This is a genomic window from Mesorhizobium onobrychidis (assembly GCF_024707545.1).
GTDB classification, from domain to species: domain Bacteria; phylum Pseudomonadota; class Alphaproteobacteria; order Rhizobiales; family Rhizobiaceae; genus Mesorhizobium; species Mesorhizobium onobrychidis.
In genome coordinates, this window is record NZ_CP062229.1 from 848,619 (window position 1) to 1,300,136 (window position 451,518).

The 451,518-nt window shown below is 63.2% G+C and carries 430 protein-coding genes, 3 tRNA genes, 1 other RNA gene, 15 pseudogenes and 1 riboswitch (2 of these 450 running past the window's edge); of the genes and pseudogenes, 266 read left to right on the top strand and 183 right to left on the bottom strand.

The genetic code is table 11. The features are described 5' to 3' along the window. Positions 1-83, top strand: the final stretch of a protein-coding gene (locus IHQ72_RS04025; RefSeq protein WP_258121281.1) for an amidohydrolase/deacetylase family metallohydrolase. It extends 1,153 nt beyond the left edge of the window; only the last 83 of its 1,236 coding nucleotides appear in the window; the start codon falls outside the window, past its left edge; it ends in the stop codon at positions 81-83. Positions 84-256: 173 nt separating this feature from the next. On the opposite strand, the gene IHQ72_RS04030 is transcribed toward IHQ72_RS04025, so the two are convergent. The 7 genes from IHQ72_RS04030 to IHQ72_RS04060 form a co-directional block, all read right to left on the bottom strand. Next, positions 257-2,038 (bottom strand): NAD(P)/FAD-dependent oxidoreductase, encoded by a 1,782-nt coding sequence (locus IHQ72_RS04030; RefSeq protein ID WP_258121282.1) that lies wholly within the window; start codon positions 2,036-2,038, stop codon positions 257-259. A gap of 202 nt (positions 2,039-2,240) precedes the next feature. Next, on the bottom strand, positions 2,241-3,185 hold the full coding sequence (locus IHQ72_RS04035; protein WP_258121283.1) for a MurR/RpiR family transcriptional regulator: 945 nt from the start codon (positions 3,183-3,185) through the stop codon (positions 2,241-2,243). Positions 3,186-3,670: 485 nt separating this feature from the next. Then, positions 3,671-5,710 (bottom strand): aldo/keto reductase, encoded by a 2,040-nt coding sequence (locus IHQ72_RS04040; protein ID WP_258121284.1) that lies wholly within the window; start codon positions 5,708-5,710, stop codon positions 3,671-3,673. 140 nt (positions 5,711-5,850) lie between these two features. Further along, positions 5,851-6,954, bottom strand: a complete 1,104-nt coding sequence (locus tag IHQ72_RS04045; RefSeq protein WP_258121285.1) for an ABC transporter ATP-binding protein — start codon at positions 6,952-6,954, stop codon at positions 5,851-5,853. A gap of 7 nt (positions 6,955-6,961) precedes the next feature. Then, entirely contained in the window at positions 6,962-7,813 is an 852-nt protein-coding gene (locus IHQ72_RS04050; RefSeq protein WP_258121286.1) for a carbohydrate ABC transporter permease, read from the bottom strand. Beyond that, on the bottom strand, positions 7,810-8,670 hold the full coding sequence (locus IHQ72_RS04055; RefSeq protein WP_258121287.1) for a carbohydrate ABC transporter permease: 861 nt from the start codon (positions 8,668-8,670) through the stop codon (positions 7,810-7,812). The genes IHQ72_RS04050 and IHQ72_RS04055 overlap by 4 nt, the downstream gene beginning before the upstream one ends. Positions 8,671-8,899: 229 nt before the next feature. Next, positions 8,900-10,171, bottom strand: coding sequence for an ABC transporter substrate-binding protein (locus IHQ72_RS04060; RefSeq protein WP_258121288.1), 1,272 nt, complete (start codon positions 10,169-10,171; stop codon positions 8,900-8,902). Between the two features lie 106 nt (positions 10,172-10,277). Between IHQ72_RS04060 and IHQ72_RS04065 the strand changes: the two genes are divergently transcribed. Then, positions 10,278-11,147: a helix-turn-helix domain-containing protein gene (locus IHQ72_RS04065; protein ID WP_258123724.1), complete on the top strand. Its 870-nt coding sequence runs from the start codon at positions 10,278-10,280 to the stop codon at positions 11,145-11,147. A 347-nt stretch (positions 11,148-11,494) separates the two neighbouring features. Here IHQ72_RS04065 and IHQ72_RS04070 read toward each other — a convergent pair whose 3' ends face one another. The 4 genes from IHQ72_RS04070 to IHQ72_RS04085 form a co-directional block, all read right to left on the bottom strand. Beyond that, on the bottom strand, positions 11,495-11,644 hold the full coding sequence (locus IHQ72_RS04070; protein ID WP_258121289.1) for a hypothetical protein: 150 nt from the start codon (positions 11,642-11,644) through the stop codon (positions 11,495-11,497). 866 nt (positions 11,645-12,510) lie between these two features. Continuing rightward, positions 12,511-13,320, bottom strand: coding sequence for a DUF2182 domain-containing protein (locus tag IHQ72_RS04075; RefSeq protein ID WP_258121290.1), 810 nt, complete (start codon positions 13,318-13,320; stop codon positions 12,511-12,513). A 59-nt stretch (positions 13,321-13,379) separates the two neighbouring features. Next, positions 13,380-14,018 carry a DUF1326 domain-containing protein gene (locus tag IHQ72_RS04080; RefSeq protein ID WP_258121291.1) on the bottom strand — a complete coding sequence of 213 codons (639 nt, stop codon included), beginning with the start codon at positions 14,016-14,018 and terminating at the stop codon, positions 13,380-13,382. A 147-nt stretch (positions 14,019-14,165) separates the two neighbouring features. Next, on the bottom strand, positions 14,166-14,570 hold the full coding sequence (locus IHQ72_RS04085) for a hypothetical protein (RefSeq protein WP_258121292.1): 405 nt from the start codon (positions 14,568-14,570) through the stop codon (positions 14,166-14,168). A gap of 573 nt (positions 14,571-15,143) precedes the next feature. On the opposite strand from IHQ72_RS04085, the gene IHQ72_RS04090 reads away from it, so the two are divergent. Continuing rightward, on the top strand, positions 15,144-16,427 hold the full coding sequence (locus IHQ72_RS04090) for a cystathionine gamma-synthase family protein (RefSeq protein ID WP_258121293.1): 1,284 nt from the start codon (positions 15,144-15,146) through the stop codon (positions 16,425-16,427). 420 nt (positions 16,428-16,847) lie between these two features. Beyond that, a complete protein-coding gene (locus IHQ72_RS04095; protein WP_258121294.1) occupies positions 16,848-17,126 on the top strand; it encodes a hypothetical protein in 279 nt (92 codons plus the stop codon). 1,224 nt (positions 17,127-18,350) lie between these two features. Here the strand turns inward: IHQ72_RS04095 and IHQ72_RS04100 are convergent. Next, positions 18,351-18,425, bottom strand: a tRNA-Gly gene (locus IHQ72_RS04100). Between the two features lie 29 nt (positions 18,426-18,454). Beyond that, on the bottom strand, positions 18,455-18,658 hold the full coding sequence (locus tag IHQ72_RS04105; RefSeq protein ID WP_258121295.1) for a hypothetical protein: 204 nt from the start codon (positions 18,656-18,658) through the stop codon (positions 18,455-18,457). Between IHQ72_RS04105 and IHQ72_RS04110 the strand changes: the two genes are divergently transcribed. The 4 genes from IHQ72_RS04110 (at position 18,657) to IHQ72_RS04125 (ending at position 21,559) form a co-directional block, all read left to right on the top strand. Continuing rightward, positions 18,657-19,154, top strand: coding sequence for a prolyl-tRNA synthetase associated domain-containing protein (locus IHQ72_RS04110; RefSeq protein ID WP_258121296.1), 498 nt, complete (start codon positions 18,657-18,659; stop codon positions 19,152-19,154). The genes IHQ72_RS04105 and IHQ72_RS04110 overlap by 2 nt on opposite strands. Positions 19,155-19,248: 94 nt before the next feature. After that, the gene (trxA, locus tag IHQ72_RS04115; protein WP_258121297.1) at positions 19,249-20,247 is read left to right on the top strand and encodes a thioredoxin; all 999 of its coding nucleotides are present in this window, start codon (positions 19,249-19,251) and stop codon (positions 20,245-20,247) included. Positions 20,248-20,413: 166 nt separating this feature from the next. Continuing rightward, positions 20,414-21,085, top strand: coding sequence for an LON peptidase substrate-binding domain-containing protein (locus IHQ72_RS04120; protein WP_095495673.1), 672 nt, complete (start codon positions 20,414-20,416; stop codon positions 21,083-21,085). 237 nt (positions 21,086-21,322) lie between these two features. Beyond that, positions 21,323-21,559, top strand: coding sequence for a Trm112 family protein (locus IHQ72_RS04125; protein ID WP_258121298.1), 237 nt, complete (start codon positions 21,323-21,325; stop codon positions 21,557-21,559). A gap of 239 nt (positions 21,560-21,798) precedes the next feature. Here IHQ72_RS04125 and IHQ72_RS04130 read toward each other — a convergent pair whose 3' ends face one another. From IHQ72_RS04130 to IHQ72_RS04140, 3 genes are read right to left on the bottom strand one after another with little or no spacing between them, the layout of a single operon-like run. Continuing rightward, positions 21,799-25,164 (bottom strand): error-prone DNA polymerase, encoded by a 3,366-nt coding sequence (locus tag IHQ72_RS04130; RefSeq protein WP_258121299.1) that lies wholly within the window; start codon positions 25,162-25,164, stop codon positions 21,799-21,801. Next, positions 25,161-26,636 carry a DUF6504 family protein gene (locus IHQ72_RS04135; protein ID WP_258121300.1) on the bottom strand — a complete coding sequence of 492 codons (1,476 nt, stop codon included), beginning with the start codon at positions 26,634-26,636 and terminating at the stop codon, positions 25,161-25,163. The genes IHQ72_RS04130 and IHQ72_RS04135 overlap by 4 nt, the downstream gene beginning before the upstream one ends. Further along, positions 26,578-27,594, bottom strand: a complete 1,017-nt coding sequence (locus tag IHQ72_RS04140; RefSeq protein ID WP_258121301.1) for an ImuA family protein — start codon at positions 27,592-27,594, stop codon at positions 26,578-26,580. The genes IHQ72_RS04135 and IHQ72_RS04140 overlap by 59 nt, the downstream gene beginning before the upstream one ends. A 174-nt stretch (positions 27,595-27,768) precedes the next feature. Between IHQ72_RS04140 and IHQ72_RS04145 the strand changes: the two genes are divergently transcribed. Then, the gene (locus IHQ72_RS04145; RefSeq protein ID WP_127314839.1) at positions 27,769-28,191 is read left to right on the top strand and encodes a metallopeptidase family protein; all 423 of its coding nucleotides are present in this window, start codon (positions 27,769-27,771) and stop codon (positions 28,189-28,191) included. 163 nt (positions 28,192-28,354) lie between these two features. Here IHQ72_RS04145 and IHQ72_RS04150 read toward each other — a convergent pair whose 3' ends face one another. Together IHQ72_RS04150 and IHQ72_RS04155 are read right to left on the bottom strand one after the other, a co-directional pair. Further along, complete coding sequence (locus tag IHQ72_RS04150) at positions 28,355-28,561, bottom strand: DUF1737 domain-containing protein (RefSeq protein WP_095495667.1); 207 nt, start codon at positions 28,559-28,561, stop codon at positions 28,355-28,357. Positions 28,562-28,587: 26 nt separating this feature from the next. Further along, positions 28,588-29,466: an HpcH/HpaI aldolase/citrate lyase family protein gene (locus IHQ72_RS04155; protein ID WP_258121302.1), complete on the bottom strand. Its 879-nt coding sequence runs from the start codon at positions 29,464-29,466 to the stop codon at positions 28,588-28,590. A 298-nt stretch (positions 29,467-29,764) separates the two neighbouring features. Here IHQ72_RS04155 and IHQ72_RS04160 point away from each other — a divergent pair, with 298 nt between their 5' ends. The 4 genes from IHQ72_RS04160 to IHQ72_RS04175 all read left to right on the top strand — a co-directional run bounded on the left by IHQ72_RS04160 (position 29,765) and on the right by IHQ72_RS04175 (position 34,805). Then, positions 29,765-31,321: a DUF4153 domain-containing protein gene (locus IHQ72_RS04160; RefSeq protein ID WP_258121303.1), complete on the top strand. Its 1,557-nt coding sequence runs from the start codon at positions 29,765-29,767 to the stop codon at positions 31,319-31,321. Positions 31,322-31,324: 3 nt separating this feature from the next. Beyond that, positions 31,325-32,020 (top strand): response regulator transcription factor, encoded by a 696-nt coding sequence (locus IHQ72_RS04165; RefSeq protein WP_258121304.1) that lies wholly within the window; start codon positions 31,325-31,327, stop codon positions 32,018-32,020. A 59-nt stretch (positions 32,021-32,079) separates the two neighbouring features. Continuing rightward, the gene (locus IHQ72_RS04170; protein WP_258123725.1) at positions 32,080-33,576 is read left to right on the top strand and encodes an ATP-binding protein; all 1,497 of its coding nucleotides are present in this window, start codon (positions 32,080-32,082) and stop codon (positions 33,574-33,576) included. A 62-nt stretch (positions 33,577-33,638) separates the two neighbouring features. Beyond that, entirely contained in the window at positions 33,639-34,805 is a 1,167-nt protein-coding gene (locus tag IHQ72_RS04175; RefSeq protein WP_258121305.1) for an NAD(P)/FAD-dependent oxidoreductase, read from the top strand. A 231-nt stretch (positions 34,806-35,036) separates the two neighbouring features. On the opposite strand, the gene IHQ72_RS04180 is transcribed toward IHQ72_RS04175, so the two are convergent. Continuing rightward, positions 35,037-35,462, bottom strand: coding sequence for a GNAT family N-acetyltransferase (locus IHQ72_RS04180; RefSeq protein WP_258121306.1), 426 nt, complete (start codon positions 35,460-35,462; stop codon positions 35,037-35,039). 154 nt (positions 35,463-35,616) lie between these two features. Between IHQ72_RS04180 and leuD the strand changes: the two genes are divergently transcribed. Both leuD and IHQ72_RS04190 read left to right on the top strand, forming a co-directional pair. Next, positions 35,617-36,222, top strand: coding sequence for a 3-isopropylmalate dehydratase small subunit (gene leuD / locus IHQ72_RS04185; protein WP_258121307.1), 606 nt, complete (start codon positions 35,617-35,619; stop codon positions 36,220-36,222). Between the two features lie 61 nt (positions 36,223-36,283). Further along, positions 36,284-37,213 (top strand): Ivy family c-type lysozyme inhibitor, encoded by a 930-nt coding sequence (locus tag IHQ72_RS04190; protein WP_258121308.1) that lies wholly within the window; start codon positions 36,284-36,286, stop codon positions 37,211-37,213. Between the two features lie 114 nt (positions 37,214-37,327). Here IHQ72_RS04190 and IHQ72_RS04195 read toward each other — a convergent pair whose 3' ends face one another. Then, positions 37,328-38,122: a lytic murein transglycosylase gene (locus tag IHQ72_RS04195; protein ID WP_258121309.1), complete on the bottom strand. Its 795-nt coding sequence runs from the start codon at positions 38,120-38,122 to the stop codon at positions 37,328-37,330. 263 nt (positions 38,123-38,385) lie between these two features. On the opposite strand from IHQ72_RS04195, the gene IHQ72_RS04200 reads away from it, so the two are divergent. The 7 genes from IHQ72_RS04200 (at position 38,386) to rpsP (ending at position 45,441) form a co-directional block, all read left to right on the top strand. Further along, a complete protein-coding gene (locus IHQ72_RS04200; protein WP_258121310.1) occupies positions 38,386-39,633 on the top strand; it encodes a flavin monoamine oxidase family protein in 1,248 nt (415 codons plus the stop codon). A gap of 100 nt (positions 39,634-39,733) precedes the next feature. Beyond that, complete coding sequence (locus IHQ72_RS04205; protein ID WP_258121311.1) at positions 39,734-40,828, top strand: zinc-binding metallopeptidase family protein; 1,095 nt, start codon at positions 39,734-39,736, stop codon at positions 40,826-40,828. Positions 40,829-40,891: 63 nt separating this feature from the next. After that, positions 40,892-41,491, top strand: coding sequence for a DUF1236 domain-containing protein (locus IHQ72_RS04210; RefSeq protein WP_258121312.1), 600 nt, complete (start codon positions 40,892-40,894; stop codon positions 41,489-41,491). A 201-nt stretch (positions 41,492-41,692) separates the two neighbouring features. Further along, positions 41,693-42,658 (top strand): CPBP family intramembrane glutamic endopeptidase, encoded by a 966-nt coding sequence (locus tag IHQ72_RS04215; RefSeq protein ID WP_258121313.1) that lies wholly within the window; start codon positions 41,693-41,695, stop codon positions 42,656-42,658. 323 nt (positions 42,659-42,981) lie between these two features. Then, entirely contained in the window at positions 42,982-44,619 is a 1,638-nt protein-coding gene (ffh, locus tag IHQ72_RS04220) for a signal recognition particle protein (protein WP_258121314.1), read from the top strand. Between the two features lie 7 nt (positions 44,620-44,626). Beyond that, complete coding sequence (locus tag IHQ72_RS04225) at positions 44,627-44,953, top strand: chorismate mutase (RefSeq protein WP_254027833.1); 327 nt, start codon at positions 44,627-44,629, stop codon at positions 44,951-44,953. A gap of 86 nt (positions 44,954-45,039) precedes the next feature. Next, complete coding sequence (gene rpsP / locus IHQ72_RS04230; RefSeq protein ID WP_258121315.1) at positions 45,040-45,441, top strand: 30S ribosomal protein S16; 402 nt, start codon at positions 45,040-45,042, stop codon at positions 45,439-45,441. Positions 45,442-45,525: 84 nt separating this feature from the next. Here the strand turns inward: rpsP and IHQ72_RS04235 are convergent, their stop codons facing one another. The 3 genes from IHQ72_RS04235 to IHQ72_RS04245 all read right to left on the bottom strand — a co-directional run bounded on the left by IHQ72_RS04235 (position 45,526) and on the right by IHQ72_RS04245 (position 47,384). Further along, on the bottom strand, positions 45,526-45,789 hold the full coding sequence (locus IHQ72_RS04235) for a YMGG-like glycine zipper-containing protein (protein ID WP_258121316.1): 264 nt from the start codon (positions 45,787-45,789) through the stop codon (positions 45,526-45,528). 154 nt (positions 45,790-45,943) lie between these two features. Beyond that, positions 45,944-46,354, bottom strand: coding sequence for a DoxX family protein (locus tag IHQ72_RS04240; protein WP_258121317.1), 411 nt, complete (start codon positions 46,352-46,354; stop codon positions 45,944-45,946). 124 nt (positions 46,355-46,478) lie between these two features. Next, positions 46,479-47,384 carry a bestrophin family protein gene (locus IHQ72_RS04245; RefSeq protein ID WP_258121318.1) on the bottom strand — a complete coding sequence of 302 codons (906 nt, stop codon included), beginning with the start codon at positions 47,382-47,384 and terminating at the stop codon, positions 46,479-46,481. A gap of 157 nt (positions 47,385-47,541) precedes the next feature. On the opposite strand from IHQ72_RS04245, the gene IHQ72_RS04250 reads away from it, so the two are divergent. Further along, positions 47,542-47,949: an ACT domain-containing protein gene (locus IHQ72_RS04250; protein WP_258121319.1), complete on the top strand. Its 408-nt coding sequence runs from the start codon at positions 47,542-47,544 to the stop codon at positions 47,947-47,949. A gap of 218 nt (positions 47,950-48,167) precedes the next feature. Here IHQ72_RS04250 and IHQ72_RS04255 read toward each other — a convergent pair whose 3' ends face one another. Continuing rightward, on the bottom strand, positions 48,168-49,202 hold the full coding sequence (locus tag IHQ72_RS04255; RefSeq protein ID WP_095484850.1) for an aspartate-semialdehyde dehydrogenase: 1,035 nt from the start codon (positions 49,200-49,202) through the stop codon (positions 48,168-48,170). 438 nt (positions 49,203-49,640) lie between these two features. On the opposite strand from IHQ72_RS04255, the gene IHQ72_RS04260 reads away from it, so the two are divergent. Next, positions 49,641-51,482: a DEAD/DEAH box helicase gene (locus IHQ72_RS04260; RefSeq protein WP_258121320.1), complete on the top strand. Its 1,842-nt coding sequence runs from the start codon at positions 49,641-49,643 to the stop codon at positions 51,480-51,482. A 446-nt stretch (positions 51,483-51,928) separates the two neighbouring features. After that, positions 51,929-52,633 carry a DUF805 domain-containing protein gene (locus tag IHQ72_RS04265; protein ID WP_258121321.1) on the top strand — a complete coding sequence of 235 codons (705 nt, stop codon included), beginning with the start codon at positions 51,929-51,931 and terminating at the stop codon, positions 52,631-52,633. 41 nt (positions 52,634-52,674) lie between these two features. Here IHQ72_RS04265 and leuB read toward each other — a convergent pair whose 3' ends face one another. The 3 genes from leuB to IHQ72_RS04280 form a co-directional block, all read right to left on the bottom strand. Continuing rightward, the gene (gene leuB / locus IHQ72_RS04270; RefSeq protein WP_258121322.1) at positions 52,675-53,778 is read right to left on the bottom strand and encodes a 3-isopropylmalate dehydrogenase; all 1,104 of its coding nucleotides are present in this window, start codon (positions 53,776-53,778) and stop codon (positions 52,675-52,677) included. 235 nt (positions 53,779-54,013) lie between these two features. Then, positions 54,014-54,397 (bottom strand): RidA family protein, encoded by a 384-nt coding sequence (locus IHQ72_RS04275; protein ID WP_258121323.1) that lies wholly within the window; start codon positions 54,395-54,397, stop codon positions 54,014-54,016. A 663-nt stretch (positions 54,398-55,060) separates the two neighbouring features. Continuing rightward, complete coding sequence (locus tag IHQ72_RS04280; protein WP_258121324.1) at positions 55,061-56,284, bottom strand: argininosuccinate synthase; 1,224 nt, start codon at positions 56,282-56,284, stop codon at positions 55,061-55,063. Positions 56,285-56,479: 195 nt separating this feature from the next. Between IHQ72_RS04280 and IHQ72_RS04285 the strand changes: the two genes are divergently transcribed. After that, positions 56,480-57,121: a LysE family translocator gene (locus IHQ72_RS04285; RefSeq protein ID WP_258121325.1), complete on the top strand. Its 642-nt coding sequence runs from the start codon at positions 56,480-56,482 to the stop codon at positions 57,119-57,121. Here IHQ72_RS04285 and IHQ72_RS04290 read toward each other — a convergent pair. The 5 genes from IHQ72_RS04290 to IHQ72_RS04310 all read right to left on the bottom strand — a co-directional run bounded on the left by IHQ72_RS04290 (position 57,093) and on the right by IHQ72_RS04310 (position 60,560). Continuing rightward, a complete protein-coding gene (locus IHQ72_RS04290) occupies positions 57,093-57,572 on the bottom strand; it encodes a hypothetical protein (protein ID WP_258121326.1) in 480 nt (159 codons plus the stop codon). The genes IHQ72_RS04285 and IHQ72_RS04290 overlap by 29 nt on opposite strands. After that, positions 57,569-58,804: a dual-specificity RNA methyltransferase RlmN gene (gene rlmN / locus IHQ72_RS04295; RefSeq protein WP_258121327.1), complete on the bottom strand. Its 1,236-nt coding sequence runs from the start codon at positions 58,802-58,804 to the stop codon at positions 57,569-57,571. Before rlmN ends, IHQ72_RS04290 begins: the two co-directional genes overlap by 4 nt. Positions 58,805-59,003: 199 nt before the next feature. Further along, complete coding sequence (locus IHQ72_RS04300) at positions 59,004-59,507, bottom strand: invasion associated locus B family protein (protein WP_258121328.1); 504 nt, start codon at positions 59,505-59,507, stop codon at positions 59,004-59,006. Between the two features lie 235 nt (positions 59,508-59,742). After that, positions 59,743-60,105, bottom strand: a complete 363-nt coding sequence (locus tag IHQ72_RS04305) for a YkvA family protein (protein ID WP_258121329.1) — start codon at positions 60,103-60,105, stop codon at positions 59,743-59,745. Between the two features lie 158 nt (positions 60,106-60,263). After that, positions 60,264-60,560, bottom strand: coding sequence for a 4a-hydroxytetrahydrobiopterin dehydratase (locus tag IHQ72_RS04310; RefSeq protein WP_258121330.1), 297 nt, complete (start codon positions 60,558-60,560; stop codon positions 60,264-60,266). Between the two features lie 52 nt (positions 60,561-60,612). Between IHQ72_RS04310 and IHQ72_RS04315 the strand changes: the two genes are divergently transcribed. After that, a complete protein-coding gene (locus IHQ72_RS04315; protein WP_258121331.1) occupies positions 60,613-61,131 on the top strand; it encodes a low molecular weight protein-tyrosine-phosphatase in 519 nt (172 codons plus the stop codon). On the opposite strand, the gene thpR is transcribed toward IHQ72_RS04315, so the two are convergent. Both thpR and IHQ72_RS04325 read right to left on the bottom strand, forming a co-directional pair. Continuing rightward, entirely contained in the window at positions 61,035-61,631 is a 597-nt protein-coding gene (thpR, locus tag IHQ72_RS04320; protein WP_258121332.1) for an RNA 2',3'-cyclic phosphodiesterase, read from the bottom strand. The genes IHQ72_RS04315 and thpR overlap by 97 nt on opposite strands. A 130-nt stretch (positions 61,632-61,761) precedes the next feature. Continuing rightward, positions 61,762-62,406 (bottom strand): arylesterase, encoded by a 645-nt coding sequence (locus IHQ72_RS04325; protein ID WP_258121333.1) that lies wholly within the window; start codon positions 62,404-62,406, stop codon positions 61,762-61,764. A gap of 85 nt (positions 62,407-62,491) precedes the next feature. Here IHQ72_RS04325 and IHQ72_RS04330 point away from each other — a divergent pair, with 85 nt between their 5' ends. The 4 genes from IHQ72_RS04330 to IHQ72_RS04345 all read left to right on the top strand — a co-directional run bounded on the left by IHQ72_RS04330 (position 62,492) and on the right by IHQ72_RS04345 (position 67,708). After that, positions 62,492-63,187: an ABC transporter ATP-binding protein gene (locus tag IHQ72_RS04330; protein ID WP_258121334.1), complete on the top strand. Its 696-nt coding sequence runs from the start codon at positions 62,492-62,494 to the stop codon at positions 63,185-63,187. A gap of 223 nt (positions 63,188-63,410) precedes the next feature. Then, a complete protein-coding gene (locus tag IHQ72_RS04335) occupies positions 63,411-65,909 on the top strand; it encodes an ABC transporter permease (protein ID WP_258123726.1) in 2,499 nt (832 codons plus the stop codon). A 241-nt stretch (positions 65,910-66,150) separates the two neighbouring features. Further along, a complete protein-coding gene (locus IHQ72_RS04340; RefSeq protein WP_258121335.1) occupies positions 66,151-66,930 on the top strand; it encodes a Bax inhibitor-1/YccA family protein in 780 nt (259 codons plus the stop codon). A 208-nt stretch (positions 66,931-67,138) separates the two neighbouring features. Then, positions 67,139-67,708, top strand: a complete 570-nt coding sequence (locus IHQ72_RS04345) for a GNAT family N-acetyltransferase (RefSeq protein WP_258121336.1) — start codon at positions 67,139-67,141, stop codon at positions 67,706-67,708. Between the two features lie 4 nt (positions 67,709-67,712). Here IHQ72_RS04345 and IHQ72_RS04350 read toward each other — a convergent pair whose 3' ends face one another. Continuing rightward, positions 67,713-68,099 carry a DUF2794 domain-containing protein gene (locus IHQ72_RS04350; protein WP_258121337.1) on the bottom strand — a complete coding sequence of 129 codons (387 nt, stop codon included), beginning with the start codon at positions 68,097-68,099 and terminating at the stop codon, positions 67,713-67,715. A gap of 586 nt (positions 68,100-68,685) precedes the next feature. Further along, entirely contained in the window at positions 68,686-69,480 is a 795-nt protein-coding gene (locus IHQ72_RS04355) for a DUF1223 domain-containing protein (protein WP_258121338.1), read from the bottom strand. Between the two features lie 177 nt (positions 69,481-69,657). Here IHQ72_RS04355 and IHQ72_RS04360 point away from each other — a divergent pair, with 177 nt between their 5' ends. Then, positions 69,658-70,329: a ceramidase domain-containing protein gene (locus tag IHQ72_RS04360; RefSeq protein WP_258121339.1), complete on the top strand. Its 672-nt coding sequence runs from the start codon at positions 69,658-69,660 to the stop codon at positions 70,327-70,329. A 97-nt stretch (positions 70,330-70,426) separates the two neighbouring features. Here IHQ72_RS04360 and acnA read toward each other — a convergent pair whose 3' ends face one another. After that, positions 70,427-73,117 carry an aconitate hydratase AcnA gene (gene acnA / locus IHQ72_RS04365; RefSeq protein WP_258121340.1) on the bottom strand — a complete coding sequence of 897 codons (2,691 nt, stop codon included), beginning with the start codon at positions 73,115-73,117 and terminating at the stop codon, positions 70,427-70,429. A 281-nt stretch (positions 73,118-73,398) separates the two neighbouring features. Between acnA and ccmA the strand changes: the two genes are divergently transcribed. From ccmA to IHQ72_RS04390, 5 genes are all read left to right on the top strand, one after another. Further along, on the top strand, positions 73,399-74,007 hold the full coding sequence (ccmA, locus tag IHQ72_RS04370; RefSeq protein WP_258121341.1) for a heme ABC exporter ATP-binding protein CcmA: 609 nt from the start codon (positions 73,399-73,401) through the stop codon (positions 74,005-74,007). Between the two features lie 223 nt (positions 74,008-74,230). Continuing rightward, on the top strand, positions 74,231-74,896 hold the full coding sequence (ccmB, locus tag IHQ72_RS04375; protein WP_258121342.1) for a heme exporter protein CcmB: 666 nt from the start codon (positions 74,231-74,233) through the stop codon (positions 74,894-74,896). A gap of 150 nt (positions 74,897-75,046) precedes the next feature. Next, positions 75,047-75,214, top strand: a complete 168-nt coding sequence (gene ccmD, locus IHQ72_RS04380; protein ID WP_258121343.1) for a heme exporter protein CcmD — start codon at positions 75,047-75,049, stop codon at positions 75,212-75,214. Next, on the top strand, positions 75,211-75,789 hold the full coding sequence (locus tag IHQ72_RS04385; protein WP_258121344.1) for a DsbE family thiol:disulfide interchange protein: 579 nt from the start codon (positions 75,211-75,213) through the stop codon (positions 75,787-75,789). The genes ccmD and IHQ72_RS04385 overlap by 4 nt, the downstream gene beginning before the upstream one ends. Before the next feature lie 15 nt (positions 75,790-75,804). Beyond that, positions 75,805-76,848: a DUF2332 domain-containing protein gene (locus IHQ72_RS04390; RefSeq protein WP_258121345.1), complete on the top strand. Its 1,044-nt coding sequence runs from the start codon at positions 75,805-75,807 to the stop codon at positions 76,846-76,848. Between the two features lie 55 nt (positions 76,849-76,903). Here IHQ72_RS04390 and IHQ72_RS04395 read toward each other — a convergent pair whose 3' ends face one another. Then, positions 76,904-77,071, bottom strand: a complete 168-nt coding sequence (locus IHQ72_RS04395) for a hypothetical protein (protein WP_258121346.1) — start codon at positions 77,069-77,071, stop codon at positions 76,904-76,906. A gap of 305 nt (positions 77,072-77,376) precedes the next feature. On the opposite strand from IHQ72_RS04395, the gene IHQ72_RS04400 reads away from it, so the two are divergent. Beyond that, positions 77,377-78,294, top strand: coding sequence for an SMP-30/gluconolactonase/LRE family protein (locus tag IHQ72_RS04400; RefSeq protein WP_258121347.1), 918 nt, complete (start codon positions 77,377-77,379; stop codon positions 78,292-78,294). 32 nt (positions 78,295-78,326) lie between these two features. Further along, positions 78,327-78,536: a tautomerase family protein gene (locus IHQ72_RS04405; protein WP_128244159.1), complete on the top strand. Its 210-nt coding sequence runs from the start codon at positions 78,327-78,329 to the stop codon at positions 78,534-78,536. A 94-nt stretch (positions 78,537-78,630) separates the two neighbouring features. Here the strand turns inward: IHQ72_RS04405 and IHQ72_RS04410 are convergent, their stop codons facing one another. The 7 genes from IHQ72_RS04410 to IHQ72_RS04440 all read right to left on the bottom strand — a co-directional run bounded on the left by IHQ72_RS04410 (position 78,631) and on the right by IHQ72_RS04440 (position 85,475). Beyond that, a complete protein-coding gene (locus IHQ72_RS04410) occupies positions 78,631-79,251 on the bottom strand; it encodes a pyridoxamine 5'-phosphate oxidase family protein (protein ID WP_258121348.1) in 621 nt (206 codons plus the stop codon). A gap of 16 nt (positions 79,252-79,267) precedes the next feature. Further along, positions 79,268-79,942 carry a septation protein A gene (locus IHQ72_RS04415; protein WP_258121349.1) on the bottom strand — a complete coding sequence of 225 codons (675 nt, stop codon included), beginning with the start codon at positions 79,940-79,942 and terminating at the stop codon, positions 79,268-79,270. A gap of 62 nt (positions 79,943-80,004) precedes the next feature. Continuing rightward, positions 80,005-81,702 (bottom strand): signal recognition particle-docking protein FtsY, encoded by a 1,698-nt coding sequence (gene ftsY, locus IHQ72_RS04420; protein ID WP_258121350.1) that lies wholly within the window; start codon positions 81,700-81,702, stop codon positions 80,005-80,007. Between the two features lie 11 nt (positions 81,703-81,713). Further along, positions 81,714-83,051: a tRNA (N(6)-L-threonylcarbamoyladenosine(37)-C(2))-methylthiotransferase MtaB gene (gene mtaB / locus IHQ72_RS04425; RefSeq protein ID WP_258121351.1), complete on the bottom strand. Its 1,338-nt coding sequence runs from the start codon at positions 83,049-83,051 to the stop codon at positions 81,714-81,716. Continuing rightward, positions 83,051-83,935, bottom strand: a complete 885-nt coding sequence (gene dapF, locus IHQ72_RS04430; RefSeq protein WP_258121352.1) for a diaminopimelate epimerase — start codon at positions 83,933-83,935, stop codon at positions 83,051-83,053. The genes mtaB and dapF overlap by 1 nt, the downstream gene beginning before the upstream one ends. A gap of 177 nt (positions 83,936-84,112) precedes the next feature. Continuing rightward, positions 84,113-84,274 (bottom strand): DUF1328 family protein, encoded by a 162-nt coding sequence (locus IHQ72_RS04435; RefSeq protein ID WP_128175373.1) that lies wholly within the window; start codon positions 84,272-84,274, stop codon positions 84,113-84,115. A gap of 190 nt (positions 84,275-84,464) precedes the next feature. Beyond that, complete coding sequence (locus IHQ72_RS04440) at positions 84,465-85,475, bottom strand: MBL fold metallo-hydrolase (protein ID WP_258121353.1); 1,011 nt, start codon at positions 85,473-85,475, stop codon at positions 84,465-84,467. 292 nt (positions 85,476-85,767) lie between these two features. Between IHQ72_RS04440 and IHQ72_RS04445 the strand changes: the two genes are divergently transcribed. Continuing rightward, on the top strand, positions 85,768-86,310 hold the full coding sequence (locus IHQ72_RS04445) for an AprI/Inh family metalloprotease inhibitor (RefSeq protein ID WP_258121354.1): 543 nt from the start codon (positions 85,768-85,770) through the stop codon (positions 86,308-86,310). An 83-nt stretch (positions 86,311-86,393) separates the two neighbouring features. Then, a complete protein-coding gene (gene zapE / locus IHQ72_RS04450) occupies positions 86,394-87,590 on the top strand; it encodes a cell division protein ZapE (RefSeq protein ID WP_258121355.1) in 1,197 nt (398 codons plus the stop codon). A 66-nt stretch (positions 87,591-87,656) separates the two neighbouring features. Here the strand turns inward: zapE and IHQ72_RS04455 are convergent, their stop codons facing one another. Next, positions 87,657-88,085 (bottom strand): GNAT family N-acetyltransferase, encoded by a 429-nt coding sequence (locus IHQ72_RS04455; RefSeq protein WP_258121356.1) that lies wholly within the window; start codon positions 88,083-88,085, stop codon positions 87,657-87,659. 220 nt (positions 88,086-88,305) lie between these two features. Between IHQ72_RS04455 and mdh the strand changes: the two genes are divergently transcribed. The 10 genes from mdh (at position 88,306) to lpdA (ending at position 99,662) form a co-directional block, all read left to right on the top strand. After that, positions 88,306-89,274, top strand: a complete 969-nt coding sequence (gene mdh / locus IHQ72_RS04460; RefSeq protein WP_027153710.1) for a malate dehydrogenase — start codon at positions 88,306-88,308, stop codon at positions 89,272-89,274. Between the two features lie 31 nt (positions 89,275-89,305). Next, positions 89,306-90,499 carry an ADP-forming succinate--CoA ligase subunit beta gene (gene sucC / locus IHQ72_RS04465; protein WP_258121357.1) on the top strand — a complete coding sequence of 398 codons (1,194 nt, stop codon included), beginning with the start codon at positions 89,306-89,308 and terminating at the stop codon, positions 90,497-90,499. Positions 90,500-90,557: 58 nt separating this feature from the next. After that, a complete protein-coding gene (locus tag IHQ72_RS04470) occupies positions 90,558-91,064 on the top strand; it encodes a hypothetical protein (RefSeq protein ID WP_258121358.1) in 507 nt (168 codons plus the stop codon). A 36-nt stretch (positions 91,065-91,100) separates the two neighbouring features. Beyond that, a complete protein-coding gene (locus IHQ72_RS04475; protein ID WP_258121359.1) occupies positions 91,101-91,472 on the top strand; it encodes a cupin domain-containing protein in 372 nt (123 codons plus the stop codon). Between the two features lie 55 nt (positions 91,473-91,527). Then, complete coding sequence (sucD, locus tag IHQ72_RS04480) at positions 91,528-92,430, top strand: succinate--CoA ligase subunit alpha (protein ID WP_258121360.1); 903 nt, start codon at positions 91,528-91,530, stop codon at positions 92,428-92,430. Positions 92,431-92,561: 131 nt separating this feature from the next. Next, positions 92,562-95,549, top strand: a complete 2,988-nt coding sequence (locus IHQ72_RS04485) for a 2-oxoglutarate dehydrogenase E1 component (RefSeq protein WP_258121361.1) — start codon at positions 92,562-92,564, stop codon at positions 95,547-95,549. Positions 95,550-95,598: 49 nt separating this feature from the next. Further along, a complete protein-coding gene (odhB, locus tag IHQ72_RS04490; protein ID WP_258121362.1) occupies positions 95,599-96,900 on the top strand; it encodes a 2-oxoglutarate dehydrogenase complex dihydrolipoyllysine-residue succinyltransferase in 1,302 nt (433 codons plus the stop codon). A gap of 72 nt (positions 96,901-96,972) precedes the next feature. Continuing rightward, a complete protein-coding gene (locus IHQ72_RS04495) occupies positions 96,973-97,464 on the top strand; it encodes a hypothetical protein (RefSeq protein ID WP_258123727.1) in 492 nt (163 codons plus the stop codon). Then, positions 97,461-98,216: an SDR family oxidoreductase gene (locus IHQ72_RS04500; protein ID WP_258121363.1), complete on the top strand. Its 756-nt coding sequence runs from the start codon at positions 97,461-97,463 to the stop codon at positions 98,214-98,216. Before IHQ72_RS04495 ends, IHQ72_RS04500 begins: the two co-directional genes overlap by 4 nt. A gap of 39 nt (positions 98,217-98,255) precedes the next feature. After that, complete coding sequence (gene lpdA, locus IHQ72_RS04505; protein WP_258121364.1) at positions 98,256-99,662, top strand: dihydrolipoyl dehydrogenase; 1,407 nt, start codon at positions 98,256-98,258, stop codon at positions 99,660-99,662. Between the two features lie 716 nt (positions 99,663-100,378). Here the strand turns inward: lpdA and IHQ72_RS04510 are convergent. Beyond that, entirely contained in the window at positions 100,379-101,446 is a 1,068-nt protein-coding gene (locus tag IHQ72_RS04510; protein ID WP_258121365.1) for a TraB/GumN family protein, read from the bottom strand. Positions 101,447-101,560: 114 nt separating this feature from the next. Next, positions 101,561-102,499: a tyrosine recombinase XerC gene (locus IHQ72_RS04515; protein ID WP_258121366.1), complete on the bottom strand. Its 939-nt coding sequence runs from the start codon at positions 102,497-102,499 to the stop codon at positions 101,561-101,563. 131 nt (positions 102,500-102,630) lie between these two features. On the opposite strand from IHQ72_RS04515, the gene rimM reads away from it, so the two are divergent. Then, complete coding sequence (gene rimM / locus IHQ72_RS04520) at positions 102,631-103,230, top strand: ribosome maturation factor RimM (RefSeq protein ID WP_258121367.1); 600 nt, start codon at positions 102,631-102,633, stop codon at positions 103,228-103,230. Beyond that, the gene (trmD, locus tag IHQ72_RS04525) at positions 103,227-103,925 is read left to right on the top strand and encodes a tRNA (guanosine(37)-N1)-methyltransferase TrmD (RefSeq protein ID WP_258121368.1); all 699 of its coding nucleotides are present in this window, start codon (positions 103,227-103,229) and stop codon (positions 103,923-103,925) included. Before rimM ends, trmD begins: the two co-directional genes overlap by 4 nt. Here trmD and IHQ72_RS04530 read toward each other — a convergent pair. Then, the gene (locus tag IHQ72_RS04530; protein WP_258121369.1) at positions 103,907-104,659 is read right to left on the bottom strand and encodes a sulfite exporter TauE/SafE family protein; all 753 of its coding nucleotides are present in this window, start codon (positions 104,657-104,659) and stop codon (positions 103,907-103,909) included. The genes trmD and IHQ72_RS04530 overlap by 19 nt on opposite strands. Positions 104,660-104,993: 334 nt before the next feature. Here IHQ72_RS04530 and rplS point away from each other — a divergent pair, with 334 nt between their 5' ends. The 5 genes from rplS to leuC all read left to right on the top strand — a co-directional run bounded on the left by rplS (position 104,994) and on the right by leuC (position 110,124). After that, positions 104,994-105,533, top strand: coding sequence for a 50S ribosomal protein L19 (gene rplS / locus IHQ72_RS04535; protein ID WP_029349353.1), 540 nt, complete (start codon positions 104,994-104,996; stop codon positions 105,531-105,533). A gap of 263 nt (positions 105,534-105,796) precedes the next feature. Further along, complete coding sequence (locus IHQ72_RS04540) at positions 105,797-106,594, top strand: transporter substrate-binding domain-containing protein (RefSeq protein ID WP_258121370.1); 798 nt, start codon at positions 105,797-105,799, stop codon at positions 106,592-106,594. Positions 106,595-106,745: 151 nt separating this feature from the next. After that, entirely contained in the window at positions 106,746-107,555 is an 810-nt protein-coding gene (locus IHQ72_RS04545; protein WP_258121371.1) for an amino acid ABC transporter permease, read from the top strand. Between the two features lie 139 nt (positions 107,556-107,694). Next, the gene (locus IHQ72_RS04550; protein WP_258121372.1) at positions 107,695-108,330 is read left to right on the top strand and encodes a class I SAM-dependent DNA methyltransferase; all 636 of its coding nucleotides are present in this window, start codon (positions 107,695-107,697) and stop codon (positions 108,328-108,330) included. Between the two features lie 384 nt (positions 108,331-108,714). Further along, positions 108,715-110,124: a 3-isopropylmalate dehydratase large subunit gene (leuC, locus tag IHQ72_RS04555; RefSeq protein WP_258121373.1), complete on the top strand. Its 1,410-nt coding sequence runs from the start codon at positions 108,715-108,717 to the stop codon at positions 110,122-110,124. 72 nt (positions 110,125-110,196) lie between these two features. Here the strand turns inward: leuC and IHQ72_RS04560 are convergent, their stop codons facing one another. Next, positions 110,197-110,508, bottom strand: coding sequence for a hypothetical protein (locus IHQ72_RS04560; RefSeq protein ID WP_095495597.1), 312 nt, complete (start codon positions 110,506-110,508; stop codon positions 110,197-110,199). A gap of 161 nt (positions 110,509-110,669) precedes the next feature. Between IHQ72_RS04560 and IHQ72_RS04565 the strand changes: the two genes are divergently transcribed. After that, complete coding sequence (locus IHQ72_RS04565) at positions 110,670-111,881, top strand: GGDEF domain-containing protein (protein WP_258121374.1); 1,212 nt, start codon at positions 110,670-110,672, stop codon at positions 111,879-111,881. Between the two features lie 79 nt (positions 111,882-111,960). Next, entirely contained in the window at positions 111,961-113,184 is a 1,224-nt protein-coding gene (locus IHQ72_RS04570; RefSeq protein WP_258121375.1) for a GGDEF domain-containing protein, read from the top strand. Here the strand turns inward: IHQ72_RS04570 and IHQ72_RS04575 are convergent. Further along, positions 113,168-113,515 carry a hypothetical protein gene (locus IHQ72_RS04575; protein WP_258121376.1) on the bottom strand — a complete coding sequence of 116 codons (348 nt, stop codon included), beginning with the start codon at positions 113,513-113,515 and terminating at the stop codon, positions 113,168-113,170. The genes IHQ72_RS04570 and IHQ72_RS04575 overlap by 17 nt on opposite strands. A 247-nt stretch (positions 113,516-113,762) precedes the next feature. On the opposite strand from IHQ72_RS04575, the gene IHQ72_RS04580 reads away from it, so the two are divergent. The 6 genes from IHQ72_RS04580 (at position 113,763) to IHQ72_RS04605 (ending at position 118,786) form a co-directional block, all read left to right on the top strand. Further along, positions 113,763-114,107, top strand: a complete 345-nt coding sequence (locus IHQ72_RS04580; RefSeq protein WP_258121377.1) for a hypothetical protein — start codon at positions 113,763-113,765, stop codon at positions 114,105-114,107. A 309-nt stretch (positions 114,108-114,416) separates the two neighbouring features. After that, entirely contained in the window at positions 114,417-114,836 is a 420-nt protein-coding gene (sdhC, locus tag IHQ72_RS04585; protein ID WP_258121378.1) for a succinate dehydrogenase, cytochrome b556 subunit, read from the top strand. A 23-nt stretch (positions 114,837-114,859) separates the two neighbouring features. Beyond that, complete coding sequence (sdhD, locus tag IHQ72_RS04590; RefSeq protein ID WP_374120381.1) at positions 114,860-115,234, top strand: succinate dehydrogenase, hydrophobic membrane anchor protein; 375 nt, start codon at positions 114,860-114,862, stop codon at positions 115,232-115,234. 4 nt (positions 115,235-115,238) lie between these two features. Continuing rightward, positions 115,239-117,077 carry a succinate dehydrogenase flavoprotein subunit gene (gene sdhA / locus IHQ72_RS04595; RefSeq protein ID WP_258121380.1) on the top strand — a complete coding sequence of 613 codons (1,839 nt, stop codon included), beginning with the start codon at positions 115,239-115,241 and terminating at the stop codon, positions 117,075-117,077. A gap of 64 nt (positions 117,078-117,141) precedes the next feature. Then, positions 117,142-117,921, top strand: a complete 780-nt coding sequence (locus IHQ72_RS04600; protein WP_258121381.1) for a succinate dehydrogenase iron-sulfur subunit — start codon at positions 117,142-117,144, stop codon at positions 117,919-117,921. A 235-nt stretch (positions 117,922-118,156) separates the two neighbouring features. Further along, a complete protein-coding gene (locus tag IHQ72_RS04605; RefSeq protein WP_258121382.1) occupies positions 118,157-118,786 on the top strand; it encodes a YceH family protein in 630 nt (209 codons plus the stop codon). Positions 118,787-118,873: 87 nt separating this feature from the next. On the opposite strand, the gene IHQ72_RS04610 is transcribed toward IHQ72_RS04605, so the two are convergent. Then, a complete protein-coding gene (locus IHQ72_RS04610) occupies positions 118,874-119,299 on the bottom strand; it encodes an OsmC family protein (RefSeq protein ID WP_258121383.1) in 426 nt (141 codons plus the stop codon). A gap of 192 nt (positions 119,300-119,491) precedes the next feature. Between IHQ72_RS04610 and IHQ72_RS04615 the strand changes: the two genes are divergently transcribed. The 3 genes from IHQ72_RS04615 to IHQ72_RS04625 all read left to right on the top strand — a co-directional run bounded on the left by IHQ72_RS04615 (position 119,492) and on the right by IHQ72_RS04625 (position 120,705). Next, on the top strand, positions 119,492-119,704 hold the full coding sequence (locus tag IHQ72_RS04615) for a hypothetical protein (protein ID WP_258121384.1): 213 nt from the start codon (positions 119,492-119,494) through the stop codon (positions 119,702-119,704). A gap of 3 nt (positions 119,705-119,707) precedes the next feature. Then, a complete protein-coding gene (locus IHQ72_RS04620; protein ID WP_258121385.1) occupies positions 119,708-120,064 on the top strand; it encodes a YciI family protein in 357 nt (118 codons plus the stop codon). Positions 120,065-120,177: 113 nt separating this feature from the next. Further along, on the top strand, positions 120,178-120,705 hold the full coding sequence (locus IHQ72_RS04625; RefSeq protein WP_258121386.1) for a hypothetical protein: 528 nt from the start codon (positions 120,178-120,180) through the stop codon (positions 120,703-120,705). 45 nt (positions 120,706-120,750) lie between these two features. Here IHQ72_RS04625 and IHQ72_RS04630 read toward each other — a convergent pair whose 3' ends face one another. Then, positions 120,751-122,013, bottom strand: coding sequence for a ubiquinone biosynthesis hydroxylase (locus IHQ72_RS04630; RefSeq protein ID WP_258121387.1), 1,263 nt, complete (start codon positions 122,011-122,013; stop codon positions 120,751-120,753). 95 nt (positions 122,014-122,108) lie between these two features. Here IHQ72_RS04630 and tesB point away from each other — a divergent pair, with 95 nt between their 5' ends. The 7 genes from tesB to IHQ72_RS04665 all read left to right on the top strand — a co-directional run bounded on the left by tesB (position 122,109) and on the right by IHQ72_RS04665 (position 130,323). Then, positions 122,109-122,984, top strand: a complete 876-nt coding sequence (tesB, locus tag IHQ72_RS04635; RefSeq protein ID WP_258121388.1) for an acyl-CoA thioesterase II — start codon at positions 122,109-122,111, stop codon at positions 122,982-122,984. A 219-nt stretch (positions 122,985-123,203) separates the two neighbouring features. Then, positions 123,204-123,542: a P-II family nitrogen regulator gene (locus IHQ72_RS04640; RefSeq protein ID WP_258121389.1), complete on the top strand. Its 339-nt coding sequence runs from the start codon at positions 123,204-123,206 to the stop codon at positions 123,540-123,542. Positions 123,543-123,573: 31 nt separating this feature from the next. Further along, positions 123,574-124,992, top strand: a complete 1,419-nt coding sequence (locus tag IHQ72_RS04645; RefSeq protein WP_258121390.1) for an ammonium transporter — start codon at positions 123,574-123,576, stop codon at positions 124,990-124,992. A 281-nt stretch (positions 124,993-125,273) separates the two neighbouring features. Continuing rightward, positions 125,274-125,549 carry a hypothetical protein gene (locus tag IHQ72_RS04650; protein ID WP_258121391.1) on the top strand — a complete coding sequence of 92 codons (276 nt, stop codon included), beginning with the start codon at positions 125,274-125,276 and terminating at the stop codon, positions 125,547-125,549. Positions 125,550-125,866: 317 nt separating this feature from the next. Beyond that, on the top strand, positions 125,867-128,521 hold the full coding sequence (locus IHQ72_RS04655; RefSeq protein ID WP_258121392.1) for an FtsK/SpoIIIE family DNA translocase: 2,655 nt from the start codon (positions 125,867-125,869) through the stop codon (positions 128,519-128,521). 143 nt (positions 128,522-128,664) lie between these two features. Next, positions 128,665-129,348: an outer membrane lipoprotein carrier protein LolA gene (locus IHQ72_RS04660; protein ID WP_258121393.1), complete on the top strand. Its 684-nt coding sequence runs from the start codon at positions 128,665-128,667 to the stop codon at positions 129,346-129,348. A gap of 168 nt (positions 129,349-129,516) precedes the next feature. Beyond that, positions 129,517-130,323 carry an exodeoxyribonuclease III gene (locus tag IHQ72_RS04665; RefSeq protein ID WP_258121394.1) on the top strand — a complete coding sequence of 269 codons (807 nt, stop codon included), beginning with the start codon at positions 129,517-129,519 and terminating at the stop codon, positions 130,321-130,323. A gap of 210 nt (positions 130,324-130,533) precedes the next feature. Here the strand turns inward: IHQ72_RS04665 and IHQ72_RS04670 are convergent, their stop codons facing one another. Both IHQ72_RS04670 and IHQ72_RS04675 read right to left on the bottom strand, forming a co-directional pair. Then, positions 130,534-130,989 (bottom strand): cyclic nucleotide-binding domain-containing protein, encoded by a 456-nt coding sequence (locus IHQ72_RS04670; protein WP_258121395.1) that lies wholly within the window; start codon positions 130,987-130,989, stop codon positions 130,534-130,536. A 229-nt stretch (positions 130,990-131,218) separates the two neighbouring features. Then, positions 131,219-131,902 (bottom strand): response regulator transcription factor, encoded by a 684-nt coding sequence (locus tag IHQ72_RS04675; protein WP_258121396.1) that lies wholly within the window; start codon positions 131,900-131,902, stop codon positions 131,219-131,221. 84 nt (positions 131,903-131,986) lie between these two features. Between IHQ72_RS04675 and IHQ72_RS04680 the strand changes: the two genes are divergently transcribed. Next, positions 131,987-132,583, top strand: coding sequence for a L,D-transpeptidase family protein (locus IHQ72_RS04680; protein ID WP_258121397.1), 597 nt, complete (start codon positions 131,987-131,989; stop codon positions 132,581-132,583). A 96-nt stretch (positions 132,584-132,679) separates the two neighbouring features. Here IHQ72_RS04680 and IHQ72_RS04685 read toward each other — a convergent pair whose 3' ends face one another. Continuing rightward, positions 132,680-132,937: a hypothetical protein gene (locus IHQ72_RS04685; RefSeq protein ID WP_258121398.1), complete on the bottom strand. Its 258-nt coding sequence runs from the start codon at positions 132,935-132,937 to the stop codon at positions 132,680-132,682. A 164-nt stretch (positions 132,938-133,101) separates the two neighbouring features. Here IHQ72_RS04685 and gcvA point away from each other — a divergent pair, with 164 nt between their 5' ends. Next, complete coding sequence (gene gcvA, locus IHQ72_RS04690; RefSeq protein ID WP_258121399.1) at positions 133,102-134,052, top strand: transcriptional regulator GcvA; 951 nt, start codon at positions 133,102-133,104, stop codon at positions 134,050-134,052. A 28-nt stretch (positions 134,053-134,080) separates the two neighbouring features. On the opposite strand, the gene IHQ72_RS04695 is transcribed toward gcvA, so the two are convergent. From IHQ72_RS04695 to tsaD, 6 genes are all read right to left on the bottom strand, one after another. Further along, on the bottom strand, positions 134,081-134,503 hold the full coding sequence (locus tag IHQ72_RS04695) for a DUF1761 domain-containing protein (protein ID WP_258121400.1): 423 nt from the start codon (positions 134,501-134,503) through the stop codon (positions 134,081-134,083). Between the two features lie 111 nt (positions 134,504-134,614). Beyond that, the gene (locus IHQ72_RS04700; protein ID WP_258121401.1) at positions 134,615-135,313 is read right to left on the bottom strand and encodes a class I SAM-dependent methyltransferase; all 699 of its coding nucleotides are present in this window, start codon (positions 135,311-135,313) and stop codon (positions 134,615-134,617) included. Beyond that, on the bottom strand, positions 135,268-135,693 hold the full coding sequence (locus tag IHQ72_RS04705; RefSeq protein ID WP_258121402.1) for an EVE domain-containing protein: 426 nt from the start codon (positions 135,691-135,693) through the stop codon (positions 135,268-135,270). The genes IHQ72_RS04700 and IHQ72_RS04705 overlap by 46 nt, the downstream gene beginning before the upstream one ends. A 23-nt stretch (positions 135,694-135,716) precedes the next feature. Next, positions 135,717-136,013 (bottom strand): YciI-like protein, encoded by a 297-nt coding sequence (locus tag IHQ72_RS04710; protein WP_258121403.1) that lies wholly within the window; start codon positions 136,011-136,013, stop codon positions 135,717-135,719. Between the two features lie 21 nt (positions 136,014-136,034). After that, positions 136,035-137,045 (bottom strand): NAD(P)H-dependent glycerol-3-phosphate dehydrogenase, encoded by a 1,011-nt coding sequence (locus IHQ72_RS04715; protein WP_258121404.1) that lies wholly within the window; start codon positions 137,043-137,045, stop codon positions 136,035-136,037. Further along, complete coding sequence (gene tsaD, locus IHQ72_RS04720) at positions 137,042-138,127, bottom strand: tRNA (adenosine(37)-N6)-threonylcarbamoyltransferase complex transferase subunit TsaD (protein WP_258123728.1); 1,086 nt, start codon at positions 138,125-138,127, stop codon at positions 137,042-137,044. The genes IHQ72_RS04715 and tsaD overlap by 4 nt, the downstream gene beginning before the upstream one ends. A gap of 104 nt (positions 138,128-138,231) precedes the next feature. Between tsaD and hemC the strand changes: the two genes are divergently transcribed. The 6 genes from hemC to IHQ72_RS04750 all read left to right on the top strand — a co-directional run bounded on the left by hemC (position 138,232) and on the right by IHQ72_RS04750 (position 144,311). Then, entirely contained in the window at positions 138,232-139,158 is a 927-nt protein-coding gene (hemC, locus tag IHQ72_RS04725; RefSeq protein ID WP_258121405.1) for a hydroxymethylbilane synthase, read from the top strand. 1 nt (position 139,159) lies between these two features. Further along, complete coding sequence (locus IHQ72_RS04730) at positions 139,160-139,876, top strand: uroporphyrinogen-III synthase (protein ID WP_258121406.1); 717 nt, start codon at positions 139,160-139,162, stop codon at positions 139,874-139,876. A 91-nt stretch (positions 139,877-139,967) separates the two neighbouring features. After that, on the top strand, positions 139,968-141,467 hold the full coding sequence (locus IHQ72_RS04735) for a COG4223 family protein (RefSeq protein ID WP_258121407.1): 1,500 nt from the start codon (positions 139,968-139,970) through the stop codon (positions 141,465-141,467). A 10-nt stretch (positions 141,468-141,477) separates the two neighbouring features. Continuing rightward, the gene (locus IHQ72_RS04740; RefSeq protein WP_258121408.1) at positions 141,478-143,058 is read left to right on the top strand and encodes a heme biosynthesis protein HemY; all 1,581 of its coding nucleotides are present in this window, start codon (positions 141,478-141,480) and stop codon (positions 143,056-143,058) included. Between the two features lie 45 nt (positions 143,059-143,103). Then, positions 143,104-143,583, top strand: coding sequence for a tellurite resistance TerB family protein (locus IHQ72_RS04745; protein ID WP_095495563.1), 480 nt, complete (start codon positions 143,104-143,106; stop codon positions 143,581-143,583). An 11-nt stretch (positions 143,584-143,594) separates the two neighbouring features. Next, complete coding sequence (locus IHQ72_RS04750; protein ID WP_258121409.1) at positions 143,595-144,311, top strand: glutamine amidotransferase; 717 nt, start codon at positions 143,595-143,597, stop codon at positions 144,309-144,311. 258 nt (positions 144,312-144,569) lie between these two features. Here the strand turns inward: IHQ72_RS04750 and IHQ72_RS04755 are convergent, their stop codons facing one another. Together IHQ72_RS04755 and IHQ72_RS04760 are read right to left on the bottom strand one after the other, a co-directional pair. Then, complete coding sequence (locus IHQ72_RS04755) at positions 144,570-145,385, bottom strand: oxidoreductase (protein WP_258121410.1); 816 nt, start codon at positions 145,383-145,385, stop codon at positions 144,570-144,572. A 94-nt stretch (positions 145,386-145,479) separates the two neighbouring features. Then, a complete protein-coding gene (locus IHQ72_RS04760; protein WP_258121411.1) occupies positions 145,480-145,836 on the bottom strand; it encodes a hypothetical protein in 357 nt (118 codons plus the stop codon). 206 nt (positions 145,837-146,042) lie between these two features. Between IHQ72_RS04760 and IHQ72_RS04765 the strand changes: the two genes are divergently transcribed. After that, positions 146,043-146,474, top strand: coding sequence for a winged helix-turn-helix transcriptional regulator (locus IHQ72_RS04765; protein WP_258123729.1), 432 nt, complete (start codon positions 146,043-146,045; stop codon positions 146,472-146,474). Positions 146,475-146,580: 106 nt separating this feature from the next. Here the strand turns inward: IHQ72_RS04765 and IHQ72_RS04770 are convergent, their stop codons facing one another. The 6 genes from IHQ72_RS04770 to IHQ72_RS04795 form a co-directional block, all read right to left on the bottom strand. After that, the gene (locus IHQ72_RS04770) at positions 146,581-147,822 is read right to left on the bottom strand and encodes an MFS transporter (protein WP_258121412.1); all 1,242 of its coding nucleotides are present in this window, start codon (positions 147,820-147,822) and stop codon (positions 146,581-146,583) included. Between the two features lie 271 nt (positions 147,823-148,093). Next, positions 148,094-148,555 carry a Ros/MucR family transcriptional regulator gene (locus IHQ72_RS04775; RefSeq protein ID WP_258121413.1) on the bottom strand — a complete coding sequence of 154 codons (462 nt, stop codon included), beginning with the start codon at positions 148,553-148,555 and terminating at the stop codon, positions 148,094-148,096. Between the two features lie 147 nt (positions 148,556-148,702). Then, positions 148,703-149,407, bottom strand: a complete 705-nt coding sequence (locus IHQ72_RS04780) for an ROK family protein (RefSeq protein WP_258121414.1) — start codon at positions 149,405-149,407, stop codon at positions 148,703-148,705. 17 nt (positions 149,408-149,424) lie between these two features. Continuing rightward, positions 149,425-150,801 (bottom strand): glucose-6-phosphate dehydrogenase, encoded by a 1,377-nt coding sequence (gene zwf, locus IHQ72_RS04785; RefSeq protein ID WP_258121415.1) that lies wholly within the window; start codon positions 150,799-150,801, stop codon positions 149,425-149,427. 16 nt (positions 150,802-150,817) lie between these two features. Then, positions 150,818-151,834 (bottom strand): phosphogluconate dehydrogenase (NAD(+)-dependent, decarboxylating), encoded by a 1,017-nt coding sequence (gene gnd / locus IHQ72_RS04790; RefSeq protein WP_258121416.1) that lies wholly within the window; start codon positions 151,832-151,834, stop codon positions 150,818-150,820. Between the two features lie 33 nt (positions 151,835-151,867). Further along, positions 151,868-154,270, bottom strand: coding sequence for a glucan 1,4-alpha-glucosidase (locus IHQ72_RS04795; RefSeq protein WP_258121417.1), 2,403 nt, complete (start codon positions 154,268-154,270; stop codon positions 151,868-151,870). A 201-nt stretch (positions 154,271-154,471) separates the two neighbouring features. Between IHQ72_RS04795 and IHQ72_RS04800 the strand changes: the two genes are divergently transcribed. From IHQ72_RS04800 to IHQ72_RS04815, 4 genes and pseudogenes are all read left to right on the top strand, one after another. Next, complete coding sequence (locus IHQ72_RS04800) at positions 154,472-155,485, top strand: substrate-binding domain-containing protein (protein WP_258121418.1); 1,014 nt, start codon at positions 154,472-154,474, stop codon at positions 155,483-155,485. A gap of 111 nt (positions 155,486-155,596) precedes the next feature. Further along, positions 155,597-157,050, top strand: a pseudogene (locus IHQ72_RS04805) (sugar ABC transporter ATP-binding protein). A gap of 1 nt (position 157,051) precedes the next feature. Next, positions 157,052-158,032, top strand: a complete 981-nt coding sequence (locus tag IHQ72_RS04810; RefSeq protein ID WP_258121419.1) for an ABC transporter permease — start codon at positions 157,052-157,054, stop codon at positions 158,030-158,032. 3 nt (positions 158,033-158,035) lie between these two features. Then, entirely contained in the window at positions 158,036-158,983 is a 948-nt protein-coding gene (locus IHQ72_RS04815) for an ABC transporter permease (RefSeq protein WP_258121420.1), read from the top strand. Between the two features lie 288 nt (positions 158,984-159,271). On the opposite strand, the gene IHQ72_RS04820 is transcribed toward IHQ72_RS04815, so the two are convergent. Next, positions 159,272-160,084: a response regulator transcription factor gene (locus IHQ72_RS04820; protein ID WP_258121421.1), complete on the bottom strand. Its 813-nt coding sequence runs from the start codon at positions 160,082-160,084 to the stop codon at positions 159,272-159,274. Positions 160,085-160,197: 113 nt separating this feature from the next. Here IHQ72_RS04820 and IHQ72_RS04825 point away from each other — a divergent pair, with 113 nt between their 5' ends. The 5 genes from IHQ72_RS04825 to IHQ72_RS04845 all read left to right on the top strand — a co-directional run bounded on the left by IHQ72_RS04825 (position 160,198) and on the right by IHQ72_RS04845 (position 164,999). Then, positions 160,198-161,334 carry an ABC transporter ATP-binding protein gene (locus IHQ72_RS04825; RefSeq protein ID WP_258121422.1) on the top strand — a complete coding sequence of 379 codons (1,137 nt, stop codon included), beginning with the start codon at positions 160,198-160,200 and terminating at the stop codon, positions 161,332-161,334. Next, on the top strand, positions 161,315-162,478 hold the full coding sequence (locus IHQ72_RS04830) for an ABC transporter substrate-binding protein (RefSeq protein WP_258121423.1): 1,164 nt from the start codon (positions 161,315-161,317) through the stop codon (positions 162,476-162,478). The genes IHQ72_RS04825 and IHQ72_RS04830 overlap by 20 nt, the downstream gene beginning before the upstream one ends. Before the next feature lie 76 nt (positions 162,479-162,554). After that, the gene (locus IHQ72_RS04835; protein ID WP_258121424.1) at positions 162,555-163,418 is read left to right on the top strand and encodes an ABC transporter permease; all 864 of its coding nucleotides are present in this window, start codon (positions 162,555-162,557) and stop codon (positions 163,416-163,418) included. Continuing rightward, positions 163,418-164,227, top strand: a complete 810-nt coding sequence (locus IHQ72_RS04840; protein WP_258121425.1) for an ABC transporter permease — start codon at positions 163,418-163,420, stop codon at positions 164,225-164,227. Before IHQ72_RS04835 ends, IHQ72_RS04840 begins: the two co-directional genes overlap by 1 nt. A 10-nt stretch (positions 164,228-164,237) precedes the next feature. After that, positions 164,238-164,999 (top strand): SDR family NAD(P)-dependent oxidoreductase, encoded by a 762-nt coding sequence (locus IHQ72_RS04845; RefSeq protein ID WP_258121426.1) that lies wholly within the window; start codon positions 164,238-164,240, stop codon positions 164,997-164,999. Between the two features lie 17 nt (positions 165,000-165,016). Here IHQ72_RS04845 and IHQ72_RS04850 read toward each other — a convergent pair whose 3' ends face one another. From IHQ72_RS04850 to IHQ72_RS04885, 8 genes are all read right to left on the bottom strand, one after another. Continuing rightward, positions 165,017-166,525: an aldehyde dehydrogenase family protein gene (locus IHQ72_RS04850; RefSeq protein ID WP_258121427.1), complete on the bottom strand. Its 1,509-nt coding sequence runs from the start codon at positions 166,523-166,525 to the stop codon at positions 165,017-165,019. Positions 166,526-166,545: 20 nt separating this feature from the next. After that, positions 166,546-166,890 (bottom strand): cupin domain-containing protein, encoded by a 345-nt coding sequence (locus tag IHQ72_RS04855; RefSeq protein WP_258121428.1) that lies wholly within the window; start codon positions 166,888-166,890, stop codon positions 166,546-166,548. A 23-nt stretch (positions 166,891-166,913) separates the two neighbouring features. Continuing rightward, positions 166,914-167,261: a cupin domain-containing protein gene (locus tag IHQ72_RS04860; protein ID WP_258121429.1), complete on the bottom strand. Its 348-nt coding sequence runs from the start codon at positions 167,259-167,261 to the stop codon at positions 166,914-166,916. Between the two features lie 238 nt (positions 167,262-167,499). Then, a complete protein-coding gene (locus IHQ72_RS04865) occupies positions 167,500-168,774 on the bottom strand; it encodes a glycosyltransferase (protein WP_258121430.1) in 1,275 nt (424 codons plus the stop codon). A 16-nt stretch (positions 168,775-168,790) separates the two neighbouring features. Then, a complete protein-coding gene (locus IHQ72_RS04870) occupies positions 168,791-169,864 on the bottom strand; it encodes an ABC transporter ATP-binding protein (protein WP_258121431.1) in 1,074 nt (357 codons plus the stop codon). Next, positions 169,861-170,655 carry an ABC transporter permease gene (locus tag IHQ72_RS04875; RefSeq protein ID WP_258121432.1) on the bottom strand — a complete coding sequence of 265 codons (795 nt, stop codon included), beginning with the start codon at positions 170,653-170,655 and terminating at the stop codon, positions 169,861-169,863. The genes IHQ72_RS04870 and IHQ72_RS04875 overlap by 4 nt, the downstream gene beginning before the upstream one ends. Then, the gene (locus IHQ72_RS04880; protein ID WP_258123730.1) at positions 170,648-171,490 is read right to left on the bottom strand and encodes an ABC transporter permease; all 843 of its coding nucleotides are present in this window, start codon (positions 171,488-171,490) and stop codon (positions 170,648-170,650) included. The genes IHQ72_RS04875 and IHQ72_RS04880 overlap by 8 nt, the downstream gene beginning before the upstream one ends. A 240-nt stretch (positions 171,491-171,730) precedes the next feature. Next, positions 171,731-172,795 (bottom strand): polyamine ABC transporter substrate-binding protein, encoded by a 1,065-nt coding sequence (locus tag IHQ72_RS04885; protein WP_258121433.1) that lies wholly within the window; start codon positions 172,793-172,795, stop codon positions 171,731-171,733. A 238-nt stretch (positions 172,796-173,033) separates the two neighbouring features. Between IHQ72_RS04885 and IHQ72_RS04890 the strand changes: the two genes are divergently transcribed. From IHQ72_RS04890 to IHQ72_RS04925, 8 genes are all read left to right on the top strand, one after another. Next, the gene (locus IHQ72_RS04890) at positions 173,034-173,972 is read left to right on the top strand and encodes a GntR family transcriptional regulator (protein ID WP_258121434.1); all 939 of its coding nucleotides are present in this window, start codon (positions 173,034-173,036) and stop codon (positions 173,970-173,972) included. Between the two features lie 8 nt (positions 173,973-173,980). Further along, the gene (locus IHQ72_RS04895; protein WP_258121435.1) at positions 173,981-175,261 is read left to right on the top strand and encodes a glycosyltransferase; all 1,281 of its coding nucleotides are present in this window, start codon (positions 173,981-173,983) and stop codon (positions 175,259-175,261) included. Between the two features lie 4 nt (positions 175,262-175,265). Beyond that, entirely contained in the window at positions 175,266-176,651 is a 1,386-nt protein-coding gene (locus tag IHQ72_RS04900) for a glutamine synthetase family protein (RefSeq protein ID WP_258121436.1), read from the top strand. 2 nt (positions 176,652-176,653) lie between these two features. Next, entirely contained in the window at positions 176,654-177,955 is a 1,302-nt protein-coding gene (locus tag IHQ72_RS04905) for an NAD(P)/FAD-dependent oxidoreductase (protein WP_258121437.1), read from the top strand. A gap of 170 nt (positions 177,956-178,125) precedes the next feature. After that, positions 178,126-179,157 (top strand): BMP family protein, encoded by a 1,032-nt coding sequence (locus tag IHQ72_RS04910; RefSeq protein WP_258121438.1) that lies wholly within the window; start codon positions 178,126-178,128, stop codon positions 179,155-179,157. 144 nt (positions 179,158-179,301) lie between these two features. Next, on the top strand, positions 179,302-180,792 hold the full coding sequence (locus IHQ72_RS04915; RefSeq protein WP_258123731.1) for an ABC transporter ATP-binding protein: 1,491 nt from the start codon (positions 179,302-179,304) through the stop codon (positions 180,790-180,792). Then, positions 180,792-181,847 carry an ABC transporter permease gene (locus tag IHQ72_RS04920; protein ID WP_258121439.1) on the top strand — a complete coding sequence of 352 codons (1,056 nt, stop codon included), beginning with the start codon at positions 180,792-180,794 and terminating at the stop codon, positions 181,845-181,847. The genes IHQ72_RS04915 and IHQ72_RS04920 overlap by 1 nt, the downstream gene beginning before the upstream one ends. After that, positions 181,844-182,788, top strand: a complete 945-nt coding sequence (locus tag IHQ72_RS04925) for an ABC transporter permease (protein WP_258121440.1) — start codon at positions 181,844-181,846, stop codon at positions 182,786-182,788. The genes IHQ72_RS04920 and IHQ72_RS04925 overlap by 4 nt, the downstream gene beginning before the upstream one ends. 14 nt (positions 182,789-182,802) lie before the next feature. On the opposite strand, the gene IHQ72_RS04930 is transcribed toward IHQ72_RS04925, so the two are convergent. The 3 genes from IHQ72_RS04930 to IHQ72_RS04940 form a co-directional block, all read right to left on the bottom strand. Then, positions 182,803-183,570 (bottom strand): SDR family NAD(P)-dependent oxidoreductase, encoded by a 768-nt coding sequence (locus IHQ72_RS04930; RefSeq protein ID WP_258121441.1) that lies wholly within the window; start codon positions 183,568-183,570, stop codon positions 182,803-182,805. 188 nt (positions 183,571-183,758) lie between these two features. Further along, positions 183,759-185,978, bottom strand: a complete 2,220-nt coding sequence (locus IHQ72_RS04935; RefSeq protein WP_258121442.1) for a xanthine dehydrogenase family protein molybdopterin-binding subunit — start codon at positions 185,976-185,978, stop codon at positions 183,759-183,761. Between the two features lie 3 nt (positions 185,979-185,981). Then, complete coding sequence (locus IHQ72_RS04940) at positions 185,982-186,434, bottom strand: (2Fe-2S)-binding protein (RefSeq protein WP_258121443.1); 453 nt, start codon at positions 186,432-186,434, stop codon at positions 185,982-185,984. A gap of 244 nt (positions 186,435-186,678) precedes the next feature. On the opposite strand from IHQ72_RS04940, the gene IHQ72_RS04945 reads away from it, so the two are divergent. Further along, entirely contained in the window at positions 186,679-187,656 is a 978-nt protein-coding gene (locus IHQ72_RS04945) for an AraC family transcriptional regulator (RefSeq protein WP_258121444.1), read from the top strand. 54 nt (positions 187,657-187,710) lie between these two features. On the opposite strand, the gene IHQ72_RS04950 is transcribed toward IHQ72_RS04945, so the two are convergent. The 4 genes from IHQ72_RS04950 to IHQ72_RS04965 all read right to left on the bottom strand — a co-directional run bounded on the left by IHQ72_RS04950 (position 187,711) and on the right by IHQ72_RS04965 (position 190,583). Next, the gene (locus tag IHQ72_RS04950) at positions 187,711-188,031 is read right to left on the bottom strand and encodes a hypothetical protein (RefSeq protein WP_258121445.1); all 321 of its coding nucleotides are present in this window, start codon (positions 188,029-188,031) and stop codon (positions 187,711-187,713) included. Positions 188,032-188,035: 4 nt separating this feature from the next. Then, positions 188,036-188,344, bottom strand: coding sequence for a YggT family protein (locus IHQ72_RS04955; RefSeq protein WP_258121446.1), 309 nt, complete (start codon positions 188,342-188,344; stop codon positions 188,036-188,038). 103 nt (positions 188,345-188,447) lie between these two features. Continuing rightward, the gene (locus IHQ72_RS04960; RefSeq protein ID WP_258121447.1) at positions 188,448-190,313 is read right to left on the bottom strand and encodes a sodium:solute symporter family protein; all 1,866 of its coding nucleotides are present in this window, start codon (positions 190,311-190,313) and stop codon (positions 188,448-188,450) included. A gap of 15 nt (positions 190,314-190,328) precedes the next feature. Continuing rightward, positions 190,329-190,583: a DUF4212 domain-containing protein gene (locus IHQ72_RS04965; RefSeq protein WP_258121448.1), complete on the bottom strand. Its 255-nt coding sequence runs from the start codon at positions 190,581-190,583 to the stop codon at positions 190,329-190,331. 303 nt (positions 190,584-190,886) lie between these two features. Between IHQ72_RS04965 and IHQ72_RS04970 the strand changes: the two genes are divergently transcribed. Continuing rightward, on the top strand, positions 190,887-191,519 hold the full coding sequence (locus tag IHQ72_RS04970; RefSeq protein ID WP_258121449.1) for a hypothetical protein: 633 nt from the start codon (positions 190,887-190,889) through the stop codon (positions 191,517-191,519). 66 nt (positions 191,520-191,585) lie between these two features. On the opposite strand, the gene IHQ72_RS04975 is transcribed toward IHQ72_RS04970, so the two are convergent. Continuing rightward, the gene (locus tag IHQ72_RS04975) at positions 191,586-193,715 is read right to left on the bottom strand and encodes a DUF294 nucleotidyltransferase-like domain-containing protein (protein ID WP_258121450.1); all 2,130 of its coding nucleotides are present in this window, start codon (positions 193,713-193,715) and stop codon (positions 191,586-191,588) included. A gap of 335 nt (positions 193,716-194,050) precedes the next feature. On the opposite strand from IHQ72_RS04975, the gene IHQ72_RS04980 reads away from it, so the two are divergent. The 3 genes from IHQ72_RS04980 (at position 194,051) to IHQ72_RS04990 (ending at position 195,837) form a co-directional block, all read left to right on the top strand. Further along, positions 194,051-194,395, top strand: a complete 345-nt coding sequence (locus tag IHQ72_RS04980) for a hypothetical protein (RefSeq protein ID WP_258121451.1) — start codon at positions 194,051-194,053, stop codon at positions 194,393-194,395. Between the two features lie 203 nt (positions 194,396-194,598). Continuing rightward, the gene (locus tag IHQ72_RS04985; RefSeq protein ID WP_258121452.1) at positions 194,599-194,754 is read left to right on the top strand and encodes a hypothetical protein; all 156 of its coding nucleotides are present in this window, start codon (positions 194,599-194,601) and stop codon (positions 194,752-194,754) included. A gap of 138 nt (positions 194,755-194,892) precedes the next feature. Beyond that, positions 194,893-195,837, top strand: a complete 945-nt coding sequence (locus IHQ72_RS04990) for an LLM class flavin-dependent oxidoreductase (RefSeq protein WP_258121453.1) — start codon at positions 194,893-194,895, stop codon at positions 195,835-195,837. 9 nt (positions 195,838-195,846) lie between these two features. Here IHQ72_RS04990 and IHQ72_RS04995 read toward each other — a convergent pair whose 3' ends face one another. The 8 genes from IHQ72_RS04995 to IHQ72_RS05030 form a co-directional block, all read right to left on the bottom strand. Continuing rightward, entirely contained in the window at positions 195,847-196,188 is a 342-nt protein-coding gene (locus IHQ72_RS04995) for a GYD domain-containing protein (RefSeq protein WP_258121454.1), read from the bottom strand. Position 196,189: 1 nt separating this feature from the next. Beyond that, complete coding sequence (locus IHQ72_RS05000) at positions 196,190-196,864, bottom strand: cysteine hydrolase family protein (RefSeq protein WP_258121455.1); 675 nt, start codon at positions 196,862-196,864, stop codon at positions 196,190-196,192. Beyond that, positions 196,861-197,940: an ABC transporter ATP-binding protein gene (locus tag IHQ72_RS05005; RefSeq protein WP_258121456.1), complete on the bottom strand. Its 1,080-nt coding sequence runs from the start codon at positions 197,938-197,940 to the stop codon at positions 196,861-196,863. Before IHQ72_RS05005 ends, IHQ72_RS05000 begins: the two co-directional genes overlap by 4 nt. Before the next feature lie 33 nt (positions 197,941-197,973). Next, positions 197,974-198,981 (bottom strand): dimethylarginine dimethylaminohydrolase family protein, encoded by a 1,008-nt coding sequence (locus IHQ72_RS05010; protein ID WP_258121457.1) that lies wholly within the window; start codon positions 198,979-198,981, stop codon positions 197,974-197,976. A gap of 106 nt (positions 198,982-199,087) precedes the next feature. Then, a complete protein-coding gene (locus IHQ72_RS05015; protein ID WP_258121458.1) occupies positions 199,088-199,891 on the bottom strand; it encodes an ABC transporter permease in 804 nt (267 codons plus the stop codon). Further along, positions 199,888-200,730, bottom strand: coding sequence for an ABC transporter permease (locus IHQ72_RS05020; protein WP_077380827.1), 843 nt, complete (start codon positions 200,728-200,730; stop codon positions 199,888-199,890). Before IHQ72_RS05020 ends, IHQ72_RS05015 begins: the two co-directional genes overlap by 4 nt. Before the next feature lie 61 nt (positions 200,731-200,791). Further along, on the bottom strand, positions 200,792-201,898 hold the full coding sequence (locus IHQ72_RS05025; RefSeq protein WP_258121459.1) for an ABC transporter substrate-binding protein: 1,107 nt from the start codon (positions 201,896-201,898) through the stop codon (positions 200,792-200,794). Positions 201,899-201,962: 64 nt separating this feature from the next. Then, complete coding sequence (locus IHQ72_RS05030; protein ID WP_258121460.1) at positions 201,963-203,036, bottom strand: LacI family DNA-binding transcriptional regulator; 1,074 nt, start codon at positions 203,034-203,036, stop codon at positions 201,963-201,965. Positions 203,037-203,556: 520 nt separating this feature from the next. Here IHQ72_RS05030 and IHQ72_RS05035 point away from each other — a divergent pair. From IHQ72_RS05035 to IHQ72_RS05120, 18 genes and pseudogenes are all read left to right on the top strand, one after another. After that, positions 203,557-204,348 carry an ATP-binding cassette domain-containing protein gene (locus tag IHQ72_RS05035; RefSeq protein ID WP_258121461.1) on the top strand — a complete coding sequence of 264 codons (792 nt, stop codon included), beginning with the start codon at positions 203,557-203,559 and terminating at the stop codon, positions 204,346-204,348. Between the two features lie 28 nt (positions 204,349-204,376). Next, on the top strand, positions 204,377-205,318 hold the full coding sequence (exbB, locus tag IHQ72_RS05040; RefSeq protein WP_258121462.1) for a tonB-system energizer ExbB: 942 nt from the start codon (positions 204,377-204,379) through the stop codon (positions 205,316-205,318). A gap of 15 nt (positions 205,319-205,333) precedes the next feature. Beyond that, positions 205,334-205,792, top strand: coding sequence for a TonB system transport protein ExbD (gene exbD / locus IHQ72_RS05045; RefSeq protein ID WP_258121463.1), 459 nt, complete (start codon positions 205,334-205,336; stop codon positions 205,790-205,792). Next, positions 205,792-206,025, top strand: a complete 234-nt coding sequence (locus IHQ72_RS36855; protein WP_309508763.1) for a hypothetical protein — start codon at positions 205,792-205,794, stop codon at positions 206,023-206,025. Before exbD ends, IHQ72_RS36855 begins: the two co-directional genes overlap by 1 nt. 140 nt (positions 206,026-206,165) lie before the next feature. After that, a complete protein-coding gene (locus IHQ72_RS36860; RefSeq protein ID WP_309508764.1) occupies positions 206,166-206,762 on the top strand; it encodes a TonB family protein in 597 nt (198 codons plus the stop codon). Between the two features lie 146 nt (positions 206,763-206,908). Next, positions 206,909-207,241: an ArsR/SmtB family transcription factor gene (locus IHQ72_RS05055; protein ID WP_258121464.1), complete on the top strand. Its 333-nt coding sequence runs from the start codon at positions 206,909-206,911 to the stop codon at positions 207,239-207,241. Between the two features lie 16 nt (positions 207,242-207,257). Then, positions 207,258-207,764 (top strand): arsenate reductase ArsC, encoded by a 507-nt coding sequence (locus IHQ72_RS05060; RefSeq protein WP_258121465.1) that lies wholly within the window; start codon positions 207,258-207,260, stop codon positions 207,762-207,764. Positions 207,765-207,768: 4 nt separating this feature from the next. Then, the gene (locus IHQ72_RS05065; protein ID WP_258121466.1) at positions 207,769-208,458 is read left to right on the top strand and encodes an aquaporin; all 690 of its coding nucleotides are present in this window, start codon (positions 207,769-207,771) and stop codon (positions 208,456-208,458) included. Continuing rightward, on the top strand, positions 208,455-208,877 hold the full coding sequence (gene arsC / locus IHQ72_RS05070) for an arsenate reductase (glutaredoxin) (protein ID WP_258121467.1): 423 nt from the start codon (positions 208,455-208,457) through the stop codon (positions 208,875-208,877). The genes IHQ72_RS05065 and arsC overlap by 4 nt, the downstream gene beginning before the upstream one ends. Positions 208,878-208,896: 19 nt before the next feature. Then, the gene (arsH, locus tag IHQ72_RS05075) at positions 208,897-209,598 is read left to right on the top strand and encodes an arsenical resistance protein ArsH (protein ID WP_441338643.1); all 702 of its coding nucleotides are present in this window, start codon (positions 208,897-208,899) and stop codon (positions 209,596-209,598) included. Between the two features lie 75 nt (positions 209,599-209,673). After that, positions 209,674-209,994, top strand: a complete 321-nt coding sequence (locus IHQ72_RS05080; protein ID WP_123148885.1) for an ArsR/SmtB family transcription factor — start codon at positions 209,674-209,676, stop codon at positions 209,992-209,994. 50 nt (positions 209,995-210,044) lie between these two features. Continuing rightward, positions 210,045-211,478, top strand: a complete 1,434-nt coding sequence (locus IHQ72_RS05085) for an NAD(P)-binding domain-containing protein (protein ID WP_258121468.1) — start codon at positions 210,045-210,047, stop codon at positions 211,476-211,478. Then, complete coding sequence (gene arsK / locus IHQ72_RS05090; RefSeq protein ID WP_258121469.1) at positions 211,475-212,707, top strand: arsenite efflux MFS transporter ArsK; 1,233 nt, start codon at positions 211,475-211,477, stop codon at positions 212,705-212,707. Before IHQ72_RS05085 ends, arsK begins: the two co-directional genes overlap by 4 nt. A 106-nt stretch (positions 212,708-212,813) precedes the next feature. After that, a complete protein-coding gene (locus IHQ72_RS05095) occupies positions 212,814-214,313 on the top strand; it encodes a helicase HerA domain-containing protein (protein ID WP_258121470.1) in 1,500 nt (499 codons plus the stop codon). 492 nt (positions 214,314-214,805) lie between these two features. Then, positions 214,806-215,936, top strand: coding sequence for a D-alanyl-D-alanine-carboxypeptidase/endopeptidase AmpH (ampH, locus tag IHQ72_RS05100; protein ID WP_258121471.1), 1,131 nt, complete (start codon positions 214,806-214,808; stop codon positions 215,934-215,936). Between the two features lie 336 nt (positions 215,937-216,272). Further along, positions 216,273-216,743 (top strand): annotated as a pseudogene (locus IHQ72_RS05110) (ATP-binding protein); the annotation flags it as partial. A 364-nt stretch (positions 216,744-217,107) separates the two neighbouring features. Continuing rightward, positions 217,108-217,638: a flavodoxin domain-containing protein gene (locus IHQ72_RS05115; RefSeq protein WP_258121472.1), complete on the top strand. Its 531-nt coding sequence runs from the start codon at positions 217,108-217,110 to the stop codon at positions 217,636-217,638. Positions 217,639-217,827: 189 nt separating this feature from the next. Then, positions 217,828-218,277 (top strand): pyridoxamine 5'-phosphate oxidase family protein, encoded by a 450-nt coding sequence (locus tag IHQ72_RS05120; protein ID WP_258121473.1) that lies wholly within the window; start codon positions 217,828-217,830, stop codon positions 218,275-218,277. Between the two features lie 372 nt (positions 218,278-218,649). Here the strand turns inward: IHQ72_RS05120 and IHQ72_RS05125 are convergent, their stop codons facing one another. Then, positions 218,650-220,032, bottom strand: a complete 1,383-nt coding sequence (locus IHQ72_RS05125; RefSeq protein ID WP_258121474.1) for an FAD-binding oxidoreductase — start codon at positions 220,030-220,032, stop codon at positions 218,650-218,652. 220 nt (positions 220,033-220,252) lie between these two features. On the opposite strand from IHQ72_RS05125, the gene IHQ72_RS05130 reads away from it, so the two are divergent. Together IHQ72_RS05130 and IHQ72_RS05135 are read left to right on the top strand one after the other, a co-directional pair. Further along, positions 220,253-221,260 carry an AraC family transcriptional regulator gene (locus IHQ72_RS05130; RefSeq protein WP_258121475.1) on the top strand — a complete coding sequence of 336 codons (1,008 nt, stop codon included), beginning with the start codon at positions 220,253-220,255 and terminating at the stop codon, positions 221,258-221,260. Between the two features lie 166 nt (positions 221,261-221,426). Then, positions 221,427-222,007 (top strand): annotated as a pseudogene (locus IHQ72_RS05135) (alpha/beta fold hydrolase); the annotation flags it as partial. Between the two features lie 411 nt (positions 222,008-222,418). Here the strand turns inward: IHQ72_RS05135 and IHQ72_RS05140 are convergent. Beyond that, a complete protein-coding gene (locus IHQ72_RS05140; RefSeq protein ID WP_258121476.1) occupies positions 222,419-222,640 on the bottom strand; it encodes a hypothetical protein in 222 nt (73 codons plus the stop codon). Positions 222,641-223,159: 519 nt separating this feature from the next. Continuing rightward, a complete protein-coding gene (locus IHQ72_RS05145; RefSeq protein ID WP_258121065.1) occupies positions 223,160-223,726 on the bottom strand; it encodes an NnrU family protein in 567 nt (188 codons plus the stop codon). Between the two features lie 967 nt (positions 223,727-224,693). On the opposite strand from IHQ72_RS05145, the gene IHQ72_RS05150 reads away from it, so the two are divergent. Together IHQ72_RS05150 and IHQ72_RS05155 are read left to right on the top strand one after the other, a co-directional pair. Continuing rightward, complete coding sequence (locus tag IHQ72_RS05150; protein WP_123146088.1) at positions 224,694-224,987, top strand: GYD domain-containing protein; 294 nt, start codon at positions 224,694-224,696, stop codon at positions 224,985-224,987. Between the two features lie 557 nt (positions 224,988-225,544). Next, positions 225,545-226,269, top strand: a pseudogene (locus IHQ72_RS05155) (phytochelatin synthase family protein). Positions 226,270-227,094: 825 nt separating this feature from the next. Here IHQ72_RS05155 and IHQ72_RS05160 read toward each other — a convergent pair. The 7 genes from IHQ72_RS05160 to IHQ72_RS05190 form a co-directional block, all read right to left on the bottom strand. After that, on the bottom strand, positions 227,095-228,075 hold the full coding sequence (locus IHQ72_RS05160) for an ABC transporter permease (protein WP_023800493.1): 981 nt from the start codon (positions 228,073-228,075) through the stop codon (positions 227,095-227,097). A 274-nt stretch (positions 228,076-228,349) separates the two neighbouring features. Then, the gene (locus IHQ72_RS05165; RefSeq protein ID WP_258121477.1) at positions 228,350-229,321 is read right to left on the bottom strand and encodes an ABC transporter permease; all 972 of its coding nucleotides are present in this window, start codon (positions 229,319-229,321) and stop codon (positions 228,350-228,352) included. Continuing rightward, positions 229,318-230,856 carry a sugar ABC transporter ATP-binding protein gene (locus tag IHQ72_RS05170; RefSeq protein WP_258121478.1) on the bottom strand — a complete coding sequence of 513 codons (1,539 nt, stop codon included), beginning with the start codon at positions 230,854-230,856 and terminating at the stop codon, positions 229,318-229,320. Before IHQ72_RS05170 ends, IHQ72_RS05165 begins: the two co-directional genes overlap by 4 nt. 270 nt (positions 230,857-231,126) lie before the next feature. Beyond that, positions 231,127-232,161: an ABC transporter substrate-binding protein gene (locus tag IHQ72_RS05175; protein ID WP_258121479.1), complete on the bottom strand. Its 1,035-nt coding sequence runs from the start codon at positions 232,159-232,161 to the stop codon at positions 231,127-231,129. Positions 232,162-232,206: 45 nt separating this feature from the next. Then, positions 232,207-233,121, bottom strand: coding sequence for a sugar phosphate isomerase/epimerase family protein (locus IHQ72_RS05180; RefSeq protein ID WP_258121480.1), 915 nt, complete (start codon positions 233,119-233,121; stop codon positions 232,207-232,209). 343 nt (positions 233,122-233,464) lie between these two features. Continuing rightward, positions 233,465-234,247, bottom strand: coding sequence for an SDR family oxidoreductase (locus tag IHQ72_RS05185; protein WP_258121481.1), 783 nt, complete (start codon positions 234,245-234,247; stop codon positions 233,465-233,467). 534 nt (positions 234,248-234,781) lie between these two features. After that, positions 234,782-234,857: transfer RNA gene (locus IHQ72_RS05190), tRNA-Ala, on the bottom strand. Positions 234,858-235,019: 162 nt separating this feature from the next. Between IHQ72_RS05190 and IHQ72_RS05195 the strand changes: the two genes are divergently transcribed. Both IHQ72_RS05195 and IHQ72_RS05200 read left to right on the top strand, forming a co-directional pair. Continuing rightward, positions 235,020-235,310: a YggT family protein gene (locus tag IHQ72_RS05195; protein WP_023800489.1), complete on the top strand. Its 291-nt coding sequence runs from the start codon at positions 235,020-235,022 to the stop codon at positions 235,308-235,310. Positions 235,311-235,321: 11 nt separating this feature from the next. After that, entirely contained in the window at positions 235,322-235,636 is a 315-nt protein-coding gene (locus IHQ72_RS05200) for a DUF167 family protein (protein WP_258121482.1), read from the top strand. A 310-nt stretch (positions 235,637-235,946) separates the two neighbouring features. On the opposite strand, the gene IHQ72_RS05205 is transcribed toward IHQ72_RS05200, so the two are convergent. The 6 genes from IHQ72_RS05205 to IHQ72_RS05230 all read right to left on the bottom strand — a co-directional run bounded on the left by IHQ72_RS05205 (position 235,947) and on the right by IHQ72_RS05230 (position 241,230). After that, on the bottom strand, positions 235,947-237,995 hold the full coding sequence (locus IHQ72_RS05205; protein WP_258121483.1) for a M3 family metallopeptidase: 2,049 nt from the start codon (positions 237,993-237,995) through the stop codon (positions 235,947-235,949). Positions 237,996-238,103: 108 nt separating this feature from the next. Continuing rightward, positions 238,104-238,514: a nuclear transport factor 2 family protein gene (locus IHQ72_RS05210; protein WP_258121484.1), complete on the bottom strand. Its 411-nt coding sequence runs from the start codon at positions 238,512-238,514 to the stop codon at positions 238,104-238,106. Between the two features lie 9 nt (positions 238,515-238,523). Next, positions 238,524-239,168, bottom strand: coding sequence for a carbonic anhydrase (locus IHQ72_RS05215; protein WP_258121485.1), 645 nt, complete (start codon positions 239,166-239,168; stop codon positions 238,524-238,526). Positions 239,169-239,337: 169 nt separating this feature from the next. After that, a complete protein-coding gene (locus IHQ72_RS05220) occupies positions 239,338-240,093 on the bottom strand; it encodes a DUF429 domain-containing protein (protein WP_258121486.1) in 756 nt (251 codons plus the stop codon). Next, positions 240,090-240,974 (bottom strand): pyridoxal kinase PdxY, encoded by an 885-nt coding sequence (pdxY, locus tag IHQ72_RS05225; RefSeq protein ID WP_258121487.1) that lies wholly within the window; start codon positions 240,972-240,974, stop codon positions 240,090-240,092. Before pdxY ends, IHQ72_RS05220 begins: the two co-directional genes overlap by 4 nt. A gap of 7 nt (positions 240,975-240,981) precedes the next feature. Beyond that, positions 240,982-241,230, bottom strand: coding sequence for a hypothetical protein (locus tag IHQ72_RS05230; RefSeq protein WP_095495498.1), 249 nt, complete (start codon positions 241,228-241,230; stop codon positions 240,982-240,984). Positions 241,231-241,394: 164 nt separating this feature from the next. Here IHQ72_RS05230 and IHQ72_RS05235 point away from each other — a divergent pair, with 164 nt between their 5' ends. The 6 genes from IHQ72_RS05235 to ppa all read left to right on the top strand — a co-directional run bounded on the left by IHQ72_RS05235 (position 241,395) and on the right by ppa (position 245,861). Continuing rightward, positions 241,395-242,027 (top strand): LemA family protein, encoded by a 633-nt coding sequence (locus tag IHQ72_RS05235; protein WP_258121488.1) that lies wholly within the window; start codon positions 241,395-241,397, stop codon positions 242,025-242,027. 218 nt (positions 242,028-242,245) lie between these two features. After that, a complete protein-coding gene (locus IHQ72_RS05240; protein ID WP_258123733.1) occupies positions 242,246-243,037 on the top strand; it encodes a TPM domain-containing protein in 792 nt (263 codons plus the stop codon). A gap of 5 nt (positions 243,038-243,042) precedes the next feature. Continuing rightward, on the top strand, positions 243,043-243,945 hold the full coding sequence (locus IHQ72_RS05245; protein ID WP_374120332.1) for a TPM domain-containing protein: 903 nt from the start codon (positions 243,043-243,045) through the stop codon (positions 243,943-243,945). 8 nt (positions 243,946-243,953) lie between these two features. Next, the gene (locus tag IHQ72_RS05250) at positions 243,954-244,592 is read left to right on the top strand and encodes a TPM domain-containing protein (RefSeq protein WP_258121489.1); all 639 of its coding nucleotides are present in this window, start codon (positions 243,954-243,956) and stop codon (positions 244,590-244,592) included. A gap of 117 nt (positions 244,593-244,709) precedes the next feature. Further along, positions 244,710-245,216 carry a GNAT family N-acetyltransferase gene (locus IHQ72_RS05255; RefSeq protein ID WP_258121490.1) on the top strand — a complete coding sequence of 169 codons (507 nt, stop codon included), beginning with the start codon at positions 244,710-244,712 and terminating at the stop codon, positions 245,214-245,216. Between the two features lie 111 nt (positions 245,217-245,327). Then, positions 245,328-245,861 carry an inorganic diphosphatase gene (gene ppa / locus IHQ72_RS05260; RefSeq protein ID WP_126104453.1) on the top strand — a complete coding sequence of 178 codons (534 nt, stop codon included), beginning with the start codon at positions 245,328-245,330 and terminating at the stop codon, positions 245,859-245,861. 242 nt (positions 245,862-246,103) lie between these two features. Here ppa and IHQ72_RS05265 read toward each other — a convergent pair. Together IHQ72_RS05265 and IHQ72_RS05270 are read right to left on the bottom strand one after the other, a co-directional pair. After that, positions 246,104-246,696, bottom strand: a pseudogene (locus tag IHQ72_RS05265) (hypothetical protein). A 45-nt stretch (positions 246,697-246,741) separates the two neighbouring features. Further along, positions 246,742-247,347, bottom strand: a complete 606-nt coding sequence (locus IHQ72_RS05270) for a TetR/AcrR family transcriptional regulator (protein WP_258121491.1) — start codon at positions 247,345-247,347, stop codon at positions 246,742-246,744. A gap of 82 nt (positions 247,348-247,429) precedes the next feature. Here IHQ72_RS05270 and IHQ72_RS05275 point away from each other — a divergent pair, with 82 nt between their 5' ends. Continuing rightward, entirely contained in the window at positions 247,430-248,713 is a 1,284-nt protein-coding gene (locus tag IHQ72_RS05275) for an MFS transporter (RefSeq protein ID WP_258121492.1), read from the top strand. A 276-nt stretch (positions 248,714-248,989) separates the two neighbouring features. Then, positions 248,990-250,564, top strand: a complete 1,575-nt coding sequence (locus tag IHQ72_RS05280; RefSeq protein ID WP_258121493.1) for an alkaline phosphatase D family protein — start codon at positions 248,990-248,992, stop codon at positions 250,562-250,564. A 266-nt stretch (positions 250,565-250,830) separates the two neighbouring features. On the opposite strand, the gene IHQ72_RS05285 is transcribed toward IHQ72_RS05280, so the two are convergent. After that, the gene (locus tag IHQ72_RS05285) at positions 250,831-251,112 is read right to left on the bottom strand and encodes a hypothetical protein (RefSeq protein WP_258121494.1); all 282 of its coding nucleotides are present in this window, start codon (positions 251,110-251,112) and stop codon (positions 250,831-250,833) included. Positions 251,113-251,312: 200 nt separating this feature from the next. Between IHQ72_RS05285 and typA the strand changes: the two genes are divergently transcribed. The 3 genes from typA to IHQ72_RS05300 all read left to right on the top strand — a co-directional run bounded on the left by typA (position 251,313) and on the right by IHQ72_RS05300 (position 254,284). Next, positions 251,313-253,142, top strand: a complete 1,830-nt coding sequence (gene typA / locus IHQ72_RS05290; RefSeq protein ID WP_258121495.1) for a translational GTPase TypA — start codon at positions 251,313-251,315, stop codon at positions 253,140-253,142. Between the two features lie 16 nt (positions 253,143-253,158). Then, entirely contained in the window at positions 253,159-253,362 is a 204-nt protein-coding gene (locus tag IHQ72_RS05295; RefSeq protein WP_258121496.1) for a hypothetical protein, read from the top strand. A 307-nt stretch (positions 253,363-253,669) separates the two neighbouring features. Beyond that, entirely contained in the window at positions 253,670-254,284 is a 615-nt protein-coding gene (locus IHQ72_RS05300) for a LysE family translocator (protein WP_258121497.1), read from the top strand. A 9-nt stretch (positions 254,285-254,293) separates the two neighbouring features. Here the strand turns inward: IHQ72_RS05300 and IHQ72_RS05305 are convergent, their stop codons facing one another. Then, complete coding sequence (locus IHQ72_RS05305; RefSeq protein WP_258121498.1) at positions 254,294-254,617, bottom strand: YciI family protein; 324 nt, start codon at positions 254,615-254,617, stop codon at positions 254,294-254,296. Between the two features lie 127 nt (positions 254,618-254,744). Further along, a complete protein-coding gene (locus tag IHQ72_RS05310) occupies positions 254,745-255,308 on the bottom strand; it encodes a peroxidase-related enzyme (protein WP_258121499.1) in 564 nt (187 codons plus the stop codon). Positions 255,309-255,443: 135 nt separating this feature from the next. On the opposite strand from IHQ72_RS05310, the gene IHQ72_RS05315 reads away from it, so the two are divergent. Both IHQ72_RS05315 and IHQ72_RS05320 read left to right on the top strand, forming a co-directional pair. Further along, the gene (locus IHQ72_RS05315; RefSeq protein WP_258121500.1) at positions 255,444-260,228 is read left to right on the top strand and encodes an NAD-glutamate dehydrogenase; all 4,785 of its coding nucleotides are present in this window, start codon (positions 255,444-255,446) and stop codon (positions 260,226-260,228) included. A 285-nt stretch (positions 260,229-260,513) separates the two neighbouring features. After that, complete coding sequence (locus IHQ72_RS05320) at positions 260,514-261,890, top strand: MFS transporter (RefSeq protein WP_258121501.1); 1,377 nt, start codon at positions 260,514-260,516, stop codon at positions 261,888-261,890. A gap of 207 nt (positions 261,891-262,097) precedes the next feature. Here the strand turns inward: IHQ72_RS05320 and purH are convergent, their stop codons facing one another. The 4 genes from purH to htpX form a co-directional block, all read right to left on the bottom strand. Beyond that, positions 262,098-263,714 (bottom strand): bifunctional phosphoribosylaminoimidazolecarboxamide formyltransferase/IMP cyclohydrolase, encoded by a 1,617-nt coding sequence (gene purH, locus IHQ72_RS05325; RefSeq protein ID WP_258121502.1) that lies wholly within the window; start codon positions 263,712-263,714, stop codon positions 262,098-262,100. Positions 263,715-263,943: 229 nt separating this feature from the next. Further along, positions 263,944-265,668: a heparinase II/III family protein gene (locus IHQ72_RS05330; protein WP_258121503.1), complete on the bottom strand. Its 1,725-nt coding sequence runs from the start codon at positions 265,666-265,668 to the stop codon at positions 263,944-263,946. Between the two features lie 137 nt (positions 265,669-265,805). Then, positions 265,806-267,140: an RsmB/NOP family class I SAM-dependent RNA methyltransferase gene (locus IHQ72_RS05335; RefSeq protein ID WP_258121504.1), complete on the bottom strand. Its 1,335-nt coding sequence runs from the start codon at positions 267,138-267,140 to the stop codon at positions 265,806-265,808. Between the two features lie 47 nt (positions 267,141-267,187). Beyond that, on the bottom strand, positions 267,188-268,204 hold the full coding sequence (htpX, locus tag IHQ72_RS05340; protein WP_258121505.1) for a zinc metalloprotease HtpX: 1,017 nt from the start codon (positions 268,202-268,204) through the stop codon (positions 267,188-267,190). Positions 268,205-268,328: 124 nt separating this feature from the next. Between htpX and IHQ72_RS05345 the strand changes: the two genes are divergently transcribed. Continuing rightward, on the top strand, positions 268,329-268,568 hold the full coding sequence (locus tag IHQ72_RS05345) for a DUF1674 domain-containing protein (RefSeq protein WP_258121506.1): 240 nt from the start codon (positions 268,329-268,331) through the stop codon (positions 268,566-268,568). Positions 268,569-268,575: 7 nt separating this feature from the next. Here the strand turns inward: IHQ72_RS05345 and IHQ72_RS05350 are convergent, their stop codons facing one another. Beyond that, a complete protein-coding gene (locus tag IHQ72_RS05350) occupies positions 268,576-269,241 on the bottom strand; it encodes an HAD-IA family hydrolase (RefSeq protein ID WP_258121507.1) in 666 nt (221 codons plus the stop codon). 174 nt (positions 269,242-269,415) lie between these two features. On the opposite strand from IHQ72_RS05350, the gene IHQ72_RS05355 reads away from it, so the two are divergent. The 3 genes from IHQ72_RS05355 to IHQ72_RS05365 all read left to right on the top strand — a co-directional run bounded on the left by IHQ72_RS05355 (position 269,416) and on the right by IHQ72_RS05365 (position 273,707). After that, the gene (locus tag IHQ72_RS05355; protein WP_258121508.1) at positions 269,416-270,285 is read left to right on the top strand and encodes a transglutaminase-like domain-containing protein; all 870 of its coding nucleotides are present in this window, start codon (positions 269,416-269,418) and stop codon (positions 270,283-270,285) included. A 345-nt stretch (positions 270,286-270,630) separates the two neighbouring features. Next, positions 270,631-272,049 (top strand): pilus assembly protein, encoded by a 1,419-nt coding sequence (locus tag IHQ72_RS05360; RefSeq protein WP_258121509.1) that lies wholly within the window; start codon positions 270,631-270,633, stop codon positions 272,047-272,049. A gap of 389 nt (positions 272,050-272,438) precedes the next feature. After that, on the top strand, positions 272,439-273,707 hold the full coding sequence (locus tag IHQ72_RS05365) for a class I SAM-dependent methyltransferase (RefSeq protein ID WP_258121510.1): 1,269 nt from the start codon (positions 272,439-272,441) through the stop codon (positions 273,705-273,707). A gap of 1 nt (position 273,708) precedes the next feature. On the opposite strand, the gene IHQ72_RS05370 is transcribed toward IHQ72_RS05365, so the two are convergent. Together IHQ72_RS05370 and acs are read right to left on the bottom strand one after the other, a co-directional pair. After that, the gene (locus IHQ72_RS05370) at positions 273,709-274,446 is read right to left on the bottom strand and encodes an MOSC domain-containing protein (protein ID WP_258121511.1); all 738 of its coding nucleotides are present in this window, start codon (positions 274,444-274,446) and stop codon (positions 273,709-273,711) included. 4 nt (positions 274,447-274,450) lie between these two features. Further along, positions 274,451-276,406, bottom strand: a complete 1,956-nt coding sequence (gene acs / locus IHQ72_RS05375; RefSeq protein ID WP_258121512.1) for an acetate--CoA ligase — start codon at positions 276,404-276,406, stop codon at positions 274,451-274,453. Positions 276,407-276,712: 306 nt separating this feature from the next. On the opposite strand from acs, the gene IHQ72_RS05380 reads away from it, so the two are divergent. Then, positions 276,713-276,985 (top strand): usg protein, encoded by a 273-nt coding sequence (locus IHQ72_RS05380; RefSeq protein WP_065011174.1) that lies wholly within the window; start codon positions 276,713-276,715, stop codon positions 276,983-276,985. 329 nt (positions 276,986-277,314) lie between these two features. On the opposite strand, the gene IHQ72_RS05385 is transcribed toward IHQ72_RS05380, so the two are convergent. Beyond that, positions 277,315-278,349 (bottom strand): aldo/keto reductase, encoded by a 1,035-nt coding sequence (locus IHQ72_RS05385; protein ID WP_258121513.1) that lies wholly within the window; start codon positions 278,347-278,349, stop codon positions 277,315-277,317. A gap of 130 nt (positions 278,350-278,479) precedes the next feature. After that, the gene (locus tag IHQ72_RS05390) at positions 278,480-279,670 is read right to left on the bottom strand and encodes an MFS transporter (protein WP_258121514.1); all 1,191 of its coding nucleotides are present in this window, start codon (positions 279,668-279,670) and stop codon (positions 278,480-278,482) included. Positions 279,671-279,807: 137 nt separating this feature from the next. On the opposite strand from IHQ72_RS05390, the gene IHQ72_RS05395 reads away from it, so the two are divergent. Next, the gene (locus IHQ72_RS05395; RefSeq protein WP_258121515.1) at positions 279,808-280,716 is read left to right on the top strand and encodes a LysR family transcriptional regulator; all 909 of its coding nucleotides are present in this window, start codon (positions 279,808-279,810) and stop codon (positions 280,714-280,716) included. A gap of 53 nt (positions 280,717-280,769) precedes the next feature. Here IHQ72_RS05395 and IHQ72_RS05400 read toward each other — a convergent pair whose 3' ends face one another. Together IHQ72_RS05400 and IHQ72_RS05405 are read right to left on the bottom strand one after the other, a co-directional pair. Continuing rightward, positions 280,770-281,819, bottom strand: a complete 1,050-nt coding sequence (locus IHQ72_RS05400) for an aldo/keto reductase (protein WP_258121516.1) — start codon at positions 281,817-281,819, stop codon at positions 280,770-280,772. Positions 281,820-281,924: 105 nt separating this feature from the next. Further along, a complete protein-coding gene (locus IHQ72_RS05405; protein WP_258121517.1) occupies positions 281,925-282,587 on the bottom strand; it encodes a YggS family pyridoxal phosphate-dependent enzyme in 663 nt (220 codons plus the stop codon). Between the two features lie 145 nt (positions 282,588-282,732). Here IHQ72_RS05405 and leuS point away from each other — a divergent pair, with 145 nt between their 5' ends. Both leuS and lptE read left to right on the top strand, forming a co-directional pair. Beyond that, the gene (gene leuS / locus IHQ72_RS05410; protein WP_258121518.1) at positions 282,733-285,366 is read left to right on the top strand and encodes a leucine--tRNA ligase; all 2,634 of its coding nucleotides are present in this window, start codon (positions 282,733-282,735) and stop codon (positions 285,364-285,366) included. After that, entirely contained in the window at positions 285,353-285,940 is a 588-nt protein-coding gene (gene lptE, locus IHQ72_RS05415; protein WP_258121519.1) for an LPS assembly lipoprotein LptE, read from the top strand. Before leuS ends, lptE begins: the two co-directional genes overlap by 14 nt. Before the next feature lie 125 nt (positions 285,941-286,065). Here lptE and fsa read toward each other — a convergent pair whose 3' ends face one another. Beyond that, entirely contained in the window at positions 286,066-286,719 is a 654-nt protein-coding gene (gene fsa / locus IHQ72_RS05420; RefSeq protein WP_023719712.1) for a fructose-6-phosphate aldolase, read from the bottom strand. Between the two features lie 91 nt (positions 286,720-286,810). Here fsa and IHQ72_RS05425 point away from each other — a divergent pair, with 91 nt between their 5' ends. The 9 genes from IHQ72_RS05425 to lepB all read left to right on the top strand — a co-directional run bounded on the left by IHQ72_RS05425 (position 286,811) and on the right by lepB (position 296,699). Then, positions 286,811-288,994, top strand: a complete 2,184-nt coding sequence (locus IHQ72_RS05425) for a primosomal protein N' (protein ID WP_258121520.1) — start codon at positions 286,811-286,813, stop codon at positions 288,992-288,994. Between the two features lie 36 nt (positions 288,995-289,030). Beyond that, positions 289,031-289,726: an aspartate/glutamate racemase family protein gene (locus tag IHQ72_RS05430; RefSeq protein WP_258121521.1), complete on the top strand. Its 696-nt coding sequence runs from the start codon at positions 289,031-289,033 to the stop codon at positions 289,724-289,726. A gap of 95 nt (positions 289,727-289,821) precedes the next feature. Beyond that, positions 289,822-290,217 (top strand): AGROH133_08824 family phage infection protein, encoded by a 396-nt coding sequence (locus IHQ72_RS05435; protein WP_258121522.1) that lies wholly within the window; start codon positions 289,822-289,824, stop codon positions 290,215-290,217. Positions 290,218-290,463: 246 nt separating this feature from the next. Then, entirely contained in the window at positions 290,464-291,024 is a 561-nt protein-coding gene (locus tag IHQ72_RS05440; RefSeq protein ID WP_258121523.1) for a F0F1 ATP synthase subunit delta, read from the top strand. Further along, positions 291,024-292,553, top strand: coding sequence for a F0F1 ATP synthase subunit alpha (atpA, locus tag IHQ72_RS05445; protein ID WP_258121524.1), 1,530 nt, complete (start codon positions 291,024-291,026; stop codon positions 292,551-292,553). The genes IHQ72_RS05440 and atpA overlap by 1 nt, the downstream gene beginning before the upstream one ends. A 29-nt stretch (positions 292,554-292,582) precedes the next feature. Beyond that, complete coding sequence (locus IHQ72_RS05450) at positions 292,583-293,467, top strand: F0F1 ATP synthase subunit gamma (protein ID WP_258121525.1); 885 nt, start codon at positions 292,583-292,585, stop codon at positions 293,465-293,467. A 72-nt stretch (positions 293,468-293,539) separates the two neighbouring features. After that, positions 293,540-295,123, top strand: coding sequence for a F0F1 ATP synthase subunit beta (gene atpD / locus IHQ72_RS05455; protein WP_258121526.1), 1,584 nt, complete (start codon positions 293,540-293,542; stop codon positions 295,121-295,123). A 109-nt stretch (positions 295,124-295,232) separates the two neighbouring features. Then, positions 295,233-295,640 carry a F0F1 ATP synthase subunit epsilon gene (locus IHQ72_RS05460; RefSeq protein ID WP_258121527.1) on the top strand — a complete coding sequence of 136 codons (408 nt, stop codon included), beginning with the start codon at positions 295,233-295,235 and terminating at the stop codon, positions 295,638-295,640. 96 nt (positions 295,641-295,736) lie between these two features. Next, the gene (gene lepB, locus IHQ72_RS05465; protein ID WP_258121528.1) at positions 295,737-296,699 is read left to right on the top strand and encodes a signal peptidase I; all 963 of its coding nucleotides are present in this window, start codon (positions 295,737-295,739) and stop codon (positions 296,697-296,699) included. A 51-nt stretch (positions 296,700-296,750) separates the two neighbouring features. Here the strand turns inward: lepB and IHQ72_RS05470 are convergent, their stop codons facing one another. Next, the gene (locus IHQ72_RS05470) at positions 296,751-298,235 is read right to left on the bottom strand and encodes a mannitol dehydrogenase family protein (protein ID WP_258123735.1); all 1,485 of its coding nucleotides are present in this window, start codon (positions 298,233-298,235) and stop codon (positions 296,751-296,753) included. Positions 298,236-298,412: 177 nt separating this feature from the next. Between IHQ72_RS05470 and uxaC the strand changes: the two genes are divergently transcribed. The 13 genes and pseudogenes from uxaC to IHQ72_RS05535 all read left to right on the top strand — a co-directional run bounded on the left by uxaC (position 298,413) and on the right by IHQ72_RS05535 (position 310,416). Then, positions 298,413-299,822: a glucuronate isomerase gene (gene uxaC, locus IHQ72_RS05475; RefSeq protein ID WP_258121529.1), complete on the top strand. Its 1,410-nt coding sequence runs from the start codon at positions 298,413-298,415 to the stop codon at positions 299,820-299,822. Positions 299,823-299,859: 37 nt separating this feature from the next. Beyond that, positions 299,860-300,837: a TRAP transporter substrate-binding protein gene (locus IHQ72_RS05480; RefSeq protein WP_258121530.1), complete on the top strand. Its 978-nt coding sequence runs from the start codon at positions 299,860-299,862 to the stop codon at positions 300,835-300,837. A gap of 103 nt (positions 300,838-300,940) precedes the next feature. Next, complete coding sequence (locus IHQ72_RS05485) at positions 300,941-301,468, top strand: TRAP transporter small permease (RefSeq protein WP_029349033.1); 528 nt, start codon at positions 300,941-300,943, stop codon at positions 301,466-301,468. 4 nt (positions 301,469-301,472) lie between these two features. After that, positions 301,473-302,753: a TRAP transporter large permease gene (locus tag IHQ72_RS05490; protein WP_023800078.1), complete on the top strand. Its 1,281-nt coding sequence runs from the start codon at positions 301,473-301,475 to the stop codon at positions 302,751-302,753. A gap of 9 nt (positions 302,754-302,762) precedes the next feature. Continuing rightward, positions 302,763-303,539: a FadR/GntR family transcriptional regulator gene (locus IHQ72_RS05495; RefSeq protein ID WP_258121531.1), complete on the top strand. Its 777-nt coding sequence runs from the start codon at positions 302,763-302,765 to the stop codon at positions 303,537-303,539. Between the two features lie 27 nt (positions 303,540-303,566). Beyond that, positions 303,567-304,424 carry a 5-dehydro-4-deoxy-D-glucuronate isomerase gene (gene kduI / locus IHQ72_RS05500; protein WP_258121532.1) on the top strand — a complete coding sequence of 286 codons (858 nt, stop codon included), beginning with the start codon at positions 303,567-303,569 and terminating at the stop codon, positions 304,422-304,424. Next, positions 304,421-305,188 (top strand): 2-dehydro-3-deoxy-D-gluconate 5-dehydrogenase KduD, encoded by a 768-nt coding sequence (kduD, locus tag IHQ72_RS05505; RefSeq protein WP_258121533.1) that lies wholly within the window; start codon positions 304,421-304,423, stop codon positions 305,186-305,188. The genes kduI and kduD overlap by 4 nt, the downstream gene beginning before the upstream one ends. Positions 305,189-305,211: 23 nt before the next feature. Then, the gene (locus tag IHQ72_RS05510) at positions 305,212-305,550 is read left to right on the top strand and encodes a cupin domain-containing protein (RefSeq protein ID WP_258121534.1); all 339 of its coding nucleotides are present in this window, start codon (positions 305,212-305,214) and stop codon (positions 305,548-305,550) included. A gap of 466 nt (positions 305,551-306,016) precedes the next feature. Beyond that, a complete protein-coding gene (recQ, locus tag IHQ72_RS05515; protein ID WP_258121535.1) occupies positions 306,017-307,861 on the top strand; it encodes a DNA helicase RecQ in 1,845 nt (614 codons plus the stop codon). A gap of 288 nt (positions 307,862-308,149) precedes the next feature. Then, positions 308,150-308,509, top strand: a complete 360-nt coding sequence (locus IHQ72_RS05520; protein WP_374120333.1) for a DUF3024 domain-containing protein — start codon at positions 308,150-308,152, stop codon at positions 308,507-308,509. 64 nt (positions 308,510-308,573) lie between these two features. Beyond that, the gene (locus tag IHQ72_RS05525) at positions 308,574-309,719 is read left to right on the top strand and encodes a hypothetical protein (protein WP_258121536.1); all 1,146 of its coding nucleotides are present in this window, start codon (positions 308,574-308,576) and stop codon (positions 309,717-309,719) included. Between the two features lie 187 nt (positions 309,720-309,906). After that, the gene (locus IHQ72_RS05530) at positions 309,907-310,116 is read left to right on the top strand and encodes an antitoxin MazE family protein (RefSeq protein ID WP_309508767.1); all 210 of its coding nucleotides are present in this window, start codon (positions 309,907-309,909) and stop codon (positions 310,114-310,116) included. Then, positions 310,113-310,416: pseudogene (locus IHQ72_RS05535) on the top strand (type II toxin-antitoxin system PemK/MazF family toxin). The gene IHQ72_RS05530 and the pseudogene IHQ72_RS05535 overlap by 4 nt, the downstream one beginning before the upstream one ends. A 121-nt stretch (positions 310,417-310,537) precedes the next feature. Here IHQ72_RS05535 and IHQ72_RS05540 read toward each other — a convergent pair. The 3 genes from IHQ72_RS05540 to IHQ72_RS05550 form a co-directional block, all read right to left on the bottom strand. After that, a complete protein-coding gene (locus tag IHQ72_RS05540; protein WP_258121537.1) occupies positions 310,538-310,990 on the bottom strand; it encodes a hypothetical protein in 453 nt (150 codons plus the stop codon). Between the two features lie 5 nt (positions 310,991-310,995). Further along, positions 310,996-311,358 (bottom strand): alpha/beta fold hydrolase, encoded by a 363-nt coding sequence (locus tag IHQ72_RS05545; protein WP_374120429.1) that lies wholly within the window; start codon positions 311,356-311,358, stop codon positions 310,996-310,998. Positions 311,359-311,716: 358 nt separating this feature from the next. After that, on the bottom strand, positions 311,717-312,619 hold the full coding sequence (locus IHQ72_RS05550) for a LysR family transcriptional regulator (RefSeq protein WP_258121538.1): 903 nt from the start codon (positions 312,617-312,619) through the stop codon (positions 311,717-311,719). A 114-nt stretch (positions 312,620-312,733) separates the two neighbouring features. Here IHQ72_RS05550 and IHQ72_RS05555 point away from each other — a divergent pair, with 114 nt between their 5' ends. From IHQ72_RS05555 to IHQ72_RS05570, 4 genes are all read left to right on the top strand, one after another. After that, on the top strand, positions 312,734-313,474 hold the full coding sequence (locus IHQ72_RS05555) for an SDR family oxidoreductase (RefSeq protein WP_258121539.1): 741 nt from the start codon (positions 312,734-312,736) through the stop codon (positions 313,472-313,474). A gap of 72 nt (positions 313,475-313,546) precedes the next feature. Beyond that, the gene (locus IHQ72_RS05560; RefSeq protein ID WP_258121540.1) at positions 313,547-314,449 is read left to right on the top strand and encodes an SDR family oxidoreductase; all 903 of its coding nucleotides are present in this window, start codon (positions 313,547-313,549) and stop codon (positions 314,447-314,449) included. 73 nt (positions 314,450-314,522) lie between these two features. Beyond that, positions 314,523-315,029, top strand: a complete 507-nt coding sequence (locus IHQ72_RS05565; protein WP_258121541.1) for a DUF1097 domain-containing protein — start codon at positions 314,523-314,525, stop codon at positions 315,027-315,029. A 133-nt stretch (positions 315,030-315,162) separates the two neighbouring features. After that, positions 315,163-316,143, top strand: a complete 981-nt coding sequence (locus tag IHQ72_RS05570) for a Tim44 domain-containing protein (RefSeq protein ID WP_258123739.1) — start codon at positions 315,163-315,165, stop codon at positions 316,141-316,143. A gap of 48 nt (positions 316,144-316,191) precedes the next feature. Here IHQ72_RS05570 and IHQ72_RS05575 read toward each other — a convergent pair. The 4 genes and pseudogenes from IHQ72_RS05575 to IHQ72_RS05590 form a co-directional block, all read right to left on the bottom strand. Further along, positions 316,192-316,808 (bottom strand): annotated as a pseudogene (locus IHQ72_RS05575) (class I SAM-dependent methyltransferase). Positions 316,809-317,020: 212 nt separating this feature from the next. Then, a complete protein-coding gene (locus IHQ72_RS05580; RefSeq protein ID WP_258124089.1) occupies positions 317,021-317,203 on the bottom strand; it encodes a hypothetical protein in 183 nt (60 codons plus the stop codon). A gap of 189 nt (positions 317,204-317,392) precedes the next feature. Further along, a complete protein-coding gene (locus IHQ72_RS05585) occupies positions 317,393-318,109 on the bottom strand; it encodes a pentapeptide repeat-containing protein (protein ID WP_258123740.1) in 717 nt (238 codons plus the stop codon). Positions 318,110-318,583: 474 nt separating this feature from the next. Continuing rightward, positions 318,584-318,673: transfer RNA gene (locus IHQ72_RS05590), tRNA-Ser, on the bottom strand. A 325-nt stretch (positions 318,674-318,998) separates the two neighbouring features. Between IHQ72_RS05590 and IHQ72_RS05595 the strand changes: the two genes are divergently transcribed. The 3 genes from IHQ72_RS05595 (at position 318,999) to IHQ72_RS05605 (ending at position 320,761) form a co-directional block, all read left to right on the top strand. Then, on the top strand, positions 318,999-319,685 hold the full coding sequence (locus IHQ72_RS05595; protein WP_258121542.1) for a 50S ribosomal protein L21: 687 nt from the start codon (positions 318,999-319,001) through the stop codon (positions 319,683-319,685). 100 nt (positions 319,686-319,785) lie between these two features. Beyond that, positions 319,786-320,055 (top strand): 50S ribosomal protein L27, encoded by a 270-nt coding sequence (gene rpmA / locus IHQ72_RS05600; RefSeq protein ID WP_023678077.1) that lies wholly within the window; start codon positions 319,786-319,788, stop codon positions 320,053-320,055. Between the two features lie 118 nt (positions 320,056-320,173). After that, positions 320,174-320,761, top strand: a complete 588-nt coding sequence (locus tag IHQ72_RS05605) for a GNAT family N-acetyltransferase (protein WP_123151138.1) — start codon at positions 320,174-320,176, stop codon at positions 320,759-320,761. A gap of 261 nt (positions 320,762-321,022) precedes the next feature. Here the strand turns inward: IHQ72_RS05605 and IHQ72_RS05610 are convergent, their stop codons facing one another. Further along, positions 321,023-321,892 carry an endonuclease/exonuclease/phosphatase family protein gene (locus IHQ72_RS05610; protein ID WP_258121543.1) on the bottom strand — a complete coding sequence of 290 codons (870 nt, stop codon included), beginning with the start codon at positions 321,890-321,892 and terminating at the stop codon, positions 321,023-321,025. A gap of 114 nt (positions 321,893-322,006) precedes the next feature. On the opposite strand from IHQ72_RS05610, the gene obgE reads away from it, so the two are divergent. From obgE to IHQ72_RS05640, 6 genes are all read left to right on the top strand, one after another. After that, the gene (obgE, locus tag IHQ72_RS05615; RefSeq protein WP_258121544.1) at positions 322,007-323,035 is read left to right on the top strand and encodes a GTPase ObgE; all 1,029 of its coding nucleotides are present in this window, start codon (positions 322,007-322,009) and stop codon (positions 323,033-323,035) included. A 2-nt stretch (positions 323,036-323,037) separates the two neighbouring features. After that, complete coding sequence (proB, locus tag IHQ72_RS05620; protein ID WP_258121545.1) at positions 323,038-324,237, top strand: glutamate 5-kinase; 1,200 nt, start codon at positions 323,038-323,040, stop codon at positions 324,235-324,237. Positions 324,238-324,240: 3 nt separating this feature from the next. Then, positions 324,241-325,527, top strand: a complete 1,287-nt coding sequence (locus IHQ72_RS05625) for a glutamate-5-semialdehyde dehydrogenase (protein ID WP_258121546.1) — start codon at positions 324,241-324,243, stop codon at positions 325,525-325,527. A gap of 248 nt (positions 325,528-325,775) precedes the next feature. Next, positions 325,776-326,363: a nicotinate-nucleotide adenylyltransferase gene (locus IHQ72_RS05630; RefSeq protein WP_258123741.1), complete on the top strand. Its 588-nt coding sequence runs from the start codon at positions 325,776-325,778 to the stop codon at positions 326,361-326,363. A 202-nt stretch (positions 326,364-326,565) separates the two neighbouring features. Further along, complete coding sequence (locus IHQ72_RS05635) at positions 326,566-327,870, top strand: IS4 family transposase (protein ID WP_258117880.1); 1,305 nt, start codon at positions 326,566-326,568, stop codon at positions 327,868-327,870. Between the two features lie 276 nt (positions 327,871-328,146). Further along, a complete protein-coding gene (locus IHQ72_RS05640) occupies positions 328,147-329,442 on the top strand; it encodes an MFS transporter (RefSeq protein WP_258121547.1) in 1,296 nt (431 codons plus the stop codon). 22 nt (positions 329,443-329,464) lie between these two features. Here IHQ72_RS05640 and IHQ72_RS05645 read toward each other — a convergent pair whose 3' ends face one another. Then, positions 329,465-330,319 carry a mechanosensitive ion channel family protein gene (locus tag IHQ72_RS05645; RefSeq protein ID WP_258121548.1) on the bottom strand — a complete coding sequence of 285 codons (855 nt, stop codon included), beginning with the start codon at positions 330,317-330,319 and terminating at the stop codon, positions 329,465-329,467. A gap of 240 nt (positions 330,320-330,559) precedes the next feature. On the opposite strand from IHQ72_RS05645, the gene rsfS reads away from it, so the two are divergent. The 8 genes from rsfS to IHQ72_RS05685 all read left to right on the top strand — a co-directional run bounded on the left by rsfS (position 330,560) and on the right by IHQ72_RS05685 (position 338,806). Next, on the top strand, positions 330,560-330,937 hold the full coding sequence (rsfS, locus tag IHQ72_RS05650; protein ID WP_023800052.1) for a ribosome silencing factor: 378 nt from the start codon (positions 330,560-330,562) through the stop codon (positions 330,935-330,937). Between the two features lie 79 nt (positions 330,938-331,016). Then, positions 331,017-331,499 (top strand): 23S rRNA (pseudouridine(1915)-N(3))-methyltransferase RlmH, encoded by a 483-nt coding sequence (gene rlmH, locus IHQ72_RS05655; RefSeq protein WP_258121549.1) that lies wholly within the window; start codon positions 331,017-331,019, stop codon positions 331,497-331,499. 136 nt (positions 331,500-331,635) lie between these two features. Further along, positions 331,636-332,997, top strand: a complete 1,362-nt coding sequence (locus tag IHQ72_RS05660; RefSeq protein WP_258121550.1) for a murein hydrolase activator EnvC family protein — start codon at positions 331,636-331,638, stop codon at positions 332,995-332,997. A gap of 1 nt (position 332,998) precedes the next feature. After that, a complete protein-coding gene (locus IHQ72_RS05665; RefSeq protein ID WP_029348996.1) occupies positions 332,999-334,324 on the top strand; it encodes a S41 family peptidase in 1,326 nt (441 codons plus the stop codon). 131 nt (positions 334,325-334,455) lie between these two features. Beyond that, the gene (locus tag IHQ72_RS05670; RefSeq protein WP_258121551.1) at positions 334,456-335,625 is read left to right on the top strand and encodes a divergent polysaccharide deacetylase family protein; all 1,170 of its coding nucleotides are present in this window, start codon (positions 334,456-334,458) and stop codon (positions 335,623-335,625) included. 2 nt (positions 335,626-335,627) lie between these two features. After that, positions 335,628-336,149: an RNA pyrophosphohydrolase gene (locus IHQ72_RS05675; protein ID WP_258121552.1), complete on the top strand. Its 522-nt coding sequence runs from the start codon at positions 335,628-335,630 to the stop codon at positions 336,147-336,149. Positions 336,150-336,238: 89 nt separating this feature from the next. After that, positions 336,239-337,390 carry an alanine racemase gene (gene alr, locus IHQ72_RS05680; protein ID WP_258121553.1) on the top strand — a complete coding sequence of 384 codons (1,152 nt, stop codon included), beginning with the start codon at positions 336,239-336,241 and terminating at the stop codon, positions 337,388-337,390. Positions 337,391-337,549: 159 nt separating this feature from the next. Beyond that, complete coding sequence (locus IHQ72_RS05685; RefSeq protein ID WP_258121554.1) at positions 337,550-338,806, top strand: D-amino acid dehydrogenase; 1,257 nt, start codon at positions 337,550-337,552, stop codon at positions 338,804-338,806. Positions 338,807-338,903: 97 nt separating this feature from the next. On the opposite strand, the gene IHQ72_RS05690 is transcribed toward IHQ72_RS05685, so the two are convergent. Further along, entirely contained in the window at positions 338,904-339,785 is an 882-nt protein-coding gene (locus IHQ72_RS05690; RefSeq protein ID WP_258121555.1) for a LysR family transcriptional regulator, read from the bottom strand. 381 nt (positions 339,786-340,166) lie between these two features. Here IHQ72_RS05690 and IHQ72_RS05695 point away from each other — a divergent pair, with 381 nt between their 5' ends. The 3 genes from IHQ72_RS05695 to IHQ72_RS05705 all read left to right on the top strand — a co-directional run bounded on the left by IHQ72_RS05695 (position 340,167) and on the right by IHQ72_RS05705 (position 342,770). Beyond that, entirely contained in the window at positions 340,167-341,663 is a 1,497-nt protein-coding gene (locus IHQ72_RS05695) for a CoA-acylating methylmalonate-semialdehyde dehydrogenase (RefSeq protein WP_258121556.1), read from the top strand. Between the two features lie 214 nt (positions 341,664-341,877). Next, positions 341,878-342,177: a hypothetical protein gene (locus IHQ72_RS05700; RefSeq protein WP_258121557.1), complete on the top strand. Its 300-nt coding sequence runs from the start codon at positions 341,878-341,880 to the stop codon at positions 342,175-342,177. A gap of 278 nt (positions 342,178-342,455) precedes the next feature. After that, positions 342,456-342,770 carry a hypothetical protein gene (locus IHQ72_RS05705; RefSeq protein WP_258121558.1) on the top strand — a complete coding sequence of 105 codons (315 nt, stop codon included), beginning with the start codon at positions 342,456-342,458 and terminating at the stop codon, positions 342,768-342,770. An 83-nt stretch (positions 342,771-342,853) separates the two neighbouring features. Here the strand turns inward: IHQ72_RS05705 and IHQ72_RS05710 are convergent, their stop codons facing one another. Then, a complete protein-coding gene (locus IHQ72_RS05710) occupies positions 342,854-343,546 on the bottom strand; it encodes a GntR family transcriptional regulator (RefSeq protein WP_258121559.1) in 693 nt (230 codons plus the stop codon). A 69-nt stretch (positions 343,547-343,615) separates the two neighbouring features. Between IHQ72_RS05710 and IHQ72_RS05715 the strand changes: the two genes are divergently transcribed. The 13 genes and pseudogenes from IHQ72_RS05715 (at position 343,616) to IHQ72_RS05770 (ending at position 357,902) form a co-directional block, all read left to right on the top strand. Beyond that, on the top strand, positions 343,616-344,509 hold the full coding sequence (locus IHQ72_RS05715) for a dihydrodipicolinate synthase family protein (protein ID WP_258121560.1): 894 nt from the start codon (positions 343,616-343,618) through the stop codon (positions 344,507-344,509). A 49-nt stretch (positions 344,510-344,558) separates the two neighbouring features. Continuing rightward, positions 344,559-345,896 (top strand): NAD(P)/FAD-dependent oxidoreductase, encoded by a 1,338-nt coding sequence (locus tag IHQ72_RS05720; RefSeq protein ID WP_258121561.1) that lies wholly within the window; start codon positions 344,559-344,561, stop codon positions 345,894-345,896. Positions 345,897-345,908: 12 nt separating this feature from the next. Then, entirely contained in the window at positions 345,909-346,910 is a 1,002-nt protein-coding gene (locus IHQ72_RS05725; protein ID WP_258121562.1) for a 4-hydroxyproline epimerase, read from the top strand. Positions 346,911-347,245: 335 nt separating this feature from the next. Beyond that, entirely contained in the window at positions 347,246-348,148 is a 903-nt protein-coding gene (locus IHQ72_RS05730) for a branched-chain amino acid ABC transporter permease (RefSeq protein ID WP_258121563.1), read from the top strand. 4 nt (positions 348,149-348,152) lie between these two features. Next, positions 348,153-348,446: pseudogene (locus IHQ72_RS36865) on the top strand (DUF3382 domain-containing protein); the annotation flags it as partial. Positions 348,447-348,620: 174 nt separating this feature from the next. Continuing rightward, a pseudogene (gene livM, locus IHQ72_RS05735) lies at positions 348,621-349,748 on the top strand (high-affinity branched-chain amino acid ABC transporter permease LivM); the annotation flags it as partial. Next, the gene (locus IHQ72_RS05740; RefSeq protein WP_309508771.1) at positions 349,748-350,911 is read left to right on the top strand and encodes an ABC transporter ATP-binding protein; all 1,164 of its coding nucleotides are present in this window, start codon (positions 349,748-349,750) and stop codon (positions 350,909-350,911) included. The pseudogene livM and the gene IHQ72_RS05740, both read left to right, overlap by 1 nt. Further along, positions 350,911-351,639: an ABC transporter ATP-binding protein gene (locus IHQ72_RS05745; protein WP_192361325.1), complete on the top strand. Its 729-nt coding sequence runs from the start codon at positions 350,911-350,913 to the stop codon at positions 351,637-351,639. The genes IHQ72_RS05740 and IHQ72_RS05745 overlap by 1 nt, the downstream gene beginning before the upstream one ends. A 17-nt stretch (positions 351,640-351,656) precedes the next feature. After that, positions 351,657-352,004, top strand: coding sequence for a DUF6867 family protein (locus IHQ72_RS05750; RefSeq protein ID WP_258121565.1), 348 nt, complete (start codon positions 351,657-351,659; stop codon positions 352,002-352,004). A 139-nt stretch (positions 352,005-352,143) separates the two neighbouring features. After that, positions 352,144-353,274, top strand: coding sequence for a branched-chain amino acid ABC transporter substrate-binding protein (locus IHQ72_RS05755; RefSeq protein ID WP_258121566.1), 1,131 nt, complete (start codon positions 352,144-352,146; stop codon positions 353,272-353,274). A 241-nt stretch (positions 353,275-353,515) separates the two neighbouring features. Then, a complete protein-coding gene (gene pyc, locus IHQ72_RS05760; protein ID WP_258121567.1) occupies positions 353,516-356,974 on the top strand; it encodes a pyruvate carboxylase in 3,459 nt (1,152 codons plus the stop codon). Between the two features lie 160 nt (positions 356,975-357,134). Then, complete coding sequence (locus IHQ72_RS05765; protein WP_023800031.1) at positions 357,135-357,395, top strand: DUF2312 domain-containing protein; 261 nt, start codon at positions 357,135-357,137, stop codon at positions 357,393-357,395. Between the two features lie 51 nt (positions 357,396-357,446). Continuing rightward, positions 357,447-357,902, top strand: a complete 456-nt coding sequence (locus IHQ72_RS05770) for a DUF4268 domain-containing protein (protein ID WP_258121568.1) — start codon at positions 357,447-357,449, stop codon at positions 357,900-357,902. Between the two features lie 40 nt (positions 357,903-357,942). Here IHQ72_RS05770 and IHQ72_RS05775 read toward each other — a convergent pair. Next, positions 357,943-358,206, bottom strand: a pseudogene (locus IHQ72_RS05775) (transposase); the annotation flags it as partial. A gap of 57 nt (positions 358,207-358,263) precedes the next feature. Here IHQ72_RS05775 and IHQ72_RS05780 point away from each other — a divergent pair. Both IHQ72_RS05780 and IHQ72_RS05785 read left to right on the top strand, forming a co-directional pair. Then, positions 358,264-359,343 carry an IS630 family transposase gene (locus IHQ72_RS05780; protein WP_258116586.1) on the top strand — a complete coding sequence of 360 codons (1,080 nt, stop codon included), beginning with the start codon at positions 358,264-358,266 and terminating at the stop codon, positions 359,341-359,343. 871 nt (positions 359,344-360,214) lie between these two features. Beyond that, a complete protein-coding gene (locus tag IHQ72_RS05785; RefSeq protein WP_258121569.1) occupies positions 360,215-360,577 on the top strand; it encodes a c-type cytochrome in 363 nt (120 codons plus the stop codon). Positions 360,578-360,613: 36 nt separating this feature from the next. Here IHQ72_RS05785 and IHQ72_RS05790 read toward each other — a convergent pair whose 3' ends face one another. Both IHQ72_RS05790 and IHQ72_RS05795 read right to left on the bottom strand, forming a co-directional pair. Then, positions 360,614-360,871, bottom strand: coding sequence for a hypothetical protein (locus IHQ72_RS05790; protein WP_258121570.1), 258 nt, complete (start codon positions 360,869-360,871; stop codon positions 360,614-360,616). 97 nt (positions 360,872-360,968) lie between these two features. Next, on the bottom strand, positions 360,969-361,718 hold the full coding sequence (locus IHQ72_RS05795; RefSeq protein WP_258123742.1) for an IS5 family transposase: 750 nt from the start codon (positions 361,716-361,718) through the stop codon (positions 360,969-360,971). A gap of 190 nt (positions 361,719-361,908) precedes the next feature. Between IHQ72_RS05795 and IHQ72_RS05800 the strand changes: the two genes are divergently transcribed. Further along, on the top strand, positions 361,909-365,190 hold the full coding sequence (locus IHQ72_RS05800; RefSeq protein WP_258117771.1) for an ATP-binding protein: 3,282 nt from the start codon (positions 361,909-361,911) through the stop codon (positions 365,188-365,190). A gap of 215 nt (positions 365,191-365,405) precedes the next feature. On the opposite strand, the gene IHQ72_RS05805 is transcribed toward IHQ72_RS05800, so the two are convergent. Continuing rightward, complete coding sequence (locus tag IHQ72_RS05805; protein ID WP_258121571.1) at positions 365,406-365,915, bottom strand: arsenate reductase ArsC; 510 nt, start codon at positions 365,913-365,915, stop codon at positions 365,406-365,408. 216 nt (positions 365,916-366,131) lie between these two features. Here IHQ72_RS05805 and IHQ72_RS05810 point away from each other — a divergent pair, with 216 nt between their 5' ends. Continuing rightward, complete coding sequence (locus tag IHQ72_RS05810) at positions 366,132-366,476, top strand: hypothetical protein (protein WP_258121572.1); 345 nt, start codon at positions 366,132-366,134, stop codon at positions 366,474-366,476. A gap of 60 nt (positions 366,477-366,536) precedes the next feature. Here IHQ72_RS05810 and msrB read toward each other — a convergent pair whose 3' ends face one another. The 5 genes and pseudogenes from msrB to IHQ72_RS05835 form a co-directional block, all read right to left on the bottom strand. Beyond that, entirely contained in the window at positions 366,537-366,941 is a 405-nt protein-coding gene (gene msrB, locus IHQ72_RS05815; protein ID WP_027152870.1) for a peptide-methionine (R)-S-oxide reductase MsrB, read from the bottom strand. A 108-nt stretch (positions 366,942-367,049) separates the two neighbouring features. Beyond that, positions 367,050-367,871: an MBL fold metallo-hydrolase gene (locus tag IHQ72_RS05820; protein ID WP_258121573.1), complete on the bottom strand. Its 822-nt coding sequence runs from the start codon at positions 367,869-367,871 to the stop codon at positions 367,050-367,052. Next, positions 367,872-369,062: a vWA domain-containing protein gene (locus tag IHQ72_RS05825; RefSeq protein ID WP_258121574.1), complete on the bottom strand. Its 1,191-nt coding sequence runs from the start codon at positions 369,060-369,062 to the stop codon at positions 367,872-367,874. A gap of 8 nt (positions 369,063-369,070) precedes the next feature. Then, positions 369,071-369,517, bottom strand: coding sequence for a GNAT family N-acetyltransferase (locus tag IHQ72_RS05830; RefSeq protein ID WP_258121575.1), 447 nt, complete (start codon positions 369,515-369,517; stop codon positions 369,071-369,073). Positions 369,518-369,695: 178 nt separating this feature from the next. Continuing rightward, positions 369,696-370,533 (bottom strand): annotated as a pseudogene (locus IHQ72_RS05835) (AAA family ATPase). Positions 370,534-370,715: 182 nt separating this feature from the next. Here IHQ72_RS05835 and ssrS point away from each other — a divergent pair. The 4 genes from ssrS (at position 370,716) to IHQ72_RS05855 (ending at position 373,396) form a co-directional block, all read left to right on the top strand. After that, positions 370,716-370,871, top strand: a non-coding RNA gene (gene ssrS, locus IHQ72_RS05840) — 6S RNA. A 194-nt stretch (positions 370,872-371,065) separates the two neighbouring features. Beyond that, positions 371,066-371,653: a 5-formyltetrahydrofolate cyclo-ligase gene (locus IHQ72_RS05845; RefSeq protein ID WP_258121576.1), complete on the top strand. Its 588-nt coding sequence runs from the start codon at positions 371,066-371,068 to the stop codon at positions 371,651-371,653. A gap of 81 nt (positions 371,654-371,734) precedes the next feature. Continuing rightward, entirely contained in the window at positions 371,735-372,559 is an 825-nt protein-coding gene (locus IHQ72_RS05850; protein WP_095495408.1) for a TIGR00282 family metallophosphoesterase, read from the top strand. A gap of 72 nt (positions 372,560-372,631) precedes the next feature. Beyond that, entirely contained in the window at positions 372,632-373,396 is a 765-nt protein-coding gene (locus IHQ72_RS05855; protein ID WP_258121577.1) for a TerC family protein, read from the top strand. 32 nt (positions 373,397-373,428) lie between these two features. Here the strand turns inward: IHQ72_RS05855 and IHQ72_RS05860 are convergent, their stop codons facing one another. The 3 genes from IHQ72_RS05860 to IHQ72_RS05870 are packed head-to-tail and all read right to left on the bottom strand — an operon-like array spanning position 373,429 to position 374,784. Then, a complete protein-coding gene (locus IHQ72_RS05860; RefSeq protein WP_258121578.1) occupies positions 373,429-373,896 on the bottom strand; it encodes an SRPBCC family protein in 468 nt (155 codons plus the stop codon). Positions 373,897-373,924: 28 nt separating this feature from the next. Next, positions 373,925-374,287: a VOC family protein gene (locus IHQ72_RS05865; protein ID WP_258121579.1), complete on the bottom strand. Its 363-nt coding sequence runs from the start codon at positions 374,285-374,287 to the stop codon at positions 373,925-373,927. A 14-nt stretch (positions 374,288-374,301) separates the two neighbouring features. Beyond that, positions 374,302-374,784, bottom strand: a complete 483-nt coding sequence (locus tag IHQ72_RS05870) for an SRPBCC domain-containing protein (protein ID WP_258121580.1) — start codon at positions 374,782-374,784, stop codon at positions 374,302-374,304. Positions 374,785-374,835: 51 nt separating this feature from the next. Here IHQ72_RS05870 and IHQ72_RS05875 point away from each other — a divergent pair, with 51 nt between their 5' ends. The 3 genes from IHQ72_RS05875 to IHQ72_RS05885 all read left to right on the top strand — a co-directional run bounded on the left by IHQ72_RS05875 (position 374,836) and on the right by IHQ72_RS05885 (position 376,483). Then, on the top strand, positions 374,836-375,159 hold the full coding sequence (locus IHQ72_RS05875; RefSeq protein WP_192360008.1) for an ArsR/SmtB family transcription factor: 324 nt from the start codon (positions 374,836-374,838) through the stop codon (positions 375,157-375,159). A gap of 221 nt (positions 375,160-375,380) precedes the next feature. Next, on the top strand, positions 375,381-376,130 hold the full coding sequence (locus IHQ72_RS05880; protein WP_023800014.1) for a YebC/PmpR family DNA-binding transcriptional regulator: 750 nt from the start codon (positions 375,381-375,383) through the stop codon (positions 376,128-376,130). A gap of 38 nt (positions 376,131-376,168) precedes the next feature. Further along, on the top strand, positions 376,169-376,483 hold the full coding sequence (locus IHQ72_RS05885) for an Rdx family protein (RefSeq protein ID WP_258121581.1): 315 nt from the start codon (positions 376,169-376,171) through the stop codon (positions 376,481-376,483). A 25-nt stretch (positions 376,484-376,508) separates the two neighbouring features. On the opposite strand, the gene IHQ72_RS05890 is transcribed toward IHQ72_RS05885, so the two are convergent. Further along, on the bottom strand, positions 376,509-376,991 hold the full coding sequence (locus tag IHQ72_RS05890) for an anthrone oxygenase family protein (RefSeq protein WP_258121582.1): 483 nt from the start codon (positions 376,989-376,991) through the stop codon (positions 376,509-376,511). 1 nt (position 376,992) lies between these two features. After that, positions 376,993-377,826 carry an NAD(P)H-binding protein gene (locus tag IHQ72_RS05895; protein WP_258121583.1) on the bottom strand — a complete coding sequence of 278 codons (834 nt, stop codon included), beginning with the start codon at positions 377,824-377,826 and terminating at the stop codon, positions 376,993-376,995. A gap of 113 nt (positions 377,827-377,939) precedes the next feature. Here IHQ72_RS05895 and IHQ72_RS05900 point away from each other — a divergent pair, with 113 nt between their 5' ends. Then, positions 377,940-378,575: a TetR/AcrR family transcriptional regulator gene (locus IHQ72_RS05900; protein ID WP_258121584.1), complete on the top strand. Its 636-nt coding sequence runs from the start codon at positions 377,940-377,942 to the stop codon at positions 378,573-378,575. Between the two features lie 68 nt (positions 378,576-378,643). On the opposite strand, the gene rpmE is transcribed toward IHQ72_RS05900, so the two are convergent. After that, entirely contained in the window at positions 378,644-378,865 is a 222-nt protein-coding gene (gene rpmE, locus IHQ72_RS05905; RefSeq protein ID WP_006327661.1) for a 50S ribosomal protein L31, read from the bottom strand. Between rpmE and IHQ72_RS05910 the strand changes: the two genes are divergently transcribed. After that, positions 378,848-379,036 carry a hypothetical protein gene (locus IHQ72_RS05910; protein ID WP_258121585.1) on the top strand — a complete coding sequence of 63 codons (189 nt, stop codon included), beginning with the start codon at positions 378,848-378,850 and terminating at the stop codon, positions 379,034-379,036. The two genes, rpmE and IHQ72_RS05910, sit on opposite strands and share 18 nt — an antisense overlap. A 33-nt stretch (positions 379,037-379,069) precedes the next feature. Further along, positions 379,070-380,872 (top strand): ABC transporter transmembrane domain-containing protein, encoded by a 1,803-nt coding sequence (locus IHQ72_RS05915; RefSeq protein WP_258121586.1) that lies wholly within the window; start codon positions 379,070-379,072, stop codon positions 380,870-380,872. Between the two features lie 15 nt (positions 380,873-380,887). Here IHQ72_RS05915 and IHQ72_RS05920 read toward each other — a convergent pair whose 3' ends face one another. Both IHQ72_RS05920 and IHQ72_RS05925 read right to left on the bottom strand, forming a co-directional pair. Continuing rightward, positions 380,888-382,792, bottom strand: coding sequence for a DUF3857 domain-containing protein (locus IHQ72_RS05920; RefSeq protein ID WP_258121587.1), 1,905 nt, complete (start codon positions 382,790-382,792; stop codon positions 380,888-380,890). A gap of 265 nt (positions 382,793-383,057) precedes the next feature. Continuing rightward, positions 383,058-384,542 carry a carboxypeptidase M32 gene (locus IHQ72_RS05925; RefSeq protein ID WP_258121588.1) on the bottom strand — a complete coding sequence of 495 codons (1,485 nt, stop codon included), beginning with the start codon at positions 384,540-384,542 and terminating at the stop codon, positions 383,058-383,060. A gap of 186 nt (positions 384,543-384,728) precedes the next feature. Here IHQ72_RS05925 and IHQ72_RS05930 point away from each other — a divergent pair, with 186 nt between their 5' ends. Continuing rightward, positions 384,729-385,082, top strand: a complete 354-nt coding sequence (locus IHQ72_RS05930; protein WP_258121589.1) for a DUF1304 domain-containing protein — start codon at positions 384,729-384,731, stop codon at positions 385,080-385,082. 134 nt (positions 385,083-385,216) lie between these two features. Here the strand turns inward: IHQ72_RS05930 and IHQ72_RS05935 are convergent, their stop codons facing one another. The 9 genes from IHQ72_RS05935 to IHQ72_RS05975 form a co-directional block, all read right to left on the bottom strand. Next, a complete protein-coding gene (locus IHQ72_RS05935; protein WP_258121590.1) occupies positions 385,217-385,630 on the bottom strand; it encodes a hypothetical protein in 414 nt (137 codons plus the stop codon). A gap of 234 nt (positions 385,631-385,864) precedes the next feature. Then, a complete protein-coding gene (locus IHQ72_RS05940; protein ID WP_258121591.1) occupies positions 385,865-386,896 on the bottom strand; it encodes a peptidoglycan -binding protein in 1,032 nt (343 codons plus the stop codon). Position 386,897: 1 nt separating this feature from the next. Next, entirely contained in the window at positions 386,898-387,923 is a 1,026-nt protein-coding gene (locus IHQ72_RS05945; protein ID WP_258121592.1) for a MotA/TolQ/ExbB proton channel family protein, read from the bottom strand. A gap of 112 nt (positions 387,924-388,035) precedes the next feature. Then, complete coding sequence (trhA, locus tag IHQ72_RS05950; RefSeq protein ID WP_258121593.1) at positions 388,036-388,725, bottom strand: PAQR family membrane homeostasis protein TrhA; 690 nt, start codon at positions 388,723-388,725, stop codon at positions 388,036-388,038. 103 nt (positions 388,726-388,828) lie between these two features. After that, positions 388,829-389,629 (bottom strand): inositol monophosphatase family protein, encoded by an 801-nt coding sequence (locus IHQ72_RS05955; RefSeq protein ID WP_258121594.1) that lies wholly within the window; start codon positions 389,627-389,629, stop codon positions 388,829-388,831. A 41-nt stretch (positions 389,630-389,670) separates the two neighbouring features. Beyond that, positions 389,671-390,237 (bottom strand): elongation factor P, encoded by a 567-nt coding sequence (gene efp, locus IHQ72_RS05960; RefSeq protein WP_258121595.1) that lies wholly within the window; start codon positions 390,235-390,237, stop codon positions 389,671-389,673. A gap of 169 nt (positions 390,238-390,406) precedes the next feature. Further along, positions 390,407-391,393 carry a tetratricopeptide repeat protein gene (locus IHQ72_RS05965; RefSeq protein WP_258123743.1) on the bottom strand — a complete coding sequence of 329 codons (987 nt, stop codon included), beginning with the start codon at positions 391,391-391,393 and terminating at the stop codon, positions 390,407-390,409. Between the two features lie 46 nt (positions 391,394-391,439). After that, entirely contained in the window at positions 391,440-392,087 is a 648-nt protein-coding gene (locus IHQ72_RS05970; protein WP_258121596.1) for a thiamine phosphate synthase, read from the bottom strand. Positions 392,088-392,218: 131 nt separating this feature from the next. Further along, positions 392,219-393,148, bottom strand: coding sequence for a DMT family transporter (locus IHQ72_RS05975; protein ID WP_258121597.1), 930 nt, complete (start codon positions 393,146-393,148; stop codon positions 392,219-392,221). Positions 393,149-393,282: 134 nt separating this feature from the next. Here IHQ72_RS05975 and IHQ72_RS05980 point away from each other — a divergent pair, with 134 nt between their 5' ends. Continuing rightward, positions 393,283-393,741, top strand: a complete 459-nt coding sequence (locus IHQ72_RS05980; RefSeq protein ID WP_095495387.1) for an Lrp/AsnC family transcriptional regulator — start codon at positions 393,283-393,285, stop codon at positions 393,739-393,741. Positions 393,742-393,853: 112 nt separating this feature from the next. After that, a pseudogene (locus tag IHQ72_RS05985) lies at positions 393,854-394,296 on the top strand (TSUP family transporter). Positions 394,297-394,455: 159 nt separating this feature from the next. On the opposite strand, the gene IHQ72_RS05990 reads toward IHQ72_RS05985, so the two are convergent. Further along, positions 394,456-395,007: a DUF2269 family protein gene (locus IHQ72_RS05990; RefSeq protein ID WP_258121598.1), complete on the bottom strand. Its 552-nt coding sequence runs from the start codon at positions 395,005-395,007 to the stop codon at positions 394,456-394,458. 348 nt (positions 395,008-395,355) lie between these two features. Here IHQ72_RS05990 and IHQ72_RS05995 point away from each other — a divergent pair, with 348 nt between their 5' ends. The 9 genes and pseudogenes from IHQ72_RS05995 to IHQ72_RS06035 all read left to right on the top strand — a co-directional run bounded on the left by IHQ72_RS05995 (position 395,356) and on the right by IHQ72_RS06035 (position 402,371). Further along, the gene (locus IHQ72_RS05995; RefSeq protein WP_258121599.1) at positions 395,356-395,760 is read left to right on the top strand and encodes a heme-copper oxidase family protein; all 405 of its coding nucleotides are present in this window, start codon (positions 395,356-395,358) and stop codon (positions 395,758-395,760) included. Between the two features lie 362 nt (positions 395,761-396,122). Beyond that, complete coding sequence (gene rcdA, locus IHQ72_RS06000; RefSeq protein ID WP_258121600.1) at positions 396,123-396,653, top strand: protease adaptor protein RcdA; 531 nt, start codon at positions 396,123-396,125, stop codon at positions 396,651-396,653. Between the two features lie 232 nt (positions 396,654-396,885). Further along, the gene (ruvC, locus tag IHQ72_RS06005; protein ID WP_258121601.1) at positions 396,886-397,398 is read left to right on the top strand and encodes a crossover junction endodeoxyribonuclease RuvC; all 513 of its coding nucleotides are present in this window, start codon (positions 396,886-396,888) and stop codon (positions 397,396-397,398) included. A gap of 56 nt (positions 397,399-397,454) precedes the next feature. Next, entirely contained in the window at positions 397,455-397,724 is a 270-nt protein-coding gene (locus IHQ72_RS06010) for an AbrB/MazE/SpoVT family DNA-binding domain-containing protein (RefSeq protein WP_258121602.1), read from the top strand. After that, positions 397,702-398,114, top strand: a pseudogene (locus IHQ72_RS37400) (type II toxin-antitoxin system VapC family toxin). Before IHQ72_RS06010 ends, IHQ72_RS37400 begins: the two are co-directional and overlap by 23 nt. A 27-nt stretch (positions 398,115-398,141) precedes the next feature. After that, entirely contained in the window at positions 398,142-398,762 is a 621-nt protein-coding gene (gene ruvA / locus IHQ72_RS06020; protein WP_258121604.1) for a Holliday junction branch migration protein RuvA, read from the top strand. A 43-nt stretch (positions 398,763-398,805) separates the two neighbouring features. Further along, on the top strand, positions 398,806-399,843 hold the full coding sequence (gene ruvB, locus IHQ72_RS06025) for a Holliday junction branch migration DNA helicase RuvB (protein WP_027152903.1): 1,038 nt from the start codon (positions 398,806-398,808) through the stop codon (positions 399,841-399,843). A gap of 289 nt (positions 399,844-400,132) precedes the next feature. Then, entirely contained in the window at positions 400,133-401,155 is a 1,023-nt protein-coding gene (locus IHQ72_RS06030) for a heme-binding protein (RefSeq protein ID WP_258121605.1), read from the top strand. Positions 401,156-401,462: 307 nt separating this feature from the next. Continuing rightward, a pseudogene (locus IHQ72_RS06035) lies at positions 401,463-402,371 on the top strand (metallophosphoesterase). A gap of 5 nt (positions 402,372-402,376) precedes the next feature. Here IHQ72_RS06035 and IHQ72_RS06040 read toward each other — a convergent pair. Next, positions 402,377-403,627 (bottom strand): glycoside hydrolase family 5 protein, encoded by a 1,251-nt coding sequence (locus IHQ72_RS06040; protein WP_258121606.1) that lies wholly within the window; start codon positions 403,625-403,627, stop codon positions 402,377-402,379. A 134-nt stretch (positions 403,628-403,761) separates the two neighbouring features. On the opposite strand from IHQ72_RS06040, the gene ybgC reads away from it, so the two are divergent. From ybgC to ftsH, 10 genes are all read left to right on the top strand, one after another. Continuing rightward, on the top strand, positions 403,762-404,235 hold the full coding sequence (ybgC, locus tag IHQ72_RS06045) for a tol-pal system-associated acyl-CoA thioesterase (RefSeq protein WP_258121607.1): 474 nt from the start codon (positions 403,762-403,764) through the stop codon (positions 404,233-404,235). A 279-nt stretch (positions 404,236-404,514) separates the two neighbouring features. Beyond that, complete coding sequence (tolQ, locus tag IHQ72_RS06050) at positions 404,515-405,225, top strand: protein TolQ (protein ID WP_029348869.1); 711 nt, start codon at positions 404,515-404,517, stop codon at positions 405,223-405,225. Between the two features lie 9 nt (positions 405,226-405,234). Beyond that, entirely contained in the window at positions 405,235-405,693 is a 459-nt protein-coding gene (gene tolR / locus IHQ72_RS06055; RefSeq protein ID WP_258121608.1) for a protein TolR, read from the top strand. Positions 405,694-405,700: 7 nt separating this feature from the next. Then, on the top strand, positions 405,701-406,858 hold the full coding sequence (gene tolA / locus IHQ72_RS06060; RefSeq protein ID WP_258121609.1) for a cell envelope integrity protein TolA: 1,158 nt from the start codon (positions 405,701-405,703) through the stop codon (positions 406,856-406,858). A gap of 67 nt (positions 406,859-406,925) precedes the next feature. Continuing rightward, complete coding sequence (tolB, locus tag IHQ72_RS06065; protein WP_258123745.1) at positions 406,926-408,209, top strand: Tol-Pal system beta propeller repeat protein TolB; 1,284 nt, start codon at positions 406,926-406,928, stop codon at positions 408,207-408,209. A 30-nt stretch (positions 408,210-408,239) separates the two neighbouring features. Beyond that, entirely contained in the window at positions 408,240-408,464 is a 225-nt protein-coding gene (locus IHQ72_RS06070; protein ID WP_258121610.1) for a four helix bundle protein, read from the top strand. Positions 408,465-408,734: 270 nt separating this feature from the next. Continuing rightward, the gene (gene pal, locus IHQ72_RS06075) at positions 408,735-409,241 is read left to right on the top strand and encodes a peptidoglycan-associated lipoprotein Pal (RefSeq protein WP_029348860.1); all 507 of its coding nucleotides are present in this window, start codon (positions 408,735-408,737) and stop codon (positions 409,239-409,241) included. A 201-nt stretch (positions 409,242-409,442) separates the two neighbouring features. Further along, on the top strand, positions 409,443-410,540 hold the full coding sequence (ybgF, locus tag IHQ72_RS06080; protein WP_258121611.1) for a tol-pal system protein YbgF: 1,098 nt from the start codon (positions 409,443-409,445) through the stop codon (positions 410,538-410,540). Positions 410,541-410,598: 58 nt separating this feature from the next. Next, entirely contained in the window at positions 410,599-411,972 is a 1,374-nt protein-coding gene (gene tilS / locus IHQ72_RS06085) for a tRNA lysidine(34) synthetase TilS (protein ID WP_258123747.1), read from the top strand. 123 nt (positions 411,973-412,095) lie between these two features. Beyond that, a complete protein-coding gene (gene ftsH / locus IHQ72_RS06090; RefSeq protein WP_065011263.1) occupies positions 412,096-414,024 on the top strand; it encodes an ATP-dependent zinc metalloprotease FtsH in 1,929 nt (642 codons plus the stop codon). A 547-nt stretch (positions 414,025-414,571) separates the two neighbouring features. Here the strand turns inward: ftsH and IHQ72_RS06095 are convergent. After that, complete coding sequence (locus IHQ72_RS06095; protein WP_258121612.1) at positions 414,572-415,237, bottom strand: hypothetical protein; 666 nt, start codon at positions 415,235-415,237, stop codon at positions 414,572-414,574. Positions 415,238-415,751: 514 nt separating this feature from the next. On the opposite strand from IHQ72_RS06095, the gene glmM reads away from it, so the two are divergent. From glmM to serA, 5 genes are all read left to right on the top strand, one after another. Then, positions 415,752-417,104, top strand: coding sequence for a phosphoglucosamine mutase (gene glmM, locus IHQ72_RS06100; RefSeq protein ID WP_258121613.1), 1,353 nt, complete (start codon positions 415,752-415,754; stop codon positions 417,102-417,104). A 224-nt stretch (positions 417,105-417,328) separates the two neighbouring features. Beyond that, positions 417,329-418,159: an outer membrane protein gene (locus tag IHQ72_RS06105; protein ID WP_258121614.1), complete on the top strand. Its 831-nt coding sequence runs from the start codon at positions 417,329-417,331 to the stop codon at positions 418,157-418,159. A gap of 190 nt (positions 418,160-418,349) precedes the next feature. Next, positions 418,350-419,099: an outer membrane protein gene (locus IHQ72_RS06110; protein ID WP_258121615.1), complete on the top strand. Its 750-nt coding sequence runs from the start codon at positions 418,350-418,352 to the stop codon at positions 419,097-419,099. Positions 419,100-419,286: 187 nt separating this feature from the next. After that, complete coding sequence (locus tag IHQ72_RS06115; RefSeq protein WP_258121616.1) at positions 419,287-420,462, top strand: phosphoserine transaminase; 1,176 nt, start codon at positions 419,287-419,289, stop codon at positions 420,460-420,462. A gap of 174 nt (positions 420,463-420,636) precedes the next feature. Further along, positions 420,637-422,235, top strand: coding sequence for a phosphoglycerate dehydrogenase (gene serA, locus IHQ72_RS06120; RefSeq protein WP_258121617.1), 1,599 nt, complete (start codon positions 420,637-420,639; stop codon positions 422,233-422,235). A 111-nt stretch (positions 422,236-422,346) separates the two neighbouring features. On the opposite strand, the gene IHQ72_RS06125 is transcribed toward serA, so the two are convergent. Continuing rightward, entirely contained in the window at positions 422,347-423,237 is an 891-nt protein-coding gene (locus IHQ72_RS06125; RefSeq protein WP_258121618.1) for a DMT family transporter, read from the bottom strand. Between the two features lie 318 nt (positions 423,238-423,555). On the opposite strand from IHQ72_RS06125, the gene IHQ72_RS06130 reads away from it, so the two are divergent. Next, the gene (locus IHQ72_RS06130) at positions 423,556-424,854 is read left to right on the top strand and encodes an adenylosuccinate synthase (protein WP_258121619.1); all 1,299 of its coding nucleotides are present in this window, start codon (positions 423,556-423,558) and stop codon (positions 424,852-424,854) included. A 74-nt stretch (positions 424,855-424,928) separates the two neighbouring features. After that, entirely contained in the window at positions 424,929-426,692 is a 1,764-nt protein-coding gene (locus IHQ72_RS06135; RefSeq protein WP_258121620.1) for a hypothetical protein, read from the top strand. A 31-nt stretch (positions 426,693-426,723) separates the two neighbouring features. Here IHQ72_RS06135 and IHQ72_RS06140 read toward each other — a convergent pair whose 3' ends face one another. The 4 genes from IHQ72_RS06140 to IHQ72_RS06155 form a co-directional block, all read right to left on the bottom strand. Continuing rightward, positions 426,724-427,023 (bottom strand): CcdB family protein, encoded by a 300-nt coding sequence (locus IHQ72_RS06140; RefSeq protein WP_258121621.1) that lies wholly within the window; start codon positions 427,021-427,023, stop codon positions 426,724-426,726. Next, a complete protein-coding gene (locus tag IHQ72_RS06145) occupies positions 427,023-427,265 on the bottom strand; it encodes a type II toxin-antitoxin system CcdA family antitoxin (protein ID WP_258121622.1) in 243 nt (80 codons plus the stop codon). Before IHQ72_RS06145 ends, IHQ72_RS06140 begins: the two co-directional genes overlap by 1 nt. 62 nt (positions 427,266-427,327) lie before the next feature. Next, positions 427,328-429,148, bottom strand: a complete 1,821-nt coding sequence (locus tag IHQ72_RS06150; RefSeq protein WP_258121624.1) for an ABC-F family ATP-binding cassette domain-containing protein — start codon at positions 429,146-429,148, stop codon at positions 427,328-427,330. 1 nt (position 429,149) lies between these two features. Further along, a complete protein-coding gene (locus tag IHQ72_RS06155) occupies positions 429,150-429,794 on the bottom strand; it encodes a thiamine diphosphokinase (RefSeq protein ID WP_258121625.1) in 645 nt (214 codons plus the stop codon). 102 nt (positions 429,795-429,896) lie between these two features. After that, positions 429,897-430,011: riboswitch (TPP riboswitch) on the top strand. A 43-nt stretch (positions 430,012-430,054) separates the two neighbouring features. On the opposite strand from IHQ72_RS06155, the gene thiB reads away from it, so the two are divergent. The 4 genes from thiB (at position 430,055) to IHQ72_RS06175 (ending at position 435,432) form a co-directional block, all read left to right on the top strand. After that, entirely contained in the window at positions 430,055-431,068 is a 1,014-nt protein-coding gene (thiB, locus tag IHQ72_RS06160; RefSeq protein ID WP_258121626.1) for a thiamine ABC transporter substrate binding subunit, read from the top strand. 248 nt (positions 431,069-431,316) lie between these two features. Then, positions 431,317-432,936, top strand: a complete 1,620-nt coding sequence (thiP, locus tag IHQ72_RS06165) for a thiamine/thiamine pyrophosphate ABC transporter permease (protein ID WP_258121627.1) — start codon at positions 431,317-431,319, stop codon at positions 432,934-432,936. After that, a complete protein-coding gene (thiQ, locus tag IHQ72_RS06170) occupies positions 432,936-433,706 on the top strand; it encodes a thiamine ABC transporter ATP-binding protein (protein ID WP_374120383.1) in 771 nt (256 codons plus the stop codon). The genes thiP and thiQ overlap by 1 nt, the downstream gene beginning before the upstream one ends. A 298-nt stretch (positions 433,707-434,004) precedes the next feature. Beyond that, positions 434,005-435,432, top strand: coding sequence for a M48 family metalloprotease (locus tag IHQ72_RS06175; protein WP_258123749.1), 1,428 nt, complete (start codon positions 434,005-434,007; stop codon positions 435,430-435,432). A gap of 3 nt (positions 435,433-435,435) precedes the next feature. On the opposite strand, the gene IHQ72_RS06180 is transcribed toward IHQ72_RS06175, so the two are convergent. Next, entirely contained in the window at positions 435,436-436,299 is an 864-nt protein-coding gene (locus IHQ72_RS06180; protein WP_192360880.1) for an RNA polymerase factor sigma-32, read from the bottom strand. A gap of 330 nt (positions 436,300-436,629) precedes the next feature. Here IHQ72_RS06180 and IHQ72_RS06185 point away from each other — a divergent pair, with 330 nt between their 5' ends. From IHQ72_RS06185 to IHQ72_RS06195, 3 genes are all read left to right on the top strand, one after another. After that, positions 436,630-437,403 (top strand): amino acid ABC transporter substrate-binding protein, encoded by a 774-nt coding sequence (locus IHQ72_RS06185; protein WP_258121629.1) that lies wholly within the window; start codon positions 436,630-436,632, stop codon positions 437,401-437,403. 159 nt (positions 437,404-437,562) lie between these two features. Beyond that, positions 437,563-438,243 (top strand): amino acid ABC transporter permease, encoded by a 681-nt coding sequence (locus IHQ72_RS06190; protein ID WP_023803896.1) that lies wholly within the window; start codon positions 437,563-437,565, stop codon positions 438,241-438,243. Next, entirely contained in the window at positions 438,240-439,013 is a 774-nt protein-coding gene (locus IHQ72_RS06195; protein ID WP_258121630.1) for an amino acid ABC transporter ATP-binding protein, read from the top strand. Before IHQ72_RS06190 ends, IHQ72_RS06195 begins: the two co-directional genes overlap by 4 nt. 105 nt (positions 439,014-439,118) lie before the next feature. Here IHQ72_RS06195 and IHQ72_RS06200 read toward each other — a convergent pair whose 3' ends face one another. The 5 genes from IHQ72_RS06200 to IHQ72_RS06220 form a co-directional block, all read right to left on the bottom strand. After that, positions 439,119-439,700, bottom strand: coding sequence for a CarD family transcriptional regulator (locus IHQ72_RS06200; protein WP_027152934.1), 582 nt, complete (start codon positions 439,698-439,700; stop codon positions 439,119-439,121). 366 nt (positions 439,701-440,066) lie between these two features. Beyond that, positions 440,067-440,405, bottom strand: a complete 339-nt coding sequence (gene fdxA, locus IHQ72_RS06205) for a ferredoxin FdxA (RefSeq protein ID WP_258121631.1) — start codon at positions 440,403-440,405, stop codon at positions 440,067-440,069. Positions 440,406-440,554: 149 nt separating this feature from the next. Continuing rightward, positions 440,555-440,941, bottom strand: coding sequence for an RNA-binding S4 domain-containing protein (locus IHQ72_RS06210; protein ID WP_258121632.1), 387 nt, complete (start codon positions 440,939-440,941; stop codon positions 440,555-440,557). A gap of 14 nt (positions 440,942-440,955) precedes the next feature. Further along, positions 440,956-444,354, bottom strand: a complete 3,399-nt coding sequence (locus IHQ72_RS06215; RefSeq protein ID WP_258121633.1) for a helicase-related protein — start codon at positions 444,352-444,354, stop codon at positions 440,956-440,958. A gap of 691 nt (positions 444,355-445,045) precedes the next feature. After that, positions 445,046-445,630, bottom strand: coding sequence for a TetR/AcrR family transcriptional regulator (locus tag IHQ72_RS06220; RefSeq protein WP_258121634.1), 585 nt, complete (start codon positions 445,628-445,630; stop codon positions 445,046-445,048). Positions 445,631-445,713: 83 nt separating this feature from the next. Here IHQ72_RS06220 and IHQ72_RS06225 point away from each other — a divergent pair, with 83 nt between their 5' ends. Beyond that, positions 445,714-446,958: an FAD-dependent monooxygenase gene (locus tag IHQ72_RS06225; protein WP_258121635.1), complete on the top strand. Its 1,245-nt coding sequence runs from the start codon at positions 445,714-445,716 to the stop codon at positions 446,956-446,958. An 86-nt stretch (positions 446,959-447,044) separates the two neighbouring features. On the opposite strand, the gene phbB is transcribed toward IHQ72_RS06225, so the two are convergent. Both phbB and IHQ72_RS06235 read right to left on the bottom strand, forming a co-directional pair. After that, positions 447,045-447,770, bottom strand: coding sequence for an acetoacetyl-CoA reductase (gene phbB, locus IHQ72_RS06230; RefSeq protein ID WP_258121636.1), 726 nt, complete (start codon positions 447,768-447,770; stop codon positions 447,045-447,047). 126 nt (positions 447,771-447,896) lie between these two features. Next, positions 447,897-449,075, bottom strand: a complete 1,179-nt coding sequence (locus tag IHQ72_RS06235; RefSeq protein ID WP_258121637.1) for an acetyl-CoA C-acetyltransferase — start codon at positions 449,073-449,075, stop codon at positions 447,897-447,899. Between the two features lie 299 nt (positions 449,076-449,374). Between IHQ72_RS06235 and phaR the strand changes: the two genes are divergently transcribed. Then, the gene (gene phaR, locus IHQ72_RS06240) at positions 449,375-449,986 is read left to right on the top strand and encodes a polyhydroxyalkanoate synthesis repressor PhaR (protein ID WP_258121638.1); all 612 of its coding nucleotides are present in this window, start codon (positions 449,375-449,377) and stop codon (positions 449,984-449,986) included. Positions 449,987-450,079: 93 nt separating this feature from the next. Here the strand turns inward: phaR and IHQ72_RS06245 are convergent, their stop codons facing one another. Further along, positions 450,080-450,526 (bottom strand): hypothetical protein, encoded by a 447-nt coding sequence (locus tag IHQ72_RS06245; RefSeq protein WP_258121639.1) that lies wholly within the window; start codon positions 450,524-450,526, stop codon positions 450,080-450,082. A 101-nt stretch (positions 450,527-450,627) separates the two neighbouring features. Here IHQ72_RS06245 and IHQ72_RS06250 point away from each other — a divergent pair. The 3 genes and pseudogenes from IHQ72_RS06250 to IHQ72_RS06260 form a co-directional block, all read left to right on the top strand. Further along, positions 450,628-450,780: pseudogene (locus IHQ72_RS06250) on the top strand (TetR/AcrR family transcriptional regulator); the annotation flags it as partial. 72 nt (positions 450,781-450,852) lie between these two features. Continuing rightward, positions 450,853-451,314 (top strand): TetR-like C-terminal domain-containing protein, encoded by a 462-nt coding sequence (locus tag IHQ72_RS06255; RefSeq protein WP_258123751.1) that lies wholly within the window; start codon positions 450,853-450,855, stop codon positions 451,312-451,314. 169 nt (positions 451,315-451,483) lie between these two features. After that, a protein-coding gene (locus IHQ72_RS06260; protein ID WP_258121640.1) for a 3-hydroxybutyrate dehydrogenase crosses the window boundary here: on the top strand, positions 451,484-451,518 show its start. The gene runs 748 nt beyond the window's last position; the window shows 35 of its 783 coding nt (coding positions 1-35); it begins with the start codon at positions 451,484-451,486; its stop codon lies beyond the right edge, outside the window.

Below are 451,518 nucleotides of genomic sequence, written 5' to 3' on the forward strand. Positions count from 1 at the left end.
GCGATACCGAACGCTTCGAAGCGCATGCGGATGAGACGCATGTCGATATTGTGGCCAGGCATTTCGGGCATCGGCACGGTTGAGGGCTGGGCGCTCTCCTTCTCCCCCAGGGGGAGAAGGTGGATTGGCGCGTAGCGCCAAGACGGTTGAGGGGTGCTGGACGGAGTGCTGTTGGTGCCAAGCTGGAACACCCCTCATCCGACCGAGCTTCGCTCGGCCACCTTCTCCCACAAGGGGAGAAGGGAGAGGTGCGCTGCTACCGCCCCGGCGCCCCATAAACCGGCGTCGCAACGCCTTCCATCCTCGCCTTGATCTGCAGCGCGACGAACTTCGAATAGAAGCGCGACAGCGCCAAATTGCCGCCGTGGAACCATAGCGCTTCCTGCGCCGTCGGCTTCCACATGTTGCGCAATTCGCCTTGCCATGGTCCCGGGTCGCCTTTCACGCCGGAGCCAATCCCCCAGCACGGCCCGACCTTGTCGGCGACCTCGCGCGAGACGATCGCCGCCACGGTCTCGTTCATCGACTGATAGCCGGTGCAGGAGATGATCGCGTCGGCCGCCAGTTCGGTGCCGTCATCGAACAGGATCCCTGTCGGCGTCAGCGACTTGATCTCGACACCGCTGCGGATGCCGATCTCGCCGCCGATGATCAGATCGGAGGCGCCGACGTCGATGTAGTAGCCCGAGCCGGTGCGGTAGGCCTTCATCAGCAGCCCGGTCTCGTCGTCGCCGAAATCGATGGCGAAGCCGGCGCCGCGCAAGCGGTCGTAGAATGCCGCGTCGCGTGCCTTGATGATGTCGTAGAGCGCCCGCTGGCTTTGCGGCAGCACAGCGAAGGGCGTCGAGGCGACGATCATGTCGGCCTTCTCGGTGGTGATGCCACGGGCCAGCGCATCTTCAGAAAAGATCTCGAAGCCGACCTCCATCAGCGTGTCGGATTTGACCACCGTCGTCGGCGAGCGCTGGATCATGGTCACCTCAGCGCCGCTCTCCCAGAGATCGACGGCGACATCGTGCCCCGAGCTTGCCGCGCCGATGACGGCGACCGCCTTGCCACGGAATTTTTCGCCGCTGGAATACTGGCTGGAATGCAGGATCTCGCCCTGGAACGCCGTGGCGCCCGGCAGGTCGATCTGCCTCGGCGGGCCATAGGCGCCGGTTGCGAAGACGATGTGCCTGGGTTTCAGCGTGATGCTCTCGCCGGCGCGATCGACCTCGACCGTCCAGATTTTTTCCGCCTCGTCATAGCTGGCGCTGACGCATCTCGTGGAGGTCCAGTAATTGAGCTCCATGACGCGCGTATACATTTCCAGCCAGTCGCCCATCTTGTCCTTGGGCGTGAACACCGGCCAGTTTTCCGGAAACGGGATGTAGGGCAAATGGTCGTACCAGACCGGGTCGTGCAGCACGAGCGAGCGATAGCGGTTGCGCCAGGAATCGCCGACTTGAGCGTTCTTCTCGATGACGATGGCCGGCACGCCGAGCTGCCGCAGCCGTGCCCCCAGCATGATGCCGCCCTGGCCGCCGCCGATGACCAGGCAGTAGGGCTGCTGGCCGGCGCCGAGATCACGCGCCTCACGCGCCCTCGCCTCCGACCAGGTCTCGCGGTCCGGGTCGGCCTTGTGGCGGACACCCAGCGGCCGCGCCGGCCCCTTGCGCTCCTCAAAACCCTTGAGATCGCTCATCGCCGTGAACAGCGTCCGGCATCGGCCGTCCTCCAGGCGCATGATGCCCCGGCCCCACGCCGATGACGTCTGGAAGGTGAACCAGGCCTCGACGATGCCTTCGTCCGAGCTTGCCTCGCCACTGAGCTGCCAGGCAGTCGGCTTGGTCGTAGCCAGTGTGGCTTCCAGCATGTCGCGGATCGCGGCACGGCCTTCCATCGTCTTGATGTTCCAGGTGAAGGTCAGCAGGTCGCGCCAGTAGCAATCCTCGACGAACAAGTTAGTCGCGGCCGCTGCGTCGCCCGTCTCGAGCGCGCGGGAGAGGGAGGAAAACCAAGTGGCCGCCTGTTTCGATGGTCCCATGTCGAGCATCTGTTGTCTCCTCTGCGTTTCAAGTCGGCGCCGCCCGGTCTTTCCTTTTCCCCCTCTGGGAGAAGGTGGATGGCGCGCAGCGCCAAGACGGTTGAGGGGTGTTGGACGGAATGCCATCGGTGCCAAGCTGGAGCACCCCTCATCCGACCGAGCTTCGCTCGGCCACCTTCTCCCACAAGGGGAGAAGGAGAAGCCGCGCCCCTCAGTCCCCCAGCGGCTCCATCTCTTTGCCCGTCCTGTGTATCTGGGCGTTGTATTTGATGCGGCGGACTGTTTCGCGGGCCGAGCCGTCGAGTTTGTAGGCGGCCGCCACTGCCATCAGGTCGATCGCGGCCAGAAAGGCAAACCGCGAGGCCGTCGGCTTCAGCGTGTCGGGATATTCGGGCACCGCGACCGTCAGCCTGACGTCGCAGGCGCGCGCCAGGTCGGTGTCGGGCGCGGTCACGCCGATCGCGTTGGCGCGGTAATGCTTGGCCAGTTCGACTGCCTCGATCACTTCGCGGGTGCGTCCGGTCGCCGAAATGGCGATCACCAGATCGCTGGGCTTCAAGGTCGAGGCGGTCATCCGCATCAGATACGGGTCGCACTGGGCGCTGACGGTGATGCCGTAGCGGAACAGCCGGTACTGGGTTTCCTGCGCCAGCGCCGACGAGCTGCCGCCGAGGCCGAACACCGTAACCTGGCGCGCCTTGGCGATGAGCTCGGCCGCCTTCACCAGCTGTGCCGGATCAAGCTGCCGTTCGGCCTCCTGCAGCGCCCGGCGTGCTTCGCCGAACACGGCATTCCAGAACGGCATGCCGTTGCCGCCGCTGGTGGGCGGCGGTTTGCTCAGATAGAGCGCGCCGACGACGAGGCTCTGCGCCAGCTTCAGCTTGAAATCGCGTACGCCCTCGCAGCCTATGGCGCGGCAGAACCGGGTCACGGTGGGTTCGCTGACCTGGGCGCGCTGCGCAAGTGCTGCGTTGGAAGCGTCGACCGCGAATCTGACGTCGTCGAGCACGACATCGGCGACGCGGCGTTCCGCCGGCCGCAATTCAGCGTAAGAGTCCTTGACCAGTGAGATGATGTCGGGGATGCGCCTGACATGATCGCGCCCATACGGATGGCTGTCCGATGTCGGCTGTGCTTGGCCGTCAGCTTCGGTCATGAGTCATCCCCTGCCGTTCGTGGAACTCGACCTCTACCATGTTCGCGCACCGCTTGCCTGCTCGCCTCACGCGGCCGGTTTCAGAAGTATGTAGGAAAGCAACAGGCTTTTCAAGAAACAGGAAAGGCAATGCAACCAACAAGGTAGGCGTGGTATATACGAACTCGCTGACTAGAGCCGCGGTCACCGCTTGGAAGCAAAGTAGGATAGTTACAGACTGATTTCTGCGGGAACCACCGCCGACTGATGGTGAGCGGAGAGGTAGGGCAGAGCGCGGCGTTGCGGCCTCGCGCGGCTCCCCCTTCTCCCCCTGTGGGAGAAGGTGTCGCCGAAGGCGACGGATGAGGGGTGTTCCAGCTTGGCACCGACCGCACTCCGTCCAACACCCCTCAACCGTCTTGGCGCTGCGCGCCAATCCACCGCCTGGGGCGAGTCACGGGCCTCGCCCGCCCTTCGGGCCCCACAAGGGGAGAAGGAAAGGTAAGTCAGCCCGTGCGTCGGGCGGGATGCTGGTCCGAACCGCCATCCAGCCACGCGATGTCGTCAGGCGAAAGCGCAATGTCGAGAGCCTGCAGGCTGTCCTCCAGTTCGTCGAGCGTGCGTGGGCCGATCAGGGGGACGGACGGGAACGGCTGGGCCAGGACATAGGCGAGCGCGACATGGATCGGGCTCTTGCCCAGCCTGTTGGCGAGTTCGATCGCCCGGTCGCGGCGGCCGAAATTCTTTTCCGAGTACCAGACCCGGACCAGCTCTTCATTGTCGCGCTGGTCGCGCCCGGCGCGGCCGGTGAAGAAACCCCGGCCCTGGCTCGACCAGGCGAAATTGGGCATCTGCCGGGCGGTCAGCCAGGCCTTCCATTCATCGCTCGACGATGTGACGCAACCCGGCCAGATCGGCACCAGCATTTCGGCCAGCGAAAAATTGTTCGAAAGCGCGCCAGGCTTTTGCTTGCCGGTCCGCTCGGCATAGGCAATAGCCTCGTCCATGCGTTCCCTCGTCCAGTTCGAGCCGCCGAACGGACCGCGAATGCGGCCAGCCCTGACCTCCCTGTCCATTGCGTCGACGAATTCGTCGACCGGCACGTCCGGATCGTCGCGGTGCATGAAATAGACATCGACATGATCGGTCTGCAGCCGGTCGAGCGACTGGGTGAGCTGCTTGCCGATCACATCGGGATAGCAGAGCGGGGTGTGCGCGCCCTTGCCGATGACTACCGATTGCTCACGCATGTCGCGGTTCTTCAACCACTGGCCGAGCAACGTTTCGGTGTAGCCGCTACCATAGATGAAGGCCGTGTCGAAGACGTTGCCGCCGGCTTCGAAATAGGCATCGAGCAGGATCATGCCCGAGGAGAACGTGCGAAAATCCTCGAAGCCGAGCGCCAGGCACGAGGCCGGCCGCGGCAGGCCTGGAATTTCGCGCTTCGGGATGGTGGTGCCGCCGGAGCGCAGCCGCCGGCCGGAGATGGTGTTGACGCGTTTTTCGGGCTTCTCGATCTCGTATTCGAGCCCGATGGCGGCACGCCATCTGTCGAGGACGCGCAGATTGCCGAGGCTGTCGGCCCAGCCCATACCCGGCCAGGCAAACTCCTGCTTTCCGGCCAGGATCGCCTCGCCGGCGGCGTCGACCTCGAAGGCGTAGAGCCAGCGGTCTTCCCTGACCTCTACCGCCTCTTCGCCGTCCGGACGGATAATGCGGATTTCGCTGGTGCCGCCTTCCCTACCGCTGGCATACCAGAAATCCGAGATCTCGATGCGGCCCTTGGTGCCGAGGATGCGCAGGACGTTGTCCTGCGCGAGCGAGATGCCGCAGGAGACTTCGGCGACGATGCCGCTGGGAAAATGCAGCAGCGCCGAAGCCCATTCGTCGACGCCGGACTGGCCGAGATGCGCCGCACCCGCCACCTTGTCCGGTTCTGCGAAGGGTTTTCCCAATGCTGCCCCGGCAATCAGCCGCGCCATCGAAACGGGATAGCCGCCGACATCCAGAATGCCGCCCCCGCCGAGATCGCTCGCGTAGAGCCGGTGTTCCGGCATGAAATCAGGCATGGCGAAGCCGAAGCTCGACTTCACCATGCGCACCTCGCCGATCGTGCCGGACCTGATCAGCTCGACCAGCTTTGCCGTCTGCGGATGCAGCCGGTACATGAAGGCTTCGCCGAGAAAGGTGCCGGCCTTGCGCGCAGCATGGACCATCGCGTCGGCCTCGAAGGCGGTCAGCCCCATCGGCTTTTCGCAAAGCACATGCTTTCCGGCCTCGGCCGCCCTGATCGCCCATTCGGCGTGGCTGGGGTGCGGCGTTGAAATGTAGATCGCGTCGACGTCCGGATCCGTGAGCAAAGCCTCGTAGCCGTCGAGGATGCGGGCACCGGGGAAGTTTTCAGCGAGGCCTGATTTGCCGGGATTACGTGCGCCGAGCGCAACCAGTGTGCCGGTATGCGAATGGGCGACGCCGCCGGCAAAGGCCTTGGCGATGGTGCCAGGCCCGAGAATGCCCCAGCGAATTTTTCGTGGTTCGGACGTCATCTCAAATCTCCTTGGGGTCGCCTCGGCGTCGCGAGTTGGTGAAAGAAAAATTGGCGTGTCTTAGTTTTGTGCATGCCGTTGTCCCAAAACCGCTGCGCACCTCGGTTCCCGCCCGAGGGCACGCTTTTGGGCGACATGCATTAGCGAATGCGTGCACCTGACTTGTCGAAGAGAAGCAACCGGCCAGCCTTGATCGACACCACCATGTGGTCGCCGTTCGCCCGCTGTCGCGATGCCTCGCGCTCGATGATCAGTTCCTCTGGTCCGGCATTGGCATTGGTCCCGGCACTGGCATAGACATAGCTCACCGAGCCGAGGTGCTCGGCGACATCGGCCTTGACGGCGATGTCGCAATCACCTTCGCCGGCCTCGAAGAAATGCTCCGGCCGGACGCCGAGCACGACCTCGCTGCCGACTGCAGGTGGGGCACCCGAAAGCGGCTTCCGTAGTTTGGCGTCACAATGGTTGGCGAGTTCGATGGTTACGGCGACGTCGTCGTTCCCGACCACTTTTGCCGCTATGAAATTCATCTTCGGCGAGCCGACAAAGCCGGCGACGAAGCGGTTGGCCGGGTTGTCATAGAGATCGAGCGGCGCGCCGATCTGCTCGATATTACCGGCGTTGAGCACGACGATCCTGTCGGCCAGCGTCATTGCTTCGGTCTGGTCGTGCGTCACATAGATCATGGTGACGCCGAGTTCCTTGTGCAGGCGCGAGATCTCGACCCGCATCTGCACCCTGAGCTCGGCGTCGAGATTGCTGAGCGGCTCGTCGAACAGGAACACTTGCGGTTCGCGCACGATGGCGCGGCCGATGGCGACGCGCTGGCGCTGGCCGCCCGACAATTGCCGCGGGCGCCGCTTCATCAGCTCGGCGATGCGCAGGATTTCGGAGGCCCGCTTCACCCGCCGCTCGGTGTCGGCTTTCGGGTTGCCGTTCATCCTCAGCCCGAAGCTCAGATTCTGCTCGACGCTCATATGCGGATAGAGCGCGTAGGACTGGAACACCATGGCGATGCCGCGGTCGGCCGGCTCGACATCGTTCACCAGTTTGCCGCCGATGGCGATCTCGCCGCCGCTGATATCCTCGAGCCCGGCGATCATCCTCAGCAGCGTGGACTTGCCGCAGCCGGAGGGGCCGACGAAGACGACGAATTCGCCATCGTCGACGTCGATGTTCGCGCCGTGAATGATCTCAAAGCCGCCGAAGCGCTTGACGACATTTTTAAGTGTGACCGCTGCCATGCTGATCCTATTTGATGGCGCCGGCGGCAATGCCGGCGACGAAATGGCGCTGCAAGAGCACGAACACGACGAGCATCGGCACGGTAAGCATCACGGCGCCCGCCATGATGCCGCCCCACGACACTTTGGTGAGGCCGATCAGCGTGCCGAGCGCCACCGGCGCCGTCATCGCGCCGGGCCTGGAATTGATCAGCAGCGGCCAGAGATAATTGTTCCAGGAGGCAAGGAACAGGATGATGGCGAGCGCCGCCAGCATCGGCCGCGCCAGCGGTAGTGCTACGAACAGGAAGATCCGCCATTCCTTGACCCCCTCGACCCGAGCGGCGTCGAACAGATCGCCCGGCATCATCGAGAAGCTCTGCCGCATGAACAGCACGCCGAGCGAATTGAAGAGCGGCGGCACGATCAGCGCCACCCAGGTATTGGCGAGCTTGAAGTCGCGCGCCACCATGATGAATTGCGGGATCAACACGACAGCATAGGGAAGCGTGATGGTGCCGAGGATGATCGCGACGACCACGCCCTTGCCGAAGAACTGGTAGCGCGCCAGCGCCCAGCCGGCCATCGAGGTGAGCAGCACCGACAGGAACGTATAGGTCACCGCCACCGACACGGAGATGCCGATGGCGCCGATGAAATTGGTGTCGCGCTGCAAATTGTTGACATTGTCGAGGAAATTGCCGTGCGGCAAAAGCTCGATGCTGGGACTAAAGATGCCTCTGTCGGGCATGGTCGAGAAGATCACCATCATCCACAGCGGAAACAGCCAGATCAGCGCCAGCGGCGTCAGGAACAGATGCAGCGCGATGCTGCGTCCCAATCTGGCGGAGGAACGGCGAGAAGAGGAACGCGAGCTCATTTCGGGTCCCTCGTCAGCCACAGTTGCATCAGCGAGATGGCGATCGCCAGCCCGGCCATGGTGTAGGCAATCGCCGAGGCGTAGCCGAAGTTGAGCGACTTGAAACCCTGGCGGTAAAGCAGCAGCCCGAGCGTTTCGGTGCCGCCGCCCGGTCCACCGCGCTCGGTGATCAGGAATGGCTCGGTGAACAGCTGCATGGTGCCGATGATCGACAGCACGGCGCAGAACACGATGATCGGCTTGAGCAGCGGCAGCGTGATGTAGAAGAACTGCTTGAGCTTGCTGACGCGGTCCAGCGTCGCCGCCTCGTAGACATCCTGGGGGATGGATTGCAGGCCGGCGAGCAGGACGATGGCGTTGTAGCCGGCCCAGCGCCAGGTCACCGCGATCATGATGACCGCCATCGCCGGGGTGACGTTGGAAAACCAGTCGATTCGCGGCAGGCCGACGCTGTTGAGCAGCTTGTTGATGATGCCGTAATCGAGGTTGAACATCAGCCGGAACACCGCCGAATAGGCGACTTCGCCGACCACGACAGGAGCGAAGAAGGCGAAGCGGAACAGGCCACGAGCCTTCAGCAGCGGCGAATTGAGCAGCACGGCCATCACGATCGCCAAGGTGATCATCACCGGCACCTGGATGACCAGAATGAGCAAAGTGTTTTTCAACGCGTTGAAGAAGGCCGGGTCGCCGATCAGCCGGCCCCAGTTGAAGGTCGGCGCGAACCGCCACGGCACGGTGCGCGTCGCCTGGAAGGAGATCAGGAATGAGCTGATGATCGGCCACAGCCAGAAGATCGAGAAGATCAGCAGATAGGGCGCGAGGAAGCGATACGCCGTGGCGTTCTGATAGCGCATCGTTGCCCTCCTTTGCCTCTCGTTTCTAGGTTTACCGGCCTGCTGTCGAGGTCGGCGCCGGCCTTGTCTTGCCTTCTCCCCTTGTGGGAGAAGGTGGATTGGCGCGCAGCGCCAAGACGGTTGAGGGGTGCTGGACGGAGTGCCGCTGGCGCCAAGCTGGAACACCCCTCATCCGTCGCCTTCGGCGACACCTTCTCCCACAAGGGGAGAAGGGAGAGCCGCGTGAAGCTCACTCTTCGATCGGCAGGCCGGTCGCCGAGGCGATCTGGTTCGCGGCATCGTCGAGCGCCGCCTTGGCGTCGGGGTAGCCACCGCCCAGATATTTGGTCTGCACCGCGCGGACGATGATTTCCGCGTCGCTCTGGAACGGCGTGCCGCGGCTGGGGACGACCTTGGGCAAGGTGCCGAGAATATCCTTCCACACCGCCTGGCCGCCCCAATAGGGCTGGCCTTCGGAGACATAGGGGTCATCGAGCGCCGAGATCAGCGACGGCACGAGGCCAAAACCCTTCAGCATCGCTATCTGGCCCTCGTTGGTCGCGAGGGAGTATTTCAGGTAGGCGTAGGCGGCCTCCTTGTTGTTGGACACCGAGGTGATGGCGAGCGAGGAGCCGCCGAGATTGGCGGCGCGCGGGCCGTCGGCGGTGAGGCTCGGCATCAGATAAACGCCCCATTTGCCACCGCCGTCGGGCGATTCGGTGCGTATGGTGCCCTCATACCAGCCGCCATACATCTGGCTGGCGACAGTATCGGCGGTGTTGTTGGTGATCTTGGTGCTCCAGTCGGCCGAGGTGATGATGCCGGCGTCATTCATCTCCTTGATCTTGGTCATCGACGCCACACAGGCGGGCTGATTGACGGTGATCGACTGCCCATCGGCGGCGAAATAGGCGCAGCCCTGCTCGTTGGCGATCATCCGGAAGAATTCGGAGTCGCCGTTGAAATCGGCATTGGTCATCTTCACACCAGGATTGGCCTCCTGGATCTTCTTGCCGGCGGCAATGAAATCGTCCCAGGTCTTGATCGAGGTTGGATCGACGCCGGCCTTCTCGTAGAAATCGCGGCGGTAGAACATCGCCACCGGGCCGGAATCCCATGGCATCGCATAGGCCTTGTCTTCCACTTCGAGTTCGGTGCGCTTGAAGTCGGGGAATTTCGCCTGGTCTTCGGCCGTATAGCCGAGCGTATGGAGGTCGACGAAGCAGTCCGGGAACTGGCTCCAGTAGTTCTCGGCTTCGCCGTTCTCGATCGTCACGATATCCGGCAGCCCCTCGCCGCCGGCGGCGCAGCCGGCGATCGACTTGTCGTAGGTCGGGTTGTTGCCGAGATCCTGGACCGTGACCTTGATATCGGGGAACTGCTTGTTGAAACCTTCTATGGTGGCCTTCAGCGACGAAGCGGCGACGTTCCAGCTCCAGATCGTGATTTCGCCGGATTGCGCAAAGGCCGGGGCAGAGCCCAAGGCAAGCGCGAGCGCGGCGCAGGTCAGTATGGTGCGCATTGAAATCCTCCCATTTCATTTGCTCTCTCATCGCGAGCGTGCCTAGACTAGGCACTGGGGAAGGCTTGTCCGCGACAAAAGGAATAAAAAATTGGCGGAAAGTAAGATGCCGGAAAGGCCGTTTTATCAGCCTGGCGCCAGCAGCGTGGAGGGCCTCCCGCTGCTGCTGCAGATGTTTCACACCCAGCCTCTGGTGATGCTGAAGCCGCATTGGCATGCCCAGGTCGAGGTGAATTTCATCGTGTGCGGCGCCGTGCACTACCGCATGGATGAGCACGAGATCTCGCTTTCGACCGGCGACATGTGCCTGTTCTGGGGCGGCCTGCCGCACCAGATGGACGATGCGTCGGACGACGCCGTCTATGCCGGCGCGCATCTGCCGCTGGTGCACTTCTTCCGGCTGCACCTGCCCGCGGACGTCCGCAACCGGCTGATGACGGGCGCGACATTGGTGACCAATGCCACCGACCGGTCCGACAGCGACAATTTCGAGCGCTGGAACCGCTACGTCCGGTCAGGCGATCCGGGCAAAGCCGAGCACGCCGTCAACGAACTGCTGCTGCGGCTGGAGCGGGTGCGCTTCGAACCTTACCGGCTGGTACCCGAAACTTCGATCGAGCAGGAAGCAGGCAGCCCCTTCGATCAGCAATCCCTGCGCAATGTCGGGCGCATGTGCGACTTCATCGCGGAGAATTTCCTCTACGACATCGACTGCGTGGACATCGCGGCGGCGGCCGACATCCATCCCAAATACGCCATGAGCATTTTTAAGAAATCGACCGGCATGACGCTCAACGAATATGTCAACCTGTTGCGGCTCAGCTACGCGCAGGCGCTGCTGATGCACCAGGACGCCAACGTGCTGCGCGTCGCCATGGACTCCGGCTTCGGCTCGCTCAGCGCCTTCAACAAGTCGTTCCGCAAACTGGCCGGCATGTCGCCGTCGGATTTTCGCAGGGGCGCAGGCGTCAGATAGTCGATGCACAGCGCATAGCCACACCGGTCGATGCCGGCGCGCTCGATCAGGAATGTCGCTTGTATTGTAATTTGCACTACGGTCAGCCATCTTTTCTGGCAGGAGATGCACATGGCCACCAACGCCAGTTGAGCGCCCACGCAAAAACGCACCACCGGCCGAAGCCGGTGGTGCTCTCCGGATCAGTCTGTAGGGGCAGGACCGTTCCAGGGATCCCTTCGGATCGGGCTCAAATGTCGGCTTTTCCTTGATCCGGGGCATCGGCCGAACAGATGAAGGAGCCCGCCAGCCGGGCAAGAATCTCGATCGTACAGTGCGCCGTCGCGCGCAGTGCACGATTTGCAATTCTATTCGGCAGCGTCGGGAATTTCGCCGGAGGTGTCGCCGGAAGTCGCTGCCGGGTCATCTCCGGCCGTTCTTGCCAGGAACTTGTCTAAGGCCGCCTGCAAGGACAGGGTGGCCTGCGGCGAGGCCGGCGTCGTCGAAATGACAGCCATTGCATGAGCAATTCCCCGAGTGGACTTATCCCTGGCCGCCGCAGACGTTGCGGCTCCGTGTCCCTGCGATCCAGCCGCGGCCGAGTTTCCGCCGCTGCCGTTGCTTGCGCCGTTACCCTTCCCGCCGCCATTGCCGCCGGGTCCGGCGAGGACCGGAGACGCGACAAGGGCGAGAGCGGCGACCGTTGCGAACAGACTGGTTCGAGTTTTCATAATTCCTCCTTCGAGCCGCTCTCCCGCCAGGATGGTTCCGGACCATGTATACGAGGACTCTCTAATATGATGGTCCACTACTTAGCCAGTTTGGTTTAAATGCACCTGCCCGCAAGGGACCTTGGTCCGAAATTGAAAGGCAAAGGTCCTAACTCTAATTGGGGGTATTCCGAGCAGCGAACAAAGCGGCTGCAGGCCACAGGCAGCCGGCAAGCGACAAGTTCGCTCCGTCTGTTGGGTGATGCCGTGCAGCCCAAAAACGAAAAAGCCGCGGCGAACCGCGGCTTTTCGATGCTTGATTCCCTTGGAGGAAACTGGAGCGGGTGAAGCGATTCGAACGCTCGACCCCAACCTTGGTTAGGCTATGTTTGGTCGGAAGCCGGAAATAGCGGCGCTGCTGCGATATAAAGAGGTTACAAGCGCTCGCCTTGCTTCTAACGAATTGGTCGCCGCCACTGCGGCGTGTGTCACGTCAGTCGCCGGCTGAACTCAAATCCGCGACAGACGTCCACCGGCACAAAATCGGCACAACCAGCGGCGACGGCATGCCGGCAGGATGATTCGGCTAGGTGCCGCCCGCGCACGATTGCGAGCCGGATTAATCTGAAAGCTCCCTCTTGGGCGCGGTTTGGCGAGAATGGAAGCGAAAGCCGCTAACCGCTCATCCAAGGCATGTCGATCGCCCCGAACGACACAACGATTCCGAGGGCTATTAGCGCAATGCCCAAAGCACCTTCGAAGCGACGGCTACGCTGCAGCAGCTTCTCGACGAAGACGACCAGCGTCAACAGCAGCATCCAGGCGACGCTCATGACGCCCGCGGCGACCAGCACGGCAAACAGCGCCCAGCAGCAACCAAAGCAATAGAGCCCGTGGCGCAGCCCCATCTCGAGCGCGCCAACCCGCCCGTCGCGCCAGTGCTGCGCAACGAAAGCGAGCGGCGAACGGCAATGGCTGAGGCAAATGTGCTTGAGGGTCGTGAATTGGTAGAGTCCGGCGACGCCAAGCGTGACACCGAGTGCGAGCGGCGCCCATTTCGAACGCTGAGGCGGATCGAGGCTCGTTGCAAACTCGCTGCCGAACTGGACCAGGACATACACGAGAAGGCCCGCCGCCGCCCAGACGAGCATGTAGCCCGCGACGAACATCCATGTCGGGATGGCCACGTGCTGTTCGCGCCTAGCCTGCGCCGCCGCGAACATAACGATCATGGGCGCCGCGGCCGGCAGCATCATAGCCGCCATCATCAAAGTCCATACAGCAAGAAAGGCGGCGGCGCCGGCGAGTGACCAGCCGTCGGCGGCAATTCCGGCCATCGCCATGCCGGCCATGCCTTCCATACCCTCCATCCCGCCGCGCACCGCAATGCCCATCGGCATATCCATGCTGAAGGTCTGGTAGAGCGTGAGCGCCCACGCCGCCGCTGTCAGCACGACGAGCGATGCGAGAAGGCCGAGCGGCATGCCACGCAAATTCCGGAGCCGCCACGATTTCCTGGGGAACGCGTCAGGCATCGGCACCCCTAGTTCGGGCCGGTCCAGTCGAACGGAATGTGCTTGCTCGAGCGGGCCGTGCCCGTCCAGTCGAGCCCGAAGCCTTTGGTGCTCACCTCGACAGAACGCCCCCAGGTGGCAACCTGGCCCGGGCCGACCTCCGAGCCCGGCGGGTTGATTGTCTGCACCCGCTTGCCGGGTGGTGTTGTGGGACCGGAAAGCGCTTCCGCATGCCCGACGACGAGGCCAGGAATCTCGACCCGCCAGGTGGCGAGGTCGCCCGCCACCTCGAAAGTGATCGGCACGAACTCCATGCCACGCATCTCGCCGATATTGGCGGCAAAGCCCGCCGGCCAGCCGCCGGCCTGGCCGCCGAAGATCGCCTGCAGGGCTTCGCGCTGCCGCTCGTTCGCCTTCTCGTCGAGGTACATGCCCATCACGACTTTTGCCTCGCCGGCCCATAGATTGCCTTCGAACTCGCCGAGCGCCACCAGCGTCAGGCCGTCGAGGTTCACGTCGCCATACTGACCCTCGCGCACATGCCAGGCGAGCACGCCCTGGCAGTGATTGCCGGTCGGCCGCTGGGCGAACTCACAAGGACAAGGGATGTCGCAGCTGCAGATGTCGAACCAGTCGCCTGCAAGCCGCCATTGAGGCACTGCATTCATGGCTCTTCCTCCCTGAAATTTAGAGCTAATTATACGTCGTAGGCTGGGCGCACTCCAGTAGTTCGTGCATCGCTCGCTGATTTCCCCTCCGCTGATTCCGGAAGCCCGGCCTTGCGATTGCGTGGCACGGTTCTTGCCTCCACTGCTTCAGACATGCCGGGCGCGAAGACCCTGTTCCACATCGATACCGGCGTGTGAGGTTGGGACAATGATGTCGCGTAAGCTTCTGTTCGGCCTTCCCGCAGTGTTCTTGGCCGCCGCCGTGGGGGTAGCCCTCTGGTCGTCCGTCACCTCATGGGGATTTCTGACTGCGACCCAATCCGATTCGGTCTTTTGTTCAAGCAGTCCATCGCCCGAGACCGAATCGACGTCGGCGTCGCGGACTTTGCCACCATGTCCGCCGGCCGTCACAAGGTCATAAGGAGCGCCTCGATGGCCGCGAGACTGTGGATATGGTCGCGCAGCGCATTCCTGAAAGATGTGGCCGCCGCCGGTACGTCCGCGGCCGGCGGAAAAGGCGTCGTAGCGCAGACAAAAATCGGAAACGAACATCCTCGTGCGGCCGCGGCTTGCGGTTACAGGAATCAGCTACGAGTGCGCCCAGGGAAAGATTCTGTCATGGATCGTTCGACTCAGTTGGCATCAGCCTTTCGCGAATTTGTTGCACCGCGCTACCGGCCGGAGCTCCACTATATGCGCGGCCCCGGGCCGGCCTCTGCGCGCCGCGAGAGCGCACTTAAGGCAGGCCCTCATCCCTCCTGATCTGATCTCTTGCTGTGTCACATGGGGAAGCAACTGGGCGCCTCGCTAAATGTGTCCCACGTCTTCCGGCTTGGCACCCAAGCCATCGGCTCAACCATTTCCGGTCCAGTCGGTCCGGTATGTCTCCAATTCTCCTACTGCCTGCGCCACTATCGGTCCTTGGTTGCCGTTCGCGCTTAGAATTAGAAAAAGATCGGACCGCTCGGACCGTTTCGAGTCCGAAATCACATTCCTCTGGCGCGAGCGCACCATGGAGTGCCTGATCTGTCTGGATGACCAAGGACCCGCGTGGAGTTAGCAAGAGACTGGGGTTGGTTCTTCCTCTAATTTTGGTCTGAACAACCTGACTGGAGGATCGTCGTCATGACTGCCCCACGCCCGTCCAAGACGCATATTGGAAATCATCGGCTGCATCCGGAAACTTTGATGCTGAGCTACGGCTTCGACCCTCAGCTGTCGGAGGGTGCGGTGAAGCCGCCAGTGTTCCTCACCTCGACCTTCGTGTTCCGATCTGCCGAAGAGGGGCGCGATTTCTTCGATTTCGTATCCGGACGCAAGGAACCGCCGAGCGGAACCGGAGCCGGCTTGGTTTATTCCCGCTTCAATCATCCCAACAGCGAAATCGTCGAGGATCGCCTGGCAATCTACGAAGGCGCCGAGGCCTGTATCCTGTTCTCGTCAGGCATGTCGGCCATCGCCACCACCCTGCTTGCCTTCGCCCGTCCGGGTGACGTCATCGTGCATTCGCAACCGCTTTATGGCGGCACCGAAACTTTGTTGGCTAAGACCCTGGCCAATTTTGGCGTTGACGCTGTGGGTTTCGCCGATGGTGTCGATGAATCAGCCATTCGCGCTGCGGCCGATGAAGGTTGCAGGAAAGGCCGCGTATCGGTCATCTTCATCGAAACGCCTTCCAACCCGACCAACTCGTTGGTCGATTTAATGGCTGTCGGCCGCATCGCCGACGAGATCGCCGCCAAGCAGGGACAGCGCCCGGTCGTCGTGTGCGACAATACTTTGCTCGGACCGGTATTTCAGCGTCCGCTTGACCACGGCGTTGACGTTTCCGTTTATTCCCTGACCAAATATGTCGGTGGTCATTCCGATCTGATCGCCGGCGCGGCACTTGGCAGCAAGGCCACCACCAAATCGATCAAGGCGCTCAGGGGGGCGATCGGCACGCAACTCGATCCGCACTCGTGCTGGATGCTCGGCCGCTCGCTGGAGACTCTGAGCATTCGCATGGAGAAAGCCAACACCAATGCCCGCATCGTCGCCGAATTCCTGGCCGACCATCCGAAGGTTGCAAGGGTCGCCTATCTGCCATTCCTCGGCGACGACACTCCGGCCGCGGGCGTATTCAGGACGCAATGTACGGGTGCCGGATCGACGTTCTCGTTCGACATCCGCGGTGGTCAGGCGGCGGCGTTCGCGTTCCTCAACGCCCTTCAGATTTTGAAACTTGCCGTCAGCCTTGGCGGCACGGAATCACTGGCTAGCCATCCTGCCGCCATGACCCATTCGGGTGTGCCCAAAGACGTTCGGGAACGAATCGGCGTTCTTGAGTCGACAATAAGGCTGTCGATCGGCGTCGAACACCCCGACGACCTTGTCGCCGATATCACCCAGGCGCTCGCCCTCGCCTGAAAAATGCCATGACATCCGATGGGCGGACTGGCATCCATCTCGTCGCGATTGCCGCGTCCAGGGGGTCACCCTGACCCCACCCCGGTTTTTTTGACCGGGAGGGGGCATGGCCGCTGAAAAAAGCGCGGCCGCTCCCCCGACGCTCCCCGCGACCGGTTCAGCGCTGGCAAGACGCCAGGATCAAAAGGCTTTGCGGCCCGGCACCCTAACCTGTGATGGAGTATGCCGAATATAAAGCTCCGATAGTGCCCCAGTGGAGGTCTGATCAGTCCGGCCTTTTTTCCAAGTCCGACCGCTCGGCGCCAAGCGCCATTTGAACCTGTAGTCGTCTTGTGCCAGTGTCCGCGTAGGGTATGAGGAGAGTTGGTGGAGGGGAAAAGTATGGTCCTGTACCTTGAGCACAAGGATGCGATAGCCAGGATGCTGCGCGACCGCGCACAGCAGCGCCGCACGATCTATTACAGCGAGTTGGGTGCGGCGCTCGGCATTCCAGCCCAAGGCCCGTGGAAACCAATTCTTGACGAGATCTCTCGGGAAGAAACATCAGCTGGTCGGCCGGACATCACATATCTCGTTGTCTCAAAGACTACGAACCTGCCAGGCCAAATAGGCTTTACGTCTGCGAAGCCGCCGTCGGCCGAACAAACAAAGAGGGCACTCGAAACGATCGAAGCCGTCTTCGATCACTACCACGAGTGATTCGCTACTACTTCACGCAATGCGTTGATCGCGCCCATTTCAGACGCCAGCTAGATCGGACGAGGTTTGTCGTCTCGACAACACGCGCGCTGGATGGAAGATTAGTCTGGAATGGACGTCCATTCTACTTCCCCTGTCGTGAAAGCGGCCATCCGCTGTTCACGTCTTACCCCGCGGCCATAGCATCATAAGCAACTTGATAGACACTCTTGCGGCCGTGACATCTAACCGGCGACCAACCGCCGTCGATCGGTCCTTGATAAAAGGCTAAGCCTGAGAATAGGCACTCACTCACCTCTAGACCGCCATCCGGCGCACGGCTGAGGAGACACTGCCAAAGGCCTCCGCCGCTAGTACCTCCGATTCTATCCGGCAAGGGGGAGCCTTTCCCGTGCGGTATCGGAAAAGTGAAGTAGTCATGCATTCCGATAGGCGGAGCCACTTCCACGCCGCCGACGGGGCAAAACCCGCGAAAACGCTTTAACCGCGTGAAGCCAAAGGCGGGTTTGGAATCTTCAGTCAGTGCGCTCTGAAGGCCACAGAGGCACCACAAACCGTCATCTGCAGCTGGCGGCTCGTTCAACATTCGCTCCCGACGCACAGTCAGATTTAAGAATGATTTCTTTGCTGCGAGACTGGATGGCACGATTGGAGGGAGAATTATGGCACCTAAATCTGGACCAAGCTCGTCACCTAGCCCGCGATCAATTCGCAAGTACTTCAGAGCTTCCACCGAGACGGTAGGCGCACCTGCGTTTGATGAAAGGATGAGACCCAATTCCCCTGATCTGGGCAGTACCTCTAAGACATGATGGGCTGTCAAAATTGCTCTTTTGCCTAGAACTTGCACAAGTGTGCCCGACCCTAGAAGATCTGCATCCGGCCGATCCCTGTCGAGGCGGGCGAGGCCAATCGAAAACGCAGCTACGTTCTGCTTAATATCCGAAATAAGCGAAGCCGAGATATCGGTCGGTGACAGACTTTCCATCGCTCAGGCTCGTGCCGGAGTTTGTTGGTCCTGCGCATGCAGCGGTCGATTGTGGCTACGAGCCATCATAACTGCGATCCATCAGAGGTCTTGCCTTCTCGAATGTCGCCGTATCAGTCACAATGCAACCGGTGGTGCGAATTCGGGCCACATTTACCCCTGACACTCCCCGGCGCCAGACAGCAAAAAGGCCCGGATACCCGGGCCCCTTAAGCTTTTCAAATCTAAAGAAGATCTGGAGCGGGTGAAGCGATTCGAACGCTCGACCCCAACCTTGGCAAGGTTGTGCTCTACCCCTGAGCTACACCCGCTCGCGCGGCTTTTGGGCCGCAAGCCGCGCCTATATGGCTGAAGGGCGCGGCGATTGCAACAGGGAAATCGCAGGTTTTTTGGCCGCACCTTGCGACGTATACAAGCCTTCCGCAGCGTCGATCGTGCACGGAATCAGCGCGTCGCTGCGCAACGGTCTTGTCTCGGCCGCGTCATTGGCCGTAAACGGCATGATCGAAACCGCGACAACAACAAGTCCCACAAGAAACAACATGCCGAAAACCGAAGCCGAGCTTTTCGCCTTTCTCACCGATCTCGGGATCGAGGTCTCGACCTTGCGTCATCCGCCGCTGTTCACGGTCGCCGATTCGCAGGCGCTGCGTGGAGAAATTGCCGGCGGGCACACCAAGAACCTTTTCCTCAAGGACAAGAAGGACAATTTCTTCCTGGTCAGCGTCGGCGAGGAGGCGGTGGTCGATCTCAAGCAGATTCATAATGTCATCGGCGCCGCCGGGCGCGTGTCCTTCGGCAAGCCGGAGATGCTGATGGAGCTTCTCGGCGTCGTTCCGGGGGCGGTCACGGTGTTCGGCTTGATCAACGATACGGAGTTGCGGGTCAAGGTCGTTCTCGACCAGGAGTTGATGGACCATGCGGTCATCAACGCCCATCCGCTGACCAACGAGGCAACGACGTCGATCGCCGCCGCCGACCTCGTCAAATTCGTCGAGGCAACCGGGCATGATGCTGTTATCTTGAAAGTCACGGCATGATCGCCACATGGATGACGATAAACCGACTTCTGGGTGAGAATTAAGGACGTTGCGCCGGGCCGGTGGCCGGCGGCGCGACCGAAAGGGCGACGAGATGAGCGACAACAATCAATTTGGCGGCCCATTTGGCAGCAATGGCGGACAGTATGCCACCACTGTGCAGTATGGCGGCACTGAGGCCGCCCCCGCGAAAGTCGCGCCTGGCGAGCCGTCTGTCGCCGTCGACGTCATCAAGGATACGACGACCGCCACATTTGCCGCCGACGTCATCCAGGAATCGCGGCGTCAGCCGGTCCTGGTCGATTTCTGGGCGCCATGGTGCGGGCCCTGCAAGCAACTGACGCCGCTGCTGGAAAAGGCGGTCACCGCCGCCGGCGGCAAGGTCAAGCTGGTCAAGATGAACATCGACGACCATCCTTCGATCGCCGGACAGCTCGGCATCCAGTCGATACCGGCGGTCATCGCCTTCAAGGACGGCCAGCCGGTCGACGGCTTCATGGGCGCCATTCCCGAGAGCCAGATCGCCGAGTTCATCCAGAAGGTCGGCGGCAAGAAAAATGGTGCGCCGCAGGTGGCCGAGGCGCTCGCCGCCGCCGCGGAGGCGCGCGACGCCGGCGATGTGCAGACCGCGGCGGACATCTACGACGCGATCCTGGAACAGGCGCCGGAGACGATCGAGGCGATTGCCGGGCTGGGCGATCTGCTGTTCGAGGCCGGCGATGCCGACGGCGCGGAAGCCGTGCTGGCGCGGGCGCCGGAAGCAAAGAAGGATGCGCCGCCGCTCGCCGCGGTGCGCGCCAAGATGGCGCTTGCCGCGCAGGCACAAGCACTTGGCAATCCGGCCGAGCTTGAGCGGCGCCTGGCTGAGAACCCCGGGGACCACCAGGCACGGTTCGATCTTGCCATGATCCAGAACGCCAACGGCGAGCGCATGGCCGCGGCCGACAATTTGCTGGCGATTGTCAAAGCCGATCGCTCGTGGAACGACGACGGCGCCAGGACGCAATTGCTGCAGTTCTTCGAGGCATGGGGCATGACCGACGACGCAACGCTGGCGGCGCGGCGCAAATTGTCGTCGCTGCTGTTTTCCTGAGCGCGCATCAAGCTGTTTTTGCCTGATGGCCTTGCGGTCGACGACGGCTGCGCCAGATTAGAAGGCCTGACCGATCCGTTCTTCGTTTCGTGACGATTTACGCGTCAGGTTGCGATGGGGTGTGCTGGCTTGATGCGCTTCTTGAGGAAGCGAGCGGAGGTTTGAAGTGCAGGCGGGAAACGCGCATTACCGGCTCGATACGGATTTGCCGTCGACGGTGCCGATCTTCCCGCTTGAAGGCGCATTGCTGCTGCCGGGCGGCCGCATGCCGCTCAACATTTTTGAGCCGCGCTATCTGGAGATGGTGGATGAGGCGATCGCCGGATCGCGGCTGATCGGTGTCATACAGCCCAGCCTCGACGGTGCGCGGCGTGCCGATGGCGAGCCGGAACTCTGCAATGTCGGCTGCGCCGGACGCATCATCGCGCTTTCCGAGAGCGGCGACGGCCGTTACCTGATTTCGCTGCAAGGTGTGTGCCGGTTCCGCATCGTGCAGGAACTCGCGGTCAAGACGCCCTTTCGCCAGTGCCGGTTTGCGCCCTTTCTCACCGACCTCGATGAAGATCAGGCAGAGGCCGGGATCGACCGGCCGGCGCTGCTCAAGGCATTTCGCGCCTATCTGCAGGCCAACGATCTTGAAGCCGACTGGGAAAGCGTCAGCCGCGCCGAAAATGCCATGCTGGTCAATGCGCTATCGATGATGGCTCCCTATGGGCCGGCCGAGAAACAGGCGCTACTCGAAGCGGCGGACCTGAAGACACGCGCCGAAACGCTGATCGCCATCACCGAAATGGCGCTGGCACGCGAAAACGAGGATTTCGGGTCGAGCCTGCAATAGGCGGCTCTTCCTTCTCCCCTTGTGGGAGAAGGTGGATTGGCGCGCAGCGCCAAGACGGTTGAGGGGTGTTGGACGGAGCGCTGTCGGTGCCAAGCTGGAACACCCCTCATCCGACCGAGCGGAGCCTGTCCTCGGGCTTGCCGAAGGCAAGACCCGTGGGCTCGGCCACCTTCTCCCACAAGGGGAGAAGGCAAGGCCATGCGAACCGGCGGCGATTGTCCCAGAGGATAGACAAAAATGGTGGATTGGCGTGACGGAAAGAAGGCCAATGTCGATCCCAAGCTGCTGGAATTGCTGGCCTGCCCGCTGACCAAGGGCCCGCTTACCTGGGATCCGGAGCGCGGCGAGCTCATCTCGCGGGTCGCAAGGCTTGCCTATCCTGTGCGTGACGGCATCCCGATCATGCTGCCTTCGGAAGCGCGCGCGATCCCCTTCGAGGAAGGATTGCCCCCGCGCCTGGGCGGACCGTCCTGAACGTATTGGGTGTCGGCGCTCTGCGCCGCCCCCCTCTGGCCTGCCGGCCATCTCCCCCTCAAGAGGGAGATTGTCTGTCGCGGCCGGCCTCGGCAATCTCCAACGTTGCAGGAAAGGCGCTGCAGGCGAAGCTGCCGATCTCCCCCCTTGAGGGGGAGATGCCCGGCAGGGCAGAGGGGGGCCGCTGTCCCGCGGCCTCGTTACGATCAGGCGGTTGGCTTTCGTCCGCCGCACAGTGCCTATTGAAAATTGCGCCCCTTGGGCATGACCTTCTCCGCCTTTCCCGACAGTGTCGCGAGATCCCGTTGGACAGGCGCGGCTTGTGGGGCATTTGCATCTGCAGCGCCCCTTTTACGGTTGCCATTCTCCATGCGCCCACTGGCTGAACGCTCATTGACAGGCTGGCCGGTACCGGCCTCCTCCAAAAGCACGGACAGCCAGGGCGTCAGATCCTCGACCTTCTCGGCGACGATATGGATGACGTCCGATTCCGACTGCAGTTTGCCGGTGACGCGGACCAGCCGCGCGCCCATGACAATGGGCCGGTAGCGGTTGAAGGTTCTTTCCCAGAAAATGACGTTGGCGACTGAATTCTCGTCTTCCAGCGTCAGGAAGATCGCTTTGCCAGTGCCCGGGCGCTGTCGCACGAGCACCAGGCCGGCGACGGAGACCCGCCTGCCATCCGGTACGCAGGGGAGGCGCGCATTGGGCGTGACGCCGGAACGGTCCAGCCGCTGGCGCAGAAAGGCCAACGGATGCGCCTTCAGCGACAGGCCGAGCGAACGGTAGTCGTGGACGACGTGCTCGCCGAGCGGCATTGTCGGCAGCCTGGTCGCGGGCTCGAGATCGCGCAAGCGGATCGCCGGCTGGTCGAACAGCGGCAGGGTCTCGGCGGCACTCCTGCCGTCGAGCGCGCGGACCGCCCACAAGGCGTCGCGGCGGTCGAGGCCGAGCGAACGGAAGGCGTCGGCTTGCGCCAGCTTCTCGATCTCATCGACGTAGAGGCCCGAGCGCAGCCAGACATCGCGAACGGATGCATAACCGTCGCCGCGTCTGGCGACAAACACCTCCATGCGCTCCTTCGACAGGCCCTTGACCTGGCGAAAACCCAGCCGGACGGCATGATTGGTCCGGATGACGCCGCGCATCTGGGCATGGCGGTCGAGGATGCGGGCCGGGTCGAAGGGCGCTTCCTCCAATGCGCAGTCCCAACCGGAAAAATTGACGTCGACCTCGCGGATTTCGACGCCATGGTCGCACGCGTCGCGGACAAGCTGAGCCGGCTGGTAAAACCCCATCGGCTGGGAATTCAGGATCGCGGCGCAGAACACGTCGGGATAGAAGGTCTTGAACCAGCAGGAGGCATAGACCAGCAGGGCGAAGGAGGCGGCATGGCTTTCGGGAAAGCCGTATTCGCCAAAACCCTCGATCTGCTTGAAGCAGCGCTCGGCGAAGTCCTTTTCGTAACCCCGCAAAACCATGCCGTCGACCATCCGCTTGCGATAATTGCCGATCGTGCCGGTGCGCTTGAAGGTGGCCATGGCGCGGCGCAGTTCATCGGCCTCGCCCGGCCTGAAGCCGCCGGCGACGATGGCGATCTTCATCGCCTGTTCCTGGAACAGCGGCACGCCCAGCGTCCTGCCGAGTATTTCTTCCAGTTCCGGCTTGGGGTATTCGGGCTTTTCCTTGCCCTGCCGGCGGCGCAGATAGGGGTGGACCATGTCGCCCTGGATCGGGCCCGGCCGCACGATCGCCACCTCGATGACGAGGTCATAGAATGTTTTCGGCTTGAGCCGCGGCAGCATCGACATCTGGGCGCGGGATTCGATCTGGAAGACGCCAATCGTGTCGGCACGGCAGATCATGTCGTAGACATGTTTGTCCTCGGCAGGGAGGGTGGCCAGCACATAGGGCTGGCCATAGTCATCCCGCTCATCAGGATAATGATCCTGGAGCAGGGTGAAGGCGCGCTGCAGGCAGGTCAGCATGCCGAGCGCCAACACGTCGACTTTGAGGATTTTCACCGCGTCGAGATCGTCCTTGTCCCACTCGACCATCTTGCGCTCGTCCATCGCCGTCTTGATGATGGGCACGATCTCGTCGAGCCGGTCCCTGGTGATGACGAAGCCGCCGACATGCTGCGACAGATGACGGGGAAAGCCCATGATCTCGTTGGCGCATTCGATCACCTGCCTTGTCGCTGGATCGGTCTGATCGAGGCCGCCGGCCCTGGTCTCCTTTTCGCCGAGCTCCGAGGTCGACCAGCCCCAGATCGAGCTGGACAGCGCGCTCCTGACGTCGTCCGACAGGCCCATCGCCTTGGCCACTTCGCGCATCGCCGACCGGCCCCGGTAGCTGACGACGGCCGCGGCAAGCGCGGTACGCTTGGCGCTGTATTTGGAATAGATATACTGGATGACCTCTTCGCGCTTTTCATGTTCGAAATCGACATCGATATCTGGTGGCTCGTTTCTTTCCTCGGAAATGAAGCGCTCGAAAAGCGAGTCGATCCGCTCGGGGCCCACTTCGGTGATGCCGATGCAATAGCAGACCACCGAGTTGGCTGCGGAGCCACGCCCCTGGCAGAGTATGTCCTGGCTGCGGGCGAATTTGACGATGTCGTAGACAGTCAGGAAATAGCGCGCGTAATTCAGGCGCTCGATCAAAGCGAGCTCTTCCCGGATGCGCTTCGTCACATCGGCGGGAACGCCTGAGGGATACCGTATCGCGGCTCCCTCTCGAGCCAGCCGTTCCAGTTCGGCCTGTGGCCCGAGGCCGGATTCCGTCGGTTCGTCGGGATAGTTGTATTGGAGGTCACCGAGAGAGAAGCTCAATTCGCCGGCAAAGCGCAGCGTTTCCGCCAATGCCTGCGGATGCCTGCGGAAAAGCCGCGCCATCTCCATTGGCGGCTTCAAATGGCGCTCGGCATTGGCTGCCAGTTCCAGTCCCGCTTCAGCAATAGGCACGTTGAGGCGGATCGCCGTCAGCACGTCCTGCAACCGGCGCCGTTCGGACGTATGGTAAAGAACGTCGTTGGTCGCCATCAGCGGAATGCCTGATACCTCAGCCATGGCAGCTGCCTGCTCGAAACGGAAGCGGTCGTTGCCGTGATAATCCGGTGAAACGGCAAGCCGCAAAGCCTTGCCGAAGCGATCTTTAAGCCGGCTAAGCAAAGTGAGGTCATCATTGGCGCCCGCCGATAGATCCGGCAGGACTGCCAGAGACATTAGATTGCCCCATTCGAAAAAGTCGTCGCGATAGAGAAGCGGTGCGCCCTTTTCGCTTTCGTCGCGCATATTGGCTTGCGTCAGCATGCGGCACAGATGGCCCCAGCCCTTGCGGTCCTGCGGATAGGCGAGAACGTCGGGCGTGCCATCGCAAAAAACCAGGCGGCAGCCGGGATGATAGGAAAGACCTTCCACCTTGGCCTGCTGCCAGGCGCGCACGACACCGGCCACCGTGTTGCGGTCGGCAAGCCCGATCGACGAAAAGCCCAGAAACTTTGCCGCGACCACCAGCTCCTCCGGCTTCGAGGCGCCGCGCAGGAACGAGAAATTCGACTGGATGCCGAATTCGGCATAGGGAACGACCGTCAGCGCGTTCATGCGAAGACCCCATGCATGAACCAGCGCGGCGCGGCGTGCGAGGCCCCGTAGAGACCCTGGCGGTAGAGCCAGTAACGGCGGCCGTCGCTATCCTCGATGCGGAAATAATCCCGGGTCGCCTCCTGCCCCGACGCCTCCCGCCACCATTCCGGGGCGACGCGCTCCGGCCCTTCGGCGCGCGCGACCCGGTAGAGAGCCCGCCGCCAACGGAAGTTCATCGGCGGTCCCTCAGGCATTTCGGTGGCCGGCACCTCGATCGGTTCGGGCGAACGGAACAGCCGGATCGGCCGTTCCGGCCGAAAGACAGGCTTGGAGGAAGTGTCTTGTATCTTGCCCGGCTTCTTCGGCGGAGAGACCCTTTGCGGCGCCTCCGCATAGGGAAGCGTGGCGACGGCGCGCTCCGGCAGATGACTCTCGACGGCAACCGGTTTCAAAACCGCGCTGTCGCCGAGTCGGGCGCGGATGCGGTCGGCGAAAAGGGCGATATCGGCGCCGTCATCGCGCGTCTCGCCGGCGAGATCCGCCTGCTGCATGTCGAAGGCCGCGGCCGACAGGACCGAGAGGCGCACGAGATCGAAGCCATAGCCGGCATCGATGTCCTGTTCGAGCGCGGCAAGCCTTTCGTGGAACAATTTCTGGATCAGCAACGGCTCGCGCAACGGCCGCGACGTGCCGACGGCGATGCGGCTGACGGCGCCGTCGACGCGGAAAAGCAGCAGCGCCAGCCTTCTTGCGCCCTCGCCGCGGCGCTCGAGGTCCGCCTTCAATGTCGTCGCCAGCATTTTCACCAGCCGCTCTATTTCGTCGGTCAGCATGACGGGTTCTGCGAGATGGCGTTCGACCGAAAGCGGCGCGACCGGCAGGCGCGGCGACACCGCCTCGTCGAGGCGGCCGAGCGCCTGGTCGAGGCGCAAAAGCAGCGATGTGCCGAAGCGGCGGGCGAGCGGCGCGCGCGGTGCTGCCATGACGGCGCCCGCCGTGCGCAGGCCGACGCTTTCCAGGCTGGCGCGGATATCAGGCTCGATGCGCAGCGCCGCCAGCGGCAAGGGTGCGAGAAGCGCTTCCTCTTCGCCGCAGGGGACGATGCGGTCACTGGCAAACCGTGCCGCCGCCCAGGCAGCACCTGGTGTGGCGGCAAGGCCGGCGCGGACATCGAAACCCTGATGGAAAAAGCGCGACAGGATGTCGTCCAGCATCGATCGTTCGCCGCCGAAAAGATGGGTGCAGCCGGTGACGTCGAGAAACAGGCCGTCGGCCGCGTCGATCGCCACCAGCGGAGTGTAGCGGTCGCACCAGTCGGCGAGGCTTTCGAGCAGGCGGCGATCGGCCTCGGGATCGGCTTCCACCACGTCGATCGACGGATGCATGGCGCGCGCGTCGGCTATGCCCATGCCGCGCTTCAGGTGAAGCGCCTCAGCCCGCTCGTCGAGGGCGGCGATGCGCTGCGCGTTCCCCTGGCGATGGCTGATCACCAGGGGCAGGTGATCCGATCGCCGGGAACGCCAGGACCGCCCCAGACGCTGCCGCAGGATCCTTTCCGCGGCGAGATGCGGAAACCACAGGGACAGGATTCGCTGCCCGTTCTTCCCCGGGCCTTCTTTCCTCGAAACTGCGTTCATCGGGGTTCCACTCCAGTGTGAATTGTCCTGGCAAGGCCGTGCGGCTCTTGCCGATGCTGACGGTGAAGGCGGGGCGGCCGATCGAGCCGGCGAGCGGCCCGGCGATCGTCTCGCGTGGTGCCGACGGCGCCGCCGACAGGACGAGGCGGACGGGTGCCGCCGTCGGCTCGGGTTCGCCGGCCTGGCGCAGCAGGAACACCGGCCGGCCGGCATTCTGTGCCCGGGCGTGCAGCCGCCGCGTCGCCGTGAGGTCCAGCCGCTGCGGACTGCCGCGGATTTCGAGGATGACGGCGGCGAGCGCCGTCATCCGGGCGGCCTCCTCGGCGGTCCACAGCGCGTCGAGGAGCCTTGGCGCCTCGGAAAACAGCAATTGCTCCGGCTCGATGCCGAAAATGGCGTGAAGCCCTCTGGCATAGGGAAAGCCGGCTTCGCGGAAGATCTCCGCGGTGCCGATCCACAGGACCGGCAGTCGCGGCCCCTGTTTGAGGATCAGGCTGACGAGCGACAGCGTGAAGCCGGCGACGGCCCCGGCATCGCGGGTGGCGGCGCCATAGATCTCGCTCAGCGCCGCCTTCGGCAGGCCGCCGCTGAGCGCAGTATCGAGACCTTCGGCGCCGGTGCGCAGAAACGCATCGGGCGGCGCCACGGCGAGGCCGCGGCGGACGATTGTTAGATCCCGGGGCGTGACATCCGCATCAACGGGAGCTGCGCCGGCCGGCGCCTCCAGGCGCTCGGGCAGCGTTCCCTCGATCTTCGCGATCTGGCGGCGCAGGGCAAAAACAGTCTCCCGCGCCACGGCGCTTGTCGCCATGACGGTCAGCTTCCACTCACAATTGTTCCTGTTATGTTCTCTAGGATTCCAGAGGGCGCCCGAAGAGTCAAGCGGAGTCATGGGGAATTTATTCCTGCCCGCGCCGGGACGGCAAACCGGCCATTTGCCGAGTCCGGCTCGAAAGCCTATATGCCGGGATCAGAAGGACAAAGCATGGCCCGCATCTACAAGACCCGTACCTGGCACGACGAGCTTTCGCCGTCGATGGAGGAAATGGAGTTCCTGGCCTTAGAGGCTTACGCCCATCTGCCGGAGGAATTTCGCAAGCTGACCGGCGAGATTATCATCCAGATCGCCGAATTTCCGACCGACGAGATCATGGACGACCTGTCGCTGGAAACGCCTTTCGACCTGCTCGGCCTGTTCGAGGGGCGCGGCATCGCCGAGCGCTGGAATCCGCAGACCGGCGAGGGGCCGAACCGCGTCACGCTCTACCGCCGCGCCATCCTCGACTACTGGGCCGAGAACGAGGAGACGCTTGGCGATATCGTCACTCATGTGCTGATCCACGAGATCGGCCACCATTTCGGCCTGTCGGACGATGATATGGAGCGGATCGAAGAGGCGGCGGAGTAGGCTGTATTGATATTCAGGTGATGCCGGCCTGCGAACGGCAGTTCCCTGCGCTTCCGGTGCTCACGTACCCAAAGTACGCTCCGCTCCGGTTCTCGGGAAACCACCATTCTCGGCGCGGCCTGACCTGAATCTCAACACACCCTGCGTCGGAGCCTTGCAAAATCTACCAATCGCTGAGCTTGGTGTTGGGTCCGTATTCCTGACCCTCGATATCCTTTACCACGGCCTGGCCGCAGCGCATGGCCTTGGCCTCCATGTCGTAGGAATAGGTCGGCGAGCCGAACAGGTGCCAGCCCTTGTTCAGCGCTGCCGTCACCTTGTGGCAGAAGCTGGAATCGTCCGGACCGGACAGAAAGCGGTAGAGTTTCATTTTTCATTCCTGTCGTGAGTTGCCAATCATGCCCCGATGGCGGCCGCCTTCGCCAGCAGTTTTTCGGCCTGCGCCAGATGCAGCCGTTCGACCATTTTTCCATTCAGCGCAATGACTTGCCTGCCGGCATTTTCGGCAAGCGCGAAGGCATCCTTCACCGAGCGTGCCTCGGCCACCGCTTCGGCAGATGGCGCAAAGGCCCGGTTCGCGGCATCGATCTGGGCCGGGTGGATCAGCGACTTGCCGTCAAATCCCATGGCGGCCGCTTCCCCGCATTCGCGCGCAAAAGCGTCCAGATCGCGAAAATCGTTGAAGACACCATCGAGCAGGTCGAGGCCGCCGGCGCGCGCGGCGAGCACCATCTGCATCAGCCACGGTGAGAGATAGCGCCGGTCGGGCGTGGCGAGAATGCCGGTCTCCTTGACCAGATCGTTCGTTCCGGCAACGAAACAGACCAGCCGCGAGGCCGGATCGCGGCCAAGCTCGGCAATCGGTCCGATGTTGAGCAGAGCCTTGGGCGTTTCGATCATCGCCCATAGTTTCACCTCGTCGGGTGAAAAATTGTCGTCGAGCACGTCGCCGGCTTCCAGAACATCGCGCGGCGTGTCGACCTTGGGCAGCAGGATGGCGTCGGGCTCGCAGCGTGCCGCAGCCAGCAAATCGTCGGCGCCCCATTCGCTGGAGAGCGGGTTGATGCGAACGGCCATCTCGCAGCGCCGGCCGGGGCGATTGGCGAAGATGCCGGCCAGTTTTTCCCGCGCGGAAACCTTGTCGGCTGGGGCGACGGCATCTTCGAGATCGACGATGACGGCATCGCAGGCCAGCGATGAGGTCTTGGCCAGCGCCTTGTCGTTCGAGGCCGGGACGTAAAGCACCGAGCGGCGCGGGCGGTAGGTTTCAGTCATCTCAGATCTATGCCGCCTGCGGCCGGTCGAGGCAAGCGGTCTTGGCCTGCACGAAAACTGCATAAAACTCCCGAAAATCTCCTCCGACGCGCCTCGCTGCCCTCATTTCGGCCGGCGATACAGGCGGTATGCAAGAGCGAGAAAAGCCCCGTTGGTCCCTGCCGTACCGCCTCCGCAATGACGGTTGGTGGCTCGTCGATCCACCCCGGCCGCACGGTTCGGCGACCCTCTTCCCCTTCATCCGCAAATCTCCGCCCCGGTATGCCGGCCGGATCAAAGCCGCCGAGAAAATCCGATCATGACATCGTTCCTTACGGCCGCGCCGAGCTATTGCGCGCGATTCGGCGTTGCCGTCCTGCTTGCCGCGCTGGCGGATTTCTTCTTCTATGGGCAGTCCGTCGGCATCACGTTTTTCCTGTTCGGCATCACGCTTGCCGCCGCAGCCGCGGCGATCCAGCCGTCGGCGCTCAGCGCCCGCGGTCTGTGGCTCGGATTCGCCGCCTTGCTTGTCGGGCTGCTGCCGCTTATCGAAAATGTCAGTGCGCTGTCCGTCGCGATCGGGCTGGCGGCGATGGCCGGCTTTGCGCTTTCGCTGGTCGGCCGGCTGCGGCGCGGCGCTGCCCGCATTGCCGGCCAGGTCGCGCTCTTCCTGCTCGCAGCACCCTTCCGGTTCGTGCACGATTTCTTCCGCTGGCGCAAGGCAGCGCGGCGGTTGGGTCGGCGGCGCATCCGCCTTGCGGCGATCGCGGTCTGGATCATGCCGCTGACCCTGGGCGCAGTGTTTCTCGCGCTGTTCGGCGCCGCCAATCCGGTCATCGAATACTGGCTGTCGCTGATCGATCTCCTCGCACTGCTCGACCTCATCCAGCTGCCGCGGCTGGCCTTCTGGCTCCTGGTGCTTGCCGGCGTCTGGGTCTTTTTGCGCCCGCGCCTGCCGTGCTTTTTGCGCCGCATTGCGCGTCGGGTGTCACCTGTCCCTGTCAGCGGGGTGACGACGCCGACAAAACCCGCCAAGGCGATCGAGGACATCATCTTCGGCAAGGCCGCCATTCTTCGCGCGCTGGTCGTCTTCAACATCCTGATCGCGGTGCAGACCGTGCTCGACGCCACCTATCTGTGGGGCGGCATCGCGCTTCCCGACGGGCTGACCTACGCCGCCTACGCGCATCGCGGCGCCTATCCATTGATCGTCACCGCGCTGCTGGCCGCAGCTTTCGTCCTGGCGGCGTTGCGGCCGGGCAGCACGACCTCCGGCGATCCGTTCATCCGCCGGCTGGTCTATGTCTGGGTGGCGCAGAACATCGTTCTGGTCATCTCGTCGATCCTGCGGCTCGAACTCTATATCGGCATCTATGCGCTGACCTACTGGCGAGTCGCCGCCTTTGTCTGGATGGGGCTGGTGGCGGCGGGCCTTGCCCTGATCATCGCCCGCATCGCGCTCGGAAAATCCAATGAATGGCTGCTTTCCGCCAATCTTCTGACGCTTTCGATGACGCTCTATGCCTGCTCCTTCATCAATTTCGCGGCGCTGATCGCCAATTACAATGTCGAGCACTCTTTCGAAATGACCGGTCAGGGCACCGAGCTCGATTTCTGGTATCTGCGTTCGCTCGGTCCCAGCGCCTGGCCGGCGCTCGACCGCTTCCTCGAGCATCAGGGCAGGACGAATGCGGCCAGCGTTCCCTCCTACCGCGAACTCGCCCGTTTGCTTGGGCAGGACAAGGCCCGCTACCGCGCCGGCCGAGAAAACTGGCGCGCCTGGAGCTTTCGCGACTGGCGGCTCTTTCGTACTCTCGACACACGTATCCCATTCGTGGTTCCTCAGGGCTCCGAAACCTTCGCGCCGGGTCCCTGATCCATGCCGCATAACATCCTAGTCGCCGACGACGATCCGCACATCCGCGAAATCATCTGCTTCGCGCTCGAAAAGGCCGGCATGAAAACGGTTGCCGTAGCCGACGGCGCCGCCGCATTGCAGGCGATCGAACGCCGCGCGCCCGATCTTGTCGTGCTCGACATCGGCATGCCGGAGATGGACGGGCTGGAGGTCTGCCGGCGGCTCAGGCACACATCCGATGTGCCGGTGCTGTTCCTGTCCGCGCGCGATGAAGAGATCGACCGCATCCTCGGGCTCGAAATGGGTGGCGACGACTATGTCACCAAGCCGTTCAGCCCGCGTGAACTGGTCGCACGCGTCAATGTCATCCTACGGCGCGCTCGCCCGGCAAAGGCCGAACAGGCCGACGACAGGCAATTCTCGCACGGCAGACTGGCTTTGCTGCCGGCCAGCCATGCCGCCAGCTTCGACGGCAGGCCGCTGGTGCTGACCTCGATCGAATTCGCCATCCTGAAAGGGTTTCTGGCACGCCCGGCGCATGTGCTCGGGCGCGACATGGTGATGGCCAATGCCTATGCCGGCAACATCCATGTCGCCGACCGCACCGTCGACAGCCATATCCGCAACATCCGCGCCAAGCTGGCGGCGGCCGGCTGCACGGATGCGATCGAGACCGTGCATGGCGTCGGCTTCCGGCTGGGCAGGTGCGGCGCGTGACGGCGCAGAAATGGCGGCCGCGCCTCGCCACGGTCGTTGTTGCCATCCTGATCATGGTGATGGCGCTGCCGCTGGTCGGCCTGTTCTTCTTCCGGCTCTACGAGAACCAGCTGATCCGCCAGACCGAGGCCGAGCTGATCGCGCAGGGAGCCGTCCTTGCCGCCATCTATGCACAGGACGTCCGCGCCGCGGGCATCCCGGCCGAGAGGCTCGGCGCGGCCGTGCCTGCCGACAGAGACAATCCGGACTCTCCCTACCGGCCGATCGAGCCAAGCCTCGATCTCGCCTCCGACAGGGTTCTGGCGACACGGCCTGCGGCGACGGCCGCCACCGTCGATCACGCCTTCACGGCGATCGGCGCTCGCCTGTCGGGCATTCTTGCCGAGACGCAGAAAACCACGCTTGCCGGCTTCCGGCTGCTCGACGCGAAAGGCGTCGTCATCGCTGGACGCGAAGAGGTCGGCCTGTCGCTCGGCGCTGTCGAGGAGGTTCGCCAGGCGCTGGCCGGCCGCTACGCCAGCGCGCTCCGGCAGAGGGTTCCGAACCAGCCTTCACCATCGCTCTATTCGGTCAGCCGCGGCACGAGAGTCCGCGTCTTCGTCGCCATGCCGGTCGCCGTCGACGGCAAGGTCGCCGGCGTGGTCTATCTGTCGCGAACGCCGAACAACATCGTCAAGCATCTCTATGGCGAGCGCGGCAAGGTGGTGCTGGCGGCGATCGCCATCCTCGGCGGCACGCTGCTCATCGGCCTGATCTTCCTGCGCACCGTCAGCCGGCCGATCTACGCGCTGATGGACCGGACAAAGCGCATCGCTGCGGGTGATCGAGAAGCCATCATCCCGCTCGATCATCACGGCACGCGCGAGATGGCAGCGCTTTCCGACGCCTTCCTCGACATGGCCGAAAAGCTGCATGCGCGGTCGGACAGCATCCAGACCTTCGCCACCCATGTCTCGCACGAGCTCAAATCGCCGCTGACGGCGATCCAGGGTGCGGCCGAATTGCTGCGCGATTCCGGTAGCGCAATGGATGAGGCCGAGCGGCGGCGGTTTTCGAACAACATCGTCACCGACGCGGGGCGGCTCAATCTGCTGGTGCGCCGTCTGCTCGACCTGGCGCGCGCCGAAAATCTTGCGCCCAGCGGCGAAAGCACGTCGGTTGGCGCCGCGCTGGCGCTGCTGCCGGCCGAGGCCAAGCTGGCGGTTCGTGTCGAGGCCGGCGGCGATATCCGCCTGCGCATCTCGGCCGAGAACGCGGCGATCGTGCTCGCCAATCTCATCGACAATTCGGCGCGGCATGGAGCGACGCTCGTTTTCATTACGGCGGCGAGTACGGACGGCAAGGCGATTGTCCAGCTGAGCGACGACGGCGCCGGCATTTCGCCCAGCAACCGGGCCCGCATCTTTGAGCCATTCTTCACAACGCGCCGCGATTCAGGCGGCACCGGCATGGGCCTCGGCATCGTGCTGGCCCTCCTGAAAGCGCATGATGGCACGATCCGGCTGGTTGACTCCGAGCGCGGCACGCGCTTCGAGATCATCCTGCCGGCTGTGTGAATTGGAGCCTGATCCGAAAACCGGCTTTCGGGATCATGCTCTGGAACTGGAGAATCGAGAAAGTGCGCCACGACGTCGTCATCATCGGTGGAGCCATCGTCGGCTCCTCGATCGCCTATTATCTGCGCGAGGAAGGCTTTTCGGGCTCGATCGCGCTGGTCGAGCGCGACCCGCAATTCGCCCATGCGGCAACGACGCTGTCCTGCGCTTCAATCCGCCAGCAGTTTTCGATTCCCGAAAACATCCGCCTGTCGCAGTTCACGCTGAAACTGTTCCGGCGGCTCGGCGAAGAATTCGGGGCCGATGCCGATATCGGCTTTCGCGAAGGCGGCTACCTCATCCTTGCCGGCGAGAACGGATTGCCGATCCTCAAGGCCAACCACGAGACGCAGTTGGCCGAGGGCGCCGACATCGTGCTTGAGGATGCGGAGGCGCTCGTCCGCCGGTTTCCGTGGCTGTCGGCGGAGGGCATCACCGCCGGTGCCTATGGCTGCACGGGCGAGGGCTGGTTCGACGCGCATGCCATGCTGATGCTGTTCCGCAAGGCGCTGCGGGACAAAAACATCGATTTCATCACCGCTGATGTGACCGGCATCGAACGGCAGGGCGACCGCGTCACCGGGGTAAACCTCGACAACGGCGAGCGGCTCGACGCCGGCATCGTCGTCAACGCCGCCGGGCCGAATGCCGGCAAAGTTTCCGCAATGGCCGGGCTGGCGCTGCCGGTAGAGCCGCGCAAGCGCAACGTCTTCATCTTCGAGGCGCGCGAGAAATATGCCGACATGCCGCTGCTGGTCGATCCCTCAGGCATCTATGTCAGGCCGGAAGGCTCGGTCTACATCACCGGCGGCGGCGAGCCGGAAGAGGGCGACGGCCCTGCCGATCCTGCCGATTTCGAGCCCGACTGGCCGCTGTTCGAAGAGGTGATCTGGCCGGTGCTGGCCACCCGCATTCCCGCCTTCGAGGCGATCAAGCCGACGCGCGCCTGGGCCGGCCATTACGACTACAACACGCTCGACCAGAACGCGGTGATCGGCCCGCATCCGCAGGTCAGGAATTTTCTCTTCGCCAACGGTTTTTCCGGCCACGGCCTGCAGCAGGCGCCGGCGGTCGGCAAGGCGCTGGCCGAGCTGATCGTGCATGGCGGCTACCGCACGGTGGACTGCTCGGCGTTTGGGTATGAGCGCGTTGCCGAGGGGCGGGCTTTTAGGGAATTGAATGTGATCTAGCCAAGAAGGGCTGGCGCCGCGACGGTCCTTTTCGATGCTGGAGGGACAGCGCCCCCCTCTGTCCTGCCGGACATCTCCCCCACATGGGGGGAGATTAGCAGTTTCAGCGCCCCGCTCGCCCCTGCGACGAAGGAGGTTGGCGAAAGCGGTGGGGACGGCCAATCTCCCCACTCGTGGGGGAGATGTCCGGCAGGACAGAGGGGGGCGCGAAGGATCGACAGGGCGAAGCCCTCAGCGCTCGCGGCCGAACCAGAACGCGTCGGGCATGCGCGCCATGCCGATCCGTTCGTAGAAGCCGACGGCGTCGGGCACGGAAATCAGTGAGATGGCGACGGACGGCCCGAGCTGCCGCCGCACTTCGTCGAGCAGGCCCTTGCCGATGCCGAGCCCTTGCGCCGATTTGCAAACGGCGAGCTCGGAAATGTAGCACACCCACGAGAAGTCGGTGATGCCGCGGGCGAGGCCAATCAGCGGCTTGCCAGGCGCATCGAGGCGCGCCGTCAACACCAGATCTGCATTGGCAAGCATCGCCTTCAGACGGACGTCGTCATCGATGGGCCGAGTGACGCCGAGGCCGGATTCCACCAGCACGCGGCGGAACTCGGCTGCGTCGAGGGTCGGTTCGATGGCGTAGAGGACTTTGGGACGTGTTGTCATTCCGACCAAGGTGCACCATAGGGCGGCAACTTTGAAGCGGTCTGTGCTCCAGGACCAGGGCCAGCTGAAAACAGCCGCCTTTTATTTGCCCGCAGCTTTGTATAAACCGGGCGCCAACACATCCCCCGCAGCGAAAAGAAGACGGGCAAAGACCATGGAAAAATTCACCAAGCTCACCGGCGTTGCCGCGCCGATGCCGATCGTCAATGTCGACACCGACATGATTATTCCCAAGGATTATCTCAAGACGATCAAGCGCACCGGGCTCGGCAGCGGACTGTTTGCCGAAATGCGCTACAAGGACGACGGTTCGGAAAACCCCGACTTCGTGCTCAACAAGCCGGCCTATCGCAAGGCGCAGATCCTGGTCGCCGGCGACAATTTCGGCTGCGGCTCGTCGCGCGAACATGCGCCATGGGCGCTGCTCGATTTCGGCATACGCTGCGTCATCTCGACCTCGTTCGCCGACATTTTCTACAACAACTGCTTCAAGAACGGCATTCTGCCGATCACCGTCAGCCCCGAGGATCTGGAGAAGCTGATGGATGACGCCTCGCGCGGTTCCAACGCAACGGTATCGGTCGACCTCGAAGCCAAGGAAATCCGCGGCCCCGACGGCGGCGTGGTCAAGTTCGACCTCGACGACTTCAAGCGGCACTGCCTGCTCAACGGGCTCGACGATATCGGCCTGACCATGGAGAAGACCGACGCTATCGCCTCGTTCGAGAAGAAGAACGCCGCTGAGCGCCCCTGGGCCTGAGCGTACGATGACCCCGGCCGCGACAGGCCGGGTTTCGTGGCGGCTGAACGGAGGGACAGTCATGACACGTTCGCTTCTTGCCGGCGCCTGCGCGCTGGCGTGGATTCTGATGCCGGTGGCTGGCGCGCATGCACAGACCGACATGGTGCTCGTGCCGGCTGACGATCCGTCCGGCGGGGCCGCCGACCTGGGCGCGTCGAGCAATGCGGCCCTAGCCGACGATGACAGCCAAGCACCGGTCCCGTTCGAGAGTGGGCAGCTGACCATCACCCAGCAGGAAGAGTATGGCGAGAAGGTGCTGGCCTATGACGGCAAGCAGCTGGCCAGCAATTACGAGGTGTCCTTCGACAAGATCGTCAAGGTCGGCGGGGTCAACGTCGCGCTGGTCGATGTCGGCGATGGCGGCAACCAGTGCGGCCCGGCCACGGTGATCGTCTGGAAGCCAGAAGGCGGCGCCATCCAGAGCATCACGGTCGAGCAGGATGAATGCGGCGCACCGCCGGCTGCGATCTCCGACAGCGCCATCTATTTCGTGCCCTATCTGCTGCCGGGCGTTTCCAAGCCGGCGCTGCAATGGTCGTCGACGGACGGGCTGACGACTTCCGGCAATCTCACCTATATGCCGGAGCCAGGCACTGACTGGAAAGACGTCGATGCGTCGAAATACGACAACATCGTCGACGCCTTCCACAACGAGGCCATCTACAGGCTGGCCGAGACGCTGCTCGGCAAGGAGATGCCCGAGATGGCGACCAGCCTGCTGGTCGGCGGCGGCACCGAGAAAACCGCCTCGGGCGCCTTCTATGCCAGCGGCTGCGTGCCGCACGATTGCGGTGGCAATGACGGCTTCATGGGGGTCGACCCGGCCAACCACAAGCTCTATTTCGCCCGCCGGGGCGACAAGCCCGAGCCGGACGCGTGGCCAACTGTGAACACGTGGCCCGCCGACGTCAGGGAAGCGATGGACAAGGCGCTCGGCTCGCCGAATTAGCTTCTCTGCTTCGTGCCGTTCCCGAGGCCGGGCCGAGCGGCGGCAGTCGTAACCTTAGAGCATCAACAAAAAAGCCCGGCCATGGCCGGGCTTTCCGTCGAATGGAGATTTCCATCAGTCGCCATCGATCGCCGTGGCCATGCGGGCGATGGCCTGTTGATAGACGCTCGCGGAATTCCAGCCAGCAATTGCGCCCATATTCGCCTGCGCGCTCCCGCCGGCCCGCCAACCATGACCCTTGAGGAAGTTGGCGGTGGAAGCCAACGCAGTGCTCTTGTCGCGCAGATTTTTGTTGCCGACTCCATACTTCAAAACATTTCCGGGCAGGAACTGCGTGTGGCCAATCTCGCCATGCGCGGCACCGACCGACGAGGCGCTCAACGCTCCGCGATCAACCAGCTTCAGGGCTGCAATGGCATGCGGATAAAAGAACTCCGGGCGGCGGCAATCATAGGCAAGCGTTAAAATGGCAGAGACGGTATTCTGCTTGCCCATGGAGGAACCGAAGCCGGTCTCCATGCCCCAGATGGCGAGCAACACACCCGGCGACACGCCGTAGGTTCCCTCGATCCTGGCGAACAGCGCCGCGTTCGACTTCTTCAGCGAACGGCCCTTGGAAATGATGGTGGACGCGCCACGGCGCTTCATGAAAGCTTCCACCGAGCCGCCGAAAGCCTTGTGGATTGCGCGGTCGGCGGCGATCGTCCTTGTTGCGTAGGTCGCGCGAGCCAGAGCGGCCAGACCCTTCGAGCCTACACCGTTGGCCCTAGCCTCGGCGGCGAACTCAGCCTTCCACGCTTCGAAGCCGGCGCCTGTGTTGCCGCACTGGGCGGCCTGTGCAGCTGTTGCCGCAGCAAGCATCATCAATGCCGCCGCTGCGAAAATCTTTCCCTTGGCAAAAAATGCCATGTTGCTCTCCTGGTTGCCTGGATCTTGTCCCAAATACGAATTTGCCAGCGAAACGCCCGCTTGTCACTGTTGGCGCACGTACGCCCACTTGGACGCAGTACGCTCCAACACTTTACAATCAGCGCATCGTGCTTTCCGAGAATCGAAACCGATTTTCGAGCCGCCCGCTAAGAAGTCGTTTACGCATCGCCGGCGCAGCGCTGGCGAATGCCGGAGAACTTGCTTACGATCAAGTAATTATTGTGGCGGGGGCTAGAATATTCATGGAAGACGTTGACGTCGTGGTCATCGGGGCCGGCTCGGCGGGACTTTCCGCCGCCAAGACCCTGGGTGCGGCCGGCCTTTCCTTCAAGCTGTTCGAGGCGATGAACCGTATCGGCGGCCGCGCCTGGACCAGCGATCAGCATTTCGGCGTCCCTTTCGACATCGGCTGCGCCTGGCTGCACGCGGCCGACCGCAATCCCTACTTTGCCGAGGCGCAAGCTGCCCGCTGGACGCTTCACCATCACGACATGAATGTCGATCATCTCTATTATCGCAATCGAAAGGCGAGCGAGGACGAGGAGGCCGCGATGAAAGCGGCCGATAGCAGGCTGTTCGAGCTGCTGGCGGCGCATGAGATCAAGCCTGGCGACGACGACCGTCTTTCGACGTTGCTTGCCAGGGGCCATGCGCCGCGCGCCGCCGCCACCTTCGCCGGGCCGATGGACTTTGGCGCCGACGAGGACGAGATATCGATCCGCGACTTTCAGGCCGCCGCCGATCTCGATCCGAACTATTTCACCAAAGAGGGGTTCGGCGCGTTGGTCGCCGGTTTCGGCGCCGACGTGCCGGTCGAGCTGTCGACGCCGGTGCGGAAAATCCTCTGGGACGTGCCTGGCGTCGCCTGCGTCACCGATCGCGGCACCATCCGCGCCAAGGCGGCCATTGTCACCGCCTCGCCGGCGGTGCTCGCCTTCGAGGAGATCGAATTCGCGCCGACGCTGCCCGACACGCATTTCGCTGCCTTCTTCGACCTGCCGATGGGCATGCTGACCAAGCTGCCGGTCGAGATCAGGGGTACAAGGCTCGGGCTGGCGCCCTTCGACGATCTGCTGATCGAGCGGCTGGCCAGGCATGATATCTACTTCCTTTGCTTTCCTTTCGACCTCGACCTGATGGTCGGCTTCGTCGGCGGCGATTTCGCCTGGGAGATGTCGGCGGCGGGCGAGGCGGCAGGCGTCGACTTTGTCGTCGACCGGCTGTGCGCCATCTTCGGCGGCGACGTCCGAAAACATGTCGGGCGCGCCATGATGACCAATTGGGGCGGCGAGCGGTTCGTGCGCGGTGCCTATGCGGCGGCGCGGCCCGGCCGTTCGCAGGCGCGCGCCACGCTGATGCAGCCGGTGGCGGAAAAAATCTTCTTCGCCGGCGAGCATCTGGCCGGTCCGCTGATGCAGACCTGCGGCGGCGCCAGGCTATCGGGCGAGGCGGTGGCGAGGACGGTCGCTGCCCAGCTTGCGGCAAAATAGCAACGGCAGGAACGCCGGCCGCCGACAGGCGTTTGGGCGATATGCCGCTCCGCACTATATCCGGGCTGATGATTTCGAGACCTGACGATTTGAGATTGGGATGAAGCTCTTCGATTGCCCGCATTGCGGCCACCGCCTCTATTTCGAGAACGCCCAGTGCCTGAGCTGCGCCAGTTCCGTGCTCTACGATCCAGGGCATGCGTGCTTCGTGTTGTCCGGCGCCGGCGGCGTTTTCCAGTGCACCAATGCCGACGAGTGCGCCTGTAACTGGATGGCGGAACCGGGCCATGCCTTCTGCCGCGCCTGCGAGTTGAATCAGCTGATCCCGGACCTTTCGGTCGATGGCAACCGCCGTCGCTGGATCCGCGTCGAAGCGGCGAAGAAGCGGGCAATCTATTCGCTGCTCGCCGCCGGACTGCCGGTCGCACCCAAGCAGAACGCCGGCGACGAGGCCGGCCTCGCTTTCGACTTCCTCGCCGATCCGATCGGCGGCGGTCCGGGTGGCGAGCGTATCCTGACCGGCCATGACAACGGCCTGATCACACTCAATGTCGCCGAGGCGGACTCGGCTGAGCGCGAAAGACGGCGTGTCGAAATGGGCGAGAACTACCGCACATTGCTCGGCCATTTCCGCCACGAACTCGGCCACTATTATTGGGACCGCCTGATCCGCTATGACCCGCAACGGCTTGTCGCCTTCCGCACATTATTCGGCGACGACCGCACCGATTACGAACAGGCGCTGAAGGCCTACCATGCCAATGGCGCGCCGCCCGACTGGCAGCAGGGCCACATTTCGGCCTACGCCACGTCCCATCCCTGGGAGGACTGGGCCGAGACATGGGCGCACCATCTGCACATCACCGATACACTGGAGATGGTGCATGCGCTGAATTTCCCACTCGGCCGACTGGAAACCGTGGAGGCCAACGACCTGTCGCGGGGCGACACCGGCGGCGAGCTGCAACCGGCGCCGTCCGAACCTGCCCCCGTTCCCGAACCGTTCGAAAAAATAATAGCCCGCTGGCTGGTGCTGTCGGAAGCGTCCAACTCGATCAACCGCTGCATGGGCCTGCCCGACCTCTATCCCTTCGTCATCTCGGAGGTAACGGCACAGAAGCTGGCCTTCGTCCATGAGCTCCTGACTGTAGTGAAAGAAACCGGAACAAAACGTGAGCCGGCTGAGGCGTTTTAGCCGGAACGCATAGGGCCTTGTTTCGTTTTCGTTCGCGAGGGACCATCAAAACGGAGCGAAACCATGAAGCGCATACTGTTTCCTGCTGTCGCCGGAGCGCTTGTCGCCATGTCGGGCACAGCCTTGGCCGATACCGCCGTCTCGGCTGTCGCCGATCTCAACATTCGCGCCGGCCCCGGCCCGCAATACCCGGTCATCGGCGTGCTCGCCGCCGGCCAGTCGGCGACGCTTGATGGCTGCATCCAAAACAGCAAATGGTGCACCATAGCCGAGGCCAATGGCCAGGGCTGGATCTATTCCGACTATGTGACCGCCGATTTCGGCGGCAACGAGGTCGTCCTGACCCGGCGCCCGGCCGCCGCAGACATTGCCATCGTCGAAGCGCCCGCCGATGTCGACTATCCCAACACCTATACCGGAGCGATCGTCGCTGGCGAGCCGATCGAGCCGATCAGACGGCCGCCGGCCGAAGTCCGCACCTATATCGACACCAACCGGCTCGACCCGGTCTATCTCGAGGGCGAAGTGGTTACGGGCGCGACCTTGCCCGATACCGTCGAGTTGCGCGAGATTCCGGACTATGACTACCGCTATGTCTATGTGAACGGTCAGCCGGCACTGGTCGATCCGGGCACCCGACGCATCATGTACGTCGAGCGCTGACGTCATCAAGCAACCAGGCGGCCGCCGGGCAAGAGCCAATGGCGGCCGCCGCTGTCCGACATCGTTAACCCGAGCTTCGTGCTGGAGCGGCGTGCCCGCCGCTCCAGCTTTGTCCGAGCATCGGATTTTCCCAAAACCGGTTCCACTTTCAGGTTCGATGCTCTAGATCGTGCGACCCGATGCATCAGGCAAGGAACCCGCGTGATATCAGACCCTGCCGCCTTCGAGCGCTACCGGCATACTCCCAACGCCAAGACGACCCTGCCGCGCCTCCTGCTCGGAACGGTGATCGTCATCCTGTTCTGGGTCGCGACAACCATCGCCGTGCTGTTCGGCGGCGCCTATCTTTTTGTTATCTGGCAGGCATCGTCTGGCGCCCCGATAGAAGGAGGGGCGGTGCAGAATTTCATGGCCTCGCCCGCCGGAATCCTCGCCGCGCTCGCCTCCTTTGCCGGAATCTGGCTCGGCCTGTGGGCTGCCATGCGCTGGGTCCATCGCGAGCCGCTGATGGCGCTGATCGGCACCAGCCGCCGCGTTTCGCGCTCGGGATTCTTTAGGGGATTGGCCGCGGTGCTGCTCACATCGCTGCTCTCCGAAATCCTGCTCTATCTCTTGCAGCCCGACATTGCGCGCGGTGCGATCGGCCTGTCGTCCTGGCTGCTGTTCCTGATCCCGATCGCTGTGCTGACCCTGCTGCAGACCTCGTCCGAAGAAGTGCTGTTCCGCGGCTATCTCCTCAGGGGCCTGGCCAACCGGTTTCAAAACCCCTTCATCTGGGCATTGCTGCCAGCGCTTCTGTTCACTTCGATGCATTGGAGCCCAAGCTCGACGGCCGCCATCAACGCCTGCGTGCTGGCCTCGATCGCCGCTTTTGCGCTGCTCCTGACGCTTGTGGTCTATGCCACGGGCAATCTCGGCGCAGCCTTTGGCGCCCATCTCGGCAACAATCTGACCGGCTTCCTGCTGATTTCGCACCAGCAGAGCTACAATTCCTTCGCCCTGTTCAACGCCAAGCCGCTCGAAGGCCCCGGCTGGACGACGCTTGATGCCGTCCTCATCGCGGCGATCGGCACCATCTGCAGCCTGTTGACCGTTCTGCTGCTGCTGCATCCGCGCTCGCCGCTGAAGGTCGAGCCGGATATTTCGCACCCCGGCGGCCCAAGCTGATGCGCATCACGCTGGTGGTGCTGCCATAAACCGAACCGGCCCGGTTCAGCGTATTCGGCCCCGCACCTTGACTCCGCGGCCGATTTCCTGTCTACACGCCGCGAATTCCGCGACGAGTATTCCTCCGAGCAAGCCGACCGGGACGCCGAAGCCTCTTTGAGGTGACGTGCTGTAAATCGATCCTGGAGGCTAACATCCGGCAGCGCTGTGCGCCCCCGGGTGCTTTTTGGCTTTGGGCTTTTGCCTGGACCGGCTTTGGGTTGGATACTGGGCGCGAACGCATTACCTCTCGGGTCGAACGACCCGAGATTGAAGGACGCAAGATGTTTGAATCGCTTCAGGAGCGCCTTGGCTCCATCCTGAACGGCCTCACCGGTCGCGGTGCCCTGTCCGAGGCCGATGTCTCGGCGGCGCTGCGCGAGGTGCGCCGTGCGCTGCTCGAGGCCGACGTGGCGCTGGAAGTGGTGCGTTCCTTCACCGACAAGGTTCGCGAGAGGGCCGTCGGCGCCGCCGTGGTGAAGTCGATCAAGCCCGGCCAGATGGTCGTCAAGATCGTCCATGACGAGCTGGTCGAGATGCTCGGCGCCGAGGGCGTTGCCATCGACCTCAACGCACCGGCCCCGGTCGTCGTCATGATGGTCGGCCTGCAGGGTTCCGGCAAGACCACGACATCGGCCAAGATCGCCAAGCGCCTCACCGAGCGTCAGAACAAGAAGGTCCTTATGGCCTCGCTCGACACGCGGCGTCCTGCCGCGCAGGAGCAGCTCCGTCAGCTCGGCGAGCAGGTCAAGGTCGCCACGCTGCCGATCGTCGCCGGCCAGAATCCCGTCGACATCGCCCGCCGCGCCGTGCAGGCGGCAAAGCTCGGCGGCCATGACGTCGTCATCCTCGACACCGCCGGCCGTACCCATATCGACGAGCCGCTGATGGTCGAGATGGCCGACATCAAGAAGGTGTCGTCGCCGCACGAGATCCTTTTGGTTGCCGATTCGCTGACCGGCCAGGACGCCGTCAATCTGGCGAAAAGCTTCGATGAGCGCGTCGGCATCACCGGGCTGGTGCTGACCCGCATGGATGGTGATGGGCGTGGTGGTGCAGCACTTTCCATGCGCGCCGTCACCGGCAAGCCGATCAAGCTGATCGGCACCGGCGAGAAAATGGACGGGCTGGAGGAATTCCATCCCAAGCGCATCGCCGACCGCATCCTCGGCATGGGCGACATCATCAGCCTCGTCGAAAAGGCTGCCGAAAACATCGACGCCGAGCAGGCGGCGGCGATGGCCAAGAAGATGCAGTCGGGCAAGTTCGACCTGAACGACCTTGCCGGCCAGCTTCAGCAGATGTCGAAGATGGGCGGCATGGGCGGCATCATGGGCATGATGCCGGGCATGGGCAAGATGAAGGATCAGATGGCTGCCGCCGGTCTCGACGACAAGATGTTTGGCCGCCAGCTCGCCATCATCTCGTCGATGACCAAGGCCGAGCGCGCCAACCCCGATATTCTGAAGCACTCGCGCAAGAAGCGCATCGCCGCCGGCTCCGGCACCGACGCGGCCGAGATCAACAAGCTCCTGAAGATGCATCGCGGCATGGCCGACATGATGAAGGCGATGGGCGGCAAGGGCAAAGGCGGTGGCCTGATGCGCGGCATGATGGGCGGCCTGGCCCAGAAGATGGGCCTCGGCGGCATGATGCCAGGGGGTATGGGAGGCATGGGTGGCCCGGGCGGCATGATGGGCGGCGGCATGCCGGACCTGTCCAAGATGGACCCCAAGCAACTCGAAGCCTTGCAGAAGCAGGCGCAGGCAGCCGGTCTCGGCGGCATGAAGGGCCTGCCCGGTGGCCTTCCAGGTGGCGGTGGCCTGCCTGGGCTGCCCGGCGGCATGAAGCTTCCTGGTCTGCCGGGATCTGGCGGCGGCCTGCCAATGCTCGGCAAGAACGGCCCCGGCAAGAAGAAGTGAGGGCGCCATGAACGAAGAGAAGGACATGGCCGACGCCCGTGCGGCGCTGGTCGACTACCGCGCCTCGATCGACAACATCGACGCAGCGCTCATCCACATGCTGGCCGAGCGTTTCCGCTGCACCAAGGCGGTCGGCAAGCTGAAGGCGTCGCATGGCCTGCCGCCGGCCGATCCGGCACGCGAGCAGCAGCAGATCGCCCGCCTTCGCCAACTGGCGAAGGACGCCCATCTCGACCCGGATTTCGCGGAGAAATTCCTGAACTTCGTCGTCCGTGAAGTGATCCGGCATCACGAGCATATCGCCGCATCCAACGGCGTAACGAAAACCGGCTGAGGACCAGTGCAGCCGGACAACGACATGCATAAAGACAACAGCCACAACCCCGATCAACGAAAATCAGAGTTTTTAGGAGAAAAGAAATGCCACTGAAAATCCGACTGGCCCGTGCGGGCTCGAAGAAGCGTCCCTATTACCACGTCGTCGTCGCCGACGCCCGTTCGCCGCGCGACGGCCGATTCATCGAGTCGCTCGGCTCGTGGAACCCGCTGCTGCCCAAGGACGGCGAGCGGGTCAAGGTCGACGCCGACCGCGTCAAGCATTGGCTTTCGCACGGCGCCCAGCCGACCGACCGCGTGCTGCGCTTCCTCGATGAGGCCGGCATCGCCAAGCGTGAGACCCGCTCCAACCCGAAGAAGGCCGAGCCCGGCAAGAAGGCGCAGGAACGCGCCGCACTTCTGAAGAAGGCGCAGGACGATGCAGCCGCCGCTGTTGCCGCCGCGGCCGCCGCGCCGGCCGAGGCGGAAGCCGCGACCGCCGAATAATCGACCTTTATCGGTCATGAAGACGGCGGGCCATTGCCCGCCGTTCTCTTTTCAGGGCATGCCCGTGAGGGAGGCCGCGCCTGTTCAATAGCCCTGCGGGCAACGGGCGATGTATACGCGGCCATAGCGATCCCGGTAGCGGCAGCGGTCCGGTTCGTTGGCCCGGCCGATCAGCGCACCGGCGACGGCGCCGACGGCACCACCAACGACAGCTCCCTCCACCGGATCGTTTGCGACGGCAGCGCCGACAGCAGCGCCACCGAGGCCACCGACCGCCGCGCCCTGTTCTGTCCGGGAACAGGCTGCGAGCGAGGTTGCCAATACCATCAGGACCACCAGCTTCTTCATTGTCGTTCCTCTCAAACGGGGTTTCCCGTCCTCGCCGCCATATCTCCTAACTCGCAATCGGGCGATTTGATCCAAAGTCAAAGAAGAAGGGTGGCGGCAGACCGCGCCTTCTCTGGCGGCGCGACCGCCCATCGAACGGCTTTTGAAGTCGCCGCTATCGGTTGAACTGGATCAGCGCGCGCACCCTGGGGTTGCGCAGAAAAAGGCCACCCCACAAGATGAAGCCGAGATAGACGCCGAACAGCGTGTGCGAAAACAGCGGGCTGCCGATACGTATATGCGTCGCGATGGCGCCACCGAGGTAGGCGGTGAGCAGGATGGCGCCAAGCACCGAGGTGCGCGGCACCGCATACAGCGCAGTCGAGACCAGTCCGATGAGGCCGAGCATGCGCGAGACATTGGGATCGGCCGGCCAGCCGAGCTGCACCATGGTCTGGGTGACGACATCGAGCGGCGGCAGCTTGATGACGCTGTCGAAGATCATGAACAGCACGATGAGGGCGCTGAGCCCTCGGCCGGTCCACAGCGCGCCCGGCGTGACGGATGCTGTTTGAGACATGGTCATTGGTCCTCCGGTTGTTTCGAGCCCTCTTGGCGAGGGTCGAACCAAGGACGCGGCGTGAGGCGGCGATCCAACACGCCTACGATCTTTTGAGCGCACGGCGCTGCCATGAGCGTGGGAACAAACCCTAGGAGAAATAGTATTTTTCGGCGGGGATCATTTTTGGCGGCGCCTCGCCGAGCGCCTCGAACACCGAGATTTCACAGACGCGGCACAGGCCGTCGAGGGCGAGGTCGTTGGCCTCGGTGCCGAACGGGTCCTCGAGTTCCTCCGAGAGCGCGTCGAGGCCGAAGAAGGTGTAGGCGATCAGCGCCGTGAACAGCGGCGTCGCCCAGCCGGCAGTCGAGGCGAGCCCAAACGGCAGCAGCAGGCAGAAGATATAGGCGGTGCGCTGCAAGAGCAGCGTGTAGGCAAACGGAAGCGGTGTTCCCATGATGCGCTCGCAGCCGGCCTGCGCTGCGGCGATTTGCGACAGGCGCTCGTCGAGGATGCGGTAGCCCATGACGTCGATCGCGCCGGCCCTGTACAGCGCGGCGGCTCGCTCGCCCATCCGCCGCACCAGGGCGTCGGGCGGGTTGGCCAGCTTGGCGGCACTTTCGGCTTCGTCGCCGATGAACGCGCGTGCGTCCGACGTTGCGTCCACCCGCCGAAGCAGGCCGCGCAGGAAGTGGCAGAAGGCGATCGCCTCCATCAGCAGGCCGCGCAGTTCCGCCCGGTTTTCGATCAGCCCGGTGCTGGCGCGCGCCAGATTGCGAATGTCGAAGACAAGCTGACCCCACAGCTTGCGCGCTTCCCACCAGCGGTCATAGGCGGCGTTGTTGCGGAAGCCGAGATAGATCGACAGCGCCACACCGAGCAGGGCGAACGGCGCGGGGCCGGCATTGCCGAAGTCAAGCTTCAGTGCCCTGACCGCCAGCACCACCAGCGCGCCGTAGACGCCGAAGCCGAAGATCTGCGGCAGGATGCGCGGCACCACCGAGCCGCGCATGATGAAGAACAGATGCAAGAATCCCGGGCGCGGGCGAACGATCATAAAAACCCCTTTCACGGACCGGCAATGGCCCTGATCGGTTCCATTGTGCAATGCAGTATACGCACAAGCTCAGCCGCCAGCGACATGGCGATGTCGCCTTGCCGGCCTGGGGCCGAGCACGCTATCGAAAATCCGCAAGACATTCGGGAGCAAATCGATGGCCGGCGAGACCGATCTGAAGAAACTGCTGGCAACGATGACGCCGGAATTGCGTCCCCGCATCCACGTCTTCGCCACACTGCCGCGCGATGCGCCCGTACCGGACAGCCTCGAGCCGGTGATGCTGTTTCGCGAGCGCGAGGGCACGACGCTGATCGCGCTAGAGGAGGAAGCCGAGGCCGCTGGCCTGGAGATCGTGTTTCGCTGCCGCATGGTGACGCTGAACATCCATTCGTCGCTGGAGGCGGTAGGCTTCCTCGCCGCCATCACCACGCGTCTTGCCGCCGCCGGCATGGGCGTCAATCCGGTCTCGGCCTTCTATCATGACCATCTGTTTGTCCCGGCCGATCGGGCGGAAGAGGCGGTGGCGATACTGACGAAGCTGGCGGAAGAGAATCGTGGGTGAGGCGGGCGCCTTGTGTCTGGAAATGTGGGCGCTGCCCCTCATCCCCTGCCGGGACCTTCTCCCCGTAAAACGGAGAGAACGGAGCTAACGGCCGAAGGCCGAGCCCGCGACTGCGGGCCGCCGGTTGTCCGGCGCCCCCGCGGAGGGCCGCCGCGGCAGCGGCGATACGGCCCGTGAGCGAAAATTAAATCGGCCGAAGGCCGAGCCGTGAGCGAGAATCAAGCCGCCTTCTTCTTCGGCTGGATCAGCCCGCGCTCGATCAGCAATTCGGCGATCTGCACCGCGTTGAGTGCCGCGCCCTTGCGCAGATTGTCGGAGACGATCCACATCGACAGGCCGTTGTCGATGGTCGAATCCTCGCGGATGCGCGAGATGAAGGTGGCGTCCTCGCCGGCCGAGTCCAGCGGCGTGATGTAGCCGCCGTCCTCGCGCTTGTCGAGAACCTGGCAGCCCGGCGCTTCGCGCAGAATCTCGCGTGCCTCGTCGGCGGTGATCGGTTTTTCGAACTCGATGTTGACCGCTTCCGAATGGCCGATGAACACCGGCACGCGCACGCAGGTCGCCGTCAGCTTGATCTTGGGGTCGAGCATCTTCTTGGTCTCGGCGACCATCTTCCACTCTTCCTTGGTGAAGCCGTCGTCGAGGAAGACGTCGATATGCGGGATGACGTTGAAGGCGATGCGCTTGGTGAACTTCTTGACGTCGACCTGGTCAGCGACGAACACGGCCCGCGTCTGCGTGAACAATTCGTCCATGCCTTCCTTGCCGGCGCCGGAGACCGACTGGTAGGTGGCGACGACGACGCGCTTGATGGTGGCGAAGTCGTGCAACGGCTTCAGTGCCACGACCAGCTGCGCCGTCGAGCAGTTCGGGTTGGCGATGATGTTCTTGCGCGTGAACAGCGAAATCGCGTCCGGGTTCACCTCCGGCACGATCAGCGGCACGTCCTGGTCGTAGCGGAAGGCCGACGAGTTATCGATGACGACGCAGCCCTGCTTGCCGATCTTCGGCGACCATTCCTTCGAGACGTTGCCGCCGGCCGACATGATGCAGATGTCGGTGTCGGAAAAATCATATTGGTCGAGCGTCCTGACCTTCAGCGTGCGGTCGCCGAACGACACTTCCGTGCCCTGGCTGCGCCGCGAGGCCAGCGCCACCACCTCGCTTACCGGAAAGCCGCGCTCTTCCAGTATGTTGAGCATTTCTCGGCCCACATTGCCCGTGGCGCCGACGATTGCAACCTTGAAACTCATCGAAATCTCCTGTCCTCTCCGCTCGGTTTTTTTGGAGAAAACCCGCCGGCCGATGCGGGTTTCAACCCCCGGGCCGGACCCGGGAGAGGGTGGTTAGGCCAAGGGAATCAGACCGTTTTAGTGGTCGTTTTAGCCGTAGTTTTGCTGGAACGAGGAGACGCGCCGACGCGCCCGGCCCAATGGTTCGCATTGCGGCCGGGGAAGTCGAATGCAAGAAGCGCCATTAAAAGGCCGCGCATCGAAACTATCCCGTTCGGTGCCGGCTTTTACGCGGTTTAGGCGAAGAGTCAATCGCGACGCAGCGAGGCGGCTTGCCCTGTACAATGGCGGCGGCGCGAAGTACGAACGATTGGATCGTTTGGCTCGTGGCGCTCCTGGTGCTCGCCGACGGATGACCCATTGCCGGGCATAAAAGAATCCGAATTCCGAAAGAAGCATATGTCCAATTTCGAAGCACTTGTCCCCGCGCTGGCAAAGGCGCTGGAAAAACGCGGTTATGTCGAGCTGACACCGGTGCAGAAGGCGGTTCTCGAGCTCGGGCAGGCCGATGCGCTGGTTTCGGCGCAGACCGGCTCCGGCAAGACCGTCGCCTTCGGCCTCGCCCTGGCGCCGACCCTTCTCGATGGGGCCGAGCGCTTTTCCCACGCCGCCTTACCGCTGGCGCTGGCCGTCGCGCCGACGCGCGAGCTCGCTTTGCAGGTAACGCGCGAGCTGGAATGGCTTTACGAACTGACCGGCGCAGCGATAGCGTCCTGCGTCGGCGGCATGGATATGCGCACCGAGCGACGCGCGCTGGAACGCGGCGCCCATATCGTCGTCGGCACGCCTGGCCGGCTGCGCGACCACATCACCCGCAACTCGCTCGACATGTCTGAACTGAAGGCAGTCGTGCTCGACGAAGCCGACGAGATGCTCGATCTCGGCTTTCGCGAGGATCTGGAATTCATCCTCGACGCTGCCCCTGCCGAGCGTCGCACGCTGATGTTTTCGGCCACCGTACCGCGCTCCATCGCCACGCTGGCCAAGGGTTACCAGCGCGATGCGGTACGCATCTCGGCCTCGGGCGAGGAAAAGCAGCATCTCGACATCGAATACCGGGCGCTGAGCGTGGCCCAGCCCGACCGGGAAAACGCCATCATCAACGTGCTGCGCTATTACGAGGCGAAGAATGCACTGGTGTTCTGCAACACGCGCGCCGCCGTCAATCACCTGACCGCGCGCTTCAACAACCGCAACTTTTCCGTGGTGGCGCTTTCGGGCGAGCTGAGCCAGAACGAGCGCAGTCACGCGCTGCAGGCAATGCGCGACGGCCGCGCCAAGGTCTGCATCGCCACCGACGTTGCGGCGCGCGGCATCGACCTGCCCAACCTCGAACTGGTGATCCACGCCGACCTGCCGACCAATCCGGAGACGCTGCTGCACCGGAGCGGGCGGACGGGGCGGGCGGGACGCAAAGGCGTCAGCGCGCTGATCGTGCCCAACAATGCCCGAAGGCGCACCGAACGGCTGCTGCAAAGTGCCGGCCTTGCGGCGACATGGGCAAGTCCGCCTTCGGTCGACGACGTCCTGCGCCGCGACGACGAGCGCATCCTCGCTGATCCGGTTTTCGCCGAGCCTGTGACGGACGATGAGCGCGGCTTCGTCAGCACGCTTCTCGACCAACGTGGCGCCGAGCTGGTGGCGGCGGCCTTCGTGCGTCTCTGCCGCTCCAGCCGCTCGGCGCCCGAGGATCTACTCGACATCGCTCCGTTCACGCCGTCGGGAGACAAGTTTGCGCGCAGGGACGAGGCACCCAGCCGCCGCGATGATTTCGGCGACAGCGTCTGGTTCTCGCTGTCGGTGGGACGCAGGCAGAATGCCGAGCCGCGCTGGCTGATCCCGATGCTGTGCCGGACCGGCGGCATCAGCAAGCGCGAGATCGGCGCCATCAAGATGCAGCCGGAGGAAACCTTCGTGCAGATCGCGGCCGATTGGGCCGACCGGTTTCTCCAAGCGATCGGGCCCGACCGCAAGCTGCAGAACAACATCGCGGTGAAGCGGCTGGACGGCACGCCCGACCTGTCGCGGGCCGGCTATCAGGAACCACGCCCGGACAAGAAGCCGCACCGTGGCAAGCGGACATTCGACCAAAACGCGCCCAAATTCGAGAAGCGCGCACCGTCAGCCGATCAGCGCCCCGCCGCGTTCGAGGCAAAGCCCTGGGCCGGGAAGGCAAGCAAGCCGAAATTCGACAAGACCGGCCCCACCAAGAACAAGAAGCCGAAGAAGCGGCCGGCCTGAATTAAGCGATCTTGACAGGTGGCCAAAGAACGCCGCGGAAAACGAAAGCTGTAGCGATCCTTCCCACCCCCCTCTGGCCTGCCGGCCATCTCCCCCGCAAGGGGCCACTTGGGGGGAGATCAGCAGCTTCAATGGCAGCTCCAGCCTTCCATTGATCAAGATTGGCGAAGGCCGGGATGACGGCCAATCTCCCCCCTTGCGGGGGAGATGTCCGGCAGGACAGAGGGGGGTGCTGTCCCTCCGGCATCAAGGTTCTGCACCGGCTCGATGCTCTGATGTCATGGCATGGAATCCCAGGGCCTCCGCGACACCGCTTCGCTCCTGCTCCGCCGCGGGATGCCGAAAGCGCGGTGGCCTGCTCGTAGCCGACGCACTGCATTTCGCGCACACCCCTTGCGATCCGCCCTGACTTTGAACAGTCTGAGCAGCGGGACCAGAGGTGGGACATGCGCGGCGAAGTGCTTCACTATGACGAGGACCAAGGCTTCGGTTTCATCACCGGAGCCGACGGCAACCGCTACACTTTCGCGCGCGAGGATCTGCGCCGAGAGGCGTCGATGGCCAGGGGCACGGTTATCGAGTTCCAGCCGGCCGGCGGGCGGGCACGCGACGTTTTTTCGATCCGCGCCCGGACTGCCGGTCCGCCCGCCAGTCCGCCTGCCGCAACCGCCGCCCCGACTCAAACCGCCAATGTGCCCGGGGCGCCGCAACATTTCGGCCGGTCCGCTGAAAGTCGTCCCGCCGCGGCTACCGGATTGTGGGATTATTTCTGGCGGGGCCTGACTGAAAATTACTTCAACTTCGCCGGCCGTGCCCGCCGCAAGGAATATTGGGGCTTTTGCCTGTTCTGGACGATCGCGCTGATTGCGGTCGTCGGCATCGGCCTCTTCCTCGACGACGCCATGGGCAATTTCGACGAAGTGCCGGCAGTGACGGTCGGTCTTTGCGGCACGTTTGTGCTGGCGACAATCCCGCCATGGATCGGACTGAACGTGCGTCGCTTGCACGACATCGGCCTGACCGGCTGGCTTTTTCTGGCGGTGCTCATCCCAACCATCGGCTGGCTGATCATCCTGGTCTTCGCGCTGATCCCCACGCAGGCCCGTGAAAACCAGTGGGGTCCGGTGCCGGCAGGCGTCGGGGCCTATTAGCGTCCCCGGGCGTCGCCCTGCAGACGTCGACCGCCACAGACTCAGCCCAGGAACTTGGCAATGATCGCGTCGCCCATCTGAGTGGTGCCGACCTCAGTCATGCCCTCGGAAAGAATATCCCTTGTACGCAAGCCCTGGTCGAGCACGGCGGCGATGGCGCTTTCCAGGCGGTCGGCCTCTGTCACCATGCCGAAGGAATAGCGCATGCACATGGCGAAGGAGGCGATCATGGCGATCGGGTTGGCGATGCCCTTGCCTGATATGTCGGGGGCCGAGCCATGCACCGGCTCGTAGAGCGCCTTGCGCTTCTTCGTCTTGGCATCCGGCGCGCCGAGCGATGCCGACGGCAGCATGCCGATCGAGCCGGTCAGCATGGCGGCAATGTCGGACAGCATGTCGCCGAACAGATTGTCGGTGACGATGACGTCGAATTGTTTCGGCCAGCGCACCAGCTGCATGCCGCCGGCATCGGCCAGCATGTGGTCGAGCTTGACGTCGGCATAGCGCGCCTTGTGGGTCTGCGTGACGACCTCGTTCCACAGCACCCCCGACTTCATCACATTGCGCTTTTCCATTGAGGTCACATGGTTGCGGCGTGTCCGTGCCAACTCGAAGGCAACGCCCGAAATGCGCTCGATCTCGAACGTGTCGTAGACCTGCGTGTCGATGCCGCGCTTCTGGCCGTTGCCGAGGTCGATGATCTGCTTGGGCTCGCCGAAATAGACGCCGCCGGTGAGCTCGCGCACGATCAATATATCGAGCCCTTCGACCACCTCCTGCTTGAGCGAGGAGGACGCCGCCAGCGCCGGATAGCAAATGGCGGGCCTGAGATTGGCGAACAGCTCCATGTCTTTGCGCAGCCGCAGCAGTCCGGCTTCCGGGCGAACCTCATACGGCACCGCATCCCATTTCGGGCCGCCGACGGCGCCAAACAGCACCGCGTCGGCAGCCATCGCCTTGGCCATGTCGGCATCGGAAATCGCCGCGCCATGTGCGTCGTAGGCGCAGCCGCCGACCAGCCCCTCATCGGTGACGAAACCACTGCCGAGCCTGTCATTCATGGCGGCGATCAGCTTCTTCACCTCGGCCATCGCCTCGGGGCCGATGCCGTCGCCGGCGAGCAGGAGGAGATTTTTCGAAGCCATCGGAACCGTCCTAACTGTGTCGCATGACCCCGAAATCGGAATCGATTTCGGGGTCATGCGCAGAACCAAAATTCTACAGCGTCCTTTGCGCGTCCAAAAGGACGCGCGGCGCTGGCGTGAGCCGCGGCCTTGCTAAACGCCAAGCGGGCTGTGCGCAAGCTTTTGGTTCAGAGCATCTTTGGCGATCCTTGGCGCCCCGCCGACATCCACGCAAGCTTCTGCACCGCCGCCGCGCTCAGGCCGTGCGCTTGAGCGCCGTCACTTCGATCTCGATCTTCATTTCCGGCTTATTGAGCTGACAGACGATCATCGTCGCCGCCGGCCTGATGTCGCCAAAGGCCTCGCCGAGGATCGGAAAGACGATGTCGACGAAAGCCGCGTCGGTGATGTAGTAATGCGCCCGCACCACATCACCTATCTCGAAGCCGCCATCCTGCAACGCCTTGGCGATGGTCGCAAGGCAATTGCGCGTCTGCGCCTCGACCGTCTCCGGCATCGACATGGTCGCATAGTCGTAGCCGGTCGTCCCGGAAACGAAACACCAGTCGCCCTGTACCAAGGCACGCGAATAACCGGCGGCCTTCTCGAAGGGCGAGCCGGTGGAGATCAGTTTTCGCATGGGCCTTCCCTCGCATATTCCTAAGGCGATATTGAGCTGAAGAAGTGCCTTCCGGCCATGGGCCAGGCGGGACGAAATCGACAGTGCAAACCCGCTATAGGCCGGCACTTCGGCATCGAACTCCTCCGCAAGGCCACCAGAAGGCCAGCGGAACAGGCATCAGCCAACGCAGTGTGGTCTCCGTCCCAAGTCCATAACAGCACTAGTTCCTAACACGTTGACTCAAACAGATTGGAAGCCGACCGGCAGCGAACGTCGATAGTTTTCGCGGCGAATTTCAGTGGCAGGTCGCAAACTTTCGAGATTGGCTGAAACATCCCTCCCTTCGTCAATCCCTGGGCGGAGCAAGGAGCGAAGCGGAGCGCAGACCCTGGGATCCATGATATCAGAGCGTCACGACGGTGCAGAACCTTTGATGGCCACTACAGATCGGCATTTATCCTGAGTCGCCTGCATTCTTCGGCCGATGTCACGGGAATGGATCCCAGGGTCTGCGCCGCGTCGCTTCGCTCCTTGCTCCGCCCTGGGGTGACGAAGGCATGGTGGCCTGTAGCCAATCGCAGATGTAGGAGATCGGCGGCTGGCTGCAGGGCCGGCAACGACCGTCCGCAGTCCCTTTCGGACTCAGTCAAAGAGCCAAATCCCTCCGCGCAGAGAAACTGGCTAGCTTTTTCGACTACGTGCCGCCAGCGTCCGCAACCTTAGCGCGTTGAGGCGGATGAAGCCTTCGGCGTCCTTCTGGTCGTAGGCGCCACGGTCGTCCTCGAAGGTGACCAGCGCGTCGGAATAGAGCGTCTTCTTCGACTTGCGGCCGGTGACGATGACGTTGCCCTTGTAGAGCTTCAGCCGCACCGTGCCTTCGACATCTTCCTGGCTCTTGTCGATCATTGCCTGCAGCATCAGCCGCTCGGGCGCGAACCAGAAGCCGTTGTAGATCAGCTCGGCATAGCGCGGCATGAACTCGTCCTTGAGGTGGGCGGCGCCACGGTCGAGTGTGATCGATTCGATCGCCCGGTGGGCTGATATCAGTATGGTGCCGCCGGGGGTCTCGTAGACGCCGCGCGATTTCATGCCGACGAAACGGTTCTCGACAAGGTCGAGCCGGCCGATGCCGTTGTCGCGGCCGAGATCGTTGAGCGCCGCCAGCATCGTCGCCGGCGACAGTTTTTTGCCGTCGAGCGCGATCGGATCGCCCTTCAGGAATTCGATTTCGATCTCGGTGACCTTGTCCGGCGCGTCCATCGGCGAGATGGTGCGCTGGTGGACGAATTCCGGCGGCTCGCTCCACGGGTCTTCCAGCACTTTGCCCTCGGAAGACGAATGCAGCAGGTTGGCGTCGACTGAAAACGGCGCGTCGCCCCTCTTGTCCTTCGGCACCGGGATCTGGTGCTGCTCGGCGAAGTTGATCAGGTCGGTGCGCGACTTGAACGACCAGTCGCGCCATGGCGCGATAACCTTGATGTCGGGGTTGAGCGCATAGGCCGAGAGCTCGAAGCGGACCTGGTCGTTGCCCTTGCCGGTGGCGCCGTGGGCGATGGCATCGGCGCCGGTCTCCCTGGCGATCTCGACCAGGTGCTTGGAGATCAGCGGGCGGGCAATCGAGGTGCCGAGCAGATAGGTGCCTTCATAGACGGCATTGGCGCGAAACATCGGAAATACGAAATCGGAAACGAATTCCTCGCGGACATCCATGATGCGGATGTCCTTGATGCCCATCATCTCGGCCTTGCGCCGCGCCGGCTCCAGCTCGCCGCCCTGCCCGAGATCGGCGGTGAAGGTGACCACCTCGGCGCCAAGCTCGGTCTGCAGCCACTTCAGGATGATGGAAGTGTCGAGGCCGCCGGAATAGGCGAGCACGACCTTCTTGACGGCTTTTGCTTTTGACATGCTGGGGGACATATTGGCGGTTCCGCGACAAGGGTTCTCGCCGGGCGAGGTATCACGGGCTTTCCGGACTGCGCAAGAGACGAACGGTCCCCCGGTCGCTGCTGGCATACTGGATCAGCCCTTGTGCCGGCCAGTCGCTGGTGCCGAGAAGACGCTTGCGGTATAGGCTGCGCCTTCTTTATCCAGGGTCCGCCGATGTCCTTCATTCCCGACACCACCACGCTGATCCAGTTCGCCATCGCCACCGTGATCCTGGCGATCACGCCGGGGCCAGACATGACGCTGTTCGTGTCGCGCACGCTGAGCCATGGCCGCGCCACCGGCTTTGCCTCGATGGCCGGCGCGCTGTGCGGCACGGTGATCCACACCACGCTGGTAGTGGTCGGTGTCTCGGCGCTGATCGTTGCCTCGCCGATGTCCTTCCTGGCCCTGAAGATCTTCGGCGCCGGCTATCTCGTCTTCCTGGCCTGGCAGGCGATCACCAAGGGGTCGGCGTTTTCGCCGGAGAAGAAGAGCGGGCCTGAGATTTCGCTGTTTCGCGCCTGGGCGGCAGGGCTCGGTGTCAATCTGCTCAACCCGAAGATCATCCTGTTCTTCATGACCTTCCTGCCGCAGTTCGTCTCGGCGCATGATCCGAACGCGCCCGGAAAACTGTTCTTCCTCGGCGCGATGTTCGTCGTTTTGTCGATCCCGGTAACAGCGCCGATGGTCTTTGCAGCAGAAAAATTCTCGGCGGCGATGAAGACCAGCCCGCGGGTGACGCGCGCCGTCGACTATCTGTTCGCAGGGGTGTTTTCCGCCTTCGCGCTCAAGATCCTGACCGCCCAGGCGAAGTAGGGCGTTCAATCTGACGCCAGCTTCCAGCTGAGCGCCCGGCGCTCAGCCAGTAAAAAATGCCGCCGACCATGCCGCAGCCGATCACGGCAGCGGCGACGCGCGGGTCGGTGATCTCGAAATTGGCATCGGCGGTCTGGTAGGCGAAGCCGAGGAAGACCGCCGCGACCACCGCGCCCGCCAGCGCATAGAACAGCCAGTCGCGCCGCCCCAGGATTTCGGAGACGAGGATGGCGATGGCTGCCGGCATGAAGGCGAAATAGGCGACGAACAGCGCAACGAAGGGGATAGAAAAATACAGCGAAGCAGTCGCCGTAGGGTGCGCGTGCTCCGGCGTGTAGCCGAGCGACGCCAGAAACATGATGTTGAGGAAGGCGCTGGCCGCCAGCGCGGCGACGACATAGCCGATCAGGATGACGGCGAAGCGAATGAGATAGGCGATAAGGCGGGTCACGCCTCGCCGTGCCCCGCGATCATCATCGCTTCCAGCGCCAGCCGATCGACCTTGCGCATGCGCTCCGATTCCGACTTGAGCTGGCCGCAGGCGGCGAGGATATCGCGGCCGCGCGGCGTGCGGATCGGCGAGGCATAGCCGGCATTGTTGATGTAGTCGGCGAATTTCTCGATCGTCTCCCAGTCAGAGCACTGGTAGTTGGTGCCCGGCCACGGGTTGAACGGGATCAGATTGATCTTGGCCGGAATGCCCTTGAGCAGCTTGATAAGCCCCTTGGCGTCCTCGATCGAATCGTTGACGTCCTTCAGCATCACATATTCGAAGGTGATGCGCCGGGCATTCGACAGGCCGGGATAGGCGCGGCAGGCGGCGATCAGCTCTTTCAACGGATATTTTTTGTTGATCGGCACCAAAAGGTCGCGCAAATCGTCATTGGTGGCGTGCAGCGAGATCGCCAGCATGACGCCGATCTCGTCGCCGGTGCGGAAGATTTCCGGCACGACGCCGGAGGTCGACAGCGTGATGCGTCTTTTCGACAGGGAAAGCCCGTCGCCGTCGGACGCGATCAGCAGCGCCTTCTTCACCGCCTCGAAGTTGTAGAGCGGCTCGCCCATGCCCATCATGACGACGTTGGACACTTTCCGGCCCTCGGCCGGCACGATGGCGCCATCGGGCGTGTCGCGGTCGGGGAAATCGCCGAGCCGGTCGCGGGCGGTCAAAAGCTGGGCGAGGATTTCCTCTGATGTCAGGTTGCGCACCAGCTTCTGCGTGCCGGTGTGGCAGAAGGAGCAGGTCAGCGTGCAGCCGACCTGCGACGAGATGCAGAGCGTGCCGCGGCCTTCTTCGGGAATGTAGACGGTCTCGATCTCGACCGGCCGGCCGGCGCCGCGCGGCGGAAAGCGAAACAGCCATTTGCGCGTGCCGTCGGAGGAAATCTGCTCCTCGACGATCTCGGGTCTGGCGACGGTGAAATGCTTGTCGAGCTCGGCGCGCAAATCCTTGGAGATGTTGAACATGCCGGCAAAGTCGGAGACGCCGCGCACATACATCCAGTGCCAGAGCTGCTGGGCGCGCATCTTGGCCTGGCGCTCCGGCACGATGCCTGATGCAACCAGGGCAGCGCCAAGCTCGGCCCGGGTCAGGCCGATCAGCGACGGTTTTTCGGCCGGCGTGGCGCGGGCGCGCAACGCGTCACGGGCGGCCTCAGTGGTGAGGTCGAATGAAAGGGTCATTGTTGCGCCAATATAAGCGATTTGCGGCCGATTACAGCATCGTGCTGGAAATGAAGCGCGGCGCATAGCACAGGTTGACGGCGGAGTCATGGGTGGCGGCGGTGCAAGGCTCGCCGCAATGTGCCGGCCGGCGGCGTTTTAAAAAGCAAAAAGCCGGGCTTGCGGCCCGGCCCTTACTCAAACTCCGCTTCGCCTATGGCTATTTGCACTTGGCGATGGACGACAGCGCCGCCGAAATGCCTTTCAGCGAAAAGACATAGGTGGTGGTGTTGCCGCGGCCGGACTTCGCCTGCACCTTCATGTCGCTGCCGGTTTTCATCGCGGCGATCAGCACCGGCTCCTCGGCGGCGTTCTCGACCCAGGCCGACTTGCCGCGGGTGAACATCGAAAAGCTCTTGCCGTCGATGGTGACGGTGGCCTTGGAGTTTTCCTGGAAATTGTAGCCGGCGATGAATTGCGGCTCGTAGGAGACCTGCTGTCCCGGCCGCTGGCTGACGAAGAAGAACATGTCGCCATGGTCAAGCGTCGGCGGCTGCTTGTCGGTCGGCACGGTCAACACATAGCAAACCTTGCCGCCCGACGCCTTGTAGCTGTAGGTGCCCCAGGCATTGTGCTGGCCGATCTTGGTCGCCGACTGCGCCAGAGCCGGCGCTGTCATGGCCACCAGTGCCAGGCTCGAAATTGTAGCAATCAATCCGCGCATCGCTTTTCCCATATATGGTGCGGAGGCAGGCCGGCTCAGCGTCCTGCCCGTCGCTTCATTTTGATTTAATCTGGGTTACCAAACGGTGAATTTCCCTTGGGAAAAGGACATCCACCCCAGGAAACCGCCGCCATCCTTGCGCCCGTCGCTCGAAAAGCGGCAGTTGCAACGTCCCTTTCGCGACTTGGAGGCCACGAAAGCGGCAAGAGTTTGACTTTTCTGCCTTGTCGTCGGCTCAGCTGTTGTCGGCAATCGCCTGCTTGGCGGCGAGCCGATGCGCGGGCGTGATGTGGGCTTTGACGGTGGTGATCGCGGCGGTCAGCACCGCGATGTCGTCGGTAAAGCCCAGTCCGAAGACGAAGTCGGGGATGACGTCCGTCGGCAGCACGAAATAGCCGAGCGCCGCCACCAGGATGCCCTTGGCGCGCAGAGGCGTGTTCTTGTCCATGGCGCAGTAGTAGGCGGCGACCAGCTCTTCCATGAACGGGATCTGCCGGGCAGCCCTCTTGGCCGTGCGCCAGAATTTCTCGCGCACTTCGCTCTCCTCGCCGGGCTTGCCGCTAAAGCCGAAGAAATCAAAACCTGATTTTTGCGCCATCAGTCTCTCCTAACGAGGCTAGCATGTCGTTCCACGCGCGCCTGCCAGCGGAAAATGTGGTGAAAGCAGTGCCCCACTACAAGATGCCGATGTCTCGACGCAGCGATTCTGACAGCTTGGAAAGGACCGGCAGCGAACGTCGAAGGGAACCAGCGAGTTCAACCGCCGAAATAGCGGTCCATCGTCTTGGCCAGTTCGAAATCGAGCGCCGTCAGGCCGCCGGCATCATGGGTGTTCAGCGTCACGTTCACGGTCTTGTAGACATTCGACCAGTCGGGGTGATGGTCCATCTTCTCCGCCGCCAGGGCGACACGGGTCATGAAGGCAAAGGCTTCGGAAAAATTCCTGAAGGTGAAGGTGCGAGCGATCGAGCCGCCGTCCCTGGCCAGCGACCAGCCGTCGAGCCCGGCCAGCGCCTCGACGACCGCCTCCTTGCTCAGTTTCTCTCTCGTCATAGTCGTTTCCCGTGCTATCTGGGTTCGCAGTCTTCAGCATAGTGCCGGATCGATGAGCGCAAAGCCGATAAAATCCATTCTTTTCGTCTGTCTCGGCAATATCTGCCGCTCACCGTTGGCGGAGGGCGTGTTGCGCGCCGTCCTGGCGGAGCGCGGTCTCGATCGGGATATCCTGCTTGATTCGGCCGGAACCAGCGACTGGGAAGCCGGTTCGGCGCCGGACCCGCGCTCGATGTCGATCGCAGAGCGGCACGGCATCGATATTTCCAGACAGCGGGCGCGCAAGCTGACGCCGGACGATTTTTCGCGTTTCGACCTCATTCTCGCCATGGACGGATCGAATCTTCGGGATCTGAAAGCGCTGGTGCCTGCCGCCATGCGCGACCGTGTCCATCTGTTCCTGGAGTTCGCGGAGGGAAAGGTGAGCGACGTGCCGGACCCCTATCACGAGGGGCCGGAGGCGTTTGCCTCGGTCTACCGCATGATCCGCGAAGCGTCGGAGGCGCTGGCGACGCGGCTCGAGGCACGGCTGTCGGCGCCCGACAGCGGCCAGGCCTCCTCGACGATGTAGGGTCCGCCGCCGACCGAATGGCGCGACGACATCAGGACGAAGCGGCTGACACGGAAGGGCAGCGTCGAAAAATTGCCGCGTGCCGAAAGATACTGGGCGACGTCGAGCGGGCTCGAATTGCGTAAGCGGGCCAAGGTCACATGCGGCATGAACTTGCGCGGATCAGCGGGGATGCCGAGCCGCTGGCAGATGCGCTCGATCTCGGCTTGCAGTGCTGAAAGGTCGGGCGAGGCGGAGACGCCGGCCCACACCGCATGCGGTTTCTTCTGGCCGAAGGCGCCGACTCCGGACAGCGTCAGCGGGAAGGATGGGCGGTGGACACGGTCGAGCGCGTTGGCGATCTCGTCGGCGACATGGCCCTCGACATCGCCGATGAAGCGCAGCGTCAAATGGTAGTTCTCGACGTCGATCCAGCGGGCCCCGGGCAGGCCGCCCCGGAGCAGGGACAGCGAAAGGGCGGCGTCTCGCGGTATTTCGAGGGCGGTGAAAAGACGCGGCATGGTAAGCCTCCTGTCCCCGAATCGAACTCTTGTCCCTAGCGAATCATCGAAAATCGAGCGGGGCAAGCGGTTTGTTGGTCGCAGGCTTGTCTAAAATCAAATCGTCCATGGAGAACACGTAGCCAGTCCTTCAAGAGTTGCCCTTAGCCACGGCAATGGCCTTTTCGACGGCCGGCAGAATGCGCTCGACCATAAGGTCGACACCTTGCGCATTCGGGTGTAGCCCGTCCTCGAGCTGGAAGGCGGCGTCGCCGGCGACGCCGTCGAGAAAGAACGGATAGAGCGGGACGCCGTATTTTGCCGCCAGTTCCGGAAAGATTGCGTCAAAGCCGTTCTGGTAGTCGGCGCCGAGATTGGGTGCGGCGCGCATGCCGGCCAGCAGCACCGCGATCTTGCGCTGCTTCAGCTTCGCCAGCATGGCGTCCAGATTCTTTTGCGTGATGGCGGGAGAAACGCCGCGCAGCATGTCGTTGGCGCCGAGCTCGAGGATGACGAGCTGAGTGCCGTCCGGCACCGACCAGTCGAGCCGCGACAGGCCGCCACTCGACGTATCGCCGGAGACACCGGCATTGGCGACGGTCACATCGTGGCCCTTGGCGCGAAGTGCTGCCTCAAGCTTTTGGGTGAAGCCCTCATCCGGTCCGAGGCCAAAGCCCGCCATCAGGCTGTCGCCGAAACCGACGATCTTGAACGGCTCGGCGCGCGCCGACGAAATGGCGCCGCAAAATCCGAGGAAAAGGATCAAGGCTGCGGCAAGTGTGTGTTTGAAAGCCATGCGGCAGGCCCCATATGACCAAGGACATTTGTTGGCGGCAGGCAGAATTCCAGGCCTCCCCTCTCCCATATAGGACGATTTTATTTTGACAGAAGCCGTCATCGCGCTGAAAGACGTATCGCTGACGCTGGGCGAAGGAGCGTCTTCCGTCCATGTGCTGAAAGGTGTCAGCCTCGATGTGGCTGATGGCGAGGCGACCGGCATTGTCGGGCCGTCGGGCTCGGGAAAGTCGACGCTGCTCATGGTGTTGGCCGGCTTGGAAAGGGTCGATTCGGGTACGGTACGAATTGCCGGCGAATTGCTGAACGGCAAGACCGAAGACCAGATCGCATCGTTTCGGGGGCGAAACATCGGCATCGTCTTCCAGTCCTTCCACCTCATTCCCAATATGACGGCGCTCGAAAATGTCGCAGTGCCGCTGGAACTTGCCGGCCATGCCGATCCGTTCGGGGTGGCGGCGCGGGAGCTGGAGGCGGTGGGCTTGAGCGACCGCATCACCCACTATCCCGGCGAATTGTCCGGCGGCGAACAGCAGCGTGTGGCGATCGCCCGGGCGCTGGCGCCGTCGCCGCGCATCCTGATCGCCGACGAGCCGACCGGCAATCTCGACCAGACCACGGGACGGCAGGTCGCCGATCTTCTGTTCGCCAAGGCGGCCGAGCGCGGCATGACGCTGGTGCTGGTCACCCACGATCCGGCGCTTGCCTCACGCTGCTCCCGGCAGGTATCGATGCGGTCGGGCCGGATCGAGGACGCGCCATTGCTTAAAGTGACGGCGTAGCGCAATGGCTGACAAGACCCCCTCATCCGGTCCTTCGGGCCACCTTCTCCCCGGCGGGGAGAAGAGGCTGGCGCAGGCGTTGGCGACCTCTTCTCCGCTCGGGGAGAAGGTGGACGCCCCCGGGTCTTGCCTTCGGCAAGCCCGAGGACAGGCTCCGCGGCCGGATGAGGGGGTCCCTTGGGCGCGCACCTTTTCACTCGCCTTCCGCTTTTCGCTGCGCGAGATGCGCGGCGGGCTGTCCGGCTTCCTGATCTTCCTTGCCTGCATCGCGCTTGGCGTCGCGGCGATCGGTGGCGTCAATTCGGTGGCCCGGGCGATTACCGCCGGTGTCGCCAACGAAGGCCAGTCGCTGCTCGGCGGCGATCTTCGTTTCCAGCTCAATCAGCGCGCCGCGACGCAAGCCGAGCACGTTTTTCTTGACGGGCTGGGCACGGTCTCGCACAGCGCCAGCATGCGTTCGATGGCGCGGCTCGAGGACGGTTCAGATCAGGCGCTGGTCGAGGCCAAGGCGGTCGATGGAGCCTATCCGCTCTATGGCGCGCTGGAGACCGAGCCGGCGCTGTCGAAGCAGGAATTGTTCGGCGAAAAATCCGGTGTTTTCGGCGCCGCCGCACCCGACCTTTTGTTCGAGCGGCTAAACCTTGGGGTCGGCGACCGGCTGAAGCTGGGCAGCGCCACCTTCGAACTGCGCGCCAGGCTCGTCAACGAGCCGGACGCGGTATCCGACGGCTTCGGCTTTGCGCCGCGGCTGATGATCTCGACGGACGGGCTTGCCGCTTCCGGTTTGATCCAGCCCGGCAGCCTGGTCGAGAACGCCTACAAGGTCCGCCTGCCCGGCGGCACCGGCGAGGCGCGCATAAAGGCCATTCAGTATCAGGCGGCGGAGGATTTTCCCGAGTCCGGCTGGTCGATCCGCACGCGCAGCAACGCAGCACCGGCGTTGTCCTCCAACATCGAACGGTTTTCGCAGTTCCTGACGCTGGTCGGGCTGACGGCGCTGGTGGTCGGCGGCGTCGGCGTCGCCAATGCGGTGCGCGCCTATCTCGACGGCAAGCGCGGCGTCATCGCCACCTTCAAGAGCCTGGGGGCTTCGGGCGGTTTCGTCTTTACCGTCTATCTGGTGCAGATCCTGATGATCGCCGCGCTCGGCATCACGGTCGGCATTGTGCTTGGCGCGCTGATGCCGTTTGCGGCGAGCGCGGTACTCCAGTCGGTCATTCCGGTGCCGGCAGAAGGTGGGTTCTATCCCGGCGCACTCGGCATGGCGGCGCTGTTCGGGCTGCTGGTGACGCTGGCTTTCGCCTTGCTGCCGCTCGGCCGTGCGCGCGACGTGCCGGCGACGGCGCTGTTTCGCGAGATGGGTTTTGAGGGCCGCGGTTTTCCGCGCCCGCTCTACACGGCGGCGGCGCTCGGCATCGCGCTGCTCCTGGCGGCGCTGGCCATTCTGTTTTCCGGCGACCGCTATATCGCCTCGATCTTCGTCGGCGCCACCATTTTTGCTTTCCTGGTGCTACGCATCGTCGGCGCGCTGGTGCAGTGGGCCGCCAAAAAGAGCCCGCGCGTTGGCTCGACGGTGCTCAGGCTCGCCATCGGCAACATCCATCGGCCAGGTGCCTTGACGCCGTCGGTGGTGCTGTCGCTGGGGCTGGGATTGACGCTTCTGGTGACGCTGGCGCTGATCGACGGCAATCTCAGGCGGCAGATTTCCGGCAGCCTGCCGGAACGGGCGCCGAACTTCTTCTTCGTCGACATCCAGAGCAGCGACGTCGACGCGTTCTCTGCGCTGGTCAGCAGGCAAGCGCCGAAGGGCACGCTGGTCAAGGTGCCGATGCTGCGCGGCCGGGTGATGGCGCTGAACGGCGTCGACGTCGACAAGGCTAGGGTTGCGCCGGAAGGGGCCTGGGTGCTGCGCGGCGATCGCGGGCTGACCTACGAGGCCAGTATTCCCGCGAATGCGACGCTGACCGAAGGCACCTGGTGGCCGGACAACTATGCCGGCGAGCCGCTGGTGTCGTTTTCGGCCGAGGAAGGCGCAGAGATCGGGCTGAAGCTCGGCGACACCATCACTGTCAACGTGCTTGGCCGCAACGTGACGGCGAAGATCGCCAATTTCCGCCAGGTCGAATGGGAGACGATGGGCATCAATTTCGTCATGGTGTTCTCGCCCAGCACGTTTGCCGGCGCGCCGCATAGCTGGCTGGCGACGCTGACCGACAAGGGCGCGTCGCCGGCCGACGATGCCCGTCTTCTCAACGCCGTCACCCGTGCCTTTCCGGCGGTTACGACAGTCAGGGTCAAGGACGCGCTCGACATCGTCAACCGGCTGGTGGCGCAACTCGGCACCGCGATCAGGGCCGCGGCCGGCGTCGCGCTGATCGCCTCGGTGCTGGTGCTGGCCGGCGCGCTGGCCGCCGGAAACCGCGCCCGCATCCACGATGCAGTGGTGCTGAAGACGCTGGGCGCTACCAGGAAGACGCTGATCGCGGCCTTTTCGCTGGAATACATGCTGATCGGCCTCGCCACCGCGATCTTCGCGCTGGCGGCAGGCGGGATTGCGGCGTGGTTCGTTGTCGCGCGCGTCATGACGCTGCCGTCGCATTTCATGCCCGATGTGGCGGTGGCAACCATCGTCTTTGCGCTGGTGGTCACGGTCGGCATTGGCCTCGCCGGCACCTGGCGGGTGCTGGGCCACAAGGCGGCGCCGGTGCTGCGCAATCTCTGATCTGCAGGCATCTGCAGGCTCAACGCGACCAGGATTCGGTTAAATCTTGTTAATGTTGGGCTTCGGAAGGCCGATAAATCCGGATTTTCGTGTCTTCACGAAGCATTACGCTCGGTTACGGTCTTGTTCTTGGCGCCAATAACCATCATATTTCGCCGCAGGCATGCTGGAGCCCCGCCAGCGGCGCCGCGGTCCAAATGGGCCGGACACCGGACGGGGCAGAAGCAATATGAGGATTTCCATGGCTGAACCCGTTCGCAATTATCAGACGCGTGCCGTGCCCGGCGCCGGCGTCGATGCTGCTATCGACCAGGGCCTGCGCGCCTATATGATCAAGGTCTACAATCTGATGGGGCTTGGCCTCCTCATCACCGGCCTCGCCGCGGTCGGAACGATCATGCTGGCCACCACCACCGATCCGGCTTCGGCGGTCGCCACGCTGCCGAATGGCGACATGCTGACCTCCTTCGGCTACGCGATCTTCGGCTCGCCGCTGAAATGGCTGGTGATCTTTGCCCCGTTGGCAGCGGTGATGTTCCTGTCGTTCCGTGTCCAGTCGATGAGCGTTTCGGCCGCGCAGACGACGTTCTGGGTCTATGCCGGCCTCGTCGGCCTGTCGCTGTCGTCGATCTTCCTGGTCTACACCACCGCCAGTATCTCGCAGACCTTCTTCGCCACCGCCGCCGCCTTTGGCGGGCTGTCGCTCTACGGCTACACGACCAAGCGCGACCTATCCGCGTTCGGTTCGTTCCTGGTCATGGGCCTGGTCGGTTTGATCATCGCGATGGTGATCAACATCTTCCTGCAGTCGTCGGCGCTTTCCTTCGCCGTTTCGGCGATCGGCGTGCTGATCTTTTCGGGTCTCACCGCCTACGACACGCAGAACATCAAGGAGATGTATTTCGAGGGCGACGAGACTGATGTCGCCGGCCGCAAGGCGATCATGGGCGCTCTGAGGCTCTATCTCGACTTCATCAACCTGTTCATGTTCCTGCTGCAGTTCATGGGCGACCGCCGCTAGAGCCTGATCCATCCCGATAAAATCGGGATGGGGGTCTATCTTTTTGTTTGGACCATGATCTTTTCCGAAAACCGGTTCCCACTTTTCGGGATCATGGTTTAAGGCAAGTCCCTGGACCAGCGATTTTGGAAGGGCGGCCCAACAGCCGCCCTTTTCTTCTGCCCCGGTCTTTGATGAATGGCCGGCAGATGATTGACGTGCATAAATTATGAGCAGCATCACGATACGGGCCGCGACTTCGGCCGATCTCGATCGGATCACGGATATCTATGCCGATGCGGTGACCCATGGCTCGGCGAGCTACGAACTGGAGCCGCCTGATCGCGCCGAGATGGGTGCGCGCTTCGATAGTTTGATGGTGGGCGGCTTTCCCTATCTGGTGGCGGAAAAAGACGGCATTGTGCTCGGCTATGCCTATGCCGGCCCCTTCCGGGCGCGGCCTGCGTACCGCTTTGTCGTCGAGGATTCCGTCTATGTCGCGCCCGAGGCCAAGGGCCGAGGCGTCGGGCTCAAGCTGATGCAGGGGCTGATCGAGGCGGCCGAGGCGGCGGGCTTCCGCCAGATCATCGCGGTAATCGGCGACGGTCGGCCGGACAGTGCCTCAGTGCTGCTGCATGAAAAGCTCGGCTTTCGCCATTCGGGCCGCCTGGAAGGCTCCGGCTACAAGCACGGACGCTGGCTCGATACGGTGTTCATGCAACTGCCGATCAATGGCGGGGCTCTGCTTCCGCCAGATCCAAACTCGTTGCCGGAACGGAGATTCCGCCAGCAGGAATAAGCAGTTAGGCCTCGACCAGTTTCAGCCTGCGCTCGAAGACGCCAAGCACGCGTCCAAGTTCCTGGCCGCGCTTGAGGATGCGGCCGCCGGCGGCAATGACGGCGAATGCGCCTTGCCGGCGCGCCAGCTTCGGATCCTTGACGATCTGGAACAGCGGCACCTCGCTGGTGCGGCGGAAGACGGAAAAGACGGCGCGGTCGGTGAGATGGTCGATGGCGTAGTCGCGCCATTCATTGGCGGCAACCATGCGTCCGTAGAGTCTCAGGATCTGGTCCAGTTCGCGCCGGTCGAACCGCACCGGCTGGTCGAGGCGTTCGCGTCTTGCCTCATGCAGCGGGATCAGAATTGCGGATGCGTCCCCATCCTCCGTCCCGCTGCCGTGATCAGTCATGCCTCGATTCCTTCGAATGAATCTTACGACCAAAGTTGACGCTTTCGCCGTGGAATTGCAAGCCCAGCCCCGGGGCAAAGAGGCAAAGGCTGGCGCCGCACCGTTTCCGCAGTGTCCAGTCACGTTTATAAAACGTTCGTTGGAATTGGTGATGCCTCGCCACAATCCTGCCATCTTTTATCCGCGCTAATGCCCCAATGTCCGACGAATTTACGGGTGTTGCCTGAGACGGTTCGGTCCGGCACTGGCTCGTAAACCCCAAGCCCCCCGCCCACGGGTCTGCGTCGGATCGAACCAACCTCGGTTTTTCCATGGGAAAAATCGAGTGCGACGATCCCAAAACCTAAATGACCGGCGTCAGAAGCAAGCTGACGTCGGTTTTTTATTGGCCGAGTGATGCGCGCGGCCTTCCCTTCTCCCCTTGTGGGAGAAGGTGGCCTCGCGAAGCGAGGTCGGATGAGGGGTGTTCCAGCTTGGCAATTTACTTGAAATCGCCGCCGCCTCATTCCTTCCAGAACCCCTCATCCGTCTCGACGCTGCGCGCCGATCCACCTTCTCCCACAAGGGGGGAAGGAGAGGTCCCCGTTCAAGGCTTGTGGATCAAGGCGGCGCCCAGAATGGGACCCGGCAGGCCGTCCTTGCCCACCGATTGCAGCAGCACGGCGCAGCCGCCTTTCTTGGAAATCACGCTCATCGGCAATTCGTAGCGCTGCGCCTTGCCGTGCCACATGCCGGCGGTCTGGATTCCGGAGACGGCGTTCCAGTAGGTCATGCTGCGGCCGGTGTTTTCGCCCTTGCCGATCTTGATCGTCTGCGGCGGATCGAAATAGACGATGACGACATGGGCATCGCTGGGGCCGGTCCCGGCATCGCCGGTGTCGATGGTGACGCGGTCGCTGCTCCGGCTGACCTTGATGCTGACCCGCATGCCTTGGCCTGAACTCTCCATGCGGGCGAGCGCGCCGTCGACTTCCTTGCGGCTGGCGCCTTTGACATGGCTGCGGCCATTGATGACGGCCTGCGGCGTATAGACCGAGCGGCTGCCGAAGGCGCGCATATACTCATATTGCCGCTCGGTGTTCTCCTTGCGGCTCAGCGTGTCCTTCCAGCCGAGATAATCCCAGTAGTCGACATGATAGGCGAGCGCGACGATATTCTCCTTGGCGGCAAGCTCGGCGAAGAACTCATCGGCCGGCAGGCAGGAACTGCAACCTTGGCTGGTGAAGAGTTCGACCACGCCCAAGGGCTGGTCAGTCGAGGCTTTGTCAGCCTGGGGCTTGTCGGCCTCGCCGGCAATCGCATTGCCGGCAAGCGCATTGCCGGCAGACACCGAGAGGGCCAGCGCAAATGCCGCAAGCCGCCATGGTCTTTGAGGTGTCATAGCCGTTTCGACTCCCGCCGGTGATGGGCCGGCTTTGTTCTGATTGGCTAAATATGTGGCAGAAGCGGCAGTCAACGGGAAGTCACGTTGCGGTGAAATTTCCGTTGCAACCAACTGCAACGGCGCAATTGCACGGGCTACACTTCACGGTAGAAACCGATTCGGGCAACAATCAGCATGTGGCAAACTCTCCTGACGCCGGTCGACCTGTACTGCGAGCGGGTCGGGCCGGAGCTCTGGGCCGAGCCGGTCAACGCACTGACCAATCTGGCTTTTCTTGTCGCCGGGCTGTGGGGTGTCCGGGAGGTGCGCCGGCGCGGCACCGGCATCTTCGCCGAAGTGCTGGCCTGGTGGGTGGTGGCGATCGGCATCGGCTCGGCGCTGTTCCACACCTTTGCCAACCATGGCACGGTCTGGGCCGACGTGCTGCCGATCGCCGGGTTCACTCTGGCCTACACGCTGTTCAACCTGCGCCGTTTCCTCGGCATGAAATGGGGCAAGGCGGTCGCCATCTTCGTCGCCTTCTATGCCGTCGCCGGGCTTTTGACCTGGGCCGTGCCGGACTGGCTGCGCCAGGTATCGAACGGCACGACCGGCTATCTGCCGCCCTTCCTGGCGCTCGCCTTCTTCGGCGCCTGGGTGGCGGCGAGCGGCAACCGCGCCGGCTGGTACAATCTGGCGGGCTCGGCGATCTTCGTCGTGTCGGTCATCTTCAGGATGATCGATCCGCTGGTCTGCGGCAGCTTCCCGCTCGGCACGCATTTCCTGTGGCACATCCTCAACGGGCTGATGCTCGGTGTGCTGCTGGCGGCGGCGGCGCGTTTCGGGGCGCCGAAATTAGGGCAGTAAGGGGGTAGGGCAGTAAGGCAGTAGGGAATAGGACGAGGCAGTGGAGGCGATTTTCCCCTACTGCCTTACTGCCCTACTCCCGTACTCCCCTCTCTCTCTATGCGGCTAGATCGCGCAGCACATATTGCAGGATGCCGCCGTTCTTGAAGTAGTCGAGCTCGTCCAGCGTATCGATGCGGCAGATGATCGGAATGTTCTTCACCGTGCCGTCGCCATAGGTGATTTTCGCGACCATCTTCTGGCGCGGCTTGATGGCGCTCAGTCCGTCGATCTCGACCAGTTCGTCGCCCTTGAGGTTGAGCGAGGCCCATGAGGTGCCCTGCTCGAAGACGAAGGGGATGACCCCCATGCCGACCAGGTTCGAGCGGTGGATGCGCTCGAACGACTGAGCAATGACGGCGCGAACACCCAACAGGTTGGTGCCCTTGGCCGCCCAGTCGCGCGACGAGCCGTTGCCGTATTCGACACCGGCGAAGATGACCAGCGGCACACCTTCCTTCTTGTACTCCATGGCGGCGTCGTAGATCGATCTCTCTTCCTTCGACGGATAGTGGATGGTGTAGCCGCCCTCGCGGCCGTTCTCGCCCAGCATGTGGTTGCGGATGCGGATGTTGGCGAAAGTGCCGCGCATCATCACCTCATGATTGCCGCGCCGCGTGCCGTACTGGTTGAAGTCGGCGACGCCGACGCCATGGTCGGTAAGATACTTGCCGGCCGGCGAGGCCGCCTTGATCGAGCCGGCCGGCGAGATATGGTCGGTGGTGATCTTGTCGCCGAACAGGCCGAGCACGCGGGCGCCCTTGATGTCGCCGATTGTGCCGAAGCCTGATGTCATGCCGGCGAAGTAGGGCGGGTTCTGCACATAGGTCGAATGGTCGTCCCAGGCGTAGGTCTGGCCTTCCGGCGCCTTGACGTTCTGCCAGTATTCGTCGCCCTTGAAGACGTCGGCATATTTGCGGGCGAACAGTTCGCGCGTCACGTTCTTCTCGATGAACTCCTGGATCTCAACCGAGCTCGGCCAGATGTCCCGGAGGTAGACCGGATTGCCGTCACGGTCCTCGCCGAGCGGCTCGGTGGTCAGATCCTTGGTCACGGTCCCGGCCAGCGCGTGGGCGACGACCAGCGGCGGCGAAGCGAGGTAGTTCGCCTGCACGTCCGGCGAGACGCGGCCTTCGAAATTGCGGTTGCCGGAAAGCACCGCGGCAGCGATCAAGCCCTTGTCGTTGATGGTCTTGGAGATCGGCGCCGGCAACGGGCCGGAATTGCCGATGCAGGTGGTGCAGCCGAAGCCGACCAAGTTGAAGCCGATCTGGTCGAGTTCCTTCTGCAGGCCGGACTTCTCCAGATATTCGGCGACGACCTGGCTGCCCGGCGCCAGCGATGTCTTGACCCACGGCTTCTGCTTGAGCCCGAGCCGGTTGGCGTTGCGCGCCAGCAGCCCGGCGCCGATCAGCACGCTCGGGTTCGAGGTGTTGGTGCAGGAGGTGATGGCGGCGATCACGACATCGCCATGGCCGAGATCATAGTTGGTGCCTTCGACGGCGTAGCGCTTGTCGATTTCGGCGGCCTTCCGGTATTCGGTCTCCATCGCCTTGGCAAAGCCGTCCGGAATGCCTTCAAGTGCTACGCGGCCTTCCGGACGCTTGGGGCCGGCCATCGACGGCACGACGTCGCCGAGATCGAGCTCGAGTAGGTCGGTGAAGACCGGGTCGGCCGAGCCGGTATCGCGCCACATGCCTTGCGCCTTGGCGTATGCCTCGACCAGCGCGATACGGTTTTCCTCGCGGCCGGACATGGTGAGGTAGCGGATGGTTTCGCCGTCGACGGGGAAGAAGCCGCAGGTGGCGCCATATTCGGGCGCCATGTTGCCGATGGTGGCGCGGTCGGCCAGCGTCATGTTGGACAGACCCGGACCGAAGAACTCGACGAACTTGCCGACGACGCCCTTCTTGCGCAGCATCTGGGTGACGGTGAGCACGAGATCGGTGGCGGTGACGCCTTCCCTGAGTCTGCCGGTGAGGCGGAAGCCGATGACTTCGGGCAACAGCATGGAGACGGGCTGGCCGAGCATCGCGGCCTCGGCCTCGATGCCGCCGACGCCCCAGCCGAGCACGCCAAGGCCGTTGATCATGGTGGTGTGCGAATCGGTGCCGACGCAGGTGTCGGGATAGGCTGTGGTTTCGCCGCCTTCAGTGTTGGTCCACACGACCTGGCCGAGATATTCGAGATTGACCTGGTGGCAGATGCCGGTGCCGGGCGGCACGACGCGGAAATTGCGGAAGGCCTGCTGGCCCCATTTCAGGAATTTGTAGCGCTCCTCGTTGCGCTCGTACTCAAGCTCGACATTCCTGGCGAAAGCCAGCGGCGTGCCGAATTCATCGACGATGACCGAGTGGTCGATGACCAGGTCGACCGGCACCAGCGGATTGATCTTTTGCGGGTCGCCGCCGAGCGAAGCCATGGCGTCGCGCATGGCGGCCAGGTCGACCACGGCCGGAACCCCGGTAAAATCCTGCATCAGCACACGGGCCGGGCGATAGGCAATCTCGACGCCGGCAGTGCCCCGGTCGGTCAGCCAGCCGGCGACCGCCTGGATGCTCTCCTTGGTGACGGAACGGCCGTCCTCGTTGCGCAGCAGGTTCTCCAGCAGCACCTTCATCGAATAGGGCAACTGGGCGATGCCGGTGAGGCCGTTCTTCTCGGCCTCGATGAGATTGTAATAGACATACTCGGCGCCACCAGCGGTCAGCGTGCGGCGGCAATTGAAACTATCGAGGGATTTTGACACGTGCGATCCGTCCTTGTCTGTTCAGCCTGAAAGGGAACGGACGCCGATGGCATGCAAGCGCAAAGGTGCGGGTACGGCCATTTCCGCTGTCCGTTCCCAGCCAACCCGAGCCGTTCAAGGCGGCGCGTGCGCTGGTTCGGCGCTAATTCGCTTCCCGTGCCGACCGCTGGCACGGATGACCCGGATATAGAGAATTTCCTGGAATAGTTCTAGACAGTCGAAAGGCTATTTTGTGCGATGCGGCAGCTGCCGTGGCGCGATGTTTTCGGGACAGGCATGGAATGCGGCTGATCGCCGAAAATCTGGGCGGCGAACGCGGCGGCGAGACGATTTTTTCCGGCATCGGTTTTGCCCTGGAAAAAGGCCAGGCGCTGATCGTCACCGGGCCGAACGGCGCGGGGAAATCGACGCTGCTCAGGGTAGTTGCCGGGCTGCTGCCGGTGGCGGCAGGCCGTTTGCTTCTCGAAGGTGGCGGTAAGGATTTTCCGTCGGTCGCCTCGGCCTGCCATTATCTCGGCCACCAGAACGCGATGAAGACGGCGCTGAGCGTGGCGGAAAATCTGCGCTTCTGGCGCGATTTTTTGGGCGCGGATTTTTTGAGCGCTGAAGAGGCGCTGGAAACGGTCGGGCTTGATGGTATCGGCCATCTGCCGTTCGGCTATCTCTCCACCGGGCAACGCCGCCGCGCGGCGATCGCAAAATTGCTGGTCAGCCGGCGACCGCTGTGGCTGCTCGACGAGCCGACGGCCGGGCTGGACAAGGCTTCGGAAAAGCGATTCGCCATGCTGATGCGGAAGCATCTTGAAGACGGGGGCATCATCGTCGCGGCGACGCATCTGCCGCTGGGGCTTGGGGGGGCGAAGGAATTGAGGATGGGGGAGGCCGTTTGATGTCGGTGCTCCACGGCGCCCCCCTCTGTCCTGCCGGACATCTCCCCCACTTGGGGGGAGATTGGCCGTCGGCCCGGCCTTCGTCAATTGCCAACGTTGCAAGGATAAATGGGGCGCCCGAGCTGCCAATCTCCCCCCAAGTGGGGGAGATGTCCGGTAGGACAGAGGGGGGCGCGAAGGAACTCCACATTTCGCCTTGCCACCAACAAGGGACCGCATCGTAATGTGGTCCCTCTTCCTGCGCGATATCCGCCTGCATATCCGGGCCGGCGGCGGGGCGCTGACCGGCGTGATCTTCTTTCTCGCGGTGATCGCCACGATCCCCTTCGGCGTCGGACCGGACCTCAATCTGCTCGCCCGCATCGGCCCGGCGATCCTGTGGATCGGCGCCTTGCTTGCTTGCCTGCTCGGTCTCGACCGATTGTTCCAGGCCGACCGCGAAGACGGCTCGCTCGATCTGCTGGTGCTCGGCGACGACCGGCAGATGCTGGCGCTGACCGTGCTGACGAAATGCCTGGCGCATTGGGCGGGAAGCGTGCTGCCGCTGGTCATCGCGGCACCCTTGCTCGGCCTGTTCATGAATATGGAGCCGATCGGCATCGGCGCCACGGCGCTGACCCTCCTGGTCGGCACGCCGGCGATCACCTTCATCGGGGCGGCCGGTGCGGCGGTGGCGGTGGCGCTGCCGCGCGGCGGGCTGCTGATCTCGGTGCTGGTGTTGCCGCTGACCATTCCCGTGCTGATCTTTGGCGTCTCGGCAAGCCATGGCGCGGTGGCGAACCCCGATCCGTTCCTGCAGCCTTTCCTCATTCTCGCCGCGCTGACCTTGTTTCTTGCCGTGCTGGGGCCGGTTGCGGCAGCATTGGCGCTGCGCCATGGAACGGATTGATGTGGCCGGCCATCATTCGTGGTTGCATGGCGTCAAGGGCTGCGGCGCTGCTGTCAATTGCGAAGCCGATGGCGCAAGGTTAAGGGAAGGCATGTTCGAACGAAGCGGAATGGTCCGGCTGGAAGGTTTTGCGCCGGCGGAGCGACGCATATGAGCGTGCATGCGCTCTATGTGGCCGCTGCCTATGCCATCACGGCCGTGGTTCTGGCCGGGCTGATCGGCTGGATTCTTCTCGACCAGCGGGCACGCAAGAGGGACCTCGCCGAACTGGAAGCGTCCGGCGTGCGGCGACGTTCCGACAAGGCAGCCAAGCCATGAGCATGGAGACCAAAACGCCGGCGCGCGGGCGGCGCCTGATCGTGCTTTTGCCGTTGCTGATTTTCCTCGGGCTGGCGGGGCTGTTCCTGACGCAGCTGCTGTCCGGTCGCGACACGTCGGAAGTGCCATCGGCGCTGATCGGCCTGCCCGCGCCGCAGACCAATCTGCCGGCGCTGGAGGGCATGAATTTGCCGGGGCTCGATTCCAAGCAGTTCGCCGGCAAGGTCACGCTGGTCAACGTCTTTGCGTCCTGGTGCGGGCCATGCCGTGACGAACATCCGGTGCTGCTGGCCCTGTCGCAGGACAGGCGCTTCGTCATTGCCGCGCTCAACTATAAGGACCAGCCGGAAAACGCTCGCCGGTTCCTCGGCGATCTCGGCAACCCGTTCCAGGCGATCGGCGTCGACGCGGCGGGGCGCGCGGCGATCGACTGGGGCGTCTACGGCGTGCCGGAAACCTTCGTCATCGGCAAAAACGGCAAGATCGCCTACAAGCATGTCGGCCCGCTGACGCCAGGCTCGGCGCAGACGCTGCTTTTGCCGGAGATCGAAAAGGCGCTGGCCGCGCCGGGCTGACACACCGGAAACGCGATGGATGAACAAGACATGCGCGATCATTTTCTGGCCCAGGCGAAAGCCTGCGATGGACTTGGCTCGCCGTTCACCGCGAAATTATGCCGTGCGCTGGCCAAAGTTCTCGACGCAAACACCAGGACCGGGCAGGCGGTACTCGGCTGGCCGGGCGACGCGCGCGCTGACGGCCTCTCATTGCGGCTCTGCGGCACGCTGCATGCGTTGGTCCTGACGGGTGCGGATGAGCGACTGACACAACTTTATCCGCCCAACCAAACAAGCGAAGATGAGATCGCGGCGGTGCTGCCGGAAGCAATTGCGCGATCCGACGAGCGGATCGTCGCTGGCCTCGCCGGCGCGCCGCAGACCAATGAAATCGCCCGGTCGGCGATGCTGCTGCCTGGATTTCTGACGGTCGCGCGGGAAACCGGCCTGCCGCTGGATCTGTGCGAGATCGGCGCCAGCGCCGGGCTCAATCTCCTGTTCGACAGCTTTCACTATCGCTACGGCGATGCCGAGTGGGGCGACCCGGCCTCCCCCGTCCGGTTGGCGCCGGAGGCGCGCGGCCGCGCTGTTCCGCTTGGTGGAGCGATCGACGTCCGCCATCGCGCCGGCTGCGACATCGCGCCGGTCGATCTCGCCGACGCAGCGGCGCGGTTACGGCTTCGGTCTTATGTCTGGGCCGATCAGGCAGCGCGGCTGGCCCGGCTCGACGCCGGGCTGTCACTTGCCGAGAAATTTCCACCGCTGCTTGTCAAAGCGGACGCGGCGGATTTTGTCGAGAAGGCATTGGCTGCACGGCAGCAGGGCGGCGCCTTCGTGCTCTATCATTCGATCATGTGGCAATACCTGCCGCTGGCGACCAAGGATGCCATCATCGCCACGCTGGAGCAGGCGGGCAGACAGGCCACGGCCGCTGCGCCTATCGCAAGGCTGAGGATGGAGCCGCGCGATCCCACGAAGCAGTGGGCGGTACTCAGCCTCACTCTATGGCCGGGCGGCGAGACGCGCCGTCTGGCCCATTGCGATTACCACGGCCGCTGGATCGAATGGATCGGCTAAGCCCGATCTGCAATTTTTGCTGCGCTGACCTTCGGTTCGGGATCGAACGCCGAACTCAGCCGTAGATCTGCTTGTGGACCTGATAGAGCATTTCGCTGCGATCGGCGCGCATGTCGGCCAGATCGCGGCTGGAAAAATTGTCGATTTCGGCGACGAGGCGATTGTATTGCCGGCGCTTGGCGATGCTGGCGCGAGCCCGGCTCATGAGGCTGTCGAGAATCATAGCGAGGTTCCTTCTGTGCCGCATTGTTGCGGCAGGTTGTTCCTCCCTGATCGATATGAAGGATGACATAGTTATGGTGCGTTGCAAAAAGAAGATGTTGCAATGCACCATTGCACTGAGCGCATAGCCGGTTAACGGCGCATGAGCGCCGTCATTTAGGGCCCGTCATTTGAGCAAGGGCGGCCTTGCCGCGTATTGCCCCGATGTCTCAAGATGCGGTGAGACCGATTCAACGACCTTGCCATATCGATCTCCGGCTGGCTTGATCGCGCCGGCACTACGATTTGCATGACCGGGAGGAAACCATGGCCGCCGAACACTACGAAATTCTCGATCCACGCTTTGCGCGGCTGTTCAACGGCAACGCACAGGTGGACAAGCTGTTCACCGGATGCCGGTGGGCGGAAGGGCCGGCCTGGTTCGCGGCCGGCCGTTATGTGGTGTGGTCCGACATACCCAACAACCGCATGCTGCGCTATGACGAGACCGACGGCAGCGTCAGCGTGTTCCGGCAGCCGTCGGGCAATTCCAACGGCAACACCGTCGACCGGCAGGGCCGGCTGGTCAGCTGCGAGCATTCGGGCCGGCGGGTCAGCCGCACCGAGCATGACGGCTCGATCACCACCATCGCCGACAAATGGCGCGGCAAGCGGCTGAACTCGCCCAACGATGCGGTGGTCAAGTCCGATGGTTCGATCTGGTTCACCGACCCGACCTACGGCATCGATACGGATTATGAGGGCGACAAGGCCGAGAGTGAGATCGGCGCTTGCCATGTCTACCGGGCCGATCCCGGTACCGGCGAGATCGACGCGGTGATCATCGACATGGTCAGGCCCAACGGGCTCGCCTTCTCGCTCGACGAGAGCAAGCTCTATGTCGTCGATACCGGCCGCACGCATGGCGCTGAGAATCCGGCGCATATGCGGGTGTTCAATGTCGACGAGGGTGGCAAGAAGGTCTCCGGCGGAAAGGTCTTCGCCGACTGCACGGCTGGCCTGTTCGATGGCTTCAGGCTCGACGACCAAGGGCGCATCTGGACCAGTGCCGCCGACGGCATCCATTGCTACGATCCTGACGGGACGCTGATCGGCAGGATCAAGGTGCCGGAAGTCGTCGCCAATTGCGTATTCGGCGGCAACAAGCTGAACTGCCTCTACATCGCCGGCACGACCTCGCTCTACATGGTCCGGCTGATGGTCAATGGCGCGAAGACATTTTGAGCGGCCGCCAAGCATATCCAAGGGAGGGCACCATGCCATTCGTGAACATCCGCCTGGTCAAGGAGGTGATTGCCGATGACCCGGCCGGCAAAAAGGCCGCGATCGCTGCCCAGGTGACGGCAGCCATCACCGGCGCCACCGGCCTGACCAGCAACGACGTCTGGGTGGTTTTCGAGGAGGTCGCTGCGCGTGACTGGTTCGTTGGCGAGACCGATGTCGAGACGATGCGCAGCAAACGTTGAAGGAATTTCGCCGCGACCTTTGATGGTTGCGGCGCGGCCGTCAGCCGGCGGCGAAGGCCGAGACGTGTTTCGGACGGATCATGTCCGAAAAAGTCTACCACATGGTGTGTTTGTATTCGTCGTCCAGCCAGCGGTCGGTCGCCTCGGCCGAATCGGCGAGCGCCAACTGGTCGCGCAGGATTTGGCCGAGTGTCGGCAGCGTCGCGCGGTCGTACCAGGTTTCCGGCTTCCACAGATCGGAGCGCATGAAAGCCTTGGCGCAGTGCATGTAGGCGGCCTTGACTGTCACCAGAACGACGCTTTGCGGTTCCTTGCCGTCGACTGCGAGCCGCTCGCGCAAGCCCGCATCGATGGTGATGCGGGCATCGCCGTTGACGCGCAGCGTCTCGTTCATGCCCGGGATGAGGAAGAGCAGCCCGACCGAGGGGTTGAGAAGAATGTTCTCAAGCGTGTCGAGCCGGTTGTTGCCGGGCCGGTCGGGGATGGCGATGGTCTTCTCGTCGAGCACGGCGGCAAAGCCTGGCTTGTCGCCCTTCGGCGTCACATCGGCGTTGCCGGCGCCGTCGGAGGAGCCGATCAGCACGAAGGGGCTTTTGCCGATGAAGGAACGGCTGTGGCCATCCAGCGCCGTCAGTTCCTTGCGGATCGAGCCGTCGGTCGGCCGAGGCGTCTTGTAGATCGTTCTCAGCTCTTCGCGCGTGGTGACGAATTCCATGCCCTCCCCCTAACCGTTACTTGCCGGCCTTCTCTTCGTTTCCGGTCTTGCCTTCAAGCGAATGGCGCATGATCAGCGGCATCTGGCTGAAGGTGAAAAGAAGCGTGATCGGCATGATTCCCCAGACCTTGAAGGTAACCCAGGCGTCGGTGGAGAAATTCCGCCAGACCACTTCGTTGACAAGGGCCAGAACCAGGAAAAACAGGCCCCAGCGGAAGGTGAGTTTCTTCCAGCCCTCGGCATCGAGGCTGAAGGCCGAATCGAAGACGTAGCCGAGCAGCGATTTGCCGAAGAACAGGCCGCCGAGCAGCACGCCGCCGAACAGCATGTTGACGATAGTCGGCTTCATCTTGATGAAGATGTCGTCCTGCAGATAGAGCGTCAGCGCGCCGAAGACGAACACCACGACGCCCGACACCATCGGCATGATCGGCAAGGTACGGGTGAGCAGCCAGGAGGCGATCAGCGCGATCGCGGTCGCCGCCATGAACAGGCCGGTGGCGACGAAGATTGGTCCGCCGAGTTCGGCAAGGGCCGGAAATTTCTGCGACAGCCATGCGCCTCGCGCGTTGGCGAAGAAGAACACCATAAGCGGGCCGAGCTCCAGCACCAGCTTGAGCAGCGGATTGACGCCTTCCTTCTTCTGTTTCTGCGGGTCGGACGGGTCGCGTTCGAGGATGCGCGGGTTCATAGGCTTTCCTTCTTGCGCAAGATCCTGTCCAAGAAGTCTGCAACTTCTTGGGATCATGCTTGTTATGCCACTCCAGCGATCGCCCTGGCGAACTCGCTTGCGGAGAAAGGTTCGAGGTCGTCGACCTGTTCGCCGACGCCGATGAAATAGACCGGCAATTTGTGCTTTGCCGCGATCGCCACCAGAATACCGCCGCGTGCCGTGCCGTCCAGCTTGGTCATCACCAGGCCGTTGACGCCGGCGACATTGCGGAAGATCTCGACCTGGTTGAGCGCGTTCTGGCCGGTGGTGGCGTCGACCGTCTGCAGCACGGTGTGCGGCGCTTCCGGATCGAGCTTGCCCAGCACCCGGACGATCTTTTCCAGTTCCGCCATCAACTCGGTCTTGTTCTGCAGCCGCCCGGCGGTGTCGATGATCAGCACGTCGGAGCCGGCTTGCTTGGCCTGTTCGAAGGCGTCGTAAGCAAGACCTGCCGCATCGGCGCCAAGCTTCGAGGCGATGACCGGCGACTTGGTCCGCTCGCCCCAGATCTTCAATTGTTCGATCGCGGCGGCACGGAACGTGTCGCCGGCCGCGAGCATCACCGACAGGCCGCCGTCGGTGAGCTTTGCCGCCAGCTTGCCGATCGTCGTGGTCTTGCCGGTGCCGTTGACGCCGACGACAAGGATGACATGCGGCTTGTGGCTGAGATCGAGCTCCAGCGGCATGGCGACGTGGGTCAGCACCTTCTCCACCTCGGCCGCCATGATTGCGCGGACTTCCGTCTCGGAGACGTCCTTGCCGTAGCGGCTGGCGGCCAGCGAATCGGTGATGCGCAACGCCGTCTCCATGCCGAGATCGGCGCGGATCAGCACGTCCTCCAGATCCTGCAGCGTGTCCTCGTCCAGCTTGCGCTTGGTGAAGACGCCGGCGATGTTGCCGGACAGTTCCCGGGAAGAGCGGGCAAGCCCCTCCTTCATACGCTGGAACCACGAGCGCTTCGGTGCCGGTCCCGGCGCCTTCTGCGGCTCGGCTTTCTGCTCGACCTTCTTGGTTACGGTGACCTTGCCGGGGGCCGGCTTTGGCTCCGGCGGTGGTTGCGGAACGGCCTCCGGCTCGGGTGCGATCTCGGCAAGGACCGGATTCGCCTCGATCGGCGCCGGCTGGCGAATGGGGGGCGGGATTTCGGCCGGCGGCGCTTCGGGCGCTGCTGAGGGGGCCTCGGCGGGCGGTGCCGGCTGTTCTTCCGGCTGGGACGGGGCGATTTCTGGCTGCTGCGGCTCGGGCTCAGGAAGTTCCCGAGGCCCTAGTGCAGGAGCTGGCTCGGGAATGACGGGAGCAGCCGGGATTTCTTCGAGCTCCGGCTCCTCAGCAGCCGGTTCCGGCTCCGACGGCTGCAACTCCTCGACCGGAGCAGCCTCTGTCTGGATTTCAGGCTCGGGCGCCGGCTCCTCGGCAGGCGCCTCCGGCTCCTCGACCGGAACAGGCTCTGCCTGGATTTCAGGCTCGGGCGGAATGGTCGGCGCAGGTTCGGGCCCGGCCTCGTCAACAGGCGCCGGCTGCGGTGCGGAAGGTGCCTCCGGTTCGGCCGCGGGCGCAGCTTCTGCCTCGGGCCGAGGCTCTTCGCGTTTCAAAAATTCCGGTACGGCCTGCTCGGCCGCCGGCTTCAGCGCCTCCAGCGCATCCCATTTGATCGGCGGCAGGGGTGCTGACTCGTCGATCCGCTCTTCGACCACTTCCTTCTTGCCGAACGAAAATATCTTCTTGAGAAAACCAGCCATGTTCTTGCGTCTCAGGCGGCGCGAGCGGCAGGCGGCGCGGCGATCAGTCTGATACCGTCATGGCCGGCGATATCAGCCTCAACGATTTCGCCCGGCGCACCCGCGGCGACCGCGGCGAGCGTGAAGCCTTCGGTGCGGCCGAGCCCGTCGCGCTCGACCAGGATCGACTGGCGTGTTCCGGCGAGTGTGGCGAGGTGACTGATATAGGCGGCGTCGCCGGCGGTGCGCAGCCGTGCCGCACGCTGCTTGACCACCTCGCGGCGAAGCTGCGGCATGCGCGCGGCGGGGGTGCCTTCGCGCGGCGAGAACGGGAAGACGTGGAGATGCGTCAGCCCGCATTCCTCGACGATCTCCAGCGATTTTTCGAACATGGCGTCCGTCTCGGTTGGGAAGCCGGCGATGATGTCGGCGCCGAAGACGATGCCGGGACGCAATTTGCGCAAATCCTCACAAAAGCGGATCGATTGATCGCGGTTGTGCCGGCGCTTCATCCGCTTCAGGATCATGTCGTCACCCGCCTGCAGCGACAGATGCAGATGCGGCATCAGCCTGGGCTCGGTGGCAATGGCGTCGAGCAGATCGTCGTCGGCCTCGATCGAATCGATCGAGGAGAGGCGGAGGCGTTTTACACCAGGCACCTGCTTCAGGATTGTCTTGACCAATTTGCCGAGTTTCGGGCTGCCAGGCAGGTCGGCGCCGAAACTGGTCATGTCGACGCCGGTCAGCACGATCTCGGCATAACCATTGCCGCTCAGGCGCTCGACCTGCTCGACCACGGCCCCCATCGGCACCGAGCGCGAATTGCCGCGGCCATAGGGGATGATGCAGAAGGTGCAGCGATGATCGCAGCCGTTCTGCACCTGGACAAAAGCCCGCGCCCGGCCCTCGATGGCGTCGACCATGTGGCCGGCCGTCTCGCGTACCGAAAAGATATCGTTGACGCGAGCCTTCTCGGTATCGTTGACGCCGAAATCCGGCAGCGCGCGATAGGAATGCGCCTTCAGCTTCTCTTCATTGCCGAGGACGAGATCGACCTCGTCCATGGCGACGAAACTCTGCGGCTCGGTCTGCGCGGCGCAGCCGGTGACGATGATGCGGGCGGCCGGGTTCTCCCGGCGGGCCTTGCGGATCGACTGTTTTGCCTGGCGCACCGCCTCGCCGGTGACGGCGCAGGTGTTGAAGATGATGGCGCCGCCTTCCAGCGCGCCAAGGCCGGCGCTTTCCGCCTCTCGCCGCATGACCTCGGATTCGTAGGTGTTCAGCCGGCAGCCGAAGGTGACGACGTCAACACCTTTGGGAAGAGTGGGGCCCCTGGAAAGAGCGGGACCCTTCTTGGCAAGAGGAGCCATCAGGCGGCGCTTTCGGTGTCGCGGGCCCACACCCCGGTCGACGGATCGAAGCTGCCGGAAAATTCCCATTCGGCGGCGCCGGTGAGGATGACGTGGTCGTCGCCGCGCCATTCGACATGCAAGGAGCCGCCGCCGGGCGTCATCAGAGAGACGCTGCGTCCGGTCCGCTTGGTGCGCGCGGCAGCGACGACGGCGGCACAAGCCGCCGTACCGCAGGCCTTGGTCAGGCCGGCGCCGCGCTCCCAGGTGCGGATGACCATCGTCTCGGGTGAGGTCACCCGTGCGATGGTGATGTTGGCGCGTTCGGGGAAGATCGGGTGGTTTTCGAGCAGCGGGCCGAACCGGTCGAGCTCATAGGACCAGACGTCGCGGTCGACCCAGAAGATAGCGTGCGGATTGCCCATCGACACGACCGAGGGCGAGTGCAGTACAGGCGCGTCGATCGGGCCGATCTGTAGCTCGATCATGCGGGTATCACGGAATTCCTCGGCCAGCGGAATATCCTGCCAGCCAAAACGCGGCTTGCCCATGTCGACCGAGATCAGCCCGTCGGCATGTTCTTCGGCGTTGAGGATGCCGGCGACTGTCTCGAAGGCGAATGTCTTCTGGCCGGTCTCGGCGGCAAGTGCCTGCACCACGCAACGCATGCCGTTGCCGCAGGCCTGCGCGCCGGTTCCGTCGGAATTCAAAATGTCGATAAAAAAGGTGGTGCCCGGCGTCCTGGCGTCGTGGATCGCCATGATCTGGTCGAATTTCGTCGCCGCATCGGCATTGAGCGCAAGGGCGGCAGCCGGCGTCACCCGATCGGCGCGAACGCGCATGTCGGCAACGATGATTTCGTTGCCGATGCCGTTCATCTTGGCGAAGGGGGCAGTACTTGCCATGGATCGAAAGGTCTCATGCCGGTTTGGCGCCTATATGGCGGATACCGGCCGAAATTACCAGTGTGCGCACGTGTCAGAGCGACGTGCGTCCACTTGGACGCACAAAGTACGCTCTGACACTTTGAACCCGCGCAACGTGCTTTCCGAAAATCGATTCCGATTTTCGGGCCGATGTGTCTACGCCACCGCGAAGACGCCAAGCATGACCAGCAGGAAGATGATCAGCACGATGCCGATAAGGATACGGGCGCCGGTGGCGGCGGCTCCGGCCAATGCCGGCATGCCGAGCAGGCTGGCCGCGGCCGCGATGATCAGAAGAATGACAATCCATTTGATCATGGGGGATCCCTCGCAGCCGACGGTTGTGGATGCCAACCAACGCGTTTGCGACGTCCCGGGTTCCCCTGCGCCGCGAAGCCGGTTGCCTGCCTAGGCATCGGACCCAAAAGTGGGTACCGGTTTTGGGAAAATCCGATGCTCAAACAAGAAGATAGAGCGGCGGTTCGCTTCGACTTGAAAGTCCGCCGCTCTAGACCGCCGGCACGTCCCAGACCTCGCCGGGACGCAAGGCGCGAAAGCGTTCTTGCGGGATACCTTGATCGTCGAGGGCTTCGCCAAGCTTTCTGGCCGGCTCGTCGATCGGCTCGTTGGTGAGCCGGAACGTGCCCCAATGGCAGCCGGCGGCATAGGCGGCGTTGCACAAAAGCATGCCTTGCACCGCCTCCTCCGGATTCTGGTGGTGTGGCGCCATGAACCAGCGCGGCTCGTAGGCGCCGATCGGCAGGATGGCGAGGCGGAAGCCGGCGTGCCTTTCGGCCATCAGCCGGTAGTTGATGCCGTCGTGGAAACCGGTGTCGCCGGGGAAATAGACCTTTCCGCCTGGCGTCTCGACCACAAATCCCGCCCACAGCGCCATGCGCCGGTCGCGGGTGCCGCGCGCCGACCAGTGGTGCACCGGCTCGACATGGACGGCGACGTCCTTGCCGATATCGACCCGCTCGCCCCAGTCATGCACGGAAAGCCGCATTCCGGAAACGCCATCGTCGATGATGGCGTCGTTGCCGAGCGGCGTCAGCACCAGCGGGTCGTGCCTTGTCTTCAGCCGCTTCAGCGTGGCGAGGTCGAGATGGTCGTAATGGTTGTGGCTGACCAATACGAGATCGATCGGCGGCAGGTTGGAAAAGGCGATGCCCGGCGGATTGACCCGTTTCGGCCCGGCAAAGGAGAGCGGCGAGACCCGCCGCGACCAGACCGGGTCGGTGAGGATGTTCAGGCCGGCTGTCTGGATGAGCAGCGAGGAATGGCCGATCATGGTCAGCCTCAGTCCGGAGCCGTCGATCCGCTTGGCCGGCGTGGCCTGATGAAACGGACTTGGATTCGCCGCCGGCCATTTCGAGCGTTCGCCGCCCAGCTGCCACTTCAGAAGATCGGAAAAGCGGGCAGGCAGCTTGCCGTTGGGATTGAAGAACAAGGTGCCGTCGAAATGATCGCTCGGTGGGCCGCTATAATAGCGATTGGCGGCTCTTTTTCTCGCAGCCAAGGTTTTCGCCTCCGGCAGGGTTCCGTTTCATCAGAGATAGGACCGGAGCCGGCTGGCGCAAGCATTTGGCAGCCGAATGCCAAGGGCATGCCTGTCCAGGCAAAACCGCTGCGCGCCTCGGTCAGACCCACAGGGCAGGCTTTAGGCTGCATGTATTTTGTGGTAAAGTTGCAACACGTGCTGCCGCAAATAGTATTTTAACCATATCGGGTTGAAATTTCGCCACCTTCTCCATCTTGGTGAGTGGAGATTGTGCGGACGGCAGCCCAGCCGGATCCGACGGAGGTTTGAAATGAATTTTTCGAAAACCGGTCTGCTGGCCGTATCGCTTGCCGCACTCGTTGCGAGCGGCTGTTCAACGTCACGGTTCTCGTCGATGGACCAGGAGCAGCCGGGGCCGCTGCAAGCCGCGCCCTCCGGCACGGTGACCGCAAACCAGCTGCCGCCGCCGGCGGCGCCCGGCACCGCCGACCCGTCGAAATTTCCGACGGCGCCGCAAGGCCCCCAGGTTGCCTCGCTGCCGCCGGACGGGACGGCTCCGGCCGGAGCGCCGGATCTTACCGCAGGCAGCGTCGCCGGCGTGTGGAAGGCCAGCGTGTCCGGCCAGAGCTGCCAGGTGGCGACGCCACAGACCAAATTCGGCGCCGGCTACCGGGCCGGACCGCTGCATTGCCCGGCGCCGATCGACGGCATCAAATCCTGGAACGTCGCCGGCAAGCAGTTGACGCTGTACGACGAGAATGGCGGTACGCTGGCACGGCTCTATTCCTCGGGCGGAGAGAAATTCGACGGCCAAACTTCCAACGGCCTGCCGATCTCGCTTACAAGAGGCTGACCCGCCCCCATTTGTTTTTACGCAATTCCGGACGGAAAACCGAGACACACTTTTCCTGGAATTGCTCTAGAACGACGTGACCGATGCATCTGCGTGACGGCCTTCAGACCCATGCGACCGTCCGGCAGCGCTACGACCATCTGGTTGTGTCAGGCCTGATCGAGCGCGATCCGGCGCAGGAGCGGATCGTCGCGGCACTCGACCGGCTGATCGATGAGATTTCGGCAAAGCGGCTGGCGCACAAATCGAGCGCGCTGGGCTGGCTGTTCGCCCGCAAGCGCGAGACGCGCGAGGCCGTCAAGGGCCTCTACATCCATGGCGGCGTCGGCCGCGGCAAGACCATGCTGATGGACATGTTCTTCGAGCTGGTGCCGGTCAGGCGCAAGCGCCGTGTGCATTTCAACGACTTCATGGCCGATGTGCAGGACCGCATCCAGAAGCACCGGCAGGCGCGCAAAGAGGGCGCCGTCAGGGAAGACGACCCGATCGCGCCGGTGGCCCGCACGTTGGCCGAGGACGCCTGGGTGCTTTGCTTCGACGAGTTTTCCGTCACCGACATCGCCGATGCGATGATCCTGTCCCGGCTGTTCTCGGCGCTGTTTGCCAATGGCGTCGTGCTGGTCGCCACGTCCAATGTCGCGCCGCAGGATCTCTACCGCGACGGCTTGAACCGCAAGCTTTTCCTGCCCTTCATCGGCATCCTGGAGCGGCATGCGCAGGTGCTGGCGCTGGACGCCGACAAGGACTATCGGCTGGACAAGCTCAGCCGCCTGCCGGTCTATGTCACCCCCGCCGATGCCGCCGCCGACGCTGTCCTCGACGAGGCCTGGGAAGTGATGACGCATGGCAGGCCGGCGGCCGAGGCGGCGCTGACGGTAAAGGGCCGGCAGGTCGTGGTGCCGCGTGCCGCCGGCGAAGCGGCGCGGTTTTCCTTCGGGGATCTGTGCGAAAAACCGCTCGGCGCCCGCGATTTCCTGGCGATTGCCGGCCGCTTCTCGACCGTCTTCATCGATCATGTGCCGGTGCTCGGCGAAGGCATGCGCAACGAGGCCAAGCGCTTCATCCTGCTGATCGACACGCTGTACGACCATCATGTGCGGCTGGTGGTAAGCGCCGCGGCACCGCCACCGCAGCTGTATACGGCCAAGCGCGGCCACGAGGTCTTCGAGTTCGAGCGCACGGCGTCACGGCTGATCGAGATGCAGAGCCATGAATGGCTGGAAGATTGGGCGGAGAGGCAGAAGGCGACGCTGACCGAAGCGCAGCAGGCGCAGGCCTAAGTCACCGATAGCTCCAGAATGTCGTTCGGTAGCGATCCTTCGCGCCCCCCTCTGTCCCACCGGCCCCTACAACCGATACACATACATCACGAACTCCTCCGCCGGCCCGTGCGGCTCCTTCCGCGCCTCATAAAGCGCGCGCGCCGAGACATTGCGCGGCTCTGTGCCGACCCATGCCTCCTCGCAGCCATGCTCCCGGCCGAGCTCAAACATGGCGTCGAGCATTTTCCTCGCTATGCCCTGGCGCTGGAAGGCCGGCGCCACGCCGACTTCGTCGATGTAGAGTTCGCTCACCTTGTCCGGATGGCGGTGGATGACGGCTGCGCATTGGCCGACGACTATGCCTTCGGCCACGGCGATGATCATGAAATGGCCGGGTTCGTGGAGATACGCTGCCAGCCGATCCGGCCTGACCGGTTCATCGAACACATCCTCGGCGAACCGCATCACAAGGGCGTCATCGCCGTGGTTGAGCCTTACGATTTCCACATCCATTGTGTAAAATCTCCCAAGTCGGCTTATAAACTTTGACGTTTACGTAAATCCCAACCCATCTAACCGATTGAAAAATCTCACTCCAAAATAATCGTTTGAATTTCTTACGCGCTGGGGCTATTTGGGGGCGGCGAAAATTCGCGGCTTCCCCGCAGCATTCCGGCCCGCTTCTTCGACGCCGTCATGGCGCCGTCACAGTCTAAAGGGACAACATCCTCACATGGCACGCAACAAGATAGCGCTCATCGGCTCGGGCATGATCGGCGGCACACTCGCCCACATGATCGGCCTCAAGGATCTCGGCGACGTTGTGCTGTTCGATATCGCCGAGGGCATCCCGCAAGGCAAGGGGCTGGATATCGCGCAGTCGTCGCCGGTCGATGGCTTCGACTCCAGGCTGACCGGCGTCAACGATTATGCCGGCATCGAGGGCGCCGACGTCTGCATCGTCACCGCCGGCGTGCCGCGCAAGCCCGGCATGAGCCGCGACGACCTTCTCGGCATCAACCTGAAGGTCATGGAGCAGGTTGGCGCGGGTCTCAAGAAATACGCGCCGAAAGCCTTCGTCATCTGCATCACCAATCCGCTCGACGCCATGGTCTGGGCGCTGCAGAAGTTCTCCGGACTGCCGAAGAGCCATGTCGTCGGCATGGCCGGTGTGCTGGACAGTTCGCGCTTCCGCTACTTCCTGGCCGAGGAGTTCAAGGTGTCGGTCGAGGATGTCACCGCCTTCGTGCTCGGCGGCCATGGCGATTCCATGGTGCCGATGATCCGCTATTCGACGGTCGCCGGCATCCCGCTGCCCGACCTCATCAAGATGGGCTGGACCTCGAAGGAAAAGCTCGACCAGATCGTGCAGCGCACCCGAGACGGCGGCGCCGAGATCGTCGGCCTGCTCAAGACCGGCTCGGCCTTCTACGCACCGGCCGCCTCGGCGATCGCCATGGCCGAAGCCTATCTCAAGGACAAGAAGCGCGTGCTGCCCTGTGCTGCGCATCTCTCCGGCCAGTATGGTGTCAAGAACACCTATGTCGGCGTGCCGGTGGTGATCGGCGCCGGCGGCGTCGAGCGCGTCATCGAGATCGAGCTCGGCAAGGCCGAGCAGAAGATGTTCGACAACTCGGTGGCGGCGGTGCAGGGCCTGTGCGAGGCCTGCGTCAAGATCGCTCCGCAACTCGCCGCCAAGTGACCCGCCGCCAAGTGACCCGGAGACATCTAGCATGAACATCCATGAATATCAGGGCAAGGCGCTGCTGAAGGGCTTTGGCGCACCGGTGGCCGAAGGCGTGCCGGTGTTCGAGGCAAGCGAGGCGGAAGCCGCCGCCAAGGCGCTGCCCGGCCCGCTCTATGTGGTGAAGAGCCAGATCCATGCCGGCGGCCGCGGCAAGGGCAAGTTCAAGGAGCTCGGCCCCGACGCCAAGGGCGGCGTCAGGCTGGCGAAGTCGGTGGCCGATGTCGTCGCCAACGCCAACGAAATGCTCGGCCACACGCTGGTCACCAAGCAGACCGGCCCGGCCGGCAAGCAGGTCAACCGCCTCTACATCGAGGACGGCGCCGACATCGACCGCGAGCTCTATCTGTCGCTGCTGGTCGATCGCTCTGTCGGCCGCATCGCTTTCGTCGTTTCGACCGAGGGCGGCATGGACATCGAGGCGGTCGCCCACGACACGCCGGAAAAGATCATCACCGTCGCCATCGATCCGGAAAAAGGCATAACGGCGGATGATTTGAAAGAACTCAACGGCGCGCTGAAGCTCGACGGCGAGGCCGCCAAGGACGGCGAGACGCTGTTCCCGATCCTCTACAAGGCGTTCGTCGAGAAGGACATGAGCCTGCTCGAGGTCAACCCGCTGATCGTCATGAGAAACGGCCGGCTGCGCGTGCTCGACGCCAAGGTGTCGTTCGACAACAACGCGCTGTTCCGCCATCCCGACGTGTTGGAGCTGCGCGACATCACCGAAGAGGACGAGAAGGAGATCGAGGCGTCGAAATACGACCTCGCCTATGTTGCGCTTGACGGCAACATCGGCTGCATGGTCAACGGCGCCGGCCTCGCCATGGCGACGATGGACATCATCAAGCTCTACGGCGCCGAGCCCGCCAACTTCCTCGATGTCGGCGGCGGTGCGTCGAAGGAGAAGGTGACGGCGGCGTTCAAGATCATCACCAAGGATCCGGCGGTCAAAGGCATCCTGATCAACATTTTTGGCGGCATCATGAAGTGCGACATCATCGCCGAGGGTGTCATCGCGGCTGTCAAGGAAGTCGGGCTGCAGGTGCCGCTGGTGGTGCGGCTGGAAGGCACCAATGCCGAGCTCGGCAGGAAGATCATCAACGACAGCGGGCTCAACGTCGTCTCGGCCGACGACCTCGACGACGCGGCCAAGAAGATCGTGGCGGCGGTGAAGGGTTGAGGGGTAGCCGATGGTCTCGCCCCGACTTCTGTGCGCAATTGGCCTAAGCTGCATCGCCATGGCGGCGCAAGCGGAAGAGATTTCGGATGCAATAGTGCTCTACAAGAATATCTGTATCGCAGCCAACGGCGATTTGACCAAAGCGGAGCAATTGACGATTGCGAATGGATTTTCGATCGATTCTGACGACCATGGCAGAAAGACTTTTGATCGAACGAGGACTGGAACTCTCTCAGCGCCGTTTGTCATGCTCAAGCCGGCGGGATCAAATGGGAATGAGTCGATCGATGTCTGTGAGATCTTCGGAACTACGATCCGAATGGCAGAGTTTGACAACTACGCTCGCTCGCAAGGTTTGGTCGAGGTGCCAAAGGAAGAGATTTTTGGCGATCTGGCGGACCAAAACTACGTCCGCATTTACGCAAACAAGGAATGCCAGGCTGCTGTGGACGGCAGTGCCGCATGCCTCTTTATCTGGACCATCGGCGACAAGCCGGTAGACGACAAGTTCAGTGGCGTTTTTCGTTTTGGAACTCATCGGCCTCAAGCGGTGAATCCACTGTGACCCTCCCTCCACCAACAAGTTTGAAAGGCTAATCTGGTGCCTCCGCACAAAATAAACCTCGTCGAGGCGGCGGATGCGAAGATCAAAAAAGTCTTCGATCCGCATATCGCCGGCGACGTGAATGACAGCCAGGTCAAGATCGCCAAGTTCGGCGAAGTCTTCGACTGGCACGCGCATGACAATGAGGACGAAGCCTTCCTCGTGCTGCGCGGCCGCATCGCCATCGATTTCCGCGACGGCACGGTGGAGCTTGGCAGCGGCGAGTTCATCGTCGTGCCGCGGTCCGTCGAGCACCGGCCGCGCTCGCTGAGCGAGGAGCCGGTGGTGCTGATGTTCGAGCCGGCGACGACGCTCAACACCGGCAACGCCAAGAGCGACCTCACCGTCGCCGATCTCAAGCGTCTCTGACCTGACGATGACCGCGCAGCCTTCCTCGATCAACGGTTTGTAAAAAAGGACCACCATGTCCATTCTCGTCGACAAGAACACCAAGGTCCTCGTGCAGGGCCTGACCGGCAAGACCGGCACGTTCCATACCGAACAGGCGCTGGCCTATCACGGGACAAAAATGGTCGGCGGCATCCATCCCAAGAAGGGCGGCGAGACCTGGACCGGCGACAAGGGCGAGAGCCTGCCGATCTTTTCCACGGTTGCCGAAGGCAAGGCAACGACCGGCGCCAATGCTTCCGTCGTCTATGTGCCGCCGGCGGGCGCCGCGGAGGCGATCCTGGAAGCGATCGAAGCCGAGATCCCGCTGATCATCTGCATCACCGAGGGCATACCGGTGATCGACATGATCAAGGTCAAGGCGAGGCTCGACCGCTCGACATCGCGGCTCATCGGCCCCAACTGCCCCGGCGTCCTAACTCCCAACGAATGCAAGATCGGTATCATGCCCGGCAACATCTTCCGCAAGGGCTCGGTCGGCGTTGTTTCCCGCTCGGGAACGCTTACCTATGAGGCAGTGTTCCAGACCACCAATGTCGGCCTCGGCCAGACCACCGCCGTCGGCATCGGTGGCGACCCCGTCAAAGGCACGGAGTTCATCGACGTGCTGGAGATGTTCCTCGCCGACGACGAGACCCAATCGATCATCATGATCGGCGAGATCGGCGGCTCGGCCGAGGAAGACGCCGCGCAGTTCCTCAAGGACGAAGCCAAGCGTGGCCGCAAGAAGCCGATGGCCGGTTTCATCGCCGGGCGCACGGCCCCGGCCGGCCGCACCATGGGTCATGCGGGAGCGGTCATTTCCGGCGGCAAGGGCGGCGCCGAGGACAAGATCGCGGCAATGGAATCGGCCGGAATAAAGGTTTCGCCGTCGCCGGCCCGGCTCGGCACGACCCTGGTCGAAGCGATCAAAGGTTAAGGGAGTAGGGCAGTATGGGAGTAGGGGAATAGGAAGAACGGGACGAGTGGCGACAATTGCCACTTTCCCTACTGCCCTATTCCCTTACTCCCCTTCGGAAAAGGAGACGGAGCCAGGCTCCGCGGAAAAAAATGGCAAGACACGATCAGGCCAACGACCAATTTTCGCTTACCTCTTTCCTCTATGGCGGCAATGCCGACTATATCGATGCGCTCTACGCCGCCTATGAGGACGATCCCTCTTCGGTCGACCCCGAATGGCAGGACTTCTTCGCGGCGCTGAAGGACGACGCCGGCGATGTCCGCAAGAATGCCAAGGGCGCCTCATGGGCCAAACCCTCATGGCCGCTGCAGGCCAATGGCGAATTGGTGTCGGCGCTCGACGGCAATTGGGGCATCGTCGAGAAGCACATCGAGAAGAAGGTCCAGCACAAGGCGGTGATGAACGGCGTCACCCTTTCCGACGCCGACGTGCATCAGGCGACGCGCGATTCTGTGCGCGCCATCATGATGATCCGCGCCTACCGCATGCGTGGCCACCTCCACGCCAATCTCGATCCGCTCGGTATCGCCAAGCCGCTCGAGGATTACAACGAGCTGTCGCCGGAAAATTACGGCTTCACCGCCGCCGATTACGATCGCCCGATCTTCCTCGACAATGTGCTCGGGCTCGAATTCGGCACCATCCGGCAGATGCTGGACATATTGACCCGCACCTATTGCTCGACGCTCGGCGTCGAGTTCATGCATATTTCCGATCCCGAGGAGAAGGCCTGGATCCAGGCACGCATCGAGGGCACCGACAAGGAGATCTCCTTCACCGCCACCGGCAAGAAGGCGATCCTGCAGAAGCTGGTCGAAGCCGAAGGCTTCGAGCAGTTCATCGACGTCAAGTACAAGGGCACCAAGCGCTTCGGCCTCGACGGCGCAGAGGCGCTGATCCCGGCGCTGGAGCAGATCGTCAAGCGCGGCGGCCAGCTCGGCATGAAGGAGATCGTGCTCGGCATGGCGCATCGCGGCCGGCTGAACGTTCTCTCCCAGTTTATGGCCAAGCCGCACCGCGCCATCTTCCATGAGTTCAAAGGTGGCTCGGCCGCGCCCGACGAGGTCGAGGGCTCGGGCGACGTGAAGTACCATCTCGGTACTTCGTCGGACCGCGAGTTCGACGGCAACAAGGTGCACCTGTCGCTGACTGCCAATCCCTCGCATCTGGAAATCGTCGATCCGGTGGTGATGGGCAAGGCGCGGGCCAAGCAGGACTCTCTGTTCGGCCGCAGCCGCGAGGAGATCGTGCCGCTGGAAGAGCGCGCCAAGGTGCTGCCGCTGCTCCTGCATGGCGACGCCGCCTTTGCCGGCCAGGGCGTGATTGCCGAGATCCTCGGCCTGTCGGGCCTGCGCGGCCACCGCGTCGCCGGCACGCTGCATTTCATCATCAACAACCAGATCGGCTTCACCACCAATCCGCGCTTCTCGCGCTCGTCGCCCTATCCGTCGGATGTGGCCAAGATGATCGAGGCGCCGATCTTCCACGTCAATGGCGACGATCCGGAAGCCGTGGTCCATGCCACCAAGGTGGCGATCGAATTCCGCATGAAGTTCCACAAGCCTGTCGTGGTCGACATGTTCTGCTATCGCCGCTTCGGCCACAATGAAGGCGACGAGCCGGCCTTCACCCAGCCGATCATGTATAGCAGCATCCGCAGCCACAAGACGACGGTGCAGATCTATGCCGACCGGCTGATCGCCGAAGGCCACCTCACCCAGGCCGAATTCGACAAGCTCAAGGCCGACTGGCGGGCACATCTCGAGCAGGAATTCGAGGTCGGCCAGCATTACAAGCCCAACAAGGCCGACTGGCTGGATGGCGCCTGGTCGGGCCTGCGCACGGCCGACAACCAGGACGAACAGCGGCGCGGCAAGACCGCCGTGCCGGTCAAGACGCTGAAGGAGATCGGCAAGAAGCTGACCGAGGTGCCGAAGGATTTTGCGGCCCACAAGACGATCATGCGGTTCCTCGAGAACCGCCGCCAGGCGATCGAGTCGGGTGAAGGCATCGACTGGTCGACGGCCGAGTCGCTGGCCTTCGGCGCCATCCTGCTCGACGGCAATCCGGTCCGGCTGTCGGGACAGGATTCGGAGCGCGGCACGTTCTCGCAACGCCACTCCGTGCTCTACGACCAGCGCGACGAGACACGCTACATTCCGCTCAACAATCTGTCGGCGGCGCAGGCCGGCTTCGAGGTCATCAACTCGATGCTGTCGGAAGAGGCCGTGCTCGGCTTCGAATACGGCTACAGCCTGGCTGAGCCGAAGGCGCTGACGCTTTGGGAAGCCCAGTTCGGTGATTTCGCCAACGGCGCCCAGGTGGTGTTCGACCAGTTCATCTCGTCGGGCGAGCGCAAGTGGCTCAGAATGTCGGGCCTCGTCTGCCTGCTGCCGCATGGCTATGAAGGCCAGGGGCCGGAACATTCGTCGGCCAGGCTCGAGCGCTTCCTGCAGCTTTGCGCCGAAGACAATATGCAAGTGGCCTACTGCACGACGCCGGCCAACTATTTCCACATCTTGCGCCGGCAGTTGAAGCGGGATTTCCGCAAGCCGCTGATCCTGATGACGCCGAAGTCGCTGCTGCGCCACAAGCGGGCGGTGTCGACGCTGCCGGAGATGTCGGGCGAAAGCGCGTTCCACCGGCTGTTGTGGGACGATGCCCAGCAGCTCCCCGGCCAGGCGATCAAGCTCACCAAGGATTCGAAGATCCGCCGCGTCGTGCTCTGCTCGGGCAAGGTCTATTACGACCTCTACGAGGAGCGCGAGAAGCGCGGCATCAACGACATCTACCTGCTGCGCGTCGAACAGCTCTATCCGTTTCCGGCCAAGGCGCTGATCACCGAACTGTCACGCTTCCGCAATGCCGAGATGGTGTGGTGCCAGGAGGAGCCCAAGAATATGGGCGCCTGGTCGTTCATCGATCCGTATCTGGAATGGGTGCTGGCGCATATCGACGCCAAGCATCAGCGGGTGCGCTATACCGGCCGGCCGGCCGCCGCGTCGCCGGCGACCGGATTGATGTTGAAGCATCTCGCCCAGCTTGCCGCCTTGCTCGAAGACGCGCTCGGCGAATAGAACAGCGCTCGGCGAATAGAACAGAACCGACAGAAAACGGACAGGCATAATGGCTACCGAAATCCGCGTCCCCACTCTTGGCGAATCCGTCACCGAGGCGACCATCGGCAAATGGTTCAAGAAGGTGGGCGACGCGATCGCCACCGACGAGCCGCTGGTCGAGCTCGAGACCGACAAGGTAACGGTGGAAGTGCCGGCCGCGTCCGCAGGAACGCTTAGCGAGATCGCGGTCAATGAGGGCGAGACGGTCGAGGTCGGCGCTTTGCTCGGCATGATTTCGGCGGGCGACGGGGCAAAAGCGGCAGCACCCGCGAAGGCGTCAACTCCCGAACCAAAGCAGGACGCGGTATCGCAGGCCTCGGCGCCGACCGCCGCATCGACTGTCAAGCAAGCCGCGGCCGAGACCGCCAAGATCGCCGGCGATGCCGGGCCGATCGAGGCCCGCACGATGCCGCCGGCGCCAGCGGCGGCGAAGCTGCTGGCCGAGAGCAATCTCGCGGTCGACCAGGTCTCGGGTTCCGGCAAGCGCGGCCAGGTGCTGAAGGGCGACGTGCTCGATGCGATCGCCAGGGGCGCGCCGTCGCAACCGGCCGAGGCGCCGAAGGCCCCTGCACCGATCGCTGCCCGTGCGCCATCCTCGGCCGATGACGCGTCGCGCGAAGAGCGCGTGCGCATGACCAAGCTGCGGCAGACCATCGCGCGCCGCCTCAAGGAAGCGCAGTCGACCGCCGCCATGCTGACTACCTTCAACGAGGTGGACATGAGCGCGGTTATGGCGCTCAGGACCAAATACAAGGATGTGTTCGAGAAGAAGCACGGCGTGAAGCTGGGCTTCATGGGCTTCTTCACCAAGGCCGTCACCCATGCGCTGAAGGAGATCCCTTCCGTCAATGCCGAGATCGACGGCACTGACATCATCTTCAAGAATTACGCCCATATCGGCGTCGCCGTCGGCACCGAAAAAGGCCTCGTCGTGCCGGTGGTGCGCGATGCCGACCAGATGTCGATCGCCGAGATCGAGAAGGATATCGGCAGGCTGGGCATCGCCGCGCGTGACGGCAAGCTGTCTGTGGCGGATATGCAAGGAGGCACTTTTACGATTTCTAACGGCGGCGTCTACGGGTCGCTGATGTCGACGCCGATCCTCAACGCGCCGCAGTCGGGCATTCTGGGCATGCACAAGATCCAGGAGCGGCCGGTGGTGGTCGGCGGCCAGATCGTGATCCGGCCGATGATGTATCTGGCGCTCTCCTACGATCACCGCATCGTCGACGGCAAGGAAGCGGTGACCTTCCTGGTCCGGGTCAAGGAAAGCCTGGAGGATCCGGAGCGGCTGGTGCTCGACCTCTAGGGGCCGGTCGAGGTGAGCCGGAGAATGGATCTGCGCCACCGAATGATGACCAGTTCCGCGCATTTCCGGTCCATGGTGTTTTTCGCAGCTGTGCTCGCGGCCGGCGTTGCGCAGACGGGATCGGCAGCCTTTGCCGCCTGCCCGCTCGAACTCGCCGTCTATGGCGATGCCGAAAACGCCGGCGAGATCGATTTCAGGCCGACCGGCGAGTCGGCTGTGGTCACCAACACCTTCAAGATGGTGCTCGATAACGATGTCGTGCTCGACGGGATCGTCATGTGGACGGAAGGCGTGGCGCGGCCGCATGGTTCGCTGATGTACAAATGCCCGACAGGCGACGTCACCGGCGACGAGCTCGCCGCCTGCACGGTGTGGGAGGGGGTCGTCTACAGTGCTGACGACAAGGGAAACGTCGCTCTGCTGCCGGCCGAAGGCGTCGACGCGCCGAAGACCCTGATCTTTCCCGACCTCGGACCGTCCCTGCAGATGTCGGCTGCCTATGGCGCCAACGGGTTTTCCAAAGTGCCGTGGGATGTTTTTTCGTTGAAGGGCTGTCAGGAATGAGCGTGGCCAAAAAAGTGCTGCTGGTGACCGGCGGCGGCCGCGGCATCGGTGCCGCTACATCCAGGCTTGCCGCCAAGGCTGGATACCGTGTTGCGATCAACTATGCCTCGAACGAGGCTGCTGCCACGGCGCTTGTCGAGGCGATCGAACAGGCCGGCGGCGAAGCGCTGGCCATCAAGGGCGACGTTGGCAGCGAGGCCGATATTCAGGCGATGTTCGAGTGCATCGACCATGCCTTCGGGCCGCTCGATGCGCTCGTCAACAATGCTGGCGTGGTGGACCGGAGGGCGCGCGTCGACGAAATGAGCGGAGCGAGGCTGGAGCGCATGATGCGCATCAACATCATTGGCTCCATGCTCTGTGCCCGCGAAGCGGTGAAGCGCATGTCGACCAGCCATGGCGGCAAGGGCGGCGCCATCGTGAATATCTCCTCGATTGCCGCAAGAATTGGCGGACCGGGCGAATATGTCGACTACGCCGCCTCGAAGGGCGCGATCGATTCCTTCACTATTGGCCTGGCGCGCGAAGTGGCTGGCGAAGGCATTCGCGTCAACGCAGTCAGCCCAGGGATTGTCGATACCGAAATTCATGCCTCCGGCGGACAGCCGGATCGCGTCGAGAGGATGCGTCACGGCGTGCCGATGCAAAGGGCGGGGACCACCGAAGAGGTCGCCGCGGCAATTCTCTGGCTCCTGTCGGACGGGGCGTCCTATACGACAGGCGCGAATTTGGAAGTGGGCGGCGGCCGCTAATCCCAGCCAAGGCTGAGTGCCAGACCAGAAGGACAAATCATGGCTTATGACGTCGTTATCATCGGATCGGGACCAGGCGGCTATGTCTGCGCCATCAAGGCGGCACAGCTCGGCCTGAAGACGGGGGTGGTCGAGAAGGACCCGACCTTCGGCGGCACCTGCCTCAATATCGGCTGCATCCCGTCCAAGGCGCTGCTGCATGCGTCCGAGATATTCGCCGAGGCCGGTCATTCCTTCGACACGCTGGGCGTCGAAATCGGCGCGCCGAAGCTCAATCTGGAGAAGATGATGGCGCACAAGGACGCGACGGTGGCGTCCAACGTCAACGGCGTCGCCTTCCTGTTCAAGAAGAACAAGATCGACAGCTTTCGCGGCACCGGCAAGGTCCTGTCCGCCGGCAAAGTGTCGGTGACCGGCGAGGACGGCAAGGTCGAGGAGATCGAGACCAGGAACGTCGTCATCGCCACCGGCTCCGACGTCGCCGGCATTCCGGGGGTCAAGGTCGACATCGACGAGAAGGTGATCATGTCCTCGACCGGCGCGCTGTCGCTAGACAAGGTGCCGGGCCACATGGTGGTGGTCGGCGGCGGCGTCATCGGGCTGGAACTCGGCTCGGTATGGGCGCGGCTCGGCGCCAAGGTGACCGTCGTCGAGTTCCTCGACACCATTCTCGGCGGCATGGACGGCGAGGTCGCCAAACAGTTCCAGCGCATGCTGTCCAAGCAAGGCATCGAATTCAGGCTCGGCGCCAAGGTGACCGGTGTCGCCAAGGCCAAGAAGGGCGCCACCGTCACCTTCGAGCCGGTCAAGGGCGGCGCGGCCGAGACGATCGAGGCGGATGCGGTGCTGATAGCGACGGGACGCCGGGCCTATTCGGACAGTCTCGGGCTGAAGGAGGCCGGGGTCGAGGTCGACGAGCGTGGCCGGGTCAAGACCGACGGCCATCTCAAGACCAATATCCTCGGCATCTACGCCATCGGCGACGTCATCGCCGGGCCGATGCTCGCCCACAAGGCCGAGGACGAGGGGGTGGCGGTGGCGGAGATCATTGCCGGCCAGGCCGGCCATGTGAATTACGGGGTGATTCCGAACGTCGTCTACACCAGTCCGGAAATCGCCTCGGTCGGCAAGACGGAGGAAGAGCTGAAGGCGGCCGGCATCGACTACAAGGCCGGCAAGTTTCCGTTCAGCGCCAATGGCCGGGCGCGCGCCATGCTGCATACCGACGGCTTCGTGAAGATCCTGGCTGACAAGCAGAGCGACCGCGTGCTCGGCGTCCACATCGTCGGTTTCGGCGCCGGCGAGATGATCCACGAGGCGGCGGTGCTGATGGAGTTCGGCGGCTCGTCGGAAGATCTTGCCCGCACCTGCCACGCCCATCCGACGATGTCGGAAGCGGTGAAGGAAGCGGCACTGGCGACCTTCTTCAAGCCGATCCATATGTAGGCCTTCCCAAGCTACTCCGGCAGCCATCTGACGGCTCAAAGCAGAACGGCCCGCTTTTCAGCGGGCCGTTCGTATTTGGAGTCAGCAGCCGATCACTGCGGGGCTGGTGCGGGCGCCGGGGCAGGCGCTGGCTCTGCAGGCGCCGGAGCTGGGGCAGGCGCCGGAGCAGGCTCTGCGGGTGCCGGGGCTGGCGCAGGCTCTGCAGGTGCCGGGGCTGGCGCAGGCTCTGCCGGAGCAGGCGTCGGTTCCGCGGGCGCTGGCGCCGGGGCCGGCGTGGTTGCGGCCGGCGGTTCAGCAGGCGCTGGCGCCTCACCGCTTCTTCCAAAAACGTAGTAAGCGACAATGGCCAGAATAACGACAACCAGGGCAATCAGCCAGCCGGTGCTGCCGCCACCCGACTTGGGAGGGGGTGTCGGAGTGGTGTACGGGTCGTTTGGATTCGCCATAAAAGTGTCCTCCGTGGGATGAAAAGTATCAATCAACACACATCAACGCGCAATCGTCGAACAGGTTTCACGCTAGGGATCGAAAACGCCGAAAACAGGGCAATCTTCGCCGGGAATCGTTTGTCCGCACGCACTTTACTCGCAAAATTCGCAGCAATCGAGCCAAAACAAACCTTTCGACCTTCCTGTACTGAGACAAGCTTTCCGTGATTCGGGAAAGGCATCGCTCCGAATCACGTCTTTGCCGGATTCGCAACTCGACCGTGCAACTCAGTCGACGGCAGTGACGGTGTAGCCGGCCTTGCGGAAATCCTCGACCAGACCTTCCGCGCCCGGAAGGTGCAAGGCGCCGACCGCCATGAAGGCGTTGCCCTTGGCGAGAATCGGTCCGGCATGATCGATCATCACCTTGTTGCGGCGGGTGATCATGGTTTCCTCGAAGGCGGCATAGCCCGCCGAATCGTCTTCGCCGCCGGGAAGGACGGCACGAAACAGCGGCCAGAGCATGCCGATGTCGCCGCGCTGGTAAAGCACGATCATGGTTTCGTTGACGTCGTTCACCCTGTTGCCGAGCTTCAATGTGTCGACGAGGCCCTTCATGTGAAAAGCGAGCGGCAGCGAGGCCATGGCGCGAAGCTGGTCGGCGATGGTCTCCAACCCATCGACGGCCTTGCCTGAGGCTTTGGCGTCCTGCGCGAGCTTGATGTCGAGCACCGGCGCGCCGCCGGCCTGGCGGGCCAGTTCACAGGCCGGGAGCGCGACCATGGTCGACAGCATCCACGGTTTCATCTTGGCGACGCTCGCCGGCGGGATGCCGCGCGCGTCGAGCGCCTTGTTCACCGCCGCCGCATCGTCCGGCGACAGCAGCGAGGACAGCGTGGTGCTGTCGGTGAACATCATCAGCTCCGGCTCTTTCAGGAACGCCGCCATCATCTTCTGCTGATCGAGCACCTCCGTGGTCTCGATGACGACAGTGTCGGCGGCGTCAAAGGCCTTTTGCGCGGCGGGCGGCAGCGTGGTCACGCGCGGGTCGGACATATGCATGGTGCCGAACAGGAAGGACGGCCTTTCGCCCGCCTTTTCCAGTTTCCAGAACAGGCCCTTGCCGTTCGGTGTTGCGGCCGCTTCCGTCTCGAGCTTGCGGTAGGTGGCGGGGTCGTCCTTCTGCAAGGCCGACAGCATGTCGGCGCCGGCGCAGACCGGGGTTTCGGCGCGCGCCTTGCCGGCGGCGAGCAGCGCGATGATGAGGAAAGAGAGAAAAAACAGGACGTTGAGCGCCACGAGCAGCTTCAACGACGCAATGGCCGTGCGGTCGGCGATGGTAATGACACGTTTCATGGCCGCTTTTTAGAGACAAAGAACGGCGAAACGGTTAACCGGCGCAGCAAAATTGTCTCGGACATCGTTCGACGGCTGATATCCTGGCTGCAACTTTGCGAAATCATGCGTCGGTTACGCCCGCGGATGGGCCGCTTCATAGACTTCGAGCAGCCTCGCGGTGTCGACGCCGGTGTAGATCTGCGTCGTCGACAGGCTGGCGTGGCCCAAAAGTTCCTGGATGGTGCGCAGGTCGCCGCCGCGCCCAAGCAGATGCGTGGCGAAGGAATGGCGCAAGGCGTGCGGCGTGGCGGTGTCGGGCAGATTGAGCGCCGAGCGCAGCTTGGCCATGTCGCGCTGGACGATGGCCGGGTTGAGCGGGCCGCCGCGGGCGCCGCGAAACAGCAGGCCCTTCGGATCGAGATGATAGGGGCAGAGCCGGCGGTATTCGGCGATCGCCCGCAGCCCGATCGGCAGCACCGGCACCAGCCGCGTCTTGCCGCCCTTGCCGGTGACGCGCAGCACCGTTTCATCAGGCGACGACAGATCGGCGCCGGACAGGCCGAGCGCCTCGGAAATGCGCAGGCCCGAGCCGTAGAGCAGCGTCAGCACGGCGGCGTTGCGGGCAGCGATCCACGGTTCCTCCGCCAACTGGCCCTCCACCGAAACGACGTGTTTCGCATCGCTTGCCGTCAGCGGCTTGGGCAGCGACTTCGGCTGCCGCGGCGCGCGCAGTGCCGCAGCACCCGCCGCATTGACGAGGCCGCGCCGCTCCAGAAAGCGCAGCAGCGAGCGGATGCCGGCGAGCCCGCGTCCGAGCGTGCGGGCGCCGGCGCCTCCGGCGCGGCGGGCGGCGAGAAAGCCGCGCAGATCGGCCGGGCGCAGATCCGCGATATCCGAAATGCCGGGCGAACCGCCGCAATGGCCGGTCAGGAAGTGCAGGAACTGGCGCGTGTCGCGCTCATAGGCTTCCACGGTTTCCGGCGACAGCCGGCGCTCGCGCGCCAGCATCTTCAGCCAGCTTTCGCGGGCCCCCTGAAGGTCTGGTTTGGCCGGGATGAGGAATTCCTGCATTGCGCTCTTCCGATATGCCGTTCTTCCATTCTGGGCCATCTTCCGACAGCCGGGTTAGGAAGCCGTGAAGAGCCGCGTCATTGAAATGACAAGAGCGTGGAGCTAGAGCAAGGCAAAGGATTTTTCCACCGATGACCAAACCGCAAAACCCCGTCCAGATGGCCGTGATCGGCGCCGCCCACGGCATCAAGGGCGAATTGCGCGTGAAGACCTTCACCGGCGATCCGCTGGCGCTGGCCGACTATGGGCCGCTCTATGCCAGGGACGGCCGCGCCTTCCAGATCGTCGACATCAGGTCGGCCAACACGGTCGTCGTGGTCCGCTTCAAGGGCATCAGCGACCGCAACGCCGCCGAGGCGCTCGCCGGCACGGAATTGTTCGTCGACCGCTCAATGCTGCCGGACAATGGCGAAGAGGACGAATTCTATCATGCCGATCTCGTCGGGTTGGCGGTCCGGGACGATACCGGTGCTGACATCGGCAAGGTTGTCGCCGTGCACAATTTCGGCGGCGGCGACATTCTCGACGTGACGCTCGGCGAGCGCAAAGGCGTGCTGATCCCGTTCACGCAGGCCGCCGTGCCTGACGTGTCGATCAAAGAGGGCTTCCTCCGTATCGATCCGGCGGCGGCGGGCTTGATCGATGACGAAGACGGCGACGAACCCGGCCGCGACGGTTTCGACCCGAAGGGCAGGCCGCGCGGGCCGAAGGACGCCGGGGGCAACCGGTGAGTTTTTCCGCCACGGTGCTGACGCTCTATCCCGAGATGTTTCCCGGCGCGCTCGGCCTGTCGCTGGCCGGCCGGGCGCTGGAGGCCAGCACATGGTCGCTGGAAGCAATCCAGATCCGCGGTTTCGCCACCGATCGCCATCGCACCGTCGACGACACGCCTGCCGGCGGCGGCGCCGGCATGGTGATGCGCGCCGACGTGCTGGCCAGCGCCATCGACTACGCCTCGCCGGCGGGTGATCCGCGCCCACGCCTGCTGATGAGCCCGCGCGGCAAGCCGCTGACGCAGGCACGCGTGCGCGAACTGGCTGCCGGGCCGGGTGCGGTGATCGTCTGCGGCCGCTTCGAGGGCGTCGACCAGCGGGTCATCGAGGCGCGGGGGCTGGAGGAGGTCTCGGTCGGCGACTTCATCCTCTCCGGCGGCGAGCCGGCGGCGCTCGTGCTTCTCGACGCCGTGGTGCGGCTGTTGCCCGGCGTGATGGGCAATGCGGTGTCGGGCGATGAGGAGAGCTTTGAAAACGGCCTGCTCGAACATCCGCACTACACGCGGCCGCAGGAATTCGAGGGCCGGCAAATCCCCGAGGTCCTCACCTCGGGCAATCACAAGAAGATCGCCGCATGGCGGCGCGCCGAGTCGGAAAAATTGACGAAGGAGCGGCGGCCGGACCTGTTAGCTGCTCACCCCCTGGTGAAATAGTAAAAGGCCAGGAACACGCCGACCCCGACGACGAAGCCGCGCACGGCAATTTGCGGCACGCGCTTGGCGATCCAGACGCCGGCATAGCCGCCCAGCGCGCCGCCGGGTATCATGATGATCGCCTGCGGCCAGGCGATGACGTCGCCGGAGATGAAGACCAGGATGGCTACCGCCGCGATGACCACGGCCAGCATGTTCTTCAGCGCGTTCAGTCGGTGATAGTCGCCGGCCTGGGTGAGACCGAGCGTCGCCAGCATCATGACGCCCATGCCGGCGCCGAAGAAGCCGCCATAGACGGCGGTGGCGAATTGCGCCAGGGAACCGACCAGCGAACCCACCGCTGCCTCATGCCCCGGCTTGGGCGCCGGCCTCAGCCACGGCCCGGCGGCGAACAGCGCGGTGGCCGCCAGCAGCAGCCAGGGCACCAGGGCGCGGAACGATGGATTGTCGAGCGCCAGAAGGATGAGCGCACCGGCCAGCGCACCGAAAGCCGAGATAAGGCCGAGCAGCAATGCGCCGCGCCAGAAATGCTTGATGTCGGACCAGTAGGCGAGCGTCGAGGTGATGTAGCCGGGAAACTGTGTCAGCGACGAGGTGGCGTTGGCGACGATCGGCGGCAAGCCGACCAGCGACATGGCGCCGAAGGTTATGAACGTCCCGCCGCCGGCTATGGCGTTCACGGCGCCTGAGAGAAAGCCCGCAAAAAAGAGCAGGGCCGCATCGAGAACTGTCATGGAGGGGTATTGCCGCCGGAGGAAAGTCACATTTTATCCGACTTAAAAAGCTTGGGCCTTAGACGCAACCCCTGCGCTGAAAGATTGCAATGTCGGCCAACGACCAAAAAAGACACGGCGAAGGCGTGACAAAGCGTCGAAATAGCTGTATGTGCGCGCCGAACCGGAAGAACAATCTGCCGGACCCGTCAACAATGGCGGTGTAGTCGCCCCTGCCCGATGTTCTCGAACCCGGATGGTCTCGAACAAAGGGCATAGCCGAGCGGTCGATGCAACTGCAAGGCTAGTGTCGGACGCTCTGACTGTCGGAAGAACAAGAAGTGGATTTGTAGAGATGGATATCCTCCGTCAGCTCGAGGCCGAACAGGCCGCCAAGATCGAAGCCAAGCGCAAGCTTCCCGAATTCCAGCCCGGCGACACCGTGCGCGTCCAGGTCCGCGTGACCGAAGGCACCCGCACCCGCGTCCAGGCCTATGAGGGCGTCGTCATCGCCCGCGCCGGCGCCGGCTTCCAGGAGAATTTCACCGTTCGCAAGATTTCCTACGGCGAAGGCGTGGAGCGTGTGTTCCCGGTCTTTTCGCCGATGGTCGAGGGCGTCGAGATCGTGCGCCGCGGCAAGGTGCGCCGCGCCAAGCTCTATTACCTGCGCGATCGCCGCGGCAAGTCGGCCCGCATTTCGGAAAACACCGGCGTGCGCGCCCGCAAGCTGAACGATGAGGAGCGCGATGCGCTGAACGCCGAGAAGGCCCGCATCGAGGCCGAGAAGGTGGCCGCCGCCCAGGCGCTGGCCGCCGAGAAGGCCGCGCAGGACGCCGCCGAGAAGAAGGCTGCCGACGAGGCCGCCAAGGCCGCGGAAGCGGCTGTCGCCGAATAACGCGTCTTCAAAACCCATGTTTCGAAAAGGCGGCTTCGGCCGCCTTTTTGTTTCGCGGGATGGATTCGATCTTGCCGGGCCGCATCGGTGCGCAATCGATACGGATCGTTCCGTAATCGTTTGGTGAAAGCATGGGAATTCATTTTCGCGCAAAGCGGCGCACCAAGCCGGCTTGCAAGGCGCTTGCGGAAAGCTAAAGTCGGCGCCGGATTTTCCTGCAAGCCTCGACCATGTCGAGGCGGTTCAAGTTTTCGGGGTGTACCATGACCAAATCGAAACTGCTGTTGGCCGGCCTGTTGGCTCTGATACTTGCGCCGGTCGCCGCCCTGGCGCAGGCGCTGCCCGATCTCGGCGGCAAGAAGGTGGTGGTGGTGACGGAGAACGCCTATCCGCCATTGCAGTTCATCGACGCCAAGACCGGCAAGCAGATCGGCTGGGAATATGACGCGATGAACGAGATCGCCAAGCGGCTCAGTTTCCAGGTCGAGTACCAGAACACCTCTTGGGACGCGATGATCCAGGCGGTTTCCGACAACCAGTACAACATCGGCATGACCGGTATCACGATCAAGGACGACCGCAAGCAGAAGGTCGATTTCTCCGACCCCTACATGCGCTCGGAACAGTTCATGCTGGTGCGCGGCGACGAGAAGCGCTTCACCGACGCCAAGACCTTCGGCGCCTTCAAGGAAGGGCTGATCGGGGCGCAGGCCGGCACCACCCCCTTCTACACCGCCGTCTACAGCGTGCTCGACGGCAATGAGCAGAACCCGCGCATCAAACTGTTCGAGACGTTCGGTGCGACGGTGCAAGCGTTGAAGACCGGTGACGTCGACGTCGTTTTGACCGACGGCACTGCCGGCAAGGGCTATGTCGAGGCGTCCAATGGCGGGCTGAAGCTGATCGGCGGCCCGCTCGGCACCGAGGATTTCGGCTTCATCTTCCCCAAGGGTTCGGATCTGGTGAAGCCGGTCAATGCAGCGATCGCCGCACTGAAGGCCGACGGCACGCTCGACGCGCTCAACAAGAAATGGTTCCTCGACTACAAGATGGGGCAGTAGCACTTTTGTCGCGGATGTTGCGGGACGCGCAGGAACTCGCGCTGCCTTCGTTCCTTCGCGCCCCCCTCTGTCCTGCCGGACAGTCCGGCAGGACAGAGGGGGGCGCCATAGAGCGCTGCCTCCGCGATGCCTGCTTTACTGGCACTGCCTAATGCCCCCAGCTTCAACCTCCAAAACCGACTTCCCCTGGTGGCTTGCCGTGGCGGCGGCGCTCGCCGTGGCCGCTGCCATCTTCATTGCAGCAAGCGAGCTCTATGCCCAGGTTTTCGCGACCGTCGCCACGGGCATTGGCATCACCGTCTTCGTCACGATGGTCGCCTTCGCGCTGGCCTCGGCAATCGGGCTCGGCATTGCGCTGATGGGACTGTCGGGGTCGCGCTGGCTGCGCCAGATTGCTCGCTTCTATGTCGAGATCATCCGTGGCGTGCCAATGCTGGTGCTGTTGTTCTGGATCGCCTTTGCCGGGGCGCCGGCTTTCGTCGCGGCGTGGAACGCGCTGACCGCGCCGTTGCAAAATGCCGGCCTGTTTGGCGAACTGCTGGTGCGCGACGTGTCGTTGCTGTGGCGCGCCATCATGGCGCTGACCATCGGCTATTCCGCGTTTATCTCGGAGGTCTTCCGCGCCGGCATCCAGGCAGTCGAGAAGGGCCAGATCGAGGCCGCGAAGGCGCTGGGGCTGACGCGCACGCAGCGTTTCCGGCTGATCGTCTTTCCGCAGGCGATCCGCACCATCCTGCCGCCGCTCGGCAATGATTTCGTCGCCATGGTCAAGGATTCTTCGCTGGTCTCGGTGCTCGGCGTCGCCGACATCACCCAGATGGGCAAGATCTACGCCGCCGGCTCGTTCCGCTTCTTCGAAACCTATTCGATCGTCGCCTATATCTATCTTATCCTGACGGTCGGCCTGTCGCTGGCCTTGCGGGGGCTGGAGAAGCGGCTGCGCCGCCAGCATGAGGAATAGCCGGCAGGCGAAGACGGCACTATCATCGCGGCAGATTTTGTTTTTTGTGCATGTCGTTGTCCCAAAAGCGCTGCGCACCCCCCGTTCAAGCCCGAGGGCATGCTTTTGGGCGACATGCATGAGTTGGAGGTTCAGATCCATGATTATCGACAAAGCCAATGCGGCCTTGGAGTCCGTCTATACGGCCGACACGCCGGAAGCGCTGGCGCAAGCCTATGCCGCATGGGCTGCGGCCTATGACAGCGAAACCGCCTCGCTCGGTTATCTCCTGCCGTTCCTGATCGCCGCCTGGGTGGCGCGCCATGTTCCATCAGGCGAGGGGCCGCTGCTCGACGCCGGCTGCGGCACCGGCCTGTCGGGACCATCGCTCAAAGCGCTCGGCTATCAGGACATCGCCGGGCTCGACCTGTCGGATGAAATGCTCGACATCGCCGGCAGCCGCCAGGCCTACAGCGAGCTGAAACAGGCGATGCTTGGCGGTCCGCTGCCTTGGCCGGACGGGTATTTCCGCGCCTTCTTCTCGACCGGCGTGTTCACCATCAGCCACGCGCCGGCCTCCGGCCTGCATGAACTGGTGCGGATCACCAAGAAGGGCGGCCACGCCATCTTCACCGTTCGCGACCAAGTGTTCGAGAGCGGCGGCTTTCGTGACGTCCTTGCCGAGTTGGAGCGCGACAAAAAATGGCGGTCGGTCGAGGAAAGCCCGTGGTTCCGCTGCTATGCAATCGCCGAGCACGAGGCGCTGGTGAAGACTTTTGTGTTTGAAGTGGTTTGAGAGGCGGCTTCTTCCTTCTCCCCTTGTGGGAGAAGGTGGATCGGCGCGCAGCGCCGAGACGGATGAGGGGTGGCGGCGTCGGCGTTCCCTGGAGCACCCCTCATCCGTCGCCTTCGGCGACACCTTCTCCCACAAGGGGAGAAGGGGAAGCCGCGCCACACCTACCGATTGCCGAAATCGGCAAAGATTGATATGAGCCACGCCATGGAACAGCTTTTTGGCGATCCGGCTTACAAGGGCTTCGTGCTGCAGGACAGAAAACGCCTGCCGTCGCGATTCTCGGCGCGCGTTTCCGGCGCTCTGACCAGCCGACTTCGCTAGGCCGTGTTCGCCGGCTAGCCGGCGCTTGCCCTTTCCCATTTTTATATCGACGGATTTACGCACATGAGCGCACCACGCACCCTCTACGACAAGATATTCGACGACCATGTCGTCGACCGCCAGGACGACGGCACCTGCCTGCTCTACATCGACCGTCATCTCGTCCATGAAGTGACCAGCCCGCAAGCCTTCGAAGGCCTGCGCATGACCGGCAGAAACGTCCGGCATCCGGAAAAGACGCTGGCCGTGGTCGACCACAATGTGTCGACCTCGCCGGAGCGCAAGTTCGGCATCAAGAACGAGGAAAGCCGCATCCAGGTCGAGGCGCTGGCCAAGAACGCCAAGGATTTCGGCGTCGAATATTATTCCGAGAAGGATATCCGCCAAGGCATCGTCCACATCATCGGTCCGGAGCAGGGCTTTACGCTGCCCGGCATGACCATCGTCTGCGGCGACAGCCACACCTCGACGCATGGCGCTTTCGGCGCATTGGCGCATGGCATCGGCACCTCGGAAGTTGAGCATGTGCTGGCCACGCAGACGCTGATCCAGCGCAAGGCCAAGAACATGCTGGTGCGCGTCGACGGCGTACTGCCGGAAGGCGTCACCGCCAAGGACATCATTTTGGCGATCATCGGCGAGATCGGCACTGCCGGCGGCACCGGCTATGTCATCGAATATGCCGGCGAAGCGATCCGCGCGCTGTCCATGGAAGGCCGCATGACTATCTGCAACATGTCGATCGAGGGCGGCGCCCGTGCCGGCCTGATCGCGCCTGACGAGACGACCTTCGCCTATGTCAAGGATAAGCCGCGCGCGCCGAAGGGCGAGGCGTGGGATGCCGCGCTCGCCTACTGGAAGACGCTGCAGTCCGACGAGGGCGCGCATTTCGACAAGGTGGTCGTGCTCGACGCGGCGAAACTGCCGCCGATCGTCTCCTGGGGCTCTTCGCCCGAGGACGTCGTCTCGGTCCAGGGCGTCGTGCCGAACCCCGACGATATCGCCGATGAGAACAAGCGCACCTCCAAGCAGCGCGCGCTCGACTATATGGGGCTGACGCCGGGTACCAGGATCACCGATATCGCGCTCGACCGCGTCTTCATCGGCTCCTGCACCAACGGCCGCATCGAGGATCTGCGCGCCGTCGCCAAGGTGGTCGAGGGCAAGAAAGTCAGCCCGCATGTCGATGCGATGATCGTGCCGGGCTCCGGTCTGGTCAAGGAGCAGGCGGAAGCAGAAGGTCTCGACAAGATCTTTGTCGCCGCCGGTTTCGACTGGCGTGAGCCGGGCTGCTCGATGTGCCTTGCCATGAATGACGACCGGCTGAAGCCGCATGAACGCTGCGCCTCGACCTCGAACCGCAATTTCGAGGGCCGTCAGGGCTTCAAGGGCCGTACCCATCTGGTGTCGCCGGCCATGGCGGCGGCGGCGGCGATCGCCGGCCATTTCGTCGACATCCGTGAGTGGAAATAAACGCAGGGCTGCCACAGTCCGTATATGAGTGCATGCCAGGCCCGAGCCGCAACGCGATTCGGGCCCTTTCTTTCAGCCGGGGCGCCTAACGAATTCGTGGAATTGCTCACGGCGGCCGGGTTGATCCTTTGCCACCACGAGCGCCAGCTGGCGTTCGTCGAAAAGCTTGAACCATTCGTCCCATTCGACCAGTTCGTAGCCGCCGGCGTTGGCCGGGCGTTCGGCCTGGTCCTGGTCCTGATAGGCATGCTGGCCGAAAACCAGCCTCAGCATGGCTTGCGTGCCTGTTTCGGGCGATACATCGACGATTGCCGGAAATCCGGCACGTGACGCGGCCCATGAGCGAATTGCCTCGTGGTCGGTCAGCATGATCGTATCGGCCATGAAAGCGTCTCCATCGATTGCTGCTGGAAAACGCCGGGCCGCGGTTTCAAGTTCCGTGCAGCAGCTTCATGGGTGACTTCGCGCATATTCGATCCCGCTTAACCGCTTGTTTGGGCTTCCGCTCTAAGGTCTTCCCTGACGCAAGCGTGGGGCACGGTCCTTTGGACACCGGTCTGCTGATAGGGTTGCTCAACCCGACGATCGCGCTTGTGCTCGGCGCGGTGTTTCTCGTGCTGTGGTTCTATCAGCGTCACCGCCCCTATCTGGCCGTGCTGGCCGCCAGCTATTGGCTTTCGGCGGCCGGCTTCCTGTTGCAGCATTTCACCCTGCCCGTCGGCATGGCGCCGACCAAGCTGATCTCCAACGTCTGCTTCACCATCGCCGCCTGTGGTCTCGCCGGCGCGATCGTGACACGTTATGGACGGCGCGTGCCCTTTGCTGCGATCGGCGTTCTGGCGAGCGGCGGCCTGGCCGCTTTTTGCTGGTTCATGTTCATCCAGCTGGACCTCACCTGGCGAATCCTGGTTATGAATTTCGCTTTCGGCGGCCTCAGTCTGGTTGTCGCCGCCGAACTGCGCGTCGTGCGCGACAAGGGCCCGACGGAAATGATCCTGTTCGTGCTGTCGCTGCTTTCCGGGCTGAACTTCTTCGTGCGCACCCTCGTTATCGTCATCGCGCATGGACCTTACCAAAGCTATGACGGGTTCTATGCCTCGTCCTACTGGACGACGGCGCTGCTGTCGCATGCGCTGCTGTCGCTGCTCATCGCGCTTTGCCTGTTTTGCGCGGCTGCACTCGACGTGATGAAGGTGCTGAAGGCCGAAGCGTATACCGACCCGTTGTCGGGCCTGCTCAACCGCCGCGGCTTCGAGGAGCGCGCCACGCTTCTCCTGCAGCACTGCGCCACCGCCAAACTTCCGGTCGCGCTGGTGCTCGCCGACCTCGATCATTTCAAGGCGCTCAACGATCTGCACGGTCATGCGGCGGGCGATCGCGTGATCGCCGACTTCGCCGCCAAGCTTCTGTCGGCTGCCGGCACCAGCGGCGTCGCCGGCCGCATCGGTGGCGAGGAGTTCGCAGTGCTTTTGCCGCTGAGCGACCTTGGCGCGGCAAGGCTGTTTGCCGAAGCCATTCGCGCGCTCTATTCGGCGGGCAACGTCGACGGGCTCCCGTCCGGCACAAGAGTGACCGCGAGCTTCGGCGTGACGGCCCGCACCGGCGAGGAAGGGCTGGAGCCGCTGATGCGCCGCGCCGACGAGGCGCTTTACAAAGCCAAACGGAACGGCCGCGACAGCGTGCGGCTATCCTATGAACGGTCGGCCTATGAACCGTCGGAAACGGTGCTCGTTGTGGAACCGCTCAAAGCTGGCTGATCGCATCCGCGCCCGGGCTCGCGTTAACGTCTTTTTCGCCCGTTGGTGATTTGCTGGCGCAGGGGGTGCGAAAAACCACATGGGCGGCGGCGCAGAGTTCATCCTTGCAATCAACCTGCTCGTCGCCGGCTTGCTGGCGGCTGCCTTCATGACCATCTCGTTCAACGATGCGGCGCGCGCGCCGGCGCGCTGGCTGGTCTTCGGTTATCTGCTCGGGATGGCCTATTTCGCCATCGAGTTCAGCATTCCGGTCTTCGACAATGCGCGACCCGCGGTCGTCGCGGGCTTCGCCGTTTTCCTGGGCGCCACCATCGCCTTCAATGGCGGGCTTGCCCATAAATACGGCGTGGCGCCGCCCTGGGCGCCGATGCTCGTCTTCCTGTTTGCGGCCACTGTGGCCGTGTATTTCGTGCAGGACCTGCCGCGCCAGTCGCTTGCCCGCATGATGGCCTACCAGCTTCCCTATGCGGCCATGCAGTTCGTCGGCGTCGGCATCGTCTGGTCGTCCAGGCAAAGACGCGACTTGCTCGACCATGCGCTGATGGCCGTTCTGGCGGCCAGCGCCCTGCAATTCGTGAGCAAGCCGTTCATCGCCCATGCATTGGGCGGCTGGGGCGTCAATCCGCAGGCCTACCTGCAGAGCAACTACGCTCTGGTGTCGCAATCACTAGGCACGGTATTCGGCATGACAATCGCGCTTCTCATTCTGGTCATTCTGGTCCGTGACGTGCTCGCCGAGGCCACGTCGAAGTCGGAGACGGACACGCTATCAAGGCTGCTCAACCGGGGTGGCTTCGAACGTCATGCCGAGCTCGCGATGCGTGACGCCGTGCGCAGGGGTATTCCGGTCGCCCTGGTCATCGCCGACCTCGATCATTTCAAGAGCATCAACGACAGTTTCGGCCACGCGTCCGGCGACCGGGTCATCGAGGCCTTTGCCGGCTTCCTGCGTGATGCGGCCGCCGATCATCACGTCGCCGGCCGCATCGGTGGTGAGGAATTCGCCATCATCCTGCCGGGAACCAACCTCGCCGCGGCGCGGCTCTTCGCCGAAGGCACGCGCAGCGCTTTCGGAGCCTTGCCGATAGACTGTCTGCCGGCGCACCATCGTTGCACCGCCAGCTTCGGCGTTGCCGAGCTTCACCCGGCCGAAGCATTTTCCGACCTGCTGCAGCGCGCCGACGAAGCGCTCTATCAAGCGAAGGGCAGCGGACGCGATTGCGTGCGCATCTCGATAGGGTCAATCGCCACCCGGCAGACCGCTGTCGCCAACGCCGGGCCTAAGATCAGCGGCAGGGGCTGAGTTCTGGCATCTCGCCGTCGGAAAGGCCGTACATATAGCTGCGGCCTTTTACGAAAACCGGCGGCCTGTAGCAGTCGCGGCTGCTGACGTCATCCGGGTCGTCTTCATAGACGATTTTGGGCTGGCCGGCGCCGGTGTGGTCCGACAGTTCCTTGGCCAGGTTGCCCTCGCCAACGAGGATGCGCTTGTAGCCGGCGGCGCTCTCGATGACGAGATTTCCGAAGGAATCGGCGTAGACGCGGTCGCGCGTCCCGGCGAGTGCCGGTGCTGCGAAGCCGATGGCCACCAAGACGAGCGCCGGAAGGCGCGATCTGCCCGAATTCGAACGCATGGCGTCCCCCATTTGTCAGAGGCGAGTCTTCCTCGAATCACAAATTAACCTTTTCTTAACCTTTGTTAAGAGGCCGGCCCTGCTGGTAGCCAGGTCTCGGCAAACATGGTTAATATCCGGCGCCTTGGAAGGCTGCGGCCATCTTTCGGCCATGCTTGCCCGCACCATCGCGCCCAAGGTCAAGCGTGGCGCGGGTGATCTTGGCAAAGCATCGCGGCTGGATTGACGCGCTGGGAGGCAGCAGCATATGGCGTTAGGCTGGACGTTTCGGGTGACGCTTGCGCTTTTTCCGTTGCTGATCACCGTTGCCTGCGTATCGCAGACCAATGCGCCGAAGGCCGGAAATCCGCTCGCCGATTCACCTCAGCCGCGCACCGCGACCTACACTTGCGCCGATGGCGCCAGGATCACCATCGAAAATCTCGGCAGCTCGGTGCGGGTGCTTGGCCCGGACGGCGCCAGCGAGGACCTGCCGGCCTCGCCCGCCAATCAAAGCAGCCGCTTCGGCGAGGCGCATGACGCAATCGTGATCGACGGACGCGACGCGCTGGTGATGAAGGGCGGGAGGACGCCGCTGACCTGCACCCGCTGATCGGTGTGCTGAGATTCCGGTGAGGCCGACCTGCAAATGGCAGCTTCCTTCGCTTACGGTGCTCACTGGCGTCCAAACCAGACAGATATACTGCAGTGCAGCGACGATGCGCCGGCTTCAGGTGGAAGGGCTAATCGATTGAAGCGAGAACGGGCTATTTTGTCAGACTAAATTACGTTATCGAAACGATTTTCCGGCTTTGACGCGGTGCAAAAAGAGCATTAGAAACCGGGCTGTCCGAAGTCGCAACCGGAAGCGGTAATGCCGCATTTCCACCTGCGGCTCCAGAGACGCCGAACTGGGGGAGCCATGAGCAAATCACCAGCCACCCGCGAATTTGCCAGACGTGAACGGCCGCTTTCGCCGCATCTGACCGTCTATCGGCCGCCGATCACGATGACGATGTCGATCATCCATCGCATTACCGGCGGGGCGCTCTATTTCGGCACGCTGCTGGTCGCGCTGTGGCTGATGGCGGCGGCGAGTTCGCAGTCCACCTTCGATGCCGTCAACTGGGCCTTCGGCTCGTGGCTGGGGCGGCTGGTGCTGTTCTTCTATACCTGGGCGCTGATGCACCATATGCTGGGCGGCGTGCGCCATCTGATCTGGGACACCGGGGCGGGTCTTGAAAAGGACACGGCCTCCAGAGTCGCCTGGGCGACGCTGGCCGGCTCGATTGTACTGACGCTGCTGATCTGGATCGCCAGCTACATGGCGCGGGGAGCCTGATCGTGAGCCACCACAACACCGACATGCGTACGCCGCTGGCGAAGGTGCGCGGCCTCGGCTCCGCCCGCGAGGGCACGGAGCATTTCTGGCGCCAGCGCCTGACGGCGATCGCCAACATCCCGCTGATCCTGTTTTTCGTTGGCTTCCTGATTGCGTTGAACGGCGCCGGCTATGCGGAAGTGCGCGCAGCACTTGCCAACCCGTTCGTGGTACTGGTCCTGGCCCTGGTGCTCTTGTCCGGGCTCTATCATATGCGGCTCGGCATGCAGGCGATCATCGAGGACTATGTGCATGGCGAGGGCATGAGGCTGGCGCTGCTCGCGCTCAACACATTCTTTCCCGTAGTGGTCGGCGTCGCCTCGATCTTCGCCCTGCTCAAACTGGCATTTGGAGGCTGAAGTTTTGGCCAAGGACGCGAAAAACGCCAACACGGCGTCCGCCTACAGCTATGTCGACCACAAATTCGACGTGGTGGTCGTCGGCGCCGGCGGCGCCGGCCTGCGCGCCACGCTCGGCATGGCCGAACAGGGACTGCGCACCGCCTGCATCACCAAGGTTTTCCCGACGCGGTCGCACACTGTCGCCGCTCAGGGCGGCATCGCCGCCTCGCTGTCCAATATGGGCCCCGATTCCTGGCAGTGGCACATGTACGACACCGTTAAAGGATCGGACTGGCTCGGCGATGTCGACGCCATGGAATATCTGGTGCGCGAAGCACCTGCCGCCGTCTACGAGCTTGAGCATTACGGCGTGCCGTTCTCGCGCACCGAAGAGGGCAAGATCTACCAGCGGCCGTTCGGCGGCCACATGATGAATTTCGGCGAAGGCCCGCCGGTGCAGCGCACCTGCGCCGCCGCCGACCGCACCGGCCACGCCATCCTGCATACGCTCTATGGCCAGTCGCTGAAGAACAACGCCCAGTTCTTCATCGAGTATTTCGCGCTCGACCTGATCATGGAGCCGGACGGCACCTGCAGCGGCGTCGTCGCCTGGAACCTCGACGACGGCACCATCCATCGCTTTTCGGCAAAAATGGTGGTGCTGGCGACCGGCGGCTATGGCCGCGCCTATTTCTCGGCGACCTCGGCGCACACCTGCACCGGCGATGGCGGCGGCATGGCGGCGCGGGCCGGGCTGCCTTTGCAGGACATGGAGTTCGTGCAGTTCCATCCGACAGGCATCTACGGCGCCGGCTGCCTGATCACCGAGGGCGCGCGCGGCGAGGGCGGCTATCTCGTCAACTCAGAGGGCGAGCGCTTCATGGAGCGCTACGCGCCATCGGCCAAGGACCTTGCCTCGCGCGACGTGGTCTCGCGCTGCATGACGCTGGAGATCCGCGAGGGGCGCGGCGTCGGCAAGAACAAGGACCATATTTTTCTCCACCTCGACCACCTCGATCCGGCCGTTTTGCACGAGAGACTCCCGGGGATTTCGGAATCAGCAAAAATCTTTGCCGGCGTCGACCTGACCAAGGAGCCGATCCCGGTACTGCCGACGGTCCACTACAATATGGGCGGCGTGCCGACCAACTATTGGGGCGAGGTGCTTAACCCCACTGCCTTGAACCCGGACCAAGTGTCGCCCGGGCTGATGGCGGTCGGCGAAGCCGGCTGCGCCTCCGTCCACGGCGCCAACCGGCTGGGCTCGAACTCGCTGATCGATCTGGTGGTGTTCGGCCGCGCGGCGGCGATCCGGGCAGGTCAGGTGATCGACCGCAACGCCGCGATCCCCTCGGCCAACGAAGCCTCGGTCGAGAAGATCATGGACCGCTTCGACCGGCTGCGTCATGCCAACGGCTCGACGCCGACCGCGGTTCTGCGTGAAAAAATGCAGAAGGCGATGCAGGACGATGCGGCGGTGTTCCGCACGCAGGAATCGCTGGAAAGCGGCTGCAAGCGCATTTCGCAGATCTGGGGCGAGCTCAAGGATGTAAAAGTGTTCGACCGCTCGATGATCTGGAACTCCGACCTGGTCGAGACGCTGGAGCTGGAAAATCTGATGGCCAACGCCATCACCACGGTCTACGGCGCCGAGGCGCGCAAGGAGAGCCGCGGCGCGCATGCGCGGGAAGATTTTTCGGCGCGCGACGATGCGAACTGGCGCATGCACACGCTGGCCCGGCTCAGCGAGACCGGCGAGGTGTCGCTCAGCTACCGGCCTGTGCACACCGAGCCGCTGCTTAGGGAAGCAGACGGCGGCATCAATCCGGCCAAGATCGCGCCCAAGGCGAGGGTGTATTGACGATGGCCGCCGTGAACGGGATCTGGTCCGGGCTGAAGCTCGTCATCCGAAAGGACCTGAGGTAATGGTCGAACTCACCCTTCCGAAAAACTCGAAAATCAAGGCTGGAAAAACCTGGCCAAAGCCGGAAGGCGCGACCAATCTGCGCGAGTACCGCATCTACCGCTGGTCGCCGGACGATGACGAGAACCCGCGCATGGACACCTATTTCGTCGACATGGACGATTGCGGGCCGATGGTGCTCGACGCGCTGCTCTACATCAAGAACAAGATCGACCCGACGCTGACGCTGCGCCGCTCCTGCCGCGAGGGCATTTGCGGTTCCTGCGCCATGAATATCGACGGTTCCAACACGCTCGCCTGCACCAAGGGCTGCGACGACATTTCCGGCGCGATCAAGGTCTACCCGCTGCCGCATATGCAAGTGGTCAAGGACCTGGTGCCCGACCTCACCAATTTCTACGCCCAGCACGCTTCGATCGAGCCATGGCTGAAGACGGTATCGCCGGAGCCGGCCAAGGAGTGGCTGCAGAGCCATGAGGACCGCGAAAAGCTCGACGGGCTCTATGAATGCATCTTATGCGCCTGCTGCTCGACCTCATGCCCGAGCTACTGGTGGAACGGCGATCGCTATCTCGGCCCGGCGACGCTGTTGCAGGCCTATCGCTGGCTGATCGATTCCCGGGACGAGGCCACGGGCGAACGGCTCGACAACCTCGAAGACCCGTTCCGGCTCTATCGCTGCCATACCATCATGAACTGCGCCCAGACCTGTCCCAAGGGCCTCAACCCGGCCAAGGCGATCGCCGAGATCAAGAAGATGATGGTGGAGAGAAGGGTGTAGCGGCGGACCGGTGCCGTCGAGATCGTTCCATCAGTAGCGATCCTTCGCGCCCCCCTCTGTCCTGCCGGACATCTCCCCCACAAGGAAGGAGATCGGCAGCTTCACCGACAGCGCCCCGTCTGCAATGTTGGAGATTGGCGAAAGCCGTTGCGACAGCCAATCTCCCCCAAGTGGGGAGATGTCCGGCAGGACAGAGGGGGCGCTGTCCCTCCGGCCTCAGAAGGATAGCCATCCAATGACCGATACCGAACTCCCCATCCTTTCTCCCGTCGAAGCGCGCGTGCTCGGTTGCCTGATCGAAAAGAAGGAACTGACGCCCGACATCTACCCGCTGACGCTCAATGCGACACTTGCCGCCGCCAACCAGAAGACGGCGCGCGAGCCGGTGATGTCGGTCGAGCTTGCCGAGGTGAGACGAGCGCTTGGCCAGCTTGAGCATAAGGGTCTGGTGAGGCAGGTCTTTGCCTCGCGCGTCGAGCGCTACGAGCATGTCGTCGCGCAGCGCTTTTCCCTGACCTCGGCGCAGATTGCGCTGCTCGGGCTGCTGTTGCTGCGCGGTCCGCAGACCGCCTATGAACTGCTGGCGCGGAGCGAGCGCATGGCGCGGTTGCCCTCGATCGACGAGCTTCGCAGCAATCTCGACCTGTTGATCGGCCGCAAGCCACCTCTCGTCCAGCAGATCGACCGTGGACCCGGCCAGCGTGAGGATCGCTATGTCCATCTCTTGAGCGGGCCGGTGCCGACGCCAGTGGCTGCAACGCCCCTGCAATCGCCTTCGCCGGCGCCGGACCTCGAAGCGCGCGTGCAGGCTCTCGAGGAAGAGGTCGCAGAATTGCGCGCACGCATCGACGCGCTGACCGGCTAAGCGCGCTAGCGGCGGCATCCGGTCTGTGCGTTGAGCCACAAGAAACGCCGGCCCGAAAGTCGGCGCCGCGTGTGGTTGAAAAAACTCTCAGCCGAGCTTGGCGTCGAGCGAAACCTTTATGGCGCCAAGCGCCTTCGAAACCGGACACCCAGCCTTGGCCTGTTCGGCCAGCTCCTGGAATTTCGCCGCGTCGATACCCGGCACTTTGCCGACCAGCGTGAGCGCGCTGCCGGTGATGCCGGTGCCCGGAACCAGCGTCACCACGGCCTTGGCGTCGAGTTCGGTGGCGGGGGTGCCGTTCTCGGCCAGGACATGCGAAAGCTGCATGGCAAAGCAGCCGGCATGCGCCGCCGCGATCAGTTCCTCTGGATTGGTGCCGGATTTGCCGCTCTCGTCCTCGAAGCGCATCTTGAACGAGTAAGGCGTGCCTTTCAGAGTCCCGCTCTGCGCGTCGAGCGTGCCCTTGCCCTCTTTCAGATTGCCTTTCCAGACGGCGTTTGCAGTGCGGTCCATGAATTCCTCCTTTATGTGGTGGCTGAGCCATGATCGGGCGTCTGATCGACTATAGCGCGCGCGGGCACGAAGGCCACCCGTGCTTTCGCGCCAATGGCCACGCAAAAAAATCCGCGTGCAAAAATGTCGACTTCCATCTGCCTCGGCCGTCCTGTGGGCGGCCACAGGTTTCGTGGCCGGATGGAGGATCACATGAATGATTTGTTTTCTGCCCACTGGAGAGACACCGGCCGAAAGGCGGCTGAACAAGAAGCCGACTGGTTGCATCGGCCACCTTCCGGTTTCGGTCGACTGCTTGCGGCGGTCGCCATCATCGGGGTTGCGGTGTCCATTCTCGATCATGCGGCGGTCAAAAGCCCGGCTGGGACCTTGGTCGCCAACGGTTCGTCACAACTAGGAAGATGAGAGATGAAATATGTTTGCCTGGTCTATGGTGAGGAAAAAGACCTTTATGCAATGAGCCCGGAGAGGCTGGCCAAGCTCGACGCCGACTCGCTGGCCTATGACAAATCGGTGGAGCAAAGCGGTCGGCTGATCATCGCGCAGGCGCTGCAGTCGGTGAAGACCGCGAAAACCGTGCGCCGGCGCAAGGGCAAACGGCTGATCACAGATGGCCCTTTCGCCGAGACCAAGGAGCAATTGCTCGGCTTCGTCATGATCGAGGCCGGGGATATCGACGAGGCGCTGGAGATTGCCGGCGGCATCCCGCTGGCCGAAATTGGCACGATCGAGGTCAGGGCGATCTACAACCTGCCGGGGTCCTAGTGATTATCCGGTTTGCGTCCGGCGAATCAGATCTCTTCGGCGGGCGCAAACTTTTGCGAGTTGAAGCGAGGCAAGACTTCTCCTATCGTCGCTGCGGCTGGGGGATTTCGGGCATGCATATACTGATTGCTGCAATTGGCCTGTTGGGAGCGGCGGCATTCTGGTGGTACCGACTGAAGATCATGAACGACGCAGCGCGTGAGGTTGCGGACGTCGTTGGTCGCGTCCAGGGCAATGTGCGCCGCAAGCGGCTGCGCAAGCAGGCGGCGCTCTCACCGCTGACGGCGATCGACGATCCGGTCGTGGCGGCCGCGACGCTGATCACCGCCATCATTTCCGAGAACGGCCCGGTCCTGCCGCGGCGCGAAGCCGCGATTCGGTCAGTGATCTCGGAGATTGCGGACGAGAAGAAGACCGACGAGGCCGTGGTCTATGCCAAATGGGCGGCGTTACAGATCGACGATGCCACGATCGTCATCGACAAGCTGGCGCCGTTCCTGCGCGAACGTCTGGATGTGACTGAGCGAAACGATTTGCTGCAGATGGTGAACCGCGCGGCGCAGGCTGGTGAGCAACCCCTGGAGATATCCGACCAGCGGATGCTGAGGCTGCGCCAGAAACTCGGCTTCGAGGTCAACTGAACGAATTGCCTGACGCGCAGTATTGGTTTGCCGCTCTTCAGGGCTCTAGATCGCTTCGCCTTTCAATAGTTTCGGCGTGTCGCCGGACAGACCGGAGGCCTGGCGGATGAAGAAATCCTTCAGCCGCGGCATCCGTTCGACGAGGCCGAGGCCAATGTCGCGGACGGCCCGCAACGGGCCGATGTCGTTGGAAAAAAGCCGGTTCAGCACATCGGTGGTGACGCCCATCTGCAGCGTGTCGAAGCGCCGCCACTGCTGGTAGCGTTCGAGCACGTCGAGCGCGCCGATATCCTGGCCGAGCCGGTCGGCCTCGACCACCACTTCGGCCAATGCCGCCACATCCTTGAAGCCGAGATTGAGGCCCTGGCCGGCGATCGGGTGGATGCCGTGGGCGGCGTCGCCGGCGAGCGCAATGCGCGGCGCGACGAAGGCGCGGGCAAGCGTCAGGCCGAGCGGCCAGGCGCGCGGCCTGTCGGCGACGCGGATTTCGCCGAGCTTCAGGCCAAACCGCTGTTCGAGCTCGTGCTCGAAGACGAGGTCGTCGCCGTCGACCAGTTTTTCGGCGTCTTCCGACCGCTCGACCCAGACGATCGACGAGCGGTTGGTGCCGTCCTTGTCCGGCTTGAGCGGCAGCGTGGCGAAGGGGCCGGCTGGTAGAAAATGTTCTTCGGCGCGGCCGTTGTGCGGCCGTTCATGCGCGACGGTGCAGACGATGCCGGACTGGCCGTACTCCCATCTCACCGTCTTGATGCCGGCCATGTCGCGCAGCTTCGAGTTGACGCCATCTGCGGCGATAAGCAGCCGCGCCTTTAGCGTCGCGCCGTCGGCAAGATGCACGGTGATGCCGGCGCCGTTCACGTCGAACGCACTGACGGCGACGCCTTCGATGATGTCGATGCCGAGTTTTTCAGCGCGCCGGCGCAGGGCGCCGTTCAAATCCCGGTTGGCGACCATATGCGCAAAGGCTTCGCCGGGCGCGACTTCGCCATCGAAGGTGAGAAACACCGGGCGCACCGGATCGGAAGTGCGCGAATCGGTGACGATCATTTCGGTGATCGCCTGCGCCTCAGGCGCGATTTCGGCCCAGACGCCGAGCTGGTCGAGCATGCGGCAAGCGGCAGCGGCGATGGCCGAGGCGCGGCCGTCCTTTAGCCAGGCACCGGCGGGCGCGGCGTCGACGACAGCGACCGCCAGGCTCGGCCGCGCCTGTTTCAGCGATACGGCGGCGGCAAGGCCGACATAGCCGGCGCCGGCGACCAGAACGTCGAGCAAGGTCCGGTTTTTTGCATCCGCCTTGCGGTCCACCATGGCAATTCCTTTCCGGCCAAATCCCTTTCCGGCCTTGACTGCCCGTCATTCCTGTCGGAAACCGCCATAACACTTTTGCGGTGAGGGCGCGAAACATGACGGCGGCCATGGACGAGCTTCTCGGCATTCTCGACCTCGAGCAGCTGGAACACAACCTGTACCGAGGTCGCAGCCCCAAACTCGACTGGCAGCGTGTCTTCGGTGGCCAGACCATCGCCCAGGCGCTGGTCGCCGCCCAGCGAACGGTCGAGCCCGAACGCCACGTGCATTCGCTGCACGGCTATTTCATGCGGCCCGGCGACACCAAGGTGCCGATCATCTACCAGGTCGACCGCATCCGCGACGGCGGCTCCTTCACCACGCGCCGTGTCGTGGCGGTCCAGCACGGCCAGGCGATCTTTTCGCTGGAAGCCTCGTTCCAGCAGGATGAGGTCGGGCTCGAGCATCAAGTGCCGATGCCGCAGGACGTGCCGGCGCCCGACACATTGCTGTCGCAGCGCGAACTGATTGGCAAGTTCGGCGAGGCCGTGCCCGACGGCATCAGGCGCTACTGGGAGCGTGACCGCCCGATCGAGATGAAGCCGGTGATGCTGGAGCATTACACCAGCCGGGAAAAGCTGGAGCCGAAGCAGAACATCTGGATCCGCACGACCGGCCCGGTTCCGGCCGATCGCGCCACGCAGGCGGCAGTGCTTGCCTACCTTTCCGACATGACGCTGCTCGATACCTCGACCTTTGCGCATGGCCGCGCCATTTTCGATAGCGACATCCAGGCGGCGAGCCTCGATCACGCCATGTGGTTCCACCGCAGCCATTCGCTCGACGACTGGATGCTCTACACGCAGGACAGCCCGTCGACGCAAGGGTCGCGGGGGTTCACGCGCGGGTCGCTGTTTGCCCGCAACGGCACGCTGATCGCCTCGGTTGCCCAGGAAGGCCTGATCAGGCTGAAGCGGCCGCCCGCCGAATAGGCATTTTTGGAAAATTGCCTATTTTTTAATCAGATGCGTTGCCGCGACTATGCACAGTCAGCCGACGAACCTTCCCGAATTCCTTATTTAACAACAGGTTAACACCCTGCTTCGGCAATTGGCACGGAGCTTGAATCCTAGCGGGCACTCTCCGGCTCTCATGGGGATCGGCGACGTCCTACAAACGCGGGGGACCGCAACAGCAAAGGGTGAAACCTTATGAAAATCGTGATGGCAATCATCAAGCCGTTCAAGCTCGACGAGGTGCGCGAAGCGCTCACCGCAATCGGCATCCAGGGCCTGACCGTCACCGAAGTCAAAGGCTACGGGCGGCAGAAGGGACACACGGAAATCTATCGCGGGGCGGAATACGCGGTCAGCTTCCTGCCGAAGATCAAGATCGAAGTCGCGGTCGGCCTGGACATGGTCGACAAGGCCGTCGAAGCCATCACTGCGGCGGCCAAGACCGGTCAGATCGGCGACGGCAAGATCTTCGTTTTCGGCATCGACCAGGCGGTGCGCATTCGCACCGGCGAAACAGACACCGACGCGCTTTGAGCTGCGGACACGTATTCCAATGGAGAGTTCAATGAATATTCCTTCTACTTTGAAGTCGGCGGCGCGCACCGCGCTGCTGGGCTCGCTCGCTATCGCAGCACTGGGCACGGTCGCCGCATTCGCGCAGGAAGCGGCGCCGGCAGCGCCAGCGGCGCCGGCCTTTACTGTCGACAAGGGCGACACGACGTGGATGATGATTTCCACCATCCTGGTGCTGTTGATGACCATTCCCGGCCTTGCCCTTTTCTACGGCGGCCTGGTTCGCGCCAAAAATATGCTGTCGGTGCTGATGCAGGTCTTCACCATCACCAGCGTGGTCATGATCGTCTGGGTTTTCTACGGCTACAGCCTTGCCTTCACCCCCGGCAATGCCTTCGTCGGCGGCCTTTCCAAGATGTTTCTTGCCGGGGTCGACGTGACGACGGTGTCGGAAACCTTCACCAAGGGCGTCGCCATTCCTGAGCTGGTGTTCGTCATCTTCCAGATGAGCTTCGCCTGCATCACGCCGGCCCTGATCGTCGGCGCCTTCGCCGAACGCGTCAAGTTCTCCGCCGTGATCCTTTTCACCATCCTCTGGGTCACATTCGTCTACTTCCCGATCGCGCATATGGTCTGGTTCTGGGGTGGCCCGAGCGCTTACAGCGACCCGTCGGGGCTCATTTTCGGCTTCGGCGCCATCGACTTCGCCGGCGGCACCGTCGTTCACATCAATGCGGGTATCGCCGGACTTGTCGGCGCGCTCATGATCGGCAAGCGCATCGGCTACAACAAGGACGTCATGGCGCCGCACTCGATGACGCTGACCATGGTCGGTGCTTCGCTGCTGTGGGTCGGCTGGTTCGGCTTCAACGCCGGTTCGAACCTCGAAGCCAACGCCTATGCGGTGCTGGCCATGGTCAACACCTTCGTCGCCACAGCGGCGGCGGCAGTGACCTGGATCGTGCTTGAAACGCTGCTGCGCGGCAAGGCGTCCATGCTTGGCGCGGTTTCGGGCGCGGTTACCGGCCTTGTCGCCGTCACGCCCGCTGCCGGCTTTGCCGGACCGATGGGCGTCATCGTGCTCGGCATCTTCGCCACCTGCGTCTGCTACTTCTTCGTCTCGGTCGTGAAGAACAAGTTCGGCTACGACGACAGCCTCGATGTCTTCGGCATCCACTGCATCGGCGGCATCATCGGCGCACTCGGCACCGGCATCCTGGTCAATCCCGCTCTCGGCGGCGCTGGCATCGTCGACTATTCGACAGCCGACTTCGCTGCCGGCTATGCCGGCACGGCGACCCAGCTGTGGTCGCAGTTCAAGGGTGTCCTCGTAACCGTCCTGTGGTCGGGTATCGGCAGCGCCATCCTCTACAAGATCGTCGATATGATCGTAGGCTTGCGCCCGACAGCCGATGCAGAGCGTGAAGGGCTCGACCTCACCGCGCATGGCGAAGCGGCCTATCATCCGTAAGCCTTGCCACCCGTAAGTCTTGTCTGGGGCGGCCTCGGCCGCCCCACATTCTCCCATCCCGTCGTGACGCTCCTGCAAGGGCTCACGCATTGAGGCCCGGACCCGTTCCGGGCCTCCCTTTATTGTGCGACGCCGTGCCGGTGGCAGTTCAGGCTCGATCACAATCGCTTGATCGGGCGCTTGATGGCCTTGGTCGATGAAACATCGGCCGTGCTGGCTCCGAACTGTGTTGGCGATCATCGTTTGGGCGCTCGTGAAAACAACAGGGAAGGAAACCAGTCATGAACATCAAGAACGTCTGCCTCGGAGCGGTCGCTCTTTCCATGATCAGCGGAGCGGCATTTGCCGGCGCTCTCGATTCACCCGACAACATGGCGCCGTTCTACACAGACTCCAGCATGAAGACCATGAAGCCGAAGGAGGAGTTCAAGACGACCTTCATGTCGATGCCGAAGGAAAAGCAGGAAGCCATGAAGAAAGAATGCAATGACGCGGCGATGAGCAAGCCGTATGCCGAGTTCTGTGCGAACGTCCAGGCGCTCGGCGGCGCCAACTAGCGCATGACCCCGAACGCATGATCCGAACTTGGGTGCGGAAAGGATCATGCTCCAATCAAAATAGTGTTAGGGCGGCCGTCTAAAGGGACGCGCGGGCGTTCTAAGGTCTGGTGATCAGGCTGAGCCCTGATCGACCTGCCGATCCAAAATGATGGCGGGCCAGCGTACACGCCATTTTTGTGACCGCTTTTCCACCCGGGAGCTGCCGGCACGCCCATGGTTAATGCGGCCTTAACCTTCCCGCCGCTAGTCTGGCATCCGAATCTGCCGGAGTGCGTCATGCGTCCGGCCAGTCCATGACAGACGGGGAACGACGAATGCGTTCAGGGGCTTCAGCACCGCTCGCGCTGGCCGATACGGGGTACGGCATCCGGGCGTTCGCGCGGCGTCAGGTCGGCCGGCTGGTCGGCGCCGGCCTGTTTGCGCTGGTCGCCTTCGGTATCGCCAGCCTCGCCACCTGGAACGTCGCCGACCCAAGCTTCTCCCACGCCACCGATAACATCGTCACCAACGCCATGGGCTATGTGGGCGCTGTCTTCTCCGACCTTGCCATGCAGTTCTTCGGCCTTGCTGCCGTCGCGGCGCTGGTGCCGGCGGTGGTCTGGGGATTTCTGCTGTTTTCGGCGCGCGGCGTCGACAGGCTGCCGAGGCGCGGGCTCGCCTGGTTTGGCTACGCGGTGCTTGCCGCGGCCATCGCCGGCTGCGTGGTGCCGCCGAAGACCTGGCCGCTGCCGACGGGTCTCGGCGGCGTGTTCGGCGACATGGTGCTCAAGATTCCCGGCCTCGTCGTCGGCGGCTACCCGACGGGCCTCATCGCCAGCGTGCTCGCCGTGCTTCTCGCCGCGCCGGCACTGTGGCTGTTTGCCTACGGCTCGGCGCTGATTGCACGCCAGAACGGTTTCGCCGTCCTGGAGCAACCGGCTGCGCCCGATCCGAGGGAGCAGGACGACCTGCTTTTCGACAATGATGAGGACGAGGGCGACGAGGGCATTCTGGCGCTTGGCGCGATCACGCATTGGTGGTTGTCGTTGCGCGCCTATCTCCGCCGTCGCGCCGCGCGCCGCCGGGAGCGCGACGATTTCGAACCGGAGATGGAACCGCGCGCCAGCGCCTGGCGGCGTGCTGCCGAGCGGGTCGAATCGGCCGAATTCGCCGAAGCGCGGATGAGCCTGGATGGCCGCGCCCGCGTCGAGCCGGAATTCTTCGCCGCCATGGTCAACGACCGCAGCGCCTCGCTCGATCCCGACGACGCCGATGTTTTTGACGATGACGACGACATGGATTTTGCGCCGGAGCCCGTGGGCCAACGCAGCACTGCGCCCAATGCGAGGGTGCAGCCGTTCCGCTCCGATGCGGCCACACGCGTCGCGGCGCCGGCGCCCCGACCCGTTCCGGGCGCTCGTGTCCAGCGCGAAGCGCAGACCTCGCTGATCGGCTCCGAACAATTCGAAATGCCGTCGCTGCATTTCCTGTCCGAACCGAAGAACGTCGTGCGTGACGCCAGCCTGTCCAAGGACGCGCTCGAGCAGAATGCCCGTCTGCTCGAGGGCGTGCTGGAGGATTTCGGCGTCAAGGGCGAGATCATCCATGTCCGCCCCGGCCCGGTCGTCACGCTTTACGAGCTGGAGCCGGCGCCCGGCATCAAATCGTCGCGGGTCATCGGCCTGTCCGATGACATCGCCCGCTCGATGAGCGCGATCGCCTGCCGCGTCGCGGTGGTGCCCGGCCGCAACGCCATCGGCATCGAGCTGCCGAACGCCAAGCGCGAGACCGTCTATCTCAGGGAAATCATGGCCAGCCGCGATTTCGAGACCACCAAGGCCAAGCTGGCGCTGGCGCTCGGCAAGACCATCAATGGCGAGGCGGTCATCGTCGACATCGCCAAGATGCCGCACGTGCTGGTCGCCGGCACCACCGGTTCGGGCAAGTCGGTCGCCATCAACACCATGATCCTGTCGCTTCTCTACCGGCTGACGCCGCAGGACTGCCGACTGATCATGATCGACCCGAAAATGCTGGAGCTCTCGGTCTATGACGGCATCCCGCATCTTCTGACGCCTGTCGTCACCGACCCGAAGAAGGCGGTGGTGGCGCTGAAATGGACCGTGCGCGAGATGGAGGACCGCTACCGCAAGATGTCCAAGGTCGGCGTCCGCAACATCGACGGTTTCAACGCGCGGGTGCAGCAGGCGGAGAAGAAAGGCGAGAAAATCTCGCGCACCGTGCAGACCGGCTTCGACCGCCAGACCGGCGAAGCGATCTACGAGACCGAAAACCTCGATCTCGAGCCGATGCCCTACATCGTCGTCATCATCGACGAGATGGCCGATTTGATGATGGTCGCCGGCAAGGACATCGAAGGCGCGGTGCAGCGCCTGGCGCAGATGGCGCGCGCCGCCGGCATCCACGTCATCATGGCGACGCAGCGGCCGTCGGTCGACGTCATCACCGGCACGATCAAGGCCAACTTCCCGACCCGCATCTCCTTTCAGGTGACGTCGAAGATCGATAGCCGCACCATCCTGGGCGAGCAGGGCGCCGAACAGCTGCTTGGCATGGGCGACATGCTCTACATGGCCGGCGGCGGCCGCATCCAGCGCGTGCACGGCCCCTTCGTTTCCGATGACGAGGTCGAGAAGATCGTCGCGCATCTGAAGCTGCAGGGCGTGCCGGAGTATCTCGATGCCATTACCGAGGATGACGATGAGGACGACGACGAGCCGTCGGGCAAGGGGGGTTCGGGCGGCGGCGGCGGCAATTTCGAGGATTCCGACGATCCCTACGACCAGGCGGTTGCCGTGGTGCTGCGCGACGGCAAGGCCTCGACCAGCTACATCCAGCGCCGGCTCGGCATCGGCTACAACCGCGCCGCCTCGATCATCGAGAAGATGGAGAAGGAAGGCATTGTCGGCCCGGCCAACCATGCTGGAAAACGCGAGATTCTGGTGCCGACGGAAGACGACAAGTTCTGATCCGACCGGCAAGACGTCGACGGCGGCAACTTTGAACCTTCTGGCGCGTTTGCAACGACCAAGCGCTGTTCGGCCGCCAAACTTAAGCCCAACTGGGGGGCCAAACACTGCGACAACAGATAAACCAGACGAGAGTGACCGGCATGAAAAACTCTTCTTTTGCCACGATCAGCGACTTTGCCCCGACCCGCCGCCAGCTGCTTGGCCTCGGCCTGGTGCTGGCAGGTGCTGCGGCCATCAACGTCGTGCCCGGGGTCCAGTTGCTGGCGTCGGCGCAAGCGGCGGTGCCACCCACCGCGCAGAAGATCGCCGACCATTTTTCCTCGGTCAAATCGATGACTGGCGAATTCGTGCAGTTCGGACCCAAGGGCGAGCAGACCGGTGGCAAGTTCTTTCTGGAACGGCCGGGCAAGATCCGCTTCAACTATGACGGGACGTCGAATTTCAGGGTGATTTCCGACGGCAAGTCGGTGGTCATCCTCAACAAGCGGCTGAAAACGTCCGATCTCTACCCACTGTCGAAAACGCCGCTCAAGCTGCTACTCGACAACAGGATCGATCTCTCCGGCGGCCGCGTCAAAAGCGTCAAGGAAGAGAACGACGTCACCACCATTCAACTCGCCGACAAATCGGTGTTCGGCAGTTCGAAGATCACCATGATGTTCGATCCGAAAACCTACGAATTGCGCCAGTGGACGATCACCGATGCGCAAGGCAAGGACACGACGGTGATGATCTTCAACGTCAGGGAAGGCGTGAGCTTCGCCCCCGACACCTTTGCCATCGACTATACGGCGAACCGCGAGCTGAACACCAAGTCGCGCTAAGACTTGCTGCGGTAGACGTGTAGACTCATGGGCCGTGCCTTACCAGGCGCGGCCCGGCTTGTTTTTGAGTTGCGCGGCTGGCAGGTTCCGGCCCGACTCTTTCATGCGCGCATGACTCGCCAGAGGCGTTCACCTCCGGCGGCCATACGCTGTCCCCGGATCCTGTGCATGCCCTTTTCCATCGCCACCTGGAACATCAATTCCGTCCGCCTGCGCATGCCGATCGTCGAACGCCTGCTTGTCGAACAGGCACCGGACGTGCTCTGCCTACAGGAAACCAAAGTTCCTGACGAATTGTTTCCCGAGAAGGCGTTTCGCAAGCTCGGCTACGAGCACATCGCCTTCCACGGCCAGAAGGGCTATCACGGCGTGGCGACGGTGGCGCGCCGGCCGATCGCGATTGTCGAAAAGCGCCGCTTCTGCGAGATCGACGACTGCCGGCATCTGTCGGTCACCGTCCGGGCCGGCGGCAAGGCGATCCTGCTGCACAATTTCTACGTTCCGGCCGGCGGCGACGAGCCCGACCCCATTATCAATCGCAAGTTCAAGCACAAGCTGGATTTCGTCGCCGAAATGAACGCCATCCGCGCCGAGCACGACGAAGTGTCCGGCTCGATCCTGGTTGGCGACCTCAACATCGCGCCGCTCGAGCATGATGTCTGGTCGCACAAGCAGCTCCTGAAAGTAGTCAGCCATACGCCGGTCGAGACGGAAAGTTTCGAAGCGATGCGGCTCGCCGGCGACTGGGTCGACCTGATGCGGCTCAACGTGCCTTATGAACAGAAGCTCTACACCTGGTGGAGCTATCGCGCGCAGGATTGGGAAGCGTCGGATCGCGGCCGGCGGCTCGACCATGTCTGGTCGTCGCCAAACCTGGTGCCGAGCTTTGCCGGCTACGAGATCCTGCGGCCGGCGCGCGGCTGGGAACGGCCTTCGGACCATGTGCCGGTCATAGCGCGGTTCGACCTGGATTAGGTGTATCGATATTCAGATGAGGCCGGCCTGCGAATGGTGGTCTCCTGCGCTTCCGGTGCTCACGTACCCAAAAGTACGCTCCGCTCAGGTTCTCGGACCCCACCATTCTCGGCTCGGCCTGATCTGAATCTCGACACACCTCAGCCCTTGCCGCCCTGATCCGATTGGCTTTCACGGTCTGTTGTGAGAGCGAGTTGAAAGCATCCGGGTTCAGTTGTCGAAACGCGGCGCCAGCTCCTCGATGCGGCGGATCAATGCCTGAAAATCCTCGGAAATGCGCTGGTGCAGATGGACCGCGACATCGGGATACTCCTCCAGAATGCGGCGGAACATCTTGCGGCTGAGCCGCAGCACTTCCGAATCGATCTCGGCGGATGCGCTGGTCAGCCGGTTGGTGTCGGCGATCAGCGCCAGTTCGCTCAACATGGTACCGGGGCCGGCCGTGCCTATCGGCACGCGGGCGCCATCCTGCTCGCGATAGAGGACGATGCGCCCGCTGACCACGATGTAGGCGCAATCGGCCTCGTCGTCCTCGCGGTAAAGCTTGTGGTCGGCCTGCAGGCTGGTGGTTTCCGCGCCAAAGGCGAGCAGACGCAACTGTTCCTCCGTGAAGCCCTCGAAGAGCCTCACGGCGGATAGGATGCGGATGTCGTCATCCAACGCCATCTAGCTATGTCCCCGAACGGCCAGTCCAATCCCTCCTTAGAGCGCCGAGCCTCCCTTTGGACGCGCAAAGGACGCTCTAACGCTTTGAAATCGACGCACCCTGCTTTCCAAAAGATCGACTCCGATTTTTGGACCGATGCGTCTGCGAGTCCGATCCAGAACCACCTCCAGTCTCAGGATCGTACCCGAAAGCGGCCCCGCCCCGACCGCTCATTGGATAATTAAATGTTTAAGGAACCAGCTTGTAGCCGCCGCTTTCTGTCACAAGAATTTCTGCATTGGAAGGATCGCGCTCGATCTTCTGGCGCAGCCGATAGACATGGGTTTCCAGTGTGTGCGTGGTGACGCCGGAATTGTAGCCCCACACTTCCTCGAGCAGCACGTCGCGCGTCACCACCTTCTGGTCGGCGCGATAGAGATACTTGATGATCGAGGCTTCCTTTTCGGTCAGCCGCACCTTGGCGCCGCGCTGGTCGATCAGAAGCTTCTGGCTGGGCTTGAAAGTGTAGGGGCCGACCGAAAATGTGGCGTCTTCGCTCTGCTCATGCTGGCGAAGCTGGGCACGGATGCGGGCCAAGAGAACCGCGAAGCGGAACGGCTTGGTGACATAGTCGTTGGCGCCGGCTTCGAGGCCGAGAATCGTGTCGGAATCGGTGTCGTGTCCCGTCAGCATAATGATGGGCGACTTGTAGCCGCCCTTGCGCAGTATCTTCACCGCCTCCCGGCCATCCATGTCGGGCAGGCCGACATCCATGATGAGCAGATCGATGAGGCCGCCGCGGGCCATGGCGATGCCTTTGGCGGCGGTTGATTCCTGCAGGACGTCGAATTCCTCATAGAGAGATAATTGCTCGACGAGTGTGCCGCGCAGGTCGTCATCGTCATCGACGATCAGAATGGTGCGTGAAGTCATGGATCAATCCGTTGTTTTGAAAAGAAAATTCAGTTGACCGCTGCCTGTTTATGCGGAAGCTGACCGGCACAACAGCCGATCACAATGATTTGTTCCGTGGCACGATCATACAAGAAAAAACGCGCGTGCAATGAGGCGAGCGCATTTTTGCGAAAAGGGATTCGGGTTCTCACCGTGCGCGCCAGGCCCGGCCACCCCAGCCAAGGGCTCCTGCAGGCTGGCAAACTGGTGTTTTCATGTGCGCTGGGGCGCGGCGGCATATCAGCCGGCAAACGCGAAGGCGACGGCGCCACGCCGCTTGGTCCGATGCGGATCCTGTCGGGATATTTTCGCGGGGATCAATTCCCCGGCGGCCGCAAAACCCGATTGGCGATGACGCCGATCGGTCGCGATCTCGGCTGGTGCGAAGTGCCCGAGGACCGTAACTACAACCGTCCGGTCAAGATTCCCTATGGCGCCAGCCACGAGCGGATGCGGCGTTCAGACCGACTCTATGACGCCTGCCTGGTGCTCGACTGGAACATCGCGCCGCGCCGCCGCGGGCGCGGCAGCGCCATCTTCTTCCACCTGGCGCGCCCCGGTTTCACGCCGACGCAAGGCTGCGTGGCGGTGACGGCACGCGCGATGGCGCGGCTGTTGCCGCTGCTGTCGGATAGGACGGTGGTGAAGGTGGTACGTTAAGGGAATAGGGCAGTAGGGCAGTAGGGCAGTAGGAGAGTTGTCGGCAGCGATGTGCGCGGGATGCACGACCCCAGCTTTCCCTACTGCCTTACTCCCCTATTTCCGCCGTGGCCGTTGCCAGCCGATATCGATCAGTCCCAGCCGACCCAGCTCCCGGTCCATGGCGCGGGCGACATCCTTCCGCTCGACGCCGATGTCGAGCAGTTGGCGATCCGAGAGGTTCTCGATACTTTCATGCGGGGGCTTGGGCTCCCGCAGCAGGTTGACCGCGATTTTCGCGTGGCGGAACCACTCAATTGCGGCGCGTAGCCAGATTGGTCCGGCCGCCGGAGACTTCAAAACGATGTGTGACATGACCTGATCCGTTTCATCCGGACATCAAATCCGGTTTAATGGTTTCTCGATGGTCACATCATGACGGATTGAATTTTAAGAGGGAAACGAGTAGTTCTTTCAAGATCATCAAATTTTATTTGTGGATCAAGAGCGATGATCCTGCCAAAAATCGTCCCGCGCTGATGGCCCGCCTGCTGCCGGGAACCCGTGCCCTAAGGACGCTGGAGGCGGCGGCCCGGCACCTCAATTTCACCCGCGCCGCCGACGAGCTCGGCCTGACCCCGGCGGCGGTCAGCCACCAGATCAAGGAAATCGAGGATCAGCTGGGCCTCGTGCTGTTCACGCGTACCAGCCGCACCATCCGGCTGACGGAGGCGGGCACGCTGCTGTTCGAGGCCTCGGCCGAGGTGCTCGACCTGCTCGGCCGGGCGGTTTCAAAGGCCCAGAAGACGGCGCGCGGAACTGCCCTGCTGAAGATAACGCTCGACGCGCAGTTCGCGACAAAATGGCTGATGCGGCGCGTCGACGATTTTCGCAAGCAGCGGCCGGGCATCGAGCTGAGATTCGATATTACCTACGAGGTGCGCGATTTCGAACGCGACGACGTCGATGTCGGCATCCGTTTCGGCACCGGGAAATATGCCGGACTTTGCAGCCACCGCCTGTTCGACAACGTTATCATTCCCGTCTGCAGTCCGGCACTGTTGCGGGCGGGGCCGCCGCTGAAAGAGCCGCGCGACCTGTTCCATCATACGCTCGCCCATATCGCGTGGTCGCGCCAGGGCGTGACCTGGCCGAACTGGCGCATGTGGATGGCGGCGGCCGGCGTCGACGATTTCGATGACAGCCGGACCATCGTCTTCGGCAGCTCATCGGATGCCCTGCAGGCGGCGCTTGACGGCAATGCCGTTGCACTTGCCGAATTCGCCATGGTGGCAAACGACCTTTCCGAAGGGCGGCTGGTGCAGCCGTTTGAACTGGGCATCAAGGTTGCGCCCGACTTCGCCTATCACCTGGTCTATCCGCAGGGAGCCGCCGATGACGCCAGGATCGTGGCGTTCAGGGATTGGCTGCTGAACGAAGTCCACAAGCCGCAGCCAGATCCGACACGCCAAAGTTGGGACGAGCTTTAGTGTCGCTTCCGAGTTCGCAGTGTTGTCCTCAGCCCGCGACTTCCGCCACGCCGAACCAGCCGATGACCGCGCCGATGAGGAGCAGGACGCCAAGCCAGTGTCCGCCGTCGATGAGGGTAAGATCCCAGCCGAAGCCTTCGTAGCGATGGTTGACGGAAAGCGTCGTGGCGACGAAACCCAGCCAGAGGACGAAGCCGAAGACAAGCCCGGCGACGAGGCTGGGTTCGCCGCCCGTCATCGCGCCGACAATCAGGGCCATCACCAGCGCCATGATCAGTTCCGCAATGAAGGAGATGACGAAGGGCACTGCCGACTTCTTCATGGTCGCGGGATCAAGCCTGGTGGCCTTGAGCCACGGCTTGCTCAAACCCATGTACCAGGCGGCGCCGAACAGCCACGCGACCACGGCGGCGACGATCACCGCCAGCCAGTTCACGGCTGAAAAATCCATGCATTTCCCTCCCCGGAAGCATGTCGCCCAAAAGCGCCCGGCGGTTTTGGGACAACGACATGCGTATTCTCAAAAATCGATGCGCGATGGAACGCCTGTTCGGCGGTGCCGTCAAGCAAGGCGCCAGACAGTGGTGCGCTTGACCTCGGCGTCCTCCAGCGCCCGCGTCACCGTCACCTGGTAGACGGCCAGCGGCTCCAGCCCGGCTTTCGGCATATACGAGCGGCCGGGATCGCCGACGAGAATTTCGGCGCCGCGCGCCTTCAGCGTCGCGAACCATGGCATCAGCCTGTCGGCGAAGGACCTGTCGTAGAACACGTCGCCGGCCAGGACCACATCCCAGCCGGCATCGGTTGCGATACAGTCCGTGCCGAGGAACTCGATCCCGACATCATTGGCCTCGGCATTGAGGCGGATCGCCGTCGCGCAGAACGGGTCGATGTCGGCGGCGATCACCTCCGCCGCACCGGCCCGCACGGCGGCGATGGCGACAAGGCCGGAGCCGGAAGCGAAGTCGAGCACGCGCTTGCCGCGCACCGTATCGGGATTGTCGAGGACATAGCGGGCGAGGCCTTGCCCGCCGGCCCAGGCAAAGGCCCAGAACGGTGGCGGCAGGCCGATCTCGGTCAGCTCGTCCTCCGTGCGCTGCCACAGATCATGTGCCTCGTCGGCGAGATGCAGGAGAATCTCCGGCACATGCGGCGGGGCCATCAGCACCGTGTTGTCGAGGATGAACTTTTTCGCGCTGTCCGGCGTCAGCGCCGTCACGGCGCTGGTGTCAGGCCGCCCATGCGGCAGACCTCTTTCCATTCGGCCGGAGTCACCGGCTGCACGGAAAGCCGTCCGAGCCGGACCAGCGCCATTTCTGCCAGCTTGGGATTGGCCTTGACCTGTTCCAGCGTCACCGGCTTCGGCACATCCTTGACGGCGCGGATATCGACGCATTCCCAGCGCGGATCATCAGTCGTGGTGTCCTGATGGGCCAGCGCGCAGACCTCGACGATGCCGACCACGTCGAGCCCGTCGTTCGAGTGGTAAAGGAAGCCGAGATCGCCGATCTGCATCGCCTTCATGTTGTTGCGCGCCGCATAATTGCGCACGCCGTCCCATTGCGTGCCGGCCTTGCCCTTCGCCTTCAGCGCTTCGAAGGAAAAGACCGAGGGCTCGGATTTGAACAGCCAGTAATTCATTTTGCTCCTCCGTGCGATCAGGATTAACTAGCCACCGGCTTGTTAAAAACCCAATTCCACTGCCGGATTTGGACGCTCTCGAAAAGCCCGGCCTTGGCGTAGGGATCGGCGGCGGAGAGTGCTTCCGCGGCGGCCAGATCGGGCGCCTCGACCACCACGAGGCTGCCATTCGGCTTGCCGTCGGCGTCGAGGAACGGACCGGCGAAGGCCAGTTTCTTCTCACCGTTCAGCCCCTCCAGGAAGGCAACATGCTCGGGCCGCGTATCGAGCCGCACCTGCAGTGCTCCAGGCTTGTCCTTGCAAATCCACGCAAACAGCATTTTTCCAACTCCGGATCGAGATTATAGGTCGGTTTCGGTCTTCAGCGGTCGCGTCATCAACGCCGTGACAGCCTGACTTATGGTGATAGTGCCGTCCAGTATGGCGGCAACGGCTGTGATGATCGGCGCGTCGATGCCGCGCTCGATGGCGATGCGGGCGGCGATTGCCGCCGTCGGCACGCCTTCGGCCAAGGGCAGACCGGCAAGCGGCTTGCCTTGCCCGAGCGCCAGCCCGTAGGCGAAATTGCGCGACTGGGCGGACGAGCAGGTGAGCAACAGGTCGCCGAGACCGGAAAGCCCCATCAGTGTCTCCGGCTTGGCACCGAAGGCGGCACCGATGCGGCGCAATTCGACGAAGCCGCGCGTCACCATCGCGGCCTGGGCGCTGGCGCCGAGCCCGGCGCCGGTGACCGCACCCGCGGCAATGGCGAAGACATTCTTCAGCGCGCCGCCGATCTCGACGCCGATAAGGTCGTCGCTCGAATAGCAGCGCAAATTTTCCGCCGAAAAGCGCGCGGCAAGATCGGCGGCAAGACCCTCGTCGCGGGCGGCGACGACCACGGCGGTCGGCAGGCCCTTGGCGACGTCGGTGGCGAAACTTGGACCCGACAGGGCGGCGACCGGATTGCCCGGCAAGGCTTCCCGGGCGATCGCCGACAGCAGCGCGCCGGTGTCGCGCTCGATACCCTTGGCGCAGAGAACCAGCGGGACGCCGTGCGGCATATGATCTTTCGCGGCTGCCAGCATCGCGCGCAGCGACTGCGCTGGCGCCACCGCCAGCACGCAATCGGCGCCGTCGAGCGCGGCCTTGATGTCGCTCGTCGCCACGATGCCCGGCTCGATCGCAATACCCGGCAGATAGCGCGGATTTTCGCCGTGGTCGATCGCAGCGACGGTCTGCGGATCGCGCGCATAGAGGCGGACGAAATGGCCGGCACGCAGCATTGCCAGCGCCAGCGCCGTGCCCCAGGCGCCGCCGCCAAGCACGGCGACGCGCCAGCCGCTTGGTGCCCTGTCCTCGCCGCCGATCATGCCTTGGCTCCGCGCCGGCCCGAGCCGACCATCGGGGCAGAGATGCTGTCCAGGGGCCAGCGCGAGCGCGGCACAAAATCGGCGGCGTTTTCACCCGCGATGCCGGCGCGCAACCGCTCGATACCGGCCCAGGCGATCATCGCCGCGTTGTCGGTGCAGAGTTTGAGCGGCGGCGCGACGAAAGCAAAGCCGGCTTTCTCGCACAGGGCTTCCAGTGTCGTCTTGATCGTCCGGTTGGCGGCGACGCCGCCTGCAACAACGAGCGCAGGCTCCATCTCGCCTGGAAATTCCTGACGGAATCGGTTCAGCGCTCTCGAAACCCGATCGTCCAGCGCATCCGCCACCGCCGCCTGAAACGAGGCGCAGATGTCGGCAACGTCCTGGTCGCTCAATGGAGCAATGGCAGTCGCCGCCTGGCGCACGGCGGTCTTCAGCCCGGAAAAGGAGAAATCGGGCTGCGCCGAGCCTTTCATTGGCCGCGGGAAGGCGAAGCGCGTGGCGTCGCCGGTCGCCGCCGCCTTCTCGACATTCGGTCCACCGGGATAGGGCAGGCCGAGCATCTTGGCCGTCTTGTCGAAGGCTTCGCCGAGCGCATCGTCGATGGTTGTCGCCCAGCGCTGGTAGTCGCCGACGCCGCGCACCGCGACGATCTGCGTGTGGCCGCCGGAAACCAGCAGCAACAGGTAGGGAAAGTCGAGCCCGTCGGTCAGCCGCGCGGTCAGCGCATGGCCTTCGAGGTGGTTGATGGCTATCAGCGGCTTGTTTGCGGCCGCGGCAATGGCTTTCGCCGTCATCAGCCCGACGATCAGCCCGCCGACCAGGCCGGGGCCGGCGGTCGCAGCAATCGCGTCGATGTCGGCGAGATCGACGCCTGAATCGGCGAGCGCTGCCTCGATGACGCCGTCCAGCGCCTCGACATGGGCGCGTGCGGCGACTTCCGGCACGACGCCGCCAAAGGCGGCATGCTCCTCGATCTGGCTGAACACGATATCTGACAGGATTTTGGGTGCGCCGCCGGCGTCCAGCGCTACCACGCTGGCGGCGGTCTCGTCGCAACTCGTCTCAATGCCCAGAACGCGGATCAATTCGTCGCCATCCCTAGAGATTGTGCAACCAGCCTTTCCCCGTTAGGAGAAAGCCGGGAAAACGGCCTCAATCTGCCGGGGGTTATCACGGACGGCGCGCCATGCAAACAACCTTGAAAATCGGAACACGCGGCAGCCCGCTGGCGCTGGCGCAGGCGCATGAAGCGCAAGCGCGGCTGATGGCGGCGCACGGCATGCCGGTTGAGGCGTTCGAAGTGGTCGTCATCTCGACCAGCGGCGACCGCATCCAGGACCGGCCGCTGGCGGAGGCCGGCGGCAAGGGGTTGTTCACCAAAGAGATCGAGGAAGCGCTGCTGGCGCGCCGCATCGACATCGCCGTACATTCGTCAAAAGACATGCCGACGGTGTTGCCCGACGGACTGGAACTGTCCGCCTTCCTGCCGCGCGAGGATGCCCGCGACGCTTTCGTCGGCAAGGCGGCGAAAACAATCGCCGGATTGCCGCAAGGCGCGAGGGTCGGCTCGTCCTCGCTCAGGCGCCAGTCGCTGATCCGGCGGATGCGGCCGGACCTCGAGGTGGTGATGTTTCGCGGCAATGTGCAGACGCGGCTGCGCAAGCTCGACGAGGGCGTCGCCGACGGCACCATCCTCGCCTATGCCGGGCTGAAGCGGCTCGGGCTCGAGAATGTCATCACCGACCTGATGCCGCTCGACACTTTTCCGCCGGCGCCGGGGCAAGGCGCGATCTGCATCGAAAGCCGCGTCGGCGACCTCGATGTGGAAAGGATGCTGACGGCAATCCACGACGTGCCGACCGGACAGGCGCTGGCCTGCGAGCGCGCCTTCCTTGCGGCGCTCGACGGGTCGTGCCGCACGCCAATCGCCGGCCATGCGACGATATCGGGCGGAACGGTTTTCTTCGCCGGGCTGATCATCTCGCCGGACGGCTCGCAATCCCATGAGGTCAGGGCGGAAGGCCCGGCGCAGGATGCCGCCCGCATCGGCGAGGACGCCGCCAGGACCGTGCGGGCCAGGGCCGGCGAAAAATTCTTCGACGGCTGGGCCTGACATGATTCGCGTCCTGGTGACGAGGCCGCAACCGGGCGCCTCGCGCACGGCACAGCGGCTGCGAGACCAGGGCTTTCAGCCGATCCTGCTGCCATTGACCGAAACGGTGGCTCTGCCGGTCGATGTGGACGGGATCGCAATCAAGTCCGCCGCCGTTGCGGTCACCAGCGCCAATGCTGCGCGCCATGCGCCGAAGGAAATCATCGCGGCGCTCGCCGCCTTGCCCTGCCATGCAGTCGGCAGACGGACAGCGGAATCGGCCCGCACGGCGGGATTCCTGTCCGTCAGCGAAGGCCCCGGCGATGCCGAGGCGCTGGCCGATGCGCTTGCCGGCGATTACGCCGGACAGACCATCGTCTATCTGTGCGGGCGCGTGCGGTTTTCGGGTTTCGAGCAGCGGCTGCAGGCGGCAGGCGTTCACGTCCGCACCGTCGAGGCCTATGACACCGTCGCGCTGGACTATTCCGACGAGGCCGTTCTTGCGCGCCTGTCCGGCCAGCCGGTTGAAGCGGTGCTTCTCTATTCGGCCAAGGCGGCGGCAGCGATGCAGGCCCTGACCGAACGGCCGGCGCTTCGCGATCTTTTTGAAGAGACATGGTTTTTCGCGCTGTCCGGACGTATTGCCGCAGCCTTGGAGACTGTCGCCTCAGAAAAGCTCCGCGTTGCGCCGGAGCCCAGCGAGGAGGCACTGCTGGAGCTTTTGCGGACGTGGCGTTGACCCCGTGTCATCACGCCGCCCCTTTTCACCGCTTGGTGATGTGCTAGACCCTTTCTGAACCATCCCGAAGCGAATTTTGCGGAGCCTAAGCATGGTCAAGACGCCGAAGATGCGGCATTCGAAAAGCCGTCGCGAGCCGGTGACCATCGAACTCGAACCCGGCGCTGTCTCGCGCGTTGCCGACGAGGATGCCGCCAACGGGCGGACCGACGAGGCGAAGGCAGAGGAAGCGGCAAACGCGTCGCAGCCGGAAGCGCCTGAAGAACCCGTGCATGCCGACCAGACCGACATCGAGCCGTGGGAACATGCCGACGCGGCCCCGCCGGCCGGCTCGGAAGAGCCGGCAGAGGGCGGCGCCAAAGGTCCCGAAGGACCCAAACCGACCTATCCGGCCGGCTCGGAGGGGTCCGCGAACCGGGCCTTCGACTACAGTTTCGACGACGGATCCGCCAAAGCCAGCGGGACGGGGACCAGCAGCGGGACCGATGAAGCGCCGAAAGAAACCCAGACAGGGAATGAAGACATGGCAGCGCAGCCGAAGCGTGGCGGCATCAACGGCATCGCTGCCGGCATTATCGGCGGCGTCATCGCGCTCGCTGCCGCCGGAGGGCTGCAGTTTGCGGGCCTGCTCGGCGCGCCAGGAGCTGGCGATGTCTCCTCGGGCGGCGTGTCGCTCGATGGCATCAATGGCGAAATCGCTTCGCTGAAGAGCGAGATCGCCGGGCTCAAGGACACAGCCGGCAACAATGATGTGTCGGCCAAGGTGGACGGGCTGTCGTCGGCGCTGGATCAGGTCAAGACGGATGTCGCGGCGCTGAAATCGGCGGTCGAGCAGGGCGGAGCAGGCGACACTGCCGGGCTTGCAGGGCTTGGCGACAAGGTCAGGCAGATCGAGACGGCGGTCGCTGCCCTTGGCCAGGCCGGCAATACGGCGCCGGTCGATCTCGGGCCGCTCAACGAAAGGCTGGCCGGGCTCGACGCGGCGGTAAAATCCGCGGGTGAGACGACGACGGCACAGGACCGCCGGCTTGCGGCGCTGGATCAGTCGGTGGCGCAGCTTTCCGGCAAGGTCGAAGCACAGGCCGGGCAGCCGAAGGTTGCGCTCGCCATCGCCGCATCGGCGCTGAAGGCAGCCCTCGACCGCGGTGCGCCATTCGCCGCCGAACTCGAAACCTTTGCGGCGATTTCACCGGATGCGCCCGAGATCGCAGGCTTACGTGCCTACGCCGAAAAGGGCGTTCCGACCCGTGCGGAGATCGCCGCCGAAATGCCTGCCGCCGCCAATGCCATGGTCGCTGCCTCAGAGCCCGTCGACCAGAATGCCGGCTTCCTGCAAAGCCTGCTGTCGAGCGCCGAATCGCTGGTCAAGGTCAGGCCGATCGGTGCCGTCGAAGGTGCTGGCGCTCCGGAAATCGTCGCCCGCATGGAGGTGGCGGTCAATCAGGACGACTACGCCAAGGCGCTCAGCGAATACGATACGCTGCCCGAGCCGGTGAAGGCTGCCGGCGCCGATTTTGCCGGCAAATTGAAGGCGCGGATCGAGGTCGAGAAGCAGGTCGACGCGCTGATATCAGGTGCGATGAAGGCGTGAGGAAAACCCGATGATTCGCATTCTGCTTTTCCTCGCCGTCGTTTTCGCGCTCGGCCTGGGTTTCGCCTGGTTGGCCGACCGGCCGGGCGAGATGGTCGTCACCTTCAGCGGCTATCAGTATCAGGTCAGCCTGATGGTGGCGGCGGTGGCGGTTGTCGCCGTGGTTGCCGCGGTGATGATCGTCTGGTGGCTGCTCAAGTCACTGTGGAACAGTCCCTACACCATCTCGCGTTATTTCCGCGTGCGCCGTCGCGATCGTGGCTATCAGGCACTGTCGACCGGCATGATCGCCGCCGGCGCCGGTGACGGAGCGCTTGCCCGCAAGAAGACCAAGGAAGCGGCAAAGCTGATCCGCTCCGACCAGGAGCCGCTGATCCATCTGCTGAAGGCGCAAGCTTCGCTGCTGGAAGGCGACCATGAGGGTGCGCGCGAAAAGTTCGAGACTATGCTCGACGATCCGGAAATGCGGCTGCTCGGCCTGCGCGGGCTTTATCTCGAGGCTGAGCGCCTCGGTGATCGCAACGCGGCGCGGCACTATGCCGGCCGTGCCGCGGTGATGGCGCCGCAACTGGCCTGGGCCGCCGAATCGACGCTGGAAGACCTGACCGGGCGCGGCGACTGGGACGGCGCGCTGAAACTGGTCGACGCGCAGAAATCGACGCGCCAGATCGAGCGCGACGCCGCCAACCGGCGTCGCGCCGTGCTGCTCACCGCAAAGGCGCAGTCACTGATCGACAGCGATCCCAATGCCGCCAAAACCGCTGCTCTCGAGGCCAACCGGCTGCGGCCGGATTTCGCCCCGGCGGCGGTCGTCGCAGCCAAACTGCTGTTCAGACAGAATGATGTGCGCAAGGGCGCGAAGATACTCGAAGCGGCGTGGAAAGCCGAGCCGCATCCGGAGATCGCCGAGATTTACACACACGCCCGGCCGGGCGATGCCGTGCTCGACCGCCTGAACCGGGCGAAGAAGCTGCAGGAGATGAAGAAGAACCACGCCGAATCCTCGCTGGCGGTGGCGCGCGCCGCGCTCGACGCGCAGGACTTTTCAACCGCCCGTAAAGAGGCCGAGGCGGCCATTCGCATGGATCGCCGCGAAGGCGCCTATCTGCTTCTGGCCGACATCGAGGAGGCCGAGACCGGCGATCAGGGCAAGGTGCGGCAGCTTTTGTCCAAGGCAGTGCGTGCACCGCGCGATCCGGCCTGGGTTGCCGACGGCGTCGTCTCCGAACGCTGGGCGCCGGTGTCGCCGATCACCGGCAAGCTAGACGCCTTCGAATGGCGGGCGCCGATGGAGCGGCTCGGCCAGCTCATCGACAGTGACGAGGACGCGCCGGACGTCGCGGTGCCGACCATTGCGGCGCCTATCAAGCCGGCAAAGGAAAATGTGATCGAGCTGAACCCCGCTGGTTCGGCCGAAAGACCGGCCACCGCGACGGCATCGGAAAGCGGCGAAGACGATGTTACGCCGGTCACCGCGACGGATGCGGAAGCCGTCGAACCGGCGGAGGAACTGGCCCGGCTGCCCGACGACCCCGGCGTCGATCCGGACGACGAAGACCAAAAATCACCACGCAAATTTCGATTGTTCTGATTTGGCTGAGCTTGATAGTTTTGGCCGATGGGAAGTAAGAATCACATGTTCGAACGCGTTCTGTCGTTTCTGAAGGACCTGCCGGCAGCTGGCAGCGCCCGCAACAACGCCGATGATCCGCGCGTTGCCGCATCCGCCCTTCTCTACCATGTGATGAGTGCCGACGGCGTGCGTCAGGATGCCGAATGGGAGCGGTTCAAGGCGGTGCTGGCGGAAAGCTATTCGATCAGCGGCGACGAGCTCGACGCGCTTGCCGCCGCCGGCGAGCGGGCCGACAATGAGGCGATCGACCTCTACGCCTTCACCAGCGTGTTGAAGCGCCAGCTCGATCCAGACGCGCGAAAAGCCTTCATCGGCCTGATGTGGGAAATCGTCTACGCCGATGGTGAATTGCACGAACTCGAGGACAATATCGTCTGGCGGGTCGCCGAGCTGATCGGCGTCGAACGCCACGACCGCGTCGAGGCACGCCGCAAGGCGGCCGCCGAAGCGCCGGGCGCCACTGGAACGTCGAGCGACGAATAGACGGGATCCCGATGCCATCCATGCCGAGGCCGAGACCAAAAATCCTGATCGTGCTGCATCAGGAGAGTTCGAGCCCCGGGCGCGTCGGCCACATGCTTATCGAAGAAGGCTTCGACCTCGATCTCCGCTGCCCGCCGCTCGGCGACACCTTGCCGGAAACACTGGACGGTCACGCCGGAACCGTGGTGTTCGGCGGACCGATGAGCGCCAATGACGAGGACGATTTTGTCCGCCGCGAGACCGACTGGCTGAAAGTTCCGCTCAGGGAGAACCGGCCGTTGCTCGGCATCTGCCTCGGCGCGCAGATGCTGGTCAACCACCTTGGCGGCAAGGTCGAGGGTCATGGCGAGGGGCTGGTCGAGATCGGCTGGTATCCGCTGAAGGCGACGGAGGACGGCAAGAAGCTGATGCACTGGCCTGAGATGGTCTACCAGTTTCACCGCGAGGGCTTCTCGCTGCCGAAGGACGCGACGCTGCTGGCGACGGCCGAAACCTATCCCAACCAGGCCTTTCGTTATGGCGACAATGCCTGGGGCATCCAGTTCCATGGCGAATTGACCAGGGCGATGATGCAGCGCTGGGTCGTTCGCGGCGCGCATCGCTTCGAGTTGCCCGGCGCGCAGCCCGGCCGCGACCATCTCGGCGGCCGGCTGATCTGGGACATGCATCTCAAACGCTGGCTCGGCGAATTCCTGCAGACGATTTTCGGCAGGCGCGTGCGGTCCTGATCTAGTTTCCGTCTATAAAACGCAAACTGTTGATCTAATTTTGTAAATCGCCGTTTTTGGCGTACGAGGCTCTGCGGCTTCAGGCATCCGGATTCGTACCACCGATTCCAAGTCCAGCCACCGCTGGAGCCCGACAATGGGCCAAAGGTTGCGTCAAGGCCACCGGACCGGCAAGGTCTGCCTGCCGAGCGGTGAACCGAGCGACAGCAGTCTGCTGTGGCCTGCCGGTTCGACCGAAGCAGGACGTCATGGTCGACGTCAGACCGGCAGCCCGTTCTGCTTTCGCAGGCTCTTGTCGAATGCGGATGCCGGGACGAAACGGCGCAGGAAACTGACCTGGCGCGCCATTTTTCCCGCCGCATAGCGCCTTCTCGGAACGGATTCGGTCGCTGCTTTCAACACCGTTTCGGCTACGATTTCCGGAGCATCGCCTGTTTCGATCGCTTTGCGCAGGATCACATCCATGCCAGCGCGCGCAGCGTCATAGATATCAAGCAACTGGTCCGGCCTGGCGAGATTTTCTTCAAACGACGTCCGCGTATAGGCGGGCTCGACCAACACGACGCGAATTCCGAAAAGGCGCAGTTCGTGGTCGAGCGATTCGGAATAGCCTTCGATGGCATGTTTGGTCGACGCATAGAGCGCGGAATAGGGTGCTGGGATTAACCCCAATACCGAACTCAAATTGACGATCCTGCCCGTTCCTTGACGGCGCATTGTCGGCAGAACCGCGTTGGTCACGCGGAGTACGCCGAAGACGTTCACGTCGAACAGCGCCTGAGCCTGGACTGTCGAGGACTCCTCGGCGCCGCCGAGCAAGCCGATGCCGGCATTGTTGACGAGCAGGTCGATACGCCCGGCCTTAGCCAGCACCTCATCGACCAGTTTCGCCACCGACGCGTCATCGGTGACGTCGCAGGTCAGCATGGTAATGCCGTCGGATCGTTCGGCGACCGCGCGACGGCTTGTGCCGAACACGCGAAAGCCGGCGGTCTGCAAAGCAATGGCCGTTGCGCGCCCGATGCCGGTGGATGCCCCTGTCACCAGGGCGACGCCAGGATTGGTCTTGTTCATGGAAGTCACTTCTTTCTTTGTGTTGGATTGGCGGCTGCAGGCATGCGCGCCAAATGGAGATGTGGCGCACGCCCCGGCGATCCGATGAGGGGCATTACTCGGCAAGGGCCCCAGTTCGCTGGTTGGACACCGACCCCAGCTCGGTGACGGTAAGCTTGTCGCCGGAGCGCGAAATCTCGAGGCTTTGCTCAGGTTCGCCCAATTTCCGCGGCACGGATATCGTAGCCGACTGCCCTTCGGCGAGCGTGGCCGAGAAGCGCACTGGGAGCCCGGCCTCACCATCGGCTATCGTTGCGATCACCCGATAGCCGTCATTTTCGTCGGTGTAGTGTAAGACGCCGCGAAAACCGCCGAGATCGATACTCTCCCCGGCCATGACCGACAGCTCGCCGGCATACAACGGAGACGCGGCCAGGAAGAATGCCGCCACGCCACCGATGAGGTTGATCATTGCGACGCTCCGTTTGGATGGTGCCGATCTCGGCTGGCCCGCGGCGATGTGATGTGCCGATTGCACGAGCTGACGGTTGCGTTCCGGATGGGCTACGCCAAGGTTGGTCCTGTTCATGGAAGTCACTCCTTTCTTTGTGCTGGATTGCATCTCAAAAGGATGTTACTATCATTTCGATATGAAGTCACTATCAAAATGGTATGAACATGAAAAATCTTTCCGATGCCTCTTGCCCGATCGCCCGCGGCCTGACCTGCGTCGGCGATGCGTGGAGCATGTTGATCCTTCGCGACGCGAGCCTGGGCCTCACCCGCTTCGACGAATTCCGGAAAAGTCTGGGCATCGCCCCAACCATCCTGACCCGGCGGCTGGCGACGCTGACGGAGGAGGGACTTCTGGAAAAGCGACGCTACTCGGAGCGGCCTCCGCGCGATGAGTACGTGCTGACCGCCGCCGGCCGCGATTTCTTGCCGGTGCTGATCTTACTGGGGGCGTGGGGACGCCAGTACCGTGGCGAAGGCAGGTTGGCGCGATACATCGACGCTGAGACAGGAGCAGAAATCGAGCCGGTAGCCGTGGATGCTGTCACAGGGGCAAAGATCGGCACCCGCGCGATACGCGTTGCAGCGCCCGAATAGCATTCGTCCGCATCGATGGGAGCTGAGACGTGGCAACAGCGGGGTCATTCGGCGTTCGCCGGGCCCGAACCCCCGATCAGTGCGCCCCGGATCAGTGCGCTCTGGTTCAGTTTCGCCCGTTGAGGTGGCGCACCTTGCGCAGCTGCGGGAACAGCACCGCCCACAGCCCGGCGACAACGACCGCGCCGACGCCGCCGATCACCACCGCAGGCACGGTGCCGATCAATGCCGCCATGGTGCCTGCACGGAATTCGCCGAGCTCGTTGGAGGCGCCGACGAAAACCTGATTGACGGCGTTGACGCGGCCGCGCACCTGGTCCGGCGTCCACAGCTGGATCAGCGTCTCTCTGATGTAGACGCTGAACATATCGGTGGCGCCGAGCAAGGCGAGTGCTGCGATCGACAACCAGGTGATGGTGGAGAGGCCAAACAGCACGGTAAAGGCGCCGAACAGCGCGACGAAGCCGAGCATGACCACGCCGGTGTGGTTGCGGATCGGATGTCCGGCCAGCCAGATGGCAACGCAGATGGCGCCGATGCCCGGTGTCGAGCGCAACAGTCCCAGGCCCCATGGGCCGAGATCGAGGATGTCGCGCGCATAGACCGGCATCAGTGCCGTGGCGCCGGACAAAAGCACGGCGAACAAATCGAGCGAAATGGCGCCGAGCACGATCTTCTCGCTCCAGATATAGCCGAATCCGGCAAACAGGGTCTGCATCGTCGGCCTGTCGATTTCGCTGCGCTGGGCAGGCTTCGGGATAGTAAAGACCAGCACCGCGGCGACAAACATCAGAACGGCTGCGGTGCCGTATGCCGCTTCCGCCGAAAGCCCGTAGAGCAAGCCACCGGCGACCGGTCCGACGATGGTCGCCGTCTGCCAGGCTGACGAATTCCAGGCGATCGCGTTGCCGAAATCCTCAGGTGGCACGAGGTTGGCGAACAGCGACGCTGCCGCCGGTCCGAAGAAGGCGCGCGCGATGCCGAACATGGCGAGCACGCCGAAGATCAAACCCGGCCCGCTAAGGCCGCGCAGCGTCAGCAGCAGCAAAACCAACGCGCAGATCGCCTCCAGCAGTGCGGTCAGCGCCATGATCAGGCGGCGGCCGAAACGGTCGGCGACCACCCCGGTGACCAACACCAGCAGCAGCGAAGGCAAGAACTGGACAATGCCGACAAGGCCGAGATCGAATGGATCGCGGGTCAGGTCGTACACCTGCCAGCCGACGGCGACGGATACGATCTGGGTGGCGAAGGTGGAGAGGAAGCGTGCCGCCCAATAACTCAGGAAGGGTTTGTGCCGGAAGGCGGCATAGCGCCGGTCGGGCGATGGATGGGCTTGCGATGTCATGATTTTAGGCCCCGTCGTGATAGCATCGGCCGGCGGGGCACTTCCACGACGGGCGCTGGTCCGGACAAGAAGCCTTTAGCGCAATTCGGCGCGGGGCGCGCGCAAAAACCGGCGCTGGATCAAGGATTTTCGGGCTGCCATGCTAATCGCATATGGCAAACGCGCTCGGCGGAGGTGGAGAGGCTATCGGGCGCGCAGGTCGAGTTCCTTCGCGCCCCCCTCTGTCCTGCCAATCTTCGAGGCTTCCGTTTGCCGGGCTTCGAACGACGTGTCAGACCGTGGCTTTGGGCTTCCTGGTCTTCTTCACCGGCGCCGGCGGGGCGGCCTTGCGGCCAAGGCCGATCGCCTTCGCCAGTTGCGAGCGCGAGGCCGCATAGGTGGGGGCAACCATCGGATAGTCGGCCGGCAAGCCCCATTTGGCGCGGTAGGCATCCGGCGTCAGCCCGAAATGAACGCCGATATGGCGCTTCAGGGATTTGAACTTCTTGCCGTCTTCGAGGCAGATGATGTAGTCCGGCGTCACCGATTTCTTAGGATTGACGGCGGGGATCAGCGGCGCTGCCGCCGGAGCGGCGGGTTGTCCGAGTCCACTTATCGACGCGCTGACGCTGGCGATGAGATCGCCGAGGCCGGAAGCGGGCAAGCGGTTCTTCTCGACGTAAGCGGACACGATGTGAGCAGTCAGCTCGAGAAGGTCGATGTCCTTGCGGGCCTTGTTGCTGTCGTCGGTCAATCTATTTTCTCCGTTAGTGGGGTCGCAGAATTCCTAGTCGGCAAATCTGCGCAACGCAATGACGCCGCACCACGCCACACATTATTTTGAATAACAATACTAACGGCCGGGCCAGATCAACAGGTCTGATCCCAAACCGCTATAATATCAGACAATCAGGGATTTGTCGCGCCACAGTCGAAATCCCCCTTCGAAGGCGCGTGTGTTGTCGCCGCGCCTGCAACCGGCAGGCAATTCGTCTAACTCGTCGACATTGCCGCCGCCGATGACCACATAGTCAGGCTGCATGGCGGCGCGCAGCCGCTCGACGACGTCGAAGACGTGTTTGCGCCATTTCTTCTTGCCGCGCTTTTCAAGGCCGCGTTCGCCGATATAATCCTCAAAACTGCCGCCCTTCTTGTAGGGGAGATGCGCGAGTTCCATCGGCTGGGCGACATTGTCGACAATCATCGCAGCACCGAGCCCCGTCCCGAGGCCGAGGAACAGCATGCGCCCGCCCTCGTAGCTGCCGACGGCCTGCATCAGCGCGTCGTTGACGATTTTCACCGGCTTGCCGAACTGCGTTGCGAAGTCGCATCCGACCCAGCCCTTGCCGAGATTGGCAGGGTCGGTCAGCGGCCTGTTGTGATGCACCGGGCCGGGATAACCCATCGAGATGACGTCGTAGGGCAAGCCATCGGCGAGCGTCTGCACGGCCGCGATCATCTGCTGCGGCGTCAGGCCGGGTCCGGAATCGGTTCTGCGCTCCTCGCCGCCGGCGCTGGTGAGGATCTTGACGTGGGAGCCGCCAATATCGATCGCAAGCACGATCTTTTCGCTGTCCGGTGCAGGCTTTCTCGCCGCTTTGGCCATTGCGTCGCCTCTCGAGTTCATTTCGCCGGATTGATCCAGCCGTTCGGCGGTCCGAATCCGGCCATCGCATCGGCAGGACCCCATGTCCCCGGCTCATAAAGCTGCGGCGGCGTGGTGTCGCCAAGCACCGGGCCGACGATCCGCCAGGCGAGTTCGCTGGCGTCCTGGCGGGTGAACAACTGGCCGTTGCCGTTCATGGCGTCGCCGATCAGCCGCTCATAGGGCGGCATGTCGCCCTTGCTGTCGTCGAGCGCGGTGAGTTCGACCTGCTCGCCGATCATGTCGTCACCGGCGGCTTTGCGTTGGGCGCCAATCGAGATCGCTACCTGTGGGTCAATGCGGAAGCGCACGTAGTTTGCGTCGCCCGGTTTGATCGGGTCGAAGACGTCGAGCGGCGGCCGCTTCAGCCGGACAACGACCTCGGTGGCGTGCACCGGCATTGATTTGCCGGCGCGGATGAAGAAGGGCACGTCCTGCCAGCGCCAGGTGTCGACGAAAAACCGCACCGCCGCGAACGTCTCGACCGGCGAGTTCGGCGCGACGCCCGGCTCGCTGAGATAGCCTTTGAATTGGCCGCGCACGACATCGTCCTTGGTCAGCGTCCGGATCGCCCGCAGCACCTGCACCTTCTCGTCGATAAGATCGTCGGCCGAGCGACCAACGGGCGGCTCCATGGCAAGCAGCAGCAGGATGTTGAGCAGGTGGTTCTCGATGACGTCGCGGATGCAGCCGACCTCGTCGTAGAAGCGGCCACGGCCCTCGACACCGAAATCCTCGGCCATGGTGATCTGGACGCTCTCGACGAAATTGCGATTCCAGATCGGCTCGAGGAAGGAATTGGCGAAGCGGAAATAGAGCAGGTTCTGGATAGCCTCCTTGCCGAGATAATGGTCGATGCGGAAGATCGACTTTTCGTCGAAGACCAGATGTAGCACCCGGTTCAGCCAGCGCGCCGATTGCAGATCATGACCGAAGGGCTTTTCCACCATCAGGCGTGCGCCCTGGGCGGCGCTAGACTGCTCCAGACCCTGGATGACCGTCTCGAACATGGTCGGCGGCACCGCCAGATAGTGCAGCGGGTGCTGCGCGGTTCCCAGCGCGTTTTTCAACTTCTCGAATGTCGCTACGCTGCGGTAGTCGCCGCTGACATAGCGAAGCAGCGAGGCAAGTTTCGCGAAGATTTTTTCGTCGACCTTGCCGACGGCTTTGACGATGCCGTCGCGGGCGCGCGCCTGCAACTGCTTCAGGTCCCAGGCGTCGAAGGCGACGCCGATCACCGGCTCGGTCAGTGTTCCCTTGGCGACCATGGCGTAAAGTGTGGGGAAGATCTTCTTGTGGGCGAGATCACCGGTCGCCCCGAAAAGCACCAGCGTGTCGGACCGTTCCTGGCTCATGAGCGTGTCTCCCCCGTCACGAGCCGGTCTTCGGCTTTTCGACATGGCCGCCGAAAGCATAGCGCATGGCGGACAAGAGCTTGTCGGCGAATTCGGATTCACCTTGCGAGGAGAACCGGTCGAACAGGGCCGAGGACAGAACCGGCGCCGGCACACCGGTGTCGATCGCCGCCTTCAGCGTCCAGCGGCCTTCGCCGGAATCCGAGACCCGTCCACCGAACTGCGTCAGCGCCGAGTCGGCCTTCAACGCGCCGGCCGTCAGGTCGAGCAGCCAGGAACCGATGACGCTGCCATGCCGCCAAACCTCGGCTACCTCGGCGACATCGATGTCGAACTGGTAGTATTGTGGGTTTTCGAGCGGGCTGGTTTCGGCGTCCGCCGTCCGCTGCCTCTTGCCTGCATTCGCCGCTTTCAGGATGTTCATGCCCTCGGCATAGGCGGCCATGACGCCGTATTCGATGCCGTTGTGGACCATCTTGACGAAATGGCCGGCGCCGCTCGCTCCGCAATGGAGATAGCCGAAGGGCGCGGTTCCGGCACCCTTTTCGGTGGCAGGCGCGGCGGCATCGGCCCCTGGCGCCAGCGTCGCGAAGACCGGGTCGAGATGCTGGACCGCGCCGTCGGGGCCGCCGATCATCAGGCAATAGCCGCGCTCGAGGCCCCAGACGCCGCCGCTGGTGCCGACATCGACATAGTTCAGGCCCTTGGAGGCGAGGTGTGCGGCCTGGTCGACGGCGTCGTGGTAGTAGGAATTGCCGCCGTCGATGATGATGTCGCCTGGCTCCATCAGCGCGGCCACCTGCTCGACGATCTTGCCAGTAATCGCCGCCGGCAGCATCAGCCAGGCGCTGCGCGGCTTGGTCAGCTTGCCGACGAACTCCTCCATCGAAGCCGCCCCGATCGCGCCGTCCTTGACCAGTGCGGCGACGCTGGCCGGGTTGATGTCATAGACCACGCATTCGTGGCCATCGCGCAGCAGGCGCCGCACCATGTTGGCGCCCATCCTGCCCAGTCCCATCATTCCGATCTGCATGTTTCTCGTCCTGGTTCTTGAGGGATAGAAGATCTATTGGTTATCCAGCTTGTCGATACCGATGGAAAAGTCGACCTTCTCCCAACAGCCAGCATCGGGCCAGAAAAAAGTAAAGACGATCGTATTGCCCGGCGGAACATCGGCAACGGGCAGGTCCGTGAGTTGGATGCCGAAGGCAATCTCGGTCGTCTCCGTGTCATGGACGGTCGCCCAATCGTCGCTGCTCCAATGCACCACCGCCCGGGCCAGCAGTTCGAGGCGCAGCATCTTGCCAGCGGGCATGGTGCGGAGCTTGTGGTTGAAGCGCCATGTCCGGCGCGGCGCCACGGTCCTGTCTTCGATGTAGCGCTTCACGCCTTGCGGCGGCATGTCGAAGACCGCGCCGTCACTGAGCGAACGCAGCAGCTTTATGTGCTCCGAATGTGCCCAGACCAGCGGCATGGCGCTGCCCGACGGTCCACAGTGCCGCAGTTCGCGTTCCGGCATGTCGGGACCATCCCAGACCTGTTCCGGCAGCAGGCCGCCGGGCCCGGCCGAGCCTTCAAACGTCTTCAGCAGGCTCGCTGCTTTGTCCTTGCGCCCCGCCGCCAGTTCGTAATGGGCGCGCTCGCCGACCAGCAGCGGCCAGGGCCGGCCCTGGCCGGTCCCGTCGAAGGGCGCGCCGTCGGCGTGTTCGCCATAGCCGTCGCCGGTATAGCGATACCAGACGGGCCCCTGCGGCAGGTCGCAGCGCAGCCGCGCGTCGATGACCTTGACTGTGTCGACGATGCGCGGATCGTCGGCGGCCCTGAGGCCGAAGCGAACGAGCGCCAGCGCATCCGGGCTGACGATCGCCTCGGCCGGCCGGTCCGCGTCGCCGGGCGGCCGGTTCTTGATCGGCACGTAGCCGTCCTTCGGCGAGGCCGCACCGGCGGTGTCAGGCGGAGCGACGCGGACGTAATAGCCTTTGACACCGACCTCTTCGCCGAGTGGAGTGCTGGTGACATAGGTCCAGCGCTCGATCTGGTCGTTCCAGACATCGGCGGTTTCACGCAGATAGTTTGCCGGCTCTCCTTTGCCACAAATGTCGAACATGTCCGCCGCGGCGAGCAGGGCAGCGATTTCGACGGCGAGCGTGAACGGGCTGTAGCCGGCATCCTCTTCCCAGCGGTCTTCGCCGGTGGCGGGGCCATTGCGCACGACGAAAGCAGCCGCGCGTTCGACCATCGGCATGAAGGCGAGCAACCTGGCGCGCGGCAGGTGCCCAGCCCGCCGCAGCGCGTCTGCAAGCAGCAGTGGGAAGGCGCATTCGTCCATCTGGATGCCGGGCCAATAGGGAGACCCGTCGAGCCAGGCGTTCTGCGGCCAATGGCCGTCCGGCTGCTGGATGGAGCGGAGATAGGCGAGGATCTCAAGCGCTTGCGCCGGATCGCCGGCGGCCAGGAAGCCGCCCGCGGTTTCGACCAGATCGCGCGGCCAGACCAGATGATAGCCGCCGAGATCGTCGTCGCCCATGCTGAAGCCCCATGGGATCGACAGGCTGGCGACGGCTGCTCCGTCGGATGAGCGGTGTGTCGCCAGAACCGCCGTGCTGACGCGATAGGTGTTGATCCCTGCTATATGCCGGTCCAACGGCAGCAAGCTAGCCTGCCAATCCCGCCATTTCTCGACATACGATTTGGCTGCTGGCTCAAAGCCTCGCTTCAGGCTGGCGGAAGCATTTTCCGCCGCCTCTTGCGGCGTCGTTCCGAAACCCAGCGCCAGCAAGGCCTTTAGGTTCGCAGCCGAAAAGCCGATCTCCCCGGTCAACGCGACATTGCCGTCTTGGGCCCTGCGGCAAGCCGGGTCGAGCCGGTCGTCACGATGGAGTTGCTGCCAGCCGTCGGAGACGCCGACATAGCCGGCCGAGCATGCTCCCCAGGGCAGCGACGAGGCCAGCGCCAGGCAGACGCCACGTCCCGAGGCAAACAGGACAGGCTTTCCCTCGTAGTCGCCGACCCAGGCGGTGTTGCCCATGCCGGCGTTGACCAGGTGAGGCGCCAGCAGTGCATAGACGCGGTGGTCCGTGCCTCTCAGCAGCGTGAAGCTGATTTCTTGCAGCAAAGCGGGACGTTCCGGGTCCGTAACGATTCGCTTTTCGATCCGGTAGGTGCCATCGGCGGCGGTGTTGACCAGCCTGTAGGCGGGCACTCCATCCTCGAACGGCTCAACGCTGTGCACGGCATCGCGCTTCTCTTCCGAGAAATAACCGCCGGGGCCGGTGACGACCAGCCCCATGTCTCGGGTGCAGGCGCTGTCGAGGCTGGGATAATAGACCTCGTTGAGGATACCGTGGCTGATCGTGAACCAGATAGGGCAGGCCGGCGAAAGCGCGGTTCCGATGCCGCTCTTGGCGCTTGACGTCCAGCGCGCCGGAATTCCGGGTGCGCCCAGCGCATCAGTCGGCGTCGCTGCCATCTCGATTTCGGTCTCCTGCCCCACCCCTAGACCAGGAGCCGAAGCCTTTACAATCATTGCACCGCAAGTTGATCGTCAAACCGTCACCGATCGCTGTTGACAAGTGCGCCCATCTAAATTTGTCTGACAATATTGAAACGAGGGTCGTCATAACAGCCACCAGCAGCCAACAACGACCAGCAATCCATGGGAGGATAACACATGAAGCAAATACTCGTCTTGGGTGCCCTTGCCGCGATGCTCGCGTCAGGCACCGCGTTTGCCGACACCAGCGACAAGAAGATCGCCTTTTCCAACAATTATGCCGGCAATTCGTGGCGACAGGCGATGCTCAACAGCTATGCCATCGTCACCAAGAAGGCGGTCGCCGACGGGGTGGTCGCAGCCGCGGACATCTTCACGACGGCCGACAAGGAAGTGCCGACCCAGGCAGCCCAGGTGCAGAACCTGATCCTGCAAGGCTATGACGCCATCGTCATCAACGCCGCCTCGCCGGACGCGCTCAACGGCGCCGTCAAGCAGGCTTGCGATGCTGGGATCGTCGTCGTCTCCTTCGACGGCATCGTCACCGAGCCTTGTGCCTACCGCGTCGTCGTCGACTTCAAGGACATGGGCAGGCAGGAAGTCGAGCAGATGACCAAGTTCCAGCCCAAGGGCGGCAATCTGCTGGAAATCCGCGGCCTTGCCGGCACGTCGATCGATGACGCCATCCATGCCGGAATTCTGGAAGGCGTTGCCGCCCATCCCGAGTTCAAGATCGTCGGCTCGGTGACCGGCGACTGGGATCAGACCACGGCACAGAAGGCAGTCGCGACGGTCCTGCCGTCGCTGCCGGATATCGTCGGCGTCGTCGATCAGGGCGGCGACGGCTATGGCGCGGCACAGGCCTTCGCCGCCGCCGGCAAGCCGCGTCCGACCATCATCATGGGTAACCGCCAGGATGAGTTGCAGTGGTGGAAGGAACAGAAGGACAAGGACGGCTACCAGACCTGGTCGGCGTCCATTGCGCCGGGCGTATCGTCGCTGGCCTTCTGGGTGGCGCAGCAGGTCCTCGACGGCCGCACGGATGTACCACATGATCTGTTGGTGCCATACCTCGCCTTCACCCAAGATACCTTCGAGGCGGAGCTGCCGAACATCCCCAAGGGTGGTGTCGCCAGTCACGAATACACGCAGGAAGACGCCATCGCGGCGATCAAAGCCAACATCAAGTGAGCGTGGCACGTTGCCAGCTGCATCGCCAACCGGATATCGCTAGGCATGCCTAGGGGTAACGCAGACATCGTCAGACTGGACGGCGCCGAAAAACATTTCGGCGCCGCCAATATGGACATCATCAGACTGGACGGAGCCGAAAAACATTTCGGCGCCGTCCGGGCGCTCGCCGGGGTCGATTTCCACGTCCGGGCGGGTGAATGCGTCGGTCTCGTCGGCCACAATGGCGCGGGCAAGTCGACGCTCATGCACATGCTGGCGGGCACGCTTGTCCCCGACAGCGGTCGGATCACGGTGCGTGGCGCCATCGAGGGCAATTATTCGGTGCCGCGCGCGCAGCAGCTCGGCATACGCTGCGTGTTCCAGGAGCTGTCGCTCTGCCCGAACCTCAGCGTTGCCGAGAACACGCGTATCAACCACCCGGCGCTGCGCGGCCTCAGTTGGCGGCGCAAGGCGGCCGATCTCATCGCCGCCAAGCTCGACGAGATATTCCCGGGTCACAGCATCTCCGCCTCCGATATCGCCAGCGACCTTTCCATCGGCAGGCGGCAGATGGTCGAGGTGGCGCGCGCCTTCACGGTGACTCAGGATCCGCTCGAACTGGTCATCCTCGACGAGCCGACGTCCTCGCTCGACGCGCACACGGCTGGCCAGTTGCTGGCCTTCGTCAGGCGCTTTGTCGCTGGGGGTAAAAGCTGCATCCTGATCTCGCATGTTCTGGGCGAGGTGCTTGGGAATGCCGACCGCATCGTAGTGATGCGCGACGGCAAGGTCGTTGCGTCAGATGCGGCGAACGCTTTCGATCGCGACAGGCTGGTGACGACCATGGGTGGAGCGGAAGCGCGTGAGAAGATCGCAGCCGAAATCGCGATCCAGAAGCCGGAGACGGGCCCGTTGCGGGTCCGAGCCCGCCCGGCGCGCCAACAGGACGGCAACGAACTTGTGGCGCATGCGGGCGAGATCATCGGCCTTGCCGGGCTGGCCGGCCATGGACAGACGGACCTGCTGCTGGCGATCTTTGCTGCCGCGGCGCGCGCTAAAACCGGCATCGAGGTCACCGCGCCGGTGGCGCTGGTGGCCGGCGACCGCCAGTCTACGGGATCTTCCCGCAATGGTCGATTGCGCAAAACATCGGCATCCGTTCGCTGGCGCGATTGCGCAACGGCCTGCTGATCTCGCCGCAACGCGAAGCCGAACTCGCAACGTTTTGGCAAAGGAAAATCGGCATCCGCACCCCCGACATGAACAACAACATCTTCTCGCTGTCCGGCGGCAACCAGCAGAAGGTCCTGTTTGCCCGGGCGCTCGGCTCCGACGCGAAGATCGTGCTGATGGACGACCCGATGCGCGGCGTCGACATCGGCACCAAGCTCGAAGTCTACGACCTTGTGCGCGAAGAGGCCGGCCGCGGCCGCACCTTCCTCTGGTACACCACGGAAACCGAAGAGCTCGACAATTGCCACCATATCTATGTCTTCAAGAACGGCCGGATCGTCGCCAACCTTGGTCGCGACGAACTGACGGAGGAAAAGATCATCCAGTCCTCGTTCGGCGACGCGGCCTGAGATGACGGCAGCACCTGTCGAGACCGGTCCCAAGAGTTCTTCCGAGCGCGGCGCGCTGGCGCGGGCGCGCCTGTTGCGCAGCCTGCTGCCGGCTCTATCGCTGGTACTGGTGCTGCTGGCGATCGCCTGGCTCAACCCGCGCGCCATCAGCTATTTCGGCTTCAGCCTGATGCTCAACCTGGCGATCCCGATCGCCTTGGCGACGATCGCGCAGATGTTCGTCATTGCCGGCAACGAGCTGGACCTGTCGATCGGCACCTTCGTTGGCTTCGTCGGCTGCGTCACGGCGACGTGGCTGAAGGAGGCGCCATTGGTCGGTGTCTTGATCCTGCTCGGGTCGATCGGCGTCTATGCGCTGCTCGGCGCGCTGATCCATCTGCGCAATTTGCCTTCAATCGTGGTGACGCTCGGCATGAGTTTTGTCTGGCAGGGTCTGGCCATCCTTATCCTGCCGAAGCCCGGCGGCAAGGCACCGGACTGGCTGCTGTCGCTCATGGCCTTCAAGCCGCCTCTCATCCCCTTCCCGATCATTGCGGCGCTGCTGATTGCCGCGGTCGTCCATTTCGGGCTGATGCGCACCTCGTATGGTGTGATCCTGCGCGGCTCGGGCGGCAATGCCGCGGCCCTCAGCCGTGCCGGCTGGTCGCTGCTCAAGACCAAGATCGTGCTGTTCGCGTTGACCGGCCTGTTCGGCGTTTTGTCCGGCATGGCCCTGATCGGCATCACCACCTCGGCCGATGCCAATATCGGCAATGGCTACACGCTGCTTTCAATCGCCGGCGTCATCCTCGGCGGCGGCGAATTCGTCGGCGGCCGGGTGTCGCCGATCGGCGCGGTGATCGGCGCGCTGACGCTGGCGCTGGCAGCCTCGCCGCTGCTGACCTTCATGCACATTCCGCCCGACTGGCAGGTGGCCGCCAATGGCGCCATCCTCATCATCGTGCTGGCGGCCCGGGTGCTCATCAGCCGCAGGGAGAGATGAGCGATGGCAACATTGCGATTGCTGCTCGCCAAACCCTGGATCTGGTCCTTCATCGGCGCGCTGCTGGTGTGGCTGGCGACGATTGCCTTCACCGGCGGATATGGCGGCGGCGGCATGATCACAGCGGCACTTTCGCTCGCCGTCTTCACCGTCATCGTCGGTGTCGGCCAGATGTTCGTGATCACGCTCGGGCCGGGCAATGTCGACCTGTCGCTGCCGGCCAATATCGGCCTCGCCAGCGCCGTCGCCATGAAGGTGATGGACGGCAATGACCAGATGATCGCCGTCGGGCTGCTGGCGGCGCTGGCCTGCGGCATGGCGATCGGCGCCGCCAATTATCTCTTGATCTGGGCGCTGCGCATTCCGCCGATCATCGCCACGCTGTCGGCGAGCTTCATCATCCAGTCGATCGACATCAGCTATGGCCGCGGCTTGCAGATCAAGCCGCCGCCGGGCTTTGCCAGTTTCACCAACTGGCAGATTCTGGGTATTCCGGTGCTGGCGATCCTCACCGTGCTGTTCACCATCGGTGCTGCGATCGCGCTGCAGCGCATGATCTATGGTCGCTCGGTGCTGGCGATCGGCCAGAACATCCGCGCCGCGTGGCTGGCCGGCGTCAATGTCGGCCGCATCCGCTTCCTCACCTACTCCCTGTCGGGCACGCTCGGCGGCCTCGACGGGGCGCTGCTCGCCGGCTATTTCCGCGGCGCCAATGTCGATATCGGCAATGAGTACCTGCTGGCCTCTATCGCCGTGGTCGTCATCGGCGGCACGTCGGTGGCCGGCGGCAAGGCCAATGTGCCGGGCGTCTGGGGCGCGGCCCTGTTCCTGGTGCTGCTCTTGACCATGCTCAACACGTTCGGCGTCAGCGCCGGTGTCCGGCTGCTGCTGACCGGACTGATCATCGTCGGCGTCATCACCGCCGCGGGCGGCCAGAAAGCGTTGCGCTGAAGCAGCGTCAGTCAGCCGGTCCTGACAAGAGCCTGCCGGAAACATCCGGTTCCCATCCAGGCCCTATAAATCCCGTCGGCGTTGTCGGCCGTCATCATTTGCGAGCGGTTCGCGTGTCCAGTTTCGTGAGCGTTACAAGGGACGGCGGCGTCGACAAGATCATCGGCCGAGCGGACCGGCAGGGATGTCTTTCGGGTGGCGCCCCCGGCTCAGGCAGATGGCAGCATCCGGCTCCCGGGAAGGCGTTCGCAGGTAAACTGCCTGCGCGAGGCATTTTCGAATCGTCGACTACCGAATCCGCGCGTCCATGATCTCGACGAAACGCGCGAAGAGACCAGCCTGCGACTTGATCTTGAGTTTGCGGTAGATGTTGCGGCGATGAACCTTCACGGTTCCCGGTACGATGCGCATCGCCCTGGCTATCGATTCCGTGGAATGCCCCTGAAGCACCAGATCGACGACATGCTTTTCGCGCGGCGTGAGCGAAAGGTTCTTCCAGATATGTGCACGCTCGAATTCGCTGGCCGGAGCAATCGCCTCGTCCTGCTTCGTCGCTGCCGGTTCGTCGGCCGGAAGGGCGGGCCAGCGCAGCATGGCCAGGCTAATCACCGCCGGCGCCATGTCGCGCAGCAGCCTGGCATCGGCGGTTCCGAAGGGTCCCGAAGCATGCAGTCGCATCAGGGAGACCACCAGCGCGTCCTTTCCCGGCAGCGGCACGAAGAAGCCGACCTCTTCGGCCAGCTTGGTCTGGCTATAGTAGGAGCGGTAATATTCGCTGGCATAGAAGCGGTCCGGCGCCAGCTCGCGCATGCGCCAAAAACCTTCCTTGCGCTCGACCGCCGCGTGGTGGAACGGGTCGAGCAGATAAGGCCCCTCCTGATAGAGCGCGACGAAGACGTGGCTTTCGGTTGGGGAGAACGTCTCGAACAGCAGCGGCGGGCGCGAGGCGCCGCGATAGCCGAAGATCACACAGTGATCGAAGGTGACATGCCGCCGGAGCCAGGTGACCATCGCCTTGCCGAAAAGCTCGCCGCTCGTCTCCCGTGTCGCAGCGATGAGCGCAGCGAGCTGATTGTATTCGTCGCCGCGCGATCCGCTCAATTTATACCCCTTTAAACGAGAAAATAGACCGAATATACCACCTGCGAGGTATATACTAGTCACCGTTGGCTCTGATAGCGTCGCGAAAATCGCCTTCGCTGGAGCCCGCAGCTTTGACCGCAGTGCCAGATATCGAGTTTCGCGGGGTCACCAAACGCTACGGCAGCGTGACTGCGGTCAGCGGCATCGATCTTGCCATCCCGCCGTCTGCCTTTGTCGCCTTGCTCGGGCCGTCCGGCTGCGGCAAGACAACCTGCCTGCGCATGATCGGCGGCTTCGAACAGCCAAGCGAAGGCGCAGTCTTCATCCGCGGCCGCGACATGGCTGGCACGCCGCCCTATCGGCGGCCGGTCAACATGGTGTTCCAGCAATATGCGCTGTTTCCGCATATGGATGTCGAGGACAACATCGCCTACGGGCTGCGCCAGGCGCGGCCGCGGCTGTCGTCGCGGGAGATCAGTCTGAGAGCAGGCGAAGCGCTCGCCATGGTGCGGCTTGCCGGCTACGGCCGCCGCAAGATCCACGAGCTTTCCGGCGGCCAGCAGCAGCGTGTCGCCCTGGCGCGCGCGCTGGTCAACAAGCCCGCGGTGCTGCTGCTCGACGAGCCGCTGGCAGCGCTCGACAAGAAGCTGCGCACCGACATGCAGATAGAGTTGCAGAACCTGCAGCGCGAGATCGGCATCACCTTCGTCCTCGTCACGCACGACCAGGAAGAAGCACTTTCGATGAGCGATTTCGTCTGCGTCATGAATGGCGGGCGCATCGTCCAGCTCGGACAGCCAAGCGAAATCTATGACGAGCCCGCCGACCTCTTCGTCGCGGACTTCGTCGGCAAGACCAATCTGTTGAGCGGCAAGGTCGCCGGGCACTCGGGCAACCTCGTCGAGGTGGCGCTTGCCGACGGTACCGTCATTGCAGCGCGCAAGCGGGCATCGTTGCGGCAGGGCGAAGCCGTCTCAGTCAGCCTGCGTCCTGAATCTTTAAGCCTCGGCGCGGCGGGAAGCGGCCGGCTCAACGGCATTGTCCGCAACCGGATCTTTCTGGGCTCGACCGCGGAATATGCGATCGAGGTCGGCGGTATCGGAACGATGCTCGCCAAGGCCGATCACCTGATCGGCAGTGGAAATCTCTTCAAGCCGGGTGAACCCGTCGCCATCGGCTTTACAGCCGGAACGCCACTCGCGTTTCCCGACCCCAAGAACAACGGGACCAACCAGAGGGAAAACAAACATGTCGAAATCATATCGTGACGGACTGCCGATAAGCCCTGAAAAATTCGTCGATCAATTGATGCGCCTCAAGCGCGGCTCCATCGGTCGCCGCGAGTTCCTTGGCCTCACCGGTCTCGGCGTCGCAACGGCGGTGATGGCCCGCGAACTCGGCATCATGCCGTCGCCGGCCTTCGCCCAGGAGAGTCTTGGCGACCGCATGTCGATCGCCACCTGGCCCAATTATCACGACCCGGCGACGTTCGAGAATTTCAAGGCCGAGACCGGCGTTGCCGTCGAGGTCAATGTGTTCGGGTCAAACGAGGAGATGCTGGCCAAGCTGCAGGCTGGCGCCTCGGGCTGGAGCCTTTTCGTTCCGACCAACTACACGATCTCCACCTACAAGAAGCTCGACATCATCGAGGCGCTCGACATGGCCAGGCTTGCTAATTTCGACGGCTCGCAACAGGACCCACGCTTCACCTCGGAAGGCACGATCGACGGCGTAGCCTACGCGGTTCCGAAGAATTGGGGCACTACCGGATTTGCCGTCAACACCAAGAAGCTCACCAAGCCGATAACGAGCTGGAAGGAATTCTGGGATACGGCCATGGCGGAGGGCGACGGCCGGACCATGGTTCATGATTACCAGCTCACCACGATCGGCAATGCGCTGAAATATTTCGGCTTCTCGTTCAACTCGCTGAAGCCGGACGAGTTCGCCAAGGCGGAGGAATTGCTGCTGAAGGTCAAGCCGCATCTGTTCGCGGTTTCCAGCGATTATCAGCCGTCGATGCGTGCCGGCGACGCCTGGATGACGATGTGCTGGACCAATGATGGGGCGCAGCTCCACCGCGACATTCCCGAGATCGCCTATGTGCTTGGCAAGGAGGGCGGTGAAATCTGGACCGACTTCTACGCCATTCCGAAGGATGCGCCCAACAAGCCCGCCGGCTATGCCCTGCTTAACTACCTGATGGACCCGAAAGTCGCGGTCAAGGAGCACCTGGCCAACGGTGCGCCTTCCACCGATGCGCGGGTCAATGCGCTGCTGCCCAAAGAGGTGCTGGACAATCCGATCCTCTACCCGGCGGCGGAACTGCTGAAGCCGTTGGAATTCGGTGCGGCCACGACGTTGACCGATCCGGGCCGGGCCGAACTGATGGCACGCTTCAAGTCGGCTTGAACCGGCTGGGCCGTAGGTCCGATGCAGGCAACTCACCCGGCGGGCAGATGTCCGCCGGCACCGGGGCGGTTTTTCAATGCGCAGCAATATCCTTCGTCACAATTTCCTGACCGCCCTGCTGCTCGGTCCAGCAACCGCGTGGCTGGTGGTGTTCCTAGTTTTGCCGTTTGTCGCTATCGCCGTTTTCAGCGTCGGCGAGCGGGCGCCGGAAGGCGGCTATCAGGCCGCTTTCACCTTTGCGCAATATGCCAATCTTCCGGCGCGGGCGACTGCCTTCTGGAACACGATGGTGCTGGCGCCGGCGGGCGCCCTGGCCTGTCTACTCGTCGCCTATCCGGTCGCCTATTATCTCGCCTTGCGCGCGCCAGAACGGTGGCGGCTGATCCTGCTTGCGCTCGTCGTCATCCCGTTCTGGACCAGCCTGCTGATGCGAACCTACGCCTGGATGTATGTTCTGGGCGGGCGCGGCATCCCGGCATTGCTGACCTATGTCGGATTTGAAGATATCCGGCTGATCAACACGCCGGGCGCGGTCCTGCTCGGCATCGTCTATGGCTATCTGCCGCTGATGATCCTGCCGATCTATGTCAGCCTCGAGCGGCTCGATCGCCGGCTGCTGGAAGCCTCCGCCGATCTTGGCGCGACGCCGATCTCGACATTCCTTGGCGTGACGCTGCGGCTGTCACTACCGGGTGTGATGACCGGCTTCTCGCTGGTCATGATCCTGCTGCTCGGCGAATATCTGATCCCGACGCTGCTCGGTGGCGGCAAGGTGTTCTTCATCGGCAACGCGTTGGTCGATCTGTTCCTGCAATCGCGCAACTGGCCGTTCGGATCGGCAATCGCGATCACGCTGGTTCTAGTCTCGGTGGTGGTGCTGCTTGCCGCCAGCCGCATTTCGACCCGGCTTTCCGGCGCCCGCCGGGTGGATCTGATCTGATGCGCGCCTTCGTCGTTGCGGTGTTTGCCTTCCTCTACCTGCCGATCGCGCTCGTAGTGCTGTTCTCCTTCAATGCGGGCCGCCACGCCAGCGAGTTCACCGGCTTTTCGGTGCAATGGTACGGCAAGGCGCTGTCGAACCCGTTCCTGGTCGAAGCGCTGAAGAACAGCCTGTTCATCGCCACCACCAGCGCCTTGCTCGCAGCACTGTGCGGCACGGCGGCGGCGCTTGGGCTGGCGCGCGTCGGCGCGCGAACACGGGCCGTCTTCGATGCGCTTTTGGGTGCTGCGATCGTCGTTCCGGGCGTCGTCATCGGCATCTCGACGCTGGTCGCGCTCGTCCAGCTATTTGGGGTCGTCAATCCGTTTCTCGCTTCGTTGTGGCCGAACGACCAGCCGCCACGCCTGGCGCTCGGCTACGGCTCGATCATCGCCGCGCACGGGCTGTTTTCGATGGCTCTGGTGGCGATGATCGTCGGCACACGCCTCGGCAGCCTCGACCGCAATCTGGTCGAGGCCTCGAGCGATCTTTACGCCACCCCGCTGACGACGTTCCGCAGCATCGTGTTGCCGCAGATCATGCCGGCGGTGATCGCCGGCTTCCTGCTCGCCTTCACCTTCTCCTTCGACGATTTCATCGTCGCATTCTTCGTCGCCGGCGCACAGACGACGTTGCCGATCTATGTCTTTGCCTCGATCCGGCGCGGGGTCACGCCGGAAATCAACGCCATCGCGACGATCGTCCTCGTCGCCTCGGTGCTGCTTGTGGTGCTTGCCCAATGGCAATTGCGCCAACGAAAACCAAACTGAGAGTCGCATCATGATTCTGAAAGATCGCATCGCCGTGGTGACAGGCGCCGGTTCCGGCATCGGGCGTGCCGGCGCCATGATCATGGCCAGGGAAGGGGCGGTGGTGGTGATCGCCGACAGGGACCCGTCTGCCGGCGAAGCGACGGCCTCCGACATCCGTGCAGCCGGTGGCGGAGCCGAGGCGGTGGCTACCGATGTTGGCGACGACGCGGCGGTCGAGCAACTCATTGCGGGCACACTGGGCAAACATGGTCGGATCGACATCCTGCACAACCATGCCGGGGTCCAGGTCGGCGGCACGCTGACCGAAGTCGGCATCGACGGCATGGACGCCTCCTGGCGGATCAATGTGCGGGCGCAGTTCCTCGCGGCCAGGCTCGTCATGCCATCGATGATCGAACAGGGCGGCGGTGTCATCCTGAATACCGCCTCGAATTCGGGTGTGTTCTACGACCGTGAGATGATCGCCTACGCGACCTCAAAACATGCCGTGGTGGCGATGACCCGGCAGATATCGCTCGACTATGCCAAGCACAATGTGCGCGTCAACGCGCTCTGTCCCGGCTGGGTCGACACGCCCTTCAACGAGCCGTTCATCGCTCAGATGGGCGGGCGGGACGCGATCGAACGCTACGTTCGCACGAAGATTCCCATGCAGCGCTGGGCCACCGCGGAAGAAATAGCCGAGGCAATCCTGTTTCTCGTCTCCGATCGCTCGTCCTTCATGACCGGCCAGGCGCTGGTGATTGACGGCGGCGAGAGCATCGGCTGACGCAGCCGTTGCATATCTCATACGTGCTTGCGTCCGCCGGCTTCGCGGAACCAGCTGTCGGAGTAGGGATACCACCAGCCCTGAATCGCTGGCTTGTGGTCGATGATCACCATCTTCGAGCGGCGGAATGCATCCAGCCCCTGGCGGCCGAGTTCGCGGCCAAGACCCGACGCCTTCCAGCCGCCGAACGGCAGCGCGTCGTTGTCGATCAGCGGATTGTTGACCCAGACCATGCCGGCTTCGAGCCGCTCCGCAGCCTCATGCGCCTCGGCGAGATCGGTCGTGAAGACCGAGGCGCCGAGCCCGAACGGGCTGTCATTGGCAAGCTCTATCGCCTCGTCGAAATCCTTGACCCGGCAGATCGCGGCGACCGGTCCGAAACACTCTTCGCGCACGATCGCCATATCAGGGGTGACGCCGGTCAGGATCGTCGGCTCGTAGAACCAGCCGACATTGTGCGCCGGCGGAATGCGCCCGCCGGTGACCGCCCTGGCGCCGTTGCGCACCGCATCGTCGACCAACCGCATGACTTTCGCCCGCGCCGCCTCGCTGACAAGGGGTCCGATCTCGGTCTTGTCAAGGCCGTTGCCGATGCGCAGCGCACGTGTCTTCTCGGCAAACAGCTCGACAAAACGGTCGTGAATGGCATCGACGACGAAGAACCGTTCGGCCGAAGTGCAGACCTGGCCCGTGAGATGGAACGCTGCGGTGACGCTGCCGGCCGCCGCCACGTCGAGCGGAGCGTGCCGGCTGATGATCAGCGGATCGCTGCCGCCGGCCTCGATGACGCAGGGCTTCATGCGTTCGGCGCAAGCGACGGCGACGGCCTTGCCGGCGGCGACCGAACCGGTGAAGGCAACGGCATGGGTGCGATCGGAAGCGATCAAAGCCTGCGCGGTGGCCGCCCCGCCGGGCAGGCAGGAAACCAGACCCTCCGGCAGTGAGCGGAACACCTTGATATAGTCGAGCGTCGACAGTGTGGTCGCTGCGGCCGGCTTGATCACGCAGGCATTGCCGGCGGCAAGCGAGGCGGCGACGGTCCAGCACATCAACAGGATCGGAAAATTGTAGGGCATGATGTGCACCGACGTGCCGTAAGGCTCGTAGCGCGCATATTGGAACGAACCGGCCTGCGTCGTGCCGGCGATCTTGCCGGCATCGTCACGCGCCATTTCGGCGTAGTAGCGGAAGACCGGCGCGCAGTTGGCGATCTCGCCGATCGCTTCCGGATAGGGCTTGCCCATCTCGCGCACCATCAGTTCGGCGCAACGTGTGAAGTCGGCGGCCTCAATGGCGTTGGCGACCGCATGCAGATGCCTGGCTCGGCTCTTGGCGTCGAGTTGCTTCCAAGCGGCTTGCGCCTTCGTCGCCGCGGTCAGCACGGCGTCGATCACGCCATCGGTTGCGGCAGCGATGGTGCCGACGGTTTCGAGCGTCGCCGGATCGATCACCGGTTTTGCTGCACCGGGCATCGGCCGGTAGTCCGGATTGACGAAGAAGGCCGGCCGGTCAGGTGAAAAGTCCATGGAAATCCTCTTAGGCCCGCTCAGCGGATCATGTAGACCTTCTTGATCGTCTCGTGGACGGTGCAGACGCCCTTCCAGTCCTGCGGAAAGAACGCCGCGGTGTCCGGTTCGATCTCGATCACCTCGCCGGATTCGTGGACATAGGTGCAGCGGCCCTCGAGGAAGTGGCAGAACTCGTCGCGGGTGACGTGGCAGTGCCATTTGCCCGGTGTGCAGACCCACAGCCCGCATTCGGAGCGGCCCTCCGGCCCCTTGTGCAGCAGCTTGCCCGAGGTGCGGGATTGGCCGTCGATCATGGTGGGAATGACGCCCCAGTCAACGAGATCGGTGAGGGCGAGCGGCGATTTCATGATTGGTGTTGGCATGTCGGGAGCTCCAATGGCCGGCTTCAGGCCAGCATGTAGACGTTGCGAATGGTCTCGTGGACGGTGCATTCACCCGCCCAGCCGGCCGGGAACATGACAACCGTGGCGGCAGAGACGTCTATCACCTCGCCGTCGTCCGATCTGTAGGTCGCGCGGCCGGCAACGAAATGGCACAATTCGTCGCGCGGAATCGCCAGCCGCCAGCGGCCGGGCGTGCAGACCCAGATGCCGGATTCCGGCTGGTTGTTCGGCCCCTTGTGCACCAGCCTGCCGGTAGAGTGCGAAGCGCCTTCCAGCGCATCCGGCTGTGCGCCCCAGTCGACGAGGTCGGTGCGGGTCGAGGCTTGGTGGAGATGTGGGGCGGAGGTCATGTGGAGGCTCCGCTGGCGCGACGTTTAATCCTGGTCGGTCCGCGCTCTACGGCGCCCCCCTCTGTCCTGCCGGACATCTCCCCCTCAAGGGGGGAGATCGGCAGCTTCGGGTACAGCGCCCTTTCAGTAACCGGGGAGATTGGCGGAAGCCGAGGTGACATCCAATCTCCCCCCTTGAGGGGGAGATGGCCGGCAGGCCAGAGGGGGGTGCCTTGGCTCGGCATGTCAAACATCGCGCTCATAGAAGTTGTTCCAGCAGCCCCGCCGCTTTCTCCGGGCCGTTTTGCGCCTGCATCTGCGCCGACGTCTTCGCCAGCTTGGCCTTGATCGCCGGGTCGGTCAGGCAGGTTTCGATCCTGGCGATGAGCTCGGCGTCGCTCCAGTGGTAGCGCGGCATGCCGAAGCCGTGGCCGGTCTCCTCGACCCGCGTAGCGTTGTCGTGGCCGTCCCAGACATAGGGCATGATGATTGCCGGCTTGCCGAAATACAGGCACTCGGTGAACGAGTTGTTGCCGCCATGGTGGATCACCGCATCGACCTGCGGGATGACCGAAGGCTGCGGAAACCAGCTCTCGACGATGACGTTGCCGGGCACTTCCGCGTATTGGTCCTTGTAGCCGCCGACATTGACCAGCGCCCGATAGTGCGTCTTGCCCAAGGTTGCGATGATGCGCTTCAGCAGATCGACATCGCCGGCGCCAAGGCTGCCGAAGGAAACATAGAGCAGCGGCCCGTCGTTGTTCTTCGCAAAAACCGGTACGGTGTAGGGCTTCTCCTGCCGCACGCAGCCTTCCAGATACTGAAATTTTGCCGGATCAAGCGGATGGCGGCGCTTGAACTTTGCCGCCTCGGGATAAAGCAGCAGGTTGAGGTAGGGCGAGGCCTCGAAGAACTGGCCGATCGGATAAGGCGCTTCGTCGTTCGCTTTCAAAAATGCATTGAAGTCGTCATGGATCGGCTTGATGACGGCGTTGAAATGGTTGCGGTAGCGCTCATGACAGGCGTGGTCGTTCTCGCCGCAGCCGGACAAATGCGGCGGGATATCCTGGTCCTCGATCTCGTTTTCCGAGCAGGAGATGACGCGCACCCACGGCTTGCCATACTGCTTGATCGCCGGAAACAGGATGACATTGTCGACGCAGATGACATCGGGCTTGATCGTCGCAAGCACGCCAGGCAGATCCTTCTCAGCCCATTTGGCGCTGTCGACGATCGCCGTCCAGCAGTCCTTCACGTAGTTGTCGACCTGGTCGTAGGGCGACTTGCGGAAGTTCGGGATATGGCCGTTGATGAAGTCTTCCCAGAACTTGGCCATCTGCTCGGGCGGCATCGGCTCGGACAGGTTCACCGGATGAGCCTCGAAGCCGTAGCCCTTGTAGACGTCGACGAAGCCGGGGTCCGACAGGAATACCGCTCTGTGGCCGCGCGCCTCGACCGCCTGGGCGATGCCGACGGAATTGAGCGCCGGGCCGTAGGCCGCTTCTGGAAAAAACGCGATCGTCTTCTGCGCCATGAAAGTTCTCCTTCGATCAATCCGCGAAAATTCTGACGTCGGCGGCATCCCAGCCGAGTTCGACCGCATCGCCTGACGAGACCGGGCGCCGGTCGGCGGCGTCGGCGGTGACGCGCACCAGGAACAGCTTTGGCGACAGAACGGTGCGGACATGCAGCTGCAGGTCGAGCCCGTGATAGGCGAGCGCCTCGACGGTGCCGGCGATCCGGTTGGCAGTCTCTGGCGACGGGAAAAGCCGGATGCGTTCGGGCCGCACCGAAGCGACCGCCGCTGCTCCGGGCGAAAGTGTTTCGGGAACCGTTCCGGCGATCCGCGCGCCGTTGGCCGCCATCACCCCGTCGGCGGCGGCTTTACCGGGCACGAAATTCATGACGCCGATGAAGTCGGCGACGAAACGGTCGGCCGGATGCTCGTAGACCGCATGCGGCGTGTCGCATTGCAGCAGCTTGCCGTCCCTGAGCACGGCCATGCGGTCGGCCATGACAAGCGATTCTTCCTGGTCATGGGTGACGATGACGAAGGTGATGCCGACCTCGTGCTGCAGGCGCTTCAGCTCCAGCTGCATGGCGCCGCGCAATTTCTTGTCGAGCGCGCCGAGCGGCTCGTCGAGCAGCAGCAGCCGGGGCCGCTTGACCAACGCCCGGGCAAGCGCGACGCGCTGTTTCTGGCCGCCCGACAATTGCTCCGGCTTGCGGTCGGCGAAGAGAACGAGCTCGGTCGTCGCCAGGATGGCGTCGACGCGGGAGCGGATTTCATTTGCCGGCAAGCGTTCCATTTCGAGGCCGTAGGAGACATTGGCCCTGACGCTCATATGTGGAAACAGCGCATAGGACTGGAACATCAGATTGACCGGCCGCTTGTTGGGCGGGGTCCGGGCGATGTCGCGGCCGTCGAGCAGGATGCGCCCGTGATTGGGCGTCTCGAAGCCGGCCAGCATGCGCAGCAGCGTGGTCTTGCCGCAGCCCGAAGGTCCAAGCAAAGCGAAGAACTCGTTCTCGCGGATATCGAGCGAGATGCCGTCCACGGCCGTGACCCGGCCGAAATTCTTCGACACCTTGTCGATTGCCAGCAGCGTGCGGGGTGCGCTCATTGGCCGATCACCCCTCGGTTGAGCCGCTGCGACAGGGTCAGCGCGGTGATTGAGACCGCCATGACGATGGTCGCCAATGCGTTGATCTCCGGGGTGATGCCGAAGCGGATCATCGAATAGATCTGCATCGGCAGCGTGGTCGAGGCGCGGCCGGCGCCTGATGTGAAGAAAGCGATGATGAACTCGTCGACCGAAAGCGTGAAGGCGAGCAGCGCACCGGCGACGACCGCCGGCAGGATGACCGGCAATGTCACCCGCCTGAAGGTGGTGATTGCGGAAGCGCCGAGATCGGCGGAGGCCTCGACGATCGACCAGTCGAAGCTCTTCAGCCGCGCGCGCACCACCGAACAGACGAAGGCGAGGTTGAAGACGACATGGGCGAGGATGATGGTGTGCAGGCCCAGGGTGAAATCGAGCAAAGAGAAGAAGCTGAGCAGCGCGATCGCCAGCACGATGTCGGGAATGATCATCGGCGCAAAGATCAGTGCCTCGAGGCCTCTCCCATACTGCCGGCGCATTTCGACGCCGATCGCCAGCAGCGTGCCAAGCAGCGTGGCGATGGCGGTGGAGACAAGCGCCACGATCAGCGTGTTGAGGGCGGCGGAAAGGATCGCGGCGTTTCCGGCGAGCGAGGCATACCATTTCAGTGAAAAGCCCGACCAGACGGTCGGCAGCCCGCCTTGGTTGAACGACAGCGCCACCAGCACGGCGATCGGGATGTAGAGAAAGGCGAAGACCAGCGAGAGCACGAGCCAGAGCGTGCGGCGCGTGGCGGGGGAGCGCTCAGCCATCGGCGCCTCCTTTCGCTTCGGCGATACGGCCCGCGGCGCGATCCGCAGCCAGAGCCTGCGCCGTCAGTACCAGCAGCATGATGGCGATCAACGCCATCGCCAGTGCCGCGCCGAACGGCCAGTCATTGGCGGTCAGGAACTGGTCGTAGACGAGATTGCCGATCATCTGGAAGCGGCCGCCGCCGAGCAGTGCCGGTGTGACGAAATTGCCGATCGACAGCACGAAGACGAAGACCGCCCCGGCGGCGATACCCGGCACCGTCAGTGGCAGGATGACCCGGCGAAATGTCGTCATGGCCGAGGCGCCGAGATCGCGCGATGCCTCCGCGAGCTCCGGATTGAGACGCGACAGCGGCGCGTAGCAGGCGAGGATGACGAAGGGCAGATAATTGTAGACCAGACCGGCAATGACGGCCCCTTCGGTATAGAGCATCGACGGCGGCTCGCCGGTGTAGCCGAACCAGCGCAAGAGCTGGGTGATCAGGCCTTCGCGGTTGAGCAGCACGATCCAGGCATAGGTGCGGATCAGGTAGTTGGACCAGAACGGCAGCACGGCGAAGAACAGGAACACCGGCTGCAGCCGGCGGGGTGCTGCCGCGATCGCATAGGCGGCGGCATAGCCGATCACCACAGCGATCAGGGTTGCCGTACCGGCGATACGCGCCGAATTGAGGAAGATGCCGGCATAGAGCGGGTCGAACACCAGCCCGAAATTCTCGAGCGTGAACGTGTATTCGATGCCGCCATAGATGCCGCGTCGGAAGAAGGCGAGCGCCAGCACCAGCGCGCATGGCACCACCATCAAGCCAGTAAGCCAGGCCAGCGCCGGCGCCATCAGCAAGGAGGAGCGGGAGGGGGCGAAAGATTTCATTGAGGAGTACCCCCCTCTGGCCTGCCGGCCATCTCCCCCTCAAGGGGGGAGATTAGCTGCCCCAATGTCCCACTCACCTTCAAGCGTTGGAGATTGGCGAAAGCGGTGCCACGTCCAATCTCCCCCCTTGAGGGGGAGATGGCCGGCAGGCCAAAGGGGGGCGCGAAGGAACGCAAGCCTGATTCCAGATGCCAGAACTGCCGACTACTGCGCGGCCTTGATCTCGCTGACGATCTTCGAATAGTCGCGCTGGGCGTCGCCGACGTCGCGCAACTGCTCGAACTTGACCAGCTCGGCGACCGGCATGCCCATATTCGGGAACTTGGCGAGGAAATCCGCCGGCAGGCTTTCCATGGCCGGCTTGTTCGGCACCTTGTAGTCGATGTTCTGGGCTGCCCAGGCGTGGTTCTTGGCGTCCAGCATGAAGTTGATGAACTGGAAGGCGGCGTCCTTGTTCGCCGAGGCCTTCATCACCACCATCGTGTCGACCCACAGGTCCGAACCTTCCTTCGGGATCACATACTTGATCTCAGGATTCTCGGCGATGCCGTAATTGCACCAGCCATCCCATGCCTGCACCATCAGCGCCTCGCCCGAGACCAGCTTCGAATAGAAGGTGGTGTCGTCATAAGCGAGCAAGGTCTTCTTGGCCGAGATCAGCAGGTCCTTGACCTCGGCGAGCTTGGCCGGATCGGTCTCGTTGACCGAATAGCCCTTGGCGAGCTGGCCGGCGGCAAGCAGCCACCGGTCGGTTGCCAGCATGGTGGTCTTGCCCTTGAGCGCATCGGACGGGGCGAGAAGATCGTTCCAGCTGGCCGGCTCAGTCTTGACCAGATCCGAGCGGTAGCAGAGGCCGGTGGTGCCCCAGGTGTAAGGCACGGAGAAATTGTTGCCGACGTCGTGGGGCAGCTTCGCCGCCTCGGGATAGAGATTGGCCAGGTTGGGGACCTTGGCGTGGTCGATCGTCTCGATCAGGCCGAGCTTGTTCAGCACTTCGGCGAAGGGCGAGGAGACAAAGACCACGTCATAGCCCTTGCCGCCCGAAGCGACGAGCTTGCCCATGATCTCCTCATTGGTTGCGTGAACGACAACCTCGCCGGAAACGCCGGTCGCTGCTTTGAAGGCGGCCATGGCATCCGGCGCCATGTAGCCGTCCCAGTTGGAAATGACGAGGTCGGCGGCGGCCGCCGGCGCCGACAGCGCCATGGCGAGGCCAAGAGCGATCGAGGATGCCTTTAACGAACGGTGCCGCAGGGTGGTGGCGGTCATGACAGACTCCCATTCTGGTTGATCGTCGAATTCAATCAATCGTCGGACCAGCGCTTGCGATCATGCCGCCGCTTCGATCCTGTTCCCCGGTCTTTTTTGTTGCCGATTGACGGCACAGTACTATTGCAGAAAAAAGTACGTCAATCCATAATTTGCCAGATCGCTGCGAAATCGCCGATTGTGTCTACAAGGGCGATCGGTCAAACCGCGGCGGTAAGGCCCGTTCACGAGAACCACCATGCAAGCCGTTGCCAGACGACCACGTACCAACCATCTCGATCTCGCTCAGCGCATTCTCGATGTGGCCCGCCAACGCGGCTTCGAGGCCGGCGCTCATCTCCCGGAACAGCAGATCGCTTCTCTCTGCAACGTCTCGCGAACCCCGGTGCGGGCAGCGTTGCGCCTGCTCACCGAAAAAGGCGTGGTGCGCTGGGAAGCTGAATCCGGCTATCGGCTGGCCGTCGACCTCACCAACCAGGCGACCGTTGCCGCCGACCTGCCGAGCGCCGAAGAAGACGAACTCGCGGAGATGATCCTGCGCGACCGGTCGGCGCGCCGACTGGATCAGACGGTGACCATCGGCGCGCTGATGCGGCGGTATGATGCCGAGCGGAAGACGGTACTAAAAGCGCTAAAGAAACTGACAGATGAAAATCTTCTGGACCGGGCACCGGGACAGGCCTGGCTGTTCAGGCGGGCGCCTGACGATCCAGAGGCACAAGGGGAAAGCTACGAGTTCCGCCTGCTGCTCGAACCCGCCGCCATTCTGGCGCCTGGCTTTCGGCTGGACGGGACCCGCGCGGCAGCCTTGCGCCAGGGCATGGAAACACTGCTGGCGCTGCCCGACGCCGCGTTCGATATCAGAGAGTTCCAGCGGCTGGACATCGATTTTCACGGCATGATCGCCGACGGCGCCGCCAATCGGTTCGTCACCGACGCGCTGTCCGATCATCTCAGGCTGCGCCGGCTGCCGGGGACTTATGCCGGCGTCAACGTCTTCCGGCTGAAGCAATCGCTGCGCGAGCACCTGACCATACTCGACCAATTGGAAAGCCGGCAGTATGAGGTTGCAGCCGATCTGCTTCGCGTCCACCTGCGGTTGTCCCGCAGTCAGCGGCCGCAGGCGGCCAGTCGCGGGGCCCCCGCATTGTTCGGCATGATCAGCCGGCCGGAATAACGAGGAACATGCGCAAAGCCAGCCCGACCATCGCGCTGTTTCCCGAAGCGAGCTTCGGCGCCGCGCTCAATTGCGTCGGCATCGCACAGGCCTTGCGCGCCCGTGGCGCCCGGCCGGTGTTCATCTGTCACGCCGGCTTTTCCGGCGTGTTCGCCGACTATGGTTTTCAGGAATACCAGTTGCCGACCGACGATCCGCTGACCGACAGCGAACGCCAGAGCTACTGGCAGGCTTTCGTGCGCCGGCATCTGCCGCATTTCAGGCTGAGCCCGATAGACCAGCTCGAAACCTATGTCGCGCCGACCTGGGAAGCGATCGTCGATACCGCCGTCGATGCCGAGGCGCCGCTGCGCCAATTGCTGGCCAGGCTGAAGCCGGACGCGGTGGTGCTCGATAATGTCATTATGTTCCCGGCGCTGGCTGCCGCCGGCTGCCCATGGGTGCGAGTCGTCTCCTGCGCCGAAACCGAGCTGCCCGACGCCGATGTGCCGCCCTATCTGTCCGGTCTCGCCGCCGACGACCCGTGCCGCGACGCCTTCGAGGCGCGCTACCTGGCAGCGGTCGCTCCGGCCCATGACCGGTTCAACCGGCTTCGGGCAGACGCCGGTCTTGCGCCCTTGCCGAAGGGGCTTTTTCTCGAAGCTTCGCCGGACCTCAATTTGCTGCTGACCCCGACGATCGTGCGCAGGCAGCGCGCCGAGCCGCTCGACCCGGCCCGCTTCGTCTATCTCGAAGGCTGTGTCCGCTCGGAAGGGCCGTTCGACGTGCCGGTCTTTCCGCGCAATGACGGGCCGCTGGTCTATCTCAGCTTCGGCAGCCTCGGCGCCATGGATGTTGGCCTGATCGAACGCATGCTCGCCGTGTTCGACCGGCTTCCGGCCCGCTTCATCGTCAACGCCGGCGGTCTGCGCGACACCTATCGCGCGGTTCCGGACAATGTCTATCTCGACGCCTGGTTTCCGCAGCCGTCGGTCGTCGCGAAATCCGACCTCTTCATCCATCACGGCGGCAACAACAGCTTTTGCGAAGCGCTGCGTTTCGGCGTGCCGTCGCTGATCATGCCCTATTGCTGGGACGGGCATGACAACGCCCGACGCGCCGAGGAAACCGGCGTTGGCCGCCACATCAGCCGCGACGGCTGGAGCGACGATGAACTGGAAAACGCCGTCCTTGGCCTAATGGCCGACGGCGAAATGCGCTTTCGCCTCAAGGAGAATGCGGCCACCATGGCACGGGCGCCGGGAACCGAAATCGCCGCCGAAGCTATTCTCGCCCTCGTAAGGACGTGACCTGATGCTCAACACAACGACACCGGATGCACCGCAAATGACCCCGACGGACGATCCGAAAACATGGCTGGAACAGCACGCCATCAGCGAGATCGAGTGCCTGGTGCCGGATGTGAACGGCGTGTTGCGCGGCAAGGCCTTGCCGACGGCCAAGTTCCTGAAGTCGCTCGAGGACCGCGCGCTCTATTTGCCGAGCAGCGCCTTCCTGGTCTGCATAGACGGCCGCTATTCCGGTTCCAACGACGAGGGCTTCGGCTATCAGGACCCCGACATGCGGATGGTGCCGGATATCGCGACGCTCTGCCTTGCGCCCGGCGCCGGAGCAGGCAGGGCCTATGTCTTCGCCGATGCGTTTCACATGGACGACCGGCCGTGGATGGCCTCGCCGCGTCATGTGTTGAGGGCCGTGCTTGATCTCTACCGCCAGCGGGGATGGCGGGCAGTAGTCGCGCCGGAGCTCGAATTCTACCTGACCGCGCCCAATCCCGATCCCGATCGGCCGTTGGTCGCGCCGGTCGGGCGCAATGGCCGCTCCGAAACCGTGCAGCACCCCTATGACATGGCGGCGCTGGAGGAATTCGAGCCTGTGATCCAGCGGCTTTACGACTATGCCGCAAAGGCCGGGCTGCCGCTCGACACGTTGATCCATGAATCGGGCACGGCGCAGCTCGAGATCAATTTCCTGCATGGCGACGCGCTGCCGCTGGCAGACAAGGTGCTGCTGTTCAAGCGAATGACGCGCCAGGCCGCGCAGGAATATGGCATGCATGCGACCTTCATGGCCAAGCCGATCGCTGCACAAGCCGGCAGCTCCATGCATCTCCACATGTCGGTCATCGACGAGGCGGGAAATACGCTGTTCGCCGGGCGCGACGATGCCGATACCGCAATGTTCGGGCATTTCATCGGCGGCCTGCAGAAATACATTCCGGAGGTGATGCCGCTGTTTGCGCCGAACGTGAATTCGTTCCGTCGCATCCGGCCGAACCACAGCGCCCCCGCCAACATCGAGTGGTCGCATGACAATCGCTCCTGCGGCCTGCGCGTGCCGGCCGGCGGGCGGGCCGCGCGGCGGGTGGAAAACCGGCTGCCCGGCGCCGACGCCAATCCCTATCTGGCGATGGCCGGCTCGCTGCTCTGCGGCTATCTCGGCGTCGAGGAAAAGCTGTCGCGTTCGCCCGAGGCATCGGGCAATGCCTATCGCAGCAAGAGCACGCTGCCCAAAACCATGGAGGAGGCGCTCGAACGCTTCGCTGCGTGCAGCCCAGTTCGGGAGTTGCTCGGCGAGGATTTCTTCCAGACCTATCTGCGCGTCAAGAGCGTCGAGCTCGACCTGTTCCAGAGCGTCGTCACGAGCTGGGAACGGGATCACCTGCTGCTCAAGGTTTGACTATGAGCTTCGATTCTGGGGGCTTCAACTCCGGCCTGGATATCGGCAAGTCCTATTATGTCGCGACGGCCAATCCGGCTCCGGATCATCCGGCGCTGCAGGGCGACGTCGACGCCGACCTGGTGGTGGTCGGCGGCGGCTGTACCGGCCTGTCCGCAGCCCTTCATGCGGCCGAGCGCGGGCTGAAGGTCGTGCTCTTGGAAGGCGGCAAGATCGGCTGGGGGGCGTCGGGGCGCAATGGCGGCCAGATCATCCCCGGCCTGCGCAAGGGCGCCAAGGGTCTGGTCAAGCTTTATGGGCCCGAACGGGCGCGGGCGCTGTTCGATCTCGCCTTCGAGGCGCGCGGGCTGGTGCTAGACCTGATCGAGCGCCATGAAATCGATTGCGACCTTCGGCTCACCGGGCATCTGGCCGGTGCGGTCAACGCCTCCGACCTGCGCGACCTCGAAGAAGAGGCCGAGTGCCTTGCCAGCGTAATGAATTTTCATGATGTCGAGATGCTGTCGGCAGCGCAGGCGCGTGGAATGGTGAACACGCCCTATCACGGCGCGATGTACGAGAAGCTCGGCGGCCATATGCATCCGCTGAACTACACGCTGGGTCTTGCCCGCGCCGCGGCAGCGGCGGGCGTCACCATCCATGAGAATTCGGTGGCGCTGCGGCTGGAGCGGGAACCTGCCATCAAGGTTTCGACGGCCAAGGGCTCGGTCCGGGCCAGGCATGTCGTGCTGGCGGGCGATGCGCTGCTCCAGGGGCTCGAGCCGCGCGTCAACAGCCGCATCATGCCGGTCGGCAACTACATCGTCGCGACCGAGCCGCTGGATGACACCAGCGACGTCATCCCAAGCAATGTCGCCGTTTCCGACACACGCTTCGTCGTCAACTACTACCGGCTGTCGGCGGACGGCCGCCTGCTGTTCGGCGGTGGCGAGCGCTACACGCCGTCGCCGCCCGCAGACATTGCCGGCTTCGTGCGGCCGCATATGGAAAAGACCTTTCCGCAATTGCGCGGCCGCCGCATCGATCATGCCTGGGGCGGGCTCGTCTCGGTGACGACATCGCGCCTGCCGGATGTCGGCCACTATGGCGAGGTCTATTTTGCGCATGGCTATTCCGGCAAGGGCGTGATCCTGTCGACGCTGTCGGGAAAGCTGCTTGCCGAGGCGATCACCGGCGATACTTCGCGGCTCGATCTGTTTTCGACGCTGAGGCCAATGCCGTTTCCCGGCGGCACTGCGCTGCGCGGCCCGCTCTATGTGCTCGGCATGCTCTGGTACGCCATGCGCGATCGCATCAAGCATTGATCGCAAGCGATCCACTGCCGCCGTGGTTTTGCGACGGAGGGCGCCCAGCCGCAGCTTCCTGCCGGCAAATTTGACCATGTGGACAAAGGTGGGGCTCCGTTCCATAGTTCCCTCGCTGATAGTTCAAAGAAACAGCCGGCTCGACACGGCGCCAATCAGAGGGGCATGCAATGGAAAACGGGAAGAGCAAAATCCAATCGAAACGCGAAGGACTTTCGCGGCGCAATTTGCTGGAACTCGGCGCGCTCGGCCTGGCGGCAGCCATGCTGCCGGGCAGTGCCTTGGCGCAGGACAAGAAGCTGAAGGTGGCGGCGATCTTCGCCACGCCGACCGAGGAGCCATGGGTCCACCAGATCCATGTCGCCCTGCAGAGGGCCGAGAAGGAACTCGGCATCGAATACAAATGGTCGGAGAAGGTGCAGACGGCGGATTTCAGCCGCGTCATGCGCGAATATGCGCAAGGCGGCTATGAGCTGGTAATGGGCGATGCTTTCGCCGCCGAGCGCGAATCCCGCCGCACCGCCAAGCAGTTTCCGAAGGTCGCCTTCCTGTTCGGCTCCGGCGCCGGACCGGCCGAGCCGAATTTCGCAGTCTTCGACAACTGGATCCACGAGCCGGCCTATCTCTCCGGGCTGATCGCCGGAAAGATGTCGAAATCAGGCACGATCGGCGCCGTCGCGGCGATGGGCATTCCGGAAGTGAACCGGTTGGTCAATGCCTTCTTTGCCGGCGCCCGGGAGGTCAATCCTGATATCAAGAGAAAGGTCGCTTTCATCGGCTCTTTCTTCGACCCGCCAAAGGCCAAGGAAGCCGCTATCGCCCAGATCGACGCCGGCGTCGACGTGATCTATGCCGAACGTTTCGGCGTCATCGAAGCGGCGGTCGAGAGGAAGATCCTCGCCATCTCCAACATGTCCGACCAGTCCAACCTCGGCCCGGACACCGTGATCACCGGCCCGGTTTGGGACATGTACCCGACGGTCGAGCACGCTATCAAGCTGGTCAAGGCCGGTGTCTTCACCGCGCAGGATTACGGCGATTTCTCGCGCATGGCCAAGGGGGGCTCCTTTCTGGCGCCGTATCACAAGTTCGACAAGACGCTGCCCGCCGACGTCAAGGAACTGGTCGAGAAGAAAAAGGCCGAAATCCTCGACGGCAATTTCCGCGTCGACGTCGACGAGGACACGCCGGTTTCGGATTGAGTGCTGTCTCTTGGGGTCTGGCGCTTGTCGCCCCCCTCTGGCCTGCCGGCCAGAGGGGGGCGCAGCGCATCCCCGGTCAAAGCTGAATCGTAGAGCCAATCCCGATCAGGAGTACCTGTGCCGACGTCCGCCCCTCTCATCGAAATGCGCGGCATCTCCAAGAGCTTCGGCGCCGTCATGGCGAATGAAGCCGTCGATCTCAGCGTTGCGCCGGGCGAGATTCTCGGGTTGCTGGGTGAAAACGGTGCCGGCAAGACGACGCTGATGAACGTGCTGTTCGGCGCCTATGCGCCGGACGCCGGTGAGATCCTGGTTCAGGGCCGGCCGGTGACGATCAACAGCTCGGCCGATGCGCTTGCCGTCGGCATCGGCATGGTGCACCAGCATTTCCATCTCGCACCCCGGCTTTCGGTGCTGGAAAATCTGCTGATCGGCATCCCCGGAAAGTCAGGCCGGATCGACCGCGCCGGTGGGCTGGCGCGGCTAAACGAGATCGGCCGGCAGCATGGGCTCACGCTTGATCCGGACCTTCCCGTCACGGCGCTGTCGATCGGCGAGCAGCAGCGGCTCGAAATCGTCAAGGCGCTGTTTCGCGGTGCAAGGCTGCTGATCCTCGACGAGCCGACGGCGGTGCTTGCGCCGACAGAGGTCGACGGGCTGTTTTCGGCACTGCGGTCGATGGCGGCCCAGGGCCTCGGCATCATCTTCATCTCGCACAAACTCAACGAGGTCAGGGCGCTGACCCATCGCTGCGTGGTGCTGCGGCATGGCCGCGTGACCGGGCGCGTCGATGCCCCCGCCAGCACGACGTCGTCGGAAATGGCGCGGCTGATGTGCGGCCACGAGATCGTCCCGCCGGCCAGGGGACCATCGACGCCGGGTGAGGCGGTGCTGACCCTTGATGGCATCTCGACCTCGCGCCATTCCGGCATGGCGCTGCGCGACGTGTCGCTCTCTGTGCGTGCAGGCGAGATCCTCGGCATTGCCGGTGTCTCGGGCAATGGCCAGCGGGCGGTGGCCGAGGTGATCTCCGGCGTTCGCGCGCCCGATGCCGGCCGGGTGACGATAGCCGGCAAAATGGTCTCGCGGTTCTCGCCGCGCGAGGTGCAGGCGCTCGGTCTCGGGCGCATCCCGGAAGACCGGATGACGACGGGACTGGTCACCAACCTGCCGCTTGCCGATTCGATGGTGCTGCCGCGCATCGGCACGGGGGCGTTCAGCCGCAACGGTCTGCTCAGGCCGGACGCGATCCGCGCCTTCGCCGAGGCACAGATCAAGGCCTACGACATACGCTGCCCCGGGCCGATGACGCGGGCCGGAGCGCTGTCCGGCGGCAATCTGCAAAAAGCGCTGCTGGCGCGCGAGCTCGCCTTCAACCCAAAGGTGCTGATCGTGTCGCAGCCGACGCGCGGTCTCGATATCGGTGCGGCGCGCTTCATCCACGAGAAGTTCCTCGACATGCGTGCCAAGGGCTGCGGCATCATCGTCATCGGCGAGGACCTCGAAGAGCTGCTCATGATCTGCGACCGTATTGCGGTGATGTATGAGGGACGCATCGTCGGTACGCTCGACAGCGCCGATGCCACCATCGCGCGGCTCGGCCTGATGATGACCGGGGCGGAGGGCCATAGTTGATGTTCCGTCTCGAAGCCCGCACCAGCACGCCTGCCTGGTTCAATCTGGCTTTGCCGCTGCTGGCGATCGGGGCGACGCTGGTGCTGTGCAGCGGTCTCATTGCACTGGCCGGCGCCGGCGTGATCGAGGCCTATGGCGTGATGTTTTCGGCGTCGCTCGGCGACAGCTACGCCATCACCGAAACGCTGGTGCGCGCAACACCGATGATCTTCACCGGGCTTGCCGTCGCCGTTGCTTTCCGCGCCAAATTCTGGAATATCGGCGCCGAAGGGCAGTTGCTTGCCGGTGCGGTGGCGAGCTGCGCCGTCGGCGCCATCCCGATGCCGGGGCCGCTCGCCATGCTTCTGATGACGGTGGCGGGCGCTGCCGCCGGTGCGGCAGTCGCCCTTATCCCCGCTACACTGCGTGTAAGATTCAAGGTCGACGACGTGGTCAGCTCGCTGCTGCTCAACTCGGTCATCTTCTACGCCCTGATGGCGCTGATCGAAGGTCCGTGGAAAGACAGTTTCAGCGGCTATCCGATCTCGCCGCCGATCTTGGACTCAGCGAACTTCCCGGTGCTGCTTGAAGGCACGCGGCTGCATCTCGGCGTCGTGGCGGCTTTCCTTGCCGCGCCGGTCATCTGGTTCCTGATTGCGCGCACGACGCTCGGCTTCAGGATCAGGGTCATCGGCGAGAATCCCGAGGCCGCGCGCTATGGCGGCATTCATGTCGAGCGGGTGCTGATCTCGACGGCGCTGCTGTCCGGCGCGCTCGCCGGCCTCGCCGGCGTCGGCGAGGTCGGCGGCGTGCATTTCCAGGTGATGAGCGACATCTCGCCGGGCTATGGCTATTCCGGCATCGTCGTTGCCATGCTGGCGAGGCTCAATCCGCTCGGCGTGGTGCCGGCGGCGCTCTTCCTCGCCGCCGTCATGACCGGCGCCGAGGCGATGTCGCGGGCGACCGGCGTTCCGGCCTTCCTCAGCGACGTCATCCAGGGAACCGCGCTGCTCGCCATGCTGGTGGCGCTGCTGTTCACCGCTTACCGCGTCCGCCGCGTCGGAGCCGCACGATGAGCGTGGTGCTCGAACAGATTTTTCAGGTCGGCTTCCTCGCCGCCATCATCCGGATTGCCACGCCGCTGGCTTTCGCAACGCTGGGCGAGATGTTCTCCGAGCGGGCCGGCGTGCTCAATCTCGGCATCGAAGGCATCATGCTGTTGTCGGCGATGACCGGCTTCACTGCGACCAGCCTCAGCGGCAGCCTGTGGCTCGGCGTGCTTGCGGCGGTGCTGACCGGTGCGCTGATGGGTGCCCTGCATGCGCTGTTCACGGTGGCGCTCGGCCTCAGCCAGCACGTCTGCGGCATCGGCGTGACGCTGTTCTCGTCGGGCCTCGCCTATTTCCTCTACCGGCTGATCTTCGGCCAGCAATCGGTGCCGCCCAGCATCAAGAGTTTCGAAACGCTGCCGATCCCTGTTCTCTCCGACATCCCGGTGCTTGGGCCGGCGGTGTTCAACCAATTTTCGCTGGTCTACATGGCGATGGCAGCCGTCCCCCTGGCCGCCTTCGTGCTCTACCGCACACCATGGGGCTTGTCGGTGCGCATGGTCGGCGAAAATCCGCGCGCCGCCGATTCAGCCGGCATCAGCGTCATCGCCACGCGCTTCCAGGCGGTGATTCTCGGCGGTGCCCTGATGGGACTGGCCGGGGCTTTCCTGTCGATGGTGCAGTTCAACGCCTTCACCTTCGGCCTTGTCTCCGGGCGTGGCTGGGTGGCGATCGCGCTGGTTGTCTTCGGCCGCTGGGATCCCTGGCGTTCGGCAGGGGCCGCCCTGCTGTTCGCCTTCGTCGATGCCTTGCAGTTGCGCATGCAGGCGAGCGGGCTCGGCCACATTCCCTATGAGGCGTTCCTGATGCTGCCCTTCATCTTCACCATCGTCGCCATGGCGGTAATGTCGCGCAATGCCGTCGCGCCTTCGGCGCTGCTCAAGCCGTTCCGCCGGGAAGAACGGTAACGGCGCTCCGCCTTTCACATCGCGGTAAAGCCGTTGTCGACGAACAGATGGGCGCCGTTGACGAAGCTGGATTCGTCGCTGGCCAGGAACAGGGCTGCCTTCGCCACCTCTTCCGGCTCGCCGATCCGCCCTTGCTGCGCGGCCATTGCCGCGTCGGAGACATCGACACCGAGCCTGCCGAGATCGGCCACCTCGCGCAGGCCATGCGGTGTCCTGATGAAGCCGGGGCAGACCGCATTGCAGCGGATGTTGCGGTCGCGGAACTCGACCGCGATGGCGCGCGCGAACATGTGGCAGGCGCCCTTGGTGGTGTCGTAAAGCACCTCCATCGGCGTCGCCGCCACCGCCGAGATCGACGAGGTGCAGACGATGGAACCACCGCCGGCGGCGATCATGCCGGGCAGCACGGCGCGCGTCATCAGGAACATCGAGCGCACGTTGACGGCATGCAGCCAGTCCCACTCCTGCAGCGTGGTCTCCAAGAAGGGTTTGATGACAATGGTGCCGGCATGATTGAACAGCGTGGTGACCGGGCCGAATTTTTCCGTCACGCCCTTAACTGCGGCCTCGACCTGCGCCTCGTCCGATACGTCGGCCACCCAGTGCTCGGCGACATGGCCGCGTTCCCTGATTCCTGCAGCGGTGGCGGCGGCCGCCTCGCCGTTGCGGTCGATGATCGCCACCTTGGCGCCTTCCGCCGCGAAAAGCTCCGAGGCCGCACCGCCCATTCCCGATGCGCCGCCTGAGACGATGGCGATCTTGCCAGCCAGCCTTGTGCCCATGGGTTTCTCCCTGCGCTACTTGTTGTGAGGTCGCGGCCTCCGCTCGAGCAGCAATGCTATTCCTTATGGATCGGCTGGCCAAGCTGTGCCTTGCCGACGACCGGGCGTAAGCAGATCTCGCGTTCCCCAGCCGATGGCGGTCGCCTGAGTCACCAGGACGAGAGCGAGGAGGAGCAGCACCTCCAAATTCAGGCGTTGAGCGCCTCCAGCACACGCGCCGGCAGGAACGGATAGTGCCGCAGCCGCACGCCGCCGGTGAGCCGCGCCACCGCGTTGGCAATCGCGGGACCGATCGGCGGCAGGCCGACCTGACCGATGCCCCCGATCGGATTCTCGGGCGTTGGAATCACGGTGACCTTGATATCGGGCGCCTCGGACATGCGTATCACCCGATAGGTGTCGAAGTTCGATTCCTGCACCTCGCCATTGACGATGTTGATCTGCTCGAACAACGCATGGCTGGCACCGCCTGTGATCCCGGTAATCATAAGCGCTTCGATGTTGCGCGGCTGTACCGCTATCCCCGGGTCGACAGCGCACCACACGGTGTGCACGCGGATCTCGCCGGTTTCCCGGTCAAGCGAGACCTCGGCGATCTCAGCGCAATGGGAGCCAAAGGCATCGGAATAGGCGACGCCCAGCGCCCGCCCGTTGCGTTGGCGGTCCCATTCCGCCATCTGGGCGACGGTCTCGACGACCTTGCGCGCCCGCGGCTGGTCCTTCAGGAGCTCCAGCCGAAGCGCCACAGGATCGACCCCCTTGGCGGTGGCGATTTCGTCGACGACACATTCGATGCCGAACCTGGTATAGCCAACCCCGACCGCGAACCAGAAGCCTATGTCCAAGCCGTTATCCTGGCGGATATACTCGATCTGATGCGCAGGGACGGCATAGTTGAAATGCGCACCCTCGGTCACCACACTGTCGTGGCCCCCTTCGCTCTCGAACAGCTGCGGCATCGTGCGGGCGAAAATCGAATCCGCCACGATACGGTGCCGCCACCCGACGATGTTGCCGTCGGCATCGAGCCCGACCTGCACATGTTGCGCCTCGAGCGGTCGGTACTTGCCATGCTGGACGTCGTCTTCGCGGCTCCAGATGACCTTGACCGGGCGGCCTTGCACCGCCTTGGCGAGCGACACTGCATCGATGATGAAGTCGGCCTCGGCTTTGCGACCAAAGCCGCCGCCGAGCAGGGTGGTGTTCACCTTGACCTTGTCAGGGGTGGTGCCGGCCACCTCCGCGGCAAAGCCCTGGGTGCCTGTTGGGCCTTGCGTCGGCGCCCAGACTTCAACCGTATCGCCCATCACGAGCGCCGTGGCGTTCATCGGCTCCATGGTTGCATGGTGAACATGGTCGCTCATGTAATCGACCTCGATGACCGTTGCGGCCTTTGAGATCGCGGCCTGTGCGTCAGCTTCCGTGGCAGCGCTGACGCCGGTTTGGGCGAGGTCGCGGCCAACGCTGCGATACGCTTCCAACAGACGGTCGCTGTTATAGTTGCGGATCCGCGATGACGTGGTCCATGTAACGTCGAGCAGATCCTTGGCCTGCCTCGTCGCCTCGACCGTTTCGCCGATGATGCCGACGCCGTAGGGCAGCGGAACGATGTGCGTGATGCCCGGCACGGTCCTGGCTTCGGCATCGTTGATGGTTTCTGGCTGCTCACCCTGGACGGGCGCCCGCAGCACCGCTCCGTAGAGCATGTCCGGAAGCTGCACGTCGATGCCGAAGATCGCGGTGCCGTCGACCTTCGAGGATATGTCGACACGCGGTATCGTCAGCTTTCCGATATAGCGCCACTGATCGCTCGGCTTCAGATCGGCATCGGTCGCCTGCGGCAGCCGATCCGGAAGCGTGCCGGCCGCGGCGACCTCGCCGTAGTCGAGCGAGCGGCCCGACCGCGCGTGCACGACCCGGTTTGGCTCGGTGGTGAGTTCGCTCACCGGAGCCTTGAGCATGGCGGCAGCACTCGCCAGGATGATCTTGCGGGTCTGGGCGCCGACCAGGCGCAACATATTGTAATAGCCCCGCGTGGATTCGCTGCCGCCAGTGAGCTGTACGCCGTAAAAGCCAGGGTTGCCGTATTTTTCCGCGTCGGACGGAGCCTGGACGACGCGGACCTTGTGCCAATCGGCGTCCATGTCCTCGGCGATGAGCAGCGGCAGCGTTGTCATGATGCCCTGACCCATCTCGGACGCAGGTGACATGATGGTAACGGTGCCGTCGGCGGCGATGGTCAGCCAGGCGTTTGGCCGGTAGCTGCCCTCGACCATCGGCGCAATGCTGGCGCCCGAGGCATCCTGGAGAAGGCCGCCGAACGCAACCGCGATGCCGGTGACGCCGACGGTGATGAGGAAGCTGCGCCGCGAGAGCGCTCTGGTATGAAGCTGCAATGTCTCGGTCATGGCTCAGGCCTCCCGTGCGGCGCGCTGAATGGCGCTGATGATTCGCACATAGGTCCCGCAGCGGCAGATGTTGCCGTCCATGTGTTCGACGATCTGCTCGCGGGTGGGGTTGGGGTTGCTCTTGAGGAGCGCCGCCGCCTGCATGATCTGCCCGGACTGGCAATAGCCGCATTGCGGCACCTGCTCGGTAATCCAGGCCTGCTGCAGCGGATGGCTGGCATCCGGCGACAGGCCTTCGATCGTCGTCACCTCCATTCCGGCCACGTCCTGAAGCATGGTCACGCAGGAGCGCGTCGGCTCGCCGTCGACGTGAACGGTGCAGGCGCCACATTGCGCGATGCCGCAGCCGAATTTGGTGCCGGTGAGCTTCAGATGCTCCCGTATCACCCACAAGAGCGGCGTATCTGGCTCGGCGGCGAGATCCACCGCCCGCCCATTGATCGTGAACGCTGTCATGACTCTTGTTCCCTTATCTGGCGCAATCATCTGGTATCATCCAGTGATGATGGCGACTTTATCCGCGTTATCCATATAACTTTTCTCCGTTATCCACGGCGATAACATCTAAATGTTTCAGAAATTCTGATTATTACTTCGCCGGTTGCCACATTGGCGGAGACGTTGTTATTAAATAACCAATTGAGAAAATCCGGTCTATGCTGTAAAGTCCGTATTATCTTCGCAATCGTCCGGAACGCCCATGGATCCGCTCTCAGATGTGCTGTCGCTGCTGAAGCCACGCAGTTATGTGTCCGCTGGCTTCGACGCGGGTGGAAACTGGTCGATCCAGTTCTCCGACCAGCACGAACGCATCAAATGCTACGCTGTGGTTTCCGGCGGGTGCTGGCTTTCCGTAGAAGGCGTTGCCGACGCGGTGCGCCTGGAGAAGGAGGACTGCTTCGTGCTGCCGAGCGGGCGGCCTTTCCGCCTCGCAAGCGACATGACTTTGACCCCTGTCGAAGCGGGCACGATTTTTCCCCCCGCGCGCGCCGGCGGCGTCGTGACGTATAATGGCGGCGGTGATTTCTTTCTTGTCGGTAGCCGCTTCGCCGTCAGCGGCAATCATGCCGGCATCCTGTTGGGGATGCTGCCGCCCATAGTCCATATCCGGAAAGAAACCGATCAGGCGGCGCTGCGCTGGTCGGTGGAGCGGATGATGCAAGAACTGCACGAGCCGCAGCCGGGCGGTTTTCTGGTCGCGCAACACCTCGCCCACATGATGTTGGTTCACGCCCTACGCCTGCACCTGGCGGAAGGGCTGGGAGGTGGCGTTGGATGGTTCTTCGCCCTGGCGGACAGACAGATGGCTGCTGCGATCAACGCCATCCACGACGATCCGGCGCATCGCTGGACATTGCAGGAGCTGGCGCAGCGTGCCGGCATGTCGCGATCGACCTTTGCGCTGAAATTCAAAGAGATGGTTGGGACGTCACCGATGGAGTATCTGACGAACTGGCGAATGCTGCTGGCGGGGGACAGGCTGGCGAACTCCAGCGAGCCAATTTCCATTATTGCACTGTCGCTCGGCTACGAATCCGAAAGCGCCTTCAGCACGGCCTTCAAGAGGGTCATGAACTGTACACCGCGGCAATATGGCCGTGGCCGGAATGCCGCTTCCCCTTCAAATAGCGAGGGGGAAGCCGTCCGCTCCAGTCGGTTCGAATCCATCGCAGGTTGATATGCGCGAGTGGCGGCGCTGCAAAGTCGATCCAGCCCGAGCCGAAGGGAATTCTCAGCCGCCGCTTAGCGCCCGCATCACATTCGGCAGCGCCGGCAGCGTCAACAAAACCGTGCCGGCAAGCCAGATAGACGAGACGACGACGCTTCTGGGCTGCGCCGACCAGCGCTCATAGAGCGCGGCCGGCACGCCGGCGAGCATGATGGTCATCGTCGACAGGATCAGCGCACTTGCCATGTAAACGATCTGGCTTAAGGGAGGCGCCCAAGCCGGATACCAGACCGGATAGAAGAGGAACACCATCAGCACCCAAGGCGAAAAGATACCGTTGACGATGGCGACCGCCATGACAGGCACAAGAGCGTTTCTGTCCATTGCCTCACCCCCCCTGTGAAGCCATCGGCGCAATGCCGAAATTGATCAGCAAGACGAGATAGCCGATGCGCAAGGTCATAAGCCAGAGCACGCTGAAGACGATCACCACCGGCAGGGTCAGGATCGACGGCGTGACGGTCCGCACGATCCGCAGGAACGGGTCCGTGACGGTCTTGAAGAAGCGCCAGATGTAATTGTCCCAGCTTTCGGGCACGAAGAGGCCGAGCAGGAGACGCCCCATCAGCGTGTACATCACCGCGGCAAGGATGAAATTCGGTATGTGAAAATACCAGTAAGACCAGAAGTCGTTCATGGGGATTTTCCAAGGAGCGCGCCGCGTTATGCCAGCGGCGCCCCCGAAATGAAAGCGGGGTCCGTCGCCGGACCCCGCCTCGAGCGCCGATCGCTATGCCAGATCAGGCAGTCTTTTCTTCCATCATCTGCTTGCCGCGAGGTACACGGATTTCCTCGATGAAATCCTGCATATCCCGGGACGGCGCCTTGGTGAGAAGGCTGACGATGATCATCACGGCGAAGCCGACCGGCAGACCAAAGGCCGCCGACGAAATGTTCTTGACGCCCCACCACAGTTCCATATTGGGCGTCGCCTTGTCGAAGTCGGCGCCATACTGCGTCATGACGAGGTAGAAGATGGTGATGCCGAAGCCCGCGATCATGCCGGCGACCGCGCCAGCCGAGTTGGCTCGCTTCCACCAGACGCCGAGCACCAGGGCCGGGAAGAGCCCACCGGCGGCAAGCGAGAACGCCCACGACACCATCGACAGGATGTCGGACGGCTTGGTCGCTGCGACGTAGGCGGCCAGCACCGCGACCATAACCAGCAAGATGCGGGACACGATCAGACGCCGCGACGTAGGCGCATTCTGGTCGATCATCTTGTAGTAGATGTCGTGGCTGAGCGCGTTGGCGATTGCCAGCAGCAGGCCGTCCGCCGTCGATAGCGCGGCGGCAAGGCCGCCGGCGGCGACGAGGCCCGAGATGACGTAAGGCATGCCGGCCATTTCCGGCGTGGCCAGCACGATCATGTCGGCGTTGAGGTTGATGTCGGCAAACGAAAGTGCCGTCACGCCCTTTTCGGCGCAGGCAGCGACGATCGCCGCGGTGTCTGTCGCCGCCTTGCCGCAGATCTGCACGAGCGTATTGTCGGCAGCCGCCCAGCGCATCATCCATCCGGCTTTCTCGCCGATGTTTTCAGGCGTCAGGCCCGACGCTACCAGGTCGAGCATCGTCCACTTGGCGAACGCCGCATAGGCGGGCGCCGTGAAGTAGAGGATGAAGATGAACAGCAGCGACCAGGCGACCGAGACCCGCGCCTCACGCACCGACGGGGTGGTGAAATATCGCATCAGGACGTGCGGCAGTGACGCCGTTCCGACCATCAGGCAGAGGATCAGCAGGAAGTAGTTCTTGGCATCATAGCCGCCATGCACGAATGGCGTGATGTGATGCACCGTGATGCCCTGCGCCGTCTCAAGCGCGGTGATGTTTGCCAGCGCCTGGCCCTGCATCAATTGCGGGATAGGAATGCCCGTCTTCACCGTGGACATCCAAATGGCGGGGATCAGGTAGGCGATGATCAGCACGATGTATTGGGCAACCTGCGTCCAGGTGACGGCGCGCATGCCGCCCAGCATTGAGCACACCAGGATGCCGGCGAGGCCGACATAAACCGCGACGTTGAAGTCGATGCCAAGGAAGCGGGCCGAGATCAGCCCGGTGCCGAAAATCTGCGCGACCACATAGGTAAACGAGCAGGAGAACAAAACGACCACGCCGATCAGACGGGCAAGATTGCCGCCATAGCGCGCCGACAGGAAGTCGGGAACGGTGTAGGCGCCGAACTTGCGCAGATAGGGCGCAACGAGGATGGCCACGAGCACGTAACCGCCGGTCCAGCCGAGCACGAAGCCGAGGCCGTCATAGCCGAGCAGGTAAAGCGAACCGGCCATACCTATGAAGGAGGCCGCTGACATCCAATCGGCGCCGGTCGCCATGCCGTTGTAGAGCGCCGGTACGCGACGCCCGGCGACGTAATATTCGCCGACGTGCATGGTGCGGCTCAGGACGCCGATTACCGCATAGATGACGATGGTAAAGCCCATGAACAGGTAGCCGATTACAACGTTTTCGACACCCATGGCGCTCAAGATTGCCATCAGGATGATGAAGGCTATGAAGCCGCCGGTGTAGAGGCCGTAGATGCGGCCGAGATTGGAGGTGAAGTCGCCTCCGCTTGCGGTGGTAGATGTCGTGTTAGCCATTGACGTTCCCCCCGATCAATCTTCATTGACATGATGCTCTTCGTCGATCGCGTTCTGCCGCCGTGCGAACCAGAACAGCATGACGACGAAGGCGATGAGCGAGCCCTGAGCGGCCATGTAGAAGCCGAGCGGAAAGCCAAAAATGACGATGTTGTTGAGTTGCTCCACGAACATGTGGATGACGTAACCGAAGAACACCCACAGGCCCAGCATGACGAACATGAGGCTCTTGGTCTTGTTCCAATAACTTACGCGGTCTGGTGTCGCCATAGCGTTGAACCCTCCCTTGGTTGGCAGCTTGCGAACCGTCTTGAGCGCAAGGCGCCGTTGAAAGCTTGCCTCTTCCGCTAGTGCGGAAGCCCTCCGGCATATGTTGCGGCCAGGTATAGAATCAGCCGACCGTAACTTTATAGGAGTAACACTTCTTGTCGCTGCTGTTCATACGACTTTAGAATCGGTGAGAGGACTGGAGAATCGGTGAGAGGACTTGAATCGGTACGAGGGCTGGCGGTGCGGCGAGGCGAAGGCTAAACGGTTAGCATCGGTTGGAAACAAAACCGAAGGGAGAGCGCCATGGGGCTGCTGAACAATTTGTTGCCCGAGTTCCTGCGCAAGCCGCAGCCGATCGGCAGCGTCGGCGAACTAGCTGACTTCATGGATTCCCGTGCCGCCTTCCTGGCGCAGAAAAGCATCGTCGAGTTCTGCCGCGTCAGGGCAGGGGTCTACTGGCAGAAGCTGTTCAGCGAGAAGGAGTTCCAGTCGGCGCTCAACCATTCACGCTGGCGCGCCTACCCTGCGTGCTATGCCATGGTGGCGGAAATGGTGGAGGGTGCGCTGCGCGAACCTGCCGGCTTGCGCCAGCGGGGCCTGCCGGCGGCGCTGGAAAAAGTGGCCTTGGCAAGCTTCTCCAAATATGCCGTTCCGGAGGGCTCGCCCCCCACTTTCTGGGAGGACGCCGCCGAGCTCACACGTCAGCGCCTCGCCGCCACGCAGATCGGTCCGCCGCGGCCGGTGCGTGAAATCCCCGAGCCGCTGGCGCGAACGGTTTTCGAGATGGTCCCGATCCACCCCAATCTCCTGACCAACGACTACGACTATATTTTCAACTTCCTGAGAATGAATCTGCTGCGCGCGAATGAGGATTTCCTTGAGCAGGCTGACCGCAGCGCCCTCGTCGACGAACTGCTTGGTGCCGCGCGCATCTGAGTTTTGTCCCTGCGCGCCGATATCCAAGGCTTCCCCTTCGGCCTTGCACCGTGCAAGCGTCGCCGGTTATGCGAACATCAGGTCCCGCACCAGGTCGGATGCCGACAGAAGGCGTTTGATGAGGCTCTTGAGCTCTATTTGCTGCTCGCGCGTCAGGGCATTGACATCGATGCGGTTGGATACAGGTATACCGGCATAGATGTCATGCGTCTGCTGAGCGAGCAGCAAGCCGATCAGCATGGCATGGCCAGCCAGCATCGCCTTCATGTCGCGCTCGCCGCCAATATCCAACGCGATCAATTTCTCGAGCCGGGCACGTGTGCTCCGCTCGCGGATACCGTGGCGAATTGCAAGCGTGCGCGCGGTCGCGACGATCGGAAAAAGGCCATGCTTTTTGATGTTCAGCCGGCCATCTTCAAGCTGAAAGCCGCCAAAAACAGTGAAGGGATTGCCGGTTGTCATCTGCTCGCCGAGAAGCTTTGCGAACACCGGCTCGGCGTGGCCACGCTCATACGCATATTCGATGAACTGCGCGGCCAGCGTTGTGTCGCCGTGAACCGGCCGGAGATCGTAGACGATATCGACGTTGAGCAGGTCCTCCGGCCGTAGGCGGCGAACCCAATCTTCGACGCGCGCCTTCCAGGTGTCGAGGCTTCCGCGGAACGCGGCGTTCGCGGCCATTACCCCGCCTTTGCAATACGGTACGCCTGATATGTCGAGCATGTCGGCGAGCTTGGCGCCGAGAATTTTGAACCAGCTGTCTTCGAGCCCATCCGGCTCGCCATCTGCGAAGACGATTGCGTTGTCCTGGTCCGGGGCCATCAGGCTTTCGCCACGGCCGCCAGAGCCGAGCACGAGCATGGCATAGGCGCAGGGCGGCGGGCCATGGCCTTCGATTTGTATCTGTTGTTCCGCAAGCACGGCGGCGCGGCGGGTAAGGGAGCAAAGTTCGTCGCTGATGATTTCCGCCACCACGCGCGGGTCGATCGCCTCGCCGATCAGCGAACGCACTACGCCCGGCAGCATCGACCAGGTGGCCGCCAGTTCGGCGGCGTCCTTGGCATGTTCGATCGTGTCGTCGAGATCGATGGCAGCGGCAGCGCGGAGCCTCAGCAGGTCACGCGCCGAAAGCACGCCGACCAGCATGCCCCCGTCGTCGCGGACGGCGAGGTGGCGGATTTTCAGCCGATCCATGCGGCCGATCGCCCGATAAGCGAAGGCGGCGGCGCGGATGCTTATCAGCGGTCGCGTTGCGATGCTTGCGACCGGCATGTCAAAAGCGCGCTCGGCGTCGGACGATATGCGGCGCAGCAGGTCACGCTCGGTAACGATGCCATAGTCCTCAATCGGTTGATCTGGCGTTCCTCGGTCGGACACGAGGACCGAGCTGATCTTGCGCTTCACCATGAGGTCGATGACCTGCCTTGTCGGTTTGGTCGACTTCACCACGACTGGCGGGCCACTCATGAGGCTGCCGACGCTATGACGATAGGCGTATGGATCAACCGGCTGAAACGCGGGAGCCTGGGGTCGTGATACCGGCTCGGCCCAGCCGGCGCGATGGCCGGCTTCGAGAGCGTCCGAAAGGGCAAGGCAGGCGACCTCTGCCTCTCCGAGTGTTCGGATGTTGCGCTTGCGCAACTCCGGAATCAGCGCGGCAAAGATGTCTCCCGCCGCGATCGCATCGCCCAGAGCCGAATGGCGGCCGGCTATCTCCAGGCGAAGCCAGGCGGCGATCGGTTCCAGCGAATGGTCTACCAGATTGGGATTTGCTATGGTTGCAAGAAGCCGGACGCACAGCGCCCGAGGCTTTTTCCAGGGCAAACGGGCGCGTCGGCATTCGCGCTCCCATACCGCCAGGTCGAAGCCGATCGAGTGGCCGACGAGGATACGGTCCCCGACGAACTCCTGGAATTGCGCCCATGCGTCCAGGAAGGTCCCGGCCCCGTCAACATCGGCATCCGTGATGCCGTGGACGAGCGAGACCTCGGACGGGATCGCTTCGCCGGGATCGATGAGGAGATCGAGCCGAGGTTGCCGGACGACCTTGCCATGCGCGATGCCGATCGCACCAATCTGGATCACCCGTGCCTTGGTGGCGTCGGGCCCGGTTGTTTCGGTGTCGACGGCCGCAGCCGCAATCGCTATCAGCGGTGTCGCGCCGGTCGCCGGCTTCATTCCCGTCCCCTTCGGCATGGCCGATTGCCTTCCTCTGCCGATGTCCCGGCTTGCCGAGACAGCGCTCTGTCGATGCCGGAAAGGTTCGATCCTGCTTGCCCTGCAGCATAGAGCGCGCCGGCGGGCCGCGTCGATGGCCGAATTTCAGGCTATGGCGTTCGCAACCATGCGCCGGGGAGCTGCACGCCCGTACGTCCATACCGAATCCCGAAAGTACACCCGTCCAGGCAGCGCATTCGCCTTAAAGTGATTTGATCCGGTCGAAGCGCTCCCGCATTGTCGGCCAGTTGTTGCCGAGGCGGCCGATGGATGAGATCAGGCGGGTTGCTGTGGGGTGCATCGGGCGCGCCGTAATGTTCGGATCGCTTGCCATCGGCTGTGTCATGGTCGGCTTCTCCTTCAACCCGGTGTCCGCCTTCCGCTCCGGCGCGTTCCTCACGCTGACCATGGTTTTGGCGCTGATGTGGAAAGCCACGACCGCAGCCAGCAAGAATCCCAAGCACACCGAAGTCTGGCTCTACCTCGATGAAAAATCGCGCCCAGCCGATGCCTCAGCGCGACGGGTGTTCGGCACCATCATGGGCGACGTTTATAAACTCTACGCCCAGATCGCGCTTGGCGTGGCGGTTGGGTTCTTCCTGGTGTCGCTCGTGCTGATGCTGTTCGGTCTGGAAGCTTACAGGCCGCCCGCCAAATAGGCGGCCGCTCCGCCCATCCCTGTCCCTCGGCCCACGAGCCTGGCGTTTTGCATCGGGCCGATCGGCCTCGGAAAGTGCCGCGCTCAGTAGCAAACAAACCAAATTGTCATCCGGTTGGAGAAAAACATTCCAAGGATCGCTGGAAAATAGCACTAGACAAAGTCTACTGATTTAATAGATTAACCGCCGAGACGGAGGTCGATATGTCCTATTTCCAGAACACCCGAACTGCCCGCAAAGGCCAGAGGCTCGGTTCTGAGCAGACTTGGCGGCCGGCCTATGCGGGTGCCTTTGCCTATCTCGTCTTTGCCCTTGCGTTCGTGTTCACCGGGGCAGTCGTTCTGGGTCTTATCCCCTGATCATGGAGCCCGGAGCCATCGGCTCTGACTTACAGGGGTAGCGATCTGCCGTTTCGCAATATCGGAGTTGAATGAACCGAGTGCCGGTGCGCTTTCGCGCGCGTCCCCTTGACCCCCAACGTGATGGAGGAGATGGCAATGCCGATCGAGTTCACGCATGTTCCCGGTAAAACTCACCCTGCCGACTCAACGGTGCCGTTTTTCTACGATTTCGCGGAAACCGCGACAAAGCTGTCGCTGATCGAGGACATCGGCTTCCAGAAGATCGTCGTCGACGATCCGGCCGGGCTGCTGACCAATATGGATATTGCCGCCCGGGCGCTGGACCGCACGTCCTCACTCGAGGTGGTTCTCACGCATTGGGCCGGTGTGATCGAGCCGACGGTGGCGGCACGGCAATTGGCGGCGCTCGACGCAAAAAGCGGCGGCCGGCTGTCGCTCAGGATGCTCAGCGAGCCGCTGAGCGACGACGATGCCGAGGCACGTCCGGTCGGCCACACGCTCGTCTGGCAGCGGATCGACGAATATCTGGTGCTGCTGAAGCGTTTGTGGTCGAACGACAGGCCGTTCGATCATGAAGGCGCCTTCTACAGCGTCAGGGGTGGCTATGTGCCGCGCAAGGGGCCGCAGGGCGCCGGCATGACCATCCGCATGGGCGGACAGTCCGGAACGGCGCTCAGGGTCGCCGGGCGGCATGCCGATGTCTTCGAACTGGCGCCGGGTTCGCGCGGCGAGATCCGGCAGCTGATGGAGCGGGTGCGCAGTGCCGCCGCCGAACACGGCCGGGCCGGCAAGCTGCGTTTCGCGCTTCCCGTCCGGATCCGTTCGGAGGACAACGCCAGTTGCCAGAAGGCGGTCGACATTGCCGGACCGCCGGCGCAGATTGCGCTGTCGCTGCTTCCTTATGCGGCCCTGGGAATCCAGGAGTTCATGATCGTCGGTGTCGACAGGCCGCGCGAGATCGCGGCGGCGGGCCGCGAAACGATCGCGCTGCTGCGCAATTCGCTGACGTGCCGCGAGGCCGATGTCCCTCAGCCGGGGGCGTTTGCGTCTCACGTGACAGGGGAAGTGCGCGCCGGCTGAGAGCGTTCGCTATTTCAAGACCCGTTCGACAATAGCGCCGAAGATTTGCGGGTCGAATGCCGGCAGGATGAGAGGCTCGACGAAGCCATCGCGCCGGGCCGTGAGCACATATTGCATCATGGCCTCGTTATCAGGCATTTCGAAAACCTGGACGAAGTCATAGGTGCCGAGCGTGGCATAGAAGGCGATGGATCTGCCGCCGAGTGCTGCAACCCGCTCCTCGCTGATTTTCCGGCGCTCCGGGCTGCCGGCCAGCTCGGCCAGGCCCTTGTCCGTCAATCGCATCAGGGAGATGTAAAGCCGGCTGGTCGTGGTTGCGGCCGGCGTGTCGGCAGTCTCATGAGGTGGCATTTCAGTGCGCCTCGCCGGAGAGTTGCGACATCGCCGCGATGACGGCGCCTGAGTCGGTCAGCGCGCCGAAGATGCCGTTCTCGACCGTTACCATGTGGAGCGCGGCCTCATGCGCCCTCTGGTCGCCGCTGGCGCAGGCGTCGGAGATCGTCAGGCACTGGAAATTTCGGTCGCAGGCTTCGCGCAAGGTCGTGTGCACGCAGACATCCGTCGTGCATCCCGAGAACAGGAGATGCGTGATGCCTTGGGCGCGCAGCACATGCTCGAAATCCGTGTAGGTGAAGGCGCCGTTGCAGGTCTTGTCGACGATGATGTCCTGTGGCGCGACGTCGATCTCCGGAACGATCTGGAAGCCGGGGCTCGAACGCAGCAGGATGTCGGTTCCCTCGAGGCCGGCCCGCTTGCGACGCCATTTCTCGTAGGGCGTCATGTCGGCCATATCGCCCCGGTAGCCTTGCCTGGTGTGGATGATCCTGAGGCCGGCCGCGCGCGCCGCCGCGATCAGGCGGTTCACCGTCGGCAGGATGGCCCGCAGCGGGCTTGGATCGTAGCCCTGCCTGGCGAAATAGCCTGTCGTCGACAGGAAGTCCTCCTGCAGGTCGATGACGATGAGCGCGGTGTTTCCAGGCACCAGCCTGCCATCATAGGGGAAATCGAAAGGTGTCGCCTTGATCATGGGTGGCTCTCTTCGTTGGGCAGAACGCCGATGGCGGAGGGATCTATCCGGCAGTCGACGACCTGTCCGGGCACGGCCGCGACGGCTACTTCCGAACGCAGCGTCGCAACCATCTCTTCGCCGGTCGCGGTCCTGAGCAGGATGCGCTCGAGCGCGCCGACAAAGGAGTTCTCGACGACCGTCGCGCGAAAGCCGATTTCGTCGCCCGTCGCCTGCCCGATGCGGATGTCCTCGGGGCGCACCCACACGGTCAAGCTGTCGCCGGGCCGCTCGCGGCGGCCCTTGACGCAGGTAGAGCCAAAGCGCGTGCCGAACGCTTCGACCATCGTCTCGTCATCGTCGGCACGCTGGCCGGACAGGAAATTGTTCTCGCCGAGAAAGCCGGCGACGAAGCGCGTCGACGGTTTCTTGTAGAGGCCGCGCGGTGGTCCGATTTCGATGATCCGGCCGTGGTTGAACACCGCGATGCGGTCGGACATCGCAATCGCCTCCTCCTGGTCATGAGTGACGTAGACGAATGTCACCCCGGTTTCGCGATGCAGCCGCCTCAGCTCCTTCTGCATCGTTTCGCGCAGCATGCGGTCGAGGGCCGAAAGCGGCTCGTCGAGAAGCAGGATGCGCGGCCCGAAGGCGAGCGCCCGGGCGATGGCGACGCGCTGCTGCTGGCCGCCGGACAATTCGCGCGGCTTGCGCTCGGCCAGATTGCCGAGGCCTACGAGCGACAGCATCTCGGCTACCCGCGCGGCGATCCTCGCCTTCTCCCATTTGCGGACGCGCAGCGAGAAGGCGATGTTGTTGGCGACGCTCAGATGCGGGAACAGCGCATAACCCTGGAAGACGAAGCCGAAATTGCGGTCCTCCGGATCGACATGGGTGATGTCCTTGCCGTCGAGGCGGATCGTGCCCTTGCTCGGCGTGGTGAAGCCGGCCAGCGACATCAGCAAGGTGGTCTTGCCGGACCCCGAGGGTCCGAGCAAGGTGACGAACTCTCCCGCCTCGACCGAGAGGTTGATCCCGGTCAAGGCAGTGACCTTATCATAGGTCTTCGCCAGATCGTCGATAACCAGCAATGCCATATCAGTTTCGGGCCATGTCAGGTCAGGACCATGTCAGATCGGGTCCCTGATCAGCGGCGCCGTCGAGCAATGCAGGCCGCCGCCGCCAAGCTCGACCGTCTCGTAATTGCAGGTCAGCACGGTGATCCCCGCGGCATCGAGCCTGTCGGCCAGGCGCTTCGAGCGGCTGCCATGCATGATCACGCGTCCGGGCGCGACGGCCAGACAGTTGAGCGACATGGCGCTGTCTTCGGGAGGCAGTTCGATCATCTTGATGCCGCGCTTCTCCAGATATTCGATGAACGGGTAGGGCAGTTCATTGACATTGACGATCGCCGTCTCGACGTCGACCATAATGAAAGCGCCGTCGATGTGAATACGGTATCCCGGCATCGGTACCTTGATCAGCGTCACGCCAAGGCCGGCGAGAATGCTTTCGACCTGCCGCACCCCTTCCGGGTTGCAGGCGATCGAGACCGTGCAGACGGCGGTCTTGGCATCGATGAAGGCAAAGCCGCCGCCTTCGAAGACGGCCGAGCCGTGGATGGTGCCGAGGATCGGGCATCCGGCCTTGGCCAGCGCCCGGGTCACCGGCAGTTCCTCGCCACGGCGCACCCGCCGCGCCAGACGGGTAACGATGGCGCCGCCCGGTATGCCGATGACGCTGTCGCGCGTGTAAATCTGCTTCATCGCCCCGGGAGCGGCCCTGTCGACGAGAATGACGTCGACGCCTTCCGACCGCAGCAGGTTGGTGAATTCATCATGGGCGCGCTGCATGGCGGGCAGGTCGGGCATCGTCCGGCCCATCCAGTACCAGCCTTTTTCCGGATCGCCGAAACCGCCGACCTCAGGCATCGGCTTGTTCTCGACGACGGACAATTCGTCGTCGGGCCGGTGCATCAGGACGGCGCGCAGACGGCCGACATCGTTCGAGCAGCCCCAATGGCGGCCCCATACCGGGATCTGTTCCTCAGCCGTGTCGAAGCCCGGTTCCGGAACGGAGCCGAAGATGCTGAAGAACTTGTTCTCCCTGTACTCGTTGTCGCTCATCGCGGTGCTCATGGATTTTCCTTTCCTTTCGATTGGTCCCGACACTCGGGGTGTTGAAGTCTTTATTTTGATGCATGTCGTCATCCCAAAACCGCTGCGCACTTTTGGGCGACATGCATTAGAGTTTCTGTTGCCGTTGCCGGCGTTCGATCAGCGCGCGTGCTACCAGCGCCAGAACAGTGACGACGAGCAGGACGGTGGCGATTGCCGCCAGCGCCGGATCGACCGCATCCTGGATGCTTGTCCAGATGCGGCGCGGCAGCGTGACGACGGCGCGTCCGGTGATGAAAAGCGTCACCGTGATCTCGTCCCAGGAGGCGACGAAGGCCAGCAGCGCGCCGGCGGCAACGCCCGGAACGATGTTCGGCAAGATCACCTTGCCGAAGACCGTCATCGGCCTGGCGCCGAGGCTTCTGGCCGCCTGCACCAGCCTCTGGTCGAGATTGGACAGCGACGCTCCGATCGCCAGCACGGTCAGCGGCAAGGCCAGCACGACATGCACCAGGACGACGCCGGTGTAGCTGTCGAGCAGCGACAGGCGGGCCCACAGCTTGACCATGCCGACAGCGTAGATGATCGGCGGAACGATCATTGGCGACAACAGGAGTATGCGCATGAAGGACGGCCACCAGCCGCCCGCCGCCCAGGCGCCGACGGCGAAGGCGACGCCGAGCGCCGTCGCGATCGCGGCGCAGGCGAGTGCGATGCCGGCGCTGGTCAGCATGCTGGGCAGCCAGCCCTTGCTCCAGTCGGCCAGTGCGGCGAAATGCTCCATCGAGATGCCATCCTGCGGCAGGGACAAATAATCGCGGTCGGTGAGCGCGACCGGTATCACCACCAGGATCGGAACGAACAGGAAGCCGAGCAGGCACCAGGCCACAAAGCGCGGCAGGCCGACCTCGATGATGTGCCGGAGCCTCATTGCTGCGGCCTCGCAACGAAAGCGGCGCGCAGTGCCGGGCTGCGCATGGCGGCAAAGACTATGATGCCAACCACGAGAAGCAGCATCGTCGACAGCGATGTCGCCAGATCCCAGCGCGAGGTGCTTGATATCTGCACCGAGATGTATTCGGCGATCATCAAGGTTTTGCCGGCGCCGAGCAGAGCAGGCGTGACCAGGAAGCCGAGCGAGAAGACGAAGACGAACAAAGTCGCCAGCGCGATGCCGGGCAGGCTGAGCGGCAGCCAGACGCGCCAGAAGATCGTGGCTGGGCGCGCGCCCAGCGAGCGCGCCGCCTGCATGATGCGGCGGTCGATGTCGGACAGGTTGGCATAGAGCAGCAGGATGGCGAACGGCATCATGTAATGCACCATGCCGATGGTGACGCCGAGCAGATTGTAGACAAGGTCGAGCGGCGTCGAGATGACGCCGGCCTCCATCAAGGCGCTGTTGAGGACGCCGCGGCGGCGCAGGATGGTGATCCAGGAAAACGCCCTGACCAGCACCGATATCCAGAACGGCACCAGCACCAGGAAGAGCGAGATGCGGCGCCAGCCGGCCGACATATGGATGATGGCGAAGGCGACGATGTAGCTCGCCAGCACGGTCAGCACCGTCGTCATCACAGACACTTTGAGCGTCGTCATGACGACGCGGCCGACCGCCGCGTTGGCGAACAGGCTCTGGTAGTTGGCGAAGCCGAGCTTCGGCTCGGTCAGGCTCAACGCCAGGACCTGCAGGATCGGCGCCGCATAGAGCCCGATCGCCACCAGGCTGGCGGGAACCGTCAGCAACAGAGCTGTTGTCTTGAAATTTCGCATCGGATTCGGGGCCGCCGCCGCTTTGCTGGCGGCAGCCCTTCCCTGTGTCGGCTCGTCTCCGTCAGCTCGAGATGAAATCCAGATATTTGTTCTGGAGCTCGGTCTCATGTTCCGCGTAATAGGCGGGATTGAGCATGATCTGCGAGGCAGCGTTCTCCTTTGTCGTCGGGTTCACCAATGCGTCTGCCGGCGTCATCAAAGCCAGGGTCTTGGGGTTGGAAGGCCCATTGCCCATCAGTTGCAGCAGCACAAGCTGGCCGGCCGGATCGAGCGTCGAATTGATGAATTCGAACACTTTCTTGCCGGCTGGATTGCCCTTGGGAACCGACCAGGCGCTGGCCGAGAGGATGTTCTGCTCCCAGATCCACTTGAACTTGTCGGGCGTCTCCTTGTTGAGCAGGTTGGCGCGGGTGTGCCAGATATTGCCCATCACGACTTCGCCTTCGCGGAACAATTGCTGGGTCTGCGCGCCGCCCTCCCAGAAGATGATGTCGGCGAGCATCGGCTTGAGCTTCTTGAACGCCCGGTCGACATCGAGCGGATAGAGGTCGGCGGGAGCGACGCCGTCCGCCATGAGGACGAATTCGAGCTGGCCCTGGATCCATTTGCACATGGTGCGCTTGCCCGGGAATTTCGCCGTGTCGAAGAAGTCGGCCCAGCCGGTCGGCGCGACCCCCTTGGTGGCCTCGGCGTCATAGGCGAGCACGTTCGAATAGACATAGTTCGAGACGCCGAACTCGCCGGCGAAATTCTCCGGCACCTGCGACTTGTCGACGATCGTGTAGTCGATCTTCTCGACCAGATGGCCCTTGCCGAGCGTCAGCGAGTCGATCATGCCGCCGTCGGTGGCGTCCCAGATGACCTTGCCGGACTCGACCATGGCCCGGATGGTGCCGACCGCAGGCCCCGCCCCATCGATCACCACCTTCATGCCGCTCTTTTTGGTGAAGGGGTCGCCATAGGCCTTGGCGAAGGCATCCACCGCGGCACCGCCCCAGTTGCAGACGACGATTTCGGAGGCGTCGGCCAAGGCAGCGCCGGGCTTGAACGCGGCCGCAAGTCCGAGGCCGCTGAGCGCAAAGAGGAAAGAGCGGCGATCGATCTCACCGCGGTTGAACTTCTCCAGCGCGATCTGCGCCGCGTCTTGTGCAAAATGCGAGATTGTCATTTTCATGCTCCCATTGTTGATGTCGATGGCAGGCTTTCGCGGAGTTGATCCGTCTTTCTCAAGGTTACGCTCTTATCGGCGTTCGGTTTTCTGATGAGGCGTTTCCAGCCGGTTCCCACTGTCTTGTGCGCGGCGCGGCCACGGAGTGGCGCACGACAAGCTTCACCGCGACCGGCGCTGCGTCCGGAATCTCGGCGCCGTTGATGTGGTCGATCAGCAGGCCGACCGCCCGGCGCCCGAATTCCTCGGCGGACTGGTGGATGGCCGTCAACGGCGGATCGAGAAGATCGACATTGCGGATGTCGTCGAAACCGACCAGCGACAGATCGGCCGGCACGGTGATGCCGAGCCTGCGGCATCCTTGCAAAATCCCCAGCGCCAGCATGTCGGCGGAGGCGAAGATGGCGGTCGGCGGATTGTCGAGGGCGGCGAACTGCAGGATGGCGCGCAGGCCTGACTGTTCGTCGTAGTCGCCGAAGAAGACGTGATCGGGATTCATCCTCAGGCCGCTACGTCCAAGACTGTCCTTGAAGGCCCCGAACCGTTCCTTGCTGCTGAGCAGCGCCGGCGGACCGCCGACGAAGGCGATCGCCTCGTGCCCGTGCGCCAGAAGATGGTCGGTGGCAAGCTGGGCGCCGAGACGGTTATCGGCAAACAGGCGCGGTGCCACGGCGCCCGGAACGTCCTCGTCGACCAGGACGACATTGCTGCAGGCATTGATCTTCTCGACCAGCGCGCCATCGTCCGGGTGGTTGGTCATCAGCAGGATGCCGTCCACCTGCGCGTCGTCGATGCGTGACAGGAAGGCCAGTTCCTTGGCCGCGATGTTGCGGCTGTTGAACATCACCAGGCTGTAGCCGAGACGGCTCGCTTCCTCTTCCGCCGAACTCGCGATGGCGGCGAAAAATGGGTAGGAGATGTCGGAAACGATCAGGCCGATGGTTTCGCTGCGGCCCTTGCTCAGCCGTCGCGCAATGGCGTTCGGGCGATACTCCAGCTTCGCCACGGCCGCCCTGATGCGCTCGCTGGTTTCCGCAGGCAGCTTGATACGGCCGTTCAGGTGACGTGACACGGTGGTGACCGAGACGCCGGCCGCGTGCGCCACATTCCTGATCGTCGATGCAGCGGGCTTTTTCATCGGTGGCTCGGCCACATTCCTTCAGCAGCGCAAACGTCAGCGGCCCTCACACGAAGATCCGCCTGGCAAGGCGACAATCCCATTCGAGGTCGGCGGCGACATGTCCGTCGTTTGTCACACCGACTCTTCCCAACAGCCGAGAGTTCAGCACAGGAAACTAGGTTTGTAAACCGCTTTACTAAACCGGTTTCGTGAATTGCGTTCTGTCTTCCGGATCACGGCGTGGCCGCCGCCAAGCAGCACAGGCAGCGACATAGCCGCGATCAGCAGGTTTCGGCGCGCGGTCATTTCGTCTCGAATTCTTCCGCGACCAAAACCAGCCACCATCTCGGCGCGCTCCACTTTTTCGAATTTCGACGCAAATCCGGCGCGTCACGACATTTTGTTGACTCAAAAAGTCATCTTCATTGTTGACTAGTAAACTCATGTTTCATAGTCAACCGGGCATCGGCGCCGAAAGCCGGACTGCCGAAAACCGACTATGGAAATGCGCGCGCAAAGCTGGAGAAAGGCCGAGACCTTGGCAGGAATTCATGCCCAGACTGCCTTCCATGTCGAAGCGGTGCGGTTCGCCGTCGGCGAGCGGACGCTGCTCGGTCCGGTTACATTCGAACTGCAACGCTCGCGCGTCTATGGACTGATCGGGCACAACGGCTCGGGCAAGTCGACGCTGATCAAGCTCTTGGCGCGCCAGCAGCCGGCAAGCTCGGGCGGCATCACCTTCGCGCAGCGGCCGCTGGTGCAGTGGGGCGCGCGCGAACTCGCCCGCGCGCTCGCCTATCTGCCGCAGACGACGCCGGCGGCGACCGGCCTGACCGTACGTGAACTGGCGACGCTCGGCCGCTATCCCTGGCATGGCGCGCTCGGCCGTTTCGGGCACGCGGACAGGCGCCATGTCGACGAGGCGCTTGTCCTGACCGATATGGCTGACTTCACCGACCGGCTGGTCGACGAATTGTCCGGCGGCGAGCGCCAGCGCGCATGGCTGGCCATGCTGGTAGCGCAGAATGCCGGCGTCATGCTGCTCGACGAGCCGATCTCGGCGCTCGACATCGCCCATCAGGTCGAGGTGCTGGGGCTGGTCAGGGACCTCAGCCGCAGACGCGACCTGTGCGTCGTCGTCGTGCTGCACGATCCCAACATGGCGGCGCGCTACTGTGACGAATTGATCGCACTGAAGGACGGCAGGCTGCTGACGCGCGGCACGCCGGACCAGATCATGCAGGGCGACGTGCTTAGACGAATTTTCGGTGTCGAGATGGGCGTGTTTGCGCACCCCGTCACCGGCCAGCCCATCGGCTATGTGCAATGAGGCCACTGTGAGAATAAGGAAGAAGCCCTTGTCCAGACATGGTTTGTTCGCGGCGCTGCTCGCATCCGTCATCCTGTCGGCTGGCGGCGCAGCCGCCCAGGAGCAACCGGGCGCGGCCGCCGCCCCGGCGATCGAGGCACCGGCTCCGGCGCCTGGGCAGGCTGCGCCAGGCGCGGCCGCGCCACCGGCGATGCAGCCCGGCGTGACCACGCCTACCGAAACCACGCCTATCGAGACGGGTCCTTCGACGGCGACCTCCCTGACCCTGCCGCGTGACCTGTCGCCATGGGGCATGTTCATCGCGGCCGACATCGTCGTGAAAGCGGTGATGATCGGGCTGGCTTTTGCGTCCTTCGTCACCTGGACGATATGGCTGGCCAAATCGCTGGAGATCCTTGGCGGTAAGCTGCGCGCCCGCCGCGCGGCACAAGCGATCGGCAATGCCGCGACGCTGAACCAGGCCGGTCGCGCGCTTGGCCACAATAACGGTCCTGGCGCCCTGCTGGTGCGGGCAGCCGAGGAAGAGACAGCGCTTTCGGCCGGCTCGCTCGACCATGTGTCCGGCGACGGGCTGAAGGAGCGGGTGACCTCGCGCCTGTCGCGCATCGAGGCGGCGGCGGCGCGGCGCATGTCGCGCGGCACCGGCGTGCTGGCGACGATCGGCTCGACCGCGCCCTTTGTCGGCCTATTCGGCACGGTCTGGGGCATAATGAACGCCTTCATCGGCATCTCGCAGGCGCAGACCACCAACCTCGCCGTCGTTGCGCCGGGCATCGCGGAAGCCTTGCTGGCCACCGCGATGGGCCTTGTCGCGGCGATCCCGGCGGTGGTCGTCTACAACGTCTTTGCGCGATCGATAGCCGGCTACAGGCAGATCCTCGCCGACGCGTCGGCAGGGGTCGAACGGCTGGTCAGCCGGGATCTGGATTTCCGCACGGTTGCGCCGGCAAAGTCGATGGCCGCGGAATGAACAAGGAGCGACGCCATGGCGGCTAGAATTCGAGAGAACATCGACGGCGATCTCGAGGAAAGCCACGAGATCAACGTCACGCCGTTCATCGACGTGATCCTGGTTCTGCTGATCATTTTCATGGTCGCGGCGCCGCTGGCGACGGTGGACGTCAATGTCGACCTGCCGGGCTCGACCGCGACGCCGGCTCCGCGGCCGGAGACGCCGCTGTTCCTGACGCTGAAAGACGATATGAGCCTGGCGATCGGCAACGACAGCGTGCCGCGCGAAGCCTTCGCCGCCACGCTCGTCGGCAGGACAAAAGGCGACAGGCAGACGCGCATCTTCCTGCGCGCCGACAAGGCGGTCGGCTATGGCGAACTTATGGAGGTGATGAACCTTTTGCGGGGCGCCGGTTATCTGAAGATCGCGCTGGTCGGCCTCGAGACCGCGCCTGGCGATGCCGCGGCGCCGCAACTCGGGACGGGCCAATAGTGTCGCCGGCGGCCGCCCTGCCGATGGCCGATCAGCGGCGTTTCGGCGTGCGCGAGATTGCCTGGTGGGCGGGCGCGGCTGCGCTGGTTCTGGTGGCGCATGCCGCGATCGGCTATGCGATGCAGGGCTGGCGTCCGGCCGAGCCCGATGGCGGGCCGCCGCAGGCGCAGGTGATCGAGCTGTCGCCGATGGCGTTCACGCCGGCCGAGCCGGCGCCGATATCGGATGAGTAGCGCCCGATCAGCCGGACCCGGTCGAGGAGCCCGTAGCCGAAACAGAGCCTCCGCCCGAACCGCCCGTCGAGCAGGCAGAGCCGGTTGCCGAGCCGTCGGAAGCCGCTCCGGTCGACACAGTGGAGCCTACCCCACCGACTGTGGCGGAACGCGTCGACCAGCCGCCGCTCGAGGAAGTCGTACCCGACCTTGCCGAGGCCGTCACGCCGGAAGTGGTCATTCCGCTGCCGCAGCCGAAACCGGTCGACGCACCCGTCGAGACCAAGCCAAAGAAGCAGGCAAAGACTGAGGTAAAGGAGCCGGCTGAGGTCAAAGCCAAGGAGCCGGTCGAAGAGGCCAAACAGCGTCCGAAAAAGGAGAAAGCACCGCCCCGGACAGCGGCCAGTGTCGCTGCGACATCCGCCGCCAGGGCGGCGGCACCGAAATCGGCCAAAGCAGCGGCTTCGAGATCCGGTGTGAGCTCGTCCAAGTGGAACTCGCAGTTGCATGCGTGGATCAGGCGACACACGCGTTATCCGAGAGCCGCGAAGGCCCGGCGCGAGGAAGGTAGTCCACGAGTGACCTTTACGGTCGACGGATCCGGCCGCGTTCTATCCGCCCGGCTGGCTCGTTCCTCCGGCTATCCGGATCTCGATCGCGCGGCGCTCGACGCATTACAGGGTGCCAAAGTGCCAGCGCCGCCGCCGGAAAAAGCGGGTACATCTGTTGCGGCGCCTTTCACATTCAAGCTGGACTAGGTCGTTCGGCATGAACTGGCCCGTCTTGGCTGTCAGTCGGTTGCGGACCATTGCAGTTAGCATCCAGCGACGATTTTCGACCAGCCATCGTCATCTGTCTGTCATATGTCCGCCATATACATCCATAATTCCGGATTCTAGGATACATGGATAAGAACACCGCCCTTCTCGCACTGGCAGCGCTTGGCCAGGACACCAGGCTCGAGGTGTTTCGCCTGCTGGTGCGGGCGGGCGCAGATGGTGTTCCCGCCGGCGAGATCGCCGCGCGCCTGGGTACGGTGCAGAACACCATGTCGGCGCATCTGAAGGTTCTCGACCATGCCGGTCTCGTCCGTGCCGAGCGTGACGGCCGGACGATCCGCTACGTCGCCGACATGACCGGTTTTCGCGATCTGCTTGCCTATCTCATGGAGGATTGCTGCAACGGCGCGCCGGAACTCTGCCAGCCGGTCATTCAGGCCGTGACTTGCAACTGTTAGAAGGGAGGACCACCCCATGAATGACCCATACAACGTGCTTTTTCTCTGCACCGGCAATTCGGCACGGTCGATCCTTGCCGAAGCGATCCTCAACCGTGTCGGTGCCGGCAAATTTAGGGGATATTCGGCCGGATCGCACCCGAAGGGAGAAGTCCATCCCTACGCGCTCCAGCTGTTGAAAACCCTCAACCACGACACGTCCTTCGCCCGTTCGAAGGACTGGCAGGAATTCGCGGCTCCCGGCGCCCCCGAGATGAATTTCGTTTTCACCGTCTGCGACAACGCGGCCAATGAATCCTGTCCGGTCTGGCCGGGACAGCCGATGACGGCGCAGTGGGGCGTGCCCGACCCGGCCGCCGTGGACGGCACGGACGCCGAAAAGCATCTGGCATTTGCCGAAGCCTACCGCATGCTCAACAACCGGATCTCGATCTTCGTCAGCCTGCCGATGAACACGATCGACAAGCTCGCCCTGCAGAAACGGCTGGACGAAATCGGCCGCGATCTTCCGAAAGCCGGCTAAGGCCATGGCGGCCGACCTGTCCCGTCGCATCGTCGCCGAAGCGCTCGGCACGGCAATGCTCGTCGCGACGGTCGTCGGGTCCGGCATCATGGCGGATCGTCTGACGGACGACGTGGGTCTCTCCTTGCTCGGCAACACGCTGCCGACCGGAGCGATTTTGGTGGTGCTGATCACCATACTCGGACCGATTTCCGGGGCGCATTTCAATCCGGCGGTGACGCTGGTTTTTGCCCTCAGGCGGGAAATCGAAGCGAACGCTGCACTGGCCTACGTCATCGCCCAGGTTGTCGGCGGCGTCGCCGGAACGCTGCTGGCGCACGCCATGTTCGAACTGCCGATTCTCCAGATCTCGCAAACCGTGCGGACCGGAAACGGACAATGGATTGCGGAGTTGGTGGCCGCCTTCGGCCTGGTCTTCACCATTCTTGCCGGTCTTCGCTTCCGTTCGGACGCCATTCCATGGCTGGTCGGCCTCTACATCACCGCGGCCTATTGGTTCACGGCTTCGACCTCGTTTGCCAATCCGGCAGTCGCCGTCGCCCGCGCTCTTTCCAACACCTTCGCGGGCATCCGGCCGATAGACCTGCCGGCGTTCATCGTCGCCGAGCTGCTGGGCGCGCTGCTTGCCATGGCCTTGGCAGGATGGCTGCTCAGTGAGCCCAGACCAGTCAGACAGATGAGAGCAGCGAAATGACCATCACCATCTATCACAATCCCGACTGCGGCACCTCGCGCAACACGCTCGCCATCATCCGGCAGTCCGGCGAAGAGCCTGATGTGATCGAGTATCTGAAAAACCCGCCGTCGCGCGAACGGCTGGTCGAGCTGATCAAGGCGATGGGGATGACACCGCGCGAATTGCTGCGCGAGAAGGGTACGCCGTACGCCGAACTCAATCTCGGCGACCCCAAATGGACCGACGACGAGATCGTCGATTTCATGCTGGCGCATCCGGTCCTGATCAACCGGCCGATTGTCGTCACACCGCTCGGCACCATGCTTGCACGGCCGTCCGAAGCGGTTCTCGATATCCTGCCCAATCCGGATATCGGTCCGTTCACCAAAGAAGACGGCGAAGTCGTCATCGACGCGCAGGGCAAGCGCGTTGCCTGACCGGGCGCCCGAAGATTCTTTGCCGAACGTGGACGAAGAGCAGTTCCGGCCGATCGACCTACAGGCGCTGTTGGACGTGCCGCGGTCGATCCATAAGCCTCGCGTGCTGATGCTCTACGGCTCGTTGCGCGAGCGGTCGTACTCCCGGCTCGCAACGGAGGAGGCCGCTCGCATTTTGCATCGCCTGGGCGCCGAGGTGCGCATCTACAATCCCTCTGGCCTGCCGCTGCCGGATTCGACATCGGCCGACCATCCCAAAGTCCAGGAGCTGCGAAACCTGTCGATCTGGTCGGAAGCACAGGTCTGGTGCTCGCCCGAGCGGCATGGCTCGATGACCGGAGTCATGAAGGCGCAGATCGACTGGCTGCCACTCTCGGCTGGCGGCGTCAGGACGACGCAAGGCCGTACGCTCGCGGTGATGCAGGTGTCGGGCGGCTCGCAGAGTTTCAACGCGGTCAACCAGCTTCGTATCCTCGGCCGCTGGATGCGGATGGTTACGATCCCCAACCAGTCGTCGGTGGCGAAGGCTTTCAACGAGTTCGACGAGGCCGGCCGCATGAAGCGGTCGCCGTACTATAACAGGATCGTCGACGTGATGGAGGAACTGATGAAGTTCACGCTGCTCCTGCGCGATCGGTCCGCCTATCTCACGGACCGTTATTCCGAGCGCGTCGAAAGCGCCGAAGAGGTTGCCAAGCGGGTCAATCAGCGGTCGATTTGAGGCGGGTGCGTCGGCTAATTCGAGAATTTTCGAAATAGTATTGACGCGGCGTTGTCTCGGCGCTACTTTATTTCCATGAAACTCGAACAAGCAGCAAAACAGCTCGAGGCGCTCGGCAATCCGACGCGGCTCAATCTTTATCGCACGCTGGTGAGGGCAGGTGAGGCCGGGCGACCGGTCGGTTATCTGCAGGAAGCCCTCGGCATCGCTGCGTCGACCCTGTCGCATCATCTCCACCGGCTTATCCTGACCGGCCTGGTGACCCAGGAACGCCAGGCAACGACGCTGATCTGCCGTGCCAATTACCCTGTGATGAACGATCTCCTTGGCTTTCTTGCCGACGAATGTTGTGCCGATGCCGCATGCGGCCCGGCTGTCGGCGAGGCGGCTGCGTAACTCTTTTTTGACCAGTATTTCTATAGTCCTAGAAACATAGAAGGTGTGCCATGGTTTCTGAAAACGATCTCCCGGTCGTCATCATCGGTGGCGGACCTGTCGGCCTGGCGGCCGCCGCCCAACTTGTCAGCCGCGGCCTTCCGGTCAAGGTCTACGAGGCCGGATCCGCGGTCGGCTCCAACCTTCTGGATTGGGGCCACGTGCGGGTTTTTACGCCGTGGCGCTATTGTGTCGATGCGGTCGCCCGAAAACTTCTCGAGAGCCACGGCTGGCAGATGCCGAAGCCGGAGGCATTCCCCACCGCCGATGAGATCGTCGACCAATATCTCGCGCCGCTCGCAAAGCTTTCCGAACTGGCGCCGTCGATCGAGACCAATGCCCGCATTGTCGCCATTTCCCGATGGGGAGCCGACAAGGTCTTGAGCAAGGCGCGGGAGACGCGGCCGTTCATGCTTCTGGTCGAAACGGCGAAAGGCACGCGCCGGGACAGCGCCCGTGCCGTGATCGATGCGTCCGGCACCTGGCAGACGCCGAACCCGCTTGGCGCGGGCGGCTTGCCGGCCGAAGGCGAGAGGGAATTTGGAGACCGCATCGCCTACGGCATACCGGATGTCCTCGGACGCGACCGTCATCTCTATGCAGGCCGCACGACATTGGTGGTGGGCGCCGGCCATTCCGCCGCCAATGCCTTGCTGGAATTGGCGGAGCTCGCGGAAACCGAGCCGGGCACTTCGGCACTATGGGTGACGCGCAGCACCGACCTTGTCCGCATCTATGGCGGCGGCGATGCCGACGCCCTGCCGGCGCGGGGCGAGCTTGGTTCGGATGTCCGGCAGCTTGCCGAGAGCGGACGCGTGCGGCTGGTGACGGGCTTTGCCACGGTTGCCATTCGCGAGGTCGACGGCCGGCTGGTGGTCGAAGGCCAGACCAAGGACGGATTGCGCACGCTCGAACCCGTCGACAGGATCATCGCCGCGACGGGGCAGCGCCCCGATCTCGCCTTGACCCGGGAGCTTCGGCTGGACCTCGATCCGTGGCTCGAAGGCGTCAAGGCGCTCGGGCCGCTCATCGACCCCAATGAACATTCCTGCGGCGATGTCCCGCCGCATGGTCATCGCGAGCTCAGCCACCCCGAGCCCGATTTCTACACGGTCGGCGTCAAAAGCTATGGCCGGGCGCCGACGTTTCTGCTGCTGACCGGCTATGAGCAGGTCCGCTCGGTCGCCGCGGCGATCGCCGGCGACATGGCTGCCGCCGATGCCGTGCAGCTGGTGCTGCCCGAGACCGGCGTTTGCACGGTGCCGGTATCACTTTCAGGCGCGTCGTCACAGGGTTGCTGCGGCGGGCCGGCGCCGGCTGCTGTCGATGCCTGCTGTGTCGACGACGCCAAGGCAAAGGCGAGCGGCAAGTCTGGGTGCGGCTGCGGCAGCACGCAAGCGATCGCAGCAGTGCGCAGCGACGATCTCGAGATCGCCGCTCAATGAGCGACCGGAAAATCCCGGCTGCCGCACTCTGGGCGTTGGGGCTGACGCAGATCATCGGCTACGGCACGCTCTATTACAGTTTTAGCATCCTGGTGCCGTCGATCGCGCTCGAGTTCGCCTGGCCGGAACAATGGGTTTTTGGCGCGTTGTCGGCGTCGCTGGTGGCGGGTGGGCTGTTTGCTCCAACAGCCGGGCGCTGGGCCGATCGTTTCGGCGCCGGCCGGGTGATGACCTTTGGTTCGCTTGCTGCCGCAGCAGCGCTTGTCGCTTGCGCGGCAGCACCCGGCCGGGCGACCTTCGTGCTGGCCCTGATGGCGATGGAGCTGGCGTCCGCCTTCGTGCTCTACAGTGCCGCTTTCGTCGCGATCGTCCAGATCGGCGGAGCCAGGGCGCAGCGCAGCATCACCCATCTGACGCTGATCGCCGGCTTCGCCTCCACCCTGTTCTGGCCGCTGACGGCCGCGCTGCACGAATATCTGACCTGGCGCGAGGTCTATTTGGTCTTTGCCGGCATCAATGTCGCCATCTGCCTGCCCATCCATGCCTGGCTGGCGCGGCTGTCGCGTCGGATAGACGAAAGCGCGTCACCGACACCTGCTGACATCGGCTCGGCAGGCGGTCCGGTTGCCTTCACGCCACGCTACCGCAGCAGAGTGTTTCTGCTCATGCTTGGCGGCTTCGCGGTCGAGGGTTTCGTGCTGTCCTCGATCCTCGTTCACATGGTGCCGCTGACGACGGCGCTCGGGCTTGGCTCCGCCGGGCTCGTCGTAACCACGCTTTTCGGGCCCTCCCAGGTGGCAAGCCGGTTGATCAACATGCTGTTCGGCGGCCGGCTGGCACAGACCTGGCTCGCGGTGATCGGCGCGACATTGCTGCCGCTCGGCCTTGTCGCCCTGCTGGCGACAACACCATCGGTGTCCGGCGCCATCGCCTTCGTCATCCTGTTTGGATTGGGCTCGGGCCTCGCCAGCATCGTCGGCGGCACGCTGCCCCTGGAATTGTTCGGACGGGAGCGCTACGGCGCACGGCTCGGCTGGGTGACGGCCGCGCGGCAGTTCTCGTCAGCGCTTGCACCGTTTGCCCTTGCCATGGCGATGGCAGGCATGGGCGTCCAACCGTCGCTCTGGTTGACCGCTGCGGTCGGCATGCTCGGCATACTGGCTTTCTCGGCAATCATCCTGATCAGGCGGCAGCCCCTTGCACCCGTGATGCTTACGTCTGCGAACTGACGCTGCGCGCAGCGACCAGCTGTGCGCAACACCGAGCCGCCGGCCATGGGCGCTCGACGGGCTGTGATGCGGTTGATAAGCCCTCTCCTCAAGGAGAGCTGAGACAATGACCGTTGCGATCGAGATGGGCCACACCACCGCAGGCGCCCCGGCGGCGCTGGATCTTGAGGAGCTGCTGGCGACCCGCCTTTTGGTGCAGGGCAATTCCGGCTCCGGCAAATCCCATCTGCTGCGCCGGCTGCTGGAGCAGAGTGCGCCGTGGGTGCAGCAGACCATCATCGACCCCGAAGGCGACTTCGTGGCGCTGGGCGACCGTTTCGGCCATTTGGTGATCGATGCCGAGGAGCATACCGAGCGCGGCCTGCAGAGCGCCGGCGAGCGCGCGCGCATCCACCGCGTCTCCACGGTGCTCAATCTCGAAGGGCTCGACGCCGAGAACCAGATGCGGCGCGCCGCCGCCTTCCTCGGCGGGCTGTTCGAGGTCGCCCGCGACCACTGGTACCCGATGCTGGTGGTGGTGGATGAGGCGCAGCTGTTCGCGCCGGCAGTGGCGGGCGAGGTTTCGGACGAGGCGCGCAAGCTCTCGCTCGGCGCCATGACCAATTTGATGTGCCGTGGCCGCAAACGCGGGCTGGCCGGGATCATCGCCACCCAGCGGCTGGCCAAGCTCGCCAAGAACGTCGCCGCCGAGGCTTCCAATTTCCTCATGGGCCGGACCTTTCTCGATATCGACATGGCGCGCGCCGCCGACCTTCTCGGCATGGAGCGGCGCCAGGCGGAGGCTTTTCGCGATCTGGAGCGCGGGCAATTCATGGCGCTCGGACCGGCGCTGTCGCGCCGTCCGCTCGGCTTGCGCATCGGCCCGACCGATACAAGTCCGCGCAACGGCACCCCGCGCCTGGTGCCGCTGCCGGAAGCAGCGCTGGAGGACGCCCGCGCCATCATCCTGGCAGCGCCGCCGCCGGAAACTGTCCGGCCGCAGCGCCGGTCGTCGCCGGACCTTCTCGATCAGCTGATGGCGGCGAAATCGGCGGCGCTGGAAATCCGCCCCGAAGCGGTGGAGCCGCTGATCAGCGCCGAGGACCTGGCCGAGCGGCGTGAGCGCGTCGACCGTGTCCTGCGCGCCGTGCTGGCGCAGCCCGACGCGGGCTTCCGTGTCATCGGCGTGCTCTATCAGGAGTTCGTGGTCCGCTGCCGCATCGAAGGCCTCGCCTCGGTCGTGCCGGATCTGCCCGAGTTCCGCCGCATGCTGACGCGCGCCCGCGCCGGCCTCGGCTCCGACATGGCCGGGGATGACGCCTGGCAGGACGTCTCGGCGCGCGCCTCGCTGCTGCCCGAGGATATGCAAGGCGTGTTCATGATGATCGCCCGCGCGGCGAAGGAGGGCTGGCCCTGCCCGAGCGACGCAGCGATCGCCCGCGCCTATGGCTCACACTCGCTGCGCCGCGCCCGGCGTCTGCTGACCTATATCGAGGAGCAGGGGCTGATCGTCTGCCAGCTTGACGGTCTCGGCCGGCGGGTCGTGACGCTCGTCGAATTGGCCTGGGCGACGGCACCGGGCGACCCCAACGCCGAGGAGGTGGAGCAGGGGAGTTTGGCTGTGTGAGGCGGCGGCCGAACGCGCTAGGGGAATGCCACGCTTCAAGGCGATGTTTGGCCAAGCGGCAGGTTCAGCGGCGAGTCTTTTTTTGCGCAGATAGGGCCTCGCTGGCCCGCCACAGCTCTTCTGCCCGGTCTTCATCATACGACGACGAATTGGCGCGACGCAGATCCGCCTATTGTAAGTTGTTCGATGCTACAGCACTCCTCCTGCCGACGGCGCTTTACATATCTTCTAAATTACCCGCGGGTCGGTTTGCTAATGAAGAGATCAGCCCCGATCAACTGACGAAGGACAAGAAATACGGAAGGACTGTAGCGCAAATATCCGCCGAAACTACGCTACCGCCGCCGATTACCCCCTTCGGTTCATTCTGTTGACATCTCCTGCTTCTGGAGAGATGGTAAGATACTACGCGGCGGCCCTTTTTCCGAAGATTTTATTCTTCAGCTTTATCAGAGGATTTTGGCAATGCGTTTGTCTCGATCGCGCCGACTTATGGCCATCGCTTTGACGGCAATCGCAGCCGTCACCCTTCCCTCTTATGGACATGCCGAGGACAAGCTGCTGACGGAACCGGTGCAGTTCAACGGTACGATCCTGTATCTCTCCACCAAGGTGCCTGGCCTGATCTTCGGCGCCGTGCGCAACGGCGAGACGGCCTTGGCCGGCTTCGGCGAGATTGCCGACGGGAGTGAAAAAGTGCCCGACGGCGACACAATGTTCCGCATCGCGTCCGTGAGCAAAGTGTTCTGCGGCAGTGTGCTTTCCTCGCTGGCGATCGACGGCAAGGTACAGCTCACCGACCGGCTGCAGGATCGCCTTGGCTGGGACGTCACGCTCCCGGAGAAGGATGGCCGCGCCCTCCGCCTGGTCGATCTCGTCGCGCAAGCTTCCGGCCTTCCGCGGGAGGTGCCGGTGGCCGAGGCGCCCCCCTCCGACCCCTTCTCTACGAACACCAAAGAGGCGCAGATTGCCGCCCTCAGGGACAATCCGCTGCTCTTCGCGCCGGGCACCGCCGTTCTCTATTCGAACTTCGGATACGACCTCCTCGGAGCGGCGCTCGCGAATGTCTCGGGAAAGCCCTATGCCGAGGTCCTGCGGGAGCGTGTCCTCGATCCCCTCGGCATGAAAGACACGGTTTTCAATCCAAGGCCGGAGGACGAGCCGCGCCTGATGCAGGGCCATAACTTCGACGGCAGCCCCATGCCCATCGTGCCGACGAGCACAGCCATGGAGTGCGCCGGTGGATTGTACTCGACTGCGAACGACCTGCTGCGCTGGATGAACTGGCATGTCGACAACAAGCCTTCCGCGGCCGACGCCGAGTTCCGCCTCGTGAACCACGCGGCTTTTTTGTACCGGGACGGGCTCGCGTCGGTGGTGGGGCTGGATGACGGCGGCCCGATGGACGCCATGGGCCTCGGATGGGTCATCATGCTCCCCAACGAGCATCGCCCGCTCATCCTCCAGAAGAGCGGCGGCCTGCAAGGGATGTTTCTCTATGTTGCGATTGCACCGACACGCGGCGTCGGCGCTTTCTTCGTCATGAACGAATTCAATGCCGCCGGCTTCATGGCTGGGGTCAAGACGACGAACGATCTCGTCGCAGAGATCGCTCCACGCTGATTTCCACGCTGATCGGGGGGACGTGCGCGATGATTTAATGCTGTGGAGGGGCCTGACGGACGGCATGTTTCGCGGCAAGGCAAGCGCGACATCGGCTATTTCCGGCCGACCGCTTAGCTATCCCTCCTGAGGACGACCTTTGCCGGCGCCCGACCCGCTTCACCGTTGCTCACGGCCTGCTCAAGCGGCGGCCAAGGTTCTGTCTCTCGCTTCTTTGGCATCCCGACCAGGCGTCCGGCCGAACAGACGACCATATTCCCGGGTGAACTGCGACACGCTTTCGTAGCCGACCGCGAATGCCGCGCTGCTCGCAGTCCCGACAGCATCAGCCGCCTCCTGGCGCACCCCGATGCGGGATTCCGGGTCATCGGCGTGCTCTATCAGGAGTTTGTGGTCCGCTGCCGCATCGAAGGCCTCGCCTCGGTCGTGCCGGATCTGCCCGAGTTCCGCCGCATGCTGACGCGCGCCCGCGCCGGCCTCGGCTCCGACATGGCTGGCGATGACGCCTGGCAGGACGTCTCGGCGCGCGCCTCGCTGCTGCCCGAGGATATGCAAGGTGTGTTCATGATGATCGCCCGCGCGGCGAAGGAGGGCTGCCCGAGCGACGCGGCGATCGCCCGCGTCTACGGCTCACATTCGCTGCGCCGCGCCCGGCGCCTGCTGACCTATATCGAGGAGCAAGGCCTCATCGTCTGCCAGCTCGACGGGACCGGCCGGCGCACCGTGACGCTGGTCGAACTGGCCTGGGCGGCGGCACCGGGGGATCCCAACTCGGAGGAGGCGGAGCAGGGGAGTGCGGTGATGTAAGGTGGGTGGAGGGTGCGCACGAAGGAGAGCCCGTCATCAAGCTGCGGTTATAGTCAATGGCAGATACAGCGGCCATGCCTGCTACGCGCCATAAGTGTCACTTCGCGGATGTACCCCCAAAGGTCCGTTCATCAACAAACTGCGGACGTTTGCGAACGCGGTTCCATTACGCACAACAGCCCGCCATTCGACATGAGGAGTACATAAGAACCCGCTTCCACTCAAGTCGCAGCGAAAGTGGTTCGTGGAGCCTGTTCTATGAGCTATAATGCGGTGAATTGCTGTTGCGAAGTATTGAGTACATGCTGGGCTGGCTCGTATCGATCGTCCTTATGAATGTCTCTTCCGTTGTCGGAGGGACATCGTGAACGTCCTGATTGTCTATGGAACGACCGAGGGGCAGACGCGGAAAATTGCCGCATGGACGGCAACGCATATTCGCGAGCGCGGGCACCAAGTCGAGCTGCAAGATAGCGCAGCGCTCGCATCCGATTTGAAGCTCGGACCTTTCGACGCGTTCGTCATTGCCGCGTCGGTCCACCAGGAGCACCACCAGGAAATCGTCACGAACTTCGTGTTTGCCCATCACGAACTGCTGAACACTAAGCCTTCAGCCCTCATATCCGTCAGTCTGTCGGCGGCGCTGGAAGACCAAAAGACGGAAGCGCAAAACTACGTGGATCGCTTCGTGTCCGTGACAGGGTGGCAACCACGCATGACCCTCCTTCTCGGGGGTGCTTTGCGCTTCACCAAGTACGATTACTTCCAGGAGCAGTTCGTCAAGTTCGTCGTCATGAAAGGCAGCGGCGATCCGAGCCCCGAGCGCGATCACGAATTCACTGACTGGAACGCCCTCGCCGACTTCGCTGATCGATTTCTTGAGACGGCCGGCTAAACAACGAGGTGCCTCAGTCCGGCGCAGCTTGCATCGGCACACTTTCGCCGTCTTTGCCGGCGTGGCGCGTGGAACATGACGTATAGCAGCCCCCCGCGAGCGATCGCGAATCCAGTGGAAGCAAAAAGTCCGCTTCAGCGGCATCGAGATGCACAGAGCGAAGCTCGCTCTTTCACCAGGGAGAGTCCCGTGATCATCAGTGAGATGACCGCTCAAGAATGCAGGATGCACCTGGCCGCGAGCAGGGTCGGGCGCCTCGCTTGCGTAAGAGACGGGACGCCGTACGTCGTGCCAATCAGCTTCGTTTACGAGGACGGCCACATCTACAGCTTCTCCCTGATTGGTCACAAGGTCTGGGCTATGCGGGGACGTCCTCAGGTTTGCTTCGAAGTTGACGAGATTCGCAACCCTCGCAGCTGGTGGAGTGTCATTGCCTTCGGTCGCTACGAAGAACTCTCCGAAGCGGGCCCCCGGCAGAATGAGCGCGACCATGCATGGTCGCTGTTGCAAAAAGCGCGCCCCAACTGGTGGGAACCTGGCAGCGAGACACCTCACTCCGAGGACAAGGTGGCCAGTCCGCCTCACCTCTTCTTCCGCATCAACATCGAGAAGATCACTGGCCGTCGTGCCCTCGTCTGACCGGCCCCGTCTAGTTATGATCGCGCAGGCACGAGGCCGGCGAGAAGATCGCGGCGCACATTGCCGAACCATTGCGCGCGGTAGGCGGACAGGGATTTCATGAAGTTCCAGAAGCAAAAAACGCCGCCTGCGACCCGATTGCGACGTAGAACGCTCCTTGGCTGTACAAATCGAGCAGATGCGCCGACCGGCTTGGTCGCGCCAGTTCCTGACATTAGCATTAAGTACACCAAGCGATGCGATCCGGGCGCGGCCGACAATCGCGCCTGCAGGCCAGCAGCGTCCTGGCCAGCCTCATCGTACCGGCCCGAGCCTTCGTTGGCCCTCAGCCGGTACGGGACAGCACGTGCCGGTCTGACGAGCGGCCGCCCGTCAGGCAGCTGGCCGGATGTTTTGGTTCACCCGGAAGAGGTTGGTCGGGTCGTATTTCTTCTTCAGCGTAGCCAGGCGCTGGTAGTTGTCGCCATAGGCCGCCTTGAGTCTTGCATCGCCCTCGTCATCCATCATGAAGTTCGGGTAGGCGCCACCCAGATCGAACGGATGCACCGCCTCCCAATAAGCCTTGGTCCAGCGCGTGACCGGCCCCGCTTTCTGCGGGTTCGGATCGATCCCTGCGATGACCATCGACCAGGTCGCATCGCGGCAATTCCAGGCTGTCTCCTCTTTGCCGATGCGTTGGACGGCGCCATCGATTGGATAGAGATGCATGAGCGATAGCTCGCTCGGCGTCTTCGCCGCCTGCTCGAGATGGGCGTCAATCGCCGCGTCAGACAGTGTCTTGACGAAATCGCCCCGCCAATACCACTGCATCCCCTTCGGGTAGAGCCCATCGAACATGCTCTGCACGGCGGGATAGGGCATCATTCCCATCCAATTGAACCAAGGCGCGGGGAGCGCATCGAGGAGCGGGGCCAGCGCCTCTCTGCCCTTTTCCTCCGGACCGTCATAGCAACACATCAGGAGACACATCCGCTTTCCCCAATACTCTTCCGGGAACGGCGCGCTCGATAGGATCGTCTTGAGCCCGAGGAAGATCCCGAGTTCCTCGGGCGCGCGCGGCAGGAACTCGCGATAACGCTGCATGATGGTGCGGGCGTGGTCCTGATCCCATGCGATCGGCCCCGCAAAGACCATGCTGACAGGGTGAAGCTGGAACACAAAACTGGTGACGACACCGAAATTGCCGCCACCGCCGCGAAGCGCCCAGAACAGGTTGGAGTTCCGTTCCTTGCTGGCGGTGACGAAGCTTCCGTCGGCAAGCACGACATCGGCCTCGATCAGATTGTCGCTGGTCAGACCGTATTTGCGCGTCAGATAGCCGTGGCCGCCACTCAGCGTCAGTCCCGCGATCCCGGTGGTCGAGATGATGCCCGCTGGTACGGCCAGCCCAAAGGCATGAGTGGCGTGGTCGACGTCGCCCTGAGTGCAGCCCGCGCCTACCCGCGCCGTACGGGCATCCGGATCGACGCGCACGCCGTTCATCGCCGACAGGTCGATCACCAGTCCGTCGTCGCAGCTCCCTAATCCCGGTCCGTTATGGCCGCCGCCACGTATCGCAAGCAGCAACTTGTTGTCGCGGCCGAAATTCACCGCTGTGATCACGTCGGCGACGTCGACACAGCCGGCGATGATCAGCGGCCGCTTGTCGATCATGCCGTTGTAGAGCTTGCGGGCCTCGTCATAGCTGGCGTCGCCGGTGCGGATGACTTCGCCCCGCAGGCTTGCTGCGAATTTGGTGATGTCTTCGTCGTTCATGATATTCCTCCCTACCGAACCTGTCGGCCGGTCGATGAACGCTAGCCCCATCCCGTGCTCGCGAAAATGTCACATCGTCCAATTCTATTGCCCGATCGTTCAGAGTGGGATCACGCATATGCGCGCTTGCTCATATGGCCATATTGCTGGATAGTTGGAGATGCCTGGCCGAAAAACTCGTCAACAAGGGAGTAGTCGATCGTTTCCGGAGGTGTAGTGCATGGATGTTCTTTCCGATGTGCTCCGAGCCGTTCGCCTCACCGGTGCGATCTATTTCGACGTCGACGCCAGTTCGCCCTGGGTCGGTGAGTCGCCGGGCACGGCCGAGATTGCCGCCGCCGTCATGCCAGAGGCAGAGCACATCATTTCTTTTCATGCCGTGATCTCGGGCTCGTGCTGGGCCGCGCTGGGAGACGACTCCGTGCCCCCAGTGCTCGTGAACGCCGGTGATGTCGTTGTGTTCCCCGGTGGTGTTCCGAATGTCTTGAGCTCCTCGCCCGGGGCACGGGGCAAACCCAACATGGCAATGTATTATCGGCCGATAGACGAGCACCTGCCATTCGCGGTGATTCATGGTGGTGGGGGAGACGAGCGGACCCGGTTTATTTGCGGGTACCTTGGCTGCGATGCGCGTCCCTTCAATCCCCTCCTCGCCGCGTTGCCGGCCATCCTATGCGCTCGCAAGCCCGCCGATGGAAGCAACTGGGTTATTGACCTCTTTCGGCAGGCGCTGGCAGAGGGTGGCAGCGGGCGGGCGGGCGGTGAAACGATCCTCGCCAAGCTGAGCGAGCTGATGTTTGTCGAGATCATCCGCCGTCATCTCGACACCCTCCCCGACGATTCGCGCGGGTGGCTGTCAGGCCTGCGGGATCCACACGTTGGCGAGGCGCTCCGGCTCATTCACGCACGCCCCAGGGAGGAATGGACATTGGAACGACTCGCCCGCGAAGTGGGGCTCTCGCGCACTGCATTTGCGAGCCGCTTTACCCACTATGTCGAGGTCTCGCCGATGCACTATCTTGCTCGGTGGCGTCTGCAGCTAGCGGGACGCCTGCTCGAACGGCCCAATGTGAGCATCGCGCAAGCGGGTGCTGAGGTCGGCTATGAGTCGGAGGCTGCCTTCAATCGCGCCTTCAAAAAGTTCGTCGGCATTCCACCTGGTACCTGGCGCAAGGGACGTGCGGCGTTGCCGGAGGCCCAAAGGTTGCCCCCTATCGTCGTCCAATAGCAAAAAATGGCACAGGCGTTCACGCTTCAGTTTGCGTGCCGCGCGTCCGCCCCAGAGCTCGAAAGTCCGCTCCTGGCGCGACCGCGACCTCCAGAAGGGTCGTCAACAATGTCCGCTTCCAGGCGGTGGCAAAGCTGCCCTCAACGGCCGAGATCGGCGCAAAGCTATCGATCGCGCCGATCTCGTCACCCACGACATCGGCAACATGGTGGGCTACGCCTTCGCCATCCAGCATCCGCAGCGGACAACGCGCTTTATTCTCATCGACGCTCCGGTGCCGGGGGTTGGGCCGTGGGAAGAGATTCTGAAGAACCCGCTGTTGTGGCACTTCCGTTTCGGCGGACCCGACATGGAACGCCTCGTCCGCCGGTCGCGAGCGCATTTATCTCGATCGCTTCTGGAACGAGTTTTCCGCCACCCCGAGCCGCTTCACCGAGGCCCTCGCGCGTGCACTACGCCAAGCTGTACGCCCTGCCTGGCGCGATGCATGCCGGTTTCGCGCAATTCGCGGCATTCGATCAGGATGCGCTCGACAACAAGGAGTTCATCGCCACCAAGGGCAAGCTCGCCATGCCGGTGCTGGCAATCGGTGGAGAGAAGTCGTTTGGGCCGATGATGGCGACCGTCATGCGCTTTGCCGCCAGCGACGTGACTGAAGGGCTGGTTCCCGACTCCGGCCACTGGATCATGGAAGAGAATCCAAAGGCGACGATCGTCATCGTCCGCGACTTCCTCAATTCCAAGTGACCTCAACCCGACCTTTGGAAGAAGCTTGCCCGTCGGTCCGCTATCCCGCGTCCGATGATTCCACAGCTCAGGTGCTACCCAATCCCATTGTTTAGCTGTCTAGCACCGGCTTTGTTATGCGGATCTGAGCCTCATGGTCGGCTCATGGACGCTTAGCAGACGAGCAACTCAACCGGGGCGAACTACCGCTCATAACGCTTCTTGCTATTCCGATGGACGGGCCGAACTGGAGGTTTTCACCCCTTCTCTTCTGCGACATTCCCTCCGCCGCTGGCATTGCACTTTTCTTCCGAGCGCTACACGTTTGGCCGCGTCACAAGCCGACGTTCACATGTGGCCGAAAAAAATCAAAAATTATCGAGCGTTCTGCTCGCCAGCACCGAGCCGGACCGTCCGATCGGCGTTACACTCCTACCAATCGGTCATCATGCGGGACAGCCGAAGGCGGGTGACGAGCGTGGCGAGTTCCGCCTGGCGGTGCGTGTTGGTCTTGGCGAATACCGCTCTGAGCTGGGTGCGCGCGGTTTCGCGGCCGATGCCGAGAGCAATTGCCGCCGCATTGATACCATCCCCCGACGCGAGGCGAGCGGCCAGCCTGGCCTCGGCTGCCGTCAAGCCGAATGCAGCGCTCAAGAGCAATGCATCCGGGCGCGCCAGAGACCTCAGGTCGGTCAGCAGGAGGACGGCGCAGCCGGCCGTGAACAGATCGCTGCCGGTTGCTGGAGCAGGGCATATCCGTCGGACAGGCCTCAACGCGCTGTGGCTTCGGCTCGGAAGAGACCATGAGACGCGGTTTCTTGCCCACGCTCGGGACAAACCCTACCGCGAGCGTTCTAATTCCGTAGCTGCCCCAGCAGCGGGCGGACCCACCTCGGCGAGAGAAGCGACGGAGGACATCTGAGCCATCCCGGGGACGCATTCGCTCCAGTAATTGTATCCCGTACCGCTCGTGTTTGCAGCGTCGCGCGCGGTTGGCAAAGCAACGCGCGATCCGAGCCGAATTACCGCAATGTTGCTGGCTGGAGCCGTCTATGGATCAAAATTCTGATGTGCCGACCTTTGTTTCCCTGTGGCGTCTGCGAGGCGCTCGATCCGCGGCAACTGGTGGGATTCCCCAGGACATCCTCGAAGGCGCGCCGTCGCTGCGGACGTTCAAGCGAAGGGCGAGACTCCGAACAGCCAGCCGTGCAGCCAGAGCCCGAACAATGCGAAAGCCACCAAGCCGATGCCCACAGCAATCAGGTTGCTACGCGGTCGCACGACCGCGGGTGCCGGATCGCCGCGTGGAATGACGGCAATGAGATCGACAATCGCGTAAACCAGAAATGCTCCGAAGACTAGGAGCGAGGCAAGGTCGCCATTGGCCAGGAGGTGGCCGATGGCCCAAAGGATGATGCCCACCAGCATCGGGTGCTTCAGCCGATGCTTGATTGAACCCGTGGGCAAGTAAGCGGCTGCCAGAAAGACGAATGCGGCGAGCACCAACACCGACGCGACATGGCGGCCCCAAGAGGGCGGCTCGTAGATCTCAGGCGCATTGGGCCGATAAAGACTCCAGCCCCAGACGATCAGCACGAAGCCGATGATCGATAGGAGCGAATAAAGTCCCTTCCAGCGCCGCTCGTTTGTGGCGATTTGCTCATCACGAAAGCTGCCGGCGGCGATCCGAACAGAATGGATTCCGAAGAAGATCACGAGGCCGAAAACCAGTACTAGCATAACACCTCCGAGGTTCGGCGCGTCGGCGGGAAGGAAGGCTTGCTTACGCTCTCGCTCGAGTTGCCGGCTGCATATGCGCAAAACGGATCCTGCGAACGAGATGGTCAGAGTAATATATCAGGGACCCGCAATCTTGGAATGGGCAAAGCTGCCGATTGGCACGGCACCGCACGTTTGACACCTGCCAGTCGCCGCCTTCGCGCGGCACCACTCGGCCGTCGGTCTTCAAAGTCTCGCTCTTGGCGTTGATTCGGCTGTGCGCCACCTTTCGGGTCCTTCGCCCAATACGGGATCAGACCCCACCGCGCCGACACAAACATGGTCGTACCGCGCACCAACTCATCGACAACGATCATCGGATATGTCAGCCGGGGTGCGCCGTTCTAGACCGGAAACTGGTTCGACAGCCGGTCGACCTTGTCCGGATCAGCGAAGGAAAACTTCGCCACCATCTCTGCGATAGAGCGCTTTACATGAACCCGTCCACACATCGGGCGAAGATTGTTGCCCGAAAATCGAGACTCGAGCTTCTGGACTCAGGACAGCGACAGACACCGCTATGACAATCGTTCTGGCTGGTGGCGAAAGCGTGCTGTAAGTCTTGTCCTCCAAGTGGCCGTCGATCTCAGCTACAGTCCCTCGACGGTCTTCCTACACTTGGGCCGGCTGCGAGGAGTTGGACGACGTCGCAGGGATGGCTTCGCCGAACTGCTGGACCACGGCTCGATCGAGATCACATTCGCATCACAATGGCGACGAGGCCATCCTCCAGGCCAAACGTGATCCTTCTTCAACGGCCTGCTAGGGCCTTCCGCCCACTGTTCCCGAGCCAAGGCGTCATAAGGGAGCCATTCTTGCAATCGGCCTTAGCAATGGGACGCAGTTCGCGTGACGTGCTATGCTTTGAGGCGGGAGATACGGCGGTCGCCGAAGCGCCCGCACGCCTCCCTGTCTATGGGAGGATAATATGGCTTACTATGTGCTGCTCACCAACTTCACGGATCAGGGGGCAAAGACAGTCAAGGACACCGTAAAGCGCGCTGAAGCATTCAAGGAGATGGCGGCCAAAAGCGGGGTCAAAGTGCATTCGCTTTACTGGACGCTCGGTCAGCACGACGTGGTCGCGATTACCGAAGCCGACGATGATATTGCCGCGACCGCGCTCAGCTTATCAATAGCTTCGCTCGGCAACGTCCGAACGCAGACCCTAAGGGCGTTCGACGCCAACGATATGGCAAAGGTCATTGCCAAGATGGGCTGAAAAAAGAAGCGACAATAAAGATCGCGCCGACCGTTGGCGCAGGCAAACGGCCGACGCGACCGCGCCGATCCACAGTTCCGGGTTTGGGTCGTCGAACAGGGTCGACGCGAAATCGAGGCCGTTTGGTTCCGATGCAATGCCCGAGTTGGACGAAATAGCCCCCCGACGCGAAACGCGCCAGCAATCTTGCGTTGGACTATAACAACCCCGCAACGAGTGCGGCGACAAAGGCGACTATGTGAAAACCCCCGTCGCAGCACGTCCAATTCCAGCGGCCAAGATGGCCGCCGCACCGGGACCTCTGGGAATGTCGTCAATGGACCAACCCCGGCGGACGTCGAAACAGTTGTCGCGGTGCTGGTCCCCTTTTTCGTGCTGCTGCAGGTGTTTCGGCGCTCGTGCCTGCGGCAGACGCCATCTTCTGTCAGTCCGTCTTCACGTGCGTTTCACTCGGGCAGCGTCTCCTCTCCGAACCCGACCTTCGACCATGAACGGGGATAGTGATACACGCCCATCCTTTTGGTATAGTGGCACGATCACCCTGCGGAGACGTTGCCATGTCTAAGCACTTCGTTCATGTGGCGGTGGTCGCATTGGGGCTGTTCGTCACCAGCGCAAGCGGCGAAACGCTGAAGCTTCCTGACAATCTGGTCGGCTTTAGTTCTGATGCTGGCGAAAACTACTTCGTCGAAAGCGTTGCACGGGAGGCCTATTTCCCTCTCGCAAGCAACTTTCTGACGCAGAAGACACAGTCCTATTGCGGTGTCGCCAGCATCGTCATGGTGCTGAACGCGCTCAATGTCCCGGCGCCTTCGGTTCCGGAGTACGAGCCCTATCGCACTTTCACGCAGGACAATATCCTCGATGAACGAACGGACGTCATTCTCGCCCGAGATGTTTTGGCGAAGAAAGGTATGACCTTCGATCAGATCGGTGGAATTCTTGCGACGCAGCCGGTCAAGGCAGAAGTCCATCATGCCGCCGACAGCTCAGTCGACGAGTTCCGCAAGCTGGCGAGTTCCTATCTCGGCCAGTCGAACCATTTCGTGATCGTCAACTACCTCCGCAAGGCAATCGGACAGGAGAAGGGCGGCCATATCTCGCCGCTAGCAGCCTATGATGGGAAAGCGACCGCTTCCTCATCCTTGATGTCGCACGGTATAAATACCCACCGGTGTGGGTGAAGGCATCTGAGCTTTTCGATGCCATGAAAACCCAGGACGCCGACAACGAGAACAAGACCCGCGGCTTCGTCCTGGTATCGGCGGCTTCTGTTCATTAGTGACCCCTGCTTTCAACGCGATCACCCAGTCTGTGAGCGGGGGATCACGCGCCTGATATGGGCCCACAAGCCAGCCCCCGACAAACCCTCACGGCTCCCTTATCCCGGCGTCATCCCGACCTCCCCGCCGAATGAAAACCGGCCCCGATGATCCTGTGCTTTCGTGCAGGGGGACGTGGCGCAGCGCGCCGACCAACAATGGCTCGACAACATCATGTACGGCGTACGAATCTGATCGGCCAGAATTACCTGCCGAGGTGGCTGGCCGCACGACCCGCTGCGCAGAGTAGCTGACAACCGTCTCGGCCAATCCCCGGCGCATTCGGGCAGTCCACCAGGACGCGATCCCGCATGCTGCGACGCCGTTGGGCGGTTGTGTGCGTCAACCCGCGTCACCAGCTTGCGTTCGTAATAGCCGGACCGGTAGCCGATGATCGAAAACGGCAACGTCCATCTGCCGAAGGACGCCCACTGGAAACCTAACCCTCTTCGGTGAGGCGGATCGCGTCGCTATAGGAAAGTATTCAGCCAGATAGCCATTTTTTTTTCGGGAAGGATTGTACGCTCTCGCCGATCGGAAATTGACGGTGGAATTTTCCCTTTCTGCGAATGTCTGGAAAGGCCGGATCGAGTCATTGACCGGCGCCAACCTATGGCAACTGGCGCAACGACGACTTCCAACGTGGCCGCCGGCGATGTCCGCTTTCAGGAATCGTCAAATCTGAACTCTACGTCAGACATTAGGCGCAAAGCTGTCATGCACGGCTCCGTTTGCGAGAGTCTGCTTCGGGTCAAAAAGCAGCCATCCACCTCAGCGCCTTCCCCCTACCGATCCTCAATAATCCGCAAATAAGCCGCCGTCACGAACAGCACGATCAGCCCGAACAGTATCCGCCGCGCCCCCTCCGGCATCTGCAGGATCGTCAGCAGGGTCGTCAGCACCGTAAGGATCAGCGCGCCGATGATGGTGCCGGTGTAGCCGCCGCGGCCGCCGAAGATCGAGGTTCCGCCGATCACGGCGGCGGCCACCGAAGGCAGCACCAGCGGTTCGGCCAGCGACAGCGACGGCGCCTTGATCAAGCCGATATAGAGCAGGCCGGTGATGCCGGCGAGCACGCTCGAGATGACGTAGAGCGCTGTGATGACCTGCCAATAGCGGACGCCGGAAAGGCGTGCTGCCCCTTCATTATCGCCGACTGCGTAAAGCAGGCGGCCGAAGCCGGTGCGGTTCAAGGTGAAGACGATGAGGACGGCGATGGGCACAAACAGCAGCAGCGCGTTGGGCACGCCATAGGTCAGGCCGGTGCCGAGCCAGGCCAGGAAGGGCGGAATCTTGGCGCCCGACGCGATGACGGTTCGCTGATAGACCTGCAGGCAGCCGGTGCCGATCAGGCTGGTGCCGAGCGTCATGATCAGCGGGTGCACGCGAAAGACGCCGACGCCGATGCCGTTGACCAGCCCAATCAGCACCGCCGGCACCAAGGCGATGAGAATTGCCACCGCCGGGTCATGGTTGACGACCTGCGTCGCCATGATGAAGGCGCTCATCGTTGCCACGGTCCCGACCGAAAGATCGATGCCGCCGGTCAACATGGTCATCGTCTGGCAGCCGGCAAGAATTGCCAGCGGGATGGCGAACTTGACGGTGTTGGCGAGCCAGCGCTCGTTGACGATGCCGGGGCGCAGGATCTGCAGGACCACCACCAGGATGACCAGCAGGATGATCAGGGGGATCAGCGGCCGGTCGGCCATGAAGCGCTTCAGGCGGCGGCCGAAGGGGACGGGTTGGATCGCGGTTGTGCTCATGACGTTGCTCGCGATTGGTTTTGCCCGATGTTGGTGCCGGGAGAGGACTGTGTTCTACGGCGCCCCCCTCTGTCCTGCCGGACATCTCCCCCTCTAGGGGGGAGATTGGCAGCTTCATACTCGGCGCCCTTCTTGCATCTTCGGAGATTGGCGAAAACCGTAGCGACGGCCGATCTCCCCCCTAGAGGGGGAGATGCCAAGTGGTGCCAAAGAGGGCAGGACAGAGGGGGGCGCGAAGGATCGCCGACTCCGTAAACCAGCGTCACGGCATTGCTCATGATTGCCGGCTCCGCATGGTGATGAAGGCGCCGAACATGACGACGGCGACCATGATCGCGCCCTCGATGATTGCGGTGACGTTGGGATCGATGGCCAGCAGCGTCAGGTCGGTGCGCACCAGCCGCAGCACGAAGACCGCGACGATCGGGCCGAGCAGGCCGCCCTTGCCGCCGCCAAGTGCGACGCCGCCGAGCACGACCGCCGCCACGCTGGCAAGAAGATAGGGGCCCGGAATGGGGGCGCCGATGCCTGTGCTCATGGTCAGCGCAAGCCCGCCCATGGCAGCGAAAAGCCCCGATAGGGCATAGGCGATGATCTTGGTGCGCGCGACAGGCACGCCGCTGCGAAACGCCGCGAGCTCGCTGCTGCCGATCGCATAGATCGAAAGGCCGAGCTTTGAGCGTTTGAGCGGTATCCAGATGATGCAAAGGCAGACGACCAGAAGCACCAGCGCCTTCGGTATCCAGGCAGAGATTTCGGGCAGCCCCGGAATCGGGACCGTCCCGACGATGGTCGCCCTTAGCCATTCGGCCACCGCGCCGCCGGGCGCACTGAGGACCAGCAGGGCCGCGCCCTGCAGGACGAAGAGGGTGGCCAGCGTGACGACGATATCGGGCACGCGGGTGACGACGATCAGCATGCCGTTGACGGCGCCTAGCACCAGTCCCATCGCCAGCACGAAAGGCACGACAAAAAGCGCGTATTCCTCGCTGGCGCCGTCCATCATCGAGGCGGCGGTGACGCTGGTCAGCGCCATCATGGCGCCGACGGAAAGATCGATGCCGCCGGCGATGACGACAATCGTCTGGGCGGCCACGGCGAAGGCGTAAGGCAGCACCGCGCGCACCAGCGAGCCGAAATCGCCGCTGCCATAGCCCGGCTGGATGAGCTTGGTGACCACGAAGAGGACCACGAACAGGACAAGCAGGCCGGCGACCCAGCCCTGACGGCGGACGAGGCGGGTCAAGGTTTCGCCACCGGGCTCGAGTGGATATCGGCAAGGATGCCGACGTCCTCCTTGGCGCCGCGCGGCAAGCCGTAAGCGGCGCGCATCAGCGCCGGCTCGTCGGCGAGTTCGACGGGGAAGACATCGACGACGCGCCCCCCAAAGATGACGATGACGCGATCACAGACACGCTGCACCTCCTCGAGCTCGGATGTATAGAACAGCACCGACTTGCCCTGGTCGGCGAGTTCGCGCAGCAGCTTGTAGATCTCCTGCTTGGTGCCGACATCGATGCCGCGCGTCGGGTCGAAACAGAGGATGGTCTGTGCTTCGGCGGCGATCCAGCGGGCGATCGTCACCTTCTGCTGGTTGCCGCCGGACAGGCGCTGCACCTCGCGCTGGGCGCGCGTGTCGATCTGCAGCCGCTCGATCGCACTGACGACCCTAGAGCGTTCCTGCGCCATGTTGATCGGCCCCCAGTTGCGCAAGGCGGCGCTGAAAGGGAGCGCGATGTTTTCGCGCACCGAGCGCTGCATGGTCAAAGCTTCGGTTCGGTCGCCGGGCACATAGGCGATGCCGGCGCGGATCGCATCGGCCGGATGCGCGAATTTCACCGGCTTCCCGTCCACTTCGATCGTCCCTCCGGACGGGCGGATGGAGCCGGCCAGCGCGGCGAAGAGCTCGTCCTGGCCTTGCCCTTCGAGCGCGACCACGCCCGCGACCTCGCCGTTCGCCAGATCGAACGACACGTCGTTGAGCTTGGTGCCGACACGAAGGTTCGCCACGCCGAGGCGCGGTCGGCTATCCCTAGGCGAAGCGGCCTGGCTCGCCTGGCGCGCCGCCACTCGCGTCTTTTCGATCCTGGCGCCGAGCATCATCTCGACGATGCGCTCCTCGACGCCCGGCTCGATGTCGACGACCCCGACGGTTTCGCCGTCGCGAAGCACAGTGGCACGGTCGCAAAGCGCCGATATCTCGACAAAGCGGTGGGAAATGAAAATCACCGAACGGCCGCTGTCGCCCTGGCGGCGAACGACCTCAAGCACCTTTTCGGCAAGGTTTGCCGGCAGTGCGGCGGTCATCTCGTCGAGCAGCAAAACGTCGGGCTCGACCGCCAGCGCCCGCGCCAGATCGAGCACGCGCAGCACGGCAAGCGGGATGTCGCGCGCGATGTCGCGTATGTCGAGGTCGGGAATGCCGAGTTCGCGCACCCAGGCGCGGAACGGCTCGACCGGCGTGTCGGTCAGGCGAAGGTTGGAGGCGACGTCGAGATCGGGGATGAGCGATGGTTCCTGGTAAACCGGAAGCAGGCCGGCGCGGCGTGCATCGGCAGGCGAGCGTACGTTGCGGGCCTCGCCGCGGATCAGGATATGCCCGGCATCGGCGCGGATGGCGCCGGTCAGGATTTTGACGAGCGTCGATTTGCCGGCGCCATTGGCGCCCATCAGGGCATGAACCTCGCCCGGCAGAACCGACAGCGACGCGTTGCGCAGCGCCACCACGGCGCCGTAAGTCTTGACGACGCCGGTGGCGTCCAGGAGGGGGTTGGTGGTCAAAATCGCGTTGCTCTCGTTCCAAGCTTTCCAAATGTTATGGAGCCATGATCGGTTGGCCGTCTACGGTTGACGGTGCCGGCCGAGTCGGCGCTTCTGCCTTCTCCCCTTGTGGGAGAAGGTGGCCTCGCGAAGCGAGGTCGGATGAGGGGTGTTCCAGGGAGCACCAATGTCTCATTCCTTCCAGCACCCCTCATCCGTCTCGGCGCTGCGCGCCGATCCACCTTCTCCCACAAGGGGAGAAGGCAGAAGCGCGGCTCGTCAAGCCAGCGATTACTCACCCGGGCCCTTGCAGGCGATGATCTGGTCCTTGGTGTAGGTGGTCCACTCCGGAATGGAGATCGAGACCGGCCATTCCGGGCTCAGCGACGGATCGGCTACGCTTTTCAGCTTGGCCTTGCCCTCCTCGGTGGCGTTCTCCCACAGCTGCGGCTCGACCAGCACGGTCTGCTCCGCCGGCTTCTTGCCGTTCAGAATCTGCAGAGCCAGCGTCACGCCGGCGCCGCCGATCGAACCGGGATTGGTCACCGCCGCGCCGACAAGGCCTTCGACTGAGTTCAGCTGGCCGACGAAGCCGGCATTGTCGGCGCCGACCACCGGCACCAGCGGTGTCTGCGACTCGACCAGCGCATCGACGATCACATTGTCGATGCCCGAGGTCCAGATGCCGTTGAACGGCGATCCGGTGGCGATGAAATCGAGGATCTGCTGCTTGCCCTGATCCTGCTGCCAGCCGGTGAAGACCTCGTGCACGACCTTCACATCGGGGAATTCGGCAAGCGCCTTCTTGAAGCCCTTGTCGCGGTCGCTGTCGGCCGAGGCGCCGGCGGCGCCGCGCATATAGACGACGTCGCCCTTGCCGCCCATCTGCTGGAACAGCCATTTGGCGCCGAGATAGGCGTACTGTTCCTGGTTGTTGGAAATAATGTAGGCCAAGGGCTCGGTGACCGCCTGGTCGACGGCAACGACGACAATGCCGGCCTTGGTGGCTTCCTCGAGCGCCGACTTGATGCCGGCCGGATCGGCCGGGTTGACGACGATGGCGTTGACCTTGGCGCTGATCAGGTTGCGGATGTCCTCGAGCTGGCCGGCGGCGTCGGTGTTGCGATGGGCGATGTTGAGCTTGGTGATCTCGCCGGAGGCCAGCGCCTGCGCCTTGATGGCGCAGATCATTTCCTCGCGCCAGCCATTGCCCTGCACCGTGTTGGAGACGCCGATCGTGTATTTGGCTTCAGCGGACGAGACACCCACCGAAGCCAGAAACGCCGCGCCGGCAAGCAGCGGGACCATTGCCAAATATTTTTTCATTTCAGTCTTCCTCCACATTGTTTTCAGTTCAGTTCGAAAAGGGGCTCATTTCACGAAGGGGCGCAGCACGTCGCGGGCCAGCAGAAAACCCCGCTTGACGTTTTCGTCGCTCCCCTCAAACCGCCGGTCCTCGTGCTCGATGATGATGGGTCCGTCGTAGCCGACGCGATAGAGGCCGGAGAAGATCACATTCCAGTCGACATCGCCAAGCCCCGGCATGCGCGGCACCTGCCAGCCCATGCCGGCCGAGAGAATACCGCGCTCGTAAAGTCCATCACGATCGATCATCAGGTCCTTGGCATGGACATGCAGCATGTACGGGCCGAACTCCCTGATGAAGCGGGCCTGATCGATCATCTGCCAGACCAGGTGCGACGGGTCGAAATTCATGCCGACGTCGCCGCCCCAGGCCTCTAGAATGCGGCGCCAGATATAGGGCGAATAGGCGATGTTGTGCCCGCCCGGCCACTCGTCATAGCTGAAGATCATCGGGCAGTTCTCAAAAGCCAGCTTGACGCCGTTGTCGCGCGCATGCGCGATGATATCAGGCCAGACCTTGAGTGCCTCTTGCCAGTTGGCGTCGATGGTTTTTGCAGCGTCGCCGCCGCAGAAGGTGTTGACGACAGGCACGCCCATATGGCTCGCCAGCACGATCACCTTCTTCAAATGATCGATGACGGCCTTGCGGTGGGCGGCATCGGGATGCAGCGGATTGGGGTAGAAACCGAGGCCCGAGATCGACAGGTTCTCTTCCGCCAGTGCTGCGGTGATTTCCTTGGCCTGCGAGGCCGAGGTCGAAGCGGCGTCGATATGGCTGGTGCCGGCATAGCGCCGGGCGGCGCCTGAGGATTTCGGCCAGCAGGCGATCTCCAGCGCCTCGAAGCCGGCGGAACTTGCCCAGTCGGCGACCTCGCCAAGCGGGGTGTCGGCAAACGGTGCGGTGAGCAGTCCGAGCTTCATGTTGCCCTCCCCTGGTCGTGATCCACGACCGATCTACTATGCCGATTGTGCGGGCCGCTTCAACCGTGTGGCCGCCGGCAATGCGCAAACCTGTCCGGCGAACGCCATCGGATCGTCGCATAGCAAGCCGTCGTGACTGGCCGTGACAGCCGTGCGGAAATCATCGTTGTCGGCGATCCAGCCCGCCAGGCCGCGCCACCCGGCAAAGCAGCGGTGGAAGGCGCCGACGCCGATATGGGCGATGCCGGGGCAAGTGCTGCCCGGTCGTACGATGGCTTTTGGACCGCAGCGGGAAGCCGGCTAAGCAGTGCCGGGCCTAGCGTTTCGGGCGATGCGGAAGCCGTCACCGGTTCGCCCCCACCACCCATTGCTCCTGGTCGATCAGCGCGCCGGTCATCGGCCCGGAGGCGTCGGAGAGCAGGAAGACAGCGAGGTTGGCCACCTCGTCGGCCGCCAGCAGGCGCCCGAAAGGCTGCGACGCGTTGGCGGCGTCGATCCAGCCCGGGCCATGCCCCAGCGTCTCGGCCTGCATGATGCGTTCGGCCGGCGTGTCAGTCCAGCCGACATTGATGCCGTTGACGCGGATGCGGTCGAAACGGTGCGCGTTAGCGGCGTTGCGGGTCAGCGTGGCGAGTGCGCCCTTGGTGGCGGAATAGACGGCGAGTTCCGGCGAGCCGCAATGCGCGTTGATCGACAGGATGTTGACGATCGCACCGCCTTGACCCTGCTTGCGCATCTGCGTGATGGCTGCCTGCATGAGGAAGAAGGGCGCCCGCGCATTGACGGCGAACAGCGCCGCCCAATCGTCGAGGTCGGCATCGAGAAACGAGGCGCGGTTGGTCAGGCCGGCGGCGTTGACCAGCGCGTCGATACGGCCGAAGCGGCCGATGCATTCGTCCACCAGCCGCGCCGGCGCCGTGGTATCAGCCAGATCGGCGGCGATGAATGTGGTTGGCGTGCCTGCCTGGGAGAGCGACGTCGCAACTTCGTTGCCACGCACGGGCTCGCGGCCGGTGACCAGCAGGCCGCCGGCACTAGCGCGCGCGAGCGTCTCGGCGATCGCCCGGCCGATGCCTTGCGTCGCACCGGTGACCAGCACCACCCTGCCTTCCAGCCGAAGCTCCATTCCTCCTCCCGGCACACAGTTTCCATTTTCGCAGATATGGACGCCAGCAGATCAACCATGCGCTCGAAGCGATGTCGAGGCCATTGTCGATGCGGCCGAGCGAGGCCTGCGAGGCGCCGACCATGCCGTTAAGAAAATGCAGATTGGCGTTGGGCCGCTGCAAAGATGCGGCTGATTTGGGCATCTGACAACAGCATGACTCCCCCAGGCGGGGCGCCAGCCCACTCCGGCAACGCCTGATTTTGCTCTTGTGGGGCGATTTCGGTCGAGCTAAATGTGGGTTGGGCTTAGGGGTTTGAAGTGACGGACATCATCGTAGACGTGTTTGCTGGCGCGTGGGCGGCCGGTGGATTTGCCGTGATCTGGTACGTCAGGACGAGACCATCTATCGCTGAAGGTCATGAGGACCGCGATCTGCGAGAATGGCTTGATGGTCAGGTTTAAGCCCCAAGCTCAAAGCGGCCTTCCGCCAGAGCGCGTTCGGGGTGCGCCGGTACAGCTATCTTATTGATTTTACTGGGGGTAAATTTCCGCTGGTGGAGCTGAGGAGGATCGAACTCCTGACCTCGTCATTGCGAACGACGCGCTCTCCCAGCTGAGCTACAGCCCCGTCCAGCGGAATGGGCGCATTTATCGGGCGCGGCGGTTTCCTGTCAAGACTGCGTTTTGCCCAAAAGCCGCACGGCCAGCCACCGGCCTGGCCTGCCGCGGAAGCTGGCTCTTGCCGCCTTCGCCGGCAATGGCTACATGTCGGCAACAATCGGAGACCGGCATGATAGCCCTCATTCAGACCATTGTCCTGGCGCTTGACATTTATTGGTGGATCATCATCGCTTCGGCGATTTTCTCATGGCTCTACGCCTTCAACGTCGTCAACTCGCGCAACCAGTTCGTCGATAGCGTCAGCAACATGCTCTTCCGGCTGACCGAGCCGGCGCTGCGGCCTATCCGCCGCTTCTTGCCCGACCTCGGCGGGATCGACATTTCGCCGATCATCCTGCTTCTGATCCTGTTCTTCCTGCGGCAGTTCCTGCTCACCACGGTGGCGCCGCTGGTCGTCTGACCCGGCGTTTCATGAGCGCGTCGTTTCGCATGCGTAACGACGGCGTCGACCTGTTCGTCCGGCTGACGCCGAAAGCGGCGATGGACAGGCTCGAAGGCATCGAGATCTCGGCGGATGGGCGAAGCCATCTGAAGGCTCGCGTCCGCGCCGTGCCGGAAAACGGCGCCGCCAATCAAGCGCTCGAACGGCTAGTCGCCAAGGCGCTGGGAGTGCCGCGATCGGCCGTCTCGGTCGTCGCCGGCGGCACGGCCCGGCTGAAGACGCTGCGCATCCTCGGCGATCCGGCTGCGCTGGCGAAAGGCATCGAGGCGCTCGGCTGCGCTTGAACCGTCTCAGTCCTGCCCTCTTTGCCAAGACTTGGCATCTCCCCCTCAAGGCAGGGCTATCGCGGGTGTAAGGCCGAGGCTTTCGCTCTACGATGTACCCCCACCCCTAACCCTCCCCACAAGGGGGAGGGAAGACTTGCGTTGGCGCTGACCTCGGCAAATTGCCTGCCTTTCGGCGCCAAAGGGGAAGTAAGGGCGCGCGGCAGCGTTCCCTCCCCCTTGTGGGGAGGGTTAGGGTGGGGGTCCACCTTCGCAAGAATCCAAATGCGATTGCCCTGCACAACAAGGGGGAGATTGGCAGCTTCGCTGTTCAGACCAGGCCGCGCTTGACCATCATCGCTTCGGGCGACGGCATCTTGCCGCGGAAGGCGGTGTAGAGTTCTTCCGGGTCCTTGGAACCGCCGGCGGCATAGATGTTCTTCCTGAGCCGCTCGGCCAGCGCCGGATTGAACGGGTCGCCCGTCTCCTCGAAGGCGGCGAAAGCGTCGGCGTCGAGCACCTCCGACCACATGTAGGAATAGTAGCCGGCCGAATAGCCGTCGCCGGCAAATATGTGGCCGAAATGCGGGGTGCGATGGCGCATGGCGATGGTGTCGGGCATGCTGAGCTTCTCGAGCGTTTCGGCTTCGAAACGAAGCGGCTCCTCCGGCGCATCCGGCCGCGCGTGGTAGGCCATGTCGACTAGAGCCGACGCGGTAAACTCGACCGTGGCGAAGCCGGCGCCGAAGGTGCGCGCCGCCAGCATCTTGTCGACCAGCGCCTTCGGCATCGGCTTGCCGGTCTTCACGTGCAGCGCGTGCTTTTCCAGCACCGCCGGCACGGTCAGCCAGTGCTCGTAGAGCTGCGAGGGCAATTCGACGAAATCGCGGCTGACCGAGGTGCCCGCGACCGATGGCCAGGTGACGTCGGTCAGCATGCCATGCAGGGCATGACCGAATTCGTGGAACAGGGTCTTTGCCTCATCGACCGACAAAAGTGCTGCTTCGCCTTCCGGCGGCTTGGCGAAATTCATGATGTTGTAGATGACCGGCTTGGAACCATCGCCAAGCTTGTAGCCGGATTTCAGCGCGCTCATCCAGGCACCGGAGCGCTTTGAGGGCCGCGCGAAATAGTCGGCCAGGAACAGACCGCGCTCGCTGCCGTCGGCATTCCTGACGACGAAAACGCGTGCGTCCGGATGCCAGGTGGCGATGCCCTTCTTCTCCTCGAAGGTGATGCCGAACAAACGTGTCGCCACGTCGAAGCAGGCTTCGATGATGCGGTCGAGCTGCAGATATGGCTTCAGCTCGGCCTCGTCGAAGGCGAATTTCTCGGCGCGCAGCTTCTCCTGATAGAAGCGCCAGTCCCAGGCGGCGAATTCTTCGTTGCTGCCGGCCTCGGCCGCCAGCCGCTGCAATTCGGCCTGGTCGCTTGCGGCCTTTTCCAGCGCCTTTTCCCACACCGGGTCGAGCAGCATATGCACCGCCTCCGGCGTCTTTGCCATGGTGTCGTCGAGCTTCAGGGCGGCGTAGGACGCGTAGCCGAGCAGCTTCGCCTTCTCGGCGCGCAGACGCAGCATATCGCGCACCACGGCGGTGTTGTCGGTGGCGCCGCCATTCTGGCCGCGCATGGTGAAGGCGCGGAAGGCGATCTCGCGCAGGTCGCGGCGTTCGGAGAAGGTCGAGAACGGCTCGTAGATCGAGCGCGACAGGGTGACGGCATAACGACCCTTCTGGCTGCGCATCTCGGCGGCCTCGGCCATCGCGCTTTTCAGGAACTCCGGCAGGCCGGCAAGGTCGGCCTCGTCGAGGAACAGCGCCCAGTCGCGCTCGTCGGCGAGCAGGTTCTGGCCGAAAGTGGTGCCGAGCGACGACAGTTCCTCATTGATCGCCGCCAGCCGCTTCTTGCCCGCGGCGTCGAGCTTGGCGCCGGAGCGGACGAAACTTTTCCAGGTCTTTTCCAGCACCCGCAGCGTCTCGGCATCGAGGTTCAAGGCTTCCCGACGCTGGTAGAGATCGTCGATGCGGGCAAACAGCCTCTCGTTCATCGAGATCGCCGAGAAATGCCGCGACATCTTTGGCGAGATGTCGCGCTCCAGCGCCTGGATCGCCTCGTTGGTGTGGGCGCCGGCCCGGCACCAGAAGATCGACGAGACATTGTCGAGCGCCTCGCCGCCAAGCTCGAGTGCTGCAAGCGTATTCTCGACGGTCGGCGTCTCGGCATTGCCCGCTATCGCCTCGATCTCGGCCTCATGCGCCTTCAGTGCCACATCGAACACCCCGGAAAAATCGCCGTCGCCGATGCGGGTGAAATCGGGCAGGCCGAGCGGCCCTTGCCATGCGGTCAGCGGATGGGCGGCGAGGTCGACGGTGGACGTCATGGGCAAACTTTCGCTGAGTGAGGGGCTTTCGCAGAGTGGCTGTAGAGGCAGGGCGGGATCATCACCGATGTAAGGCGCTGGCTTGCCGTATGCAATATCGGTAACCGCTCAATAGGCGTCGCAGTTTTCCGCGATCGCCGCCTGCGAGCTGGCGGTGATGCGGTTGTCGGCGATCGCGAAGGTTTCCTGCATCAGCATATCGTTGTTGGGGAAATCATAGCAGGCGATGACCGTGGTGACGCCGCCTTCGGTCTTCTCGATCCGATGGAGGATTTCAGCCCCGGCGACAGCGCCCTTCCAGTCGTCGATCGAGGCGATGAATTCCTGCTTGGTCTGGACGACGCCGAGGTCGTCGAGTTTTATCCGGACGTCGTCGGCAAGCAGATCCGACAGTTCCGTGCGATCGGCGGCCAGCAGCGCCGCATACCAGCGGCCGATGAGCGCGCCGTCATCGGCGCGGGCGGACATGACTGAAATCAGCAGCGCCGCTGCGGCCAAGGCGATCGAACGGCAGACCATGCAACCCTCCTACGTCATCTCCGGCCGCTCGAAGTCACCGGTGTCCTTGTTCATCACCCAGAGCTCGCCGGTCGAGATGTCGAACCAGGCGCCATGCAGCGACAGCCGTCCCTTGCCTTCCAGGATCGAGACGCAGGGGAACGTCCTGAGATTGGCGATCGAATAGCGGATCGAGATGCGCTCCAGCGCGGTCTGGCGCTCGGTCGCCGTCATGAAGGTGCTGGAAGACACGGTCTCGGCCGCCGGCGCAATCAGGCTCATCCATTTGCCGATGAAGTCGCCGGGCGACAGGGGCGCTGCCGTACTGTCGAGTGCCGCGCGGATGCCGCCGCAGCGGCCATGGCCCATCACGACGATGTGCTTCACTTTGAGGCTCTGCACGGCGAACTCGAGCGCCGCCGAGGTCGAGTGGAACTGGTCGTCGGGCGCATAGGGCGGCACAAGATTGCCGACATTTCGCAGCACGAAGAGTTCGCCGGGGCCAGCGTCGAAGATCGCCTCGGGTGCAGCGCGGGAGTCGCAGCAAGCAACGATCATCGTTTCGGGGGACTGGCCCTCGCGAGCGAGCGAGCGATAGCGTCCGCTTTCGGCAAGATAGCGGCCGTTCATGAAATTGCGGTAGCCGGTGAGCAGATGGTCCGGGAGATGAGGCATAGGCGGCGTCTGGAGCCTTTCCGGGTTAGACGGCAGCTCTTTTAAGTCAGGAAGGCTCTAGCGGCAAAAGCCGGTCACGAGCAATGCCGAATCGCAGAGGACTGCAATTGCCATGATGAGGGGGCTTCGCCCAATGCGATTGCCTCGCCGATACATGAGCCGAGGAAATTCATGCCCAAATGGCGACAGGGATGCCAAAACGGTCGGCGAGCGGCGGATCCGGAAACGGCCTTGCCTCGCCGCTGGCGATGCGGCCGGCGATCAGCATCATCGCTGCGGCGTCGAGAAAGTCGTCGGCAGCAGCGCCTCGCGGAGGCGTCCGGTCGAGAAAGCCCCTGATATAACCGTGCCGGCAAAGCAGCGCCTTGCGTTCCGCCATGCCGGCCGGGTTGACGGCGCCCTTGATCTTCTTCGGCAGGCGCATTGCCTGATCGTCGTTCAGCCGGCAGAACGCCACTTCCGGATGCGATTCGAAGACGCGGCTGCGCAGTTCGGGACGCCCAATCAGCACGGCATCGATCTCGCGGATTTTGGCAAAGATGCCGAAGGCCTGGATCGAGACGCCGCGCGGCGGATCGGAGGTCGCCTTCGCTATTTCGCTTGCCTGGCGATGCGCGGCATACCAGGCGTCGATCGTGGTGAAGCCATCCGTATGCGCGTAAAGCGCCGCACGCGAGGGGATGGCGAAGACACTGGATTGCCTGTTACCAAGCAGCGGCCGCACCAGCGCTTCGGGCCCGCGGCCGCCCTTTTGCGAAAAATCGGGCAGGCCGATCGGCATGTCGACGGCGACTGTCGCATCGGCCGGCAATCCGTCGAGCAGTGCTGCGAAGCTGGCAAAAACGGCTACCAAGGGTGCTGCGCCCGGATCGCGGCGAACGGCGATCCAGCCGGCCCTGCAGCCGTCGACACCGACGAAAGTCACGCTCTTTTGTCCCGCCCCGGATGCAGGAGATGGCGAAGCTGCACCATCGCCATCGGGTGCGACAGGCTCTGCGCGTCGGTTTCGAGCTGCAATTCGTCGCCGCCGCGCTTGGCGGTGCGCGCCAGGATCTCGTAGACCGCCGCCGTGGTCGACTGCAGTGCCTTGATCGCCGGCTGGCCGGACAGGATGCGCGCCAGATAGACGGCCGCCGTCAGGTCGCCGAGCCCATTGGGCGGCTTTTCGATGAGGCGATGTTCGGCGAGCAGCGCCTGGTTGCCGTTGAGCAGCAGATTGCCGGTGCCGCCGGCCATCATCGCCGGCGCCGAAGTGACCAGCATGGTCGATGGCCCGGCATGAAGGGCGGCCGCCATCACCGCTTTCAGATCGGGCAGCGGCGCTTCCGCCATCCATTCCAGCTCGTAGCGGTTGGGCGTGGCGATGTCGGCGATCGGCATCAGCCGGTCGCGCATGGCAATGGCGGTCGTCTCCGGCACATAGAGCCCGCCCGAATCGCCCATCACCGGATCGCAGATATAGACGGCGCCCGGCGTCTTCGCCTTGACCGCGCCGACCAGCGAGGCGACGGCGTCGGCCTGGCCGCCTTCGCCGAGGTAGCCGGACAGCACCGCGCCGACCTCGCCCAGCCATGGCGCGCGCTCGAGATCGGCCATCAGCGCCCTGAATTGATCGAGCGGCGGCACGATGCGTGTGGCCCGCCCATGGCCCGGATGCCAGGGCAGGATGACGGTCGGCACCGCCCACACCGGAAAGCCCAGCGTCTCCAGCGCAAAGACCGCGGCGCGGTTGCCGACCGAGCCGCGCGCGACATGGCTGGAAATGACGATGACCGCGCGCGGCGCGTCGTGTTCTTCAGTGCTCACGAGGTTCCTAACTTTGGCTGACGAAAACCACGAGCCAGATCAACAGGCCAATGGCGATAACGAACCCCAGCGCCCGGCCAATGCGCGTGCCCCAATATTCGATCGGGTCCGACTGGTCGGCGTCTGCAGCAGTGACGTGATCGCGCGCGCCCTTCGCGGTCCGCGCAATGAACGAGGTGCCGCCCGGGTCGGTCTCACGTGCCACGCGCTCGATGATGCGGCGCGATTCGTCGTCGCTGTCCTGGCGTTCCGCCATGGCGATGCCCTGCTTTCACGGCGACTTTAACCCGTTCGCCCGACCAATCACAGGGCCTGGCGGTGAATGATGAAAGGACCAGTAAGGGCTCCCAGCGGAGGTCATGTTCTCGCGCACGGATTGTGGTAATGCTTCGCCTGTCAGTCTCATTGAGGGATCTTTCCATGCTTGCCCTTTCCTCCCCTTTCGTCTTCCGCAATCTGCCTGCCTTGCTGATGATGGCGATCGTGCTGCCGCTGCTTGCCGGCTGTGGCTACAACACCATTCCGACGGCGGAGGAAAACGCCAAGGCCGCATGGAGCCAGGTGCTGAACCAGTACCAGCGCCGCGCCGATCTCATTCCCAATCTGGTCGAGACGGTCAAGGGCTATGCCGCGCACGAGAAGGAAACGCTCGATGCCGTGGTCGAGGCGCGCGCCAAGGCGACGCAGGTGACGGTGACGCCGGAAACGCTAAGCGATCCGGAAGCCGTCAAGAGATTCCAGGACAGCCAGGCCGGCCTGACCAGCGCGCTGTCGCGGTTGCTGGCAGTGGTGGAGAATTATCCCGACCTCAAGGCCAATCAGAATTTCCTGGCGCTGCAGGCGCAGCTCGAAGGCACCGAAAACCGCATCGCGGTCGCCCGCCGCGACTATATCCAGGCGGTGCGCGAGTACAATCTGACGCTGAGGACCTTCCCGTCGGTGATTTGGGCGACCCTGTGGTTCCGCGGCAATCAGCCGTTCGCGAATTTCACCATCGAGGAAGACAAGATGCAGACGCCGAAGGTCGATTTCGGCACGCAGCAGGGCGGGTGATCGGCGCTTAGCGAGCGCAGTTTCTATTGGCCTTGTACTCGGTCGCGCCCCCCTCTGTCCTGCCGGACATCTCCCCCTCAAGGGGGGAGATTTGCAGCTTCGACCCCGTCGCCAATCTTGCAACGTCGGAGATTGGCGAAAGCAGGAATGACATCCGATCTCCCCCCAAGTGGGGGAGATGTCCGGCAGGACAGAGGGGGGCGCGAAGGAACGCCGGCCTGGCATTTCTGTATGTCATTCTAAGCCTTCTCTTCCTCCCGCTCACCGCTTTCGCCGCCGAATTGCCTGCCCTGACCGGCCGGGTTGTCGACAATGCCGGCATCATCGATGCCGCGACCGACGCGGCGCTGACCCGGAAGCTTGCGGATTTCGAAGCCAAGAGCTCTGACCAGATCGTCGTCGCGACGGTTCCTAGCCTCGACGGCGAGGAGATCGAGCCTTACGCCAACCGGCTGTTTCGCGCCTGGAATCTCGGCCAGGCCGGCGAGGACAATGGCGTGCTTTTGCTGGTCGCCAAGGACGACCGCAAAATGCGCATCGAGGTCGGCTACGGGCTGGAAGGTACGCTGACCGACCTGCACACCAAGCTGATCATCGAAAACGACATGGTGCCGGCCTTCCGCGCCGGCGATTTCTCCGGCGGCATAGCCAAGGCCGTCGACGACATGGTCATGGTGCTCGAAGGCAATCCGGAAGAACTGGAAGCGCGCGGCGAACGCAACCAGCAGCCGCCATTCAACACCGACGATCTGTTCTTTGCGATCTTCATAAGCATCTGGGCGATCATCTTCTTCGGCAGCATCGCCGCCTCCATCCTGCCGCCGATCTTCGGCCGGAAACTCGGCCCCGGCCGCTATCGCTGGCTGGGCATGACTTTCGAGCCGGGCCGGCGATCATCTGGCGGCTGGTCGGGAAGTTCTGGCGGGGGATGGTCGTCGGGTTCAAGCGGCGGCGGCTTTTCCGGCGGTGGTGGCTCGTCCGGCGGCGGCGGCTCATCGGGAAGCTGGTGACGGGCATGACAAGATGCGCTATCCGCTCACCAGCTTCCGGCCGCTTCACCGCGACGATCGGCGCCGCCTTGGCGGCCATGGCGGTGCTGCTTGTCGGTTTCACCGCACTCGCCGGCGAATTGCCTGTTCTGACCGGACGGGTCGTCGACAATGCCGGCATCATCAATGCCGCGACCGAGGCGGCGCTGACCCGGAAGCTTGCCGATTTCGAGGCCAAGAGCTCTGACCAGATCGTCGTCGCGACGGTTCCTAGCCTCGACGGCGAGGAGATCGAGCCTTACGCCAACCGGCTGTTTCGCGCCTGGAATCTCGGCCAGGCCGGCGAGGACAATGGCGTGCTTTTGCTGGTCGCCAAGGACGACCGCAAGATGCGCATCGAGGTCGGCTACGGGCTGGAAGGTACGCTGACCGACCTGCACACCAAGCTGATCATCGAAAACGACATGGTGCCGGCCTTCCGCGCCGGCGACTTCTCCGGCGGCATAGCCAAGGCCGTCGACGACATGGTCATGGTGCTGGAAGGCAATCCGGAAGAGCTGGAAGCGCGCGGGACCCGCAATCCGGCCGTTAACAATTCTGTCGATCCCATCGTCGCGCTGTTCATCATCGTGTGGGCGACGCTGTTTTTAGGCGGCCTGGCGATGGCGTTCCTGCCGCCGATCTTCGGCACGAAGCTGTCGCCGGGCGTGTATAAATGGCTGGGCATGACATTCCGGTATGGCCAAAGGTCGGGTCGCTATGGCCAAAGGTCGGGTTCCGCGTCCTCGGGCGGCGTCTGGACAACCGGCACCGGCAGCGGCTGGTCGTCGGGCCGTTCTGGTGGCGGCTGGTCGTCGGGCGGTGGTGGCGGCGGCTTTTCGGGCGGCGGCGGCTCGTCCGGTGGTGGCGGTTCCTCAGGAAGCTGGTGAGACACAACATGGCAACACGACCGATCAGCCCCGAGGATCATGACCGCATCGCCAAAGCGATCCGCGCCGCCGAATCAAAGACCGACGGCGAAATCTACTGCGTCGTGGCCTATGCCAGCGACGGCTATTTTTTTCCGGCGGCCTTCATGGCGACGCTGGCCATGCTCGTCGTCAGTCTCGCCGTCAGTTACGGGCTGGAAGCGTGGTGGCTGTCGATCCGCGTGCCGCATTTCGTTATTGCGCAGCTTCTGGCGATGGCCTCGGTGCTTGTCCTGTTGTGGGCGCTGCCTGGCTTGCGCATCCATCTGGTGCCGAGGCGGCTGCGCTACCAGGCTGCGCACGCCAATGCGATAAAGCAGTTCCTCGCCCGCAACGTCCATCGCACCGCAGCGCGCACCGGCGTGCTGGTCTTCGTCTCCATTGCCGAGCACTACGCCGAAGTGATCGCCGACAGCGGCATCGATAGCCGTGTCGGCCAGGATGTCTGGGACGGCGTCGTCCGCGACCTTACCGCGCATGCCGGCGACGATCGTCTCGCCGACGGCTTCATCAAGGCGATCGAAGCGACGGGTGCGGTGCTGGCCGAGCATTTCCCGGTCTCTACCGGCGACAGCAACGAGTTGGACGACCATCTGGTCGAAATCTGAGTCGCTACGAACGGCTTCTTTCGGCACTCAACGGCACGTCTATCGTCTGTGCGAAAGCATGGGAGCCGCTGACCGGACTCTTGCAATCGGGCGATGCGGGTTTATGGTTAACCAATCATGAAGACGCTGAGCATCGACATCAGGAAAGCCGAGCCGCGCGACGCAAGCGCCATCGCCGACGTGCATCTGCTGGCCTGGCGCGGCGCCTACTCCGGCATCATCCCGCATCGCACGCTGACGTCGATGATCAACCGACGCGGCGCCGATTGGTGGGCGAACGCCATTCGCCGTGCCGCCACCGTACTGGTCGTCGAGATCGGCGGCAAAATCGCCGGCTACGCCACGATCGGTAAGAACCGCGCCCGCGAGCTCAAGCAGCAGGGCGAGATCTACGAACTTTACGTGCGCCCGGAATATCAGGGCATCGGGCTCGGCAGCCGGCTATTCTCAGCCGCACGAGCGCGACTGGCAGACCACGGCCTGAAAGGCATGGTTGTGTGGGCGCTGGAGGACAACCAGAGCGCGCTCACTTTCTATGCCGGCGCCGGCGGCCGCGACGTCGCCGAGGGCGTCGAGATCTTCGAGCAGAAGGCGCTGAAGAAGGTCGCCTTCGTCTGGGAATGACGACTCAACACTCCTCTCGCTAAACCCTCCGTCTGCTTTCAGTACCATTCGCCGCATTGCACCATGCGCCACTGCCCGCTATCGGTTTCCAATCGAAAGAGGGACAAAGCCATGCGTATCGAAGCCATAGCCATCGGAAAGAACCCGCCGGAGGACGTCAACGTCATCATTGAGGTGCCGATCGGCGGCGAGCCGATCAAGTACGAGATGGACAAGGAGGCCGGCACGCTGTTCGTCGACCGCTTCCTGCACACCTCGATGCGCTATCCCGGCAATTACGGCTTCGTGCCGCACACCCTGTCGGGTGACGGCGACCCGATCGACGTGCTGGTCTGCAACACGCGCGCGCTGGTGCCGGGCTGCGTCATCAATGTGCGGCCGATCGGCGTGCTGGTGATGGAGGATAATTCCGGTCTGGACGAAAAGATCATCGCGGTGCCTTCGCCCAAGCTGACGCTGCGCTACGAGAACGTCACGGAATACACGCACCTGCCCGACATCACCCGCCAGCAGGTGCAGCACTTCTTCGAGCACTACAAGGATCTCGAACCCGGCAAATGGGTCAAGATAGAGGGCTGGCACGATGCCGCCTACGCCAAGAAGATGATCGTCGAGGCGATCGAGCGGGCCAAAGCAAGCAAGTAGTCCAACGCTTTCAAAATTGGGAGACGTCGGCGGGACAGCGCCCCCTCTGCCCTTCCGGGCATCTCCCCCACTTGGGGGGAGATTGGCAGCTTCGCCGCCCCGTCTCTCTTTCAGCGTTGGAGATTGGCGAAAGCCAAGATGGCAGCCGATCTCCCTCCTTGTGGGGGAGATGTCCGCCATGACAGAGGGGGGCGTGAAGGATCGCCGAAGGGCGGCCATTGCTACGCTCTTCCTCACTACCACTAATTGTCGACGCGGCCGAAATCGGGTGCGTTGCCGATCACCACGCGCTTGTCCTTGCCGCAGGCAAAGGTCCGCGCCTTCTCGTCGGCGAGCTTGCGGGCCTGGTCGTTGGCGCTGGGGTTGCCGGTGGCCAGCACAAGGCCGACGGTGCAGCCCTCGTAGGTCTCCGGTTGGGCGACCTTGGCGACGATCAGCACGTCGGTTGGTTTGTTCTCCCCCTCGGGATTGCTGATCGAGCGACGATGGATGACCGCGAAAGGAATGGCCAGATCGCCGTTCGTCTCAATGCGCCACTCGAGTTGGGTGCAGCCGAATTGAGCCCGACAAAACTTTCCCAGACCGCGGTCATGTCGCTGGGCGGAAAACCGTAGAACAGCGATTCCCGGGCATCGTCGTAGGAGATCAGTACCGGGTAGCCGCGATAGCCCGAACAGGCGAGACTGGCCCAGTCGCCTTCGCCTTCTTCCGCCTGCGCGTAGGTCACGCAGTCCTTCTTCCTGTCGAGATCGGTGTAGGCGCTGGAAATGTCGCCGGCCTGGGCAGCCTGGCAGAGGCCGGCAAGGGCAAGCGGGATCATCAAAAGGCGACGCATCGCGAACAACTCCGTTTCGGGGCTGCCGCACGGTATCGTTAAACGCTATTTCTTCAAGCTCGCTTCGATCAGCAGGTCGGCGTTCCGGGCCACAGACTTCGCCGGTCCGCCGGCACCGAACAGCTGGCCGCTGATATAGGCGCCCTCGATCAGAAGCAGCAGCCCGTCGCCCAGCGTATCGGCGTCGCCGGCACCCATTGCCGCCGCCATGGCGCGCAGGCGTCGTCGCAATTCCTGCTTGTTGACCTCACTCACCACGCGGGCCGGGTGGCCGTGCTCGGGATATTCGACGGCCGCATTGGTCATACCGCAGCCGCGATAGTCGGGTCTTTGCGTGCGCTTGCCGATGCGGGTCAGGAAGGCGGCGATCTGCGCGCGCGGATCGCCGGGATGGGCAGCCACCGCCTCGTCGAAGCAGGCCCAGAACTCGAGGTCGTATTGCCGGAGATAGGACGCCGCCAATTCGTCCTTGGACGGAAAGCTACGATAGAGGCTGGGCTTGGTGACGCCGGCGCGCCGCACGATCTCATCGACGCCAATCGCCCTGATGCCTTGCCGGTAGAACAGGTCGCGGGCAACGCGAAGGATTTTTTCGCCGGCACGCGGCGGTGCCACTTCACCCGCTTTGATCGTTGGTTCAATGCTTTTCATCTAGGACGAGCCGTTGCCTGCTTGACAATGTTACCGATCGGTACGTATACCTCGGTGCAATTGCAACGTACCGGTCAGTAACATGATAGCTCAATCCCGTCCGTTTGGCCAGCGCTACGCTTTTGTCGTGGTCGCCGTCATTTTCCTCTGTCTGCTGATCGCGGCGGGCCTCCGGTCGGCGCCCGCCGTCATAATGCTGCCGCTGGAGGAGAGTTTCGGCTGGCGGCGCGATGTCGTCTCGCTCGCCGCGGCCATCGGCATCTTCCTCTATGGCTTGACCGGGCCGTTTGCCGCGGCACTGATGGAACGGATCGGGCTGCGCCGCACGCTGCTGGCGTCGCTGGTGCTGATGTCGGGTTCGACGGCGCTCAGCCTGTTGATGACCGAGCCGTGGCACCTGCTTCTCACCTGGGGCGTATTCTCCGGCGTCGGTTCCGGCGCGGTCGCCACGGTGCTTGGTGCCACCATCGTCAATCGCTGGTTCAAGACCAATCGCGGCCTGGTGATGGGCCTGATGTCGGCCTCCGCCGCCACCGGCCTGCTGGTATTCCTGCCACTGCTCGCCGCGCTCGCCCAGTCGGGCGGCTGGAAGCCGGTCGCCATCGCCATTGCGGTCGCCACCGCCTGCCTGGTGCCGCTGGTCTGGCTGCTGGTGCCGGAGCGTCCGGCCTCGATCGGCATGGTGCGCTACGGTGCGGACGCCGACGACGTGCCGCCGGTTCCACCGGCCTCGCAGGGCAATTTCCTCACCCATACGCTCAGCACGCTGCGCCGTGCCGCCGGCACCCGCGTGTTCTGGTATCTGTTCGCCACCTTCTTCATCTGCGGCTTCACCACCAACGGACTGGTCGGCACGCACCTGATCGCGTTTTGCGGCGACATGGGTATCGGTCAAGTGCAAGCCGCCGGCCTGCTGTCGCTGATGGGCATCTTCGACCTGATCGGCACGACGCTGTCGGGCTGGCTCACCGACCGTTTCGACCCGCGCAAGCTGCTCGGCGTCTATTATGGCATCCGCGGCCTGTCGCTGATCTATCTGCCTTATTCCGGCTTCTCGTCGACCAGCCTGATCATCTTCGCCGTGCTCTACGGATTGGACTGGATCGCCACCGTGCCGCCGACGCTCAGGCTGTCGAACGAGGCGTTCGGCGATCGCAGCGGGCCGATCGTCTTCGGCTGGATCGTCGCCGGCCATCAGGTGGGTGCGGCGGCCGCCGCTTTCTTCGGCGGCACCATGCGTGAATTGCAGGGCAATTACGAACTCGCCTTCCTCATCGCCGGCATGACGGCAATAGCCGCGGCCTGCATCTCGCTGTTGATCAACACCAGCCGTCCGGCCTTCGAGCCGGAACCTCAGGCGGCTTGAGGGCGCGACGGTGCGTCTCTTCCTTCTCCCCTTGTGGGAGAAGGTGGCCGAGCGAAGCTCGGTCGGATGAGTGTGTTCCAGCTTGGCAATGACAGCACTCCGTCCAACACCCCTCAACCGTCTTGGCGCTGCGCGCCAATCCACCTTCTCCCACAAGGGGAGAAGGAAGATCCGCCTGCCTGTCGATTGTAATGAAACCTTCATGGTTTCGAGATGTGCGTGAAACATTGAGGTTGGACCTTGGCGGCGACGTTCAACGCCATCTAGGAGACAGCCATGAACAAGATTTCGATGACGCGGCGCGCTTTTGTCACGTCGGCGAGCGCCGCCGGCCTCGTCGGCGTATCGGGCCTAGCGCTTCCCTATTATTCCCGCGCCAATCAGCGGCCCGCCTTCACCCATGGCATTCAGTCGGGTGATGTCGACGCAACCAGCGGCGTGGTGTGGACTCGCACCGACCGCCCTTCGCGTGTCATGTTCGAAGTGTCGTCGACGGAGAATTTCGCCAACGCCGTCCGTCTTGCGCCGCTCGATACCTCGCCGGCCAGCGATTACACGGTAAAGCGGCTGCTCACCGACCTCGCCTCCGACCAGGACATCTTCTACCGCATGATCGCGGCCGATCTCGCCGACATCAACGCCGTCTCCGAGCCGATCGTCGGCCGCTTCCGCACGGCGCCGGCCTCGAAGCGCGACATTCGTTTCGCTTGGTCGGGCGATACCGCCGGCCAGGGCTGGGGCATCGACGACACCGGCATGAAGACCTATGCCACGATCGGCAAGCATACGCCCGACTTCTTCCTGCATTCCGGCGACACCATCTATGCCGACGGCGCGATGAAGGACGAGGTCGACCTTCCCGGTGGCGGCAAGTGGAAGAACAACGTCCTCATCGACGAAAAGCGCAAGGTTGCCGAGACGCTGGACGAGTACCGCGGCCAGTGGAAGTACAATTTGATGGACGGACATGTGCTGGGGCTCAACGCCATCTGCCCGACCTTCTACCAGTGGGACGACCACGAGGTGGTGAACAACTGGTCGGATTCGAAGGACCTGAGCGCCGACGACCGCTACTCGGAAAAAAACATCCATGTGCTGGCGGCACGCGCGGCACGCGCCTTCCATGAGATGACGACGATCCGCTACGAGCCGTCGGAACCCGGGCGCGTCTATCGCAAGATCGCCTACGGGCCGCTGCTCGACGTGTTCTTCCTCGACATGCGTTCCTATCGCGGCTCCAATGGTCCTGGCATGCAGGATACGGTGACCCCGCAATCGCGCATCCTCGGCGAACAGCAGACGAAGTGGCTGAAGCGCGAACTGGCAAACTCCAACGCGACCTGGAAAATCATCGCCGCCGACATGCCGCTCGGTCTCGTTGTCTGGAACGACGCCCCCAAGAAGGCCGGCGCCGAGGCCATCAGCAATGGCGACAATGGTCCGGCCAAGGGCCGCGAGCTGGAAATTGCCGACCTCCTTCGCTATATAAAGAATGCCGGCATCACCAACACCGTCTGGCTTACCGCCGATGTGCACTACACGGCGGCGCACTACTACAATCCTGATAAGGCGCAGTTCCAGGACTTCAATCCGTTCTGGGAATTTGTTTCGGGTCCGCTCCATGCCGGCACGTATGGACCCAATGATTTCGACATGACCTTCGGCCCGGAGCTGAAATTCATCAAGGCGCCAACCGCCGAGCAGGGGCAGAATCTGCCACCGTCGGCCGGCCTGCAGTTCTTCGGCCTCGTCGATCTCGACGGCGCCACTGAACAGATGACGGTGCGGCTGATGGATCGCGACGACAATGAACTCTACAAGGTCACGCTCGATCCGGTGCACTCGGCGTGAGGAAGTTGGCTTCAATAATGGCCAAAACGCAGGCGGGACAGCGCCCCCCTCTGTCCTGCCCTCTTTGCCAAAACTTGGCATCTCCCCCACACGGGGGGTGATTGGCAGCTTGGGCGCTCCGCTCGCGCCTGCAACGTTGAAGGTTGGCGAAAGCGGCGGCTACGACCGATCTCCCCCTTCGTGGGGGAGATGCCCGGCAGGGCAGAGGGGGCGTGAAGGATCGCAGCGGAACGGTATCTCGGGATGACGACCGCCGTCGGCGGTCGTCAGTCCGGATAGCAAACGGTTGGAATTTGCGGCCAAATAGCACTGTCGCAGTTGGCAGCCTCCTGCCTCTGCTTGAAGGCGGCGCTAACCGGCCCGGTCACGACTGGGTCGACGCCATCCGGCGCATCGGCAAACAACTGCTCCGCCGAACGCGTGTCGGACGGCAGGGCAGGGGGCGCTTCCTTGAGGGTCGCGGCCGACTGTGCCGCGCCCGCCGCAAGGACAACGGCGAGGGCCGCCCATGCGAGGATTGGCCGGTATCTGGTGCCCGTATTGCTCATGAAATTTGAACTGTCCCGACCGCGAAAGGTTCCGCTTTGGTTAATAATTCCATTTCACACCAAGACGCTTAAGATTTGGTGACCATGTATTTGGTGGCGCGCCTCCTCTTTCGCAATTGCGAAAAACCCTGTATGAGCCGCCCAACCGAAAGAGGCAGCGCCTTTTGGCCTGCTGCCTGCAACGCTCCCGAGACCACAACATGAAAATTCGTAATATCGCGATCATCGCGCACGTCGACCATGGAAAAACCACCCTCGTCGACCAACTCCTGAAACAGTCCGGCTCGTTCCGCGACAACCAGCGCGTCGCCGAACGCGCCATGGATTCGAACGACCTCGAAAAGGAACGCGGCATCACCATCCTGGCCAAGGCGACCTCGGTCGATTGGAAGGACACCCGCATCAACATCGTCGACACCCCCGGCCACGCCGATTTCGGCGGTGAAGTCGAGCGCATCCTGTCGATGGTGGATTCAGCCATCGTGCTGGTCGACGCCGCCGAAGGGCCGATGCCACAGACCAAATTCGTCGTCGGCAAGGCGCTCAAGGTCGGATTGAAGCCGATCGTCGTCATCAACAAGATCGACCGGCCGGACGCCCGCCACGTCGAGGTGGTCAACGAAGTGTTCGACCTGTTTGCAGCGCTCGACGCGACCGACGACCAGCTCGACTTCCCGATCCTTTACGGCTCGGGCCGCGACGGCTGGGTCTCGGAAAACCCCGAAGGTCCGAAGGACCAGGGTCTGGCGCCGCTGTTCGACCTCGTTATCAAGCATGTGCCGGCGCCGACCGTCCATCCCGGCCCGTTCCGGATGATCGGCACCATTCTGGAAGCCAATCCGTTCCTCGGCCGCATCATCACCGGCCGCATCGAATCCGGCACGCTGAAATCCAACCAGGCGGTCAAGGTGCTGCATCATGACGGCACCCAGGTCGAAACCGGCCGCATCTCGAAGATCCTGGCTTTCCGCGGGCTGGAGCGCCAGCCGATCGACGAGGCGCAGGCGGGCGACATCGTCGCCATTGCCGGCCTGTCGAAGGGCACCGTCGCCGACACGTTCTGCGACCCGTCGGTGACCGAGCCGCTGCACGCGCAGCCGATCGATCCGCCGACCGTGACGATGTCGTTCCTCGTCAACGATAGCCCGCTGGCCGGCACTGAGGGCGACAAGGTGACCAGCCGCGTCATTCGCGACCGCCTGCTGCGCGAGGCCGAAGGCAATGTCGCGCTGAAGATCGAGGAATCGCCGGACAAGGACTCGTTCTTCGTCTCCGGCCGCGGCGAATTGCAGCTTGCCGTTCTGATCGAGACGATGCGCCGCGAAGGTTTTGAGATCGCCGTGTCGCGTCCGCGCGTCGTTATGCAGCAGGGCGACAACGGCGAATTGCTGGAGCCGGTCGAGGAAGTCGTTATCGACGTCGACGAGGAGCATGCCGGCGTCGTCGTGCAGAAGATGTCGGAGCGCAAGGCCGAGATGGTCGAATTGCGCCCGTCAGGCGGCAACCGCCAGCGCATCGTCTTCCACGCGCCGACGCGCGGCCTGATCGGCTACCAGTCGGAACTGCTGACCGACACGCGCGGCACCGCTGTCATGAACCGGCTGTTCCATGCCTACGAATCTTACAAGGGTGAGCTGCCGGGCCGCACCAACGGCGTGCTGATCTCCAATGAACAGGGTGAATCGGTCGCCTATGCCATGTGGAACCTGGAAGACCGCGGCCCGATGGTCATCGATCCGGGCGTCAAGGTCTATCAGGGCATGATCATCGGCATCCATTCACGCGACAACGACCTTGAAGTGAACGTGCTGAAGGGCAAGAAGCTGACCAACATCCGCGCCGCCGGCAAGGATGAGGCAGTGAAGCTGACGCCGCCGATCCGCATGACACTGGAACGCGCGCTGGCCTGGATCCAGGACGACGAGCTGGTCGAGGTGACGCCGAAAACCATACGCCTGCGCAAGCTCTATCTCGACCCGAACGAGCGCAAGCGTTTTGAGAAGTCGGCGAAAGTGGTTGGCGCGGCGTAAGGGCAATAACCGCGCAATGAGCGGCAAACTCGTTACGGCCGTCATATATGACAATCGACCCGAGGCCGAAGTTTGCGTGTCGATGCTCAAGGCGTATGGGATCTATGCACTCGCGACTCATATGCCCGACAGCAGGCTCGGCCTGATCCATGTGCAAGTCGTTGACAGTGATGTCGAAGCGGCCAAGGGTTTGATCGGCTCGGTCCCCGAAGAGGGCTGATCCCGGTCGGTTTTGCCTCATTGAAGGAGGTCGGCGCTGCCCCTCATCCGCCTGCCGGCACCTTCTCCCCGTGAACGGGGAGAAGACCGCTGACCGCACCCTCGGCGTTCATTTTTTTGCAACGCTGGTAATTGGCGGAACCGTCGATGACGGCGCCCTTCTCCCCGTTCACGGGGAGAAGATGGCGGCAGCCAGATGAGGGGCAGCGCCGACACCTCTTCAGAGGGCAAATTTCGCCGCAAGCCGCAGGGGTGCCAAATCGCCGCCGATCGGATATCTTCGCTCTCTAACGCTCGAAGGCACTCCCATGCACTTCACCTCGCTTCTGATCTTCGCCGCCGCCCTTTTCGTCGCCGCCGGCTCGCCCGGACCTTCGATTGCCGCTCTGGTGGCGCGGGTCATCGCAAAGGGCTTTCGCGATGTGTTCCCGTTCCTGCTCGCCATGTGGATCGGCGAGGGCATCTGGCTGTCGCTGGCGGTATTCGGCCTGGCGGTGGTGGCACAGACCTTCCATCTCGCCTTCGTCGTGCTGAAATGGGTCGGCGTCGCCTATCTCGCCTACCTCGCCTGGAAGATGTGGACCGCTCCGGTCGATGCGCGCGAGGGCGAGATGCCGCGCGAGGAGTCGGCCGTCAAACTGTTCTTTGCCGGCATGGCGGTGACGCTCGGCAATCCCAAGATCATGATGTTCTACCTGGCGCTACTGCCGACGATCATCGATCTCGCCTCGGTCACGGTCGTCGGCTGGATCGAGCTGACGCTGACCATGGCCGTGGTTCTGGTCGCCATCGATCTCGCCTGGGTGCTTGCGGCAGCGCAGGCGCGAAAACTGCTGAAGAGCAAGCGGGCGATGAAAATCGCCAACCGCGTCAGCGCCACAACCATGGCCGGTGCCGCGGCGGCGATCGCGGCTCGATCCTGAGCCGTTGCGTCAACCCATTTCGATTATCGGCGCGATCTCGACACTGAAACCCGGGTCCTTCAGGATAGGACAATCCTTGGCCTTATCGACGGCATCGTCGATATCGTTCGCTTCGATGATTGTGTAACCGGCGGTCGGATTGCTGCCGCCATTGTTCTCGACCCTATCGCCGGGCAGCACGGTCTTCGACATGCCGACCGGATTGCCACCGTCGACCACGGCCGAGCCGAGCTTGCCGTACCAGCCGTTCCAGGCGTCCATCGCTGCTTGCCGTTCGGCCTCCTCGGTCGGCATCTTGCCTGAGCCGTGATACACATAGAGAAATTTCGCCATGTTCTCCTCCGTTGATCAGCGGCGTCGAACCGACATGCGGTCACGCCGCATGCTGATCATCGGACCAAACCGGCAAAGACGCAATGAGAATGCGCAATAGCCAATATACGGTCTGTTGACTCGCACCTCACCGCGCCATCGCGTGATATTCATCGTTCGGCCGCATGTCGACCGCCGCCGCCACCCGGTTCGACATGTTGAAGAAGGCGGCGGTCGAGGCGATGTCCCAGATGTCGCGATCGGAAAAGCCGGCCTCACGCAGCGCTGCCCGGTCGGTCTCGACAATCTTGCCCGGCTGCTCGGTCAGCTTCACCGCGAATTCGAGCATCGCTTTCTGTCTAGCGGAAAGGTCGGCGGCGCGGAAATTCATCACCATCATCTCGCCGAAGGCCGGGTCGCCGGAAAGCTGGCGCACCGCCGCACCATGGGCGGCGAGGCAATAGTAGCAATGATTGATGGAGGAGACGGCGACCGCGATCATCTCGCGCTCCAACTTCGACAGGCCTGAGACACCCAGCATCAGGTCGTTGTACATGTCGGTGAAGGCACGCAGCTTCGTCTCGTCGAAAGCGTAGGCCAAAAGCACATTGGGAACGAGGCCGAGCTTCTCCTCGCATTTGGCGAAATAGGCTTTCGTCGCTTCGCTCAGTTCCGCAGGCGCGAGGTCAAGTGCGATGATTTTGTCTTTCATGGCGGATTTTCTCCTCATTTTCGGTGACCCACCGGCGAATCCCGACATTTCGTCGCAAGCGGTCAAACCTTTGTCGCCAAATATCGGTCATCTGCTACCATAGTCGCAAAACATATGACGGGAGGGATTAGCGACATGGCCGGCCTGAAATCTGAAAGCCAGTTGAAAAAGATAAGCACGGCCAAGGGCAGCGAGAAACCCGGCAGGCTTGCCGATTACCTGCTGGCCCGTGCGCCGGGCGAAGATGTCGCCGCCTATGAGGTGACCGCCCTCGAACGCGCCGCCGATCTCGCAGGACGCGCCGTCGCCAGGCACAAGAAAGGCGATTGCCTCGTCGCCATAGACGTCGATTCCGGTGTCGTCCGCCAGGGCAGGCCGATGACGGTGATCACCGTCGTCAACGACAACATGCCGTTCCTGTTCGATTCCATCCTCGGCGAGATCACCGAGAGCGCCGGCGAACCGCTGCTGGTTACCCATCCGGTCATCGTTGTCAGGCACGGCAAGAACGGCGTCGACGAAATCCTCGGCGATGGCGGCTTTGCCAAGGGCGATCACAGCCATGAACGGCTGAGTGTCATCCACGTCCATATCGGCCGTCTTTCGGCCGAGCAGGCCGAGGCATTGGCCGAGCGGCTGAAAAAAATATTGGGCCAGGTGCGCGCCGCGGTCACCGATTGGAAGCCGATGCTGGCCCGCCTCGACCAGGCGATCTCGGAGTTCCGCTACGCCCCGGTGCCGCTCGACAAGGCCCACGTCACCGACGCGATCGCCTTCCTCGAATGGCTGCGCGACGACAATTTCACCTTCCTTGGCATGCGCGAGTTCAAATACACCGGCGGCGAGAAGAGCGGCACGCTGGAGCGCACGGAAAAGCCCGGCCTCGGCATCCTCTCAGATCCCGACGTGCTGGTGCTGCGGCGCGGCACCGAAGCGGTGACGACGACGCCGGAAATCCGCGCCTTCCTGCACGGGCCGGAACCGCTGATCGTCACCAAGGCCAACGCCAAATCGTCGGTCCACCGCCGCATCTATCTCGATTACATCGGCGTCAAGACCTACACCGCCAAGGGCGTGCTTGCCGGCGAGCTGCGCATCGTCGGCCTGTTCACCTCGACCGCCTACACGCGCTCGGTGATGAAGATCCCTTATCTCAGGTCGAAAGCCGAAACCATCATCGCCAAATCCGGTTTCAACCCAGAAGATCACTCCGGCAAGGCACTGATCAACGTGCTGGAGAGCTATCCGCGCGACGAGCTGTTCCAGGTTCCGGTGCCGATCCTGCGCAAGCACGCCGAAGCCATTCTGGGGCTGGTCGAACGACCGCGCGTCAGGGCGCTGGTGCGCGCCGATCAGTTCGACCGTTTCGTCTCGATCCTCGTCTTCGTGCCGCGCGACCGTTATGACAGCGTCGTACGCGAGAAGCTCGGCACCTATCTGAAGACGGTGTTCGAAGGCCGGCTGTCGGCCTACTACCCGGCCTTCCCGGAAGGCGGGCTGACTCGTGTCCACTTCATCATCGGCCGTTCCGGCGGCAGGACGCCGAAGGTCGACCAAGCGACGATCGAGGCAGCGATCCGCGCCATCGTGCGGACCTGGGATGACGTGCTGCGCGAGACCGCGGCCGAGACCGGCGCCGATGCGGCGCTCACGGCGATCGCCTCGCGCTTCTCGGGAAGCTATCGCGACAGCTTCTCGCCGGCGGAGGCGCTGGCAGATGCCGGGCGCATCGCCAGGATCAGCGCGGCCAATCCGATCGCCATCGACTACTACCGTCATGCCAACCAGGAACAGCATCAGGCGGCGCTGAAGATCTATCACCATGGCAGCCCGGTGGCGCTGTCGCGGCGGGTGCCGGTACTGGAGAACATCGGCTTCCGCGTTATCAGCGAGCGCACCTTCGAGGTCGGGGACGAGGCTTCCGGCATGGTCTTCATCCACGACATGGAGCTCGAAAACAGCTACGGCAAGCCGATCGACCTTGGCGACCGCGGTGCGCTGTTCGAGGACGCGTTCCTTTCCGTCTGGCGCGGCGACATCGACAATGACGGCTATAACAGCCTTGCCCAGACCGCCGGCCTGTGGTCGAGCGAGGTCACCATCCTGCGCGCCTATGGCCGCTATCTGCAGCAGGCCGGGATCCCGCAGAGCCAGGATTTCATTGCCGCCGCACTCAACCGCTATCCGGAGATCGCGCGTGGCCTGCATGAGCTGTTCGTCGCCCGCCTCGGGCCGATGGCGGAGACGGAAGGGTTGGTCGCGGCCAAGCACCTCAAGGCCAAGATCAGAGATGCGTTGGAAGAGGTTCCCAACATCGATGACGACACCATCATCCGTCGCTACCTCAACCTGATCGAAGCCTCGCTACGCACCAATCATTTCGTTGCCGATACGAAGGAGAAGGGCCAGTCGCTGGCGATCAAGCTCGACTCGCAGGCGGTCGACGGCCTGCCGGCGCCGCGGCCGTGGCGGGAGATCTTCGTCTACGGTTCCGAGGTCGAGGGCGTGCATCTGCGCTTCGGCCCGGTCGCCCGCGGCGGCCTGCGTTGGTCGGACCGCGCCCAGGACTACCGCACCGAGGTGCTCGGCCTGGTCAAGGCGCAGCAGGTCAAGAATGCGGTCATCGTGCCGGTTGGCGCCAAGGGCGGTTTTTATCCGAAGAAGCTGCCGATGGGCGCCGGTCGCGACGCCATCTTCGAAGCCGGCGCGTCCGCCTACAAGAACTACGTCTCCAGCCTGTTGTCGATCACCGACAATATCGGCCTGGACGGCGTCATCCCGCCAGCCGGTGTGATCAGGCGCGACCAGGACGATCCCTATTTCGTCGTCGCCGCCGACAAGGGTACGGCGACCTTCTCCGACACCGCCAATGCCATCAGCGAGAAACATGGCTTCTGGCTCGACGACGCCTTCGCCAGCGGCGGCTCGGCCGGCTACGACCATAAGAAGATGGGCATCACCGCCAAGGGCGCCTGGGAAGCGGTCAAGCGGCATTTCCGCGAGATGAACCGCGATATCCAGACCGCGCCCTTCACCGTCGTCGGCGTCGGCGACATGTCGGGCGACGTGTTCGGCAACGGCATGCTCCTGTCCGAGCAGACCCGGCTGATCGCCGCCTTCGACCATCGCGACATCTTCATCGATCCCGCCCCCGACATGGCGGCCTCGATGGCCGAGCGCCGACGCATGTTCGCCCTCGCCCGTTCGAGCTGGCAGGACTACGACAAGACAAAACTGTCCGAAGGCGGCGTCATCGTCTCGCGCAGCCAGAAGTCGATCACACTGCCGCCGGCCGCAGCGGCGGCGATCGGCCTCGGCAAGACGACCGCCTCGCCGGTCGAGATCATGAGCGCCATCCTCAAGGCGCCGGTCGACCTTTTGTGGTTCGGCGGCATCGGCACGTATCTGAGGGCATCGACAGAAAGCAACCAGGATGTCGGCGATCGCGCCAACGATGCTGTTCGGGTGACCGCACTCGACGTGCGCGCCAAGGTCATCGGCGAAGGCGCCAATCTCGGCGTGACGCAGCCGGCCCGCATCGAGTTCGGGCTGAATGGCGGCCGCTGCAATTCCGACGCCATCGACAATTCGGGCGGCGTCAACTGCTCGGACGTCGAGGTCAACATCAAGATCGCGCTGGCTTCCGCCATGCGCAAGGGGGCGCTGACCCGCCCAGCGCGCAACAAGCTTCTTGCCGAGATGACCGACGAGGTGAGCGCGCTGGTGCTGTCCAACAATTACGAGCAGACGCTGGCGCTGTCCCTTGCCCGCAAGCGCGGCCTTGCCGACATCGCCCATCAGAGCCGTTTCATGGCAGCGCTCGAGGCGCGCGGCTTGCTCGATCGCAATGTCGAAGCTCTGCCGTCGCCGGCAGCCCTTGCGGAGCGCGAGGCGCGCGGCGAGCCGTTGGCCAGGGCCGAGCTCGGCGTGCTGTTGGCCTATGCCAAGATCGTGCTGTTTTCCGACATCGTCGCCAGCGACGTGCCGGACGATCCGCATTTCGACCGTGACCTGATGGGCTATTTTCCGGACCGTATGGCGAAGAAATACGCGGCCGAGATCCATGGCCATCGCCTGCGCCGCGAAATCATCGCCCGTGTCGTCGCCAACGATCTGGTCAATCGCGGCGGCCCATCCTTCGTCAACAGGCTGCAGGAAGCAACCGGCCGCAGCGCGGCCGACGCGGTCCGGACCTTCGCCGTGGTGCGCGACGGCTTTGGCTTGCCGGCGCTCTATCGCCAGATCGACGCGCTCGACAACCAGATCGACGGACAAGTGCAGCTCGACCTTTATCAGGCCATTAGCCGGCTTACCTATGTGGCCAGCGGCTGGTATCTCAAGAACGATACCGGCACCGCTCCGCTCGGCCAACGGATCGCCGAGTTGCAGGACGCGCGCAAGGCTCTGGAGCCGAAGCTGGTTTCGCTGCTGCCGGCCTTCTCGCGCGAGTGGATCGAGGAGCGGCGGCATGGTCTGGCCAAGGGCGGCGCGCCAGAAAGCCTGGCCGAACGGCTGGCGCTGACCGACGTGGCAGGCGTCGTCCCTGACATCGCGCTGACGGGCCGAACCGCGAATGCCGACATCGTCGTAGCCGCGAAGGCGTTTTTCGCGGTCAGCGATGCCTTCCGCATTCCGCGCGTCGAGGACGCGGCGCGCTCGATCGCGCCGTCCGACTACTACGATCAATTGGCGCTTTCCCGCGCCACCGACACGATCGGCGCGGCCAGGCGCGGCATCGCGGTGGCGGCGCTCACCGGCCATGCCGAGGCTGCGGACCCGGTGGCGGCATGGCTGGAGGCCGGCGGCGAGAGGGTCGGGCGCATCCGCGAGCGGCTGCAGGCGCTGACCGAGGGCGGCGATATCACCGTGTCGCGGCTGTCGGTGGCATCGGGGCTGATCAGCGACCTGACGGCGCTGTGAGCCAATTCATTTCGCAAGCTGGCGCTGCCCCTCATCCGGCTGCCGCCACCTTCTCCCCGTATAGTGACGGGGAGAAGGGAGCTTGCCGCACTGCCGGCGCTTTTCTGCAAAGCTGGCTGTTAGCGAAGCCTTCGATGGCAGCGTCTTTCTCCCCGTCACTATACGGGGAGAAATGCCCGGCAGGGCAATGAGGGGCAGCGGGACGCTTGTGTCATTTGCATGAGCACCGGAAAACATGCAGACATGGCGCCGGTCGCGGGCGGAGCGAATGGTGCGGGAGGGGCTATGGCCGAAGTAGCAGTGCAGCGGGCGTCGGGACGCGGCATCTGGGGTTGGATGCTGTTCGACTGGGCAGCGCAGCCGTTCTTCACGGTCATCACCACCTTCATCTTCGGCCCTTATTTCGTCTCGCGTATGGCGAGCGATCCGGAGACTGGACAGGCGGCATGGGGTTACGGCATCGCCGCGGCAGGGCTGGCCATCGCCGTTCTGTCGCCGATCCTCGGCTCGATCGCCGACCAGACCGGCCCGCGAAAACCGTGGATCGCGCTCTTCGCCGCGATCAAGATCACCAGTCTTTGCCTGCTATGGTTCGCTGCTCCCGGTTCGAACCTTTTCCTGGTCGTGCTGTTCTTCTCGCTGGCCTCGGTCGCGGCGGAATTCTCGACCGTGTTCAACGATTCGATGATGCCGCGCCTGGTGCCCAAGAGCGAAATTGGCCGAATCTCGAACATGGCCTGGGGTCTTGGCTATCTCGGCGGCATGATCGCGCTGATCTTTGTCGTCGCCTTCATGGCCGGCTCGTCGGAAACCGGCAGGACGATCGTCGGTCTCGACCCGATCCTCGGGCTCGATCCGAAACTCGGCGAGGACGCACGGGCGACCGGACCCCTCTCAGCGGCCTGGTATTTCCTGTTCATCCTGCCAATGTTCTTTTTCACACCGGATGCTGCGAAGGGCATTCCCCTTGGACCAGCGGTGCGCGAGGGGCTGTCGGAACTGAAATCGACGCTGGGCGAAATACGCAAGCGCAGCGGCATCTTCCGCTTTCTCGTTGCCCGCATGATCTATCAGGACGGCGTCAATGCGTTGCTTGCGCTGGGCGGTGCCTTTGCGGCGGCGATGTTCCACTGGTCGATCACCGAGATCGGCCTGTTCGGCATCATCCTCAACGTCGTCGCCATCATCGGCTGCCTGGTTGCCGCACGCCTCGACGTGGCGCTCGGCTCCAAGACCATAGTGATGATTTCGCTTGTCCTGCTCAGCATTGCCACGATCGGCATCGTCTCGACCGGGCCGGGCTACACGCTGTTCGGTGCCTGGATGATGCCCGGAGCCGATAGCGGCGGGTTGTTCGGTACACCGGCCGAAAAAGCCTACATCTTCTTTGGTCTGCTGATCGGGCTTGCCTTCGGGCCGGTGCAGGCATCGTCGCGCTCCTACATGGCGCGCAGTGTCACAGCTGCCGAATCAGGCCGCTATTTCGGCATCTATGCGCTGGCCGGGCGGGCGACCAGTTTTGCTGCGCCATTCATGGTGGCCACGATCACCTTGGCCAGCGGCTCGTCGCGGCTAGGCATGGCGGCAATCGTGCTGTTCCTCGGCGTCGGTCTGGCGATCCTGGTCCGCACGCCGTATCCAGCGGACCAGCCGACGGAGTGAGCTGTTCTTGCCTTCTCCCCTTGCGGGAGAAGGTGGATCGGCGCGTAGCGCCGAGACGGATGAGGGGTGTTGGAAGAAGCAAGACATTGATGATCCTGCTGCCGTGCAGAGGATGCAGATGAAGGCGTGCGCCAAGCTGGAACACCCCTCATCCGACCGAGCTTCGCTCGGCCACCTTCTCCCACAAGGGGAGAAGGCAAGAAGCGCTCAATGCCTGAAATGCCTCACGCCGGTAAACACCATGGCGATGCCATGAGCGTCGGCGGCGGCGATGACATCGTCGTCGCGCATCGAGCCGCCGGGCTGGATGACGGCGGTAGCACCGGCTTCGATCGCAGACAAAAGCCCGTCGGCGAACGGGAAAAAAGCATCCGAGGCGACGACAGAATTTTTGGTCAGCGGCTCGGCCAGGCCGGCAGCTTCAGCCGCGTCGAGCGCCTTGCGCGCGGCGATGCGTGAGGAGTCAACCCGGCTCATCTGGCCGGCGCCGATGCCGACGGCAGCGCCATCTCTGACGTAGACGATGGCGTTCGACTTGACGTGCTTTGCAATGCGGAAGGCGAATTTGAGATCGGCCATTTCGGCCGGCGTCGGCGCGCGCCTGGTCACCACTTTCAGGTCGAGGTCGTCGACCACCGCATTGTCGCGGCCCTGGACAAGCAATCCGCCGGAAACGGACTTGACGGTGACACTGGCCGTGCGCGGATCGGGCAGGCCGCCGGTGACAAGCAAACGCAGATTCTTCTTGGCGGCGACGATGCGGATTGCCTCTTCCGAGGCGCCTGGCGCGATGATGACCTCGGTGAAGGTTTTGACGACCTCTTCGGCGGCCTCCGCATCGAGGGTCCGGTTCATCGCGACAATGCCGCCAAAGGCCGACACCGGATCGCAGGCAAGCGCCTTGACGTAGGCCGCCTTCAGCGAGGCGCCTTCGGCGACGCCGCACGGGTTGGCATGTTTGATGATGGCCACAGTGGCGGAGCGGGCCGGATCGAATTCACCGACCAGTTCGAAGGCGGCGTCGGTGTCGTTGATGTTGTTGTAGGAAAGCTGCTTGCCCTGAAGCTGGCGCGCCGTCGCGACGCCTGGCCGCTTGTCGCCGTCGACGTAGAAGCCGGCGCTCTGGTGCGGGTTCTCGCCGTAGCGCATCACCTGGTCCAGCCTGCCGCCGAAGGCGCGCCAGGTGGGGTGCTCGATCTCCAGCGCTTCGGCGAACCAGCCGGAGATCGCCGCATCATAGCTGGCGGTGCGGGCGAAGGCCTTGGCCGCCAGCTTCTTGCGGAAATCCAGCGAGAGCGAGCCGAAATTCATCTCCAGCGCGTTGAGCACCGAGGCATAGTCCTCGGGATCGGTGACGATGGCGACATAGGCGTGGTTCTTGGCGGCGGCGCGGATCATCGCCGGGCCGCCTATGTCGATGTTCTCGACGATCGAGGCGTAAGCGGCGCCGGAGCGGCGGACATCCTCGAAAGGGTAGAGATTGGAGACGACGAGATCGATCGGCTCAATGCCATGATCGCGCATCGCCGCGGCGTGTTCGGGATCGTCGCGCACGCCAAGCAGCGCGCCATGCACGGACGGATGCAGCGTCTTGACGCGGCCGTCCATGATCTCTGGAAAGCCGGTGAGGTCGGAGACGTCGCGCACGGCCATGCCTGCCTCAGCGATCGCCTTTGCCGTGCCGCCGGTGGAGACCAGCTCGACGCCGGCCGCGGCCAGCGCCCTGGCGAAATCGATGAGCCCGGTCTTGTCGAAAACGGAAAGCAGCGCGCGACGAACGGGAACGAGGTCGGGCGCGGGAATGTTCTTGGCGGCGACGGCCATGGGCTGGCGGCCTTTCACGGCTGGTTGGGAAAGTGTCCGCGCGCCGTAGCACATGGCGACCGGAAATCAAGCCGTTAGAGCGACGTGCGTCCACTTGGACGCACAGAGTACGCTCTAACACTTTGGTCTACGCATCGTGCTTTCCGAAAATCGATTTCGATTTTCGGGCCGATGCGTTACAGCATCCTTTGCTCCATGCCCGGACCATTCGCCGCTGCCACCTGCAGTCTCAGCTCTTTGCCGAATGACCGGCGATGGCCGTCCGCGTCAGTTGCCAGTGGACTTCGGAAACCTGCGATGCCTTGAAGGCCAGCACGATCTGTCGGCTGCGGCGCGGGCCGCCAAGGCCGGCGAAATAGATGGATTCCTCGACCTCGGGCGCCGCCTCGGCGCAGGTGAACACCCATGTGTCGGCCTGATCGGCGGTCAGCACCAGGCGGTCGTGCTCGTCCTGGAGCAGGCCTATGTCGGGATGAATGTGAAAGCGTACCGTGACGAAATCGCGACCGTTGTGGCGGATCGCAGCATTGCCCGGCCGCAGAAAGCGATCCCTGCCGGCGAGCACATTGCCGTTCGTCGACAATTTCAGCTCGCGCTCATGCAGCAGGCCGAAGCGCGCGACATAGCCGTCGTGGCGAGCCAGGAAACCCTGGCTGCCCTTCTGGTCGGTGCGCTTGCAAGGCACATGCTGCGGGCCGCCGATCAATGGCGTGCCGAGCAGATCGTTGACGCGCAGCGAATGGCTGAAACGAGCCGACGAAGTGTCGTTGAGGGTGGCGGTCGAGTGGGCGGCCGTGGCGCGGGCAAGCGGCCGGAATTCGGCGGCGCCATAGGTGTCGACGCCGGCATTGACGATATAATGCTGGCGGCCGGAGGACAATTCGAAAGCCAGGCATCCGGCGTGCGCCGCGTTGGAAACGTCGATGGGAGGCGGCGGGCCGGTATCGGCGATCACAGTGACGCCGCCCATTGAGAGGCGCTCGTAGCCTGAATGCGGCGCGTGCAGCAACGGCGCGCCGGCGGTGTCGTCGTGGCGCAGAATGGTGGCGATGCGGTCGTGGATGGTCGCGCCCATGCCGTTAAAGCGGGCGAGGCTGCCGTTCTGGTGGCGAAAGAAGCGCAGCGCCGGCAGCATACGGTCGATGGCGCCTATCAGCGCCGCCGGCGGAGTTTCGGCTTGATTGGCATAGGTCTGGCGCAGCGGCAGAAGGTCGGCGAGGATTTCAAGCACGGCCATCGGATTGCGGGAAATATGGCCGCCATCCGGCAGAATCTGGCGGTCGAGCTCCTCGGCGAGGTTGCGGGTCGCACCGCGCAGCGCCGATGCCGGCGCCGGCAGTGACAGAGCCGCAAAAGCAAGCGCGATGCGGGCGCGCAGCCTGTCCTTGCCGTCCGGCATCTCGCGTGCCATCGCCCTGAGATAGCGGATCTGCATGGCCAGCGATTTCAGGAAGGCCCGGTAGAAGGGAAATTCAGCACCCTGCAGCACCACCGAGGAATGCTGCAGCCAGGCAATGACGCGCTTGGCCGTCGTGCCGGGCTCCCAGGCGACGCCGGAAATGTTGCTGCCGTGCATGGCGATCCAGTCGGAGACCAGTGCGCGGGCATTGGCCGCGGCAAGCTCCGTGCCGGCGGCGCGCATATGGCGCAGCCAGCGAAAGCCGTGCAGCGCCTTTTGCCAGCCGGGATTGGCCACGGCGATCTGGAAGGGCGACTTGCCGCCGGTCTCGACCAGATGTCCTGACAGCGGATAGCGGCCATAATAGATCTCGAGCGCAATCTGGGGGTCGGCCAGGCGCAGGTCCGGCGGAGCGATCAACACGCGTTCCGGCGTGCGGCCGGAATAGCGCCAGCGATAGATAGGCCCGGCACGCAGGCGCCGGCGCATCTTGCGCCAGAACTCCTTCGCGACAAGCGTCCATAGACGCGTCGTGCTGCCGGCAGCGATCGCCAAAAGCCCTCTCATACCCCTCAACCCGAAGACAAGTTATATGATTCAATAACTTATGCGAAGGCGAATTCCACGGAAACCTTGGAGTTCGGCCTGTTTTCCGCAGGGTTCTCCCTAAAATAGTCTTCAAATTCTCAGCGTTAGCCGGCTCTGCGCATCCGGGCGGCGAAGAAGCCGTCCAGGCCGGACCTTTCCGGTGAGCCGAGCTCCAGATCGGCGGGCGTGGTGCGTAGCGTGCCTTGCGGCGTCAGGAAAGGATCGATGCCGGCGATCTCCCCCGGGCGGAGCGGATCGTCGACGATATCAGCCGTTCCGGCGAGGAAGGCGCGGTGAAGCGCCTCGCCTTCGAGCGGGTCGAGCGAACAGTTGGAAAAGACGATGCGCCCGCCGCGCCTGACCAGGGTGACAGCGCGGGTGAGCAGCCTTCGCTGCAGATCGGCGAGCTTTTCGATGTCGGCAGCCGTCTTCGTCCAGGGCACGTCGGGATGCCGCCGCACCGTGCCGGTCGAAGAGCACGGTGCATCGAGGAGAACGGCGTCGAACAGTTGTTCCGGCTCGTATTTGAGCAGATCGGCCTGGACGATCTCCGCGGACAGATCAAGCCGTTCGAGGTTCTGCGAGAGCCGCGCCAACCGGTTCTTCGAGGTATCGACGGCGGTTACCTTGGCGCCTCCGAGGATGAGCTGAGCAGTCTTACCGCCAGGGGCGGCACAGAAATCGGCGACGCGCAAACCCCTGATGTCGCCGAAGAGCCGGGCCGGAAGGCTGGCGGCGGCATCCTGAACCCACCAGGCGCCGTCTTCGAAGCCGGGAAGTTCGGTGACGGAGGAGCCGAGCTTTTCCACGCGCACAGTGCCGGTCGGCAGCACGAAGCCGCCGAGCCGCTCGGCCCACAGCGCGGGGTCGGACTTGACGGTGAAGTCGACCGGCGCCTCGTACCGATGAGCGGCGAGGATTTGCTTGGCTTTCTCCGCGCCATAGGCGGCTTTCAGCCGGTCGGAAAACCACTTCGGCGCTTCGTCAGTACCGGCAAGCGCCGCAGCCAGCTCGGCCTGCTTGGACCGCGCCAGCGTGCGCAGCACGCCGTTGACAAGACCGGAGAAGCGCACCGTGCGCGGATCGGACTTGGCGTGGGTCACGGCAAGGTCGACGGCGGCGCTGTCGGGAATATCGAGGAACAGGATTTGCGCCGCCGCCACATGCAGAATATGCGAAAGCGCGGTGGCATTGGGCGGCAGCGGCTTTTCCAGGCGGCGGGCCAGCAACCCTGATATGGTCATGCGGAAGCGCAGCGCAGTGACCAGTATGGCGCGCACCAGCGCTCGATCGCGCAAGTCGAGCACCTTGTATTGCGGATGGCCGTTCTCGTGGTCGGTCAGCCCGTCGAGCGGCGTTTTGGCATCAATGACGGCGGCGAGCAGCCGGGCAGCCGCCTTGCGCGCGGCGAGACCGGCAACGGGCTTGCCGGGACTCACTGCATTGTCTTCACGATCTGAAGTTCCGTGTCCGCGTGTCGCGCCACTCACGACCACGGGCCTTTGGATCCGGTCGGATTGCGGCCCCAGGGATTGGACTTCGGCCTGGCCGGTTCAGCCGGCTGCTCAGCTGCTTTCTCCCACGGGCCCGATGGCCGCTGTTCGTCCGCCTGCTCCGGCATCGGGGTTTGCGGCCGCGCGGAGGCGGATGCGCTACCGGCCATATCCTGCGCCATCGCCTGCAAGGCCGCGATGCGGTTGTCGGTGCTCGGGTGGGTGGAAAACAGGCTGTCCATGCGCTCGCCGGAAAGAGGATTGATGATGAAGAGGTGGGCGGTCGCCGGATTGCGTTCGGCATCCGGGTTGCGGATGCGTTCGGCGCCACGGGCGATCTTGTCAAGGGCCGAGGCAAGCCAAAGCGGCTGTCCACAGATCTCGGCGCCGCGCCGGTCGGCCTCGTATTCGCGGGTACGGCTGATCGCCATCTGCACGATCATGGCGGCGAACGGCGCCACGATCATCGCCACCAGCACGCCGATAATGCCGAGGGAATTGTTGTTGTCGCGGTTGCCGCCGAAAAAGAAGGCGAAATTGCCAAGCATCGAGATCGCGCCGGCAAGCGTGGCGACGATCGTCATGGTCAGCGTGTCGCGGTGCTGGACATGGGCGAGCTCGTGCGCCATGACAGCCGCGACCTCCTCATGCGACAGTTGCTGCAGCAGCCCGGTGGTGGCGGCGACCGCGGCATTCTGCGGGTTGCGGCCGGTGGCGAAGGCGTTGGGCTGCGGGTTGTCGATCAGATAGGTTTTCGGCATCGGCAGCCCGGCCTGCCTGGCGAGGCTCTGCACGATGGCGTAATATTCCGGCGCGTTCCTTTCGTCGACCTCGACGGCGCGGTTCATCGACAGCACCATCTTGTCGGCGTTCCAATAGCTGAACAGGTTCATGGCGGCGGCAATCAGAAAGGCGATCACCATGCCGCCCGATCCGCCGATCAGATAGCCGACGCCCATGAACAGCGCAGTCATCACTGCCAAAAGCATGGCGGTGCGAAGTGTGTTCATTGTCTGCTCCGTTTCTGCCGGCGCTGGGTAAAAGGGGTCGATCCTTGTCGGCTCATCGCTATATGATGGGAAACGTGTGGTCCTGTTTCAATCGGGCCCTGTTTCAATCCGCCGGGAATGTCGCATGATCGACGAAACCAGTAAAACGGGCGAAACCGGCAATACAAACGCCGGCCCCGGTCACGACGCGCCGCAAAAGACGCTGACGCCGGCAGCCCGCTGCGCTTTGGCGGAAGCGGAAACGCGGCGCGAACACTATCGCCAGCAGGAAGCCGCGATGCCCCGGGAGATCGGCGGTCGTGGCGGCAACGAGCCCGGCCGCTATGGCGACTGGGAGGTCAAGGGCCTGACCAGCGATTTCTAAGGGCACCCTAAGCCGCAGCGCGCTCCGCCGCGAGGATAATCCAGCCGCGGTCGTCGACCGTGATGCCTAGCCTGGCATAAGAGGCGATCGCAGTATGCGGCGTTTGCAATGGATGCTGGTGGGTGGCGCTGATCACCACGACCGTAGCTCCGGCGGCCTCGGCCGCCGATATTCCGGCGGGCGCATCTTCGAAAACGAGGCAGTCGCGCGCGTCGACGCCCAGCCGCTCGGCCGCCAGCCGGAAGCAATCCGGCGCCGGCTTGCCGTGGGAAACATCCTCGGCCGCGACAAGGATGGCGGGAAGCGGGATGCCGGCGGCGGCGATGCGCAGGAGAGCCAGCTCGCGCGGCGCGGAAGTGACGATGGCCCAGCGCTCGGCCGGCAGCGACGCCAGAAACGACGCGGCGCCGGCGATCGGAAGGATGCCGTCGACGTCGGCCGCCTCGGCCTGCAGAAGCGCATCGGCTTCTCGCATCGGATCGACGCCAGGAAGCGCCAGCCGAGCGATGGTCTCGATCGCCCGCACGCCGTGGATCGTCGGCAGGAATGCGGCAACGTCGAGACCTTGCCGGCCTGCCCAATCTGCCCAGACCCTTTCTGCCGCGGCGATCGAATTGACCACCGTGCCGTCCATGTCGAACAGGAAGGCTGCGAATTTTCTGCCTGCGAACATCTGCTATCCCGGGGGTTGTTTCGGAGAGACCAAAGCTTGTCGATCGACCGTAACGTCGCGTCGGCTGCATGGGAAGGCGCGAGATCGCCTTTTCGACAATACCAGGGAACCACGGCGAGCCGTCTCGCGTTGACGAACTTGTCTTCCACGATGCTCAAAAAAGGGGGAACCGCGATGCTGATTCGGCTCGGCTACGAAATCGCCATCGACTGCGCTGAAGCCACCCCGGTGATTTCGCTGCTCGAGATCCACAAGGACCGCCAGGCCGACATCAAGCGGCAGACGCGCGTGCTGACCTCGCCTTCCGTCCCAACCAGGCTCTACCACGATCTTTATGGCAACGCCTGCCGCCGTTTCACGGCGCCTGGCGGCGGCTTTCGCATTCTTTACGACGCCGTGGTCGAGGACAGTGGCGAGACCGACGAGGTCAACACGCTGGCTAGGGAAGTGCCGGTGGCGGAGTTGCCCGACGATGTGCTCTGCTATCTGCTCGGCAGCCGCTATTGCGAGACCGATCATCTCAGTGATCTGGCCTGGCAGGTTTTCGGCCCTGTTCCATCCGGCTGGGCGCGGGTGCAGGCGATCGTCGACTATGTCCATAAACGTCTGTCGTTCGGTTACGGCTATGCGCGCCCGACCCGCACGGCGGCGCAGGCGCATGAGGAGCGCGTCGGCGTCTGCCGCGACTTCGCTCATCTGGCGATCACGCTCTGCCGCTGCATGAACATCCCCGCCCGTTACGTGAACGGTTATCTCGGCGACATCGGCGTACCGGTCGACCCGGCACCGATGGATTTTTCGGCGTGGCTGGAAGTGTTCCTCGACGGCAAATGGTACACCTTCGATCCCCGCCACAACATGCCGAGAATCGGCCGGATCGTCATCGCGCGCGGTCGCGACGCGACCGACGTGCCGCTGCTGCACAGTTTCGGCCCGCACCGGCTCGGCCTGTTCAAGGTCTGGACCTACGAGCAGGAAAGCAATCTGTTCAACCCGCCCCATCGCGGCGTCGACAAGACCGTCAGCGCGCAGATGCTGGCATAGAAACGTAAGTGCCGAACGGCGTGCGGCCCGCTGTGCGATCATCCCGGCTGCCCTACGCATATGATGCGCCTGATCCGCCTCGGCACAGAACCCTCTGTGCCGGATCGGGACCGTGTTCTTATGCGACACGGCAGACGGCAGGATCATGGTAAGCGCTTCGTAAACGAAACTGCCGCAGCGGCTCGTCGTTTACCGGCTGTTCACCTTGCCGCATTTCGAAACCAAGCAGAAACAACGGTTTGACGATGAGCCGACGGCTGTTGGTCCCTTCGCGGCGCCATCCGGCCGGAATCCTGCAATGCGCCTCCACACGGCTTCGAGGTCGTGGCGAATGGAGGCGGAAGCATGCGGTATTTTGGGGGTCTTGTTCACGCGATCGGCAGCTTTGCCAGGGATCGCAGCGGAAATTTCGCGGTTCTATTCGGCATGGTCGCGTCGGTGCTGGCGCTGGGCGTCGGCTTTGCCGTCAACGTTTCCCAGCTCTACAACGCAAAGTCGAGCCTGCAAGGTGTTGTCGATGCGGCGGTGACCTCGACGGCGCGCGACCTGACGACCGGCGTCATCAAGGAGGCCGATGCCAACAAGTCGGTGCAAGCGTTTCTCGATGCCAACAGCCGGGCCGGCATCCTGAGCGCCGACCAGATCGTCCTCGACAAATTGACTGTCGACAGGACCGCCAACACGGTTCAGGCGGACGTCCATGTCGATCTCGGCCTTTATTTTCCGATTTTCAGCGTGGGTGACATGAAGCGCGTTGCCGCATCGACGACTGCGGTCTATTCGGACAAGACGATCGAAGTGGCGATGATGCTCGACGTGACCGGATCGATGGCCGCCAACTGGTGGGCCAAGACCGACAAGATCGGCGACCTGCGAACTGCCGCTTCGGGGGCTGTCGAGGATCTGCTGGACAACAATCTTGATCCGAAAAATCCGCGCGTGCGCGTGGCGATCGTTCCCTACGCCGAAGCGGTCAACACAGGCGGATTGGCCAGCACGGTGTTCGTGGAGGCGAGATATGGATCAAATGTGCCGCCCCCGATCGATGCTCCGGTTTCGGTGTCCTTGACATTGGCGCCGGACAAATGCGCCACCGAGCGCAAGGACAAGGATGGCTACGCCGACTATTCGCCCGACGGGCCTAATACGCCGCGCCTGGACAACGACGGCAAAACCTATCTGGCCAAAGTCAACCGCGACGATCACATGAAGACCTGCCCGAAACCGGAACTCATTCCGCTGACGGCCGACAAGCAAAAATTGCTCGACACAATCACGGATTTCAGGGCGGATGGCGTCACGGCCGGTGGTATCGCTGCGCAATGGGGTTACTACATGCTTTCGCCGTCGTGGCGCTCGGCAATTGCCGATGCCGCTTTGGGTGCCGGTCCCGCCAATTTCGACAAGAAGAAAGTTGCCAAGGTCGCCATCCTGATGACTGATGGCCAGTTCAATACGGCTTTCGCCGGCGGGCGCGGCGCGCCAAGATCACAGAATGCGGGCCAGAAGTCGCGAAGCAATGCCGAAGGCATTTGCAGCAACATGAAGCGCGACGGCATCGAGATATTCACGATCGGCTTCGATCTCGACGATCCGTCGATGACGATGACCGAGCGAGACCAGGCAAAGAGCGTGCTCAAGAATTGCTCTACAGCGGACACGTCTTCGCTGAAGCACTACTACGAGGCCGCCACGGGCACGGAACTGGCCGCCGCCTTCGACGAGATCACCGAGAACATCGAGAAGCTTGCCATCCAACGCTGACCTTCCCCCGCCGGGCTGATACACGAGAACACCAAAAGGAAAGGGCCGCCGCTTCTTTCGAAGCCGGCGGCCTTCCGTGTTTCCGTCCATGGCGCGGCCCATGGCGGCGACGTTTTACGTCGCCAGCCGCGCATCTCGCGCCTTAACGGGAAGACTGCTTCCCGAAAGTGCAATCCGCTGAGGCCACGTTCTGGAAAACGAAATCACTCGACATCGGATCACCTCCTTTCGATTTGTTGAAGACGCCCTCATGATGGGGTGTCGATCCGCAAATGGCAAGGCGCGTGGTGAAAATGCCGTGCGAGCTTGTCGCTGGCGGCTTGCGGCTATCCGATCGGACAGGCAAAGTCGGCGTCGACCGCCAGCGTACTGAGCAGGGGAGGACGGGGATGGAGGCAGCCGACAGAGCGGCACGGATCGTTCGAACGGTCATCGAAACGCTGAAGCCGGGTTTCGCGGTCAAGCTGTGGACCGGCGAACGGATCGGGCCTGCCACCGGCCCCGTGCTCACCATCAACGACCAGGATATCGTCTGGCAGGTGATGCGCCGGCCGTCCCTTTCGACGCTGATCGAAATGTGGATTTCCAAGACCATCGACGTGGAAGGCGGATCGCTGTTCGATTTCTACGCTCTGCCTGCGCAGGGCAAGCTCAGGACGAAGCTCAAGTCGTTGCCCAAGCTGGCGGTCCTGCGCGACCTGCCGGCCGTGCTGTTTTCGAGAAAACAGATGACGGCGCGGACCGACCTTTCCGGGCGCAACCCCTTCGTCAGCGGGTCGAACAGGCAAGCGATTCAGCACCACTACGACATTTCGAACGCCTTCTACCGGCTCTTCCTCGACGAGCGCATGGTCTATAGCTGCGGCTATTTCACCGATTTCGCCAACGGCATCGACCAGGCGCAGAAAGACAAGCTCGACCATATCTGCCGCAAGCTCCGGCTGAAGCCGGGCGAAAGGCTGCTCGACATCGGCTGCGGCTGGGGAGCCATGCTCATCCATGCAGCGAAAAATTACGGCGTCGTCGGCCATGGCGTCTCGCTGTCGGAAGCCCAGACCCAGCTCGCCCGCGAGCGCATCCGCGCTGAGGGGCTGGAGGACCGCATCACCATCGAAATAAAATCCTATGCCGAGTTGTCCGGCTCCTTCGACAAGATCTCGTCGATCGGCATGTTCGAGCATCTGGGCCTCGCCAACCACGCCGCCTATTTCTCGACAATTCATCGCCTGCTCAAGCCGGGCGGCATTTATCTGCATCACGCCATCACCCGGCGCGACAAGGGCAGCATCAAGAAGACCTTGCGCAAGGGCCCGGAATTCAAGGCGCTGATCAAATACATCTTTCCCGGCGGCGAGCTCGACACGATCGGCATGACGCTCGGCAATCTCGAAGCGCACGCCTTCCTCGTCTACGATGTCGAGAATTTGCGCGAGCACTACGCCCGCACTTGCCGTCTGTGGGCCGAGCGCCTTCACGCACGCTTCGACGAAGCGATCGCCGAGGTCGGCGAAGCCAAGGCGCGCCTCTGGCTGCTTTATCTCACCGGCTGCTCGATCACTTTCGAACGCGCCTCGGCGCAGATTTTCCAGACCGTCGCCACCAAGCGCGCGCGAGGTCCAAGCGGCCTGCCGCCGACACGGGCGGACCTTTATCGGTAGCCTACAGGAATCGTATCGTCTCGCCGATTTCGACGCGTGCTGGCCGGTCGACGGTGCAGTAGACGCCGAGATTGTGCGCGTTGTGGCGGACAAGATTGCGCAGGATCGCCGGGTCGTGGTCGAAGCCGTCCTGGGCGATGATGGTGAAGCCGCAGCGGCGGCATGGTTCGGAGATGGTCAGCAGCAGATCGCCGATCGCCAGCTTGCGGCCGATCCATTCCGTTTCCGGGAAGGATCCCTCGACCGCCGCCATGTCGACGACGATGTTGGGGCGGAAGCGGCGCGGGTCGGCGGCGCCCTCGGGATGCAGCGCCTTCAGACGCGCCAGCGAAGCGGTGGTCAGGAGGTGGATAGGCGCCTTGCGGTAACGCTCCGCGGTCAGGGGGCCGGCATAGTGGGAGGCGGCATCGTGGCCAAACGGCCGGATCGAGGCCGCGAAACCGAGAAAAGCGGAAACGGCATAGTCGCTTTCGGCGCCCGGCGCCGTCAGCCAGTCGCCGCCGGGTATGGCGATCTCAAGCTCGCGGTCGCCGTTCAATCGGGTACGAATGAGCGGCACCTTGTGCCATTTCGCGTCGCGGTCAGGCCGCGCTATCTCACCGTCAGAGGCATCGACAAGGCCGAACAGGCGGTCGCCATAGATGGTCTCCAGATCGACCGAAATCGCGCCTAGGCGTTCGCCGGCGAGCGAACTCGCCGGATAACGCCAAAGCTCGACGACGGCACCCAATGCGGCCATTGCATCAGGTCCTCTTGTTCTGCCGGTTGGCGACGAGATCGTCGACGACCGCCGGATCGGCCAGCGTCGAGGTATCGCCGAGTGCGGCAAAATCGTCCTCGGCGATCTTGCGCAGGATACGCCGCATGATCTTGCCCGAACGGGTTTTCGGCAGGCCCGGAGCGAACTGGATCTTGTCGGGTGTGGCGATGGCGCCGATGTCCTTGCGGACATGGGCGACGAGTTCCTTGCGCAACTCCTCGCCCGCTTTCTCGCCGGCCATCAGGGTGACGTAACAGTAGATGCCCTGGCCCTTGATGTCGTGCGGATAGCCGACGACCGCGGCCTCGGAAACCTTGTCGTGGCTGACGAGCGCGGATTCGACCTCGGCCGTGCCCATGCGGTGGCCTGAGACGTTGATGACGTCGTCGACGCGGCCGGTGATCCAGTAGTAGCCATCGGCGTCGCGGCGACAGCCGTCGCCAGTGAAGTACTTGCCCTTGTAGGTCGAAAAATAGGTCTGCACGAAGCGCTGGTGATCGCCATAGACGGTGCGCATCTGGCCCGGCCATGAGTCCGTGATGCAAAGATTGCCGTCGGCCGCCCCATCCAGCACCTTGCCGTCGCCGTCGACCAGTTGTGGCCTGACACCGAAGAAGGGCCGCGTCGCGGAGCCTGCCTTCAGGTCGGTGGCGCCGGGCAGCGGCGTGATCAGGATGCCGCCGGTCTCGGTCTGCCACCATGTGTCGACGATCGGCACCTTGCCGTTGCCGACGAGGTTGAAATACCACTCCCAGGCTTCCGGATTGATCGGCTCGCCGACCGTGCCGAGCACGCGCAATGATTTGCGCGACGTCTTGGTGACATGGGCATCGCCAGCGCCCATCAGGGCGCGCAACGCCGTCGGCGCCGTGTAGAAGATGTTGACCTTGTGCTTGTCGATGACCTCCCAGAAGCGGGATTGCGACGGATAGTTCGGCACGCCTTCGAACATCAGCGTGGTGGCGCCGTTGGCGAGTGGTCCGTAGACGATGTAGCTGTGGCCGGTGACCCAGCCGACATCGGCGGTGCACCAGAAGATGTCGCCGTCATGGTAGTCGAAGACATATTGGTGGGTCATCGAGGCGTAGACGAGATAGCCGGCCGTGGTGTGCAGCACGCCCTTCGGCTTGCCGGTCGAGCCTGATGTGTAGAGGATGAACAAAGGGTCCTCGGCCTTCATCTTCTCCGGCTTGCACTCCGCCTTCACCGAAGCGATCTCGTCGTGGTACCAGACGTCGCGCCCCGGAGCCCAGCCAACCTTGCCACCGGTGCGGCGCACGACGACGACCTTGTTGACCATCACGAAATTCTTCGCGGCGATGTCGATCGCCTTGTCGGTGTTGTCTTTCAACGGAATCGGCTTGCCGCCGCGCAGGCCTTCATCGGTGGTGATGACGAAAGTCGATTCGCAGTCGACGATGCGGCCGGCCAATGCATCCGGCGAGAAGCCGCCAAAGACCACCGAATGGATGGCGCCGATGCGCGTGCAGGCAAGCATCGCGTAGGCCGTTTCAGGGATCATCGGCATGTAGATGGTAACGCGGTCGCCCTTCTTGACGCCGTGCTTCTTCATCACATTGGCGAGCCGGCAGACATGCTCGTAAAGCTCGCTATAGGTGATCTTCCTGTCGTCGTAGGGATTGTCGCCTTCCCAGACGATGGCGGTCTGGTCGCCGCGCTTCTTCAGATGCCGGTCGATGCAGTTCCAGGAAACGTTGGTCTCGCCGTCCTCGAACCATTTGATCGAGACCTTGCCGTTGAAGGAGGTGTTCTTGACCTTGCTGTAGGGCTTGAACCAGTCGATGCGCTTGCCGTGCTTGCCCCAGAACTTGTCCGGGTTCTTCACGCTCTCGGCATACCATTTCAAATAGGTGTCATTGTCGATCAGTGCGTTCTTCTTCCACGCCGGCTGGACGCGATGGACATGAACCTCGGACATTTTTTCACTTTCCTCCCAAGACCAACTGCCAGCTTGCTCGCCGAGCAGCATCGCGGCGCGGAGGCCACGAATTCGCGCGCATTATTAACAGTTCCGCGGTGACGGCAATATTAGACGTTGGATTTGCGCGGCGGGATGCCGCAGGGGAATGGCGAAACGCTGTCAGCACTCGGGCACGGCGGCTGCTAAGCGTATGTTTTTACGTGACAAACACGGCATCGATCACTAAAATATCAATAGACGGTTAAGCAAATAGCGTGCACAATTTCAAATTGGGAGGAAAGGAGAATCAACCAGGGGACCGCGATGCGCGACCATTCCGAAATGGACCTGATGCTCAAGGGCTATGGCTTGACCACGGCCAAGATTCTTTATCACTTTCCCGATCACCCGCATCTGCTGCAGAGCTTCATCTGGCAGGACTACGACATCGCCCCGAAATTTCCGGTGCTGATCCGGTTCATCGAGTTCTGGCAGACCAAGCTCGATGGCCCGCTGCATTCGGTGAGCTATACGCACCAGAAGCTGATCGCGCCCAATGAGTGGCACAAGGTCGACGGCGAGTTCGTGCTGCATTAGGCAACGGCGCAGGACGTTTGACGGGCTGCTTGCGTGACGGATCGCATGCCTTGGCAATTGGCGGAAGCGTCCATCGCTTCGTCATCCTGGGGCGGAGCAAGGAGCGAAGCGACGCGGCGCAGACCCCAGGATCCATGCCGTAACTTCAAAGCGCCGCTGCGGCGCCGAATTCTGCTCCGCTGCACTCTGCGGCCAAGGCTATGGCATGGATCCCAGGGTCTCCGCGACGGAGCTTCGCTCCTGCTTCGCCCAGGGATGACGAAGTTGGGGAGGCCTCGGCCAATCCCGAATGTTCATGATGGTCGCCCGAAACGAATGATCGCCTCCGGTCAGACCGCAGGCGGGCTGAGCCGGGCGAAGGCTTCCTGCCGGCGATAGGGGAAATACGGATAGGGTGCGGTGACTTCGCTTGCCGCGTCGAGCTTCTTCATCTGATCGGATGTCAATGACCAACCGACGGCACCGAGGTTCTGGCGCAGCTGCTCCTCGTTGCGCGCGCCGATGATGACGGAGGCGACGGTCGGCCGCTGCAGCAACCAGTTGATGGCGATCTGTGGCACGGTCTTGCCGGTTTCGTTGGCGACAGCGTCGAGCGCGTCGACAACCCTGTAGAGCTGTTCGTCCTCGACCGGCGGCCCGAAGCCTGCGGTGTCGTGCAACCGGCTTTTTTCCGGCAGTGGCTCGCCGCGGCGGATCTTGCCGGTCAGGCGGCCCCAGCCGAGCGGGCTCCACACCAGCGCGCCAACGCCCTGGTCGAGGCCGAGCGGCATCAGTTCCCATTCATAGTCGCGCCCGACCAGCGAGTAATAGACCTGATGGGCAACGTAGCGCGGGTAGCCGTGCTTGTCCGCCAGACCGAGCGATTTCATCACTTGCCAGCCGGAAAAGTTGGAGACGCCGACATAGCGCAGCTTGCCGGCGCGCACGAGACTGTCCAGCGTCGACAGCACCTCCTCGATCGGCGTTGCGGCGTCGAAAGCGTGCAGTTGCAGCAGGTCGATGTAGTCGGTGCCGAGCCGCTTCAGTGCGCCCTCGACGGCCTTGATGAGACGCGAACGGGAGGAGCCGGCATCGTTTGGTCCGTCGCCCGTCGGCAGCGAGGTCTTGGTCGAGATCAGCACGGCATCGCGGCGGCCCTTGATCGCCGCGCCGAGCACCTCTTCGGAGGCGCCGTTCGAATAGACGTCGGCGGTATCGAACAGGTTGACGCCGGCCTCAAGGCAGATGTCGACCAGCCGCCGCGCTTCCGTCGCATCGCTGTTGCCCCAGGCGCCGAACAGCGGGCCGGAACCGCCGAAGGTGCCGGCGCCGAACGAGAGCGCCGGGACCTTCAGGCCCGAGGCGCCAAGACGTCGATAATCCATCTTTTTCTCCTGTGATGTCTAAAAGGGTTCGTCGGGTTGCTACGAGCAGGCGGTTGCCGGTTCACCGAGCGTCGGGCTGCGCATGACCCCGAAAATCGCAATCGATTTTCGGAAAGGATCATGCGCAAAATCAAAGTGCTACAGCGTCCTTTGCGCGTCCAAGAGGACGCGCGGCACTGTAGTCGAGGCGAAGCGCCAGTGCGGCGACGCCGAGCGCCGAAAGCGGCAGCAAGGCGGCGACCCAGGTGATGGCGCCAAGGCCGGGACCATGGGCGATGACCACGCCGCCAAGCCAGGCGCCGGCGGCATTGCCGAGATTGAAGGCGGCGATGTTGAAGGACGAGGCCAGGCTCTGGCCGGCGCCTTGCGCCTTTTCCAGCACCCACATCTGCAACGGCGCCACTGTGGCGAAGGCGGCGGCGCCGAGCAGGCCGACATAGATGACTGCCATCGTCTGGCCGTGCAGGGCAAAGGTCATCGTGCCGAGCACCAGCGCCAGCACGACAAGACTGCCGAGAACCGAAGGCACCAGCCAGCGGTCGGCGAACTTGCCGCCGAGCAGATTGCCGGCGATGAGGCCGCCGCCGAAGACAAGCAGGATCGGCGACACGGCTGCTGCTTGGAAACCGGTGGTCTCGGTCAGCAAGGGGGCGATGTAGGTGAAGACGGCGAAGACGCCGGCATAGCCAAGCACGGTGGTGGCGAAGCCAAGCAGAACCGGAGCGCGGCCGAGCACGGCGAGATCGCCGCGCAAGTCGCTCTTTTCTAGCGCCGCCTGGCTGCGCGGCACCAGCAGCAGAATGATGGCGAAGGCGACGATGCCGACCAGCGTTACCGCCCAGAAGGTCGCGCGCCAGCCGAAGGCCTGGCCGAGCCAGGTGCCGAAGGGAACGCCGAGGATGTTGGCGATGGTCAGTCCGGTGAACATCAGGGCGATCGCCGAGGCCTTCTTGTTGGGCGCCACCAGCCCGGTCGCAACGACCGACCCAACGCCGAAGAAGGTGCCGTGGGCAAAGGCGGTGAGCACGCGGGCACCCATCAGCGTCCAGTAGTCGGGGGCCAGCGCACAGGCGAGGTTGCCCAGCGTGAAGATCGCCATCAGCGTCAGAAGCACGGCCTTGCGTGGCCAGCGGCCGGTGGCGATCGTCAGCAGCGGCGCGCCGATGACGACGCCCAGCGCATAGCCTGAAATCAACTGGCCGGCAGCCGAGATCGAGACGCCGAGATCGGTGCTGACGTCGAGCAGCAGGCCCATGATGACGAATTCGGTGACACCGATGCCGAAGGCACCGGCGGCGAGGGCATAAAGAGCAAGAGGCATGGCGGTTCCCACTTCAATGACGGCCAGTTTTGACGACGGGACGTCGTGTCCTCCCACGCCCCGACCCGGAGATCGTGTCGCGATGTGCTGTGAACCAGCCTTGCGTCGGGCACACTGTCTGTGAAATAGATTCACGAATGGCGAGACCCGACATCAATCGCTCCGGCGAGATCGAAGTGTTTGTCCGCGTCGTCGAGGCGGGCAGCTTTTCGGCCGCCGCTCGTGCGCTGCGGATGACGCCGTCCGCGGTGAGCAAGCTGATCGCGCGGCTGGAAGCCCGTCTTGGCGCGCGGCTGGTCAGCCGCTCGACACGCAAGCTGCAACTGACCCCGGAGGGGGCGGCTTTCTACGACAGCGGCGTGCGCATCCTGGCCGAGATGGCGGCAGCCGAGCGCGAGGCGGCGGCGGGTGCCGCCCCGCGCGGCCGGCTGCGCGTCAACAGCTACGTGCCGTTCGGGCAGCACCGGCTGATCCCGCTCTTGCCGCGCTTCCTCGATCGCTATCCGGAAATCACCATCGATCTGGTTTTGACCGATCATGTCATCGACCTGATGGAGGAGCGCGCCGATGTTGCCATCCGCGCCGGGCCGCTCGGCGAATCACGGTTGGTGGCGCGCAAACTAGGACAGAGCCGGGTGGTCGTCGTCGCCGCGCCGTCCTACCTCAGGACGCATGGCACGCCCCGAACGCCGGCCGATCTCGATCATCACAACCGGATGGGTTTCTGCTTCGTGCGCCATGTCGACGGCTGGCCATTCGTCGACGTGGCCGGCAAGGCCCTCATCGTCCCGATCACCGGAAATGCGCTGGTCAGCGATGGCGAGGCGATGCGGCTGATGGCGCTCTCCGGAGCGGGCATCGCCCGGCTGGCGCGCTGGCATGTGGAGCCGGACATCGCCGCCGGGCGACTGGCACCGCTTCTGGAGGACTTCAACCCAAGCGACGAGGAGCTCACCCACGCCGTCTATGTCGGCCAGGGCAAGCATTTGCCGGCTCGGGTGCGGGCTTTTCTCGACTTTTTGGTCGAGACGGTCCGGCTGACCTGAGCCCAAAAAAGATCGGGAGCCTGCCGGCTCCCGAACATCAATCGAAGATCGAATTACCTTTTCGGTGCAAAGGGCGCCGGACGCCGGCCAGCCGCTTGGCGCTCGATCATCCAGCCCGGATATTCGGGGGGCAGCGCGCTGATTTCGTCGAGACGAGCAAGATCGTCGCTATCGAGCGTCAACTCGGTGGCGGCAAGGTTCTGTTCGAGCTGCTCCATGCGGCTGGCGCCGACGATCACGCTCATCACGAAGGGCTTTGCCAGCACATAGCCGAGTGCCACCGTAGCGACGCTGACGCCATGCTTGGCGGCGATCTCGCGCATGACGGCAACCGCCGCCCAGGCGCGGTCTTCATTGACCGGCGGGAAATTGAAGCTGGCGCGACGGCCCTCGCCATTGCCGGGCGCGCCGGGTCCGTATTTGCCGGAGAGCAGACCGCCCGCCATCGGCGACCAAACCATCAGCCCAAGCTTCTCCTCGTTGAGCAGCGGAACGATCTCGCGCTCCAGATCACGGCCGGCGATCGAATAGTAGGACTGGACCGTCTCAAAACGGGCGAAGCCCTTGCGTTCGGCGATGCCCAATGCCTTGGCGATGCGCCAGGCCGCCCAGTTCGAAACGCCGATATAGCGGACCTTGCCGCTGACAACCAGATCGTCGAGCGCCCTGAGTGTCTCATCAATCGGCGTCACTGTGTCGGTGCCGTGAAGCTGATAGAGATCGATATGGTCGAGCTGCAGCCGCTTGAGACTGCCCTCGACCGAGTCCATGATGTGGCCGCGCGAGGAGCCGCGCTGGTTCGGGCCGTCGCCCATGGCGCCATGGACTTTGGTGGCGATGATCACATCTTGCCGCTTGACGCCGAGATTCCTCAGCGACTGGCCAAGAAGCCGTTCCGATGCGCCGAAGGAATAGACGTCCGCCGTGTCGAAGAAATTGACGCCGGCGGCGAGCGAACGCTCGACGATCCTGTCGACGCCATCCTGGTCGAGGCTGGCGATCAGGCCCCATTGGGCGTTTTCGCCGGCGGCGCCGAAGGTCATAGTGCCGAGGCAAAGTTCGGAGACGAACATCCCCGTGTTTCCAAGTTGATTATAGCGCATGGTGCGGCTCCGGAAATTTGGTGGCGAGATCTACCAAATAGGAACGGTACGTTTCGTTTCAACCCGCTGGCATAGCGGACTTGCGCTTCTGGACAAAATTTGCCGCTAACGGCTGCCGAAAATCGCCGAGCCGACCCTGACGCTGGTTGCGCCGAAGGCGATGGCCGTCTCGTAATCGCCGGACATGCCCATGGAGAGCTTTTCGACGCCGGCCTCCGTCCTGAGCTTTTCCAGCAGCGCGAAATGCGGACCGGGATTCTCGTCGGCCGGCGGAATGCACATCAGACCTTCGATGGCGAGACCATGGACGTCGCGGCAGCGGGTGACGAAGGCGACGGCCTCGCGCGGTTCGATGCCGGCCTTTTGTGGTTCCGAGCCGGTGTTGACCTGGACGTAGAGCCGTGGTGACCGGCCCTGTCTGGCGATTTCCTTGGCCAGTTCGGCGGCGATCTTGTCGCGATCGACCGTCTCGATAACGTCGAACAGCGCGACCGCTTCCTTCGTCTTGTTGGATTGCAGCGGGCCGATCAGATGCAGCTCGATGTCGGGGAAGTGCTCTTTCAGCGCCGGCCATTTGGCTTGTGCTTCCTGGACGCGGTTCTCGCCGAAGATACAGTGGCCGGCCTCGATGACCGGGCGGATATCGGCGGCGTCGAAGGTCTTCGAGACCGCGACCAGCGTCACCGCGCCGGCTTTCCGTCCCGCCTCGCCCTCGGCGGCTGCGATCTTAGCCTTAGCCGTGAAAAACTGTTCGACGGCGCTCGCCATGCCTATATCCTGACTCTGGTTTTTGTCCTGGCCGGGGCGTCGCAGTTGACGGGTCCGGCAATCCATGGTGAACACCGCGACGACATTTCCTGAGCCGCCGGGCATGTCCGGCTGTTCGCGCATGCTTTTAAGTGAAAAACACCCGATGGCAACCGAACGATACAATCCGCGCGCGTCAGAGCCCAAATGGCAGAAGGCCTGGGACGCCAAGAAGCTGTTCGAGGCTGATAACGACGACCCGCGTCCAAAATACTATGTGCTCGAGATGTTCCCTTATCCGTCGGGGCGCATCCATATCGGCCATACCCGCAACTACACGATGGGCGACGTGGTGGCGCGCTACAAGCGAGCCAAGGGTTTCAACGTGCTGCACCCGATGGGCTGGGATGCCTTCGGCATGCCGGCCGAGAACGCGGCGATGCAGAACAAGGTCCATCCCAAGGACTGGACCTATCAGAACATCGCCGCCATGCGCGAGCAGCTCAAGGTCATGGGCCTGTCGCTCGACTGGGCACGCGAATTCGCCACCTGCGATGTCGACTACTACCACCGCCAGCAGATGCTGTTCCTCGATTTCGTCGAGAAGGGGCTGGTGACGCGCAAATCCTCCAAGGTCAACTGGGATCCGGAGGACATGACGGTGCTTGCCAACGAGCAGGTCATCGACGGACGCGGCTGGCGCTCGGGCGCGCTGGTCGAACAGCGCGAGCTGACGCAGTGGTTCTTCAAGATCACCGACTATGCGCAGGATCTGCTGGACTCGCTCGAAGGCCTCGACGAATGGCCGGAAAAAGTGAAGCTGATGCAGGCGAACTGGATCGGCCGTTCGGAAGGCCTGCTGATCCGCTGGCCGCTGGCCACTACTGGCAAGGTGATCGACGGCGAAGATGAGCTGGAAGTCTACACGACGCGGCCCGACACCATCTTCGGCGCCTCCTTCATGGCGGTCGCCGCCGACCACCCGCTGGCTAAAAAGGCCGCCGAGGACAATCCAGCGCTGGCAAAGTTCATCGATGAAGTCCATCACATGGGCACTTCGGTGGCCGCACTGGAGACGGCCGAGAAGAAGGGCTTCGATACCGGCATCCGTGTCGTCCATCCGTTCGACGAGGCGTGGACGCTGCCTGTCTACGTCGCCAATTTCGTGCTGATGGAGTACGGCACCGGCGCCATCTTCGGCTGCCCGTCCGGTGACCAGCGCGACCTCGACTTCGCTAACAGATACGGCCTGCCGGTCATTCCGGTGGTGATGCCGGAAGGCGAGAACCAAGGAAACTTCCAGATCATCGACGAGGCCTATGTCGGCGACGGCGTGATGATCAATTCGCGCTTCCTCGACGGCATGAAGCCTGATCAGGCGTTCGACGAGGTGGCGAAGCTGCTGGAACAAAAGACCATCGGTAATCGGCCGATGGCCGAGCGCAAGGTCAACTTCCGCCTGCGCGACTGGGGCATTTCGCGCCAGCGCTACTGGGGCTGTCCGATCCCAATGATCCACTGCGAAGATTGCGGCGTGGTGCCGGTGCCGAAGGCGGACCTGCCGGTCAAGCTGCCGGACGATATCGAGTTCGACCGGCCGGGCAATCCGCTCGATCGCCATCCGACATGGCGGCATGTCAAATGTCCGCAATGCGGCAAAGATGCACGCCGCGAAACCGACACGATGGACACGTTCGTCGATTCGTCCTGGTATTTCGCGCGCTTTACCGCGCCCTGGGCGAACGACCCGACCAATCCCAAGGCAGCTACCGAATGGCTGCCGGTCGACCAGTATATAGGCGGCATCGAGCACGCCATTCTGCACCTGCTCTATTCGCGCTTCTTCACCCGCGCCATGCGCGAGACCGGCCATGTCGATCTCGCCGAGCCGTTCAGGGGTCTGTTCACGCAAGGCATGGTGGTGCACGAGACCTATCGGATCGGCAGTGGCTCGAACAGCCGCTGGCTTGCGCCCAGCGAGGTGCGGCTGGAGGATGTCGACGGCAAGCGCCGCGCCATCGAAATCGCGACCGGCGAAGAGGCGGTGATCGGCCCGCTCGAAAAAATGTCGAAATCGAAGAAGAACACGGTGAGCCCGGAAGAGATCACCGACGGCTACGGCGCCGACACCGCGCGCTGGTTCATGCTGTCGGACTCGCCGCCCGAGCGTGACGTCGAATGGACCGACGAGGGCGCTGCCGGCGCGCACCGCTTCGTCCAGCGCATCTGGCGCCTGGTGTCGACGGCTGCCGAATCGCTCGCCGGAATCCAGCCGGCAGCGGCGAAGGAGGGCGAGGCAGGGACTGTTTCCAAGGCCGCGCACAAGGCGTTGAAATCGGTCGGCGAGGATATCGAAAAGCTCGCCTTCAACCGCGCCATCGCCCGCATCTACGAGCTCGCCAACGCGCTCACCACGCCGCTCAACGAGGCGGCCGAAGGCAAGGCCGATCCGGCGCTCAAGGCTGCCTGCCGGCAAGCCGTCGACATCCTCGTGCATCTGATTGCGCCGGTCATGCCGCATCTGGCCGAGGAATGCTGGCAGACGCTCGGCGGTACCGATCTGGTCGCCGAACGGCCCTGGCCTGTCTATGATCCGTCGCTTGTCGTCGACAGCGAGATCGTGCTGCCGGTCCAGGTCAACGGCAAGAAGCGCGGCGATTTGACAATTGCCCGCGACGCGGACCAAGGTGCCGTCGAAAAAGCGGTTCTGGCTCTCGACTTCGTGCAGAAAGCGCTCGAAGGTAAGGCACCGCGCAAGGTGATCATCGTCCCGCAGAGGATCGTCAATGTCGTTGCCTGATCCGAGGAAGACAGAAGTGACGCATTTGCTGTGCCGTACCGCCCTGTATGGCCTGATCGCTTCGGTTGCGCTGGTTTCGGCCTGCACGGTGCGCCCGCTCTATTCGAGCGCGCCGCTGTCGGCCGGTTCACAAGTTGGGGCTGCCGCCGAACTCGGGTCCATTTCGGTCAAGCCGGTCAACACCCGCTACGCCCAGCAGGTCCGCAACAATCTGATCTTCGCGCTCGGCCAGGGTGCGGGCGAGCCGGCTTCGCCCGCCTATTCGCTCGATCTCGGCGTTACCGAGCTTGTTGAATCCGCTGCAACCGTGCAGGTCTCGACCGATGACGACGAGCCAACTGCGGGCACGGTGACACTGACCGCGAACTATGTGCTGACCGACGCCAAGACCGGCACGACCATCGCCACCGGCAGGCGCTCGATAGCGTCGTCCTTCGACAGGCCCCGTCAGGAATTTGCCTCCTACCGGGCGCAAATCGACGCCGAGAACCGCGCGGCGCGTGAACTGGCGGATCTGCTGCGCCTGTCGATCGCCCAGAATCTTGTCAAGCACGGCAAGACGGTGGCGGGTTAAAACTTTTCGGCCTTGATCGAGACGTTCCGGCTACCGCCGAGGTCTAGTTGCTCGCAAAAAAAAGGCCGATTTCTCGGCCTTTTTACGGGAACGCGGCGTCTTAATTTCAGCCGACCTTCTGGATTTCAGCCGATCTTCTGGCCGGTCTTGGCCCAGTCGGCGAGGAACTGCTCCAGGCCCTTGTCGGTCAGCGGGTGCTTGACCAGCGCCTTCAGCGTCGCCGGCGGGGCGGTGATGACGTCGGCGCCGATCAGTGCGGCCTGCTTGACGTGGTTCACCGTGCGCACCGAGGCGGTCAGGATCTCGGTCTGGAAATCATAATTGTCGTAGATGGTGCGGATATCGGCAATCAGCTCCATGCCGTCCCAGCCGCTGTCGTCGATGCGGCCGACGAAGGGCGAGATGAAGGAGGCGCCGGCCTTGGCGGCGAGCAGCGCCTGGGTCGCCGAGAAGCACAGCGTGACATTCACCATGCGGCCGTCCGACCGGATGTCCTTGCAGGCCCTCAGGCCGTCCAGCGTCAGCGGCACCTTGATGCAGACATTGTCGGCGATCCTGGCCAGGATCTTGGCCTCCGCCATCATGTCCTTGTATTCGGTGGCGACGACTTCGGCCGAGACCGGACCCTTGACGATCTCGCAGATCTCTCTGGTGACGTCGGCGATCTTGCCGCCGGATTTGAGGATCAGCGAGGGATTGGTGGTGACGCCGTCGAGCAGCCCCAAATCGTTCAGCTCACGGATTTCCTTGACATCGGCGGTGTCGACAAAAAATTTCATGACGGTCTCCTGAAGATTTTTTCATGTGCATGTCACACACATTTTGGGTCGGACTTTGATCTAGACGAAAGTCGGGGCAAGGTCACGCCTCATGATCGAAGATTCGCCCTTTGTCGCAGCCGCGCCAGTGCTGGTGCCGATGCCCGCCGAGCGGCCCTACACCTATGCCGTGCCCGCCGGCATGCGCGTGGTGCCGGGCTCGATCGTGCGCGTGCCGCTCGGTCCGCGCCAGGTTGCCGGCATCGTCTGGGACGGCGTTGTCGAAAAGGTCGATGCCAAGAAACTGCGCCCGATCGAGCAGGTCTTCGACTGCCCGCCAATCGACCGCGCTATGCGCCGCTTCGTCGACTGGATCGCGCAATACACGCTGTCGCCGCCCGGCATGGTGGCGCGCATGCTGCTGCGGGCGCCGGAGGCCTTCGACCCGGAACCGTGGATCGAAGGGCTGCAACGCACCTTCGCCAACCCCGACCGGATGACGGGCGCGAGGATGCGCGTGCTGGAAACAGCCGAAGGCGGGCTCGCCTGGACGCGGTCCGGGCTGGCGCATGCGGCCGGCGTCTCGTCGACCGTCATCGATGGGTTGAAGGCGCAAGGCGTGTTCGAGACCGTCATGATCCCGCCGCGACCGGTGGTCGCAGCACCCGATCCGAATTACGCCCAGCCTTCGCTGATGCCGGACCAGAGCGATGCGGCCGGGATGCTGCGCACCAATGTCGCGGCCGGCGTATTCGGCGTCACGCTGCTCGACGGGGTGACTGGATCAGGCAAGACGGAGGTCTATTTCGAGGCGGTGGCGGCGGCGCTCGACCGCGGCAGGCAGGTGCTGATCCTGCTGCCGGAGATCGCGCTGACCCACGCCTTCCTCGAGCGCTTCCAGGAACGGTTCGGCGCCAAGCCGGCGGAATGGCATTCGGATCTGCCGCCAAGGATGCGCGAGCGTGTCTGGCGGCAGCTAGCGGAAGGTGGCGTGCGCGTCGTTGCCGGCGCGCGTTCGGCGCTGTTCCTGCCGTTCAGGGAACTCGGGCTGATCGTCGTCGACGAGGAGCATGACCCCGCCTACAAACAGGAAGACCGCGTCTTCTACAATGCCCGCGACATGGCGGTGGTGCGTGGCCATATCGGCGGCTTTCCGGTGGTGCTCGCCTCGGCGACGCCGTCGGTCGAAAGCCGGGTCAATGCGAGCCAAGGCCGCTACAGCAGGGCGGTGCTTTCGGCGCGCTTTGCCGAGGCGGCGCTTCCCGACCTGAAGACGATCGACATGCGCCGCGCCCCGCCGGCGCGCGGCGGCTTTCTGTCGCCGGTGCTGCTTGGCCATATGCGGCAGACGCTGGAGAAACGCGAACAATGCTTGCTGTTCCTCAACCGACGCGGCTATGCGCCGCTGACGCTGTGCCGGGTCTGCGGCCATCGCTTCGGCTGCCCCGTCTGCTCGGCCTGGCTGGTCGAACATCGCTTTCGCGGCCAGCTCGTCTGCCACCATTGCGGACACAATGAGCGACGGCCCGAGGCCTGCCCGGAATGCGGCACGCTCGACCATCTGGTCGCCTGCGGGCCGGGCGTCGAGCGCATCGCCGAAGAGGTCGTCGCGCATTTCCCAGACGCCCGAACCATCGTGCTGTCGTCCGACCTGATGGGCGGCGTGCGGCGGCTGAGGCTGGAGCTTGAAGCCATCGCCAATGGCGAGGCCGACATCGTCATCGGCACGCAGCTCGTCGCCAAGGGCCACAATTTCCCAAACATGACCCTGGTTGGCGTGGTCGACGCCGATCTTGGCCTGGCCAATGGTGATCCGCGCGCTGCCGAGCGCACCTTCCAGCTGCTCAGCCAGGTGACCGGCCGTGCCGGCCGCACCGGCAAGAAGAGCCTTGGCCTGCTGCAGACCTTCCAGCCCGACCACCCGGTAATGCGGGCGATCGTCTCCAGCGACGCCGAGGCTTTTTACGAGCGCGAGATAGCCGAGCGCGAGCGGGCGGCGCTGCCGCCCTTCGGCCGGCTCGCTGGTGTTATCGTCAGTGCGGCGACGCGGGCGGAAGCGGAGGGGCATGCGCGGGGTTTGCGGCGCGCCGCACCTCCGGCCTCCGACCTGTTCGTGCTCGGCCCAGCCGAAGCGCCGCTGTCGCTGATCGGTGGCCGCCATCGCTTTCGCCTGCTGATCCAGGGCGAGCGGCGCGCCGACATGCAGGGGTTCATTCGCACCATGCTGGCCGAGGGACCGAAAATACGGGGCTCGGTGCGCGTGCAGGTCGATATCGACCCGCAGAGCTTTTTGTGAGGCCGACCGTGCAATTTGGACCGGAGCTGTGAAGAGATGAAAACCCTTGGCCTCATCGGCGGCATGAGTTGGGAATCAACGGCGATCTACTACCGCCTGCTCAACGAGATCGTGCGCGAGCGGCTGGGTGGACTGCATTCGGCGAAACTGCTGCTGTGGTCGTTCGACTTTGCCGAGATCGCCGAACGGCAGCACGTCGGCGACTGGCAGGGGGCGGCCGTTCTGCTGGTCGAGGCGGCGCGTAAGCTGGAAGCAGCCGGTGCGGAGGGGCTGCTGATCTGCACCAACACCATGCACAAGCTAGCCGATCAGGTGGAGGTAGCGGTGTCGATACCGCTTATCCACATTGCCGATTCAACGGCCGTTGTAGTCCAGCGCGCTGGCGTCAAGCGCCCGGCGCTGCTGGCGACGCGCTTCACCATGGAACAGGATTTCTACAAAGGCCGGCTCACCGACAAATACGGACTTCAACCGGTGGTGCCGGAGCAAGCCGGGCAGGACATGGTTCATCGCGTGATCTACGACGAACTCTGTCAAGGCATCGTCAGCACCGAATCAAAGGCGGCCTACATTGATGAAATCGCTCGCCTGCGGCGCGACGAAAACATCGATGGCATCATCATGGGCTGTACCGAGATCACCATGCTGATCGGCCAGCCGGACTTCGACATTCCGGTCTTCGACACGACGCGCATCCATGCCGAGTCGGCGGTCGAATTCGCGCTGGGCTGATGCGCTTTGCGCAATTCACCGACGCCATCTGGCGCATGTCTCTCCCTTCGCTAGAATGCCCGAAATTTCGAAACAGCCATTTGCGAGGGGACAGTATGGAATTTGCGTTTCCATGGCCGATGAGCCAGGGCGAGTGGCTGGCATGGTCGAGCGCCGTCGTGACCTTGCTGTTCGGCCTGCTGCTGTTCCTGGCGCCGGTGCTGGCTTTCCGAATCCTGCGGCTGCAGGTCAAGCCGGAGAAGGCGGCGGCGATCGCCGAAGGGCGCGGCAGGATGTCGGGCTTTTATCTCGGCGTCAGCCTGTGCTGCATTCTGCTTGCGCAACCGCTGCTCTACATGGCGCTTGGCTTTTCCTGGCTGTTCACCGCCTTCGGCCGCCTGCTGTCGATGATGTCGGATGGCGCCAACACGCCCTTCAATTGGGTTTCCATCGTGGTGGAACTGGTGCTGGCGGCGCTGCCGCTTGCCTTTGCCTTCGGCTTTGTGCCTTGAATCAAAGGCTAATTCGGGACCGGCGGTCGAACCGCACCGCCGGATGCGACAATAGTGCCTGAAAACCATGCGGGACGACGCATTGCGGTCTTAAAATGCCTGTGCTAGACGGCAATCGACTTTCGGCCGGGGATAGCGGAAGCCGCGCCTCCGTGCTTGGAAAAATGCAGTAAGGTCAAAGATTTAGCTAGAGTTTTCGCTCGCGCCAACAATCTGCGGCCTGTCAGACAAGAGAAAAGACGGTCCGTGGCCCAATCGTCATCGCCAATCTCAGGTGTCGCAGAACGCTATGCGGGTTCGCTGTTCGAGCTCGCGCTCCAGGCGAATTCGGTCGCCCAGGTCGAGGCCGACCTCAACGGTTTCGCCGCGATGCTCGAAGGCAGCGCGGATCTTACCCGTCTGATCAATAGCCCGGTGTTCTCTAGCGAAGACCAGGCCAAGGCCATCGCGGTGATCGCCGACAAGGCAGGGATCACCGGCCTCACCGGCAATTTCCTGCGCGTCGTCGCCCAGAACCGCCGTCTGTTCGCCATCCCCGGCATGATCAAGGCATTCCGCCAGATCGCCGCCGAGCATCGTGGCGAGACCGCCGCTGAAGTTACCTCGGCGCATGCGCTGACCGACGCCCAGCAAACCGAGCTGAAGGCGGCGCTGAAAAGCGTTGCCGGCAAGGATGTCGCGATCACCGTGACCGTCGATCCGTCGCTGCTCGGCGGGCTGGTGGTCAAGATTGGCTCGCGCCAGATCGATACGTCGCTCAAAACCAAACTCAATTCGCTCAAGCTTGCACTGAAAGAGGTCGGCTGATGGACATCCGCGCCGCGGAAATTTCCGCAATTCTGAAAGACCAGATCAAGAATTTCGGCAAGGAGGCCGAGGTCTCCGAAGTCGGCCAGGTTCTGTCCGTCGGCGACGGCATCGCCCGCGTCTATGGCCTCGACAATGTCCAGGCCGGCGAGATGGTCGAGTTCCCCGGCGGCATCCGCGGCATGGCGCTCAACCTCGAAGCCGACAATGTCGGCGTCGTCATCTTCGGCGCCGACCGCGACATCAAGGAAGGCGATATCGTCAAGCGCACCGGCGCCATCGTCGACACGCCTGTCGGCATGGGCCTGCTCGGCCGCGTCGTCGATGCGCTCGGCAACCCGATCGACGGCAAGGGCCCGATCCAGGCGACCGAGCGCAAGCGCGTCGACGTCAAGGCGCCCGGCATCATTCCGCGCAAATCGGTGAACGAGCCGATGTCGACCGGCCTCAAGGCTATCGATGCGCTGATCCCGGTCGGTCGCGGCCAGCGCGAGCTGGTCATCGGCGACCGCCAGACCGGCAAGACCGCGATCATCCTCGATACGATGCTCAACCAGAAATCGGTGCACGACCATGGGCCGGAGAAGGAAAAGCTCTACTGCGTCTACGTCGCCGTCGGCCAGAAGCGCTCGACCGTCGCGCAGTTCGTGAAAGTTCTCGAAGAGCGCGGCGCGCTCGACTATTCGATCATCATCGCCGCCACCGCGTCCGACCCGGCGCCGATGCAGTACCTGGCGCCGTTCACCGCGTGCACCATGGGCGAATATTTCCGCGACAACGGCATGCACGCGCTGATCTCCTATGACGATCTGTCGAAGCAGGCGGTCGCCTATCGCCAGATGTCGCTGTTGCTGCGCCGCCCGCCTGGCCGCGAAGCCTATCCGGGCGACGTGTTCTACCTGCACTCGCGCCTTCTGGAGCGGGCCGCCAAGCTCAATGACGACAATGGCGGCGGTTCGCTGACTGCACTGCCGATCATCGAGACGCAGGCCAACGACGTTTCGGCCTATATCCCGACCAACGTGATCTCGATCACCGACGGCCAGATCTTCCTGGAAACCAACCTGTTCTTCCAGGGCGTTCGCCCGGCGGTCAATGTCGGTCTGTCGGTGTCGCGCGTTGGCTCCTCGGCGCAGATCAAGGCGATGAAGCAGGTCGCCGGCTCGATCAAGGGCGAACTGGCGCAGTACCGCGAAATGGCGGCCTTCGCGCAGTTCGGCTCCGATCTCGATGCCGCCACGCAGCGCCTGCTCAACCGCGGTGCGCGCCTGACCGAACTCCTGAAGCAGCCGCAATTCTCGCCGCTCAAGGTCGAGGAGCAGGTCGCGGTGATCTTCGCCGGCGTCAACGGCTATCTCGACAAGCTGGCGATCGACCAGGTCGGCAAGTTCGAGCATGGCTTGCTCAGCCACATGCGCTCGGCCGGCAAGGACGTGCTCGACGGTATCCGCAAGGAGAAGGCGCTGTCGGACGATCTGCGCGCCAAGCTGAAGGCGGAGATCGACACCTTCGCCAAGACCTTCGCTTGAACGAAGCCGGACGGGATCGGGTTTGAAGCATGGCTTCGTTAAAAGACCTTCGTAACCGTATCGCCTCGGTCAAGGCGACGCAGAAGATCACCAAGGCGATGCAGATGGTCGCCGCGGCGAAGCTGCGCCGCGCGCAGGAGGCGGCGGAAGCCGCGCGCCCCTATTCGGAGCGCATGGGTGCGGTGCTGGCCAACATCACCCAGGCGATCGGCGGCGGCGGCGATGCCCCCGCGCTGATGACCGGCACCGGCAAGGACGACGTGCACCTGCTCGTCGTCTGCACCGCCGAGCGCGGCCTGTGCGGTGGCTTCAATTCGCAGATCGCCCGTCTTGCCCGAGACCATATCCGCAAGCTCCTGGCCGACGGCAAGCAGGTCAAGATCATCTGCGTCGGCAAGAAGGGCTTCGACATATTGCGTCGCGACTACGCGTCGCTGATCATCGACCGCGTCGATCTGCGCGAGGTCAAGACGCTGGACTTCGTCAATGCCGACGCGATCGCCAAGAAGGTGATCCAGCTCTTCAACGAGGGCGGCTTCGACATCTGCACGCTGTTCTATTCGCAGTTCAAGTCGGTGATCAGCCAGATCCCGACGGCGCAGCAGATCATTCCGGCCGGCGTGCCATCGGCCGCCGCCGAGACGACGAATGGCGGCAACGCCGTCTATGAGTATGAGCCGGAGCCGGGCGAAATTCTCTCCGACCTCATTCCTCGCAACATCTCCGTGCAGGTTTTCCGGGCGCTGCTCGAAAACGCGGCCGGTGAGATGGGCGCCAAGATGAGCGCCATGGACAATGCGACGCGCAATGCCGGCGACATGATCAACAAACTGTCGATCACCTATAACCGCCAGCGGCAGGCGCAGATCACCAAGGAATTGATCGAAATCATTTCGGGCGCCGAGGCGCTCTAGGCGCGCTCGCATGAAGGTCACCGGCCTTCAGGCGGATCGCGTGAGAAACAAAGGACGAGAAGGGTAAAGACGATGGCGAAAGCAGCGACCCCCAAGACGGCGGCCCCGAAGACCGCCGCGAAGGCGGCAGCACCGGCAAAGGCTCCGGCAGCAGCAGCGAAGGCCGCACCGGCCACGAAGGCGGCCGCGCCCGCCAAGGCCGCCGCATCCAAGGCGCCGACCGTTTCCATCAAGAAAACCGGCCTTGCCGGCAAGGTACGCCAGGTCATCGGCGCAGTCGTCGACGTGCAGTTCGGCGAACATCTGCCGGCGATCCTGAACGCGCTGGAGACGGTCAATGTCGGCAACCGTCTGGTGCTTGAGGTCGCCCAGCATCTCGGCGAGAACACCGTGCGCTGTATCGCCATGGACTCGACCGAAGGTCTAGTCCGCGGCCAGGATGTCTATGACACCGGCGCGCCGATCACCGTGCCGGTCGGCCCGGGCATGCTCGGCCGCATCATCAACGTCATCGGCGAGCCGGTCGACGAGGAAGGTCCGGTCGATGGCATCGAGATGCGCCCGATCCACCAACCGGCGCCGTCCTATGTCGAGCAGTCGACGGAAGCGCAGATCCTGGTTACCGGCATCAAGGTTCTTGATTTGCTCGCCCCATACGCCCGCGGCGGCAAGATCGGCCTGTTCGGCGGCGCCGGCGTCGGCAAGACGGTGCTGATCCAGGAACTGATCAACAACGTCGCCAAGGCGCATGGCGGCTTCTCGGTGTTTGCCGGCGTCGGCGAACGCACGCGCGAGGGCAACGATCTCTATCACGAGTTCATCGAGTCCGGCGTCAACAAGAAGGGCGGCGGCGAAGGCTCCAAGGCAGCACTTGTCTTTGGCCAGATGAACGAGCCGCCGGGCGCGCGCGCCCGCGTCGGTCTGACCGGGCTGACGGTTGCCGAATATTTCCGCGACCAGGGCCAGGACGTTCTGTTCTTTGTCGACAACATTTTCCGCTTCACGCAGGCGGGTTCGGAAGTGTCGGCGCTGCTCGGCCGTATTCCTTCGGCCGTGGGCTACCAGCCGACGCTGGCCACCGACATGGGCGCGCTGCAGGAGCGCATCACCACGACGACCAAGGGTTCGATCACCTCGGTGCAGGCGATCTATGTGCCGGCCGACGATCTGACCGACCCGGCGCCGGCGACCTCGTTCGCCCACCTGGACGCGACGACCGTGCTCAACCGTGCGATCTCGGAGAAGGGCATCTACCCGGCTGTCGATCCGCTGGATTCGACCTCGCGCATGCTCGACCCCATCGTGGTCGGCGAGGAGCACTACCAGGTCGCGCGCCAGGTGCAGTCGATCCTCCAGCGCTACAAGTCGCTGCAGGACATCATCGCCATCCTGGGCATGGACGAGTTGTCGGAAGAGGACAAGCAGACGGTGGCCCGCGCCCGCAAGATCGAGCGCTTCCTGTCGCAGCCGTTCTTCGTCGCCGAAGTGTTCACGGGTTCGCCGGGCAAGCTGGTCGACCTCGCCGACACCATCAAGGGCTTCAAGGGCCTCTGCAACGGCGACTACGACCATCTGCCGGAAGCCGCCTTCTACATGGTCGGCGGCATCGAAGAAGCGGTCGAGAAGGCTCAGCGCCTGGCGGCCGAAGCAGCATAATCAAGCGAATAGGGAGTAGTGAGTAGTGAGTAGAGAATAGTAAGTACGGGTTTGGGCGTTTTGCCCTTCACTACTTACTATTCACTATTGACCACTCACTAAATAGATCATGCCTGAAGCTTTCCAATTCGAACTGGTCTCGCCGGAGCGATTGCTGGTCTCCGAGCAGGTCGAAGCCGTCGTCATTCCTGGCGCCGAAGGTGAGATGACCGTGATGGCACATCACGCGCCGGTCATGACCACGATCAAGCCGGGAGTCGTCACGGTGAAGACCGCGGCAGGCAAGGAAGAACGCTACGTGGTGTTCGGCGGCTTCGCCGACATCGTTCCGGCCGGCTGCACGTTGCTGGCAGAATCGGCGGTAGCCGTCGGCGACATCGACCGCGCCGACCTGGCCCGCCGTATCCAGGAAGCCAGGGAAGACGTCGCCGACGCGAAGGACGACCAGACGCGCAGCAAGGCCGAGCAGTTCCTTAGCCAGCTCACCACACTCGAAGGCGCCATCCTGCCTGCTTGAAGCGAAGATCAGTCCGGCAATTGCAAAAGCGAGGCTTGCCTCGCTTTTTTATTTGATGGACAGTCCTGCCTTGTCTGCCTTGGGGGGCGGTAGCCGGTGACTGAAGAAACAAAGTCGAGATCCAGATGGTCGGCGGCCCTGGTGTCGGCCTTTGGCGGTCCGTTCGGCGGATTTCTTTGGATCGGAAGCGGCAAGCTGGCGGTCATCAGTCTGGTCGCGATCAGTACCGCAACCATGGCCCTTTGCTACGTCGGGTTCCCGGTTTTGCCTGGCATCGATCTTTCCGGATTGGCCAATCTTTCTAGTATCGGCATAGCGACCTTGTCGGTGGTGCTCGTTGTTCCCTTTGCGCATCGATTCAAGCCGGACAAATGGTACGCACATGGATTTTCGGTTCTGGTGCTGGCCTTTCTGGCCTCGTCTCTGGCTGCGTTTGCGATCCGGTCGTTCCTGTTTCAGCCATTCTCAATACCAGCCAGCAGCATGGTGCCAACGCTTGAGGTCGGCGACTATCTGTTTGCGTCCAAATTTGCTTACGGCTACAGCCGCTACAGCGTCCCCTTTGGCTTGCTGCCGATCGAAGGGCGGAGGTTCGACACGGCGCCGGCGCTGGGCGATATCGCAGTTTTCAGGCGGCCGTCTGATCCCGGTACCGACTACATCAAGCGTATTGTCGGCCTTCCTGGCGACAAGATCCAGATGATCGACGGCGTCCTTCACATCAACGATCAGGCGGTGAAGCTTGAAGAGACCGGCTCTTATTCCTCCGAGGAGATCCGGTCGGCCAAAATGCAGCGCGAAACACTGCAGAACGGCGTCTCCTACTCGGTCCTCGACGTGATCGACGGATCGATGGGCGACAACACGCAGCCTGTTGTCGTTCCGGCCGGCCGCTACTTCATGCTTGGCGACAATCGCGACAGTTCCGCCGATAGCCGTTTTGATTTGGGCACTATTCCGTATGAGAATTTGGTCGGCAAGGGCGTTCGCCTGTTCTGGAACTCCAGAGGTATCGACTACTCGTCACGGCATACGTTGGACGGTCTGACAGGCAAATAGCTTCAAGTCGTCAGCGCTTCCGCCGCACGTACGACTGCGCGCGGTTCTGCCTCATGTTTTCTCACTCTGTATGCCCAGCGCTGTGAAAGCAGCAGCCACGCCGCCCTGCCGCAGGCGTTCGAGATGGGCGGCCGCGAGGTCGATCAGCGTCAGGCGCTCAGCACCGCCCTTGGCGAAGCCGGCCAGGTCGAACACTGCCACCACCGCTTCGCTAGCCGACAGATGCCGAGTGTCGAGTGCGGCTAAGGCCAAGTCGAGCGGGTCGGTGAAATGGCTTTGCGGCAAGGATTTGCCGCGCGCCTCGCAAGCCGCGAGCCAGGCGGCTACCACCAGCATCAGATACGCGGGCGGGGCACCGCCGCTCAACCGCTCCATGGCGGAGGCGACGATGCGCTGCGGCAGTTTCTGGCTGCCATCATTGGCGATCTGCGCCGTCCGATGGGCAAGCGCGGTGTTCGAATAACGCTTGGCGAGCTGGGCGGTGTAGTCGGCCGTGTCGAGCCCGGCGTCCTTCGGCAGCGTCGTGATGGCCTCGGCCCACAATCCGTCGACGAATTGCCGGATCATCGGATCGGCGAAGGCGCGGTCGACCGTCTCATGGCCGCTGAGCAGGCCAAGATAGGCGATAGCCGAATGCGAGCCGTTGAGCAGGCGCAGCTTCATGTCCTCGAACGGCCCGACATCACCGACCATGGTGACGCCGAACCTTTCCCAGGCCGGCCTGCCCGCCGGGAAATCGTCTTCGACCACCCATTGGCAGAACGGCTCGGTCATCACCGGCCAGGCGTCCTCGACGCCGAGCTGGCCTGATATCCGTGCCCGGTCGGCATCGGTGGTCGCCGGCACGATGCGATCCACCATGCTCGATGGAAATGCCACCTCGTCGGCGATATGGCGGTCGAGATCGGTGCCGCGCAAAGCGGCGAATTCGACCAGCAGCCGGTGCAGCGTGGCGCCATTGGCCGGGAGATTGTCGCAGCACAGCACGGTGAATGGCTGGATACCGGCAGCGCGGCGGCGCGCAAGCGATTCGGCCAGAAAACCATGCGCCGTTCGCGGTATTTGCGGGTTGGCCAAATCGTGGACGATGTCGGGATGGGCTGCGTCCAGTCCGCCACCCGCCGCCCTGAGATAGGCTTTTTCGGTGATCGTCAGCGTGACGATGGAGGTGCGTGGATCAGTCAGCGCGGCCAGCACCGCACCCGGGTCTTCCGGGGCCACCAGCATCGACATGATCGAGCCGACGACGCGCAGGCTTTCGCTGTCGCTGCTCCTGACCGCCAGCGTGTAGAGCCCGTCCTGCGGCGCCAGCGCGTCGCGTGTGTCGGCGCTGCGCAGCGAGACGCCGACAATGCCCCATTCCGTCTCTCCCGCAGCCAGGCAGTCGTCGACATAGGCTGCCTGATGGGCGCGGTGGAATGCGCCGACGCCGAGATGGACGATGCCGGGCACGATACGGTTGCGGTCGTATCCGGGGACCGCGACCGAGGCCGGCAATGCCTGCCGCGTGCTGTTGGAAAGGCGTCTGTCTGTCATCGTGCGATGGGTCTGATCGAGCTCGTGCCGGGGCGTGGCCGGCATGCGGCGTAACATCCGTTTCCTTTCCGCACAATGGGCTGACGTTGCGTAAAAGTCATCATACAACAATCTATTTTTTGTATGTTGACATTACTTCTTTCCGAACCTACCGATGGCCGGGTTGGGAGGAACGACGTGGCCGCACTGACCGATCCGGATTTGCTGTTTCCGTCCGAGGCGCGTCCGCGTTCGCTTGGCCGCGATCTTTACGCCGGGGTGAAGGACCTGCCGATCGTCAGCCCGCACGGTCACACCGATCCGCGCTGGTATGCGCTCAACGAGGCGTTTCCCGATCCGGCGCAATTGCTTGTTGTGCCGGACCATTACATCTTCCGCATGCTGTTCAGCCAGGGCGTCCGGCTCGAGGATCTCGGCGTGCCAACGCTTGACGGCTCACCGCTGGAGACCGACGGCAGGACGATCTGGCGGCGCTTCGCCGAGCACTATTATCTGTTCCGCGGCACCCCGACCCGTTTGTGGTTCGACCATGTGCTTGCCCATCTGTTCGGCATCGAAGAGCCGCTGAACGCGGCGACGGCCGACCGCCACTACGATATGATTGCGACGCTGCTGGAGTGGGAGAAATTCCGCCCGCGCGCTCTGTTCGAGCGCTTCAACATCGAGGTCATCGCGACGACGGACGGCGCGCTTGACGATCTCAAATGGCACAAGGCGATCCGCGACAGTGGCTGGCAGGGCCGCGTCATTCCCGCCTACCGGCCGGATGCCGTCGTCGATCCCGATTTCGAAGGCTTTTCTGCCAATCTCGATCGGCTCGGCGACATCACCGGCTGCGACACCGGCACTTGGGCCGGCTATCTCGATGCGCATCGCCAGAGAAGGGCCTTCTTCAAAAGTTTCGGCGCGACCGCGTCGGATCACGGCCATCCGACAGCGGAGACCGCCAATCTGTCGGATGCCGCCGCGCAGGAGCTGTTCAACCGCATCCGCCGAGGCTCGGACGACGAGCGTGAGCGAAAACTGTTTCGCGCCCAGATGCTGACCGAAATGGCCAAGATGAGCCGCGACGACGGGCTCGTCCTGCAGATCCATCCCGGCTCCTGGCGCAATCATTCGCCTTCCGTCTTCCAGAAATTCGGCAGAGACAAGGGTTTCGATATCCCGGCCAGAACCGACTATGTGACAGCGCTGAAGCCGCTGCTCGACTGCGTCGGCCTGGAGCGCGACCTTACCATCATCCTCTTCACGCTCGACGAGACCAGCTATGCGCGCGAACTGGCGCCGCTCGCCGGCGTCTACCCGGCACTGAGGCTCGGGCCGGCCTGGTGGTTCCACGACAGCCCGGAGGGCATGCGCCGGTTCCGCGAGATGACCACTGAGACAGCCGGCTTCTACAACACCGTCGGCTTCAATGACGACACCCGCGCCTTTCCATCCATCCCGGCTCGCCACGATGTGGCGCGTCGGGTCGATTGCGCCTTTCTTGCGCGTCTCGTCGCCGAGCACCGGCTCCGCGAGGACGAGGCGCACGAGCTGGCGCAGGAACTTGCCTATACGCTCGCGAAAAATGCGTACCGGCTCTAACGGCGCTTGCCGCCATCGTTCAAACGGGAGGAAACCAATGCTGCATTTTTCTAGACTGGCGGGAGCTACGCTACTGGCCGCCGCACTGATGGCCGGAACGGCAAGCGCCCAGACGGTTCTGCGCTCGTCCGACACGCATCCGGACGGCTATCCAACGGTCGAGGCCGTCAAATATTTTGGCGAGCTTGTGAAGGAGCGCACGGCCGGCCGCTATGCTGTCGATGTCTACCATTCCGCGCAGCTCGGCGAGGAAAAGGACACGATCGAGCAGGTGCGCTCCGGCGTGATCGACCTCAACCGCGTCTCGATGGCGCCGTTCAACGGACTCATCCCCGAAACCACCGTGCCCTCGCTGCCCTACATCTTCCGCTCGGAAGACCATATGCACAAGGTCATGGACGGACCGGTCGGCGACCAGATCGCGGCTGCGTTCGAACAGGTCGGGCTGGTGCTGCTCGCCTTTTATGACGGCGGCGCGCGCTCCTTCTACAATTCGAAGAAGCCGATTAACACTGTAGCCGATCTTGCCGGCATGAAGTTCCGCGTCATCCAGTCCGACATCTTCGTCGACATGGTGGCGGCACTCGGCGCCAACGCGACGCCGATGCCGTATGGCGAGGTGTATTCGGCGATCGAGACCGGGGTCATCGACGGCGCGGAGAACAATTTTCCGAGCTACGACACCGCCAAGCATGCGGAAGTCGCCAAGTTCTATTCGCTCGACGAGCACACGATGGTGCCGGAAGCCTTCGTCATGGCGAAGTCAAGCTGGGACAAGCTGACGCCGGAAGACCAGGCGATCTTCAAGGCCGCCGCCAAGGAAAGCGTCGCCAAGCAGCGTGAGCTGTGGGCCGCCAAGGTCAAGGAATCGCGTGCCAAGGTCGAGGCGGCCGGTTCGCAGATCACGACGCCGGACAAGCAGCCCTTCATCAACGCGATGGGCCCGGTCTACGAAAAGCACGTCAAGGACGACAAGCTGAAGGCGATGGTCGAGGCCATCAAGGCCGTGCAGTGATCAAGCGGCGGCGCGGGCATTCCGCGCCGCCATCCTCTTGCGGAGAGAACCGGTGACCTCCAGCTCAGAACAGAAACCGCCCCTGTCCGGCATCGCGCGGGTGATGTCGCGTGTCAGCACGGCGGCGCTGTGGATTGCCGGCGTCGGGCTGGTGCTGATGACCGCCTTCGTCGCCTGGCAGGTGTTCGGCCGCTACGTTCTGAACCGCTCGCCGAGCTGGACCGAGCAGGGCTCGGTAATGCTGATGAGCTGGTTCATTTTCCTCGGCGCTGCCGTCGGGGTGCGCGAGAACTATCACCTCGGCTTCGACGTCTTGCTCTACGTGCTGCCGAAAGGCGGCAAGCGTTGGCTGAGGATGATCTCGGACCTCGTCGCGCTCGCCTTCGGCATCGGCATGATCTGGTACGGCAGCCAGCTGGTCGCATTGACCTGGGGCGCCACCTTGCCGTCGCTCGGCATATCGGGGGGCTGGGACTACGTCCCGCTTGTCGCGGGAGGCGCGCTCATTGTGCTCTTCACGCTGGAGCGCATCGTGCTTCGCCTTTCCGGTGCGCCGATCGACGATGCGCTCGATGAACTGCCGCCCGCGGAAGTCGCAGCCGAACTCGACACAGCGAACGTGAAGGTCTGACGCCATGGAACTCTGGATACTCTTTGGCGTCTTCACCGTTCTGATGCTTATCGGCACGCCGATCGCGTTCTGCCTCGGCGTCGCAAGCTTTGCCACCGTCCTCTACATGGGCCTGCCGCCGCTCATCGTGTTCCAGCGCCTGAATTCCGGCATGAGCGTCTTTTCGCTGCTGGCCATTCCGTTTTTCATCTACGCCGGCGACTTGATGGTGCGCGGCGGCATCGCCAGCAAGATCGTTGCCTTCGCCGGCTCGCTCGTCGGCCACATGCGCGGCGGCCTCGGGCAGGTCAACATCGCGACCGCTACACTGTTCGGCGGCATTTCCGGCTCCGCGGTGGCGGAGGCAGCGGCGGTAGGCGGCTTGATGATCCCGCAGATGAAGGCGCGTGGATATGGAGCGGATTACGCCGTCAACGTCACGTCGATGGCGGCGCTGATCGCGCTGCTCCTGCCGCCGTCGCACAACATGATCATCTACTCGATCTCGGCAGGCGGAAAGATCTCGATCGCCGACCTGTTCACGGCCGGCATCATCCCGGGGCTGCTATTGGCTCTCGCACTGATGATCACCGCCTACTTCGTGGCGCGCTCCCGCGGTTATCCGACCGAGCCGTTTCCGGGCTTCGCCGCCGTCGCGCATCTCTTCGCTGTCGCGGTGCCCGGCCTGCTGCTGATCGCGATCATCTTCGGCGGCGTGCGATCGGGCGTTTTCACGGCCACCGAGAGTTCCTGCATCGCCGTCATCTATGCGTTGCTCGTGACAGTCCTGGTTTACCGGCAGATGACTTGGGAAGGTTTCGTTCATGCCACCCATGGTGCCGTGCGCACCACGGCCATGGTGCTGCTCATCATCGGCATGGCGGCGGCGTTCTCGTGGCTGATGGCCTTCCTGAAAGTGCCGGCAGCGCTGATAGCCTCGATGAATGCGATCTCGGAGGATCCGCTGGTCGTGCTCCTCCTGCTCAACCTCTTGATGCTGTTCCTCGGCACCTTCATGGACATGGGGCCGACGATCATCATTTGCACGCCGATCTTCCTGCCCGTGGCGCAGGCCTACGGCGTCGATCCGGTGCATTTCGGCGTCATCATGATCCTCAACTTCGGCATCGGGCTGAACACGCCGCCGGTGGGCGCGGTGCAGTTCGTGGCGTGCGCAGTGGGCAAGATATCCGTCTGGGAAGCGATGCGCTCGATCTGGCCGTTCTATGGGGCCGGCATCGTGGTACTGGGGCTCGTCACGTATATCCCGGCCATCTCGCTATGGTTGCCGAGCGTGTTCAAATAGGGGTTGGCAATGGCATCGGATATCGCGACCAGCCTGAAGATCGAACGCAAGCCCAAGCTGTCGGAGACCGTGGTCGCGGCGATCCGCAAGCAGTTGCAGGGGGGCGGGATCCAGCCGGGTCAAAAGCTGCCCACCGAGGGCCAGCTGACCGAAACCTTCGGGGTCAGCCGCACCGTCATCCGCGAAGCGCTGGCCAAGCTTGCCGCCGACGGTCTGGTCGAGCCGCGCCAGGGCGCCGGGGTCTTCGTCACCGAGCATATCTCGACGATGTTCGGCACGCTGGCCGCGGATATGGGCAGCAAGGATTCGATCGCGCTCAACGTGCTCGAGGTGCGCCTGGCGATCGAGATCGAGTCCGCCGGGCTCGCCGCTATCCGTCGCAATGCCGCGCAGGAAGCAGCGATCCAGGAGGCGTTCTTCGAGTTCGAGCGGCTGCTCTTGAACAGCGAGCCGACGGGTCCGGCCGACCTTGCCTTCCACCGCGCGATCGCCAGCGCCACCAACAATCCATTCTATGTCGAGATGCTGGACGTGCTCGGCCGGCGCGCCATTCCTTGCGACGTGACGTCGCCGTGGTCCACCGAGCTGGCCCAGTCCGACGCCTATCAGCGCGGGCTGCAAGGCGAGCATCTGGTGATCCTGAACGCCATCATGACAGGCGATGCCGAGTCCGCTCGCGAAGCCATGCGCGCCCATCTCACCGCGAGCCAGCAGCGCTATCGCGAGCGCCTGCACGCACGTCAGAATTTTTATGCCGACTCGGTCAAGGCCGCGGCAACCGAATGACCAATGAGGCAGCCCAATGGGACAGCAATGAATCACACTGACAATCACACCGACTTCACCTCGCGTTTCGCCATCAACCCTGTTACCGCCGCGGCTATGGGGACGGACGAGCTTCGTCATAATTTCCTGATCGAAGGCCTGTTCCAGCTCGGCCGCATCGGCCTGACCTACACTCACTACGACCGCATGATCGTCGGTGGCGCCATGCCTGCCGGGACACCGCTGCCACTGGAGGCGATCAAGCCGACCGGGACAAAGAATTTTCTCGATCGCCGCGAAATGATCGCCGTCAATATCGGCGGCGCCGGCATCGTGAAGGCGAGCGACCAGTCATACGAGCTGCAGCCGCGCGACATGCTGTATCTCGGCATGGGCGCCAACGAGGTGTCGTTCGCCTCAGTCAACCCAGCCGAGCCGGCCAAGTTCTATCTGCTCAGCGCGCCGGCGCATCAGAGCCATCCAAGCCAGCTGATCCGCATCGGCGATGCCAAGCGGCTCGATCTCGGCAGCCAGGCGACCTGCAACGAACGCTCGATCTTCCAGTTCATCCATGCCGGAGGCGTGAAAACCTGCCAGCTCGTCGTCGGCATGACCCAGCTTGCGTCAGGCTCGGTCTGGAACACCATGCCGTGCCATGTGCATGACCGGCGCATGGAGGCCTACCTCTATTTCGACCTGCCGGAGACGGCGCGTGTGTTCCATTTCATGGGCGAACCGGACGAGACACGTCATCTCGTCATGCGCAACGAACAGGCGGTGCTGTCGCCGGGGTGGTCGATCCATTCGGGCGCCGGCACATCCAACTATGCCTTCATCTGGGCGATGGCCGGCGACAATGTCGACTACACCGATGTCGATCCGGTAGCGATGGAAGAGCTGCGGTGAGCGACCTCTCGGCTTTCAGCCTGGCCGGCAAACGCATTCTCGTCACCGGCGCCAACACCGGGATCGGCCAAGGCATCGCCCTGTCGATTGCCCGCGCCGGTGGTGCTGTGGTCGGCGTCGGCCGTTCGGCGATGGACGAGACGGCGGAAAAGATCGCTGCGGCGGGCGGGCGCTTCGAGGCGGTGCGCTGCGATCTTGCCGATCATGCCGCCGCCCAGGCGATGCTTGATCGCATCTGGGACGAAACCGGGCCGCTCGACGGACTGGTCAACAATGCCGGCATCATCCGGCGCGCCGACGCTGTGGATCTGACGCAAGCCGATTGGGACGACGTCATGGACGTCAATCTGACGACGGTCTTTTTTCTCAGCCAGAGCTTCGCCAAGCGCGTGCTTGCCGATCCGGAGCGGCGCGGCAAGATCGTCAACATCGCATCGGTGCTGAGCTTCCAGGGCGGCATCCGCGTTGCCTCCTATACCGCCTCGAAACACGGCGTGCTCGGCATCACCCGGTTGCTCGCCTGCGAATGGGCGTCGAAAGGCATCAACGTCAACAGCATTGCGCCCGGCTATATCGAGACCAACAACACCGAGGCGCTGCGTGCCGATCCAGACCGCAGTACCGCCATCCTGGCGCGCATTCCGGCCGGGCGTTGGGGCGAGCCGGAAGACATCGGCGACGCGGCCGTCTTCCTGCTGGCGCCGGCGTCCAACTACATGCATGGCGCGGTGGTGCCGGTGGACGGCGGCTGGCTGGCGCGATGAGGAGCAATGATGAGGATTTGGCGATGACCGGAACGAAGATCTTTTCGCACGCCGGCGAGGGTGCATGGAAGCCGACGCCGGATGGCAATCGCAGGCGTGTACTGCTGCACACGGACGAATTGATGATGGTCGAGTTCGGTTTCGACAAGGGCGGTATCGGTGCGCTGCATTCGCACCCGCATGTCCAGGCGAGCTACGTCGCCGAAGGCCGCTTCGAGGTCACCATCGACGGCAGGACCGAGATCCTGGAAACGGGAAGCAGCTTCATTGTCCCTTCCAACCTGGTCCATGGCGTCAAGGCGCTCGAGGCCGGCCGCCTGGTCGACAGCTTTACGCCGCACCGCGCCGATTTCCTCGACTGAGCTGCGGAGAGACTGAAAGCGGTCATTGCGCCGCGGCGCGTGTCGAAGAGCAGGACCGCCTGTTTGCGCCTTCCAGCATATCCCGCAAACGAAAAGCCCGCGCCTCCGGAGAGACGCGGGCGTGTTGCCTGGGCGCTTGTGGCGCCGCGGTACTCAAAACATCACCGCAGGACCTGAATCTGCCGAATCATGGTGAAGATAGGATTAATCGGCCCGAGCCGGCGCGCGATATTCACAGCCAAAGCGAATAGAGGCTGGAATCACGCTCGCATATCCGCCAATGAGGGAGATATCCTTTCAGACGGTGCCGACGGAGACAGGACTTGAGGGGCGTTCGAATGTTCGAATCGGCTGTCCAGGCAGTCACCTGGCGATTCGCCAGGGAGCTTTGGCAGGTCACGTCGCCGCTGCCCCTGGCCGTTCCCATACTGCCTTTTCGGGCGGCGCCGATCATAAAAATTCCCTGATGCAGGTATCGGCGGCGAGCGTCCCGGCGGAGGATCCCAAGCGGCGCGTCCTGAAGGATGTGTTCGGCTTCGACGATTTTCGTCCCGGCCAGGACGCTGTGACGGAGGCACTGCTGGCCGGGCGCCATGTGCTGGCTGTCATGCCGACCGGCGCTGGCAAATCGCTCTGCTACCAGGTCCCGGCACTGGTCCTGGGCGGGCTCACCATCGTCGTTTCGCCGCTGGTGGCGCTGATGCAGGACCAGGTCGCCGCATTGCGTCTTGCCGGCGTGGCCGCCGATACGATCAATTCCTCGCTCGACCGCGATGCCAATGTCGCCGCATGGCGCCGCGTTGCAGCGGGCCAGACGCGCCTGCTCTATCTTGCGCCGGAGCGGCTCATGACCCCGCGGATGCTCGAGGCGCTGGCCAGGCTCGATATCAGGCTGATCGCTATAGACGAGGCGCATTGCATCTCCCAATGGGGTCCGGCGTTCCGGCGCGAATATGAAGAGTTGTCGCGGCTGCGCGGCATTTTCCCTGAAGTGCCGATCATTGCGCTGACGGCGACGGCGGACGAGGCGACGCGCACCGACATCGCCGCACAGCTGTTCGCTGGGCGCGTCGAAACCCTGGTGCTGGGTTTCGACCGACCGAACATCAAGCTTGGCATCGAGGCCAAGCAGGACGGCAAGCGCCAATTGCTGGGGTTCGTGCAGCGTCATGCCGGCCGCAGCGGGATCGTCTATTGCCTGTCGCGCAAGAAGACGGAAGAGATGGCGGCGTTCCTCGACCGGAACGGCGTGCGCGCCCTGGCCTATCATGCCGGCATGAGCAAAGAGGCGCGCGAGGCCAACCAGAACAGCTTCATGACCTTGTCCGGCGTCGTGATGGTGGCGACCATCGCCTTCGGCATGGGTATCGACAAGCCTGACGTCGCCTATGTCTTCCATTCCGATCTGCCGGGCAGCCTCGAAGCCTATTATCAGGAAATCGGGCGCGCGGGCCGCGACGGGCGGGCTGCCGAGGCACATATGCTCTTCGGTCTCGGTGATATCCGCATGCGGCGGCTTTTCATCGAAGACGAGGACGCGCCGGCGGAGCACAAAAGACGCGCGCATGGTCGGCTCGATACGTTGATCGGGTATTGCGAAACGGCCCAGTGCCGTCGCCAGATCCTGCTTGGCTACTTCGGCGAAACAGCAATGCCTTGCGGCAATTGCGACAACTGCCTTGACCAGACGCCGCATGCGGACGGTGAGGCGGAGGCACGAATCATCCTCGCGGCGATCGCGCAGACCGGCGAGCGCTTTGGTGCTGGCCATATCGTCGATGTTCTGCTCGGCCATGAAAGCGAGAAGGTCCTGGCCAGGAACCACCGCAGGCTTGCCAGCTTCGGGACCGGTGTGGCGCACAAGAAAAATGTCTGGCTGTCGCTGGTGCGCCAACTCGTCGCGGGAGGGTTCCTGACGTTGGACCCAGGCGGCCATGGCGGGCTCGCGATCGCCGAAAAGGGCCTTGAGCTGGCCCGTGGCGAGGTCCCGTTCCGGTATCGCGTAGAGGCGCCGCGCCGCGCACCTCGTGGCAAGACACGTCCCACCCCGGATACCGCCGCGGGCACGGAAGTCCTGGATACGGCGCTTTTGGCCACGCTCAAGGCGGTTCGGCTGCGTCTCGCCCGCGAGCGCCAGGTGCCGGCCTTCGTGATCTTCTCCGATCGTACACTGATCGACATGGCCGAACGCTGTCCGCGCGACCTCGACGCCTTCGCCGCAGTCAATGGCGTCGGCGCCGCGAAGCTCAGGGAATTCGGCCAGATATTCCTAGGCGCAATCGCCGCGCATCAATCCGGTGGCTTGGGTTGAGGGCTCGATCACCCTGACGGCGGACCGTGCCGGATCAAGCAAGTAAAGTGTCCGCGCTATCACCCACGAATCCAGCTAATCATCAGTTCTTGCCGACCTTGCATGCCAGCTTGGCCGTTTTGGCGCTCCATTTCCTTGCCCGCTGGTCCGGTTTTATGGTTGCTGGTCTCCCGTGAATCGGCAGAATATCGCTACCCGCATATGAGATGAATCACTAGCGCAAGGGTGGATCAAGCCGTGGCCAAGAGGAAACAATGGGTCGTCGCGTCGCCTGCCGGAAGGCTGGCCGTGGCCGACGAGCGGGAAAAACAAGCAATCGTCGCGGCCTGCGAGATGTTCATCCGTGACGTCCTGAAACCCCGGTTCCTGCCCGAGATCCGACCGACCGAATGGAATTACGTGATCGATATCCGCGGTTCCTGGGCCGCGGGTCGATACCGCTTCATGCAGCGCTACCGGTCGGGCATGGAACACAATCGCGGTGAGGAGTTCAACGCGGCTTTCGCCAGAATCGATCGCGTGGGGCCAGATCAATTCGATATCTACTGGATGCGGCACACGGGCAAATGGTGGCGGCTTTACGCCGGCAAGACGCTCTTCGAGGCGCTTCGCATTCTCGAAACGGACGGTATTCTGCATCCAGTCTGAATCACTATCGCCGGCCTGCTGGCGGTGTCGGCGTCGGCCATTACAGAACCGAGCGAACGCGGTCATGAGCGAATACCAATATTACGAGTTTCGGGCGATCGACCGTCCACTGAGCGAAGCGGACCGGCGGTCGCTGCGGTCGCTTTCGACGCGGGCGCGGATCACCGCCACGAGCTTCACGAATTCCTACGAGTGGGGCGACTTCAAAGGCGACCCGGTCGAGTTGATGGAGCGCTGGTTCGATCTCCATCTCTATCTGGCCAATTGGGGCACGCACCGCCTGATTATCCGTCTGCCGAAGCGGCTGGTCGATCGGCGGCGTCTCGACGGATTTCTCCACTCGGTCGATTGCGTCGATGTCACGACATCGGGTGAAAATCTGATCGTCGACATCCTGTGCGAGGAACTGGAGCCCGAGGGCTATTGGGAGGACGAAGCGGACTGGCTCGAGGCGCTCGCGCCGCTGCGTGCGGATGTGCTTGGCGGCGACCTGAGGCTTTTCTACCTGCTGTGGCTGATGGCGGTCGAGGCCGGTTCCATCGAGCCGGACGAGGCGGAACCGTTGCCGGGGATCGGCCCGATGACTGGCGCGCTCGACGCTTTCGCGCGGTTCTTCCGTCTCGATGCCGATCTCGTCGAGGCGGCGGCCGAACGTCCCGCCGGCACGCCGGCGGAGGACCCATTGTCATCGGATATCATCCGGCGTTCCCTTACCGATTTGCCTGATCGTGAGAAAACGACGCTGCTTGCTCGACTGGCCGAGGGCGATCCGCATGTGGCGAGTGAGCTTAGGGCGCTCGTTCGGGATCGCCAGGCGTTGCAGACCTCGGCGGCTCAACCCGCCGTCGCTCCGCGCTCGGCCGGCGAACTGCGCGCCCGCGCCGATGCGATCCGTGAGGCCCGCGAGCGCGAGCAAAGCGAGCGGCAAGAGGCCGAAAGGAGACGGCGGGCGGCGGAAGAGTTACGCGCCCGCCGCGCCCGGCTCGATGCGATCATGCGGCGCGGCGAAACCGTGTGGCGCGAGGTGGAGACCGAAATCGAGCGCCGCAACGCTCCTGGCTACGATACGGGCGCCGGTCTTCTGCTCGACCTCAAGGCGATTGCCGAAGAGCGAGGGACGATTGGCGACTTCGCCCGCCGGCTGCAGGCGATCCGCGAAAGGCATATCCGCAAGGGTAGCTTCATCGAACGGCTGAAGCCAATAGGATAACATGGCACGCAATGGTACGGAGTCACGGGCCAGCGATGGCCAGCATTATATGCAGCTGTAGTCGTAGCTCCGGCGTGCGCTTTTCCGACGAAGGGACTCGTCAAAGCTCGCCGTCTGCCACAGGTTACATGTAACCATTTGTGGGAGAATCGTCCTGGCCTCGGCATCGAAACCTAAGTCCTCAGGCATGAGGGTGCGGGAACATTGCGAGCGTCTGCGCCGGCAAGGTCTGCACCCGATACAGATCTGGGTGCCAGACGTGCGTGCGCCGGGCTTCCGTTCGGAAGCGCATCGCCAGTCACTCGCGGTCGCGGCAAGCGCCCATGCAAACGAGGATCAGGCGTTCATTGACGTGATTTCAGATTGGGACGCGATATCGGATTGGGGTGACCAATGAAGCGTGGCGATATCTGGACGGTCGCCGGCGGCAAGGACTACGCCCCCAAACCGCGTCCTGTCGTCATCTTCCATGATGACAGTTTCGATGCGACGGATTCGATTGCCATCTGCGTCTGGCCGTCGAACCGGAACGAGCGCAAATGGGCTGCTCGCCGTCTGCCGACTGATGGTGGACAAGATCACCACGGTCCCGAAGTCCAAGATCGGCGCGATTATGGGGCGATTGGACGACGCGGACATCCTGCGCCTCAACCAGGCCGTTATCTTTTCCTCGGCTTGGCCGTATCGCCGAGACTGAAGCCGTGACGGTGAGGATGACCGAATTCACGGAGCCGTCGAGCCTCGGCTCCAATGCCATGTTCTGCGAAATTGATCATTTTTCGGTCTTCGGCTGCAGGCTCTGACGCCGGCGCCGCAAATCAGCACTTGCTTCGTCTCGCCGCTGCGATCGCAGCCTCCTGCTGCCGCAAGCGTTCGATTTTCGCGCTCTGGCGGGCAGTGACGGTAGAGGCGACACGCCGAGCGCCCCATAGCCAGTCCGGAATATTGGTTTTCGCGACTTTGCCCCGAGTGATCGCTGTGGCCGACATCTCCTTGGCGACTTCGCCCATGGCCACGTTGAGTTCGACGCAACTCATCCTGTCGTACTTCGCGGGGTCAAAGGACGCGTGGAGGGGCGATGCGCAACCTCCGAGAAGGGCGAAGCTGCATATCAGAGGCGTGGCTGTAGAAATGACTTTCATTTTTATCAGCAGATTTGACGCGGGTGGGCGAATACCAGAGAGATCCTCGATCCCGGACCGCCGAGCATTCCCGAGGTTCTGCATAATTGAAGCATGTGGAGCTCTACAACACTCTGCCTTGGGCGTCATTCCCCCTATTTATCCTCGAAGAATTTCGAAAGAACCGCTGCGGTCTGGCGAGGGTGCTCCTCTGGAAAGAAGTGCCCGCCCGGGACAGGGCTTCCTGCAACGCTGTCGGCCCATTTCCTCCAAATACCCAGCGGTCCGCCTCCCTCCGCATACCAGTTCTCCAGGCCGCCTTCGCTACTCCAAAGTGCCAGCAGCGGACACTCAATGCGACCACCATTTGCCTGATCCAGCGCGTCATGTTCACGATCGATCGTCGCAGCGGCCCGATACTCTTCGCAAATCGCATGAACATGAACGGGATCGCGAAGCGCCTCGACATAGGCGTCCCTGACCTCTGCAGAGAGAGACCGGGCAGCGGCTTTGCCCATAGCCTCGAAGATCGGCGGCGATCACCGTAAAGCGCGGCGCCAAGGCCACGGCGATATCCCTCCACATCAGATGCGTTTCGGGAAAACCATGAAGCAGCAGCAGCGGCGGACCGGTTCCGCCAACCCTTGCGAAAATGGTCGTGTCGTCCAGTTGCAAGCTGGTGGCGCTGAAACCTGCAAACACCGTTCGTCTCCCTCGGCGTGCCCAAAGGCGACAACGCACAAGGTGGCAGAAGGATCACGGTCAGCTGCCGTGCCTGGTGGAGAGGCGGTTCTTGGAAAATTCTCCTCAAGGCGGCAGGTTGCTCAAAGCTCCACTGCCAAGCGATCCAAGCATCGTCTGCGCGTGGAGAAGGCATCATTCTGTGGGTGCGGTCCTGTCGCGGAATTGCTGCGCCACCCAGTCGATGAACACCCGCAAACGCGGCGACAGTTGGTGCTTGTGCGAATAAAGCGCGTGAACCGGCAGCGGTGTCGGCGGAAAGTCGGACAGGACTTCGACAAGGGAACCGTTCGCCAGTTCCGAGACGACACGATAGCGCGGCACCTGGATCAGCCCAAGGCCGAGGCACGCGGCGGCGACGTTCGTCTCCGGGCCGGTCACCGTCATCATGGCAGGCAGCGTGATGCGATGCACTTTCCCTTTGATGTGGAATGCCAGAGGAATGACCTCGGTGGTGTCGGGAGCGAGCAGCCCGATCATTTCGTGGCCGTCGAGGCCCTCGGGCGTTTCCGGGGTGCCAAGCCGTTGGAGGTAGTCCGGGCTGGCAAAGGTGCCGCGCTCCAGCGTCGCCAGCCGTCGCTTGATCAGCGAACTGTCGGCTAACTCGCCCGCTCTCAAAATACAATCGAACCCCTCCCGGATCAGATCGACGGGCTGGTGTGCTTCGCTGAAATGCAGGCGGATGCCGGGGTACATTTCGCGAAAGCGTTGCAGGCCGGGCAAAAGGAAGTGCCGCGCTTGCGTGCCGTGCACGTCGACGCGGATGAGGCCTGACGGTTTGGCGCCGACGAAGGCGCCCTCGGCATCCTCCATATCGGCGATCAGGCTGACGCATCGTTGGTAATAGGCCTCGCCATCCAGTGTCGGGCTGACCTGACGCGTGGTTCGCTGCAGCAGCCGGACACCAAGCCGCGCCTCCAGTCCCTGCACAGCGTCTGTCACGGATGAGCGCGGCAGACCGAGGTCATCGGCGGCTTTGGTAAAGCTCCTGCGCTCGACGATGCGGGTGAAGACGCGCATGGCGTCGAAACGATCCATTGTACGACCTGTCGGATAGTGATGCCGAATTATGCATGATTATCTCCTCAGGCGGAAGATGCATTCTGCGTTCATCGGGAGCCACGACGGCGCCGACGATGAAGGAGACAGACAATGACCAATCAGACACAGAAGGTCGCTATCGTGACGGGCGCCTCGGGCGGTATCGGCGCAGCTGTTGCCGAACGCCTCGGCAAAGACGGTTTCACTGTTGTGGTGAACTATGCCGGCAACGCTGCTTCGGCCGAGGCGGTGGTTGCCAAGATCAAGGCAGTCGGCGGGCGAGCCGTCGCCGCGCAGGCCGACATCTCCGATGTGCAGGCCGTACGCCGCATGTTCGACTCTGCCGAGACCGCCTTTGGCGGCGTCGACGTGCTGATCAACAATGCCGGCATCATGACGCTCGCGACGATCGCCGACAGCGACGATACGCTGTTCGACCGCCAGATCGCGATCAACCTGAAGGGCACGTTCAACACCCTGCGTGAGGCGGCCAAGCGTCTTCGCGATGGCGGCCGGATCGTGAACTTCTCGTCCAGCGTTGTGGGGCTGCTTCAGCCGACCTATGGCGTCTATGCCAGCACCAAAGCCGCGGTCGAGGCGATGACCCCAATTCTTGCCAAGGAACTGCGCGGCCGGAACATCACTGTCAACGCGATAGCCCCCGGGCCGACGGCTACCAAGCTCTTCCTTGACGGCAAGCCGCAGGAGGTGATCGACCGCCTTGCGAAGCTGGCGCCGCTGGAGCGTCTCGGCCAGCCCGAGGACATCGCCGACACCGTCGCCTTCCTCGTCGGGTCAGACGGCTCCTGGATCAACGGCCAGACGCTGCGCGCCAACGGCGGGATCATCTGATCCCCGGCCGGACGAGCATACCAGAACCCCCCATCCATCCAGCGTTCGAAACATTTCGAAGGGATCGTTACTATGTCCAAGCAAATCATCCTCGTCACCGGCGCCTCGTCGGGCTTCGGCCTCATGACCGCCCGCGCTCTGGCCGAAGCCGGCCACACCGTCTATGCCTCCATGCGCGAAACCGAAGGCCGCAATGCGCCTCGCGTCGCCGAAGTCGCCGCGTGGTCGAAGGACCATGGTCTCGACCTGCGCACCGTCGAGCTGGACGTCCAGTCCGACGCTTCCGCCGAGAGCGGTATCGCTCATGTTCTGAGAGGCGCGGGCCGCCTCGACGTCATCGTCCACAATGCCGGGCATATGGTGTTCGGCCCTGCCGAGGCCTTCACCCCGGATCAATTCATCCAGCAATATGACGTCAACGTGCTCGGCGCACAGCGCGTGAACCGCTCTGCGCTGCCGCATATGCGCGGCCAGGGCAAGGGCCTCCTGGTCTGGGTGGGGTCGTCTTCGACACGCGGCGGCACGCCGCCGTTTCTCGCGCCCTATTTTGCAGCCAAAGCCGCAATGGATGCGCTCGCTGTGTCGTATTCAACCGAGCTCGCCCGCTGGGGCATCGAGACCACCATCATGGTCCCCGGTGCCTTCACCAAGGGCACCAACCACTTCGCCCATTCGGGCAAGCCATTCGACGAGGCGCGCGTGGCGGAATATGAGGCCGGTCCCTATGCGGGCGTCGCCGACCAGGCGCTCAAAGGGCTGGCCGGTCTTGAACCTGCCGATGCCGATCCCGCCGAGGTGGCCCGCGAGATCGTTCGCGTGGTGGACGCGCCGTTCGGCAAGCGCCCATTCCGCGTCCATGTCGATCCGTCGCAGGACGGCGCCGAGATCGTCAATGGCGTCGCTGACCGCATGCGCCGTGATATGTACCGGAACATCGGCTTGGACGATCTGCTCCACCCGCGCGTCAACGCTTGAGCGGGTCATCGGAAGCGGCCGGAACCTCGCTGCTCCGGCCGTTCCTATCCCCAACCCATTCGGAGCAAAGATCATGACCAACATCACCCCGGCAGCATCGGGCTGGAAGCCATCGCTTGTCTTCCTCGGCTTTGGCGCCATTGCCGCGGCGGTCGCGTCCACCGCCGCCTTCACCAGTTTTCATCTTGGCATTGCGCCCTGGGCCATGTTCATCGGCTGGGTTGCCTACTTCACGCGACCGATCTCGGCCCAGCAGGGCATCTATACGTGGCTCTGCCTGCTCAGCGGTCTGGCGCTTGGTGCCGGAGCTGTGCTGGCGCTTCGGGGCCTGACACCGATGATGGGCCCCTTCGCCCTGCTCCTTGTCGTCTTCGTCGTGGCAATGGTGGTTGTCTCCATGCGCGCGGTCCGAGCCCTCGACAACATCCCGGCATGGTTTCTCGGTCTGATCGCCTTCTTCGCCTCGCATGCAGAACCGTCGCTGGCCGCTATCTCGGAACTGGCCGGCGCCGGTGCCTTGGGATCGTCGGCGGGCTGGGCTTCGCAACGGCTGCAAGCCCGACTTGCCAAGGCGCACTGAATACTGGTGTGTCTGGCGTCGAGGCGGTCCTGGAATTCGCCTGGATGGCCGAACGCGAAAGATGCGGGTCACTGACATTTCCGATCGGCGCACCCCATATGAGCGCCAGAGTGTCGCTTAGGGATTTGCTATGATGATTTCGCGTTCGAGCCGGTTTGCAGTTTTGTTTGCAGGACTGTTCCTGGCATTTTCCATGGTCACGGCCGATTACGCCGAGGCGCGCCGTGGCGGCAGCTTCGGCAGCCGCGGCACGCGTACTTTCCAGTCGGTCCCGCCGACCAGGACGGCGCCACAGCCGGCCGCGCCGGTCGAGCGCTCGATGACGCCCAATACCGCAACGAACAATGCGGCCCGCCAGACACCGGCAGCCCAACGACCAGGGATCTTCAGCGGCCTCGGCGGTTCGATGATGCGTGGCCTGCTGCTCGGCGGTCTGATCGGACTTCTTTTGGGCCAGGGGTTCGGCGGCTTGGCTGGCATGTTGGGCCTGCTGCTTCAAGGACTGCTGATCGGCGGCGCGATCATGTTGGCCATCCGCTTTTTCCGGTCGCAATCGGCACGCAACCAGGCGCCCGCCATGGCCGGTGTTCCGCGGGGCATGGGGAACTTTGGGCGAAACGCGGCAGCCCAGCCCGAGGCGGACAACGTCTCATCTTTCCCCATTCCAGGCATCGGGTCTGGATTTGGCGGGACGGCTCCAGCCTCCGATGAAATTACAATGATGCCGACCGATCTCGATACATTCCAGCAACGGTTGACGGAGGTTCAGGAAGCATTTGGGCGTGAAGACCATGCTGGCTTGCGCCGGCTGGCGACCCCCGAGATGGTGTCGTACTTGTCCGAAGAACTTGCCGACAATGCCAAAAAGGGCATCAGGAACGAGGTGTCGAACGTCAGCCTGTTGGAGGCCGATATTGCGGAGAGCTGGCGGGAAGATGATCGCGACTACGCGACGGCTGCCTTGCGCTACGAGTCTCTTGACGTGATGCGCGATCGCGCCAGCGGCAAGATCGTCGCCGGCGAAGCCGATCGGCCGACGGAAACAACCGAATTGTGGACCTTCACGCGCCAGAACGGTGGCGACTGGAAGCTCGCAGCAATACAGCAACCCTAACTGATACACTGCAGCCTCGGCCGTTCACGTCCTCTTGCGCGCCACGATTTAGGGACGGCTGTCGTTGCCCTTCGTTGCGTGGCTTTCAGTGGCAAGAACGTCGAAGTCCGCAGCAGATATATGCTGGCTCAGGTCTGCCGTCCGGAAGACGCCTGCATAGGGTGCTTTGCCGATCGCGCGCATCGCGGGCAATAAGGCAAGCCGGATGAGTGGGTTCATATCCCCGACGCAGGTGTCTTGGAGATGAACAGGCCCTCCGCTGCAAGTAAGGCGTGGATGCGGCGCAGCGTGCCAGGCAGGTCGCGGACCAGATGGAGATAGTTGAATCCCAGAACCGCGTTAAACTGCGCCGCGTCAGGCATAAGCGCTTCTACGGTCGCGATGCGGAAGACAAGCGCCGGGATGGGGCCAGCGGCATGTTTCTCATTGGCAATCGCGATCATTCCAGCGGAAATATCCGTGGCAAGATAGTTTTGAACATCGCTCGCCAGCCGGAGCGCCGTTGTTCCTGTTCCGCAGCCCAGTTCCAACACCCTGTCGCCTGGTCCCAACAGGGCACGGGTCCGGTCCAGCGTGCGCTCAAATCCGGCCTGATCCGCAATCGCACCCCTGGCGTATTTTCGTGAACTCCGGTCCCAGAAACGGGCGTCGCTCGCTATGCTCATGATGGTGCTCCTTAGATCGCGACCTTGCCCTATTTCGGCATTAAGTTCGGCAACTAAGAATGGTCGGAGGCGAGTCGTGTCCGCTCAAGTCAAACCGCGCAGAAGCTCGTTCGGCTATCGGCGGTGATTGGGCAGTTATTTCGCAGAATAGCGTAGAATCGGCGAAACTGGCGGAGAGGGAGGGGTCCAACTGTCTGGGCATTAAGGTTTCCTCACAGATATCGCTCGCCGTCGGCGCGGTGCTCGAAACAGAACCAGTGCGGCGTCTGCCTCGGCTTGGCAAAGCCCCATCCCGCATTCTTGGCGCAGCCGGGATGCTCGCACCGATGGTGTATAATGCCGGGGCGCGTGACGGGCTCCATCGCATCCGGAAGGCGGATCAGTTCGTCACTCATGCTATGATCCTTCCTTCTGAGCAGGAGGTGGACTAGCCACCTCTGCGAACGGTGCGGAAAGCACGAGTTCATGCATGTCGAGACGCAAAACCCAACCGCTCGGGAACGGCAGGGCATTCGGGTTAGGCGGCTTGCCGAAAGGTTCGAATCCTGTCGGGTGCAGCATTGCCGCAGTTCGCTTGCCGACAACTATTCCTGCTGGAATTGACAGGGCCAATCTTCAGGCCTCGTCAAGCCAGAAGGCAACTCGGTCCGGGCGTCTCCGCAAGCCATGTTGAGCTGCCACTGGGACAGACCCGCCGAATTGGAAAGGTCGACGCCCTCGATACGGGTCAGAAAGAAAAAGGCGCGGTCAAAGTCTATCGACGCGGTGAACGTCGCTCCTCGGAAGTCCGCCCGTGCGAGATTGGCAAACGAGAAGCGGCTGCCGCTGATATCGGCGTCATGGAACTGCGCACGCCCCAATTCTGCCTTTGTGAAATCAACGTTGGTCAGATTGGCGTCCTGGAAATTCGAGCGCTGCATTTCCGCGCTCGCAAACACAGCGCCCTGCGCGTCCATACGGCTGAAGTCGGTCCTGTAGGCCTCGATTCTGTCGAACCGGGCGCCTTTGGCGGTCGAGTCGGCCAGGGAAGCACGCACAAGCGTTGCCTTCTCAAGATTTGCCGCAAGGAGATTGCTGTTCCTGAGGTCGGTCGAAGTGAAATCAACACCGAACAGGTTCGCCCCGCTCAGGTCCTGTCCTTCTAGGATGAGAAGCTTCTTGTCACACTCGTGCCAATTGACGCCAGGCGTCGCGGCTGCGTGGCAATTGTGAGCAGCAGTGGCGTTCTGCCAAGCAAACACAGTGCAAACCGCTAGAACCAAGCCGGATGCGGCGTAAGCTCTGGTTCGCCTCAAAGTCATTGTTGCTGGACCTCTGCTACTCGCCGACACTCAACCTGACCACATCTGCTGACATTCGAGAGTGCTCCTCGTCTACACCACCGTCAACCCGGGAGCAGAGGACATGGCGACGGTCGCCGCAGATGCGCAGCGGACGTCAACAATGGGGAGCCTGCTCGGGTGCTGACCGCCACCGCCGGCGTCCGCTGCCGACAAGCGTGAATCCGCTTGGGTCCGCACCGATCGGTACTTCCCGACGGCGAGGTTGAACCGGCACGGGTGCTAGTCGCGTATCCTGATTCCGCTGTCGCATGAACCCCACGACTTCGCTTAGCGAGGCCGAAGTTGATCTCTGCCATCTACCAGGTCGAAGCATGAACCCCGCATATTTGTGTCGTAAGCTGACGTGCCGCGAATACGCCGTTTTCGGTAGGCGGGCTTTATGGCGGGCGCGCAACCTATTCTTTGAATTTTATCAATGTAAACAATGTCGTATGGCGGAGAGGGAGGGATTCGAACCCCCGATGGGCTTGCACCCATGCCGCATTTCGAGTGCGGTGCATTCGACCACTCTGCCACCTCTCCGCGGTCATGGTCCGCCGTTGCCGGCGCGGCGCACTAGATAACGGCTGGGCGGAGAGGTTACAAGGGCCAATCTGCCCGGTGATCCGGCTTCTTGTCGGGCTTGCCGCCCGGCTCTCTGTTTTGCCGCGCGCTTGGCCTGAACGTTCGGCTGCTCGCTACTGGCCGCTTGCCTTGACTCGCGCCGAACCTTCGGTTAGGGACAGCGCGCAATCGGCGTGGAGGGTTCTTCCGCGCCGCTTGCTTTTTGAACCCGCAGACTGACAAAAAGACGGCCGAACCGCCTGAAGCGGTTCATCAAGGCCGACCGAACAGCGAAAGGCAAAAAATGTTCGCAGTCATCAAAACGGGCGGCAAGCAGTATCGCGTCGCCGCCAACGATCTCCTGAAGATCGAAAAAGTCGAAGGCCAGGTCGGCGATATCGTCGAGATCGGCCACGTGCTCGCTCATGGCGAGGGCGAGAATGTGACGTTCGGCGCGCCGTTCGTCGACGGCGCCCTGGTCACCGCCGAAGTCGTCGAACAGGGCAAGAACCGCACTGTCATCGCGTTCAAGAAGCGCCGCCGGCAGAATTCGCGCCGCAAGATCGGCCATCGTCAGCTTTTGACCACCGTGCGGATCGCCGAGATCCTGCTGGGTGGCGCCAGCCCGACGAAGAAGGCCGCGGCAAAGACCGAGGCGAAAGCCGAAGTTGCTGCAAAGGCCGAGGCGAAGGCTGAAGCCGCGCCGAAGACCGAAGCCAAGGCAGAGGCTGCGCCGAAGAAGGAAGCCAAGGCAAGCGAAACTGCCGCGCCGCTGTTCAAGGCGCCGAAGGGCGAGCCGGACGTTCTGACCGTGATCAAGGGCATCGGCCCGGTTGCGGCCGGCCAGTTGAACGAGCAGGGCATCACGACCTTCGCCCAGATCGCCAAGCTGTCGGACAAGGATATCGCCAAGATCGACGAGCATATGCCGTTCAGCGCCGACCAGATCATGGACTGGCGCGAGCAGGCCAAGGAACTGGCGAAGAAGTAAGGCGCGCCGGCGCAATCGTCGCCGGATCGGACTTGAAACGGAACGCGAACGCGTTCATAAGACCTTTTAAGCGCCCTTGCGGCGCATCGGAGTTAGTTAGATGGCACACAAGAAAGCTGGCGGTTCGTCGCGCAATGGTCGCGACTCCCATTCCAAGCGGCTCGGCGTGAAGAAGTTCGGCGGCGAAGCCGTGATTCCGGGCAACATCATTATTCGTCAGCGTGGCACGACGTGGCATCCCGGCACCAATGTCGGCATTGGCACGGATCACACGCTGTTTGCGCTCGAAGCTGGCGCAGTCACCTTCAACAAAAAAGCCAATGGCCGAACCTACGTATCGGTGAACCCGATGACGAAGGCCGCGGAGTAGCCGGTTCCGTACGAGAACACCGGCACCCATCTCGGGAACCGGTGTCTGGCCAAGCCAGGAAATGGATCAGGGGAGATGGGTTTCCATCTCCCCTTTTTCTTGTGCCTGGAGGACTGACATGGTTGCCGAAGCGGAAGATACAGACGGTGAAAGTTACGCGATAGATTGTCCGGTCCTGGTGACCGAGCGGCTGGTCCTGCGGGCGCCGCGCGAAAGCGATATCGAGCAACTGGTGGTGCTCGCCGACAACCGCCACGTCGCCGAAATGCTGGCCCGCATGCCTCATCCCTATGGCGAGGCCGAGGCACGCGCCTTCCTCGCCATGACGGCATCGCGCCGGGCCGGGATTGCCTATGCCTTGACGCTGGCTGGTACTGAAACGTTCGTCGGTTGCGCCGGGCTCAACACCACCGATCGCGGGCTGGAACTCGGCTACTGGATCGGCGAGCCCTACTGGAAGCGCGGCTATGCGACGGAAGCCGCGCATGCGCTGGTCGACCTCGCCTTCCAGAAGACGGCGATCCAGGTGCTGCATGCCTCGACGCGGGTCATCAATCCGGCCTCGCGCCGGGTCATCCACAAGTGCGGCTTCCAATATGCCGGCCAGGGCATGCTGAACTCGATCGTCGCCGGCCAGGTGCCCGTCGAGCGCTACCGTCTCGATCGCAAGACCTGGACCAGCCTGCGCAACTGGGTCCATTTCTAGGCGTGTCGATATTCAGGTAAGGCCGGCCTGCGAATGGCGACTTCCTGCGCTTACCTACAGCGCCGCGCGCCCTATTGGGCGCGCAAAGGACGCTGTATTTGATTTTGCGCATGACCTTTCCGAAATCGATCTCGATTTCGGGGTCATGCGCGGGCTCACGTACTTTAAGTACGCTCCGCTCCGGTTCTCGGAAGCCACCACTCTCGGCTCGGCCTGACCTGAATCTCAACACGCCTAGGAGATTGCGGACCGAATTCGGGTTCAGGCCATCTCGACCCAGACCGGCAGGTGGTCCGAGCCAACCGCTTGCCGGTCGACCCACAGGCGCTTCAGCGATTTGGCGAGCGAGGCGCTGGTGAAGACATAATCGATGCGCTTGTGGCGGCTGGCGTCGTCAGGCCGCTTGGGGTCGACCCAGGTGACGAGATCGGCGCCTGTGGCGGCAAGGCGCAGGGCGACATCGACGGCAAGATCGGCGGTCACAGGCATGCCGAATTCGTGATCCAGGCGGCCGGTGAGTTCGACATATTCCGGCGATCCGGCCAGCATGTTGAAGTCGCCCATGACGATGAAGCCTTCGGGACAAGGCAGGTCCGGCAGGCCGACTTCGGCGACGCCCGACAGCGCGCCGCCCTCGATCGCATAATTCAACAGGCGCTGGCGCAGAAACCGGATCTGGCTGGCGCGTTCGACCGGGCTGCGATGATCGAGATGCGTGGAATAGAAGCGGATGAAACCAAGCGGCGTCTCGATCAGCGCCTCCAGCGCGCCGCGCTGGAAATTCATCACTTCGAAACTGCGGCTGCGCGGCAAGAGGAGATTGCGCGACAGGTGAACGGGCGTTTTCGACAGCACCATGTTGCCGAGCTGGAAGGTGGTTGTGATGGCGCGGCCGTTTTCCAGGCGAGAGCCGACATTGGCCTCGAAATTGCTGCCGTAGACGCCGAAGTATTCGGGCAGCGACTCACCGAGCTCGGCCACCATGTCGCGGCCGCCATTGTTGGGGTTGTTGCGCGAGACCTCCTGCAGCGCGATCATGTCGGCGCCCCGCACGGCATCAGCGATGCGGCCGACATCGTAGCGGCCGTCGAGGCCGACGCCGTAGTGGATGTTGTAGGTTACGAGCTTCATTGCGACTCCGGCCATGTTCATAAACAGCCTCGCCCTTCGCCTCACCTTGGTTTAGAGCAGTGCCGAAGGTTTAGAGCAATGCCGCAAGGCCACTAGTAGAAACTCAGCAATCCGATGAAATTTCTCGATCAAGCCAAGGTCTACATCCGCTCCGGCGACGGCGGCGCCGGTTCGGTGTCGTTCCGGCGCGAAAAGTTCATCGAGTTCGGCGGCCCCGACGGCGGCGACGGCGGCCGCGGCGGCGATGTCTGGGTGGAGGCGGTCGATGGGCTGAACACGCTGATCGACTATCGCTATCAGCAGCATTTCAAGGCCAAGACCGGTACGCACGGCATGGGCCGCAACATGACCGGCGCCAAGGGCGCCGACGTCACGCTGAAAGTGCCGGCGGGAACGCAGGTCTTTGCCGAGGACAACGAGACGCTGATCTGCGATCTGACCGTGGTCGGCCAACGCTTCCTGCTTGCCAAGGGCGGCAATGGCGGCTTCGGCAACCAGCATTTCAAGACCTCGACCAACCAGGCGCCGCGCCGCGCCAACCCCGGCCAGCCGGGCGAAGAGCTCAACATCTGGCTCAGGCTCAAGCTGATCGCCGACGCCGGCCTGGTTGGCCTGCCCAATGCCGGCAAGTCGACCTTCCTGGCCGCCGTGACTGCGGCCAAGCCGAAGATCGCCGACTATCCATTCACCACGCTGCATCCGGGCCTCGGTGTGGCCCGCATCGACGGCCGCGAGTTCGTCATCGCCGATGTTCCCGGCCTGATCGAAGGCGCGCATGAAGGCGTCGGCATCGGCGACCGTTTCCTCGGACATGTCGAACGCACGCGCGTCCTTCTGCACCTCGTCTCCGCGCAGGAAGAAAATCCGGGGAAGGCCTACAAGACCGTGCGCACCGAACTCGACGCCTATGGCCACGGGCTGATCGAGAAGGTCGAGATCGTAGCACTTTGCCAGGTCGACACGCTCGATGCCGACGCACGCAGGAAGAAGGTCGCGTCACTGAAACGCGCCGCCGGCCGCGCGCCGATGCTTTTGTCCGCGGTCACCGGCGAAGGCGTTGAAGCCGTTCTGCGGGCGCTGATGGCGGTCGTGGCCGAGGCGCGCGAAGCTGTCGCCACTCCGGTCGAGACGCGCTGGAGATAGGAATGGCCGCGCAGTCGCTGAGAAAATACCGGCGCATCACCGTCAAGATCGGCTCGGCGCTGCTTGTCGACCGCACGACCGGCCTGAAGCGCGACTGGCTGGCCTCACTTGCCGACGACATCGCCGTGCTGACCGAAGGTGGCGCCGAGATCCTCGTCGTGTCGTCCGGCGCCATCGCGCTTGGTCGCACGATTTTAGGCCTCGGCAAGCGGGCGCTGAAGCTCGAAGAGAGCCAGGCGGCGGCGGCCGTCGGGCAGATTGCGCTGGCCGGCGCCTGGTCGGATGCGCTCGGCAAGGGCGGCCTGAAATCGGGCCAGATCCTCCTGACGCTCGGCGACACCGAAGAGCGCCGCCGCTATCTCAATGCGCGGGCGACGGTCTCGACGCTGCTCAAGATGAAGGCGGTGCCGGTCATCAACGAGAACGATACGGTGGCGACCTCCGAAATCCGCTATGGCGACAACGATCGGCTGGCGGCGCGCGTCGCCACCATGATGGGCGCCGATCTCTTGGTGCTGCTCTCCGATATTGACGGGCTCTACACGGCGCCGCCGGCGCGCGACCCGCAAGCCCGGTTCATTCCGGTCGTTGACCGCATCACCGCCGAGATCGAGGCGATGGCAGGTGCGGCCGCTTCGGAGCTTTCGCGCGGCGGCATGCGCACCAAGCTCGACGCCGGAAAGATTGCCACCGCCGCCGGCACCGCCATGATCATCACATCAGGCACGAGGTTGTCGCCGCTGATGGCGATCGAGCGTGGCGAGCGGGCGACTTTCTTCCGGCCGAGCGCCAATCCGGTCAAGGGCTACAAGACGTGGATCGCCGGGCAGCTCGAACCGGCTGGCCGGCTGACCGTCGATGCCGGCGCGATCGGCGCGCTGCTGTCGGGCAAGTCGCTGTTGCCGGCCGGCGTCAAGCTGGTCAGCGGCAATTTCTCGCGCGGCGACACGGTGGCGATCCTGTCGCCCGAAGGCCGCGAGATCGCGCGAGGACTGGTTGCCTACGATGCCGCCGATGCCGTAAGGATCGCTGGCTTGAAGACAGCCGAGATCGAAACGGTGCTCGGCTACGAAGCGCGATCGGCGATGATTCACCGCGACGACCTTGTGGTGAGCCATTCCGGTGACCAAGTACGGGCCGCTGACCAAGTACAGGCCGGTGACCAAGTACAGGCCGGTGACCAAGTAACCAGCGGAGGATGAGCCATGCTGAAGCTGCATGAAAAATCCCGGGACGACACTGCCGCGCTGATGGCCGATATCGGCCGTCGCGCGCGGGCCGCCGCCCGACCGCTGGCCATCGCCACAGCTGAGCGCAAGCACGCCACGTTGATCGCCATGGCGCAGGCGATCCTTCGCCACGAGCAGGATATTCTCGACGCCAACGCCGTCGACATCAGGAATGGCGAGGAGTCCGGGCTTTCAGCCTCTTTCATGGACCGGCTGAAGCTCGATCACGCCCGCATCCGTGCCATGGCCGACGGCATCAGTGAAATCGCCGGGTTGCGCGATCCGGTCGGTGATGTCATTGCCGAATGGGACCGGCCGAACGGCCTGCATATCGAGCGCGTGCGCACACCGCTCGGCGTCGTCGGCGTCATCTATGAGAGCCGGCCGAACGTGACGGCCGATGCCGGTGCGCTTTGCCTCAAGGCCGGCAATCCGGTGATCCTGCGCGGCGGCTCGGATTCGCTCAACTCCTCGGCGGCTATCCATGCCTGCCTGGTCGAAGGGCTGAAGGCGGCCGAGCTGCCGCAGGATGCCATCCAGCTGGTGCCGACCGCCGACCGCGCCGCCGTCGGCGAGATGCTGAAAGGGCTTTCCGGGAACATCGACGTCATCATTCCGCGCGGCGGCAAGAACCTGGTCGAACGCGTCCAGAACGAGGCGCGGGTGCCGGTCTTTGCTCATCTCGAAGGCATCTGTCATCTCTACATCGACCGCTCGGCTGATCTCGACATGGCGGTCAGCATCGCGGTCAACGCCAAGATGCGGCGCACCGGCGTCTGCGGCGCGGCCGAGACGCTGCTGGTCGACGGCGCTGTTGCCTCCACCCATCTGGTGCCGATCCTCGAGGCGTTGCGCGCGGCAGGGTGCGCAATCCACGCCGGCGCCGAGGTGCTGAAAGTGTTTGCCGACGCCCAGCCTGCGACCGACGCCGACTGGGTGAGCGAATATCTCGATGCCATCATCGCGGTGAAACTGGTCGACGGCGTTGCCGGCGCGATCGAGCATATTGAGACGTTCTCCTCGCACCACACCGAGGCGATCGTCGCCGAGGATGCCGATGCGGTCGAACGGTTCTTCAATGAGATTGATTCGGCGATCCTTCTGCACAATGCCTCGACGCAATTCGCCGATGGCGGCGAATTCGGCATGGGCGCCGAAATCGGCATCGCCACCGGCAAAATGCATGCACGAGGCCCGGTCGGTGTCGAGCAACTGACCTCGTTCAAGTACCGCGTGCGTGGGACCGGACAGGTGAGGCCTTGAAGCTGTTCGCTACTAGGGCTTGAAGTTTGCGCCCAGCCACCCCCCTCTGCCCTGCCGAGCATCTCCCCCTCAGGGGGGGAGATTGGCTGTCATTTCTGTTTTCGCCAATCGCCGGCGCTGCAAGATTTGCACCTGCGATGAAGCCGCCAAGCTCCCCCCTCGAGGGGGAGATGTCCGGCAGGACAGAGGGGGGCGCCTGACGCATGCTTTCGCAGTCCGAGCATCCCGTCCCCTCTCGCTACCTTCACATGCCGCATGCCGGAAAGGGCTTGGCCGTCGGGCTGTTCGGCGGCTCGTTCAATCCTGCCCACGCCGGCCATGCGCTGGTCGCCGAGATCGCGCTCAGACGTCTGGCGCTCGATCAGCTGTGGTGGATGGTGACGCCGGGCAATCCGCTCAAGAGCGCGCGGGAACTGGCGCCGCTGGCCGAGCGGCTGCGCCTGTCCGAGCAGATCGCCCGGAACCCGAAGGTCAAGGTCACCGCCTTCGAGGCGACCCATTATGTCCGCTTCACCGCCGACACGCTGGCCCTGGTCAAGGCGCGCAACCCGGGCGTCGACTTCGTCTGGATCATGGGCGCCGATTCGCTTCGTGATTTCCACCGCTGGCAGCGCTGGCGCCAGATCGTGATGACGTTTCCGATCGCGGTGATCGACCGCCCTGGCGCGACGCTGTCGTTCCTGTCGTCGGTCGTCGCCAAGACCTTCGATTACGCGCGTGTCGACGAAGGCGACGCGCCGCGGCTGGCCCGCATGAAGGCGCCGGCCTGGACCTTCATCCACGGCCCGCGCTCGTCGCTGTCGTCGACCGCGATCCGCAAGATGGCTAAGGGATAGGAGTTCCTTCTCCCCTTGTGGGCTAGCGTGCGCACACATCTGCTTCGGAGAGGTGTCAAGGGAGTTTGGTCGGGTAGCAGGTTTGGCTTGTGGGGTTGGAATCATGTGGGATTCTGTAGCTGCCATTGTTGATTCGGGAGATTTCGACGATGGCTTTGCTGCTTGGATACTTCGGCGACCTGCGCCTGCAAAAAAGGGGAGCATGGTGCTGGAGCGCATGTGCACGCGCGTCAGCGCGGGCCTGCGCAGGCTGGCCGATACGCGGGCGGAACAGATTGCGTTCACGCGGCTGTTTCGCAATCCCCAAGTGACGGTGCCGGAGATCGTGCGCACGGCGGCGGCGCGAACGGGCGAGGCGGCGGCCGGCCGCCATGTGCTGATCATTGAGGACAGCAGCGAGATCAACTATGAGGCCAAGGCCTCGCGCAAGCGCGGCCTCGGGCATGTCGGCAACGGCAAGGATGTCGGGCTGTTCGTCCACCCGGCGCTGGCCGTGGATGCCGCCGACGGCTCGGTGCTGGGGCTTGCGGCTGCCACGATCTGGCGGCGCCGGGGGCAGAAGGCGCACGACTACCAAGCCCTGCCGATCGAAGCCAAGGAAAGCTACAAATGGATCGCCACCGCCAAGGCGGCCCGCCAGGCGCTGACCGACACGCCGCTGGCTACCGTGATCGGCGACCGCGAGGCCGACATCTACGAAGTGCTGGCAAGGCTGCCTGACGAGCGCACGCATGTGCTCATCCGCGCCGTGCGCGACCGGGCTCTGGGTGAGCAGGGCGGCCGTCTGTTCGGCGAGATCGCCAAAACGCCGGAAGCCGGCCGGACCGCCTTCGAACTGCAGGCGCGTCCCGGCCGACCGGCGCGCAAGGTGCAACTGGCCGTTCGCTTCGCCGCGGTCGCCTTGCGCCAGCCGCGCCTTGGTGCCGACTGTCGCGATCCGCGCGAGATCACGCTCAACATGGTCGAAGTGCGCGAGATCGATCCGCCTTCGCCCAAGGAAGCGGTGATCTGGCGGCTGTTGACCACTCACGCGGTCAAAACGCTCGCCGACGCTTGCCGCATGGTCGATCTCTACCGGTTGCGCTGGACCGTCGAACAGCTGTTCCGAACCGTGAAGTCGCAGGCCATCGATCTGGAGGAAAGCCTGCTTGCCGATGGTGAGGCACTCGAACGGCTGGCCGCGACCGCGCTGATCGTCGCCACCAGGGTCATGCAACTCGTGCACGGGCGCGATGCCGCCGGCCAGGCCTTCAAGGCTGCACGCCTCTTCAGCCCCGCCGAGATCACCGTGCTGGAGGCGCTGATTGCCAGGCTCGAAGGCAAGACCCAAAAGCAGAACAACCCGCATCCGCAACACACGCTCGCCTGGGCCGCTTGGTGCATCGCCCGGCTGGGAGGGTGGAACGGCTACGCAAAGGAGCGGCCGCCAGGTCCCGTCACCTTCAGCAACGGCCTCAAACGCTTCCACGCCATCGCCGAGGGCTTCGCTCTTGCAAATCCAAACTAATCCCCGCCAAATCAGATGTGTGCGCACGCTAGCCCCTTGTGGGAGAAGGTGGCCGAGCGAAGCTCGGTCGGTTGAGGGGTGTCGGCAGGATCGCCACCCTTGAGGATGTAAGCGGCTAAAATCATTCAATTTTTCTAGGTCGAGTTTCTTCCAGCACCCCTCATCCGTCTCGGCGCTACGCGCCGATCCACCTTCTCCCACAAGGGGAGAAGGGAAGATCGCTGATGTCGCTTTTGCGGCGGCCTTTCGCCGCCGAGTAGGCGATCCTGCGCGAGCATGACGATTCTCGAGCGAAACCAGACCAGACGCGATCCGGCGCAGGGAAACCCGCCAGCCCCGGCGATCGCCATTGCCAGCATTGTCCTGTCGATGGCGCTGGTTGCGGTCGGCAACGGACTGATGTTCGCCTATATCCCGGTCCGGCTCGGCGCTGAGGGCTTCGATCCGACCTGGGCCGGGCTGATCGTCACCGGTCTTTCGGCCGGCGGCCTGGCAGGCTGCATCCTTACCGGTCCGCTGGTACGGCGCGTCGGCCATGCGCGCGCGTTCATGGTGCTGTCGGCGTTGATCGTGCTGTCGAACGCCGCCGTCGGGGCCGGGCCGCACCCGCTATCGTGGATCGCGGCACGCGCCCTCTATGGCTTTGCAATATGCGGACTGTTCATCGTCGCGCAAAGCTGGCTGAACGATGTTGTCGCCAACGCCATACGCGGCAGGGTCATGGCCTTCTTCTACGTCGCCTATGTCGCCGGGCTCGGTGTCGGCTACTCCACACTGGCGCTGATCGATATAAGGGCTGCGGACGCGCCGTTGATCGGCATCGCCTTCACCGCGCTGTCGATCCTCCCCGTCGGGCTGACGCGGCTCGCCCAGCCACCGCCGCCGCAGGCGGCGTCGGTCGCGCTTGGCCGAGCCTGGCGGATTTCGCCGGTCGGGGTCGCCGGCATGCTTGCCGTCGGTGGCCTGTCGATGACGATTTCGGGCTTCGCGCCGATCCATGCCACGGCCAAGGGCTACAGCCAGGCAGATGTGGCACTGCTGCTGTCGGCGATGCCGGTCGGCACATTGATCCTGCAGATCCCGCTCGGATGGATTTCCGACCGCACCGACCGGCGCTTTGTGCTGGCCGCCGCTTCGGCGCTTGCCACGGTAGCGGGCCTGTTCGCCCTCGGCTTCGACGGTGGTGCGCTGGCGGCGCTGGTCGTCATCTATGTGGTCTGGGACGGCGCGTCGGAATCGATCTATTCGCTGGCCAGCGCACATGCCGCCGACCGCGCCGGCAAGGACGACATGGTGGCGCTGTCCAGTTCGCTTCTGTTTGCGTGGTCGCTGTCCGGCTTCATCGTGCCCGGCATCGTGACCGGGCTTTCCGCCGTCTACGGAACGCAGGCTTTCATCTATGTGGCCATCGTCATTGCCACCGTTTTTTGCCTGTTCGTGCTGTGGCGTGTGGTGGCGATGTCGCCTGTTCCCGCCGCCGAGACCGGCAATTTCGCGCCGATGACGGCGCAGGCACCGCTGCCGGTCGACCTCGCTTTCCCGTCCGAAGAGCAGCGCCGCGCGGACAAGTAGACCTACGCCGGGAATTGATCTCTCACTGTCTGGTGGCGGCTTCCTGCCGTGGCGCTTCCGGTGGTGGCGCGGGTATAGAAATGCCTTCGCTGTCGAAAGCCTGCTTGGCGCGTTTGGTGAGATCGATCTGGGTAGCGAAGAAATCCGCAGCCGAGGTCCAGTAGCGCAAGGTGATGGCGACGTTGCTGTCGCCGACGGTCGCCACAAAGGCAATCGGCGCCGGCTCCCGCCTGACGCGTCGCTCGGTGGCGGCGACGTCAAGCATGGTCTTCTGCGCGAAATCGATGTCGTTCCAGGAGCCGATGGTCAGCGTGATGTCGCCACGTCGGGCACCGTTGCGCGTATAGTTGCGGACAGGCTGGTTCCACAGCGTCGAATTGGGGGCGAGGATGTAGACGCCTTCGACCGTTCTCAGCGTGGTGGCGAACAGGCCGATTTCCTCGATGGTCCCGGCGATGGCGCCGACCTCTACATATTCGCCGATGCGGAATGGCCGCAGCGCCAGCAGCATGATGCCGGCGGCAATGTTCTGCAGCGTGCCCTGCAGCGCCAGGCCGATGGCCAAGCCGATGGCGCCAATGGCGGCAATGATCGAGGTCGTCTGGACGCCGAATTGGCCGAGCACCATGACGACGACGAGGATCAGTATGGCGTAGCGGACGATCCTCGAGAAGAAGTGGCGCAGCGTCGTGTCGAAGCCATGGATATGGCCGAGGCCGGCATAGATCGAGCGCTGGGCGAGGCCGGCGACGATATAGCCGATGACCAGCAGGATGACGGCGCCGATGGCCGAGAACGAGTAGGAGACGATCAGCGCGCTGAGCTGCGCAAGGCCGGACTGCACGGTGAGGAGAGCGTTCTGAGGGTCGATAGGCATGAGGGGGATCCAGTTGGTCAATGCGCCGATAACCCATGCCAGGCGACAAGAGTTCCGTTTTTTCTTCGGCTGCGGATTGGAAGAACGGCACTTCGTTGGCCACGATAGCGGCTGCCGTCTTGAAACTGCAACGCAACTCTGCCTATCTAAGTGGTGTCACCTGCTTTGAAGGGTGATTTGGTTGTTCTTGCTGCGAAAGGAAATACACTGAGAACAGCACTGTGGAAGAAGGCCGACATCGTGCCTTCGCCGGCCGGGATCAGCGTAAACGACGCCGTGTCCCGCGCCATCAAGACAGTCCTTGCCAGTCTGGAAGACTCCAAGGCCGAAAACATCGTCTCAATCGACATTCAGGGAAAATCGAGCCTCGGTGACTACATGGTCATCGCGTCCGGCCGATCGCACCGTCATGTCTCGGCTGTCGCCGATCATCTCCTCAAGGCGCTTAAGGATGCCGGGCTCGGCACGGCGCGCGTCGAGGGACTGGCCGGCGCCGACTGGGTCCTGATCGATTCGGGCGACATCATCGTCCATGTCTTCCGTCCCGAAGTCCGCGACTTCTACAATCTCGAAAAGATGTGGCAAGCGCCGGACCTCGAGGAAGAGACCCTCCACTGAGCCGTATTTGATAGCATGTCGTTTCCCAAAACCGGTGACCACTTTTGGTGACATGCATTAGCGGCTCTTCGAGGCAGGGATGAAAATTACCGTTCATGCCGTGGGCCGGATGAAAGCCGGCCCCGAGAAGCAGCTCGCCGACCGGTATTTCGAGCGCTTCGCCAAGAGCGGACCGGCCGTGGGGCTCGAATTCTCAGGGGTTGTCGAGATTCCTGAGGGCCGCGCCCAGACCGCCAACGAGCGTCGCCGCGAAGAAGCCCAGAAACTGCAGACGCAGTTGCAGCCTGGTGCCGCACTGATGCTGCTCGACGAACGCGGCAAGAGTTTTTCATCCGAGGATTTCGCCGGGCGCATCGGCCTGTTGCGTGATGGCGGGCGCAGGGTACTTGTCATTGGCATTGGCGGTGCCGACGGTCACGATCAGTCGCTGCGCGATCAGGCCGATCTGATGGTGTCGTTCGGCGCGTTGACATGGCCGCACCAACTGGTCCGTGTCATGTTGGGCGAGCAGCTTTACCGGGCCGCCACTATTCTTTCGGGTCATCCCTACCATCGTTCATGAACCCGACCAAAACCGGTGAACTGAGGGCCCAGCCGCGGGGATTTTGGTCCCAGGCCCGAGAGTTTATGCTAGATTGGCGAGGCTTCGAACATGGTTGATGGTTCGTTAACGAAGCCACGCATAGGGTCTGGCTTCAATGTCTGAAGATTGGAAATCGCGAACGGGCTTTTGGCGCGCGCGCTGCGGCTTGGCAGCGGCGGCGCTTATGCTGTCGCTCGGTGCTGCGTGGGCGCAGAACAGGCTCGACATGGCGCCTGACCCGGACCAGAGCCGCGCCGAATACGAACGGGTGTCGAAGGAGATCACGCTATCATCCGAGCGGCTCGCCAAGCTCGCCGCCGACATGGCGACGGTCAAGAAGGACCATGCCTCGATCACCGCGGCGCTGATCCAGTCGGCAATGACCGAACAGAAACTTGGTCAGGACATCGAGGACATCGGCGCCAAGCTGGAAGGGCTGAAGGGCGAGGAGCAGAAAATCCGCGCCTCGCTGGCCGCCAGACGCGACGTTCTGGCCGAGGTGCTGGCCGCGCTGCAGCGCATGGGGCTCAATCCGCCGCCGGCCATCCTGGTCAAGCCAGAGGACGCGCTGTCGTCGGTGCGCAGCGCCATCCTGCTCGGCGCCGTGGTGCCGGAACTGCGTCAGCAGACCGAGATATTGCTGGCGGACCTCAAGGAGCAGTCGCGGGTGACCGCCTCGATCGAGGCAGAGCGGGCGCGGCTGACGGCGGCAGTCGGCGAACAGACGGCGGAAAAGAAGCGGCTCGGCATGCTGCTCGAAGCCAAGCAGAAGCTCGAGGCCGAGACGCAAACGGCACTGGCGGCGGAAAAGCAGCGATCCGCAGCACTGGCGGCCAAGGCCGGCAGCCTGAAGGAACTGATCGCCTCGCTCGAGGCCGACAAGGCCCGCAAGGCGGCGGACGCGGCGAAGGCAGCCGAGCAGAAGGCCGCGGACGCCGACAAGGCTCCGGCACAAACGGCCCCGGCACAGAAGGCCCCGGCACAGACGGAACTGGCGGCCCTGCCGGTCCCGGAAGCCAACCGGCTCACCGCCGCTGCACCGTTTTCGGCGCTTCAGGGGCAGATCGCGCTGCCCGTCACCGGCAAGATCAAGCGGCGGTTCGGGGCCAGCGACGGTAACGGCGCAGTGATGCTCGGTGACATGGTTGCGACACAATCGGGAGCCATCGTCACCGCGCCAGCGGACGGAAATGTGCTTTATGCGGGACCTTTTCGCTCCTATGGTCAACTCTTGATCCTGAACGCGGGTGACGGCTATCATGTCGTTCTCGCGGGGATGAGCAGAATCAGCGTCGCGTCTGGCCAGTCGGTGCTCGCAGGAGAGCCGGTCGGCGCGATGGGAGAGGCCCGGGTGGCGAGCACCTCGGCATCGAAGAATGGAAATGCCACGCCGGAGCTCTATGTTGAGTTCCGCAAGGATGGAAAACCCGTCGATCCGACCCCATGGTGGGCGGACCGTTTCTCTGGAAGGACGTGAGATGATGCGGAAACTTTCGCTTCTGTTTGCCGGTGCGCTGATGGGCGCATCCGCGATGAGCCTGGTCTATGGCGCCCCCGGCTCGACGGCGAACGCTGCGGGCTCCGAGACCTATAAGCAGCTGGCGATCTTCGGTGACATCTTCGAGCGGGTGCGGGCGCAGTATGTGACGCCGCCCGACGACAAGTCGCTGGTCGAAAACGCCATCAACGGCATGCTTACCTCGCTCGACCCGCACTCCTCATATATGAACGCCGAAGAGGCGCAGGACATGCGCGTGCAGACCAAGGGCGAGTTCGGCGGCCTCGGCATCGAGGTCACCATGGAGAACGACCTGGTCAAGGTGATCACGCCGATCGACGATACGCCGGCCGCCAAGGCGGGCGTGCTTGCCGGCGACTATATTGCCAAGATCGACGGCGAGGAGGTTCGCGGCCTGAGCCTCAACGACGCGGTCGAGAAGATGCGCGGGCTGGTCAACACGCCGATCAAGCTCACCATCCTGCGCCAGGGCGCCGACAAGCCGATCGAGCTGACGGTGGTGCGCGACATCATCAAGGTCAAGGCGGTCAAGTTTCGGGTCGAGAACGACATCGGCTACATGAAGATCACCTCCTTCACCGAAAAGACCCATGACGACCTCGAGAACGCCATCGACACCATCAAGAAGCAGGTGCCGGACGAAAAGCTCAAGGGCTACGTGCTCGATCTGCGCCTCAATCCGGGCGGGTTGCTCGACCAGGCGGTGAGCGTGTCCGACGCCTTCCTCACCCGTGGCGAGATCGTCTCGACGCGCGGCCGCGATCCGAAGGACGTCACCCGCTTCGACGCGCGGCCGGGCGACGACATCGACGGCAAGCCGCTGGTCGTGCTCGTCAATGGCGGCTCGGCCAGTGCGTCCGAAATCGTCGCCGGCGCGCTGCAGGATCTGCGCCGCGCCACGGTGGTCGGCACGCAGTCCTTCGGCAAGGGTTCGGTGCAGACCATCGTCCCGCTCGGCGAGAACGGCGCGCTGCGCCTGACGACGGCGCTCTATTACACGCCGTCCGGCAAGTCGATCCAGGGCAAGGGCATCACGCCCGACATCAAGGTCGACCAGCCGTTGCCGCCGGACCTGCAGGGCAGGGACCTGACGCGCGGCGAGTCGGACCTCAAGGGCCACATCAAAGGCAGCGACGAGGGCGATACCGGTTCGGGCTCGGCAGCCTATGTGCCGCCGGAGCCGAAGGACGATCTGCAGCTCATCTTTGCCGAGCAGTTGCTGCGCGGCGAAAAGACCGATCCGGCGTTCCCGCCGAATCCGGACAAGGCTGTGCTGAACCAGTAGGGCCGTGCTGAACCAGTAAAGGTCGATCAGCCGGACAACAGGTCTGGCTGCCTGATCGAAGCGATGTAATGCTGCCGGGGCTGCAAGGCCCCGGCAGTTTGATTCGGGGGAACCGCGGCTGGGGATGCGGCTTGGCTGACATCGGCAACGACATCGAACGCCCGCTAGGGCAGGCAGTCCGGCCGCCGCGCGCGGCCCGCAGGATGAGCGCCGGTGTGGTCGCGGCCACGCTTCTGGTGCTGGCCGTAATCGGCGTCTCCGGCGCGATTGCGCTGCGCGAAAGGCCGTTTCGAAAGCCGGAAGAAGTCGCCGTTTCGACACCGAAGACGACAGCGGTGGTCGACCCCGCAGCGCCGGCCAAGGAGCCGGCATCGAAGGCGGAAGCAGCATCCAAGATGGGCGGGCCGCAGATCATCCATATGCCGACCGAAGTTGACGGTGGTCCGCCCAAGGCGGCCATTGTCATTCGCGACCCTTCGACGATCGGCCAGAACCTGAGGATCGCGCATATTCCCGACAGGGCGCTGATCGAGGCCGGCGAAACCGGCCCATTGCCGGTTCGTGCCGCTGACGGCAGGCGGCCGTTCGATGTCTATGCGCGGCCGTGGTCCGGTGCACGTGGTGCGCGCGTGGCGATTGTCATCGGCGGGCTAGCCGTGTCGCAGACCGGCACGCAGTCGGCCATCGCCAAGCTGCCGGCCGAAGTGACGCTGGGCTTTGCGCCGCAGGGCAACAGCATCGGCCGATGGATGCAGGCGGCGCGGCAGAGAGGCCATGAGATCGTCATGCAGGTGCCGCTCGAACCGTTCGATTATCCGAACGTCAATCCCGGCCGCAACACGCTGACGGTCGCGGCGACGGCGGATGAGAATTTGAAGAATTTGCGCTGGGCACTGTCGCGGACGACCAACTACACCGGCGTCATGAACTATATGGGCGCGCGTTTTTCGGCCGATGCGGCGGCGATGGGGCCGCTGATGGACGAGGTCGGCAGGCGCGGCCTGGCCTATATCGACGACGGTTCGTCGGCGCGCAGCCTGGCACCCGACCTGGCGTTGAAAAACGGCGTGCCGTTCGCCGCCGGTGACACGTCGATCGACGCCGTGCGGGACCGCGGCGCCATACTGAAGAAGCTGGACGAACTGGAAGCCACCGCGCGGGCGAAAGGCTTTGCTGTCGGCATCGGCTCGGCCTTCGACCTGACGGTCGACACCGTGTCGTTTTGGGTGAGCGAGGCCAAGAAACGCGGCATCGAGATCGTGCCGATTTCGGCAGTGGCGGTGGATCCGGAAAAAGGTTGAGCATGGCGAAGAAAAAACCGGTCGATCCCGAGACGCTGCCTTATCGTCGCTGTGTCGGACTGATGATCCTCAACGGTGATGGGCTGGTCTGGGTCGGGCATCGCATTGCCGAGCCGGACAGCGAATTCGCCGGCACGACGCAGCTCTGGCAGATGCCGCAGGGCGGCATCGACAAGGGCGAAGAGCCGCTGCAGGCGGCGCAGAGGGAACTCTATGAGGAAACCGGCATGCGCAGCGTCTCGTTGCTGGATGAGGCGCCGAACTGGATATATTACGACCTGCCGGCCCATCTGGTCGGCATCGCCTTCAAGGGGAAATATCGCGGCCAGACGCAAAAATGGTTCGCTTTCCGCTTTCACGGCGACGTGAGCGAGATCGAGATCAATCCGCCGCCGGGCGGCCACACCGCCGAGTTCGATAAATGGGCTTGGCGGCCGATGCAGGAATTGCCCGACCTGATCGTGCCGTTCAAGCGTCAGGTCTATGAGGATGTGGTTGCGGCGTTCCGGCATCTGGTTGCGTAGCTTGGCGCAAGCCGCGCTCGCGCCGACCACGGTTGCCGCGTCAGCGCGGTGGCTTTATTGATGGCCAATCCGCTGCAGACGGGGTTGGCATGAACGAGGCCTCCAAAAAATCTCTTTCTGAAAGGGTCGCCGTCAAAGCTGCGCCGATCAGCGAAGCGGCGGCCGGCGCCATATTGACCGTCGATCTCGGCGCCATCCGCGAAAATTACCGGCGGCTCAAGGCGCGCTTGGGTGGCGTCGGCTGCGCGGGTGTCGTCAAAGCCGACGGCTACGGGCTCGGCGGGGGCCAAGTGGCGGCGGCGCTGGCGGCCGAAGGCTGCGCTATTTTTTTCGTCGCGCATCTGACCGAAGGGGTCTTGCTGCGCCAGGCGCTCGGCTCACGTCCGGCGATCTATGTGCTGAACGGAATTCAGCGGGGCGCTGAAAGCGAAGCCGTCGACGCGGAGCTGGGCGCGGTCATCAACAGCGCCGACCAACTCGCCGCCTGGCGCGCGGCGGCGCAGCGGGCCGGCCGCAAGCTCAAGGCTGCAATCCAGGTCGACAGCGGCATGTCGCGGCTCGGCATGGCGGCAGCCGAGGTGGAGGCCGTCGCTGCCGATCCGCAGGCTTTCGACAGTATCGACGTCACCTTCGTGATGAGCCATCTCGCTCGCGCCGACGAGCCCGAGCATCCGGCCAACGAGCAGCAGCGGCTGGAATTCGAACGGCTGCGCAGGATGCTGCCAAAGGCGCCGGCCTCGCTAGCCAACTCCTCCGGCATCTTTCTTGGGCAGCCCTTTCATTACGACCTCGCCCGGCCCGGTGCGGCGCTCTACGGCATCAATCCGACGCCAGCGGTGGAAAATCCGATGCTGCCGGTGGTGCGGCTTCAGGCAAAGGTCATCCAGACGCGCAGCCTCGATAGGGGAGCCGGCGTTGGCTATGGCCATATTTTTCACGTGACCGATTCGGTGGTCGCCGCAACGATCTCGCTAGGCTATGCCGATGGCTGGCATCGACGCGCGGCCTCAGCCGCCTGGTTCGAAAATGTGCGCTTGCCATTCCTTGGCCGTGTATCGATGGATTCGATCGTTCTCGACATTTCTGCCCTGCCGCCCGACAGGCTGAAGGCGGGCGACCTCGTCGAACTGATCGGACCGTCGCAGACGGTGGACCAGGCGGCCGGCCATGCCGGCACCATCGGCTATGAAATCCTGACCAGCCTCGGACACCGTTTTCACCGGCGCTATGTGAATGGATAGCGCGCGGGCTTTTTTAGGCATGTCGTTGTCCCAAAACCGCTGCGTACTTTTGGGCGACATGCTTGGGGACTTGGCGGACGCCGTAAAATCCGGCAGACAGAAAGCCCACGATGCCCGCCCCAAAACCCCTGACAAGACGTCGTTCTGGAGAACTATGCGATGAAGATCTTCGTGCTGGGCGGCGGCGTTATCGGGGTCACTACCGCTTATTATCTCGCCGAGGCCGGCCATGAAGTGACGGTGATCGACCGCCAGAAGGGCCCGGCGCTGGAAACCAGCTTTGCCAATGCCGGCGAGATTTCGCCCGGCTACGCCTCGCCCTGGGCCGGTCCCGGCGTCCCGTTGAAGGCGATCAAATGGCTGCTGATGAAGCATGGTCCGCTTGTGGTGCGGCCGACTCTCGATCCGCATATGTGGGTATGGCTGGTCAGGATGCTGCGCAACTGCACGGCCGAGCGCTATGCGGTCAACAAGGCCCGCATGGTGCCTTTGGCCGAATACAGCCGCGACACGCTGAAAGCGCTGCGCGAGGCCACCGGCATCGCCTATGACGAGCGCACCAAGGGAACGCTGCAGCTTTTTCGCACGCAACAGCAGCTCGACGGCACTGCCGGCGATGTCGAGGTGCTGAAGACATACGGGGTTCCCTACGAGATTCTCGATCCCGACGGCTGCATCGCAGCCGAGCCAGGGCTGGCAGGCGTGCGTGAAAAATTTGTCGGAGGCCTGCGACTGCCGGGCGACGAAACCGGTGACTGCAAGATGTTCACCGACCGTCTGGCCGAGCTCTGCGTGGCGCGCGGCGTTACCTTCGAATACGACACGTCGATCAGGCGGATTGTCCGCAAGCGCAACCGTATCGCCAACATCAATACGAGCAAGGGTTGGAAGGCTGCCGACGCCTATGTGATGGCGATGGGCAGCTATTCGGCCAAGTTCATGCGCAGCCTGAAACGACCCATCCCAGTCTGTCCGGTCAAGGGCTATTCGATCACCGTGCCGATCAAGGATGCTGCCGCAGCACCGGTGTCGACGGTGATGGACGAGACCTACAAGGTGGCGATCACCAGGCTCGGCGGCCGCATCCGGGTCGGTGGCACGGCGGAGATTTCCGGCTTCGACCTGACGCTGCATGAATCGCGGCGGCGCACGCTCGAACATTCGCTCGGCGACCTATTTCCAGGCAGCGGCGACATGCGGTCGGCGACCTTTTGGTGCGGGTTGCGGCCGATGACGCCGGACGGGCCGCCGCTAATCGGCCGCACCGAGTTTTCCAACCTCTATCTCAACACCGGCCACGGTACGCTCGGCTGGACCATGGCCTGCGGCTCGGCCAAGGTCCTGGCCGACATCATTTCCAGCCGGGTGCCGGACATCAATGTCCGCGATCTTGGACCGGAGCGATACCAGCGGTAGGATCGGAAGGTGCTTCATCCATTTGAGCGAGGTGAGAAACTTGCAGCGCAATTTGGGATCAAGGTTCAACACACTTCGCCGCGTCAGATGAATATCGTCAGACGAACAGGCTTCGCTCCCGTTCCACCGCCTTGGTGATGAAGCTCGCGACGATCTGGACGCGGCGCAGCGGTCTGACGGATTCGTGATAGACCAGCCAGTAGGCGCGGCGGATGGGCGCGACAATGTCGACAGCCACCAGTTCCGGCATCGAACGGGCGACGAAGGTGTGCAGGATGCCGATGCCGGCGCCGGAGCGCACCGCTTCGGCCTGGCCGAGTGCCGAGGAGATGGCGAAGCTCGTGCGCCAGTCGGCGCTGAACTCGGCAGCATAGTCGAGCGAGGGGCTGACGATGAGGTCCGGCACATAGCCGATCAGCGCGTGCCGGCCGAGCTCGGCCGGCGTCTGGGGCAGGCCATGCGCTTCGGTATAGGCGCGGGACGCGAACAGGCCGAGCGTGTAATCGACCAGCTTTCCCGCCACCAGCCTGCCTTCGGTCGGCCGCTCCACGGTGATAGCGATGTCAGCCTCGCGCCTGGACAGCGAGAAGGAACGCGGCACCGGCACCAGCTGGATGGTGAGTTCGCGGTGAAGCGCCGTCAGTGCGCCGAGGCGTTTGGCCAGGAAGGCGACGCCGAAACCATCAGGCGCGCCGATGCGCACGGTGCCGGAGACATCGTCGCCTTCGCCCGCCACGATCGAGCGCGCGGCGATCATGTCTCCTTCCATGCGCTCGGCGATGTCAAGGAAACGCTCGCCCGCCGGCGTCAACTCGCTGCCGGTGGTCAGCCGCCGAAAGAGTTTTGCGCGCAGCGCATCCTCGAGTGCCGCGACGCGGCGCGAGACGGTGGCGTGGTTGAGCTCCAGCCGCTTGGCCGCGCCGAGGATCTGGCCGGCACGCGCCACCGCCAGAAAGATGCGGACGTCATCCCAGTTCATGGGGATGGCCCGGATGAGGACAGTTACAGCAGCGCTCTACGGCGCCCCCCTCTGTCCTGCCGGACATCTCCCCCACTTGGGGGGAGATCGGCCGGCCGCTCCGGCGGCGACTTTCTTGCAACGTTGCGGATTGGCGAAAGCGGGGATGGCAGCCAATCTCCCCCCTCGTGGGGGAGATGTCCGGTAGGACAGAGGGGGGCGCGAAGGAACTCAATTTCTCAATCCTTGCCGCTAGGGGACCTGCACCCTATCATTTGCGGCAATTGATGCACAGGCGTCGTCCGCTATCTATTTTCCGCACAACGGTTGCGTGTTCGCTCGCGTTGCCATCGGCCGCGCAAAGGCAGACAATGCCGCATCACAAATACAGGGAGAGAAACCATGATCGAATACGGTCATTTCATCGGCGGCAAGCGTGTCGCTGGGACCAGCGGCCGCAAGCAGGACGTCATGCAGCCGATGGACGGCACGGTGCGCGGCACCGTGGCGCTGGCTTCGCAGGCGGAACTGCGTGCGGCGGTGGAAAACGCCAGGGCGGCGCAGCCCGGCTGGGCGGCGACCAATCCGCAGCGGCGCGTGCGCGTCCTGATGAAGTTCCTCGAACTGGTCGCCACGGAATATGATGCGCTGGCCGACATTCTGGCGCGCGAACACGGCAAGACCATCGCCGACGCCAAGGGCGACATCCAGCGCGGCCTGGAAGTGGTCGAGGTCTGCATCGGCGCGCCGCACATGATGAAGGGCGAGTTCACCGACGGCGCCGGGCCCGGCATCGACGTCTATTCGATGCGCCAGCCGCTCGGCGTCGTTGCCGGCATCACGCCGTTCAATTTTCCGGCGATGATCCCATTGTGGAAGATCGCGCCGGCTATCGCTTGCGGCAACGCCTTCATCCTGAAGCCTTCGGAGCGCGACCCGGGCGTGCCGATGCGCATCGCCGAGCTGTTCATCGAGGCCGGTCTGCCGGCGGGCATCCTCAACGTCGTCAACGGCGACAAGGACGTGGTCGACGCCATCCTCGACGATCCTGATATCAAGGCCATTGGCTTCGTCGGCTCGACGCCGATCGCCCAGTACATCTATTCGCGCGGCTGTGCGGCCGGCAAGCGCGTGCAGTGCTTCGGCGGCGCCAAGAACCACATGATCATCATGCCCGACGCCGATATGGACCAGACCGTCGATGCGCTGATCGGCGCCGGCTACGGCTCGGCCGGCGAGCGCTGCATGGCGATCTCGGTGGCCGTCCCGGTCGGCAACGACACCGCCAACCGGCTGATGGAAAAGCTGGTGCCGCGTGTCGAAAGCCTGAAGGTTGGCCCCTCGACGGATTCGTCCGCCGATTTCGGCCCGTTGGTCACGGCGCAGGCGCTGGAGCGGGTCAAGGGCTATGTCGATACCGGCGTCAGGGAAGGCGCCAAGCTGGTCGTCGACGGCCGCGGCTTTTCAATGCAGGGCTACGAGAACGGCTACTACATGGGCGGCTGCCTGTTCGACAACGTGACCGCCGACATGCGCATCTACAAGGAAGAGATCTTTGGACCGGTGCTCTCCGTGGTGCGCGCGCCGACTTACGAGAACGCGATCAAGCTCGCCAACGACCACGAAATGGGCAACGGCGTCGCCATCTTCACCCGCGACGGCGATGCGGCCCGCGACTTCGCCTCAAGGGTCCAGGTCGGCATGGTCGGTATCAATGTGCCGATCCCGGTGCCGATCGCCTACTACACGTTCGGCGGCTGGAAAGCGTCTTCCTTCGGCGACCTCAACCAGCACGGACCGGACGCGTTCCGTTTCTACACCAAGACCAAGACGGTGACCTCGCGCTGGCCGTCCGGCGTCAAGGACGGTGCCGAATTCGTCATCCCGACGATGAACTAGGTCGGTCGATTAAAAATTGAGCGAAAGAGGCCCGGCCAGAAACCGGGCCTTTTTGTTGGCCGGTCTCGGCCCGTATCTGCGTGAACGCTAATGTGATGGAACCAGGCGGCAGCAGAAGTCTTTAAAATTGCAATCCGGCCGCGAAGCAGGCGCGGCAGACCAACCAACGGCGCTGGCGACAGTTTCGGGGCGGCCGGCGGCAAGGAGGCGTCAGATGACACGTCTAATGGTGACGACACTTTGCGTAGCAGTCGCGGCGCTTTCCGCCGCCCCGGCAACAGCGGCCGACCAATGCGCGCCACGAGCCGACATGATCAAGGCGCTCGGCGAGAAGTTTCGGGAAAATCCGACCGCGCTCGGCGTCGTCAATCCGAATGTGATTGTTGAAGTCTTCGTTTCCGACCGGGGCACCTGGACCATCCTCGCCAGCGACACACGCGGTCAAAGCTGCGTGGTTTCGGTGGGTGAAGGCTGGGAGAGCGCGATGACGACGGCGGCGCTGCCAGGAACCTGAGCCGCCTAGCCGGTGGCAGCCGCCTCAGCATAGCCGCGCGCAGGCCGCAGTTCTCGGCGACGACTTGAAACGGATCCACAGGCGCCCCAGCGGGCGCCTGCTTGCGCTTTTGCGTTGCCGACACCATTTATGGAACATAGTGGGAACATTTGGAATCGTCCCGCTGACAGACCGGAACACAGAAAGGAACGACGCGATGACGTCGGAACCGGCCTGGATCGTTCCGGCAAAATGAGGGCTCTCCCCTTTGCCGGACGTGATGGCAAAGGAGGTGCGCTATGGCACGCAAATCGCTGTTCGTTTGGGTGAAAACCGTGGTGCTTGCTGGCGCATTGGCGGTGGGTACGAACGCCGCAAGCGCCCAATATCAATACTGCGTCGAACATGGCGATCTCGTCGCTCACCTGAGCGAGCAGTTCCAGGAAAGACAGTTTGCTTTCGGGCTGATCGGCCAGATGGCGATTATGGAAGTCTATGTCGCCGACAGCGGAAGCTGGACGATCATCGTCACCGATGTCGCCGGCAGAAGCTGCATCGTCGCGGCCGGCGAACATTGGGAAAACGTGGTGATCCCGGCCGACCAGGACGCATGACGGAATTGGGGCGATGCTCAGCGGCCTGGCGGCCGCCGGATGGGCGGGGCTCAAAGAGCCCGCCGAAGGTTGATGCCGATCTCCTAGCGCGTGGCGGCCGCCTCGGCATGGCCGCGCAGCAGCGCCATCAGGCGCTTGGCATCCTTGGCGGCGGCGTCTTCGTCGCCGTCGAGGATCGAGCGGATCAGCGCGACGTGGTGCTCGGCCGATTCGGCAAGCCCGGTATCGGCCTTGTAGCGGAACCAGAAGCGGCGGCTGTGGGTCTGCAAGGGGGCCGCCAGCCGCGCAGCGAAGGGGTTGTCGGCAGCCAGCGCCAGCGCCTCGTCGAGCGCCTTGTCGGCCTGAATGAAGGCCAGCACATTGCCGGATATCACCGCCTTCTGCATGGCCAGTGCGGCATCGTGAAACAGGTCGGCGGCCTCACGGGTGACGAAGCGGGCGGCCGAGCGGGCGAGAACCACCTCGACGCCACGCCGTGCATCGAGAACGCGCAACCAGTCGCCGGGATGAAGCGCGGCAATGGCGATGCCGGCACGAGGCCGGACATCCAGCAGTCCCTCCCACGCCAGTCGCTGGATCGCCTCGCGCACCGGCGTGCGGCCGAGCCCCAGCCTGTCGATCAGCGCGCCCTCGGTGATGAAGCTTGAAGGCGCCAGTTCGAGCGTCACGATCATGTGCTCGAGCACACGGTAGGCTTTCGCCGCCACTGGCTCGAAGGCCGGGCTTGTTTCATTGAATATCAAAGGCGAGCTCCTGATATATTTTTGATATATCATAGCGAAATCCGTGTTGACAGTCCGTTTCTTAATAAATATACGACTGATATATCAGATGGAGCGACCGCCATGTGGACCGGAGTTTTCCCCGCCGTCACAACGAAATTCACCGAGGACGACCGCCTCGACCACGCCGAGATGGAGCGCTGCTTTGCGCTGCAGATGGAGGCCGGCTGCGACGGCATCATCGTCTGCGGCTCGCTCGGCGAGGGGCCGATGCTCTCGCATGACGAGAAGATCGACGTGCTGAAGACCGCGCAGAAGATCGCCGGCAACAAGCCGGTTCTGCTGACGGTCAACGAAGCCGGCACCCGCGAGGCCGCTGCGATCGCGCGCCGCGCCGCCAAAGAGGGCGCCAACGGGCTGATGGTGGTGCCGAGCCCGATCTACCACACCAATGCGGAGGAGACGGTCGCCGCACTGCGTGCCGTCGCCGAGGCCGGCGACCTGCCGGTGATGATCTATTCCAACCGGCTTGCCTATCGCGTCGACGTCACCGTCGACCAGATGGAGGAACTGGCGAAGGACAAGCGTTTCGTCGCCATCAAGGAATCCTCCGACGACATCCGCCGCTCGACCGAGATCATCAACCGCTTCGGCGACCGCTACGACCTGTTCACCGGCGTCGACAATCTGGCGTTCGAGGCGCTGTCGGTCGGCGCCATCGGCTGGGTAGCGGGGCTGGTCACTGCGTTTCCGCGCGAGACGGTCGCCATCTACCAGTTGATGAAGCAGGGTCGCCGCGAGGAGGCCCTGAAAATCTACCGCTGGTTCCGGCCGCTGCTCGACCTCGACGTCTCGACCTATCTGGTGCAGAACATCAAGCTTGCCGAAGTCTTGGCGATCAACACAAACGACCGCGTGCGCATGCCGCGCCAGCCGCTGTCGGGCGAGCGCCGCAAGATGGTCGAAAAGATCGTCAGGGATGCGCTGGCGGCGCGGCCGGTGCTGCCGACGTTTTAAGGCAGGCTCTCTTCTCCCCGTTTTACGGGGAGAAGATGGCGGCAGCCAGATGAGGGGCAGCGCCCACGTGCAAGGAATTTCCAAGTCGGCAAAAGGGGGGCGCAGCCCCTCATCCGCCCTTCGGGCACCTTCTCCCCGTGAACGGGGAGAAGGGGAGGACATCGCCATTATCGGCGGCGGCATCATCGGCATCTGTGTCGCCGCGTATCTGGCCGAGGCGGGGCGAAACGTCACGATCTTCGATCGGACGGGGATTTGTGAGGAGACGAGTTCCGGCAATGCCGCCGCCCTGGCCTTTTCCGATGTGCTGCCTTTGGCCCACAAGGGCATGATCAGGCATCTGCCGAAATGGCTTGCCGATCCGCTCGGCCCGCTCAGCATCCCGCCCGCCTACCTGCCGAAGCTGCTGCCCTGGCTTGTCCGCTTCTGGCGCGCCGGACTAAGCGACCGCTACGAGGCCAGCCTCGCGGCGCAGGTCGGGATGATGCGGCTCGCCGAGGCCGAATGGGCCGGGCTGATGGCGCGCTCGGGCACCGGAAACATGCTGCGCGAGGACGGCGCGCTCGAACTTTACGGGAGTGAGGCCGAGTTCAAGGCGTCGCTGCCCGGCTGGACGGCCAGGCAGCGCTTCGGCATCGGCTTCAGCCACGTCGAGGGTGACGCTCTCGCCGCTTTGCAGCCGGGCCTGTCGCCGCGCTTGGTCAAGGGCACTTTCGTGCCGGGATGGAAGACCGTTACGGATCCGAAATTATTAGGCAAGGCGATCTGGGCCTATGCCGAGACCAACGGCGCGCGTTTCGAAAAGGCTCGCATCGACCATGTCGGAGCAGGGCAGGATGGCGCGACATTGACGCTGGCCGACGGCACGGTGCGGCAAGCAAAACGCCTCGTCATCGCCGCCGGCGCGTGGTCGCATCTCCTGGCGAAACATATCGGCGACCGCATCCCGCTCGAAACCGAGCGCGGCTACAACACGACGCTGCCGAAGACCGCCTTCGACGTGAAGCGGCAACTGATCTTCTCCGGCCACGGCTTCGTCGTCACGCCGCTTGAAACCGGCGTGCGCGTCGGCGGCGCGGTCGAGCTCGGCGGCATCGAGCGGCCGCCCAACTACGCCCGCTCGAAAGCGCTGCTCGACAAGGCACAAAAATTCCTGCCGGGGCTTGACCCGGCCGGCGGCCGCGAATGGATGGGATTCCGGCCGTCGCTGCCGGATTCGCTGCCGGTGATCGGTGGCGCCAGGCAGGCCGCCACGATAGTCTATGCCTTCGGCCACGGCCATCTCGGCCTGACCCAGGCGGCTGCCACCGGACGCCTGGTCCGCGATCTCATTCTCGGCCAAAATCCGGTGTTTGATCTTTCTCCGTTTTCTCCGAACCGCTTCTGACGGGATCTAGAAATGGCGCGCCACTCCTTCTTTTGCATCGACGGCCACACTTGCGGCAATCCGGTGCGGCTTATCGCCGGCGGCGGACCGCTGCTCCAGGGCGCGACAATGATGGAGCGGCGCGCGCATTTTCTGGCAGAATATGACTGGATCCGCACCGGGCTGATGTTCGAGCCGCGCGGCCATGACGTGATGTCCGGCTCGATCCTCTATCCGCCGACGCGGCTCGATTGCGACATCGCCATCCTGTTCATCGAAACCTCGGGCTGCCTGCCAATGTGCGGTCACGGCACCATCGGCACGGTGACGATGGCCATCGAACACGGACTGATCAAGCCGAAGACGCCGGGTTTGCTCAGGCTGGACACGCCGGCCGGCCTGGTCACCGCCGAATACAAACAGGTCGGCGAATATGTCGAGGAGGTGCGCATCACCAACGTGCCGTCCTTCCTTCATGCCGAGGGACTGACGATCGAATGTCCGCAGCTCGGCGAGATCATTGTCGATGTCGCCTATGGCGGCAATTTCTACGCCATCGTCGAGCCGCAGAAGAACTATCGCGACATGGCCGACCATTCCGCCGGCGACCTCATCGCCTGGAGCCCGGTGGTGCGGCAGCGGCTCAACGAGAAGTATTCCTTCGTGCATCCCGAGAATCCCGGCATCGACCGGCTGTCGCATCTGCTGTGGACGGGTGCGCCGACCGACAGCCAGGCGGATGCGCGCAACGCCGTCTTCTACGGCGACAAGGCGATCGACCGCTCGCCTTGCGGCACCGGCACCTCGGCGCGGATGGCGCAGCTTCACGCCAAGGGCAAGCTTGGGACTGGCGACGAATTCGTCCATCAATCGATCATCGGCTCGCTGTTCAAGGGCAGGGTCGAGAAGGAAGTCACGGTGGCGGGCAAGCCGGCGATCGTTCCCTCGATCGGCGGCTGGGCGCGCATGACCGGATTGAACACGATCTTCATCGACGATCGCGATCCGTTCGCGCACGGGTTCGTCGTCAGATAGAGAGCATCCTGACCCAGGGAAACGAACGGGACGCAAAGATTGATCGTTGCGACGGCGCAACGATCCCGCTCATCAACTTATTTTGACGGCGATTCCTTCGAAACGGCGTGCATTTTGACGACGAATCGCCAAAGACATTGCGTTATGCCAATGATAGGGTCCGCGATAGTCCAGAGGCCGGATATGAAAAAAATGGGCAATCGGGCAGCGTGCGGCGAAAACACGCGTTCTGATCGAAAAATCACGTTGCAATCCGGGCTCGAAACTTTACGACTAGGGCAAATACGAAAAGGAATGCGTCTGCATGGGCGACATTCCAGGGGAGCCACGACAGCATGCAGTACTTTGTCCAGCAGCTTATCAATGGGCTGACGCTGGGATCGATCTATGGGCTGATCGCGATCGGCTACACGATGGTCTACGGCATCATCGGCATGATCAATTTCGCCCATGGCGACATCTTCATGGTCGGGGCCTTCGCCGCCCTCATCGTTTTCCTCATCCTCGGTGCGTTGTTCTATTCGGTGCCGGTGGTCATCGCACTTCTGGTCATGATGATCGTCGCGATGCTGTTGACCAGCCTGTACAATTGGACGATCGAGAAGGTGGCCTACCGGCCTTTGCGCGGTTCGTTCCGGCTGGCGCCGCTGATCACCGCGATCGGCATGTCGATCGTGCTGTCGAACTTCGTCCAGGTGACGCAAGGGCCGCGCAACAAGCCGGTGCCGCCGATGGTGTCCAAGGTCTACAATATCGCGGGCATCAGCGTGTCGCTGAAGCAGATCATCATCGTCCTGGTCACCGTGATCCTGCTCGCGGTCTTCTGGTATCTCGTCAACAGGACCGCGCTTGGTAGAGCGCAACGCGCCTGCGAGCAGGATCGCAAGATGGCTGCACTGCTCGGCATCGACGTCGACCGCACCATCTCGATCACCTTCGTCATGGGCGCCGCCCTTGCCGCCGTCGCCGGCACGCTGTTCCTGATGTATTACGGCGTCGTGGTGTTTTCCGACGGCTTCACGCCCGGCGTGAAGGCGTTCACCGCGGCCGTGCTCGGCGGCATCGGCTCGCTGCCCGGCGCCGTGCTCGGCGGGCTGATGATCGGCTTTATCGAGAGCATGTGGTCGGCCTATTTCTCGATCGACTACAAGGACGTCGCCGCCTTCTCCATCCTGGCGATCGTGCTGATCTTCCTGCCTTCCGGCATTCTGGGCCGGCCAGAAGTCGAAAAGGTCTGAGACCATGGCCGTCACCGCATCTCCGGAACGCGACGTCGTCGCTACCCCCGTCCAGCGTGCCACGCGCGAGGCGCTTTACGCCGGCGCCATCGTGCTTGGCCTGTTCGTGCTGTTCATCGGCCTGAAGACCGATCAGAACATCAGCAACGAGCTGATCCTGGTGCAGCGCTGGGGCCTGCTCGCCGTGGTGATGATCGCCACGATGGTCGGCCGCTTCCTTTACGTCGCCTATGGCCAGCCCTTCCTGGCCAAACAGAAGATCGCCGACGTCGCCACCGGCCTGTTGCCAGCCAGCGTCGCGACGCGGTTCTTCCGGTTGCCGTATTTCATCGCGGCCATCGCCATAGTGGCCGTGCTGGTTCTTCTGGCCGGCTCCCTTGACGGATTGCTGGGACCCGGTCTGGCCGGTTATGCACGGTTCCTGAGGGCGCTGGCGATCATCTACGCCCTCGCCTCGGTGCTGTTTTATTTCCGAACCTTCATCCATGCCCATTTCTCGGCGCTGGGCATAACCGCACTGGCGCTCTACCCGGTCATTGTCGTGCTGGTGCTTGCTATGTACGGAGGATCGGTGGCCGCTGGGTTCCAGGGTTCTCTGAAATGGGTCGACAATTTCGGCATCCAGATCCTGATCTACGTGATGCTGGCCTGGGGGTTGAACATCGTCGTTGGCCTCGCCGGCCTGCTCGACCTTGGTTATGTCGCCTTCTACGCCGTCGGTGCCTATGCCTATGCGCTGCTCGGCACGCAATACGGCCTGTCGTTCTGGATCCTGCTGCCTGCCGCCGGCGCCATGGCTGCCTTCTGGGGAGTGCTGCTGGGTTTTCCGGTGCTACGCCTGCGTGGCGACTATCTGGCGATCGTGACGCTGGCCTTCGGCGAGATCATTCGTCTCGTGCTGATCAATTGGCGTGAGGTTACCAACGGCTCGGCCGGTATCTCCGGCATCCCCAAGGTCACCTTTTTCGGCCTGATGTCGTTCAACGTCTCGGATCCGAACTATATCGCCAAGGTTTTCGACATCGCCACGTCGAGCGCCTACTACAAGATATTCCTCTACTACCTGATCCTCGGGCTCTGCCTGCTCACCGCCTTCGTCACCATAAGGCTTAGGCGCATGCCCGTCGGTCGCGCCTGGGAAGCGCTCCGCGAGGACGAGATCGCCTGCCGCTCGCTCGGCATCAACACCACCACCACCAAGCTCACCGCCTTTGCCACGGGCGCCATGTTCGGCGGCTTCGCCGGCTCGTTCTTCGCCGCGCGGCAAGGTTTCGTCAGCCCCGAATCCTTCATCTTCCTGGAATCGGCCATAATCCTCGCCATCGTCGTGCTCGGCGGCATGGGTTCGCTGGTCGGCATTGCCGTCGCCGCCATGGTGATGATCGGCGGCACCGAGGTGCTGCGCGAGCTCGATTTCCTGAAGCAGGTTTTCGGTCCCGACTTCACGCCGGAGCTTTATCGCATGCTGTTGTTCGGCATGGCCATGGTCATCGTCATGCTGTGGAAGCCGCGCGGCTTCGTCGGCAGTCGTGAACCGACAGCCTTTCTCAAAGAGAGCAGGGCCGTATCCGGCTCCTTCACCAAGGAGGGCCACGGCTGATGAGCGATGCGAGCCCATCCGTGAACGATGCCATCCTGCAGGTCGAGCATCTGTCGATGAAGTTTGGCGGTCTGGTCGCCATCGGCGACCTGTCCTTCCAGGCCAGGCGCGGCGAGATCACCGCGCTGATCGGGCCGAACGGTGCCGGCAAGACCACCGTGTTCAACTGCATCACCGGCTTCTATAAGCCGTCGGAAGGCATGATCACGCTCAGCCGGCGCGACGGCTCGAGCTTCTTGCTCGAACGCCTGCCGAACCACGAGATTCCGGCGCGCGCCAAGGTGGCGCGCACCTTCCAGAACATTCGTCTGTTCTCGGGCATGACGCTGCTGGAGAACCTGCTGGTGGCGCAGCACAACAAGCTGATGAAGGCTTCCGGCTACACCGTCCTCGGCCTGTTCGGCTTCAGCGGCTACCGGACGGCGTCGGCCGAGTCGATCGACCTCGCTAGGCACTGGCTGGAAAAGGCCGACCTCGTCGATCGAGCCGACGATCCGGCCGGCGACCTGCCCTACGGCGCGCAACGGCGCCTGGAGATCGCGCGGGCGATGTGCACGGGTCCGGAGCTGCTCTGCCTCGACGAACCGGCGGCCGGACTCAATCCGAAGGAATCAATGGCGCTCAACGCGCTTTTGATGGACATCAAGGATACCACCGGCACGTCGATCCTGCTGATCGAGCACGACATGGCGGTGGTCATGCAGATTTCCGACCATATCGTGGTGCTCGAATACGGGCGCAAGATCTCGGACGGCGGTCCGCAGGCGGTACGCACCGACCCGCGCGTCATCGCCGCCTATCTCGGCGTCGAAGACGAGGAGGTCGAGACGGTGCTGACCGAGGTCGGCGACGAAGACGTTATCGAGCAACTGGATACGGGCCCGGATTCGGCGCACGGCCCGGGCACATCATCTTCGTATCTCGCCGGACCGGTGACCGACACGGTCGGCCACAGCGAGGGCGAACGGGTCACGGTGTCGAAGGGTGCCTCGAAAGCCGGGCAGGTCGACGCAAGATCGAGCGCTGCGGCAAGCAAGGCAGCCTCCCCGGCCGCAGCCAAGCAACCCTCTGCCGCGAAATCCTCAGCGGCAAAGCCGGCCACCAAGGCTCCGGTAAAGCCGAAGACACCGGGCGTCTCCAACCGGCGCGGAGGGCGTAAATAATGGCCGGCACGACGCTGCTCGATATCAAGGGCGTCCAGACCTACTACGGCAACATCAGGGCGCTGAACGGCGTCGATGTCACCGTCAAGCAGGGCGAGATCGTGGCGCTGATCGGCGCCAACGGCGCCGGCAAGTCGACGCTGATGATGACCATTTTTGGTGCTCCACGGGCGCGGGCGGGCACCATCACCTTCGCCGGCACCGACATCACCCAATTGCCGACTCATGAGATCGCGCGCATGCGCATCGCCCAGTCGCCGGAGGGACGGCGCATCTTCCCGCGCATGACGGTGATGGAAAACCTGCAGATGGGCGCCAGCCTCGACAACCTCCAGCATTACGACGAGGACGTCGAGAAGGTGTTCACGCTGTTTCCGCGCCTGAAGGAACGCATTGCCCAACGCGGCGGCACGCTGTCGGGCGGCGAGCAGCAGATGCTGTCGATCGGACGTGCGCTGATGGCGCGGCCGAAGCTGCTTCTGCTCGACGAGCCGTCGCTGGGCCTGGCGCCGCTGATCGTCAAGCAGATCTTCGACGCCATCCGCGAGTTGAACCGCACGCAGGGGCTGACCGTGTTCCTGGTCGAGCAGAACGCCTTCGGCGCGCTGAAGCTCGCCACGCGCGGCTATGTCATGGTCAACGGCAATGTGACGATGAGCGGCACCGGCAAGGAACTGCTCGCCGATCCGGACGTGCGCGCCGCCTATCTCGAAGGCGGCCATCACTGAGTTCAGGAGTCTTCATCATGCAGGGCATTCTCTATGAGGAACCCTCGGTCTGGCATTTCTTCTTCGTCACCTGCCTGCTTGGCGGCTGGGCGGCATGGATGACGGGCAAGGCTTGCGCCCAAACATGGCGCAGCTTCGTCCAATTGTTCGCTTACATGCTCGGCCTCGGCATCGCCGTAAGGTTCATCCATCACGCACTGTTCGGCGGCACGATGTTCTCGCTGCAGTACTACATCGTCGACACCATTGTCCTGATGATAGTGGGCTTCATCGGCTATCAATACACGCGCACCAACCAGATGGTGACACAGTATAACTGGCTCTACGAAAGAGCATCGCTTTTGAGCTGGAAACCAAAAGGTTGACGTTCACCATTAACGCCGTTCCGGGGATGAATCGGCGTGACAAGTGCCTGAAAATCGGCAAAGTACGTTTTCTGCGAGTAAAAGTGGGCATCGCATGAAAGCATCATCCACGCCCACTCTGTAAATGGGAGCGTTTTACATGAGAAAATCACTTTTGTCCGCCGTCGCCCTGACCGCGCTCGTCGCGTTCAGCGGAAGCGCGTGGGCTGACATCCTGGTCGGAGTTGCCGGTCCGATCACCGGTCCGAACGCCGCCTTCGGCGCGCAACTGCAAAAGGGCGCCGAACAGGCTGTCGCCGACATCAATGCGGCCGGCGGCATCAACGGCGAGCAGGTCAAGCTCACGGTCGGCGACGACGTCTCCGATCCGAAGCAGGGCATCTCGGTCGCCAACAAGTTCGTCGCCGACGGCGTCAAGTACGTGGTCGGCCACTTCAACTCGGGCGTTTCGATCCCGGCATCGGAAGTCTACGCCGAGAACGGTATCCTCGAGATCACCCCGGCTGCGACCAATCCGAAGTTCACCGAACGCGGCATGTGGAACACCTTCCGCACCTGCGGACGCGACGATCAGCAGGGCAAGGTTGCTGGCGACTATGTCGCCGCGAACTTCAAGGATGCCAAGATCGCTGTCATCCATGACAAGACGCCTTATGGCCAAGGCCTCGCCGACGAAACCAAGAAGGCGCTTGCAGCCAGTGGCGTGACCGAGGCCATGTATGAAGGCATCAATGTCGGCGACAAGGATTTCTCGGCCCTCATCGCCAAGATGAAGGACGCAGGCGTCTCCGTCGTCTACTATGGCGGCCTGCACACCGAAGCCGGCCTGATCATACGCCAGCTCGCCGACCAGGGCCTCAAGGCAACCTTCATGTCCGGCGACGGCATCGTGTCAAACGAATTGGCCTCCATCGCCGGCGACGCCGTCGACGGCACGCTGATGACGTTCGCTCCGGATCCGCGCAAGAATCCGAACGCCAAGGAACTCGTCGAGAAGTTCCGCGCAGCCGGCTTCGAGCCTGAGGCCTATACCCTCTACTCCTACGCGGCGATGGAAATCGTCGCGGCCGCCATCGCCAAGACCGGTTCAGCCGATGACGCTCAGAAGGTAGCCGAGACCATCAAGTCGGCCGGCCCCTGGAAGACCACGATCGGCGAGATCGGCTATGATGCGAAAGGCGACATCACCCGTCCGGATTACGTCATGTACACCTGGAAAAAGGGTGACGACGGCAAGTACACCTATGTCGAGAACGCACCCGGCAAATAACCGGACGTTGCTACATGAAGTGCCCGGCGCCTCGCGCCGGGCATTTTTCATGGGAGTTTCATGGGAGTTTCCCGAAAGCTTGATCGGGATTTCGGGGCGTTGTCGGGACCGACACGCAATGTGTTAACGCGATAGATCAAACTAAATCGGTTTAATCGCTTCCTTCGATTTTGTTTGCACTGCAGCATTTTCGCGTTAATCATGTCGTCAGTTCCCTTCCGTTCGCGTCCGGAGCCTGTCCTTGGCAATCTCGAAGATCCTTGTCGCCAATCGCTCCGAAATCGCCATCCGCGTCTTCCGCGCGGCCAACGAACTCGGCCTCAAAACCGTTGCGATCTGGGCCGAGGAGGACAAATACTCCCTGCATCGCTTCAAGGCCGACGAAAGCTACCAGGTCGGGCGCGGGCCGCATCTGACCAGGGATATGGGGCCGATCGAAAGCTATCTGTCGATCGAGGAAGTGATCCGCGTCGCCAGGCTTTCGGGCGCCGATGCCATCCATCCGGGCTATGGGCTGTTGTCGGAAAGCCCTGAATTCGCCGAAGCCTGCGCCAAGGCCGGCATCATTTTCATCGGACCCAAGCCGGATACGATGCGCAGGCTCGGCAACAAGGTCGCCGCACGCAACCTGGCGATCGAGGTCGGCGTGCCGGTAATTCCCGCCACCGATCCCTTGCCGGACGACATGGAGGCGGTGAAGGCACTCGCCAAGACGGTCGGCTATCCGGTGATGCTGAAGGCATCGTGGGGCGGCGGCGGCCGCGGGATGCGCTCCATTCGCTCGGAAGTCGATCTCGCCCGCGAGGTGACGGAGGGCAAGCGCGAAGCGAAAGCCGCCTTCGGCAAGGACGAGGTCTATCTCGAAAAGCTGATCGAGCGCGCCCGCCATGTCGAGGTGCAGGTGCTGGGCGACATACATGGCAATGCCGTGCACTTGTTCGAGCGCGATTGCTCCATCCAGCGCCGCAACCAGAAGGTGGTCGAGCGCGCGCCGGCGCCGTATCTCGAAATGTCACGGCGCGAAGAGCTCTGCGGTCATGCGCTGAAGATCGCCCGCGAGACGAGCTATATCGGCGCCGGCACGGTCGAATTCCTGCAGGATGCCGACACCGGCAAATTCTACTTCATCGAGGTCAACCCGCGCATCCAGGTCGAGCACACCGTCACCGAGCAGGTGACCGGCATCGACATCGTCAAGGCGCAGATCCACATCCTCGATGGTTTCGCTATCGGCACGCCGGAATCGGGCGTGCCGGCGCAGAAGGATATCAGGCTCAACGGCCACGCACTGCAGTGCCGCATCACCACGGAAGATCCCGAGCACAATTTCATTCCCGACTATGGCCGAATCACCGCCTATCGCGGCGCCACCGGTTTTGGCATCCGCCTCGATGGTGGCACCGCCTATTCCGGCGCGGTGATCACCCGCTTTTACGACCCGCTGCTGGAAAAGGTGACGGCATGGGCGCCGACGCCGGCCGAGACCATCGCCCGCATGAACCGCGCACTGCGCGAGTTCCGCATCCGCGGCGTGGCGACCAACCTCACCTTCCTCGAGGCGATCATCAATCACCCGAGTTTCGCCGATAATTCCTACACGACCAAGTTCATCGACACGACGCCGGAACTGTTCGCGAGCGTGAAGCGGCAGGACCGCGCGACCAAGCTGCTCAATTACCTGGCCGATGTCAGCGTCAACGGCCATCCCGAGACGCGCGGCCGGCCGCAGCCGAAAGCCGATGCGGCGGCACCCATGGTGCCCTATCTCAACGGCAATGTGCCCGATGGCAGCAAGCAGAAGCTCGATGCGCTTGGGCCGGAGAAATTCGCCGCTTGGATGCGCGCACAGAAAGAGGTGCTGGTCACCGACACGACGATGCGCGACGGACACCAATCCCTGCTCGCGACGCGGGTGCGCACATATGACATCGCCGGCATTGCCGGCACCTATGCGCGCGCGCTGCCGCAGCTTTTGTCGCTCGAATGCTGGGGCGGGGCGACATTCGACGTCGCCATGCGCTTCCTCACAGAAGACCCGTGGGAACGGCTGTCGCTGGTGCGCGAGGCAGCGCCCAATTTGTTGCTGCAGATGCTTTTGCGCGGCGCCAACGGCGTCGGCTACACCAACTATCCCGACAATGTCGTCCAGCATTTCGTCAAACAGGCAGCCGCCGGCGGCATCGACCTGTTCCGTGTCTTCGACTGTTTGAACTGGGTCGATAACATGCGGGTCGCCATGGACGCGGTCGGCGCCGAAGGCAAACTGATCGAAGCAGCGATCTGCTACACCGGCGATATACTCGACCCGGCCCGAGCCAAATACGACCTCAAATACTATGTCACGCTGGCCAGGGAGTTGCAGGCGGCCGGTGCCCATATCGTCGCGGTCAAGGACATGGCCGGCCTCCTAAAGCCCGCGGCGGCACGAGTGCTGTTCAGGGCGCTGCGCGAAGCGACCGACCTTCCGATCCATTTCCACACGCACGACACGTCAGGCCTCTCGGCGGCGACGGTGCTGGCTGCGGTGGACAGCGGCGTCGACGCCATCGACGCGGCGATGGATTCCTTGTCGGGCAACACCTCGCAGCCTTGCCTGGGCTCGATCGTCGAGGCGCTGAAGGGCACCGAGCGGGATCCGGGCCTCGACCCGCAATGGATCAGGAACATCTCGTTCTATTGGGAGGCGGTGCGCAACCAGTATGCCGCCTTCGAGAGCGACCTGAAGGGGCCAGCCTCGGAAGTCTACCTGCACGAAATGCCGGGTGGGCAGTTCACCAATCTCAAGGAACAGGCGCGCTCGCTCGGTCTGGAGACGCGCTGGCACGAAGTGGCGCAAACCTATCACGACGTCAATCTGATGTTCGGTGACATCGTCAAGGTGACGCCGTCGTCCAAGGTCGTCGGCGACATGGCGCTGATGATGGTGAGCCAGGACCTGACGGTCGCCGATGTCGAAAATCCGGCTAGGGATATCGCCTTCCCCGACTCGGTCGTGTCGATGCTGCGCGGCGACCTCGGCCAGTCGCCCGGCGGCTGGCCGGAGGCACTGCAGAAGAAGGTGCTGAAAGGCGACAAACCGATCACCGCGCGGCCCGGTTCGCTGCTGAAAGCAGCCAATCTCAAGGCCAGCCGCAAGGAGATCGAGGACAAGCTCGAGCGCAAACTCAACGAGTTCGAATTCGCCTCGTGGCTGATGTACCCAAAGGTTCTCTCCGACTTTGCGGCAGCGCAGGAAACCTATGGGCCGGTCAGTGTGCTGCCGACGCCGACCTATTTCTACGGCATGAAGCCGGAAGACGAGATCTTTGTCGACATCGAGAAGGGCAAGACGCTGGTGGTGCGCTGCCTGGCCATCGGCGATGTCGACGAGAAGGGCATGGTCACCGTGTTCTTCGAGCTCAACGGCCAGCCGCGCCGGGTCAAAGTGCCGGACCGCGCGCATGGCGCTTCCGCCGCCAAGGCGCGGCGCAAGGCTGAGCCGGGCAACGAGGCGCATGTCGGCGCGCCGATGCCCGGCGTCGTCTCGGCGCTTGCCGTTGCCGCCGGCCAGGCGGTCAAGGCCGGCGACGTGCTGCTGTCGATCGAGGCGATGAAGATGGAGACGGCATTGCATGCCGAGCGCGACGGCACAATCGCCGAAGTGCTGGTCAAGGCCGGCGATCAGATCGACGCCAAGGATCTGCTGATCGCATTCGGATGAGACAGAAATGTTGCCCAGGCTGAGTTGTCTGCGTCTGGCGGCAGCCCTTCATGCCGCATCGATAACAGCTTGACCCGCCGCCCCCGGTCGGGCATCGAACCGCTGCAAATTCGCCGCGACAGTTCCTGAGTCGCGGCATGGAAAACGACGCGGAGAAAAAATGGCCGACGACATCACCGAAACCAGCCAGACTGTTGCCGCCGGCCAGCTGCGAGCCTTCATCGAGCGCATCGAGCGGCTCGAGGAAGAGAAGAAGACGATCGCCGACGACATCAAGGAAGTGTTCGCCGAGGCCAAAGGCACCGGCTTCGACACCAAGGCGATGCGGTCGATCATCCGGCTGCGCAAGAAGGATCAGGCCGAGCGGCAAGAGGAGGAAACCATCCTCGACCTCTACAAAGCCGCTCTCGGCATGGTGTAAGGCTGATAACAGCCCTGGGCGCCGGTTGCGGCGCCCTCAACGGGTCGAACCATGAGCGAATTCGACTTTGGCGTCCGCCGCGCCTCTGAATTCCGCCAACGCGGCTTCTGGACGCTGTTCGCGGAACGGCATCCGGAAGAAAGGGCTCTGATGGCGCGGCGCGGACCCTGGTTCTGGCAGCGCGGGCTGCCCGACTTCGCATTGGTCCTTTCCATGTATGTCGCGCCGGCGCAGAACCATGTCGGCGTCTTCTTCGGCCGCAACGAGAAGTTCGGTGCCACGGAAACCTGGTCGCGGTTGAGGCCGTTCCAGCCGGCGATCGAAGACAGGTTGAGGCTCAGGCCGGAACAGAGTTGCGAGGGCCTCGGCATCAATTCGCTGTGGCGGGTGAACTGCTTTGCCGAGGACAATTGGCCGGCCATGGCCGACTGGCTGGTGACGGAAGCATCGCGTTTCGAGCGTGCCGTTGCCGAGGTTCTGGGCGAGGGTGGCGAAGCCGGTTCGTGAATTCGCCTGCCTGTCGGCCGCTTGAGCCTAGGCCGTGAACTCATAAAACGCGCAGCCAAAGCTGGATGGATGCTAGCTTGACGAAGGCGAGGTAGTTTGCAGCGAGTTTGTCGTAACGGGTGGCAATGCGACGACATTGCTTGATCTTATTGAAGAACCGCTCGACGAGATTGCGCGCTCGGTAGAGATATGGACTGAAAGAGATGGGCTCCTTGCGATTTCGCTTGGGCGGTATATTGGCCCAGGCGCCCTTCGCGCTGATGAGTTCCCTGATCCAATCCGCATCATAGCCGCGATCAGCTAGTGTTCCGTCTCTAACGAAAGGATTCCCTTTAGCTCTCTGATGTGCGAGTCAGAGGGCATGTCAACTGAATCGGGCATCCGGTTGTCTCCTGAGGATCGGGCGACGCTGGAGGGTTGGGTGGCGGACCGCAACTCGCCACAGAAATGGGTTTGGCGGGCGCGGATCGTGCTGATGTGGGCGGACGGCGACGGCGTCACCGCGATTGTACGGGCGACCGGCAAAACCAAGCGAACCGCCTATCGCTGGCGTGATCGTTACGTTGCGTGCGGCATTGAGGGGCTGAAGCGGGATGCCAGCCGGCCGAGCCGCAAGCCGCCGCTTTCGGCCGAGGTGATCAAGCGTGTGGTGGATATGACGCTGCATCAGAAGCCGCCGGCGAGCACCCATTGGTCGGTGCGCAAGCTCGCCAAGGTGGTGGGGCTCAGCCCGTCGAGCGTGCAGCGCATCTGGGCAGCGCACGGGCTGAAGCCGCATCTGATCAAAAAATTCAAGCTGTCCAATGACAAGGCGTTCGTCGAGAAGGTCCAGGACGTCGTCGGCCTTTATCTCAACCCGCCGGACAAAGCCCTGGTGCTTTGCGTCGACGAGAAGAGCCAAATCCAGGCGCTCGACCGCACGCAGCCGGGGCTGCCCATCAAGAAGGGGCGGGCCGGCACGATGACCCATGACTACAAGCGCAACGGCACCACGACACTGTTTGCCGCCCTCGACGTGGCCACCGGCAAGGTCATCGGCGAATGCATGCCGCGACACCGCCACCAGGAGTTCCTGCGCTTCCTGCGCACGATCGATCGCAACACGCCCAAGCACTTCGCCCTGGATTTGGTGGTCGACAACTACGCCACCCACAAGCATCCCAAGGTCAAAGCCTGGCTTGCCCGGCATAAGCGCTTCCGCCTCCACTTCACGCCGACCTCTGGCTCCTGGCTGAACCAGGTCGAGCGCTTCTTCGGGCTCATCACCGACGACGCCATCCGCCGCGGCGTCTTCCGCAGCGTGACCGACCTGACGATCGCGATCGAGGCCTACCTGGAGCATCACAATGCCGACCCCAAACCCTTCATCTGGGCCGCCAAGGCTGCTGACATCCTTGAAAAGGTCGCACGAGGGCGTCGAGTGTTAGAGTCACAACACTAGGTTGGCAGATAGAAATGAGCAGTGGTGTGTTAATGGTTCTGAAGTTTTCGAAAGAACAGTTTCGCGCACTCGATGCCCAGATGACCGAAGTCAGGCAACTTGTAGATCGGACTGTTCAGTAGGCGCGGAAAAGCCCGCCACCGTGAGGCAGCGGGCTCGAACGTTTGAACCATTTCGCAGTCTCAGCATTGAAGCTATATTACGTCGCGGAGGCGAAGGGCGATGGATACAGTAACGTCTGCCATTATGGTGCTGTTGTCGTGCAGTCCCGATTTGATGCTATGCCGAGCGCCGGCCGCGAAGCCCACGATCTTTTCGACCACGTCCCAATGCGAACAAGCGCTGACTGATCAGATATCGAGAGTTCCGCGCGCTGGTCAAAAAACGGTTGGACGTTGCCAGGCGATCAGAGATGAGAATGATATCGCGAGATGGGGCGTCTCGCCGAATGGCGAGCTATTCTATGCCAGCGCGACGGACGTGACCGAGACAGTAGCCTCGACCGCGACCGTTGCCCCTGCCCCTGCAAAGAGCGGACCTATTACTGTGCGCGTCACGCGTGGTAACGGTTCCGGCGCGGCGACAACGTCGTCGTACACTGTGCTTCGCTCCGACTCAAAGTGAGCTAAAAAGCCGGCGTTCGAGTTCATCCCCGAGAACGGCGGCGGTGCCGGGGTGAGGAGGAAGTCGGCAGCGCCCGCCGTCCTGCCCGACGGCGAGGCCGGCATCATCGAAAACAACGAAATGTAGGCGCGATTGCGGAGTGTATCGTGTTACACAATCCCCAATTGCTGGACTCGCGCGATGCACCGGCAGTTAATTTCTGCGTCACGCCAAAGGGGAAAAGGCCGCGAACTGTGGGAGGACTTCGATGATCAAGAAACTTACTCGACACGTCCGGGCGCATAGTATGCGTGGTTTGATCCTTGGCCTGGCTGCCCTCGTGGTCACCTCGTCATTTGTGCAGGCAGCAGGCGACAGCATCGCCGGCCGGAAAGTCATGACGCAATGCCAAGTGTGCCACGGCAAGGATGGCATCGGCAAACTGTCTTACACGCCCAATATCTCCGGGCAGAAGTACGAGTATCTCGTCCACTCGCTGATGGCTTACAAGATCGGACAGCGCAAGAGTCAAATGATGTCGGCGGTCGTCAAGAACCTGAGCGATGAAGACATCGCCAATGTTGCGGCTTACTATGCCGCGATCAAGATTACCGTCGAAGCTCCGCAGTGACTGACACAACGTAGGTCGTCACCGGCTTGTCGGTCATCATCCACCTTTGGCCTTGCCGTAGCCGGTCGGGCTGGTGTCGGGAGTGTAGATCGTCCCCACTCTCTTGCTGCCGCACTTGGCGCATTTCAGCTTCGGAATGAGGTCATCTGCCGTTGCCGGCGCGTCCGGTCCGTATCGATCGCGCCGCTTTACCAAGTCGAGCACCTGGCTATGGTTGCAGGGCGCGTGATGGCAAAACGCCCTCACCGTCATCTTCGCGTCGATCAGAGATTGAAACGTCCAGCCCTTCGCCATCCGGTCGATATAGTGCGGGGCAGTTCAGTCCCCAAGCTAGGCTCATCCAATTTGAAAGGCAGAGGAGCGAGCCCTTTGGTTTTACTAGGCCGTGAACTCATAAAACGCGCAGCCAAAGCTGGATGGATGCTAGCTTGACGAAGGCGAGGTAGTTTGCAGCGAGTTTGTCGTAACGGGTGGCAATGCGACGACATTGCTTGATCTTATTGAAGAACCGCTCGACGAGATTGCGCGCTCGGTAGAGATATGGACTGAAAGAGATGGGCTCCTTGCGATTTCGCTTGGGCGGTATATTGGTCCAGGCGCCCTTCGCGCTGATGAGTTCCCTGATCCAATCCGCATCATAGCCGCGATCAGCTAGCAGCATCGTGTGTGGATGCAGCCCGCTTAGGAGAACCGAACACAGCCGGTTGTCATGAGCCTCACCGGGCGTAAGACCAATGCGCACCGGCAGACCATTGGCGTCCACGACGGCGTGAATCTTGCTTGTCAGCCCACCGCGTGAACGGCCCATTTGTTGATCGCGGTTATTCGCTATGCAGGCCCCGTGCTGGTGGACCCGAACGACTGACGTGTCGATCATCTGCACCGCCGCATCATGGCTGGCAGCCAGCATATCCATGATCTGATCCCAGACGCCAGCCCGCCGCCAGCGAACGAAGCGATTGTAACAGGTCGTATGGGGACCATAGTTCTTTGGCAGATCGCGCCACGGCGCACCCGATCGCAAGACCCAGAAGATGCCGTTGAGAATGCGCCGGTCGTCGACACGGGGAATGCCGCGTGCCTTGTTCGGGAGCATCGGCGCAATGACGCGCCATTCAGAGTCGCTAAGTTTATATCGCATGCTCGGACCCACTTACGGACGAGGACCACATCAGCTCCCCACTCAAGGCCTCGTCCTGCGTTCCGGGGTTAGCACCAATTTGGAACTGACAGTGAGCCGGTCCGACGGAGACAATTGACTTGCGGCCGACATAGCGCGAACTAGGAATGACGCTCATTTAGAACGGACCGTAGCCAGTCGAGGAACGGCTATGCACGATATCGCCGAGTGGCTGGAGGGCCAAGGTTTTGGGGAGTACGCGGAAGCGTTCGCCAGGAACAAAATCGATCGCGATGTGCTGCCAAGCTTAACGGGGGAGGACCTCAAGGAGATGGGCGTTGCCACGGTCGGCGATCGCCGGAGGCTTCTCGATGCAATCGCCGTCCTTTCACAGACCCACAATGCGCAGCATGAGGAAGTTGTCGCGGAACCCGTCGCGCGTGCTAGGTCCCCGGAGGAAGTGTCAGCCGAACGCCGCCAGCTCACGGTGATGTTCTGTGACCTCGTGGGTTCGACGCCTCTCTCGGTGGAATTCGACCCCGAGGACCTAGCCAACGCAATCCGTGTGTATCACGAAAGCTGCACAAAAGTCGTCGCGCGATGGGATGGGCACATCGCCAAGTTTATGGGCGATGGGGTCCTGATCTATTTCGGCTGGCCGCGCGCCCATGAGGATGATGCTGAGCGCGCCGTCCAGGCGGGTCTCGAACTAACATCGGCAGTGGCAACGTTGGACACCGCAGTAGGACGGCCCCTTGCAGCTCGTGTCGGCATCGCAACCGGCCTTGTAATGGTCGGTGAAACGACCGGCGCAGGTACGGCACGTGAGCAAGCTGTGGTCGGCGAAACGCCGAATCTGGCGGCGCGCCTGCAAAGCGTCGCGGAGCCCGGGACTGTGGTGGTCGCGTCGAGCACGCGGAAGCTGCTCGGCAATCTGTTCAAGACAACCGATCTTGGCGAGCAGTCCTTGAAGGGATTTGCGGAGCCCGTGCGTGCTTGGTGCGTGAGCGGCAAAGAGCCCAAGGAGACGCGCTTCGAGGCGCTGCACGGCGGACTTCGTACACCGCTGATCGGGCGTGACGATGAGGTGGAACTGCTTATGAAACGATTTCAGCAGGCAGAAGCAGGAGAAGGCCAGGTCGTCCTCATTTCGGGCGAGCCCGGCATCGGCAAGTCCCGGCTTTGCGAGGCCTTGCGGGCCGGCCTCCTCGACCGGCCGCATACGCGTCTGACGTACCAGTGCTCGCCCTCTCACACGGACCGAGCGTTTCACCCTTTGGCCATGCAGCTTGAGCAGGCGGCCGACATTCGGCTGGACCTCGATCCTGGCGAAAAGTTGAGGAGGCTTGCTGCGATGCTCCGGATGTCCGCTCACGGCACCAAGGAGCAATTGGCGGTCCTCGCTACCTTTCTCTCAATACCGAAGAATGGAGGAGAGGGGTCGCCGAGCCTCGATGCGGCCCAACAGACCGAGCGAACCTATGACGTGCTTGCGGGCCTCGTGGAAGACTCCTGCGCCAACGGCCCCTCGGTTCTCATCTTCGAGGACTTGCAGTGGTGCGACCAGTCCACGCTCGAATTTCTCAGCAGGCTGGTCGACAGGGTAGAGACCCTGCCGGTTCTGCTGCTGGTCACCTCTCGCCCCGGCATCCGCGTGGCCTGGTCGGATCAGCCTCATGTCACGACGCTGATGTTGAATCGCATCAGCAAGCGTGAGTGCGAGAAAATGCTAAATTCGCTTTCAAACGATGACTTGCTTCCGGAGCGCCTAGTTGAGGAGATTGTCAATCGGAGCGATGGCATCCCGCTTTTTCTTGAGGAGATGGCTCGGACACTCATCGAGGCACGAAGCGGCAAACCAACTGCCACTGGTGAATTCAAGCTGGATGTGCCCGCATCGCTTCAGGATCTGCTTATGGCCCGGCTCGACCGGCTGGCCACGGGAAAGCCGGTCATTCAGACCGCAGCTGCGATTGGTCGCGAGTTCACGACCGAGCTCCTCGGGCACATATGCGACCTGAACAGAGCTGCGCTCCAGAATGCTCTGGACGCGTTGGTAGAGGCCGGGCTGCTGGTCTCCCGCCAAACCGCCTCGGGAGCGACTTACGTCTTCAAGCACGCGCTTCTTCAGGATGCTGCCTATAGCAGCTTGCTTCGTGATACGAGGAGAGAGCTGCACAAGCGAGTCGCGGGTGCGCTCAGCCAGTCGCTGGACAACGATCCCGCATTGCTGGCGCATCATTACGAATGTGCGCATGCGTGGGAAGAGGTCCTGAATTGCCGGCTTCTGGCTGCGGCGAAAGCCGAGAGCCGATCAGCTGGTTGGGAGGCGGCCGAGCATTACCGGCGCGCCATCCACGCTCTTGAACATCTTCCAGACACAGCGGTTTACCGGCAATCCTACCTTGAGACATTCCTGGCGCGAATCAGGTGTGGTTGGTCTAACGCGACCAAAGAAGAGCGTGCCGAAGCGCTTCACCAAGTCGACAAAGCCATCGCGTTTGCTGACGGAGACATCGCTGCTTTAGCACGCCTGCAGTCCTACAAAGGAGTTGATTGGCTGGAAGAGTCCTTGCTGGTCAGTGCAGAGCGACATGCCGGTTTGGGGGACGCGGCGCTCCAGGCCGAAGTCGCGTGTCGCTACGCCTACTTCCTGGGTAATACCGGACGGCTTGTGGAATCGCTCGGGAAGATCGAAAAGGCCGTCAAGCTCTTGAAGCAAGTCGGAGCTCTGGAAGAGCTCGGTAATTTCGCTGCAGGCGCCGGCCGCTGCAACAATGCTCGCGCCGGCAGGCTGGACCGGTCTCTGCAGTTCGCGGAGATGGCCCGAGAGATTGCAGCGTCCACCCACAACTTGGATGTGCGCTCGTGGTTTGCGATGGAAGCGGAGCCTTGGTTTTATAAGGGGCTTTGGCACCGCGCAGTCCGGGTTGTCGACGAGAACTTATCGACAGCTTGGGAAAACGGGAGATGGAACGTCGTATTATGGGCTTCGGGTTGGGCCGCCATCGCCTGTTTGAAGTTAAACCGTATTTCCGATGCCCGAGCCTTTTTGGAGCCGGCAATGAAGACGGCGGCGCGCCGCCTAGATTTCGATTTCTGCAAAATTTATCCGCATATCGCACTGAGCCAATTGCACCTTGCCGAAGGCGATGCTGCAGCGGGATTGCAATCCGCGGAACGCGCGTTGGAGCTCGCGGAGCGCGTCACTGCAAGGCTTGAGATCGGCGCTGCTCACCGCGCACTCGGCCAGGCCTACGAGGCCAACGGCGATCGCCAATCGGCCGACGGGCAGTTCCGTCGAAGTATTGACGTTCTTCAGAAAATCCAGTCCCGGCCCGAACTCGCCCAGAGCCTGCTTGCTTTTGGCAAATTTGAACTCGCGACTGAAAGAGATAAAGCCGAGGGACTGCTACACAGCGCTCTTAAACTTTTCAAAGAGATAGAAGCGGACGGTTGGGTCGAAGAAACCCGCAGCGCGCTTCTCCAATGATCGCATCAACTTGACGCCGACAGAAAATGTCGCGCGTACGCACTCATTTCAGCAAGCGCCCACGTTCTACCCGCCCGTCACTTTCACTGTTGGCCCATCGGCGACAGTAACTTGGTGACGACGTCGTAGTGGACCGCGCTAGCGGTGTCGGTGACGGTCTTGGAGACCGGAAGCTCGTGCATTTCTTGTCAGCCTCGATTTAATGAGTTCACGGCCTAGTTCGGCTTCGGCGTGTCGCGGCCGATCTGGTCGAGATGGTGTTGCAGCGCCAGATGGTCGAGCGCATCCATCGGCAGATTGGTGAACAGCGAGATGCGGTTGTTGAGCATGCGATAGGCGTCAGCAAAGGTAAGATGCAGTTCGGCTTCGGTGCCGTCTGCCTTGGCTGGGTCCGGTATCGACCAGAGCGCGGTCATCGGATGACCCGGCCAGATCGGGCAAGATTCGTTTGCGGTGCTGTCGCAGAGCGTGAAGATGAAATTCATTTCCGGCGCTTCGGGCTCGGCAAACTCGTCCCAGCCTTTCGAGCGGGCGAAGCTCGTATCGTAGTTGAGGCTTTCGAGCAGCTGCAGTGCGTAGGGATTGACCTCGCCCTTCGGTTGCGAACCGGCGGAAAAGGCCTTGAACCTGCCGGCACCGATCCGATTGAGTATGGCTTCCGCGATGATGGATCGCGCCGAATTGGCGTTGCAAAGAAACAGCACGTTGTAGACATTATCGCTCATCTCAAGACCTCCTTGGCAGGCGACTGGATGATGGGGGCGGCAGATTCCGGCAAGGTGTCTTTGCCGAGATGCCGACAAGGGCGACGTAGAAAGGTTTCACGACCGTTTGATGACAATCTTCCAAATCATACGCTTGCGTGCCGATGATCGACTTGCGTTGACAGGCTTGCTGCTTTGGACATCTCTGCGGCTATCGAATGAGAGAAGGCCGCATCGATGAGTGCGCCAAAGACTTTCGAAGGCGAAGACGGCAAGGCAGGCCGCGCGGCGGGCTTCTTCCGCTCGCGCTGGCAAGGCACGGCCCCGCTCGATCGGCTGTTCTGGCGCGATCTTGTCCTTGTCGGCACGGCGATCAACATCGCAGTGTCTGTGCTGGCGCTGATCCTGCTCGGGCTGAAGCTGCCGCTCGCTCTCGTTCTGGCGGTGCATTTCGCGCCGGTGCCGTATAATTTCTTTCTGACTTTTGCGGTGTGGCGGACCGCCGAGAAATCCGGCGGCGTCAAGGCTTCGCTGATGACGCTGGGGGCTGTGCTGTGGCTGGTCCTGGTGGTGGTGATCTGACAGGACGGTGCTGCCGGCAAAGGCCGGCCGAAGCCGTCCTTTGCCAACGTCGAATTCCAGTCAGGCGGCCGGCTCGAATTTCAGCGCGACGCCGTTGATGCAATAGCGCAGGCCGGTCGGCGGCGGGCCGTCCTCGAAGACGTGGCCGAGATGGCTGCCGCAGCGGGCGCAGTGGCACTCGGTGCGGACCATGCCATAGCTGCGGTCGACGGTCGTCTCGACCGAACCGGGCACCGGATCGTTGAAGCTCGGCCAGCCGGTGCCGCTCTCGAATTTCAGCTTGGATTCGAACAAAGGCTGGTCGCAGCCGACGCAGGAAAAGGTGCCGGCGCGCTTCTCGTGGAGCAGGGCGCAGCTGCCGGGCCGCTCGGTGCCGTGGTTGCGCATCACCGCATATTGCTCCGGCGTCAGCCGGGCGCGCCATTCGGCATCGGTGCGAGTGACAGGGTAGGTGTGACTATCCATTTTTTGCCTCTTAGCTTATGCCGCTATTGGGGGTTGTCTTCCCCAGTTCGCCTAAATTAGGCATTCGTTACGACGTTTGCCCATATTTTCGATGCCACAAAGAATTCCTCAGGCGATCGCCGCGAGATACCGCGCAACCGACCCTGCAAATGCCGTCTTTGCATCTCCGAGGACGTTCTGGTTCCACCATGCGCCGTAGATATGGTCGAATGCGAAAGGCTCCAGCGCAGCCTCGATGCCGAGCACTTTCGCCGCATTGAGCGGGATGTAGTTCGGGTAGCTGTACATGAAGCTGACATGGCGGCGCGTTGGGGTCACCTGCAAGATGTCGCCGGCCAGGATGGCGTCGCCGCCGTCGCGCTTCCAGTGCAGCACCTGGCCACCGGCAAAGTGACCGCCGCAACGGATAAGTGTCAGCGAGGGGTTCAGGGCGCGCGTCTCGCCCTCCCAACTGATAACAGCCGGATGCGGCCGCATGATCCACTGACGGTCATCGGCGTGCAGATAGATCGGCACGCCGCCAAACGCCTCGCTCCACTCGACCATTGCCGAATAATAATGGCAGTGCGAAATGGCGATCGCGGCCAGGCCGCCCCGCCGGTTGATTTCGGCCACCGCCTCGTCGCTGACCATCGAGATACAGTCCCACAGCACATTGCCGTGCGGGGTTTGTGCCAGCAGCGCCCGCTGGCCGATGGCGAAGCGCGGCTCGATGCCGAAGGCGAGCACGCCGGCGTCGTCTTTCATCACGACCCGATGCCCGGCGGCGAGCTCTTCCGGCGTGATCCAGGCCTGGCCCTCCCAGCGCACATATTGCCGCTCGTCCTCGCAGATCGGGCAATGTTGCGGCGGCGTCGCTGCCGCCGCGAACTGGACGCCACATTGCAGGCAGAGGAAACAGGTCGGCCGTCCTGTTTTGCGTGGATCCATTCAGTGCTTCCTTGAAAGCTGCTTTGTCGCGGCTTCGAGCCCGGCGAGCGTCAGCGGAAACATGCGGCCGCCAAAGATATCGCGGATCGTGGCGATCGAATGGGTGAAACCCCAGTGCTTTTCGCTTTCGGGGTTGAGCCATACCGCGTTCGGCCATTGCTGCAGCAGACGGCCGAGCCAGACGACGCCGGCCTCCGGATTCCAGTGCTCGACCGAGCCGCCGGGATGCGCGATCTCATAGGGGCTCATGGAGGCATCGCCGACGACGATCACCTTGTAGTCCGGACCGTATTTGTGGAGTAGATCGAAGGTCGGAATTACCTCCGCATGGCGGCGGCGATTGTCCTTCCACACGCCTTCGTAAAGGCAGTTGTGGAAGTAAAAGTATTCGAGCTGGCGGAATTCGGCGCGGGCGGCCGAAAACAGCTCCTCGACGCTTTTGATGTGGTCGTCCATCGAGCCGCCGACATCGAAGAACATCAGCAGCTTCACGGCATTGCGCCGCTCGGGCCGTGTCTGCACGTCGAGATAGCCATGCTCGGCGGTGGCGTGGATGGTGCCGGGCAGGTCGAACTCCTCCTCGGCGCCTTCGCGCACCCAGCGGCGCAGGCGCTTCAGCGCGATCTTGATGTTGCGGGTGCCGAGCTCGACGGCATCGTCGAAATTCCTGAACTCACGCTTGTCCCAGACTTTCACCGCGCGGCGGTTGCGGCTCTCATGCTGGCCGATGCGAACCCCTTCGGGATTGTCGCCATAGGCGCCGAAGGGCGAGGTGCCGCCGGTGCCGATCCATTTCGACCCGCCCTGGTGGCGGCCCTTCTGTTCCTCCAGCCGCTTTTTCAGCGTTTCCATCAGCTTTTCGAAACCGCCCAGGGCCTCGACCAGCTTTTTCTCTTCTTCGGTCAGGTGCTTTTCGGCAAGCCGCCGCAGCCATTCCTCCGGGATGTTTTCGACGTCGACCGCGTTTTCGCCAGCCAGCGCTTCAACGCCCTTGAAAACGTGCGAAAAGACCTGGTCGAAACGGTCGATGTGGCGCCCGTCCTTCACCAGTGCCGAGCGGGCGAGATAGTAAAATCCCTCGACGTCATAGTCGACCAACCCCGCCTCCAGCCCTTCCAGCAGCGACAGATATTCTCGGAGCGAGACGGGAACCCGCGCAGCCTTCAATTCGAGGAAGAAGGGGATGAACATCGCACTGCCTATAGCAGATCATACTCGATGAAGCCGGTCCTGCGCGCCACGTGGTCGTAGAGCTTGCGCGCGGTGGTGTTGGTCTCGTGGGTCATCCAGTAGACGTTCTTGACGCCGACCTTGCCGGCTTCCTGCTTGACCGCTTCGATCAGGGCGGCGCCGACGCCCTTGCCGCGCACATCCGGGTCGGCGAACAAATCCTGCAGATAGCAGTTGTTCATCTGCGACCAGCAAGAGCGGTGATAGAGATAATGTGTCAGGCCAACCGCCTTGCCGTCGAGGGTGGCGACAAAACCCTTCGGTTCGAACTCACCCGCCGTGAACAGCCGCTTCCAGGTGACGGCGTAGACCTCTTCCGGCAGCTTGGTTTCGTAGAAGGTGAGGTAGGCAGTCCACAGGCGCTGCCAGTCGGCGTGGTCGGATTGTGCCAGTGGGCGGACGGTGATCTCGGTCATTTCATTCCTTCCGAAGCTTTCGGCCCAAGCTGCCTCGGTGCCCGGCCCGCGGCAACGGTCCAGCAACGGGAAAGCGCTGTCCGCCCGCCGCATGCCCGGCCCTCCGCTATGGCTCCGGGCGTTCGTCGCTCGAAAAGCCAAATCGTTGGCTTTTCGTCGGCCTTTGGCCGACCGCTCCTCACCCCTGCCTTCTCGCCATGAATGCCAGGCGCTCGAACAGATGGACGTCCTGTTCGTTCTTCAAAAGCGCGCCGTGCAGTTTGGGGAGCGCGTTCTTCGGGTCGGCGCGCAAATCCTCGGGCGATGTCGTCGGCGACCAAGAGCCTGATCCAGTCGAGTGCCTCGGAGGTCGATGGCTTCTTTTTCAGACCTGGCACGTCGCGGATCTCGTAGAACTGGGTGAGTGCGGCGCGCACCAGGTTCTGCTTGATGCCGGGATAGTGCACGTCGACAATCCGGTGCAGCGTCTCGACGTCGGGAAAGCGGATATAGTGGAAAAAGCAGCGGCGCAGGAAAGCGTCCGGCAGTTCCTTTTCGTTGTTGGAGGTGATGATGACGATCGGGCGCACAGCGGCGCGGACCGTTTCGCCGGTCTCGTAGACGAAGAACTCCATCCTATCGAGTTCCTGCAACAGATCGTTGGGGAATTCGATATCGGCCTTATCGATCTCGTCGATCAGAAGCACGACCTTCTTGCCTGCGGCGAAGGCGTCCCACAGTTTGCCGCGTTTGATGTAGTTCCTGATGTCGTTGAAGCGCTCGTCGCCGAGCTGGCTGTCGCGCAGCCGCGAGACGGCGTCATACTCGTAGAGGCCCTGCTGCGCCCTTGTCGTCGACTTGACGTGCCATTCGATCAGTTCGAGGCGGAGCGCGGCCGCCACTTGCCTGGCCAGTTCGGTCTTGCCGGTGCCGGGCTCGCCCTTAACCAGCAATGGCCGCTCCAGCGCGATCGCCGCATTGACCGCCACCATCAGATCCTTGTCGGCGACATAGGCCGCCGTGCCTTCGAAACGCATTCCTGCTCCTCGGTTTTTCATGGCAACCGTAAGGAGACGGCCCAGCCTGTGCAAGGCGCCGCGGCGAGGGCGCGGTGAAACCTCGTGCCGCGCAGCTGCAAGGCAGGACCTTGTGACGAATTAAGCCACGGAGCATGGCCGTCTCTCTGGCGCTTGGCCGATCGTCAGCCTATATTGGTCGTGACGGTCTGCGCTTCCCGGCAGGAGAACATTTTCCCCGGGGCCTTAATGATCCCTAGGGAGCTGTCCCTGGGAAGACCCGTGGGTTTTCTCATACGGCGCCCACCTACTTTGTAGGTTCCCGGGATCGCTCTCTCCACCGGTTGTGTGGATCGTCACCCATCGAAAAGGCCATATTTGGCGGATTTTGTCGTCGCGCCGTTTTGTGCGGTGCTCACGAAACGAAAAGTTCGCTCCGCTGATCTCATTTCGCATGATCTTTTCACCGAACCGCTGACACTTCGGTGGATCATGCGGTAGAAACGTCGCTCCTAAAACTCCATCCAAATCTTACCTTTTCTACCGTCGGCGCATGACATCCTTGAAAGACCTGAAAAAAAAATTGCGCCGCGAAGCACTCGGGCGCCGCGACGCGCTCGATCCGTTCTGGCGGGTGGAAGCAGCGCTCGAAATGGCCGAGACCGCGCGGGACAGCATTGCGATAGAGCCGGGCCAGATCGTCTCCGGCTTCTGGCCGATGCGCTCGGAAGTCGACGTCCGGCCGCTGATGTTCGCCTTGCGCGAAAAGGGAGCAAGGCTTTGCCTGCCGGCGATTCTCGACAAGACCACCATCGTCTTTCGCGAACTGGTGCGCGGCGTACCGATGATCGACATGGGGTTCGGGACCGTCGGGCCGCATGAAGAGGCCGAGGTGCTCGATCCCCAGGTGATGCTGGTGCCGCTTGCCGCCTTCGATGCACGAGGCCACCGGATCGGCTACGGCGCCGGTTATTACGACCGCGCGATCGCGCGGCTGGTCGACAAGGGGCAGCCGCCGCGGCTGATCGGCATTGCTTTCGACTGCCAGGAGGTGGCGCTGGTGCCGGATGAGCCGCATGACGTGATCATCTCGGAAATACTCACCGAGAACGGGTTGCGCCGGTTCGCGCCGAAATTGTAGATAAGTTCCTGGACGCATGGTCTTTTCCGAAAGTCATGCAGCTTTTTGTTTCGCTGACCTTCGGTTCGGGATCATGCTTATATGAGACTTCTCTTCCTCGGCGATATGGTCGGCAAGACGGGACGCACGGCGGTGTGGGAACAACTGCCCGGCCTGATCTCGGATTTCAAACTCGACTTCGTCATAGTCAATGGCGAGAACGCCGCCGGCGGCTTCGGCATCACCGAAGAGATCTTTCGCGAGACGATCTCGGCGGGCGCTGATGTCGTCACCACCGGCAACCATGTCTGGGACCAGCGCGATGCGCTGGCTTTCGCGCCGCGCGAGGAACGCTTCCTGCGTCCGTCCAATTTCCCCAAGGGCACGCCGGGGCGGGGCTCCGGCGTCTACATCGCTAGGAACGGCGCGCGCGTTCTGGTCGCCAACATCATGGGCCGGGTGTTCATGCATCCTGAACTCGACGATCCGTTCCAGGCCGGTGAGCGCGAGCTTGCCGCCTGTCCGCTCGGCGAGCAGGCCGATGCGGTGGTCATCGATTTCCATGCCGAGGCGACTTCGGAGAAAATGTGCTTTGCGCATTTCGTCGACGGCCGCGCCAGTCTGGTCGTCGGCACCCACACGCACCAGCCGACCGGCGACCACCATATCCTCAATGGCGGCACCGGCTATATCTCAGACGCCGGCATGTGCGGCGACTATGATTCCTCGCTCGGCATGGACAAGGAGGAGCCGCTCAACCGGTTTCTGTCAAAGGTGCCGAAAGGACGCTTCGAGGCGGCGACCGGCCCGGCGACATTGTGCGGCGTCGGCGTCGACATTTCGGATCGCAGCGGCCTGACCGAGCGGATTGCGCCGTTTCGCCGCGGACCGCGGCTCGAGGAAACCGCGCCATCTTTCTGGTCGTGACATTGATGTAAGCGATTGTAGTACCTAATTGCCGGCTACGCCTGCTTCAGATCGTAAGAGGGGACGACCTCCATGCAGCTCATCGAATTCCTGGCGCCACATTTGGCCTTTGTCTCCGATCCGACCGCATGGGTAGCGTTGCTGACGCTGATTGTGCTGGAGGTCGTGCTCGGCATCGACAATCTGATCTTCATCTCGATCTTGACCAACAAATTGCCGGAGGCACAAAGGGCCCGCGCCCGGCGGCTCGGCATTTCTGCCGCGCTGATCATGCGGCTGGTCCTGCTTGCCACCATCTCGATCATCGTCCAGTTGACGACGCCGGTGTTCACCGCTTTCGGCCATGGCTTTTCCTGGCGCGATCTGATCCTGATCGCCGGCGGCCTGTTCCTCGTCTGGAAAGCGACCAAGGAGATCCACCACACGGTCGACCTCGAGGATCACCAGGACACAATGATGGGCGAGACGCTGCAGCTTTCGCTCGCCGGCGCGATTTTCCAGATCCTGCTGCTCGACCTCGTCTTCTCGATCGATTCGATCATCACCGCGGTCGGCATGACCGACGAGATCGCCATCATGTATATCGCCGTCATCGTAGCAGTCACCGTGATGATGCTAGCGGCCGGACCGCTCGCCAACTTCATCGCCAAGAACCCGAGCATCGTCATGCTGGCGCTGAGTTTCCTGCTGATGATCGGCATGACGCTGATCGCCGACGGCATGGGCTTCCATGTGCCGAAGGGCTACATCTACGCCGCTATGGGGTTCTCTGCGCTGGTCGAGGGCCTCAACATGCTGGCGCGGCGTCGGAGAAAGGCAAAGGCCGGCGGGCACTGAGCAGCGCGTCGGTTTACTGAAGCCGATGTGTTTTAACTTGCCGGCACACCTTTCGGATGACGGTCGCCGATCAGGCCAAGCGTCAGGCCTTGCTCCAGCCACGCTTTGGCGCCGGCGAGCACGAGCGTGAAGCCATCAGTCGAGCCGATCGCCTGCTTGACCTGTTCATTGGGGCTGCCGGCAAAACCGAAATTGCGAACCTCGACAAAGGTCGTGCCGCCCGGCATCTCGGTAAAAGTCCAGGCCACCGTGGTCGGCGGATCGCTCCATTGCATGACGATCTTTTCGTTCCTGACGATCTCGCTGACCGTGACCGGCGTCGAGACGCCATACATGCGCCACTCCCAGCGAACCTCCTTGCCGCTGTCCAGCCTGTCGCTGCCATAAGTGAACCAGAATTTCGGCGTGATCGCCGGATCGACGATGGCTTCGAACACTTCTGCGACCGGCCGCCGGATCAGCATGCCGGCTTCGGCGACCGGTTTCTCACGGGTTTCCATATCGTCCTCCTTTCCGAACAGGCTTCTGTCACCAGGCGTCGGGTTCGCGCACCAGGTGAATGATGTTGGCCGGATTGGTGATCCAGCCGCCACGAAAACCCTCGCCGAGCGCCTCGATGGCGTCGCAGCGCACGACGCCGGCCTTGGCGAGATGATCGGCGGCGGCCGGAAAATCATCGGTGAACAGCTCCAGCCAGACCTCGGCCTGGCTCAGCATCGGCGCCTCGTCGATCCACAGGCGATTGGGACCGAGTTCGAAACCAACAGCCGGCGCCTTGGCCGTGAACGGCTTCAGGCCGACGACATCGCGGTAGAAGGCGATCGTCTCCTGGTATTGGTGTGGCGGCACCTTCATGGCGATGTTGATGCCGCCGTTGATCTTCGCAGCCATTCTTTCCTCCGTCTTCAGATATTGTCTTCGGTCGCGGGTTCACCCTTCATCTCGCTGCGATAGTAGCCGTCGCGCAAATTGATGCCGTATTCGACATAGGCCTTCATGCAGGCCAGCATCTGCGACCAGCCCTCGCAATTGAGGTAAGACTTCTTCAGGCCGACCGCGTCCTCGTGCCAGCCGGTCTCGGCGATGGTGACGAAGGTGCCACCATCGTCCAGCGGCTCGAAATTCATCTCGATGCGCGTCTTGTAAGCCGGCTTGCCGTCGGCGTCAGTTGCGTCCCAGCGCAGCACGATGCGGCTGTCTTTCTCCACCTCATCGACCTCGACCGGGACCTTGCCCCACCAGACGACCCCAGTGCCGGCCACCAGAGGCGCGCTGGCGCCGCCGATGGTGGTGAAATAGCCGCTGAGCTTCGTCGGATTGACGACCGCGTCGAAGACTTCGGCGACCGGTTTGCCGATGCGGCCAGAAACCCTGAATCCAAGAGACATATCCACAGCTCCTTTCTTGATCGGATCGGTATTATGTTATAAAAATATAACATGTCAAGCAAAGCGCAGGACGACAATGTTTTCAAGGCGCTGGCGCATCCGCGCCGGCGTGCGCTGCTGGACGAGCTGAAGGACGCGCCGCGGACCACCGGCATGCTGTGCGATGCCTTTCCCGACATGGACCGCTGCACCGTCATGCTGCATCTGAAAGTGCTGGAGGAAGCCGACCTGGTGGTGGCGCGGCGCGAGGGGCGCGAACGCTGGAACCATCTCAATGCGCTGCCGATCAAGCAGATCCACGACCGCTGGATCAGCCAGTACGCCACGCATGCGATCAGCATTCTCGACCAGCTGAAATCCGATCTGGAGGGGTGAAATGGCCGCAGGAATGCAGCTGGCGGGTACGTTGCCGCACCACCCTTACGGCGCGGCTGGACGAATTGAGCCGATTTATCTATAAGCCGGCCATTCCGACATAGAGCGCCGTACGTCCATCCGGACGCACCAGGGACGTTCTGCAATTTTGAATTCGAGCATTTTGGCAAAAGGCGAGGTCTCGCTGCAGGATGCTCTGCCAAGAAGACGACAGGAGTGCCATGGCTGGCCATTCACAGTTCAAGAACATCATGCACCGCAAGGGCCGCCAGGACGCGGTGCGGTCGAAAATGTTTTCCAAGCTGGCGCGCGAAATAACCGTCGCCGCCAAAAGCGGCACGCCGGATCCGTCGATGAACCCGCGCCTGCGTCTTGCCGTGCAGAACGCCAAAGCGGTGTCGATGCCGAAGGACAACATCCAGCGCGCCATCAACAAGGCGTCGATGGGCGACGCCGAGACTTACGAAGCCGTGCGCTACGAAGGCTACGGGCCAGGCGGCGTTGCGCTGATCGTCGAGGCGCTGACCGACAACCGCAACCGCTCGGCGTCGAATGTGCGTGCCGCCTTCACCAAAGCCGGTGGGGCGATGGGCGAAACCGGCTCGGTGTCGTTCATGTGGGACCGTGTCGGCGAGATCTTCTATCCGGCGTCGGTTGGCAGTGCCGAGAAGGTCATGGACGCGGCGATCGAGGCCGGGGCCGACGACGTCCAGTCGGACGAGGAAGGCCACACGATCTATTGCGCCTTCGAGAATCTGGGTGAGGTGTCGAAGGCGCTGGAAGGCGCGCTCGGCGAGGCTGAATCCGTGAAGCCGATCTGGAAGCCACAAACCAACATTGCGGTCGACGAGGAGCGGGCACAGTCGCTGATGAAGCTGGTCGCGACGCTCGAGGACGATGACGACGTGCAGAGCGTCTACGCCAATTTCGAGGTCGACGACGAGACCATGGCGAAGCTCAGCGCCGCATGAGCGGAGGTCAACTAGGGGCGAGCGGAGCTCAGCCAGACATGACTGAACAAGCGCTGCTGCCCCGCGTCCGCATCACTTATTGCACGCAGTGCCAGTGGCTGCTGCGGGCCGGCTGGATGGCGCAGGAGCTGCTGTCGACCTTCGGAACATATCTGGGCGAGGTGACGCTGGTGCCCGGCACCGGCGGCATTTTCACCATTTCCTGCAACGACACGCTGGTCTGGGACCGCAAGCGCGACGGCGGCTTTCCCGATGCCGCGAGGCTCAAGCAACTGGTTCGCGACGTGATCGATCCGGACCGCGATCTCGGTCATGCCGATCGTAAGGGCCATAAGTCAGAAGACCCTGCCTGACGCAAGGTCTTTTGCATTTCTGCCCTCATTCACCCCACGCCACGATGAAGCAGCCCAGCGCCACGATGGCGGTGATGGTGCGGACGTGGTTCCACATCACCCAGTCCCTGAGATAGGTGGTCCACACGGCGGCGCCGTTGGCGCTGGCAGGATCGACGGCGGCCAGAGCGTTGTTGAGCGGCACGTTGAAAATCATCGTCACGATCAGGTCGCCGACGAGATAGATCAGGGCGCCGGCGAGAAGCCAGAACGAACCCGGCTGGTTCCAGCCGAGAATGGCGCCGACGGCGAGGACTAGGCAGACCAGCCCGGTGCCGAAAAGCGCGGTCATGAACATCGGCGTCACCGCAGTGACGTTGATCGAATTCATGGCGGCGATGCCGCCCGCGGCCGGCATGCGGGCGAGGCCCGGCATGACGAAGCTGGAAAAGGCGAAGAAGACACCAGCGACGACGCCCGAGCCGAGCGCGGCGACGAAGGTTAGGGTGGGAAACAGTTTCATGATCACGTCAGTCACTCCAGATGCCCGTAGCGGCGGTTTCGGTTGCGTAGGCGGAGAAGTCCCTTGGCGCTCGGCCGAGCACGCGCTCGACGCCGTCGGCCAACGCCTCGTTGCGGCCGTCGAGCACCTCGGTGAACAGTTCGTTGAGCAGCCAGGCAAACTCGGCCGGCAGCTCGTGCGCGGCGATTGCAGCGGCGAACTCGGCATGGGAAATCTGCTTGAAGCCGATGTTGCGGCCAGCTGCCTTGCCGATCTCGGCGATCGCGTCGGCGAAACTCAGCAGCCTTGGTCCAGTCAGCTCGTACAGCTGGCCGACATGCCCCTGTTGGGTAAGCGCGGTCACGGCGGCGTCGGCGATGTCGTCGGCATCGACAAACGGTTCTCCGACATTGCCGACCGGCAAAGCCACCTCACCGGCGAGCAGCGGATCGAGAAAAAAACTCTCGCTGAAGTTCTGGGAAAACCAGGCGCAGCGCAGGATCGTCCAGTCGGCGCCGGAGGCCTTCAACATCTCTTCGGCGCGCTGGGCTTCCGTTTCGCCGCGCCCCGACAGCAGCACCAGCCGTGTGATACCGTTTTGCACGGCAAGGTTGGCGAAGGCGCCGACCGCTTCGGCCGCACCGGGCACGGAAAGATCGGGATAGTAGCTGATATACACGGCGCCCACACCTTGCATTGCCGGGCCCCAGGTCGCGTTGTCTTCCCAGTCGAAAGATGGCGTGCCGGAACGGGAGCCGATCCGCACCGGCAGGCCGCGCGCTGTCAGTCGCTCGGCGAGGCGGCGGCCGATCTTGCCAGTGCCGCCGAGGATCAAAGTCGGTTTCCCTATCGTGTCGCTCATTTCGGTTTCCCTTCGGTTAAAAATATGAGCAATCCTCACATTTGCAAAATGTGATAAACCCTCGTATTTTGTGAGTCAAGCTAATTTGTTGACCAAATGTTTAGGAGACGATCATGGAAAGCCCCACTGCGCCGGCTACCGAGCAGACCGCATCGCCGCGCCGGGCGCCAAGCCAGCAACGCAGCCGCGAGCGGGTCGAGCGGATGCTGGCCGCCGCCTCTGCGCTGATCGCCGAGCAAGGCAGCGATGCCATGCGCATGGGCGAAGTGGCGGAACGGGCGAGCGTGTCGATCGGTTCGCTCTACCAGTTCTTCCCGGACAAGCGGGCGATCGTCTGGGCGCTGGCCGAGCGCTACACCGCTGAAAGCCAGGCTTGCATCGCGGCAGCACTTGCCGAGGTTAGCGACGCGGAAGGGCTGCGGCGGGCGTTTTCCGAGCTGGTGGATATCTATTACGGGCTGTTCCTGGCGGAGCCGGTGATGCGCGACATCTGGTCGGGTACACAAGCCGACAAGGCGCTGCGCGAACTCGAGCTTGCGGACAGCCGGGCCAATGCCGAATTCCTCACGGCGGTGCTGAAGCGGCTGCGGCCTGCCGCCGATCCGGCGGCGCTGGAAACGACGGCGCTTCTCATCTGGCAGATGGGCGAGGCCACCATGCGGCTGGCGATCTCGGTCGGACGGCAAGAAGGCGACGACCTGGTCGCCGCCTACAAGCGCATGGCGCTGCGCGAACTGGTCGGCGAATAGGGCCGCATTTGCTAACAAAAAAACCCGCCACGAGGGCGGGTTCTTCTGATCCGAAAAAGGCCTGCGGCTTAGAGGCCGAAACCTTCGAAACGCTTCTTGAACTTCGACAGGCGGCCGCCGCGGTCGAGCAGGGTCTGCTGGCCGCCGGTCCAGGCCGGATGGGTGGTCGGGTCGATGTCGAGGTTCATCGTATCGCCTTCCTTGCCCCAGGTCGAACGGGTCATGTATTCGGTGCCGTCGGTCATGACGACCTTGATGGTGTGGTAGTCGGGATGGATGTCGGTCTTCATTGTGCTATTCCTGGTTCGCCGGCGCTGCTGACGGGCATAAAGCCTGCGTCGATGCGCCCCTTTTTAAAACTCGAAGCCGCAGCTATTGAGGAGCCACGGCTTTTAAAAACGGTCGGCGAGCCTATACATCAGCCGGAATTGAATCACAAGGCCGCGGCAAGCGCATATTGAGGCGCATGCCCAGAAGAGCCAGAGGAAACGGTCATGGCGCACACCAGCGGCGATGCAGACGAGCGTAGGCGCTCGCTCAAGCCGCTGCGACGCCTGTTCCCCTACATCACCCGCTACCGGAAAATGGTCATTGGCGCGGTCGTCTCGCTGACCGTCGCGGCGGCGACGACGCTGGCGCTGCCGCTCGCCGTACGACGGATGATCGATCACGGCTTTTCCGCTTCCAATTCCAGTTTCATCGCCGAGTACTTCGCCATGCTGGTGGTGATGGCTGCCTTGCTCGCTGCGGCGTCAGCCAGCCGCTACTATTTCGTCATCACGCTGGGCGAGCGCGTCGTCGCCGACATCCGCAGCGACGTGTTCCGCCATGTCACGACGCTGTCGCCGTCCTTCTTCGATACCGCCCAGTCGGGCGAGATCGTCTCGCGGCTGGCCGCCGACACGACACAGGTGAAGTCGGCGGTCGGCGCCACCGCATCGGTGGCGCTGCGCAACGTCATCCTGGGTCTCGGCGCCGTGGCGATGATGGTCTTCACCAGCCCGAAGCTGTCGGGTCTTGTCATCGCCGCCATCCCGGTGATCGTGCTGCCGCTGGTCGCCTTCGGCCGCTCGGTGCGGCGCAAATCGCGGCTGGCGCAGGACACGCTGGCCGACGCCACGGCCTATGCCAGCGAGCAGATCGGCGCGGTGCGCACGCTGCAGGCCTTCACCAACGAGAAGCTGGTCACCGGGCATTTTTCATCTGCCGTGGAAGCCGCGTTCGAGGCGGCGCGATCCTCGATCTTTGCCCGCTCCTTCCTCACCTTCTTCGCCATCTTCATGATCTTTTCCTCGGTGGTGGCGGTGCTGTGGTTCGGTTCGCGCGACGTGCTCGACGGCACGCTGTCGCCGGGCACTCTCGGCCAGTTCCTGCTCTATTCGGTGTTCGCCGCCGGCGCACTCGGCGCGCTGTCGGAAGTGTGGGGCGAGCTTTCCCAGGCGGCGGGTGCTGCCGAACGGCTGACCGAGATCCTGGCCGAGAAGCCCGCGATCCAGGCCCCAGCGCATCCGAAACCGCTGCCGGCGACGGCCAGAGGCGCAATAAGTTTCGACGATGTGTCCTTCTCCTATCCCGCTGGGCCCGACCGCGCCGCCGTCCACGGTCTGAGCTTCCAGGTTAAGCCCGGCGAGACGGTGGCGATCGTCGGCCCGTCGGGCGCCGGCAAGAGCACCGTCTTTTCGCTGCTTCTGCGCTTCTACGACCCCGAGATCGGCAAGATCATGATCGACGGCGTCAACGTGCGCGAGGCCGACCCCGTCGCCATACGAGAGCGCATCGCCATTGTGCCGCAGGATGTCACCATCTTCGCGGCCAGCGCGCGTGACAATATCGGCTTCGGCCGTCCGGACGCCAGCGACGCCGAGATCGAGGCGGCGGCCAAGGATGCGCTTGCCGACGAGTTCATCCTGAAGCTCGAGAAAGGCTATGCCAGCCAGGTCGGCGAGCGCGGCGTGACGCTGTCCGGCGGCCAGCGCCAGCGCGTGGCGATTGCCCGCGCGATTCTGCGCGACGCACCGATCCTACTGCTCGACGAGGCGACCTCGGCACTCGACGCCGAAAGCGAAACGCTGGTGCAGACGGCGCTGGAGCGGCTGATGCAGGGCCGCACCACCATCGTCATCGCCCACCGGCTGGCGACGGTGCTGAAGGCCGACCGGATCCTGGTCATGGATGACGGCTGCATCGTCGAGGAAGGCACCCACCAGAGCCTCGTTGGCAAGGGCGGCATCTATGCGCGGCTGGCCAAGCTGCAGTTCGAAACCGGGGCGAATGCTTTCAAGGGTGCCGCGGAGTAGGCCTTTCCACTGGCGTCAGTTCGCTTCGGCGTCCGAATAGGCGAAATTGTAGTTCCAAGCCGAGTTGTCGTTGATCTTCCTGAGGGATTTCAAATAGGGGCCGATGCTCTTGGCGGGAACCTGACCGTTGATGGTCTTGAGAAACCAGTCGACCTGAAATTCGGTGGAGGTGCTCGTCCAACGAGCCTTGAATGCAACGTAGGGCGTAATCACGTCGTCATTGTCCTCGGGGCCTACGAAGTGGGCCTTCAGATTTCTGACCGTGCACCGGTGTCGTCGAAAGATCGGGCTGCCTAGCCAGATTGGCGCGCTCCTTTCGAGGAGGTCGGGCTCCGGCAGATATCTGATGCCGACATCCGATTTCAGAGCAAATTCCTTGGCGAGGTTATCGGCGTCGAGATCGTCTGCCGACAGATCGTAGGATTCGGTTACCGACACCAGATTCTTGTCGCGGCTGTCGTTCGTCACCAACGGCCCCAGGCTTTTCATTCCGGGATACTGGCGATTGTAATATTTGAGATAGTCGTCCGCGATCTTTGCCGCCGATTGCGAGACAAGCTTATAGCGCATGCTATCGGCATCCGCGCCCCAATAGGTCGTGGTAACCGTCAGTTTGAGCGGCTCGCCTTTGCGTTTGGGAAAATCGAATACCTCGTTCACAAAGGTGGTCGGCTGGTAGAGCTCGTTTCGGTCTATCTTTTCCATCGCCGCGTTGTCGGCGACGATGGGCAGCGCAAAGCCGTAGTCGGGCGGTACAAGATTATCTGCCCTGCCTCCCTGCAGGTAGTTGGTCGCGTCGATCCAGAACGTCTGGCTGTCGATGACGACCTTTACGATGATGTGGTCAAACGCCCTTATCGTCGGAAGTATCGTGGCGAGAGCAAGCCCTTCATCAAGATCCGTGAGAGCCACGTCCGCCTGGATTCCCAGTCGCCGCAGGCTGGAGGCGAGAAGCAGCGCCTTGTCCTTGCAATCGCCGAAACCGCTTGCCACCACTGTCGTCGGGCTGCGCGGGATGTAGGAACCACGGCCCATGGACAGGCTGACATAGCGGATGTTGTCCTGGACCAACCGCATTGCCTCGATCATCCTGTCTTCGGGCGCATTGTACTTGGCGGCAATGGCATCGAGCTTCGATGCGAACTCTGCCGGCAGCTCCTGGTCCAGCCGATAATATGGAAGAACCGTGTCGACGATATCTTGCCATTTCGATGTCGAGGAGATTTCGATGGATGGATATGTGCGAAAGTCCGGCGGCAGATATTCCTGCGATTTCACGGGAGTCGGGTTGGCGCTTTGCCAAAGATAGGTAGTCGTTTCTCCGGTAGACTCGACACCCGGGCGCATGTCCGTCCTGACCTGTCGGAAATTCAGGGGCTGCACCGTTGGCCACGTCACTCTTTCGCGGATCAGAGCGATTGGTTCGTCCCAAGCCACGGCAAAGGAATGGAAAAGAAGATCCGTGCCGATGATCGGAGTCCTGACCGTGGTCTTGCCATAGTCGACGATGTCTCCGACCCGGACATCGTTGATGTTCACGTAAGCGGTAAGCCAACCATCGAAGAGGCCCTTCTCCGCATCCCTCTCGCGCCGAAACACGTCGAACTCAGCATCGGAAAGGTGCTTGATCACCACGCCGTCACGAATGATGTCGATCCAGTTCACGGTGACCTCGGACGTCGCAGGATCGAATTCAAAACTTATGGCAGCGCCGCGTTCCAGGCCAGTGCGGTCGACGATCTTGTAGGCATAGCGGTCGAAGATCTCCAATCCTCCGGGGCGCTTCCGGATCTGAAAATCCGACAGCAGGTTGGATATGCCGTTCTTGATCTGGCTGTCGAATTGTGGATCGGCCATGGGAAGCGCGACTTGCTCGATCCAGTTGCCAAGGCTGCCCTTGTGCACGTTCGTACCGGCCATGGCCGGCCAGCAGACCGTGCAAATGACGATCAATACTGTGAGTCTTGCCAATAGTCTGGCGACCACTGTTGTCGCCGCCTGAAAGTGCCCTGCCCGCCCCATACCCCTGTACGCCCCGCCAGATTACAGTCGAACACCATTAGTGATAGAAAAGTAAATTGCGTCCTGCAAGGCAGGGTGGCTCGGCTGGGACCGAGAACGGCGGATCATGCGGTGTCTTTGAGAACAATGATCGGTCAGGCGGGATGGGTCGGAGGATGCGGCCCTAGGCGCCATACCGCTTTTTCAGGTGATCGGTGAAATGCGCGGCGTTCAGTTTCTCGCCGGTGGCGCGTTCGAGCAGTTCGGGCGTCGACCAGCGCGAGCCTTGCGACCAGATCCTGTCACGGCGCCAGTCGTTGATCGCCGCGAAATTTCCCTTGGCGAGGTCTTCGTCGGCGGAGGGATGATCTCTGGTCAGCGCCGCCCATTGCTGCGCCGCCATCATGGCGCCTAGCGTGTAGGAGGGGAAATAGCCGAAGGCGGCACCCGGCCAGTGCACGTCCTGCATCGGCCCGTCGGCGGGGTTGTCGATGGTCGACAGGCCGAGATAATCGCGCATCTTGGCGTCCCAGGCCTCGGGCAGGTCGGCGGCCTCCAGCCGTCCCGAGACAAGCTCCTGCTCCAGCTCGTAGCGCAGGATGACATGCAGCGGATAGGTGACCTCGTCGGCGTCGACGCGGATCAGGCCGCGCTCGACCCGATGCACATGCGGCAGAATGTCGTCGATCGACCAGATCTCGCCGAGGTGCCGTTCGACCACAGGCAGCGCCCAGCGCCAGAATTCGGGATTGCGGCCGATCTGCTTTTCGACGAACAGGCTCTGGCTTTCATGCACGGCCATGCCGCGCGCCTTGCCGAGCGGCCAGTGCGCCCACGCCTTCGGCAGGTTCTGTTCGTAAAGCGCATGGCCGGTCTCGTGCAGCACGCCCATCAGCGCCGACAGGAAATCGGAGGTCCTGTAGCGGGTGGTGATGCGCACGTCGCTCGGCACGCCGCCGCAGAACGGATGATGCGATACCGACAGCGAGCCGTGGGTGAGGTCGAAGCCGACCGCCGCCATCATGGCGAGGCCAAGCTCGCGCTGCTTTTCGATCGCATAGCTGCCCGAAAGCGGCTTCAGCGGATGTTTCGCCAGCCGCTCTTCCTGCACGGCCAGTGCCTCCGGCACGAAATCCCTTAGGAAGGTCTTCAGCTCGGCGAAGACCGGCGTGATGTCGGCGGCGCGGTTGCCGGGATCGTATTGCTCCATCAGCGCGTCATAGGGATCGAGGCCGAGCACGTCGGCGCGAAGTGCTGCTTCCTCGCGCACCAGCGCCACGACGCCTTCGAGCGCCGGCAAAAAACCTGCCCAGTCGTTCTTTGCACGCAAGTCGCGCCACAACTGCTCGGAGCGCATGCGCGCGGTCGTTTGACGCTCGACGAATTCGACCGGCAGACAGGTCAGGTTGGTGTATTGCCGCCGGAACTCCTTGACCGCTGCCTGCTGTTCTTCGTTCAGCGTTTCCTGTTCGGCGGCTGCGATCCAGTCGGCGATCTCCGGCGCTGTCGCTCTGGCGTGATGCATGCCGGCCAGCGCCGACATCGCCTCGGCGCGCTTTTCGCCGCCGCCGACGGCCATGTGGGTCGCCTCGTCGGCGCCGAGAACGGCGAGCGCATGCTCCAGTGCTTCGAGCTTGTGGCCGAGGTCGTCGAGTTTTTGAAAGGACATGGCGGGTTCCGCTGAATCTGAACGGCGGGAAAAGATACCAATGCGTGGGCATTGGCAACCCTGAAGGCCGTCGGCGATAGGCACATTGGTCGCTAGCACGATGCACGCCGCAATGCGTCTTGCGGGAGCGGCGGCGTGCGTGATCAATATCGCGAGGCGGCGCCGTGCCGCGACGGGAGATGAAGCATGATCGCCAATGTGCTGGTCGGGTTGGTGGCGCTGATCCACCTCTACATCGTCTATCTGGAGATGGTGCTGTGGAATACGCCGCGCGGCCACAAGGCGTTCAAGCTGACGCCGGAATTCGCCAGCGCATCGAAAGTGCTTGCGGCCAATCAGGGGCTTTACAACGGCTTTCTCGCAGCCGGGCTGATCTGGGGGCTTTACCTCGGCGAGGCCGGTTTCCAGATCAAGGTGTTTTTCCTGCTCTGCGTCGCCATCGCCGGCCTCTACGGCGCGGCGACGGTCGACAGGAAAATCCTCTACATCCAGACCGCACCGGCGGCAGCTGCTCTGATCGTACTTTGGCTGGGCGCATGACCCCGAAATCGGAATCAATTTTCGGAAGGGTTCTTGAACGGATCTGCTGCGCGGGCCTTCGGTGCGGAACGGATCTTGCGCAAAAATCAAAGGATCATGCGCAAGATCGAACTGCGGCGCTGTAATGGATGGTTTCAGCCTTTTGGATAGCTTGGGCCGTAGCCGTTTGGATAATATCCGGCATCGCCGCCGCTGCCGATGAGGAAGGCGCTGCCGGTGGCAGCCCGCAGCTTCTGGCTCACATGATCGAGCTGCGCCAGCAACTGCTGATATTGCGTGGTCGGCATCGTCCCATCTCGCGCGGCCCTCTGGGCCGCCCGATCAAGGTGAGCGACCTGCGTGCGCAAGCCACGCGCCTCGTCCGGCTTGATCCTGTTGGCCTGCATCGCGGCCCGTATACCGGTATCCACGCTCTCTATCTGGTTTATCAAAGCTGTCTCACGCGGGCCGGCGTAGGCGCCAGCAAACGGAACGGTGACGAGAAGTGCGGCGAGCGTTGCAGTCGTGAGGGTTTTGGGCCTGAGGGTTTTGGGAGTGAAAGAGCGCATGGTTGCGTCTCCTTTTACTGGGGAAGGCGGCGGTTGGGACGCCGCCTTCCGGCCGTGGGCCGTCGGTTCCGTCGCGTCGCGATGGACGGTTCCACCGCCGGCGGTTCTCGGCCCCGTGGCACAACCTAGGAGCGGTTTTCGGCAAAGTGTAATCAAAAAAAGGTAATCTTTTCAGTCCTTGCCGGCTCGCACGGGCACCCTAAATCCGGGCGTTCGCCTTGAGGCCAGCCCGGATCAGCGCTCGGTCAGTTTCAGCTCGATGCGGCGGTTCTTGTTTCGCGCGTCTTCGGTGTCGGCGGGGTCGAGCGGCTGAAATTCGCCGAAGCCGGCCGCAACCAGGCGGTTGGCCGGCACGCCGTTCTCGATCAGGAACTTCACCACCGAGGTCGAGCGCGCCGTCGACAATTCCCAATTGTCGCGGTAGCGGCCGGTGCCCGATAGCGGCTTGTCGTCGGTGTGGCCGTCGACGCGCAGCACCCAGTTGATCTCCGGCGGGATCTCCTTCTGCAGGTCGATGATGGCGTCGGCGAGCTTCTTCATCTCGACCTTGCCGGCGTCGTTGATCACTTCGGAGCCTGTCGGGAAAAGCACTTCCGACTGGAAGACGAAGCGGTCGCCGACGATGCGGATGTTCTCGCGGTCGGCGAGGATTTCGCGCAGCCGGCCGAAGAAGTCGGACCGATAGCGGTTCAGCTCCTGCACCCGTTGCGCCAGCGCGACATTCAGGCGGCGGCCGAGATCGGCGATCTTGGTGTTGGACTCGCGATCGCGCGTTTCGGATACGTTGAGCGCTTCTTCGAGCGCTCCGATCTGCCTGCGCAGCGCCGCGATCTGCTGGTTGAGGATTTCGACCTGGCTCAGCGCCTGCTGACTGATCTGGCGCTGGCTGTCGAGTTCGCCCGAAAGTGCCGTGGCGCGCTGGTTGGCTGCGTCGCCGGCACCGGCGCCTTGCGCCAGCAATTGCTCGAGCCGGCTCTTTTCCGCCTCCGACGCCGACAGCGACGCCTGCAAATTGGCGAGCGAATCTTCCTTGTCCTGCGTCGTCGAGCGCTCCAGCGCCAGAAGCTGGGTCAGTTCATTGATCTGCAAATTGAGGCGATTGAGCACCGTGTCCTTGCCGGAGATTTCGCGGCCGAGCAGGAACTGCGCCAGCACGAAGACCGTGAGCAGGAACATGATCGCGAGCAGCAACGTCGACAGCGCGTCGACGAAGCCTGGCCAGTAATCGATACGGCGATCGGTACGCCGGCTCCTGGCGAGAGCCATGCTAATGGACTCCCGTCTTCTTCAGGGCGTCGGCGATCTTCTCCAGCGTATTGCGCATCGCCTTCTGCTCGTCCGATTGGGCCTCGACCCAGTCGCGCATGATCTGCTGCTCCGAGCGCATGTTCTTGACCAGGCCCGAAATGCCGTCGGCAAGGTTGGCCATGGCAGTGGCAACACGCGGATTGGCGCCGCCGCCGTTCTCCTGCATGCTGCGCAGTCTTTCCGACAGGACGCGGATCTCGTCGGAGGATTCGGCCCTGGCCGGTTCGGCGACGACGATGTCGGACGACAGGTCGGTGACCGAGGACAGCCAGTTTTCGAGCTCGGTGTAGAAGCGTGTCTGGGCGCGGCCAGCCTGCAGGTCGAGGAAGCCGAGCACCAGGGAACCGGACAGGCCAAACAGCGAGGACGAGAATGCGGTGCCCATGCCGGCGAGCGGCGCGGAAAGCCCCTGCTTCAGCGATTCGAGCACGGCGGCGGCATCGCCGCTGCCGGGATCGAGCGACTCGATGGTTTCGCGGATCGAGCCGATCGTGCCTAGCAGGCCCCAGAAAGTGCCGAGCAGGCCAAGGAACACCAGCAGCCCGACAAGATAGCGCGAGGTGTCGCGGCTTTCATCGAGGCGGGTGGCGATCGAATCGAGCATGGTGCGCATCGAGCTGGTCGAGAAGGCGATCGTCGACGAGCGGCCGATCATCGCCTTCATCGGTGCCAGCAGCACCGGCTCGGTGGTTTCGGAGCCGGCCCGAAAGGAGTTGACCCAGCGCACTTCGCGAAACAGCCGGCCGACCTGCACGAAGGCCAGCAGGATGCCGACCACAAGCACGCCGATGATCAGGCCGTTGAGACCGGGATTGGCGGCGAAGGCGCTCGAGATCTGACGGGTCAGGATGGCGGCGATGAAGGCGACGATCATCAGGAAGATGAAAATGGTCAGGAGGAAGACCTGCGGGCTCGACAGTTTGTGCGGATCGTACATCAAAACGTCGGAGCGCCTGCCTATGCCGAAGGATTTGAGAAAAGCCATCCGTGCCCCGTTTCCGATGCCGCTGCCGCAACTTCACGTTTGACGGCGACTCTAAACGCAATTGTGACCAAATTGAATGGCGCTTGGCAATATTGCCAACCGGACATCGGCGTCAGAGCCGCTTGATGACCAGGCAGTCGACCATGGCGGCCAGATGCAGGCCGGCGCCGGTGACGACAAAACCGTGCCACAGCGCATTGTGGAAGCGCAGGCCCTTCCAGGCAAAGAAGATGACGCCGCAGGAATAGACGATGCCGCCGGCAACGATCAGCACGATCGATGTCGTCGGCAATGTCTGGACAAGCGGCTCGACAAGAACGATGCCGCTCCAGCCGATGGCGAGATAGAAGACGATCGCCAGCCGGTCGAAGCGACCGGGAAGAAGCACTTTAATGGCGATCCCGATCGCTGCCGCGCTCCAAACCAGGACGATCATCGAGATGGCCAGCGGCGAGCCGTCGAGTTGGGCGATGAAAGGCGTGTAGGTCGCGGCGATCAGCAGATAGATCGCGGCATGGTCGAAGCGCCGCAATATCCACTTGGCCGGCGACACTGGCCACAGATTGTAGGCCAGCGACACCGACAGCACGGTGAGCAGCGAAACCACGTAGAAGGCGGCGGCGACATATTCGCCCGGACCGGTATGGAAGGAAGCCAGCGCCAGCAGCGCCGAACCGGCGGCAATGGCGAGCACGATGCCCACCGCATGGACGATGCCGTCGGCGATCATTTCGGCGCGCGAATAATGCCAGCGTCCCATGAAGGGGATTTCGATCTGGGTTTCGGGGCCGATGTGCGTCATGAATGATCCTGCATCCCCTTATCTGGGCGGATGCCGGACAATATTTCAAGCTTTGGTTGCGGTTTTGCGACTGCGGCGGTTCAGCGCGCCGAGTCCCTAGAGCCTAGCGCGGCATCACCGGCTTCTTGACGGTCTTCAACAGCGCACGCTGGATGATCTCGTTGCCGGCGACGACCGAACCGCCATCCAGCATGTTCTGCCCGCCGGCGTAGTCGGAGATGAACCCGCCCGCCTCGCGGATCAGCAGGATGCCGGCGGCGACGTCCCAAGCCGACAGGCCGGTTTCCCAGAACCCGTCCATGCGGCCGGCAGCGACGTAGGCGAGATCGAGCGAGGCGGAGCCGAGGCGGCGCACGCCCGAGACCTCGGCCATCACATTGCGCAGCTCGACCAGAAAATTGCCATGCTGGCCGCGCCCGAGATGCGGCACGCCGCAGCCGATCACCGCGTCGATCAGCTTGGTACGTCCGGCGACCCGCAGCCGGCGATCATTCATGAAGGCGCCGCCGCCGCGCTCGGCCGTATAGAGCTCGTCCATTGCCGGATTGTAGATGACGCCGGCGACGATCTGGCCCTGGCGCTCCAGCGCGATCGAGATGGCGAAGAGCGGAATACCGTGCAGGAAATTGGTGGTGCCGTCGAGTGGGTCGACGATCCAGCGGTGCTGGCCGTCGTCGCCTTCGATCACTCCGCGCTCCTCCATCAGGAAGGCGTATCCCGGCCGCGCCTTCGACAGCTCGGTAAAGAGGATTTCTTCGGCCTTACGGTCGGCCTGGCTGACATAGTCGCCCGGCCCCTTCATCGAGACCTGCAGGTTCTGAACTTCGCCGAAATCGCGCGACAGCGAGCGGCCGGCCTTCATGGCGGCCTGGACCATGACATTGAGGATCGCGGAACGCGCCATTGTACTTCTTCCTGCTGCGCTTCTTCCTGCTGCCGGGCGCTTTAGTCGGCGCGGCGCACGTAAGTGATTTCGTTGGTGTCGACGATGATACGTTCGCCCGAACCGATGAAGGGCGGCACCAGCACGCGGATGCCGTTTTCCAGCATCGCCGGCTTATAGGATGAGGCGGCCGTCTGACCCTTCACCACCGGATCGGCCTCGGTGATGGTCAGCGTCACCTGGTCGGGCAGTGAAATGCCGATCGGCCTTTCGTCATAGAGCTGGACCGTCACCATCATGCCGTCCTGCAGGAAGGCAGCGCGATCGCCGACGAAATCCTTTTGCAACTCAAGCTGCTCGTAGCTTTCGGTGTCCATGAACACCAGCGCGTCGCCCTGCTCGTAGAGGAAGGAGAAATCCTTCATCTCCAGCCGGATCTGTTCGACGGTTTCGGCGGAGCGGAAACGCTCATTGAGCTTGGTGCCGTTGATCAGGTTCTTCAACTCGACCTGGTTATAGGCGCCGCCCTTGCCTGGTTTGACAGCGTTGGTCCTGACCGCCACCCACAGGCCGCCGTCATGCTCGATGACGTTGCCGGGACGGATTTCGTTGCCATTGATCTTGGCCATGATGATGTGATCCGGAATGAGATTTTCGCGATGAAAGCGATTTGGCGCCTCCAAGACCACAAATCGCCAGGAGAGGCAAGGGAGTGGTTAGGAGGGGGAGTAGGCGCGGAGTCATTCCCTCGCCAGCATCCAACCCGAGCCGCTGCCAGATATTCACCGCCCGTGCGCTTTACGGAAGGCGGTTGGCCCTCTGCAGCGCCTGCTTCGTCTGGTCGTCGGTCAGGCCCTGTAGGAAATCGTCCATCTGCGGATCGATCAGCCCGGCGCGACGGGCGACGACGTACCAGGCGCCGGCAAGGATCGGATCCGGATCGGTGCCGATGCCGCCCATATAAAGCTTGGCGAGGCGGTTCTGGGCGGCGACATTGCCGCCCTCGGCGGCCTGTTTCATCCAGCCGAAGCCGGACTTCAGGTCGCGGGCGCCACCGCGTCCCTCGATCATCCAGGCGGCGAGATCGATCTGCGCCGTATCGTAGTTCTGCCGTGCTGCCTGCGCCAGCAGCCCTCGCGCCTGGACATCGTCGCGCGGCTTGCCGCCGACGCCGTTGGCATAGACCTGCGCCATCGCATATTGCGCGTCGGCAAGGCCGGTCGCGGCGGCGCGCTGATAATAGGACACCGCCTTTGCGATGCCGGCATCGCCGGGGTCCTGCTGGACCAGCAGCTGCGCGAAATTGAACTGCGCCAGACGGTTGCCGGCCTCGGCGGCGGCCTGCATCAGCGCGTAGGCCCCCTTTTCGTCCTTCCTGACGTAGCGGCCGTCGAGCAGCATCAGCGCATATTGGAACTGCGATTCCGGTATGCCCTGCTCTGCCGCAAGCGCGTACCACTTTGCCGCCTCCGCCGCGTTGACCGGCACGCCAAGACCGCGCGACAATATCTCGGCGATCAATGTCTGCGCCGCCGGATCGCCGTTCTGGGCGCGAACCAAGGCGAGGTTGTAGGCCGTCTTGTAAAGGCCGCGCTGGAAGGCGCCATAGGCAGAATCCGACGGCTTTGCACCAAAGCGGTCGGGATTGATGGCGTCGGCCGACGGCTGCGGCGCCGTGGTGGCGGGCTGCGGCAGCGGCGTGGCGATCGGCTTTTCCGTGCTTGCACCGATGTCGGGCTTGGGTTGCGGCGATGGGACGGTTTCCGCCACGGCGGCCCCCACCATGAGCGTCGCAAGCAAAGCACCGAAAAGGATTGTCCGCGCCGGCACCTCAGTCCTCGAAACGCGGCGCGGTTTCGTCGAGCAGCGCATTGGCGCTAGCGACTGCCATCTTTGGGTCGACGCCGTCGGCAAAGACGGCGCTGGACAGCGCCACGAATTCGGCGCCGGTGGCAGCCACCGCTTCCACCGAAGCGATGTCCGACCCGGCCATGACGATGCAGGGAATCTGAATCACATCTGCCCACCATTGCCCCAGAGTCAGGTTGCGTGGGTGCGGCTCCGGCTTGTTGTCGTAGCCGAAGCGGCCGAAGAAGATGTACTCGGGCCTGAGCTCGCCGAGTTCCAGCGCATCGTCGCGGGTCTTGGCGCCGCCGGTGCCGACCATCATTTTTGCCTGAAAACGTTCGATCGTCTCGGCGAGTTCGGCCTTGCCGACCTCGACATGAATGCCATCGGCCTGGACGCGGCCGGCGATGCGGGTGTCTCCGGCAATGACGACGGCAACGCCTGCCGCTTGCGCCGCCGGCACGATCTGTTCGGCGAAGGCCTGGAAGGAGGCATCGTCCATGCCGTTCTCGGGCAGGATCAGCGAGGCGACGTCGCCGCCCTCGAACGCCGCGCCGATGCGCTCAGCCGGCACGCCGGGCGGCGCGATCAGCACGATGCGGCAGCGATTTGGAGGCGTTACGTCGTTCATTGGTTTTCGATCCCGGTTTTCGCCTATGCCGGGCGAAGATGGTTGCATTGCGGCATAGAGCAAAGTGCCGGCCTTGAACAGGCGGGCGGGGCAGGATCATTGGCGCAGGATTGTCGTCCGGCGTTCCTCTCTCACTTGATTGCCTGGGGGCTCTCGGCCGGGATCTTCGATTTCCACAGCGTCCAGCCAAGATTCATGCCGCCGGCGGCGATCAGGATGGCGGCGGCGCCGACGATCTGGGCCGGATGCAGCCGGTGGCCGAAGGCGACCACATCGACCAGGATCGCAACCACGGGATAGATGAAGGACAGCGACCCCTGCAGATGCGTCGGCAGTTTCTGAATGGCGCCGTACATCAGGATGTACATCAGACCGGTATGGACGACGCCAAGCGTCGCCAGCATGCTCCAGCTCCACGCATCGGCGGGAAGCTGGGAAAGATTGGCGAAGGGTGCCAGCACGACGACGCCGACGCAGACCTGGATCAGGGCGATCAGGTGCGGCGGCGTGCCTTTGAGCTTCTTGGTGACGATGGCGGCGACAGCCCAGAAGAAAGCCGCACCCAACGCCATCGCGATGCCGGTAAAATAATCTGTGCCGACATTACCTGTATTGGGGCCTGCATCGGAGCTCGCATCAGGCGAGCCTTGCACGATCAGCAGCATGCCGGCGAAGGCGATGCCAAGCCAGGCCAGCTTCGTCATGGTCAGCCGCTCTGAGAAGAAGAGCGCGCCAAAGCCGACCAGCATGAAGGGCTGCGTGTTGTAGACTGCCGTGGCGATCGAGATCGAGGCGCGGGAAAACGAGCTGAACAGCAGCAACCAGTTGATGACGATGGCCGCGCCGCCGAGAGCGGCGATCGCCACGATGCGCAGTGACAGCCTGCCGCGCAGCAGCCCCAGGGCAGCGCAGATGATCAGCAGCGTTATCGCGCCGAAGGCGCAGCGCCAGAAGACGACGTCCATGATGGGCTCGCCCGACATGATGACGAACCATCCGATCGTGCCGAGGATCACCATTGCGGCCGTCATTTCGACCGTGCCACGCACCGTGCTGTCCATGAATATTGCCTCTCGAAACGCTGATGCTTGATAATTCCATGCCGCATCAGCGCTTTCTATAATTTGCGCCAGGTGATATGCCAGTCGTGCCTAATTAAATAAGGTGATGACGGCCTTTTCATTGGGAATGTCAAATGCTGGACGATCTGGACCGACGCCTTCTCGAAATCCTGATCAAGGATTCGCGAACCTCATTGAAGGAACTGGCCCAACAGGTAGGACTGTCGTCGCCGAGTGTCGCGGAACGCCTGCGACGGCTGGAGGATCGTGGCGTTATCAGGGCCTTCACTGTCGAGATCGACCCGCAAGCGCTCGGCTACACGCTGCAGGCGATCGTTCGCATCCGGCCTTTGCCAGGCAAGCTGCATATCGTCCAGAAGCTGATCGAGGAGATTCCGGAGTTTGGCGAATGCGACAAGGTGACGGGCGACGACTGCTTTGTTGCCCGGCTGTTCGTTCGCTCGATCGGCGATCTCGACAAGCTCCTCGACCGTATCGCCGACAAGGCCGAAACCAGCACAGCCATCATCAAGGCGCAGCCGATCCGGAGGCGCCCACCGCCGCTCGCTGCAACCGCCATCTCAAAACCGTAACAGGCCTCGGCACTCACGACGCATCGCATTGTGTGTACATTTGCAGTCGCGGCGCGAAGGTTTATCGGCTATTCCAGCGTCTACACGCTTTCCCTCCAACTGCTCCCCGCCGATGTCAGGTCTTCTCCTCGATCCCTGGTTCTATGCCGCCGCCATTCCAGCCGTCATCCTGGTCGGTCTGTCCAAGGGCGGCTTTGGCGGTGCGGTCGGTTTCGTCGGCGTCCCGCTGATGGCGCTGGCCATGTCGGCGGCCCGCCCTTCCAGGTCTATGCGCTGCCGATCCGACTTGATCCGAAAGTGCTGTCGGGCACCGCCGCAATCTTCTTTGCCGCCACCAACGCATTGAAGCTCATCCCCTATTTTGCGCTGGGACAGTTCGACACCACCAACCTGACCGCGTCGGCGGTTCTGGTACCGCTGGCGCCGCTTTCGACCATCGCCGGCGCCTGGCTGGTCCGGCGGATGCGGCCGCAACTGTTCTACCCCTTCACCTACGCAACCGTGGCGGTCGTCGCTGTCAAGCTTCTGTGGGACGGGATTGCCGGCCTTCTCTAAAGCGCGTCGCGTTTGACCGGCCTCATGCGACGCGCATTAGGTTGTTGTTTTATGCATGACGTTATCGCAAAACCGCTGCACACTTTTGCGCGACATGCATTAGATTGCCAGCCATGGAAGCTGCCGGCAGCCGAGCCGCCGTCAGCGTCACGGCAGATTTCAGGCGGCGCTCGGCACCAACCGACGCGTTCCGCCGAGGGCGAGAGCAATTCCGGTGGTCAGGACCAGCGCCATGCAGCCCAGGATGGTGACATCGTTCAGCGTCGGCTTCAGCACCATGTCGGCGATGATCACCAGCATCACCGAATAGTCGATGCGTGCAGCGTTGAGGATGCGCTGGCCCTGGGCGAGGGCCGCCGGCGTGACGCCGTCCTTGGCGATCATCCCCGCCATGCGGTCGGCGGTCGGCTTGAAGATGAACATGCCGATGCAGAAAGTCGTCGCGTAGCCGGCAAGGCCGATCAGGATCCACAGGTCGGAGAAGCCGACCCAGAACCCGCACATGATGAGGCCGAAGGCGAGCGTCAGCATCGACATCGGCGCGAAGAACCTGTTGCCCAGCTCGCCAGTGGCGCGCATGGCCTGCAGCATGCCTTCGATGTTTCCGGCGCGATCGGCGCGCACCGCAAGCACCATCAGTGTGAAGCCGCCGCCGACCCAGAGGATCGCCGAGAGGACGTGCAGAAATTTGACGATCGAGTACCAATCCATGGTTGCCTCCTTGGATGTTTGACGATCGCGAGCGGCGCACATCTGCTCCGTCTCGCTGCGAGGAGCGGGCGTTTAGCGGGGCGCCTGTTTCGGAACGATGTCGCGCGGGGGGCAGCTTTGTTTCGACGTCCTATGAGACACGGCCGTAACGGGATCGCTCAACAATTGTGCCAGCGCGTCGTGCTGTTTTCTGCTATTCTGACGGCGCCGGGGGAAGGGTCGGGCGCCATGCGGCATCGTCCAGAAACATTGCCGATGCTAATGCGCCGATGCCGGGGACCCGGTGGCGGGTCGACCGCCTGAATTCAACCCATTCCCATGACGGGAAAAGGCAAATCGGGGGATACTATGCAAAAGGTAGCACGAAATTTCTTCACGCTCGCCGTCGTCTACGCACTGTTCGGGATGGCGCTCGGCCTTCAGATGGCAATCAGCAAAGATCATGCGCAGATGCCGACCCACGCCCACATCATGGTGGCCGGATGGCTGATGTCGGCGGTGTTTGCCTTCTTCTACCATTTGTTTCCGGCAATCGGGCAAAAGACGCTCGCCACGGTCCATTTCTGGTTGACGGCAATCAGTGGCATCGGCCTGTTGATCGGCCTTTACATCATGCTTGCCGGCAACCCGGCGATCGAGCCGCTGGTGGCAATATCCTCGATGGGGTTTTACGCCGGATTGCTGCTGTTCGCCTATATCGCGCTGCCGGTGGTCTGGAAAGCCGAGCGGCTTCCTCAAGCCCAAAAGGCCTGAATATTGTGCTGTTACGGCACAGGCGGGCGACGCTTGTTCAAAAAATATCCGCGCCGTTAAGGCTTCATTAAGCTTTACAGGCGTTTACTATGTGCATCCAGTGATCTGGATTCTTACCGAGTGGTTGGAGCCACTTTGTTTGACGCCTCCCTGTTAAACTCCTGAGAGCCGCCTTATCCGCGGCTCTTTTTTTGTGCGCGATCCGGATTGCCAACGCCTGCGCCGCCATTAACCGTTTGTTAAACATGTGCTTGCCTTCGCCGGCGGCGAAGCGCATTTTCAAGCCTCGGTCATATAGGGTGCAGGGCGTGACGGCGATGACGCCGATTCGGCCGGCTGTAAGGCAAGTGCAGGGCGTATCGATGAACGACTCTTCGAAGGGAAGCGCGAAAACCATCAAGCTGGCGGAGCGCCGGGTTTTCTCCCAATCCTTCAAGCCGCTCTACCAGGAAGGCATGGGCCTGGTCGAGCAGGCGGCCGAATATCTGGACGGCAACGGCCGGGCCGAAGCGAAGAAACTGTCCAGGCTGGCGGCGACGCTCTATGCGGCCGAGTCGATGCGACTGACCACGAGGCTGATGCAGGTCGCCTCCTGGCTGCTTTTGCAGCGCGCGGCGAATTCCGGCGAGATGACCCGCGATCAGGTTGCTTCCGAAAAATCCAAGGTGCGTCTCGACACCGCTTCCGCCAACAACGATGCCGCAGGCTGGGTCGAACTGCCCAAGGATTTTCTTGATCTCGTCAACCGTTCGCTGCGCCTGCAGGCGCTGGTGCGTCGCATGGACGAGGAAATCTACGGCAGCGCCGTGGCCGAGGTCTCGCCATCCGGCCACCCCGTCAATCCGGTTTCCGATCAGATCACGCTGCTGAACACGGCTTTCGCCCGCGGCTGAGAGACTGTTTGGAAACTTTACTCCGGCGGCCATCTGACTGCGCTTTCTGCGCTTCCGGTGCTCACGGACCCAAATGTCCGCTCCGCTCCGGTTCTCGAAACCACCACCATATGACTCGCCGGAGCGACTTTCGAAACGGCCTCTTAGAGGCTCTCCTGGACGTAGCCAGAACCTGTTTCTGGTTTGTTCACATTTCGCTGGCATCGCTGTCCGTCAAGGGTAAACTCGGCGGATGGGGGAAACGATTCGCATCATCGGCATCGATCCGGGGCTGAGGCGCACCGGCTGGGGCATCGTCGAGAGCCTCGGCAATTCGCTGCGCTTCGTCGCCTCCGGCACCGTGCGTTCCGACGACAAGGCGGCGCTGGCGACACGGCTTTGCCAGTTGCATGACGGGCTTGCCGAGATCCTGCATACCGCCATGCCGCACGAGGCAGCGGTCGAGCAGACTTTCGTCAACAAGGATGCGGCCGCGACGCTGAAGCTTGGCCAGGCGCGCGGCATCGCCATGCTGGTGCCGGCGCTGGCCGGTCTGGTCGTTGCCGAATATGCGCCCAACGCCGTCAAGAAGGCGGTGATCGGCGTCGGCCATGGCGACAAGAAACAGATCCACATGATGGTCAAGGTGCTGATGCCGAAGGCGACGTTCGACACCGACGATGCCGCCGACGCGCTGGCCATTGCCATCTGCCACGCGCATCACCGGCAGAGTGTTGTCTATAGGATGGCGGCGCTGGCCGGATGAGTTTGTTCTTGACTTGTTCTCAGGCCGGCAATAAGTAATACCTGCGAGGTATTACCATGCGAGTGACAACCAAAGGACAGGTGACGATCCCGAAAGAGATACGGGATCGCCTGGGCATCGGCCCAGGCTCGGAGGTGGAGTTCTTGCCCACCGAGGACGGCGTCCGTGTTGTTGCGGTCAACGAAAACATTTCCGAAGAAGAGGTTTCCCGTAGATTCAGCCGGATTCTCGATCAAATGGCCGGTACGTTGGATCTGGGAGGGATGACGACGGACGAGTATATGGAGTGGCTGAGGGGTCCACGTGAAGATCTCGACATTGATTGACATGTCCTGATCGACGTTTGGGGTCCCGCCGGACGGGAGACGAAGTGGTCGGCGTCGGCGATCACCGCATGCCGGCGCGATGGCGCACTCGTTATCAACACAATCGTCTGGTCTGAACTCGCGCCGCTGATAGCGGAGGCGGCCCTTCGTAAAGCAGTCGAGACGCTCAAGATGGATCGCGAATTCTTGCCTTGGGAGGCGGCATTCCTTGCCGGCGTCACGCATTCCCGCTATCGCCGCGCTGGCGGGGTCCGCGAACAAATGCTGCCGGATTTCTTCATTGGAGCCCATGCGGTTGTCGCCGGACATCGTCTGCTGACGCGCGAAGCCGCGCGTTATCGCAGCTACTTCCCGGACCTCGACATCATGTCTCCCGAAACCCATCCATGAGGGCCTTGTATACATGAGAGCTTTGGCATGATCGGCAAGCTCAAAGGCACGCTGGACGAAATCGACGAGGATTTCTGCATCATCGACGTGCATGGCGTCGGCTATGTCGCCCACTGCTCGGCGCGCACGCTGGCCGCCTTACCGGCCCCCGGCGAGGCGGTGGTGCTGTTCATCGAAACCTATGTCCGCGAGGACATGCTGCGGCTTTACGGTTTCCAGTCGGTGCTGGAGCGCGAATGGTTCCGGCTGTTGATGAGCAATGTGCAGGGTGTTGGCGCCAAGGTGGCGCTGGCTATTCTCTCGACCCTGGCGCCGGCCGATCTCGCTAATGCCATCGCGCTGCGTGATATTGCTATGGTCAGCCGCGCGCCAGGCGTCGGCAAAAAGGTGGCCGAGCGCATCGTCACCGAACTGAAGAACAAGGCGCCAGCCTATGCGGGCACTGCCTCTGGCACGATTGGCCTAAAGCAGGAGCTCGGCGATGGCGTCGCGCCGGCGCCGTTCACCGACGCCGTCTCGGCGCTGGTCAATCTCGGCTATTCGCGCGATACCGCCGCCAATGCGGTGGCGGCGGCGCTGAAGAGCGCCGGCGAGGATGCGGATGCTTCGAAGCTTATTCGATTCGGGCTGAAGGAGCTGGCGCGGTGAGTCTGCGCTTGTCCCGTTCCCTGCCCTGTGCAAGGAAGGCCGCATGAGCCTTTCGCCACGCCTCATTGCTCCCGACAAGCGCGGCGAGGATGCCGAGCAGACCTTGCGGCCGCAGACGCTCGGCGACTTCGTCGGCCAAGCGGCGGTTCGGGCCAATCTCAAAGTGTTCATCGAGGCTGCCAAGGGCCGCAGCGAGGCGCTTGACCACGTGCTGTTCGTCGGGCCGCCCGGCCTCGGCAAGACGACGCTGGCGCAGATCATGGCGCGTGAGCTCGGTGTCAATTTCCGCTCGACCTCCGGTCCGGTCATCGCCAAGGCCGGCGATCTCGCAGCGCTGCTCACCAATCTCGAAGACCGCGACGTGCTGTTCATCGACGAGATCCACCGGCTCAACCCGGCGGTCGAGGAAATTCTCTATCCGGCGATGGAGGATTTCCAGCTCGACCTGATCATCGGCGAAGGGCCGGCGGCGCGCTCGGTCAAGATCGATCTTGCCCGCTTCACCCTCGTCGCCGCTACCACCCGGCTCGGCCTTTTGACCAATCCGCTGCGCGACCGCTTCGGCATCCCGGTCCGTCTCAATTTCTACTCCGTCGAGGAACTGGAGCAGATCGTGCGGCGCGGCGCCCGCATCCTTGCCATGCCGCTCGGCGACGATGGCGCGCTGGAGATCGCGCGACGCGCGCGTGGGACACCGCGCATCGCCGGCCGCCTTTTGCGCCGCGTGCGTGATTTTGCATCAGTCGCCGGCGACGGTCATGTCGATCGCCAGATCGCCGACGAGGCGCTGACGCGGCTCGAGGTCGACGCGCTCGGCCTCGACGCGCTCGACCGCCGCTATCTTTCGATGATCGCGCGGAATTTTGGCGGCGGGCCGGTCGGCATCGAGACCATTGCGGCAGGGCTTTCCGAGCCGCGCGACGCCATCGAGGACATCATAGAGCCCTATCTGATCCAGCAGGGTTTTATTCAGCGCACGCCGCGCGGCCGCGTGCTGACCGCCAATGCCTGGCGGCATCTCGGACTCGACGCGCCGAAGGATCTGGCGCAGCAGCAGATCAGCCTGTTCCAGGAGGAATGACGAAGTCTGCAGGCGCCTCTCAGTCGCGAATGCTTCTGTGTCTTCGTCGGATCCAAGGTGATGAATGACAAGGATTATAATCCTCATCATGCTGCTCGTTTCTTAACCATAGAAGTTCAGTCAAATTTCGATTTGACTTTTTTCAAATAGTATAGCGTTATTTCAGGCGCCGCGTAATATGCGACATTAAGCGCTCACGCATAACTATGCATTGAAGTCCTGGCTTTCTACGCCGCTGACAGCGGCGAAGAAGTATATTGTCAATTGTTCAATATGGCAGGGGGAAGCTATGATTGCAGCAAGCAGAGTGACCGAGCTTAAGACAGAACCCCGCTACATCGATATCGCCAGACAGGGTGATAGCGATCTCGATGTACTCAAGTTACTTCCTGGAACGTGGAAGAATGACCCGGGCATGAAGGGGCGCGGCTGGAATGCGATCGCTTTGCCATTCGCTTCATCGGGCAGCGGGATCGACTACCGGCTCCTGGTCAATCAATATGATGAGGTGCTCAAATTCACTTTGGTGGACAAGGGCGTCAAGAATCGCGGCATCCAGAGGAACGGAACTTCGATCAACACCGACCAGGTCGTGGTCGCACTGGATTACGAGCAACGGATCGAGCAGTTGCTTGCCGACGATTTTCCGGCGAGCGGCCTGCAGGGAGATCCGAACACGACGATTCACCACGAGCCGGGCCTTTGGTTGTTCATGACCAATGAGGCAGAGAAAACCAGCAACATTGGACGCCTTGGGACCATTCCGCACGGCGACTCACTGCTTGCATTGGGTGCGGGCGAGGTCACCAACGGGCCACCGACAATTCCGCCAATCAATGGATTGCCGATAGGCGTCAATCAGAATCTCACCAGTCCCTATCTGGCGCCCTACAATCATTTTCATCTCGCTCCGTTCAAGGGTGTTGTGGCGGATCCCACCTTTCCGGGTTTCGATCCGGTAAAGCCACATCTGCTTCTTGTCGGCGGCGCTCCGGGAACCGTAACCAGAACGACAAAGCTGCAGGTCAGCACGACTGTCGAGACCGCCGGGATCGTCAATATTCCCTTCATCGTAAGGCAGGCCAACGCGGCCGAAATGATTTCGACTTTCTGGATAATGGAATTGGACGAGCTGACGCCCGCGGGAACGCCGCGCCTCATTCTGCAATATCTGCAAATCGTGCTTCTCGATTTCTTCCCGCGTCGCGATGGTCTGCCGGGCCTGATAAGATGGCCCCATGTCAGCATCAACACGATGGAGAAGGTCGCGGATGCCGACGCAATGAAGACAGCGGCGCCAGCCACGCCCTGATGCATGTCACCCAAAAGTGCGCAGCGGTTTTGGGGCAACGACATGCATAGAAACAAACATTTGAAGCGCGTCGCATGAATCCTTTCAAACGCGGCGCGCTTTGAGCCTGGTCCATCCCGACAGCGGGATGGGGCTCTATCTCAATGTTTGAGCACCGGATTTTCCCAAAACCGGTACCCACTTTTGGGTCCGATGCTTTAGCTGCGCAAAATCTCCTAATCCTGGTCAGCTTGCCGGCACATTTGCGGATTTTAACGCGAAGCCTCGCGCTGTGGGACGACGATCCCGCGAACGACGGAGCTGAGCGATGATCACCAGACGTGGCTTCCTGCGCCTCATCGGCGGTTCGTTCTTATCGGCCGTGTCGCTCAGCGCTTATGCGGTTGGCCTGGAGCCGATGTTGCTGACGCATGTAAAGCGCTATTCATTGACGCCGCCAAACTGGCCTGCAGGATTGCGGCTTCGCGTTGTCGCTCTCGCCGATATTCATGCTTGCCGGCCATGGATGACGCCGGAGCGGATTAAGTCGCTTGCCGAACGGGCGAACGCCCTGCAGCCGGATCTGATTGTCCTGCTTGGCGACTATGCATCCGGCACTCGCCTGGTGACGGACTAGGTGGATTCCTCCGAATGGGCGCCGGCCTTGTCCGGTCTGAAGGCGCCGCTCGGCGTGTGGTCGATCCTTGGCAATCACGACTGGTGGGAGGACCTTTCCGCGCAAAAAGCCGGGTTGGGGCCGACGGTGGCGCGCAGGGCGCTCGAGAGCGCCGGTATCCCGGTCTTAGAAAACGATGTCGTCCGCCTGGAAAAGGACGGGCATGGCTTCTGGGTCGCCGGACTTGCGGACCAACTTGCGCTGCGGCCGGGCAAAGCCTGGGGCCGCAGCAGATTCAAAGGACTGGACGACCTGCATGGCACGCTGGCAAAGGTAAGCGACAAGGCTCCCGTTATTCTGCTCGCTCATGAGCCGGACATATTTCCCAAGGTCCCGTCACGGATATCGTTGACCCTTTCGGGCCATACCCATGGCGGACAGGTGCGGTTGCTCGGCTATTCTCCGGTCGTGCCATCCCGCTTCGGCAACCGTTTTGCCTATGGCCATGTCGTGGAGGAGAACCGCAACCTGATCGTCTCCGGAGGCCTCGGCTTCAGCATCCTGCCGGTGCGTTTTGGGATGCGCCCAGAGATTCTTTCGATCGAACTGGGTTCAGCCTGAACCGCTCAATGAAGGGACTTGATCATCTCCATCACATCCGGCTCTGCCTTGTCGCCGTCAAAAGCGTCGACGATGCCGAAGGCGCCGCCATAGCTCCAGACCGACCATGCGAAGCCATGGGCTTCGGCGCGCGCGATCATGTCCCTGACATAAGCGGCGCGGTATTCGGCCGGCATCACATAGGCATTGCCGTATTCCTGGCGGATCATGCCGAATTCGCCCAATGTGATGTTCTCCGGCTTGATGCCGTTGGCCTTTGCCCAGGCTTCGACCCTGGTGAACGGCGCATCCATCGTCTCGAGCAGCTTCTCGTCCGTATCGATGCTGGCGACCTGCTCGTCGAGATAGGCAAGCAGACCGCTTTGCCGCGTCCATGGCGCCTCGGCCTTGATCCTTGCCCGGATCGTGTCGAGCGTAGCATCCAGCTGGGCGCGCGGGACGGCGCTGAGCGGATATGGCAGGCCGATCACGTAGGGGATGAAGTCGCCGGCCCAGGTCGCGCCCTGGTGGGTCAGCAGGAACGGCTCGTGCGAGTGAAAAGTCCAGATGACGTTGTCGTCCGGGATCGCCTTCGGATCGATCTTTGCCAGCGATGCCGCATTGGAATAGCAGGCGCCGGTCAGGATCAGGGTGAGCTTGGTGGCCGACGAACGCGCCGCCGCGAACAGTCTCTGCTGGCGCTCCGGCCAGAGGCCGGTGCCGTCGGCGTCACAGTCGACGACCGGCTCGTTCATCGGCTCGAAAGCGACTTGGCGCGGATCCTCATCGGCCAGCGTGCGCGCCATCTTGCGCACCATTTCGACATAGGCGTCGAACATTTGTGGATCGTCCATCACCTCGCCCATGCCGACCTTGCGGCTGCTGCCGCTGGGGATCAGATGCATGTCGACGATCACTTTCAGTCTGGCACGGTTGATCGTGCGCACCGAGCCCAGCACGCTGGCATAGAGCTCGTCGCGCAGCGCCAGCGCCTCGCCGGACAGGAACGGCGACGGATCGACCGGCATGCGCAGGAAATCGAAGCCGGCGCTCTTCAGCGCCTTAAGGTCATCGTCGTTAAGGAATTTGCGCCATTCCGGATAGGGCAGGATTGCCTGCGGGTCGCTCCATTTGTCCTCGCCCGGCCAGGTCGTCCATTGGTCAAGATTGAGGCCGCGCTTCATCGAAAAACTGGCTGCCTGGCCCGGCAGCACCAGCGCGGCCAGCACAAGCAGCGCCGCCATCAGGGTCTTGATCATCCCGGTCAACAATGCCATCGGGGTTAATGCGCCAAGTTAATGCGTGTCGCCCAAAAGTGTGTAGCGGTTTTTGGACAACGACACGCACGGAAACAATTACCTAAAGCGCGTCGCGCTTCAGGTGCCCGGTCAGGCCCGAAAAGGAAAGCGCAATGGACGATCATGGTGAATCGGCGACGCTCTGCGCCGGGCTTTCCGGCGCGCTGACGGAATTCGGCCACCGGCTGATGGCGCGGGTCTATTATGCCGACACCGATTTCTCCGGCGTCGTCTACCACGCGCGCTATCTCGAATTCTTCGAGCGTGGCCGTTCCGATTATCTCAGGCTTGCCGGCGTCCATCACACCGAGCTCGCCGAGGGCAAGCATGGCGAAAAAATAGTCTGGGTGGTGCGGCGCATGGAGATCGACTTCCGTGGATCCGCCCGCATGGACGACATCCTGACCATCGAGACGCGCACCGAGGACATTTCGGGCGCCCGCATCTTCATGGCGCAGCAGCTGAAGCGCGGCGGCGAGGTGCTGGTCGAGGCGCGGGTCGAGGCGGCGATCATCGGCGAGAATGGCCGGCCAAGACGTTTTCCGAAGGAATGGATCGCAGCCTTCATACCGAACGCAAATCGGTAAGTTACTGACGCCGGTGATCCGCTGACGATGCCGGGCGGCTCGCCCAAGGCGCGGCAATGCGCCGCGCTGTACGTCCTAACCCATCCTTAACCATAACGGTTCATGAAGAGGGTGGTGAAGATTGGAGGAATCCAGCGCCTTCCTTTCACCAACATTTTCCCCGAAAAGGCCGCCAACGGTGCATTTTGGGGTTATTCCGCAAGCGTTGCGCAAACGGACCACAAGGGATGCCCATGGGCCAGCCGCCAGCCGTGCCCGGAAAATCTTAAGGACGTAACCATGGAAAATATCGCACTCGCCGAACCGGGCGCGCATTTGTCGATTTGGGCGCTGTTCATGCAGGCCGGCTGGGTGGTCAAGCTGGTCATGATCGGGCTGCTCTGCGCCTCGATCTGGACCTGGGCGATCATCGTCGACAAGCTCGTCGCCTATGGCCGCATGCGGCTCGCGCTCAATCGCTTCGAACAGGTGTTCTGGTCCGGGCAGTCGCTGGAGGAGCTCTACCGCACCCTCGCCGACCGCAAGACCACAGGCATGGGCGCCATCTTCGTCGCCGCCATGCGCGAATGGAAGAAGAGCTTCGAGAAGGGCGCGAAATCGCCGCTCGGCCTGCAGACCCGCATCGACAAGGCGATGGACCTAGCGCTGACCCGCGAAATGGAAAAGCTGGAAGGACGGCTTGGCTTTCTCGCCACCACCGGCTCGGCGGCGCCCTTCATCGGCCTGTTCGGCACCGTGATCGGCATCATGACCTCGTTCCAGGCGATCGCCGCATCCAAGAATACCAGCCTGTCGGTGGTCGCACCCGGCATTGCCGAAGCGCTGCTGGCCACGGCAATAGGCCTGCTCGCGGCTATCCCCGCTGTCATCGCCTACAACAAGCTGTCGTCGGACGCGAGCAAGATCGCCGTGCGCATGGAAGGGTTCGCGGACGAGTTCTCCGCCATACTCTCGCGCCAAATCGATGAAAAAGTCGCGCAGAAGACCTGAGGAACAATCATGGGAATGTCTGTAGGCGCGGGTGGCGGAGGACGCGGTGGTCGCGGCCACAGGCGGCGCGGCCGCCATCACGCGATGATATCGGAAATCAACGTCACGCCGATGGTCGACGTGATGCTGGTGCTGTTGATCATCTTCATGGTCGCGGCGCCATTGCTGACGGTCGGCGTGCCGATCGACCTGCCGGACACACAGGCCAAGGCGATGAACGCCGATACACAGCCTATAACCGTGTCCATCAACCCGGTCGGCCAGATTTACCTGCAGGAAACTGAGATCCCGATCGAGGAACTGGTGGCGAAGCTGCAGGCGATCTCCAAGACCGGCTACGACGAGCGCATTTTCATCAGGGGTGACAAGGCGACGGATTACGGGACGGCCATGAAGGTGATGGCCCGCATCTCGGCCGCCGGCTACAAGAATATCGGCCTGGTTTCACTGCAGGAACAGGATCAATAGACGCAAGATGAGGACCGGCCTCACCACATCGGTGATCTTGCATGCGGTCGTGATCGGCTTCGGCCTGTTCACGCTGTCGGCGCCGGCTGCATTGCCGGCGTCCGATGCCGAGTCGCTGGCGGTCGAAATCGTGCCGATGGAAGCGATCGCGCAAATACAGAAAGGCGACAAGAAAGCTGCGGTGAGTGAAAAGCCGGCTCCATTGCCGACCCAGCGCCCGGACATCGTTCCCGACGCGCAGACGGTCGGCGACAACAGCGTCGATACCGACAAGCCGCCGACGCCGGAACCCAAGCCCCAGCCGGTCGATAAGGCTGAGGCGCCGCCGCCCGCGCCGACGCCGAAAGAGAAGCCAAAGCCCGAGGATGTGCCGAAGCCGAAGGAGCAGCCCAAGCCTGTCCCGGCGACCGAGGTCGCACCGGTGCCGCAGCCGAAGGAAGAGGTCAAGCCCGAGCCGGTCAAGCAGGCGGAGCCAAAACCGACTCCGGCCAAGGAACCGGCGCCGACGCCGCCGCAGGACAAGACCGCCGCCATCGACCCGAAGCCTGAGGTCAAGCCGGACGCCGTCGCCGAAGCGATTGCCAAGGAACCGCCAACCGAGGAGACGCAGCTTCCGGACTCTGCGCCGGCCCCGCAGGCGCGGCCAAAGCCGCAGCCGGCCCAGGCCGAAAGCGCCAAGGCACCCGAGCGCAAGGACGCCGACAAGCCGGTCAAGGAAGCCTCGTCAAAGCCGAAATCTGAAGACAAGCAGTTCAACGCCGACGAGATTTCGGCGCTGCTCGACAAGCGGAAGCCGTCCGGCGGCGGCGCCAAGCGTTCGACCCAGCAGGCGTCGCTCGGCGCCGACAAGGATCAGGGCCAGAAGCTTTCAAGGTCGGAGCAGGGGGCGTTGGAGGCCCAGCTTGGTGGTTGCTGGACACTGCCGGTAGGGCTCGAGGGTTCCGAGAATTTCATCGTCGTAGTCCGGTTCAACCTGGACGCCTCCGGCAAGCTGGACGGACGGCCATCCGTCGAAAAGTCGAGCGGAAACCGCCCGTTCGACGAAAGTGCCGTGCGCGCGGTTCAGAAATGCGATGTGGCCGGCCTGCAGGTTCCCGCAGGCAAACAAGACATCTGGGCCGACGTCCGGGTCACGTTCGATCCGAGGGAGATGCTGGGCCTGTAGGCCCGGCGCCCGTAGAATCATTGAAGAGAAGCGAGAAGACATGAAATCCATCCTCAAGCCGCTCCTGATGATCGTAGCGATGGCGCTGGGCATGACTGCCGCCGCCACCTTGCCGGCGCGGGCGCTCGTTGAGCTCAACGTCAACAAAGGCAATGTCGAGCCGCTGCCGATCGCCATCACCGATTTCCAGGGCGGCGATGCGTTGGGCGCGGAGATTTCCGACATCGTCAGCGCAGACCTGAAACGCTCCGGCCTGTTCGCGCCGATCGACAAGAGCGCCTTCATCGAAAAGATCTCGAACCCGGATGCCACGCCTCGCTTCGAGGACTGGAAGGTGATCAACGCCCAGGCGCTGGTCACTGGCAGCGTCAGCAAGGAGGCCGATGGCCGCGTCCGCGCCCAGTACAGGCTGTGGGACACCTTTGCCGGCCAGCAGATGTCAGGCGAGCAGTTCTTCGCCAACGACGCCAATACGAGGCGTGTCGCCCATATCATCGCCGACAAGATCTATGAACGGCTGACCGGCGAGAAGGGCTATTTCGACACGCGCGTCGTCTTCATCGACGAATCGGGCGCAAAGAACGCGCGCAAGAAGCGCCTCGCCATCATGGACCAGGACGGCGCCAACGTCCGCTATCTGTCGGATGGAAGGTCGATCGTGCTGACCCCGCGTTTCTCGCCAAACCGGCAGGAAATCACCTACATGTCCTATGAAAGCGGCCAGCCGAAGGTCTATCTGCTGCAGATCGAGACAGGGCAGCGCGAACTGGTCGGCGACTTTCCCGGCATGACCTTTGCGCCGCGCTTTTCGCCCGACGGCCAGAAGGTGATCATGAGCCTGCTGCGCGACGACGGCAATTCCAACATCTTCGCCATGGATTTGAGAAGCCGCTCGACGACCAGGCTCACCAATTCGACGGCCATCGACACCTCGCCGTCCTATTCGCCGGATGGCAGCAAGGTGGTGTTCACCTCCGACCGCGGCGGCCGCGCGCAGATCTATGTGATGGGCGCCGACGGTTCGGGCCAGACCCGCATCTCTTTCGGCGACGGTGTCTATTCGACGCCGGTGTGGTCGCCGCGCGGCGACCTCATCGCCTTCACCAAGCAGACCGCCGGCGAATTCCAGATCGGCGTCATGCGCATCGACGGTTCGGGCGAGCGCATCCTTTCAACCGGCTTCCAGCAGGAGGGGCCGACCTGGGCGCCCAACGGTCGGGTGCTGATGTTCTTCCGCGATTCAGCCGGCGGGCCGAAACTCGTTTCGGTCGATCTCACCGGCCGCAACGAACAGTCGATCCCGACCTCGAATTTCGCGTCGGACCCGGCCTGGTCGCCGCTGCTCGAGTGAGAGGAATTGGAGAAATGAAGAATTGAAGAGATGGAGAAAACCGGAAGCTATATTAAGCGAGCGAGGGATCTAGAGGTCTATAAGCGCGCTTATGCGGTTTCTCTGGACGTGCACGGAGCCACGCTTGCTTTCCCGAAAATGGAGCAATACGCACTGGCCGATCGTATGCGTTCGACCTTGAATACATCACGCAAGCTGCCGTCCCATGCCCACATCTATGGGATGCTGGTGAATCTGAGAGAGAAGCTAAAGTGACCTCTCTCTTCAGTTCTTCGATTCCTCAACTCTTCAATTCGCTCTTTCCACGGCCTGGTCGCGTTTTAGCCGCATTTCCGCCTACGGTCCGCGCGCATCGTTGCCCCCTCGGATGGCCCCCTCGGATGGCCCCCTCTGGTGGCCCTCTGGCAAAACGGCTGCGGACGGCAGCCGAAACCAAATTTTAACCGTGTTTCTTGAACGTCGGTTAACCCAAACGTGGTTACTGGACGATCAACGAAATCACTCGAATTGCGAAGGAGAGGCGGCATGGGCCGTATCGCAGCACTTACCAGAAACCCGGTGATGATCGCGCTGGTGGCGTCGCTCGCCATCGCCGGTTGCGCCTCGAAGAAGACCCCGAACAGCGCCGCCGATCTCGGTCTCAGCGGCGCCGGGGCGGCAACGCCCGGATCGGCCCAGGACTTCACCGTCAACATCGGCGACCGCATCTTCTTCGACACGGATTCGTCCTCGATCCGTGCCGACGCGCAGACGACGCTTTCGCGCCAGGCGCAGTGGCTGAACCAGTATAGGCAGTATGCCATCGTCATCGAAGGCCATGCCGACGAGCGCGGCACGCGCGAATACAATCTGGCGCTCGGCGCCCGCCGCGCCGCCGCCACCCGCGACTTTCTCGTCGCCAGGGGTGTTTCCGCCCAGCGCCTGAAGACCATTTCCTACGGCAAGGAGCGTCCGGTCGCGGTTTGCGACGACATCTCCTGCTGGTCGCAGAACCGCCGCGCCGTCACCACGATCAGCGGCGCCGGTTCTTGATCGGCAATTCTTGATCGGCAGAAATGCAACACATATGTGCGAAAGGCGGCCGCGGCCGCCTTTTTCATGTCCGGCGCCCGGATATGGGACTTGAAACAAAATTTGGCCGAAGTCCTGCGTCCTGGTAAGAGCCGAGGCGCCTGACGGTCCGACTCCGATCGGAAGGCATGCAACAGGCAAACAATTCACGGCGAGAGGCACATGCATTTCAGATCGGTCTTGAGCGGCACGCTTGCGCTGCTGCTCGTATCAAGCGTCGCTGCACTTGCTGGCGGTACCGGGGCAAGCAGCAACGAGCAAGCTGCAGAAAAAAGCGGTTTTTCCTTCCGCCTGCCGACGCTCGGCATTTTCGGCGAAAAAAAGAAACCGGATCAGGTTCAATTTGCGCAGGATGGCACTACGGCGCTCGAGGAACAACTCCGGCAAATGAACGGCAAGATCGAGGAGCTCAACTTCCAGGTGCTGCAGATGCAGGAGCAGATCCGCAAGCAGCAGGAAGACAATGAGTTCCGCTTCCAGCAGTTGGAAGGCGGTTCGCAAGGCGCGCAGCAACCAGCCGAGCAGAAAAAGTCGGACGCCACCACCAACCCCGACAGCAGCGTCGCCGAGGCTCCGGCGACGCACGCTCCGGCCGACGCGGGCACACCGCCCGCCGACGGCCAGGGCGGTGAGGTCATCGTTGAGTCGCCGACGGGCGAACCCGGCACGGTGATCCCGGGCACGCCGCCGAAGACGTTCGGCACCATCACCGTCGACAAGAACGGCAATGTGATCGACGCCGACGGCAACACGCAGGCACATGCACCGGCGCAGAACACCGCTCCTGCTACCGGCGCCCAAGGCGCCGGCGACCAGGCCGCCGGCACGCAGGCCGGCAAGTCCGACGATACGGTGGTCGCGGCGCTGCCCGCCACCGACGACCCGGAGGAGCTTTACCGCAATTCGTATCAGTTCATCCTGTCGGGCGACTACGGCACTGCCGAACAGGGTTTTCGCGATCACATCGCCCGCTTCCCCAAGGACGCCAAGACGGCGGACGCGCATTACTGGCTAGGTGAGTCGCTGCTTGGCCAGCAGAAATACCGCGACGCGGCCGAGACTTTCCTTGCCGCCAGCAAGGATTATCCGAAGGCCAAGAAGGCTCCCGACATGCTGCTGAAGCTCGGCGTGTCGCTCGTCGGATTGAACCAGCGCGACGTGGCCTGCGCCACTTTCGGCGAGATCGGCAAGCGCTACCCCAACGTTTCCGGCGCGCTCAAGGAACGCGTCAAGCAGGAAAGGGCGCTCGCGGCGTGCTAGTTTTTTTCTTGCATGTCGTTGCCCCAAAACCGGGGCCACTTTTGGGCGACATGCATTGATGCTCGAAACCGAGCCTGACCTTTCGGTTTTTTCGCAGATCGATTTTACCAACGGCGCTGTTGCGGCCGTGTCCGGCGGCAGCGACTCGACGGCCCTTCTCCTTCTGCTCAAAGATCACCTCGACCGTACCGCGCCCGCAACGAAATTGCTGGCTGTGACGATCGATCACGGTCTGCGGCCGGGCTCGGCCGCTGAGGCGCAAGCCGTGGCCAGGCTTTGTGCCGGGCGCGGCATTGCCCACCGCACCCTGGTCTGGTCCGGGCGCAAGCCATCGACCGGCCTGCCGGCTGCCGCGCGAGAGGCCCGCTACCGACTGCTGGCCGAGGCAGCGCAGGCGGAAGGTATCGGCCTGATCCTGACCGGCCACACTGCCGACGACCAGGCCGAGACCGTGCTGATGCGGCACGCGCGCGGCTATGGGGCACGCGAAGAGGGGCGAGGCCTTGCCGGCATGGCACCGGCCACCCTCTATGATTGGCGGATCTGGATCGCACGGCCGCTTCTCGGCACACGACGTGCGGCGCTACGCGAAGTCCTGCGGCGCGCAAATGTCGGCTGGGCCGAAGACCCGACCAATGAAGACGAGGCTTTCGAGCGGCCGCGAATCCGCGCAGCGCTTGCCGACAGCAATGGTGCGCAGCGCGTGGAAGATGCGGTGGCGCTGGCCGCGCGGGCTGCGGTGGAGCGCGAACAGCTTGGCCATCGCGCCGCCGCGCTGATCCGTGGCTTTGCCAGCAGCCCCGCCGATGGCCTTATCCGTCTCGATCCGGGTTTTGCGACGGCCGGCGACGAACCGGCGGCCGTCTATGCGCTGCGCATCCTGCTGGCGACTGTCGGCGGCGTTGCCTTTCTGCCCGACCAGGCTCGCAGCGAGGCGCTGCTCGACCGGCTGAGGACCGCGCCATTTTGCGCCACATTGTCGCGGACGGTGGTCGATGCACGGCGTGCCGGCATCTTCCTGCGTCGCGAAACCCGCAATCTGCCGCCCGCTGCTCCTGCCGTGGACAATGCCCTCTGGGACGGCCGCCGGAGGATCACATTGGGCGACGAGCCAGGCGCATTATTGATCGCGCCGCTCGGCGCGGCTCGTGCCGCAAAACTGGCAACTGCCGAAGGCGGCACGCCGCCAAGCGTTGTCCGCGCGGCTTTGGCGGCCGAGCCGATCCTGTGGCGCGCAGGCGAATATCTTGGCGAATGCCCTGGTTCGGCGCAGGACAGCCCGGTCTTGCCAGGTCTGGCGGTATGCCCGGTCGTCGCGCCCTTTGCCCGCTTCCTGCCGTCCTTCGACCTGGCGCCGGCCGGAACTGTCACCGCGCTGATCGGCGCGCCGCTTCTTCCTGCCCCGCCTTTCAGCGGCCACACTGCCGGTTGATCATGGGCGAAAGCTTAACCGCGACATGCTGTTCTGCTTGGCAAGGGAAGGCGCCATCCCTATGTTAGACCCAAGTTTCCTCTCACGACGCGTGTCCGCCAGCGGACGCCAACGGGACAATTGATGAATCCGAATTATCGCAATCTCGCGCTCTGGGCGATCATAGCGGTCCTGCTCATCGCTCTCTTTAATCTGTTCCAGACGCCGCAGACGCGCGGAGCAGCGAGCGATGTCCCCTATTCGCAGTTCCTGCAGGATGTCGCGGCCGGTCGGGTCAAGACGGTGACCATAGCGGGTGCCCGCATCTCGGGCACCTATACCGACACCTCTACCGGCTTCCAGACCTATTCGCCGGGTGATCCGTCGCTGGTTTCGAGACTCCAGGACAAGAACGTCACCATCAACGCGCGCCCCGAATCCGACGGTTCCAATTCGCTGTTCGGCTATCTCATCTCCTGGCTGCCGATGATCCTCATCCTTGGCGTCTGGATATTCTTCATGCGCCAGATGCAATCCGGCTCCGGCCGCGCCATGGGTTTCGGCAAGTCGAAGGCCAAGCTTTTGACCGAAGCGCATGGCCGCGTCACCTTCCAGGACGTCGCCGGCGTCGACGAAGCCAAGCAAGATCTGGAAGAGATCGTCGAATTTTTGCGTGATCCGCAGAAGTTCCAGCGGCTTGGCGGCAAGATCCCGCGCGGCGTGCTGCTCGTCGGCCCTCCCGGGACCGGCAAGACGCTGCTTGCCCGTTCGGTAGCCGGTGAGGCCAACGTGCCGTTCTTCACCATTTCCGGCTCGGACTTTGTCGAGATGTTCGTCGGCGTTGGCGCCAGCCGCGTCCGCGACATGTTCGACCAGGCCAAGAAGAACGCGCCCTGCATCATCTTCATCGACGAAATCGACGCGGTCGGCCGCCATCGCGGCGCCGGCCTCGGCGGCGGCAACGATGAACGCGAGCAGACGCTGAACCAGTTGCTGGTCGAAATGGACGGCTTCGAATCCAACGAAAGCATCATCCTGATCGCCGCCACCAACCGGCCGGACGTGCTCGATCCGGCGCTGCTCAGGCCCGGCCGTTTCGACCGCCAGGTGGTGGTGCCGAATCCCGACATCGTCGGCCGCGAGAAGATCCTGAAGGTGCATGTGCGCAACGTGCCGCTGGCGCCCAATGTCGACCTCAAGGTGATCGCACGCGGCACGCCGGGCTTTTCCGGCGCGGATCTGATGAACCTCGTCAACGAATCCGCCCTGATGGCGGCGCGGCGCAACAAGCGCCTTGTCACCATGGCCGAGTTCGAGGACGCCAAGGATAAGATCATGATGGGCGCCGAGCGCCGCTCGTCGGCCATGACCCAGGCCGAGAAGGAACTCACCGCCTATCACGAGGCCGGCCACGCCATCCTGGCGCTGAACGTGCCGTCGGCCGATCCGCTGCACAAGGCGACCATCATCCCGCGTGGCCGGGCGCTTGGCATGGTCATGCAGCTGCCGGAAGGCGACCGCTATTCGATGAGCTACAAATACATGATCTCGCGCCTCGCCATCATGATGGGTGGCCGCGTCGCCGAGGAGTTCAAGTTCGGCAAGGAGAACATCACCTCGGGTGCCTCCTCGGACATCGAGCAGGCAACCAAGCTGGCGCGCGCCATGGTCACGCGCTGGGGCTTCTCCGACAAGCTCGGCCATGTCGCCTATGGCGACAACCAGGAGGAAGTCTTCCTCGGCCATTCGGTGGCGCGCACGCAGAACGTCTCGGAAGAGACGGCGCAGATCATCGACGCCGAAGTGCGCCGGCTGATCGACGAGGCCTATTCGACGGCGAAATCCATCCTGACCAAGAAGAAGAAGGAATGGATCGCGCTGGCGCAGGGGCTTTTGGAATACGAGACGCTGTCCGGCGAGGAGATCAAGCAGTTGATCGCCGGCCACAAGCCCGCTCGCGATCTCGGCGACGACACGCCACCGAGCCGTGGCTCGGCCGTGCCGAAGTCCGGCAGCCGCCGCAAGAAGGGCCCGGAGCCCGAAGGTGGCATGGAGCCTCAGCCGTCAAGCTAGGGTCCGGCTCTGGAGATTGATTTCGAAAACGCCGCGGCTCGAACCGCGGCGTTTTTTGTTCAGGAGGTTGCCGACAGCCGATCGCGGCGCGAAAGCCTTTCACCCCATCGCATTCGCTCCCATAACTTGATTGGATTCGGCAAATGTTGAGTGACAGGCGCGCTGTCCTGCCGTCCTCTCAAGACCGGGTTCCTCGCCCACCGCGAAGCAGGGGAGAGATGGCCGCCCACGGGTCTTGCCTTTGGCAAGGCCGAGGACAGGCTCCGCGACCGGAGAGAGGGGCTTTCCTAGAGCGCGGTTCACCCCTCTCCGTCTCGGCTTCGCCGAGCCATCTCTCCCCATTTCGTGGGGGCAAGGAACTCAAGCTGGAATGGAGCCGCGATCCTTCCGCTCTGTCCTGCCCTCTTTGCCACCACTTGGCATCTGCCCTCAAAGGGGAGATTGGCAGTGGCTTCGCCGGCGCCAGCAGGACCGTCCGCAGCCGGCAACAAAAAGGCCCGCGGACCTTGCGGGTCGCGGGCCTTCCGTCTTCAGATGCTGCTGCCGATCAGCTCTTCAGCGCGGCATTGCACAGGCTGTAGAAGCCGCCACCCTTCTGGATCCATTTGAGGCCACCCAGCGTATCGGCCTCCTTGTTGGCGTGGTACTGGTCGCGGCAGGTGTGCATGCGGGCCTTGGCCGGGGATTCGCTGCTATACTTGGTGGAGATCGCCTTCGGAAACGTCACTCCCTGGGGAGCGGTGACGGTCGGTGTTTCCGGGTGGCTGGTGAGGCTTGCCTGATCGGCTGCCGGCACGGTGTCTTGGTCGGAACCATCGGCACCGCACTGGCTCATGCGGAAGTCGTTCCACTTCATGCCGTTAAGCGTGTTGCCGGTCTTGGCCGCCTGATATTTGGCGCTGCAATCCGCTCTGCTGAGGCCGTTGCCGGCGTTGACAGTTGCCGCTGCCTTGGTCGTCGCTGCGGCGGCCGCATCGGTAGTTGCAGCGCTGGTGCTGTCCGCCTTGGCTGGCGTGGCGTCGGTTGCGGCGGCCTCGGTGCCGCATTCTGCCTTGCGGAACTGGTTCCAGTTCTGCCCGCCAAGTGTTCCGGCGTCCTTTGCCGCGTTATACTTGGTGCTGCATTCAGCCATGGTCAGCGCATTGGCGGGCGCCGCCAGGAATAAAGTCACGACGGCAAGACCCGTCAAAGTGGCAAGTCGATGGATGATCATGCGTCTTCTCCCTCAGGTGTTCACGTTATGTACCGCGCAAGCAATAGCACTCAACGGCTGGTTGTGCCAGAGGCTAAATGGCGTGAAAGCTGTCGGAAAGTGCATTATTTTTATGAGATCGTTGCCAGCTCCTGTTCGCCCGGCAATTTTCCCGGGCGCATTTGCACGGAAAACTTGTATAGAGCGGACCACAGTCAGGAACTGCCCCACATGACGGGTCGATCGGGTCGGCCAGTGCGGCGGACCTGAATGCCCGGTCCAGAGCAACACGACGTGTGGGTTCCGAATTCAATGCCTACTGATTGGCACATGAAAGAATCCGGATGCGGTCTGAAGTTCCTGAACGCTGCTGCCGCAACCAGGGCAGGAAACTCAACACATTAGCGTGACACAAAACACACAAACCAACAATTTTCTAAGGATTGGCGACATATAATCATGCATTGTGATGATAGGGCTCGGGCCAATTTGTGGCATGACGTGCCGGAAAAGAACCATCGGGAAGCTGGCTAGCATGGCAGGAAGTTATTTCGGTACGGACGGCATTCGCGGGCGCGCCAACAGGTTTCCAATGACGGCGGAGGTCGCCATGAGGGTCGGCATGGCCGCCGGCCTTTCGTTCCAGCGCGGTAACCATCGCCACCGCGTCGTGCTCGGCAAGGATACCAGGCTTTCCGGTTACATGATCGAGAATGCGATGGTGTCGGGCCTGTGCGCCGCCGGCATGGACGTGTTCCTGCTCGGCCCGATTCCGACGCCGGCGGTCGCCATGCTGGTGCGCTCGTTGCGCGCCGACATCGGTGTGATGATATCGGCCTCGCACAATCCTTACTACGACAACGGCATCAAGCTGTTCGGCCCAGATGGCTACAAGCTCTCCGACGAGATCGAGGAGCGCATCGAGGGGATGCTCGACAAGGACATCGATCTGGCGCTCGCCGATTCGGACGGGCTCGGCCGGGCCAAGCGCGTCGACGGCGTTCATGACCGCTACATCGAATTCGCCAAGCGCACGCTGCCGCGGTCGATGTCGCTTTCGGGCCTCCGCATCGTCGTCGACTGCGCCAATGGCGCCGCCTACAAGGTGGCGCCCGAGGCGCTGTGGGAACTCGGCGCCGAGGTTGTCGCCATCAATGTCGAGCCCAACGGCTTCAACATCAACAAAGAGTGCGGCTCGACCCATCCGGCCGGCCTGCAGAAGAAGGTGCACGAAGTGCGCGCCGATATCGGCATCGCGCTCGACGGCGATGCCGACCGCGTCGTCATCGTCGACGAGAATGGCGCGATCGTCGATGGCGACCAGATCATGGCGCTGATCGCCGAGTCCTGGCATCAGAGCGGACGGCTGGCCGGAGGCGGCGTCGTCTCGACGGTGATGTCCAATCTCGGCCTCGAACGCTTCCTCGGCGAGATGAACCTGCAGTTGCACCGCACCAAGGTCGGCGACCGCTATGTCGTCGAGCACATGCGTGCGCACGGCCTGAACGTCGGCGGCGAACAGTCGGGCCACATCGTGCTGTCCGATTTTTCCACGACCGGCGACGGCCTCGTTTCGGCGCTCCAGGTGCTCGCCTGCATCAAACGGCAGAACCGGCCGGTCAGCGAATTGTCGAAGAAGTTCGCGCCGGTGCCGCAGCTGCTGAAGAACGTCCATATTTCCGGCGGCAAGCCGCTCGAGGAAGCCCCTGTCAAGGCGGCGATCGAAGATGCACGCCACCGGCTGGGCAAGGCCGGGCGCCTGGTCATCCGGCCATCCGGCACGGAACCGCTTATTCGCGTCATGGCGGAAGGCGACGATCAGCAACTGGTCGAGGCCGTCGTCAACGACATTGTCGAGGTCATTTCGGAAACGCGCAGCGCCGCCTGATCCTGCAGCTTTGCCAGTTCGAAAGCCCGCCTTCCGGCGGGCTTTTTTATTGGGTTGCATTCCAGTTTATCCAGGGAAATGACGCGAAATCCTGAAAGATTTAGAGATTCATGGTTAAGCGATAGGGTTAAACGCCCTTTAACTTTTCCAATTCATTATCCACGACTGAAGCCAATCAGATTCGGACGCGTTCGCTGTGCCGAGGGTTCTCAGGGGTGACAAGCATGTTCAATACAGCAAGAACGGTCCTCTTTGCGGCGCTGTTCGCCGGCGTGGCCGGACCAGTGTTCGCCGCCGACTTCGTCGAGCCGCCCGTGGTCGAACCGGCCCCGCCGCTGCCCGTCTACGAGCAGCCAGTCGAATATGGCGGCTGGTACATTCGCGGCGATATCGACTATCACTGGTCGGAGTTTCGCGGCGGCGACTACATCACCTACGGGCCGGATCCAGGCACCGGCCGCTTTGACAGCGGCGAGCTGGACGGCGCCTTCTCGGCCGGTGCCGGCGTCGGTTACCAGATCAACCAGCATTTCCGCACCGACCTGACCGCGGACTGGATGAGCAAATCCGAATTCCGCGGCTCGACCACCGGCATCTGCCTCGATGGAGATCCCTGTACTTCGACCGACACCTCGTCCTATACCGCGCTGCTGCTGCTCGCCAACGCCTATGTCGATATCGGCACCTGGCACGGCATCACGCCCTATGTCGGCGCCGGCATCGGCGGCGCCTGGGTCAAGTGGGATAAGCTTCACAACACCATTGAAGACGGCGAATTCTCCCACAATGGCGGCAAGGGTTGGCGTTTTGCCTATGCCGCCATGGCGGGCGCATCCTACTGCTTGACCGATCGGGTCAAGCTCGATGTCGGCTACCGCTTCAGCCATATCGAAGGCGGTAAGATGTTCGACTTCGACAGCGATGTCGGTCCTGGCCATGACGAGGGCATCAACACGCACGAAGTGCGCGGCGGCCTGCGCTACCAGTTCGGCAACTCGGACTGCGCCCAGCCGGTGCCGATCGCCTACGAACCCGAACCGGTCTACACCAAGTAATCACTTCGAGAGCAGGTTTGCAGACCGCCCGGCAAAAGCCGGGCGGTTTTCGTTGTGTCGGGAAAGCGCATCAAAATCAATTCGCTAACGCGCTGTTATCCTTAACCGCCACTTAACCACTATGGTTAACAATGCCTCATGAAACGGCGCTCGCGATCGCGAATGGCGCCACCTTCGGGAGCCGGGATCAATGACAGTCAAATCGCGCATAGCGCTGGCGCTTGCAGCAATCGCCCTGATGCCGCTGTCTCAAGCGCTTGGCGCCGACTACGATCCGCCGATCTATGTCGACCAGGCGCCGGACTATGTGCCGGTCGAAGTCGGTTCGGGATGGTATCTGCGCGGCGATGTCGCCTATTTGCCGGAAAAGAGCTTCGACAATGAGGACTTCGCCTTCGCGCCAGCGGACTTCGAAGAAGAAGAAGATCGCATCTTCGCCAGCATCGGCTTCGGCTACCATTTCAACGATTATCTGCGCGCCGATCTCAATCTCGGCTATCTGCCCGGCAACGAGATCAGCGTCAGCTATGACAACGGAGCGACCGTGGCGTCGGCGGACCTGGAAAACTATGCCTTCTCGGGCATGCTCAACGGGTATGTCGACCTTGGCACCTATGTCGGGATCACGCCCTATCTCGGCGCCGGCATCGGTATTGTCCAGAGCAATCGCCGCCTCTCGGCGGACCACTTCACAAACAACGGCAACCCCGCCGACGATTTCGTCCGGGATGACGACAAGACCCAGTACTCTTTCGCCTATACGCTGAATGCCGGCCTTGCCTACCAAGTGAGCAAGAACGTCTCCATCGATCTCGGCTATCAGTATTTTTCCGCACCTGACGCAGAATATGGGACTGCTGAGAGCCTGACTTCTTATCCGACCCGCAAAGGCATCAATAACCACCAAGTCAAGGTCGGGCTGCGCTACGATCTCTGGTAGGCATGGCGAAAGCCTCGGAAATGCCAGCGGCGGACTTCGGTCCGTCGTTCTGTTTTTCGGTGAGGACGCGGCAGTATCCTGCCAGCGACAAAAACTTTCCCCTTGACGCCGGAAGCCTGAACGCATATCGCCGTCCGTGGGCCACCCCTCCCCAACGAGGGGCCACTATCTGGAAGGATAGACCACGATGACGACGCATACGAAGCCCGGACTCCGTCCGGAAAATCCCAATTTTTCTTCAGGTCCCTGCGCAAAACGTCCCGGCTGGTCGGTCGAGGCGCTGGCCAATGCCGCGCTCGGACGCTCGCACCGCGCCAAGATCGGCAAGACCAAGCTCGAACAGGCGATCGAGCTGACGCGAGAGGTCCTCCAGATTCCCGCAGATTACCGCATCGGCATCGTGCCGGCGTCGGACACCGGCGCGGTCGAAATGGCGCTGTGGTCGCTGCTCGGCGAACGCGGCGTCGACATGGTCGCCTGGGAGAGTTTCGGCTCCGGCTGGGTCACCGACGTGGTCAAGCAGCTGAAGCTCGCCGACGTGCGCAGGATCGAAGCCGGTTACGGCGCGCTGCCGGATCTGGCAAAAATCGACTTCAACCGCGATGTCGTCTTCACCTGGAACGGCACGACATCAGGCGTGCGTGTGCCGAACGGCGATTTCATCCCGGCCAGCCGCAAGGGCCTGACCATCTGCGACGCGACCTCGGCGGCCTTTGCGCAAAAGCTCGATTTCCAGAAGCTCGATGTCGTCACCTTCTCCTGGCAGAAGGTGCTGGGCGGCGAAGGTGCGCACGGCATGCTGATCCTCAGCCCGCGCGCCGTCGAGCGGCTGGAAAGCTACAAGCCGGCCTGGCCGCTGCCGAAAATCTTCCGCCTCACCTCGGGCGGCAAGCTCATCGAAGGCATCTTCAAGGGCGAGACCATCAACACGCCATCGATGCTGTGCGTCGAGGATTATCTCGACGCGCTGCGTTGGGCGAAGTCGATCGGCGGGCTCGACGCATTGATTGCCCGCGCCGACGCCAATGCCGCCGTTCTCGATGGTTTCGTCGATAAATCCGCATGGCTCGGCCATCTGGCGACCGACCCGGCGACGCGGTCGAACACGTCCGTCTGTCTTTCCTTCACCGACCCGGATGTCGCGGCACTCGACGCCGACGGACAGGCGGCCTTCGCCAAGGCGATTGTCTCGGCGCTCGACGAGGAAGGCGTCGCCTATGATATCGGCGCCTATCGCGACGCGCCGCCCGGCCTGCGCATCTGGTGCGGCGCGACGGTCGAGACGCCCGACCTCGAAGCGCTGCTGCCGTGGCTCGACTGGGCCTTTGCCGCACAGAAGGCGTCGCTCAGGGCGGCCGCCTGACCCCTCCCCCTTGAGGGGAGGGTGGCCCCGAAGGGCCGGGTGGGGTCGCCTCCACCCAGCTCAATGACCCACCATCCAAAAAGAATCGGCCGCGTCCGGCCGCAACGACCCACTCGGCGCTCGCGCCGACCCTCCTCTCAAGGGGAGGGGCGCCAATCGCAAAGGACCAAGCCAATGCCCCGCGTTCTCGTCTCAGACAAACTCTCCACCACTGCCGTGCAGATCTTTAGGGATCGCGGCATCGACGTCGACTACCTGCCCGACCTCGGCAAGGACAAGGAAAACCTGCTCGAAGTGATCGGCCAGTATGACGGCCTCGCCATCCGTTCGGCGACCAAAGTCACCGAGAAGCTGATCAACGCCGCCACCAGACTCAAGGTCGTCGGCCGCGCCGGCATCGGCGTCGACAATGTCGACATCCCGGCGGCGAGCCGCAAGGGCATCATCGTGATGAACACGCCCTTCGGCAATTCGATCACCACCGCCGAGCATGCCGTCGCCATGATCTTCGCGCTGGCCCGCCAGATACCCGAAGCCAATGCCTCGACCCATGCCGGCAAATGGGAAAAGAACCGCTTCATGGGCATCGAGATCACCGGCAAGACACTGGGCATCATCGGCTGCGGCAATATCGGCTCGATCGTCGCCACGCGCGGCGTCGGCCTGAAGATGCATGTCATCGCTTTCGACCCGTTCCTGTCGGACAGTCGCGCCGAGGAACTCGGCGTCGAGAAGGTCGAGCTGGACGAGCTGTTCACCCGCGCCGATTTCATCACCCTGCACACGCCGTTGACCGACAAGACGCGCAACATCATCGACGCCGCGGCGATCGCCAAAATGAAGACCGGCGTGCGCATCATCAACTGCGCCCGTGGCGGGCTGATCGTCGAGGCCGACCTGATCGCGGCGCTGAAAAGCGGCAAGGTGGCAGGCGTCGGCATCGATGTGTTCGAGGTTGAACCCGCCGAGCAGAACGAACTGTTCGGCATGGAGAATGTTGTGGTGACGCCGCATCTCGGCGCTTCGACCACCGAGGCGCAAGAGAATGTCGCCCTGCACGTCGCCGAGCAGATGTCCGACTATCTGATCAAGGGCGCCGTTTCCAACGCCATCAACATGCCGTCGATCACCGCCGAAGAGGCGCCGCGCCTGAAGCCTTTCGTCAAGCTGGCCGAAGTGCTCGGCGCCTTTGTCGGCCAGGTCACCGAGGATCCGATCAAGGAGGTCGAGATCCTGTTCGACGGCTCGACCGCGACGATGAACACGCGCGCGCTGATCAGCGCCACCCTTGCCGGACTGATTCGGCCGCAGGTCTCCGATGTTAACATGGTGTCGGCGCCGATCATGGTGAAGGAGCGCGGCATCATCGTCGCCGAGGTCAAGCGCGACAAATCCGGCGTGTTCGACGGCTATATCAAGTTGACGGTCAAGACCGAGCATAGGACGCGTTCGATCGCCGGCACCTGCTTTTCGGACGGCAAGCCGCGCTTCATCCAAATCAAAGGCATCAACCTAGACGCCGAGGTCGGCCAGCACATGCTCTACACGACGAATGCCGATGCGCCCGGCATCATCGGTCTGCTCGGCACGGTCTGCGGCGAGAACGGCGTCAACATCGCGAACTTCCAGCTCGGCCGCAACCGGCCTGGCGGCGATGCCATCGCGCTGCTCTATCTCGATGCGCCGTTTCCGGAAAACGTGCTGGAACAGGTGCGGGCGCACAAGTCGATCGACTCCGCCAAGCGGCTGCATTTCGATGTGGGCGGCGCCTGAATCATGCCCGCGCGCCCCGCGTGCTCCACAAGCACACGGGGCGTTTCGACAATCATGGCTGCGACGGGCTCTGGATTGCACCATTCTGATCCGATCCCGAACATCTGCCGGCTAAATCGCCAGCTTCCTTCCGCTGTATTCGGCGAGGCTGATGCCGCCGAGCACCAGCACGAGGGCCAGACCCTGATAGAGCTGGAATGTCTCACCGACGATCAGCACCGACAGCAGCGTGCCGAAGATCGGCACCAGGTTGATGAACAGGCCGGCCCGGTTGGCGCCGATCAGTTCGTTGCCCCTGATATAGAAAATCTGCGAGACGACTGAGGCGCCGATCGCGGTGTAGAACGCTATCGCCCAGCCGCGCGCATCGGGGACGATGACCTTGCCGGCGGCCACTTCCCACAGGAAGAAAGGCAGCGAGGTGACAAGTGCGGCAATCGACAGCGCCAGCATCAGGCTTTGCCAGCGTATGGCCGGCTTCAGCCGCAGCCCGACCGAGTAGAAACTGTAACAAAGCACCGCGATCAGCATAATGGCGTCGCCGAAGTTGAGATCCAGCTTGAGAAGCTGGCGCAGATCGCCATGGCTGGCGGTCAGGGCGACGCCGATGATCGTCAGCACGACGCCGGCGATCTGCACCCGGTTCACACGCAGGCGAAACAACACGAAATTGGCGAGGATGATCACGATCGGGATCGCCGCCTGCTCGATCGAGACGTTGATCGCCGTCGTGTAGTTGAGCGCCGTGTAGAAGATCGCGTTGAAGAAGGTGAAGCCGCAAGCGCCGAGCCCGCCAAGCAGCAACCAATGCTGGCGCACCACCGGCCAATCCTCGCGCAGCGTTCGCCAGCCGATCGGCAGCATGATCAGAACGGCCAGAACCCAGCGCAGGAAGACCAGCGTCATCGGCGAAATGTGGTCGACCGCCAGCTTGCCGGCCACGGAGTTGCCGCCCCACAGCAAGGTGGTGAACAGCAAGAACAGATAGGCGGTTCGATGCATCGCGAAATTCCAGCCGGGGAGGGGCAGGCGAAGGGTCTTTGCCGACCTATTGTGGCGGTTCGCGCAAGTAAATGATGTCAAAGGCGAAAATTGTTGTGCCTGAGGGCGCTTTCGGCGGTAAAGAATGGTCGCGCTCGCCGGGTCTTGACGTTATAGAGCGACGTGCGTCCACTTGGACGGACAAAGTACGCGTCTCAAGGCTTGAATGTCCGCATCGTGCTTCCGAAATCGATTCCGATTTTCGGGCCTATGCGATAGAAGCCTGTCGTTTCGAACCATTTCAAGCCGCTCCGAGCGGCGCCTCAAGGGAAAAGAAACATGGCCAATGTGGTGGTCGTCGGCTCGCAATGGGGCGACGAGGGCAAAGGCAAGATCGTTGACTGGCTGTCGGAACGCGCTGACGTCGTCGTGCGCTTCCAGGGCGGCCACAATGCCGGCCATACGCTGGTCGTCGACGGCAAGGTCTACAAGCTGTCGCTGCTGCCGTCCGGCGTGGTGCGACAAGGCAAGCTGTCCATCATCGGCAATGGCGTCGTCTTCGACCCGCACGCCTTCGTCGCGGAAGTGGCGAAATTGAAAGCGCAAGGCGTCGATGTGACGCCCGAGCGCCTGAAAATAGCCGAAAACACCGCGCTTATCCTGTCCTTGCACCGGGAGCTGGACGGATTCCGCGAAGACGCCGCCTCCAATTCCGGAACGAAGATCGGCACGACCCGTCGCGGCATCGGCCCCGCTTATGAGGATAAGGTGGGCCGGCGCGCGGTCAGGGTGATGGACTTGGCGGATTTGGAAACGCTGCCCTTGAAGGTCGACAGGCTGCTAACGCATCACAATGCGCTGCGCCGTGGGCTCGGTCACGCCGAGGTCACGCATGACGCCATCATGAGTGAGCTGATTTCGGTCGCCGACGAGATCCTGCCCTATATGGACCGTGTCTGGAAGATCCTCGACGACAAGCGCCGCGCCGGCGAACGCATCCTGTTCGAGGGCGCGCAAGGCACGCTGCTCGACATCGACCACGGCACTTATCCATTCGTCACCTCGTCCAACACGGTCGCCGGTCAAGCGGCCGCCGGATCCGGTGTCGGCCCGGGTGCCATCGGTTATGTGCTCGGCATCACCAAGGCCTATACGACGCGTGTCGGCGAAGGTCCGTTCCCGACCGAACAGAAGAACGAGATCGGCGAGTTCCTGGGCACGCGCGGCCACGAGTTCGGCGTCGTCACCGGCCGCAAGCGCCGCTGCGGCTGGTTCGATGCCGTGCTGGTTCGCCAGGCCGTTGCCGTCAACGGCATCAAGGGCATCGCGCTGACCAAGCTCGATGTGCTCGACGGGCTGGACGAGATCAAGGTCTGCACCGGCTACCGCCTCGATGGCGAGGCGATCGATTATCTGCCGGCCAGCCAAGGTGCGCAGGCGCGCGTCGAACCGGTGTACGAGACGCTGGAGGGCTGGAAAGGCACCACCGCCGGCGCCAGAAGCTGGAACGATCTGCCGGCCCAGGCAGTCAAATATGTCCGTCACATCGAGGAGCTGATCGGCGCGCCGGTCGCACTCCTTTCCACCAGCCCTGAACGGGACGACACAATACTTGTGACCGATCCGTTTCAAGACTAGATTCTCAGCCGTTCCGGGCATCGCGGCCGATTTGCGGGGGCCGGCCCAGAAACGAAATGCAGGTCGACTGAAGCATGGCAGATTTTGTTGGTGCTCTGAAAAAGACGCTCAATGGTCTCGGCGAGCCGTCGCCGGAGGTACGCGCGAGGGTCTATGACAAGGCCCGTTCGACGATCGCGGACAAGCTGGCCAAGATCACGCCGCCGCTGGCGCCTTCGGTCGTTGCCCAGCATAAGCGCACCCTGGAAGACGCCATCGCCAGCGTCGAGCGGGATTATACCAGGAGTGTGCCGGTATCCGATCCGCTGTCGGAGCTGGAAGACATCTTCTCCTCCATCGACCGCAACAAGAACCAACCCAGCCATGTTCGGCAGCCGGCAAAAACCGAGCCGGCGTGGCAGCCGGCAGAGACTGAGCCGGCATGGCAGCCGGTAAAGACTGAGCCGGCATGGCAGCCGGCGCCTGCCGCCAAAGCCGCGCCGAATTGGCAAAAACCGCCATCCGTTGCTTCTCCTCCAGAGCACACCGATGCGGTGCCTTCGGACGCGGGTCTTCCAGCGGAGGACGAGAAGAGCGATACCTTTAGAGACGATGTCTTTCCCAACGACGAGGAGCCGGCGCCGGACACCTTTCAGCGTCTGCGTCCTGCCGAGCGTAGGCGCAGCTATGGCGGGCTGATCGCCGCTGTCGTCGCTTTGCTCGTCGTCGCCGGCGGCGGCTATGGCATCTGGCTGAACAAGGACGCGTTCAGCAACATGCTAGGTCTCAACAGCACGACGGTCGCAACCATCGAACCGTTGGTGAAGCCGACCCCGGCCGAGCCGGCTACCGATGCCGCGGCAAGGCCTCCGGCAGCAGCGGCTCCAACGGATGCCGAGGGCACAAAGTTCACCCAGCGGCTGACGCCCGAGGGCGGTGAGGTCGATCCCGGCCCCGCTTCAGGACAAAGCGGTATCGGAGAGGGCGAATCCGTCGCAGCACTGACCACGCCGCCGCCGGCCGCACCTGCGCCTGCAGCGCCGGCCGGCGATACGCCAGCCACGACTGCGCCCGCCACGCCGGGTGCTGCCCCCACGACACCGCCTGCCGATGGCGCCACGCCGGCGCCGGCGGCGCCGGCCGATAGCGCAACCGCCCCGGCAGCGCCGGCCCCGGGTGCCGCCCCGGCAGCGCCGGCCCCGGGTGCCGCCCCGGCAGCGCCGGCCCCGGGTGCCGCCCCGGCAGCGCCGGCCCCGGGTGCTGCGCCGGCCGCGCCGACAGCCGCGCCTGCGGAAACCGCACTGGCGGTCGGCCAGAAGGCGATCTTCTACGAGGAGCGCACCAGCACCGCCCAAGGGTCGGCCGAGTCCGGCAGCATCGTCTGGTCGCTGGTGCAGGAATCGCCCGGCGGCAATCTGCCGCCGGAGCCGGCAATCCGCGCCGAGGCGAGCATTCCGGGTAAGGACGTGCAGCTGCGCATGACCATCCGCCGCAACACCGACCAAACGCTTCCGGCCAGCCACATCATCGAGATGATTTTCCTGACGCCCGATGGTTTCGATGGCGGCGGCGTCGACAATATCCTGCGCGTCGCCATGAAGGGCTCTGAACAGGATGCCGGCAGCCCGCTGATCGGCATCCCGGCGAAAATCGCGGACGGCTTCTTCCTGGTCGCTCTCAACGACACCAAGGCGGACGAAGACGCCAATCTGACCCTGCTCCGGGGCCAGAACTGGATCGACGTGCCGGTGGTCTACAAGACCGGACGGCGGGCGCTGCTCACCATGGAAAAGGGCATTCCCGGCGAGAAGGTGTTCGACGAGGCGCTGAAGGCCTGGCAAACAAAGACGGCGGGCTGAGGCCGGCTAACCAGCCTAACTCCCCAACGGTTCAGAAGCCTTGGAACAGCATGTCGAGCGCGGCCACGATGTCGTCGTGATGCCTCGTCAGATTCAGCCGGCTTTCGCCCAGTTCAGTCGTTGCAACCGTGGCGATCAAATGGGTAGCCATGACCAATTTCCGCCCATTGATCTCGAAAATGGGATGAAGCTTTCGCATTGGCGATGGCGCCGTCGCGACCGGCAGAAGCGGGACGACCACCCGGGTCTTGAAATGGTCGAGCAGATCGGCCTGGACGTCGAGGAGATAGCCGCCTTCAATGCTAGCTGCGAAGGCGTCATACCGCGCCATCAGAATTGCCGATGTTCTGCCAGTGGAATGCCGTGTTTTTCGACATATTCGTTCCACGCATCTATCGTTGCGCGGTTCTCAAGCTTCCACAGCCGTGTCTTTTCGGCGGCCACTGCCTCCGCAATGCCGGCTTCGGCGGCGCGCGAGACATTCACATCGAGTCCCTTGGCTTCCTTCATGAGCTTTGAGTCGATCGACAGATTTGCCGGCTGACGAACCGCATTCATAGCTATCTTTCGCATGATACCCCCGCAGCATGCGCATAATATATGCGCATTTTCATATTGGAGCAACGGCGAAGCGTCTACCCCTCCATCTCCTCGCGCAACATCTCCAGTTCCAGCCATTCCTCCTCGAGCGCTGCCAGCGTGGCGCGCTCCTTGTCGAGGGCGGCGATGGTCTTCTGGAACGAGGCCGGATCGCGCTCGTAATAGGCCGGGTCGGCAATGTTGTTCTCCAGCCGTGAGATCGAGGCGTTCACCGCCTCGATCTTCTTCGGCAGCGATTCCAGCGCGAATTTTTGCTTGAACGAAAGTTTTTTCGCCGGGCCCTTCGGCGCAGCAGCTCCGGTCCTGGCTGCCACCGCCGCTTCGCTGATCTCGGCTTTCGGCCGCGTCCCGCGGTCGTCCAGCCTGGTGCCGCCGCGCTGCGCCAGCATGTCGGAATAGCCGCCGGCATATTCGATCCAGCGGCCACCGCCGTCCGGCGCGATCAGGCTGGTCACGGTGCGGTCTAGGAAATCGCGGTCGTGGCTGACCAGGATCACCGTACCGGCAAAACCGGCGACCAGTTCCTGCAGCAATTCCAGCGTCTCCATGTCGAGGTCGTTGGTCGGCTCATCGAGCACCAGCAGGTTCGCCGGCCGCGCCAGCACGCGGGCGAGCAGCAGCCGCGCCCGCTCGCCGCCCGAAAGCTCGCGCACCGGCGTGCGCGCCTGTTCCGGTTTGAACAGGAAATCCTTCATGTAGGAGACGACGTGGCGCTGCTCGCCATTGATGACGAGGTTCTCGCCGCGCCCGTCGGTGAGGTATTGCGCCAGTGTCTCTTGCGGATCGACCGCCTCGCGTTTCTGGTCGAGCGTAGCGATCTCCAGATTGGTGCCGAGCCGCACCGTGCCTGCGTCCGGCTTCAATTCGCCGGTCAGCATCTTCAGCAGTGTCGTCTTGCCGGCACCGTTCGGGCCGACCAGGCCGACGCGGTCGCCGCGCTGGATGCGGGTCGAGAAGCCCTTGACCACAGTGAGGTCGCCAAAGCTCTTCTCGATGTTCTTGGCCTCGATCACCAGCTTGCCGGATTCGGCGGCGTCGCTGGCCACCATGGTCGCCGCACCCTCGGCGCCGCGATGGCCACGAAAGCGCTGGCGCATGGTCTGCAGTTCGCCGAGCCTGCGCATGTTGCGCTTGCGCCTTGCAGTCACGCCGTAGCGCAGCCAGTGCTCCTCTCGCACGATCTGGCGGCCAAGCTTGTGCTGCTCGCGCTCTTCCTCTTCCAGCACCGTGTCGCGCCATTCCTCGAAATGGCCAAAGCCCTTGTCCAGCCTGCGGGTCTGGCCGCGATCGAGCCAGACGGTGGCGCGCGACACGCGCTCGAGGAAGCGGCGGTCGTGCGAGATGACGATCAGCGCCGAAGACGTGCGGGCAAGCTCCTCCTCCAGCCATTCGATGACCGACAGGTCGAGATGGTTGGTCGGCTCATCGAGGAGGAGAATGTCGGGCTCCGGCGCCATGACGCGGGCAAGGGCGGCACGGCGCGCCTCGCCGCCGGAGAGATCGTTCGGCCGTTCCTCGCCGGACAGGCCGAGATGCTCCATCAGATAGGTGGCGCGGTAGGGATCGTCGGCGGGTCCGAGCCCCGCCTCGACGTAGGCGCGGACGCTGGCGAAACCATCCATGTCGGGCATTTGCGGCAGGTAGCGCACTGTCGCCGAAGGCTGGCGGAACACCTCGCCGTCCTGCAGCTCGATCAATCCCGCAGCGATCTTGAGCAACGTCGACTTGCCCGAGCCGTTGCGGCCGACCAAAGCGATCTTGTCGCCCGCCGACGCTGTCAGTTCCGCCCCGTCGAGCAGCGGCGTGCCACCGAAGGTCAGTTTTATGCCGTCGAGATTGAGAACTGGCGGCGCCATGTCAGCTTTCAGGTAAGGGGAATGGGTGGGCGAGCAACAGCGCGCGGCCGCTGCCCAGCGCAATTTCCAGCCGGCCCTTGACCTCGTTGGAAATGGTCAGCGACGAACCGAACGCCATCTCGATATGGTTCAGCGGCCATTTGGCGCCGGTCACGGTCAGGCCGGTAAGGTCGGAAAAGCCGAGAATCGAAAACAGCGTGCCGTCGGCGTAGTCGAAGCCGGCCTTTCCGCGAAGCAAGGGGGTGCCTTCTTGTGCGCCGCTGGTCAAAAGCACCTCCGTCCCTGCCTCGGCCAGTCGGACACTGAGCGCCAGGTGCAGGAAGGCGTGGTCGGTGCGTTTGCCGCCGAACGCGCCGGCGAGCACGAGGCTGGTTGCGCCGCGTTCGAGCGCGGCGGCGATAGCCAGTTCGCCGTCGGTCTTGTCCTTTTCTGCCGGAAACACCTGGCGGGGCACGGCGGCCAGCTCGCCCGGCAAATCCGCCGGCACCGAATCGAAGTCGCCGACCCAGAGTTCCGGCGTCAGGCTCAGCGTCCGGGCATGGCTCATGCCGGCGTCGGCGGCGATGACACGGGAGCCTTCGACCTGGCGGTCGAGCAGCGGCGTGCGGATTAGATCGCCGCCAAGCAGGATGGTGAATTTGCTCATATGCGTGGCCCTTACCAGCCCTGCTTGCGAAACGGAAGGCCGCGTTCCGGATGCCCGGCAAACTTCCGCTTGCGCCGCAACTGGGCCGGGCCTATGTGTCGAAACGCTCTAACGGGGTGCTGGACGCGATCTTCGCGAACCAGCTGAGAGGCAACCAAGCCAACCCGCTGAACCTGATCCGGTTTGTACCGGCGGAGGGATTAGACGTTTCGGACAGCCCGACGCCTCAATTCCTTTCAACGCGAACGAAGGAGGCGCCGATGCGCACGTTTTTATACACTCTTGTTTCGGCAGTGCTGCTTGCGGCGACCGTTCCCGCCGGCATCGGGCCGGCATCCGCGCAGGAAAAACTCACCGTCTACACCTATGAGAGCTTCACCGCCGACTGGGGTCCGGGCCCCGCGGTGAAGAAGGCCTTCGAGGCCGAATGCGGCTGTACTCTCGAATTCGTGGCGGTCGCCGACGGCGTCGCCCTGCTCAACCGCGTCAAGCTGGAAGGGGCCGCGACCAAGGCCGACATCGTGCTCGGCCTCGACACCAACCTGACTGCGGAAGCCAAGGCCACCGGCCTGTTTTCGCCGCATGGTGCCGTCATCGACGTCAATGTGCCGGGCGGCTGGAGCGACGATATTTTCGTGCCGTTCGACTATGGCTATTTCGCCGTCGTCTACGACACCGAAAAGCTGAAGACGCCGCCGAAGAGCCTGAAGGAATTGGTCGAGGGCAATGCCGATGAGAAGATCGTCATCCAGGATCCGCGCACCTCGACGCCCGGTCTCGGCTTGTTGTTGTGGGTGAGGTCGGTTTATGGCGACAAGGCGCCGGAAGCCTGGGCAAAGCTTAGGGCAAAGGTGCTCACCGTGACGCCGGGCTGGAGCGAGGCCTATGGCCTGTTCACCAAGGGCGAGGCGCCGATGGTGCTGTCCTATACCACCTCACCGGCCTATCACATGGTCGCCGAAAACACCGAACGCTATCAGGCGGCGTCCTTCGAGGAGGGCGAGTATCTGCAGATTGAGGTTGCCGGCATCACCACGTCAGGCGCGAAGAACCCGTTGGCGAAACAGTTCCTGACTTTCATGACCGGACCGAAATTCCAGGATGTCATCCCCGAGACCAACTGGATGTTCCCTGCCGGCAAGACCGACAAACCGCTCAATCCGGCTTTCGACAAGCTCGTCAAGCCGACCAAGACTTTGCTTTTCAGCCCCGAAGAGGTCGCCGCCAATCGCAAGGCCTGGGTCGACGAATGGCTGTCGGTGATGAGCAAGTAGCTTGTGATTGAAAGATGATTACTCTACGGCGCCCCCCTCTGTCCTGCCGGACATCTCCCCCTCAAGGGGGGAGATCGGATGTCACTTCCGCTTTCGCCAATCGCAACAGTCGAAAGATTGAGGCGAGGGTGAAGCTGCCAATCTCCCCACTTGAGGGGGAGATGTCCGGCAGGACAGAGGGGGGTGGGCGGGAACTCGACCTCAGCCATATTTTCTGCTTCGACGATCGTTGAACTAGGCAGGGCGGCATGCATACCGGATATCCTGCCGATCCCCGCGTCACTGCCGGCACCATCGCGCTTGCCGCTGTTGCGCTGCTGATCGGCGGAGCGTTCGCCGGGCTCATCGTCGAAGGCGCCCGCGACCCGTCCGGCGCCATGTCGGCCTTCGATTCCTACCTCTTCCGCGTCGCCCGTTTCACGCTGTGGCAGGCTTTGCTGTCGACACTGCTTTCCGTCGTGCCGGCGCTGTTCGTTGCGCGGGCGCTGTCGCGGCATCCGCGCTTCTTTGGTCGCGGCCTGATCCTGCAGCTCTTCGCCGTGCCGCTTGCGCTGCCGGCCATCGTCGCCGCACTCGGCATTCTGGCTCTCTATGGCCGTGCCGGCTATTTCGCCGGCGTGCTCACCGCGATTGGCGGTCAGGGCTGGCCGGGCATATACGGCCTGTCCGGCATCCTCATCGCCCATGTCTTCTTGAATCTGCCGCTGGCCACGCGGCTGTTACTTGAAGCGCTGACGACAGTGCCGGCCGACCAGTGGCGGCTGGCGAGCCAGCTCGGCATGGGCGCCAGACCCGCCTTCCGGCTGATCGAATGGCCGACGCTGCGCGCGGCGTTGCCGGGCGTCGCCGGGCTTGTCTTCATGCTCTGCATCACATCCTTTACCATCGTGCTCACGCTGGGCGGCGGGCCGCGTGCGACGACATTGGAGGTCGCCATCTACCAGGCACTGCGTTTCGATTTCGACCCTGCCCGCGCGGTGACGCTGACACTGCTGCAGATCGCGCTGACCTTCGTCGTTGTGCTGGCATTGATGCGGCTTGGTGCCAACACTGTCGGCGACGCCAATCTGCCGGTGGCACCGCGCCGCTATCTTTCGGCCGGCACGGCCGAGACCGTGCTGAACACAGCATTGATCGTTCTCGCATTGCTGTTCGTCGCCGGGCCGATGGCTGCCATGGTGATGTCAGGCCTTGGCGCCGATCTCGGCCGGCTGGCGGGCGAGATCGCGGTGCGGCAGGCGACGCTGACCAGCGCCGTGCTCGCCCTGCTGGCGGCGCTGCTTTCAGTGGCGCTGTCGCTGTCGCTCGTCATGGCACGACGGGCGCTGGCCTTGAGGCGTCGCGTCGGCGCCAGGACGCTGCTCGAATACGCCACCGATACCGGCGCCGGCTTCGTCCTCGTCGTGCCGCCCATCGTCATCGGCGCCGGCTGGTTCCTGCTCCTGCGGACCGTCAGCGACGTCTTTGCCATCGCCCCTGTGATGGTCGTCGTCGTCAATGCGGTGATGGCGATGCCGTTTGCCATCCGCGCCATTCGCCCCGGCTATGATGCGGCGAGCGAACGCCACGAACGGCTCTGTTTGCTGCTTGGCATTTCGGGCTGGAACCGGTTCCGGCTAGTCGACTGGCCGTCGCTGCGGCGGCCGCTCGCCACCGGTTTCGCGTTCGCCATGGCTTTGTCGCTCGGCGATCTCGGCGTCATTGCCCTGTTCGGCAGCGACTCCCTGCAGACACTGCCTTACCTCTTGCTGGCGCGCATGGGCAGCTACCGCACGATGGACGCCGCAGGCCTGGCGTTGCTGCTCGGCCTGGTTTGTCTTGCGCTTGTCCTGGCCGCTGACTGGCTGGGGCGCGGGGAAAAATCATGATGCTCAACAGCGCGGAAAGCGGTACGGCTGTGCGGCTGGAAAAGGTCTCGTTCAGCTATGGCGAAGCGCCGTTTTTATTCGATATCGAGTTCGCCGCCTCGAAGATCACCGCCATCATGGGGCCGAGCGGTTCGGGAAAATCGACACTGCTCAATCTGGTGGCCGGCTTCGAGACGCCGCAATCGGGCCGCGTGCTGATCGGCGGCGCCGATGTCGGCGCCAAACCGCCGTCGGCGCGGCCAGTGTCGATGGTGTTCCAGGAAAACAATCTCTTTGCCCATCTTTCGGTCGAACGAAATGTCGGCCTTGGCCGCTCGCCGTCGCTCAGGCTGACCGAGGGCGACCACACTGCAATCGCCGCGGCGCTCAAGCGCGTCGGCCTTGCCGGCAAGCAACAGCGCCTGCCGCACGAACTCTCCGGTGGCGAGCGGCAGCGCGTCGCACTCGCCCGCGTCCTGGTGCGCGACCGGCCGGTGCTCTTGCTCGACGAACCGTTCGCCTCACTCGGACCGGCCTTGCGCGACGACATGCTCGGTCTGGTAGCCGGCGTCCATGCGGAGCGGCGCATGACGGTGCTGTTCGTTACGCATCAGCCGGAGGACGCCCACCGTATCGGCCAGGATATGGTGTTCCTGGACAATGGCACGGTTGCCGCAACCGGGACTGTCGCCGATTTTTTTACCAAGGCTGGACCGGAAGCCTTCCGGCGCTATATCGGTGCAGGTCCGTTTGGCGCGGGATCACGAGATGTTGCCCGGAAGCGGACATAATTTACGGCCAAAACCGGCTTCAGGCGATGTGGTGCTTGCTTGCCATGGTCAAAGTAGTGTGGCTAGGTCCTCAGATATTGGTCCGGCATAGGTTGTGATTTGCCACTACGGTGCCATGCGTGCTCGTGGGCGCGAAGGACGCTGTGGCAGTTGATTGTGCGCATGATCCTTTCTGAAAATCGATGCCCGATTTTCGGGGCCATGTGCTGAGACCCGAAAGGAAGCTGTTCTGCCGACCGGCACCGACAGAGTGAGAAGGAAACCGCTGGCGCGCTTCCTCGCGCTGGCCGGCTTTGCCATGGCGCTGGCAAGCTGCCAGATGTTCACGCCTCCGGACGTCCAGGAATCCGGATTCCAACCTTCCAGCAAACCGATCACGGTCGACAATGTCGCCGCCAACAGCAAGCTCGCCGAAATGGCGAAGGCGCAGCACCCGCGGATCCTGGCCACCTATGGCGGCGAATATTCCGATCCCAAGCTCGAGCGCATGGTCGCCAAGGTCGTCGGCAGCCTGACCGTGGTGTCGGCCAACCCGAGCCAGACCTACCGCATCACCATTCTCAATTCGCCCAACGTCAATGCTTTCGCGCTGCCGGGCGGCTATCTCTACATCACGCGCGGCCTGTTGGCACTGGCCAACGATTCGGCCGAGCTCGCCGCGGTCATCGCGCATGAGATGGGCCACGTCACTGCAAACCACGGCCTGCAGCGCCAGCAGCTCGAGGCTGAGGAAGGGTTTGCAACCAAGGTCGTCTCCGATGTGCTCGGCGACAGCCCAACCGCCAAGGCGGCACTGATCCGCGGCAGGCTGCGGCTTGCCCAGTTCTCGCGCAATCAGGAGCTTGAGGCCGATGGCATCGGCATCAAGTCGATCGGCGAGGCGGGCTTCGATCCCTTTGCCGCCGGCCGCTTCCTGCAGTCGATGTCGGCCTACACCGATTTCCGCTCGATCAGCGGCGCCACCGACGCCAGCCTCGACTTCCTGGCGACGCATCCCAACACGCCGCAACGCATCGACCTGGCGCAGCGTCATGCCCGTCAGTTCGGCGCGCCCGGCGTCGGCACGCGCGACCGCGACGCCTTCCTCGCCGGCATAGACGGCCTGCTCTACGGCGACACGCCGGAGGAGGGCTATGTGCGTGGCGAAACCTTCCTGCATCCAGGGCTCGGTGTGTCGTTTTCGGTGCCCGACGGCTTCATCATCGACAACTCGGCCGCGGCGGTGACGGCAACCGGGCCAGGCGACATAGCGGTTCGCTTCGACGGCGTTTCGATCGACAAGAGCCGCTCGCTGACAGACTACATCCGCAGCGGCTGGGTGGCCGGTCTCGACGAAAGCAGCGTGCGCCAGGAAACGATCAATGGCAACGAGGCGGCGACGGCGCATGCCAGCGCCGAGGGCTGGCAGTTCGACATCGCGGTGATCCGCGCCGGTGGCCAGGTCTACCGGCTGTTGACGGCTGCCCCTTCCGCCAGCGCCTCGCTGGGTGCCGTGGCGCGCTCGGTCAGCGGCTCCTTCCGTATCTTGAGCGCGGCCGAGAAAGCGGCGCTGAAGCCGCTGCATATCCGCGTTGTCACGGTGCGGCCCGGACAGACCATGGGTTCGCTGGCCGCGCAGATGGTCGGCGTCGACCGCAAGCTCGACCTGTTCAGGGTGCTCAATGCGATGTCGCCCGGCGCAGCCGTTTCGGCCGGCGACAAGGTCAAGATCATCACCGACAAATAAGAGTCAGGCGGCGGTCGCCAGAAACTCGGGGTTTTGCTTCACCAGCGCCACCTTGAGCTTTTCCATGGCGCGTGCCTCGATCTGGCGGACGCGTTCCTTGGAGATGCCGAGCGCCTCACCGAGGGCTTCGAGCGTCGCGCCCTCGTCGCTCAGCCGGCGCTCCTCGATGATCCTGAGCTCGCGGGCATTGAGCGCGCCAAGCGCCGTTTTCAGCCAGACAGAGCGGCGTTCGACATCGATCGTGTCGCCCACGACCTCGTCCGGCAAAGGATCGTCCGAAACCAGGAAATCCATTCGCTCGGTGGCGCCCGCATCGTCGGCGAGCGGCTGGTTGAGCGAACTATCCGGTGCCGAAAGGCGGGAGTCCATCATCGCCACGTCAGCCTCGGAGACGCCGAGCGCGACAGACACCTCGCGGTAGAGCGAGGTATTCGAGATCGGCTCGGCACCGTTCGCCAAGCGGGCGCGCAGGCGCCGCAAATTGAAGAACAACGCCTTTTGCGCCGAACTGGTGCCGCCACGCACGATCGACCAGTTGCGCAGGATATAGTCCTGCATCGAGGCGCGAATCCACCATGTCGCGTAGGTCGAAAACCGCACCTCGCGTTCCGGTTCGAAACGGGCCGCCGCCTCCAACAGGCCGACATGGCCTTCCTGGACCAGATCGCCGAGCGGCAGACCGTAGTGGCGGAATTTCGAGGCCATTGAAATGACCAGACGCATATGTGCCATGGCGATTTGGTGCAGCGCCTGCTGGTCGTTGTCTTCCTTCCAGCGCAGCGCGAGAAGATGCTCTTCGTCGCGCTCGAGATAGGGGGCTTTCATCGCCGCGCGGACCATGGTTCGCCCTGCCGTATCTTCCATCATGCCACGCTCCCTGTTCCGGGCGTTGTGGTGCGATCGCTCGAACCCTGAGCTGGCATCGTGGTTGAATTGGCGACGCCGCGCCCTACAACAGCCAAGAACGTGCCACGCGGGTGATTGGTTCCGCCGCTGATGTCGCGTGGATTGCACTGCCGAAAGCTCGTTGCGGCGGTCGTTACGTGGTCGGTTGACGTGACTCGATGTGGTTTTGAGAATCGGATTTCGAAAGCGTCTCATTTTGAAATCTGGTTCCTTATTTCGCCAGCCTGCATCTGTCAGTTTCCGGCGCTCACAAATGCGCCGGACGCCGGCCAATGACGGGATCACAGAAAAATGAAATGGCTCAAATCGCTTATCGTCGCCGCAACACTGCAGGTACTGGCCGTCACATCAGGCCATGCCGGCGCCAATCTCGATCAGATCAAGCAGGCCGGTGTCTTCAAGGTCGGCACGGAAGGTACCTATGCCCCCTTCACCTATCATGATGCCTCGGGCGCGTTGGTCGGCTTCGATGTCGAGATCGCCAAGGCGATCGCCGAGCGCCTCGGCGTCAAGGCCGAATTCCTCGAAGGCAAATGGGATGGGCTGATCGCCGGCCTCGACGCCGAGCGTTATGACGCCGTCATAAATCAGGTCGGAATCACCGAGGAGCGCAAGGCCAAGTATGATTTCTCCGATTCCTATATCGCTTCCAAGGCGGTGCTGATCGTGCGGGGCGACAATACCGAAATCAAGAGCTTTGCCGACCTCAAGGGCAAGAAGGCAGCGCAGTCGCTGACCTCGAATTTCGGCAAGCTCGCCGAAGCGAACGGCGCCGAGCTCGTCGGCACCGATGGTTTCGACCAGTCGATCCAGCTGCTTCTTACCGGCCGCGCCGACGCCACCATCAACGACAGCCTGTCCTTCCTCGATTTCAAGAAGCACAAGCCCGACGCCAATGTGAAGATCGCCGCGCAGGAAGAAAACGCCGACTATTCCGGCGTCCTCGTGCGCAAGGGCGATCCGGAACTGGTCGCCGCCATCAATCAGGCGCTGGCCGATATCAAGGCCGACGGCACCTACCAGAAGATCGCCGACACTTATTTCGGCCAGGACGTTTCGAAGTAAGCGCATTTCACGGAGCGAGCCGTTTGTCGGCCCGCACGGCAAGTATCGCGGCGAGCTGTCTTTGACGGCCGCCGCTTCTCGCGTGATATGACGACCGTATGATCGCGCCTCGATGCTGCCGGGGCGGTTTTGGGCGGCAATCTCGCAAGGAGGGTTTTCGTGCCGCACTGGCTGCAACTGATGCTGGATTCGTTGCCCACGCTGCTATGGGCCGCGCTGATCTTCACCGTGCCGCTAACGCTGCTGTCGTTCGCATTCGGTCTCTTTGTAGGACTGGTTGCAGCGCTCGTCCGGCTGTTCGGCCCGAAGCCGCTGGTCGCCGTGGTCCGCTTCTACGTCTGGATCTTCCGTGGCACGCCGCTTCTGGTACAGCTCTTCCTGATCTTCTACGGCCTGCCTTCGGTCGGCATCCTGCTCGACGCTTTTTCAGCTGCGTTGATCGGCTTCACGCTCAACATCGGCGCCTATACGTCGGAGATCATCCGCGCCGTCATAGGCTCTGTGCCGAAGGGGCAGTGGGAGGCGGCCTATTCGATCGGCATGACCTGGGGCCAGGCGATGCGGCGCACGATTCTTCCGCAAGCAGGCCGCGTCGCGGTGCCGCCGCTGTCAAACACCTTCATCTCGCTGGTCAAGGATACATCGCTGGCCGCCGCCATCACCGTGCCGGAGATGTTCCAGGCGGCGCAGCGCATCGTCGCCACCACCTATGAGCCGCTGATCCTCTATGTCGAGGCGGCGGCTCTCTATCTGGCGCTGAGCTCGGTGCTGTCGGCGTTGCAGACGCGCTTGGAAAAGCGGCTCAACCGCTATGGCGGCTTCCTAGAGGCGCGCTCATGATCGGTCTTACTAACATCGAGAAGCGCTTCGGCGACAATCTTGTGCTGAAGGGCGTGACGGTCACCATCGAGGAAGGCAGCGTCACCGCCCTTGTCGGTCCCTCGGGCGGCGGGAAAAGCACGCTTCTGCGCTGCATCAACCTGCTCGAGATCCCGACTTCGGGCACAGTGCGCATCGGCGACGACGCGCTCGAATTCCACCCCGGCAGCAAGGTTTCCGGCAGGGCCATCCAGCGCCTGCGGCTGCAGACCGGCATGGTGTTCCAGAATTTCCAGCTGTTTCCGCACCGCACGGCAATCGAAAATGTCATGGAGGGGCTGGTGACGGTGCTGAAATGGCCGGTCGAGCGAGCGCGCGAGCGGGCGAACGCTCTGCTCGAAAAGGTTGGGATGGCGCACAAGGCCGATGCATGGCCGGCGACGCTGTCAGGCGGCCAGCAGCAACGCGTGGCGATTGCCCGGGCGCTGGCGCCATCGCCGAAAGTGCTGCTGTGCGACGAGCCGACCTCGGCGCTCGATCCGGAATTGGCTCAGGAGGTGGTCGACGTGCTCGGTAAGCTCGCCCGTGAGGGCACCACAATGGTGATGGCGACACATGATCTGCGCCTCGCCTCCAAGATCGCGCAGGAGGTGGTGTTCCTCGACGCCGGCGCCATCGTCGAGAAAGGCCCCGCCGCTGTTCTGTTCAGCAATCCGGAGCGCCAGCGGACCAAGCGGTTCATCGCGACGCTGAAGCAGGAGGCAGAGAAGGAAGGCGGCGGCGAAGGTTAATGCATGTCGCCCAAAACTGCGCAGCGGTTTTGGGATAACGACATGCATAAAAAGAGAAAACCCGGCGCGAGGCCGGGTTTTTCCAAATTCGAAGGCGAGAAGCGCTCAGGCTGCTTCTTCCTGCTCGGCTTCTTCGTTGTCGGCCTTGGCGCCGCGCTTCGGACCCTTGTTGAGATTCACCTCGATGAGGCGCACCGCTTCGGTTTCCGACATGCGGTTGACGGCCGCGATCTCGCGCGCCATGCGGTCGAGTGCCGCCTCATAAAGCTGGCGCTCGGAATAGGACTGCTCCGGCTGGTTGTCGGCGCGGTAGAGGTCGCGCACCACTTCGGAGATCGAGATCAGGTCGCCGGAATTGATCTTCGCATCATATTCCTGGGCGCGGCGCGACCACATGGTGCGCTTGACGCGGGCGCGGCCCTGCACGACCTTCAGCGCGCGATCGACATAATCCTCTTCCGACAGCTTGCGCATGCCGATGGAGGTCGCCTTGGCAACCGGCACTTTCAGACGCATCTTGTCCTTCTGGAAGTCGATGACGAACAGTTCCAGCTTGTGGCCCGCAACTTCCTGCTCATCGATCGAGACGATCTGGCCGACGCCATGCGCCGGATAGACGATGTACTCGCCGGTCTTAAAACCGTGACGCGCTGCGCTGGACTTCTTCTGCGGGGTGATTGTTGCCATTACGCCATGAACTCCTTGGTGTGGTACCGGCATTCTGCCGGCCGAACTCGCGCGATCGGGTAACCGATCGTTAGCCGCACAACTACGAACCCACCGGAAAAGCCGAGGCTGGCAAACCGCATAATTGCGACCGCCTGCCCCAGATCACTCTGGTCCGGATTGAGAAATTCACCTTTCAGTGATTTGGGGCGTTTGCGCCATAAATCGACGTTGTGTCACCGGCATGTTTGATTGATGTAGCACAAAAAGTCGGAAGAATCAAGGTTTTGCTGCACGCGCGAAGGCCATGCGCTATCGCTGCCTGTCAAGGCAGTTAATGTACCATGCCTTTTACGCGGCGTTATGCTGGCTGAATCAGCGGTCTTGTCAGTCGCCCTCGCCGGGCTCGTGGGAGAAATATTTCTCAAACTTGCCGGCCTCGCCATCGAAGGATTTGGCGTCGGCCGGAGGCTCCTTCTTGGCGGTGATGTTGGGCCATTTATCAGCGTATTCGGTGTTGATCTGCAGCCATTTGTCGAGACCCGGCTCGGTGTCGGGCTTGATCGCGTCGGCCGGGCATTCCGGTTCGCAGACGCCGCAGTCGATGCATTCGTCGGGATGGATGACGAGCATGTTCTCGCCTTCGTAGAAACAGTCGACCGGACAGACCTCGATGCAGTCCATGTATTTGCATTTTATGCAATTGTCGGTCACGACATAGGTCATCGGTCGGCTCCGGGACGTCCCGTTTTTGTTAGGCTTTTTTGGTGAGGTAACGTCTTTGCCCGCCGCTTGCAAGGGCAGCCATTGCGCGCGATACCGGTGTTTCCGGAATGGAATTCCAGAGGGGCGATGCGGCGAGACCCGGTTATGCGTCAGTCGTCGCCGAACAACCGGTCGGTCTCCCGGCGTTCCTTCTTGGTCGGGCGGCCGCTGCCGGCATCGCGCAGCGCGGGAATCGCATCGGCAACGGCCTCGCCCTTCGGCGCGGGCGGCGGCGACATATCCTCGTAGAGCATGCGCGCTTCTTCGGCAGGGCCGCGCCGGCTTCCCGTGCCGAGCACCTTCCAGACGAAGATGCGCCGCTCGAGAGTGATGGTCAGGACATCGCCGGCCCGGACCAGATCGGAGGCCTGCGCTGCTTTGTCGCGATTGATGCGGACGCGTCCGGCCACCACCAGCTTCGCTGCCAGCGAGCGCGATTTCACCGCACGCGAAAAGAACAGCCATTTGTCGATGCGCTGGCGGCCTTCGGCGACCATCGGAGCGAGCGAACTTACTTCTTCAGCTGGTCGCGCAACGCGGCGAGCTTGGCGAAGGGAGAATCCGGGTCGAAGCGCACGGGACGCTCCTCGCGAGGCTTAGGCTGGAACGCGGGCTTTCCACCTGGTGCGCCACCCTTGCCGTCCTGCCTGCCGCCCTTCCAGTCGGGCCGGCTTTCGCGACGATCGGGACGCTCGCCCTGCGGCTTGCCGTCGCGCCGTTCCCCTGCCTCACCCTGAGGCTTGGGCTTGAACTTGCTGCGGTCGAAGCGCGGCTTGCCGGCGCCGTCGCCGTCGCGGCGTCCTTGATGGGGGGGCCGGCTGCCTGGAGCGCCGGCCGGTTGGCCGCCGGTGGCATCTGCCGGTGCGTCGCCACGGCCATCGCGGGCGGCTTGCCCGTTGCGCGGGCGATTGTCCCTGTCACGGGGCCGGCTGTCGTGGTGGCGGTGGCGCGGGCGCTGGTCGAAGCGGCCCTGCCGCCACAACAGGATGGGTTTTGGTTCTTCGGCCTCTTTCTCGGCCTCTGGAGCAGCCTCGCCGGTGGCGGCTTCCGTCGCCGCGGCAGGTTCGGTCGACACTGCTTCCGTTGCGGCAGAGGCTTCGAAAGCCGGCTCCGCCGGTGCGACCCCAACCTCGGCGGTTTCGGTTGCTGCCTCTGGAGCTGCGGCTTCGGCTGCAGGCAGCCCCTCTACCGTGACCTCAGCCGGAGTTTCCAGCTGAGCTTCTGCGACAGGTTCCGCTTCGGTGGTGGGTTCCGCGGGACCTTCGGCTGCGGCCTCTGCCACGGCAGCCGGCTCCGAACTCTCGGCCGGCGCCTCGGCGGCTGCGTCCGCAACCGCGGCGTCCGCTGCCTTGGCCTGCTCGGCTCGCGCAGCTTCTTCCGCCGCCTGCTTGGCCGCGGCGGCTTCACGCGCGGCATTGTCCTGTGCCTCGAGCCGTGCCCTCACCTCGACCGCCGGCTTCGGCTCCGCCCGGTAGCCGAGGCCTTTCAAAATCTCTTCCATGTCGTCGGCCGTGGCGCCGAGGATCGACATCATCGGCGGCGTCACCATGAAGGACTGACCGTCATAGGCGCCGTCGGGGCGCTGGCCGAGGCCCGGCTTCCAGTTGGTTGCGGGCCGGATCAGGTCGGCCAGCCGTTCAAGGATGTCGACGCGTACCGCGCGACGGCCGAGATTGCGGTAGCCGGCCAGTTTGTAGAATGCCTTGTCGAAGGTGGGATCGATGACCACTGAGGTGCGGCCGGAGGCCAGCGCGTGAACCACGTCGCCAAAGCCGGGCTTGTCCTTGCCGTCGTTCCTCAGCGCCCACAACAGCGTCACCAGTCCAGCCGGGGCCGGCTTGATCAGCGCGGGCACGAAGACGTGGTAGGCGCCGAAGCGCACGCCGAGCCGGCGAAGCGCGGCGCGGCCTTCCTGGTCGAGCGACTTCATCTCCTCGGCGATGTCGCGGCGGTTGATGAGGCCGAAATGCTCGACGAGTTGGAAGGCGATGCCGCGGCCGATGCCGGTGATCTGCTCGGCGTTTTTGAGGTCGACGAGCGGCTTCAGCAGGGACTCGATCTGGAAATTGACGAAGCGCTCGGCGCGCGCCGCGACCTTGTCGCGGGCGGGTCCGGTGAGCTGCTCGTCGGCCAGCAGCACAAGGCGCGGCTTCAACGGCTCGTCGCCTGCGACCAGCGTGCCGATCGGCGCGCCGATCCAGCGCAGCGTGCCGTCGGAGCCGAGCGCGATGTCACCGTTGGCCGAGGCGCCGAAGCGTTCGGCCCGCGCCTCGAATTCGGCTGCAAGCGCCTTCTGGGCTGCTGTACGCACCGCCTTGGCATCCTCGCCGCCGGCGCTCTGGTCGGCGGTGAAGCGGAACCCCTGCAACTCGCCGACATGATGGCCTTCGACGAGGACGGTTCCGGTTGGGCTGATTTCGGCTTCAGGCATGGTATTTTCTCTAAGGCGCCGCATGAGGACCGAAGTCCTGCGGTCTACGAAGCGTTTCGTCAACCGCTCATGCAGCGCATCCGACAATCTGTCTTCGATTTCGCGCGTCTTTTCCTGCCAGTGTGCCTGATCGGCCAGCCAGCCGGGCCGGTTGGAAACGAAAGTCCAGGTGCGGATCTGGGCGATCCGGTGCGACAGCGTGTCGATGTCGCCCTCGGTGGTGTCGGCACGGCGCACCTGCTCGGCCATGTAATTCTCGTCGACATGGCCATGCCTGGCAAGGTCCGTATAAATCGAGGCGATCAGGTCGGCATGCTGAGCCGGCGCGATCTTCCTGTAATCGGGAAGGGCGCAGGCCTCCCACAACAGCGCCACGCGCCTGGCGTCGGTGGCAAGCGCCCGGATGTCCTCGTCGCGGGACAAATGCTCGAGCGCCTGCGCATCCACCGCCGGCAGCGCGCGCGTCAGGCCTTCAACCGGCGCGTTGGTCTCGATCGAGCGCTTCAGCGCGTCGAGGTTGGCGAAATCGAAACGCGCGGTGCGCCATTGCAGCACCTTCACCGGGTCGAAATCATGCGCTTCGATCTTCTTGACCAATTCCTCGTCCAGTGGATCGACCTGGCCCGTGACGCCAAAGGTTCCGTCGCGCAAGTGCCGGCCGGCGCGGCCGGCGATCTGGCCGAGCTCGGCCGCTGTCAGATTGCGGTACTGGTAGCCGTCGAACTTGCGGTTCTGGGCGAAGGCGACATGATCGAGATCGAGGTTGAGGCCCATGCCGATCGCATCGGTGGCGATCAGATAATCGACATCACCCGACTGGAAAAGCGCCACCTGCGCGTTGCGGGTGCGGGGCGATAGCGCGCCGAGCACGACGGCCGCACCGCCCTGCTGGCGGCGGATCAGTTCGGCGATCGCATAGACCTCGTCGGCGGAAAAGGCGACGATCGCCGTGCGTCGCGGCAGGCGGGTAAGCTTCTTCGAGCCGGCATAGGCCAGATGCGACAGCCGTGGCCGCGTCACCACCGACACGCCCTTCAGCAGACGCTGGAGGATGCCGTGCATGGTAGCTGCGCCGAGCAGCAGTGTCTCCTGGCGGCCGCGTAGATGCAGGATGCGGTCGGTGAAGATGTGGCCGCGCTCGAGATCGCCGGCTAACTGGACCTCGTCGATGGCGACGAAGGCGGCGTCGGTCTCGCGCGGCATGGCTTCCACGGTGCAGACCGAATATCTGGCGCCGTCGGGCTGGATCTTCTCCTCGCCGGTGATGAGCGCCACCTTGTGAGCGCCGACCTTCTCGCAGACGCGTGAATAAACCTCGCGGGCGAGCAGCCTGAGCGGCAGGCCGATAATGCCGCTTTCATGCGCCACCATGCGCTCGATGGCGAGATGGGTCTTACCGGTGTTGGTCGGCCCGAGCACGGCGGTCACGTCGCGGCCCGACAGGATCAGCGGTTCAGTGTGTTTCGGCTGGATGTTCATCGACCTGGAAATAAGGCTCTCTGCCTCGCGTTGTCGGGAGCGCGCCCCGTGGCGGCGCGTGTGACAAGCGACACATAGGGATTTCGGGCGCGAAGCGAAAGCGGAATGTTCCGACGGCAGCACGAAGGCTCTCGTCCGGTGTTGTCAACCGGTCCTGATTTAACAGTTGGAACGAGTCTGGAACGAATCAGCTACGAATCGCTGACTCTTGCTGATTCAGGTTTTGTTCACGGCTACATCTGGGTTTTTTGCCGGCAAGTCTCACCACATGCTGAATCGCCGAACTGGCCCGATTCATGCAGGGCGGACGTCGTCGTTAACATTTGCCGATGAACGATCGGCGCATGCCGGCAGGCGTCACCCAACATTATGAAACTATTGATCTTTCCTAACGCGCCTTAACGGTTTGAGGGACGTTTTCGACCTTTGTCGTTAACCTTCCGGTCAAAGCCGGAACGAAAAGGCGACGAATCAGCGCTGGCGAATATTTCCCGTTTTGTTCACCCCAATATGTTGTGTTGTGAACAGGTTTTCCACCGAGAATCCACAGGCGGGTAACAGGGTTTTTGCACAGGCCGTGCGGTCGCCGTTAACCTTTGCGTGCCGCTTCGGCACGAATCGGTGTCACGTCCGTCGGTCGGCGCAGTCGCGCAAGAGGACCAGACCCGGCCAACAATGCTGAACGGCAGGTTCAAGAAACGTCCTCTCCCACGGCATAGCGCTGCAAAGTAGGGCCGACGTTCTGAATGATTTCATCGTGGGACAGGGCGACGACGGGCGGAAGCCGCAGCAGGTATCGGCACATCGCCAAACCCAGCAACTGGCTCGAAACGAGCCCGGCCCGTCGACCCGCGTCGGCGGGATCAGCGACCGCCGCAACGACCGGCCTGACCTGGTTGCCAAATACGTCACGCAGCTTTTCGGCGGCGAATTCGTTCGACGTCGCCGAACGCAGCAGAATTGCCATGCCAGGACCGCTGGCCGGGCCTTCCCAGATTTCGAGAAAACGCCTGATCAGCGTTTCACCGATGGTGTTTCGGTCGATCGCCCGCAGTGCCGGCAATTGCAGGTCGACGACCGCCGCGCTGGCGAACAGGTCGTCCTTGCTGCGGAAATAGCGGATCACCATGGCGGGATCGATCGAGGCACGCGCCGCGACGTCGCGGATGGAGGCGCCGTCATAGCCGTGCTCGGCGAACAGGAGCCTCGCGGCCTCGAGGATTTGGGCGCGCGTGCGGTCCGATTTGCTGGGTTTCTTCGGCTGATTCTCGGTCATGAAAATTCATATGCCAACGCCCGTTGACAAATGCAATAGGTTCAATTAGAAAGTCAACAATCGTTGACAAATGGAGAGAAAAAATGTTGCCCGATACAACGGAAGTCCTGATCATCGGCGCCGGCCCGACCGGCATGGCGCTGTCCATCGTGCTGCACCAGGCCGGTGTCGATCATGTTCTGATCGACAGGCTGGCGCAGGGCCTTCAGACCTCGCGGGCTGGCGTCATCCACGCGCAGACGCTGGAAACGCTGGAGCCTCTCGGCGTCACGCAGCGGCTGAGCGAACTTGCCCTGAAGCTGCAGAATTTCGCCATCCGCGACCGCAATCGGGCGCTGCTCATGCTTGATTTCGGCAAGCTTCCGTCAAGGCATCCCTATTTGATGATGCTGCCTCAGAACCTGACCGAGCAGGTGTTCGCCGAACGGATCGCAGCCCTGGGCGGTGTGATTCACCGCATGATCGAGGCCAAGGCGGTCGTTCAGGATGCTGACGGCGCGCGCGTGACGGTGGTCGAGAACGGCCGCGAGAAACTGATATCGGCACGCTATGTCGTTGGTGCCGACGGCATGCAAAGCCTGGTGCGCAGGTCGACCGGCATCGAGTTCGACGGCGCGGCCTATGACGCTTCGTTCGTACTCGCCGATGTTCGTCTCGACTGGCCGGTTGGGCCGACGGAAGTGTCGCTGTTCTTTGCACCGGCCGGGCTGGTGGTGGTGGCGCCGCTTCCGGACGGATCGTACCGGGTCGTCGCGACAATGGATGACGCACCGGAAAAGCCCGAGATTGCCGACATCCAGGCGCTGCTCGACAGCCGCGGACCGACCAAGAAAAGAACCCGGGTGCTCGACCTGTCGTGGAGCTCGCGTTTTCGTGTGCATCACCGCCTGGTCCGCTCGTACCGCAAGGACCGATTGTTCCTCATGGGTGATGCCGCGCACGTGCACAGCCCGGCGGGAGGGCAAGGGATGAACACCGGCATCATCGACGCGGTTGTGCTTGGCCAGTTGCTTGGCGACGTGGTGAACGGCGTGCGCCCGGAAGCCGAACTCGACCTCTACGAAACGCTGCGACGCCCGGCGGCCCAAGAGGTGCTTGAACTGGCGAGCACGATGACCGACATGGCGCTTACCCGCAGTTCGGTGAAGCGGTTCGTCCGCAATCTCGTGCTTTCGGTGCTGAACCTCAATCCATTCCTGAAGCGTCGTATCGCCTTGAAACTATCAGGCCTCAGCCGGGCGCCGCTTGCCCGCCTGCCGGCACCTTCGCGCGAGCCGATCGCCCAGACCAAGCCTGCAGCCGAACCAGGGCTGAAGCTTGTTGCCTGACAGCCGCGATTGTACGGCTCCCAGCCCTCGGTCTCGGCCGGGTGGGCGTTGGGCCGGTACATCAGTTACCGGCGAGAGCCGACGCCTCAGGTGATGTACTGGCCGCCATTGGCGGAGATGGTCGAGCCAGTGATGAAACCGGCATCGTCGGAAGCGAGGAAGACGACGCAGCGTGCGATCTCTTCCGGCTCGCCGAGGCGGCCGACCGGGATCTGCGGGATGACGCGCTCGTTGAGCACCTTCTCGTCCATCGCCCTGACCATCTCGGTAGCGATATAGCCGGGGCAGATGACATTGACGGTGATGCCGGCCCGCGCTCCTTCCTGGGCGAGCGCCTTGGTGAAGCCGATGTCGCCGGCCTTCGACGCCGAATAATTGACCTGGCCGGTCTGACCCTTCTGGCCGTTGATCGAGGAGATGGTGATGACGCGACCGAACTTGCGGTCGCGCATGCCGCCCCACAGTGGGTGCGTCATGTTGAAGACGCCGGAAAGATTGGTGTCGACGACCTCTTTCCATTGCTCGCGCGTCATTTTGTGGAACATGGCGTCGCGGGTGATGCCGGCATTGTTGACCAGAACGGAAACCGGGCCGAGATCGGCCTCGATCTGCTTGATGCCGGCGGCGCAGGCATCGTAGTCGGCGACCGACCATTTGTAGACCGGGATGCCGGTCTCTGCCTTGAATTTCTGCGCCGCTTCGTCATTGCCGGCGTAGTTCGCGGCAACATGATAGCCGGCGTTTTTCAGGCCGATCGAAATCGCGGCGCCAATACCGCGCGACCCGCCGGTGACGAGTGCTACCTTTGTCATGGTGTCCTCCCTTTTTTCATGAGCGCCGCGCGATCAACGGGGAACGCTCTAGCGGCGATTGAGCCAGTCGCCACCGACTATTTCACGGCTTGCTCACCCTGTCTTCGAGACGCTCCGCATATGTCCTCACAGCGCTTCCACGCACATGGCGACGCCCATGCCGCCGCCGATGCACAGCGTGGCCAAGCCCTTCTTGGCGCCGCGGCGGCGCATCTCGTAAACCAGCGTGTTGAAGATGCGGGCACCGGAGGCGCCGATCGGATGGCCGATGGCGATGGCGCCGCCGTTGACGTTGACGATGGACGGATCCCAGCCCATGTCCTTGTTGACGGCGCAGGCCTGGGCGGCGAAGGCCTCGTTGGCCTCGACTAGGTCGAGATCGCCGACCGACCAGCCGGCCTTGGCCAGCGCCTTGCGCGAGGCGGGAATAGGCCCGGTGCCCATGATCTGCGGATCGACGCCAGCGGTCGCCCAGGACACGATGCGCGCCAGCGGCGTGATGCCGCGCTTTGCGGCTTCCGCCTCGGTCATCAGCAGCACGGCGGCGGCGCCGTCATTGATGCCGGAGGCATTGGCGGCGGTCACCGTGCCGTCCTTGTCGAAGGCCGGTCTTAGCTTGGTCATGGCGTCGATCGTGGCGCCGTGGCGGATGTATTCGTCCTGGTCGACAATGGTGTCGCCCTTCTTGCCCTTGACGGTGAAAGCTACGATCTCATCCCTGAATTTGCCGGCCTTCTGCGCGGCCTCTGCCTTGTTCTGGGAGACCAATGCGAGCCGGTCCTGGTCCTCGCGGGTAATCTGGAACTGGCGAGCGACGTTTTCGGCGGTGTTGCCCATGTGATAGCCATTGAAGGCATCCCAAAGCCCGTCCTTGATCATTGTGTCGATCATCTTGTAGTCGCCCATCTTGACGCCGGCACGCAGGTGTTGAGCGTGCGGGGCCAGCGACATCGATTCCTGCCCGCCGGCGACGATCACCTTGGCGTCGCCGGTGGCGATCTGCTGCATACCGAGAGCAATAGCGCGCAGACCTGAGCCGCAAACCTGATTGAGGCCCCAGGCGGTGGTTTCCTTTGGCAGGCCGGCATTGATAGATGCCTGGCGGGCGGGGTTCTGGCCCTGAGCCGCGGTCAGCACCTGGCCGAGGATGACCTCGTCGACCTCCGTCGGCTCGACACCGGCGCGAGACAACAGCTCCTTGATGACCACGGCACCAAGCTCATGCGCCGGGGTGGCGGCAAAGGCGCCGTTGAAGGACCCGACGGGCGTGCGCGCCGCACTGGCGACAATGATGGCAGCGGACATGTTCTTCTCCAGACTTCGAGGTATCGAGTTTTTCGTATCGTCAGGGCTTTTCTTGCCCTTTAAACGATCCAAGTCAAACCGGAAATGGCATGACGGCATGCGTCGCAAGCAGGTCGCTCGCGGTCGTGGAAACAGTCTGGCGCATTGCTGCGCAGCATATTTTGGCCCCGCCGTGCAGCATTAATTTATCCCGCACTGCACAAACCGCTTGGAATTGTGACGCTTTTGCGCATATCCTTGAAAGGCGCAATCGTTACCGGCAGCTTACTCAAGTGCGCCGGTGTCCTGGGAGGATGCTGATGGCCGCGAAAGACGAACCGATTATCATCAAGAAATATGCCAATCGCCGCCTCTACAACACCGGCACCAGCACTTATGTGACGCTCGAGGACCTTGCCGAAATGGTCAAGAAGGGCGAGGAGTTCACCGTCCAGGACGCCAAGACCGGCGACGACATCACCCATCCTGTGCTGACCCAGATCATCTTTGAACTGGAGAACAAGGATGGGCAGAACATGCTGCCAATTCCGTTCCTGCGCCAGTTGATCGCCTTCTACGGCGACCAGATGCAGATGATCGTGCCGAGCTTCCTCGAACAATCGATGATCGCCTTCTCAAAGGAACAGGAACGCTTCCGCGAGCAGATGAAGGGTGCGTTGGGCAAGTCGCCGCTGGACATGATGAAGATCGCCACGCCGATCAAGGCGCTGGAAGAGCAGACGCGCCGCAATATGGAGATGTTCCAGAACGCCATGCGCCTGTTCACGCCCTTCCCACCCGCAGCCTCGAATGGCTCTTCCGCAGCGCCGGCGGAGCCGGCCAGGAAAGAAACGTCGGAAAAACCTGACGACCTTCAGGAGTTGAAGGAACAGATCGCCGCCATGCAGCGCAAGCTCGACACCATGTCGTGATCGCCGGCCGGACCAAACCCGGCCGAAATCTCCCACCAGCAGACCGTGTCAGAACATCTCCGCCTCGAATGAGGCTGAGGGCCCCCGGCCACGCTATTTCGTCGTCACCGTCACCAGCGCGGTAACGGGTTTGCCGTCCACAAGAATGGGCTTGTGATGATCATCGGCAAGGAGGACGCCGATCACGTGCTTGCCGGCGGCTTCCGGGCAATGGCCGAAACGAGCCTTGATAAGGTCGCCGCCAAAGTCGCTGTTCATGCTGTTGTACGGCTTGCCGGGGATGTTGCAGGTATCTCCGGCGGGGTCGATCTTCATATGCACGTGGCCGCATTGGCTGACGCCGTTGCATTCACCCGCTGGCAGCAGCGTGAAGTTGCTCCTGACGACGACGCCTATCGCCTTCTCGGGATCGTTACCGAGTTGGATGATCGAACCGGCCACCGGCCAGACGATTTCCAGGGCTGGCCGATCTTCGGCCTGGGCAGATCCGAGCGACGATAAGGAGAAAGCGAGGGCAGTCGTTGCGATGATGCGAAGCATGGTAACCTCCGTTGACGTGTAATCACTGATTACATATGAATCGCGCGAGCGCAAGAAAAATAATCAATGATTACATTTCGGCCTCGTGCTATTGGGCACGCATGACCAACCCCACGGATTCCGGCGAAGCCACCACCCCCAAGCGCTATCATCACGGCAATCTGGTTGAAGCCTTGATCGCCGCAACCGTCGAGATCATCGAGGAGCGCGGAGCAGAGCATGTGTCTGTGCGTGAGGCCGCAAAACGTGCCGGCGTTTCGCCCGGCGCGCCATTCCGGCATTTTCGGTCGAAAACAGCACTGCTGACCGCGGTCGCCGAACAGGCCATGAACCGGCTGACTGAGGCCGTTGCCGATGCACAGTCAAAAGTCGACAGCGCAGATCCCATTGTGGCTTTCGAAGCAATCGGACAAGGCTATCTGGAATGGGCGATCAGCAACCCGACGCATTTCCAGATCATCAGTTCTCGAACGCTGATCGATTTCGACGCATCGGATAGTCTTCGTGATCAGAATGAAGCCGTTCGCCGGAAGATGATCGACCTGCTGACCCAAGCGCAACAACAAGGCCGGCTTGCTCCGGACACCGACTTTGACCATCTGGTGCTTGCCGCGCGCGCATTTGTCTACGGGTTGGCGCGCATGGCGATCGATGGTCATTTTCCGGAGTGGCATCCGTCCGAGCCGCCATCGCTCGCCGCGCGCAGAGCTCTCCATCTTTTCATGAGCCGGATTTCATCCAAAGCGCAATCTCAGGAGCACCCCGAAGTGGCTACCCGGGATCGCTGACAAACTGTTTTCACACTGTCTGTCAGGGCACAACTTCGAGTGAGGGTGTCCTCATTCATGACGAAAATTTCATCTCATCGCCGATCCGTGCCGCTGTTCTTGCGCCGCACGAGACATATATGCTGCACTGCAATATGCTTCCGTTAGCACCGTACTGAAGGATTTCGCCTTGCCCAGCAGAAAAACCGCCATCGTCACCGGTTC

Bases quoted from the DNA above. Each gene is read 5' to 3' on its own strand.
- IHQ72_RS04030 (WP_258121282.1), bottom strand. From the start codon at position 2,038: ATGCTCGACATGGGACCATCGAAACAGGCGGCCACTTGGTTTTCCTCC.
- IHQ72_RS04035 (WP_258121283.1), bottom strand. From the start codon at position 3,185: ATGACCGAAGCTGACGGCCAAGCACAGCCGACATCGGACAGCCATCCG.
- IHQ72_RS04040 (WP_258121284.1), bottom strand. From the start codon at position 5,710: ATGACGTCCGAACCACGAAAAATTCGCTGGGGCATTCTCGGGCCTGGC.
- IHQ72_RS04045 (WP_258121285.1), bottom strand. From the start codon at position 6,954: ATGGCAGCGGTCACACTTAAAAATGTCGTCAAGCGCTTCGGCGGCTTT.
- IHQ72_RS04050 (WP_258121286.1), bottom strand. From the start codon at position 7,813: ATGAGCTCGCGTTCCTCTTCTCGCCGTTCCTCCGCCAGATTGGGACGC.
- IHQ72_RS04055 (WP_258121287.1), bottom strand. From the start codon at position 8,670: ATGCGCTATCAGAACGCCACGGCGTATCGCTTCCTCGCGCCCTATCTG.
- IHQ72_RS04060 (WP_258121288.1), bottom strand. From the start codon at position 10,171: ATGCGCACCATACTGACCTGCGCCGCGCTCGCGCTTGCCTTGGGCTCT.
- IHQ72_RS04065 (WP_258123724.1), top strand. From the start codon at position 10,278: ATGCCGGAAAGGCCGTTTTATCAGCCTGGCGCCAGCAGCGTGGAGGGC.
- IHQ72_RS04070 (WP_258121289.1), bottom strand. From the start codon at position 11,644: ATGGCTGTCATTTCGACGACGCCGGCCTCGCCGCAGGCCACCCTGTCC.
- IHQ72_RS04075 (WP_258121290.1), bottom strand. From the start codon at position 13,320: ATGCCGCTCGGCCTTCTCGCATCGCTCGTCGTGCTGACAGCGGCGGCG.
- IHQ72_RS04080 (WP_258121291.1), bottom strand. From the start codon at position 14,018: ATGAATGCAGTGCCTCAATGGCGGCTTGCAGGCGACTGGTTCGACATC.
- IHQ72_RS04085 (WP_258121292.1), bottom strand. From the start codon at position 14,570: ATGTTCGTTTCCGATTTTTGTCTGCGCTACGACGCCTTTTCCGCCGGC.
- IHQ72_RS04090 (WP_258121293.1), top strand. From the start codon at position 15,144: ATGACTGCCCCACGCCCGTCCAAGACGCATATTGGAAATCATCGGCTG.
- IHQ72_RS04095 (WP_258121294.1), top strand. From the start codon at position 16,848: ATGCTGCGCGACCGCGCACAGCAGCGCCGCACGATCTATTACAGCGAG.
- IHQ72_RS04110 (WP_258121296.1), top strand. From the start codon at position 18,657: ATGCCGAAAACCGAAGCCGAGCTTTTCGCCTTTCTCACCGATCTCGGG.
- IHQ72_RS04105 (WP_258121295.1), bottom strand. From the start codon at position 18,658: ATGTTGTTTCTTGTGGGACTTGTTGTTGTCGCGGTTTCGATCATGCCG.
- trxA (WP_258121297.1), top strand. From the start codon at position 19,249: ATGAGCGACAACAATCAATTTGGCGGCCCATTTGGCAGCAATGGCGGA.
- IHQ72_RS04125 (WP_258121298.1), top strand. From the start codon at position 21,323: ATGGTGGATTGGCGTGACGGAAAGAAGGCCAATGTCGATCCCAAGCTG.
- IHQ72_RS04130 (WP_258121299.1), bottom strand. From the start codon at position 25,164: ATGAACGCGCTGACGGTCGTTCCCTATGCCGAATTCGGCATCCAGTCG.
- IHQ72_RS04140 (WP_258121301.1), bottom strand. From the start codon at position 27,594: ATGGCGACAAGCGCCGTGGCGCGGGAGACTGTTTTTGCCCTGCGCCGC.
- IHQ72_RS04145 (WP_127314839.1), top strand. From the start codon at position 27,769: ATGGCCCGCATCTACAAGACCCGTACCTGGCACGACGAGCTTTCGCCG.
- IHQ72_RS04150 (WP_095495667.1), bottom strand. From the start codon at position 28,561: ATGAAACTCTACCGCTTTCTGTCCGGTCCGGACGATTCCAGCTTCTGC.
- IHQ72_RS04155 (WP_258121302.1), bottom strand. From the start codon at position 29,466: ATGACTGAAACCTACCGCCCGCGCCGCTCGGTGCTTTACGTCCCGGCC.
- IHQ72_RS04160 (WP_258121303.1), top strand. From the start codon at position 29,765: ATGACATCGTTCCTTACGGCCGCGCCGAGCTATTGCGCGCGATTCGGC.
- IHQ72_RS04165 (WP_258121304.1), top strand. From the start codon at position 31,325: ATGCCGCATAACATCCTAGTCGCCGACGACGATCCGCACATCCGCGAA.
- IHQ72_RS04170 (WP_258123725.1), top strand. From the start codon at position 32,080: ATGGCGCTGCCGCTGGTCGGCCTGTTCTTCTTCCGGCTCTACGAGAAC.
- IHQ72_RS04180 (WP_258121306.1), bottom strand. From the start codon at position 35,462: ATGACAACACGTCCCAAAGTCCTCTACGCCATCGAACCGACCCTCGAC.
- leuD (WP_258121307.1), top strand. From the start codon at position 35,617: ATGGAAAAATTCACCAAGCTCACCGGCGTTGCCGCGCCGATGCCGATC.
- IHQ72_RS04190 (WP_258121308.1), top strand. From the start codon at position 36,284: ATGACACGTTCGCTTCTTGCCGGCGCCTGCGCGCTGGCGTGGATTCTG.
- IHQ72_RS04195 (WP_258121309.1), bottom strand. From the start codon at position 38,122: ATGGCATTTTTTGCCAAGGGAAAGATTTTCGCAGCGGCGGCATTGATG.
- IHQ72_RS04200 (WP_258121310.1), top strand. From the start codon at position 38,386: ATGGAAGACGTTGACGTCGTGGTCATCGGGGCCGGCTCGGCGGGACTT.
- IHQ72_RS04205 (WP_258121311.1), top strand. From the start codon at position 39,734: ATGAAGCTCTTCGATTGCCCGCATTGCGGCCACCGCCTCTATTTCGAG.
- IHQ72_RS04210 (WP_258121312.1), top strand. From the start codon at position 40,892: ATGAAGCGCATACTGTTTCCTGCTGTCGCCGGAGCGCTTGTCGCCATG.
- ffh (WP_258121314.1), top strand. From the start codon at position 42,982: ATGTTTGAATCGCTTCAGGAGCGCCTTGGCTCCATCCTGAACGGCCTC.
- IHQ72_RS04225 (WP_254027833.1), top strand. From the start codon at position 44,627: ATGAACGAAGAGAAGGACATGGCCGACGCCCGTGCGGCGCTGGTCGAC.
- rpsP (WP_258121315.1), top strand. From the start codon at position 45,040: ATGCCACTGAAAATCCGACTGGCCCGTGCGGGCTCGAAGAAGCGTCCC.
- IHQ72_RS04235 (WP_258121316.1), bottom strand. From the start codon at position 45,789: ATGAAGAAGCTGGTGGTCCTGATGGTATTGGCAACCTCGCTCGCAGCC.
- IHQ72_RS04240 (WP_258121317.1), bottom strand. From the start codon at position 46,354: ATGACCATGTCTCAAACAGCATCCGTCACGCCGGGCGCGCTGTGGACC.
- IHQ72_RS04245 (WP_258121318.1), bottom strand. From the start codon at position 47,384: ATGATCGTTCGCCCGCGCCCGGGATTCTTGCATCTGTTCTTCATCATG.
- IHQ72_RS04250 (WP_258121319.1), top strand. From the start codon at position 47,542: ATGGCCGGCGAGACCGATCTGAAGAAACTGCTGGCAACGATGACGCCG.
- IHQ72_RS04255 (WP_095484850.1), bottom strand. From the start codon at position 49,202: ATGAGTTTCAAGGTTGCAATCGTCGGCGCCACGGGCAATGTGGGCCGA.
- IHQ72_RS04260 (WP_258121320.1), top strand. From the start codon at position 49,641: ATGTCCAATTTCGAAGCACTTGTCCCCGCGCTGGCAAAGGCGCTGGAA.
- IHQ72_RS04265 (WP_258121321.1), top strand. From the start codon at position 51,929: ATGCGCGGCGAAGTGCTTCACTATGACGAGGACCAAGGCTTCGGTTTC.
- leuB (WP_258121322.1), bottom strand. From the start codon at position 53,778: ATGGCTTCGAAAAATCTCCTCCTGCTCGCCGGCGACGGCATCGGCCCC.
- IHQ72_RS04275 (WP_258121323.1), bottom strand. From the start codon at position 54,397: ATGCGAAAACTGATCTCCACCGGCTCGCCCTTCGAGAAGGCCGCCGGT.
- IHQ72_RS04280 (WP_258121324.1), bottom strand. From the start codon at position 56,284: ATGTCAAAAGCAAAAGCCGTCAAGAAGGTCGTGCTCGCCTATTCCGGC.
- IHQ72_RS04285 (WP_258121325.1), top strand. From the start codon at position 56,480: ATGTCCTTCATTCCCGACACCACCACGCTGATCCAGTTCGCCATCGCC.
- rlmN (WP_258121327.1), bottom strand. From the start codon at position 58,804: ATGACCCTTTCATTCGACCTCACCACTGAGGCCGCCCGTGACGCGTTG.
- IHQ72_RS04300 (WP_258121328.1), bottom strand. From the start codon at position 59,507: ATGCGCGGATTGATTGCTACAATTTCGAGCCTGGCACTGGTGGCCATG.
- IHQ72_RS04305 (WP_258121329.1), bottom strand. From the start codon at position 60,105: ATGGCGCAAAAATCAGGTTTTGATTTCTTCGGCTTTAGCGGCAAGCCC.
- IHQ72_RS04310 (WP_258121330.1), bottom strand. From the start codon at position 60,560: ATGACGAGAGAGAAACTGAGCAAGGAGGCGGTCGTCGAGGCGCTGGCC.
- IHQ72_RS04315 (WP_258121331.1), top strand. From the start codon at position 60,613: ATGAGCGCAAAGCCGATAAAATCCATTCTTTTCGTCTGTCTCGGCAAT.
- thpR (WP_258121332.1), bottom strand. From the start codon at position 61,631: ATGCCGCGTCTTTTCACCGCCCTCGAAATACCGCGAGACGCCGCCCTT.
- IHQ72_RS04325 (WP_258121333.1), bottom strand. From the start codon at position 62,406: ATGGCTTTCAAACACACACTTGCCGCAGCCTTGATCCTTTTCCTCGGA.
- IHQ72_RS04335 (WP_258123726.1), top strand. From the start codon at position 63,411: ATGCGCGGCGGGCTGTCCGGCTTCCTGATCTTCCTTGCCTGCATCGCG.
- IHQ72_RS04340 (WP_258121335.1), top strand. From the start codon at position 66,151: ATGGCTGAACCCGTTCGCAATTATCAGACGCGTGCCGTGCCCGGCGCC.
- IHQ72_RS04345 (WP_258121336.1), top strand. From the start codon at position 67,139: ATGAGCAGCATCACGATACGGGCCGCGACTTCGGCCGATCTCGATCGG.
- IHQ72_RS04350 (WP_258121337.1), bottom strand. From the start codon at position 68,099: ATGACTGATCACGGCAGCGGGACGGAGGATGGGGACGCATCCGCAATT.
- IHQ72_RS04355 (WP_258121338.1), bottom strand. From the start codon at position 69,480: ATGACACCTCAAAGACCATGGCGGCTTGCGGCATTTGCGCTGGCCCTC.
- IHQ72_RS04360 (WP_258121339.1), top strand. From the start codon at position 69,658: ATGTGGCAAACTCTCCTGACGCCGGTCGACCTGTACTGCGAGCGGGTC.
- ccmA (WP_258121341.1), top strand. From the start codon at position 73,399: ATGCGGCTGATCGCCGAAAATCTGGGCGGCGAACGCGGCGGCGAGACG.
- ccmB (WP_258121342.1), top strand. From the start codon at position 74,231: ATGTGGTCCCTCTTCCTGCGCGATATCCGCCTGCATATCCGGGCCGGC.
- ccmD (WP_258121343.1), top strand. From the start codon at position 75,047: ATGAGCGTGCATGCGCTCTATGTGGCCGCTGCCTATGCCATCACGGCC.
- IHQ72_RS04385 (WP_258121344.1), top strand. From the start codon at position 75,211: ATGAGCATGGAGACCAAAACGCCGGCGCGCGGGCGGCGCCTGATCGTG.
- IHQ72_RS04390 (WP_258121345.1), top strand. From the start codon at position 75,805: ATGGATGAACAAGACATGCGCGATCATTTTCTGGCCCAGGCGAAAGCC.
- IHQ72_RS04395 (WP_258121346.1), bottom strand. From the start codon at position 77,071: ATGATTCTCGACAGCCTCATGAGCCGGGCTCGCGCCAGCATCGCCAAG.
- IHQ72_RS04400 (WP_258121347.1), top strand. From the start codon at position 77,377: ATGGCCGCCGAACACTACGAAATTCTCGATCCACGCTTTGCGCGGCTG.
- IHQ72_RS04405 (WP_128244159.1), top strand. From the start codon at position 78,327: ATGCCATTCGTGAACATCCGCCTGGTCAAGGAGGTGATTGCCGATGAC.
- IHQ72_RS04410 (WP_258121348.1), bottom strand. From the start codon at position 79,251: ATGGAATTCGTCACCACGCGCGAAGAGCTGAGAACGATCTACAAGACG.
- IHQ72_RS04415 (WP_258121349.1), bottom strand. From the start codon at position 79,942: ATGAACCCGCGCATCCTCGAACGCGACCCGTCCGACCCGCAGAAACAG.
- ftsY (WP_258121350.1), bottom strand. From the start codon at position 81,702: ATGGCTGGTTTTCTCAAGAAGATATTTTCGTTCGGCAAGAAGGAAGTG.
- mtaB (WP_258121351.1), bottom strand. From the start codon at position 83,051: ATGGCTCCTCTTGCCAAGAAGGGTCCCGCTCTTTCCAGGGGCCCCACT.
- dapF (WP_258121352.1), bottom strand. From the start codon at position 83,935: ATGGCAAGTACTGCCCCCTTCGCCAAGATGAACGGCATCGGCAACGAA.
- IHQ72_RS04435 (WP_128175373.1), bottom strand. From the start codon at position 84,274: ATGATCAAATGGATTGTCATTCTTCTGATCATCGCGGCCGCGGCCAGC.
- IHQ72_RS04445 (WP_258121354.1), top strand. From the start codon at position 85,768: ATGAATTTTTCGAAAACCGGTCTGCTGGCCGTATCGCTTGCCGCACTC.
- zapE (WP_258121355.1), top strand. From the start codon at position 86,394: ATGCATCTGCGTGACGGCCTTCAGACCCATGCGACCGTCCGGCAGCGC.
- IHQ72_RS04455 (WP_258121356.1), bottom strand. From the start codon at position 88,085: ATGGATGTGGAAATCGTAAGGCTCAACCACGGCGATGACGCCCTTGTG.
- mdh (WP_027153710.1), top strand. From the start codon at position 88,306: ATGGCACGCAACAAGATAGCGCTCATCGGCTCGGGCATGATCGGCGGC.
- sucC (WP_258121357.1), top strand. From the start codon at position 89,306: ATGAACATCCATGAATATCAGGGCAAGGCGCTGCTGAAGGGCTTTGGC.
- IHQ72_RS04470 (WP_258121358.1), top strand. From the start codon at position 90,558: ATGGCGGCGCAAGCGGAAGAGATTTCGGATGCAATAGTGCTCTACAAG.
- sucD (WP_258121360.1), top strand. From the start codon at position 91,528: ATGTCCATTCTCGTCGACAAGAACACCAAGGTCCTCGTGCAGGGCCTG.
- IHQ72_RS04485 (WP_258121361.1), top strand. From the start codon at position 92,562: ATGGCAAGACACGATCAGGCCAACGACCAATTTTCGCTTACCTCTTTC.
- odhB (WP_258121362.1), top strand. From the start codon at position 95,599: ATGGCTACCGAAATCCGCGTCCCCACTCTTGGCGAATCCGTCACCGAG.
- IHQ72_RS04495 (WP_258123727.1), top strand. From the start codon at position 96,973: ATGGTGTTTTTCGCAGCTGTGCTCGCGGCCGGCGTTGCGCAGACGGGA.
- IHQ72_RS04500 (WP_258121363.1), top strand. From the start codon at position 97,461: ATGAGCGTGGCCAAAAAAGTGCTGCTGGTGACCGGCGGCGGCCGCGGC.
- lpdA (WP_258121364.1), top strand. From the start codon at position 98,256: ATGGCTTATGACGTCGTTATCATCGGATCGGGACCAGGCGGCTATGTC.
- IHQ72_RS04510 (WP_258121365.1), bottom strand. From the start codon at position 101,446: ATGAAACGTGTCATTACCATCGCCGACCGCACGGCCATTGCGTCGTTG.
- IHQ72_RS04515 (WP_258121366.1), bottom strand. From the start codon at position 102,499: ATGCAGGAATTCCTCATCCCGGCCAAACCAGACCTTCAGGGGGCCCGC.
- rimM (WP_258121367.1), top strand. From the start codon at position 102,631: ATGACCAAACCGCAAAACCCCGTCCAGATGGCCGTGATCGGCGCCGCC.
- IHQ72_RS04530 (WP_258121369.1), bottom strand. From the start codon at position 104,659: ATGACAGTTCTCGATGCGGCCCTGCTCTTTTTTGCGGGCTTTCTCTCA.
- rplS (WP_029349353.1), top strand. From the start codon at position 104,994: ATGGATATCCTCCGTCAGCTCGAGGCCGAACAGGCCGCCAAGATCGAA.
- IHQ72_RS04540 (WP_258121370.1), top strand. From the start codon at position 105,797: ATGACCAAATCGAAACTGCTGTTGGCCGGCCTGTTGGCTCTGATACTT.
- IHQ72_RS04545 (WP_258121371.1), top strand. From the start codon at position 106,746: ATGCCCCCAGCTTCAACCTCCAAAACCGACTTCCCCTGGTGGCTTGCC.
- IHQ72_RS04550 (WP_258121372.1), top strand. From the start codon at position 107,695: ATGATTATCGACAAAGCCAATGCGGCCTTGGAGTCCGTCTATACGGCC.
- leuC (WP_258121373.1), top strand. From the start codon at position 108,715: ATGAGCGCACCACGCACCCTCTACGACAAGATATTCGACGACCATGTC.
- IHQ72_RS04560 (WP_095495597.1), bottom strand. From the start codon at position 110,508: ATGGCCGATACGATCATGCTGACCGACCACGAGGCAATTCGCTCATGG.
- IHQ72_RS04570 (WP_258121375.1), top strand. From the start codon at position 111,961: ATGGGCGGCGGCGCAGAGTTCATCCTTGCAATCAACCTGCTCGTCGCC.
- IHQ72_RS04575 (WP_258121376.1), bottom strand. From the start codon at position 113,515: ATGCGTTCGAATTCGGGCAGATCGCGCCTTCCGGCGCTCGTCTTGGTG.
- IHQ72_RS04580 (WP_258121377.1), top strand. From the start codon at position 113,763: ATGGCGTTAGGCTGGACGTTTCGGGTGACGCTTGCGCTTTTTCCGTTG.
- sdhC (WP_258121378.1), top strand. From the start codon at position 114,417: ATGAGCAAATCACCAGCCACCCGCGAATTTGCCAGACGTGAACGGCCG.
- sdhD (WP_374120381.1), top strand. From the start codon at position 114,860: ATGCGTACGCCGCTGGCGAAGGTGCGCGGCCTCGGCTCCGCCCGCGAG.
- IHQ72_RS04600 (WP_258121381.1), top strand. From the start codon at position 117,142: ATGGTCGAACTCACCCTTCCGAAAAACTCGAAAATCAAGGCTGGAAAA.
- IHQ72_RS04605 (WP_258121382.1), top strand. From the start codon at position 118,157: ATGACCGATACCGAACTCCCCATCCTTTCTCCCGTCGAAGCGCGCGTG.
- IHQ72_RS04610 (WP_258121383.1), bottom strand. From the start codon at position 119,299: ATGGACCGCACTGCAAACGCCGTCTGGAAAGGCAATCTGAAAGAGGGC.
- IHQ72_RS04615 (WP_258121384.1), top strand. From the start codon at position 119,492: ATGAATGATTTGTTTTCTGCCCACTGGAGAGACACCGGCCGAAAGGCG.
- IHQ72_RS04620 (WP_258121385.1), top strand. From the start codon at position 119,708: ATGAAATATGTTTGCCTGGTCTATGGTGAGGAAAAAGACCTTTATGCA.
- IHQ72_RS04625 (WP_258121386.1), top strand. From the start codon at position 120,178: ATGCATATACTGATTGCTGCAATTGGCCTGTTGGGAGCGGCGGCATTC.
- IHQ72_RS04630 (WP_258121387.1), bottom strand. From the start codon at position 122,013: ATGGTGGACCGCAAGGCGGATGCAAAAAACCGGACCTTGCTCGACGTT.
- tesB (WP_258121388.1), top strand. From the start codon at position 122,109: ATGACGGCGGCCATGGACGAGCTTCTCGGCATTCTCGACCTCGAGCAG.
- IHQ72_RS04640 (WP_258121389.1), top strand. From the start codon at position 123,204: ATGAAAATCGTGATGGCAATCATCAAGCCGTTCAAGCTCGACGAGGTG.
- IHQ72_RS04645 (WP_258121390.1), top strand. From the start codon at position 123,574: ATGAATATTCCTTCTACTTTGAAGTCGGCGGCGCGCACCGCGCTGCTG.
- IHQ72_RS04650 (WP_258121391.1), top strand. From the start codon at position 125,274: ATGAACATCAAGAACGTCTGCCTCGGAGCGGTCGCTCTTTCCATGATC.
- IHQ72_RS04655 (WP_258121392.1), top strand. From the start codon at position 125,867: ATGCGTTCAGGGGCTTCAGCACCGCTCGCGCTGGCCGATACGGGGTAC.
- IHQ72_RS04660 (WP_258121393.1), top strand. From the start codon at position 128,665: ATGAAAAACTCTTCTTTTGCCACGATCAGCGACTTTGCCCCGACCCGC.
- IHQ72_RS04665 (WP_258121394.1), top strand. From the start codon at position 129,517: ATGCCCTTTTCCATCGCCACCTGGAACATCAATTCCGTCCGCCTGCGC.
- IHQ72_RS04670 (WP_258121395.1), bottom strand. From the start codon at position 130,989: ATGGCGTTGGATGACGACATCCGCATCCTATCCGCCGTGAGGCTCTTC.
- IHQ72_RS04675 (WP_258121396.1), bottom strand. From the start codon at position 131,902: ATGACTTCACGCACCATTCTGATCGTCGATGACGATGACGACCTGCGC.
- IHQ72_RS04680 (WP_258121397.1), top strand. From the start codon at position 131,987: ATGATTTGTTCCGTGGCACGATCATACAAGAAAAAACGCGCGTGCAAT.
- IHQ72_RS04685 (WP_258121398.1), bottom strand. From the start codon at position 132,937: ATGTCACACATCGTTTTGAAGTCTCCGGCGGCCGGACCAATCTGGCTA.
- gcvA (WP_258121399.1), top strand. From the start codon at position 133,102: ATGGCCCGCCTGCTGCCGGGAACCCGTGCCCTAAGGACGCTGGAGGCG.
- IHQ72_RS04695 (WP_258121400.1), bottom strand. From the start codon at position 134,503: ATGGATTTTTCAGCCGTGAACTGGCTGGCGGTGATCGTCGCCGCCGTG.
- IHQ72_RS04700 (WP_258121401.1), bottom strand. From the start codon at position 135,313: ATGGAAAGAGGTCTGCCGCATGGGCGGCCTGACACCAGCGCCGTGACG.
- IHQ72_RS04705 (WP_258121402.1), bottom strand. From the start codon at position 135,693: ATGAATTACTGGCTGTTCAAATCCGAGCCCTCGGTCTTTTCCTTCGAA.
- IHQ72_RS04710 (WP_258121403.1), bottom strand. From the start codon at position 136,013: ATGCTGTTTGCGTGGATTTGCAAGGACAAGCCTGGAGCACTGCAGGTG.
- IHQ72_RS04715 (WP_258121404.1), bottom strand. From the start codon at position 137,045: ATGATCGGCGGCGAGGACAGGGCACCAAGCGGCTGGCGCGTCGCCGTG.
- hemC (WP_258121405.1), top strand. From the start codon at position 138,232: ATGCAAACAACCTTGAAAATCGGAACACGCGGCAGCCCGCTGGCGCTG.
- IHQ72_RS04730 (WP_258121406.1), top strand. From the start codon at position 139,160: ATGATTCGCGTCCTGGTGACGAGGCCGCAACCGGGCGCCTCGCGCACG.
- IHQ72_RS04735 (WP_258121407.1), top strand. From the start codon at position 139,968: ATGGTCAAGACGCCGAAGATGCGGCATTCGAAAAGCCGTCGCGAGCCG.
- IHQ72_RS04740 (WP_258121408.1), top strand. From the start codon at position 141,478: ATGATTCGCATTCTGCTTTTCCTCGCCGTCGTTTTCGCGCTCGGCCTG.
- IHQ72_RS04745 (WP_095495563.1), top strand. From the start codon at position 143,104: ATGTTCGAACGCGTTCTGTCGTTTCTGAAGGACCTGCCGGCAGCTGGC.
- IHQ72_RS04750 (WP_258121409.1), top strand. From the start codon at position 143,595: ATGCCATCCATGCCGAGGCCGAGACCAAAAATCCTGATCGTGCTGCAT.
- IHQ72_RS04755 (WP_258121410.1), bottom strand. From the start codon at position 145,385: ATGAACAAGACCAATCCTGGCGTCGCCCTGGTGACAGGGGCATCCACC.
- IHQ72_RS04760 (WP_258121411.1), bottom strand. From the start codon at position 145,836: ATGATCAACCTCATCGGTGGCGTGGCGGCATTCTTCCTGGCCGCGTCT.
- IHQ72_RS04765 (WP_258123729.1), top strand. From the start codon at position 146,043: ATGAAAAATCTTTCCGATGCCTCTTGCCCGATCGCCCGCGGCCTGACC.
- IHQ72_RS04770 (WP_258121412.1), bottom strand. From the start codon at position 147,822: ATGACATCGCAAGCCCATCCATCGCCCGACCGGCGCTATGCCGCCTTC.
- IHQ72_RS04780 (WP_258121414.1), bottom strand. From the start codon at position 149,407: ATGGCCAAAGCGGCGAGAAAGCCTGCACCGGACAGCGAAAAGATCGTG.
- zwf (WP_258121415.1), bottom strand. From the start codon at position 150,801: ATGAGCCAGGAACGGTCCGACACGCTGGTGCTTTTCGGGGCGACCGGT.
- gnd (WP_258121416.1), bottom strand. From the start codon at position 151,834: ATGCAGATCGGAATGATGGGACTGGGCAGGATGGGCGCCAACATGGTG.
- IHQ72_RS04795 (WP_258121417.1), bottom strand. From the start codon at position 154,270: ATGGCAGCGACGCCGACTGATGCGCTGGGCGCACCCGGAATTCCGGCG.
- IHQ72_RS04800 (WP_258121418.1), top strand. From the start codon at position 154,472: ATGAAGCAAATACTCGTCTTGGGTGCCCTTGCCGCGATGCTCGCGTCA.
- IHQ72_RS04810 (WP_258121419.1), top strand. From the start codon at position 157,052: ATGACGGCAGCACCTGTCGAGACCGGTCCCAAGAGTTCTTCCGAGCGC.
- IHQ72_RS04815 (WP_258121420.1), top strand. From the start codon at position 158,036: ATGGCAACATTGCGATTGCTGCTCGCCAAACCCTGGATCTGGTCCTTC.
- IHQ72_RS04830 (WP_258121423.1), top strand. From the start codon at position 161,315: ATGTCGAAATCATATCGTGACGGACTGCCGATAAGCCCTGAAAAATTC.
- IHQ72_RS04835 (WP_258121424.1), top strand. From the start codon at position 162,555: ATGCGCAGCAATATCCTTCGTCACAATTTCCTGACCGCCCTGCTGCTC.
- IHQ72_RS04840 (WP_258121425.1), top strand. From the start codon at position 163,418: ATGCGCGCCTTCGTCGTTGCGGTGTTTGCCTTCCTCTACCTGCCGATC.
- IHQ72_RS04845 (WP_258121426.1), top strand. From the start codon at position 164,238: ATGATTCTGAAAGATCGCATCGCCGTGGTGACAGGCGCCGGTTCCGGC.
- IHQ72_RS04850 (WP_258121427.1), bottom strand. From the start codon at position 166,525: ATGGACTTTTCACCTGACCGGCCGGCCTTCTTCGTCAATCCGGACTAC.
- IHQ72_RS04855 (WP_258121428.1), bottom strand. From the start codon at position 166,890: ATGCCAACACCAATCATGAAATCGCCGCTCGCCCTCACCGATCTCGTT.
- IHQ72_RS04860 (WP_258121429.1), bottom strand. From the start codon at position 167,261: ATGACCTCCGCCCCACATCTCCACCAAGCCTCGACCCGCACCGACCTC.
- IHQ72_RS04865 (WP_258121430.1), bottom strand. From the start codon at position 168,774: ATGGCGCAGAAGACGATCGCGTTTTTTCCAGAAGCGGCCTACGGCCCG.
- IHQ72_RS04870 (WP_258121431.1), bottom strand. From the start codon at position 169,864: ATGAGCGCACCCCGCACGCTGCTGGCAATCGACAAGGTGTCGAAGAAT.
- IHQ72_RS04875 (WP_258121432.1), bottom strand. From the start codon at position 170,655: ATGGCTGAGCGCTCCCCCGCCACGCGCCGCACGCTCTGGCTCGTGCTC.
- IHQ72_RS04880 (WP_258123730.1), bottom strand. From the start codon at position 171,490: ATGGCGCCGGCGCTGGCCTGGCTTACTGGCTTGATGGTGGTGCCATGC.
- IHQ72_RS04885 (WP_258121433.1), bottom strand. From the start codon at position 172,795: ATGACCGCCACCACCCTGCGGCACCGTTCGTTAAAGGCATCCTCGATC.
- IHQ72_RS04890 (WP_258121434.1), top strand. From the start codon at position 173,034: ATGCAAGCCGTTGCCAGACGACCACGTACCAACCATCTCGATCTCGCT.
- IHQ72_RS04895 (WP_258121435.1), top strand. From the start codon at position 173,981: ATGCGCAAAGCCAGCCCGACCATCGCGCTGTTTCCCGAAGCGAGCTTC.
- IHQ72_RS04900 (WP_258121436.1), top strand. From the start codon at position 175,266: ATGCTCAACACAACGACACCGGATGCACCGCAAATGACCCCGACGGAC.
- IHQ72_RS04905 (WP_258121437.1), top strand. From the start codon at position 176,654: ATGAGCTTCGATTCTGGGGGCTTCAACTCCGGCCTGGATATCGGCAAG.
- IHQ72_RS04910 (WP_258121438.1), top strand. From the start codon at position 178,126: ATGGAAAACGGGAAGAGCAAAATCCAATCGAAACGCGAAGGACTTTCG.
- IHQ72_RS04915 (WP_258123731.1), top strand. From the start codon at position 179,302: ATGCGCGGCATCTCCAAGAGCTTCGGCGCCGTCATGGCGAATGAAGCC.
- IHQ72_RS04920 (WP_258121439.1), top strand. From the start codon at position 180,792: ATGTTCCGTCTCGAAGCCCGCACCAGCACGCCTGCCTGGTTCAATCTG.
- IHQ72_RS04925 (WP_258121440.1), top strand. From the start codon at position 181,844: ATGAGCGTGGTGCTCGAACAGATTTTTCAGGTCGGCTTCCTCGCCGCC.
- IHQ72_RS04930 (WP_258121441.1), bottom strand. From the start codon at position 183,570: ATGGGCACAAGGCTGGCTGGCAAGATCGCCATCGTCTCAGGCGGCGCA.
- IHQ72_RS04935 (WP_258121442.1), bottom strand. From the start codon at position 185,978: ATGACCGAGACATTGCAGCTTCATACCAGAGCGCTCTCGCGGCGCAGC.
- IHQ72_RS04940 (WP_258121443.1), bottom strand. From the start codon at position 186,434: ATGACAGCGTTCACGATCAATGGGCGGGCGGTGGATCTCGCCGCCGAG.
- IHQ72_RS04945 (WP_258121444.1), top strand. From the start codon at position 186,679: ATGGATCCGCTCTCAGATGTGCTGTCGCTGCTGAAGCCACGCAGTTAT.
- IHQ72_RS04950 (WP_258121445.1), bottom strand. From the start codon at position 188,031: ATGGACAGAAACGCTCTTGTGCCTGTCATGGCGGTCGCCATCGTCAAC.
- IHQ72_RS04955 (WP_258121446.1), bottom strand. From the start codon at position 188,344: ATGAACGACTTCTGGTCTTACTGGTATTTTCACATACCGAATTTCATC.
- IHQ72_RS04960 (WP_258121447.1), bottom strand. From the start codon at position 190,313: ATGGCTAACACGACATCTACCACCGCAAGCGGAGGCGACTTCACCTCC.
- IHQ72_RS04965 (WP_258121448.1), bottom strand. From the start codon at position 190,583: ATGGCGACACCAGACCGCGTAAGTTATTGGAACAAGACCAAGAGCCTC.
- IHQ72_RS04970 (WP_258121449.1), top strand. From the start codon at position 190,887: ATGGGGCTGCTGAACAATTTGTTGCCCGAGTTCCTGCGCAAGCCGCAG.
- IHQ72_RS04975 (WP_258121450.1), bottom strand. From the start codon at position 193,715: ATGCCGAAGGGGACGGGAATGAAGCCGGCGACCGGCGCGACACCGCTG.
- IHQ72_RS04980 (WP_258121451.1), top strand. From the start codon at position 194,051: ATGTTCGGATCGCTTGCCATCGGCTGTGTCATGGTCGGCTTCTCCTTC.
- IHQ72_RS04985 (WP_258121452.1), top strand. From the start codon at position 194,599: ATGTCCTATTTCCAGAACACCCGAACTGCCCGCAAAGGCCAGAGGCTC.
- IHQ72_RS04990 (WP_258121453.1), top strand. From the start codon at position 194,893: ATGCCGATCGAGTTCACGCATGTTCCCGGTAAAACTCACCCTGCCGAC.
- IHQ72_RS04995 (WP_258121454.1), bottom strand. From the start codon at position 196,188: ATGCCACCTCATGAGACTGCCGACACGCCGGCCGCAACCACGACCAGC.
- IHQ72_RS05000 (WP_258121455.1), bottom strand. From the start codon at position 196,864: ATGATCAAGGCGACACCTTTCGATTTCCCCTATGATGGCAGGCTGGTG.
- IHQ72_RS05005 (WP_258121456.1), bottom strand. From the start codon at position 197,940: ATGGCATTGCTGGTTATCGACGATCTGGCGAAGACCTATGATAAGGTC.
- IHQ72_RS05010 (WP_258121457.1), bottom strand. From the start codon at position 198,981: ATGAGCACCGCGATGAGCGACAACGAGTACAGGGAGAACAAGTTCTTC.
- IHQ72_RS05015 (WP_258121458.1), bottom strand. From the start codon at position 199,891: ATGAGGCTCCGGCACATCATCGAGGTCGGCCTGCCGCGCTTTGTGGCC.
- IHQ72_RS05020 (WP_077380827.1), bottom strand. From the start codon at position 200,730: ATGCGAAATTTCAAGACAACAGCTCTGTTGCTGACGGTTCCCGCCAGC.
- IHQ72_RS05025 (WP_258121459.1), bottom strand. From the start codon at position 201,898: ATGACAATCTCGCATTTTGCACAAGACGCGGCGCAGATCGCGCTGGAG.
- IHQ72_RS05030 (WP_258121460.1), bottom strand. From the start codon at position 203,036: ATGAAAAAGCCCGCTGCATCGACGATCAGGAATGTGGCGCACGCGGCC.
- exbD (WP_258121463.1), top strand. From the start codon at position 205,334: ATGGCGGCTAGAATTCGAGAGAACATCGACGGCGATCTCGAGGAAAGC.
- IHQ72_RS05055 (WP_258121464.1), top strand. From the start codon at position 206,909: ATGGATAAGAACACCGCCCTTCTCGCACTGGCAGCGCTTGGCCAGGAC.
- IHQ72_RS05060 (WP_258121465.1), top strand. From the start codon at position 207,258: ATGAATGACCCATACAACGTGCTTTTTCTCTGCACCGGCAATTCGGCA.
- IHQ72_RS05065 (WP_258121466.1), top strand. From the start codon at position 207,769: ATGGCGGCCGACCTGTCCCGTCGCATCGTCGCCGAAGCGCTCGGCACG.
- arsC (WP_258121467.1), top strand. From the start codon at position 208,455: ATGACCATCACCATCTATCACAATCCCGACTGCGGCACCTCGCGCAAC.
- IHQ72_RS05080 (WP_123148885.1), top strand. From the start codon at position 209,674: ATGAAACTCGAACAAGCAGCAAAACAGCTCGAGGCGCTCGGCAATCCG.
- IHQ72_RS05085 (WP_258121468.1), top strand. From the start codon at position 210,045: ATGGTTTCTGAAAACGATCTCCCGGTCGTCATCATCGGTGGCGGACCT.
- arsK (WP_258121469.1), top strand. From the start codon at position 211,475: ATGAGCGACCGGAAAATCCCGGCTGCCGCACTCTGGGCGTTGGGGCTG.
- IHQ72_RS05095 (WP_258121470.1), top strand. From the start codon at position 212,814: ATGACCGTTGCGATCGAGATGGGCCACACCACCGCAGGCGCCCCGGCG.
- ampH (WP_258121471.1), top strand. From the start codon at position 214,806: ATGGCCATCGCTTTGACGGCAATCGCAGCCGTCACCCTTCCCTCTTAT.
- IHQ72_RS05125 (WP_258121474.1), bottom strand. From the start codon at position 220,032: ATGAACGACGAAGACATCACCAAATTCGCAGCAAGCCTGCGGGGCGAA.
- IHQ72_RS05130 (WP_258121475.1), top strand. From the start codon at position 220,253: ATGGATGTTCTTTCCGATGTGCTCCGAGCCGTTCGCCTCACCGGTGCG.
- IHQ72_RS05145 (WP_258121065.1), bottom strand. From the start codon at position 223,726: ATGCTAGTACTGGTTTTCGGCCTCGTGATCTTCTTCGGAATCCATTCT.
- IHQ72_RS05150 (WP_123146088.1), top strand. From the start codon at position 224,694: ATGGCTTACTATGTGCTGCTCACCAACTTCACGGATCAGGGGGCAAAG.
- IHQ72_RS05160 (WP_023800493.1), bottom strand. From the start codon at position 228,075: ATGAGCACAACCGCGATCCAACCCGTCCCCTTCGGCCGCCGCCTGAAG.
- IHQ72_RS05175 (WP_258121479.1), bottom strand. From the start codon at position 232,161: ATGAAAAAATATTTGGCAATGGTCCCGCTGCTTGCCGGCGCGGCGTTT.
- IHQ72_RS05180 (WP_258121480.1), bottom strand. From the start codon at position 233,121: ATGAAGCTCGGACTGCTCACCGCACCGTTTGCCGACACCCCGCTTGGC.
- IHQ72_RS05185 (WP_258121481.1), bottom strand. From the start codon at position 234,247: ATGGAGCTTCGGCTGGAAGGCAGGGTGGTGCTGGTCACCGGTGCGACG.
- IHQ72_RS05195 (WP_023800489.1), top strand. From the start codon at position 235,020: ATGATAGCCCTCATTCAGACCATTGTCCTGGCGCTTGACATTTATTGG.
- IHQ72_RS05200 (WP_258121482.1), top strand. From the start codon at position 235,322: ATGAGCGCGTCGTTTCGCATGCGTAACGACGGCGTCGACCTGTTCGTC.
- IHQ72_RS05205 (WP_258121483.1), bottom strand. From the start codon at position 237,995: ATGACGTCCACCGTCGACCTCGCCGCCCATCCGCTGACCGCATGGCAA.
- IHQ72_RS05210 (WP_258121484.1), bottom strand. From the start codon at position 238,514: ATGGTCTGCCGTTCGATCGCCTTGGCCGCAGCGGCGCTGCTGATTTCA.
- IHQ72_RS05215 (WP_258121485.1), bottom strand. From the start codon at position 239,168: ATGCCTCATCTCCCGGACCATCTGCTCACCGGCTACCGCAATTTCATG.
- IHQ72_RS05230 (WP_095495498.1), bottom strand. From the start codon at position 241,230: ATGGCGGAACGCCAGGACAGCGACGACGAATCGCGCCGCATCATCGAG.
- IHQ72_RS05235 (WP_258121488.1), top strand. From the start codon at position 241,395: ATGCTTGCCCTTTCCTCCCCTTTCGTCTTCCGCAATCTGCCTGCCTTG.
- IHQ72_RS05245 (WP_374120332.1), top strand. From the start codon at position 243,043: ATGACAAGATGCGCTATCCGCTCACCAGCTTCCGGCCGCTTCACCGCG.
- IHQ72_RS05250 (WP_258121489.1), top strand. From the start codon at position 243,954: ATGGCAACACGACCGATCAGCCCCGAGGATCATGACCGCATCGCCAAA.
- IHQ72_RS05255 (WP_258121490.1), top strand. From the start codon at position 244,710: ATGAAGACGCTGAGCATCGACATCAGGAAAGCCGAGCCGCGCGACGCA.
- ppa (WP_126104453.1), top strand. From the start codon at position 245,328: ATGCGTATCGAAGCCATAGCCATCGGAAAGAACCCGCCGGAGGACGTC.
- IHQ72_RS05270 (WP_258121491.1), bottom strand. From the start codon at position 247,347: ATGAAAAGCATTGAACCAACGATCAAAGCGGGTGAAGTGGCACCGCCG.
- IHQ72_RS05275 (WP_258121492.1), top strand. From the start codon at position 247,430: ATGATAGCTCAATCCCGTCCGTTTGGCCAGCGCTACGCTTTTGTCGTG.
- IHQ72_RS05280 (WP_258121493.1), top strand. From the start codon at position 248,990: ATGAACAAGATTTCGATGACGCGGCGCGCTTTTGTCACGTCGGCGAGC.
- IHQ72_RS05285 (WP_258121494.1), bottom strand. From the start codon at position 251,112: ATGAGCAATACGGGCACCAGATACCGGCCAATCCTCGCATGGGCGGCC.
- typA (WP_258121495.1), top strand. From the start codon at position 251,313: ATGAAAATTCGTAATATCGCGATCATCGCGCACGTCGACCATGGAAAA.
- IHQ72_RS05295 (WP_258121496.1), top strand. From the start codon at position 253,159: ATGAGCGGCAAACTCGTTACGGCCGTCATATATGACAATCGACCCGAG.
- IHQ72_RS05300 (WP_258121497.1), top strand. From the start codon at position 253,670: ATGCACTTCACCTCGCTTCTGATCTTCGCCGCCGCCCTTTTCGTCGCC.
- IHQ72_RS05305 (WP_258121498.1), bottom strand. From the start codon at position 254,617: ATGGCGAAATTTCTCTATGTGTATCACGGCTCAGGCAAGATGCCGACC.
- IHQ72_RS05310 (WP_258121499.1), bottom strand. From the start codon at position 255,308: ATGAAAGACAAAATCATCGCACTTGACCTCGCGCCTGCGGAACTGAGC.
- IHQ72_RS05315 (WP_258121500.1), top strand. From the start codon at position 255,444: ATGGCCGGCCTGAAATCTGAAAGCCAGTTGAAAAAGATAAGCACGGCC.
- IHQ72_RS05320 (WP_258121501.1), top strand. From the start codon at position 260,514: ATGGCCGAAGTAGCAGTGCAGCGGGCGTCGGGACGCGGCATCTGGGGT.
- purH (WP_258121502.1), bottom strand. From the start codon at position 263,714: ATGGCCGTCGCCGCCAAGAACATTCCCGCGCCCGACCTCGTTCCCGTT.
- htpX (WP_258121505.1), bottom strand. From the start codon at position 268,204: ATGAACACACTTCGCACCGCCATGCTTTTGGCAGTGATGACTGCGCTG.
- IHQ72_RS05345 (WP_258121506.1), top strand. From the start codon at position 268,329: ATGATCGACGAAACCAGTAAAACGGGCGAAACCGGCAATACAAACGCC.
- IHQ72_RS05350 (WP_258121507.1), bottom strand. From the start codon at position 269,241: ATGTTCGCAGGCAGAAAATTCGCAGCCTTCCTGTTCGACATGGACGGC.
- IHQ72_RS05355 (WP_258121508.1), top strand. From the start codon at position 269,416: ATGCTGATTCGGCTCGGCTACGAAATCGCCATCGACTGCGCTGAAGCC.
- IHQ72_RS05360 (WP_258121509.1), top strand. From the start codon at position 270,631: ATGCGGTATTTTGGGGGTCTTGTTCACGCGATCGGCAGCTTTGCCAGG.
- IHQ72_RS05365 (WP_258121510.1), top strand. From the start codon at position 272,439: ATGGAGGCAGCCGACAGAGCGGCACGGATCGTTCGAACGGTCATCGAA.
- IHQ72_RS05370 (WP_258121511.1), bottom strand. From the start codon at position 274,446: ATGGCCGCATTGGGTGCCGTCGTCGAGCTTTGGCGTTATCCGGCGAGT.
- acs (WP_258121512.1), bottom strand. From the start codon at position 276,406: ATGTCCGAGGTTCATGTCCATCGCGTCCAGCCGGCGTGGAAGAAGAAC.
- IHQ72_RS05380 (WP_065011174.1), top strand. From the start codon at position 276,713: ATGCGCGACCATTCCGAAATGGACCTGATGCTCAAGGGCTATGGCTTG.
- IHQ72_RS05385 (WP_258121513.1), bottom strand. From the start codon at position 278,349: ATGGATTATCGACGTCTTGGCGCCTCGGGCCTGAAGGTCCCGGCGCTC.
- IHQ72_RS05390 (WP_258121514.1), bottom strand. From the start codon at position 279,670: ATGCCTCTTGCTCTTTATGCCCTCGCCGCCGGTGCCTTCGGCATCGGT.
- IHQ72_RS05395 (WP_258121515.1), top strand. From the start codon at position 279,808: ATGGCGAGACCCGACATCAATCGCTCCGGCGAGATCGAAGTGTTTGTC.
- IHQ72_RS05400 (WP_258121516.1), bottom strand. From the start codon at position 281,819: ATGCGCTATAATCAACTTGGAAACACGGGGATGTTCGTCTCCGAACTT.
- IHQ72_RS05405 (WP_258121517.1), bottom strand. From the start codon at position 282,587: ATGGCGAGCGCCGTCGAACAGTTTTTCACGGCTAAGGCTAAGATCGCA.
- leuS (WP_258121518.1), top strand. From the start codon at position 282,733: ATGGCAACCGAACGATACAATCCGCGCGCGTCAGAGCCCAAATGGCAG.
- lptE (WP_258121519.1), top strand. From the start codon at position 285,353: ATGTCGTTGCCTGATCCGAGGAAGACAGAAGTGACGCATTTGCTGTGC.
- fsa (WP_023719712.1), bottom strand. From the start codon at position 286,719: ATGAAATTTTTTGTCGACACCGCCGATGTCAAGGAAATCCGTGAGCTG.
- IHQ72_RS05425 (WP_258121520.1), top strand. From the start codon at position 286,811: ATGATCGAAGATTCGCCCTTTGTCGCAGCCGCGCCAGTGCTGGTGCCG.
- IHQ72_RS05430 (WP_258121521.1), top strand. From the start codon at position 289,031: ATGAAAACCCTTGGCCTCATCGGCGGCATGAGTTGGGAATCAACGGCG.
- IHQ72_RS05435 (WP_258121522.1), top strand. From the start codon at position 289,822: ATGGAATTTGCGTTTCCATGGCCGATGAGCCAGGGCGAGTGGCTGGCA.
- atpA (WP_258121524.1), top strand. From the start codon at position 291,024: ATGGACATCCGCGCCGCGGAAATTTCCGCAATTCTGAAAGACCAGATC.
- IHQ72_RS05450 (WP_258121525.1), top strand. From the start codon at position 292,583: ATGGCTTCGTTAAAAGACCTTCGTAACCGTATCGCCTCGGTCAAGGCG.
- atpD (WP_258121526.1), top strand. From the start codon at position 293,540: ATGGCGAAAGCAGCGACCCCCAAGACGGCGGCCCCGAAGACCGCCGCG.
- IHQ72_RS05460 (WP_258121527.1), top strand. From the start codon at position 295,233: ATGCCTGAAGCTTTCCAATTCGAACTGGTCTCGCCGGAGCGATTGCTG.
- IHQ72_RS05470 (WP_258123735.1), bottom strand. From the start codon at position 298,235: ATGACAGACAGACGCCTTTCCAACAGCACGCGGCAGGCATTGCCGGCC.
- IHQ72_RS05480 (WP_258121530.1), top strand. From the start codon at position 299,860: ATGCTGCATTTTTCTAGACTGGCGGGAGCTACGCTACTGGCCGCCGCA.
- IHQ72_RS05485 (WP_029349033.1), top strand. From the start codon at position 300,941: ATGTCGCGTGTCAGCACGGCGGCGCTGTGGATTGCCGGCGTCGGGCTG.
- IHQ72_RS05490 (WP_023800078.1), top strand. From the start codon at position 301,473: ATGGAACTCTGGATACTCTTTGGCGTCTTCACCGTTCTGATGCTTATC.
- IHQ72_RS05495 (WP_258121531.1), top strand. From the start codon at position 302,763: ATGGCATCGGATATCGCGACCAGCCTGAAGATCGAACGCAAGCCCAAG.
- kduI (WP_258121532.1), top strand. From the start codon at position 303,567: ATGAATCACACTGACAATCACACCGACTTCACCTCGCGTTTCGCCATC.
- IHQ72_RS05510 (WP_258121534.1), top strand. From the start codon at position 305,212: ATGACCGGAACGAAGATCTTTTCGCACGCCGGCGAGGGTGCATGGAAG.
- recQ (WP_258121535.1), top strand. From the start codon at position 306,017: ATGCAGGTATCGGCGGCGAGCGTCCCGGCGGAGGATCCCAAGCGGCGC.
- IHQ72_RS05525 (WP_258121536.1), top strand. From the start codon at position 308,574: ATGAGCGAATACCAATATTACGAGTTTCGGGCGATCGACCGTCCACTG.
- IHQ72_RS05530 (WP_309508767.1), top strand. From the start codon at position 309,907: ATGAGGGTGCGGGAACATTGCGAGCGTCTGCGCCGGCAAGGTCTGCAC.
- IHQ72_RS05540 (WP_258121537.1), bottom strand. From the start codon at position 310,990: ATGACGCCCAAGGCAGAGTGTTGTAGAGCTCCACATGCTTCAATTATG.
- IHQ72_RS05545 (WP_374120429.1), bottom strand. From the start codon at position 311,358: ATGGGCAAAGCCGCTGCCCGGTCTCTCTCTGCAGAGGTCAGGGACGCC.
- IHQ72_RS05550 (WP_258121538.1), bottom strand. From the start codon at position 312,619: ATGGATCGTTTCGACGCCATGCGCGTCTTCACCCGCATCGTCGAGCGC.
- IHQ72_RS05555 (WP_258121539.1), top strand. From the start codon at position 312,734: ATGACCAATCAGACACAGAAGGTCGCTATCGTGACGGGCGCCTCGGGC.
- IHQ72_RS05560 (WP_258121540.1), top strand. From the start codon at position 313,547: ATGTCCAAGCAAATCATCCTCGTCACCGGCGCCTCGTCGGGCTTCGGC.
- IHQ72_RS05565 (WP_258121541.1), top strand. From the start codon at position 314,523: ATGACCAACATCACCCCGGCAGCATCGGGCTGGAAGCCATCGCTTGTC.
- IHQ72_RS05570 (WP_258123739.1), top strand. From the start codon at position 315,163: ATGATTTCGCGTTCGAGCCGGTTTGCAGTTTTGTTTGCAGGACTGTTC.
- IHQ72_RS05580 (WP_258124089.1), bottom strand. From the start codon at position 317,203: ATGAGTGACGAACTGATCCGCCTTCCGGATGCGATGGAGCCCGTCACG.
- IHQ72_RS05585 (WP_258123740.1), bottom strand. From the start codon at position 318,109: ATGACTTTGAGGCGAACCAGAGCTTACGCCGCATCCGGCTTGGTTCTA.
- IHQ72_RS05595 (WP_258121542.1), top strand. From the start codon at position 318,999: ATGTTCGCAGTCATCAAAACGGGCGGCAAGCAGTATCGCGTCGCCGCC.
- rpmA (WP_023678077.1), top strand. From the start codon at position 319,786: ATGGCACACAAGAAAGCTGGCGGTTCGTCGCGCAATGGTCGCGACTCC.
- IHQ72_RS05605 (WP_123151138.1), top strand. From the start codon at position 320,174: ATGGTTGCCGAAGCGGAAGATACAGACGGTGAAAGTTACGCGATAGAT.
- IHQ72_RS05610 (WP_258121543.1), bottom strand. From the start codon at position 321,892: ATGAAGCTCGTAACCTACAACATCCACTACGGCGTCGGCCTCGACGGC.
- obgE (WP_258121544.1), top strand. From the start codon at position 322,007: ATGAAATTTCTCGATCAAGCCAAGGTCTACATCCGCTCCGGCGACGGC.
- proB (WP_258121545.1), top strand. From the start codon at position 323,038: ATGGCCGCGCAGTCGCTGAGAAAATACCGGCGCATCACCGTCAAGATC.
- IHQ72_RS05625 (WP_258121546.1), top strand. From the start codon at position 324,241: ATGCTGAAGCTGCATGAAAAATCCCGGGACGACACTGCCGCGCTGATG.
- IHQ72_RS05630 (WP_258123741.1), top strand. From the start codon at position 325,776: ATGCCGCATGCCGGAAAGGGCTTGGCCGTCGGGCTGTTCGGCGGCTCG.
- IHQ72_RS05635 (WP_258117880.1), top strand. From the start codon at position 326,566: ATGGTGCTGGAGCGCATGTGCACGCGCGTCAGCGCGGGCCTGCGCAGG.
- IHQ72_RS05640 (WP_258121547.1), top strand. From the start codon at position 328,147: ATGACGATTCTCGAGCGAAACCAGACCAGACGCGATCCGGCGCAGGGA.
- IHQ72_RS05645 (WP_258121548.1), bottom strand. From the start codon at position 330,319: ATGCCTATCGACCCTCAGAACGCTCTCCTCACCGTGCAGTCCGGCCTT.
- rlmH (WP_258121549.1), top strand. From the start codon at position 331,017: ATGAAAATTACCGTTCATGCCGTGGGCCGGATGAAAGCCGGCCCCGAG.
- IHQ72_RS05660 (WP_258121550.1), top strand. From the start codon at position 331,636: ATGTCTGAAGATTGGAAATCGCGAACGGGCTTTTGGCGCGCGCGCTGC.
- IHQ72_RS05665 (WP_029348996.1), top strand. From the start codon at position 332,999: ATGATGCGGAAACTTTCGCTTCTGTTTGCCGGTGCGCTGATGGGCGCA.
- IHQ72_RS05675 (WP_258121552.1), top strand. From the start codon at position 335,628: ATGGCGAAGAAAAAACCGGTCGATCCCGAGACGCTGCCTTATCGTCGC.
- alr (WP_258121553.1), top strand. From the start codon at position 336,239: ATGAACGAGGCCTCCAAAAAATCTCTTTCTGAAAGGGTCGCCGTCAAA.
- IHQ72_RS05685 (WP_258121554.1), top strand. From the start codon at position 337,550: ATGAAGATCTTCGTGCTGGGCGGCGGCGTTATCGGGGTCACTACCGCT.
- IHQ72_RS05690 (WP_258121555.1), bottom strand. From the start codon at position 339,785: ATGAACTGGGATGACGTCCGCATCTTTCTGGCGGTGGCGCGTGCCGGC.
- IHQ72_RS05695 (WP_258121556.1), top strand. From the start codon at position 340,167: ATGATCGAATACGGTCATTTCATCGGCGGCAAGCGTGTCGCTGGGACC.
- IHQ72_RS05700 (WP_258121557.1), top strand. From the start codon at position 341,878: ATGACACGTCTAATGGTGACGACACTTTGCGTAGCAGTCGCGGCGCTT.
- IHQ72_RS05705 (WP_258121558.1), top strand. From the start codon at position 342,456: ATGGCACGCAAATCGCTGTTCGTTTGGGTGAAAACCGTGGTGCTTGCT.
- IHQ72_RS05710 (WP_258121559.1), bottom strand. From the start codon at position 343,546: ATGATATATCAAAAATATATCAGGAGCTCGCCTTTGATATTCAATGAA.
- IHQ72_RS05715 (WP_258121560.1), top strand. From the start codon at position 343,616: ATGTGGACCGGAGTTTTCCCCGCCGTCACAACGAAATTCACCGAGGAC.
- IHQ72_RS05720 (WP_258121561.1), top strand. From the start codon at position 344,559: ATGAGGGGCAGCGCCCACGTGCAAGGAATTTCCAAGTCGGCAAAAGGG.
- IHQ72_RS05725 (WP_258121562.1), top strand. From the start codon at position 345,909: ATGGCGCGCCACTCCTTCTTTTGCATCGACGGCCACACTTGCGGCAAT.
- IHQ72_RS05730 (WP_258121563.1), top strand. From the start codon at position 347,246: ATGCAGTACTTTGTCCAGCAGCTTATCAATGGGCTGACGCTGGGATCG.
- IHQ72_RS05740 (WP_309508771.1), top strand. From the start codon at position 349,748: ATGAGCGATGCGAGCCCATCCGTGAACGATGCCATCCTGCAGGTCGAG.
- IHQ72_RS05745 (WP_192361325.1), top strand. From the start codon at position 350,911: ATGGCCGGCACGACGCTGCTCGATATCAAGGGCGTCCAGACCTACTAC.
- IHQ72_RS05750 (WP_258121565.1), top strand. From the start codon at position 351,657: ATGCAGGGCATTCTCTATGAGGAACCCTCGGTCTGGCATTTCTTCTTC.
- IHQ72_RS05755 (WP_258121566.1), top strand. From the start codon at position 352,144: ATGAGAAAATCACTTTTGTCCGCCGTCGCCCTGACCGCGCTCGTCGCG.
- IHQ72_RS05765 (WP_023800031.1), top strand. From the start codon at position 357,135: ATGGCCGACGACATCACCGAAACCAGCCAGACTGTTGCCGCCGGCCAG.
- IHQ72_RS05770 (WP_258121568.1), top strand. From the start codon at position 357,447: ATGAGCGAATTCGACTTTGGCGTCCGCCGCGCCTCTGAATTCCGCCAA.
- IHQ72_RS05780 (WP_258116586.1), top strand. From the start codon at position 358,264: ATGTCAACTGAATCGGGCATCCGGTTGTCTCCTGAGGATCGGGCGACG.
- IHQ72_RS05785 (WP_258121569.1), top strand. From the start codon at position 360,215: ATGATCAAGAAACTTACTCGACACGTCCGGGCGCATAGTATGCGTGGT.
- IHQ72_RS05790 (WP_258121570.1), bottom strand. From the start codon at position 360,871: ATGGCGAAGGGCTGGACGTTTCAATCTCTGATCGACGCGAAGATGACG.
- IHQ72_RS05795 (WP_258123742.1), bottom strand. From the start codon at position 361,718: ATGCGATATAAACTTAGCGACTCTGAATGGCGCGTCATTGCGCCGATG.
- IHQ72_RS05800 (WP_258117771.1), top strand. From the start codon at position 361,909: ATGCACGATATCGCCGAGTGGCTGGAGGGCCAAGGTTTTGGGGAGTAC.
- IHQ72_RS05805 (WP_258121571.1), bottom strand. From the start codon at position 365,915: ATGAGCGATAATGTCTACAACGTGCTGTTTCTTTGCAACGCCAATTCG.
- IHQ72_RS05810 (WP_258121572.1), top strand. From the start codon at position 366,132: ATGAGTGCGCCAAAGACTTTCGAAGGCGAAGACGGCAAGGCAGGCCGC.
- msrB (WP_027152870.1), bottom strand. From the start codon at position 366,941: ATGGATAGTCACACCTACCCTGTCACTCGCACCGATGCCGAATGGCGC.
- IHQ72_RS05820 (WP_258121573.1), bottom strand. From the start codon at position 367,871: ATGGATCCACGCAAAACAGGACGGCCGACCTGTTTCCTCTGCCTGCAA.
- IHQ72_RS05825 (WP_258121574.1), bottom strand. From the start codon at position 369,062: ATGTTCATCCCCTTCTTCCTCGAATTGAAGGCTGCGCGGGTTCCCGTC.
- IHQ72_RS05830 (WP_258121575.1), bottom strand. From the start codon at position 369,517: ATGACCGAGATCACCGTCCGCCCACTGGCACAATCCGACCACGCCGAC.
- IHQ72_RS05845 (WP_258121576.1), top strand. From the start codon at position 371,066: ATGACATCCTTGAAAGACCTGAAAAAAAAATTGCGCCGCGAAGCACTC.
- IHQ72_RS05850 (WP_095495408.1), top strand. From the start codon at position 371,735: ATGAGACTTCTCTTCCTCGGCGATATGGTCGGCAAGACGGGACGCACG.
- IHQ72_RS05855 (WP_258121577.1), top strand. From the start codon at position 372,632: ATGCAGCTCATCGAATTCCTGGCGCCACATTTGGCCTTTGTCTCCGAT.
- IHQ72_RS05860 (WP_258121578.1), bottom strand. From the start codon at position 373,896: ATGGAAACCCGTGAGAAACCGGTCGCCGAAGCCGGCATGCTGATCCGG.
- IHQ72_RS05865 (WP_258121579.1), bottom strand. From the start codon at position 374,287: ATGGCTGCGAAGATCAACGGCGGCATCAACATCGCCATGAAGGTGCCG.
- IHQ72_RS05870 (WP_258121580.1), bottom strand. From the start codon at position 374,784: ATGTCTCTTGGATTCAGGGTTTCTGGCCGCATCGGCAAACCGGTCGCC.
- IHQ72_RS05875 (WP_192360008.1), top strand. From the start codon at position 374,836: ATGTCAAGCAAAGCGCAGGACGACAATGTTTTCAAGGCGCTGGCGCAT.
- IHQ72_RS05880 (WP_023800014.1), top strand. From the start codon at position 375,381: ATGGCTGGCCATTCACAGTTCAAGAACATCATGCACCGCAAGGGCCGC.
- IHQ72_RS05885 (WP_258121581.1), top strand. From the start codon at position 376,169: ATGACTGAACAAGCGCTGCTGCCCCGCGTCCGCATCACTTATTGCACG.
- IHQ72_RS05895 (WP_258121583.1), bottom strand. From the start codon at position 377,826: ATGAGCGACACGATAGGGAAACCGACTTTGATCCTCGGCGGCACTGGC.
- IHQ72_RS05900 (WP_258121584.1), top strand. From the start codon at position 377,940: ATGGAAAGCCCCACTGCGCCGGCTACCGAGCAGACCGCATCGCCGCGC.
- IHQ72_RS05910 (WP_258121585.1), top strand. From the start codon at position 378,848: ATGGATGTCGGTCTTCATTGTGCTATTCCTGGTTCGCCGGCGCTGCTG.
- rpmE (WP_006327661.1), bottom strand. From the start codon at position 378,865: ATGAAGACCGACATCCATCCCGACTACCACACCATCAAGGTCGTCATG.
- IHQ72_RS05915 (WP_258121586.1), top strand. From the start codon at position 379,070: ATGGCGCACACCAGCGGCGATGCAGACGAGCGTAGGCGCTCGCTCAAG.
- IHQ72_RS05920 (WP_258121587.1), bottom strand. From the start codon at position 382,792: ATGGCCGGTACGAACGTGCACAAGGGCAGCCTTGGCAACTGGATCGAG.
- IHQ72_RS05925 (WP_258121588.1), bottom strand. From the start codon at position 384,542: ATGTCCTTTCAAAAACTCGACGACCTCGGCCACAAGCTCGAAGCACTG.
- IHQ72_RS05930 (WP_258121589.1), top strand. From the start codon at position 384,729: ATGATCGCCAATGTGCTGGTCGGGTTGGTGGCGCTGATCCACCTCTAC.
- IHQ72_RS05935 (WP_258121590.1), bottom strand. From the start codon at position 385,630: ATGCGCTCTTTCACTCCCAAAACCCTCAGGCCCAAAACCCTCACGACT.
- IHQ72_RS05940 (WP_258121591.1), bottom strand. From the start codon at position 386,896: ATGGCTCTCGCCAGGAGCCGGCGTACCGATCGCCGTATCGATTACTGG.
- IHQ72_RS05945 (WP_258121592.1), bottom strand. From the start codon at position 387,923: ATGGCTTTTCTCAAATCCTTCGGCATAGGCAGGCGCTCCGACGTTTTG.
- trhA (WP_258121593.1), bottom strand. From the start codon at position 388,725: ATGACGCACATCGGCCCCGAAACCCAGATCGAAATCCCCTTCATGGGA.
- IHQ72_RS05955 (WP_258121594.1), bottom strand. From the start codon at position 389,629: ATGGCGCGTTCCGCGATCCTCAATGTCATGGTCCAGGCCGCCATGAAG.
- efp (WP_258121595.1), bottom strand. From the start codon at position 390,237: ATGGCCAAGATCAATGGCAACGAAATCCGTCCCGGCAACGTCATCGAG.
- IHQ72_RS05965 (WP_258123743.1), bottom strand. From the start codon at position 391,393: ATGGTGGGGGCCGCCGTGGCGGAAACCGTCCCATCGCCGCAACCCAAG.
- IHQ72_RS05970 (WP_258121596.1), bottom strand. From the start codon at position 392,087: ATGAACGACGTAACGCCTCCAAATCGCTGCCGCATCGTGCTGATCGCG.
- IHQ72_RS05975 (WP_258121597.1), bottom strand. From the start codon at position 393,148: ATGGACAGCACGGTGCGTGGCACGGTCGAAATGACGGCCGCAATGGTG.
- IHQ72_RS05980 (WP_095495387.1), top strand. From the start codon at position 393,283: ATGCTGGACGATCTGGACCGACGCCTTCTCGAAATCCTGATCAAGGAT.
- IHQ72_RS05990 (WP_258121598.1), bottom strand. From the start codon at position 395,007: ATGGATTGGTACTCGATCGTCAAATTTCTGCACGTCCTCTCGGCGATC.
- IHQ72_RS05995 (WP_258121599.1), top strand. From the start codon at position 395,356: ATGCAAAAGGTAGCACGAAATTTCTTCACGCTCGCCGTCGTCTACGCA.
- rcdA (WP_258121600.1), top strand. From the start codon at position 396,123: ATGAACGACTCTTCGAAGGGAAGCGCGAAAACCATCAAGCTGGCGGAG.
- ruvC (WP_258121601.1), top strand. From the start codon at position 396,886: ATGGGGGAAACGATTCGCATCATCGGCATCGATCCGGGGCTGAGGCGC.
- IHQ72_RS06010 (WP_258121602.1), top strand. From the start codon at position 397,455: ATGCGAGTGACAACCAAAGGACAGGTGACGATCCCGAAAGAGATACGG.
- ruvA (WP_258121604.1), top strand. From the start codon at position 398,142: ATGATCGGCAAGCTCAAAGGCACGCTGGACGAAATCGACGAGGATTTC.
- ruvB (WP_027152903.1), top strand. From the start codon at position 398,806: ATGAGCCTTTCGCCACGCCTCATTGCTCCCGACAAGCGCGGCGAGGAT.
- IHQ72_RS06030 (WP_258121605.1), top strand. From the start codon at position 400,133: ATGATTGCAGCAAGCAGAGTGACCGAGCTTAAGACAGAACCCCGCTAC.
- IHQ72_RS06040 (WP_258121606.1), bottom strand. From the start codon at position 403,627: ATGGCATTGTTGACCGGGATGATCAAGACCCTGATGGCGGCGCTGCTT.
- ybgC (WP_258121607.1), top strand. From the start codon at position 403,762: ATGGACGATCATGGTGAATCGGCGACGCTCTGCGCCGGGCTTTCCGGC.
- tolQ (WP_029348869.1), top strand. From the start codon at position 404,515: ATGGAAAATATCGCACTCGCCGAACCGGGCGCGCATTTGTCGATTTGG.
- tolR (WP_258121608.1), top strand. From the start codon at position 405,235: ATGGGAATGTCTGTAGGCGCGGGTGGCGGAGGACGCGGTGGTCGCGGC.
- tolA (WP_258121609.1), top strand. From the start codon at position 405,701: ATGAGGACCGGCCTCACCACATCGGTGATCTTGCATGCGGTCGTGATC.
- tolB (WP_258123745.1), top strand. From the start codon at position 406,926: ATGATCGTAGCGATGGCGCTGGGCATGACTGCCGCCGCCACCTTGCCG.
- IHQ72_RS06070 (WP_258121610.1), top strand. From the start codon at position 408,240: ATGGAGAAAACCGGAAGCTATATTAAGCGAGCGAGGGATCTAGAGGTC.
- pal (WP_029348860.1), top strand. From the start codon at position 408,735: ATGGGCCGTATCGCAGCACTTACCAGAAACCCGGTGATGATCGCGCTG.
- ybgF (WP_258121611.1), top strand. From the start codon at position 409,443: ATGCATTTCAGATCGGTCTTGAGCGGCACGCTTGCGCTGCTGCTCGTA.
- tilS (WP_258123747.1), top strand. From the start codon at position 410,599: ATGCTCGAAACCGAGCCTGACCTTTCGGTTTTTTCGCAGATCGATTTT.
- ftsH (WP_065011263.1), top strand. From the start codon at position 412,096: ATGAATCCGAATTATCGCAATCTCGCGCTCTGGGCGATCATAGCGGTC.
- IHQ72_RS06095 (WP_258121612.1), bottom strand. From the start codon at position 415,237: ATGATCATCCATCGACTTGCCACTTTGACGGGTCTTGCCGTCGTGACT.
- glmM (WP_258121613.1), top strand. From the start codon at position 415,752: ATGGCAGGAAGTTATTTCGGTACGGACGGCATTCGCGGGCGCGCCAAC.
- IHQ72_RS06105 (WP_258121614.1), top strand. From the start codon at position 417,329: ATGTTCAATACAGCAAGAACGGTCCTCTTTGCGGCGCTGTTCGCCGGC.
- IHQ72_RS06110 (WP_258121615.1), top strand. From the start codon at position 418,350: ATGACAGTCAAATCGCGCATAGCGCTGGCGCTTGCAGCAATCGCCCTG.
- IHQ72_RS06115 (WP_258121616.1), top strand. From the start codon at position 419,287: ATGACGACGCATACGAAGCCCGGACTCCGTCCGGAAAATCCCAATTTT.
- serA (WP_258121617.1), top strand. From the start codon at position 420,637: ATGCCCCGCGTTCTCGTCTCAGACAAACTCTCCACCACTGCCGTGCAG.
- IHQ72_RS06125 (WP_258121618.1), bottom strand. From the start codon at position 423,237: ATGCATCGAACCGCCTATCTGTTCTTGCTGTTCACCACCTTGCTGTGG.
- IHQ72_RS06130 (WP_258121619.1), top strand. From the start codon at position 423,556: ATGGCCAATGTGGTGGTCGTCGGCTCGCAATGGGGCGACGAGGGCAAA.
- IHQ72_RS06135 (WP_258121620.1), top strand. From the start codon at position 424,929: ATGGCAGATTTTGTTGGTGCTCTGAAAAAGACGCTCAATGGTCTCGGC.
- IHQ72_RS06140 (WP_258121621.1), bottom strand. From the start codon at position 427,023: ATGGCGCGGTATGACGCCTTCGCAGCTAGCATTGAAGGCGGCTATCTC.
- IHQ72_RS06145 (WP_258121622.1), bottom strand. From the start codon at position 427,265: ATGCGAAAGATAGCTATGAATGCGGTTCGTCAGCCGGCAAATCTGTCG.
- IHQ72_RS06150 (WP_258121624.1), bottom strand. From the start codon at position 429,148: ATGGCGCCGCCAGTTCTCAATCTCGACGGCATAAAACTGACCTTCGGT.
- IHQ72_RS06155 (WP_258121625.1), bottom strand. From the start codon at position 429,794: ATGAGCAAATTCACCATCCTGCTTGGCGGCGATCTAATCCGCACGCCG.
- thiB (WP_258121626.1), top strand. From the start codon at position 430,055: ATGCGCACGTTTTTATACACTCTTGTTTCGGCAGTGCTGCTTGCGGCG.
- thiP (WP_258121627.1), top strand. From the start codon at position 431,317: ATGCATACCGGATATCCTGCCGATCCCCGCGTCACTGCCGGCACCATC.
- thiQ (WP_374120383.1), top strand. From the start codon at position 432,936: ATGCTCAACAGCGCGGAAAGCGGTACGGCTGTGCGGCTGGAAAAGGTC.
- IHQ72_RS06175 (WP_258123749.1), top strand. From the start codon at position 434,005: ATGGCGCTGGCAAGCTGCCAGATGTTCACGCCTCCGGACGTCCAGGAA.
- IHQ72_RS06180 (WP_192360880.1), bottom strand. From the start codon at position 436,299: ATGATGGAAGATACGGCAGGGCGAACCATGGTCCGCGCGGCGATGAAA.
- IHQ72_RS06185 (WP_258121629.1), top strand. From the start codon at position 436,630: ATGAAATGGCTCAAATCGCTTATCGTCGCCGCAACACTGCAGGTACTG.
- IHQ72_RS06195 (WP_258121630.1), top strand. From the start codon at position 438,240: ATGATCGGTCTTACTAACATCGAGAAGCGCTTCGGCGACAATCTTGTG.
- IHQ72_RS06200 (WP_027152934.1), bottom strand. From the start codon at position 439,700: ATGGCAACAATCACCCCGCAGAAGAAGTCCAGCGCAGCGCGTCACGGT.
- fdxA (WP_258121631.1), bottom strand. From the start codon at position 440,405: ATGACCTATGTCGTGACCGACAATTGCATAAAATGCAAATACATGGAC.
- IHQ72_RS06210 (WP_258121632.1), bottom strand. From the start codon at position 440,941: ATGGTCGCCGAAGGCCGCCAGCGCATCGACAAATGGCTGTTCTTTTCG.
- IHQ72_RS06215 (WP_258121633.1), bottom strand. From the start codon at position 444,354: ATGAACATCCAGCCGAAACACACTGAACCGCTGATCCTGTCGGGCCGC.
- IHQ72_RS06220 (WP_258121634.1), bottom strand. From the start codon at position 445,630: ATGACCGAGAATCAGCCGAAGAAACCCAGCAAATCGGACCGCACGCGC.
- IHQ72_RS06225 (WP_258121635.1), top strand. From the start codon at position 445,714: ATGTTGCCCGATACAACGGAAGTCCTGATCATCGGCGCCGGCCCGACC.
- phbB (WP_258121636.1), bottom strand. From the start codon at position 447,770: ATGACAAAGGTAGCACTCGTCACCGGCGGGTCGCGCGGTATTGGCGCC.
- IHQ72_RS06235 (WP_258121637.1), bottom strand. From the start codon at position 449,075: ATGTCCGCTGCCATCATTGTCGCCAGTGCGGCGCGCACGCCCGTCGGG.
- phaR (WP_258121638.1), top strand. From the start codon at position 449,375: ATGGCCGCGAAAGACGAACCGATTATCATCAAGAAATATGCCAATCGC.
- IHQ72_RS06245 (WP_258121639.1), bottom strand. From the start codon at position 450,526: ATGCTTCGCATCATCGCAACGACTGCCCTCGCTTTCTCCTTATCGTCG.
- IHQ72_RS06255 (WP_258123751.1), top strand. From the start codon at position 450,853: ATGAACCGGCTGACTGAGGCCGTTGCCGATGCACAGTCAAAAGTCGAC.